General features: G+C 71.7%; 392 protein-coding genes, 6 tRNA genes, 4 pseudogenes and 2 riboswitches (2 of these 404 running past the window's edge). Of the genes and pseudogenes, 256 read left to right on the forward strand and 146 right to left on the reverse strand.

Features of this window, described 5'->3' with window-relative positions; translation table 11 throughout:
* From ACIGQF_RS15700 to fxsT (ACIGQF_RS15725), 6 genes are all read left to right on the forward strand, one after another.
* Nucleotides 1–2,926: the 3' portion of an SAV_2336 N-terminal domain-related protein gene (locus ACIGQF_RS15700; protein ID WP_399710253.1), read on the forward strand. 371 nt of this gene lie to the left of the window's left edge; only the last 2,926 of its 3,297 coding nucleotides appear in the window; its start codon lies beyond the left edge, outside the window; its stop codon occupies nt 2,924–2,926.
* A gap of 58 nt (nt 2,927–2,984) precedes the next feature.
* Complete coding sequence (gene fxsA / locus ACIGQF_RS15705) at nt 2,985–3,209, forward strand: FxSxx-COOH cyclophane-containing RiPP peptide (protein WP_399710255.1); 225 nt, start codon at nt 2,985–2,987, stop codon at nt 3,207–3,209.
* A gap of 184 nt (nt 3,210–3,393) precedes the next feature.
* The gene (locus tag ACIGQF_RS15710) at nt 3,394–4,584 is read left to right on the forward strand and encodes an FxsB family cyclophane-forming radical SAM/SPASM peptide maturase (RefSeq protein WP_399710258.1); all 1,191 of its coding nucleotides are present in this window, start codon (nt 3,394–3,396) and stop codon (nt 4,582–4,584) included.
* Nucleotides 4,581–5,978 carry an aKG-HExxH-type peptide beta-hydroxylase gene (locus tag ACIGQF_RS15715; RefSeq protein ID WP_399710260.1) on the forward strand — a complete coding sequence of 466 codons (1,398 nt, stop codon included), beginning with the start codon at nt 4,581–4,583 and terminating at the stop codon, nt 5,976–5,978. Before ACIGQF_RS15710 ends, ACIGQF_RS15715 begins: the two co-directional genes overlap by 4 nt.
* 99 nt (nt 5,979–6,077) lie before the next feature.
* The gene (fxsT, locus tag ACIGQF_RS15720; protein ID WP_399710263.1) at nt 6,078–9,074 is read left to right on the forward strand and encodes an FxSxx-COOH system tetratricopeptide repeat protein; all 2,997 of its coding nucleotides are present in this window, start codon (nt 6,078–6,080) and stop codon (nt 9,072–9,074) included.
* Nucleotides 9,075–9,208: 134 nt separating this feature from the next.
* A complete protein-coding gene (gene fxsT, locus ACIGQF_RS15725; protein ID WP_399710265.1) occupies nt 9,209–11,998 on the forward strand; it encodes an FxSxx-COOH system tetratricopeptide repeat protein in 2,790 nt (929 codons plus the stop codon).
* 99 nt (nt 11,999–12,097) lie between these two features.
* Here the strand turns inward: fxsT (ACIGQF_RS15725) and ACIGQF_RS15730 are convergent, their stop codons facing one another.
* The 4 genes from ACIGQF_RS15730 to ACIGQF_RS15745 all read right to left on the reverse strand — a co-directional run bounded on the left by ACIGQF_RS15730 (nt 12,098) and on the right by ACIGQF_RS15745 (nt 18,898).
* On the reverse strand, nt 12,098–15,952 hold the full coding sequence (locus ACIGQF_RS15730) for a multifunctional oxoglutarate decarboxylase/oxoglutarate dehydrogenase thiamine pyrophosphate-binding subunit/dihydrolipoyllysine-residue succinyltransferase subunit (protein ID WP_399710267.1): 3,855 nt from the start codon (nt 15,950–15,952) through the stop codon (nt 12,098–12,100).
* A 261-nt stretch (nt 15,953–16,213) separates the two neighbouring features.
* Nucleotides 16,214–17,329 (reverse strand): ATP-binding protein, encoded by a 1,116-nt coding sequence (locus ACIGQF_RS15735; RefSeq protein ID WP_361555510.1) that lies wholly within the window; start codon nt 17,327–17,329, stop codon nt 16,214–16,216.
* A complete protein-coding gene (locus tag ACIGQF_RS15740; protein WP_361555513.1) occupies nt 17,326–18,069 on the reverse strand; it encodes a response regulator transcription factor in 744 nt (247 codons plus the stop codon). Before ACIGQF_RS15740 ends, ACIGQF_RS15735 begins: the two co-directional genes overlap by 4 nt.
* A gap of 124 nt (nt 18,070–18,193) precedes the next feature.
* Nucleotides 18,194–18,898, reverse strand: a complete 705-nt coding sequence (locus tag ACIGQF_RS15745; protein WP_399710270.1) for a spermidine synthase — start codon at nt 18,896–18,898, stop codon at nt 18,194–18,196.
* Nucleotides 18,899–19,048: 150 nt separating this feature from the next.
* Here ACIGQF_RS15745 and lon point away from each other — a divergent pair, with 150 nt between their 5' ends.
* Nucleotides 19,049–21,457, forward strand: coding sequence for an endopeptidase La (gene lon, locus ACIGQF_RS15750; RefSeq protein ID WP_399710272.1), 2,409 nt, complete (start codon nt 19,049–19,051; stop codon nt 21,455–21,457).
* Nucleotides 21,458–21,576: 119 nt separating this feature from the next.
* Nucleotides 21,577–21,831, forward strand: coding sequence for a Uma2 family endonuclease (locus tag ACIGQF_RS15755; RefSeq protein ID WP_399710274.1), 255 nt, complete (start codon nt 21,577–21,579; stop codon nt 21,829–21,831).
* Nucleotides 21,832–21,846: 15 nt separating this feature from the next.
* Here the strand turns inward: ACIGQF_RS15755 and ACIGQF_RS15760 are convergent, their stop codons facing one another.
* Nucleotides 21,847–22,668, reverse strand: a complete 822-nt coding sequence (locus tag ACIGQF_RS15760; RefSeq protein WP_399710276.1) for a lysozyme — start codon at nt 22,666–22,668, stop codon at nt 21,847–21,849.
* A 124-nt stretch (nt 22,669–22,792) separates the two neighbouring features.
* Nucleotides 22,793–23,662, reverse strand: a complete 870-nt coding sequence (locus ACIGQF_RS15765) for a lysozyme (protein WP_399710278.1) — start codon at nt 23,660–23,662, stop codon at nt 22,793–22,795.
* Between the two features lie 272 nt (nt 23,663–23,934).
* On the opposite strand from ACIGQF_RS15765, the gene ACIGQF_RS15770 reads away from it, so the two are divergent.
* Entirely contained in the window at nt 23,935–24,429 is a 495-nt protein-coding gene (locus tag ACIGQF_RS15770; RefSeq protein WP_361556539.1) for a MarR family transcriptional regulator, read from the forward strand.
* Nucleotides 24,430–24,504: 75 nt separating this feature from the next.
* Here the strand turns inward: ACIGQF_RS15770 and ACIGQF_RS15775 are convergent, their stop codons facing one another.
* Entirely contained in the window at nt 24,505–25,350 is an 846-nt protein-coding gene (locus tag ACIGQF_RS15775; protein ID WP_399710280.1) for a hypothetical protein, read from the reverse strand.
* 568 nt (nt 25,351–25,918) lie between these two features.
* On the opposite strand from ACIGQF_RS15775, the gene ACIGQF_RS15780 reads away from it, so the two are divergent.
* From ACIGQF_RS15780 to ACIGQF_RS15815, 8 genes are all read left to right on the forward strand, one after another.
* Nucleotides 25,919–28,936 (forward strand): nitrate- and nitrite sensing domain-containing protein, encoded by a 3,018-nt coding sequence (locus tag ACIGQF_RS15780; RefSeq protein WP_399710282.1) that lies wholly within the window; start codon nt 25,919–25,921, stop codon nt 28,934–28,936.
* Nucleotides 28,936–29,421, forward strand: coding sequence for a roadblock/LC7 domain-containing protein (locus ACIGQF_RS15785; RefSeq protein ID WP_399710284.1), 486 nt, complete (start codon nt 28,936–28,938; stop codon nt 29,419–29,421). The genes ACIGQF_RS15780 and ACIGQF_RS15785 overlap by 1 nt, the downstream gene beginning before the upstream one ends.
* Nucleotides 29,418–29,819, forward strand: a complete 402-nt coding sequence (locus ACIGQF_RS15790; protein WP_361555536.1) for a DUF742 domain-containing protein — start codon at nt 29,418–29,420, stop codon at nt 29,817–29,819. The genes ACIGQF_RS15785 and ACIGQF_RS15790 overlap by 4 nt, the downstream gene beginning before the upstream one ends.
* A gap of 4 nt (nt 29,820–29,823) precedes the next feature.
* On the forward strand, nt 29,824–30,438 hold the full coding sequence (locus tag ACIGQF_RS15795) for a GTP-binding protein (protein ID WP_399710286.1): 615 nt from the start codon (nt 29,824–29,826) through the stop codon (nt 30,436–30,438).
* A 41-nt stretch (nt 30,439–30,479) separates the two neighbouring features.
* A complete protein-coding gene (locus tag ACIGQF_RS15800) occupies nt 30,480–31,733 on the forward strand; it encodes a styrene monooxygenase/indole monooxygenase family protein (RefSeq protein ID WP_399710288.1) in 1,254 nt (417 codons plus the stop codon).
* A 169-nt stretch (nt 31,734–31,902) separates the two neighbouring features.
* Nucleotides 31,903–32,502 (forward strand): hypothetical protein, encoded by a 600-nt coding sequence (locus ACIGQF_RS15805; RefSeq protein ID WP_399710290.1) that lies wholly within the window; start codon nt 31,903–31,905, stop codon nt 32,500–32,502.
* A gap of 223 nt (nt 32,503–32,725) precedes the next feature.
* Nucleotides 32,726–34,420, forward strand: coding sequence for a DUF6119 family protein (locus ACIGQF_RS15810; RefSeq protein WP_399710292.1), 1,695 nt, complete (start codon nt 32,726–32,728; stop codon nt 34,418–34,420).
* A 183-nt stretch (nt 34,421–34,603) separates the two neighbouring features.
* On the forward strand, nt 34,604–34,870 hold the full coding sequence (locus tag ACIGQF_RS15815) for a hypothetical protein (protein WP_399710294.1): 267 nt from the start codon (nt 34,604–34,606) through the stop codon (nt 34,868–34,870).
* Nucleotides 34,871–34,878: 8 nt separating this feature from the next.
* Here ACIGQF_RS15815 and ACIGQF_RS15820 read toward each other — a convergent pair whose 3' ends face one another.
* The 8 genes and pseudogenes from ACIGQF_RS15820 to ACIGQF_RS15855 all read right to left on the reverse strand — a co-directional run bounded on the left by ACIGQF_RS15820 (nt 34,879) and on the right by ACIGQF_RS15855 (nt 38,945).
* On the reverse strand, nt 34,879–35,031 hold the full coding sequence (locus tag ACIGQF_RS15820) for a hypothetical protein (protein ID WP_399710296.1): 153 nt from the start codon (nt 35,029–35,031) through the stop codon (nt 34,879–34,881).
* Between the two features lie 102 nt (nt 35,032–35,133).
* Nucleotides 35,134–35,355 carry a LexA family protein gene (locus tag ACIGQF_RS15825; protein ID WP_399710298.1) on the reverse strand — a complete coding sequence of 74 codons (222 nt, stop codon included), beginning with the start codon at nt 35,353–35,355 and terminating at the stop codon, nt 35,134–35,136.
* Nucleotides 35,352–35,591: a hypothetical protein gene (locus ACIGQF_RS15830; protein WP_399710300.1), complete on the reverse strand. Its 240-nt coding sequence runs from the start codon at nt 35,589–35,591 to the stop codon at nt 35,352–35,354. The genes ACIGQF_RS15825 and ACIGQF_RS15830 overlap by 4 nt, the downstream gene beginning before the upstream one ends.
* Before the next feature lie 150 nt (nt 35,592–35,741).
* A complete protein-coding gene (locus ACIGQF_RS15835) occupies nt 35,742–36,209 on the reverse strand; it encodes a deaminase (protein WP_399710302.1) in 468 nt (155 codons plus the stop codon).
* Nucleotides 36,206–36,889 carry a RibD family protein gene (locus tag ACIGQF_RS15840; RefSeq protein WP_399710304.1) on the reverse strand — a complete coding sequence of 228 codons (684 nt, stop codon included), beginning with the start codon at nt 36,887–36,889 and terminating at the stop codon, nt 36,206–36,208. The genes ACIGQF_RS15835 and ACIGQF_RS15840 overlap by 4 nt, the downstream gene beginning before the upstream one ends.
* 40 nt (nt 36,890–36,929) lie before the next feature.
* Complete coding sequence (locus tag ACIGQF_RS15845) at nt 36,930–37,817, reverse strand: DNA-binding protein (RefSeq protein WP_399710957.1); 888 nt, start codon at nt 37,815–37,817, stop codon at nt 36,930–36,932.
* A gap of 312 nt (nt 37,818–38,129) precedes the next feature.
* Nucleotides 38,130–38,348 (reverse strand): annotated as a pseudogene (locus ACIGQF_RS15850) (helix-turn-helix domain-containing protein); the annotation flags it as partial.
* Between the two features lie 246 nt (nt 38,349–38,594).
* Complete coding sequence (locus ACIGQF_RS15855; RefSeq protein WP_399710306.1) at nt 38,595–38,945, reverse strand: winged helix-turn-helix domain-containing protein; 351 nt, start codon at nt 38,943–38,945, stop codon at nt 38,595–38,597.
* Between the two features lie 945 nt (nt 38,946–39,890).
* Between ACIGQF_RS15855 and ACIGQF_RS15860 the strand changes: the two genes are divergently transcribed.
* The 15 genes from ACIGQF_RS15860 (at nt 39,891) to ACIGQF_RS15930 (ending at nt 53,837) form a co-directional block, all read left to right on the forward strand.
* Nucleotides 39,891–40,157: a DUF6284 family protein gene (locus ACIGQF_RS15860; protein WP_399710308.1), complete on the forward strand. Its 267-nt coding sequence runs from the start codon at nt 39,891–39,893 to the stop codon at nt 40,155–40,157.
* Entirely contained in the window at nt 40,154–40,435 is a 282-nt protein-coding gene (locus ACIGQF_RS15865) for a DUF6303 family protein (RefSeq protein WP_399710310.1), read from the forward strand. The genes ACIGQF_RS15860 and ACIGQF_RS15865 overlap by 4 nt, the downstream gene beginning before the upstream one ends.
* On the forward strand, nt 40,432–41,049 hold the full coding sequence (locus ACIGQF_RS15870) for a hypothetical protein (RefSeq protein WP_399710312.1): 618 nt from the start codon (nt 40,432–40,434) through the stop codon (nt 41,047–41,049). The genes ACIGQF_RS15865 and ACIGQF_RS15870 overlap by 4 nt, the downstream gene beginning before the upstream one ends.
* A complete protein-coding gene (locus ACIGQF_RS15875; protein WP_399710314.1) occupies nt 41,046–41,447 on the forward strand; it encodes a hypothetical protein in 402 nt (133 codons plus the stop codon). Before ACIGQF_RS15870 ends, ACIGQF_RS15875 begins: the two co-directional genes overlap by 4 nt.
* On the forward strand, nt 41,444–43,201 hold the full coding sequence (locus tag ACIGQF_RS15880) for a hypothetical protein (protein ID WP_399710316.1): 1,758 nt from the start codon (nt 41,444–41,446) through the stop codon (nt 43,199–43,201). Before ACIGQF_RS15875 ends, ACIGQF_RS15880 begins: the two co-directional genes overlap by 4 nt.
* On the forward strand, nt 43,201–43,578 hold the full coding sequence (locus ACIGQF_RS15885) for an RRQRL motif-containing zinc-binding protein (protein ID WP_399710318.1): 378 nt from the start codon (nt 43,201–43,203) through the stop codon (nt 43,576–43,578). The genes ACIGQF_RS15880 and ACIGQF_RS15885 overlap by 1 nt, the downstream gene beginning before the upstream one ends.
* 18 nt (nt 43,579–43,596) lie before the next feature.
* The gene (locus tag ACIGQF_RS15890) at nt 43,597–43,908 is read left to right on the forward strand and encodes a hypothetical protein (protein WP_399710320.1); all 312 of its coding nucleotides are present in this window, start codon (nt 43,597–43,599) and stop codon (nt 43,906–43,908) included.
* 947 nt (nt 43,909–44,855) lie between these two features.
* Nucleotides 44,856–46,211, forward strand: a complete 1,356-nt coding sequence (locus ACIGQF_RS15895; RefSeq protein WP_399710322.1) for a hypothetical protein — start codon at nt 44,856–44,858, stop codon at nt 46,209–46,211.
* The gene (locus ACIGQF_RS15900; protein ID WP_399710324.1) at nt 46,204–48,384 is read left to right on the forward strand and encodes a hypothetical protein; all 2,181 of its coding nucleotides are present in this window, start codon (nt 46,204–46,206) and stop codon (nt 48,382–48,384) included. Before ACIGQF_RS15895 ends, ACIGQF_RS15900 begins: the two co-directional genes overlap by 8 nt.
* A gap of 204 nt (nt 48,385–48,588) precedes the next feature.
* The gene (locus ACIGQF_RS15905) at nt 48,589–48,783 is read left to right on the forward strand and encodes a hypothetical protein (RefSeq protein WP_399710326.1); all 195 of its coding nucleotides are present in this window, start codon (nt 48,589–48,591) and stop codon (nt 48,781–48,783) included.
* Nucleotides 48,784–48,809: 26 nt separating this feature from the next.
* A complete protein-coding gene (locus ACIGQF_RS15910; protein WP_399710327.1) occupies nt 48,810–49,277 on the forward strand; it encodes a hypothetical protein in 468 nt (155 codons plus the stop codon).
* Between the two features lie 97 nt (nt 49,278–49,374).
* Nucleotides 49,375–50,235: a bifunctional DNA primase/polymerase gene (locus ACIGQF_RS15915; RefSeq protein WP_399710329.1), complete on the forward strand. Its 861-nt coding sequence runs from the start codon at nt 49,375–49,377 to the stop codon at nt 50,233–50,235.
* Nucleotide 50,236: 1 nt separating this feature from the next.
* A complete protein-coding gene (locus ACIGQF_RS15920; RefSeq protein WP_399710331.1) occupies nt 50,237–51,712 on the forward strand; it encodes an ATP-binding protein in 1,476 nt (491 codons plus the stop codon).
* 501 nt (nt 51,713–52,213) lie between these two features.
* Nucleotides 52,214–52,450, forward strand: a complete 237-nt coding sequence (locus tag ACIGQF_RS15925) for a helix-turn-helix domain-containing protein (protein WP_399710333.1) — start codon at nt 52,214–52,216, stop codon at nt 52,448–52,450.
* Nucleotides 52,451–52,526: 76 nt separating this feature from the next.
* Nucleotides 52,527–53,837, forward strand: a complete 1,311-nt coding sequence (locus ACIGQF_RS15930) for a tyrosine-type recombinase/integrase (protein WP_399710335.1) — start codon at nt 52,527–52,529, stop codon at nt 53,835–53,837.
* Nucleotides 53,838–53,969: 132 nt separating this feature from the next.
* Here ACIGQF_RS15930 and ACIGQF_RS15935 read toward each other — a convergent pair whose 3' ends face one another.
* From ACIGQF_RS15935 to ACIGQF_RS15950, 4 genes are all read right to left on the reverse strand, one after another.
* On the reverse strand, nt 53,970–55,148 hold the full coding sequence (locus tag ACIGQF_RS15935; RefSeq protein ID WP_399710337.1) for a C40 family peptidase: 1,179 nt from the start codon (nt 55,146–55,148) through the stop codon (nt 53,970–53,972).
* Nucleotides 55,149–55,277: 129 nt separating this feature from the next.
* Nucleotides 55,278–55,544, reverse strand: coding sequence for a hypothetical protein (locus ACIGQF_RS15940; protein ID WP_361555548.1), 267 nt, complete (start codon nt 55,542–55,544; stop codon nt 55,278–55,280).
* Between the two features lie 47 nt (nt 55,545–55,591).
* The gene (locus tag ACIGQF_RS15945) at nt 55,592–56,332 is read right to left on the reverse strand and encodes a TetR/AcrR family transcriptional regulator (RefSeq protein ID WP_399710340.1); all 741 of its coding nucleotides are present in this window, start codon (nt 56,330–56,332) and stop codon (nt 55,592–55,594) included.
* Nucleotides 56,333–56,393: 61 nt separating this feature from the next.
* On the reverse strand, nt 56,394–57,338 hold the full coding sequence (locus tag ACIGQF_RS15950; protein WP_399710342.1) for a diiron oxygenase: 945 nt from the start codon (nt 57,336–57,338) through the stop codon (nt 56,394–56,396).
* A gap of 168 nt (nt 57,339–57,506) precedes the next feature.
* On the opposite strand from ACIGQF_RS15950, the gene ACIGQF_RS15955 reads away from it, so the two are divergent.
* Both ACIGQF_RS15955 and ACIGQF_RS15960 read left to right on the forward strand, forming a co-directional pair.
* A complete protein-coding gene (locus tag ACIGQF_RS15955; protein ID WP_399710344.1) occupies nt 57,507–58,613 on the forward strand; it encodes a ferritin-like domain-containing protein in 1,107 nt (368 codons plus the stop codon).
* Between the two features lie 53 nt (nt 58,614–58,666).
* Nucleotides 58,667–59,038: a hypothetical protein gene (locus ACIGQF_RS15960; RefSeq protein WP_399710959.1), complete on the forward strand. Its 372-nt coding sequence runs from the start codon at nt 58,667–58,669 to the stop codon at nt 59,036–59,038.
* Between the two features lie 9 nt (nt 59,039–59,047).
* Here the strand turns inward: ACIGQF_RS15960 and ACIGQF_RS15965 are convergent.
* The 5 genes and pseudogenes from ACIGQF_RS15965 to ACIGQF_RS15985 form a co-directional block, all read right to left on the reverse strand.
* Nucleotides 59,048–59,464 (reverse strand): annotated as a pseudogene (locus tag ACIGQF_RS15965) (DUF3291 domain-containing protein); the annotation flags it as partial.
* Between the two features lie 118 nt (nt 59,465–59,582).
* Entirely contained in the window at nt 59,583–60,395 is an 813-nt protein-coding gene (locus ACIGQF_RS15970) for an ABC transporter ATP-binding protein (RefSeq protein WP_399710346.1), read from the reverse strand.
* Between the two features lie 71 nt (nt 60,396–60,466).
* Nucleotides 60,467–60,925 (reverse strand): HD domain-containing protein, encoded by a 459-nt coding sequence (locus ACIGQF_RS15975; RefSeq protein WP_399710348.1) that lies wholly within the window; start codon nt 60,923–60,925, stop codon nt 60,467–60,469.
* A gap of 68 nt (nt 60,926–60,993) precedes the next feature.
* Nucleotides 60,994–62,451 (reverse strand): penicillin-binding transpeptidase domain-containing protein, encoded by a 1,458-nt coding sequence (locus ACIGQF_RS15980; protein WP_399710350.1) that lies wholly within the window; start codon nt 62,449–62,451, stop codon nt 60,994–60,996.
* A gap of 84 nt (nt 62,452–62,535) precedes the next feature.
* Entirely contained in the window at nt 62,536–64,122 is a 1,587-nt protein-coding gene (locus tag ACIGQF_RS15985; RefSeq protein WP_399710352.1) for an FtsW/RodA/SpoVE family cell cycle protein, read from the reverse strand.
* 208 nt (nt 64,123–64,330) lie between these two features.
* On the opposite strand from ACIGQF_RS15985, the gene ACIGQF_RS15990 reads away from it, so the two are divergent.
* From ACIGQF_RS15990 to ACIGQF_RS16020, 7 genes are all read left to right on the forward strand, one after another.
* Complete coding sequence (locus tag ACIGQF_RS15990; protein ID WP_399710354.1) at nt 64,331–65,617, forward strand: cytochrome P450; 1,287 nt, start codon at nt 64,331–64,333, stop codon at nt 65,615–65,617.
* Nucleotides 65,618–65,815: 198 nt separating this feature from the next.
* On the forward strand, nt 65,816–66,547 hold the full coding sequence (locus ACIGQF_RS15995) for a FadR/GntR family transcriptional regulator (protein WP_399710356.1): 732 nt from the start codon (nt 65,816–65,818) through the stop codon (nt 66,545–66,547).
* A 170-nt stretch (nt 66,548–66,717) separates the two neighbouring features.
* Nucleotides 66,718–67,521, forward strand: coding sequence for a (Fe-S)-binding protein (locus ACIGQF_RS16000; protein WP_399710357.1), 804 nt, complete (start codon nt 66,718–66,720; stop codon nt 67,519–67,521).
* Nucleotides 67,518–69,077: a LutB/LldF family L-lactate oxidation iron-sulfur protein gene (locus ACIGQF_RS16005; RefSeq protein WP_399710359.1), complete on the forward strand. Its 1,560-nt coding sequence runs from the start codon at nt 67,518–67,520 to the stop codon at nt 69,075–69,077. The genes ACIGQF_RS16000 and ACIGQF_RS16005 overlap by 4 nt, the downstream gene beginning before the upstream one ends.
* A complete protein-coding gene (locus tag ACIGQF_RS16010) occupies nt 69,074–69,715 on the forward strand; it encodes a lactate utilization protein C (protein ID WP_399710361.1) in 642 nt (213 codons plus the stop codon). The genes ACIGQF_RS16005 and ACIGQF_RS16010 overlap by 4 nt, the downstream gene beginning before the upstream one ends.
* A gap of 76 nt (nt 69,716–69,791) precedes the next feature.
* On the forward strand, nt 69,792–70,916 hold the full coding sequence (locus ACIGQF_RS16015) for a hypothetical protein (RefSeq protein WP_399710363.1): 1,125 nt from the start codon (nt 69,792–69,794) through the stop codon (nt 70,914–70,916).
* Nucleotides 70,913–72,175: a hypothetical protein gene (locus tag ACIGQF_RS16020; protein WP_399710365.1), complete on the forward strand. Its 1,263-nt coding sequence runs from the start codon at nt 70,913–70,915 to the stop codon at nt 72,173–72,175. Before ACIGQF_RS16015 ends, ACIGQF_RS16020 begins: the two co-directional genes overlap by 4 nt.
* 119 nt (nt 72,176–72,294) lie before the next feature.
* Here the strand turns inward: ACIGQF_RS16020 and ACIGQF_RS16025 are convergent, their stop codons facing one another.
* Nucleotides 72,295–75,393 (reverse strand): ATP-binding protein, encoded by a 3,099-nt coding sequence (locus ACIGQF_RS16025; protein WP_399710367.1) that lies wholly within the window; start codon nt 75,391–75,393, stop codon nt 72,295–72,297.
* A gap of 174 nt (nt 75,394–75,567) precedes the next feature.
* Between ACIGQF_RS16025 and ACIGQF_RS16030 the strand changes: the two genes are divergently transcribed.
* On the forward strand, nt 75,568–76,059 hold the full coding sequence (locus ACIGQF_RS16030) for an MSMEG_6728 family protein (RefSeq protein WP_399710369.1): 492 nt from the start codon (nt 75,568–75,570) through the stop codon (nt 76,057–76,059).
* Nucleotides 76,060–76,186: 127 nt separating this feature from the next.
* Here the strand turns inward: ACIGQF_RS16030 and ACIGQF_RS16035 are convergent.
* Nucleotides 76,187–76,258 (reverse strand) — tRNA-Arg (locus ACIGQF_RS16035).
* 203 nt (nt 76,259–76,461) lie between these two features.
* Between ACIGQF_RS16035 and ACIGQF_RS16040 the strand changes: the two genes are divergently transcribed.
* The 25 genes from ACIGQF_RS16040 (at nt 76,462) to ACIGQF_RS16160 (ending at nt 103,077) form a co-directional block, all read left to right on the forward strand.
* Nucleotides 76,462–76,923, forward strand: coding sequence for a response regulator (locus tag ACIGQF_RS16040; RefSeq protein ID WP_399710371.1), 462 nt, complete (start codon nt 76,462–76,464; stop codon nt 76,921–76,923).
* A 203-nt stretch (nt 76,924–77,126) separates the two neighbouring features.
* A complete protein-coding gene (nrtL, locus tag ACIGQF_RS16045; RefSeq protein ID WP_399710373.1) occupies nt 77,127–78,233 on the forward strand; it encodes an ArgS-related anticodon-binding protein NrtL in 1,107 nt (368 codons plus the stop codon).
* 25 nt (nt 78,234–78,258) lie between these two features.
* On the forward strand, nt 78,259–79,650 hold the full coding sequence (lysA, locus tag ACIGQF_RS16050; protein ID WP_399710375.1) for a diaminopimelate decarboxylase: 1,392 nt from the start codon (nt 78,259–78,261) through the stop codon (nt 79,648–79,650).
* A 120-nt stretch (nt 79,651–79,770) separates the two neighbouring features.
* A complete protein-coding gene (locus tag ACIGQF_RS16055) occupies nt 79,771–81,072 on the forward strand; it encodes a homoserine dehydrogenase (RefSeq protein ID WP_399710377.1) in 1,302 nt (433 codons plus the stop codon).
* A gap of 8 nt (nt 81,073–81,080) precedes the next feature.
* Nucleotides 81,081–82,163: a threonine synthase gene (gene thrC / locus ACIGQF_RS16060; RefSeq protein ID WP_399710379.1), complete on the forward strand. Its 1,083-nt coding sequence runs from the start codon at nt 81,081–81,083 to the stop codon at nt 82,161–82,163.
* A 354-nt stretch (nt 82,164–82,517) separates the two neighbouring features.
* A complete protein-coding gene (thrB, locus tag ACIGQF_RS16065) occupies nt 82,518–83,435 on the forward strand; it encodes a homoserine kinase (protein ID WP_361555623.1) in 918 nt (305 codons plus the stop codon).
* Nucleotides 83,436–83,817: 382 nt separating this feature from the next.
* The gene (rho, locus tag ACIGQF_RS16070) at nt 83,818–85,905 is read left to right on the forward strand and encodes a transcription termination factor Rho (RefSeq protein WP_399710381.1); all 2,088 of its coding nucleotides are present in this window, start codon (nt 83,818–83,820) and stop codon (nt 85,903–85,905) included.
* 383 nt (nt 85,906–86,288) lie between these two features.
* Nucleotides 86,289–87,413 (forward strand): LCP family protein, encoded by a 1,125-nt coding sequence (locus tag ACIGQF_RS16075; RefSeq protein WP_399710383.1) that lies wholly within the window; start codon nt 86,289–86,291, stop codon nt 87,411–87,413.
* 167 nt (nt 87,414–87,580) lie between these two features.
* Nucleotides 87,581–87,805 carry a 50S ribosomal protein L31 gene (rpmE, locus tag ACIGQF_RS16080; protein ID WP_030621163.1) on the forward strand — a complete coding sequence of 75 codons (225 nt, stop codon included), beginning with the start codon at nt 87,581–87,583 and terminating at the stop codon, nt 87,803–87,805.
* Nucleotides 87,806–87,938: 133 nt separating this feature from the next.
* Nucleotides 87,939–89,009, forward strand: a complete 1,071-nt coding sequence (prfA, locus tag ACIGQF_RS16085) for a peptide chain release factor 1 (protein ID WP_399710386.1) — start codon at nt 87,939–87,941, stop codon at nt 89,007–89,009.
* Between the two features lie 67 nt (nt 89,010–89,076).
* Entirely contained in the window at nt 89,077–89,958 is an 882-nt protein-coding gene (gene prmC, locus ACIGQF_RS16090; protein WP_399710388.1) for a peptide chain release factor N(5)-glutamine methyltransferase, read from the forward strand.
* 88 nt (nt 89,959–90,046) lie between these two features.
* A complete protein-coding gene (locus ACIGQF_RS16095; protein ID WP_399710390.1) occupies nt 90,047–90,694 on the forward strand; it encodes an L-threonylcarbamoyladenylate synthase in 648 nt (215 codons plus the stop codon).
* Nucleotides 90,694–91,350, forward strand: coding sequence for a protein-tyrosine-phosphatase (locus ACIGQF_RS16100; protein WP_399710392.1), 657 nt, complete (start codon nt 90,694–90,696; stop codon nt 91,348–91,350). The genes ACIGQF_RS16095 and ACIGQF_RS16100 overlap by 1 nt, the downstream gene beginning before the upstream one ends.
* 146 nt (nt 91,351–91,496) lie before the next feature.
* Entirely contained in the window at nt 91,497–92,840 is a 1,344-nt protein-coding gene (gene glyA / locus ACIGQF_RS16105) for a serine hydroxymethyltransferase (RefSeq protein ID WP_399710394.1), read from the forward strand.
* A gap of 99 nt (nt 92,841–92,939) precedes the next feature.
* The gene (locus ACIGQF_RS16110; RefSeq protein ID WP_399710396.1) at nt 92,940–94,283 is read left to right on the forward strand and encodes an MraY family glycosyltransferase; all 1,344 of its coding nucleotides are present in this window, start codon (nt 92,940–92,942) and stop codon (nt 94,281–94,283) included.
* 316 nt (nt 94,284–94,599) lie between these two features.
* On the forward strand, nt 94,600–95,037 hold the full coding sequence (locus ACIGQF_RS16115; RefSeq protein ID WP_362208658.1) for a hypothetical protein: 438 nt from the start codon (nt 94,600–94,602) through the stop codon (nt 95,035–95,037).
* A 276-nt stretch (nt 95,038–95,313) separates the two neighbouring features.
* Nucleotides 95,314–96,117 carry a F0F1 ATP synthase subunit A gene (gene atpB, locus ACIGQF_RS16120; RefSeq protein ID WP_399710961.1) on the forward strand — a complete coding sequence of 268 codons (804 nt, stop codon included), beginning with the start codon at nt 95,314–95,316 and terminating at the stop codon, nt 96,115–96,117.
* Between the two features lie 78 nt (nt 96,118–96,195).
* Nucleotides 96,196–96,438 (forward strand): ATP synthase F0 subunit C, encoded by a 243-nt coding sequence (atpE, locus tag ACIGQF_RS16125; protein ID WP_143940224.1) that lies wholly within the window; start codon nt 96,196–96,198, stop codon nt 96,436–96,438.
* Nucleotides 96,439–96,486: 48 nt separating this feature from the next.
* Complete coding sequence (locus tag ACIGQF_RS16130; protein WP_399710963.1) at nt 96,487–97,050, forward strand: F0F1 ATP synthase subunit B; 564 nt, start codon at nt 96,487–96,489, stop codon at nt 97,048–97,050.
* Nucleotides 97,047–97,862 carry a F0F1 ATP synthase subunit delta gene (locus ACIGQF_RS16135; protein ID WP_399710399.1) on the forward strand — a complete coding sequence of 272 codons (816 nt, stop codon included), beginning with the start codon at nt 97,047–97,049 and terminating at the stop codon, nt 97,860–97,862. Before ACIGQF_RS16130 ends, ACIGQF_RS16135 begins: the two co-directional genes overlap by 4 nt.
* Nucleotides 97,863–98,016: 154 nt before the next feature.
* Nucleotides 98,017–99,609 (forward strand): F0F1 ATP synthase subunit alpha, encoded by a 1,593-nt coding sequence (gene atpA / locus ACIGQF_RS16140; protein WP_399710401.1) that lies wholly within the window; start codon nt 98,017–98,019, stop codon nt 99,607–99,609.
* A 20-nt stretch (nt 99,610–99,629) separates the two neighbouring features.
* Complete coding sequence (locus tag ACIGQF_RS16145) at nt 99,630–100,550, forward strand: F0F1 ATP synthase subunit gamma (protein WP_399710403.1); 921 nt, start codon at nt 99,630–99,632, stop codon at nt 100,548–100,550.
* Between the two features lie 5 nt (nt 100,551–100,555).
* A complete protein-coding gene (gene atpD, locus ACIGQF_RS16150) occupies nt 100,556–101,998 on the forward strand; it encodes a F0F1 ATP synthase subunit beta (RefSeq protein WP_361555665.1) in 1,443 nt (480 codons plus the stop codon).
* Nucleotides 101,999–102,107: 109 nt separating this feature from the next.
* Entirely contained in the window at nt 102,108–102,491 is a 384-nt protein-coding gene (locus ACIGQF_RS16155) for a F0F1 ATP synthase subunit epsilon (protein ID WP_030258514.1), read from the forward strand.
* Nucleotides 102,492–102,609: 118 nt separating this feature from the next.
* Nucleotides 102,610–103,077 (forward strand): DUF2550 domain-containing protein, encoded by a 468-nt coding sequence (locus ACIGQF_RS16160; RefSeq protein WP_399710407.1) that lies wholly within the window; start codon nt 102,610–102,612, stop codon nt 103,075–103,077.
* A 96-nt stretch (nt 103,078–103,173) separates the two neighbouring features.
* Here the strand turns inward: ACIGQF_RS16160 and ACIGQF_RS16165 are convergent, their stop codons facing one another.
* Nucleotides 103,174–103,848: a response regulator gene (locus ACIGQF_RS16165; protein WP_399710409.1), complete on the reverse strand. Its 675-nt coding sequence runs from the start codon at nt 103,846–103,848 to the stop codon at nt 103,174–103,176.
* On the reverse strand, nt 103,845–105,032 hold the full coding sequence (locus tag ACIGQF_RS16170) for a sensor histidine kinase (protein ID WP_399710411.1): 1,188 nt from the start codon (nt 105,030–105,032) through the stop codon (nt 103,845–103,847). Before ACIGQF_RS16170 ends, ACIGQF_RS16165 begins: the two co-directional genes overlap by 4 nt.
* 160 nt (nt 105,033–105,192) lie before the next feature.
* On the opposite strand from ACIGQF_RS16170, the gene ACIGQF_RS16175 reads away from it, so the two are divergent.
* Nucleotides 105,193–105,795, forward strand: a complete 603-nt coding sequence (locus tag ACIGQF_RS16175) for a hypothetical protein (protein WP_399710413.1) — start codon at nt 105,193–105,195, stop codon at nt 105,793–105,795.
* A 148-nt stretch (nt 105,796–105,943) separates the two neighbouring features.
* On the opposite strand, the gene ACIGQF_RS16180 is transcribed toward ACIGQF_RS16175, so the two are convergent.
* The 3 genes from ACIGQF_RS16180 to ACIGQF_RS16190 are packed head-to-tail and all read right to left on the reverse strand — an operon-like array spanning nt 105,944 to nt 108,081.
* Entirely contained in the window at nt 105,944–106,516 is a 573-nt protein-coding gene (locus ACIGQF_RS16180; protein WP_399710415.1) for a cob(I)yrinic acid a,c-diamide adenosyltransferase, read from the reverse strand.
* A gap of 13 nt (nt 106,517–106,529) precedes the next feature.
* On the reverse strand, nt 106,530–107,285 hold the full coding sequence (locus ACIGQF_RS16185; RefSeq protein ID WP_399710417.1) for an ABC transporter permease: 756 nt from the start codon (nt 107,283–107,285) through the stop codon (nt 106,530–106,532).
* Between the two features lie 13 nt (nt 107,286–107,298).
* The gene (locus tag ACIGQF_RS16190; RefSeq protein ID WP_399710419.1) at nt 107,299–108,081 is read right to left on the reverse strand and encodes an ABC transporter ATP-binding protein; all 783 of its coding nucleotides are present in this window, start codon (nt 108,079–108,081) and stop codon (nt 107,299–107,301) included.
* A gap of 81 nt (nt 108,082–108,162) precedes the next feature.
* Between ACIGQF_RS16190 and ACIGQF_RS16195 the strand changes: the two genes are divergently transcribed.
* The 4 genes from ACIGQF_RS16195 to ACIGQF_RS16210 all read left to right on the forward strand — a co-directional run bounded on the left by ACIGQF_RS16195 (nt 108,163) and on the right by ACIGQF_RS16210 (nt 113,183).
* Entirely contained in the window at nt 108,163–108,819 is a 657-nt protein-coding gene (locus tag ACIGQF_RS16195) for a TetR/AcrR family transcriptional regulator (protein WP_399710421.1), read from the forward strand.
* A gap of 182 nt (nt 108,820–109,001) precedes the next feature.
* Complete coding sequence (locus tag ACIGQF_RS16200) at nt 109,002–109,850, forward strand: 3-hydroxyacyl-CoA dehydrogenase family protein (protein WP_399710423.1); 849 nt, start codon at nt 109,002–109,004, stop codon at nt 109,848–109,850.
* 227 nt (nt 109,851–110,077) lie between these two features.
* Complete coding sequence (locus tag ACIGQF_RS16205; RefSeq protein WP_052865117.1) at nt 110,078–110,401, forward strand: STAS domain-containing protein; 324 nt, start codon at nt 110,078–110,080, stop codon at nt 110,399–110,401.
* A 286-nt stretch (nt 110,402–110,687) separates the two neighbouring features.
* Entirely contained in the window at nt 110,688–113,183 is a 2,496-nt protein-coding gene (locus tag ACIGQF_RS16210) for an ATP-binding protein (protein ID WP_399710425.1), read from the forward strand.
* Nucleotides 113,184–113,268: 85 nt separating this feature from the next.
* Here the strand turns inward: ACIGQF_RS16210 and nucS are convergent, their stop codons facing one another.
* Nucleotides 113,269–113,931 (reverse strand): endonuclease NucS, encoded by a 663-nt coding sequence (nucS, locus tag ACIGQF_RS16215; protein ID WP_361555700.1) that lies wholly within the window; start codon nt 113,929–113,931, stop codon nt 113,269–113,271.
* Between the two features lie 282 nt (nt 113,932–114,213).
* Between nucS and ACIGQF_RS16220 the strand changes: the two genes are divergently transcribed.
* Entirely contained in the window at nt 114,214–114,606 is a 393-nt protein-coding gene (locus ACIGQF_RS16220) for an SCO5389 family protein (RefSeq protein ID WP_361555703.1), read from the forward strand.
* Between the two features lie 191 nt (nt 114,607–114,797).
* Here ACIGQF_RS16220 and ACIGQF_RS16225 read toward each other — a convergent pair whose 3' ends face one another.
* The gene (locus ACIGQF_RS16225; RefSeq protein WP_399710428.1) at nt 114,798–115,826 is read right to left on the reverse strand and encodes an LLM class flavin-dependent oxidoreductase; all 1,029 of its coding nucleotides are present in this window, start codon (nt 115,824–115,826) and stop codon (nt 114,798–114,800) included.
* A gap of 192 nt (nt 115,827–116,018) precedes the next feature.
* Between ACIGQF_RS16225 and ACIGQF_RS16230 the strand changes: the two genes are divergently transcribed.
* Nucleotides 116,019–116,336, forward strand: a complete 318-nt coding sequence (locus ACIGQF_RS16230; protein ID WP_399710430.1) for an ATP/GTP-binding protein — start codon at nt 116,019–116,021, stop codon at nt 116,334–116,336.
* Between the two features lie 51 nt (nt 116,337–116,387).
* On the opposite strand, the gene ACIGQF_RS16235 is transcribed toward ACIGQF_RS16230, so the two are convergent.
* From ACIGQF_RS16235 to mce, 8 genes are all read right to left on the reverse strand, one after another.
* Nucleotides 116,388–117,473 (reverse strand): ABC transporter permease subunit, encoded by a 1,086-nt coding sequence (locus ACIGQF_RS16235; protein WP_399710432.1) that lies wholly within the window; start codon nt 117,471–117,473, stop codon nt 116,388–116,390.
* Nucleotides 117,470–118,750 (reverse strand): ATP-binding cassette domain-containing protein, encoded by a 1,281-nt coding sequence (locus ACIGQF_RS16240; RefSeq protein WP_399710434.1) that lies wholly within the window; start codon nt 118,748–118,750, stop codon nt 117,470–117,472. Before ACIGQF_RS16240 ends, ACIGQF_RS16235 begins: the two co-directional genes overlap by 4 nt.
* Before the next feature lie 97 nt (nt 118,751–118,847).
* On the reverse strand, nt 118,848–119,738 hold the full coding sequence (locus tag ACIGQF_RS16245) for a hypothetical protein (protein ID WP_399710436.1): 891 nt from the start codon (nt 119,736–119,738) through the stop codon (nt 118,848–118,850).
* Nucleotides 119,735–120,505, reverse strand: a complete 771-nt coding sequence (locus ACIGQF_RS16250) for an ABC transporter permease (RefSeq protein ID WP_399710438.1) — start codon at nt 120,503–120,505, stop codon at nt 119,735–119,737. The genes ACIGQF_RS16245 and ACIGQF_RS16250 overlap by 4 nt, the downstream gene beginning before the upstream one ends.
* Nucleotides 120,506–120,507: 2 nt before the next feature.
* Nucleotides 120,508–121,533 (reverse strand): ABC transporter ATP-binding protein, encoded by a 1,026-nt coding sequence (locus tag ACIGQF_RS16255; RefSeq protein ID WP_399710440.1) that lies wholly within the window; start codon nt 121,531–121,533, stop codon nt 120,508–120,510.
* A 214-nt stretch (nt 121,534–121,747) separates the two neighbouring features.
* On the reverse strand, nt 121,748–122,683 hold the full coding sequence (locus ACIGQF_RS16260; RefSeq protein ID WP_361555727.1) for a cellulose-binding protein: 936 nt from the start codon (nt 122,681–122,683) through the stop codon (nt 121,748–121,750).
* A gap of 114 nt (nt 122,684–122,797) precedes the next feature.
* Nucleotides 122,798–127,228, reverse strand: a complete 4,431-nt coding sequence (scy, locus tag ACIGQF_RS16265) for a polarized growth protein Scy (RefSeq protein WP_399710443.1) — start codon at nt 127,226–127,228, stop codon at nt 122,798–122,800.
* A gap of 162 nt (nt 127,229–127,390) precedes the next feature.
* Nucleotides 127,391–127,819 (reverse strand): methylmalonyl-CoA epimerase, encoded by a 429-nt coding sequence (gene mce / locus ACIGQF_RS16270; RefSeq protein WP_399710445.1) that lies wholly within the window; start codon nt 127,817–127,819, stop codon nt 127,391–127,393.
* Nucleotides 127,820–127,987: 168 nt separating this feature from the next.
* Here mce and ACIGQF_RS16275 point away from each other — a divergent pair, with 168 nt between their 5' ends.
* Together ACIGQF_RS16275 and meaB are read left to right on the forward strand one after the other, a co-directional pair.
* Complete coding sequence (locus ACIGQF_RS16275; protein WP_399710965.1) at nt 127,988–129,163, forward strand: acetyl-CoA C-acetyltransferase; 1,176 nt, start codon at nt 127,988–127,990, stop codon at nt 129,161–129,163.
* A gap of 97 nt (nt 129,164–129,260) precedes the next feature.
* Nucleotides 129,261–130,220, forward strand: coding sequence for a methylmalonyl Co-A mutase-associated GTPase MeaB (gene meaB, locus ACIGQF_RS16280; RefSeq protein WP_361555736.1), 960 nt, complete (start codon nt 129,261–129,263; stop codon nt 130,218–130,220).
* Between the two features lie 100 nt (nt 130,221–130,320).
* Here meaB and ACIGQF_RS16285 read toward each other — a convergent pair whose 3' ends face one another.
* Nucleotides 130,321–130,998, reverse strand: a complete 678-nt coding sequence (locus ACIGQF_RS16285) for a PepSY domain-containing protein (RefSeq protein WP_399710447.1) — start codon at nt 130,996–130,998, stop codon at nt 130,321–130,323.
* A gap of 201 nt (nt 130,999–131,199) precedes the next feature.
* Between ACIGQF_RS16285 and ACIGQF_RS16290 the strand changes: the two genes are divergently transcribed.
* Nucleotides 131,200–131,862, forward strand: a complete 663-nt coding sequence (locus tag ACIGQF_RS16290) for a response regulator transcription factor (protein ID WP_399710449.1) — start codon at nt 131,200–131,202, stop codon at nt 131,860–131,862.
* Between the two features lie 4 nt (nt 131,863–131,866).
* A complete protein-coding gene (locus ACIGQF_RS16295; protein WP_399710967.1) occupies nt 131,867–133,267 on the forward strand; it encodes an ATP-binding protein in 1,401 nt (466 codons plus the stop codon).
* Nucleotides 133,268–133,335: 68 nt separating this feature from the next.
* Here the strand turns inward: ACIGQF_RS16295 and ACIGQF_RS16300 are convergent, their stop codons facing one another.
* From ACIGQF_RS16300 to ACIGQF_RS16315, 4 genes are all read right to left on the reverse strand, one after another.
* The gene (locus ACIGQF_RS16300) at nt 133,336–133,812 is read right to left on the reverse strand and encodes a MarR family transcriptional regulator (protein WP_363258000.1); all 477 of its coding nucleotides are present in this window, start codon (nt 133,810–133,812) and stop codon (nt 133,336–133,338) included.
* Between the two features lie 135 nt (nt 133,813–133,947).
* Complete coding sequence (locus ACIGQF_RS16305; RefSeq protein WP_399710452.1) at nt 133,948–134,718, reverse strand: AIM24 family protein; 771 nt, start codon at nt 134,716–134,718, stop codon at nt 133,948–133,950.
* Nucleotides 134,715–135,398: an AIM24 family protein gene (locus ACIGQF_RS16310; protein ID WP_399710454.1), complete on the reverse strand. Its 684-nt coding sequence runs from the start codon at nt 135,396–135,398 to the stop codon at nt 134,715–134,717. The genes ACIGQF_RS16305 and ACIGQF_RS16310 overlap by 4 nt, the downstream gene beginning before the upstream one ends.
* Complete coding sequence (locus ACIGQF_RS16315) at nt 135,398–136,036, reverse strand: AIM24 family protein (RefSeq protein WP_399710456.1); 639 nt, start codon at nt 136,034–136,036, stop codon at nt 135,398–135,400. The genes ACIGQF_RS16310 and ACIGQF_RS16315 overlap by 1 nt, the downstream gene beginning before the upstream one ends.
* 170 nt (nt 136,037–136,206) lie before the next feature.
* Between ACIGQF_RS16315 and ACIGQF_RS16320 the strand changes: the two genes are divergently transcribed.
* From ACIGQF_RS16320 to ACIGQF_RS16350, 7 genes are all read left to right on the forward strand, one after another.
* A complete protein-coding gene (locus ACIGQF_RS16320) occupies nt 136,207–136,566 on the forward strand; it encodes a DUF3817 domain-containing protein (protein WP_399710458.1) in 360 nt (119 codons plus the stop codon).
* The gene (locus tag ACIGQF_RS16325; RefSeq protein WP_399710460.1) at nt 136,563–136,865 is read left to right on the forward strand and encodes an MTH1187 family thiamine-binding protein; all 303 of its coding nucleotides are present in this window, start codon (nt 136,563–136,565) and stop codon (nt 136,863–136,865) included. The genes ACIGQF_RS16320 and ACIGQF_RS16325 overlap by 4 nt, the downstream gene beginning before the upstream one ends.
* A gap of 87 nt (nt 136,866–136,952) precedes the next feature.
* The gene (locus ACIGQF_RS16330; protein WP_030621285.1) at nt 136,953–137,462 is read left to right on the forward strand and encodes a MarR family transcriptional regulator; all 510 of its coding nucleotides are present in this window, start codon (nt 136,953–136,955) and stop codon (nt 137,460–137,462) included.
* An 88-nt stretch (nt 137,463–137,550) separates the two neighbouring features.
* Nucleotides 137,551–137,892, forward strand: coding sequence for a DUF3817 domain-containing protein (locus ACIGQF_RS16335; protein WP_399710462.1), 342 nt, complete (start codon nt 137,551–137,553; stop codon nt 137,890–137,892).
* Nucleotides 137,893–137,902: 10 nt separating this feature from the next.
* The gene (locus ACIGQF_RS16340) at nt 137,903–138,967 is read left to right on the forward strand and encodes an acyl-CoA dehydrogenase family protein (RefSeq protein ID WP_399710464.1); all 1,065 of its coding nucleotides are present in this window, start codon (nt 137,903–137,905) and stop codon (nt 138,965–138,967) included.
* 75 nt (nt 138,968–139,042) lie between these two features.
* Nucleotides 139,043–140,743 carry a methylmalonyl-CoA mutase gene (locus tag ACIGQF_RS16345; protein ID WP_399710466.1) on the forward strand — a complete coding sequence of 567 codons (1,701 nt, stop codon included), beginning with the start codon at nt 139,043–139,045 and terminating at the stop codon, nt 140,741–140,743.
* A 131-nt stretch (nt 140,744–140,874) separates the two neighbouring features.
* Nucleotides 140,875–141,981 (forward strand): alpha/beta fold hydrolase, encoded by a 1,107-nt coding sequence (locus ACIGQF_RS16350; RefSeq protein ID WP_399710468.1) that lies wholly within the window; start codon nt 140,875–140,877, stop codon nt 141,979–141,981.
* Between the two features lie 7 nt (nt 141,982–141,988).
* Here ACIGQF_RS16350 and ACIGQF_RS16355 read toward each other — a convergent pair whose 3' ends face one another.
* Nucleotides 141,989–143,416, reverse strand: coding sequence for a sensor histidine kinase (locus tag ACIGQF_RS16355; protein WP_399710470.1), 1,428 nt, complete (start codon nt 143,414–143,416; stop codon nt 141,989–141,991).
* On the reverse strand, nt 143,413–144,138 hold the full coding sequence (locus ACIGQF_RS16360) for a response regulator transcription factor (RefSeq protein ID WP_399710472.1): 726 nt from the start codon (nt 144,136–144,138) through the stop codon (nt 143,413–143,415). Before ACIGQF_RS16360 ends, ACIGQF_RS16355 begins: the two co-directional genes overlap by 4 nt.
* A gap of 63 nt (nt 144,139–144,201) precedes the next feature.
* Between ACIGQF_RS16360 and ACIGQF_RS16365 the strand changes: the two genes are divergently transcribed.
* Both ACIGQF_RS16365 and ACIGQF_RS16370 read left to right on the forward strand, forming a co-directional pair.
* On the forward strand, nt 144,202–145,368 hold the full coding sequence (locus ACIGQF_RS16365; protein ID WP_399710474.1) for a UDP-N-acetylglucosamine--N-acetylmuramyl-(pentapeptide) pyrophosphoryl-undecaprenol N-acetylglucosamine transferase: 1,167 nt from the start codon (nt 144,202–144,204) through the stop codon (nt 145,366–145,368).
* Nucleotides 145,365–146,369 carry a GDP-mannose 4,6-dehydratase gene (locus ACIGQF_RS16370; protein ID WP_399710476.1) on the forward strand — a complete coding sequence of 335 codons (1,005 nt, stop codon included), beginning with the start codon at nt 145,365–145,367 and terminating at the stop codon, nt 146,367–146,369. The genes ACIGQF_RS16365 and ACIGQF_RS16370 overlap by 4 nt, the downstream gene beginning before the upstream one ends.
* A 63-nt stretch (nt 146,370–146,432) precedes the next feature.
* Here the strand turns inward: ACIGQF_RS16370 and ACIGQF_RS16375 are convergent, their stop codons facing one another.
* The gene (locus ACIGQF_RS16375) at nt 146,433–147,107 is read right to left on the reverse strand and encodes a TetR/AcrR family transcriptional regulator (RefSeq protein WP_399710478.1); all 675 of its coding nucleotides are present in this window, start codon (nt 147,105–147,107) and stop codon (nt 146,433–146,435) included.
* Nucleotides 147,108–147,525: 418 nt separating this feature from the next.
* Here ACIGQF_RS16375 and ACIGQF_RS16380 point away from each other — a divergent pair, with 418 nt between their 5' ends.
* The 4 genes from ACIGQF_RS16380 (at nt 147,526) to ACIGQF_RS16395 (ending at nt 151,701) form a co-directional block, all read left to right on the forward strand.
* Nucleotides 147,526–148,494 carry a tetratricopeptide repeat protein gene (locus tag ACIGQF_RS16380; protein ID WP_399710480.1) on the forward strand — a complete coding sequence of 323 codons (969 nt, stop codon included), beginning with the start codon at nt 147,526–147,528 and terminating at the stop codon, nt 148,492–148,494.
* Nucleotides 148,495–149,075: 581 nt separating this feature from the next.
* Nucleotides 149,076–149,693 (forward strand): DUF6230 family protein, encoded by a 618-nt coding sequence (locus tag ACIGQF_RS16385; protein ID WP_399710482.1) that lies wholly within the window; start codon nt 149,076–149,078, stop codon nt 149,691–149,693.
* A gap of 141 nt (nt 149,694–149,834) precedes the next feature.
* Nucleotides 149,835–150,422: a DUF6114 domain-containing protein gene (locus ACIGQF_RS16390; protein ID WP_399710484.1), complete on the forward strand. Its 588-nt coding sequence runs from the start codon at nt 149,835–149,837 to the stop codon at nt 150,420–150,422.
* Complete coding sequence (locus tag ACIGQF_RS16395; protein WP_399710486.1) at nt 150,412–151,701, forward strand: hypothetical protein; 1,290 nt, start codon at nt 150,412–150,414, stop codon at nt 151,699–151,701. The genes ACIGQF_RS16390 and ACIGQF_RS16395 overlap by 11 nt, the downstream gene beginning before the upstream one ends.
* A gap of 114 nt (nt 151,702–151,815) precedes the next feature.
* Here ACIGQF_RS16395 and pyk read toward each other — a convergent pair whose 3' ends face one another.
* The 3 genes from pyk to pta all read right to left on the reverse strand — a co-directional run bounded on the left by pyk (nt 151,816) and on the right by pta (nt 156,659).
* The gene (gene pyk / locus ACIGQF_RS16400) at nt 151,816–153,243 is read right to left on the reverse strand and encodes a pyruvate kinase (RefSeq protein WP_399710488.1); all 1,428 of its coding nucleotides are present in this window, start codon (nt 153,241–153,243) and stop codon (nt 151,816–151,818) included.
* 61 nt (nt 153,244–153,304) lie between these two features.
* Nucleotides 153,305–154,516 carry an acetate kinase gene (locus ACIGQF_RS16405; RefSeq protein WP_399710490.1) on the reverse strand — a complete coding sequence of 404 codons (1,212 nt, stop codon included), beginning with the start codon at nt 154,514–154,516 and terminating at the stop codon, nt 153,305–153,307.
* 52 nt (nt 154,517–154,568) lie between these two features.
* Nucleotides 154,569–156,659: a phosphate acetyltransferase gene (gene pta / locus ACIGQF_RS16410; protein WP_399710492.1), complete on the reverse strand. Its 2,091-nt coding sequence runs from the start codon at nt 156,657–156,659 to the stop codon at nt 154,569–154,571.
* Between the two features lie 278 nt (nt 156,660–156,937).
* On the opposite strand from pta, the gene ACIGQF_RS16415 reads away from it, so the two are divergent.
* On the forward strand, nt 156,938–157,963 hold the full coding sequence (locus tag ACIGQF_RS16415) for an ATP-dependent 6-phosphofructokinase (RefSeq protein ID WP_399710494.1): 1,026 nt from the start codon (nt 156,938–156,940) through the stop codon (nt 157,961–157,963).
* Nucleotides 157,964–158,029: 66 nt separating this feature from the next.
* Here ACIGQF_RS16415 and ACIGQF_RS16420 read toward each other — a convergent pair whose 3' ends face one another.
* From ACIGQF_RS16420 to ACIGQF_RS16450, 7 genes are all read right to left on the reverse strand, one after another.
* Entirely contained in the window at nt 158,030–158,731 is a 702-nt protein-coding gene (locus ACIGQF_RS16420) for a helix-turn-helix domain-containing protein (RefSeq protein WP_399710497.1), read from the reverse strand.
* A 199-nt stretch (nt 158,732–158,930) separates the two neighbouring features.
* On the reverse strand, nt 158,931–159,404 hold the full coding sequence (locus tag ACIGQF_RS16425) for an RICIN domain-containing protein (RefSeq protein ID WP_399710499.1): 474 nt from the start codon (nt 159,402–159,404) through the stop codon (nt 158,931–158,933).
* A 75-nt stretch (nt 159,405–159,479) separates the two neighbouring features.
* On the reverse strand, nt 159,480–160,319 hold the full coding sequence (locus ACIGQF_RS16430) for a carbohydrate ABC transporter permease (RefSeq protein ID WP_399710969.1): 840 nt from the start codon (nt 160,317–160,319) through the stop codon (nt 159,480–159,482).
* 12 nt (nt 160,320–160,331) lie between these two features.
* The gene (locus ACIGQF_RS16435; RefSeq protein ID WP_399710501.1) at nt 160,332–161,210 is read right to left on the reverse strand and encodes a carbohydrate ABC transporter permease; all 879 of its coding nucleotides are present in this window, start codon (nt 161,208–161,210) and stop codon (nt 160,332–160,334) included.
* Nucleotides 161,207–162,568, reverse strand: coding sequence for an ABC transporter substrate-binding protein (locus tag ACIGQF_RS16440; protein WP_399710503.1), 1,362 nt, complete (start codon nt 162,566–162,568; stop codon nt 161,207–161,209). The genes ACIGQF_RS16435 and ACIGQF_RS16440 overlap by 4 nt, the downstream gene beginning before the upstream one ends.
* Before the next feature lie 174 nt (nt 162,569–162,742).
* Nucleotides 162,743–163,483 carry a response regulator gene (locus ACIGQF_RS16445; RefSeq protein WP_399710505.1) on the reverse strand — a complete coding sequence of 247 codons (741 nt, stop codon included), beginning with the start codon at nt 163,481–163,483 and terminating at the stop codon, nt 162,743–162,745.
* Entirely contained in the window at nt 163,480–165,096 is a 1,617-nt protein-coding gene (locus tag ACIGQF_RS16450) for an ATP-binding protein (RefSeq protein WP_399710507.1), read from the reverse strand. Before ACIGQF_RS16450 ends, ACIGQF_RS16445 begins: the two co-directional genes overlap by 4 nt.
* A 152-nt stretch (nt 165,097–165,248) precedes the next feature.
* Here ACIGQF_RS16450 and ACIGQF_RS16455 point away from each other — a divergent pair, with 152 nt between their 5' ends.
* The gene (locus ACIGQF_RS16455; RefSeq protein ID WP_399710509.1) at nt 165,249–166,661 is read left to right on the forward strand and encodes a cation:dicarboxylate symporter family transporter; all 1,413 of its coding nucleotides are present in this window, start codon (nt 165,249–165,251) and stop codon (nt 166,659–166,661) included.
* Nucleotides 166,662–166,971: 310 nt separating this feature from the next.
* On the opposite strand, the gene glgB is transcribed toward ACIGQF_RS16455, so the two are convergent.
* The 5 genes from glgB to ACIGQF_RS16480 form a co-directional block, all read right to left on the reverse strand.
* Nucleotides 166,972–169,839, reverse strand: coding sequence for a 1,4-alpha-glucan branching enzyme (gene glgB, locus ACIGQF_RS16460; protein WP_399710511.1), 2,868 nt, complete (start codon nt 169,837–169,839; stop codon nt 166,972–166,974).
* Between the two features lie 61 nt (nt 169,840–169,900).
* On the reverse strand, nt 169,901–171,505 hold the full coding sequence (locus tag ACIGQF_RS16465) for a maltokinase (RefSeq protein ID WP_399710513.1): 1,605 nt from the start codon (nt 171,503–171,505) through the stop codon (nt 169,901–169,903).
* Between the two features lie 377 nt (nt 171,506–171,882).
* Entirely contained in the window at nt 171,883–173,586 is a 1,704-nt protein-coding gene (gene treS, locus ACIGQF_RS16470) for a maltose alpha-D-glucosyltransferase (protein WP_399710515.1), read from the reverse strand.
* Nucleotides 173,583–175,574, reverse strand: coding sequence for an alpha-1,4-glucan--maltose-1-phosphate maltosyltransferase (locus ACIGQF_RS16475; RefSeq protein WP_399710517.1), 1,992 nt, complete (start codon nt 175,572–175,574; stop codon nt 173,583–173,585). Before ACIGQF_RS16475 ends, treS begins: the two co-directional genes overlap by 4 nt.
* A 329-nt stretch (nt 175,575–175,903) precedes the next feature.
* Nucleotides 175,904–177,178, reverse strand: a complete 1,275-nt coding sequence (locus tag ACIGQF_RS16480; RefSeq protein WP_399710519.1) for a S8 family peptidase — start codon at nt 177,176–177,178, stop codon at nt 175,904–175,906.
* Between the two features lie 418 nt (nt 177,179–177,596).
* Between ACIGQF_RS16480 and glgP the strand changes: the two genes are divergently transcribed.
* Together glgP and ACIGQF_RS16490 are read left to right on the forward strand one after the other, a co-directional pair.
* Nucleotides 177,597–180,236, forward strand: a complete 2,640-nt coding sequence (gene glgP / locus ACIGQF_RS16485; RefSeq protein ID WP_399710521.1) for an alpha-glucan family phosphorylase — start codon at nt 177,597–177,599, stop codon at nt 180,234–180,236.
* Between the two features lie 133 nt (nt 180,237–180,369).
* Nucleotides 180,370–180,798: an NUDIX hydrolase gene (locus tag ACIGQF_RS16490; protein WP_399710523.1), complete on the forward strand. Its 429-nt coding sequence runs from the start codon at nt 180,370–180,372 to the stop codon at nt 180,796–180,798.
* Nucleotides 180,799–181,039: 241 nt separating this feature from the next.
* Here ACIGQF_RS16490 and ACIGQF_RS16495 read toward each other — a convergent pair whose 3' ends face one another.
* From ACIGQF_RS16495 to glgX, 5 genes are all read right to left on the reverse strand, one after another.
* A complete protein-coding gene (locus tag ACIGQF_RS16495) occupies nt 181,040–182,668 on the reverse strand; it encodes a M4 family metallopeptidase (protein ID WP_399710525.1) in 1,629 nt (542 codons plus the stop codon).
* 221 nt (nt 182,669–182,889) lie between these two features.
* On the reverse strand, nt 182,890–184,878 hold the full coding sequence (locus tag ACIGQF_RS16500; RefSeq protein WP_399710971.1) for a M4 family metallopeptidase: 1,989 nt from the start codon (nt 184,876–184,878) through the stop codon (nt 182,890–182,892).
* 380 nt (nt 184,879–185,258) lie between these two features.
* Nucleotides 185,259–187,136, reverse strand: coding sequence for an ABC transporter ATP-binding protein (locus ACIGQF_RS16505; protein ID WP_399710527.1), 1,878 nt, complete (start codon nt 187,134–187,136; stop codon nt 185,259–185,261).
* A complete protein-coding gene (locus ACIGQF_RS16510) occupies nt 187,133–189,022 on the reverse strand; it encodes an ABC transporter ATP-binding protein (RefSeq protein ID WP_399710529.1) in 1,890 nt (629 codons plus the stop codon). Before ACIGQF_RS16510 ends, ACIGQF_RS16505 begins: the two co-directional genes overlap by 4 nt.
* Nucleotides 189,023–189,128: 106 nt before the next feature.
* Nucleotides 189,129–191,348, reverse strand: a complete 2,220-nt coding sequence (gene glgX / locus ACIGQF_RS16515) for a glycogen debranching protein GlgX (RefSeq protein WP_399710531.1) — start codon at nt 191,346–191,348, stop codon at nt 189,129–189,131.
* Nucleotides 191,349–191,513: 165 nt separating this feature from the next.
* On the opposite strand from glgX, the gene ACIGQF_RS16520 reads away from it, so the two are divergent.
* From ACIGQF_RS16520 to ACIGQF_RS16560, 9 genes are all read left to right on the forward strand, one after another.
* Nucleotides 191,514–192,731: an Ig-like domain-containing protein gene (locus ACIGQF_RS16520; RefSeq protein ID WP_399710533.1), complete on the forward strand. Its 1,218-nt coding sequence runs from the start codon at nt 191,514–191,516 to the stop codon at nt 192,729–192,731.
* Between the two features lie 225 nt (nt 192,732–192,956).
* On the forward strand, nt 192,957–194,198 hold the full coding sequence (locus tag ACIGQF_RS16525; RefSeq protein ID WP_399710535.1) for an Ig-like domain-containing protein: 1,242 nt from the start codon (nt 192,957–192,959) through the stop codon (nt 194,196–194,198).
* Nucleotides 194,199–194,343: 145 nt separating this feature from the next.
* Nucleotides 194,344–195,111, forward strand: a complete 768-nt coding sequence (locus ACIGQF_RS16530; protein WP_399710537.1) for an enoyl-CoA hydratase/isomerase family protein — start codon at nt 194,344–194,346, stop codon at nt 195,109–195,111.
* A gap of 275 nt (nt 195,112–195,386) precedes the next feature.
* A complete protein-coding gene (locus ACIGQF_RS16535) occupies nt 195,387–195,935 on the forward strand; it encodes an ATP-binding protein (protein ID WP_361555877.1) in 549 nt (182 codons plus the stop codon).
* A 457-nt stretch (nt 195,936–196,392) separates the two neighbouring features.
* Nucleotides 196,393–196,872 carry a hypothetical protein gene (locus ACIGQF_RS16540; RefSeq protein WP_399710540.1) on the forward strand — a complete coding sequence of 160 codons (480 nt, stop codon included), beginning with the start codon at nt 196,393–196,395 and terminating at the stop codon, nt 196,870–196,872.
* A 106-nt stretch (nt 196,873–196,978) separates the two neighbouring features.
* Nucleotides 196,979–197,746, forward strand: a complete 768-nt coding sequence (locus ACIGQF_RS16545; protein WP_399710542.1) for a DsbA family protein — start codon at nt 196,979–196,981, stop codon at nt 197,744–197,746.
* Nucleotides 197,743–198,573, forward strand: coding sequence for a cytochrome c biogenesis CcdA family protein (locus ACIGQF_RS16550; protein WP_399710544.1), 831 nt, complete (start codon nt 197,743–197,745; stop codon nt 198,571–198,573). The genes ACIGQF_RS16545 and ACIGQF_RS16550 overlap by 4 nt, the downstream gene beginning before the upstream one ends.
* A 111-nt stretch (nt 198,574–198,684) precedes the next feature.
* On the forward strand, nt 198,685–198,849 hold the full coding sequence (locus tag ACIGQF_RS16555; RefSeq protein WP_399710546.1) for a DUF5993 family protein: 165 nt from the start codon (nt 198,685–198,687) through the stop codon (nt 198,847–198,849).
* 70 nt (nt 198,850–198,919) lie between these two features.
* Nucleotides 198,920–199,624: a disulfide bond formation protein B gene (locus ACIGQF_RS16560; protein WP_399710548.1), complete on the forward strand. Its 705-nt coding sequence runs from the start codon at nt 198,920–198,922 to the stop codon at nt 199,622–199,624.
* 19 nt (nt 199,625–199,643) lie between these two features.
* Here the strand turns inward: ACIGQF_RS16560 and ACIGQF_RS16565 are convergent, their stop codons facing one another.
* From ACIGQF_RS16565 to gcvT, 7 genes are all read right to left on the reverse strand, one after another.
* Nucleotides 199,644–199,976, reverse strand: coding sequence for a hypothetical protein (locus ACIGQF_RS16565; RefSeq protein ID WP_399710550.1), 333 nt, complete (start codon nt 199,974–199,976; stop codon nt 199,644–199,646).
* 252 nt (nt 199,977–200,228) lie between these two features.
* Nucleotides 200,229–201,059, reverse strand: a complete 831-nt coding sequence (nadE, locus tag ACIGQF_RS16570; protein WP_399710552.1) for an ammonia-dependent NAD(+) synthetase — start codon at nt 201,057–201,059, stop codon at nt 200,229–200,231.
* A gap of 87 nt (nt 201,060–201,146) precedes the next feature.
* Complete coding sequence (locus tag ACIGQF_RS16575; RefSeq protein ID WP_361555901.1) at nt 201,147–201,704, reverse strand: GH25 family lysozyme; 558 nt, start codon at nt 201,702–201,704, stop codon at nt 201,147–201,149.
* A gap of 485 nt (nt 201,705–202,189) precedes the next feature.
* On the reverse strand, nt 202,190–203,572 hold the full coding sequence (locus ACIGQF_RS16580) for an L-serine ammonia-lyase (protein WP_399710554.1): 1,383 nt from the start codon (nt 203,570–203,572) through the stop codon (nt 202,190–202,192).
* Nucleotides 203,573–203,888: 316 nt separating this feature from the next.
* A complete protein-coding gene (gene glyA / locus ACIGQF_RS16585; RefSeq protein WP_399710556.1) occupies nt 203,889–205,154 on the reverse strand; it encodes a serine hydroxymethyltransferase in 1,266 nt (421 codons plus the stop codon).
* Between the two features lie 107 nt (nt 205,155–205,261).
* Nucleotides 205,262–205,639: a glycine cleavage system protein GcvH gene (gene gcvH, locus ACIGQF_RS16590; protein ID WP_399710558.1), complete on the reverse strand. Its 378-nt coding sequence runs from the start codon at nt 205,637–205,639 to the stop codon at nt 205,262–205,264.
* A 129-nt stretch (nt 205,640–205,768) separates the two neighbouring features.
* Nucleotides 205,769–206,944 carry a glycine cleavage system aminomethyltransferase GcvT gene (gene gcvT / locus ACIGQF_RS16595; protein WP_399710560.1) on the reverse strand — a complete coding sequence of 392 codons (1,176 nt, stop codon included), beginning with the start codon at nt 206,942–206,944 and terminating at the stop codon, nt 205,769–205,771.
* 153 nt (nt 206,945–207,097) lie between these two features.
* A riboswitch (glycine riboswitch) is annotated at nt 207,098–207,194 on the reverse strand.
* 215 nt (nt 207,195–207,409) lie between these two features.
* Between gcvT and ACIGQF_RS16600 the strand changes: the two genes are divergently transcribed.
* From ACIGQF_RS16600 to ACIGQF_RS16645, 10 genes are all read left to right on the forward strand, one after another.
* A complete protein-coding gene (locus ACIGQF_RS16600) occupies nt 207,410–208,108 on the forward strand; it encodes an AAA family ATPase (protein WP_399710562.1) in 699 nt (232 codons plus the stop codon).
* A gap of 120 nt (nt 208,109–208,228) precedes the next feature.
* Nucleotides 208,229–209,053: an enhanced serine sensitivity protein SseB gene (locus tag ACIGQF_RS16605; RefSeq protein WP_399710973.1), complete on the forward strand. Its 825-nt coding sequence runs from the start codon at nt 208,229–208,231 to the stop codon at nt 209,051–209,053.
* Nucleotides 209,054–209,191: 138 nt separating this feature from the next.
* The gene (locus ACIGQF_RS16610; protein WP_361555919.1) at nt 209,192–209,980 is read left to right on the forward strand and encodes an enhanced serine sensitivity protein SseB C-terminal domain-containing protein; all 789 of its coding nucleotides are present in this window, start codon (nt 209,192–209,194) and stop codon (nt 209,978–209,980) included.
* 407 nt (nt 209,981–210,387) lie between these two features.
* The gene (locus ACIGQF_RS16615; RefSeq protein ID WP_361555922.1) at nt 210,388–211,386 is read left to right on the forward strand and encodes an ABC transporter permease; all 999 of its coding nucleotides are present in this window, start codon (nt 210,388–210,390) and stop codon (nt 211,384–211,386) included.
* Nucleotides 211,387–211,463: 77 nt separating this feature from the next.
* Complete coding sequence (locus ACIGQF_RS16620) at nt 211,464–213,215, forward strand: ABC transporter substrate-binding protein (RefSeq protein ID WP_399710565.1); 1,752 nt, start codon at nt 211,464–211,466, stop codon at nt 213,213–213,215.
* A gap of 71 nt (nt 213,216–213,286) precedes the next feature.
* Nucleotides 213,287–214,297 carry an ABC transporter permease gene (locus tag ACIGQF_RS16625; protein ID WP_399710567.1) on the forward strand — a complete coding sequence of 337 codons (1,011 nt, stop codon included), beginning with the start codon at nt 213,287–213,289 and terminating at the stop codon, nt 214,295–214,297.
* On the forward strand, nt 214,294–215,439 hold the full coding sequence (locus tag ACIGQF_RS16630; protein ID WP_399710569.1) for an ABC transporter ATP-binding protein: 1,146 nt from the start codon (nt 214,294–214,296) through the stop codon (nt 215,437–215,439). The genes ACIGQF_RS16625 and ACIGQF_RS16630 overlap by 4 nt, the downstream gene beginning before the upstream one ends.
* The gene (locus ACIGQF_RS16635) at nt 215,436–216,530 is read left to right on the forward strand and encodes an ABC transporter ATP-binding protein (RefSeq protein WP_399710571.1); all 1,095 of its coding nucleotides are present in this window, start codon (nt 215,436–215,438) and stop codon (nt 216,528–216,530) included. The genes ACIGQF_RS16630 and ACIGQF_RS16635 overlap by 4 nt, the downstream gene beginning before the upstream one ends.
* Before the next feature lie 107 nt (nt 216,531–216,637).
* Complete coding sequence (locus tag ACIGQF_RS16640; protein WP_399710573.1) at nt 216,638–217,483, forward strand: thioesterase family protein; 846 nt, start codon at nt 216,638–216,640, stop codon at nt 217,481–217,483.
* A gap of 103 nt (nt 217,484–217,586) precedes the next feature.
* Nucleotides 217,587–218,762, forward strand: a complete 1,176-nt coding sequence (locus ACIGQF_RS16645) for a cysteine desulfurase family protein (RefSeq protein ID WP_399710975.1) — start codon at nt 217,587–217,589, stop codon at nt 218,760–218,762.
* Between the two features lie 110 nt (nt 218,763–218,872).
* Here the strand turns inward: ACIGQF_RS16645 and ACIGQF_RS16650 are convergent, their stop codons facing one another.
* A complete protein-coding gene (locus tag ACIGQF_RS16650; protein WP_399710977.1) occupies nt 218,873–219,565 on the reverse strand; it encodes an N-acetylmuramoyl-L-alanine amidase in 693 nt (230 codons plus the stop codon).
* Between the two features lie 100 nt (nt 219,566–219,665).
* Here ACIGQF_RS16650 and mnmA point away from each other — a divergent pair, with 100 nt between their 5' ends.
* Together mnmA and ACIGQF_RS16660 are read left to right on the forward strand one after the other, a co-directional pair.
* Nucleotides 219,666–220,790, forward strand: coding sequence for a tRNA 2-thiouridine(34) synthase MnmA (mnmA, locus tag ACIGQF_RS16655; protein ID WP_399710575.1), 1,125 nt, complete (start codon nt 219,666–219,668; stop codon nt 220,788–220,790).
* Between the two features lie 221 nt (nt 220,791–221,011).
* A complete protein-coding gene (locus ACIGQF_RS16660) occupies nt 221,012–221,359 on the forward strand; it encodes a DUF4333 domain-containing protein (protein ID WP_399710577.1) in 348 nt (115 codons plus the stop codon).
* 82 nt (nt 221,360–221,441) lie between these two features.
* Here the strand turns inward: ACIGQF_RS16660 and ACIGQF_RS16665 are convergent, their stop codons facing one another.
* A complete protein-coding gene (locus ACIGQF_RS16665; protein ID WP_399710579.1) occupies nt 221,442–221,699 on the reverse strand; it encodes a DUF397 domain-containing protein in 258 nt (85 codons plus the stop codon).
* A gap of 2 nt (nt 221,700–221,701) precedes the next feature.
* Nucleotides 221,702–222,517 (reverse strand): Scr1 family TA system antitoxin-like transcriptional regulator, encoded by an 816-nt coding sequence (locus tag ACIGQF_RS16670; protein WP_399710581.1) that lies wholly within the window; start codon nt 222,515–222,517, stop codon nt 221,702–221,704.
* 119 nt (nt 222,518–222,636) lie between these two features.
* Here ACIGQF_RS16670 and ACIGQF_RS16675 point away from each other — a divergent pair, with 119 nt between their 5' ends.
* The 16 genes from ACIGQF_RS16675 to ACIGQF_RS16750 all read left to right on the forward strand — a co-directional run bounded on the left by ACIGQF_RS16675 (nt 222,637) and on the right by ACIGQF_RS16750 (nt 244,999).
* Complete coding sequence (locus ACIGQF_RS16675; RefSeq protein WP_399710583.1) at nt 222,637–222,939, forward strand: hypothetical protein; 303 nt, start codon at nt 222,637–222,639, stop codon at nt 222,937–222,939.
* A gap of 611 nt (nt 222,940–223,550) precedes the next feature.
* A complete protein-coding gene (gene gdhA, locus ACIGQF_RS16680; protein WP_399710979.1) occupies nt 223,551–224,858 on the forward strand; it encodes an NADP-specific glutamate dehydrogenase in 1,308 nt (435 codons plus the stop codon).
* 147 nt (nt 224,859–225,005) lie between these two features.
* Complete coding sequence (locus ACIGQF_RS16685) at nt 225,006–225,551, forward strand: TIGR00730 family Rossman fold protein (protein ID WP_399710585.1); 546 nt, start codon at nt 225,006–225,008, stop codon at nt 225,549–225,551.
* Between the two features lie 67 nt (nt 225,552–225,618).
* Complete coding sequence (locus ACIGQF_RS16690; protein WP_399710587.1) at nt 225,619–226,308, forward strand: SDR family oxidoreductase; 690 nt, start codon at nt 225,619–225,621, stop codon at nt 226,306–226,308.
* Nucleotides 226,309–226,387: 79 nt separating this feature from the next.
* Nucleotides 226,388–227,416: a methionine synthase gene (locus tag ACIGQF_RS16695; RefSeq protein WP_399710589.1), complete on the forward strand. Its 1,029-nt coding sequence runs from the start codon at nt 226,388–226,390 to the stop codon at nt 227,414–227,416.
* Nucleotides 227,417–227,445: 29 nt separating this feature from the next.
* A complete protein-coding gene (gene ligA / locus ACIGQF_RS16700; protein WP_399710981.1) occupies nt 227,446–229,674 on the forward strand; it encodes an NAD-dependent DNA ligase LigA in 2,229 nt (742 codons plus the stop codon).
* Nucleotides 229,675–229,831: 157 nt separating this feature from the next.
* A complete protein-coding gene (locus ACIGQF_RS16705; protein WP_399710591.1) occupies nt 229,832–231,937 on the forward strand; it encodes a putative bifunctional diguanylate cyclase/phosphodiesterase in 2,106 nt (701 codons plus the stop codon).
* 108 nt (nt 231,938–232,045) lie between these two features.
* The gene (gatC, locus tag ACIGQF_RS16710) at nt 232,046–232,342 is read left to right on the forward strand and encodes an Asp-tRNA(Asn)/Glu-tRNA(Gln) amidotransferase subunit GatC (RefSeq protein WP_016642027.1); all 297 of its coding nucleotides are present in this window, start codon (nt 232,046–232,048) and stop codon (nt 232,340–232,342) included.
* Between the two features lie 5 nt (nt 232,343–232,347).
* Nucleotides 232,348–233,856, forward strand: coding sequence for an Asp-tRNA(Asn)/Glu-tRNA(Gln) amidotransferase subunit GatA (gene gatA, locus ACIGQF_RS16715; RefSeq protein ID WP_361555964.1), 1,509 nt, complete (start codon nt 232,348–232,350; stop codon nt 233,854–233,856).
* Nucleotides 233,853–234,095 (forward strand): hypothetical protein, encoded by a 243-nt coding sequence (locus ACIGQF_RS16720; RefSeq protein WP_030258159.1) that lies wholly within the window; start codon nt 233,853–233,855, stop codon nt 234,093–234,095. The genes gatA and ACIGQF_RS16720 overlap by 4 nt, the downstream gene beginning before the upstream one ends.
* A 16-nt stretch (nt 234,096–234,111) precedes the next feature.
* Nucleotides 234,112–235,620, forward strand: coding sequence for an Asp-tRNA(Asn)/Glu-tRNA(Gln) amidotransferase subunit GatB (gene gatB / locus ACIGQF_RS16725; protein ID WP_399710594.1), 1,509 nt, complete (start codon nt 234,112–234,114; stop codon nt 235,618–235,620).
* Between the two features lie 231 nt (nt 235,621–235,851).
* Nucleotides 235,852–237,966: a phosphocholine-specific phospholipase C gene (locus ACIGQF_RS16730; protein WP_399710596.1), complete on the forward strand. Its 2,115-nt coding sequence runs from the start codon at nt 235,852–235,854 to the stop codon at nt 237,964–237,966.
* Between the two features lie 209 nt (nt 237,967–238,175).
* Nucleotides 238,176–240,413 (forward strand): MMPL family transporter, encoded by a 2,238-nt coding sequence (locus tag ACIGQF_RS16735; RefSeq protein ID WP_399710598.1) that lies wholly within the window; start codon nt 238,176–238,178, stop codon nt 240,411–240,413.
* Between the two features lie 48 nt (nt 240,414–240,461).
* Nucleotides 240,462–241,070 carry a hypothetical protein gene (locus ACIGQF_RS16740; RefSeq protein WP_399710600.1) on the forward strand — a complete coding sequence of 203 codons (609 nt, stop codon included), beginning with the start codon at nt 240,462–240,464 and terminating at the stop codon, nt 241,068–241,070.
* 211 nt (nt 241,071–241,281) lie between these two features.
* Nucleotides 241,282–241,470 carry a hypothetical protein gene (locus tag ACIGQF_RS16745; RefSeq protein ID WP_399710602.1) on the forward strand — a complete coding sequence of 63 codons (189 nt, stop codon included), beginning with the start codon at nt 241,282–241,284 and terminating at the stop codon, nt 241,468–241,470.
* 67 nt (nt 241,471–241,537) lie between these two features.
* Nucleotides 241,538–244,999 carry an AAA family ATPase gene (locus tag ACIGQF_RS16750; protein ID WP_399710983.1) on the forward strand — a complete coding sequence of 1,154 codons (3,462 nt, stop codon included), beginning with the start codon at nt 241,538–241,540 and terminating at the stop codon, nt 244,997–244,999.
* Here ACIGQF_RS16750 and ACIGQF_RS16755 read toward each other — a convergent pair.
* From ACIGQF_RS16755 to ACIGQF_RS16765, 3 genes are all read right to left on the reverse strand, one after another.
* Nucleotides 244,991–245,182, reverse strand: coding sequence for a DUF6191 domain-containing protein (locus tag ACIGQF_RS16755; RefSeq protein ID WP_399710604.1), 192 nt, complete (start codon nt 245,180–245,182; stop codon nt 244,991–244,993). The two genes, ACIGQF_RS16750 and ACIGQF_RS16755, sit on opposite strands and share 9 nt — an antisense overlap.
* A gap of 66 nt (nt 245,183–245,248) precedes the next feature.
* Entirely contained in the window at nt 245,249–246,421 is a 1,173-nt protein-coding gene (locus tag ACIGQF_RS16760) for a PQQ-dependent sugar dehydrogenase (protein WP_399710606.1), read from the reverse strand.
* A gap of 127 nt (nt 246,422–246,548) precedes the next feature.
* The gene (locus ACIGQF_RS16765; protein ID WP_399710608.1) at nt 246,549–247,541 is read right to left on the reverse strand and encodes an aldo/keto reductase; all 993 of its coding nucleotides are present in this window, start codon (nt 247,539–247,541) and stop codon (nt 246,549–246,551) included.
* Nucleotides 247,542–247,674: 133 nt separating this feature from the next.
* Between ACIGQF_RS16765 and ACIGQF_RS16770 the strand changes: the two genes are divergently transcribed.
* The 8 genes from ACIGQF_RS16770 (at nt 247,675) to ACIGQF_RS16805 (ending at nt 259,500) form a co-directional block, all read left to right on the forward strand.
* Nucleotides 247,675–248,589 carry a 2-hydroxyacid dehydrogenase gene (locus ACIGQF_RS16770; RefSeq protein ID WP_399710610.1) on the forward strand — a complete coding sequence of 305 codons (915 nt, stop codon included), beginning with the start codon at nt 247,675–247,677 and terminating at the stop codon, nt 248,587–248,589.
* A gap of 318 nt (nt 248,590–248,907) precedes the next feature.
* Complete coding sequence (locus ACIGQF_RS16775) at nt 248,908–251,898, forward strand: putative bifunctional diguanylate cyclase/phosphodiesterase (RefSeq protein WP_399710612.1); 2,991 nt, start codon at nt 248,908–248,910, stop codon at nt 251,896–251,898.
* Nucleotides 251,899–252,104: 206 nt separating this feature from the next.
* Entirely contained in the window at nt 252,105–253,958 is a 1,854-nt protein-coding gene (locus ACIGQF_RS16780; protein ID WP_399710614.1) for an acetolactate synthase large subunit, read from the forward strand.
* 31 nt (nt 253,959–253,989) lie between these two features.
* Nucleotides 253,990–254,514 carry an acetolactate synthase small subunit gene (gene ilvN, locus ACIGQF_RS16785; protein ID WP_103832993.1) on the forward strand — a complete coding sequence of 175 codons (525 nt, stop codon included), beginning with the start codon at nt 253,990–253,992 and terminating at the stop codon, nt 254,512–254,514.
* A 144-nt stretch (nt 254,515–254,658) separates the two neighbouring features.
* Nucleotides 254,659–255,657: a ketol-acid reductoisomerase gene (gene ilvC / locus ACIGQF_RS16790; protein ID WP_361555998.1), complete on the forward strand. Its 999-nt coding sequence runs from the start codon at nt 254,659–254,661 to the stop codon at nt 255,655–255,657.
* A 248-nt stretch (nt 255,658–255,905) separates the two neighbouring features.
* Entirely contained in the window at nt 255,906–257,507 is a 1,602-nt protein-coding gene (gene serA / locus ACIGQF_RS16795) for a phosphoglycerate dehydrogenase (RefSeq protein ID WP_399710617.1), read from the forward strand.
* 383 nt (nt 257,508–257,890) lie between these two features.
* Entirely contained in the window at nt 257,891–258,274 is a 384-nt protein-coding gene (locus ACIGQF_RS16800) for a VOC family protein (protein ID WP_399710619.1), read from the forward strand.
* A gap of 215 nt (nt 258,275–258,489) precedes the next feature.
* Nucleotides 258,490–259,500: a PRC and DUF2382 domain-containing protein gene (locus ACIGQF_RS16805; RefSeq protein WP_399710621.1), complete on the forward strand. Its 1,011-nt coding sequence runs from the start codon at nt 258,490–258,492 to the stop codon at nt 259,498–259,500.
* Between the two features lie 104 nt (nt 259,501–259,604).
* On the opposite strand, the gene ACIGQF_RS16810 is transcribed toward ACIGQF_RS16805, so the two are convergent.
* Nucleotides 259,605–261,299 carry a purine-cytosine permease family protein gene (locus ACIGQF_RS16810; protein ID WP_399710623.1) on the reverse strand — a complete coding sequence of 565 codons (1,695 nt, stop codon included), beginning with the start codon at nt 261,297–261,299 and terminating at the stop codon, nt 259,605–259,607.
* Nucleotides 261,300–261,414: 115 nt separating this feature from the next.
* Nucleotides 261,415–262,677, reverse strand: coding sequence for a PucR family transcriptional regulator (locus ACIGQF_RS16815; RefSeq protein WP_399710625.1), 1,263 nt, complete (start codon nt 262,675–262,677; stop codon nt 261,415–261,417).
* Nucleotides 262,678–262,878: 201 nt separating this feature from the next.
* Between ACIGQF_RS16815 and ACIGQF_RS16820 the strand changes: the two genes are divergently transcribed.
* Both ACIGQF_RS16820 and pruA read left to right on the forward strand, forming a co-directional pair.
* The gene (locus ACIGQF_RS16820) at nt 262,879–263,805 is read left to right on the forward strand and encodes a proline dehydrogenase family protein (protein ID WP_399710627.1); all 927 of its coding nucleotides are present in this window, start codon (nt 262,879–262,881) and stop codon (nt 263,803–263,805) included.
* An 86-nt stretch (nt 263,806–263,891) separates the two neighbouring features.
* Entirely contained in the window at nt 263,892–265,523 is a 1,632-nt protein-coding gene (gene pruA, locus ACIGQF_RS16825; protein WP_399710629.1) for an L-glutamate gamma-semialdehyde dehydrogenase, read from the forward strand.
* An 84-nt stretch (nt 265,524–265,607) separates the two neighbouring features.
* Here the strand turns inward: pruA and ACIGQF_RS16830 are convergent, their stop codons facing one another.
* Nucleotides 265,608–265,745, reverse strand: a complete 138-nt coding sequence (locus tag ACIGQF_RS16830) for a hypothetical protein (protein WP_351598443.1) — start codon at nt 265,743–265,745, stop codon at nt 265,608–265,610.
* 364 nt (nt 265,746–266,109) lie between these two features.
* On the opposite strand from ACIGQF_RS16830, the gene ACIGQF_RS16835 reads away from it, so the two are divergent.
* Together ACIGQF_RS16835 and ACIGQF_RS16840 are read left to right on the forward strand one after the other, a co-directional pair.
* Nucleotides 266,110–266,733, forward strand: coding sequence for a TetR family transcriptional regulator (locus ACIGQF_RS16835; RefSeq protein ID WP_399710631.1), 624 nt, complete (start codon nt 266,110–266,112; stop codon nt 266,731–266,733).
* A gap of 8 nt (nt 266,734–266,741) precedes the next feature.
* Entirely contained in the window at nt 266,742–267,782 is a 1,041-nt protein-coding gene (locus ACIGQF_RS16840; RefSeq protein ID WP_399710985.1) for an NAD(P)-dependent alcohol dehydrogenase, read from the forward strand.
* A gap of 2 nt (nt 267,783–267,784) precedes the next feature.
* Here the strand turns inward: ACIGQF_RS16840 and ACIGQF_RS16845 are convergent, their stop codons facing one another.
* On the reverse strand, nt 267,785–269,398 hold the full coding sequence (locus tag ACIGQF_RS16845) for a purple acid phosphatase family protein (protein WP_399710633.1): 1,614 nt from the start codon (nt 269,396–269,398) through the stop codon (nt 267,785–267,787).
* 128 nt (nt 269,399–269,526) lie between these two features.
* On the opposite strand from ACIGQF_RS16845, the gene ACIGQF_RS16850 reads away from it, so the two are divergent.
* A complete protein-coding gene (locus ACIGQF_RS16850; protein ID WP_399710635.1) occupies nt 269,527–270,567 on the forward strand; it encodes a 3-isopropylmalate dehydrogenase in 1,041 nt (346 codons plus the stop codon).
* Nucleotides 270,568–270,851: 284 nt separating this feature from the next.
* Nucleotides 270,852–271,961: a branched-chain amino acid aminotransferase gene (locus ACIGQF_RS16855; protein ID WP_399710637.1), complete on the forward strand. Its 1,110-nt coding sequence runs from the start codon at nt 270,852–270,854 to the stop codon at nt 271,959–271,961.
* A gap of 88 nt (nt 271,962–272,049) precedes the next feature.
* On the opposite strand, the gene ACIGQF_RS16860 is transcribed toward ACIGQF_RS16855, so the two are convergent.
* Nucleotides 272,050–273,480 carry a cytosine permease gene (locus ACIGQF_RS16860; RefSeq protein ID WP_399710639.1) on the reverse strand — a complete coding sequence of 477 codons (1,431 nt, stop codon included), beginning with the start codon at nt 273,478–273,480 and terminating at the stop codon, nt 272,050–272,052.
* Between the two features lie 176 nt (nt 273,481–273,656).
* Between ACIGQF_RS16860 and ureA the strand changes: the two genes are divergently transcribed.
* From ureA to cimA, 6 genes are all read left to right on the forward strand, one after another.
* Nucleotides 273,657–274,358, forward strand: coding sequence for an urease subunit gamma (gene ureA / locus ACIGQF_RS16865; protein WP_399710641.1), 702 nt, complete (start codon nt 273,657–273,659; stop codon nt 274,356–274,358).
* Entirely contained in the window at nt 274,355–276,058 is a 1,704-nt protein-coding gene (locus tag ACIGQF_RS16870) for an urease subunit alpha (RefSeq protein ID WP_399710643.1), read from the forward strand. The genes ureA and ACIGQF_RS16870 overlap by 4 nt, the downstream gene beginning before the upstream one ends.
* 260 nt (nt 276,059–276,318) lie before the next feature.
* The gene (locus ACIGQF_RS16875) at nt 276,319–277,383 is read left to right on the forward strand and encodes an agmatine/peptidylarginine deiminase (RefSeq protein WP_399710645.1); all 1,065 of its coding nucleotides are present in this window, start codon (nt 276,319–276,321) and stop codon (nt 277,381–277,383) included.
* A gap of 33 nt (nt 277,384–277,416) precedes the next feature.
* Nucleotides 277,417–278,043, forward strand: a complete 627-nt coding sequence (locus ACIGQF_RS16880) for a TetR/AcrR family transcriptional regulator (protein WP_399710647.1) — start codon at nt 277,417–277,419, stop codon at nt 278,041–278,043.
* 74 nt (nt 278,044–278,117) lie between these two features.
* Nucleotides 278,118–279,437, forward strand: a complete 1,320-nt coding sequence (locus tag ACIGQF_RS16885) for an MFS transporter (RefSeq protein ID WP_399710649.1) — start codon at nt 278,118–278,120, stop codon at nt 279,435–279,437.
* 283 nt (nt 279,438–279,720) lie between these two features.
* Entirely contained in the window at nt 279,721–281,334 is a 1,614-nt protein-coding gene (gene cimA / locus ACIGQF_RS16890) for a citramalate synthase (RefSeq protein ID WP_399710651.1), read from the forward strand.
* 71 nt (nt 281,335–281,405) lie between these two features.
* Here the strand turns inward: cimA and ACIGQF_RS16895 are convergent.
* Nucleotides 281,406–281,679, reverse strand: a pseudogene (locus ACIGQF_RS16895) (NUDIX hydrolase); the annotation flags it as partial.
* A gap of 383 nt (nt 281,680–282,062) precedes the next feature.
* Nucleotides 282,063–282,680, reverse strand: coding sequence for a YceI family protein (locus ACIGQF_RS16900; RefSeq protein ID WP_399710653.1), 618 nt, complete (start codon nt 282,678–282,680; stop codon nt 282,063–282,065).
* A gap of 257 nt (nt 282,681–282,937) precedes the next feature.
* Between ACIGQF_RS16900 and ACIGQF_RS16905 the strand changes: the two genes are divergently transcribed.
* From ACIGQF_RS16905 to ACIGQF_RS16920, 4 genes are all read left to right on the forward strand, one after another.
* The gene (locus ACIGQF_RS16905) at nt 282,938–283,447 is read left to right on the forward strand and encodes a hypothetical protein (RefSeq protein ID WP_399710655.1); all 510 of its coding nucleotides are present in this window, start codon (nt 282,938–282,940) and stop codon (nt 283,445–283,447) included.
* A gap of 2 nt (nt 283,448–283,449) precedes the next feature.
* The gene (locus ACIGQF_RS16910; protein ID WP_399710657.1) at nt 283,450–285,855 is read left to right on the forward strand and encodes a polysaccharide lyase 8 family protein; all 2,406 of its coding nucleotides are present in this window, start codon (nt 283,450–283,452) and stop codon (nt 285,853–285,855) included.
* A gap of 270 nt (nt 285,856–286,125) precedes the next feature.
* Nucleotides 286,126–287,709, forward strand: coding sequence for an acyl-CoA carboxylase subunit beta (locus ACIGQF_RS16915; protein ID WP_399710659.1), 1,584 nt, complete (start codon nt 286,126–286,128; stop codon nt 287,707–287,709).
* Nucleotides 287,710–287,755: 46 nt separating this feature from the next.
* Nucleotides 287,756–287,983, forward strand: coding sequence for an acyl-CoA carboxylase epsilon subunit (locus ACIGQF_RS16920; protein ID WP_361556067.1), 228 nt, complete (start codon nt 287,756–287,758; stop codon nt 287,981–287,983).
* A gap of 58 nt (nt 287,984–288,041) precedes the next feature.
* Here ACIGQF_RS16920 and ACIGQF_RS16925 read toward each other — a convergent pair whose 3' ends face one another.
* Entirely contained in the window at nt 288,042–289,346 is a 1,305-nt protein-coding gene (locus tag ACIGQF_RS16925) for an MFS transporter (protein ID WP_399710661.1), read from the reverse strand.
* Between the two features lie 203 nt (nt 289,347–289,549).
* Here ACIGQF_RS16925 and ACIGQF_RS16930 point away from each other — a divergent pair, with 203 nt between their 5' ends.
* Entirely contained in the window at nt 289,550–291,310 is a 1,761-nt protein-coding gene (locus tag ACIGQF_RS16930; RefSeq protein WP_399710663.1) for a dihydroxyacetone kinase family protein, read from the forward strand.
* A 149-nt stretch (nt 291,311–291,459) separates the two neighbouring features.
* On the opposite strand, the gene ACIGQF_RS16935 is transcribed toward ACIGQF_RS16930, so the two are convergent.
* The 8 genes from ACIGQF_RS16935 to ACIGQF_RS16970 form a co-directional block, all read right to left on the reverse strand.
* Nucleotides 291,460–292,038, reverse strand: a complete 579-nt coding sequence (locus ACIGQF_RS16935) for an ATP/GTP-binding protein (protein ID WP_073447656.1) — start codon at nt 292,036–292,038, stop codon at nt 291,460–291,462.
* On the reverse strand, nt 292,019–292,624 hold the full coding sequence (locus ACIGQF_RS16940) for a DUF742 domain-containing protein (protein WP_399710665.1): 606 nt from the start codon (nt 292,622–292,624) through the stop codon (nt 292,019–292,021). Before ACIGQF_RS16940 ends, ACIGQF_RS16935 begins: the two co-directional genes overlap by 20 nt.
* An 84-nt stretch (nt 292,625–292,708) precedes the next feature.
* On the reverse strand, nt 292,709–293,122 hold the full coding sequence (locus ACIGQF_RS16945) for a roadblock/LC7 domain-containing protein (RefSeq protein ID WP_030257992.1): 414 nt from the start codon (nt 293,120–293,122) through the stop codon (nt 292,709–292,711).
* Between the two features lie 10 nt (nt 293,123–293,132).
* Nucleotides 293,133–296,294 (reverse strand): nitrate- and nitrite sensing domain-containing protein, encoded by a 3,162-nt coding sequence (locus tag ACIGQF_RS16950; RefSeq protein WP_399710667.1) that lies wholly within the window; start codon nt 296,292–296,294, stop codon nt 293,133–293,135.
* Nucleotides 296,295–296,624: 330 nt separating this feature from the next.
* On the reverse strand, nt 296,625–297,203 hold the full coding sequence (locus ACIGQF_RS16955) for an ATP/GTP-binding protein (protein WP_361556082.1): 579 nt from the start codon (nt 297,201–297,203) through the stop codon (nt 296,625–296,627).
* Entirely contained in the window at nt 297,184–297,585 is a 402-nt protein-coding gene (locus tag ACIGQF_RS16960) for a DUF742 domain-containing protein (RefSeq protein WP_361556085.1), read from the reverse strand. The genes ACIGQF_RS16955 and ACIGQF_RS16960 overlap by 20 nt, the downstream gene beginning before the upstream one ends.
* Nucleotides 297,586–297,664: 79 nt before the next feature.
* Nucleotides 297,665–298,078, reverse strand: a complete 414-nt coding sequence (locus ACIGQF_RS16965; protein WP_030257979.1) for a roadblock/LC7 domain-containing protein — start codon at nt 298,076–298,078, stop codon at nt 297,665–297,667.
* 9 nt (nt 298,079–298,087) lie between these two features.
* Entirely contained in the window at nt 298,088–301,876 is a 3,789-nt protein-coding gene (locus tag ACIGQF_RS16970) for a nitrate- and nitrite sensing domain-containing protein (protein ID WP_399710670.1), read from the reverse strand.
* 370 nt (nt 301,877–302,246) lie between these two features.
* On the opposite strand from ACIGQF_RS16970, the gene ACIGQF_RS16975 reads away from it, so the two are divergent.
* The 10 genes from ACIGQF_RS16975 to ACIGQF_RS17020 all read left to right on the forward strand — a co-directional run bounded on the left by ACIGQF_RS16975 (nt 302,247) and on the right by ACIGQF_RS17020 (nt 306,586).
* Nucleotides 302,247–302,429, forward strand: a complete 183-nt coding sequence (locus ACIGQF_RS16975; RefSeq protein WP_399710672.1) for a hypothetical protein — start codon at nt 302,247–302,249, stop codon at nt 302,427–302,429.
* Between the two features lie 41 nt (nt 302,430–302,470).
* Entirely contained in the window at nt 302,471–302,656 is a 186-nt protein-coding gene (locus ACIGQF_RS16980) for a hypothetical protein (RefSeq protein WP_399710674.1), read from the forward strand.
* Nucleotides 302,657–302,776: 120 nt separating this feature from the next.
* The gene (locus ACIGQF_RS16985) at nt 302,777–303,538 is read left to right on the forward strand and encodes a fumarylacetoacetate hydrolase family protein (RefSeq protein WP_399710676.1); all 762 of its coding nucleotides are present in this window, start codon (nt 302,777–302,779) and stop codon (nt 303,536–303,538) included.
* On the forward strand, nt 303,531–305,051 hold the full coding sequence (gene gltX / locus ACIGQF_RS16990; RefSeq protein ID WP_399710678.1) for a glutamate--tRNA ligase: 1,521 nt from the start codon (nt 303,531–303,533) through the stop codon (nt 305,049–305,051). The genes ACIGQF_RS16985 and gltX overlap by 8 nt, the downstream gene beginning before the upstream one ends.
* Nucleotides 305,052–305,209: 158 nt before the next feature.
* Nucleotides 305,210–305,932 carry an HAD family hydrolase gene (locus ACIGQF_RS16995; RefSeq protein WP_399710680.1) on the forward strand — a complete coding sequence of 241 codons (723 nt, stop codon included), beginning with the start codon at nt 305,210–305,212 and terminating at the stop codon, nt 305,930–305,932.
* 87 nt (nt 305,933–306,019) lie between these two features.
* Nucleotides 306,020–306,091 (forward strand) — tRNA-Gln (locus tag ACIGQF_RS17000).
* 58 nt (nt 306,092–306,149) lie between these two features.
* Nucleotides 306,150–306,222, forward strand: a tRNA-Glu gene (locus ACIGQF_RS17005).
* 64 nt (nt 306,223–306,286) lie between these two features.
* Nucleotides 306,287–306,359, forward strand: a tRNA-Glu gene (locus tag ACIGQF_RS17010).
* Nucleotides 306,360–306,394: 35 nt separating this feature from the next.
* Nucleotides 306,395–306,466 (forward strand) — tRNA-Gln (locus ACIGQF_RS17015).
* Nucleotides 306,467–306,513: 47 nt separating this feature from the next.
* A tRNA-Glu gene (locus ACIGQF_RS17020) sits at nt 306,514–306,586 on the forward strand.
* 131 nt (nt 306,587–306,717) lie between these two features.
* Here the strand turns inward: ACIGQF_RS17020 and ndgR are convergent.
* Nucleotides 306,718–307,434 (reverse strand): IclR family transcriptional regulator NdgR, encoded by a 717-nt coding sequence (ndgR, locus tag ACIGQF_RS17025; protein ID WP_030624314.1) that lies wholly within the window; start codon nt 307,432–307,434, stop codon nt 306,718–306,720.
* A 173-nt stretch (nt 307,435–307,607) separates the two neighbouring features.
* Here ndgR and leuC point away from each other — a divergent pair, with 173 nt between their 5' ends.
* From leuC to ACIGQF_RS17050, 5 genes are all read left to right on the forward strand, one after another.
* The gene (gene leuC, locus ACIGQF_RS17030; RefSeq protein WP_399710683.1) at nt 307,608–309,038 is read left to right on the forward strand and encodes a 3-isopropylmalate dehydratase large subunit; all 1,431 of its coding nucleotides are present in this window, start codon (nt 307,608–307,610) and stop codon (nt 309,036–309,038) included.
* Nucleotides 309,039–309,043: 5 nt separating this feature from the next.
* On the forward strand, nt 309,044–309,637 hold the full coding sequence (gene leuD / locus ACIGQF_RS17035) for a 3-isopropylmalate dehydratase small subunit (RefSeq protein WP_399710685.1): 594 nt from the start codon (nt 309,044–309,046) through the stop codon (nt 309,635–309,637).
* A gap of 136 nt (nt 309,638–309,773) precedes the next feature.
* Nucleotides 309,774–310,019, forward strand: a complete 246-nt coding sequence (locus tag ACIGQF_RS17040; protein WP_030267010.1) for a hypothetical protein — start codon at nt 309,774–309,776, stop codon at nt 310,017–310,019.
* Nucleotides 310,020–310,144: 125 nt separating this feature from the next.
* Nucleotides 310,145–310,831 (forward strand): HU family DNA-binding protein, encoded by a 687-nt coding sequence (locus ACIGQF_RS17045; RefSeq protein ID WP_362208909.1) that lies wholly within the window; start codon nt 310,145–310,147, stop codon nt 310,829–310,831.
* Between the two features lie 91 nt (nt 310,832–310,922).
* A complete protein-coding gene (locus tag ACIGQF_RS17050) occupies nt 310,923–311,126 on the forward strand; it encodes a hypothetical protein (protein WP_361556119.1) in 204 nt (67 codons plus the stop codon).
* A 59-nt stretch (nt 311,127–311,185) separates the two neighbouring features.
* On the opposite strand, the gene cofC is transcribed toward ACIGQF_RS17050, so the two are convergent.
* Nucleotides 311,186–311,866, reverse strand: a complete 681-nt coding sequence (gene cofC, locus ACIGQF_RS17055) for a 2-phospho-L-lactate guanylyltransferase (protein ID WP_399710688.1) — start codon at nt 311,864–311,866, stop codon at nt 311,186–311,188.
* A gap of 140 nt (nt 311,867–312,006) precedes the next feature.
* Here cofC and ACIGQF_RS17060 point away from each other — a divergent pair, with 140 nt between their 5' ends.
* The 3 genes from ACIGQF_RS17060 (at nt 312,007) to ACIGQF_RS17070 (ending at nt 315,225) form a co-directional block, all read left to right on the forward strand.
* The gene (locus ACIGQF_RS17060) at nt 312,007–312,798 is read left to right on the forward strand and encodes a lysophospholipid acyltransferase family protein (protein ID WP_399710690.1); all 792 of its coding nucleotides are present in this window, start codon (nt 312,007–312,009) and stop codon (nt 312,796–312,798) included.
* Complete coding sequence (locus ACIGQF_RS17065; RefSeq protein ID WP_399710692.1) at nt 312,795–313,796, forward strand: NAD(P)H-dependent glycerol-3-phosphate dehydrogenase; 1,002 nt, start codon at nt 312,795–312,797, stop codon at nt 313,794–313,796. The genes ACIGQF_RS17060 and ACIGQF_RS17065 overlap by 4 nt, the downstream gene beginning before the upstream one ends.
* 292 nt (nt 313,797–314,088) lie before the next feature.
* Nucleotides 314,089–315,225: a D-alanine--D-alanine ligase family protein gene (locus ACIGQF_RS17070; protein ID WP_399710694.1), complete on the forward strand. Its 1,137-nt coding sequence runs from the start codon at nt 314,089–314,091 to the stop codon at nt 315,223–315,225.
* Nucleotides 315,226–315,254: 29 nt separating this feature from the next.
* Here the strand turns inward: ACIGQF_RS17070 and ACIGQF_RS17075 are convergent, their stop codons facing one another.
* Both ACIGQF_RS17075 and ACIGQF_RS17080 read right to left on the reverse strand, forming a co-directional pair.
* Nucleotides 315,255–315,758, reverse strand: coding sequence for a DUF3515 domain-containing protein (locus tag ACIGQF_RS17075; RefSeq protein WP_399710696.1), 504 nt, complete (start codon nt 315,756–315,758; stop codon nt 315,255–315,257).
* A gap of 8 nt (nt 315,759–315,766) precedes the next feature.
* On the reverse strand, nt 315,767–316,000 hold the full coding sequence (locus ACIGQF_RS17080; RefSeq protein WP_030267036.1) for an Lrp/AsnC family transcriptional regulator: 234 nt from the start codon (nt 315,998–316,000) through the stop codon (nt 315,767–315,769).
* Nucleotides 316,001–316,224: 224 nt separating this feature from the next.
* Between ACIGQF_RS17080 and ACIGQF_RS17085 the strand changes: the two genes are divergently transcribed.
* Together ACIGQF_RS17085 and thiD are read left to right on the forward strand one after the other, a co-directional pair.
* Complete coding sequence (locus ACIGQF_RS17085) at nt 316,225–317,193, forward strand: thiamine-phosphate kinase (protein WP_361556137.1); 969 nt, start codon at nt 316,225–316,227, stop codon at nt 317,191–317,193.
* A gap of 86 nt (nt 317,194–317,279) precedes the next feature.
* On the forward strand, nt 317,280–318,068 hold the full coding sequence (gene thiD, locus ACIGQF_RS17090) for a bifunctional hydroxymethylpyrimidine kinase/phosphomethylpyrimidine kinase (protein ID WP_399710699.1): 789 nt from the start codon (nt 317,280–317,282) through the stop codon (nt 318,066–318,068).
* A gap of 152 nt (nt 318,069–318,220) precedes the next feature.
* Here thiD and rpmB read toward each other — a convergent pair whose 3' ends face one another.
* Nucleotides 318,221–318,406, reverse strand: a complete 186-nt coding sequence (gene rpmB / locus ACIGQF_RS17095; protein ID WP_030267048.1) for a 50S ribosomal protein L28 — start codon at nt 318,404–318,406, stop codon at nt 318,221–318,223.
* A 233-nt stretch (nt 318,407–318,639) separates the two neighbouring features.
* On the opposite strand from rpmB, the gene ACIGQF_RS17100 reads away from it, so the two are divergent.
* From ACIGQF_RS17100 to mutM, 10 genes are all read left to right on the forward strand, one after another.
* Complete coding sequence (locus ACIGQF_RS17100) at nt 318,640–320,340, forward strand: DAK2 domain-containing protein (RefSeq protein ID WP_399710702.1); 1,701 nt, start codon at nt 318,640–318,642, stop codon at nt 320,338–320,340.
* A gap of 93 nt (nt 320,341–320,433) precedes the next feature.
* Nucleotides 320,434–323,646: a helicase-related protein gene (locus tag ACIGQF_RS17105; RefSeq protein ID WP_399710704.1), complete on the forward strand. Its 3,213-nt coding sequence runs from the start codon at nt 320,434–320,436 to the stop codon at nt 323,644–323,646.
* 147 nt (nt 323,647–323,793) lie between these two features.
* Nucleotides 323,794–324,312: a hypothetical protein gene (locus ACIGQF_RS17110; RefSeq protein ID WP_361556151.1), complete on the forward strand. Its 519-nt coding sequence runs from the start codon at nt 323,794–323,796 to the stop codon at nt 324,310–324,312.
* Between the two features lie 94 nt (nt 324,313–324,406).
* A complete protein-coding gene (rsmD, locus tag ACIGQF_RS17115; RefSeq protein ID WP_399710707.1) occupies nt 324,407–325,027 on the forward strand; it encodes a 16S rRNA (guanine(966)-N(2))-methyltransferase RsmD in 621 nt (206 codons plus the stop codon).
* Nucleotides 325,024–325,533, forward strand: coding sequence for a pantetheine-phosphate adenylyltransferase (gene coaD, locus ACIGQF_RS17120; RefSeq protein WP_361556157.1), 510 nt, complete (start codon nt 325,024–325,026; stop codon nt 325,531–325,533). Before rsmD ends, coaD begins: the two co-directional genes overlap by 4 nt.
* A 122-nt stretch (nt 325,534–325,655) precedes the next feature.
* Nucleotides 325,656–326,792 carry an ATP synthase F0 subunit B gene (locus tag ACIGQF_RS17125; RefSeq protein ID WP_399710709.1) on the forward strand — a complete coding sequence of 379 codons (1,137 nt, stop codon included), beginning with the start codon at nt 325,656–325,658 and terminating at the stop codon, nt 326,790–326,792.
* Nucleotides 326,793–327,023: 231 nt separating this feature from the next.
* The gene (locus ACIGQF_RS17130; protein ID WP_399710988.1) at nt 327,024–327,623 is read left to right on the forward strand and encodes a YceD family protein; all 600 of its coding nucleotides are present in this window, start codon (nt 327,024–327,026) and stop codon (nt 327,621–327,623) included.
* A gap of 2 nt (nt 327,624–327,625) precedes the next feature.
* Nucleotides 327,626–327,799: a 50S ribosomal protein L32 gene (gene rpmF / locus ACIGQF_RS17135; RefSeq protein ID WP_028802425.1), complete on the forward strand. Its 174-nt coding sequence runs from the start codon at nt 327,626–327,628 to the stop codon at nt 327,797–327,799.
* A gap of 19 nt (nt 327,800–327,818) precedes the next feature.
* The gene (gene rnc, locus ACIGQF_RS17140; RefSeq protein WP_361556164.1) at nt 327,819–328,607 is read left to right on the forward strand and encodes a ribonuclease III; all 789 of its coding nucleotides are present in this window, start codon (nt 327,819–327,821) and stop codon (nt 328,605–328,607) included.
* A 207-nt stretch (nt 328,608–328,814) separates the two neighbouring features.
* The gene (gene mutM, locus ACIGQF_RS17145; protein WP_399710712.1) at nt 328,815–329,747 is read left to right on the forward strand and encodes a bifunctional DNA-formamidopyrimidine glycosylase/DNA-(apurinic or apyrimidinic site) lyase; all 933 of its coding nucleotides are present in this window, start codon (nt 328,815–328,817) and stop codon (nt 329,745–329,747) included.
* 567 nt (nt 329,748–330,314) lie between these two features.
* Here the strand turns inward: mutM and ACIGQF_RS17150 are convergent.
* Nucleotides 330,315–331,373: a CAP domain-containing protein gene (locus tag ACIGQF_RS17150; protein WP_399710714.1), complete on the reverse strand. Its 1,059-nt coding sequence runs from the start codon at nt 331,371–331,373 to the stop codon at nt 330,315–330,317.
* A 157-nt stretch (nt 331,374–331,530) separates the two neighbouring features.
* Between ACIGQF_RS17150 and ACIGQF_RS17155 the strand changes: the two genes are divergently transcribed.
* The 4 genes from ACIGQF_RS17155 (at nt 331,531) to ACIGQF_RS17170 (ending at nt 338,184) form a co-directional block, all read left to right on the forward strand.
* Entirely contained in the window at nt 331,531–331,812 is a 282-nt protein-coding gene (locus ACIGQF_RS17155; RefSeq protein ID WP_399710716.1) for an acylphosphatase, read from the forward strand.
* A 382-nt stretch (nt 331,813–332,194) separates the two neighbouring features.
* Nucleotides 332,195–332,401: a hypothetical protein gene (locus ACIGQF_RS17160; protein ID WP_030623651.1), complete on the forward strand. Its 207-nt coding sequence runs from the start codon at nt 332,195–332,197 to the stop codon at nt 332,399–332,401.
* 280 nt (nt 332,402–332,681) lie between these two features.
* Nucleotides 332,682–336,530 carry an AAA family ATPase gene (locus ACIGQF_RS17165; RefSeq protein WP_399710719.1) on the forward strand — a complete coding sequence of 1,283 codons (3,849 nt, stop codon included), beginning with the start codon at nt 332,682–332,684 and terminating at the stop codon, nt 336,528–336,530.
* Between the two features lie 235 nt (nt 336,531–336,765).
* Nucleotides 336,766–338,184, forward strand: coding sequence for a sugar porter family MFS transporter (locus ACIGQF_RS17170; RefSeq protein ID WP_399710721.1), 1,419 nt, complete (start codon nt 336,766–336,768; stop codon nt 338,182–338,184).
* A 180-nt stretch (nt 338,185–338,364) separates the two neighbouring features.
* On the opposite strand, the gene ACIGQF_RS17175 is transcribed toward ACIGQF_RS17170, so the two are convergent.
* From ACIGQF_RS17175 to ACIGQF_RS17190, 4 genes are all read right to left on the reverse strand, one after another.
* On the reverse strand, nt 338,365–339,354 hold the full coding sequence (locus ACIGQF_RS17175) for an LLM class flavin-dependent oxidoreductase (protein ID WP_399710722.1): 990 nt from the start codon (nt 339,352–339,354) through the stop codon (nt 338,365–338,367).
* 94 nt (nt 339,355–339,448) lie between these two features.
* Nucleotides 339,449–340,915 carry a purine-cytosine permease family protein gene (locus ACIGQF_RS17180; protein WP_399710724.1) on the reverse strand — a complete coding sequence of 489 codons (1,467 nt, stop codon included), beginning with the start codon at nt 340,913–340,915 and terminating at the stop codon, nt 339,449–339,451.
* Nucleotides 340,916–341,108: 193 nt separating this feature from the next.
* The gene (locus tag ACIGQF_RS17185; protein WP_399710726.1) at nt 341,109–341,543 is read right to left on the reverse strand and encodes a hypothetical protein; all 435 of its coding nucleotides are present in this window, start codon (nt 341,541–341,543) and stop codon (nt 341,109–341,111) included.
* 6 nt (nt 341,544–341,549) lie between these two features.
* Nucleotides 341,550–341,894 carry an FAD-dependent oxidoreductase gene (locus tag ACIGQF_RS17190; protein WP_399710728.1) on the reverse strand — a complete coding sequence of 115 codons (345 nt, stop codon included), beginning with the start codon at nt 341,892–341,894 and terminating at the stop codon, nt 341,550–341,552.
* Between the two features lie 643 nt (nt 341,895–342,537).
* Between ACIGQF_RS17190 and ftsY the strand changes: the two genes are divergently transcribed.
* On the forward strand, nt 342,538–343,767 hold the full coding sequence (gene ftsY / locus ACIGQF_RS17195) for a signal recognition particle-docking protein FtsY (RefSeq protein WP_399710730.1): 1,230 nt from the start codon (nt 342,538–342,540) through the stop codon (nt 343,765–343,767).
* A 222-nt stretch (nt 343,768–343,989) separates the two neighbouring features.
* On the opposite strand, the gene ACIGQF_RS17200 is transcribed toward ftsY, so the two are convergent.
* Complete coding sequence (locus ACIGQF_RS17200) at nt 343,990–344,667, reverse strand: bifunctional DNA primase/polymerase (RefSeq protein ID WP_399710732.1); 678 nt, start codon at nt 344,665–344,667, stop codon at nt 343,990–343,992.
* Nucleotides 344,668–345,109: 442 nt separating this feature from the next.
* Between ACIGQF_RS17200 and ACIGQF_RS17205 the strand changes: the two genes are divergently transcribed.
* From ACIGQF_RS17205 to ffh, 5 genes are all read left to right on the forward strand, one after another.
* A complete protein-coding gene (locus tag ACIGQF_RS17205) occupies nt 345,110–346,600 on the forward strand; it encodes a hypothetical protein (RefSeq protein WP_399710990.1) in 1,491 nt (496 codons plus the stop codon).
* Between the two features lie 335 nt (nt 346,601–346,935).
* A complete protein-coding gene (locus ACIGQF_RS17210; protein WP_399710734.1) occupies nt 346,936–348,363 on the forward strand; it encodes an ammonium transporter in 1,428 nt (475 codons plus the stop codon).
* A complete protein-coding gene (locus ACIGQF_RS17215; protein WP_361556198.1) occupies nt 348,360–348,698 on the forward strand; it encodes a P-II family nitrogen regulator in 339 nt (112 codons plus the stop codon). Before ACIGQF_RS17210 ends, ACIGQF_RS17215 begins: the two co-directional genes overlap by 4 nt.
* Nucleotides 348,699–349,663: 965 nt before the next feature.
* Entirely contained in the window at nt 349,664–352,330 is a 2,667-nt protein-coding gene (locus tag ACIGQF_RS17220) for a [protein-PII] uridylyltransferase (RefSeq protein WP_399710992.1), read from the forward strand.
* Between the two features lie 283 nt (nt 352,331–352,613).
* Complete coding sequence (ffh, locus tag ACIGQF_RS17225; RefSeq protein ID WP_399710737.1) at nt 352,614–354,173, forward strand: signal recognition particle protein; 1,560 nt, start codon at nt 352,614–352,616, stop codon at nt 354,171–354,173.
* 255 nt (nt 354,174–354,428) lie between these two features.
* Here ffh and ACIGQF_RS17230 read toward each other — a convergent pair whose 3' ends face one another.
* The 9 genes from ACIGQF_RS17230 to ACIGQF_RS17270 all read right to left on the reverse strand — a co-directional run bounded on the left by ACIGQF_RS17230 (nt 354,429) and on the right by ACIGQF_RS17270 (nt 364,044).
* The gene (locus tag ACIGQF_RS17230; RefSeq protein ID WP_399710739.1) at nt 354,429–355,745 is read right to left on the reverse strand and encodes a phosphopentomutase; all 1,317 of its coding nucleotides are present in this window, start codon (nt 355,743–355,745) and stop codon (nt 354,429–354,431) included.
* Between the two features lie 124 nt (nt 355,746–355,869).
* A complete protein-coding gene (locus tag ACIGQF_RS17235) occupies nt 355,870–357,294 on the reverse strand; it encodes an alanine racemase (RefSeq protein WP_399710741.1) in 1,425 nt (474 codons plus the stop codon).
* Nucleotides 357,295–357,296: 2 nt separating this feature from the next.
* The gene (locus ACIGQF_RS17240; protein WP_399710743.1) at nt 357,297–358,436 is read right to left on the reverse strand and encodes an aminotransferase class V-fold PLP-dependent enzyme; all 1,140 of its coding nucleotides are present in this window, start codon (nt 358,434–358,436) and stop codon (nt 357,297–357,299) included.
* A 1-nt stretch (nt 358,437) separates the two neighbouring features.
* Nucleotides 358,438–359,379: a phosphotriesterase gene (locus ACIGQF_RS17245; RefSeq protein WP_399710745.1), complete on the reverse strand. Its 942-nt coding sequence runs from the start codon at nt 359,377–359,379 to the stop codon at nt 358,438–358,440.
* Between the two features lie 228 nt (nt 359,380–359,607).
* On the reverse strand, nt 359,608–360,987 hold the full coding sequence (locus ACIGQF_RS17250) for a YhfT family protein (RefSeq protein ID WP_399710747.1): 1,380 nt from the start codon (nt 360,985–360,987) through the stop codon (nt 359,608–359,610).
* A gap of 27 nt (nt 360,988–361,014) precedes the next feature.
* Nucleotides 361,015–361,374, reverse strand: coding sequence for a DUF2620 domain-containing protein (locus ACIGQF_RS17255; RefSeq protein WP_399710749.1), 360 nt, complete (start codon nt 361,372–361,374; stop codon nt 361,015–361,017).
* The gene (locus ACIGQF_RS17260; protein ID WP_399710751.1) at nt 361,371–361,757 is read right to left on the reverse strand and encodes a PRD domain-containing protein; all 387 of its coding nucleotides are present in this window, start codon (nt 361,755–361,757) and stop codon (nt 361,371–361,373) included. Before ACIGQF_RS17260 ends, ACIGQF_RS17255 begins: the two co-directional genes overlap by 4 nt.
* A 220-nt stretch (nt 361,758–361,977) precedes the next feature.
* A complete protein-coding gene (yhfZ, locus tag ACIGQF_RS17265; protein ID WP_399710753.1) occupies nt 361,978–362,916 on the reverse strand; it encodes a GntR family transcriptional regulator YhfZ in 939 nt (312 codons plus the stop codon).
* Nucleotides 362,917–363,138: 222 nt separating this feature from the next.
* Nucleotides 363,139–364,044 (reverse strand): class I SAM-dependent methyltransferase, encoded by a 906-nt coding sequence (locus ACIGQF_RS17270; RefSeq protein ID WP_399710755.1) that lies wholly within the window; start codon nt 364,042–364,044, stop codon nt 363,139–363,141.
* Between the two features lie 602 nt (nt 364,045–364,646).
* Between ACIGQF_RS17270 and ACIGQF_RS17275 the strand changes: the two genes are divergently transcribed.
* The 17 genes and pseudogenes from ACIGQF_RS17275 to ACIGQF_RS17355 all read left to right on the forward strand — a co-directional run bounded on the left by ACIGQF_RS17275 (nt 364,647) and on the right by ACIGQF_RS17355 (nt 378,438).
* Nucleotides 364,647–365,234, forward strand: a complete 588-nt coding sequence (locus ACIGQF_RS17275) for a hypothetical protein (RefSeq protein ID WP_361556234.1) — start codon at nt 364,647–364,649, stop codon at nt 365,232–365,234.
* 266 nt (nt 365,235–365,500) lie between these two features.
* Nucleotides 365,501–365,944, forward strand: coding sequence for a 30S ribosomal protein S16 (gene rpsP / locus ACIGQF_RS17280; protein ID WP_030267147.1), 444 nt, complete (start codon nt 365,501–365,503; stop codon nt 365,942–365,944).
* Nucleotides 365,945–365,946: 2 nt separating this feature from the next.
* Nucleotides 365,947–366,186, forward strand: coding sequence for an RNA-binding protein (locus tag ACIGQF_RS17285; RefSeq protein ID WP_030267150.1), 240 nt, complete (start codon nt 365,947–365,949; stop codon nt 366,184–366,186).
* A 168-nt stretch (nt 366,187–366,354) separates the two neighbouring features.
* The gene (gene rimM / locus ACIGQF_RS17290; protein ID WP_399710758.1) at nt 366,355–366,978 is read left to right on the forward strand and encodes a ribosome maturation factor RimM; all 624 of its coding nucleotides are present in this window, start codon (nt 366,355–366,357) and stop codon (nt 366,976–366,978) included.
* Between the two features lies 1 nt (nt 366,979).
* On the forward strand, nt 366,980–367,795 hold the full coding sequence (trmD, locus tag ACIGQF_RS17295; RefSeq protein WP_399710760.1) for a tRNA (guanosine(37)-N1)-methyltransferase TrmD: 816 nt from the start codon (nt 366,980–366,982) through the stop codon (nt 367,793–367,795).
* Between the two features lie 150 nt (nt 367,796–367,945).
* The gene (gene rplS / locus ACIGQF_RS17300; RefSeq protein WP_361556245.1) at nt 367,946–368,293 is read left to right on the forward strand and encodes a 50S ribosomal protein L19; all 348 of its coding nucleotides are present in this window, start codon (nt 367,946–367,948) and stop codon (nt 368,291–368,293) included.
* A gap of 48 nt (nt 368,294–368,341) precedes the next feature.
* Nucleotides 368,342–369,214 (forward strand): signal peptidase I, encoded by an 873-nt coding sequence (gene lepB, locus ACIGQF_RS17305; RefSeq protein WP_399710763.1) that lies wholly within the window; start codon nt 368,342–368,344, stop codon nt 369,212–369,214.
* The gene (gene lepB, locus ACIGQF_RS17310) at nt 369,207–370,403 is read left to right on the forward strand and encodes a signal peptidase I (protein WP_399710765.1); all 1,197 of its coding nucleotides are present in this window, start codon (nt 369,207–369,209) and stop codon (nt 370,401–370,403) included. Before lepB (ACIGQF_RS17305) ends, lepB (ACIGQF_RS17310) begins: the two co-directional genes overlap by 8 nt.
* The gene (gene lepB, locus ACIGQF_RS17315) at nt 370,336–371,295 is read left to right on the forward strand and encodes a signal peptidase I (RefSeq protein ID WP_399710767.1); all 960 of its coding nucleotides are present in this window, start codon (nt 370,336–370,338) and stop codon (nt 371,293–371,295) included. Before lepB (ACIGQF_RS17310) ends, lepB (ACIGQF_RS17315) begins: the two co-directional genes overlap by 68 nt.
* 193 nt (nt 371,296–371,488) lie before the next feature.
* Nucleotides 371,489–372,217 carry a signal peptidase I gene (gene lepB / locus ACIGQF_RS17320; protein ID WP_399710769.1) on the forward strand — a complete coding sequence of 243 codons (729 nt, stop codon included), beginning with the start codon at nt 371,489–371,491 and terminating at the stop codon, nt 372,215–372,217.
* Between the two features lie 34 nt (nt 372,218–372,251).
* Nucleotides 372,252–372,764, forward strand: a complete 513-nt coding sequence (locus ACIGQF_RS17325) for an NUDIX hydrolase (protein ID WP_399710994.1) — start codon at nt 372,252–372,254, stop codon at nt 372,762–372,764.
* A gap of 38 nt (nt 372,765–372,802) precedes the next feature.
* Nucleotides 372,803–373,111: a DUF2469 domain-containing protein gene (locus ACIGQF_RS17330; RefSeq protein WP_003993268.1), complete on the forward strand. Its 309-nt coding sequence runs from the start codon at nt 372,803–372,805 to the stop codon at nt 373,109–373,111.
* A 391-nt stretch (nt 373,112–373,502) separates the two neighbouring features.
* Nucleotides 373,503–373,853: pseudogene (locus ACIGQF_RS17335) on the forward strand (YraN family protein); the annotation flags it as partial.
* A complete protein-coding gene (locus ACIGQF_RS17340; protein WP_399710771.1) occupies nt 373,853–375,463 on the forward strand; it encodes a YifB family Mg chelatase-like AAA ATPase in 1,611 nt (536 codons plus the stop codon). The pseudogene ACIGQF_RS17335 and the gene ACIGQF_RS17340, both read left to right, overlap by 1 nt.
* Complete coding sequence (gene dprA, locus ACIGQF_RS17345) at nt 375,460–376,680, forward strand: DNA-processing protein DprA (RefSeq protein WP_399710774.1); 1,221 nt, start codon at nt 375,460–375,462, stop codon at nt 376,678–376,680. The genes ACIGQF_RS17340 and dprA overlap by 4 nt, the downstream gene beginning before the upstream one ends.
* A 260-nt stretch (nt 376,681–376,940) precedes the next feature.
* Nucleotides 376,941–377,777: an RNA polymerase sigma factor WhiG gene (whiG, locus tag ACIGQF_RS17350; protein ID WP_399710776.1), complete on the forward strand. Its 837-nt coding sequence runs from the start codon at nt 376,941–376,943 to the stop codon at nt 377,775–377,777.
* A 121-nt stretch (nt 377,778–377,898) separates the two neighbouring features.
* Nucleotides 377,899–378,438, forward strand: a complete 540-nt coding sequence (locus ACIGQF_RS17355) for a TetR/AcrR family transcriptional regulator (protein ID WP_399710997.1) — start codon at nt 377,899–377,901, stop codon at nt 378,436–378,438.
* 939 nt (nt 378,439–379,377) lie between these two features.
* On the opposite strand, the gene ACIGQF_RS17360 is transcribed toward ACIGQF_RS17355, so the two are convergent.
* Nucleotides 379,378–379,965 carry a peptidoglycan DD-metalloendopeptidase family protein gene (locus ACIGQF_RS17360; protein ID WP_399710778.1) on the reverse strand — a complete coding sequence of 196 codons (588 nt, stop codon included), beginning with the start codon at nt 379,963–379,965 and terminating at the stop codon, nt 379,378–379,380.
* Between the two features lie 893 nt (nt 379,966–380,858).
* Between ACIGQF_RS17360 and rpsB the strand changes: the two genes are divergently transcribed.
* The 5 genes from rpsB to ACIGQF_RS17385 all read left to right on the forward strand — a co-directional run bounded on the left by rpsB (nt 380,859) and on the right by ACIGQF_RS17385 (nt 385,640).
* On the forward strand, nt 380,859–381,749 hold the full coding sequence (gene rpsB / locus ACIGQF_RS17365; protein WP_361556308.1) for a 30S ribosomal protein S2: 891 nt from the start codon (nt 380,859–380,861) through the stop codon (nt 381,747–381,749).
* 101 nt (nt 381,750–381,850) lie between these two features.
* Nucleotides 381,851–382,687 (forward strand): translation elongation factor Ts, encoded by an 837-nt coding sequence (gene tsf / locus ACIGQF_RS17370; protein ID WP_399710781.1) that lies wholly within the window; start codon nt 381,851–381,853, stop codon nt 382,685–382,687.
* A gap of 204 nt (nt 382,688–382,891) precedes the next feature.
* Complete coding sequence (pyrH, locus tag ACIGQF_RS17375) at nt 382,892–383,656, forward strand: UMP kinase (protein WP_361556314.1); 765 nt, start codon at nt 382,892–382,894, stop codon at nt 383,654–383,656.
* 296 nt (nt 383,657–383,952) lie between these two features.
* Complete coding sequence (gene frr, locus ACIGQF_RS17380; protein WP_399710783.1) at nt 383,953–384,510, forward strand: ribosome recycling factor; 558 nt, start codon at nt 383,953–383,955, stop codon at nt 384,508–384,510.
* Complete coding sequence (locus ACIGQF_RS17385) at nt 384,510–385,640, forward strand: phosphatidate cytidylyltransferase (protein WP_399710786.1); 1,131 nt, start codon at nt 384,510–384,512, stop codon at nt 385,638–385,640. The genes frr and ACIGQF_RS17385 overlap by 1 nt, the downstream gene beginning before the upstream one ends.
* A 151-nt stretch (nt 385,641–385,791) precedes the next feature.
* Here ACIGQF_RS17385 and ACIGQF_RS17390 read toward each other — a convergent pair whose 3' ends face one another.
* The 12 genes from ACIGQF_RS17390 to ACIGQF_RS17445 all read right to left on the reverse strand — a co-directional run bounded on the left by ACIGQF_RS17390 (nt 385,792) and on the right by ACIGQF_RS17445 (nt 392,852).
* On the reverse strand, nt 385,792–386,040 hold the full coding sequence (locus tag ACIGQF_RS17390; RefSeq protein ID WP_399710788.1) for an SCO4226 family nickel-binding protein: 249 nt from the start codon (nt 386,038–386,040) through the stop codon (nt 385,792–385,794).
* 321 nt (nt 386,041–386,361) lie between these two features.
* Nucleotides 386,362–387,612 carry a tyrosine-type recombinase/integrase gene (locus ACIGQF_RS17395; protein ID WP_399710790.1) on the reverse strand — a complete coding sequence of 417 codons (1,251 nt, stop codon included), beginning with the start codon at nt 387,610–387,612 and terminating at the stop codon, nt 386,362–386,364.
* Complete coding sequence (locus ACIGQF_RS17400) at nt 387,612–387,809, reverse strand: helix-turn-helix transcriptional regulator (protein WP_399710791.1); 198 nt, start codon at nt 387,807–387,809, stop codon at nt 387,612–387,614. Before ACIGQF_RS17400 ends, ACIGQF_RS17395 begins: the two co-directional genes overlap by 1 nt.
* Nucleotides 387,806–389,203, reverse strand: coding sequence for a replication initiator protein RepSA (repSA, locus tag ACIGQF_RS17405; protein ID WP_399710793.1), 1,398 nt, complete (start codon nt 389,201–389,203; stop codon nt 387,806–387,808). The genes ACIGQF_RS17400 and repSA overlap by 4 nt, the downstream gene beginning before the upstream one ends.
* Nucleotides 389,200–389,385: a hypothetical protein gene (locus ACIGQF_RS17410; RefSeq protein WP_399710795.1), complete on the reverse strand. Its 186-nt coding sequence runs from the start codon at nt 389,383–389,385 to the stop codon at nt 389,200–389,202. The genes repSA and ACIGQF_RS17410 overlap by 4 nt, the downstream gene beginning before the upstream one ends.
* Nucleotides 389,386–389,477: 92 nt before the next feature.
* The gene (locus ACIGQF_RS17415; RefSeq protein WP_399710797.1) at nt 389,478–389,747 is read right to left on the reverse strand and encodes a hypothetical protein; all 270 of its coding nucleotides are present in this window, start codon (nt 389,745–389,747) and stop codon (nt 389,478–389,480) included.
* Nucleotides 389,748–389,769: 22 nt separating this feature from the next.
* Nucleotides 389,770–389,925 carry a hypothetical protein gene (locus ACIGQF_RS17420; RefSeq protein ID WP_399710799.1) on the reverse strand — a complete coding sequence of 52 codons (156 nt, stop codon included), beginning with the start codon at nt 389,923–389,925 and terminating at the stop codon, nt 389,770–389,772.
* Nucleotides 389,926–389,936: 11 nt separating this feature from the next.
* Nucleotides 389,937–390,125 carry a mobile element transfer protein gene (locus ACIGQF_RS17425; RefSeq protein WP_399710800.1) on the reverse strand — a complete coding sequence of 63 codons (189 nt, stop codon included), beginning with the start codon at nt 390,123–390,125 and terminating at the stop codon, nt 389,937–389,939.
* 13 nt (nt 390,126–390,138) lie between these two features.
* Nucleotides 390,139–390,873, reverse strand: a complete 735-nt coding sequence (locus tag ACIGQF_RS17430) for a DUF2637 domain-containing protein (RefSeq protein ID WP_399710802.1) — start codon at nt 390,871–390,873, stop codon at nt 390,139–390,141.
* Nucleotides 390,874–390,941: 68 nt separating this feature from the next.
* Entirely contained in the window at nt 390,942–391,088 is a 147-nt protein-coding gene (locus ACIGQF_RS17435; protein WP_399710805.1) for a hypothetical protein, read from the reverse strand.
* 85 nt (nt 391,089–391,173) lie between these two features.
* Complete coding sequence (locus ACIGQF_RS17440; protein ID WP_399710807.1) at nt 391,174–392,520, reverse strand: FtsK/SpoIIIE domain-containing protein; 1,347 nt, start codon at nt 392,518–392,520, stop codon at nt 391,174–391,176.
* A 2-nt stretch (nt 392,521–392,522) separates the two neighbouring features.
* Nucleotides 392,523–392,852 (reverse strand): hypothetical protein, encoded by a 330-nt coding sequence (locus ACIGQF_RS17445; protein WP_399710809.1) that lies wholly within the window; start codon nt 392,850–392,852, stop codon nt 392,523–392,525.
* Between the two features lie 161 nt (nt 392,853–393,013).
* On the opposite strand from ACIGQF_RS17445, the gene ACIGQF_RS17450 reads away from it, so the two are divergent.
* From ACIGQF_RS17450 to ACIGQF_RS17460, 3 genes are all read left to right on the forward strand, one after another.
* Nucleotides 393,014–393,805, forward strand: a complete 792-nt coding sequence (locus tag ACIGQF_RS17450; protein ID WP_399710811.1) for a GntR family transcriptional regulator — start codon at nt 393,014–393,016, stop codon at nt 393,803–393,805.
* Nucleotides 393,805–394,476, forward strand: coding sequence for a YdcF family protein (locus tag ACIGQF_RS17455; RefSeq protein ID WP_399710813.1), 672 nt, complete (start codon nt 393,805–393,807; stop codon nt 394,474–394,476). The genes ACIGQF_RS17450 and ACIGQF_RS17455 overlap by 1 nt, the downstream gene beginning before the upstream one ends.
* Before the next feature lie 1,690 nt (nt 394,477–396,166).
* Nucleotides 396,167–396,553, forward strand: coding sequence for a hypothetical protein (locus tag ACIGQF_RS17460; protein WP_399710815.1), 387 nt, complete (start codon nt 396,167–396,169; stop codon nt 396,551–396,553).
* Between the two features lie 624 nt (nt 396,554–397,177).
* Here the strand turns inward: ACIGQF_RS17460 and ACIGQF_RS17465 are convergent.
* A complete protein-coding gene (locus tag ACIGQF_RS17465) occupies nt 397,178–397,531 on the reverse strand; it encodes a PadR family transcriptional regulator (protein ID WP_399710817.1) in 354 nt (117 codons plus the stop codon).
* Nucleotides 397,532–397,714: 183 nt separating this feature from the next.
* Here ACIGQF_RS17465 and rlmN point away from each other — a divergent pair, with 183 nt between their 5' ends.
* From rlmN to ACIGQF_RS17485, 4 genes are all read left to right on the forward strand, one after another.
* Nucleotides 397,715–398,821, forward strand: coding sequence for a 23S rRNA (adenine(2503)-C(2))-methyltransferase RlmN (rlmN, locus tag ACIGQF_RS17470; protein ID WP_361556326.1), 1,107 nt, complete (start codon nt 397,715–397,717; stop codon nt 398,819–398,821).
* A gap of 158 nt (nt 398,822–398,979) precedes the next feature.
* Nucleotides 398,980–399,099: riboswitch (TPP riboswitch) on the forward strand.
* A gap of 84 nt (nt 399,100–399,183) precedes the next feature.
* Complete coding sequence (locus ACIGQF_RS17475) at nt 399,184–400,260, forward strand: thiamine ABC transporter substrate binding subunit (RefSeq protein WP_399710820.1); 1,077 nt, start codon at nt 399,184–399,186, stop codon at nt 400,258–400,260.
* A gap of 122 nt (nt 400,261–400,382) precedes the next feature.
* The gene (locus ACIGQF_RS17480) at nt 400,383–401,999 is read left to right on the forward strand and encodes an ABC transporter permease (protein WP_399710999.1); all 1,617 of its coding nucleotides are present in this window, start codon (nt 400,383–400,385) and stop codon (nt 401,997–401,999) included.
* 99 nt (nt 402,000–402,098) lie between these two features.
* Complete coding sequence (locus tag ACIGQF_RS17485) at nt 402,099–403,124, forward strand: ABC transporter ATP-binding protein (protein WP_399711001.1); 1,026 nt, start codon at nt 402,099–402,101, stop codon at nt 403,122–403,124.
* A 97-nt stretch (nt 403,125–403,221) separates the two neighbouring features.
* Here the strand turns inward: ACIGQF_RS17485 and ACIGQF_RS17490 are convergent, their stop codons facing one another.
* The 4 genes from ACIGQF_RS17490 to ACIGQF_RS17505 form a co-directional block, all read right to left on the reverse strand.
* Nucleotides 403,222–404,409 carry a hypothetical protein gene (locus ACIGQF_RS17490; protein ID WP_399710821.1) on the reverse strand — a complete coding sequence of 396 codons (1,188 nt, stop codon included), beginning with the start codon at nt 404,407–404,409 and terminating at the stop codon, nt 403,222–403,224.
* Nucleotides 404,391–405,128, reverse strand: a complete 738-nt coding sequence (locus tag ACIGQF_RS17495; RefSeq protein WP_399710822.1) for an ABC transporter ATP-binding protein — start codon at nt 405,126–405,128, stop codon at nt 404,391–404,393. Before ACIGQF_RS17495 ends, ACIGQF_RS17490 begins: the two co-directional genes overlap by 19 nt.
* Before the next feature lie 294 nt (nt 405,129–405,422).
* Complete coding sequence (locus ACIGQF_RS17500) at nt 405,423–406,784, reverse strand: aspartate aminotransferase family protein (protein ID WP_399710823.1); 1,362 nt, start codon at nt 406,782–406,784, stop codon at nt 405,423–405,425.
* Nucleotides 406,785–406,786: 2 nt separating this feature from the next.
* Nucleotides 406,787–407,260, reverse strand: a complete 474-nt coding sequence (locus ACIGQF_RS17505) for an Lrp/AsnC family transcriptional regulator (RefSeq protein WP_361556341.1) — start codon at nt 407,258–407,260, stop codon at nt 406,787–406,789.
* 206 nt (nt 407,261–407,466) lie between these two features.
* On the opposite strand from ACIGQF_RS17505, the gene ACIGQF_RS17510 reads away from it, so the two are divergent.
* Both ACIGQF_RS17510 and ACIGQF_RS17515 read left to right on the forward strand, forming a co-directional pair.
* Nucleotides 407,467–408,930 (forward strand): gamma-aminobutyraldehyde dehydrogenase, encoded by a 1,464-nt coding sequence (locus ACIGQF_RS17510; RefSeq protein WP_399710826.1) that lies wholly within the window; start codon nt 407,467–407,469, stop codon nt 408,928–408,930.
* A 129-nt stretch (nt 408,931–409,059) separates the two neighbouring features.
* Nucleotides 409,060–410,232, forward strand: a complete 1,173-nt coding sequence (locus ACIGQF_RS17515; protein WP_399710828.1) for a PotD/PotF family extracellular solute-binding protein — start codon at nt 409,060–409,062, stop codon at nt 410,230–410,232.
* A gap of 69 nt (nt 410,233–410,301) precedes the next feature.
* Here ACIGQF_RS17515 and ACIGQF_RS17520 read toward each other — a convergent pair whose 3' ends face one another.
* Nucleotides 410,302–411,489 carry an adenosine deaminase gene (locus ACIGQF_RS17520; RefSeq protein WP_399710830.1) on the reverse strand — a complete coding sequence of 396 codons (1,188 nt, stop codon included), beginning with the start codon at nt 411,487–411,489 and terminating at the stop codon, nt 410,302–410,304.
* Nucleotides 411,490–411,513: 24 nt separating this feature from the next.
* Between ACIGQF_RS17520 and ACIGQF_RS17525 the strand changes: the two genes are divergently transcribed.
* Nucleotides 411,514–412,257, forward strand: a complete 744-nt coding sequence (locus ACIGQF_RS17525; RefSeq protein WP_399710832.1) for a DUF4190 domain-containing protein — start codon at nt 411,514–411,516, stop codon at nt 412,255–412,257.
* Between the two features lie 54 nt (nt 412,258–412,311).
* Here the strand turns inward: ACIGQF_RS17525 and ACIGQF_RS17530 are convergent, their stop codons facing one another.
* The gene (locus ACIGQF_RS17530; protein ID WP_399710833.1) at nt 412,312–412,914 is read right to left on the reverse strand and encodes an NADAR family protein; all 603 of its coding nucleotides are present in this window, start codon (nt 412,912–412,914) and stop codon (nt 412,312–412,314) included.
* 251 nt (nt 412,915–413,165) lie between these two features.
* On the opposite strand from ACIGQF_RS17530, the gene ACIGQF_RS17535 reads away from it, so the two are divergent.
* The 7 genes from ACIGQF_RS17535 (at nt 413,166) to ACIGQF_RS17565 (ending at nt 421,018) form a co-directional block, all read left to right on the forward strand.
* Entirely contained in the window at nt 413,166–414,683 is a 1,518-nt protein-coding gene (locus ACIGQF_RS17535; protein WP_399710835.1) for a gamma-aminobutyraldehyde dehydrogenase, read from the forward strand.
* 72 nt (nt 414,684–414,755) lie between these two features.
* Complete coding sequence (locus tag ACIGQF_RS17540; RefSeq protein ID WP_399710838.1) at nt 414,756–416,003, forward strand: PotD/PotF family extracellular solute-binding protein; 1,248 nt, start codon at nt 414,756–414,758, stop codon at nt 416,001–416,003.
* A 56-nt stretch (nt 416,004–416,059) separates the two neighbouring features.
* The gene (locus tag ACIGQF_RS17545) at nt 416,060–417,226 is read left to right on the forward strand and encodes an ABC transporter ATP-binding protein (RefSeq protein WP_399710840.1); all 1,167 of its coding nucleotides are present in this window, start codon (nt 416,060–416,062) and stop codon (nt 417,224–417,226) included.
* Entirely contained in the window at nt 417,223–418,149 is a 927-nt protein-coding gene (locus ACIGQF_RS17550; RefSeq protein ID WP_399710842.1) for an ABC transporter permease, read from the forward strand. Before ACIGQF_RS17545 ends, ACIGQF_RS17550 begins: the two co-directional genes overlap by 4 nt.
* Nucleotides 418,149–418,934, forward strand: a complete 786-nt coding sequence (locus ACIGQF_RS17555; RefSeq protein WP_361556371.1) for an ABC transporter permease — start codon at nt 418,149–418,151, stop codon at nt 418,932–418,934. Before ACIGQF_RS17550 ends, ACIGQF_RS17555 begins: the two co-directional genes overlap by 1 nt.
* 5 nt (nt 418,935–418,939) lie before the next feature.
* Nucleotides 418,940–420,385, forward strand: a complete 1,446-nt coding sequence (locus ACIGQF_RS17560; protein ID WP_399710844.1) for an NAD(P)/FAD-dependent oxidoreductase — start codon at nt 418,940–418,942, stop codon at nt 420,383–420,385.
* A gap of 180 nt (nt 420,386–420,565) precedes the next feature.
* Nucleotides 420,566–421,018, forward strand: a complete 453-nt coding sequence (locus tag ACIGQF_RS17565; protein ID WP_399710846.1) for a hypothetical protein — start codon at nt 420,566–420,568, stop codon at nt 421,016–421,018.
* Nucleotides 421,019–421,036: 18 nt separating this feature from the next.
* Here the strand turns inward: ACIGQF_RS17565 and ACIGQF_RS17570 are convergent, their stop codons facing one another.
* Both ACIGQF_RS17570 and gabT read right to left on the reverse strand, forming a co-directional pair.
* Nucleotides 421,037–421,576 carry a phosphatase PAP2 family protein gene (locus tag ACIGQF_RS17570; protein ID WP_399710848.1) on the reverse strand — a complete coding sequence of 180 codons (540 nt, stop codon included), beginning with the start codon at nt 421,574–421,576 and terminating at the stop codon, nt 421,037–421,039.
* 550 nt (nt 421,577–422,126) lie between these two features.
* Entirely contained in the window at nt 422,127–423,476 is a 1,350-nt protein-coding gene (gabT, locus tag ACIGQF_RS17575; RefSeq protein ID WP_399710850.1) for a 4-aminobutyrate--2-oxoglutarate transaminase, read from the reverse strand.
* Between the two features lie 453 nt (nt 423,477–423,929).
* Between gabT and ACIGQF_RS17580 the strand changes: the two genes are divergently transcribed.
* From ACIGQF_RS17580 to ACIGQF_RS17630, 11 genes are all read left to right on the forward strand, one after another.
* Nucleotides 423,930–426,233, forward strand: coding sequence for an ATP/GTP-binding protein (locus ACIGQF_RS17580; RefSeq protein ID WP_399710852.1), 2,304 nt, complete (start codon nt 423,930–423,932; stop codon nt 426,231–426,233).
* A gap of 156 nt (nt 426,234–426,389) precedes the next feature.
* On the forward strand, nt 426,390–428,021 hold the full coding sequence (locus ACIGQF_RS17585; protein WP_399710855.1) for a PucR family transcriptional regulator: 1,632 nt from the start codon (nt 426,390–426,392) through the stop codon (nt 428,019–428,021).
* A 228-nt stretch (nt 428,022–428,249) separates the two neighbouring features.
* Nucleotides 428,250–429,710: an aldehyde dehydrogenase family protein gene (locus ACIGQF_RS17590; protein ID WP_399710857.1), complete on the forward strand. Its 1,461-nt coding sequence runs from the start codon at nt 428,250–428,252 to the stop codon at nt 429,708–429,710.
* Nucleotides 429,711–429,883: 173 nt separating this feature from the next.
* Nucleotides 429,884–430,057, forward strand: coding sequence for a 50S ribosomal protein L32 (gene rpmF, locus ACIGQF_RS17595; RefSeq protein WP_399710859.1), 174 nt, complete (start codon nt 429,884–429,886; stop codon nt 430,055–430,057).
* Nucleotides 430,058–430,252: 195 nt separating this feature from the next.
* Nucleotides 430,253–432,172, forward strand: a complete 1,920-nt coding sequence (locus tag ACIGQF_RS17600) for an acyl-CoA dehydrogenase family protein (RefSeq protein WP_399710861.1) — start codon at nt 430,253–430,255, stop codon at nt 432,170–432,172.
* A 477-nt stretch (nt 432,173–432,649) separates the two neighbouring features.
* On the forward strand, nt 432,650–433,915 hold the full coding sequence (dxr, locus tag ACIGQF_RS17605; protein WP_399710863.1) for a 1-deoxy-D-xylulose-5-phosphate reductoisomerase: 1,266 nt from the start codon (nt 432,650–432,652) through the stop codon (nt 433,913–433,915).
* A complete protein-coding gene (locus tag ACIGQF_RS17610) occupies nt 433,912–435,216 on the forward strand; it encodes a M50 family metallopeptidase (RefSeq protein ID WP_399710865.1) in 1,305 nt (434 codons plus the stop codon). Before dxr ends, ACIGQF_RS17610 begins: the two co-directional genes overlap by 4 nt.
* 185 nt (nt 435,217–435,401) lie before the next feature.
* Nucleotides 435,402–436,559, forward strand: a complete 1,158-nt coding sequence (gene ispG, locus ACIGQF_RS17615; protein ID WP_361556422.1) for a flavodoxin-dependent (E)-4-hydroxy-3-methylbut-2-enyl-diphosphate synthase — start codon at nt 435,402–435,404, stop codon at nt 436,557–436,559.
* 268 nt (nt 436,560–436,827) lie between these two features.
* Complete coding sequence (locus ACIGQF_RS17620; protein ID WP_399710868.1) at nt 436,828–437,670, forward strand: GNAT family N-acetyltransferase; 843 nt, start codon at nt 436,828–436,830, stop codon at nt 437,668–437,670.
* A 145-nt stretch (nt 437,671–437,815) separates the two neighbouring features.
* On the forward strand, nt 437,816–438,349 hold the full coding sequence (locus ACIGQF_RS17625) for a GNAT family N-acetyltransferase (RefSeq protein WP_399710870.1): 534 nt from the start codon (nt 437,816–437,818) through the stop codon (nt 438,347–438,349).
* 318 nt (nt 438,350–438,667) lie between these two features.
* Nucleotides 438,668–440,368, forward strand: coding sequence for a proline--tRNA ligase (locus tag ACIGQF_RS17630; RefSeq protein ID WP_399710872.1), 1,701 nt, complete (start codon nt 438,668–438,670; stop codon nt 440,366–440,368).
* 127 nt (nt 440,369–440,495) lie between these two features.
* Here ACIGQF_RS17630 and ACIGQF_RS17635 read toward each other — a convergent pair whose 3' ends face one another.
* The 3 genes from ACIGQF_RS17635 to ACIGQF_RS17645 form a co-directional block, all read right to left on the reverse strand.
* Nucleotides 440,496–441,410 carry an aminoglycoside phosphotransferase family protein gene (locus ACIGQF_RS17635; RefSeq protein WP_399710874.1) on the reverse strand — a complete coding sequence of 305 codons (915 nt, stop codon included), beginning with the start codon at nt 441,408–441,410 and terminating at the stop codon, nt 440,496–440,498.
* Nucleotides 441,411–441,475: 65 nt separating this feature from the next.
* On the reverse strand, nt 441,476–441,973 hold the full coding sequence (locus ACIGQF_RS17640) for a ferritin-like domain-containing protein (RefSeq protein ID WP_399710877.1): 498 nt from the start codon (nt 441,971–441,973) through the stop codon (nt 441,476–441,478).
* Nucleotides 441,973–442,512 (reverse strand): hypothetical protein, encoded by a 540-nt coding sequence (locus tag ACIGQF_RS17645; RefSeq protein WP_399710879.1) that lies wholly within the window; start codon nt 442,510–442,512, stop codon nt 441,973–441,975. Before ACIGQF_RS17645 ends, ACIGQF_RS17640 begins: the two co-directional genes overlap by 1 nt.
* Before the next feature lie 194 nt (nt 442,513–442,706).
* Between ACIGQF_RS17645 and rimP the strand changes: the two genes are divergently transcribed.
* From rimP to ACIGQF_RS17690, 9 genes are all read left to right on the forward strand, one after another.
* A complete protein-coding gene (gene rimP, locus ACIGQF_RS17650) occupies nt 442,707–443,255 on the forward strand; it encodes a ribosome maturation factor RimP (RefSeq protein ID WP_361556443.1) in 549 nt (182 codons plus the stop codon).
* Between the two features lie 2 nt (nt 443,256–443,257).
* Nucleotides 443,258–444,250: a transcription termination factor NusA gene (gene nusA, locus ACIGQF_RS17655; RefSeq protein WP_399710881.1), complete on the forward strand. Its 993-nt coding sequence runs from the start codon at nt 443,258–443,260 to the stop codon at nt 444,248–444,250.
* A 152-nt stretch (nt 444,251–444,402) separates the two neighbouring features.
* The gene (locus ACIGQF_RS17660; protein ID WP_399710883.1) at nt 444,403–444,681 is read left to right on the forward strand and encodes a YlxR family protein; all 279 of its coding nucleotides are present in this window, start codon (nt 444,403–444,405) and stop codon (nt 444,679–444,681) included.
* A 148-nt stretch (nt 444,682–444,829) separates the two neighbouring features.
* Complete coding sequence (gene infB / locus ACIGQF_RS17665) at nt 444,830–447,907, forward strand: translation initiation factor IF-2 (RefSeq protein ID WP_399710886.1); 3,078 nt, start codon at nt 444,830–444,832, stop codon at nt 447,905–447,907.
* Between the two features lie 194 nt (nt 447,908–448,101).
* Nucleotides 448,102–448,398, forward strand: coding sequence for a DUF503 domain-containing protein (locus tag ACIGQF_RS17670; RefSeq protein ID WP_399710888.1), 297 nt, complete (start codon nt 448,102–448,104; stop codon nt 448,396–448,398).
* Nucleotides 448,399–448,486: 88 nt separating this feature from the next.
* Nucleotides 448,487–448,939, forward strand: a complete 453-nt coding sequence (rbfA, locus tag ACIGQF_RS17675) for a 30S ribosome-binding factor RbfA (RefSeq protein ID WP_052869301.1) — start codon at nt 448,487–448,489, stop codon at nt 448,937–448,939.
* The gene (gene truB / locus ACIGQF_RS17680; RefSeq protein ID WP_399710890.1) at nt 448,936–449,862 is read left to right on the forward strand and encodes a tRNA pseudouridine(55) synthase TruB; all 927 of its coding nucleotides are present in this window, start codon (nt 448,936–448,938) and stop codon (nt 449,860–449,862) included. Before rbfA ends, truB begins: the two co-directional genes overlap by 4 nt.
* A 376-nt stretch (nt 449,863–450,238) precedes the next feature.
* Nucleotides 450,239–454,741, forward strand: a complete 4,503-nt coding sequence (locus tag ACIGQF_RS17685) for a hypothetical protein (RefSeq protein ID WP_399710892.1) — start codon at nt 450,239–450,241, stop codon at nt 454,739–454,741.
* Between the two features lie 184 nt (nt 454,742–454,925).
* The gene (locus ACIGQF_RS17690; RefSeq protein WP_399710894.1) at nt 454,926–455,885 is read left to right on the forward strand and encodes a bifunctional riboflavin kinase/FAD synthetase; all 960 of its coding nucleotides are present in this window, start codon (nt 454,926–454,928) and stop codon (nt 455,883–455,885) included.
* A 146-nt stretch (nt 455,886–456,031) separates the two neighbouring features.
* On the opposite strand, the gene ACIGQF_RS17695 is transcribed toward ACIGQF_RS17690, so the two are convergent.
* The 3 genes from ACIGQF_RS17695 to eccE form a co-directional block, all read right to left on the reverse strand.
* Nucleotides 456,032–459,187 carry an SCO5717 family growth-regulating ATPase gene (locus ACIGQF_RS17695; protein WP_399710896.1) on the reverse strand — a complete coding sequence of 1,052 codons (3,156 nt, stop codon included), beginning with the start codon at nt 459,185–459,187 and terminating at the stop codon, nt 456,032–456,034.
* 518 nt (nt 459,188–459,705) lie between these two features.
* Complete coding sequence (locus ACIGQF_RS17700) at nt 459,706–460,419, reverse strand: hypothetical protein (RefSeq protein WP_399710898.1); 714 nt, start codon at nt 460,417–460,419, stop codon at nt 459,706–459,708.
* On the reverse strand, nt 460,419–461,373 hold the 3' portion of the coding sequence (gene eccE / locus ACIGQF_RS17705; protein WP_399710900.1) for a type VII secretion protein EccE. It continues 392 nt past the right edge of the window; the window shows 955 of its 1,347 coding nt (coding positions 393–1,347); its start codon lies beyond the right edge, outside the window — the gene reads right to left on this strand; it ends in the stop codon at nt 460,419–460,421. The genes ACIGQF_RS17700 and eccE overlap by 1 nt, the downstream gene beginning before the upstream one ends.

Raw genomic sequence — 461,373 nt, forward strand, 5'->3', positions numbered from 1 at the left:
GTCGGCAGGCCCGTACGACACCGGTCTGCCCGTGGGGGTGCCCGCCGCCTCCGCGCTGCCCGACCTGCTCGCCCTGCAGCGCGCCCTGCGCCCGCTCCAGCGCTACCGCAGCGCTGCGCCCGCCGTGCGGCACGTGCTGGACGAGCGGGCGACGGCGGAGCGCAGCGCACGGTCCGGCGGGCTGGTGATGCCGGTGTTCCGTGCGGTGCCGCGGGCCGAGGCGTCGCTCCAGCTGGTGATGGACGCCTCGTCCTCGATGTGCGTATGGGACCGGCTGCTGCACGAACTCCAGCAGGTCTTCGCCCAGTTGGGCGCCTTCCGCGACGTCCAGGTGCAGTTCCTGCACCAGGGCCCGGACGGCCGCCCCGCGGTCTCCCGCCGCTTCGAGCCCGGCCATGCGCCGTTACGTTCCGCCGACCAGCTCAGCGATCCCACGGGGCGCCGGGTCACCGTCCTGGTCAGCGACTGCGCGGGGCCCCTGTGGCGCAGCGGCCACGCCCACCGGCTGCTGCACCGGCTCGCCCGGCAAGGCCCGCTCGCCGTCCTCCAGCCGCTTCCGCAGCGCATGTGGTCCCGCACCCGGCTGCCCGTCTCCTACGGCACGCTGCGCCGCGGCGAGGGCCCTTCGTACGCCACGGTCCTGCACTTCACGGGCGACACCGCGCAGGCCGCGCCCGGTGAGCTGCCGGTCCCCGTGCTCCCGCCGGCGGCGGGAGCCCTCGCCGCCTGGGCGAGGCTGCTCTCCGGCACGGGCGCGGGACAGGTGCCCGCCGCCGTCGGCCGGCTCCGCGCCGACCAGCCGCCGGCCCCCGCGCCGCGGCCCCGCGATCCGCTGCCCGCCACCGAGGTCGTCGCGCGCTTCCGGCGCGCCGCCTCTCCCGGCGCGGCCCAGCTCGCCGTCTATCTGGCGGCGGCGCCGCTGTGCCTGCCGGTGATGCAGCTGGTGCAGCGCACGATGCTGCCCGGCACCGGCCCCGCGGAGCTGTCGGAGGTGCTGCTCGGCGGGCTGCTGACGCGCACGGACGGCGAGTCGATGGCCGGCGGCCCCTGGTACGAGTTCGTCAAGGGCGTGCAGGAGGTGTTGCTCGGGCCGTTGGGCAGGGACGAGGCGCTGCTGGTGCTCAAGCACTGCTCCGCGTACGTGGAGCAGCGGTTCGGCAAGGGCGGCCCGAACTTCCCGGCACTCGCCATCGCCCAGCTCACCGGCGACCGGATCGCGGACGCGGTGGAGTCCGTGGCGCGGCTGCGCACCCCGCCCCTGCCGGACGGGCCCGGCGTGCGCGTACCGCAGCCGTTCGCCGAGGTCGCGGCACACGTCCTGGAGCGGTTCATCCCGCTGCGCAGCGTCTCCGCCGACGCGTACGAGGGCCCCGGCGGCCCGGCGTCCTCGGAGGCGGTGCGCCGCTCCCAGGACCTGGTGCGGCGGTTCGCCGCCGACGGCATGGTGCAGAACCTCATCGACGCGGTGCAGCTGCTGCGGCACGCCACGGAGGGCGAACGGCACCGCGGCGCCGACGCCGTGCTGTGGAGCGAGCTGGCGGAGACCCTGCTGCGGCTGTGGGAGCTGCAGGGCGGCCGGGCGCTGCTCCGCGAGGCGCACGACGCGGCGCGCACGGCCGCGCAGTCCGGCGCCGCGCGGGCCCGCACGGCGCTGGGCCGGGTGCTGCACAGGGAGGCGGCGGAGCGGCGCGCGGCCGGCGACGGGCGCGGCGCGCTGGAGCTGCTGCGGCGCGCCGACCGGGAGTTCACCGCCGTGTGCGCGACCGCGGGCCTGGAGCCGTGGCACGCCCTGGCGATCACCCTGGAGCGGGTGCGGGTCCTGGAGGAGCAGTGGCAGCTCGGCGGCGACAGCGGGCTGCTGCAGGAGACGGTAGGGATGCTGGAGGCGTTCGCCGACGCCTGGCCGTACGACGAGGCACAGCCCTTCGGCCTGCCGCTGGCGCACGGGCGGGCGCTGCTGCGGCTGTCCGGCACGGCCGCCGACCGCGAACAGGCCGCGGCGTACGCACAACAGGCGGCGGCCTCGCTCACGCACGCGACCGACGCGATGGCCGCCGAGGACGCGCCAGGGGAAGCCCGGCTGTGGGCCCGGCTGGAGCTGGTCGACGCGCTGCTGACGCTGACCGGTGGCGCGCTGGACCGCGCCGGACGGCTGATCGACGAGATGGGGGAGGCCGCGCAGGGGCCGGACGAGCGGGCCAACGTGCTGGTGCGCGCCGCCCGGCTGGCGGTGCGGCGCTTCGAGGCGGACGGCGACGCACGGCATCTTGCGGAGGCCGACCGCGGTTACGAAGCGGCCTGCCGGGCGGTGCCGCGGGACCGGGAGGGCTACGGCGACCTCATCGAGGAGTGGGGCGAGGCGCTGATGCGCCGGGCGCGGGAGCCCGGCGGCCGGGCCGTCATCCACCGCACGGTCCGGGTGCTGCGGGACTGCCGGATGGAGACCGCGGCCGGCGACCCGCGGCTGGCGCGGCGGCTGCTGACCCTGGGGCGTGCCCTGATGCTCCGGAGGACCGACGACGACCGGGTGGACCTGCGGGAGGCCGAGCACCTCTTCGGGCTCGCCGCACAGTCCGCCGCCGACCCGATGGTGCGCGCCGAGTGCTTCCTGGAGCTGGGCGGCACACACCGGCTGGCGCACCGCCGCACCCGCCTGGACGCGCAGCTGGAGCAGGCGGCGGACGCGTACCGGCGGGCGGCGGACGCGGCGCGCGCGGCCCAGGAGGACGCGGCCGACCCCGCACCCGCCGTACGGCTGTGCGCCCGCGCGTACCACCTGAGGGGCGAGGTGTACGAGGACGCGCGCCGGCCGCGGGCGGCGCGGGACGCCTACCGGCTGGCCCTGGAGGAGTGGCGGCGGCTGCCGGACGGGGGCGGGCCCGCGGCCGAGGAGACCTCGCGCCGGATCGTGGACATCGGCAGGTGACAGGCGGCAGCCTGTAAGCGACCTCGCAACGGGGGCAGTTGGCGGGAAGGGGCAATCGATGAGCGGCAAGGACACGGAGGCGCGGCCGGCGGACCGCGCGGGGACCGCCGGGGCCGCGGTGCCGCCGGCGGGCGAGCTGCCCGAACTGCCGGACCTGCTCGCCCTGGACCTCGCGGAGCTGCGGACGGTGGAGCACCCGGTACTGGCCGAGGTGCTGGAGCGGATACGGACCCGGGTGGACGAACCCACCGAGATGCTGTGGGGCTTCAACAGCGCTTTCTGACGTGGAACCCACCACGCTGCCGAAAGCGTTCCGATGTCACCCGAACATTTTCGGTCGTTGGGACCGGCGGAACCGGACACGGCCGATCGGAGCCGGTTTGGTGACGCCGCCCCGCAGGGATACTCCGCCACGGACCGGCGACGGGGGCCGTCCCTGCGCGGGCCGCGGCTTTGGGGGTGCCGACGTGGCGCAGCAGACCGTACGGGACGCGGGCCCGGCGGCGGACCGGCCGGACGTCCACCCCTTCCGGCAGTTCGTCCTCAAGGTGCACGGCCACTGCAACCTCGCCTGCCGCTACTGCTACCTCTACGAAGCCGCCGACCACGGCTGGCGGGACCGCCCGGCCATGATGAGCGACGCGGTACTGGAGCGCACGGCCCGGCGCATCGCCGAGCACGCGGCGGCCCACGGCCTCCGGCACGCCGCCCTCGTCCTGCACGGCGGCGAGCCCCTGCTGGCCGGCGCCGGCCGGCTCGGCCGCGCCGTGGACCGGCTGCGCGCCCTGCTGCCCGCCGACTGCGTCCTGCACCCCACCGTGCAGACCAACGGCACCCTGCTCACCCGTGACCGGCTGCGCACCCTCGCGGCGCACGGCATACAGGTGGGCGTCAGCCTCGACGGCGGGCTGCCCGCGCACAACGCCGCGCGCGTGGATCACGCCGGGCGCCCCGCCTGGTCACGCGCCGTCCGCGGGCTTCGGCTGCTCGCCGAGGTGCAGCCGGACGTGTACGCCGGCCTCCTCGCCGTCGTCGACCCGCGCACCGACCCGGCCGAGACCTACGCTTCGCTCGCCGCGCTCCGCCCGCCACGCCTGGACCTGCTGCTCCCGCACGGCAACTGGACCACCCCGCCACCGGGCCTCACCCCCGGCGCCGCCGACCGCCCCACCCCGTACGGCGACTGGCTCGCCGCCGCCTTCGACGCCTGGTGGGACGGCGGCCCGGGACAGCCCGGCGTCCGGCTCTTCGAGGAATGTCTGGCACTGCTGATGGGCGCGCCGGCGGGGGGCGAGTCGCTGGGCCTGACGCCCTTCACCGCCGTCGTCGTGGAGACCGACGGCACCATCGAGCAGGTGGACTCCCTGAAGTCCGCGTACGAGGGCGCCGCCGCCACCGGCCTGGACGTCTTCCACCACACCTTCGACGACGCGCTCGCGCACCCCGGCGTCGCCGCCCGGCACGCGGGCGCCGCGGCCCTCGCCCCGGTGTGCCGCGCCTGCCCCCTGGTGCGGGTGTGCGGCGGCGGCCAGTACGCGCACCGCTACCGGTACGGCAGCGGCTTCGCCAACCCCTCGGTGTACTGCGCCGACCTCCAGCGCCTGATCCGGCACGCGGCGGGACGGCTGGCCGGTGCGGCGCGGGGGCCCGCGCGATGACCAGCCGGATACCCCTGGACCTGCTGCGCGAGCTGGGACGGTCCGAAGGCGGGGCCGAGGCGCTGGGGCTGCTCGTCGACGACCAGCGGGTACGGCGGCTGCTGGCCCTGCGCGCGCTGCTGGACGCCGTGGACACCGCCCGCACCCCCACCGTGCCGCGGTCCGCCGCGGCCCGGGTCGCCGAGCACTGGGGGCTGCTGGAGGCGGCGGACCGCGCCGGCCGGGGCACCACCCGCCAGGTGCTGTACTACCCGCTCCTCGGGCCCTGGGTTCGGCGCGTGCTGCGCGGTCTCGCGGCCGCCGTCCCGCCGCCGGACCTCCTGCCCGACCTCGAACACCTCGGGGCCGTCGCCGCAGCCGCTGCCGCCCGCGCCGGGCTCCCCTTCACGCTGCGGCTGCGTGCCGCGAACGGCGCACTCGCCCTGCCCACCCTCGGCGCCCACGTCCTGCCCGGCACGGACGCGGGGCACCGGGGGCCACCGCCCGACGTCGAACTCACCCACCGCGGCGGCAGGTTGACCCTCCGCCCGGCCGCGGGGCCGCCCGCCGTGCTGTGCCGCCGGCCCGACGGCGTCTGGGAGTCGCCCGATCCCGCGTGGCGGCCGCTGCGCCCGCTCACCGGCGGCCCGCGCCCGGTACTCCTCGACGACCTCGACCCGTTCCGCACGGCCGACAGCGGCCTGGAGCGGCACGGACTCAAGTCCGCCGAGCCGCTCGGCACCGCCGAACGCGCCGGCTGGCAGGCCGCCTGGGCCGGGGCCGGGCCACTGCTGGAGCGCGGCGGCCCGACCCGCGCCCTGGAGGCCGGCATCCTGCTGGACTGCATCGTGCCGCTCGCGCCGCCGCCCCAGGCCGGCCCGCACGCCGCGGGCCCCGCACACTGCAGCGGCACCCGCCGCGAGGCGTTCGGCGCGGTCCTCAGCTCCGCACCGCAGACCCCCGCCTTCCTCGCCGCCACGCTCGTCCACGAGCTCCAGCACGCCAAGCTCTCCGCGCTCACCGAGCTGACACCGCTGCACCACGACACCGGCACCACCCGGCACTGGGCGCCCTGGCGGCCCGACCCGCGCCCCTTCGACGGGCTGCTCCAGGGCACGTACTCCCACCTCGCCCTCGCCGACTACTGGCAGCGCTTCGCGCTGACCGCCGAGAACGCGCTGGAGCGCCACACCGCCTGGGCCGAGCACTCCCGCTGCCGGGAACAGGTCGGCGCCGCGCTGCCCACGCTGCTCGGCTCGCGCGCCCTCACCCCGGCCGGCCGCGTGCTGGCCGGCGCCATGGCGGACCGGCTCACCCGATTGCGGGAACGGCCGCCTCCGGAGGGCTACTTGGCCCGTGCGAGCGCCTACGTGGAGACCTCGCGGACGATGTGGCGACGTCAGCACGCGCGATGACCGCCGACGACCGGGCGCCGGTGTATGTTCCCCACGAGGGCAGCTCTGACGGTCCTTGCCCGGCCGTTCGTTCGTACGCAAGACGAGGGAGTCGTTCGAATGCCCGCAGCGCGCAGGACCCTTTCGCACGGAGGCCGGCCACCCGTCACGATCAGCTTCGCCGGGTTCAACCGCGCCTGGGCCGCCTGGATCGGCGACCGGCTGGAACGGCACGGCATGCGGGTCGCGTTCCAGCGCTGGGACCCCCGCGCCGGCACCCCCCTGGAGGACGCGCTGCGCGACCTCGCGCTCGCCGAGGGCACCGTCCTCATCGTGCTCAGCGACTGGTACATCCAGCTGGGCCCGCGCAGCCACGACGAGTGGAACGGCGCGCTGCGCACGGTCGTCGCCGAGCGCCAGGACAAGTTCGCCGCCGTCTCCGTCACCACCAACGCGCTGCCCACCGCCACCGCCGTCTTCGGCGCCGCCGAACTGGCCGACGTCGGCGCCCGCGAGGCCGAACGCCGCCTGCTGGCCCGGCTCGGCATCGACGCCGACCCGCACCCCGACCCGGAGGAGGACGGCGAGGGCCCCCGCTACCCCCAGGAGCAGCCGCGCGTCTGGGGCGGCGTGCCGCGCCGCAACACCCGCTTCACCGGCCGCGAGCCCCTCCTCGCCGACGTCTACCACCGCCTCCAGCAGGCCGAGCGCGGCGCCGCCGTCTGCACGCTGTACGGCATGTCCGGCGTCGGCAAGACCCAGCTGGCCACCGAGTACGTCTACCGCTTCGGCTCCGAGTACGACGTGGTGTGGTGGGTCTCGGCGGGCGAGCGCACCCCCATGCGCCAGCGGCTGGCCGAGCTGGCCCCCGCCCTCGGGCTGACCACCGGGCAGGAGTACGGCGAGCGGCTGCGCGCCGTCCGCGACGCGCTCCGCCGCGGCGACCCCTCCTCCCGCTGGCTGCTCGTCCTGGACGGCGCCGACCAGCCCGAACACGTCGCCGACATGCTGCCCTCCGGGCCCGGCCACGTGCTGCTCACCTCGCAGAACCGCGAATGGGGCGAGCACAACAGCATGATGTTCGAGGTCCCCGTCTACACCCGCGAGGAGTCCATCGCCTTCGTGCGCCGCCGCGCGCCGCGCCTGGACCGGGAGGAGGCCGGCCGGCTCGCCGAGGCCCTGGAGGACCTGCCGCTGCTGCTCGACCAGACCGCCGGCTGGCTCAGCGACTCCTCGATGTCCGTCGACGAGTACGTCGAACTGCTGGAGAGCGGCGCCGACGCCGAGGTCGTCCGGGTCGCCCACGACTTCCCGATGACCTACCAGACCTCCTGGTCGATACTGCAGAACCGGCTGAGCGAGGCCGTCCCCGCCTCCGTCGACCTGCTGCGGCTGTGCTCCTTCTTCGCGCCCGCCGCCATCCCCGTACGGCTGCTCCGCGAGCTCCCGCCCGGCGACCTGCCGGAGGAGCTGACCGGGCTGATGAACGACCCGCTGCTGTGGAACCAGGCCCTCAGCAAGCTCCTGCAGTACTCCGTCGTGCGCATCGAGTCCCACGACGTCACCGCCGACGACGCCTCGCCCGGCGGCGAGATCCTCTACATGCACCGCATGGTCCACCAGACCGTCCGCGCCCTGATGCCCGACCGGCAGGTCGAGGAGTACAGCCGCGTCGCGCAGCGCGCGCTGGCCGCCGCCGACCCGCTGCGCCCCACCGACACCCGGCTCTGGCCGCGCTTCGCCGAGATCGCCCAGCACCTCAAGGCCGCCGACGTCCTGGTCAGCCGGGACCCCGACGTGCAGAACCTGGTCCTGAACGTGCTGCGGTACATGTACCTCTCGGGTGAGTACCGCGCCGGGCTCAAACTCGCCGAACGAGCCCTCGCCCGCTGGCGGGAGACGCTCGGCGACACCCACCCGCGGATCTGGGACCTCAGCTACCACTACGCCAACCTGCTCCGCGCCACCGGTGATTACGCCGCCACCGAGGCGCTGGACCGCATCGTCCTGGACCACCTGCGCGACACCCAGGGCCCGCGCGACCTGGACACGCTGCGCGCCGCCAACGGGCTCGCCGCCGACCTGCGCGGCCTCGGCCGCTTCGACGAGGCGCTGGAGCTGTCCACCACCGTCCTGCAGGGCTACACCGACCTGGTCGGCGAGCAGGACTCGCGCACCCTCAACGCGCAGAACAACCTCGCCGTCTCGCTCCGCCTCCTCGGCCGCTACACCGAGTCCCTCGCGCTGAACCGCCGCACCCTGGAGGCCCGCCGCGAGCTGCTGCGCCCGCGCCACAACTGGTCCCTGTTCTCCGAGATCCACGTCGCCACCGACCTGCGGCTGCTCGGCCGGTACGCCGAGGCCACCTCGGTGCAGGAGCACAGCGCCCGGGTGCACCGCATCGTCATGGGCGACGACAACCCCCAGACGCTCCGCGCCGAGCACAACCTCGGGCTGTGCTTCTACCGTTCCGGCGAACGCCCCAAGGCCGGCCGGCTGCTGGCCCGGGTCCTGGAGCGCTGCGAGCGGGTGCTGGGCGAGGCCGACCCGCTGACCCTCATGGTCGGCGTCAGCTACTCCTGCTTCGCCCGCGAGCACGGCAGCCTGGACCAGGCCAGGGAGATCGGCGAGCGGGTCACCGACCGGTACCGCTTCCAGCTGGGCGAGGCCCACCCGTACGCGATCGGCGCGCAGGCCAACCACGCGCTGGTGCTGCGCGCCGCTGGCGAACGGCAGCAGGCCCTGCTGCTGACCGAGGAGGCGCTGGCGGGGATGGACCGGGCCGTCGGCCCCGACCACCCCTGGACGCTGGGGTGCGCGCTGAACGCCGCGGCCGCCCGCAACTTCGCGGGCGACCCGGAGAGCGCGGCGGAGCTCGGCCGGGACACCGTCACCCGGGCCGTCGCCACCCTCGGCCTGCGCCACCCGCTGACCCTCTCCGGCCAGGTGGCGCTCGCCGCGGACCTGCGCGGCCTGCGCAAACGCCCGGAGGCCGACAAGCTGGAGGAAGAGGCGCTGACCGGGCTGAGCACCGTACTGGGCCCGCAGCACGCCCACACCGTCTCCGCCCGCGCCCGCACCCGGCCCTTCTGGGACTTCGAGCCGCAGATCATCTGAGGGGGCGTCAGTGCCGGGTGCGTGCCACGGCCGCCCCGCGCACTAGGCCGGAATCCGCTCGCGGCGGCCCGGCGCCGTGGGATACGGAAGAACAGGGCCGTATCGACGGTCCCTTCACAGGAGAGCAGGACCGTATGGCACAGCCGGCGGAGTCGACGTTCCCGCAGCGGCCGACGGGCGCGACCGCCCGGGTCCCGCGGCCCGCCCGGCCGGTGCGCCCCGGACCGCCGGCCGGCCCACGGGTCACCGTCAGCGTCGCCGCTGACAGCCGCGCCTGGGGCGACTGGATCGCCGACCGCCTCGAACGCCACGGGCTGCGCGCCCCGCTGCACCACTGGGACCCGCCCGCCGCCATGGAGCTGCGCTCCGCGCTCGCCGGCCTCACCCTCTCCGGCGGCCGGATACTGCTGGTCTTCAGCGCCGGCTACTTCCAGCCCGGCGTCCGCACCGGCCGGGAGTGGGACACCGCGCTCGCCGATGTGAACGCCGCCCACCCCGGCCGCTTCGCCGCCGTCTCCGTCACCGACCCCGGCAACCTCCCCGCCGGCGCCGCCGCGCTCGGCCCCGCACAGCTCACCGAGGCCGGCGCGCACCACGCCGAACGCCTCCTGCTGCGCCGCCTCGGCCTCCCGGACACCCCGGCCCCCGGCACCGGCGGCCCGCGCTTCCCGCTGGACGCCCCCGCCGTCTGGGGCGGCGTGCCGCGCCGCAACCCCCGCTTCACCGGCCGCGCCGCGCTCCTCGCCCACATCCACCGCCGCCTGGAGCGCTCCGTACGCGGCGCCGCCGTCTGCACCCTGCTGGGCATGGCGGGGGTGGGCAAGACCCAGCTGGCCGCCGAGTACGTGCACCGCTTCGCGACCGAGTACGACGTGGTGTGGTGGGTCAACGCCGGTACGGGCGACCGCGCCCGGCGCAAGATGGCGGCGCTCGCCCCCGAGCTGGGACTGCGCACCGGCCCGGGGGAACGGCTGGGCGCGGTCGTCGACGCGCTGCGCCGCGGCGAGCCGTACCGCCGCTGGCTGCTCGTCCTGGACGGCGCCGACGACCCGGCGGCCGTGGCGGACCTGCTGCCCAGCGGCTCGGGCCACGTCCTGATCACCTCCCGCAACCGTTCCTGGGACACCCACAACACCCTCCTCCTCCCGGTCCCCGTCCTCGGCCGCCCGGAGAGCGTCGCCTTCGTCCGCCGCCGCGCCCCGCGGCTGACCGCGGCCGACGCCGACCGGCTCGCCGCCGCGCTGGAGGACCTGCCGCTCCTGCTGGACCAGACGGCGGGTTGGCTGAACGACTCCGACATGAGCGTCGACCGGTACCTCCGCCTCCTGGAGGGCGGCATCGCCGACGCCCGCACGGTCGTCGCCGACGACTTCCCGATGACCTTCGCCGCCGCCTGGACCGCCCTGCTCGACCGCATCGCCGAGACCGCACCGGACGCCGCCGAAGTGCTGCGGCTGTGCGCCGTCCTCGCGCCCGGCACCGTCCCCGTCGGCCTCCTCGCCCGGATCCGCGGCGACTTCACCCCGGTCACCGGCGACCACCGGCGGCTCCAGGAAGCCCTGCGGCTGCTCGCCCGCTACTCCGTCGTGGAGGCCACCGAGTCCGCCGACGGCACCGAGGTGGCCTGCGTCCACCTGCACCGCATGGTCCGCCTCCTGGTCCGCGAGGGCATCCCGGCCCCGGAGCGGGAGCGGTACGCGCGGGCCGTCCGCGGCGCGCTCGCCGCCGCCGACCCCGGCCGCCCCGACGAACCGGCCCACTGGCCCGCGTACGCCGGGCTGCTGCCGCACCTGCTGCCCGCCGGCGCGCTGGACGCCGACCCCGCGGAGACCGCCGCACCGGTACTGAACTGCCTGCGCTACGCCTACCTCACCGGCGCCCAGGACACCGGCCTCGCCCTCGCGCGGCGCGCCGACCTCACCTGGGAGCGGCTGCTGCCCGAGGACCACCCGTACCGCCTGGACCTGCTGCACGCGCACACCAACCTGCTGCGGGCCACCGGGCAGTACGCGGCCTGCGAGGCGCTGGACCGGCCCGCGCTGGAACGGCTGCTCAGCGGGCGCAGCGCCCCGGACGCCGAGATCCTGCGCGCCGCCGCCGGGCTCGCCGCCGACCTGCGCGGCCTCGCCCGCTACCAGGAGGCGCTGGAACTCTCCCGGTACGTCCTCGACGGCAGCCGGGAGACCTTCGGCGACCGCGAAGCGCGCACCCTCGCCGCGCAGAACAACCTCGCGGTCTCCCTGCGGCTGCTCGGCTCCCACGACCAGGCCGTGGAACTGGACCGGGAGACCCTGCGGGCGCGCGGCGAGATCCTCGGCACCGGCCACCCCTGGACGCTCTGCTCCGAGCTGCACCACGCCACCGGCCTGCGCCTCACCGGCCGCACCGACCTGGCCCTGGAGATCCAGGAGCGGAACGCCCGGGCCCACCACCGGCTCCTGGGCGCCGACCACCCGCAGACGCTGCGTGCCGCGCACAACCTGGCGCTCTGCCGCCGGGGGGCGGGACAGGGGGAACGCGCCCGGCAGGGCATGCAGGCGCTGCTGGAGCGATCGGTGCGGCTGCTGGGCCGCCGGGACCCGCTCACCCTGATGATCGCGTCCGGCGCCGGCTGCCTGGAGCGGGAGTCCGGCGACCCGGAGCACGCCCTGGCCATGGCCGAGCGCACATACCGGGCCTACCGCGATCTGCTCGGCCCCGCCCACCCGTACACCGTCGGCAGCGACGCCAACCACGCGCTGGCACTGCTCGCGACGGGCGACCGCGCCGCGGCCCTGGGCACGCTCTCCCGCGCCCTGCCCGCCATGGAGATCGCGGTCGGCCCCGGCCACCCCTGGACACTCGCGCTGGCGCACGACACCCGCTCCACCGAGGCGGACCTGCCGCCGTACCAGCTCCGCGAGTTCGAGCCGCTGACGATCTGAGCGCCGCCGGCAGCGCGACGGCGTACGCCGAAGGGGCGGGGCCCCACCGAAGCGAATCGGTGGGGCCCCGCCCCTTCAGGTGCCGTGCGAGCCGGTGGCTCAGGCGTCGAACGCCTCGGCGATGAGCTGGGCCTGCTCGGCCTGGTGGCGCTTGGCCGAACCGACGGCCGGGGAGGAGCCGTGCGGCCGCGAGATGCGGCGCAGGCGCTCCTTGTGCGGCACGTCGGCGCCGACCGCCAGGTCCAGGTGGTCGATCAGGTTCAGGCCGAGGAACGGCCAGGCGCCCTGGTTGGCGGGCTCCTCCTGGACCCAGAGGAACTTGCCGGCGTTCGGGAACTTGGCGAGCTCCGCCTGGAGCTCCTTGCCGGGCAGCGGGTACAGGCGCTCGATGCGGACGATCGCGGTGTCGTTCGCGCCGCGCTTCTCCCGCTCCGCCTCCAGGTCGTAGTAGACCTTGCCGGAGCAGAAGATGACCTTCTGCACGGCGTTCGCGTCGACCGAGTCGTCGCCGATCACCGGGCGGAAGCCGCCGGTGGTGAACTCCTCCGTCTTCGACGCCGCGGCCTTCAGACGCAGCATCGACTTCGGGGTGAAGACGACCAGCGGCTTGTGGTGCGGGTTGTGCACCTGCCAGCGCAGCAGGTGGAAGTAGTTGGAGGGGAGCGTCGGCATCGCGACGGTCATGTTGTTCTGCGCGCACAGCTGCAGGAACCGCTCGATGCGGGCCGAGGAGTGGTCCGGGCCCTGGCCCTCGTAGCCGTGCGGCAGGAGCAGGGTGACGCCGGAGGTCTGGCCCCACTTCTGCTCGGCGGAGGAGATGAACTCGTCCACGACGGTCTGCGCGCCGTTGACGAAGTCACCGAACTGCGCCTCCCACATGACCAGCGCCTCGGGCCGGGCGAGGGAGTAGCCGTACTCGAAGCCCATCGCCGCGTACTCGGAGAGCAGCGAGTCGTAGACGTTGAACCGCTCCTGGTCCTCGGAGAGGTAGAGCAGCGGCGTGTAGTCGTTGCCCGTCTCCCGGTCGATGAGGACCGCGTGACGCTGGCCGAAGGTGCCGCGACGGGAGTCCTGGCCGGCGAGCCGGACCGGGGTGCCCTCCATCAGCAGCGAACCGATGGCCAGGGTCTCGCCCATGCCCCAGTCGATCGTGCCGTCCTCGACCATGGCCGCGCGGCGCTGCAGCTGCGGCAGCAGACGCGGGTGGACGGTGACCCGGTCGGGGATGTTGACCTGGGACTCGGCGATCCGCTTCACGACCTCCTGGGAGACCGCGGTGTCCACGTGGACCGGGAACTCGGCCTGCGGCTGCGGGACCTCGGGGGCCGCCGGGGTCGTGGTGGCCTCGCGGACCTCCGTGAAGACCTTCTCCAGCTGGCCCTGGAAGTCCTGCAGCGCCTGCTCGGCCTCTTCCAGCGTGATGTCGCCACGACCGATGAGGGACTCGGTGTAGAGCTTGCGCACCGAGCGCTTCTTGTCGATCAGGTCGTACATCAGCGGCTGGGTGAAGGCCGGATTGTCCGACTCGTTGTGGCCGCGGCGGCGGTAGCAGATCAGGTCGATGACGACGTCCTTGTTGAACGCCTGGCGGAACTCGAAGGCGAGCCGCGCGACGCGCACCACGGCCTCCGGGTCGTCACCGTTCACGTGGAAGATCGGCGCCTCGATCATGCGGGCCACGTCGGTGGCGTACATGGAGGAGCGGGCCGACTCCGGCGCGGCGGTGAAGCCGACCTGGTTGTTGATGACGATGTGGACCGTGCCGCCGGTGCGGTAGCCCCGCAGCTGCGACATGTTCAGCGTCTCGGCGACCACGCCCTGGCCGGCGAACGCGGCGTCACCGTGCAGCTGGACGGGGAGGACCGTGAAGTCCGTGCCGCCCTTGCCGATGATGTCCTGCTTCGCGCGGGCGACACCCTCGACGACCGGGTCCACGGCCTCCAGGTGGGAGGGGTTGGCGGTGAGCGAGACCTTGATCTGCTCGCCGTCCAGGCCGGTGAAGGTGCCCTCGGCGCCCAGGTGGTACTTCACGTCGCCGGAGCCGTGCATCGACTTCGGGTCGAGGTTGCCCTCGAACTCGCGGAAGATCTGCGCGTAGGACTTGCCGACGATGTTGGCGAGGACGTTCAGCCGGCCGCGGTGGGCCATGCCGATGACGACCTCGTCCAGCCGCGACTCGGCCGCGGAGTCGATGACCGCGTCCAGCATCGGGATGACGGACTCGCCGCCCTCCAGCGAGAAGCGCTTCTGGCCGACGTACTTCGTCTGCAGGAAGGTCTCGAAGGCCTCGGCGGAGTTCAGGCGGCGCAGGATGCGCAGCTGCTCGTCGCGCTCCGGCGGGGTGTGCGGGCGCTCCAGGCGGTCCTGCAGCCACTTGCGCTGCTTGGGGTCCTGGATGTGCATGTACTCGATACCGGTGGTGCGGCAGTACGAGTCGCGCAGCACGCCGAGGATGTCGCGGAGCTTCATCATCGACTTGCCGGAGAAGCCGCCGACCGCGAACTCGCGCTCCAGGTCCCACAGGGTGAGGCCGTGCTCGGTGATGTCCAGGTCGGCGTGCTTGCGCTGCTTGTACTCCAGCGGGTCGGTGTCGGCCATGACGTGGCCGCGCACCCGGTAGGCGTGGATCAGGTCGAAGACCCGGGCCGCCTTGGAGACGTCGTCGTCGTGGCTGACGTCGATGTCCTTGAGCCACCTGACCGGCTCGTACGGGATCCGCAGCGACTTGAAGATGTCGTCGAAGAAGTCGTTCTCGCCGAGCAGCAGCTGGCTCATGATCCGCAGGAACTCGCCGGAGGCGGCGCCCTGGATCACGCGGTGGTCATAGGTGCTGGTCAGCGTCATGACCTTGGAGATGCCCAGCTTGTTCAGGGTGTCCTGCGAGGTGCCCTGGAACTCGGCGGGGTAGTCCATCGCGCCGACGCCGACGATGAGGCCCTGGCCGGGCATCAGGCGCGGCACGGAGTGCACGGTGCCGATGCCGCCGGGGTTGGTCAGCGACGCGGTGACGCCGGTGAAGTCCTCCATCGTCAGCTTGCCGACGCGGGCGCGGCGGACGATGTCCTCGTAGGCCTGCCAGAACTCGAAGAAGGTGAGGGTCTCGGCCTTCTTGATGGCGGCGACGACGAGCTGGCGGTCGCCGTTCGGCTTCACCAGGTCGATGGCCAGACCGAGGTTCACGTGGTCCGGCTTGACCAGGGTGGGCTTGCCGTCCTTCTCGGCGAACGAGTAGTTCATCGAGGGCATCGCCTTGAGCGCCTGCACCATGGCGTACCCGATGAGGTGGGTGAAGGAGACCTTCCCACCGCGGGCGCGCTTGAGGTGGTTGTTCATGACGATGCGGTTGTCGAACAGCAGCTTCACGGGGACGGCGCGCACGGACGTGGCCGTGGGCAGCTCCAGCGAGGCGTTCATGTTCTTCGCCACGGCGGCGGAGGGACCGCGCAGCGTGACGAGCTCGGGGCCCTCGGGCGCCTCAGAAGCCTGCGCGGCGCCAGCTGCTCCGGTGGAGCCGGTGCTTGCACCGGACGGCTTGGCGTCCGCCTTGGCAGCGGGCTTGGCGGCCGGAGCGGCCTTGGCCGGGGCCGGGGCGGCCTTCGCCGGCGCGGGCGCAGAAGCGCGCGCGGCGTCAGCCGTTCCGGTGGAGCCGGTGCTTGCACCGGACGGCTTGGCCTCGGCCGGCTTCGCAGGCGCTGCCGGGGCGGCAGCCGCCGGCTGGGCCGGCGCGGCCGGCTTGGCCTCGTCGGCCGGGGTGCCCGACGTCACCGGGGCACCCGGCTTGTAGTCGGCGAAGAAGTCCCACCAGGCTCGGTCTACCGAGTTCGGGTCCTGGAGGTACTGCTGGTAGATCTCGTCGACGAGCCACTCGTTCGCACCGAATCCGGCTGCAGGGTTATTGCCCTGCCCGTCTTGGTCGGTCGAGGCACTCGAAGTGTTGGGGGACTGTGGCGACACGGCGGCAACCGCCCTCTTCCGCTTCCTAAAGGTGGTGGACAGCGGGAATAAAGGCTACGCCTCTGTCGACCGATGCTGCAGTCCGGGAGGGGTACTCGTCGCGCACGTCACATTTGGCGGCGGGTTTCGGGGAATGACTTGGCGGGAAACATGCGTGGTTCGCTCGCGCCTGGGTAGGAGGTATCGCCATCGCACCCCCGGTGGGGACACGGGGAACACCCCGAATGAGTGGTTCCGCCACCGACCCTACGTCACCGAGCGTCAAGGACGGGGCTGACCGGTCCCCGGAAGGGTGACGCGGATCCGGCAGCCACGTGGGGATTCGGCCACTCCGATGCGCCCGCCGTGCAGATCCACCGCCCAGCGTGCGATCGCCAGTCCGAGACCCGTACCGCCGTCGGTGCCCGGACCGGACGGGGCAGGCCCGCCGCGGTTGAACCGCTCGAACACCCGGTGCCGCTCGGACTCGGGGATGCCGGGCCCCTCGTCCTGCACCTCCAGGACCAGGCTGCCGGCGCCCTCGCCGCGGCGCGCCCGTACGGTCACCCGGCCGTGCGGCGGGCTGTGCTTGATGCCGTTGTCGATCAGGTTGGCGACGACCTGGTGCAGCCGCTCGGCGTCCGCGTGCGCGGTCAGCTCCGGCGGCGAGACGTCCAGGTGCAGGTGGACGTCCGTACGGCTGTGGTGGCTGGAGCCGACGGCGAGGGTGGAGGCGCTGCGGCTCATGTTGGCCTCCTTCAGCACCCCGGAGAGGTACGGCCAGACCTCGAAGCGGCGGGCGTGCAGCGGGATGACCCCGTTGTCCAGCCGGGAGAGGTCCAGCAGGTGCTCGACCAGCCGGCCCAGCCGCTCGGTCTGGCTCAGCGCGGTGCGCATCGTCTCCGGATCGGCCTCGGAGACCCCGTCGACGACGTTCTCCAGTACGGCGCGGAGCGCGGCGATCGGCGTGCGCAGCTCGTGCGAGACGTTGGCGACCAGCTCTTTGCGGTGGGTGTCCACCGCTTCCAGATCCGCGGCCATCCGGTTGAACGCGTCCGCCAGCTCGCCGAACTCGTCCCGCCGGCTGCCCTGCACCCGCCGGGTGTAGTCCCCGCCGGCCATGGCCCGGGTCACGTCCGTCATCTCGTCCAGCGGGGCCGTGAGGCCCTGCGCGACGAACTGGGTGATCAGCAGCGAGGCGATGATCGAGAAGACGGTGATGACCCGCAGCTCCGTCGCCGAGTGGAACGCGACGAGGACCAGCAGCGTCGTGATGATCACCGAAACGGTGACCAGCGCGCCGAGTGCCGCCTTGACCGACCGGTAGGGGTCGAGCGGGCGCATCGCCTCCCAGGCCCGCTGCCAGAGCTCGCGCGCCAGAGGCCGGGGCGACCTCATGCCGGCGGGGTCTCCAGCGCGTAACCGACGCCGTGCACCGTGCGGATCCGCTCGGCGCCGATCTTCCGGCGCAGCGCCTTGATGTGGCTGTCGACCGTACGGGTGCCGGAGGCGTCCGCCCAGTCCCAGACCTCGGCCAGCAGCTGCTCGCGGGAGAGGACGGCGCGCGGGGTGTTGGCCAGGCACACCAGCAGGTCGAACTCGGTCGGGGTGAGGTGCACGTCGGCGCCGCGCACCCGGACCCGCCGCTGGGCGTGGTCGATCTCCAGCTCACCCAGGCGCAGGATGCCGCTGCGCGGGGTGTGCGCGGCCAGCGCGGCCCGCTCGACGCGGCGCAGCAGGACGTGCACGCGGGCGGCCAGCTCCCGCATGGAGAACGGTTTTGTCATGTAGTCGTCGGCGCCGACGCCGAGGCCGACGAGCATGTCCGTCTCGTCGTCCCGCGCGGTGAGCATCATCACCGGGACCGGCCGCTGGGCCTGCACCCGGCGGCACACCTCCAGGCCGTCGAAGCCCGGCAGCATGATGTCGAGGACGAGCAGGTCGGGCTGCCAGGCCTCGGCGGTGTCCACGGCGGAGGGGCCGTCGACGGCGGTCTGCACCTGGAAGCCCTCGGCGCGCAGCCGGGCCGCGATGGCGTCCACGATCGTCGGGTCGTCCTCGACGACGAGCACTCGCCGCTGTGCGCCGGGCGTGGCCGCCGCCGCGGCGGCGCCGTGGGTGGTCTGAGTCTGGTCCATCGCCCGCCCCTGAATTTCCCCGTGCGTGGTCGCGTTACTGACTGGTTGTGCCGACCTGCTGACCCGGTGTACCGGCTGGTCGCACACTGCTGGCAGCAGCGTAAAGGCACGATGAGACCCGCGGCTACGCGCGTTTCCTCGCGAGGTGGACCACGTCGGGGACGCCTCGGACAACGGGGATCTCTTCGGTGCGAACCTCGCTGAACCCCACATTCCGGAGAGCGGACTCGAAGGCGGCGGAGGGCTGCGCGGACCATACGGCGAGCACTCCGCCGGGCGTCAGCCGGTCCCGGCAGGCCGCGAGACCGGCCGGGGAGTAGAGGCCGCCGTTGTCCTCGGTGACGGTCCAGTCCGGCCCGTTGTCGATGTCCAGGCAGAGCGCGTCGAAGGTCTCGGCACCGGCTCCGTCGCGTACGTACGCGACCAGGTCGGCCGGGACGATCTCGGTCCGCGGATCGGCCAGGGCCGGGCCCGACACCGCGTCCAGCGGGCCCGAACGGTGCCAGTCGACCACCGCCGCCTCGCGCTCGACGACCGCGATCCGGCCCCAGCGCGGCTCCTCCGCCGCGCGGGCCAGGGAGAACCCGACGCCGAGCCCGCCGATCAGTACGGACGGCCGCGCGCGGTCACCGGGCAGTGCGGCGAGCGCCGCGTCGACGAGCAGCCGTTCCGACCGTCCGTCGGAGGTGTCCATCAGGAAGCACCCATTGGCGATGATCTCGAAGTGCGCGCCCCGCCGCCGCAGCACCACCTCGCCGAACGGTCCGTCCCGGCGCTCCAGCGTGACGGGCGCCTCATCGGTCTCGAAGGGGGCTGACAGGGCTGACATGGGTGCGGGGCCTCCGGGGTCGTGGGTGCCGGGCGCCCCCACTGTACGAGCCCGCGGTTGATCGCTCACAGCGAACACGGCACGGGGAACATCCATCGGCTCATGAGCATTGAGTGAGTACAGCTCAACTTGCCTGCCGAAGGGGAGATCATGGCTTCGACGTCCACACCGCTCACCCTGCCCGTGCTGCCCCTCGACGACGAGGTGGTCCTGCCGGGCATGGTGGTGCCGCTGGACCTGTCCGACGCGGACGTACGCGCCGCGGTGGAGGCCGCACAGGCCGCCGCCACACCCGGTAACAAGCCACGGGTGCTGCTCGTTCCACGGGTCGACGGCAAGTACGCCGGCATCGGCACGCTCGGCAAGGTCGAGCAGGTCGGCCGGCTCTCCGACGGCGACCCCGGCGCGCTCATCCGCGGCCTGGGCCGCGTGCGGATCGGCTCCGGGACGACCGGGCCCGGCGCCGCCCTCTGGGTGGAGGGCACCACGGTCGACGAGACCGTCCCGGACCCCCTGCCCGGTGCCGTCACCGAACTCGTCAAGGAGTACAAGGCGCTGGCCACCAGCTGGCTGCGCAAGCGCGGCGCCTGGCAGGTCGTGGACCGCGTCCAGCAGATCGAGGACGTCGGCCAGCTCGCCGACAACTCCGGGTACTCGCCCTTCCTGACCACCGAGCAGAAGGTGCGCCTCCTGGAGACCACCGACCCGGTGGCCCGCCTGAGGGACGCCACCGAGGCGCTCCGCGAGCACCTCGCCGAGCAGGACGTCGCCGAGTCCATCGCCAAGGACGTCCAGGAGGGCGTCGACAAGCAGCAGCGCGAGTTCCTGCTCCGCCGCCAGCTGGAGGCGGTCCGCAAGGAGCTGTCCGAGCTGAACGGCGACCCGGACGACGAGAGCGACGACTACCGCGCCCGCGTCGAGGCCGCCGACCTGCCCGAGGACGTCCGCAAGGCCGCCCTCAAGGAGGTCGACAAGCTGGAGCGGTCCAGCGACCAGAGCCCCGAGGGCTCCTGGATCCGCACCTGGCTGGACACCGTCCTGGAGCTGCCGTGGAGCGAGCGCACCGAGGACGCGTACGACATCAAGGGCGCCCGCGCCGTGCTGGACGCGGACCACGCGGGCCTGGACGACGTGAAGGAACGCATCACCGAGTACCTGGCCGTCCGCAAGCGCCGCGCGGACCGCGGCCTCGGCCTGGTCGGCGGGCGCCGGGGAGGGGCCGTACTGGCCCTCACCGGCCCGCCCGGCGTCGGCAAGACCAGCCTCGGCGAGAGCGTGGCCCGCGCCATGGGCCGCAAGTTCGTCCGCGTCGCGCTCGGCGGCGTCCGGGACGAGGCGGAGATCCGCGGCCACCGCCGTACGTACGTCGGCGCGCTGCCCGGCCGCATCGTCCGCGCCATCAAGGAAGCCGGTTCCATGAACCCGGTCGTCCTCCTCGACGAGATCGACAAGGTCGGCTCCGACTTCCGCGGCGACCCGGCCGCTGCCCTGCTCGAAGTCCTCGACCCGGCGCAGAACCACACCTTCCGCGATCACTACCTGGAGGTCGAGCTCGACCTTTCCGACGTGGTCTTCCTCGCCACGGCCAACGTCCTCGAAGCGATCCCGGAGCCGCTCCTGGACCGCATGGACCTGGTCCGGCTGGACGGCTACACCGAGGACGAGAAGGTCACCATCGCCCGCGACCACCTGCTCCCGCGCCAGCTGGAGAAGGCCGGCCTGGAGACCGGCGAGGTCGTGATCGAGGACGCCGCGCTGCGCAAGCTCGCCGGCGAGTACACCCGCGAGGCGGGCGTACGGAACCTGGAGCGCGCCATCGCGCGCCTGCTCCGCAAGGTCGCGGCCCAGCACGAGCTGGGCGAGCGCGAGCTGCCCTTCACGGTCGGCACGGACGAGCTGCGCCCGCTCATCGGGCGGCCGCATCACGTCCCGGAGTCGGCGCAGGACCCGGAGGAGCGGCGTACGGCGGTGCCCGGCGTGGTGACCGGCCTGGCCGTGACCGGCGCGGGCGGCGACGTCCTCTACGTCGAGGCCTCGCTCGCCGACGCCGAGACCGGCGGGTCGGGGCTCCAGCTCACCGGCCAGCTCGGTGACGTGATGAAGGAATCGGCACACATCGCCCTTTCCTTCCTCCGCTCGCACGGCGCGGAACTGGAGCTGCCCGTCGCCGACCTGAAGGAGCGCGGCGTGCATCTGCACGTCCCCGCGGGCGCGGTCCCGAAGGACGGCCCGAGCGCGGGCATCACCATGACCACGGCGCTGGCCTCGCTCCTCAGCGGGCGTCAGGTCAGGCCTGACGTGGCGATGACCGGCGAGGTCTCCCTCACCGGCCGGGTGCTGCCCATCGGCGGCGTCAAGCAGAAGCTCCTGGCGGCACACCGCGCGGGCATCACCACGGTGATCATCCCCAAGCGGAACGAGGCCGACCTCGACGACGTCCCCGCCGAGATCCTGGAAAAGCTCGACGTCCACCCGGTCTCCGACGTCCGCCAGGTCCTCGACCTGGCCCTGACCCCGGCGTCGGCCCCGGCGACCCCGGAGGTACCGGTGGCGGCGTGACCCCACCACCCACGAGGCCCGGCCCCCACCCGGGGGCCGGGCCTCGCCCGTCGCCTGGTCACCGTGCGTATCGTTGTACCGCGCGACTGCCGGTTCTGCGGCGTCGGGAGGAGCGCACGATGACTGCACAGGCGGCCGTTGGCTCGCGGGAGACCGCCGGCAGCGACTACGGCAAGAAGAAGGCCGCCTACGCGACAGCCGGTATCCCCGTGTACCTGATCGCTGACCCGTATGCCGGCGAACGGCACCTGTTCACGCTGCCTGAGGGCGGCCGCTACCGGAGCAAACTGAACCTCACGTTCGGCGACCCGGTCGACCTGACAGGCACGGCCCTCGACCTCACCCTGGAGACCGACGCCTTCCCCCGGGACTGACCGAGGACCGTTCGCTCAGCCCGTGGCCAGTTTGCGCAGCTGTGCCGTGGAGCCGTTGAAGACGTTCTGGTCGCCGGGGAAGCGGCCGCTGTCGGCGTACTGCCAGATGGTGTGTGCACTCCAGCCGGCCGGGAGGGGGCCGGGGGAGGAGGAGTAGCGGGCGATCCACAGCGGGTGGTTCATGCCGAAGGACGCGTTGTCGCCGACGCACTGCTTCCACCAGTTGGTGGAGGTGTAGATCATCGGGTGGCGGCCGGTACGGGCGTGCACCGTCCTGCTGAAGTCCTTGATCCAGGCGCCCATGGCCGCCCGGCTCAGGCCGTAGCAGATGCTGCCGTACGGGTTGTACTCGATGTCCAGCGCGGGCGGCAGGGTGCGGCCGTCCGCCTTCCAGCCCCCGCCGTTGTTCACGAAGTAGTTGGCCTGCGCGGCGCCGGACGAGGAGCTGGGTATCGCGAAGTGGTACGCGCCGCGGACCATGCCGACGTTGTACGAGCCGCCGTACTGCTGGCCGTACTTGGGGTTGCGGTAGCTCGTGCCCTCGGTGGCCTTGACGACGGCGAAGCGGGCGCCGGCGCGCCAGGCGGCGGCCCAGTCGACGTTGCCCTGGTGGCTGCTGACGTCCATGCCGGCCACCCCGGCGAGCGGCCGCGGTGCCGTGTCCGGCGCGGCGGCGCCCTCGTGGGAACGGATCGTGGAGCCCGCGCGGTGGTCGGTACCGGAGGCGCGGGAGCCGTCGGCCGGGGTGGTCGCGGCGGTTGCGGCGGTTGCGGGCACGGCCACCGTGAGGGCCGTGCCGAGTGTGCAGAGCAGCGTGATGCACCGGCGTATGCGCATAGGGGGGAGCCTCTTTCGAAGACGCGCAAGGGGAGGGGGAGGACAGGGCGCCGTGCGGCGCGGACCCGCGGGATGAGCCCGGCGCGGGGTCCGCGCGGCACGGTGGGGGAGCCCTGTCCGCCTCTTACCCGTTCGCGAGCGCCTGGAGACGGTCGTACGCCCCGTTGAAGAGGTTGTGGTCCCCGACGGTGGGCCCGGTGGACGTGTACTGCCAGATGGTGTGGAAGCCCCAGCCGGCCGGCAGTTCGCCGACGGAGGAGCCGTACCGCGGGATCCACAGCGGGTTGGTGTTCCCGAAGCCCGCGTAGTTGCCGGTGCACTGCTTCCACCAGCTGGTGGAGGTGTAGATCACCGCGTCCCGTCCGGTCCGCCCCTTGTACGTCGCGAACCAGTCCTTCATCCAGTTGACCAGCGCCGTTGCGCTCATGCCGTAGCAGACCTGGCCGTACGGGTTGTACTCCATGTCGAGCGCCCCGGGCAGGGTCTTGCCGTCCTTGGACCAGCCGCCTCCGTGGTCCACGAAGTAATTGGCCTGGGCGGCGCCGCTGGAGGTGTTGGGCGTCGCGAAGTGGTACGCGCCGCGAATCATCCCGGAGTTGTAGGACCCGTTGTACTGCTGAGCGAAATAGGGGTTGATGTAGCTGGTCGATTCGGTCGCCTTGACGTAGGCGAACTTCACCCCGCTGTTCCACAGCGTCGACCAGGCGACGTTGCCCTGATGGCCGCTGACGTCCACTCCTTCGACGGACGCCTGGAGCGACGGCGCGGCCGGCAGGCCGGTGCCGCCCTCGTGCTCGGCGATCTGCGAACCGGCCCAGTCCTGGCCGGGGTGGGTGGGTTCGGGGGCGTCCTTCGCGGGGGTGGCGGTGGGCTCCGTGGCGGCGGCGGTGCCGAAGGTGCCGCCGAGCAGCGCGAGCAGCGTGAGGAGGATTCCGGCCACCCTGGCGGCGGAGCGCCGAGGGTGGCGGGCCGGGCCGGATCTGTGCACGTGCATACGTGACTCCGAAGATCTCGGTGGGATCTGAGGGGGGGGGAGGCCGACCGTGGATCATGACTTGGTGTGGTCATGCCATAAATGACGGTACGCGCGTAGACCTGGAGCGGAAAGGGGGTCGGATGATTCCGTTGGTCTAATCCTGCGAAATACTGTCCCAGCTGCGGAATCGGCCGCCGCTGAAAAATTCTTCCATCGTCCGGAAAACGGGAAAGGGCGCTGACGTGCACAACACCGGAACCGACGGGGCGGCGGCGCGACGGCCCGACGGTATGGACGACCTGTTCCTTTCGCTGGAACGCGAGTTGGCGGTATTCCTGCGCCGGGCCCGTGCCTCGTCCGGCGAGATGGCCCGCGAGGTGCACCCGGATCTGGAGCCCTCGGCGTACGGGCTGCTGGTCCGGCTCGCCGACGCGGGCGAGCAGCGGGCCACCGAACTCGCCTGCTACTTCGGCGTCGGCAAGGCGACCATCAGCCGTCAGCTGCGGGCGCTGGACGACCTCGGGCTGGTCGCCCGCGAGAAGGACCCGGCCGACGGGCGTGCCGTCCTGGTCCGGCTGACCGACGAAGGGCTGGCCCGCTTCACGCGGGTGCGCGACGCCCGGCGTGACCGCTACGCCCGCCGGCTCGCCTCCTGGGACCGCGGGGAGATCGGCGAACTGGCGCGGCTCCTCCACCGGTTGAACGATGAACAAGAGCAGGAGCGGGAGCTCCACGAGGAACGGGAGCCGGGCGCCGGGCCCGGCCGGGAGGCGGCGGAGGAGTGACGGCGGGGCGCCGCCGTCGGCCGTCGCGCCGGTACCGCTCGACGCCTGCGCCCGTCGCCCGCGCCCGCCCCGCGCTCACAGCTCCGCGTACACCAACGCGGCGTCGTCGTGCAGCTTCCCCCGCGGGAAGGACAGTCCGTCGGCGTCCGCGTTCTCCATGGCCCGCACCCGCTCGATGAGCGCCCGCGGCCCTTCCTTGCGCACCACGCCGAGGCAGTCGGCCCAGGTCCCCTCCCGGAACACCTCCACCCAGCGCCCGGCCCCGTCGCTCAGCGCGGTCAGTGAACGGACCCGGTCGCGCGGCACGCTGCCGGTGACCGCCCGCTCCGCGACGGACGGATCGGCCGCCGCCGTCCAGAAGCCGCCCTCGGCGTTGCGCAGCGCCTCGACCGCGGCGACGTACTCGCGGGCCGCCGCCGCCCGTTCGGCGGACCCCTCCGGCAGGGCCCGTACGGCGGCCCGCAGCTCACCCACCGAGGCCGGCAGCTGCGCGAGGCGCTCGTCCAGCACCGCCTCGACCGTCCCGTCCGGCGCCTCGACGAGCAGCGCGGAGTCCGACAGCACCAGGTACTCCACGGCGTACCGGGACCAGCGTGCGGCGATGGCCGTTGCCTGCGGAGTCCTGCTGTGAGAAAGGTCACACGTGTCGCGGTGGGCCGCGGCGGTGCGCCCGATGGCTTCGGCGAGCGCCTCAGTGAGCGTCATGTCGCGGAGCGAACCGGACAGTTCGAGCATCGCGCCCCCGAGGCGCGCGGTGAACCACGGCACGTCGTGGCGGCACCCGAAGTCCTCCGCCGGCGGCGTCACCCCGTCGAGCAGGACGAGTACGCCGCCCTCGCCGGACGCGGGCAGCGCTACTGATGCGTAGTCCTCGTTGGGGCGTTGGGGGTCGCCGGGCTCCGTGGCGAGTTCGATGCGCATGGCAGCCAGGATGCCGGAACGGCCGGAAGAGGCCGTCCAAAATGCGCGGTTCGCGTTGCGCGGAGCGGGGGAGGTGCCCGCTCCGGCCCTCCGGGCCGCGGAAAAGTCGCTCCGGAAAATGCGGGCGGGCATCCTGCCAGGACGGCGACGGTTCTCCAAACCCGCCTGCCGATGGCCTACTGTTGCGCCTCACAGAGGAAGTTGATGGTCAACTTCCGATTGATGTTCACTCATTCAGGTGGCCGGGCAAGTGTTGCCGGGCCGCCGCGCGACGCCGGTGAAATGGTCGTATTCCGGATCATGGGGTGGGGTCATTCGCTCACCGGGACGCGCACAGCCGGACTGTTACCCAGGTGGGGGCGTGAGGTGCTGCGGACGCGTCGCAGGTCCGCTCTCCGGGGGAGAACGGCCGGGTCCGCAAGGCCACACGGCGTGGGCAGGCGAGACAGGATTGCGAGCAGCGGTGCGGAAAAAGCGGCTTCGGGGTGACGTGGTGGAGCCGGGAACACCGGCCGGCCCGGCCAAGTCCGGTACGGACGGTGACCGTGCGGGTGGACGTCCCGCGCGCGTGCGCAACAGGCTCGTGGGGGCCGTGGCGGTGGTCGCCGTCGCCGTCCTCGCGGTCGGCACGCCGGTCATCGCCTCGGCGACACAGGACGTGGACGGCTCCCAGGAGCTGGTCGACCTCGGCGAGCTGAACGCCCGCGCGGTGACGCTGTCCCATTCCCTCGCCGACGAGCGCGACGCCATGACGACGTACGTCGCGACCGGCCGCACCACGCAGAACGGCGGCGGTGTGTCGGAGGCCCAGCGGGCCCGCGTGGACCGGCAGATCAAGGACCTGCGCGCCGAGGCGGGGGAGACCTCTGCCGAGACCGCGGCGTTCGCCGACGCCGGCAAGCTGCTCAAGACGCTGCCCAAGGTCCGGCAGCAGGGACTGACGGGCCGGGGCACCGCCCTGGACACCTTCAAGTCCTACAGCGCCACCATTCAGGCGCTGGACGCCATTTCGGCCGACATCGCCCGTAAGGTGCCGCCCCGCGCGCTCGCCGCCGGCTCCCACGCCCAGGCCCTGCCGCTCCTCGCCCGCGCCACCGAGCAGGCCTCCGCCACCCGCGGACTGCTGCTCGCCGCGCTGGCGAGCGGCGGCCGGCAGCCGGACCTGTCGGCCGCCGCGCAGCAGTCGCACGTCCGCACGCAGGCCGCGGTCGCCGACTTCCGGCAGAGCGCGGACGCGCACTCCCGCGACAGCTACGACCGGACCGTCAACGGCACCGACGTCGACACCGCGGAGCGCTACCTCACCCGGCTCACCGGCCAGTCGCGGCTGACCCCCCTCGACCTCCAGCTGAACCGCGAGCGCATCGCGTCCACGCTCACCACCCGCATCGGCCTGATGCGCAGCGTGGAGTCCTCGCTGACCACCGCCGACGTGAAGTCCATGGGCACGCTCCGGGACGACGACGTCACCACGCTGGAGATCCGCATCGGCCTGGTCGGCCTCTGCCTGCTGCTCGCCGTCGGCATCAGCATCTGGTCCGCGCGCACGATGACCCAGCCGCTGTCCGCGCTCCGCCGCGGGGCCGCGCGGGTCGCCGAGGACCCCGCCGACGAGAAGCCCGTCGAGTACAAGGGCCGTAACGACGAGTACGCGCAGACCGTCCGCTCGGTGAACACGCTGCACGCGCAGGTCGCCGAGCTGGCGAAGAAGGCCGCAGAGGCCGAGGGCGAGCGCGCCAGGATGGCGAGCGGCCGCAAGCGGCTGGCCGCCGAGCGCGACGTGCTGCTGGAGGAGCGGGCCGACCTCACCGAACGGCTGGCCGCCCTGCGTTCGGGCGTCAACAACCGTTTCGTCAGCCTGGCGATGCGTACGGTCGGCCTCGTCGAGCGGCAGCTCGGCGTCATCGAGAGCCTGGAGGAGAAGGAACAGGACCCCGAGCGCCTGGACACCCTCTACAAGCTCGACCACTTCGCCGCCCGGATCCGCCGCAACAGCGAGAACCTCCTCGTCCTGTCCGGCTCCGAGCACAGCAACCACAACGCCGTGCCGGTGCCGCTGCTGGACGTGCTGCGCGCCTCGATCAGTGAGATCGAGCGGTACGAGCGGGTGCGCATCCAGTCGCTGCCGCCGCACTCCCAGGTCGCCGGCTTCGCCGCCGATGACGTCAGCCACCTGGTCTCCGAGCTGCTGGACAACGCCACGGCGTTCTCCCCGCCGGACGCGCACGTCGAGCTGTCCGGCTGGCTGCTGGAGAGCGGCGAGCTGATGCTCTCCGTCCAGGACCAGGGCATAGGGATGACCGCCGAGCGGATGGCGGAGCTGAACCAGCGGCTGGCGGACCCGGAGACCGCGGCCTCCTCGGAGACCGTCGACGAGGCGCTCGGCCTCGGCCTGTACGTCGTCGTACGGCTCGCCGCGCGGCACGGCGTCCGCGTCCAGCTGCGCGACCAGCAGCAGGGCGGGGTCACCGCCGTCGTGGTGTTGCCGAAGTCCATCCTGCCGACCCGCCCGACGCCGGCCGCCGCCGCGCAGCCCGGCACGGTGCAGGCCGGACCGACCCTCCCGGGCTCGGTCGCGGAGGCCAACTCCAACGCGCTGCCCGCCCGCGGCCAGCGCCCCCTGACGCCGCAGCAGGACCGGCACCAGGTGGAGCAGGCGCCACAGGCACAGCAGGTACAGCCGCCGCGGCACGCGCAGCAGGCTCCTGCGCCCGCGGGCGACCCGCTGACGGATCCTCTGCCGGACCCGCTGACGGATCCTCTGCCCGACCCTTCCCCAAGTTCCCAGCTGCGTTCGCACACGGGAGACCCCTGTCCTGACCCCCTCCCCGGGCAGCACAGCGACCCGCTGATCGAGGCCGCCGAGCGGTCCATCGACGCGGCGGGTCTGGGCCCGGACAGGGCCGCGCCGGGTGCGGGTGCGCCCGACGCGGGGACGCCGGGCGGGTACCCGCAGGCCGGCCCCGCGACGCCGGGGCCGCAGGCACCGTACGGCCGGCACGACCCGGCGGCGCATGCCCCGCAGGCCCAGGCCCCGCAGGCCCAGGCCCCGCAGGCCCAGGCCCCGCAGGCCCAGGCTCAGGCCGCTCCTCAGGCACCGGCCGCGGCCGGTCCCGAGGGGTACGCGCCGACGGCCGGTGCCGGACGTCCTGGCGTACCGGACTTCTCCGGTGACCCCGACGGTGAGCCTGACACCGGCGGTGCGCCGGCCGGCCGGTCGCCGTACGTCGCCGACGAGGACCGGGCCGCCGCCGCGCCGTCCCCGTACGGCGAGGGCGCCGAGCACAGCCGGGCCGAGACCGAGGAGGAGCCGCCCGCGCGGCGGCTCACCGACATGGGGCTGCCCAAGCGCACGCCCCGCGTCGTGGCACAGCGGCCGCCGAGTGCCCCGCGCCAGAGCGGCGGGGTGAACGCCGAGGCGCTGCGGCGCCGGCTGGGCGGTTTCCAGCAGGGGGCGCGCGAGGGCCGCCGGGACGTGGCTGCCGAGATCGCGGAGCACACGGCGGACCGGACCATCCCACAAACGGACACCGACGGAGCGGGGGCCCCGGGAGAGAGTCACGTTGTCGAGGAGGCACGCGATTGATGGCGCAAGCGCCCACTGCTTACGGACTGAGCAGCCAGGCACGGAATCTGCAGTGGCTGTTGTCCAATCTGGTCGACGAGGTGCCGGGCATCCGTTCGGTGGCCGTGGTGTCGTCGGACGGACTGCTGCTGCTGGCCTCCGACCCGGAGCTGGCCGAGGGGGCCGCTGACCTCGGGGCCCCGCGCGGCCCGCGGGGATCCAGCGCGGACCTGGCGACCATCGTCTCCGGCGTCGGCAGCCTCACCAACGGTGCGGCGAAGCTGATGGACGGCGGAACGGTCAAGCAGACGATGATCGCCATGGACGAGGGCAGCCTGTTCGTCAGCTACATCAGCGACGGTTCGCTGCTCGGCGTGCATGCGACCCCCGACTGCGACATGAGTGTCGTCGCGTACCACATGGCGCTCTTCGTCGGCCGGGCCGGCCATGTCCTCACCCCCGAACTCCGCAGCGAACTGCGCAAGTCGATGGAGAGCGTCCAGTGAGTACCGCACCCAAACTCCCCACACGAGGCGGGGACAAGAAACCCGCGCGTGTGCGGCCGTATTCGCTCACGGGCGGCCGCACCCGCTTTGGACACGTTCTGCTCGTGGAGACCTTCGTGGCCGCGCTGGACGCGCCCGAGGAGCGCCGCGAGCTGACCGCGGGCGCCTGGGCCGACCGCGTGATGCCCGAGATGCGCGCCATCGTCGAACTGTGCCGCCGGATGCGGTCCGTCGCGGAGATCTCCGCGCTGCTCAAAATGCCGCTGGGCGTGGTCCGCGTCCTGCTCAGCGACCTCGCCGACCAGGGAAAGATCCGCGTCTACGGCTCCGGTCACGGCACCGGCCAGCCCGACCGCGCGCTGCTTGAGAGGGTGCTGAGTGGACTTCGCAGGCTCTGAGACGATGACGGCGAGCGCCGGGACGCCTGCCGCCGACGAAGGGCTGCAGAGCTGGCAGACGGACCGTACGCGAGCCCCCATCGCCACCAAGATCGTGGTGGCGGGCGGGTTCGGCGTCGGCAAGACGACCTTCGTCGGGTCGGTCTCCGAGATCACGCCGCTGCAGACCGAAGCGGTGATGACGCAGGCCAGTGAGGACACCGACGACCTGACGGCCACCCCGGAGAAGACCACGACCACGGTCGCGATGGACTTCGGCCGCATCACGCTCGACCAGGACCTGGTCCTGTACCTCTTCGGTACGCCGGGCCAGCAGCGGTTCTGGTTCATGTGGGACGACCTGGTCCGGGGTGCCATCGGCGCGATAGTGATGGCGGACACCCGGCGGCTGGAGGACTGCTTCCCCGCTCTCGACTACTTCGAGAGCTGCGGTCTTCCGTACGTCGTCGCCGTCAACCACTTCGAGGGGACCGCCGAATACGCGGCCGATGATGTGCGCGAGGCCCTTTCCGTACCGCCCGACGTGCCCGTGGTGATCATGGATGCACGGAATCGGATCACGGTTGTGGAGTCCTTGCTCACTCTCGTCGCGCATGCCCTGGAGTTGACCCCCGAATAGGTTCGCACCGCTCGCGAGCCCCAGCAGAGAAGAGCACCACCATGCGGAAGATACTCATCATCGGAGCCGGCCAGTCCGGTCTCCAGCTGGCCCTCGGACTGCAGTCCCAGGGCTATGAGGTCACCCTCATGTCCAATCGCACCGCCGACGAGATCCGTTCAGGGCGGGTCATGTCGACGCAGTGCATGTTCCACACCGCCCTCCAGTACGAGCGCGACCTTCAGATCAACTTCTGGGAGAGCCAGGCTCCGCGCATCGAGGGCCTGGGGGTCTCCGTCGCCGCACCGGGCAGCCACGAGTCCCCCGAGGGCACGCAGCGCGCCATCGACTGGGTCGGCAAGCTCGACGGGTACGCGCAGTCCGTCGACCAGCGCGTGAAGATGGCTGGCTGGATGGAGACCTTCGCGCAGCGCGGCGGCCAGCTCGTCATCCACGGTGCCGCCGTCTCCGACCTCGACTTCTTCGCCTCCCGCTACGACCTGACGCTGGTCTCGGCGGGCAAGGGCGAGCTGGTGTCCATGTTCGGCCGGGACGCCACGCGTTCCCCGTACGACACCCCGCAGCGCGCACTGGCCGTCGCGTACGTGCACGGCATGGGCCCCCGCCCGGAGCACCCCGAGTTCGACGCGGTGCGCTGCAACCTGGTGCCCGGCGTCGGCGAGCTCTTCGTGATGCCGACCTACACGACGTCCGGCCGCGCCGACATCCTCTTCTGGGAGGGCATCCCCGGCGGCCCGCTGGACGCCTTCCAGGGCGTGAAGGACCCCAACGAGCACCTGGCGCTCACGCTGGAGCTGCTGGAGAAGTTCGTGCCGTGGGAGTACGCGCGTTCCACGAAGGTCGAGCTGACCGACGCGAACGGCACGCTGGCCGGCCGGTACGCGCCGACCGTCCGCAACCCCATCGGCAAGCTGCCCTCGGGCGGCCTGGTGCTCGGCGTCGCCGACGTGGTCGTGGCCAACGACCCGATCACGGGCCAGGGCTCGAACTCCGCCTCCAAGTGCGCCAAGGCGTACCTCGACTCGATCATCGAGCACGGTGACAAGCCGTTCGACGCGGACTTCATGCAGGCCACCTTCGACCGGTACTGGAACACCGCCCAGCACGTCACCAAGTGGACCAACGCGATGCTGGCCCCGCCGCCGGAGCACGTACTGAACCTCATCGGCGCGGCCGGCCAGCTCCAGCCGGCGGCCGATCGTTTCGCCAATGGCTTCAACGACCCCTCCGACTTCGAGAACTTCTTCTATGAGCCGGAGAAGACGGGCGCGTACCTGGAGTCGCTGGGCGCCTAGGCACAAGCCGCTGACCTGCAGCCGGGCCGTCATCGTTGGTCGTTGTCGGTGGTCATCGATCACCCTCGGACGGCCCACAGACGGCCCGGCTGCACGTGAGCTTGCATGCGCACTGCTGTTTCTCAGCCCAATTGGGCTAGCCGACTGGCTTGACGGCACCATGGTCGTCATGGACGCAGGCATAGCTGCCGTGTTGGGAGCAGCAGTAGGGACCGCAGGCACGATCATGACGGGCTGGACCTCAAGATCAGTAGCCAAGATGCAGATGCGTATAGAGGGTCTGCGGGAGCGTAGAGAGCCTCGAAGGTCCTCTTACGAGGCATTCTCCTCGGCTGCTGCCGCTCTACATGATCACCTTCAGCCGTGGGTCAACTTCGGGCGCCTGCTTGGTCAGGCGCCGGGGTCTGGAGACGAAGCTGCAGACCGAGTCTCTTACCTGAGGAGCGGCGAATTTAAGGAGGGCTACGTAGTCCGTGCGATTGAGCTTGCTGACGACATCAGTCGGTACGGCCGACATGTGGTTCTAGATGGGCCAGCGGAACTCGAACCCTCCGTGACCGACGTGACGGAGCTATCCAGTGGGCTCGTTGCTCCCTTCAGGATCATGCAGAGTTTCAGCCGCATCTCCGATGCTGCAGGAGAGTCAGCCGTTGCCTATGACACTTCGGAGTTTCCTGACCGGCTCAAGCAGTTGGAGCGAGGCATCCAAGGCTTCCTACTGCATGCGAGTGCGGCGCTGGACGGCGATGTGTTCACCCGGCGTCCCTGACCAGGCCCGCACGGCCGGTCGTGGACGATGGCGACGAGTCTGTATGACTCCCGCTGGATGCGGACGACGCGCGCCTGTCGTCACTGACACTCGGCAAGGCGTGGGCCGAAGTCGCAAGCAGCGAATGTCAGTTCGTATGTCAAAGCGTTATTGAAGGAACTATAGGTACACTATAAGCGTCGTGGTACAAAAAACCCCGTATGTCACTACGGGGGTGCGAGTCATGACCGGTAAGGCTCCGACGCTTCGCTTCAACTGCTTCCTCCTGCGGGAGGGGCTTGACTCGCACGAGGAGGCGTTCAGGCCGCAGTACCGGCCGGGCAAGCCGGGGGGAATGAGGAAACTTGCCGACTCGCAAGTTGCTCCTGAGGGTTGTGCGGCGTACCTGAAGGACATGTCTGAGAAGCAGCCTTCATGGGCGAAGCTTCTGGCTCCCGCGTTCCCGGAACTGCAAGCAGTTCTCAACTATTCGAACCGCCTGGTCATCTTCCTTCCGGTGGCGGATCGGGTGTTCGCAGTATGTTTCGGTTACGGGAGTTCGACCCTCGAATGGTCCTGGATCGAAGCTAACTTCGGCCTGAAGTTCGCGGCGCGCCGGTTCGACAGCAACGCAATGAGCGGGATTGGCAGTCGGAGAATTGACGCCTCGGCTCGCTCGCAATGGGTGCAGATCCCTGCTAATTCATCAATCAGTGATTTCGAAGTCGAATTGGATGGCGAATTCACAAGAAAGCTCGTTGGCAGGCTCGAAAATGGGATCGACTTCCCTGACATGGGGGCAGTCGTGGCGACGGATTCAGTTTCCTTCAAGGTTGACACGGACTTGATGAAGGTCCGCAACATTCTGCTCAAGATGCTCGACATAGCGGAAGCGGGAGATGCTAACAAGGACCTAGCCTTCATCGACTCGCTGGAGCCTTTGCGGCTTAAGAGTGACGAAGTCAAGGATCTGGAGAAGCTCCTAGTCGATACCCTATTCGGGGACCGCGCTCGTAAGCCGCAGGGGAAGCCTTTGGATCAGCTTGCTGTTAGCTCTCTGAATGTGCACATACTGTCGTTCGCTCCTCCGGATGACGTGTCCGTCGAAAATGTCCATGATTTCGTCGTCTACAAGAATGACCTCGTGGAAGACTTCGAGGTGATGCATGTTGACGCCATCCGTAGGGCTCTGGCGAAGTTTCCAGGGAAGTTCGGCGTCTCTTGCCTGGGCGACATAAAAATTCAGGCACGCGACTCGAACGGTGAAGCCGTTAGTATGGCAAAACCGCTGAAGCACTGGCTAGTATTCGAAGCGGGCGATCAGAGCAGGCGGTACCTGTTGACGCTGGGCAAGTGGTACGCGCTAGCGGAGAAGTATACGGAGAAGCTCGATCAGGATCTCTCTCAAATTGCGGACGTCACGGATGTTTTGCAGTTGATTGATTGGGACGACTGGGGTCCGAAAAAGAACTGGGAGAAGCATTTCAATCAGAAGGCAACGGAAGGTCGATCGGATCTCGTCTGCCTTGATAGGCATAAGTTGTACACCGAGGATAGGGACGAGGTCGAGGCGTGTGACTTGCTGCACGCTGACGGCTACCTCATACACGTCAAGCCGTATTCGGGAAGTCAGACGCTGAGTCATCTGTTCTCGCAAGGGTTCGTGTCGGCCCAAACGATAATCTCGGACTCGGCGTACAGGAGCTCATTTGTTGAAGCCGTCAGGTCATTGAACGCGGATCTCGTTAGCGCTGCGTCTAATGTGCCGCCAAAATTCGTGACCTACGCTGTTGCGTTCGACGGAGATCAGAAGATTCCGCAAGACCTGCCCACCTTCAGTAAGGTCAACCTCCGAAGCTTCAGTAAGCGCATCAAAATGCTCGGGTCGGTGCCGACACTTGCCCGTATACAGAAAACATTCAAGTCGGAAAGCAAGTAAGGCTGTCCTGCCCCCTGCGATTGCGCTGGGCCGCCGCCCCTCCGTACGGCAGGGAACTCGGCTGTTGACGCGCACGACCTCTTCAGCCTGGGATGCTGCCACCGTGAAGGCGCCTCTCTGCCCCTGGTGTTCATTGGCGGTGAGCGTGACGATGGAGGCCGGCATCGGCGAGCGGAGGCAGTCATGGGATGGGTGGACCCGAAGTACATCCCCGCGCTGCGTGAGGACGGGCGGTACACGCGCCTGTTGAACTTGACCGAGCGCCTCTTGGCGGAGAGGGAGACGACGGTCGTCGTGCCGACGTGCGGCTCGTGCCAGAACGGACAGGTCACGGTCACCGACACCGAGAGCGGCCAGACGTACACGGTCCCGTGCGAGCGATGCGACGGGACCGGCACGGTGCCCGAGTACGCCGACAACGAGGACAACGGGCGCGCCGGCGACCAATGACCCGACGCTCAGTCGTCGGGCGTGGTGTTGCGGGCGCCGCACGACCAGCACTCGAACTCGCCTGGCAGCTCGTAGTGCGTCGTGCTCCAGAAGCCCTTGGGCCGCCCCTGGATGACGTTGGTCTCTAAGCATCGCCAGCACTCGAACTCGAAATCCTCCATCCCTTGAGGATGGCGCCTCGCCTCTGCGCCCGGTAGGGGGCTTCGGGAAGGGCCGCTGTTCCAACCCTGCTGCCTACTGGGGCGGCAAGGGCAATGCCGCGGTTAGTGGCCGCAGTATGGGCAGCGGGCCTTACGGCCGCGGGTCTCGACCAGCACGCCCTGCTCGCGCATCCGGCGTAGCTGGTAGGAGACCGAGGAGGGGGAGGAGAGGCCGGCCGCGGTGGCGAGCTCGCGCATGGTGGGCGGCTCGCCGTACGTGGCGAGCCACTCGCGGGCGCCGCGGGCGCCGCGGGCGATGCGCTCCTGACGGGCGGTGAGGCTCATGGTCGTCGCCCGCGCACGGCGGCTGCGCGCGCCTGCTCCTTCAGCGCCACGCGGGCCGCGGGTGTGCCCTGCGGGGTCTGCCAGTACGGGTGGTCGGCGATGCGCCGGGAGAGCTCTAGCAGGCGCCGACGGTAGGGAGCCAGCTGGTTCGTCGGCGCCGTGGCAAGCCGACCGTAGGTGAGGTACCAAGCGGTCTGGACCTCCAGGAGGTCATGGGGGAAGTCGGGGCGATCCATACTCCCGATTAGATCGCTTGTTCGATTCCTGGGGCAAGGTGGACGCACGACATGTCGCCACCTCCTCACAGCCGGACGCCCAGAGTGCCTCGCGAACTCTCGCATGCAAGAAAGCCCCCGCCTCGATGGCGGGGGCTCATTGCGTTGTGGTCACTGCTCGGAGTCGATGCCCGATAGGTGGGTATTGACTGCACGCGCCTTGTCGGCGAGCTCAGGCAGCTCCACCACGGAGACGCCGGCCGTCCGAAGGCGCTCTACCCCCACACAGTCGTCTACGAAGAGATCCGGCTCACGCCATGCGATGACCACACGGCCGATCTTGGCCCGTAGGACGAGATCGGTGCAGGTCAGCGTTCGGGACCGACGTTGGGAGCATGGCTCCAAGGTGCTGTAGAGGGTGGCTCCTGACAGGCGCGGGTCGTCCTCGGCGAGCTTGGCAAGGGCCGCTTCCTCGGCATGGTCATGCGGGTCCGTCTCTCGGGAGTAGCCGTTCGAGATCTCGTTGCCGTCGCCATCGATGATGACCGCGCCGACGGAGTACGCGCCTTCCGACGGCGGACACAGACGAGACAGCTCGATGGCTTTCTCCATCCACGCGAGATCGGCAGTGTTGGTCACGCCGTGCTCTCCTGCTTGGGCAGGTACCGCAGCAGTACGACGTCGCCGATCGTCCGGGCTTCGGCGAGGTGCATGCGGTGAGTGGAGCCACCGGGGTACGTGGCAGGGTTCAGGAATCGCGGGGCCTCAGCGTCGCCGACGACCAGCGGAGCAATGGCGAGATGGATCTCGTCAGCAAGGCCCTGCGAGAGGAAGGCCGTATGGATCTGACCGCCTCCTTCGACCATCAGCCTCTCGATGCCGCGCTCGCCGAGGTCGTCCAGGAGCGCCCCGAAGTCCAGCTCCGGGCCCGTCGAGACGACGTCGGCCAGACCTGCGAGAGTGGTCCGAAGCTTCTCTTCGGCAGCATCGGTGGTGTAGGCCAGCTTGTCGCCGCCGTGGTGCCAGAACTTGAGGTCGGGGTCGAGGTTGCCGCTCGCTGAGACGGTTACCTTCAGCGGGAACTCCGGCTTTCCGGCCGCGACGCGCGCCGCACGGCGCTCCTCGCTGTTCACGAGCAAGCGCGGATTGTCTGCCCGCATGGTGCCGGCGCCGATGAGGATCGCGTCGGACTCCGCGCGAACCTGGTCCACGCGATCGAAGTCTTCACTGTTGCTGAGCAGGAGCCGCGAGGGGCTGGTGTCGTCGATGTGGCCATCGACAGAGGTGGCGACGCTCAGCAGCACGTACGGGCGGGGCAAGGAAGTCTCCTTAGCTGACTCAGTGCGGGGACGGCGGTCGTCAGGCCTGTCGGAGCACTGACTCACTCATTGCGTCCTTGAAGTCGGTCACAGTGGGGACCGTACGCCATTTCGTCAGGTCGGCATCGAGCTGGGCCAGCTCGCGTGTGATGCGGTTGGAACCGGTGTCCAGTCCGACGCTCAGCGCCTGGAGACCGATCGTCGCGGCCTGCTCCGCCTCGCCCGCCCGGCTTAGCGCAACGGCCTCACGAGCGAGGTAGACGCCCCTGTCGCGGTGGTACCCGGGCGGAAGCTGACTGATGGCGCTACGGAACCCCTCTGCCGCTGCACTGTGATTCCCCAGTGCTGTGAGGCTGTACGCCCGCTGGACCTCGATGTACGAGGCGTCCAACCAAACTCCCCAGGGAGAGTGAGGGTCTGGATCCATAGTGGCCCGAAGCTCGTGGGCGTGCTCGTAGGCTCGCGCCGTGGCAATCGGGTCGTCGCGCAGCGCATGGCCGTGCGCGCCATAGGTAGCCGCAACAGCAGCGAGACGGCTTCCTGGAGTGGCCATGTCTTCAGCGGCTTCAGCGACGTCCACAGCCTCGATGGGGTCGTGCATGTCCCCGGCCAGCTGACTGCGTCGAGCCAGGATGTACGTGGTCAGGTCGGGATCACCGGACATGTGGGAGGCTTCCAGGGCTTCACGCGTCCAGTGTTGAGCCGCCCGAAAGTCGCCCAGGTCCTGATACAGCCAGCCGCACAGCTCGGAGAACTGCGTCTGCAGCTGCAGCAGCTGTCGCCGGTCCGCGCCGCGGCATCCGGCCCGTAGCTCCTTGATTGCCGCGATCTGCTGCTTAACCGCAGGGATGACGCGATGAGGTCCGAACAGGTTGTCGTTCTCGATGAGGACACGCCGTGTGGCTTTCAGGTGCTCGATCGGGTTCACCCCTGAGGAGGCGAGGGAGGCTCGACGGGGCACCTCAGCCGCGGCCGGGAGATCTGAAGCTACTGCGATGGCAGCGCCGGCACCCAGCGCACCGAGCAGGGCCCTTCGGGAGAGCGACACGAAGATGATCCTTCCGTCATCAGTGCGTACGGGGACGGATATCCCCTCTTCCGAAGGTGCCTGGCTACCCTCCTCGGCGCCCAGCGTGGTCGGCGCTTTAGCCACATGAGGCCTCGGATTAGCCACATGGCCAGAGGCGAGTCTGTCGAGAGGGACGCCCTGCTTGACCGCCGCGTGTAGCCGCACAAGCGCTCCGCCCGCGCCCAACGCTTGGTCATATGCGGCGACGAGGTCAGCGGACGGCGCCTGGCCTCCGCGTTCCGCCCGAGCCATGTAGCTGCTGTTGTAGCGGACTTTCGCGCTCAGCTCGCCCAGGGAGAGTCCGCGTTCTTCGCGCCATTCCCGCATTTCGGCACCCAGGTAGTGCTTCGGACTCTTGTGTGGCGTCAGCTGATTTGGTCGCTGCCCCATCCACCCTCCCCCATGAGGCCTATGTGGCCGCTCAAGGCCAGCCACATGTCATCACTATCGACGAGCCAAGTCCCGTCGGTACAAACGAATCACAGCAAGTTCTTGCTTGTCGACGGCGTGCAGGCGCCTCGTCGACGCTCTACGAAGGGACAGGCATATCTATGAACGTGACCAGCGGCCGAGGCCGCGTCCGGGGTGCTACCGCGTCGACGGCCACACTCCTGCAGATCCTGATGCGGCCGCGCGTCAGCGCCCCTCCAGCTCCGTTACCCGCTCCCGCAGCCCGGTGACTTCCTCACGAAGCTGCGCGACTTGTTCACGCAGCTCGGCGAGAGCACCGACAGGGTCGCCCTCCTTGGCCCGCTCAGGCGAGTCGGGGGTCAGGAAGGCCCCCTTGCCCTGGTGGCTCACCACAAGGCCCTCCGTCGCCAGCTGACGAATAGCCGCCCGCGCCACCGTGGCAGTCACTCGGTGCTCTTCCTGGATGTCGGCGAGCGACGGCAGCTTTCCGGTCTTCGCGAACTCGTCCTTGGCGATCCGAGACCGCAGCTCATCCGCCAATTGCTGGTACGCCGGCTTGCCAGTCCACTCGACCATCTGCACCCCTCACGAATCGCCTGCTTCTCTGCCACATAGTGCCCAAGCAGCAGAGGCGATGACCAGCCCGGACTCGCCATCTCCGGCGACAGGGGTTGCGGCACTCTGCCTCACAGTGCACTATGAGGCAGAGTTGAGCACGGCCCGACGGCTCCAAAGCGGGGCTCATAGGGCCGTTCGCGAAACCGCTTGACCTGCATAAACAGCGCCCGGAAGCACGGCCCGGAGCCTGCGCTGCGCACAACTCAACAGAGTGCCGACCCAGCCACATGCACACGTGTGGTCGATGGGTGCGGATCACCACCCCGATCGCCCATGTCGGGCCGGGTGATCTGCCCCGCGGACGCCATCCAGGTGCCCGCGGGCGACCGATTACGCATCCGAAGAACCTTCCGCGGGGCTACCGGCTCCGCGCTGAGCACCAGTGCTCACGTTCCTCGGCATCCCGGTTCGCCGCGCGATGTGGAGGTTCGTGGTCGCTCGTGACTCGTGACGAGTGATCACACAGAAGCGGGCCCCGGGTGGCACCCCGGGGCCCGCGTACAGGCACCTAAATGGGAGGCACCTGTGATCACCAGCATGGCATGCCGCGGCTTAGCGGCGTACCCGGCCGACAGCGACCCGGACATGGACGAGGCCCTGCGCCGCGTCCGGGCGGGAGGCGCGCGATGACCGACGAACAGCGTCGGCAGATGGAGGAGGACCTGCGGCGGCGCAATGAGCAGTCGCAGCGAGACGCCCGCGCGAAGCGCTGATCAGCACCTTCCTCGACCGCCCCGATGGTCGCAGGCCGGGTTCGACTCCCGGCCGGGGCACCGCTGCCACAACCGGCAGCCCAGCCGACTCGCCTTCTGCGGGCGGCTCTTTCCTCAATGGCGCGCGCCCTCGGAGCGGCAACTCCGAGGGCGCTTTCGGGCCGTTTCACCTGAGAGAGGACCACGACCCATGAAGCACATCGGTGCTGTTCAGGCGGTTGTTACCGCCGCCCCGGTCGACGGGGAGCCGTCGGCCGCCGAGCTGGACGCGATCGAGCGCGAGATGCCCGTCCTTGAGGCGGAGGTTGAGCTGTTGGACGTGCAGATCAGCCTGCTGGACCAGCCGCCGTCCGAGCTGGGTGCGCAGCGGCTGCGGCGGGCCCGCCGCAAGGTGCTCACGGCCCGCCGTGACCTGACCAACCGCGCCGCCGTGGCGCAGGCGGGCGGTGCGGCATGACGCACAGCGCACGCCTGGCCAACACGTACTTCGGCGAGTGGGAACTGTACGTCGTCACCGACAGCCCCGACGTCGCGGACTGGCCGGCCCACGAGTTCAAGGACTCTGCCGCGATCACGACGTTGGCCGAGCGGATCAAGACGCTGGCGGCTCTCGGTTACGAGCCCGTCCCGGGCGCCGAGTGGGAGTGGCAGGAGCTGGCCAACGGCGTCATGGACTCCGTGGAGCTGCTGGCCGCGCTCGACGTCCGGCCCGCGGGGACGGGGGATGCCGCGTGAACGGTGTCCCGCCCGAGTGCCGGGACTGGTTCGTGGACCACGAGGGCAAGCCCCGTCCGTGGTCGCGGGACCGGTCGACACCGGAGGAGGCCCGCTGGGCCCTGGCCTTCCACGAGGCCGGGCACGCGGTCACCGCCCTCGCCTACGGCATGCACCTGGTGTCCACCGGCCTGATCACCGTGACCACGGAGGACGGCGGCTGGGCCACTACTGGGGGCACCCGCGTGGTCACCAACTCCGTCTCCGCCCAGCACTTCGCCATCCACATGGCCGCCGGCGAACGCGCGGACCTGCACCACCGCAGCCGCACCGGCCCGGTGACCTCCGAAATGGTGGAACTGGCGCTCTCCGAGCACGACCGGGAAGACGCGATCGCCTTCCTTGGCACCCGCGGCTTCCTGCTGGGGCGGGACCACACCCCGCCCGGCGGCATGTCTTGGAAGAGCGTCCAGTACGCCGCTGACTTCGCGGTCACCGGCCTGTGGGACCCGATCGAGGCCGTCGCCCACGGCATCCACTCCCGTGGCTCGCTCACCGGGGACGAGGCCGCCGTCCTGGCCGGCGTGCCCAACCCGCCCCGGCAGCCCACTGACTCGCCCAAGGAGGCGTCATGATCCGCGTCATCACCACCGGTCGCCTGCAGGCGCTCGAAGCCGACCAGACCAAGCTGGCCCAGGCCCTCGACGCCGCCGACATCGCCCAGGCCGAGCAGCAGGAGACCCAGGAGGACCTGGAGCGGGTCCGCAAGGTCGCCGACGACCTGATGAAGGAGGTCGCGACGCTGTCCGTGGCCGCCCTCCAGCAGCGCTGGGCGTACATCCTGTTCCACTACACCCAGATTCACGGGGTCTACCCGACGCTGAAGACCGCCGAGGCCGCAGCCGAGCAGCAGGGCGCCGCTCCGAGTGGCTGGGTGGACACCCCGGCCGGCGCCCCCAAGGGCGGTAGCACCGAGACCAGGTGGCGCATCATCGGCATGCCCGTGCAGCAGGACGGCGGTGACGCTGGATGATCCCCGACCTGCACATCCCCGACCTGCACACCCTCCTCCCCGCCGGCCCGGCCTGGCTGTCCTGGGCCGCGCCGCTGCTGCTGGCGCTGACCGCGGTGGCCGTCGCCATGTTGGCGGTGGGGCGGCTGCGGAAGTCGGCGTGGCTGTCCGGCATCGGCCCACAGGCCGTGGTGGCGCTGGGCGGCGTGGCGGTCAGCGTCTACGGGCTGTGGGGCTTTGCCACCGAGACCGTGCACCTGCCGATCCCGCTGGCGGTCGCCTTCATCAGCGTCTTTGACGCGGCGGAGATGACGCTGCTGGTGATGCTCTACCGCACCGCCGACCCGGAGGTGGGGTGGACGCGGGAGCTGCGGCTGATGCACCGCACCGCCTGGACCCTGGTGGGGTTCTCCGGCGCGATGAACGCCGTGCACGCCCCCAACTGGTGGGCCCGCCCCGTCCTCGCCGCGGTGCCCGCTTTGGCGGCGTGGCTGATCGAGCTGCAGTTGCGCAGCAAGCTCCACACCCCGGATCGGGATGAGGAGGAGGACGTCCGGCCGGGGCCGGCCCGGCTGGTGGCGCTGCTGTGGCAGCACGCCTGGTCCGGCCTGTTCGCCCTGCTCGGGCTGGACGCGCGCACCTCCTCCTCGGCCATCGCTCGCGCCGCCCTGGCCCAGCGGGCCGCGCTGCGCGTCTACCGCCTCCGCCTGGCACTTGCCGCTCCCACCCCCGACCGGGCGCGAGCGTTGCGGCGGGGGCAGCGGCGGATCGTGCGGTTGCGGGGCAAGGCGCAGAAGGCGCTGGATAGGGCGGATGTGGCCACCGACCGCGAACAGTCCCTCGCCCTGGTGCGGCGTCTGGCGGCGCTGACGCGGGCGGAAGAGGTGGCGCGGCTGGATTACTCCGACACCACCGCCGTCCTCACCCTCATCGAGGACCTGGCCGTCACCCCCGGCGTCCAGCGCCTGGAAGCCTCCCAGCTCGCCCAGCGCGCGGAAGAGGAACGCGAGCGCGCGGAAGCCGCGCGGCAAGAAGCCGAGCGCGCGCGGCAGGAGGCGGAGGCCGCGCGGCAGCGCGCGGAAGAGGAACTCACCGCCGCGCGGGAGGAGCTCCAGCGCGTGCAGGAGGCCACCGACGCCGCCCGGGAGAACCAGGACGACACGGCGGCCGAGATCGAGGCTGCGCGGCAGCGCGCGGAAGCCGCGCGGCAGGAAGAACAGACCGCGCGGCAGCGCGCGGAAGGGATCGTGGCCGCCGCGCGGGAGGAGGCCGGCCGTGTCCAGAGGGACGCCCAGCAGGCCCTGACCGGGCTGCGGGACGCCACCACCGAGCAGCGCGAACGGCTGCAGGAGCTGACCGGCCTGGTGGAGCTGGCAGAAGGCCACGCACGCGATAGCCAGTCGCAGTTGCAGCAGGTCAGGCAGGAAATTCAGGAAGCCTCGCTGCTGCGGGACCGGCTGCGCGGCGACCTCGCCGCCCTCGACCCGCAGGCCCCCGACGCCGCCACGTCCGGTGAGGAGCAGGTGTGGAAGTCCGCGGCCAAGCAAGAGGGCTGGGAGCACTACCTACACACCCTCACCACCTCTCAAGGGCGGGAGGAGCCGACCGCGGCCGAACTGGCCGACCGGTTCGGCGTGGACGGGGGAAACGCGCGGAACTGGCTGCGGGACTTCCGTGCCGCGCGCGCCGCGCAGCTCGCCGCGCGGCAACCGCGCGCTGCCGCGCACCCCACCCTCACGGCCGTTAACGGCAGCAGCGTGACCGGCGTTTCCTGATGCCCGGCCCGCGCTTCTTCGACCCCGACGGCGCGCGGTACGGCCTCCCCACCTACCCCTTCCGGCTCGCCCCCGACGGGTTGGCCACCCGGCGACAGCTCCGCGCGAAGGGGCTGCGGCCGGGCGGGCAGGAGGTGGCCGCGCAGATCCTGTGGCGCTCGCGCCGCTACCGCGCCAGCGTCCGCGTCGCCTACCTCTACCGCCTGGACCTGGCGCTGCCCATTCGGCCGATGACGCCGGCGCGCTGGGCGGCGCTGGCCAAGGCGAACGCCGCCCGCCGCACCTGCCCCAACTGCGGTCAGGACGCGGGCTACACCCTCCCCACCTCACTCGGCACCTGCCTGGCCTGTGCGGACGCTCCCGCGCAGGCCGCCTGAGCATCCAGGAGTTCGTACGTGACCAGCAACAACCGCAACACTCGCCGTCTGGCCCTCCCCGTCTCGCTGGCCGTGGGCGTTGCCCTGGCCGCGGTCCACGGATCGCAGTTGGCGTCCTACGACGTGCCGCCGTCGCTGGTGATTATCTGCGCGCTGTGCGTCATGGGGACGTTCACCTCGTCGCTGGCGCATCTCTTCGAGACGCTGACGACCACCACGCACCGCTGCCGCGAGGCGGGCTGTGACTTCCGCGTCCGGGTGCGCCGCGACGACGCCGCCGACAACCGCCGGTGGCAGGAGATCGCCGCCGCCCACCCCCGCCACATCTGACCTGCGTTCTTCCCGACACGCAGCGCGCCCCCGGCCCGCTTCCTACGGCCCGGCCGGGGGCGCCTTTCTGACTCCTTGAGAGGAGCCCGTTCAGCATGCCGGAAAACACCACCACGGCCCAGCAGGCCGAGGAAATCACCCCCACACCCGCAACGGATCAGGCCACCGTGCCGCCGCAGCAGGAAGAGGACGGGCAGGTGCTGAACCTGCCCACACCCGGCCCATCCGAGGACTACGAACCCAGCCCATCGGAAGACGACGAGCAGGAAGAGGAAACAGACGAAGAAGAGCACGGCCTCGATGGGGGCCTGCCGGCCGCGCCACTGCTGGCGAATGCCGTGAATCTTTCCACGGTCGGGGTGTGCGGTGCGCTGAGCACCGTCGGCCCGATGGCCGCTGTGGTGGCCGGTGGGGTGGCGGCGGCCGGTGTCGGCGCTCTTGGCGTCGCTGCGGTCCGCTCTGCGCGCAGCACCGACCAGCGGCGGGCCGCGGCGGCAACCACGACCAGTGCCGGTCGTGCCGGACGGTTCGGCCGAGCATCGCGTGCCGGTGCTTCCGGGGGCCTCTCCGGCGGAGGTCGTCGGTCGCGTTCCGGTGCGACTGCCGGTGGCCGGATGGGACGCGGCGGCGCTGGAACGGCTGGTGGCGGGCGCGGTGGTCTGTTCGGCCGTCGCGGTGCGGGTGCTGGGGCCGGTGGTCGTGGTCAAGGCCGCGGCAGTGCAGGGCGTCATACGCCGACGACGGGCGGCGCGGGCCAGGGCCGGACCGGGGCGGTGCACGGCTCGTCGGGGCTCGGTTCGGCCGGTCTCAGCAAGCGTCCCACCGGAGCGTCCGGCACGGGCTCCCGTGGCGGGCGGTCGGGGTTGCTCTCCGGCGCGGCCGGGGGCGGTTGGCGTCGCGGCTCTGCCTTCGGCGGTGGACGCCGCGGCTCCGCGGGCGCAGGGGGCATGTTCGGCGGTGGCCGGCGCGGGAAGTCGGCGGCCGGAGCAGCCGGGGCCGGTGCGGGAGCTGCGGGCCGGTCGCACGGCAAGGGCCGGGAGACGGTGGCCGCGGCGCAGGGGCGCGCCGCCCGCCTGGCGGCATCCGCCGGTGAGCGGCTGGACCGGTGGCGTGAGCGGGCCGGAACGTTGCTGCGGGGGTGGTGGTCGAAGGCCTGGGCCTGGTTGAAGCCCAAGCTCACCTGGGCCTGGCGGGCCACCAAGGGCCTGCGGTGCCGGGGCTATGCGCATCTGCGCCACTACCTGCGGCTGCTGGCCGCCGCGTTCTTCGCCACGGTGGCCGCGCTGGCGGTGATGCCGGCGTCCCTGTTCGTCGGGGCCATCGCCAACATCCCGGCCTGCGTCAGCAAGCGGTTCCGCTTCACCGGCACGGGGATGTCGTGGCCGGGGCGGGTGGCCCGCAAGGTCTTCGGCAAGCTCGCTGAGGCCTCCCGCCGTCGCCTGCACTCCCAACTGTCCGACATGGCCACCCCGATCACCACCGACGCGGCCGAGCACGTCGGGCACGTCTGCGACGACCCCGGGGCCACCACAGGCCCGGTCACCGAGGAACCCACGATGAAGGGAGCGCACGTGAGCGTCTTCGCCACCTCTGCCGAGGAGGTCGCCACCGCCTACGCCGCCTACGACCCGCCCGCCATGGCCGCCGTCGCGGCCGAGTACAAGGGCCTTCCCGACGCCATCCGCTACGTCAATGACGCGGTGATGGCGCTGGCGGAGAACTCCGCGACCATCTACCCGATGGACCCGGCGATGGCCGAGGGCGTCAGCCAGGTCTCCCAGGTCCTGCAGGCCACCGCCGCCTACGCCGATGAGATCGAGCCCACCTTCCGCCAGGTGCACGAGCACGACGTGATGCGGCTGGAGAACCCGCGGGTCAACGAGCACTGGTGGAACGTCGGCGGCATCGACGGCGACGGCGCCCTGTGGGCCACCGCCTCCGTCCTGGCCACCGCCGCCGAAGAAGTCCGCGGCGTCTACCAGTCCTGGTCGCCTGAGGGCATGGGGGACAGCGCCGCGATGGCGGTCGGCGCCGAATACGAGGGCCTGCCCATCGGCCTGGAACACCTCGCCGAGGCCGTCACCTCACTCGCCACCCGCTCCGCGGACACCTACCCCGTCGACCCCTGCATCGCCGAGATGGTCGCCGACGTCGTCCACGGCCTGCGCAAGGCCATCTCCGCCGCCATGGAGCTGCAGCCCGCCTTCCGCCGCCTGCACTCCGAGGAGATCGACCACAACGAAAACCCCCGCACCAACGAGCACATGTGGGCCGCGCCCAAGACCGGAGGAGCCCATGCCTGACCTGGACTGGCACGGCCAGCACACCCTCAATACCGCCACCGCCACCGCCCTGACCTCCGCGCTCGCCGCCTCCTCCCTCACCTACGCCACCGGCGTGCACCCGATGTGGGACATGGCCGTAGCCGCAGGCGGCGCGCTCGGTGCCGCCGCCGACGGCGCCCGGCGCGGACGGCTGGGCGGCACCCTCACCTACCGGGCCTCTCTGTGGCTGGCGGCCGGCGGCTGGTCCTCCTGGGCCGCCGCCGGCGGCCCGCCCTGGTCCCTGCCCGCCCTAGCCGCACTGGCCGGGGCGGCCCTGGCCGGGCGCCTGTCCTGGAACGCGGTCGGCCGCTACGAGAGCGCCGAGAAGCTGCGCCGCCGCCAGGCCGCCGAGACCGCCGCGGCCGCCGAGCGGCAGGAGCGGCACGATGAGTGGGGCGCGCAGTGGAAGGACCGCCTGGCCCGCATCGCCAAGCTGGAGAACTGCAAGGTCATCGCGATCCAGCCCTGGGCGGCGAACACCGGCTACACCGTCGAAGTCGACCTGCCCGGCGGCGCCACCTGGGGCCAGCTCAAGCGCTTCGAGGACGCCCTCGGCTCCGACCTCCGGCTGGACGAGGGCTGCGGCGTGGAGGTCGCCAGCGGGCGCCGCAAGGGCACCGCCATCATCCGCGTCTCCACCGTCAACGTGATGCAGCAGGACCTGCCCTTCCCGCTGGACCTCTCGCCGACCAGCATCGATGAGGAGTTCGCCATCGGCCTGCACCGCGACGGCACCCCCGCCCTCGGTTCGCTGGCCTTCATCTGCGGCCTGGGCATCGGCGACACCGGATCGGGCAAGACCAACACCCTCAACGTCATCAACGCCCAGCTCCTGCGCACCGTCGACGCTCTGGTGTGGCACATCGACACCACCGGCGCCGGTCTGTCCCTGCCGTGGCTGACCTCCTGGGCCATCGACGGCACCCACACCCGCCCCGTCATCGACTGGAGCGCCCACACCCTGGATGAGACCAGGGCCATGCTCACCATGGCCCTGCAGATCATCGAGGTCCGCAAGCGCCGCTACCAGCAGCTCATGCGCAAGGCCAACGACACCAAGCTCCCCGCCCGCACCGACGTCCCCGAGATCGTCATCGTGGTCGATGAGACCGCGGACCTGCCCGGCGACATCAAGCAGCAGGTCGAGACCGTCATGAACACCGGACGCGCGGTCCGGGTGCGCATCAAGGTCTCCTCCCTGCGGGCGACCTCGGACTCCATCCCGGTGCCGGTCAAGAAGCGCGCCAAGTGGCGCTGGGGCATGTACGTCACCGACCCCGAGGAACTGTCCTACCTCTTCTCCGGGTTCCAGCAGGTCGACCCGGCCGACGCCCCCTGGCCCGGGTGCGGCTTCAACGCCTACGGCACCACCAAGCCCCGCCCGTTCAAGGCGTACGTCCTGGACCCCGGCCGCATGGACCAGATCGCCGCCGCCGTCTCACCCCGGCGCCCGGAGCTGGATGAGATCTCGCGCAGCGTCCCGCACGGCCGCTACTACCCCTCCCGCTGGGCCCGCGTCCTGCCCGCCCTGTACGAGGGCGAGCCCCTGCACCCGGTCACCCAGCCGTACACCGACGTGCCCCTCGTCCCCGTCCCCACCAAGACAGGCCCCGGCCCGGCGGTCGGCAACAACCCGGCGACCGGCGCGACACCTGGCGGGCCAGGTGCCGGCATCAAGCCCGGCAGCCCGGAGTGGGCCCGCCTCTTCCCCAACCGCAGCGCCGCCAGCACCCCGCCCGTGTCCATGACGAAGGACACCGGGGCGGACAAGGGCATGCGGCTGGTGGTCGACAACACCGGCCAGGCACCGTCCCCGGAGGCGAAGGAGATGGCCGAGCAAGAGCCTCCTTCCGCGGAGCGTGCGGAGGACTCCGCGCCGGCAACCGAGCAGCAGCCCGCCGCAGCTCCCGCGCCGATGCCCTCGGCACAGGACGCGGCGATGCGCCTCCTGCTGGACGCGGGACCGGAGGGAACCGGGCCCTCCCGCATGGAAGCCGACCTGAAGACCCTCGGCTACCGCACCCACCGCACCACCATCTCCGGCTGGCTGCGCGTGTGGGCCGCCTCCGCCGAGGTCCGCCAGATGGGCACCGGCACCCAGGCCTACTACGTCCACCGCAGCTATGCCACGGACCAGCCGACCAGCAACTGAGCGTCACCGAACCGTGCTTGTTGTCGCTTGTAGCGACAACAAGCACACCCCCCGCTAAATCCCTCCCAGGGGCCCCACAGGCCCCTTTTCCTTGTTGTCGCTACAAGCGACAACAAGGCCACTACAAGCACGCTGCGTCACCCCTGTGAGCCCCGGACCGGACCACCGGCCGGGGCTCACGCACCCTCCACGACGGGAGACCCCATGGCCCTGACCATCTCCGCCGCCGTCCTCTTCGGCATCCTCACCTTCGCCCTGCTCCGCGGCAGATCCGTCAGCGGCGGCACCGCGATCGTGCTCTTCCTCTTCGGCTTCTTCACCGCCGGCACCGGCGCCTACGGCCCCATCCACGACCTGTGCCAGGCCATAGCCAACGCCCTCACCCACCTCACCGCCTGATCCATCCCACGCCAGGAGGAGGACTTGTGGACCCCCGCCCCACGCACCCGATCACCACCACCGAAACCCACCAGGCGCCCGCCTACCTCCCGCACCGGCCCACGCCGATGCCGCTCCACGAGATCCCGCCCGGCGTCCAGGTAGTCACCCTGCCCGGCGGCATCCGCACCCTCGCCTACACCGAACCGACCGCCCCACCGTCCGTGGCCCCGGCCGCCCAGCCCATCCCCGCGTGGGCCAAGACCACCGCCCTGCTCGCGCCCACCGTCGGCGGCGGCATCGCCGTCGCCGGAGTCGGCGTCTCCTACGCCGCACCAGGACTGATCGCCATGACCGACGCCCTGTGGGCCGCCGTCGCCCTCATCGCAGCCGGCGGCGGAGCCGCACTGGCCCTGCTCAAGCGCTGCCGACGCCCCATACCCGCCCCGATCACCCAGAACATCACCGCCACCGGCCTCTTCGGCCGCGCCAACGGCACCATCAACCACCACTGACCAGCCCCGGGGCACACCAAAGGCGACCGCCTCATCTCGCCAAAGATCCGCGGTCGCCCTGGTCTCCAGCCCTTCCACAGACATGGAGGACTCCAGGATGACCCAACCCACCGACATTCGGCGAGACGCTGAGCCGCTCAGGACCGCGCTGCAGCTGGCGGAGGCCGGTATCCCGGTGCTGCCGCTGCGGGCGGGCAAGCTCCCGTTCGGCAACTGCCGCACCTGCGCCGGCAGCGCCTGTGGTGACCGGCCGAACATGTTGGCCGCCGGTCCCTGCCAGTGCCCCAAGGTCTGCCACGCCTGGGCCGCCGCCACCACCGACCCGCGCGTGCTCGCCTCCCCGGCCTGGGCTGCGGCGTGGCGGCAGGCTGCGGCCGTCGCCTACCACCCTGGCGGCACCGGGCTGACGGTCGTGGACCTCGACAATCCGGCCGCCGTCGCCTGGGCCCGGCAGGCCCTGCCGCCCACCCGCACGGTGCCGACGACGCGCGGGGAGCACTGGATCTACCGCGGAACGATGCAGTCCTCCAACGGCGTCCGGCCCGGCGTGGACATCAAGTCGTCCATGTCCTACGCCCGCTGGCTGGGCCCCGGCACCGGCGCCATGACGGCGCTGCCGGACGAGGTGCGCGCGCTGGTCGTGAAGGAGCCCGGCCCGGCCCGGCCCGCACAGCAGGCCGTCAGCGTGCCGGCCGGGCGGGGCGAGTGCCGGCACCGCACGCCCGTCTACCTGGAGCGCGGGATCGCCATGGCCGAGCAGCGCATCACCGAAGCCCGCGAGGCGATCCACACCACCGTCTACCGCACCTTCCTCGCCGTGCTGTCCGCCCACGGCCGATGCGGCTGCCTGACCGAGGCCCACGTCGAGCGGCTGTTCGCCGCCGCGCAGGCCAAGGGCGAGCGGCCCCGGCACTGCACGGAGGCGTGGACCAACGCCCGCACCACGTTGGGACTGTGACATGTCCGAGGACGACAAGACCCCGGCCCGCGAGGTCATCACCGACTACGCCCAGGCCCACTTCCGCTACTTCCGCACCGCCGACGGAACCGTCTACGCACAGAAGAACGGCCACCCCGTCGCCCGCCCCATCCGCTCCCAAGGCACCACCGGCAGCCACCGCCAGGAACTCATGATCGGCCTGTTCAAGGACGGGCGGGGCGTATTCAACGGCACCGCCCTCAAGGAGGCGTTGGACTTGATCGAAGCACTTGCGCTCACCGAGGACACCCAGCCCGTCCACATCCGCGTCGCCCCCGGCTTCGACGGCGCGACCTGGCTGGACCTGGGCCGCAACGACGGCAAGTCCGTCCGCATCCACCCCACCGGCTGGGACATCCTCACCCCCGACCCGCGGGAGGTGCGCTGGCGGCGCACCCAGCTCACCGGGGAACTGCCCCTGCCGGCCAAGGACACCGACGGCAAGGGCATCGACCTCCTGCTGAGGCTGTGCAACTTCGCCAGCGCCGAGACCGAATGCCTGGCCCTCGCCTGGCTGATCGGCTGCCTGGAGCCGTCCGTGCCCGTCCCCGCCCCCTTCCTCACCGGCCCCCAGGGCGCGGGCAAGTCCACCGGCGGCCGCATGCTCGTGAGGATCATCGAGGGCATGAGCGGCGACCTGCGCCGCGCGCCGAAGGACGAGGAGAACCTGATCGCGGCCGTGGCCGCCGGGTGGGTCACCGCCCTGGACAACCTCTCTCACCTGACCCCGGACCTCTCCGACCTCATGTGCTGCATCGTCACCGGCGCCGAGACCATCAAGCGCGCCCTGTTCACCGACGGGGACGTGGTGCGCTCCCGCTACCGCCGTCCCCTGCTGCTGACCGGTATCGACGTGGGCGTCGTCCGCCCCGACCTCGCCGAACGCCTCCTGCCGCTGCGCCTGGAGCGGCCCAAGGTCCGGCGGACCGAGGCCGAGCTGTGGTCAGAGTTCGAAGAGGCGCTGCCCGTGATCCTCGGCTCCCTCCTGGACCTCACCGTCCAGGTACGCGCGGCCCAGGCCGACATCCCCACCGACCTGCGCATGGCCGACTTCGCGCACCTGTGCGCGCAGCTCGACGCCGCCACCGGCCTCGGCGCGCTGGGCGCCTACCGGGCCAGCCTGGACGACCTCAACGACGACGTCATTGAAGGCGACCTCCTGGCCCAGACCGTGCTCAAGCACGCCGCCGGCCTCGAAGCGGGCGCCGAGGTACGCATGACGTCCTCGGAGTGGCTGCACTGCCTCACCGGCCTCTACACCGGCGAGGACTTCCGCCCCCTGCCCAAGGGCTGGCCGACCACCGGCAAGGTCCTCTCCGACCGGCTCAAGCGCCTCCAGCCCACCCTCGCCGCCCGGGGCGTCCTCGTCGACTGGGGCCGCACCAGCGCGGCCCGCTACATCGAGATGACCCGACGCCCCACCCCGCCGCCGCACCAGCAAGAGCACATGCTCTGACCGCGCGGTACCTGCACAAGCAAGAGGAGCACCCCGCACCACGCCCGGGGTGCTCCTCTTGCTCTTCGGCGCCTCGGCGCCGCCCGAAGGTCGCGCCGCGAAGCGGCTCCCTCTTCACGCCCTAAGGCGCGCACTACAACAGACACCCCCTTCTCTTTTCCTAAGAGAAGAAACGCTGCGTCACCCACGTCACCCAAGGACAGAAAACGGCGTCTGACCTGCCGCTACAAGCGGTGACGCAGGACGGCCGTGGCTGCGTCACCCCGCGTCACTCGCGTCATCCGTGACGAACGCCTGCGTCACCGGTGACGTACCCCAGCGCCTTCGCGTCACCCAAAGTCGCAGGTCAGGCGTAGGGACGTCGCAGGTGACGCGGTGACGCAGAAATCCGAACCTCGGACAGACACGGGCTCCTGGCCCGATCGTCCACAGAACCGCCCCGCACAAACCCGCAGCACACGTCAGGACCAACCTCACCGCGAACACTCGCCAGGAGGAGCCTTGGCCACACCCTCCACAGACCCTCGCGCCGCTCTGCGCGCTGGCCTCCCGGACCGCTACCTCACCCCAGACGACATCGCCGAGATCTTCGAGGTACCGAAAGAGACCGTCTACCAGTGGCGTAGGAAGCGCATCGGTCCGCCTGGCTTCCGCGTCGGCAAGCACATTCGCTACGACCCCGCCGACGTGCACGCCTACGTGACCGAACGCAAGGGCGTCGATCAGGCCGCCGCCTAAACGAACACCCCAACCCCCAGGGAGAGCCGCGGTCAGCGGCTCTCCCTGCTGCTTGTCGAGAGAGGACCGCCACCGCATGGCAGGCCACATCCAAGACCGCTGGTTCAAGACGGAGAAGTCTGCCGACGGCACGACTGATCGCGTCAGGACGAACCGGTACGGCACCGGCCAGCGGTACCGCGCGCGCTATATCGGCCCAGACGGTACCGAGAAGTCGAAGAGCTTTCCCGACGGTCAGAAGCGCCTCGCGGAAAAGTGGCTGACGAAGACCGCTGCGGACATGTCGAGCGGTCAGTACATCGACCCACGCGCGGCCAAGACGACGTTCCAGCAGTACACCGAGAAGTGGCTCCAGACGCTCGGGGCCGACCCGAACACCATCGAGTCCATGAACTCTCAGCTCAAGCGGCACGCCTTCCCGTATATCGGCTCGCGCCCACTCGGATCGTTCAAGCCCGAGCACATCCGTGAGTGGGTGGCAGCGCTCGAAGCGAGCGTGCCCGGTTCCTACGGCCGGGCCATCTACGCGAACGTCCGCGCTGCCTTGAGTGCTGCCGTCGATGACGGTTACCTCAACCGCAACCCGGTCTCCGCTCGTTCTGTGAAGCCGCCGGCGCTTGACCCCAAGCGCGTGATGCCGTGGTCCGCTGAGCGCGTGTTCGCCGTCCAGGCCGCGATGCCTGAGCGGTACCGCCCCATGGTCGACCTTGGCGCAGGCTGCGGCATGCGGCAGGGCGAGATCCTGGGAATCGCTGTCGACGCGCTGGACTTCGACAGCGACACGCTGCACGTGGTCCAGCAGCTCAAACTCAGCAGGAGCAAGCCCGTGTTCGCGCTGCCGAAGGGCGGCAAGACGCGGGACGTTCCGCTCCCTGGGCCGGTGGCCGATGCGCTCAGGGCCCACATGAAGCAGTTCCCACCCGTCGAGATCACGCTTCCCTGGAAGGCGCCCGAAGGGGAGAAGGTGACCAAGCAGCTCATCTTCGTGGCGCCCGGCGGCAACCACGTGTGGCGCACGACCTTGAACGAGCATGCGTGGAAGCCCGCTCTCGTCGCGGCCGGCGTCATTGCTGAACCCGAGACGAAGGAGGACGGCTACGCCGCGGCTCGCGAGCACGGCATGCACGCGCTGCGGCACTTCTACGCGTCGGCGCTTCTGGACGGAGGGGAGAACATCAAGGCCGTGAGTGAGTACCTTGGGCACAGCAACGCAGCGCTGACTCTTCGGATCTACGCGCACCTCATGCCGAGCAGCCAGGAGCGTACGCGGAAGGCGATCGCGACCGTCTACAGCGAGGCCCAACGATCGGCCCCACGGCCCACGGACGGCCCACGGGTCCCCGCTCAGCCTCGAATCGGCGATAAATCGCAGGTGGCAGACCTGTAGCGCCGTGAAGTGGTTTCTCTGAGCCGGAGAAGACGAACGCATACCTGGCGTCGCTGACGTCCTGACGCGACGGTCTCGCAAGGACGGGGCGGCTTCCTCGGGGGGAGCCGCCCCGCTGTCGTGTGCGGACCGTCAGTTCCCGGGCGCGGAAGAGTTGCCGTACCCGGTGTCGTCGCCGTCCGTGGCGCCGTCCGGGAGCTCGGGCGGGGTGTAGTCCTTCAGGCTCGGGGCGTTTTCGTCGGGGCGGACGGCGCCGAGGAGGGGGTTGGCGGCGATCGGGGAGATCTTGACCTGGGCGTTGGGGCGCGGGGCCTGGACGACCATGCCGTCGCCGATGTACATCGCCACGTGCGTCGCGCCCGGGAAGTAGATCACCAGGTCGCCGGGGCGGAGCTCGCGCAGGCTGACGTGCGGCAGCTGCTTCCACTGCTCCTGGCTCGTGCGGGGGATGGGCTTCCCGGCGTGCGCCCAGGCCTGGCTGGTCAGCCCGGAGCAGTCGAAGGAGTCCGGGCCCTCGGCGCCCCAGACGTACGGCTTGCCGACCTGTGTCAGGGCGTACGCCATGGCCCGCTGTCCGCCCTTCGACGGGGCCTGCGGGCCGCCGAGCTTGCCGGAGCCGAGGAACGCCCGCTGTGCGTCCTTCATGTCGGCCCGCTCCAGCCGGCTCAGCTCCGCCAGCTGCTCCGGGGAGAGGGAGGAGAGCATGGCCTCCACCTCGCGCAGCCGGCTCTCGACCTGCGCCTTCTGCTTCTTCTGCTTCTTGGCCAGGGACTTCTTCTTGTCCAGCGCCTTCTTCGCGTCGGTCGCCAGCTGGTCGGCCTTCTTGGCGCTGCCGGCGAGCCGGGTGACGGTGTCGGCCTGGTGACCCGCCGCCTCCTTGAGCAGATGGCCGCGGTCCAGCGCCTGCTCGGGGTCCCTGGAGAGCAGGAACTGCACGTACGGGGAGAGGCCGCCGGGTCCGGAGCCGGTGTACTGCTCGCGCGCCAGCCGGCCGGCGTCCGCGCGGCCCTGCGCCAGGTCGGCGCGGGCGTCCTTCAGCCGACCGTCCAGCTTCTCGGACCGCTTCGCCTGCGCCTTGAGGTCCTCTTCGGTGGCGTTGTACGCCTCGCTGGCCGCCTCCGTCTGCTGGTACAGCTTCTGCAGCCGGGTCAGCAGCTCGCTGACGGGGATGTCGGGCGGCGCGGCGGGCCGCGCCGCCGCGTACCCGGGAGCCGCGGGCAGTGCCGCGGCGGCAGCGCCCAGCAGAGCCACCGTCCCCACCGACCGCCGGAACCGTCCCCGCACCCTGCACCTCCGCTCTGGACCGACCATCCGACTGGTTCGGATGGTGCCACGCGGCACACCTGCCCGCTCAGGGAGCGGGCGAACCGGGGGACGGGCGTCACCCGATCAGCCGCCGTCGTGCGAGGGAAGAACGCCCGGCGGCCGCCGGAAGTTCCGTCAATGTCTCCGCGACCACGGCCACTTGGGCCGCCCCTCACCCGGCCGCGCATCCGCCGCGTACGTGTACACCCAGCCGCGCGGCAGCCCCAGCCGTCCGGCGGGTCCCGGCTCGCGCCGGTAGACGTGCACCGTGTCCGGCGCGCCGTCCGTGCCCGGGACCGGGATCTCGTACCGGGCGGGCGGCCGGCCGGTCGCGCCGACCAGGACCGGCAGCACCCGGCCGTCCAGGGGGCCGCCGACGAAGGGCGTGTTCTCGCTTCTCACGCGGTCAGTGTCACATCAGGGCCGCGCCCGGCAGCCGGGCACTGGGCTCAGAGCAGGTGGGCGGCGTCCCCGAAGGCCGGTGCCAGCCGCCGTACGAGGGTGCCGACCGGGCCCTCGCGGGTCTCGGCCGCCAGCGCGACGGCCGCGATCCGCGCGGTCTCCTCGTCCGTCGCCGAGGTCACGACGATCAGCGCCACGAAGTGGTCGACCAGCCAGTCGCGCAGCTCGTCCAGCGGCGGCTGCTTCTCCTCGTCCACCCAGATCAGCGAGGCGGCCTCGACGGCGGTGAGCCATGTACGGACCATCATCCGCAGCCGGGGGCCCGGCTCGGGCGCGCCGAGGTGGTGCAGGATCTGCTCGGCGGCGGTGCGCCGCACCTCGTCGACGATGGCGTCGGTACGGGCCGTCTCCACCACGCTGCCGCCCTGGAGCAGGGCGCTGAACCCGGCGTCGTGCTGGTCGACGAAGGCGAGGTAGCGGTCCAGGGCGCGGCCCAGCCGCTGGGTCAGCGGGCCGGTCTCCGCCTCGGCGAAGCAGCCTTCGAGGTCGTCGGCCGCGCTGCGCAGCGCGGCCTCGTACAACTGCTGCTTGCCGCCTGGGAAGTACCGGTAGACCAGCGGCCGGGAGACCTCGGCGGCGTTCGCCACATCGTCCAACGACACGTCCTCCGGCGCCCGTTGCGCGAAGAGGCCGAGCGCCGCCGTCAGCAGCTGGGCACGCCGCTCCGCCACGCTCAGCCGCCGGTAGGCGGGGCGGGGGACTGTTGGGGCGGTGCCGCTGCCGTTCATGAACAGCAGCGTAACCGTCCCGTTCGCCGCCGGCCGGGGGTGGTTGGTCTCCGTCGCCTCCTCAGGCCAGCAGGCCGGAGCTCTGCCAGAGCTTGCGGCCGGGGCCGCGCAGGACGCCGATCTCGTCCAGGAAGTCGGTCAGCCGCTTGGCGCCGGTCTGCATGACCTCGCGCCGGTGGCCGCTGGCCTTCACCTGGGCGACGGCTTCCGCGCGGTTCAGCCCGACGTTCGTGTAGACCATCGGATTGATGAACGCCTGCGAGAAGACGCGGGCGAACTCGCCGGAGGTGAGCCGGGTGAACTCGCAGCTCCATCGGGGCGCGGTGGTCATCTGGCGGCGCAGTTCCTCACGGGCGTACCGGACGTGCCGCGCCTCCTCCACGACGTGGATCCGGGTCACGCCGCGGACCAGCGGCTGGATGCGCTCGTCGGGGAAGGTGAGCCGCTGCATCCAGTCCAGGATCTCCTCGCCGAGGAGGGTCGCGGTGAACGAACCGGGCGTGGTGGAGACCGTCTTGAAGAGCCGGCCGAGGTTGTGGTGGGTCTTCGAGACGGGGTAGACGGGCGCCCCGCTGCGGCTTATCAGCCTGGCGAACATGTTGGAGTGCCGGCACTCGTCGGCTATCTCGGTGAGCGCGTAGCGGACGTGCGAGCTGGTCGGTGACTTGTCGTAGATGTGCCGGGTGAGCAGCTGCATCAGGATGATCTCGAACCAGATCCCGAGGGACGCCAGGGACGCCGCCTCGTGCTTGGAGAGTTCGATGCGCTGCTCTTCGGGCATGCGATGCCACAGCGGGGTGTCGTAGAGGGAGACCAGCTCCGGAGGCCAGAACCACTTCCCCTCCTCCATCGGCGCGTCCCAGTCCAGCTCGGTGTCCGGGTCGAACGAGTGCTTCGCGGAGGAGTCCAGCAGGCGCTCGGCGACCTGCTCGCGGTCCTTGAGCAGTCCGAGTGCGTCCCGCAGGATCCCGGTCTCCGCCGTACTGATGTCGGGAGCTGTCGTCATGGCTGTGGGTACCTCGCTCGTGGGGTTACCGGCGGTCACGTTTTATGAGACTGCGCGTCAGTAAGGGCGTCAATCCCCCGCGCGCGACTTATTGACCCGTCGGTAAGGTGCGTGTGAGCCTGCCAACTACCGGACGCGCCGCGGCGTTCGGACCCGAGGAGGCTCCCCATGTCCACGCATGACCTCTACGTCACCGGCCCGGGCGAGTCGCTGTGGCAGGTGCCCGCGACCGGCGCGGCCCGCTTCACCTGGGAGTACGACGACGGCCGCGACCGCCTCCTCGCCCTGTACAAGAAGGGCAAGGACAAGCAGTGGGACGCGGACCTGCGGATCGACTGGGACCTGGAGGTCGATCCGCACGACCCGCTCGGCACGCCCGACGAGTCCATGTCCCTGTACGGCACGAAGTACTGGGACCGGATGTCGCAGAAGGAGCGCGGGGAGCTGCGGCAGCACTACACCTCCTGGCAGTTCAGCCAGTTCCTCCACGGTGAGCAGGGGGCGATGGTCTGCGCGGCGCGGATCGTCGAGTCGGTGCCGGACCTGGACGCGAAGTTCTACTCGGCGACCCAGACCATGGACGAGGCGCGGCACGCCGAGATCTACAGCCGCTTCCTCCAGGAGAAGATCGGGATGCTCTACCCGATCAACGACAACCTGCAGTCGCTGCTGAACGACACCCTCAAGGACTCCCGCTGGGACATGCCCTACCTCGGCATGCAGGTCCTCATCGAGGGCCTGGCGCTGGCCGCCTTCGGCATGATCCGCGACACGACGAACAAGCCGCTCCCGAAGCAGATACTCGCCTACGTCATGCAGGACGAGGCCCGTCACGTCGCCTTCGGGCGGATGGCGCTGCGCGACTACTACAAGCAGCTCACCGAGGCCGAGCTGCGCGAGCGCGAGGACTTCGTCATCGAGGGCTGCTACCTGATGCGCGACCGGCTGCGCGGCCTCGAAGTGCTGGAGAACTGGGGCATACCCAAGGCGGAGGCCGAGGAGTTCACCGAGCAGTCCGAGTTTCTGCACCTCTTCCGGAAGCTGCTCTTCAGCCGCATCGTCCCGTGCGTGAAGGACATCGGCCTGTGGGGCAAGCGGCTCCAGCAGACCTACCTCGACATGGGCGTCTTCGACCTCGGCGACTCCAACCTGGACCTGCTGATGGCCCAGGACGAGGAGGTGGCCGAGAAGCTGGACGCGGAACGGTTCGCGGCCGAGGAGGCGGCCCGCACCGCCGAGGTGGCCGAGGCGATCAGCCGCGGCGGCGCCGCGTAGTGTCCGGCAGACCCCGGCGGCCCGGCCTGCCGCGGTCGGCGTCCGGCTGGACGATGGCCGTCTTCGGCGCCTGCGCCCTGGTGATGGGCGCGGTCGGGCTGCTCGCGCCCGGCGCGCTGCTCGCCTCGCTCGGCTTCGCCGACCCGGCCGTACGCGCCCCCGCCGACCACACCCGCGCCTTCCTCACCGCGTCCTCGATGGCCTCGTTCAACATGGGCGCGTACTACCTGCTCGCCGCCGCGGCCGACTGGCGGGCCTTCTTCCGCTGGACCGTGCCTTTCCGCCTGTTGACCTGCGCCGTCTTCACGGGTGTCGTGATCGGCGGCGCGGTGCCGGCGGGTTTCCTGGGTGTGGGCCTGTGGGAGGGCGCGGGCGCGGCGGCGACCGGGTACGCGCTGTTCAGGGAGCGGCGGGCGACGGCGTAGTGCGTGCTGCCCCGGAGGCCGGAACGTCGTACGGAGGCTGAAGGCGTGCGGGGGCGGGCCGTGCTCCCGCAGGTGCAGCAGGCGCTCCTCGGCCTCCGCGACGGTCGGCTCGTGGCCCGGCGCGACCCACCACAGCGCGGTCATCGCCTCGTCGGTCTTCTCGAACCGTTCGCGGCGCCGCGCCGGGAACTCCCGGTGCAGCCCGGTGTACATGAAGGTGGTGGGCGCGGGCAGGTCCCGCCACACCGACATGTTCACGATCAGCCACTCGTCGCCGAAAGCGGTGATGTCGGTGGCGTTCCCGCCCTCCGACTTCAGCCGCCACAGGAAGCCCTCGGCGGCCTCGGCGAGCGCGTTCACCGGGTCCAGCCCGTCGACGAACGCCTTGAGTTCGGGGGAGTCCAGCGAAGCCTTGAGTCGGGCGATGTTGACCTGGGCGAGTAGGGGTAAGGGCGCGGGCTGCGGCGTTGCCGGGGATGACGTGACCGTGCCCGCACCCTGGCGACGGGGTGCGGGCACGGTCAGCGGGCCGTCCGCAACGTATTCAGCGGCGTCCCGAGCGGGCCAGCCAGCGGCCCTCGTGGCGGGTGACCTCGATCGGGCGGCCGAAGCACGCCGTCATCCCGTCCCCGGTCAGCACCTCCTCGACCGGCCCCTTCGCCTGGACGCGGCCCTCGCGGAGCAGTACCGCGTGGCTGATGGCCGGCGACAGCTCCTCCAGGTGGTGGGTCACGGTGATCGTCGCCAGCTCCGGCCGGTTCAGGGCCAGTTGGTGCATGGTGTCGATCAGGTCCTCGCGGGACGGCAGGTCGAGCGCGTTGAACGGCTCGTCGAGCAGCAGCAGCGAGGGGTCGGCCATCAGAGCGCGGGCGATGAGCAGCCGGGCCCGCTGCCCGCCCGAGCACACCCCGTACGGCCGGTCCGCCAGATCCTTGCAGTCCAGCTCGGTCAGCAGCGCGTGGGCGCGCTCCCGCACGGCGTCGTCGTACTGCTTCCACAGCGGCTGCACGGTGCCGCTGGCGCCGGTGAGGACGACCGTGTGCCCGGGAAGGTCCTGCGGCACCTTCTGCGCGCTGGAGACCAGGCCGATCGCGGCCCGCAGCTCCCGTACGTCGACCGTGCCGAGCCGGTGCCCGAGCACCTCGACGGTGCCGGTGGTGGGGAACATCAGCGCCCCGACCAGGCGGAGGATGGTGGTCTTCCCGGCGCCGTTCGCGCCGAGCAGCGCCCAGTGCTCGCCGTTGCGTACGGACCAGTCGATGCCGTCGAGGATGACCTGGCCGGTGGTGATGCGGCGGACGCTCGCCCCCGAAAGGGCGGCGATCACACGCGCCTGGGTGTCGTCCGATGCGCTCATGCGCGGCAGGTTAGCTGCATTGGGCATGTTTATGCGGAGGTGTCCGGCCGATGGACGGCCGGACCGGTACGTCAGCCTTCGCCCAGCCCCAGCAGTCCCCGCATCCGCGCGTACTTCGCCGTCAGCCGGTCCCGGGTCGCCGGGTCCAGGGCGGCCAGCCGGTCCGGATTCGCGTTGTGCGCGAGGTCGGCCTCCTTGACCAGCAGCGCGCCGGGCGTGGCCAGGATCCGGGCCGCGTACTCCTCAGGCGGCTCGCCCGCCCGCTTCGTGACGGCCAGGATCATGTCCTTCGTGGCCTGCGTCAGCGCCGCCTCCGCCAGCCATTCCGCCGACAGCGCGTCGTCCTCCACCGAGTCGTGCAGCCACGCCGCCGCGATCTGCTCGGCGCTCCCGCCCCGCTGCCGCACTCCCGCCGCCACCGCGGCCAGATGCTCCGCGTACGGGCGCCCGGCCTTGTCCGTCTGCCCCTCGTGCGCGCGCCGCGCCAGCGCCTCCACCTCGGACAGTGTCAGCAATCCCGTGTCAGTCATGGGGGCATTGTCCCCTGGGGTACGGCGGACCGGGGCGCGCGGCGGGGCGGCGTGTGCGGAGCCCGGAGTCACTGGTCGAGCGCCGCGCGCATGACCTGCCGGGCGATCGGGGCCGCGCTGCCGCCGCCGCTGATGTCGGCGCGGTTCGCCGACGCGTCCTCGACCACGACGGCCACCGCGACGGCGGGAACCTCCGCGCCGTCCGCCTGCGCCCAGGAGACGAACCAGGCGTACGGCGTGCCGGAGTTGCCGACGCCGTGCTGGGCGGTGCCGGTCTTGCCGCCGACGGTCGCGCCGGGGATGGCCGCCTTCGTACCGGTGCCCTTGGTGACCACGTCGGTCATCAGCGCGCGGAGCCGGCGTGCGGTGTCCTCGCTCATCGCGCGGTGCAGGCGGCGCGAACGGGTGTGGGCGAGGGTGTTCCCCCGCGCGTCGGTCAGCCGGTCCACCAGGAACGGGCGCCGCAGGTCACCGTCGTTGGCGACCGCGGCGGCGACCATCGCCATCTGGAGCGGGGTGGCGGCGGTGTTGTACTGGCCGATGGAGGAGAGCGCGAGCTGCGCGTCGTTCATGTCGGTGTCGAAGGTGCTCTCGGCGACCCGGGACGGGATCATCAGCCCGTCGTCGTTGAAGCCGAACTTCTCGGCCGTGTCCGCCATTCCGTCCAGCCCGACGTCCACGCCCAGGCGCGCGAAGACGGTGTTGCAGGAGACCTCGAAGGCGTGCTGGAGCGAGGCGTCCTCGCAGCCGCCCGCCTCGTTGGTGAGCCGGGTGGAGGTGCCGGGCAGCGTGAACGGGCTCGGGGTGTCCGTGTCGGCGTCCGGGTCCTCCACGATGCCGTGGTCGAGCGCGGCCGCCGCGGTGACGACCTTGAACGTCGAGCCGGGCGGATAGGTCTGGCGCAGCGCCCGGTTGAGCATCGGCCGGTCGGCGGCCGCGTTGAGCCGGGTCCAGGCGCCGGTGGTGGCGGAGCCGCTGCCGGACAGCCGGCCCGGGTCGTACGAGGGCGTGCTGACCAGCGCGAGGATCTTCCCGGTCGCCGGCTCCACGGCGGCCACGGCGCCCTTCTTGCCGCCCAGGCCCTGGTACGCGGCCCGCTGCAGCGCCGGGACGATGGTGGTGACCACGTCACCGGCCGGCTGCTGTTCGCGGGTGACGGCGGTCCACAGCGGGACGGGCGCGAGCCGGGCGTCGGTGCCGGAGAGGATGCCGTCCTCGGCGTTCTCCAGGAGAGAGGTGCCGTAGACCTGCGAGGCGTACCCGGTGACCGGCGCGTACAGCGGGCCCTGGGTGTACGTACGGGCGTACCGCAGGGAGCCGCCGCTGTCCCGGGAGCCGGTCACGGGCCGGTCGCCGACCACGATGGAACCCCGTGGCTGGTCGTACCGCTGGAGGTCGGCCCGGCGGTTGGCGGGGTTGTGGGCGTACTCCTCGGAGTTGAGGAGCTGCACACGGGCGGCGTTCAGGAGCAGCAGGACCAGGAGGAGGAGACAGAACGCCGAGGTCCGGCGGATGTGGCGGATCATCGGCCGTCTCCGATCCGGCTGAGGGGGGAAGTCTTTGGGGTCACCGGTCGCCACCGATCCTGCGCAGGGGAGAGGTCACCGGGGTCACCTGGCGCCTCCGTTCCGGCGGCCGTTGCCGTTGCCGTTCCGGCGGGTGTTCCGGGCTCTGCGACGGCGCCGACTGCCGGGCTGCCCGTCGGCCCGCCCCCGGCGCCGTCCGCCGGCCGGCCCGGGGCCGTCGCCGTCGCCGGTGCCCTCGCCCGGATCGTGTCCGTCGCCGGGCGGGCCGGCGTCCCCGTCGGCCCCCGCCTCCGGCACCACCACCCGCGCGATCACTCCGGTGTCCGCGCGGACCGGCCGGGGCCGCCGCGCCCGGTCGCTGATGCGGACGAGCAGCGCGATCATGATCCAGTTGGTGACGACGGAGGAGCCGCCCTGGGCCAGGAACGGCATCGCCATCCCGGTGAGCGGGATCAGCCCCATCACCCCGCCCGCGATCACGAACACCTGGATGGCGAGGAGCGAGGACAGGCCGACCGCGAGCAGCCGGCCGAAGGGTTCGCGGATCGCCAGGCCCGCCCGGTAACCGCGCGCGACCAGCAGTGTGTAGAGGAGGAAGAGCGCGGTGAGGCCGGTGTACCCCAGCTCCTCGCCCGCCGTGGCCAGGATGAAGTCCGACTTCATGGCGAAGCCGATGAGCGCGGAGTGGCCCTGGCCCAGGCCGGTGCCGAGCATGCCGCCCGCGCCGAAGGCGAACAGCGACAGGGCGAGCTGGCTCGCGCCCTCGCCCCGCTCGATGCTCGCGAAGGGGTGCAGCCAGTCCGCGACACGGCTGTGCACGTGCGGCTCGACGCTGCCCACGGCGGCCGCGCCGACCGCGGCGAGCAGCAGCCCGACGGCGATCCAGCCGGTGCGCCCGGTGGCCGCGTACAGCAGGACGACGAAGACGCCGAAGAAGAGGAGAGAGGTGCCCAGGTCCCGTTCCAGCACCAGTACGGCCACGCTGATCAGCCAGATCGCCACGATGGGGCCGAGCACCCGCCCTGTGGGGAGCTGCATCCGCCACAGCCGGCGGCCGGTGTACGCCAGCGCGTGCCGGTTCGCCGCGAGGTAGGCCGCGAAGAAGACGCTGAGCAGGATCTTCGCGAACTCGCCGGGCTGGATGGAGAACCCGGCGAACCGGATCCAGATCTTCGCGCCGTTGACCGCGGGGAAGAGGATCGGCACGACCATCAGGACGAGCGCGGCGGCGACGCTGAGGTAGGCGTACCGCTGGAGCACCCGGTAGTCGCGCAGCAGCGCCAGTACGCCGATGAACAGCGCCACGCCGAGCGCGGACCAGATCAGCTGGGTGGGCGCCGCCTGGTCCTTCGGGGTCTCCTGGTCGAGCCGGAAGATCAGGACCAGGCCGAGGCCGTTGAGCAGGACCGCGATCGGCAGCAGCAGCGGATCGGCGTACGGCGCCCGGAACCGTACGGCGAGATGGCCGAGCAGTGCCAGTACGGCCAGCCCCGCGCCGTAGCTCGCGGCGCCGGCCGGGACGGTGCCGTGCCGCGCGAGGCCGACTTCGACGTAACCGTAGACGCTGATCAGGACGGCGCCGGCGAGCAGCAGCAGTTCGACGCCGCGGCGCCTGGGCAGCCGGATTCCTGGGGGAGGGGCGTCCGCCGTCGGGGCCGTGGTCGCGGTCATGTCAGGCAAAGTAGCAAGCGGCGGGGCGGATGCCACCGAGGACGATCATGATCAGGCCCCTGTGCCGCCGGTGTACGGGGTGGTGGGGGCAAGAGGGTGCAAAGGGCGGCTGACGGGGCGCACCGGGCGTAACAGACGTTCATCTTGTTATCACTTCGCTGCCAGGTCGCTTGGTCAGCACGGGTATCGGCCAGGCAGTATTGCGGGCATGACCAAAATCCGCTCGGGCGTCACCGCTTGGCTGGCCCGCAGATATCTCGCGCGGACTCAGAAAAAGGGCTTCGATCTGTCTCGAATGCCCTTCTTGCCCGAGTCCACCCTCATGCCGCTGCGTCGCCACGGCCTTGACCCGGTGGCCGACTTGTCGGAAGTACGGCAGAAGTCGCCGGTGAGCATCCTTCCCGTGCCACTCGCCTCCAATGTGTGGCTGGTCACCGGCTATGACGAGGTCAAGGAGGTGCTGGGCAAGGCGAAGGCCTTCAGCAGCGATTACACCAACCTCGTCGGCAATGCCGGCGCCGACGCCGGGAAGAACCCCGGTGGCCTGGGATTCGCCGACCCGCCGGACCACACCCGGCTGCGCCGGCTGCTCACCCCCGAATTCACCATGCGCCGGCTCAACCGGCTCACGCCCCGCATCCACGAGATCGTCGAGGACCGGCTGGCGGAAATGGAGCGCCTCGGGCGCTCGGGTGAGCCTGTCGACATCGTCCACACCTTTGCCCTGCCCATTCCCTCCCTCGTCATCTGTGAGCTGCTGGGAGTTCCTTACGAGGACCGCGCCGACTTCGAGCGGCTGAGCGCGGCCCGCTTCGACCTCTTCGGCGGCGCGAACGCCTCCTTCGGTGCCATATCGGAATCGCTCGCCTATTTCCAGGAGATCGTCAAGAAGGAGCGCAAGAATCCCGGTGACGGCCTGCTCGGCCAGATCGTCCGCGACCACGGCGACACCGTCACCGACGATGAGCTGGCCGGACTCGCCGACGGCGTGCTCACCGGCGGCTTCGAGACCACCGCGAGCATGCTCGCGCTCGGCGCCCTCGTCCTGCTGCGCGACCCCGACCACTTCGCGGCACTGAAGGACGGCGACGACGCCGCCGACCGCTATGTCGAGGAATTGCTCCGCTATCTCACCGTCGTACAGGTCGCCTTTCCCCGGTTCGCCCGGGAGGAGGTCGAAATCGGCGGCGTCCGCATGGCCCAGGGTGACGTCGTGCTGTGCTCGCTCAGCGGCGCGGACCGGGACGGAAAGCTCGGCCCGGACATGGAACGCTTCGATCCGGACCGCAAGGTCCCCTCGCACCTCGCATTCGGTTACGGAATCCACCGCTGCGTCGGCGCCGAGCTGGCCCGGATGGAACTCCGCGCCGCGTATCCGGCACTTGTCCGCAGATTCCCGAACATGCGGCTCGCCGTTCCGGAACAGGAACTGGCATTCCGCAAGCTGTCCATCGTCTACGGAGTGGAATCGCTGCCGGTACGCCTGCACGGCTGAGTGCGCGGGGCACCGGCCGGGGCGCCGGTGCCGGCGTGTGGGCGGCACCAAAAGGGGGATGCGCAGAGGGGGAACCACAGGGGGAACGAAAGCGTCAGATCCGACCGCAATCACGGCTTGACCTGCCGTGTGACATAGTTTTTCGGTGAGAGCGCCGGCCGATCAGGACGCAGTGCCGGGCCGACCAGGGAGTGACGGATGGCTGTCGAATGGCGACCCGTACGGCAGTCCCGTACGCACGAGCTCGTTCTCGAAAGCATCGAGGAGCGGGTGCTGGCCGGCGAGCTGAAGGCCGGTGACCGGCTGCCGCCCGAGCGTGAGCTGGCCCCGGTGCTGGGCGTCAGCCGCTCCGCGCTCCGCGAGGCGCTCCGCGTCCTGGAGACCATCGGCGTCCTGGTCGCCCAGGCCGGCCGCGGTCCCGACGCGGGCGCCCGGATCGTCCGGAACCCCGACGACGCGCTCGGCCGGTTGCTCCGCCTCCACTTCGCTCTCGGCAGCTACTGCCTGGAGGACGTCCTGGAGGCCCGCGTCACCCTGGAACGCTCCAGCTTCCACGCGGCCGCCGAGCACGCCGCCGCCGCGGATCTCGACGAGGCGGCGGAACTCGTCGCGCGGATGGCGTCGCCGGAGGTGAGCGTGGCGGAGTTCAACGACCTGGACACCCGGTTCCACGTCCAGATCGCCCACAGCTCCGGCAACGCGCTCACCTCCACCCTCACCTCCGCCGTCCGGGAGTCCGTCCGCCCGCTGATCCTGCGCGCCCTGGAGGCGGCCGAGGACTGGCCGGCGCCCGCTGCCGCACTCAACGCCGAGCACACCGAACTGCTCCGCCTGGTGCGGGCCGGCGACGGCGACGGCGCCGCCGACCTGGCCGAACGGCACATCCGGGGGTTCCACGGCACGCTGGTGGACGACGGCCCGGCGGACTGACCGCCGCCGGGGTCGCGCGCCCGCGCGACCCTTCCCTCCGTCTCGCCCGCTTCACCTCACCCGGCACTCCCCACGCTCACCCATCTCTAGTATGGTCCGACCATAAAGAGGTCGTACGACGCGGTCCCTGACGGCGCCGACGGCTCACGGTCATCCCCCTCGGAGGTCCCATGCGCGTCGGACTCTTCGCCACCTGTCTGGGAGACACGCTCTTCCCCGACGCGGTGAAAGCCACCGCCGTCCTGCTCGCCCGCCTCGGCCACGACGTGGTCTTCCCGCCGGGCCAGACCTGCTGCGGCCAGATGCACGTCAACACCGGCTACCAGCGCGAGCCGGTCCCGCTGGTACGCGGCTTCGCCGAGCAGTTCGGCGACCCCTCGATCGAGGCGGTCGTCATGCCCTCCGGCTCCTGCGCCGGTTCCGTACGCCACCAGCACGAGATCGTCGCCGAGCGGTACGGGGACGAGGCCCTGCGCGCCGGCGTCGCGGCAGTGCAGAACAAGACGTACGAGCTGTCGGAGTTCCTGGTCGACGTGGCGGGCACGACCGACGTCGGCGCGTACTTCCCGCACCGGGTGACGTACCACCCCACCTGCCACTCGCTCCGCATGCTGCGGGTCGGCGAGAAGCCGCTGCGCCTGCTGCGCGCCGTCGAGGCCATCGACCTCGTCGAGCTGCCGGAGGCCGATGCCTGCTGCGGCTTCGGCGGCACCTTCGCGGTCAAGAACGCCGAGACCTCCGCCGCGATGCTCGCCGACAAGACGCGCCATGTCACCGGCACCGGAGCCGAGGTCTGCACGGCCGGCGACTCGTCCTGTCTGATGCACATCGGCGGCGGCCTCTCCCGCATCGAGTCCGGTACCCGCACCCTCCACCTGGCGCAGATCCTCGCGTCCACCCGTACCCGGCCGTACGCCCTGCCGGACCCCGGCACCCACGAGGCGTCCGGCACCCCGCTGGAGGCCGCCCGATGAGCACCACCGCCTACCTGGGCATGCCCACCGTCCCGCCCCGCTCGCCGTACGGCACCGGTAATCTCCGCGGCGACCGGAAGTTCCCCCGGGCCGCCCGCGACGAGCTCCGCAACGACCAGCTGCGCCGCAACCTCGGCAGGGCCACCCACACCATCCGCGCCAAGCGGCTGGCCGTCACCGGCGAACTCCCCGACTGGGAGGCGCTGCGCGACGCCGGCTCCGCGATCAAGACCGACACCATGAACCGCCTCCCCGAGCTGCTGGAACAGCTGGAGGCGAAGGTCACCGAGCACGGCGGCACCGTCCACTGGGCACGCGACGGCGTCGAGGCCAACGCGATCGTCACCCGCCTCGTCCAGGAGACCGGCTCCAACGAGGTCATCAAGGTCAAGTCGATGGCAACCCAGGAGATCGGCCTCAACGAGCACCTCGCGGACCAGGGCATCACGGCGCACGAGACCGACCTCGCCGAGCTGATCGTCCAGCTCGCCGACGACAAGCCGTCCCACATCCTCGTCCCCGCCATCCACCGCAACCGCGACGAGATCCGCGAGATCTTCCGCGACCGCATCCCCGGCGTGGACCCGGACCTGGACTCCGTCCCGGCGCACCTCGCCGCCGCGGCCCGCGCCTACCTCCGCGAGAAGTTCCTGACCACCAAGGTCGCCGTCTCCGGCGCCAACTTCGGCATCGCCGAGACCGGCACCCTCTCGGTCGTGGAGTCCGAGGGCAACGGCCGCATGTGCCTCACCCTCCCCGACACGCTCATCACCGTCATGGGCATCGAGAAGGTGCTCCCGCGCTACGCCGACCTGGAGGTCTTCCTCCAGCTGCTGCCGCGCTCCTCCACCGGCGAGCGGATGAACCCGTACACGTCGATGTGGACGGGCGTGACACCGGGCGACGGCCCGCAGAACTTCCACCTGGTCCTCCTCGACAACGGACGTACCGCGGCCCTCGCCGACAAGGTCGGCCGCCAGGCCCTCAACTGCATCCGCTGCTCGGCCTGCCTGAACGTCTGCCCTGTGTACGAGCGGGCCGGCGGCCACGCGTACGGCTCGACCTACCCCGGCCCCATCGGCGCCGTCCTCACCCCGCAGCTCGCCGGCATGGACGCCGCCAAGAACGACCCCAACAGCTCCCTCCCGTACGCCTCCACGCTCTGCGGCGCCTGCTACGACGCCTGCCCGGTCAAGATCGACATCCCGTCCCTCCTCGTCGAACTCCGCCACCAGCACACCGAGGCCGCCGGCCCGACGGCCGAGAAGCTCGCCATGAAGGCCGCGGCCGCCGTGATGGGCAGGCCGGGGGTGTACCGGTCGGCGCAGAAGGCTTCGGGCCTGGGCCGTGCCCTGGCGGGCCGCGACGGTCGGATCACCCGCCTCCCGCCGCCCTTCAACGGCTGGAGCGACACCCGCGACACCCCGGCCCCGCCGAAGGAGACCTTCCGGTCATGGCTGGCGTCGGAGGCGGGCACGGACGCGATGCGAACCGCGGCAGAGGAAGGGGCGCGGGCCCGTACCGAAGGCACCGGTCCCGCGGAGGAGGAACAGTGACCACACCCACCGGCGCCCGCGACACGGTGCTCGGCCGCATCCGGGACGCGTCGGCCCTCGCGCCCGCTCCCGAGGTGACGATCCCACGCGACTACCGCACCGGCCGCACCCTCCCCACCGACGAGCTCCTGGAACTGCTCACCGACCGCCTGGTCGACTACAAGGCCGAGGTGCACAGCTGCCCGGCCGCGGACACCGCCGAGGTGATCGCCGCCGTACTGCGCGACCACGGGGCCCGGACCATCGGCGTACCGCCCGGCCTCGACCCGTCCTGGCTCACGGCGTACGACGGCGAGGTACGGCACGACTCCGCCGCCACCTCCGCGCCCGAACTCGACGCGCTGGACGGGGTGGTGACCGCCTCCGCCGTCACCTGCGCGGAGACCGGCACCATCTTCCTCGACGCATCGCCCGACCAGGGCCGCCGCGCCCTCACCCTCGTCCCCGACCTCCACGTCTGCGTCGTCGACGCCTCGTCGGTCGAGGCCGGCGTCCCCGAGACCGTGGCCCGCCTCCACCCGACCCGCCCCACCACCCTCATCAGCGGCCCCTCCGCCACCTCCGACATCGAACTGGAGAGGGTCGAGGGCGTACACGGGCCCCGCACGCTGGTGGTGGTGATCCGCACGGACGCCTGAGGTCCGTCCCATGGCCGCACCCCCGCCCCTCCGCTCCGCTGGATAGGATCACCGCTCACGACAACGGGGGGCTGGAGTGACAGGGGAGTGGTGGCGGGGGCGCCGTGCCAAGGCGGCGGCGGCCGCGCTGGTGGTGCTGGTGGGGGCCGGGTTCGGTACGTGGGCGACGGGCAGTTGGCCGTTCGCGGAGGACCGGGCACGGTACTGCTGGGGCGCCTGGGAAGCGGGGAGCGGGCCCGAGTTCCTGGCGGACGCGGCGCTCGACGACGGGGGGAAACGGAAGGCCGAGGAGACCGCGCCCACCCGCCAACGGCCGCGCGGCAGCTGCACGGTGGCGCTCCGTTCCGAGGAGACCTACGGAACGGAGAAGATCGAGATCACGGTCCGGTACGGGCCGGCCCCGGAGGCCGCGGCCGACCGCATGAAGTGGCTCGTGGGGCACCTCGGCGACCGCGCCGTGCCGCTGCCCGACGGGCTCCCCGGCGCCGTCGACGGCGACCAGGCACTGCTCGTCCTGCCGAAGCGGTGCGACACCCGCGACGGCCGGCCGACCGTGGTCACCCTGGACTCCGACGCCAAGCTGACCTCGGCCAACGGGTCCATGGGCACCAGCCCCGGGCTCGGCGGTACCCACTCGGTCGCCGCACTGACCGTCGCGGCGGCCAACCGCGGTATGGCGGCGGCCGGTTGCGCGCCCGACCGTCCGCTGCGCGTCACCTCGCCGGTGCTCACCCTGGCCGAGGACACGGAGCGTGTCTTCACGACGCGCGCGTGCCGTATCCGGGGCATGGAGTTCGGCGAGGGCGCGGCGGACCGCATGGAGTACCAGGTCGGGGCGGTCACCCCGGAGCTCCAGTCCTGCTCCGTACGGACCTCCGGGCTCGACGGCAAGCCCGTCCTGGACGCCCTGATGGTCTCCGGGCCGCGGCTCGACGCGCTCTTCGACGGCGCGGTCGGCGACGCGCCACCGGCACGCGGCTGGCGCGGTACGGGCGTGCTCGGCGCGCACCAGCAGGTGCTGCGGGCGGACTGCGCGGGCCGGTCCACGACCTTCCTGCTGCGCACCCCGGACACGTCCGACCTCGGCAAGGCGACGACCACCCGCTACTTCGAGGCCTTCGCCAACGCCGCGACGCAACGCCTGGGATGTGCACCGGTCGCACCGACCACCGACACCGAGAACGGGGGGACCGGCCGATGACCGGGACGGATGAAGCGTACGCCGGTTCCCATGAGGGCGAGTCCGGTACGCAGAGGACCGCCGGGGGTACGCGGGAGGCGGCCGGGGCGAAGTCCGGCGCCCCGGAGGCCAAGGAGGCGAACTCCTGCGCCCGCGTGGGCGTGCTCGGCACCGGCCCCTTCGTACCACGTACGCGCTGGTGGCACTGGCGCCGGCTGACGCGCGGCCGGCTGCGGCCCGCGCTGGCCGCCGCGGTCGCCGGGGCGCTGCTCGGCGGCACGGCCGTGGCCTGGCAGGCGGAAGCGGGCCCGTTCGCGGGCGGCGGGCGCTCCTGCTGGGGCGCGCTGGGCAGCAGTGATGTCGCAGGGCTCCTCGGCGGGAGTACGGACATCGACAGCGTCGACACGCCGATCGAGGGTTCCCCGATCGGGGGCGACGGCCCCTCCGGTCAGTGCGTCCTGCACGCCGCCGACGGCGACCGGGTCACCGTGCAGATCCACCGGCTCGACAACCGGTTCGGCGGCTCGGGCGACCAGTGGGCCGACGAGTTCCTGTCGGCCCGGCTGAGCCCGCTGGGCGGCGGCATGCTGGGGATGGCCTCGGACACCCGCGCCTGGCTGGCCGTACCGGACGGCTGCGTCGGCCGGTCGGGCACCGGCAACGGTCCGGTGGTGGTCGACGTGACGACCGGCCCCACCCTGTACGACGACGCCGTCGAGACCGACGACCGTGCCCGGCTCGCCCGTACGGTGGTCAAGCTGGTCAACCACTACACGGCCGACAGAGGCTGCGAGGGCACGCTCGCCGACCCGGTGTCCCGGCTCCCGCGGCCGGGCGAGCCCCTGGCCGAGAAGTCCGACGCCGTCTGCGGCATCGAGGGGCTGCGGGCGCCCGGCAAGGGGTGGTTCTCCGCGTACCGGCCCAGGGTGACGCGGGGGACGGGCCCCGTCCGCACCTGCGACCGCAACGTCTCCTTCCACCACCCCGACCTGCGGCTGATGACCATCGAGGACCCGCGCCTCGCCGTCATCTACGACCGGCAGGCGTACGACGGCGGCCAGCGGATCAAGGCGGCCGAGTCGGACGGCCACGGCATCCTCCGGCCCGACCTCGCCCTGTTCCAGGCGTCCTGCCCGATCGGCGACGTCACGTTCCTCATGCGCGCCGACGACGCCGACCGCGCCGCCCTCATCCGCGCCCTCTTCCCCCAGTACGCGGCAGAGGAAGCCGACCGCCTCGGCTGCGGCCCGCTGCGGATCTCCTTGCCGGCGGGGGAGTGAGGCCGGGGAGCGCGACGGGGGAGTCCGCGCGATGGGGAGCGCGTCCGGGGGAGCGGAGGCCGTAGGCGTGCAGGCAGTGGGGGCGGCTTCCCCCCCACTCCCGCGCGCCCGCGCCGCCCTCACCCCCCGACCGACGCCCCCGTCACCCCCGCGCGCGAGGTCACGCCCAGCTTGCGCAGCACCTTCGCCACGTGCTGCTCCACCGTGCGGGGCGAGAGGAACAGCACGTCGGCGATCTCCCGGTTGGTGTGTCCCAGGGCCACCAGCCGGGCCACCTCGCGCTCCCGGGGTGACAGCTCGTCCCCGTAACCGCGCCGGCCGCGCCGCGACGGCGTCACCACCCCGTTGCCCCGCAGCACCCGGCGGCAGCGTGCCGCGTCCCGCGTGGCGCCCAGCCCCGCGAAGACATCGGCGAGTTCGGCGACCGCGCCCGCCGCGTCCCGGTCCCCGGCCGCCAGCCGGCAGCGCGCCGCCGCCTCGGCGGCCCGGGCCTCGGAGTACGGCCGCGGCAGCGCGGCGTACCCGTCCCGCGCCCGGCCGAACGCGGCCACCGCCTCCCCGTACCGCTCACGCGCGCACGCCACCACGCCCCGGCACACCTCCGCCGCGGCCGCCGCCAGCGGCGCGTCGATCCCGGCGGCCGCCCCCGCGAACTCCTCGCCCAGCGCCGCCGCCTCACCGCCGCGCCCGCTCCGTACGAGGGCGGTCACCGCCATGGGGACGAGGTCGCCGCCCCACGCCCAGATGCCCTTGCGGCGTACCCGGGCGACCGCCCGCTCCGCCTCCGCGCAGGCCGCCGCCGGCTCGCCGCGCGCGAGGAGCACCCGGACCATCGCGCCGGACGCGGCGGCCAGGATCGGCGCCGGCGCGTTGGCCGGGTCGTCCAGCGCCGCGGCGCCCAGTTCCGCCGCGGCCTCCTCCCACTCGCCGCGGGCGACGGCGAGCCAGCCCAGTACGAGATGCGCGTCGGCGGAGATGCCGGAGACCCCCTGCACCACGTCGAGCACCTGCCGCGCCCGGTCGTCCAGCCCCTGCCACCGGCCGCCGTGCCACTCCAGCCGCAGCGCGGTGCCGTCGATGATGCCCTGCAGGAACGGCGCGCCGCACTCGGCAGCGAGCCGCGTCCCGGTACGGCGGAAGTGCTCGGCGCGGTCGTGGTGGCCCAGCCAGGCGGCCGCCTCCGCGACGTTGCCGCACAGCCGGGCGGCCTGGAGCCGTTCGGCCGTCGTCCGGCCCGCGCGCACCATCTCCTCGACGTCCGCCCAGACGCCCGGTTCGCCCTTGCTCGCCCGCAGCGCGAGGTGGTTGCCGCGTACCGCCATCCGCAGGGCGGGATCCGCCTGCCCGGCGACCGCCTGACCCGCGACCAGCTCCTCGGCCCGTTCCGCCCACCGCTGATGCACGGCGTACGGGTGCTCGCCCCAGCTGGGCATCGCCAGGGCCGCCATGCCCCGGGCCGCCAGCGCCGGCCGCTCCCGCAGCTCGGCCACGGCGGTCTCGGTGTCGGCCCGCCCCTGCTCGTAGTCGCCGGCCTGGTTGTGCTGCAGCAGTCCGAGGTTGAGGCGGATCTCGCCGCGTACGGCGACGGGCAGGCCGCGGTCGCGTACGACGCGTTCGAGCAGCCGGGCCGCCCTGCGGAACGACAGCCCGATGACGGCGACGCGGCTCAGCTCCGTCGCCAGCCGGCCGCGCTCGGCGGCCCCCAGCCGCTGGTCGGACAGCAGACCCTCCAGGATCTCCACGACGACCGCGGTGTCGCCCATCTCCCGCGCCGCCTCGGCCGCCGCCTCCCCGTACCGCAGCCAGGCGGCCAGGTCACCGGCCTGCCGTGCGTGGTACGCCAGCTGCACCAACGGCGGCGGCTCGGCCCCGGCGAGCGCGGCCACGGCCCTCTCGTGCAGCCGCCGCCGGTCCACCCCCGCCAGCCCGCCGTACACCGCCTGCTGCGCGAGCGTGTGCCGGAACCCGTACCGATCGCCCCCGCAGTCGTAGAGCACCCCGGCCCGCAACGCCTCCCGGATCCCGTCCCCGACCTCGCCGGCCCCCAGCGCTTCCCGCCTGCCGTCACCCGCCTCGCCGGCCCGCGACGCTTCCCACCTCCCGCCCCCGATCCCGCCGGCGCCCGCTGCCGCCGAGGCTTCCCCGGCATCCGCGGCTTCCCCGGTCGCTCCGGCTTCCGTGGCTTCCGCGGCTTCCCTGGCCTCCCCGGTCGTCCGGGCGGCCGTCGCCGCCATCCGGGTGGCCGTCGCCGCGATCAGCTCCTCACCGGCCGGAACGCGCAGCACGGCAACGGCGTGCACCACGGCGGCAGCGGCCCCGGACAGCCCGCCCATCCGCTCCGCCATGGCGTCCCGCAGCAGCGCGGGAACCTCCAGCGCGTCCAGCGTCTCGCGCGCCGTGCCGCTGCCGAGCCGCCCCGCCGCACCCTCGTACCCGTTCCCGTCCAGCGCGCGCAGGACCTCTTCCAGCACGAGAGGGATACCGGCCGTCCGCTCGTGCAGCCCGGCGGCGAACGCGGCCGACACCTCCGTGCCCCCGCCGATCGCGGCGGCCAGACTCCGCACACCGGCCACGTCCAGCGGCCCCAGCCGCAGCAGAGCCGCCGTGGTCCCCGGCGGCTCCCGGTACGCCCGCCCCAACGGCAGCGTCCCACCCGGCAGATCCTCCCGCCGGTAACTGAGCACCGTGGCCATCCCGCCCGGCGGATCGTCCACGAGAAACCGCACCAGGTCCCGCGTCCCGTCATCCGCCCAGTGCAGATCCTCCACGACCACGACCACCGGCCCGAGCGCCGCCAGCAGCTCCCGCACCGCCCGGAACAGCCGGTGCCGCCCCGCCCGGTGATCCGGCAAGGGCTCCGGCGCGGGCGGCAGCGACGCCGCCAGCTCCGGCAGATACGGCCGCAGCGCCCCGCACACCGCACTCAGCCGCCCGACGACGGCGCCCATCCGCCCGTCCAACTGCCGCAACAGATCAAAGACAGGCCCGTACGGAAACGGCTCACGCAACGGATGACACGTACCGAGCAGAACCTGTCGCCCCCGCATCGCCGGCTGCGCCAGCGCCTCCCGGATCAACCGGGTCTTCCCGATCCCCGCCTCGCCCTCCACGAGTACGACGGACGGCGCCTGCCCGAGCGCGTCCACCAGGGCACGCAGCTCCCCGCTGCGGCCGACGAGTACCGGCGCCCCGGACCGACGGAAGGCGGAACGCAGCATCAGCATCTCCGACCCGAACACGAAACCGTGACCTGCCGCGACCACCCGTTCCCGCTACCCCCGGTCACCGCGGTTGACCGCGAAACTACTTCCCCGCCCCCACCCTGACAAGACGCGCCGCCCGACGCGGCCGGGGGCCGATTACACCCGCAAGCGACCGGTTACGCATCCCCCATGCAGACATTCCTCCCGTACCCGGACTTCGCGGCCTCCGCCGCGGTCCTCGACGCCCGCCGCCTCGGCAAACAGCGCGTCGAGGCCCTCCAGGTCCTGCGCGGCCTCACCGTCCCCGGCTACGGCTGGCGCCACCACCCGGCGGTCCGCATGTGGACGGGCTACGAGGAGGCCCTCGTCCGGTACGGCCTGGAAATCTGCCAAGCCTGGACCGCAACCGGCCGCCAGGACACCTGCGCCGGCACCCTCACCCAGGACTACACCGCAACCTTCCCCGAAGCCCCCACAGCACCCCGCACGTACAAACAACTGGCGTCCTCCGCCAACCTCCCCAACTGGCTGGGCGACCCCGCCTTCCACCGCAGCCACCAATCAGCCCTACTCACCAAGGACCCGGTCCACTACACCCCACACTTCCCAGACGTCCCCCGAGGCCTGCCGTACGTATGGCCGACATCGGACCGGGCCCCCACCCCGCCCAACTCCCTCTGACGCCAAGGCCGCCCCCGGGATCGTCCCGCGACAACGACGAAGAGCCGGACCCAGTGAGACTGGGTCCGGCCCTTCGTACTTGGCACTTGGGCTGGTCAGCGGTGCCATCACGCTGATCCGGCTTCTGTGCCCCCGGCAGGATTCGAACCTGCGCACACGGCTCCGGAGGCCGTTGCTCTATCCCCTGAGCTACGGGGGCGTGTCGGGCGCTGTGCGCTTGCGACGGGTAGAACACTACCAGCTCGGGCGGGGTGGTCATGAACGGGTTTCGGGAGGATGTCGAACGTCGGTCTCTAGCGCATGGGGGCGGGGTGGCCGCGGTGATCGGGGAAAGGTCCCCCGCACGTGGCGGAAGTGGGGAAAACCCGGACGCAGCAGGTGGCAGGCGCTTAGTCTCAATATGTGCCTGGCTTGCCCGGCCGGGTCCTTGTTGTCGACGACAACAAGGTCATCCGGCAGTTGATCAGGGTCAATCTCGAGCTGGAGGGCTTCGAGGTCGTGACCGCGGCTGATGGTGCCGAGTGCCTCGACATCGTGCACGACGTGTGTCCTGATGTGGTGACGCTCGATGTCGTCATGCCGCGGCTGAACGGACTGCGTACTGCCGAGAGGCTGCGCGCCGATCCGCGTACCCGGAAGCTCCCGATCGCCATCATCAGCGCGTGCACGCAGCTGGAGGTGGACAGCGGGGAAGCGCTCGGGGTGGACGCGTTCCTCGCCAAGCCGTTCGAGCCGGTCGAGCTGATACGGACCGTGCGCCAGTTGCTGAGCGGGGCCCATGGCTCCGGCCCCGGGGGCGGGTCGGCGGACGGGGCGGCCGATGCCGATCCGGATTCCGAGCCCGCCGCCCGGCCTACGGGGTGACATGGCCGGCACGGCGGGCAGCGGGAAGGGGAGCGGGAGTGGGAAGGGGAGTGGGGCCCGGCCCGCCTCGCGTCCGGGTGGACCCGCCGCCCTGCGTGAGGGGGAGTTCGTCGCGCTGCTGAAAGCCCGGTGTCCGGGTCGGCGGTGTCCGAAGGGCGAAACCCGTTCGCATACCCGCCCCCCTTCTCCCATACGCTTGTCCTGTGACTCCCGCTGAGCTCTCCCGCACCGTCCTGCGCTCCGTGCGCGGTGCTGTCGAGGCGCGGGAGCTCGTGCTGGCTGAGGGCGCTCTGCCCGAGCGGGTGGAGGTGGCTCCGCCGCCGCATGACGGGTGTGGGGATTACGCCACGAATGTCGCGCTGCGGCTGGCGAAGGATGTGGGTGCGCCGCCCCGAGAGGTCGCGGGGGTCGTCGCCAAGCGGCTGGCCCGTGTGCCGGGGATCGCGGCGGTGGATGTCGCCGGGCCCGGATTCCTGAACATCACGCTGGGGGGCGACGCCCCTGCCGCACTCGTCCGGGAAGTGCTGGCGGCGGGTACCGCGTACGGCCGACGCGGGCGACTCCCCGAGAACGCCTCCCCGGGCGCCGACCTCACCTCGCCGCCCGTCGACCTGCGTCCGGCCCCCGGGCCCCGGGCTGCCGCTGTCGCGGACGCGTTGCGGGCGATCATGGAAGCCGCGGGGGAGGGGGCCCGGCCCGGCGGGGAAGCCGTGCGGCCCGTCCCCGTGAAGGACACGGCCGGGGGGTACGTCACCGCCGAAGAGCTGCTCGCGCGGCTCGGGCGGGACGAGATGCGGTGGGTGCTGCTGTACCCCGCCGCGCATGATCACGTGCGGGTTCCGGAGCGGCCGGTGCAGCGGGAGGGCAATCCGCGGTTCCTGGTCCAGTACGCGTACGCTCGTACGTGCGCAGTGCTGCGTAACGCCCATGACCTGGGCGTACTCCCCGCAGGCGTCGATGAAGCCGCTGCGGAGCAAGCGGTCGTCGCCCGCACCGGGGCCGGCGCCGCCACGGGCCCCGTCGACGGCGGAGCCGCCGTCCCCTACACGTCCCTTCACGCCGCACTGGCCGCCTACCCCGCGGTCCTCGAAGCCGCTGCGCGGCTGCGGGCGCCCGACCGGCTGGCGCGGCATCTGGAAGTGACCGCCGACGCCGTCCTCCGCTTCCTTGCCAGTTGTCCGCCGCTTCCCGCCGGAGAGCAGAAACCCATGGCCGTTCACCGCGCCCGGCTGGCCGTCGCCCAGGCCGCCGGTACGGTGCTCGCGAACGGTCTGACCCTGCTGGGCGTCTCCGCACCCGAACACCTCTGAACCTCCGAGGGGATCTCCCACCGTCATGAGCCGTTCCGCGCACCCCGCAGGGCCCCGCCACGCCGACGTACTGCCCGAGGGCCACTACACCGCTCCGCCCGCCGACCTGAACGACCTGGACCCGCGGGTCTGGTCCCGGACGGTCCGGCGGAACGCCGACGGTGTCGTCACCGTTGGCGGGATGAGCGTTGCTGAACTGAAGGAGCAGTTCGGTACGCCTGCTTACTTCCTGGATGAGGACGACTTCCGGGAGCGGTGCCGGGCCTGGAAGGACGCCTTCGGGGAGGAGGCCGATGTCTTCTACGCCGGGAAGGCGTTCCTGTCGCGGGCCATCGTGCGGTGGCTGCACGAGGAGGGCCTGAACCTCGACGTCTGCTCCGCGGGCGAGCTGGCCACGGCGCTCGCGGCCGGGATGCCGGCGGAGCGGATCGCGCTGCACGGCAACAACAAGAGCGAGGGCGAGATCCGGCGGGCCGTGGAGGCCGGGGTCGGGCGGATCGTCGTCGACTCCTTCCAGGAGATCGCGCGGGTCGCGCACGTCGCCGACCAGCTGGGGAAGCGGCAGGCGGTGCAGATCCGGGTGACCGTGGGTGTGGAGGCGCACACCCACGAGTTCATCGCCACCGCGCACGAGGACCAGAAGTTCGGCATCGCGCTGGCCGACGGGCAGGCCGCCGAGGCCGTGCGCCGGGTGCTGAAGCTGGACGGGCTGGAGCTGACCGGCATCCACTCGCACATCGGCTCGCAGATCTTCGACATGGCCGGGTTCGAGGTGTCGGCGCGGCGCGTCGTGCAGCTGCTGGCGGACGTGCGGGAGGAGCACGGGGTCGAGCTGCCGGAGATCGACCTGGGCGGTGGGCTCGGCATCGCCTACACCTCGGACGACGACCCCCGGGAGCCGCACGAGATCGCGAAGGCGCTCAGGGAGATCGTGCGGCACGAGTGCGAGGCCGCCGGGCTGGCCGTGCCGCGCCTCTCGGTCGAGCCGGGCCGCGCCATCGTGGGCCCGACCGCGTTCACCCTCTATGAGGTGGGCACGGTCAAGGAGCTGGAAGGCCTGCGGACGTATGTCAGCGTCGACGGCGGGATGTCGGACAATATCCGTACGGCGCTGTACGACGCGGAGTACAGCGCGGCGCTGGTCTCGCGGACCTCGGACGCCGCGCCGATGCTCTCGCGGGTGGTCGGCAAGCACTGCGAGAGCGGTGACATCGTCGTGCGGGACGCGTTCCTGCCGTCGGACCTGGCGCCGGGCGACCTGCTGGCCGTGCCGGCGACCGGTGCGTACTGCCGGTCGATGGCCAGCAACTACAACCACGCGCTGCGGCCGCCGGTCGTGGCCGTGAGCCAGGGCGAGGCCCGGGTGATCGTCCGGCGCGAGACGGAGGAAGATCTCCTGCGGCTCGATGTCGGATAAGTGAAATAGATGTCTCGCCATCTGGACCAAGGGTAAGAATTCCGGTCCGGTGGGTGAGACTGGTCCATTGCGAACAGGCCCCGTTCCTTCGGGGCCGCAACACGGAAGAGCAGAGGTCGAATGATGCGTACGCGTCCGCTGAAGGTGGCGCTCCTGGGCTGTGGTGTGGTCGGCTCAGAGGTGGCGCGCATCATGACGACGCACGCTGACGACCTCGCGGCCCGGATCGGCGCTCCGGTGGAGCTGGCGGGCATCGCCGTGCGCCGCCCGGACCGGGTGCGCGAGGGCGTGCCCGCCGAGCTGGTCACCACCGACGCGACCGCGCTGGTCAAGCGGGGCGACATCGACGTGGTGATCGAGGTCATCGGCGGCATCGAGCCGGCCCGGAAGCTCATCACCACCGCCTTCGAGCACGGCGCGAGCGTGGTCTCCGCCAACAAGGCGCTGGTCGCGGCGGACGGCGCGGCGCTGCACGCGGCCGCCGAGGAGCACGGCGCCGACCTGTACTACGAGGCCGCGGTGGCCGGTGCGATCCCGCTGGTCCGCCCGCTGCGCGAGTCGCTGGCCGGGGACAAGGTCAACCGGGTGCTCGGCATCGTGAACGGCACGACCAACTTCATCCTGGACCGGATGGACAGCAGTGGCGCCGGGTACAGCGAGGCGCTCGACGAGGCCACCGCGCTCGGGTACGCCGAGGCCGACCCGACCGCGGACGTCGAGGGCTTCGACGCCGCCGCCAAGGCCGCGATCCTGGCGGGCATCGCCTTCCACACCCGCGTGACCATCGACGACGTGCACCGCGAGGGCCTCACCGAGGTCACCGCGGCCGACATCGCCTCCGCCAAGCGCATGGGCTGCACGGTCAAGCTGCTGGCGATCTGCGAGCGGGCCGCGGACGGTGCCTCGGTCACCGCGCGGGTGCACCCCGCGATGATCCCGCTGACCCACCCGCTGGCGTCCGTGCGTGAGGCGTACAACGCCGTCTTCGTGGAGTCGGACGCCGCCGGACAGCTGATGTTCTACGGTCCCGGCGCCGGCGGCTCGCCGACCGCCTCGGCCGTCCTCGGCGACCTGGTCGCGGTCTGCCGCAACAAGCTCAGCGAGGCCACCGGGCCGGGCGAGTCCGCGTACACACAGCTCCCGGTCGGCCCCATGGGCGACGTCGTCACCCGCTACCACATCAGCCTCGATGTGGCCGACAAACCCGGCGTCCTGGCCCAGGTCGCCATGGTCTTCGCCGAGCACGGCGTATCGATCGATACGGTGCGCCAGCAAGGCCGGCCGGACGGAGGCGGCGAGGCGTCCCTCGTCGTCGTCACCCACCGCGCCGCCGACGCGGCGCTGTCCTCGACCGTCGAGGCGCTGCGCAATCTGGACACCGTCCGGGGCGTCGCCAGCATCATGCGGGTCGAAGGGGAGTAAAGGAACCCATGTCTGCCATTACCAGCGCCGGTACCACCCACCAGTGGCGCGGCATCATCGAGGAGTACCGCGACCGCCTGCCGGTCAAGGACACGACCGAGGTCGTCACCCTGCGCGAGGGCGGTACGCCTCTCGTGCCGGCGCAGGTGCTCTCCGAGCGCACCGGCTGTGAGGTGCACCTCAAGGTCGAGGGCGCCAACCCTACCGGTTCCTTCAAGGACCGCGGCATGACGATGGCCATCACCCGGGCCAAGGAGGAGGGTGCGCAGGCCGTCATCTGCGCCTCCACCGGCAACACTTCGGCCTCCGCCGCGGCGTACGCCGTGCGTGCCCGTATGGTCAGCGCCGTGCTGGTCCCGCAGGGCAAGATCGCCCTCGGCAAGATGGGCCAGGCCCTGGTGCACGGGGCGAAGATTCTCCAGGTCGACGGGAATTTCGACGACTGTCTGACGCTCGCCCGCGGGCTCTCGGAGAAGTATCCGGTCGCACTTGTGAACTCCGTCAACCCGGTCCGCATCGAGGGCCAGAAGACCGCGGCCTTCGAAATCGTGGACATGCTGGGCGACGCGCCCGACATCCACGTGCTGCCGGTCGGCAACGCCGGCAACATCACCGCGTACTGGAAGGGCTACAAGGAGTACGCGGCGGACGGGATCTCCTCCCGCGCGCCGCGCATGTGGGGCTTCCAGGCGTCCGGCAGCGCGCCGATCGTGCGCGGCGAGGTGGTCAAGGACCCGAGCACGATCGCCACCGCGATCCGCATCGGCAACCCGGCCTCCTGGTCCTTCGCGGAGGCCGCGCGGGACGAGTCGGGCGGTGCCATCGACGAGGTGACCGACCGTCAGATCCTCGCTGCGTACCGCCTGTTGGCCTCGCAGGAGGGGGTCTTCGTGGAGCCGGCCTCGGCCGCTTCGGTGGCCGGTCTGCTGAAGGCCGCAGAAGAGGGCAGGGTCGACCGGGGCCAGAAGATCGTGTGCACCGTGACCGGCAACGGCCTGAAGGACCCGGACTGGGCGGTGGCCGGCGCGCCGCAGCCGGTGACGGTCCCGGTCGACGCGGACGCCGCCGCCGAGCGGCTGGGCCTGGCGTAAGGCATCTGTCGTAAGACAAAAATTCGACCGGAAACAGCCGGTCGGAACGGTCCTGACGGGGTCGGCGCGCGTGTCGCACCGGCCCCGTACGGCCCGCAGGGCAAATCCTGCAAAGGCTGCAAAGTGAGTGGTGTGGCATGAGAGGGCGCGCGACACGCATCGTGCGCCTCCCGTGCGCCCTATGTCGCCACTGAACCTTCCTTCGATAGGCTGGCAGCCAACTCCCCTCCCCACGGCATAGTGCAGTGGTGTGCAGGGCAGGTCAGAACGGACCCCATGAGCCGATCAGGTGCCTCGGCACCGCGGCGCTCCGGGGCAGTACCGCAGTTTCACATCAAGGAGAGTCATCGAGCGATGGCCGGTCCAGCGTTCCGCGCCGCCGCCGTCCGGGTGCGCACCCCCGCCACCAGCGCCAATCTCGGTCCCGGCTTCGACGCCCTCGGCCTGTCCCTGGGTCTGTACGACGACGTCGTAGTACGCGTCGCCGACTCCGGACTGCACGTGGACATCGCGGGTGAGGGTGCCGACACCCTGCCGCGCGACGAGAGCCACCTGCTCGTACGGTCCCTGCGCACCGCATTCGACCTGCTGGGCGGGCAGCCGCGCGGCCTGGAGGTCGTCTGCGCCAACCGCATCCCGCACGGCCGGGGCCTCGGCTCCTCCTCCGCGGCCATCTGTGCCGGCATCGTCGCGGCGCGCGCCGTGACGATAGGCGGCGAGCAGAAGCTCGACGACGCCGCGCTGCTGGAACTGGCCACCGAGATCGAGGGCCACCCCGACAACGTCGCCGCCTGTCTGCTCGGCGGATTCACCCTGTCCTGGATGGACGCCGGCGCAGCCCGCGCCATCAGGATGGACCCCGCCGATTCCGTCGTTCCGGTGGTTTTCGTACCGGGTAAGCCCGTGCTCACCGAAACCGCCCGGGGCCTGCTGCCGCGCACCGTCCCGCACGGTGACGCCGCGGCGAACGCCGGTCGCGCCGCACTGCTCGTCGAGGCCCTGACCAGGCGCCCCGAGCTGCTGCTCGCCGCGACCGAGGACCGACTTCACCAGGAGTACCGGGCGCCGGCGATGCCGGAGAGCGTGGCCCTGGTGAACCGACTGCGGGCGGACGGTGTCCCCGCGGTCGTCTCCGGCGCGGGCCCGACGGTGCTCGCGCTGGTCGAGGAGGGAGCGGCCGACAAGGTCGCGACTCTGGCGGGCGAGGGGTGGGCGGCCAACCGGCTGTCCCTCGACGCAGCAGGAACGAGCGTGCTGCCGCTCGCCGGGTGACCGACGGATTGCCGGTCTGAGAGAGGGGGAATGTTTGTTGGATCCGGTAGTGTTAACCTCAAGTGAGTACTCGACGCCGCAGCGGCGAGGTACTTCGTGTCCCCAGTCGGGACCACCTTTCTTCCGGGAGCCTCCCAACCTGCTTGGAGCGACTGCCTAAAGCAGAAGCGAGCATGCTCCGGAAATCGGCGTGATGTGCATGAAGCGTGACCTGCATGAATGCGCAGCATCTTTCGCGTCGGAACCATGAACTGATCTCTCCGCCGAATCCGGCGGGACCACCGCCCCGGCCCGGCCCGTGAATGTCGAGGGACCGCGGTCGGACAGCACAACCGGTCGCCGAGCCAGACAGGCCGACGCCCGCTCCAGGGAAGGACCCTTCGTGAGCGACACCACCGATCTGATGGGCGTACGCACCGATGGCGATGCCGCAGCGCCCGCCACGGACGCTCCCGCCGCGCCTGCCACCGGGGCCGCCACTGGTGCCTCGCGGCGACGCCGTTCCGGCACCGGCCTTGAGGGCATGGTCCTGGCCGAGCTGCAGCAGGTAGCCTCCAGCCTCGGCATCAAGGGCACCGCGCGGATGCGCAAGAGCCAGCTCATCGAGGTCATCAAGGAGAAGCAGGCCGCCGGCGGAGCCGGTGCGGCCAAGGGCGCCGACGCGTCCGCCGAGGCTCCCGCCGAGGCCAAGCCGAAGCGCCGGGCCACCTCCAAGGCCCGCACCGGCGAGGCCGCGGCCGAGAAGAGCGCCGAAAAGACCGCCGAGAAGCCCGCCAAGGCGGAGAAGGCCGTGGACACCGCCGCCGGCCAGCAGCAGATCGACATCCCCGGCCAGGGCGCCAGTGACGAGCAGCCGGCCGGCGAGCGCCGCCGGCGCCGTGCCACCGCAGCGGCCGGCAGCCCCGAGTCCGCCGGTGAGGCCAAGGACGGCGCGCGCGGCGAGGCCAAGGCCGAGGCGAAGACCGAGGTCAAGGACGGTCAGAAGGACGGCTCCGGCCAGGAGGGCGAGGGCCGCAAGGGCGGCGAGGGCCGTCAGGACCGGGGTGACCGCCAGGACCGCGGTGACCGTCAGGACCGCGGCCAGAAGGGCGACCGCCGGGGCCGCGACCGGGACCGTGACCGTCGTAAGAACAACGACGGCAACGACGGCGGCGGCCAGCAGGGCGGCGGCAACCGTCAGCAGGGTGGCGGCGGCGGTGGCAACCGCCAGGACGACTTCGACGACGACGGCCAGGGCGGCCGCCGCGGTCGCCGGGGCCGTTACCGGGACCGCCGTGGCCGTCGCGGCCGCGACGACTTCGGCGCCGAGCCGCAGGTCGCCGAGGACGACGTCCTGATCCCCGTCGCGGGCATCCTGGACATCCTCGACAACTACGCGTTCATCCGGACCTCCGGTTACCTCCCGGGCCCGAACGACGTGTACGTCTCCCTCGCCCAGGTCCGCAAGAACGGCCTCCGCAAGGGTGACCACGTCACCGGCGCGGTCCGCCAGCCCCGCGAGGGCGAGCGCCGCGAGAAGTTCAACGCGCTGGTGCGCCTGGACTCCGTCAACTCCGTCGCCCCCGAACAGGGCCGCGGCCGCCCGGAGTTCGGCAAGCTGACCCCCCTGTACCCGCAGGAGCGGCTGCGCCTGGAGGGCGAGGCCGGCCAGCTGACCACGCGGATCATCGACCTCGTGTCGCCGATCGGCAAGGGCCAGCGCGGTCTGATCGTGGCCCCGCCGAAGACCGGCAAGACCATGATCATGCAGGCGATCGCCAACTCGATCACCCGCAACAACCCCGAGTGCCACCTGATGGTCGTCCTCGTCGACGAGCGTCCGGAAGAGGTCACCGACATGCAGCGGTCGGTCAAGGGCGAGGTCATCTCCTCGACCTTCGACCGCCCGGCCGAGGACCACACCACCGTCGCCGAGCTCGCCATCGAGCGCGCGAAGCGCCTGGTGGAGCTGGGCCACGACGTCGTCGTCCTGCTGGACTCCATCACCCGTCTGGGCCGCGCGTACAACCTCGCGGCGCCCGCCTCCGGCCGCATCCTGTCCGGTGGTGTCGACTCGACCGCGCTGTACCCGCCGAAGAAGTTCTTCGGTGCCGCGCGCAACATCGAGGACGGCGGCTCGCTGACCATCCTGGCCACCGCGCTGGTCGAGACCGGCTCGCGGATGGACGAGGTGATCTTCGAGGAGTTCAAGGGCACCGGCAACATGGAGCTCAAGCTCGACCGGAAGCTCTCGGACAAGCGCATCTTCCCGGCGGTGGACGTGGACGCGTCCAGCACCCGTAAGGAAGAGATCCTGCTCTCCAGCGACGAGCTGGCGATCGTGTGGAAGCTGCGCCGGGTGCTGCACGCCCTGGACCAGCAGCAGGCCATCGAGCTGCTGCTGGACAAGATGAAGCAGACGAAGTCCAACGCGGAGTTCCTGCTGCAGATCCAGAAGACGACGCCGACCCCGGGCAACGGCAACGACTGACGCCCGCCGGCACCGTCGAGCGAAGCCCTCTCCGCCATCCGGCGGGGAGGGCTTCGTCGTGCTGTCACCGGCGCGTCCTGGCCGTGAAAGTGCTGTGACGCATGCCGCGTCCGACGGCCGCGCCCTGAGACCTTCCGCACAGACATAAAGTCCGTAAACGTCCCGTCCCGTATCCGGCAGACCAGGCAAAATCCCTGGTGAGCGAGGTGCGAACGGCTGTACGCCGACTCCGGCGCGCCCGGCCCGAGCGACCTGGGCGGCCCGGCCGTCTGTGCAACCCTTCCCGGATGCCTCCCGTCTGACAAGGTGCGGGACACCACCGGTGAGAGGACGTGACAGCCGGGGACGGCGAGGCCAGCCGAGCAGCAAGGACTGAGGAGCAGATGGCGGACAGCAGCAGGGCCGCGCGGACGGCCGAGGGCCGTTCCCGCGGCATACGCGCCACCGGCCGCCGGCGCAAGGGACCCACGAGGCGCCGCAGGGCGCTGACGATCACGCTCTGCGCCCTGGTGAGCTGCGTGCTGCTGGGCGGCGCGGGGCTCGGGTTCGTCTACTACCAGCTGAACGGCAACCTCAAGGGCGTCGACATCGACGCGGCACTGGGTGCCGACCGCCCGGACGACGTCGACAACGGTTCGATGGACATCCTGGTGCTCGGCTCGGACTCCCGGGCCGGGGACAACGCCAAGTACGGCTCGGACGGTGGCGGCGCCCGCTCGGACACCGCGATGGTGGTGCACGTATACAAGGGCCACAAGAAGGCCAGCGTGGTCTCCATCCCCCGGGACACCCTGATCTCGCGGCCCTCGTGCACCAAGGGCGGGCAGCAGACCCCGGGTGCCCAGCACGTCATGTTCAACACCGCGTACGAGGTCGGCGGTCCGGCCTGTGCCGTCAAGACGGTGGAGTCCATGAGCGGCATCCGTATGGACCATTTCGTCGAGGTCGACTTCAGTGGCTTCAAGAAGCTCATCACCGCCCTCGGGGGCGTCGAGATCACCACGAAGAAGGCGATCCACGATCCGGACAGCCACCTCGACCTGAACCCCGGCACCCACACCCTGGACGGCGAGCAGGCACTCGGCCTGGTCCGCACCCGGCACGGCGTGCCCGGCGGCGACGGCAGTGACCTGGGCCGCATTCAGCTGCAGCAGACCTTCATCAAGGCGCTGATGGACCAGGTCAAGGACGTCGGTGTGCTGTCGAACCCGACGAAGCTGTACGACATCGGGGACACCGCCACCAAGGCGATCACCACCGACACCCGGCTGAACTCGGTCAACGCGCTGGTCGGCCTGGCCAAGAGCGTCGGGGGCATCGGCTCGGACCACATCAACATGGCCACCCTCCCGGTGACGTACGACCCGGACAACCCCAACCGGGTGCTGCCGCTGGACGCCCAGAACAAGCAGGTCTGGAAGGCGCTGCGGGAGGACAAGGCCATCCCGAAGTCGGCCCTGAAGGACTCGGCCGGCGACAAGGGCGGCACGTCCGACTACGTACGGTGAGAGGGGTGGCTCCGTCTCCCGGCCCGCATACGGGCCGGGAATAACGGCAGTCGCCCCCCGGTTTGGGGAGATGCGGCCAGTACTGGCAAACTGGACCGTCGGCCCCGGTTCACGTGACGCATCCCGCGAGCACGACCCGGTGCCCTCCCGATACATAGGAGAATCCCTTGAAGCGCGACATCCACCCGGAGTACGTCGAGACCCAGGTCAGCTGCACCTGTGGCGCCTCGTTCACCACCCGTAGCACCGTTGCGGACGGCACCATCCGTGCCGACGTCTGCTCCGAGTGCCACCCGTTCTACACGGGCAAGCAGAAGATCCTCGACACCGGTGGCCGCGTGGCCCGCTTCGAGGCCCGCTTCGGCAAGAACGCCGGGTCCGGCAAGAAGTAGCGACCCACAAGGCGCCGGTTCTCGGTCGCCCCTGCGCAGGGGCGACCGGACCGGCGTTTTGCCGTCAATGGCCCGCCGGCCCCTCCGGCCGCGGGCGCCCCCGGTACATCCCAGCCAGCAGAGGAACACCACGATGTTCGAGGCGGTCGAGGAACTGATCGGCGAGCACGCCGACCTCGAGAAGCGGCTCGCCGACCCCGCGGTCCACGCCGACCAGCGCGAGGCGATGCGGCTCAACAAGCGTTACGCCGAACTGACCCCGATCATCGCCACGTACCGCGCCTGGAAGCAGACCGGGGACGACATCGAGACGGCCCGCGAACTCGCCGCCGACGACCCCGACTTCGCCGACGAGGTGAAGGAGGGCGAGGTCCGCCGCGAGGAGCTGACCGAGAAGCTGCGGCTGCTGCTCGTCCCGCGCGACCCCAGCGACGACAAGGACGTCATCCTCGAGGTCAAGGCCGGCGAGGGCGGCGAGGAGTCCGCGCTGTTCGCCGGCGACCTGCTGCGGATGTACCTGCGTTACGCCGAGCGCCTCGGCTGGAAGACCGAGATCCTCGAAGCCAACGAGTCCGACCTCGGTGGCTACAAGGACGTCCAGGTCGCCGTGAAGACCAAGGGGCAGACCGAGCCCGGCCAGGGCGTCTGGGCGCGCCTCAAGTACGAGGGCGGAGTGCACCGCGTGCAGCGCGTGCCCGCCACCGAGTCCCAGGGCCGCATCCACACCTCCGCCGCCGGCGTGCTCGTCACCCCCGAGGCCGAGGAGGTCGAGGTCGAGATCGGCCCGAACGACCTGCGGATCGACGTCTACCGCTCCTCGGGCCCGGGCGGCCAGTCGGTCAACACCACCGACTCCGCGGTGCGCATCACCCACCTGCCCACCGGCATCGTCGTCTCCTGCCAGAACGAGAAGAGCCAGCTGCAGAACAAGGAGCAGGCGCTCCGCATCCTGCGCTCCCGGCTGCTCGCGGCGGCGCAGGAGGAGGCCGAGCGGGAGGCGTCGGACGCCCGCCGCAGTCAGGTACGTACGGTCGACCGCTCCGAGCGGATCCGGACCTACAACTTCCCGGAAAACCGGATCTCCGACCACCGGGTGGGCTTCAAGGCGTACAACTTGGACCAGGTGCTGGACGGCGAGCTCGACCCGGTCATCCAGGCCTGCGTGGACGCCGACTCGGCGGCCAAGCTGGCCGCCGCCCAGTAAGCCGCGGGCGGGCGCCCGGCGCCCGCTTCACACCGCACGACCGAAGTACGTACCGGCTGGAGGACCAGTGCAGCAGTCTCCCGGGGGCCGTCCCCCCAAGGCCCGGTCTGTGCTGCTCGCCGAGGTGGCCCAGGCGACCCAGCGGCTGGCCGACGCCGGCGTGCCCTCGCCCCGCTTCGATGCCGAGGAGCTCGCCGCCCACGTGCACGGCGTGAAGCGGTCCCAGCTGCACACGGTGGGCGACGCCGACTTCGACGCCCGGTACTGGGAGGCGATCGCCCGCCGCGAGGCCCGCGAGCCGCTCCAGCACATCACCGGGCGCGCCTTCTTCAGGTACCTGGAACTGCACGTCGGCCCCGGGGTGTTCGTGCCCCGGCCGGAGACCGAGTCGGTGGTGGGCTGGGCCATAGACGCCGTCCGCGCGATGGACGTCGTCGAGCCGCTCATCGTCGACCTGTGCACCGGCTCCGGCGCCATCGCCCTCGCGCTCGCCCAGGAGGTCCCGCGCTCGCGGGTGCACGCCGTGGAGCTGTCCGAGGACGCCCTGGTGTGGACACGCAAGAACGTCGAGGGGTCCCGCGTCGTTCTCCATCAGGGCGACGCGCTGACCGCGCTGCCCGAGCTGGACGGCCAGGTCGACCTGGTCGTCTCCAACCCCCCGTACATCCCGCTGACCGAGTGGGAGCACGTGGCACCGGAGGCACGCGACCACGACCCAGAGCTCGCGCTCTTCTCCGGCGAGGACGGCCTGGACACCATCCGGGGCATCGAGCGCACCGCACACCGCCTGCTGCGGCCCGGCGGCGTCGTCGTGATCGAGCACGCCGACACCCAGGGCGGCCAGGTGCCGTGGATCTTCACCGAGGAGCGCGGCTGGGCGGACGCGGCCGACCACCCCGACCTGAACAACCGCCCGCGTTTCGCGACCGCCCGCAGGGCGACGCCGTGACCGTACCCGCAGCTCCCGACCGGGCCCCGGCCGCCGCCGGGCGCCGCCGTTCCCACCCCACCACCGTTCCGCACCAGGAGGCCCGCTAATGGCACGGCGATACGACTGCAGCGACGCGACCGACCGCGCGACCGGCCTGCGTGAGGCCGCCTCGGCGGTCCGGCGCGGGGAGCTGGTCGTGCTGCCGACCGACACCGTCTACGGGGTCGGCGCGGACGCCTTCAGCTCGGAGGCCGTCGGCGACCTCCTGGAGGCCAAGGGCCGCGGCCGCAACATGCCCTCGCCGGTCCTGGTCGGCTCCCCGAACACCCTGCACGGCCTGGTCACCGACTTCTCCGAGCAGGCCTGGGAGCTGGTCGACGCCTTCTGGCCCGGCGCGCTGACCCTGGTCGCCCGGCACCAGCCGTCGCTGACCTGGGACCTGGGGGAGACCCGTGGCACGGTGGCGGTACGGATGCCGCTGCACCCGGTCGCCATCGACCTGCTGACCGAGTTCGGCCCGATGGCCGTCTCCAGCGCCAACCTCACGGGACGTCCGTCCCCGCAGGACTGCGACGCGGCCCAGGAGATGCTGGGCGACTCCGTCTCCGTGTACCTCGACGGCGGGCCCACCCCGGCCGCCGTGCCGTCCTCCATCGTCGACGTCACCGGGAAGATCCCGCGGCTGCTGCGGGCCGGCGCGATCGACGCCGACGAGCTCCGCAAGGTCGTACCCGAGCTCGAGGTGGCCAATTGATGGCCCTGCAGGGGCGTGGCATAGCGGGAACGCAGGACGACTACACCTTCCGCATCCTCCACGTCAGCACCGGCAACGTCTGCCGCTCGCCGATCACCGAGCGGCTGCACCGCCATGGCCTGCAATGCAGACTCGGTACCGAGCTGACCAGCGGCATCGTGGTGGAGAGCGCCGGCACCTGGGGCCACGAGGGCGCCCCGATGGAGGCCCACGCCGCCACCGTGCTGGCCGATTACGGCGCCGACCCCGACGGGTTCATCGGCCGTGAGCTGCTGGACGAGCACGTCATCCGCGCGGACCTGGTGCTCACCGCCACCCGCGACCACCGTGCCCAGGTCATCTCCATGGGCCACTCCGCTGGGCTGCGCACCTTCACCCTCAAGGAGTTCAACCGGCTGGTGAAGGCCATAGATCCGGCCACTCTGCCCGAGCCCGACCCGGCGCTGCCCGACGGCGGCCTGGTGGACCGCGCCCGCGCGCTCGTGGGCGCGGCGGCCGCGCTACGCGGCTGGCTCCTCGCGCCGAACGCCGAGGCCGACGAGGTGCACGACCCCTACGGCGCGCCCATCACGTTCTTCCGCTCCATCGGTGACGAGATCAACCAGGCCCTCGACCCGGTCGTCACCGCCCTCACAGGAGTCCCCGCACGCGCCTGAGCGGCCCTGTGCCGCCCTGCCCGCCGGCTGGCCGTAAAGACCCCCCGCCACCCGCCCGGCCGCCCTGTCGCGCCGTACACCGCGCCCGGAGACCGTTCCGCGCCTACATTGGACGTACGTCCCCCGTACGAGGCCCGGAGCGAGCGATGTCAGCGACTCCCGCGTCCACCCGCAGCGCCACCCCGCATGCCCGGCCGGTCCGGCAGCAGAGCGACGCCCGGCCGCCCGGGAGCACGGCCGCGGCGCCCTGGGGCGGACCCGGCTTCGACCAGCTGCGCGCCCAGGACCCGCAGATCGCCGACGCGCTGCTCGGCGAGAGCGCCCGGCAGGCGTCGGGCCTCCAGCTGATCGCCGCGGAGAACTTCACCTCGCCCGCCGTGCTCGCCGCGCTCGGCTCCCCGCTCGCCAACAAGTACGCCGAGGGCTACCCCGGCGCCCGCCACCACGGCGGCTGCGAGCTGGTGGACTTCGCCGAGCGGACGGCGGTGGAGCGCGCCAAGACCCTCTTCGGCGCCGAACACGCCAACGTGCAGTCCCACAGCGGCTCTTCGGCCGTGCTGGCCGCCTATGCAGCCCTGCTGCGCCCCGGGGACAGCGTGCTGGCCATGGCGCTGCCGCACGGCGGCCATCTGACGCACGGCTCGGCCGCCAACTTCTCCGGCCGCTGGTTCGACTTCGCCGGGTACGGCGTGGACCCCGACACCGGGCTGCTGGACTACGCCGCCATCCGGGAGCTGGCGGTGCGGCGCCGCCCCAAGGCCATCGTCTGCGGCTCGATCTCCTATCCGCGCCACATCGACTACGCGGCCTTCCGGGAGATCGCCGACGAGGTGGGCGCGTACCTCATCGCGGACGCCGCGCACCCCATCGGGCTGGTGGCCGGGGGAGCGGCGCCGAACCCGGTGCCGTACGCCGACGTGGTGTGCGCGACCACCCACAAGGTCCTGCGCGGCCCGCGCGGCGGCATGATCCTGTGCGGCGCCGAGCTGGCCGAGCGGATCGACCGGGCGGTGTTCCCGTTCACCCAGGGCGGTGCGCAGATGCACACGGTCGCGGCGAAGGCGGTCGCCTTCGGGGAGGCGTCGACGCCGGCGTTCGCGGAGTACGCCCATCGGGTGACGGGCAACGCGCGGACGCTCGCCGCGGCGCTGCAGGCCGAGGGGCTGACGGTGACCACCGGCGGCACCGACACCCACCTGATCACCGCGGACACCGCGCCGCTGGGGCTGGATGCCCGGACGGCGCGCGGGCGGCTGGCCGCGGCCGGCATCGTCCTGGACACCTGCGCGCTGCCCGGTCCGGCGGACGCCGCGACGCGCAGGACCGGCATCCGGCTGGGCACCGCCGCCGTTTCCACTCAGGGGATGGGGGAAGCAGAGATGACACGCATCGGGGCACTGATCGGAGCGGCGCTGCGGGACGACGGCACGGTCCGTGCGGGGACCACGGAACTGGTCCGGAACTTCCCGCCATATCCCCCACAGGCCTGAATCGGGGAACCGTTCGCGCGCGAGGAACGTCGTTACCTACATTCACGGCTGAGGGGCGGACACGCATATGGTGTGTGGCTGTGATGGCCAGCGATACCAATGGGGCAGCCCGTGCGTGAATACCTGCTGACGCTGTGCGTCACGGCCGCGGTCACTTACCTGCTGACCGGGCCGGTACGGAAATTCGCGATCGCGGCCGGCGCGATGCCGGAGATCCGCGCCCGCGACGTGCACCGCGAACCGACGCCGCGGCTCGGCGGCATCGCGATGTTCGGCGGTCTGTGCGCGGGTCTGCTCGTCTCCGCCCACTTCACGAACATCAAGAGTGTCTTCGAGTTCTCCAACGAGCCGCGTGCGCTCCTCTCGGGCGCCGCGCTGATCTGGATCCTCGGCGTCCTGGACGACAAGTGGGGCGTGGACGCGCTCATCAAGCTCGGCGGGCAGATGATCGCCGCGGGCGTGATGGTCCTCCAGGGGCTGACCATCCTGTGGATCCCGGTGCCCGGCGTCGGCACGGTCTCGCTGACCCCCATGCAGGGCACGCTGCTCACCGTCGCGCTGGTCGTGATCACCATCAACGCGGTGAACTTCGTCGACGGCCTGGACGGCCTCGCCTCCGGCATGGTGTGCATCGCGGCCGCGGCGTTCTTCATGTACGCGTACCGCATCTGGTACGGCTACGGCCTGGAGGCGGCGGCGCCCGCTTCGCTCTTCGCGGCGATCCTGATGGGCATGTGCCTGGGCTTCCTGCCGCACAACATGCACCCGGCGCGGATCTTCATGGGCGACTCGGGCTCGATGCTGATCGGGCTGGTGCTGGCGGCGGGCGCGATCTCCGTCACGGGCCAGGTGGACCCGGACGCCATGCAGCTGTTCGCCGGTTCGGAGCGGGCCGCGGTGCACACGATGGTGCCCGTCTACATCCCGCTGCTGCTGCCGCTGACCATCATCGCGGTGCCCTTCGCCGACCTGGTCCTGGCGATCGTCCGGCGGACCTGGAACGGCCAGTCGCCGTTCACCGCCGACCGCGGCCACCTGCATCACCGGCTGCTGGAGATCGGGCACTCGCACAGCCGCGCGGTGCTGATCATGTACTTCTGGTCGGCGCTGATCGCGTTCGGCGCGGTGGCGTACTCGGTCAACAACGCCAGCGTCTGGATCGTCCTGGGCATCGTCGCCCTGAGCGCGGTCGGCCTGGGCCTCCTGCTGCTGCCGCGGTTCACGCCGCGGGCGCCGCGCTGGGCGGAGCGGATGGTGCCCCCGCGGTACCGGCGCCGGGCCGTCGCGACCGACGCGGAGGGCACGGCTCCGGAAGCCGGTTCCGCGGACGCGGAGCCGGGGGAGGAGCCGCGGGAAGCGGTACCGGCCGGGATCAACGGCGCCACCGCGATCGGCGACCGGTCCCGTTTCCAGGACTGGCGCCGGGTCGGCAGCCGGCACTGAACGAGAGGTTCCGGAAACTTCTTCGGAACGAGTTCGAGATTATGTTCGCCACACTGAAAATCGGACCATTCCGTGCTCATAGCACACAAAATGGCGGCCGTCAGTGCACCAACGCGCGGAGTACTGCTCACGTGTGACAGGTAGCACACGAAGTAGGTAAAGACCTCATCAAATAGTTTGTGATACCGTTCACGAGACCCGGTGATAGAGCCGTAAGTCCCGAATCGATCGGGCCGCTCGGCTCGGCCGACCACCGTCGGACCGGGTCTACGCTCGTCCGCGAGCACACCCGCCCCCACCCCGCCGGAGCGCCGCCATGCAGTCACATGACGCTCGCCTGTTTCTTCGTGCCCTCGTACCCACGCTTGTCGTCGGCGCTCTCGCCGTCGTCGTCAGTGCGCTGGTCGCCGGCGGTAAGGGCGCGATCGGTGCCGTGTTCGGTGTGGCGCTGGTGCTCTTCGTGATGGGCATCAGCCTCGTCGTCCTCCAGCAGACCGCGAAGAAATACCCCGCGCTGTTCCAGATGATGGGGCTGCTGCTGTACGCGGTGCAGATCCTGTTCGTCGGGGTCTTCCTGCTCGCGTTCAAGGACACGTCTCTTTTTGATACGAAGGCCTTCGCGTTCACCCTGCTCGCCTCGACCCTCGTGTGGATCGCCGCACAGGCCCGCGGCTACATGAAGGCGAAGATTCTCTACGTCGACCCCGAAGCCGCGGAAGCCAAGCGCGCGGAAACGGCGGGGTCCACGCCGTGAGACGTAGGGCCGGGATAAACGCAGCCGTGAGAGCCTGCTATCGTCCGGTGCCATCTGCGGCACAGTTGGCGCAGGCGGCGCGGCTCCCGAGTCCCCCGGGGCAGGAAGTACGAATCCTGCGGCCCCCGCCTGTGATGCGAACCGGCCCAGTGCCGATGTGCCGCCCCCAAATCCGTAAGACCAGTCCAGTGCCGTTCCGCGGATCAACGCCGCGCCGACACAACGAGGTTGCCGTACCTATGCGCCACGCTGAAGGAGCTCGCGGTGAGTGCTGACATGAATACGCTCGCCTTTAACACCGAGTGCCACCTCTTCATTCCAGGGTGTGGCTTCGAGGCTCCCGGCCTGCACTCGTTCGTCTTCGACCCGCTCTTCTCGATCGGCAGCTTCAACTTCAACAAGCCGATGCTGCTGGCCCTGGTCAGCACCGTCGTCGTGGTGTGGTTCTTCTGGGCTGCTTTCGGCCGGGCCAAGGTCGTGCCGGGCAAGCTGCAGATGATCGCGGAGGCCGGCTACGACTTCGTGCGCCGCGGGCTCGTGTACGACGCGCTCGGCAAGAAGGAGGGCGACAAGTACGTCCCCTTCATGGTCGCGCTGTTCTTCTTCGTATGGGTCATGAACATCTGGTCGATCATTCCGGTCGCCCAGTTCCCGGTGACCTCGGTCATCGCGTTCCCCGCCGGCCTGGCCCTGATGGTCTGGCTGCTCTGGGTGACTCTGACCTTCAAGAAGCACGGTTTCGTCGGCGCCCTCAAGAACTTCACGGGCTACGACAAGTCGCTCGGCTGGGTCCTGCCGCTGCTGATGGTCATCGAGTTCTTCTCGAACCTGATCATCCGGCCCTTCACCCACGCGGTCCGGCTCTTCGCGAACATGTTCGCGGGCCACATGCTGATCGTGATGTTCACCATCGCCAGCTTCTACCTCGCGAACGGCGTCGGCTTCGTCTACGCGGGCGCGTCCTTCGTGATGACCCTTGTGATGACCGCCTTCGAGCTGTTCATCCAGGCCGTCCAGGCGTACGTCTTCGTGCTGCTGGCCTGCAACTACGTCCAGGGCGCGCTCGCCGAGCACCACTGAGCACCCCGCCTCCCCGATACACACCAGACGTCCGGTGGCCAACCCCCATCGGTCCTTGAAAGAGAAGGAAGAACCGGCATGTCCGCTCTCCAGACCCTTGCCTCCGCCGACGCGTTCACCGGCAGCGCCAGCGCGATCGGTTACGGCCTGGCCGCCATCGGCCCCGGCGTCGGCGTCGGCATCATCTTCGGTAACGGCACCCAGGCCCTGGCCCGCCAGCCCGAGGCCGCCGGCCTGATCCGCACCAACCAGATCATGGGTTTCGCCTTCTGTGAGGCGCTCGCCCTCATCGGCATCGTCATGGGCTTCGTTTACAAGTAAGCCGAAGCACTACGACGACCCTTATAGACGGAAGGCATTGACGTGACCCTGGTCAGCCTGGCGAGTGAGGTAGAGGTTCCGCAGAACCCCCTCATCCCGCCGATCCCAGAGCTTGTCATCGGCCTGATCGCCTTCTTCATCGTCTTCGGCTTCCTCGCCAAGAAGCTCCTCCCGAACATCAACAAGGTTCTGGACGAGCGCCGCGCGGCGATCGAAGGTGGCATGGAGAAGGCGGAGGCCGCCCAGGCCGAGGCCCAGCAGGTCCTGGAGGACTACCGGGCCCAGCTCGCCGACGCCCGCCACGAGGCCGCTCGTCTGCGCCAGGAGGCGCAGGAGCAGGGTGCCGCGCTCATCGCCGAGATGCGCGCGGAAGGCCAGCGGCAGCGTGAGGAGATCATCGCCGCCGGCCACGCCCAGATCGAGGCGGACCGGAAGCAGGCCGCACACACGCTGCGTCAGGACGTGGGCAAGCTCGCCACCGACCTGGCCGGCAAGCTCGTCGGTGAGTCCCTCGAGGACCACGCCCGGCAGAGCCGCACCATCGACCGCTTCCTCGACGAGCTCGAGGCCAAGGCGGCGACCGACACGGCGAAGGCCGAGGCCGGCCGATGAATGGAGCGAGCCGCGAGGCACTGGCCTCCGCACGCGAGCGTCTCGACGCACTGACGGACAACGCCTCCGTCGACGCGGCGAAGCTCGCCGAGGAGCTGGCTGCCGTCACCGCGCTGCTCGACCGCGAGGTGTCGCTGCGTCGGGTCCTCACCGACCCGGCGCAGGCCGGCGAGGCGAAGGCCGAGCTGGCCGGGCGCCTGCTGGGCAGCCAGGTCGGCGGCGAGACCGTCGATCTGGTCTCCGGCATGGTCCGCTCCCGCTGGTCGCGGTCGCGCGACCTGGTGGACGGCATCGAGGAGCTGGCGTTCAGTGCCGACCTCGTCGCCGCGCAGCGGGCCGGGGCGCTCGACGACGTGGAGGACGAGCTGTTCCGGTTCGGCCGGATCGTGTCCTCCTCGGCCGAGCTGCGCTCCGCACTGACCGACCGCCGGGCGGACTCCTCGGCCAAGGCCGAGCTGATCCGCTCGCTGCTGGGCGGCCGGGCGAACCCGGTCACCGAGCGCCTGGTCGTGCGACTCGTCGCACAGCCGCGGGGCCGTAGCCTGGAGGCGGGGCTGGACGCCCTGTCCAAGCTGGCCGCGCACCGCCGGGACCGGCTGGTCGCGGTGGTCACCTCCGCGGTGCCGATCAGCGAGAGCCAGAAGCAGCGCCTGGGCGCTGCCCTCGCGTCGCTGTACGGCCGGCGGGTCCACCTGAACCTCGACGTGGACCCCGAGGTCCTCGGCGGCGTGCAGGTGCGCATCGGTGACGAGGTCATCAACGGGACCATCTCCGAGCGCCTGGACGAGGCGACCCGGCGGATGGCCGGCTGAAACAGCCAACCAACTCAACAGCATGAGCAGCGGCCCGAGTTGGGCCGTAACGCAGGGACAGCAACAGGGGGCGAACCCGCCCTCTGCCTGCGGCGGGGGAGCCCCATACCCCGCAACAAGACTTCGGGCCCAACAAGGAGAGCAGGGAACCCAGATGGCGGAGCTCACGATCCGGCCGGAGGAGATCCGGGACGCGCTGGAGAACTTTGTCCAGGCGTACAAGCCGGACGCGGCCTCGCGCGAGGAGGTCGGGACGGTCAGCGAGGCCGGTGACGGCATCGCGAAGGTCGAGGGACTTCCCTCGGCGATGGCGAACGAACTGCTGAAGTTCGAGGACGGCACCCTCGGCCTCGCGCTGAACCTCGAAGAGCGCGAGATCGGTGCGGTCGTCCTCGGCGAGTTCAGCGGTATCGAGGAGGGCCAGCCGGTGCAGCGCACCGGTGAGGTGCTCTCGGTCGCCGTGGGCGAGGGCTACCTCGGCCGCGTCGTCGACCCGCTGGGCAACCCGATCGACGGCCTCGGCGAGATCGAGTCCGAGGGCCGCCGCGCCCTGGAGCTGCAGGCTCCGGGCGTCATGGTCCGTAAGTCGGTCCACGAGCCGATGCAGACCGGCTACAAGGCCGTCGACTCGATGGTGCCGATCGGCCGCGGTCAGCGTCAGCTGATCATCGGCGACCGCCAGACCGGCAAGACCGCGCTGGCCGTCGACACCATCATCAACCAGCGCGACAACTGGCGCTCGGGCGACCCGAAGAAGCAGGTCCGCTGCATCTACGTCGCGGTCGGCCAGAAGGGCTCCACCATCGCGTCCGTGCGCGGTGCCCTGGAGGAGGCCGGCGCCCTGGAGTACACGACGATCGTCGCGGCTCCGGCGTCCGACCCGGCGGGCTTCAAGTACCTCGCCCCCTACACCGGCAGCGCCATCGGCCAGCACTGGATGTACGAGGGCAAGCACGTCCTGATCATCTTCGACGACCTGTCGAAGCAGGCCGACGCCTACCGTGCCGTGTCGCTGCTGCTGCGCCGTCCGCCGGGCCGTGAGGCCTACCCGGGCGACGTCTTCTACCTGCACTCGCGTCTGCTGGAGCGTTGCGCGAAGCTGTCGGACGACATGGGCGCCGGCTCGATGACCGGTCTGCCGATCGTCGAGACCAAGGCGAACGACGTGTCGGCGTTCATTCCGACCAACGTCATCTCCATCACCGACGGCCAGTGCTTCCTGGAGTCCGACCTGTTCAACGCGGGCCAGCGCCCGGCGCTGAACGTCGGTATCTCCGTCTCCCGAGTCGGTGGCTCCGCCCAGCACAAGGCCATGAAGCAGGTCTCCGGCCGCCTCCGTGTGGACCTCGCCCAGTTCCGTGAGCTGGAGGCGTTCGCCGCCTTCGGTTCCGACCTGGACGCGGCCTCCAAGGCCCAGCTCGCCCGTGGTCAGCGCATGACCGAGCTGCTCAAGCAGGGTCAGTACCAGCCGATGCCCGTCGAGGAGCAGGTCGTCTCCATCTGGGCCGGTACCACCGGCAAGATGGACGACGTCCCGGTGGAGGACATCCGCCGCTTCGAGCGCGAGCTCCTTGACTGGATGGGCCGCGAGAAGAAGGAGCTGCTCACCAGCATCGTCGAGGGCGGCAAGATGTCCGACGACACCATCCAGGCCCTTACCGAGTCGGTCTCCACCTTCAAGCAGCAGTTCGAGACCTCGGACGGCAAGCTGCTCGGTGAGGACGCTTCGGCCGGCGCCGCCAAGTGACGACGGAAGGGACCTGATCCATGGGAGCCCAGCTCCGGGTCTACAAGCGTCGCATCCGCTCCGTCACCGCGACCAAGAAGATCACCAAGGCGATGGAGATGATCGCCGCCTCGCGCATCGTCAAGGCGCAGCGCCAGGTGGCGGCATCGACGCCGTACGCGAGTGAACTGACCCGCGCGGTGACGGCGGTTGCTACCGGCTCGAACACCAACCACGCCCTGACGACCGAGGCGGAGAACCCGACCCGGGCCGCGGTGCTGCTCATCACGAGCGACCGCGGTCTCGCGGGCGGCTACTCCTCCAACGCCATCAAGGCCGCCGAGCAGCTCACCGAGCGGCTCAAGGGCGAGGGCAAGGAGGTCGACACCTACATCGTCGGCCGCAAGGGTGTGTCGTACTACGGCTTCCGCGAGCGCAAGGTCGAGGAGTCGTGGACCGGCTTCACCGACAGCCCGACGTACGCGGACGCCAAGGCCGTCGCCGCACCGCTCATCGAGACCGTCCAGAAGGACACGGCCGAGGGCGGCGTGGACGAGCTGCACATCGTCTTCACCGAGTTCGTTTCGATGATGACGCAGACGCCGGTCGACGACCGGCTGCTGCCGCTCAGCCTCGACGCGAAGGACGACGAGGACGGTGTCGCGGCCTCGAACGAGCTGCTGCCGCTGTTCGACTTCGAGCCGTCGGCGGAGGACGTCCTGGACGCCCTGCTGCCGCGGTACGTGGAGTCGCGCATCTACAACGCGCTGCTGCAGTCCGCCGCCTCCGAGCACGCCGCCCGCCGGCGCGCGATGAAGTCGGCGACGGACAACGCGGAAGAGCTCATCAAGTCGCTCTCGCGGCTTGCAAACCAGGCCCGCCAGGCCGAAATCACCCAGGAAATCAGCGAGATCGTCGGTGGCGCGAGCGCACTGGCCGACGCGACCGCGGGGAGTGACTGACAACTATGACCACCACTGTTGAGACGGCCACGGCGACGGGCCGCGTCGCGCGGGTCATCGGCCCGGTCGTCGACGTGGAGTTCCCCGTCGACGCGATGCCGGACATCTACAACGCGCTGACCGTCGAGGTCGACGACCCGGCCGAGGCCGGCGTCAAGAAGACGCTGACCCTCGAGGTCGCCCAGCACCTGGGCGACGGCATGGTCCGCGCGATCTCGATGCAGCCCACCGACGGTCTGGTCCGCCAGGCCGCGGTGACCGACACGGGCACGGGCATCACCGTCCCCGTCGGTGACGTCACCAAGGGCAAGGTGTTCAACACCCTCGGCGAGATCCTCAACAAGCCGGAGGCGGCTGCCGAGGTCACCGAGCGCTGGCCCATCCACCGCAAGGCCCCGACCTTCGACCAGCTCGAGTCCAAGACCGAGATGTTCGAGACCGGCGTCAAGGTCATCGACCTGCTGACCCCGTACGTCAAGGGCGGCAAGATCGGTCTGTTCGGTGGTGCCGGTGTCGGCAAGACCGTTCTGATCCAGGAAATGATCTACCGTGTGGCCAACAACCACGACGGTGTGTCGGTGTTCGCGGGCGTCGGTGAGCGTACCCGTGAGGGCAACGACCTCATCGAGGAGATGACGGACTCCGGCGTCATCGACAAGACCGCGCTGGTCTTCGGCCAGATGGACGAGCCCCCGGGCACCCGTCTGCGGGTCGCGCTGGCCGGTCTGACGATGGCGGAGTACTTCCGTGACGTCCAGAAGCAGGACGTCCTCTTCTTCATCGACAACATCTTCCGGTACACCCAGGCGGGTTCCGAGGTGTCCACCCTGCTGGGCCGCATGCCCTCCGCGGTGGGTTACCAGCCGAACCTGGCGGACGAGATGGGCCTCCTGCAGGAGCGCATCACCTCGACCCGTGGTCACTCGATCACCTCGATGCAGGCGATCTACGTCCCCGCGGACGACCTGACCGACCCGGCGCCGGCCACCACCTTCGCGCACCTGGACGCCACGACCGTTCTGTCGCGTCCGATCTCGGAGAAGGGCATCTACCCGGCGGTGGACCCGCTGGACTCGACGTCCCGCATCCTGGACCCGCGGTACATCACGCAGGAGCACTACGACTGCGCCTCCCGCGTGAAGACGATCCTGCAGAAGTACAAGGACCTGCAGGACATCATCGCGATTCTCGGTATCGACGAGCTGGGCGAGGAGGACAAGCTCGTTGTCCACCGTGCCCGTCGTGTCGAGCGCTTCCTGTCGCAGAACACCCACGTGGCGAAGCAGTTCACCGGTGTCGACGGTTCGGACGTGTCGCTGGACGAGTCCATCTCGGCCTTCAACGCGATCTGCGACGGTGAGTACGACCACTTCCCCGAGCAGGCGTTCTTCATGTGCGGTGGCATTGAGGACCTCAAGGCCAACGCCAAGGAGCTGGGCGTCTCCTGACCCCGGCTTCCGGTTCCGGGGGCGGCCGTGGCCGCCCCCGGCGCCGACGCCCACTAGTATTTGACCCGACATCTGCTGATCCCGGCAGGTGAAGACCCGAGGAGCCATCGTGGCTGAGCTGCACGTCGAGTTGGTCGCCGCGGACCGTCAGGTCTGGTCCGGCGAGGCCAGCCTGGTCGTCGCGCGCACCTCGTCGGGCGACATCGGCGTCATGCCCGGTCACCAGCCGCTGCTCGGCGTGCTGGAGTCCGGTCCGGTGACGATTCGTACGACCGGCGAGAGCGGCGACGGCACCGTCGTTGCCGCGGTGCACGGCGGCTTCATCTCGTTCGCCGACAACAAGCTTTCTCTGCTCGCGGAGATCGCCGAGCTGTCGGACGAGATCGATGTCCAGCGCGCGGAGCGGGCCTTGGAGCGGGCGAAGTCGGAGGCCGACGCGGCCGCCGAGCGCCGCGCCGATGTCCGGCTGCGTGCGGTGGCAGGCGTTCACTGAACCCTGTCACAGACGAGCTTTACCCTCAGCCGCGGGCTGCGCTGGAATTCTCCAGAGCGGTCCGCGGCTGAGCCGATGCAGGTGCGTAACCGTATTCGAGGCGAGGAGGTCGGTGGAGATGGTCCTCGCTCTGTGTGTGAGTGCCGCGGTCGTCGTCCTGGTACTACTGGGGCTCTTCGTCTTCGGACTGCGACGGCGGCTGATCCAGCGGTCCGGCGGCACGTTCGACTGCAGTCTGCGCTGGGACGTGCCCGCCGAGGCGGCCGTCACGACGCCGGACGGTGAGCCCAGCGGCAAAGGCTGGATCTACGGCGTGGCCCGGTACAACGGTGACCGCGTCGAGTGGTTCCGGGTCTTCTCCTATGCGCCGCGCCCACGGCGCATCCTGGAGCGGGCCTCCATCGAGGTACTGGAGCGCCGCAGCCCGGAGGGCGAGGAGGAGCTGGCCCTGCTCTCCGACTCCATCGTCCTCGCCTGCCGGCATCGGGGCACGCGCCTGGAGCTGGCGATGAGCGAGGACGCGCTCACGGGCTTCCTCGCCTGGCTGGAGGCGGCACCACCCGGACAGAGAGTCAACGTGGCTTGACGACTGTCCGGGTTTTCTGTTTTCCGGGGGCGGCTCCTCCGGGGAGTGTTCTCCGGTAGGTGCCTTTCCGCTAGGTGCCGTGGGCCCGGTCCCGCGTCAGGCGTGCTCGCGGCCGAGGCCCAGTTCCTGGGCGAGCACGGCGGCCTGCACCCGGCTGCGCAGCTCCAGCTTGTTCAGCAGCCGGCTGACGTGCGTCTTCACCGTGGCCTCCGCCATGTCCAGGCGGGCCGCGACGGCCGCGTTGGACAGCCCTTCGCCCAGGCAGCCGAGCACCTCGCGCTCTCGCGGGGTGAGCACGTCGAGGACGGCGGTGTCCTGGGCGGCGGCCGGGCGGGGCGCCGCGAACTCCGCGATCAGCCGCCGGGTCACGGCGGGCGCGATGATCCCCTCACCGGCCGCCACCGTACGGACCGCCGCCAGCAGCTCCGCCGCGTCGCTGGTCTTCAGCAGGAATCCGGCCGCGCCCGCGCGCAGCGCCCCGAAGACGTACTCGTCCAGGTCGAAGGTGGTCAGCACCAGGACGTCGGCCAGGCCCCGAGCGGTGATCTCGCGGGTGGCCGAGACGCCGTCCAGCCGGGGCATCTGGACGTCCATCAGCACCAGGTCCGGGCGGAGCGCGGCGGCCAGCCGGACCGCCTCCTCGCCGTCCGCCGCCTCCCCGGCCACCTCGATGTCGGGTGCCGAGCGCAGGATGAGGACCAGGCCCGCGCGGACGGCCGACTGGTCCTCGGCCACCAGGACCCGGATCGGACGGTCGGTGCGGTCGGTCATCGGGGGTGCTCCTTCTCGTCGGCGGGCAGTGTCGCCCGTACGCGCCATACGTCTCCGTCGGGGGCCGCGTCGAACGTCCCGTGCAGCAGGGCGGCCCGCTCGCGCATGCCGACCAGTCCGGAGCCGGAGCCGGGCGCGCTCGGGCCGGGGCGCCGGCCGTAGGGACTGGTGACGGCGAGCGACAGGGCGCCGTCGGCGCGTGCGATGCGTACGGTCACCTCGCCGGGCGCCGCGTGCTTGAGCGCGTTCGTCACGGACTCCTGGACGATCCGGTACGCGGCCAGCTCCACCGGGGCCGCGAGCGCGGCGCCCCCGGGCGGGCGCTCGTCGGCGAGGGTGAAGGTGAGGCCGCTGCCGGCGCCGTGGCCGCGGGCGCGCTCCAGGAGGGCGTCCAGGGCGTCGAGCCGGGGCGTGGCGGCCGGTGCGTCCTGGGCCCCGGCGTCCCGCAGGAGGCCGATGAGGCGGCGCATCTCCGCCAGGCCCTGCAAGCTGTTCTCGCGGATGACGCCGAGCGCGTCGCGGGTCGCTCCGGGGTCGTCGAGGGCCTGCGCTGCGGTGGCGTGGATGGCGATGGCCGAGAGGTGGTTGGCGACCATGTCGTGCAGCTCGCGGGCCATCCGGGCGCGCTCGGACAGGACGGCCTCCCGGCGGTCCAGCTCGGCCAGCAGCGCGGTCTGCTCGGCGCGCAGCCGGGCGGCCTGGGCGGCCTCGCGGTGGCTGCGGATGATGACCGCGGTCCAGGCCGGGCCGATCGTGCCGACGCCGACCGCGACGCCGATGAGCAGCGCCTGCGGGTCGCGGAGCAGGGCGACGGGCAGCAGGGTGGCGAGGACGGTGACCAGGACGCAGGCGCGGGGGATGCGGCGGGCAGCGGCCGGGGTGCCGTACATGACGGCCGCGTAGATCACGTCGGTGAACATCAGCACGGTGGCGATCACCGTGCCGCTCAGCACGTCGAGGACCATCGCGGCCGAGCCGACGGCCAGGGCCGTGCCGGGCGCGGTGCGGCGCAGCAGCTCGGCGCCGGACATCGCGGCGAGGGCGGCCGGCGCGAACTGCACGGGCAGCAGGACCGGGCCGCCGTGCAGTCCGAGGAACCACAGCAGCACGCCCCCGAGCAGGCCGGACACCGCGATGAGGACATCGTCGCGGTGCGGGCGGCCGGGGGCGGCGAAAGGGCTCACCCTGCCATCCAACACGGCCGGACCGGTCCGGGCCTCCCTATCGGCGACGATCCGCCGCCGGCGCCGCGTACATCGAAGGATGCAGTGCCGGATCGTCACGGGCGACGACGAATCGGGGGCGCGGGGCGCGGAGGCTGGAGGGGAGGGAGAGGAGCGAACCGTGATCGTGACGCTGGTCGTGCTGTGCGAGGTCGGGTTCTGGGTGCTGCTGGCCGCGGGGCTGGCGCTGCGTTATCTGGCGCGGATGCCGCGCACCGGGGCCGCGGTCCTGCTGATGGAGCCGCTGCTGGAGCTGGTCCTGCTCGTGGCGACGGTGGTCGACCTGCGCAACGGTGCGCAGGCGGACTGGAAACACGGGCTGGCCGCGGTCTACATCGGCTTCACGGTCGCCTACGGCCACTACACGATCCGGTGGGCGGACGGGCAGTTCGCGTACCGCTTCGCGGGCGGCCCGAAGCCGCCGGGCGCCGGGTACGGCCGGGCGCGCGCGGTGCACGAGTGGAAGCTGTGGCTGCGCACGGTGGTCATGGGCGCGGTCGCGGCCGGGCTGCTCCAGGCCGCGGTCTGGTACGTGGGGGACGGCGACACCGCCTCGCTGCGGTCCTGGCAGGCCACGGCGGCCCGCATCGTGGGCATCCACGGTCTGATCGCCCTCACGTACACGATCTGGCCGAAGCAGCCGAAGAAGGGCGAGCGGGAGCCGGAGCCGGACGGGGCCGGGGACGGCGCGGGGGAGCGCCCCCGGTCCCTGTCCAAGCCCTGATCAGCGCTCGCCGCCGGGCACCCACAGCACGTCGCCCAGCTCCTTGTTCGCCGTCCGGGCCAGGATGCTGTGTCTTTCGGGGGGCGACCCCCGAGCCCCCGGCCGGGCTGAGGTGACGTGTGGTGGGCCGGATGTGGCGAAGTGGTGGTCAGCGCTCGCCGCCGGGCACCCACAGCACGTCGCCCAGCTCCTTGTTCGCCGTCCGGGCCAGGATGAACAGCAGGTCGGAGAGGCGGTTGAGGTAGGTGGCGGTGAGCGGGTTCATGATCTCGCCGTGCGCCTCCAGCGCTGCCCAGGTGGACCGCTCGGCGCGCCGGACGACCGTGCACGCCTGGTGCAGCAGGGCCGCGCCGGGCGTGCCGCCGGGCAGGATGAAGCTGCGGAGCTTCTCCAGCTGCTCCAGGAAGTGGTCGCAGTCCGCCTCCAGCTTGTCGATGTAGGCCTGCTCGACCCGCAGCGGCGGGAACTCCGGGTTTTCCACGACCGGCGTCGAGAGGTCGGCGCCCACGTCGAAGAGGTCGTTCTGGACGCGGACGAGGACCTTGACGACCTCCTCGGGGAGGTCGCCGAGGGCGATGGCGCTGCCGATGACGGCGTTGGCCTCGTTGGCGTCGGCGTAGGCCGCGATCCGCAGATCGGTTTTGGCGGTCCGGCTCATGTCGCCGAGGGCGGTGGTGCCCTGGTCGCCGGTACGGGTGTAGATGCGCGTCAGATTGACCATCCCGCCAGCGTAGTTATGCCCCGGCTCGCCGGAAGACACGTGTGCCGACCGTCACGGAGAGGGCGGCGAAGGCGAGTGCGACCAGGACGCCGTACAGCATGGGGACGGTGGCGTAGTGGCCCATGTACGCGTCCCGCACCGCGTCCACCAGATAGCGCAGCGGCATGACGTGCGAGAGGGCGTCCAGCCAGCCGGGGCCCAGGGCCATCGGCAGCATCAGGCCGGAGAGCAGCATCGACGGCATGGTCAGCGCATTGATGACCGGGCCGAACTCCTGGGGCGTACTGACCTTCAGTGCCAGCGCGTACGAGAGCGACGCGAGCGAGACGACCAGCAGCGCGACGAAGCCGAAGCCGATGAGGATGCCGCCCAGCGGTGCGCGCAGGCCCATGACGAGGGCCGCCAGGACCAGCAGTACCGCCTGGAAGACGAAGAGCAGGACGTCGCGCAGGACCCGGCCGAGCAGCAGCGCGAGCCGGCTGACCGGTGTCACCCGCATGCGCTCCAGCACCCCGGTGTTCTTCTCCAGGATGATCGCGAAGCCGCAGAACGAAGCGCCGAAGAGGGCGAGTTGGAGCAGCAGGCCGGGCACCAGCACCTGCCAGGAGCTGCCGGTGGAGCCGAGCGGCAGGCCGGTCAGGAGCGGGCCGAAGAAGAGCAGGTACAGCAGCGGCATCAGGGCGCCGAAGAGGATCTGGAACTTCGAGCGCAGGGTCTGGCGGGCGTAGCGCCCGAAGACCAGCGCGGTGTCGGAGGGCAGTGCGGACATCGGGGCGGGCTCCTCAGACGGAGAGGGGGGCGGGGTCCTCGGTGGTGACCGAGCGGCCGGTGAGGGCGAGAAAGGCGTCCTGGAGGGAGGCGGCGGCCGATCCGGCGTACCGCTCCTTGAGCGCGGCGGGCGGTCCCTCGGCGGCGACGACGCCCTGGTCGACGACGACCAGCCGGTCGGCGAGCGCGTCGGCCTCGTCGAGGTAGTGGGTGGTCAGCACGACGGTGGTGCCGTGCTCGGTGCGGATGCGGCGGACCAGGTCCCACAGGTCGGCGCGGCTGCCGGGGTCCAGCCCGGTGGTCGGCTCGTCGAGGAAGAGCACCTCGGGGCGGTGGATGAGCCCCATGGCGAGGTCGAGTCGGCGCCGCTGGCCGCCCGAGAGCGCGGCCGTCCTCCGGTCCAGCAGCCCTTCCAGGCCCAGGTCGGCGGCGAGTTCGCCGGCGCGCGCCGTGGCCTCGGCCTTGCTGAGCCGGTACAGCCGCCCCTGGGAGACCAGCTCCTCGCGTACCGAGACGGCCGGGTCGACGCCGCCGGACTGGGCGACGTAGCCGACCCGTCGGCGGACGCCCGCCGGGTTCCGGGCGAGGTCGCAGCCCGCGACGGTGGCGGTGCCGCCCGTGGGCGGCAGCAGCGTGGTGAGCATGCGCAGGGTCGTGGTCTTGCCGGCGCCGTTGGGGCCGAGCAGGCCGAGGATCTCGCCGCGCTCGGCGGTGAGGTCGACGGAGCGGACCGCTTCGACGGGACCGCGCTTGGTCGTGAAGGTCCGGGACAGTCCGGAGGCGGTGATGACGGGCATGACGGCAAGAAAAGCAGAGTGACCACAAATTTGCAATGCCTCCAAATTTTCAAGCCATGCAAGCGCGCCTAGGATGGGGCCATGAGCGAGGGGTCGAAGAAGGAAGGGCTGCGCGAGCGGAAGAAGCGGCAGACCCGGCAGTACCTGTCGGACGTCGCCACCGGGCTCTTCCTGGAGCGCGGTTTCGACGCGGTGACCGTCGCGGAGATCGCCGAGGCCTGCGAGGTCTCCGTGAACACCGTCTACAACTACTTCCCGGCCAAGGAGGACCTCTTCTTCGACCGCAGCAAGGGGGTCGTGGACCGGCTCTCGCGCTGGGTGCGAGCCCGGGCTGCCGGGGAATCGGCCGCCGCCGCGGTGCTGCGCGAGCTGCGCGAGGAGGTCGAGGCGGTCTCGCCGCGGGTGGGGCTGTTCGAGGGGTACGAGCGGTTCATGCGGGTCATCCACGGCTCGGCGGCCCTGAAGGCGCGGCTGTGGTACATCCAGCAGGAGACGGCCGAGCACCTGGAGCGCACGCTGTGCGAGGAGGTCGGCGCCGAGGAGGGCGACCTGCTGCCGGTCCTCGTGGCGGGGCAGCTGAACTGGGCGCACGGGACGCTCATGGCCCACATCGGCCGCGAGATGACCGCGGGTCGGGGGGCGACCGAGGTGTCGCGGGAGGCGCTGGCGCTGCTGGACGAGCTGGAGGGCCTGCTGAGCGAACGGGTACTCAACTACGCGGTACGCGCCCCGGAGTGAGCCGGCGGCCACCGGCGGCCCGGTGTGGCGCCGGGTGCCCGGCGCGAGAGGCGGGGGCCGTTCCGGTGTGATGTCCGTCATGTGAGACAGGACGCACTCATCAGACCTCCCAACCAAGGCGAACGGGCGCTAACGTCGCCCGGGAGAAGTCGTGAAGTGCACAGCGTGTGAGGGGTCGTTCAGTGGCAAGGAAGCTCGCCGTCATCGGGGCCGGACTCATGGGTTCCGGCATCGCACAGGTCTCGGCCCAGGCCGGCTGGGACGTGACCCTCCGGGACGTCACCGACGGCGCGCTGGCCCGCGGCCGCAGCGGCATCGAGGCGTCGTACGAGAAGTTCGTCGCCAAGGGCAAGCTGGACGCGGCCGCCGCCGAGCAGGCGCTGGCCCGCATCACCACCACCACCGACCTGGAGGCGGCCGCCGACGCCGACATCGTCGTCGAGGCCGTCTTCGAGAAGATCGAGATCAAGCGGGAGATCTTCTCGACGCTGGACAAGCTGGTCCGGGAGGACGCCGTACTGGCCTCCAACACCTCCGCCATCCCGATCACCAAGATCGCGGCGGCCACCTCCCGCCCCGAGCGGGTCGTGGGCGCGCACTTCTTCTCGCCGGTGCCGATGATGCAGCTGTGCGAGCTGGTGCGCGGTTACAAGACCAGCGACGAAACGCTCGCCACCGCGCGGGAGTTCGCCGAGTCGGTCGGCAAGACCTGCATCGTCGTCAACCGCGATGTGGCCGGTTTTGTCACCACCCGGCTCATCTCGGCGCTGGTCGTCGAGGCCGCCAAGCTCTACGAGTCCGGCGTGGCCACCGCCGAGGACATCGACACCGCCTGCAAGCTGGGCTTCGGTCATGCGATGGGCCCGCTGGCCACCGCCGACCTCACGGGCGTCGACATCCTCCTGCATGCCACCGAGAACATCTACACCGAATCGCAGGACGAGAAGTTCGCGCCGCCGGAGCTCATGCGCCGCATGGTGGATGCAGGCGATATCGGCCGCAAGAGCGGGCAGGGATTCTACGAGCACTGAGAGTCCGGGCCCGTAATCCCGGGCGCGGACTCCGGACGCCCGTACTCCGGACCCCGGCGCGCGGGCGGCGCCGGGGTTCCCGGAACGGTCCGATGCCACACCCGTTCAGCCGTCACTCGGCCGAGTGATTTCGGTATCGGTTCGCTTACAGGCGGCAACTTCGTCGTGTGAGAGGCAGTCAGTTCTGTAGACGCAAAATACATTTCGCATCACCACGGGGAGCGCATATGCACATCAAGGGCGACCACGCCGAGCTGGTCGTCGGGGGCCGCCTCGACGTACGCAGCGCGGCGGACGCCCGTACGGCCCTGCACACCGCAGTCGACTCGGGTCGCGGTGACCTGGTCCTGGACCTGACCGAACTGGACTCCTGGGACGCCACCGGACTCGGCGTGATCATGGGCGCGCACCGCCGTGCGGGCCGGGTGAACCGCCGGCTCGTACTGCGCGGGGTGCCGCCCCAGATGCAGCGCCTGCTGGTGGCCACACGGTTGCATCGCATTCTCGCCATCGAGGGCGGCATCGAAGCGGAGTCGCTGCCCCGCGTCTGAGGACCGGGTGACCTGCGAGGAGCCGTACGGCCGTCGGGAAGTGAGAGGCGGAAGTGGTACATAGCGCAGTGATCCTCGCGAATCCGTGACGTACCGGTCAGAGCAGGACCCCGGCGCATCATAGATACTGTCCGAGGCTTAATGTTCGGTTTCGTCGCGTCCCGGACGGCCGCGGCGGACACCGGACCAGGAGCGGCGGCCGGGGCGACCCGTCCCGGCCCGGTCGGGGAGTGCGGACGGCCGGGAGAGCAGTTCGGCACGCCACGCATCTGGGGGGCTCGATTCCATGGATCCGCACAACGGCCGGCGGCCGGAGGAGCACGGCGCGCAGGAGCACCCTGCCGGCCCGCTCCCGTCCGGCACCGGAAGCCGGCAGTTCGTGCCGCCGGACGGCCCGGCACGCACCGCCCGCCTGGTCACCGGCGACTACCTGCTCACCGTCAACCCCGTCGACGGCAGCGAGATCGAGCCGACCCCGCCGGGCGAGGAGCCCGGCACGCCCCAGAAGCAGACGCCCAAGGAGCGGGCCGAGAGGGCCCGGGCCACGAGCGCGCCGCCGGTGCCGCCCGGCGGCCTCGCACACCCCGTGGACCGGCTCCCGCTGCTGGAGCGCCAGGAGGAGACCGAGCGGCTGACCCGGCTGCTCACCCGCGGCCGCTCCGTACGCCTCACCGGTCCCGCCGGCGCCGGCCGCACACGGCTGCTGGACGCCGTCGCCACCGCCTGCGCAGGGCTCGCGCCCGACGGCGTTGTCCGGCTCTCCGGATACCGCCGTACGGCCACCGACGTGATGTACGACCTGTTCGCCGCCGTGCACCGCACGCCGACGTACCGCCCGGGCCGCCCCGAGCTGCTCACCGCGCTGGCCGGCATCGGCGCCGTGGTGATCGTGGACGACCTGGAGTTCGGCGGCGAGCCGCTGGAGGAGCTGCTGGCCGCCACCCCCGAGTGCGCCTTCCTCCTCTCGGCCACGCCCGACGTGCCCGCGCCTTCCGCCGCCTCGCACATCGAAGAGGTCTTCGTCTCCGGCCTCGGCCGCGCCGCCTGCCAGGAACTGCTGGAGCGCGCCGCCGGCCGGCCGCTCACCGAGGAGGAGGCCGCCTGGGCGGGCGACCTCTGGTTCGAGTCCGAAGGGCTCCCGCTGCGCTTCCTGCAGGCCGGCGCCGTCCTGCGGCAGCGCGACCGGCTGCGCGCCGCGGCGCCCGCCGACGGTACGGCGGACGGCGGTGAACCGGCCGGCTCCGACGACGTACCGCCGCTGCCCGGCATCCCCCAGGCCGGCTCGTTCGCCACGCTCATCGCCGAGGGGCTGGCACCGGTGGCCCAGGACACGCTGCGGCTGGCCGTCGCCCTCGGCGGCGACCTCCCGCACCCCACCCACCTGCCCGCGCTGTTCAAGGACCCGCACGCCGACGCCGTCCTCGGCGACCTGCTGGCCTGCGGGCTCATCAGCCCCGCCGGCACCCACCACCGCCTCGCCGCGACCGTGCTGGACCAGCTCACCGCCGCCGGGTACGCCGAGGGCGCGGCCGGCCGCGCGCACGCCGCCGCCCAGCACTACTCCTGGTGGGCCGGACACCACTCCGTCGCCCCCGAGCGGGCCGCTGCCGAGGCCGACGCGCTGCTCGCCGCGATGGCCCGGCTGACCGCGAGCCGGGAGCCCGGGCACGCCAGCGCCGCCGTGCTGCTCGCCCGTACCGCGGCTCCCGCCTTCGCCGCCGCCCTGCAGTGGAACGCCTGGGAGCGCAGCCTCCGGCACGGCCAGGAGGCCGCCAGGATCGCCGGCGAGGTCGGCGAAGAGGCCTACTTCCACCATGAGTTGGGCGTCCTCGCGCTCTGCCTGGGCAACCTGGACAAGGCCCGCGCCGAACTGGAGGCGTCCATAGGGCTGCGCGGCGCGCTCGCCGACCGGCGCGGCGCCGTCGCGGGGCGGCGCGCCCTCGCCCTGGTCGCCGACCGTACCGGTGTGCCCGTGTCGTCCGAGGTCACCGCGGCCGCGGTGGCGGCGGCCGGCGAGGAGGTGCCGCTGGTCGGGACGGACGAGTCGGCCTCGCCGCCCGGGTCGCCGACCGCGATCACCACGCCCGTGCCGCGGGTGGACGAGACCGCGGCGACCGTCGTCACCCCCGCCGTCACCGCCGCTTCGCCCCCCTCGGCCTCGCCGAAGAAGAAGCGGGCGGTCTTCTCCGGCGCGCGCCGCAACGTGGTCGCGGCCGGCGCGGGCGCCCTGCTCGCCGCCGTCCTCGGCACGATCGTCACGCTCGGCGCCACCTCCGGAGGCGACAGCCCCGCCGACAAGGTCAAGTCCGAGCAGTCGGCGGAGGAGGGCAAGGACGACGGCGGCCTCACCGCCGACGAGCCCAGCCAGGGGACGAGCAGCGACTCCGGCCGCTGGAACAGCGGTAACGGCGCCCGTACCGGCGAACCCGCGACGTCCGGCACCACCCGGCCCGGCGACCCCGCCACCAGCGGCGAGCCCGGCACCCCGGGCACCACCGAGCCGGGCGAGGAGCCCTCCGGCTCCACGGGCCCGACGACCTCGCCGGGCAAGCCGACGCCGCCCACGCACAAGCCCACGCCGCCGACCCACAAGCCCACGCCGCCGACGAGCGAGCCCACCGAGCCGACGGAGGAGCCCACGCCGACGGAGGAGCCGACCACGCCGGATCCGACGGACGACCCGACCACCGGCGACTCGCAGAGCCCCTCGCAGACCGCGAGCAGCCCGATGAGCGAGGGCACCGGCGGCACCGCGTCGGGAGCCGGCGAGCCGACGGCCTGACGGCCCCTGTCACGACGCACGACGGCCCGCCCGCGAATCACTCGCGGGCGGGCCGTCGCATGCGTACGGGGGCGGGGCCGGGCCCTCAGAACAGCCGCAGCTTGTCGTCCTCGATACCGCGCAGCGCGTCGTAGTCCAGGACGACGCAGCCGATGCCGCGGTCGGTGGCCAGCACCCGGGCCTGCGGCTTGATCTCCTGCGCCGCGAACACGCCCTTCACCGGGGCGAGGTGCGGGTCGCGGTTGAGGAGTTCGAGGTAGCGGGTCAGCTGCTCGACACCGTCGATCTCGCCGCGCCGCTTGATCTCCACGGCCACGGTCGCACCGTCCGCATCCCGGCACAGGATGTCCACCGGGCCGATCGCGGTGGGGTATTCACGCCGAATCAGGGAGTAGCCCTCGCCGAGGGTGTCGATCCGGTCCGCGAGCAGCTCCTGAAGGTGCGCTTCCACGCCGTCCTTGATGAGCCCCGGGTCCACGCCCAGTTCGTGGGAGGAGTCGTGCATGATCTCCTCCATCGTGATGATGAGCTTCTCGCCCGCCTTGTTCTCCACGGTCCATACGTCGCTGTCGCCACCCTTGAGGGTGCACGGCGGGGACATCCAGTTCAGCGGTTTGTAGGCCCGGTCGTCAGCATGGATGGAGACGCTGCCGTCTGCCTTGACCAGGATCAGACGGGGGGCGGAGGGCAGGTGGGCGGTAAGCCGGCCGGCGTAGTCCACGGAGCAACGGGCGATGACGAGACGCATGGTGCGCCACGCTACTCGACGGCGGGTGGTGCACGCGATTCGCCCGTACCGTCCGCCCGGGGGCCCGGAAGGCGGCGGCTCCGGTACGCACGCGACGTTGCGGCCGAAACCGGCGCAGCTCCGGCGGACTCCCGTGGCCGGTTGTGTGCGCAATCTCCTGGTGCGGTCAAGAAAGGCGGAATACCGTTGACGCGGGGGGTCGTGACGCGGACACGCTGCGTGGCGATTCTCTGCCCTATCCCTGAGGCTCCGCCCCATATGGAGCCGCGAGAGGAGAACCTCATGTCGCTCGACGTCTCACCGGCCCTCCTCGAACAGGCCGAGCGAGGCGAGGTCGACGAAGCCGCATTTGTCGACTGCGTCCGGACCTCTCTGCCCTATGCATGGGAGATGATCAGCTCGCTGGTGGCCCGGCTGAAGGTGGACGGCGGACAGTTCGCCGACAACCAGACCCCGCCGCCCGACGAGCAGGCGCGCGGCCAACTGCTGCGAGCGCTGGCGAGTGACGCGATACGCGGGTCGCTTGAACGCCATTTCGGTGTGCGGCTGGCGTTTCAGAACTGCCACCGGGTCGCGGTCTTCCCGCTCGACTCGGCGGTGGACGACCGTCTGGCCCGCTTCACCTCCATACGGGGCCAGTTGCTGAACCAGTCACCCGAACTGCGCGACTGCTGATAGGAGTTGCCGCCGCCGCGTACATGGGATGCGGCGCCTGACGTCCGTACGCAGCGGCGGCATCGGACGACGGTCCGCCGGCGGGGCCACCCGGCCCCGCCGACGGGCGGTCCGTCCACCGGGCACATGAACGTTCTCTCCGGACCCCCCGGCCCCTGGGGTCTCTCGCCCGACAGCGCCCGGCGGCGCGCTCAGGGCAGTACCGGAAGGACCTCTTTGCCCAGCCGGCGGATGTTCTCCTCCGTCGTGGCCAGGTCGCCGGAGCCCTCGACCAGCAGGGCGTAGCGCCTGATCCCCGTCTTCTCCGCCGACGCGGCGAGCCGGTCGGCGCAGCTCTCCGGTGTCCCCACCGGATGGAGCCCGCACAGCAGCTCGGTGTAGGCCAGCGGATCCCGCATGGCGCGGAGCCGGCCGTCGACCGTGACATGGGCCGCCAGCCCCTGGCGCAGCCAGCCGGGCATCGACTTCAGCAGGATCTCCGTGGCGTCCTGCCGGGTGTCGGCGATCTGCGCGACGCCCGCCGAGACGTGCCCGGCCGCGGCGACCTCGTCCGGATCCCGCCCCGCTGCCAGCGCCGTACGCCGCCAGCAGGCGACCATCTCGGCCTTTTCCTCGTCCGCCGCGTGCATCCCGAGCAGCATCGGCAGGCCGCGCTCGGCCGCCAGCCGCACGGACCCGGGAGAGGTGCAGGCCACCACCACCGGCGGGCCGTCCCGGCCGGCCGGCTCCTCCGCGGGCCGCGGCACCACCGCCACGTCCCGGAAGGCGTACCGCGCCCCGGCGGCCCCGACCCGCGGCTCGCGCAGCCAGCGCAGCAGCAGGTCCAGGGATTCCGGAAAGCCTTCCTCGTACGCCGCGAGGCCGGACCCGAAGACCTCCAGGTCCACCCACGGCCCGCCCCGCCCGACGCCGAGCGTGAACCGCCCGCCGGACGTCAGATGCAGCAGTGCCGCCTGCTCACCGACCGCGACCGGATGCGCCGTCGGCAGTACGCTGACGGCCGTGCCGACGCCGATGCGGTGCGTACGCCCCAGCAGCTGCGCGGCCAGCGTCACCGCCGACGGACAGATGCCGTACGGCACGAAATGATGCTCGGCCACCCAGACGTCGTCGAGCCCGGCCTCCTCGGCCACCTCGGCCGACCGGACGGCCCTATGCAGTGTCTCCCCCTCGCCCTGGCCCGGAAACTGGGCGGCCAGGATGAATGCCCCAACGCGCATCGCTCTTCTGCCTCCTCGCAGCCGACGCGACATCCCCCTTACAGGCAACAACGGCTGACACGTGCCAAAGGCACGGCTCCCGGCGAAGTTTCCTGATGATCGCAGCATTGCGACAGGGGACTCGGGACGCCGACCGCGCACCGTAGTCTGGTAACAGGCCGTTACTCCCCCAGAGAAGTCCCGAGGTGCCCAGTGTCCCCCCGTCGAAACCGTCCACGCGGCGGTGAGAATCCCTCGGACCGCGTGGGCGGCAGCCGGTACGGACTGGAGAGTACGGCGGAGTGGCGCGGCGAGGAGTGGTACGTCCGCCATGTCGGCGGGGGCGCGGCCGCCAAGCACTACCGCTGCCCGGGCTGTGACCAGGAGATCCCGCCCGGCGTGCCGCATGTGGTGGCCTGGCCGCAGCACAGCGACGGTGACGACCGCAGGCACTGGCACAAGGCCTGCTGGAACGCGCGGGACCGCCGAAGCGCCCGGCTCCAGCGGTCCCGTAACGCGCCCCGATACTGACCCTCGGAGCAGCGCTTTCCGGCCTCTCGGCCGGGCCTTCCCGGTGCGGGCCTACACGTCCCGCTGGTTGAGCGCCACGAAGGCGCCGCCGAGGACGACGGCCGTGAGCCCCGTCATGATCCACAGCGGCTCCCAGCCCGACGGGCCGGACGAGGCCACGGCGTTGCTGTACATCACGCCGAGCTGGCTGGGGATGGAGTACTCGAACAGCCACTCCCGCAGGTCCGACAGGCTCTCCGCCATCATGAACAGCGCCAGCACCAGCGGCAGCAGCACCAGGCCGATCATGATGGTGATGGCGCCGGCGGAGTGCCGCAGCAGCGCGCCCACGGCCAGCGCGAGCAGCCCGATCATCGCGACGTAGAGGCTGACGCCGATCGTCGCCTTGAACCACTCGGAGCCGTCCGGCGTGGCCCCGCCCTGGCCGCTGAGCATCCCGGTCAGCAGCAGTGCCACCACCGCCGTGGTCACGGCGGTGACCACGAAGGACAGCAGGAAGAAGACGATCGCCTTCGCCGCGAGCACCCGCGCCCGGCTGGGGCAGGCGGTCAGCGTCGTACGGATCATGCCGGTGCCGTACTCGGAGGAGACGCACAGCACGCCCAGAGTGATCACGCACATCAGGCCGAGCAGCATGCCGAACATGCCGAAGCCCAGCGGCGACTCGCTGCCCAGGTTCGTGCCGCTCGCGGAGATGCCGATGCCGGTGAGCGCGCCGATGCCGACGACGAGGAGGATCATCACGCCGAGCGTCCACACCGTGGAGCGGACCGACTTGATCTTCGTCCACTCCGAGGCCAGCGCGTGGCCGAGGTGGGCCCGCCGGACCGGAATGGGGGAGACGTAGCCGGACCCGGGGAGCTGCGAGTGCGGGGGACCGGCGGCGTGCTGCCCGGGCTGCGGCTGCGGCTGGTGCGGTACCGGAGGCTGCTGGTGCTGGTACTGCTGCGGCGGAGCCTGCGGAGCCTGCGGAGGCTGCTGGCCCTGCGGCTGTGGCTGCGCCTGCGGCTGGGCGACCGGCTGCTGTCCGCCCCGCGCCCCGACGGCGTTCAGCATCATCGTGCCCTCGTCCTGACGGGGCGGTACGTCCTGGCGCGGCTGCTGAGGCTGTTGCTGCGGCTGCTCGGGGGTGGTCATCGGGCGTCCTCGCTGTGCTGCTGGGTCGGGTCGGCGGGGGCGGCGTGCGGCGGCCCGGCAGGGGCCTGCGGCTGGGGCTGGGCCTGCTGTGGGTGCGGCGGCTGGGGCTGGGCCTGCTGTGGGTGCGGCTGGGCCTGCGGCGGCGCCCCGTGCGGGCCGGGCACGGGCGCGCCCTGCGGCGGCCCGCCCGCGAACGGGCCGGGCTGCCCGTACGGCCCCGGCATACCGGCCTGCGGCGCCGTCCCGGCCTGCGGCCCGGGCTGTCCGGCGTACGGGCCGGCCGCGTGCCCCTGCGGCGGCATCCCGGGCGGCTGCGCGATCGCCTGCGGCGGCACCGCACCGTGCGGGACCTGCGGCGGCACCGCCGAGCGGTAGTCCACGGCGCTCTGCGTCAGCTGCATGTACGCCTCCTCCAGGGAGGCCTGGTGCGGCGAGAGCTCCCACAGCCGGACGTCGGCCTCGTGCGCCAGATCGCTGATCTGCGGCAGCGCCAGCCCGGTCACGCGCAGCGCGCCGTCCGGCTCGGGCGCGACCTGGCCGCCCGCCTCGCCCAGCGCGGCGGTCAGCTTCTCGGCCTGGCCGGGCTCGGTGTCCGGGGTGCGGACCCGCGCGAAGCCGGCGGAGTTGGCGGCGATGAAGTCCTTGACGTTCATGTCGGCGAGCAGCTGGCCGCGGCCGATCACGATCAGGTGCTCGGCGGTCAGCGCCATCTCGCTCATCAGGTGCGAGGAGACGAAGACCGTACGGCCCTCCGACGCCAGCTGCTTCATCAGGTTGCGGACCCAGAGGATGCCCTCCGGGTCCAGGCCGTTGACCGGCTCGTCGAAGAGCAGGACCTGCGGGTCGCCGAGCATCGCGGAGGCGATGCCGAGGCGCTGCCCCATGCCCAGCGAGAAGCCCTTGGACCGCTTTCTCGCCACGTCCTGCAGGCCGACCAGACCGAGCACCTCGTCCACCCGGCTTGCCGGGATGCCGGCGAGCTGGGCCAGCGACAGCAGGTGCTGGCGGGCGCTGCGGCCGCCGTGCACGGCCTTGGCGTCGAGCAGCGCGCCGACCTGGCGGGGCGCGTTCGGCAGCTTGCGGAAGGGGTGGCCGCCGATCGTCACGTGCCCGGCCGTCGGGGTGTCCAGCCCCAGGATCATGCGCATCGTGGTGGACTTCCCGGACCCGTTGGGCCCCAGGAAGCCGGTGACGGTGCCCGGCCGTACCTGGAACGACAGGTTGTGCACGGCCGTCTTGGCGCCGTAGCGCTTCGTCAGGCCGACTGCCTCGATCATTCTCCGCCCCTCGCGAGATGGTGTGGGGCACGGCATGCCGAAGTGACCTCATGCCCCCGTGAGGGTTAGGAGGCTATCGAGCCATTGACGGTTCCACTCAATCCCCGCGTGTCGGTGACCCACGAAGTCCCGCGCCGCCCCCGATGGGCGGAAGATCGTCGTACGTCAGGACCTCCGCGTCGTCGTCCACGTATGGGGTGAACTCCGGCTGCGGCACCACCCGGCCCTCCGCACGGAAGACCTGCCGGGCGGCAGCGCGCACCGCGCCGTCCTCCGCCGCCCGCCGCACCCACGTCCGCGGATCGGGCCCGAGGAGCCGCCGCAGCGCCGCCGAGCCGGCCAGCAGCGCGGCGAGCAGCGCAGGCTGCGCCCCGGCGGGCCGCGGCCGGCCGTCCGGCCCGGCCAGCACGCCGTACCGGCTGACGTAGAGATACGCGCCGCCCAGCCGCTCCCCGGACGGCAGCGTCATCGGGAAGCGGTCGCCGGGCAGCAGGATCCGGTGGTAGCGGGCCTCGGTGGCGTCCACGACCGCCAGCTGCGCGGCGTCCAGCCAGCCCGCCACCAGCGTCACCTCGGACTGCGGGTCTGCGAAGGGCGCGGCGGCCACGTAGCCCGGCGTCCCGACGTGCGCGGAGCTGCCCACGCCGATGCCCCCGACCCGTGCCGGGACCATCGGCACGGCCACCGGCACCTCGCTCCGGGCGAGCTTGTAGGCGACCTGCGCGGGGGAGGCGTTGGAGCCGACGGCGAGGACGGGGTGGCGCCGCCCGGTGAGCGGCAGGCCGCGGGTGCGCAGGACGTCGTCGAGCGTGCGGTCGGGGTCCGGGCCCAGACGCCAGCCGCCGACCCGGTGCCGGCCGGGGGCGGCGGTGAGCGGCAGCAGCGCCTCGCCGTCCAGGAGGGCGGGCGCGTCGACCGGGCGGCCCGGATAGCTGAGCGGTTCCAGGGCCGGTACGGCGCCGAGGCCGGCGGCCCGTACCGACGTCATGCGTCCCGCTTCTTGAGCAGGAGATAGCCGCCGGCCAGCGCCGCGACCACCCACAGGGCCATGATGCCGAGCCCGCCCCACGGCCCGTACGAGACGTCGTCGGTGAGCACCACCTTCATGATCCGCTGGCCCGCCTGGTCGGGGAGGTAGCGGCCGAGCTTCCGGGTGGCCGAGACGGTGCCCAGGATGTTGGAGATCAGGAAGAAGAACGGCATCAGGATGCCCAGCGAGAGCATCGGGCTGCGCAGCATCGTGGCCACACCCATGGAGAACACCGCGATCAGCGTCATGTAGAGCGCGCCGCCGAAGACCGCGCGCAGCACGCCCGGATCGCCCAGCGCCACCCGCAGGTCGGGCCCGAGCATGGCCTGGCCGAGGAAGAAGGTGAGGAAGGCGGTCACCAGCGACACGACGAAGGCGAGCACGGTGGCCACGACGATCTTGCTGGTGAGGAAGGTGGCGCGCTGCGGCACGGCGGCGAGCGAGGTACGGATCATGCCGGTGCTGTACTCGTTGGAGACCACCAGCACCCCGAAGACGATCATCGCGAGCTGGCCCAGCCCCATCCCGGCGAAGGCCGTGTTGGTCGGGTCGAACGTCAGCCGCTCGCGGGCCGGCATGGACCCGAAGTCGTTCTTGACGAGCAGGCAGATCAGCGCGCCGAGCGCGACCGTGACGACCACGGCGATGCCCAGCGTCCACACCGTGGAGCGCACCGACCTGATCTTGGTCCATTCCGAACCGATGACCTGGGAGACCACCGCCATCGTCAGCGCCCCTTCTTCCGGCGCCAGTCCTCGCCCCAGCCGGGCGCGGGGCCCGCCTGCGGGGCCGCACCCGGCCCGGGGGCCGGTCCCGCGGGGCCCGCCGGGGCCGCCGGGTCCGTCGTTCCCGAGTGCGCGTGGTACTCCACCGACTCCGCGGTGAGCTGCATGAACGCCTCCTCCAGTGACGCCTGCTGCGGGCTGAGTTCGTGCAGCACGAGGCCGTTCTCGGCGGCCAGCTCGCCCAGCCGGTCCGCGCTCGCCCCGTCGATCTCCAGTGCTCCGTCCCTGGCCGGTACGACGGCGTGCCCGGCCGCGGCCAGCACGTCCCGCAGCCGCTCGTGCTCCGGCGAGCGCATCCTGACGTAGCTGCGCGAGTTGCGCCGGATGAAGTCGGCCATGGAGGTGTCGGCGAGCAGCCGGCCCTGCCCGATGACGACCAGATGGTCGGCGGTCAGCGCCATCTCGCTCATCAGGTGCGAGGAGACGAAGACCGTACGGCCCTGGGACGCCAGGCTCTTCATCAGGTTGCGGATCCAGTGGATGCCCTCGGGGTCGAGACCGTTGACCGGCTCGTCGAACATCAGGATCCGCGGGTCGCCCAGCAGCGCGGCGGCGATGCCGAGCCGCTGCCCCATGCCGAGCGAGAACCCCTTGGCCCGCTTCTTGGCGACCGCGGTCAGGCCCACCGTGTCCAGCGCCTGGTGGACGCGGGCGCGCGGAATGCCGTTGCTCTGCGCCAGGCAGAGCAGGTGGTGGTAGGCGCTGCGGCCGCCGTGCATGGCCTTGGCGTCCAGCAGGGCGCCGATGTACTTGAGCGGGTCCCTCAGCTGCCGGTAGTGCTTGCCGTCGATACGGGCCGTGCCGGCGGTGGGGTTGTCCAGGCCGAGCATCATCCGCATGGTGGTCGACTTCCCGGCGCCGTTGGGGCCGAGAAAGCCGGTGATGATGCCGGGCCGGACGGTGAAGGTCAGCCGGTCGACGGCAAGCTTCTCGCCGTACCGCTTCGTCAGCCCTTCAATCTCGATCATGCGCCCACGGTACGGGCGGCACGTGTCACTCGCCGCTGGACCGCCTCCGTATGGAGGGCCGGCCCGGCAAAATCAAGCCTGTCCGGCGATTGAGGACGAGCGGCCGCCGGGCCGCGATGCGGACCCGCACCGGCACCGCAGCCCGCATCCCGAACACGCATCCGCCCCGCACCGCGGAAAACGGCACGGGGCGGATCGTCGGCCTCAAGCCGCGTCAGCGGCCCTGCTGGGCGGGCACACCGCGGGAGGAGTCCTCCTCGCCCGGGTTGCCGGCGGCAGCCACCGCCGCACCGGTCAGCGTCGCGAGCATCTCGCGGACGTTGGTCAGCTGGGCGTTGATGGAGTCGCGGCGGTTCGTCAGCGCCGCCAGCTCGCGCTCGGATTCGCTGCGGATACGGTCCGCCTTGGCGTTCGCGTCGGCCACGATGTCCTCGGCCTGGCGCTGCGCGGTCTCCACCGTCTGGCGGGCCCGGCGCTCCGCGTCCGTCCGCAGCTTCTCGGCCTCCAGGCGGAGCTGCTCGGCGCGGTGCTCGATCTCGGCGAGCCGCTTCTCGGCCTTGGCCTGACGCGAGGCGAGGTCGCGCTCGGACTGCTCGCGGCGCTTGGCGAGGTTCGTCTCGAAGTCGGCCGCGGCCTGGGCGGCCTTCGCGCGGGTCTCCTCGAAGAGGGAGTCCGCCTCCTCGCGCTTGGACTGCGCGTCCTTCTGCGCGTCGGACCGCAGCGTCTGCGCCTCGCCCTTCGCCTTCTCGACGATCCGGGCGCCCTCGTCCTCCGCCTTGGCCTTGCGCTCGGCGGCGAATGCCTCGGCGTCGTTGCGGACCTGCTGGGCGGCCGACTCGGCCAGCTCGCGGTGCTGCTCGGCGGCCCGGCGCGCTTCCTCGCGCAGGTCCTTGGCCTCCTCCTCGGCGAGACGGAGGATCTTCTCGACCCGGGCACCGAGGCCCGCGTAGGACGGCTCGGCGTCGTTTACCTGGGCCTGGGCGTTCTGCGTTTCGAGATGGAGCTCCTCGATGCGCTTTTCCAGCGAGGTGATACGGGCCAGCGCGCTGTCGCGGTCGGCGACGAGCTTCGTAATGCGGTCGTCGACCTGACCGCGGTCGTACCCACGCCGCACGAGCTCGAAACCGAAGGGGGAGGAAGTGTCGCTCATGGGGTTCCTGTCGAAAGAGACCGGTGAGGTGATAAGGGGAATCCTAGGGGCCCGAGCGGCGTGTCATCGAGTCATTGACCGTTTGAAGTGGAGAATGACCCCTCATTTGAGTGGCTAACCATCAGACTGCTTGCCACCCGAACGAGTTGCCCCCGCGCCCGCCGCGGCCTTGACGCCCCCCGAACCGGAACCCTGCGACGAGCCTCCCTTACCACCGCCGCCGGCGCCACCCGGCGTCTCGAACGACTCCAGCGCTTCCAGGACATCCTGGACCCGCGAGATCTCGGTGTTGATGTCCTCCCGGCGCCGGACCAGCACCTCCAGCTCGCGCTTCCCGTCGTCCACGATCCGCTGGGCCTCCTGCTCGGCCTCGGTACGCAGCGCCTCGGCCTCCCGTACGGCCTGCGCCTTCTTCTGCTCGGCCTCCTTGATCAGGCCCTCGGCCTTCTTCACCGCCGCGATGCGGACCTTGCTGGCCTCGCTGCTCGCGTCCGACAGCATCTCCTTGGCCTGCTCCTCGGCCTCCACGCGCTGCGCCTCGGCCTGCGCGATGAGCTTGTCGACGCGCTCGCCCGCCGACTTCATCGCCTCGGCCGACTCCCGGCGGGCCCGCTCGTGCAGCTCCTCGACCTCGGCCTCGATACGGGCCCGCAGCTCCTCGGCGCGCTCCCGGATCGCGGTCGCGTCCCCGCGCGCCTCGCTGAGCAGCGTGTCGGCGTCCGTACGGGACTTCTCCACCCGGGCGTTGCCGTCCGCCGTGGCCTCCGCGACGAGCCGCTCGGCCTCCTTGCGGGCCACGCCGACCATCGTGTCGGCCTGCTCCTCGGCCGCGGTGGCCGCCTTCAGCGCCTCCTCCTGCGCCTTGGCGACCAGCTGGTCCGCCTGCTCGGCGGCGTCCGCACGCCGCTTGGCCGCGTCCTTGCGCGCCTCGTCCAGGGTGCGCTCGGCCTCCTCCAGCGCGTCGTTGCGGAACCGCTCGGCCTCGGCCTCGGCCTCCGCCTTGACCTGGTCCGCCTCGGTCCGCGTGCGCTGCGCGTGCTGCTGCGCCGAGCTGACCGTTTCGGCGGCCTCGGCCCGCATCCGGTCCGCGTCGGCCGAAGCCTCGGCGAGCATCCGGTCGGCCTGCTCGCGGGCGTCGGCCCGGGCCCGGTCCGCCTCCCGCTCCGCCGCCGCGGTGGCCTCCGCCGCCTCCGTGCGCAGCCGTTCGGCCTCGGTACCGGCCTCCGAGATCAGGCTGTCCGCCTGCTCGGCCGCGTCGGCACGGCGCTTCGCCGCGTCCTTGCGCGCCTCGTCCGCCGTCCGCTCGGCCTCCGTGCGGGCGTTCTCCAGTGCCTCGGCGGCCTCCGCACGGAGCCGCTCGGCCTGCGCCGTGGCGTCCGCGACGAGCCGCTCGGCCTGCTCGCCGGCCTCGGCCCGCAGCCGGTCGGCCGTCTCCTGGCCCTCGCGGATCGAACGGTCGGCGTCCGCCTGGGCCGACGAGGTCAGCTCGGTGGCCTCGTTGACGATCCGCTCGGCCTCCGTACGGGCCTCGGCGATCAACCGGTCCGCCTGCTCAGCGGCCTCCGACCGCATGCGGTTGGCGTCCTCGCGGGCCTCGGCCCGGGCACGCGCCGCGTCCTGCTCGGCGGCGGCCAGCGCGTCCGAGGCGTTCGTCCGCAGCTGCTGCGCCTTCTCGGTGGCGTCCGCGACCAGCTTCTCGGCCTGCGCGGTGGCCTCGTTCAGCAGCTCGTCCGCCTGCTGCGCGGCCTCGCTGCGGCGCCGGTTGGCCTCCTCGCGCGCCTCGTCCAGCGCGCTGTTCGCCTCCCCGCGCAGCCGCTCGGCCTCGGCACCCGCCTCGGCAATCGTCCGCTCGGCCTCCCGCTGGGCCTCGCCCAGCAGTTCGTCGGCCTGCTCGGCGGCCTCGGCGCGGCGCTGGTTCGCGGCCTCGCGCGCCTCGTCCAGCGCGCTGTTGGCCTCCACGCGCAGCCGCTCGGCCTCGGCGATGGCCTCCGAAACCGTACGCTCGGCAAGGGACTTGGCGGCCTCGGCCTCGACCTGCGCCTCCTGCCGGACGCGGCCGGCGTCCTGCGAGGCGCGCTCGCGCTCGTCGTACGCGTCGGAGCGGACCCGGTCCGCCTCCTGCTGCGCCTCCTCCTTCGTGCGCGCGGCCGCGTGCTCGGCGGCCGACCGCAGTCCGGCGATCTCCTCCTCGGCCTGCTCGCGCAGCCCGGCGACCGCGTCCCGCACCTGCTGCGCGGTCTGCTCGGCGGTGGCGACCAGCTCCTCGGCGCGCCGGTCCGCCTCCTCCACCAGCCGCTCGGCCTCGGTCTGCGCCTCGGAGACCCGTGCGCGGGCCGTGGCCAGCAGTTCCTCGCTCTGCTCGCGGGCCGCCGTGCGCTCCTGGTGGGCCTCCTCGCGGGCCTCGCCCAGCTGCTGTTCGGCCTCCCGGCGGCGGCGGGCCGCCTCCTCCTGCGCGGCGGCCAGCGCCTCGGCGGCCTCCGTGCCCGTACGCTCGGCGGCCGCCGCGGCCTCCGCGCGCACCCGGTCGGCGGTCTCCTGCGCCTCCGCCTTCAGCCGCTCGGCCTCGGCGGCGGCCTCGCTGTGCAGCCGGGCCGCGGTGGCCTCGGCCTCGGCGCGCGCCTCGGAGGCGTCCGCGGCGGCCTCGGTGCGCAGCCGCTCGGCCTCCTCCTCGGCCTGCTGCTCCTTCTCCCGGCGGCGCTCGGCGGACTCCGCCTTCAGCCGGGCGGTCTCCTCCTGGGCCTCCCTGCGGAGGCCCTCGGCCTCCTCGCGGGCCTCGCGCAGCGCCGTCTCGGCCGCGGCGACCCGCTCCTCCGCCTCGGAGTGCAGCCGGTCCAGCTCGGCCTGGGCCAGCTCGCGGCGCTCGTCCGCGCTGCGCTCGGCCTCGGCCCGCAGTTCGGCGGCGGCCTCCTCGGCCTCGGTACGGGTGGCGGCCGCGGCCTCCTCGGCCGCTGCGTACAGGTCCTCGGCCTCCTGGCGGGCCTGGTCCAGCGCCTCCTCGGCCTGCGTACGCAGCTGCGCGGCGCGCTCGGCGGCCTCGCCGCGCACCCGCTCGCCGTCCGCCGCCGCACCCGAACGGGTCTCCTCGGCGTCCGACTTGGCCTTGGCCAGCAGCTCCTCGGCGGTGGCCGCGGCCTCCTCGATCTGCTGCACGGCCTCGCGGCGCGCCTCGCCGCGGATCCGCTCGCCCTCGTCGACCGCCTCGGCCCGCAGCTGCTCGGCCTCGCCGCGCAGCCGGCGCGCCTCCTCCTGCAGCTCGACGGTCTTGGCGCGGTATTCCTTGGTGTCGTCCTTGGCAGCGCCCTTGAGCTGCTGGGCGGTCTCGTGCGCCTCCTCGCGCAGCCGGTCCGCCTCGGTCTCGGCCTCCTTGCGGATCCGCTCGGCCTCCTCGGCGGCGGCCCTGGTGGTGGCCTTGGCGTCCTCCGACGCCTTGCTGACCATCTCCTCGGCGCTCCGCGCGGCCTTCGCCAGCTGCGCCGCGGAGTCCTCGGCGGCCTTGGCGCGGGCGGCCTCCTGGGCCTCCGAGACCAGCCGCTCGGCCTCCGCCTTGGCGTCGGCGCGCAGCTGCTCGGCCTCGGCCTTGAGGGCCTCGGTCTCCTTGGTGGCCTCGCCGACCAGCCGGGCGATCTCCTGCTTGGCCGTACGGGTGCGCTGCTCGTTCTCCGACTCCGACGCGGCCAGCCGCTTGGCGGCGTCGGCCTCCGCCTCCTCGACGAGCTTCTCGGCCCGGGCGCGCGCCTCGCGCAGCGCCGTGTCGGCCTCCTGCATCCGCTCCTCGGCGGTGCGGGTCAGCTCGGCGCTGCGGCGGCGGGCCGCCTCGGACTCGCCCGCCGTGGAGGTACGCAGCTGTTCGGCCTGGTCGGTGGCCTCCTGGGCCTGGGTGGAGGCGGCGTTCAGGAGCCGCTCGGCGTCCGTGCGGGCGCGGCGCAGGATCGCGTCGGCCTCCGCGCGGGCCTGCTCGGCCTCGGCGCCCAGCCGCTCGCGGGCCTGCTCGGCCAGCCGCTGGGCCTCGGCGCGGGCGTGCGAGAGCGCCTGCTCGGCCTCGGCTCTGGACTCGTCCATGAGCCGGCGGGCCTGGGCCTCCGTACGGGCGCGCAGCTGCTCTGCCCAGGCGACGTTCTCGTTGACGTGGCTCTCGACGGTGGCCCGGCGCTCGTTCAGCTCCTCGTCCAGCCGCCGGCGGCGCTCCACCGCCTCGGTGTGCAGCTCGGCTTCCAGCTGCGACTGGCGCTCGGCCTGCTCCTGGAGGAGGCGCTGCGTCTGGGCCCGTGCCTCGCGCAGCTCGCGTTCGGCGTCGGCACGCAGCTGGTCGGCCTGGATCTGCGCATTGCGCAGCAGTTGCTCGGCCTGGGCGCTGACGTTGTCGTACGCCGGACGCGTCATGAGGGTACGGCGTGCCTCGTGCAGCTTGGCACGCAGAACTTCGACCTGATACCCGAGGTCGTCGGCATGCTGGACGGCCTTGTCCCGCTCCGTCTTCAGCCGCTCCATCTCGGCCTCGAACTGCGAGAGGTGATCGTCAGCCTCGTAGCGGTCGTTGCCCCGCACTGCGCGGTCCCATCCGTCCCCTGGTCATGGTGGCGGCCGGCTCCGTCGTGCGTGGAGCTGACCCTTCCGAAGAAATGGTGTCAGATCATCGGCGGAGATTGGACCGAGCCCCGATCCGGACCCCGGCCGAAGCAGCACTCTACCGGCCGGGGAACGCGAAGGTCAGTGCTCTGGGGAGGCCGTGACCAGTTCGGTCAGCACGCCGTGGCAGTCCTTGGGGTGCAGGAAGGTGATCCGGGAGCCCATCGAACCGGTCCGCGGCTCGTCGTAGAGCACCCGTACGCCCTTCTCCCGGATGTCAGCAGCATCACCGTCCACATCCGCGGTGCCGAAGGCGATGTGGTGCACCCCCTCACCGTTCTTCGTCAGCCACTTGCCCACGGCTGAATCCTCCCGGGTCGGTTCCAGCAGCTGGAGGTACGAAGCACCGCCGTCCGACGTATCGTTGATCTTGAGCATGGCCTCGCGCACGCCCTGCTCCTCGTTGATCTCCTCGTGGAAGACCTCGAACCCGTACGTCGCCCGGTAGAACTCGACGGTCGCGTCGAGGTCATGACAGGCGATCCCGATGTGGTCGATTCGCGTCAGCATTTCTCCAGTGCACCGCTCGCACGCATGATTACGCAACGTGCGCGCGATCACATCCACAGCCCGGTGACCCGGTGCGGTACCGCTCAGTACATTGATGAAAACCCTCGTTAACTTCCCTGCACAGGAAGGGCCGCGCTGATGTCCTCATCGAACGGCAGCACCACCTCCGTGATCGTCGCGGGGGCCCGCACTCCCATGGGGCGCCTGCTGGGCTCCCTGAAGTCCTTCTCCGGCGCGGACCTCGGCGGTTTCGCCATCAAGGCCGCACTGGACCGGGCCGGCATCGGCGGCGACCAGGTGCAGTACGTGATCATGGGCCAGGTGCTCCAGGCCGGCGCGGGCCAGATCCCCGCGCGCCAGGCGGCCGTGAAGGCCGGCATCCCCATGAACGTCCCGGCCCTGACCGTCAACAAGGTCTGTCTCTCCGGCCTGGACGCCATCGCGCTGGCCGACCAGCTCATCCGCGCGGGCGAGTTCGACGTCGTCGTGGCCGGCGGCCAGGAGTCGATGACCAACGCCCCGCACCTCCTCCCGAAGTCCCGCGGCGGCTACAAGTACGGCGCCGTGGAGATGCTGGACTCCATGGCGCACGACGGGCTCACCGACTCCTTCGAGAACGTCGCGATGGGCGAGTCCACCGAGAAGCACAACACCCGGCTGGGCATCGGGCGCCCCGAGCAGGACGAGATCGCCGCCCGCTCCCACCAGCGCGCCGCAGCGGCCCAGAAGAACGGCCTCTTCGAGGCCGAGATCACCCCCGTGGAGATCCCGCAGCGCAAGGGCGAGCCGGTCGTCTTCAGCCAGGACGAGGGCATCCGCGGCGAGACCACCGCCGAGTCCCTCGGCAAGCTGCGCCCCGCGTTCGCCAAGGACGGCACCATCACCGCCGGCAGCGCCTCGCAGATCTCCGACGGCGCCGCCGCCGTGGTCGTGATGAGCAAGGCCAAGGCCGAGCAGCTGGGCCTGGAGTGGATCGCGGAGATCGGCGCGCACGGCAACGTCGCCGGCCCGGACAACTCCCTGCAGTCCCAGCCCAGCAACGCCATCCAGCACGCCCTCGGCAAGGAGGGCCTGAAGGTCGCCGACCTCGACCTCATCGAGATCAACGAGGCGTTCGCCGCGGTCGCCGTGCAGTCCATGAAGGACCTCGGGGTTTCCCCGGAAAAGGTGAACGTCAACGGCGGAGCCATCGCGCTCGGCCACCCGATCGGCATGTCCGGCGCCCGTATCGTCCTGCACCTGGCGCTGGAACTGCGGCGGCGTGGCGGCGGCGTGGGCGCCGCGGCGCTGTGCGGCGGTGGCGGCCAGGGCGACGCCCTGATCGTGCGGGTGCCCGGCAAGTGACCCGACCGGGCAGGTGACCGTACGGGTGTCCGCCGGGGCACCCGTACGGCAGGCCCGTACGTACATCCCGCAGGGACCGAGAACGGAGCGCTGAGCAATGGCAGATGTCCCCACCCTGGTCGCCCAGGCCCGGGAGGGCCGGCCGCGTGCGGTGGCCCGGCTGATCTCGCTGGTGGAGGGCGCCTCGCCGCAGCTGCGCGAGGTGATGGCGGCGCTGGCCCCGCTGACCGGCCGGGCGTACGTCGTGGGCCTCACCGGCTCGCCGGGCGTGGGCAAGTCCACGTCCACCTCGGCGCTGGTCAGCGCGTACCGGAAGACGGGCAAGCGGGTCGGGGTGCTGGCCGTCGACCCGTCCTCGCCGTTCTCCGGCGGGGCCCTGCTCGGGGACCGGGTACGGATGAGCGAGCACGCCTCCGACCCCGGCGTCTACATCCGCTCCATGGCCACCCGCGGCCACCTCGGCGGCCTGGCCTGGGCGGCCCCGCAGGCCATCCGGGTGCTGGACGCGGCGGGCTGCGACGTGATCCTCGTGGAGACCGTCGGCGTGGGCCAGTCCGAGGTGGAGATCGCCTCGCAGGCCGACACCAGCATGGTCCTGCTCGCGCCGGGCATGGGCGACGGCATCCAGGCCGCCAAGGCGGGCATCCTGGAGATCGGCGACGTCTACGTGGTCAACAAGGCCGACCGGGACGGCGCCGACGCCACGGCCCGCGAGCTGAACCACATGCTGGGCCTGGGGGAGTCCCGGGCGCCGGGCGACTGGCGGCCGCCCATCGTGAAGACCGTCGCGGCCCGCGGCGAGGGCGTCGACGAGGTCGTGGAGGCGCTGGAGAAGCACCGCGCCTGGATGGACGAGCACGGCGTGCTCGCCGAGCGCCGGGCCGCCCGGGCCGCCCGCGAGGTCGAGACGATCGCCGTTACGACCCTCCGCGAGCGCATCGGTGACCTGCACGGCGACCGCAGGCTCGGCGCCCTCGCCGGGCGGATCATGGACGGCACGCTCGACCCGTACACCGCCGCCGACGAGCTGGTGGCGGGCCTGACGGAACAGGCCTGAACGCAATTGGCCGGCCGGCCCGCTCCTCGGGGGGCGAGGAGCCGGCCGGCCGGGCGGGCGGCGGGGGGCGCCGCCGGCTCGGGGTGTGCGGTGTACGGGATCAGTCGTCGTCGCCGTCGTCGCCGTTGTCGTGGTCGTCGTCCGAGTGCGCCTGGGTCACGGCGCCGCCCTTGGGGTCGACGTTCACATGGTGCTCGGCGCCGTCCTTGGTGACCGTCTCGGCCTCCCAGACGAGCTTCTTGCCGTGGTCCGGGCCGTCCAGCTCCACCGAGACGACCGTGCCGTGCGCGGCGGCCTTGCCGGCGGCCTGCGCGATGTCGACGGAGGCGTCGTCCAGGGCGGAGCGGACCCGGTCCTTGCCCTCGTCACCGTCGTCGTCCTGGTCGATGTGCTGACCGCGCACCTCGGCCTTGTCGGCGCCGACGGTGATGTCGTGCCACTTGCCGTCCTTGCCCAGCACGTTCACGTCCCAGGCGACACCGGACTCGTCGTCGTCCAGGTCGACCTCGGTGACCGTCCCCGGCACGGCCTTCAGCGCGGCGGCCGCGGCCTGCTGCGCGGTGACCGCGGCGGACCGCGCCTCACGGGCGTCGTCGCCGTCGCTGTCGTCGCCGGTCCCCTGCCCGTCGTACGACGCCACGCCGCCGGCCTGCTGGGACTGCGCCGGGCTGGACGCCGTTGCCGTCCCGTCCTCGTTACCGATCGCGACAGCGGTCGCGGTGCCGCCGGCGATCAGAGCGGCCGCGGCGACGGTGGCGATGACGACATTGCGCTTCATGGTGAAGCCTCCAGAACGGATTGCTGTTGGGCAGGATCACCTGCGGGGGCCGGGGGTCGCCCGGAGGGGGCCGGGACTGGCCCCCGAGGTGATGCCCACACACTGCCGACCCGTTCCTGAAGCCACCCTGAAGGAGCCTGAAGCGGTCTTCAGGAACCCAGCCTGAAGCGGTCTTCAGCAAGCCGGTGGCACCCTTGTCGCATGCGCCTGTTGATCGTGGAGGACGAGAAGCGGCTGGCCCGTTCCCTCGCCGCCGGCCTGACCGCCGAGGGATACGCCGTGGACGTCGTGCACGACGGCCTGGAGGGCCTGCACATGGCGGGCGAGGGCGCCTACGACCTGCTCGTCCTGGACATCATGCTGCCCGGCATGAACGGCTACCGGGTCTGCGGCGCCCTGCGCGCCGCGGGCAATGACGTGCCCATCCTCATGCTCACCGCCAAGGACGGCGAGTACGACGAGGCCGAGGGCCTGGACACCGGCGCCGACGACTACCTCACCAAGCCCTTCAGCTACGTCGTGCTGGTCGCCCGCGTGAAGGCGCTGCTGCGCCGCCGCGGCCGCACCGCGCTGCCCGTGCTGACCGTCGGCGTCCTCACCATCGACCAGAGCGCCCGCACGGTACGGCGCGGGGACGCGGACGTGCCGCTGACCACCAAGGAGTTCGCCGTCCTGGAACAACTCGCGCTGCGCGCCGGCGAGGTGGTCTCCAAGACCGAGATCCTGGAGCACGTCTGGGACTTCGCCTACGAGGGCGACCCGAACATCGTCGAGGTGTACGTCAGCGCGCTGCGCCGCAAGCTCGGCGCGGCCTCGATCCAGACCGTGCGCGGCGCGGGGTACCGGATGGTGCCCGGTGTTTAGGGCGCTGGGCTCGGTACGGGCCAGAGCGACCGCGGGCGCCACGGCCGTGGTGGCCCTCGCCCTCGTCGCGGTCGGCATAGCGGTCCTCATCGTGCTGCGCGGGAACCTGGTCTCCCAGGCCGATCTGCACGCCGAGGTCACCGCGCGCGAGGTCGCCTCCGCGATCGCCACCGGCACCGCCTACAAGGACCTGGACCTCCCCGACGCCGACGAGCACCCCGTCCTGGTCGACGACGAGCGGGGCCGCGTACTGGCGGCCGGCGAGGACCTCCAGGAGGTCGACGGCTACAAGGTCGCCCGGGGCACACCGCCCGGCTCCGGCCGCCACGGCGGCGACGATGACGACGGCGACGCCCCCCGTCCCGGCGAGGTGGACGACGACGTCGACAGCTCCGACGGCACGGCCGTCGTCGACGGCAAGCGCGCCGACTACCGCTGGGCCGAGGTCGACGCCACCGACACCCGTGACCGCACCGTGACCGTCATGGCCGGCACCCCGCTCGGTGCCGAGGAGAAGACCATCAACTCGGTGCGGAACGCCATGCTGGTCGGCCTGCCGCTGCTGCTCCTGGTCGTCGGGGGCGTCACTTGGCTGGTCACCCGCCGGGCGCTCCGCCCCGTCGAGGGCATCCGCGCGGAGATGGCCGCTATCACCGCCAGTACGGACCTGTCCCGGCGGGTGCCGGAGCCCGCCACACGGGACGAGATCGCCCGGCTGGCCCGGACCACCAACGAGACGCTGGCCGCGCTGGAGTCGTCCGTCGAGCGCCAGCGCCGCTTCATCGCGGACGCCTCGCACGAGCTGCGCAGCCCCATCGCCAGCCTCCGTACCCAGCTGGAGGTGGCCGAGGCCCACCCGGAACTGCTGGACCTGCCGGGCGCGGTGGAGGACACCGTACGGCTCCAGCACCTCGCCGCCGACCTGCTGCTGCTGGCCCGGCTGGACGCGGGGGAGCGGCCCAAGGACACCCAGGTGGACCTGGGGGCGCTGGCCCGGGAGGAGCTGTCGCAACGGGTCGCCGACCGGGTGCCGGTGCGCGCCGGCGAACTGCCGAGCGTGGCGGTGTCGGGCTCGCGGAGCCAGCTGAGCCGGATCCTGGGCAACCTCGTCGACAACGCGCAGCGGCATGCCCGTACGCAGGTCTCGGTGGACGTCCGCCGGAACGGCGGCTGGGCCGTGCTGCGGGTGGACGACGACGGGCCCGGGGTGGCGGCGGCCGACCGGGAGCGGATCTTCGAGCGCTTCGTGCGGCTGGACGACGCGCGCAGCCGTGACGAGGGCGGCGCGGGACTGGGCCTCGCCATCGCCCGGGACATCGCCGAACGGCACGGCGGCGCGCTGGAGGTGCGCGAGGGCGCGGCGTTCGAACTGCGGCTGCCGCTGGCCGCCGACGGCCGGGACTGAGGCCGTACGCGGCGCCGCGCGGGTGCGACGGTGTTCCCCCACCCGCGTCCCGCACGGCGCCCGGCCGGTCAGTACTTGCCGCGGTGCCCCCGCAGGTGATCGGCGACCGGCGTCAGCGAGGCGCGCAGCGCGGCCAGGTCGTCCGCCGAGAAGAGGTCGATGAAGTGCTTGCGCACGGAGGCCACATGGTGCGGGGCGACCCGCCGCATGGTCTCCCAGCCGTCGTCGGTGAGCACCGCGTACAGCCCGCGCCGGTCGGACTCGCAGCTCTCGCGGCGTACCAGCCCGGCGTTCTCCATCCGGGTGATCTGGTGCGAGAGCCGGCTCTTGGACTGCAGTGTGGAGGCCGCGAGGTCACTCATGCGCATCCTGCGCTCCTCGGCCTCCGAGAGATTCACCAGGATCTCGTAGTCGTTGTAGGTCAGCCCGAACGGCTGGAGGTCCCGCTCCAACTGGTGCGTCAGCAGCCTGCTGACGTCGAGGTGGGTGCGCCAGGCGCGCTGTTCCTGGTCGGTCAGCCAGGGAGTGTCGCTGTCGGTCGTCATGAATGAATTCTACCCGTAAAAGTTGAATAGTAAATTAGTCATGCCCCGTGATGGTGCCCTCACCGCTCCCTCCCGCCGGGGGTCAGACCGCCGGGAGGGCTCAGACGTTCGAGGTCACCCTCCGCAGACTACCGCTCACAGCCCGAAGCGGCGCTGGAGCCCCCCGAGGGAACCCGGCAGCTGCGGCATTTGTGAGCCACCGCTGTGACCAGCGGACCCGCCCGGTACGCCGGGTTCCGCCGCCACTGTCCCCGTCGGTACCTCCGGCATCAGCTGCTCGGTCGACTGCAGCAGGACGGTGCCGGCCCCGACGAACTCGAACTGGTGCTCCTCGCCGGAGACTCCGCCGATCCCGGTGTGTGCCCGCAGCCCGCCGAGGAAGCCGCGCAGGTACTGGTGATCGTAGTGATGGCACGGCGAGGGGCAGTCCGCCCAGCCCACCAGCGCCTGCGGATCGACCCGGATCGGCGGCTCCGCGAAGACCACCGGACCGTTGGACGCGGCGACGAACTTCCCGGTGCCGATGAGCGTCGAAAAGCCCGGCACGATCGACTGCTTCAGCGACAGGGACGGCTGAAAAGCGAGCAGATTCCCGGACCGGATGGTGAGATTGCCGTCCTCCAGGTCGTAGGAATTCACATCGAAAGCCCGGTCCGCCAGCACCATTTTCCCGCGGCCCTGCGCGACCACCCAGTCCGCCGCGTGCAACGGGGAATGGAAACTGCCGGCGATCAGCCGGTCCAGCGCGCCGTGTCCGATTCCCTGGAATTCGATCTGCCCGTAATAGGCGACCATCTTTCCCTTCTGCAGGAACCACTGGCCGTTCAGGTCCACGCTGAAGGCGTACGGATTGACGTTGTCGTCCACCGGCAGCGAATGCACATCGTGAATGACGGGACCGCTCACAGCTTCTCCTCCGACGCCTGTACATAGACGGTGCCCTGGCCCGACAGCTCCAGTTGGAACGCCTCGCCCGAGCCGCGGCCGACCATTTCCCGCCACCCCAGCGCCGTCGACAGCTTGTTGCGGACATTGCCGCGGTGCGCCACGTACGCCTGCGGGTCCACGTGCACCGGGCGATCCTGGCGGATCGGCAGTTCGATCACCCCGCCGTGCGCCATCACCGCCACCGAGCCGTGCCCTTCGAGCGTGGTGGTGAACAGGCCCTGGCCGGTCACCTGGCCGCGCACCATGCCCATCACGCCGCCCTGCGCGCCCATGAACATCGTGCCCTGGCGCAGCGTCCCGTCGAACGCCAGCAGCCGGTCGGCCTCCACGTAGAGGGTGTCGCCGGTGAGATCCACGACGTGGACGTGGTGGCCGCCGTGCCCGAACATCACGGAGGCGGTGGGGGCCCCTCCCTGGTCATGAAGACCTTGGGGGACTTCCACGGTCATCAGGGGGGTGGCCTCGTTCGCGATCCGGCGGCCGATCATCGACCCCAGACCGCCCTGGCCGCCCTGCACGTTCGGGGTGAAGGTCACCTCGCCCTGGTACGCGAGCATCGCGCCGCGCTGGCTGAACAGCCGTTGCCCCGGCCCGATCTCCGCCCGGACCATGCGCGAGTTGAGCACCGTGAACGGCATCAGACCTCACCGCCGATCGTGTTGCGCTCGCTGGGCTGCACGTACACCAGGCCCTCGCCCTCGAAGCGGATCTGGAAGGCCTCGCCCGAGCCCTCTCCTATGAACGTGCGGAAGTTCACACCGGACTGGAAGTGCTGCCGCAGATCACCGGTATGGGCGACATACGCGCCCGGGTCGACCTGGAGCGGGGCGTCCCGCGTCACCCGCAGCACCACCGCCGGGCCGTCGGAGGTGAGCGCGGCCTGGCCCGTGCCCTCCACGGTCGTGGTGAACAGCCCGTTGCCCTGCGAGGCGCCGCGCAGCCCGGTGAACGTGGTCCCCGTGCGCAGTGCCGCGTCCGTGCAGAGCAGGTTGCTGGCCTCCACGTACAGCTTCTCGCCGTGCAGGTTCACGAGGTTGATCTCGCTCGCGCGGTCCGCGAAATAGCAGGTGCCCTCGCCCTTCACCTCCATGACTTCCATCTGCTCCCCGGTCAGCCGCCGGGTCACCATGCCGCGCAGGCCCTCGCCCCCGCCGCTCATCTTCTTGAACGCCATCCGGCCGTCGTAGGCGACCATCGCGCCGTTCTTCGCCTTCACGGCATCGCCGGTCATGTCGACGGCGAGCACTTTGCTCCCCTGGAGCCGAAACTGAGCCACGGCACCAGACCGTAGTCCGCCGCGGCGCCCACGGGCAGAGGGCCCCGCGGGGACCGGCCGGGAACGGGCCCGGCGACGGGGGACCGCCGCGCTGCTGTCACAATGGAGCGGTGCTTGTGAATGTAAGCACAAGCTAAAGGCTGCACCCCTCCCACCCGAACGAGGTTCCCGTGGACATCAAGACCGCATCCGCCCTGCGCCGGCTCCGCCTGGTCTCCGCACCGGAGGCCGTCTCCTTCCTGCTGCTGCTGATCTGCTCGGTCCTGAAGCGGACCACGGAGTTCAACGCGGTGCCGGTGATGGGCGCCGTCCACGGCGTGCTGTTCATCCTGTACGTGATCTTCTGGCTGGACGCCTGGAACCGTACGAAGTGGTCCTTCGGCACCGCCGCGCTCTACTTCGTCCTCTCCGTCCTGCCCACCGGCGGCTTCTTCGCCGAGCGCCGGCTGAAGCGCGAGGCCGAGGCCACCGTGATCGCCGCGCGTGCCCGCAAGGAGAAGGAAGGCGTCGTAGGAAGGGCCAGCGCATGATCGTCGCGTTTTCGGTCAGCCCGCTCGGGGTCGGCGAGGACGTCGGGGAGTACGTCGCCGACGCGGTACGGGTGGTCCGCGAGTCCGGGCTGCCGAACCGCACGGACGCCATGTTCACCTCGATCGAGGGCGAGTGGGACGAGGTCATGGACGTCGTCAAGCGCGCCGTCGCGGCCGTCGAGGAGCGCGCGGGCCGGGTCTCGCTGGTCCTCAAGGCCGACATCCGGCCGGGTGTCGCCGACGGGCTCACCTCGAAGGTCGAGACGGTCGAGCGGCACCTCGCGGAGGGCCGGGGCTGACCGGAACGGACGGGGTGCCGGCCCCGTCCCCGCCCGTCTCCTGAGACGGGGCTGACCACCATGTGGGCGACCGGTAGGGTCGGAGATGTGCCGAAGCCGCTCAGTCTCCCCTTCGATCCCATCGCCCGCGCCGATGAGCTGTGGCAGCGCCGGTGGGGTGCCGTCCCGGCGATGGCGGCGATCACCTCGATCATGCGGGCCCAGCAGATCCTGCTCGGCGAGGTGGACGCCGTGGTCAAGCCGTACGGCCTCACCTTCGCGCGCTACGAAGCGCTGGTGCTGCTGACCTTCTCGCAGGCCGGCGAGTTGCCGATGTCCAAGATCGGCGAACGTCTGATGGTGCACCCCACCTCGGTCACCAACACCGTCGACCGGCTGGTGAAGTCGGGCCTGGTGGCCAAGCGCCCGAACCCGAACGACGGGCGCGGCACGCTCGCCTCCATCACGGACAAGGGCCGCGAGGTGTGCGACGCGGCCACCCGCGACCTGATGGCCATGGACTTCGGGCTCGGCGCGTACGACGCCGAGGAGTGCCAGGAGATCTTCGCCCTGCTGCGCCCGCTCCGGGTGGCGGCGGCGGATTTCAAGGACGAATAAAACTCCTGTCAATAAGGGGCCGATAAGCCGTGCGCCACGGGCGGGGGCGGCGAAGATCGCCCCCGCCCGTGCCGTTACGCTCGATGCCATGAAGAAGAGCGTGCTGACCCGCTACCGGACGATGGCGTACGTGACGGGCGTGCTGCTGGTCCTCCTGACTCTCGGCGTGATCGCCAAGTACCTGCTGCACATCGACGGTGCGGACGGCTTCACCAGCGTCGTGGGCATCGCCCACGGCTGGCTGTACGTCGTGTACCTCGTTTTCGCCTTCGACCTGGGCTCCAAGGCCAAGATGCCGGTCGGCAAGCTGCTGTGGGTGCTGATCGCCGGCACGATCCCCACCGCCGCCTTCTTCGTCGAGCGCAAGGTCTCGCGCGAGCTGGAGCCGTTGGTCTCCGGCACCGCGGCCCCGCAGACCGCCAAGGTCTGACGGGCCCCGCATGAGCGAGCCGTACGACGGCCACCCGCTGGTCGCCGCCGCCCGGCGGCTCGCCGAGGACACCCTCGCGCCCGCCGCCGAGCGCGCCGACCGCGAGGGTGTCGGTCCCGCCACGATCGCCGCGGTCAAGGCCTCCGGCGTGCTCGGCGCCGCCGGCCCGGCCGCGTACGGCGGCGCTGCCGCACCGGCCCCCGTCGTCCGGGAGATCGCCGAGATCCTCGCCGGGGCCTGCTGCGCCACCTTCTTCGTCCAGGCCCAGCACCACACGCCGGTCGGCACCCTCGCCGCCGCGCCCGAGGGCACGCCCGTCCGCGAGCAGCTGCTGCACCCGCTGTGCGACGGCACGCTGCTGTCCGGCATCGCCTTCTCGCACCTGCGTGCCTTCCCGCGGCTGCCGGTGCGCGTCACCCGGGAGCACTCGGGGTGGCGCTTCGACGGCCGGGTGCCCTGGTACACCGGCTGGGGCCTGAACGACGTCCTGATGCTCGGCGGCGCGACCGAGGACGGCGAGGTGGTCTTCGCCGTCACCGAGGCCCGCGAGCAGCCCGGCCTGCGGGCGACCGGGCCGCTGGAGCTGGCCGCGCTCTCCGGTACCCGTACCGTCGGCCTGGAGCTGGACGGTCTGGTGCTGCCGGACGGCGCGGTGGCGCTGCGGCAGCCGTACGAGGACTGGGCGGCGGCCGACCGGCCGAAGAACACCAACGTCAATCCGGCGGTGCTGGGCGTCACCCGGGCCGCGCTGGATCTTCTGGACACCTCGGGCGACGAGGCCGCCGTACGGACCGCCGGCGTGCTGCGCGAGCGGCTGGTGGCCGTGCGCGAGGACGCGTACGCGCTGCTGGACGAGGTGCCGGCGGACGGGCGGATCGCGGACCGGCTGGCCGCGAAGACGCGCGCGTACGACGTAATGCGGGCGGCGACCACGGCCGCTGTGGTGGCGGGCGGTGGCCGGGCGGTCGGCCTGGACCGACCGGCCCAGCGGCTCGCCCGTGAGGGCATGTTTCTGCTGGTCCAGGGCCAGACGGCGGATGTCAGGGAAGCACACCTGGCGGCTCTGCGCGGCTGATTCCGGGCCCCGGCGGGGCGTTCGGCGGCCGTTCGCCATCGACAATTAGTAGGACGTCCAAGTAAATTTGGAAGCATGGACGCTGACGCGATCGAAGAGGGCCGCCGCCGCTGGCAGGCCCGGTACGACTCCGCACGCAAGCGCGACGCGGACTTCAGCACGCTCTCGGGCGACCCCGTCGATCCGGTGTACGGCCCCCGTCCCGGCGACGCCTACGAGGGCTTCGACCGGATCGGCTGGCCCGGCGAATACCCCTTCACGCGCGGCCTGTACCCGACCGGCTACCGCGGCCGGACGTGGACCATCCGCCAGTTCGCGGGCTTCGGCAACGCCGAGCAGACGAACGAGCGGTACAAGATGATCCTCAAGGCGGGCGGCGGCGGCCTGTCCGTCGCCTTCGACATGCCGACCCTCATGGGCCGCGACTCCGACGACCCCAGGTCGCTCGGCGAGGTCGGCCACTGCGGCGTCGCCATCGACTCCGCCGCCGACATGGAGGTCCTCTTCAAGGACATCCCGCTCGGCGATGTCACGACCTCGATGACGATCAGCGGCCCGGCCGTCCCGGTCTTCTGCATGTACCTGGTCGCCGCCGAGCGGCAGGGCGTCGACCCCGGTGTCCTGAACGGCACGCTCCAGACGGACATCTTCAAGGAGTACATCGCCCAGAAGGAGTGGCTGTTCCAGCCCGAGCCGCACCTGCGGCTGATCGGCGACCTGATGGAGCACTGCGCCCGCTCCATCCCTGCCTACAAGCCGCTCTCGGTGTCCGGCTACCACATCCGCGAGGCGGGTTCGACGGCCGCGCAGGAGTTGGCGTACACCCTCGCCGACGGCTTCGGCTACGTCGAGCTGGGCCTCTCCCGCGGCTTGGACGTGAACACCTTCGCGCCCGGCCTGTCCTTCTTCTTCGACGCGCACGTGGACTTCTTCGAGGAGATCGCCAAGTTCCGCGCCGCGCGTCGGATCTGGGCCCGCTGGATGCGTGACGTGTACGGCGCGACCAGCGAGAAGGCGCAGTGGCTGCGGTTCCACACGCAGACCGCCGGCGTCTCGCTGACCGCGCAGCAGCCGTACAACAACGTCGTACGCACCGCGGTGGAGGCCCTCGCCGCCGTCCTCGGCGGCACCAACTCGCTGCACACCAACGCGCTGGACGAGACCCTCGCCCTGCCCAGCGAGCAGGCCGCGGAGATCGCGCTGCGCACGCAGCAGGTGCTGATGGAGGAGACCGGTGTCGCCAACGTCGCCGACCCGCTGGGCGGTTCCTGGTACGTCGAGCAGCTGACGGACCGGATCGAGGCGGACGCCGAGAAGATCTTCGAGCAGATCAAGCAGCGTGGCGCCCGCGCGGTGCCCGACGGCCGGCACCCGATCGGCCCCATCACCTCCGGCATCCTGCGCGGCATCGAGGACGGCTGGTTCACCGGCGAGATCGCCGAGTCCGCCTTCCAGTACCAGCAGGCGCTGGAGAAGGGCGACAAGAAGGTCGTCGGCGTCAACTGCGCCCATGGCTCGGTCACCGGCGACCTGGAGATCCTGCGGGTCAGCCACGAGGTGGAGCGCGAGCAGGTGCGCGTCCTCGCCGACCGCAAGGCGGCCCGGGACGACGCGGCGGTGCGCACGGCGCTGGACGCCATGCTGGCCGCGGCCCGCGACGGCGGAAACATGATCGAGCCGATGCTGGACGCGGTCCGGGCGGAGGCCACGCTCGGCGAGATCTGCGACGCGCTGCGGGACGAATGGGGCGTCTACACGGAGCCGGCCGGATTCTGAGCAGGTACGGCAGGTACAGCAGGGACGGGAGGCACGGCCGGCGCGCAGACGACGGAATCCGTGGCGTTCTTCCGGGCGGTCCGGGTAGGTGGGTGCGGTCTGCATCCATCTACCTCCCCCCGGAGACGTACGTGAAGAGACCCGCTCTCGCCGCTGCCGGCACCGCAGCCCTCGCCACCCTCCTGCTGGCCGGTTCCGCGGTCGTCGGCGCCCCCGCCGGCGCCGATCCCGCACCGGAGCCGCACGCGGCACGGGCGCACGAGGCCCGCATCCAGGACGACTTCGACTCCCTCGGCCCGGAGGTGCGGGCCACGAAGCTGTCCACCGGCCGCACCGCGCACTACATCGACGAAGGGCCGCGGGACGGCCGGCCGGTGCTGTTCATCGGCGGTACGGGCACCAGCGCGCGGGCGGCGCACATGACCGACTTCTTCCGCTCCACGCGCGAGTCGCTGAACCTGCGGCTGATCTCGGTCGAGCGCAACGGCTTCGGGGACACCGCGTACGACAAGGACCTGGGCAAGGCCGACTTCGCGAAGGACGCGCTGGAGGTCCTGGACCGGATCGGCGTCAAGAAGACCGCCGTGGTCGCGATCTCCGGCGGCGGGCCGTACGCCGCCGAGCTCGCGAGCCGCGCTCCGCAGCGCATCGACGCGCTGCACCTGGCCGCCGCGCTGCCCCCCTACGGCAAGCAGCCCGACTACTGCGGCCTCTCCGACGCGGAGCTGGGCAAGCAGCTGGCCCCGACGATCGCCGACCCCCGCAAGTGGTGGGCGTTCCCCGACGACAGCCCGACGAAGAAGATCCCGGGCTTCGCCGACACCGCGTACGAGGAGGGCGCGCGGACCTACAACCAGCGCGGCCAGAAGGCGGACCCGGCCCCGCAGGTGCACGAGCAGAAGCTGTACTGCCGGCGGCCGGGGCCGGACCTGTCGAAGCTGACGGCGCCGGTCGTCCTCTACAGCGGCAAGAAGGACACCACCGTGCCGCCCAGCACGATCAAGACGTGGCGGCAACAGCTGCCGGGCAAGCCGCTGGTGCGCTCGTACGCCGACTCCGGGCACGATGTGCAGTACCGGCACTGGGACCAGATCCTGGTCGACCTCGCCGGGTTCACCGACCGCACGGTCGTCTGCCGAGACGGGCACAGCGGCATGCTGCCGGCCCGTACGGCGGAGAAGCTGGTGGCCGGCGGGCGGGCCACGCTGGGCAGCTGCGCCTGGCGGAAGTCCGGCTGACCGGCCGTCACTCCGCCCCGGCCGGCGGGAGCCCCGTCCGGTCGCGCGGGAACCGCAGCCGGAACAGCGCCCCGCCGCCCGGGGCCCGTTCCGCGGCGAGCGTGGCGTGGTGCGCGCGGGCGATCTGCCGGGCCATCGCCAGGCCCAGCCCGGAGCCGGGCAGGGTGCGCGCGGCCTGCGCGCGGTAGAAGCGGTCGAAGACGTGCGGCAGGTCCTCGTCGGCGATGCCGGGGCCGTGGTCCCGGACGGTGATCTCCAGCGCGCCCGGCGGGGCGGTCAGCTCCGCCTCGACCGGGCCGCCGGGCGGGGAGAACTTGGCGGCGTTGTCGAGCAGGTTCGACAGCAGGCGGGCGAGCCGGGCGGGGACGCCCGGCACCGTCAGCGCCGCCGTGCCCGGCGCGGTCCGTACGGTGAAGGCGATCTCCGGCCAGTGGCCGCGGGCCGCGGCCACCGCGTGCTCCAGCAGCGCCGCGGCGCGCACCTGTTCGACCAGCGGCTGCGGCTCCTCGTCGCGTGCCAGCTCGATCAGGTCGTTGACCAGCGTGGTCACCTCGCGAAGCTGGCGGCCCAGGGCGGCCGACGCGCGGTCGCGCTGGGCGTCGGTCAGCCGGTCGGCGCGGGCGAGGAGTTCGGCGTTCGTCCGGAGCGCCGTCAGCGGTGTGCGCAGCTCGTGGGAGGCGTCGGCGACCAGCCGGCGCTGGGCGGCGACCGACTGCTCCAGCTCGCCGAGCATGGTGTTGAAGCTGGCCGCGAGCCGGGTCAGCTCGTCCTCGCGGCCGGGCGGCCCGGCGGGCAGTTCGATGCGGTGGGCGGCGTCGCGGGTGGCGGCGATGCGTTCCGCCGCCGCGGTCAGCCGGGTGACGGGCGCCAGGCCCGTGCGGGAGACCCAGTAGCCGAGCGCGGCGGCCAGCAGCACGCCCGCGCCGCCCACCGCCGCGAGCATCCCGGCGGCCTGCCGCACCCCCTTCTCCACGGTGTCCGCGCGCAGCGCCACCTGTACAGCCGTGCCGTCCCTGAAGTGCTGTACGAGCATCCGGGCGGGGTGGCCGTGCAGGGTGATGGCGCTGAAGTACGGGGCGCGCCGACCGGCCGCGACCTCGCGGGTGGCGTCGGTGACCGGCAGCGCGTACGTCCCGGACGGATCGTCGGCGGCGTCGGCGGGGACGATCTGGGAGCAGGCCGGGGCCGACAGGTAGCGGCACTCGGCGGCCACGACACCGGGCCCTTCGTCCCGGTTCTGCTGCATGACCAGGGTCGCGGACTGCGTGAGGTTCAGCTCCAGTTGGTGGCCCATGGCGTACCGGATGATGACGAAGGCGGCGGTGCACACGCCGAGCGCGACCAGCGCGACGGCCGCGGAGGCGGCCAGCGCCAGCCGGGTCCGCAGCGGTCGCCGGCGCCGCCAGGGCGCGCCGAGCCCGCGCCGCCCGCTCACTCCGCGCCCAAGCGGTAGCCGATGCCGTGCACCGTGTGCAGCAGCCGCGGTTCGCCGCCCGCCTCCAGCTTGCGGCGCAGGTAGCCGACGTACACCGCGAGGGAGTTGGAGTCCGGGCCGAAGTCGCGGCCCCAGACCCGCTCCAGGATCACCTCGCGCGGTACGACCTGCCCGGGGTTGCGCGCGAGCAGGTCGAGCAGGGCCCACTCGGTGCGGCTGAACTCCAGCCGCCGACCGGCCCGGCGCCCGGTCCGGGTGGCCGGGTCGAGAATCAGGTCGGCGACGGCGGGGGACGCGCCCGCGTCCGCCGGGGTGACGCGGCGGAGCAGGGCCCGCAGCCGGGCGGTCAGTTCGTCCAGTGCGAAGGGCTTGACCAGGTAGTCGTCGGCGCCGGCGTCCAGGCCGTCCACCCGCTCACTGACCGAGTCCAGGGCGGTCAGCACCAGGATGGGCGTACGGTCGTCCAGCGCCCGCAGCCGCCGGCAGACGGCGAGGCCGTCCAGGACGGGCATCATCACGTCCAGCACGAGCGCGTCCGGCTGCCACTCCGCGACGGCGCTGAGCGCGGCCAGCCCGTCGGCGGCCCCGCGGACCCGGTAGCCCTCCACGGTCAGCCCGTCCTCGACGGCGGCGCGCACCTCGGCGTCGTCGTCGACGACCAGGACGCGGGGCGCGGGCGGGGCTGCGTGCGGGGGCGGCGGGGGTGATGCGGTCGGCGGCATGAGCCAAGGCTGCCAAACGGCGCTCTTAGAACGTTCTTAGGGCGCGCGGCGAGCGTGGCGGCCATGCGCACACCACTCTCCGTTGTCATCGGGGCCGGCGGCACCGGCGGCCACATCTACCCAGGGCTCGCCCTCGCCGACGCGCTGCGCCGCGCCGTGCCGGACGCGGTGATCTCGTTCGTCGGGACGGAGCGCGGGCTGGAGACGCGGCTGATCCCGCGGGCCGGCTACCCGCTGCACACCGTCGACATGATCCCCTTCGATCCGGCGCTGGGCGCCCGGCGCTTCCTGCTCCCCGCCGACCTGCTGAAGTCCGGTGCCCAGTGCCGGGCGATCCTGCGGGCGCAGGGCGCGCAGGTCGCGGTCGGCATGGGCGGCTACCCCAGCGCGCCGGTGATCGTCGGTGCCCGGCTGGCGGGGCTGCCGAGCCTGATCCACGAGTCCAACGCGGTACCGGGCCGGGCCAACAGGTTCGCGGCCCGGCTCACCCCGCACATCGCCCTCGCCTTCGACCGCGGCCGGGCGCAGCTGCCGGGCGGGGAGCGGGCCGAGACGGTCGGCATGCCGCTGTCCGGTCCGCTGGCGGGACTGGACCGGGCGGCGCTGCGCGGCCCGGCCCGCCGGGCGCTGGGCGTCCCGGACGAGGCCCGGCTGCTGCTGGTCAACGGCGGCAGCCTCGGCGCAGCGCGGCTCACCGAGGCGGCCCTCGGGCTGGCAGCGCGGTACCGCCACCGCGCGGACCTGCGGCTGCTGATCAAGACCGGCCCCGCGGCGCTGGACGCGGCGCGGGAGCGGCTGGCCGCCGAGGGCGGCGCCGCGGTCGCCGAAGCGGTCCCGTACCTGGACCGGATGGACCTCGCGTACGCCGCCGCCGACCTGGTGGTGTGCCGGGCCGGCTCGGCGACCGTCGCCGAGCTGGCCACGATCGGCATGCCGGCCGTCCTCGTCCCGTATCCGCACGCCCCGGGCGACCACCAGACGCACAACGCGCGGGTGCTGTCCGACGCCGGGGCCGGGCTGCTGCTGCCCGACGCCGAGACCACCGCCGAGCGGCTCGACGCCGTCGTCGGCCCGCTGCTGGACGACCCGGCGCGGCTGGCGGCGATGGGCGCCGCCGCCGACCCGGGCGACCACGCCCGCGCCGCCGGCCTGCTGGCCGCGAAGGTCCTCCGGCTGGCCGGCCGCACCGTCCCCACCACGCATCCCGCCTCTTCGAAGGAGTACGCATGACCACGCAGCACAACCCCTGGGAGGGCCGCCGGGTCCTCGTCACCGGAGCCGAGGGGTTCATCGGCTCCACGCTCGTCGACCTGCTCGCCGAGCGGGGCGCCCGGGTCCGGGCGCTCGTCCACTACAAGCCGTACGCGGAGAAGGGCCACCTGGCCCGGTACCTGCGGCCGGGCGGCCCCGTGGAGATGATGGCGGGGGACGTACGGGACGCGGGCCGGGTGCGGGACGCGGTGGCCGGCTGCGACACGGTCTTCCACCTCGCCGCGCTGATCGGCATCCCGTACAGCTACGACTCGCCCGGCGCCTACGTGCAGACCAACGTGGTCGGTACGGAGAACGTGTGCGAGGCCGCTCGGCTGCACGGCGTGCGGCGACTGGTGCACACCTCCACCAGCGAGGTGTACGGCACCGCGCGCACCGTGCCCATCGCCGAGAACCACCCGCTCCAGCCGCAGTCCCCGTACTCCGCCTCCAAGATCGGCGCCGACATGCTGGCGCTCTCCCACTGGCACGCCTTCGAGCTGCCGGTCACCGTGGTGCGCCCGTTCAACACCTACGGGCCGCGGCAGTCGGCGCGCGCGGTGATCCCGACGATCCTCGCGCAGCTGCACTCCGGCGCCCGGCGGATCAAGCTGGGCTCGCTGACGCCGACCCGGGACTTCACCTATGTCACGGACACCGCCGAGGGGTTCCTCGCGATGGCGGAGTGCGACCGGGCGGTGGGCGAGGTGGTCAACCTCGGCACCGGACAGGAGATCTCCATCGGGCAGCTCGTGGAGGAGCTGATGGCGGCCTCGGGCCGGGCGGCGGAGGTCGTCGTGGACCGGGCGCGGCTGCGGCCCGCCGGCAGCGAGGTGGAGCGGCTGCTGTCGGACAACGCGCGGGCCAGGGAGCTGTCCGGCTGGCAGCCGCGGGTGCCGCTGAAGGTCGGGCTGCGGCGTACCTCGGACTGGGTCGGCGGCCATCTGCATCTGTTCGCGGCGGACCGGTACCAGGTCTGAGCACACCCGCTCCGGTGCCGGGCCGCGCGATCCGCGGCACCGGAGCGGGCGGGCGGCCCGCGGTCAGTCCTTGCTCTCCAGGCCGCCCAGGCCGCCCAGGCCGCCGAGCAGCAGGGTGGTGAAGCGGGCCGCCCAGGCCGCGTCGACCGGTTCGCCGCTGACCAGGGCGCGGTGCACCACGGCGCCCGCGATCACGTCGAAGATCATGTCCACGCTGCGCGCCGCGGCCGCCGCGCCCTCGGGGCCGCCGGCGTCCTTCGGCAGCTCGCCGCGCCGCTGGGCGCGCTCCCGGCCCTGCACCACCAGCCGCTTCTGGCGGTCCACGACGGCCGAGCGGATGCGGTTGCGCAGCGCGTCGTCCGTGGTGGACTCGGCGACCACCGCCATCAGGGCCGTCTTGGTCTCGGGGCGGGCGAGCAGCGCGGCGAACTGCAGCACCACGCCCTCGATGTCGTTCTTCAGACAGCCCCGGTCGGGCAGTTCGAGCTCGTCGAAGAGGACCGCGACGGCGTCCACGACCAGTTCGTTCTTGCCCGCCCAGCGGCGGTACAGCGTCGTCTTGGCGACCCCGGCGCGCGCCGCCACGTCACCCATCGTCAGCTTGCCCCAGCCCAGCTCGACGAGCGCGGCGCGGGTGGCGTCCAGGATCGCGGCGTCGGCCGCGGCGCTGCGTGGGCGTCCCGTGCGGCCGGTGGGGCGGGTGCGCCCCTTGCGGGGGCCGGGGGAAGAGCACTGCATGCGGCTGACGATACCGGCCGGTAGGTGTGAGGGTCGTGTGGCGGGTGAGACAGATCACGGACGCGGCGGGGCCGCGCGCTTGCGGTGGCGGGGGACCGGAGAGTTACGCTACGACTCGTAGCGAAAGAGCGACGCCACGCTGGCCGCGGGTGGGGACCCCGGCCGCCGCACGACGGTCCTCCTCGGGACCGTGACCGGCTCCGGCAGGGGCCGCACACGCCGGCCCTCCACGGGGGCCGTGCCCACAGACCGGTCCTCCTCGGGACCACCACAGAGCTCTGTTCCCGGCCCGCTTCAGGCAAACCGGCGGGACGCGCGGCCGGGTGCGGAGCTCACCTCGCGGGGTCCAGGGCCATGGGGGCCCTGGATTTTCCGCACCGCTTTCCGGAACGGCCCGCTCAGGGGGGAGGATAGGACCATGCAGCCACGCAATATGTCCATGAGTGGAGTGGTCGACCTCGCCGCGGTGAAGGCGGCCGGGGAAGCGAAGCAGAAGGCGGAACAGGCGCGCGCCGAGGCAGCGCGCACCGGTCGCGCTCCGGCGGCCGGCCGGCTCGTGGTCGATGTCGACGAGGCGGGGTTCCAGCAGGAGATCCTGCAGCGCTCCAATGAAGTGCCGGTCGTCATCGACTTCTGGGCCGAGTGGTGCGAGCCGTGCAAGCAGCTGGGTCCGCTGCTGGAGCGCCTGGCCGGGGAATACGCCGGCAAGTTCGTGCTCGCCAAGATCGACGTAGACAGCAACCAGGCCCTCTTCCAGCAGTTCGGTGTGCAGGGCATCCCGGCGGTGTTCGCCGTCGTCGCCGGCCAGCCGATCCCGCTGTTCCAGGGCGCGGCCCCGGAAGCGCAGATCCGGCAGGTGCTGGACCAGCTGGTCCAGGCCGCCGAGCAGCAGTTCGGCATCGTCGGCGCGCCCGTCGACCCGGCGGCGCCGGGCGACGAGGAGCCCGTCGAGGCGCCCGCGCCGGCCGGTCCGCACGACGCCCTGCTGGAGGCCGCGACCCGGGCGCTGGACTCCGGCGACCTCGCCGGTGCCATCCAGGCGTACAAGAACGTGCTCTCCGACGAGCCGGCCAACGAGGAGGCCAAGCTGGGTCTCGCGCAGGCCGAGCTGCTGAACCGGGTGCAGGACCTCGACCCGCAGGCCGTGCGCAAGGAGGCGGCCGACAGCCCCGCCGACGTGCAGGCCCAGATCCGGGCCGCCGACCTCGAGCTGGTCGGCGGGCACGTCGAGGACGCCTTCGGGCGGCTGGTCGACGTCGTGAAGCGCACCGCGGGCGACGACCGCGAGGCCGCGCGGCTGCGGCTGCTGGAGCTCTTCGAGGTCATCGGCGGCGAGGATCCGCGCGTCGTGAGCGCGCGCACCGCGCTGGCCCGCGTCCTGTTCTGACGGCTCGCCAAGTCCTCCCTCCTCAAACGGAACAGCGGCCACGTTTTACCAAAACTTGGTAATCGTGGCCGCTGTTACTTGGAGTAAGAGCGCTGGGATGGCTTGGTGTGTTTTGGGCGTAATTTGCGGATGTTTCTTCCGCGTTAAAGGCGACCCTGTGTGCCGGGGCGATCTCGCTCGGTGCCCGACGGATCATTTGTCTGTTACTCGTAGGTAACGAGCCCCTTGTGCGGCGGCTGAGAATGCACCACGATCAGCCAAGCTCGGTCCATCACCCAGCAGTCCGGCAGCCGGCCGGGAGGCGGGCGGGAGGTGGGTCCCCACCGAGTGGGCCGGCGTCAGTGGCGCCGGTCGAGGGCAGGGGGGTCTTCGCCGTCCCGGCGGAGCCTGTCCAGAGAGGTTGCGCGAGAGCGTGGCCAGTGGTTGTCGCTCGGGGGTGATCGCCGGTGGTTCGGAAACGCAAGTCCTCCGAAGCGGCGCTCTCCTTCCCGAGGACGTAGCACTTCTCCCATCCCAGGTGCGGCCGTATCCATGACCGGGCGGCCGGCGCCGGAGATGTACGTCCGAGAAGGAGGAAAGTCATGGAGTCCCTGGCTCGTGGCGGGACCAGATGGAAGCGGTTCGCCGTTGTCATGGTGCCGAGCGTCGCTGCGACGGCCGCGATCGGCGTGGCCCTTTCGCAGGGTGCGCTGGCCGCGTCGTTCAGCGTGTCCGGCCAGCAGTTCAAGGTGGCCACCGACCGCCTGGACGGCCAAGGCTTCGTTCAGTACGGAGCCGTTGACGCCCAGAAGGGCGGCAAGCAGATCCCGGTGGCGGTCTCGGCGTTCTCCAACGCCAAGATCAAGAACCTGTGCCAGTCCGTCGTCGTGCCCGTCCCGGTCTTCGGCGACGTGTCGATGAAGCTCCAGGCGGGCGGCGGTGACACGCCGGTCGAGGCGAAGAACCTCTACATCGACCTCGACCAGCTCGAGGCGGACGCGACCTTCAACAACATCAACATCGGTGTTGCCGCGGGTTCGTCGACCAAGGGCCCCGGTATCAAGAAGGGCGACAAGGCGGACCCCGGTTCGTTCGCCCAGGAGGCCGACACGGCCACGCTGACCGGTGTCAAGCAGACGGCCTGGGCGACCACGGCCGGCACGTTCAAGCTCAGCGGCCTGAAGATGAAGGTCTCCAAGGGCAAGAACGAGTGCTACTGACGCGCTGAGCGTGCGGGCACGGGGGAGCCGATACCAGGCCCCTGAGCCGTATCCCTGTGCCCGTGCGCCGGTCCTTCGGACAGCACCCAGCACCACCAGCTCACGTACCACCGAATTGCCAGTCCCGAGGAGCTGTACGAGATGAGCGCCGACACGCGACCACGGCTGAGCGAGACAATCGGCCGGCAGCGCCGTTCCTTCCGGGCTTGGCGAGGACAACGCCCGTACTGGGCGGGGCTGCTGACCCTGCTGGCCGGCATCCCGATCATGTACATCCCCTACGCGAACCTCACGATCGGTTCCCTGACCGTGCGCATGGCGACGACGGCGGGCGCCGGCTCGCTGATCATCGGCGTGCTGCTGGTCGTACTCGGTCTGACCATGTGGTTCCAGCCCGCTTCACGGGTCTTCGCCGGTGTCGCGGCGATCCTGCTGTCGCTGGTGTCCCTGGTCGTCTCCAACTTCGGCGCCTTCCTGGTCGGCTTCCTGCTGGGGCTGATCGGCGGTGCGCTGGCGGTCTCCTGGGCCCCCGGCAAGCCGGGCAGGGCCGAGGCCGCCGAGGACACCGACGGTCCCCGCGGGCGTGCGGACGACGACGCCGACGGGTTCGACGCGTTCGGCGGCGGACGGCCCGCGGCGGCCGGAGCGGGCGGTTCGCGCGGCGTACTGGACGACCTGTCAGGTAAGAGCCCGACCAACGGGACGAACGGGAGGCACCGTGCCGGGTGATGAGCTGCACGACGAGGGCGCAGCCGCCGGGGCGAGATCCGGGCGGCACGCGGCGCCGAGGAAGCCGCTGCTGACGCGGTTGCACGTGCCGGCCGGCAAGGCGATCGCCATTGCCGCCATGCCCTCCGCCGTGCTCATGGGCATGGGGCTCACGCCCCAGCTGGCCATGGCCAAGCCCAAGCCCCCGGAGAGCCCTTTCCGGGACGGTCCGTGCGTGACCGCTCCGGACAAGGTGGACGAGCAGGACGCCGAGGCCGAGGACGACGCCAAGGCGAAGGACAAGGACAAGAAGGACGGCAAGGACACCGCCGAGCCGTCCGCGAAGCCCTCCGCCTCGCCCTCCGACACGGCCGAGGACAAGAAGACCGAGCCGTCGGCCACCCCGGAGAGCGAGGAGCCGTCGGAATCCGCGACGCCCTCGCCGTCCGCCTCCCCCGAGGAGGAGAAGAAGGACGGTGGCCTGCTGGGTGGCGTCGGTGACGCGCTCGGCGGCCTGCTCGGCGGCGGCGACAAGTCCGACGAGGAGTCCACCGAGTCGCCGAGCCCGACCCCGTCGGCCTCCGAGGACACCGCGTCCGAGGAGTCCACGAAGGACACCGGGGACACGGACGCGGATGCCGGCAAGGCCACCAAGCCCGTCGAGGACACCGTCAAGGGCGTCACCGACGGTCTCGGCAAGGCCGGTGACTCCCTCAAGGGCGGCTCGAAGACCGTCGGCGACACCGTCCACGGCGCCGTGGGCATGGCGGACAACGCCCTGCCCGGCGGCGGTCTGGACGGCAAGGACGCCAACGGCAAGAAGGGCTACCCCTGCGTCACCGAGAACAAGCAGAAGGGCAAGGACGAGCAGACCCCCGTCACCCTGCCCGACAAGCCCTGGCACCTGACGTCCTCCGCGCTCACCCTGCGCGGCCTGGACTACGAGGGCGTCGTCAACGTCACCACCCAGAGCGGCAACACCAAGCAGGTACTGAAGTTCACCGCGGACAGCGTGGACATCGGCGACCTGCACCAGACGGTGGACGACCCGACGTCGGGGAAGAAGTACCACGTCGAGGCGCGCAAGGGCTCCACGTCCACCTTCCGCGGCGGCAAGGTGACGATGTACACCGAGCGCCTGCAGGGCAACCTCTTCGGACTGATCCCGATCGTGTTCGACGCGGAGCACCCGCCGCCCATCAACACCCCGTTCGCCTACTTCACCAAGGTGGAGCTGGACCAGGCGGGCCAGTTCGGCGGCAACCTGCACGTCCCGGGCCTGCACCAGTACATGACCTGAGGCATCGCCGCCGGTCCGGTCCGCCCGGCCCGCCGCGGTCCCGTCCGGGAGCCGCACCGCGAAGGCCCCGCTCCTCCTCGGAGGAGCGGGGCCTTCGCGTACGTACGGGGCGCGTCAGCCGCGCTCGCCGCCCAGGTGGTGCACCCGGACCATGTTGGTGGTGCCGGGGACGCCGGGGGGCGAACCGGCCGTGATGATCATGGTGTCGCCGGCGTTGTACCGCTTGAGCTTCAGCAGCTCGGAGTCGACCAGGTCGACCATGGCGTCGGTGGTGTTGACGTGCTCCACGACGAAGGTCTCCACGCCCCAGCTCAGCGAGAGCTGGTTGCGGGTGGACTCGTCCGTGGTGAAGGCCAGGATCGGCTGCACCGCGCGATAGCGGGACAGGCGGCGGGCGGTGTCACCGGACTTGGTGAAGGCCACCAGCGCCTTGCCGTTGAGGAAGTCGGCCATCTCGGCGGCGGCACGGGCCACGGCGCCGCCCTGCGTGCGCGGCTTCTTGCCCGGGACCAGCGGCTGCAGTCCCTTGGACAGCAGCTCCTCCTCGGCCGCCTCGACGATCTTCGACATCGTCTTGACGGTCTGGATCGGGTACTGGCCGACCGAGGACTCCGCGGAGAGCATGACCGCGTCCGCGCCGTCCAGGATCGCGTTGGCGACGTCGGACGCCTCGGCGCGGGTCGGCCGGGAGTTGGTGATCATCGACTCCATCATCTGGGTCGCCACGATCACCGGCTTGGCGTTCCGCCGGCACATCTCCACCAGGCGCTTCTGCACCATCGGGACCTTCTCCAGCGGGTACTCCACCGCCAGGTCACCGCGGGCCACCATGACGCCGTCGAAGGACGCGACGACCTCTTCCATGTTGGCGACCGCCTGCGGCTTCTCCACCTTGGCGATGACCGGCACCCGGCGGCCGACCTCGTCCATGACGCGGTGCACGTCCTGGACGTCCTTGGCGTCCCGCACGAAGGACAGGGCCACCATGTCGCAGCCCATGTTCAGCGCGAACTTCAGGTCCTCGATGTCCTTCTCGGACAGCGCGGGGACGTTGACCGCGGCGCCGGGCAGGTTGATGCCCTTGTGGTCGGAGATGACGCCGCCCTCGATGACGATGCAGCGCACTCGCGGGCCGTCGACCTCGACCACCTGGAGGGCGACGTTGCCGTCGTTGATCAGGACCGGGTCGCCCTTGGAGACGTCGCCGGGCAGGCCCTTGTAGGTGGTGCCGCAGATGGTCCTGTCGCCGGGGACGTCCTCGGTGGTGATGACGAACTCGTCACCGCGCACCAGCTCCACCGGTCCGTCGGCGAAGGTCTCCAGGCGGATCTTCGGGCCCTGGAGGTCGGCGAGGACGCCGACGGCCCGGCCGGTCTCCTCGGCGGCCTTGCGGAGGCGGTGGTACCGCTCCTCGTGCTCCGCGTGGGTGCCATGGCTCATGTTGAAACGGGCCACGTTCATGCCGGCTTCGATCAGCGTCTTCAGCTGGTCGAAGGAGTCAACGGCAGGGCCCAGGGTGCAGACGATTTTCGAACGGCGCATGGGCTGAATCCTATCGGTTTGTTTCAGAGCGGAATATTCCACCTGGCGGAAGCGCCGAAACTTAGGCGCTGACCAGTGCGTATGTCTGGTTGGCGATCTCCAGCTCCTCGTCGGTCGGCACCACGGCCACCGCGACCCGGGCGTACTCGGGCGAGATGATGCGGGCCTCGCCGGACCGCTCGGCGTTCCGCCGCGCGTCCACCGCGAGCCCCATCTCCTCCAGGCCGAGCACCGCGGCCTCGCGCACCGGGGCGGAGTTCTCGCCGACGCCGGCGGTGAAGGCCACCGCGTCGACCCGGCCCAGCACCGCGGTGTAGGCGCCGATGTACTTCCGCAGCCGGTGTATGTAGATGTCGAACGCGAGGGCCGCCTGCTTGTCCCCCTCGTCGATCCGCCGCCGGATCTCCCGCATGTCGTTGTCGCCGCAGAGCCCCAGCAGGCCGCTCTTCTTGTTGAGCAGTTCGTCGATCTCGTTGCTGGACAGCCCGGCGTTGCGCTCCAGGTGGAAGATGACCGCCGGGTCGATGTCGCCGGAGCGGGTGCCCATGACCAGGCCCTCCAGCGGGGTCAGGCCCATGGAGGTGTCCACGCACCGGCCGCCGGCCACCGCCGAGGCGGAGGCGCCGTTGCCCAGGTGCAGCACGATGACGTTGACCTCGGACGGGTCCTTGCCCAGCAGCTTGGCGGTCTCGCGCGAGACGTACGCGTGCGAGGTGCCGTGGAAGCCGTACCGGCGCACGCGGTGCGCGTCGGCGGTCTCCACGTCGAGGGCGTACCGGGCCGCGTACTCCGGCATCGTCGAGTGGAAGGCGGTGTCGAACACGGCGACCTGCGGCAGGTCCGGGCGGAGCCGCTGGGCGGTCCGGATGCCGGTGAGGTTCGCCGGGTTGTGCAGCGGCGCGACCGGCACCAGCCGCTCGATCTCCTTGAGCACCGCCTCGTCGATCAGCGTCGGCTCGGTGAACCGCAGCCCGCCGTGCACCACCCGGTGCCCGATCGCGGCCAGCTGCGGGGAGTCCAGGCCCAGCCCGTCGGCGGACAGCTCGTCCGCGACCGCCTTCAGCGCCGCGTCGTGGTCGGCGATCCGCTCCTCGCGCTCGCGCTTCTCGCCGCCGGCCGCCAGCGGGGTGTGCACCAGCCGCGAGGCCCGCTCGCCGATCCGCTCGACCAGCCCCACCGCCAGCCGGGCGCCCCCGCCCATGTCCAGCAGCTGGTACTTGAGCGAGGAGGATCCGGAGTTCAGGACGAGGACTCGGGTGGCGTCGGCAGTCATGGAGAAGGCTTTCGGGTCGGGATGCGGGACGGGCGAGGGGTGGGGGACGGGCTCAGCGGCCGGTGGGGGAGGCGCCGCCCTGGGCCTGGATGGCCGTGATGGCGACGGTGTTGACGATGTCCTGGACCAGGGCGCCGCGCGAGAGGTCGTTGACCGGCTTGCGCAGGCCCTGCAGCACCGGGCCGACGGCGACCGCGCCGGCCGACCGCTGTACGGCCTTGTAGGTGTTGTTGCCGGTGTTCAGGTCCGGGAAGACCAGCACGGTGGCCCGGCCCGCGACCTCGGAGTCCGGCAGCTTGGTGCGGGCGACGTCGGCGTCCACGGCCGCGTCGTACTGGATCGGGCCCTCGACCAGCAGGTCGGGGCGGCGCTCGCGGACCAGCTCGGTGGCCTTGCGCACCTTGTCCACGTCCGCGCCGGAGCCGGAGGTGCCGGTGGAGTACGACAGCATCGCGATGCGCGGCTCGACGCCGAACTGCGCGGCGGTGGCGGCGGACTGGATGGCGATGTCGGCCAACTGCTCGGCGTTCGGGTCCGGGTTGACCGCGCAGTCGCCGTAGACCAGCACCCGGTCGGCCAGGCACATGAAGAAGACGGACGAGACGATCTGGGCGTCCGGCTTGGTCTTGATGACCTCGAAGGCGGGGCGGATGGTGGCGGCGGTGGAGTGCACGGCGCCGGACACCATGCCGTCGGCCAGGCCCTCCTGCACCATCAGGGTGCCGAAGTAGGAGACGTCGGCGACCACGTCGTACGCCAGCTCGTACGTCACACCCTTGTGGGCGCGCAGCTCCGCGTACCGCTCGGCGAAGCGCTCGCGCACCGGCGCCGTCTGCGGGTCGATGATCCCCGCGTCTTGGAGGTCGATGGAGAGGTCGGCCGCCCGCTTGCGGATGGTGTCCTCCTCGCCCAGCAGCGTCAGGTCGCAGACGTCCCGGCGGATCAGTACGTCGGCGGCGCGCAGCACGCGTTCCTCGGTGCCCTCCGGCAGCACGACCCGGCGGCGCCCGGAGCGGGACCGCTCGATCAGCTCGTGCTCGAACATCATCGGCGTGACCCGGTCGGACTTCAGGACCGCGATGCGCTTGGTCAGCTCGACGGTGTCCACGTGCCGCTCGAAGAGGCCCAGCGCGGTCTCGGCCTTGCGCGGCGAGGCGGCGCTCAGCTTGCCCTCGATCTCGAACAGCTCGCCGGCCGTCGGGAAGGACCCGCCCGGCACGGATATCACCGGCGTACCGGGGGCCAGCCGGGCGGCCAGCGCCATGATGTCCGGGCCCGGGCGCTCGCCCAGTGTCAGCAGCACGCCTGCGAGGGGCGGGGCGCTCGCGCTGTGCGCGGCGAGCGCCCCGATGATCAGGTCGGCCCGGTCGCCGGGCGCCACCACCAGGGCGCCGTCGGTCAGCGCCTTGAGGAACGTCGGCAGCATGGCGCCGCCGAAGACGAAGTTCTTCGCGTCCCTGGCCATCCCGGAGTCGTCGCCGAGCAGCACCTCGCCGCCGAGGGTGTGCACGATCTGGGAGACGGTCGGCGCGGAGAGCGAGCTGTCCTCGGGAAGCGCGTAGCAGGGGACCGGCAGGTGCCCGGCCAACTGCTCCACGACGGCGGCGCGGTCGGCGGGGGCGACCCGGTTCACGACGACGGCGACCACGTCGCAGCTCATGGACTCGAAGGCGCGGTAGGCGTTGCGCGCCTCGTCCCGCACCGACTCCGGCTCCTGGTCGCGGCCCGCGACGACCGGCAGCACCGAGGCGCCGAACTCGTTCGCCAGCCGTGCGTTCAGGCTCAGCTCGTCCGGCAGGCCGGTGTCGGCGTAGTCCGTGCCCAGCACCAGGACGTAGTCGTACTCCCTGGCCACGTCGTGGAAGCGGTCCACCAGCCGGGAGACCAGCTCGTCGGTGCCCCGCTCGGCCTGGAGGGCGTTCGCCTCCTCGTAGCCGATGCCGTAGACCGTGTCGGCCGGCTGGGTGAGGCGGTACCGCGACCGCAGCAGGTCGTAGAGCCGGTCGGGGCCGTCGTCGTGCACGAGCGGCCGGAAGACGCCGACCCGGTCCACATGGCGGGTCAGCAGTTCCATGACCCCCAGCTCGATCACCTGGCGTCCGTCGCCGCGGCCGATGCCGGTCACGTACACGCTCCGCGTCACGCGCGATCTCCGTCCTTTTCCGTTGCTCACCGGGGAAAAATACCCGTTATGGTGGCCTTGCCCCCCTTGACAATACCTGCGCCAGTGGATAAGTCGCTTCCTCCAGTGTCCATGGTCGGCGCCGGTGGGCGAAGGCGGGTGCAAGAGGTGGGTGAGGGCTCCTGTGCCGGGTACCCGAGAACGGAGTACCCGAGGCGCGTGAGGTCACCGGTTACCGGCCCGTGAAACAATCGCACCGGCTCACCAGAACCAACATCGAGCACAGGAGACTCAGCACGATGCGTATCGGAGTCCTGACCGCGGGCGGCGACTGCCCCGGCCTCAACGCCGTGATCCGCTCTGTGGTGCACCGCGCCGTCACGGGCCACGACGACGAGGTCATCGGCTTCGAGGACGGCTTCAAGGGTCTGCTCGACGGCCGTTACCGCAAGCTCGACCTCGACGCCGTCGGCGGCATCCTCGCCCGCGGCGGCACCATCCTCGGCTCCTCCCGTCTGGAGCGCGCGCGGCTGCGCCAGGCCTGCGAGGACGCCAAGGACATGTCGAAGGAGTACGGCATCGACGTGCTCATCCCGATCGGCGGCGAGGGCACGCTCACCGCGGCCCGGATGCTCGCCGACGCGGGGCTGCCGGTGGTCGGTGTGCCGAAGACCATCGACAACGACATCTCCTCCACCGACCGCACCTTCGGCTTCGACACGGCCGTCGGCGTCGCGACCGAGGCCATCGACCGCCTGAAGACCACCGCCGAGTCGCACCAGCGGGTCATGGTCGTGGAGGTCATGGGCCGGCACGCGGGCTGGATCGCCCTGGAGTCCGGCATGGCCGGCGGTGCCCACGGCATCTGCCTGCCCGAGCGCCCCTTCGACGTGAACGACCTGGTCAAGATGGTCGAGGAGCGCTTCGCCCGGGGCAAGAAGTTCGCCGTCGTCTGCGTCGCCGAGGGCGCGCACCCCGCCGAGGGCACGATGGACTACGCCAAGGGCGAGATCGACCAGTTCGGTCACGAGCGCTTCCAGGGCATCGGCACCAAGCTCGCCGTCGAGCTGGAGAACCGGCTCGGCAAGGAGGCCCGCCCGGTCATCCTCGGCCACGTCCAGCGCGGCGGCACCCCCACCGCGTACGACCGTGTGCTCGCCACCCGCTTCGGCTGGCACGCCGTCGAGGCGGCGCACCGCGGCGACTTCGGCCGGATGACCGCGCTGCGCGGTACGGACATCACGATGGTGCCGCTCGCCGAGGCGGTCACCCACCTCAAGACCGTCCCGGCCGACCGCATGCGCGAGGCCGAGTCGGTCTTCTGACCCGCCCCGCGGCTCAGGGCCGCGCCGCCCGGTCCCGGCGCCCGGTCCTCGGGGGCCGGGCACGGCTCACGCCTCGCCGACCTGTTCCCAGAAGTGGGCGAGGACGTCGGCCAGGAAGGCCCGGCCCGCGTCGCTGGACTCCGCGGCGGACTCCACGCCGCCGCCCCAGCCCAGGGTCCCGGCCATCCGGCGGTGGTACTCCTCGAACAGGAACTCCAGCGCCTTCTGCACCGTCGGCTTCGGCAGCCCCAGCAGCTTGCACACCGGCCGGGTGTACGCCTGCCAGCGCGTGGTCGCCGCGCTGCGCAGCATCTCCGCCAGCTGCCGGTCGCGGCCGGTCAGCCGGACCAGTGCGGGCAGCGGGAGGTCCAGCTCGGCCCTGAGGGCCGCGGCCTGCCGGTCGTTGCCCTGCCACTGGCCGGTGGCCTCCATCCGCTCGTACGCCGGGATCTCCATCCCGATGCGCAGCGCGAGGTCGTCGGCGGCGATGCCGCGGGCGATGCGGTACTCGCGCAGGGTGTCGGGGGTGCCGAGCAGATCACCGGGCGCGCACCACAGGGCGCCGGCGAGCGCGTTCAGCTCGCTCTCCGTCGGCGAGCCCTCGCCCCGCTCCCACGCGGCGATCATCCGTGGCTGAATCGGTTTTCCGTAGGCGGCGTTGATTCCGTACGCAACGTGCGCGGGCGTCATGCCGAGAGCCTCGCGCATGCGCTTGGCTGCCTGGGCGTCGAAGGGTGGGCGGCGCTCGCCCCTGTCTGGCGTGTGCACGGCCACACCGTAAATGACCGGGATATGTCTACGCGGGTAGTTCCGCTCTTTGCTTCGAAAACTCGTAGCAATATACGGATTGCAGAGAGTGATCTTGTAACGGTGGGTGATCTTCTCACGGACCGTGACGATGCGCGAGAGGATTCTCAGCCAAACATGGCGATTGACTGAGCGCTCGCTCAGCCGGTGCTCGCGCCCGTCACCAGTCGGCGTCGACGAGCGGCTCCAGCCGGAACAGCTGGTGGTCCACCTCCTCGCGCGGCCACTGGACGAGGCGGGCGCCGTTGCCCGTGGCGCCGCCCTCGACGTCGAGGTACTGGCCGCTGTGTTCCACGGCGATGCGGTAGACGCCGCCGGGCCGGGGCTCGAACCGGAACTTCTCGTTCGGGGTGCCGACCGCCCGCCACTGGACCAGCCCCGCACCCTCCTTCGGTGAGGCGTCCGCAATGCTCAGGACCTTGCCGCTGTGCTTGGCCACGAGCCGGTGGGAGCCGTCGCCGGCGGGTTCCAGGGAGAACTTGTCGTTGTCGTGCGCGCCGCGCGAGTACTGGATCACGTGGGCACCGTCGGCGGTGGACGCCTCGCTCACGCACACGACCTTGCCGCTGTGCGCGGCGACGACGCGGGCGCGGGACGGCAGCGCTGCGGACGGTGCGGAGGGGACGCTGGACATGGCGGACCTCCTTGCGGCGTCATGGCTACCGCGCACGGTAGGCCGCGCGCCACGCACCGGCCAGAGAGGTTTCGGCTACCCCTTCACCGCCCCGCCCAGCGCGAAGCCGGCGCCGAGGCGGCGGGCGATGAGGACGTACAGGACCAGGACCGGCGTGGAGTAGATCAGGGAGAAGGCCGCGAGCTGGCCGTAGACCACGGTCCCGCGGTTGCCGAAGAAGTCGTTGATGCTGACCGAGGCGGGCATCTGCGCGGGGTCGAGCAGGAGCATGAAGGGGACGAAGAAGTTGCCCCACATCATCACGAAGGAGTAGACGGTCACGACCGCGATGCCCGGACCCATCAGCGGCAGGACGACGCGGAGCAGGGACTGCATGGGCGAGGCGCCGTCGGTCCAGGCCGCCTCCTCCAGCTCCTTCGGCACGCCGTCCATGAAGTTCTTCATGAGCCAGACGGCGAAGGGCAGCTGGGACGCCGCGAAGAACAGGATCGTGCCGTGCATGGTGTCGATCAGCTCGACCTGGACGAACAGCGCGTACACCGGAACCATGATCGCCGTGATCGGCAGGCAGGTGGCGAACAGGATCGTGGCCAGGAAGGCGCTGCCCGTACGGGAGCGGTAGCGGGACAGCGGGTAGGCCGCCAGGGCCGCGCAGACGATCGTCAGGAGGGTCGCCCCGCCGCACAGGATCAGGCTGTTGAGGAGCGGGGTGAAGGTCACGTCGGGAACGAGCACCGCGTCGAAGTTGCCGAAGGTGAACTCGTCGGGGAGCTTCGCCCGCAGGTCGGCCCGCGCATCGACGGAGGAGAGGACCACCCAGGCCAGGGGCAGGACGAAGGCCGCCGCCACCACCAGCAGCGCGGCGTCCGCCGTCAGCCGGCGGGTGGCGCGGCGGAAGGCCGGGGTGCGGGTCACGGACCGGGGCACTCAGACCTCCGTGCGCAGCAGGCGCATGTAGACGAGGGAGAAGAGGGAGCCGACCAGGAGCAGCAGCAGGGCCACCGCCGTCGCGTAGCCGATCATGCTGTTCTGGAAGGCCTGCTCGTACATGTACAGGGGGAGCGTCTGGCTGCGGTTGCCGGGGCCGCCGCGGGTCATCACCCAGATCAGGCCGAAGACCGAGAGGGTCTGGAGGGTGTTGAGCATCAGGTTGGTGCCGATGGAGCGGCGGATCATCGGGAGCGTGATGTGCCACATCCGGCGCCGGCCGCTCGCGCCGTCGACCTGCGCGGCCTCGGTGATCTCCTTGGGGATCTCGTTCAGGGCCGCCGAGTAGACCAGCATCGAGAAGGCCGTGCCGCGCCAGACGTTGGCGAAGGACACCGCCAGGATCGGCAGGGTGTAGAGCCAGTTCTGGCCCGGCAGGTGCAGCCAGTCGAGCACCGCGTTCAGGGTGCCCTCGCGGCGGAAGAAGGCGTAGAGCAGGAAGCCCGCCACCACCTCCGGGAGCACCCAGGCCGTCACCACGATGCCGCCGGTGAGCGTGCGCACAGGGCCGGAGGCGCGCTGCATCAGGGCCGCGAGCGTCAGACCCAGGGTGTTCTGGCCGATCAGGGACGAGACGACGGTGAAGACCAGCGTCAGCCAGACGGCGTTGAGGAAGCCCTTGTCGCCGAAGGCCTCGGCGAAGTTGTCCAGGCCGACGAAGGACGACTCCGCCTGCCCGGTCAACTGCAGGTCGGTGAAGGCGAGATAGACGCAGTAGCCGATCGGTCCCGCGAGGAAGAGCAGCAGCAGGGCGACGCCGGGGGTCACCGGCAGCGCCCGGGCCAGGGTGCGGCGCGGGCGCGTACCAAGGGCGCTCACTTCTTGACCACTGCGCCGTTCGTGATCGAGTCCAGCTCCTCGTCGTAGGTCCTCGCCGCTTCCGCCACCGAGGTGTCGCCCGTCGTGACGCCCTCCATGGCCTCCTGGATCGCGGTGGAGACCTTCGGGTACGCGGGGTAGGCGGGCCGGTAGTGGGTGTGCGCGACCAGGTCCGTGAAGAACTTGATGCCGGGCTGCGCCTTCACGTACTCCGGGTCCTCGGCGACGTCCTTGCGGACCGCGATGCCGGAGTTGGCGATGTACCACTTCCGCGCGTTCTGCTTGGTCTGCATCGTCTTGATGAACTCGAAGGCCAGGTCGGGGTTGCCCGCCTTGGCCGGGACGGCCCAGGTCCAGCCGCCGGACATGCTCACTTTCCCGGGCGCCCCGCCATTCTGTGTGGGCATGTGCGCCAGGCCCAACTCCTGTGACCACTCCGGCCATTCGTGGCCCGAGCCCTTGATCCAGTCCTGCGGCAGCCAGGAGCCGTCGAGGTTGATGGCGAGCTTGCCCTCGGGCAGCAGCTCGCCGCGGGTGCGGGTGCCGATGTTCGGGTCGAGCGCGTCGGAGACGTCCGGGCCGAGCTTCTCCTTGTAGACGGTCTCCACGAACTTCAGGGCGTCCTTGAAGCCCTCGCCGCCGACGACCCACTTCTTCTTTTCCGGGTCGTACAGCGGGTCCGCGCCCGTGCCGTAGAGCAGCATCTCGAAGCCCTGCATCGCGGACATCTCGCCCGCGGGCTTGCCGGTGTAGACGTTCAGCGGGATGACGCCGGGCACCTTCTTCTTGATGGTGCGGGCGGTTTCGAGGATGTCGTCCCAGTTCTTCGGCTGCCAGTCGGCGGGCAGGCCCGCCCTCTCGAAGATGTCCTTGCTGAACCATAGGCCGCGGGTGTCGGTGCCGTCCGGCACGCCGTACGTCTTGCCGTCCTCGCCCTTGGCCGCGGCCTTCGCGGTGTCGATGAACTGCCCCCAGTCCCGCCACTTGTTCAGGTAGGGGTCGAGGGGCTTCAGGTAGCCGCTGGTGATGTCGGAGTTGATGAGGAAGGTGTCCTCGTAGACGAGGTCGGGCGCCGTCCTGGGGGAGCGCAGCATCTGCTGCAGCTTCGTGTAGTACTCGGAGTCCGGTGCCTTGATCGGCACCAGCTTCACCTTCTTGCCCGGGTGCGCCTGCTCGAACTCCTTCTTGATCCCGGCCAGGTAGGTGTCCATCTGGCGGATCTTGTTGTCCGTGGACTGCTTGAACGAGACCTTCACGACGTCCGGGTCGCTCCCGGAGCCGCCTCCGCAGGCGGTCAGGGTGGAAGCGGCGAGCAGGGCGGCTGCGGTGAGCAGCAGGGGAGTGCTGGGGCGGGGCACGGCACGACCTCCTACGAGCCATCCGGCACTGGCGGCTCCGGCCGGCCGCCCTCGTTGGCTGCCCGGTGAACGTAAGGCGGCGTTCCGTGGCTGGTCAATGCCCTTGCGCCGGGCGGCCGTTGTTCCGTGACAACGTTGTTATTGGCCGGGTACGCGTCCGCTCACGGGCCGGGCTCAGTGCAGCCAGGTGTACCGCAGCTCGGGGCGGCCCACGTGCCCGTACTGGGGACTGCGGGCCGCGCGGCCCGTGGTGGCCAGATGCTCCAGATAGCGGCGGGCCGTGATCCGGGAGATGCCCACCGTCTCGGCCGCCGCGCCCGCCGACAGGCCCTCCGGGGCCGCCCGCAGCGCGTCGGTCACCGCCCGCAGCGTCGCCCGGGTCAGCCCCTTGGGCAGGGTGGCCGGCTGCGGCGCCCGCAGCGCGCCGATGGCCCGGTCCACCTCGTCCTGGCCGGCGGCCTCGCCGGCCGACGCGCGGAAGACGGCGTAGCGGGTGAGCCGGTCGCGCAGCGTGGAGAAGGTGAACGGCTTCAGGACGTACTGCACGATGCCCAGCGACACGCCCTCCCGTACGACGGTCAGGTCACGGGCCGAGGTCACCGCGAAGATGTCCGCGGTGTGCCCGGCCGCGCGCAGCGTCCGTACCAGCTGGAGCCCGTGCCCGTCGGGCAGGAACAGGTCCAGCAGGAGCAGGTCGACGGGGTACTGGTCGAGATGGCGGCGGGCCGCGGCGGCGGTGTGCACGGTGCCGGAGACGGTGAAGCCGGCGACCCGGCCGACGTACAGCGCGTGCGCGTCGGCAGCGACGGGGTCGTCCTCGACGACCAGCACCCGAATGGGGGCCTCCGGGACCTTCGGGGTGCCGCCGGTGCTGTCGGCCGGCGGGGTGCCGCCCGTGCCGTCCTGTGGGGTCATTCCCGCCGCTCCGTCCGCAGTGGCAGGCGGACGGCGAACGCCGCACCGCCCTCGGGCGCCCGGTCGAGGGTGACCGTGCCGCCGTGGCGGCGCACAGTCTGCCGCACGATGGCCAGTCCCAGGCCCCGGCCGTGCACCGTAGAGCCGCTCTCCTTCGAGGTCCAGCCGCGCCGGAAGATCTCCTCGGCGTGTCCCGGGTCCACGCCGGGCCCGGAGTCGGCGACCCGCAGCAGCAGCTCGCCGTCCGTGGCGCGCGCGGTGACCACGACGCGGCCCGCCTCGCCCGCCGGGTGCGTGCCGGACGCTGCGTCGATCGCGTTGTCGACGAGGTTGCCCAGGACGGTCACCAGGTCACGGGCGGGCAGCCACTCGGGCAGCAGTCCGTCGTCGATCCCGCTGTCCTCGGTCAACGTCAGCTCCACGCCGTACTCGTTCGCCTGCGCGGCCTTGCCCAGCAGCAGCGCGGCCAGCACCGGCTCGGCGACCGCGCCCGTCACCCGGTCGGTCAGGGTCTGCGCCAGCGCCAGCTCCGCGGTGGCGAACTCCACCGCCTCCTCGGCGCGGCCCAGCTCGATCAGCGACACGACGGTGTGCAGCCGGTTGGCGGCCTCGTGCGCCTGCGAGCGCAGCGCCTCGGCGAAGCCGCGTACCGAGTCCAGCTCGCCGGAGAGCGCCTGCAGCTCGGTGTGGTCGCGCAGGGTGACCAGCGTGCCGCGCCGCTCGCCCCCGTCGACCGGCGAGGTGTTCACGACGAGCACCCGGTCGGCGGACAGATGCAGCTCGTCGACGCACGGGCCGGGGGAGAGCAGCGCCTCGGTGAGCGGCGCGGGCAGCCCCAGCTCGGCGACCGGCCGGCCCACCGCGTTCCCGTCCAGGCCCAGCAGCTCGCGCGCCCCGTCGTTGATCAGGGCGACCGCGCGCCGCCCGTCGAGCAGCAGCAGCCCTTCGCGTACGGCGTGCAGCGCGGCCTGGTGGTAGTCGTGCAGCCGGCTCAGCTCGGCGGCGTTCATGCCGTGCGTATGGCGCCGCAGCCGCGCGTTGACGACGTACGTGCCGACGCCGCCCAGGGCCAGCGCGGCGGCCGCGACCAGGATCAGCGAGAGCATCTGGCGGCGCAGCCCGTCACTGATCGTCTCGACCGTGATGCCGGAGCTGACCAGCGCGACGACCCTGCCGCCGGACCGTACCGGCGCCACCACCCGCACGGACGGCCCCAGCGTCCCCAGATGGGTCTCGTGGTAGACCTCGCCGCGCAGCGCGGGGCCGATGTGGCCGAGGTACTTCTCGCCGATCGCGGACGGCCGTGTATGGGTATACCGGGTCTTGTCGGTGTCCATCACCACGACGAAGGCCACGCCCGCGGCCTTGCGCACCCGCTCGGTGTACGGCTGGAGCAGCTTCGTGGGGTCCTCGGAGCGGACCGCGCGCGCGACCTCGGGGGCGTTGGCCACGGAGGTCGCGACGGCCGTGGTCTGGCGGCGCGCGGTCTCCTCGGCCTGCTCGCTCGCGTTGAGGTACGCGAAGACGGCGCAGCCCGCGACGACGACCGCGATCAGCACGGCCTGCATGGCGAAGAGCTGGCCGGCCAGGCTGCGGGGACGGGGGAGGCGCATGTGCATAAGTTTGCCCGGTCACGTTTACATGAACGAAATGTACGTAAGGGTGACGTGATCAAGAGGGGGGTGCATAGTCGCCGGGACTTTGTTTTGCGTTCAAGAGCCGCAGGTCGCACGCAGAACCGGACAATCGAGGACAGGAGGCAGTCGTGGCCGCAACGACCCTGCCGGGTGGCGGGACCCCCGGCGAGCCCACCACGCCCGCGCCGAAGAAGCGTGACCGCACCCACTACCTCTACATCGCCGTCATCGGCGCCGTAGTGCTCGGCATCGCGGTCGGCTTCATCGCCCCGGGCGTCGCCGTGGAGCTGAAGCCGCTCGGTACCGGCTTCGTGAACCTCATCAAGATGATGATCTCGCCGGTCATCTTCTGCACGATCGTCCTCGGCGTCGGCTCCGTACGGAAGGCCGCCAAGGTCGGCGCGGTCGGCGGCCTGGCGCTCGGCTACTTCATGCTGATGTCCACCGTGGCCCTTGCCATCGGCCTGGTCGTCGGCAACATCCTGGAGCCCGGCTCCGGGCTGCACCTGACCGAGTCGCTCCGGCACGCGGGCCAGGCGCAGACGGAGGGCGGCGGCGAGAGCAGCTCGGAGTTCGTGCTCGGCATCATCCCGACCACCCTGGTCTCCGCCTTCACCACCGGTGAGGTGCTGCAGACCCTGCTGGTCGCGCTGCTGGTGGGCTTCGCGCTGCAGGCGATGGGCAAGGCCGGCGAGCCGGTCCTGCGCGGCATCGGCCACCTCCAGAAGCTGGTCTTCCGCGTCCTGTCCATGATCATGTGGGCCGCGCCGGTGGGTGCCTTCGGCGCCATCGCCGCGGTGGTCGGCGAGACCGGCCTGGACGCCCTGAAGTCCCTCGCCGTCATCATGGTCGGCTTCTACGTCACCTGCCTGCTCTTCGTGATCGTCGTCCTGGGTTCGCTGCTGCGGCTGATCGCCGGCGTGAACATCTTCATGCTGCTGAAGTACCTGGGCCGCGAGTTCCTGCTGATCCTCTCCACGTCCTCCTCGGAGTCGGCGCTGCCGCGCCTGATCGCGAAGATGGAGCACCTGGGCGTCAGCAAGCCGGTGGTCGGCATCACCGTCCCGACCGGCTACTCCTTCAACCTCGACGGCACCGCGATCTACCTGACGATGTCCTCGATCTTCGTGGCCCAGGCGATGGGCTCCCCGATGTCCCTCGGCCAGGAGATCTCGCTCCTCGTCTTCATGATCATCGCCTCCAAGGGTGCGGCCGGCGTCACCGGCGCCGGCCTGGCCACCCTGGCCGGCGGCCTCCAGTCGCACCGCCCCGACCTGGTCGACGGCGTCGGCCTGATCGTCGGCATCGACCGCTTCATGAGCGAGGCCCGCGCGCTGACCAACTTCGCCGGCAACGCGGTCGCCACGGTCCTCATCGGCACCTGGACCAAGGAGATCGACAAGTCCCGGGTGAGCGAGGTCCTGGCGGGCAACCGTCCGTTCGACGAGACGACCCTCGTGGACGACGGCCACGGCCCGGCCGCCGAGGACGACGCCGACGTCCCGCAGCCGCGCCCCGAGGGCGACAAGGCCGCCGTCTGACGCGTTCCGCGCCCCGCCCCGAAGGCCCCCGCCGCACCACGCGTCGGGGGCCTTCGAAGTTCGCGATCTTGTACGGAATTTCTCGATTGCGTCTCAAGGCGTCGCGGGCGGGCAACGAACCCGTGGCGGGACTGTCGCCGGACGCTGTGAAGCGGCAGAGTCGGCAGGGCCGGCGGGAAGCCGCCGGTGAACGGGGGTACGGGGGATCACGGGGGAACGGGGCCCGCCGGCGGCAGACGCCGGCGGGCCCCTTTCTTGTGCGTACGAGCAGGGGGTGCGACACCGGCCCGCAAGCACGTCGGTACGGCCGTCAGCCCTCGGGGCGCAGCCAGATCGTGGCGAGCGGCGGCAGCACCGGCGCGATGGAGGCGGAGCGGCCGTGGTACGGCACCGGCTCGGACTTCAGCTCCCCGGTGTTGGTCACGCCGCTGCCGCCGAACCGCTCCTCGTCGGTGTTGAGCACCTCTCGCCAGGACGGGACGTTCTCCGGCACGCCGAGGCGGTACCCGTGCCGCACCACCGGCGAGAAGTTGGCGACCGCGAGCAGCGGGTCGCCGGCGGCGTCGTAGCGCACGAACGAGAGGACGTTGTCCTCCCACGCGCCGCCGTCGATCCAGGCGAAGCCGCCCGGGTCGGTGTCCCGCTCCCACAGCGCCGGGGTGGCCGCGTACTGGCGGTTCAGCTCGCGGACCAGGTCGCGGACGCCGCGGTGGTCGGGCGCCGCGGCGTACGCCGGGTCCAGCAGCCACCAGTCGGGGCCCTGCTCCTCGGACCACTCGGCGCCCTGGGCGAACTCCTGGCCCATGAAGAGCAGCTGCTTGCCCGGGTGCGACCACATGAAGCCCAGGTACGCACGGTGGTTGGCACGCTGCTGCCACCAGTCGCCGGGCATCTTCGAGACCAGCGCCCGCTTGCCGTGCACGACCTCGTCGTGCGAGATGGGCAGCACGTAGTTCTCGGAGTAGGCGTACACCATCGAGAACGTCATGTCGTTGTGGTGGTACTTGCGGTGCACCGGCTCCTTGGACATGTAGACCAGCGAGTCGTGCATCCAGCCCATGTTCCACTTCAGGCCGAAGCCCAGACCGCCGAAGCCGCCGGGCCCGACGTGGTGCGTGGCGCGGGTGACGCCGTCCCAGGCGGTGGACTCCTCGGCGATGGTCACCACGCCCGGGCAGCGCCGGTAGACCGTGGCGTTCATCTCCTGGAGGAAGGCGACCGCGTCCAGGTTCTCCCGGCCGCCGTACTGGTTGGGCGTCCACTCGCCGTGCTCCCGGGAGTAGTCCAGGTAGAGCATCGAGGCGACGGCGTCCACGCGCAGCCCGTCGATGTGGAACTCGGAGCACCAGTAGACGGCGTTGGCGACCAGGAAGTTACGGACCTCCGTGCGGCCGTAGTCGAATTCGAGGGTGCCCCAGTCCGGGTGCGCGGCGCGCGCCGGGTCCTCGTGCTCGTACAGCGTCCGCCCGTCGAACTCCGCGAGCGCCCAGTCGTCGCGCGGGAAGTGCGCCGGCACCCAATCCATGATCACGCCGATGCCGGCCCGGTGCAGCGCGTCGACCAGGTACTTGAAGTCGTCCGGCGAGCCGAGCCGGGCGGTCGGCGCGTAGAAACCGGTGACCTGGTAGCCCCACGACCCGCCGAAGGGGTGCTCCGCGACCGGCATCAGCTCCACGTGCGTGAAGCCGAGGTCCTTGACGTACGCGGGCAGCTGCTCGGCGAGTTCGCGGTAGGTCAGGCCCGGCCGCCAGGACGGCAGATGGACCTCGTAGACGGACAACGGCGCGGTGTGCACCGGGCGTTCGGCCCGGCGCGCCATCCACTCCGCGTCGCCCCACTCGTGGCGCGACACGTCGATGACCGAGGCGTTGGCGGGCGGGCACTCGGTCCGCCGGGCCATCGGGTCGATGCGCAGCGTGTGGCTGCCGTCAGGGCGGGCGATGTCGAACTTGTACAGCTCGCCCTCGCCCAGCCCCGGCACGAACAGTTCCCACACGCCGGTGGAGCCGAGGGAGCGCATCGGGTAGACCGTGCCGTCCCAGTAGTTCATGTTCCCGGCGACGCGGACGCCCTGCGCGTTCGGCGCCCAGACCGTGAAGCGGGTGCCGGGCACGCCCTCGTGCTCCATGACCCGGGCGCCGAGCGCCTGCCACAGCTCCTCGTGCCGGCCCTCGCCGATCAGGTGCAGGTCCAGCTCGCCGATGGCGGGCAGGAAGCGGTACGGGTCGTGGACGGTCACCTCGTGGCCGTCCGGGCCCTCGCCGTAGGTGACCACCAGCCGGTAGTCGGGGATCTCCGGCAGCGGCAGCACCCCGGCGAAGATCCCGTCGCCCTCGCGCGGCAGTTCGGCCCGCAGCCCCTCGGCGAGCACGGCCACCGAAGTGGCGTACGGGCGCAGCGCGCGGAAGAGGACCCCGCCGCCCACCGGGTGCGCGCCGAGCACCGCGTGCGGGTCGTGATGCGTACCGGACAGCAGCCGGCCCCGGTCGGTGTCGCCCAGCGGGGGCGCGGGCAGCACACCGCCCTTCGCGGCGGACGCCGAAGGCTCGGCGGCCTCCGCTCCGGCAGTCCGGGCGGTGGCCTCGTCGGCCGGGACCTGCGCGGCCGGGATCTTCGCCGCGGCGGCCGGCGTGGCCGGGGTCCGTGCGGCGGCGACCTTCGCGGAGGCCGGGGCCGCCGCCTTCCGGCCGGCGGGTTTCTTGGGTTCCGCCTTCTCGGCGGCCTTCTTCGCGGACGCCTTGACGGTCTTCTTGGTGGCGGTCTTCCCGGCCGCCGCTTCGGCCGTGATCTTCTTCGCCGTGGCCTTCTTGGCCGGGGCCTTCTTCGCGGCGGTCTTCTTCCGGGTGGCGGTCTTCTTGGCGGCGGCCCCGGCGGCCGGTTCCCCGACCGCCGGGGCATCGGTCACCGAGGTCCCGGACGGCTTCACCTCGGTGGCCGGCGCGTCGGACGGCTCGGCACCGCCGCGGGCCGGCTTCGCACGCGAGGTCTTCTTCCGCGCCGGCTGCGCGGCGGTTTCGGCGGCCGCCTCCGCCTCCGGGCCGGGCCCGGTGCGCCGGCCCGGCGGCGCCTCCTGCTCCCCCTCAGGCCGGGCGGGGGCCGGCAGGAAGGTGTGCGGTACGTCGGCGTCGGGCGCTGTGGCGGGGTCGGACGAGGGGCGGGACGGCGGACGGGGGGTCACGGGAGGAGCCTCCTGGCGGGGCGGTCGGGCGGTCGGGGGATCGAAGCGCTGTGCACGGTGGTCAGCTGCGGTCCTCGGGCGGGGCGGAGGCGGTGAACGTCGGGTCGCCCTCCTCCGGTTCCGTGTCGGCGTAGGGGTCGGGCCCCGCGGCCACATGGGGGTCGGTCGTCAGGTGCGGGTCGGTGGCGAGGCGGGGGTCGGCACCGGCGAGCCGGCGGACGGCGGCCATCGGGATGGGCAGCCAGTCCGGCCGGTGCCGGGCCTCGTAGAGCACCTCGTACACGGCCTTGTCGGTCTCGTACGCGCGCATCAGCTCCGGAACGGAGTCCGGGTCCAGGCCGCCGGCCTCGGCGTAACCGCGGCAGAACGCGGCCCGTGCGCGCCGCGCCCACTCCAGCGACCAGGCGTCGCCGCCGCCGGGGCCGCTGCGCGCCGCGTAGTCGAAGGACCGGAGCATAGCGGCCACGTCGCGCACCGCGGGCTGGACATCGCGCCTTTCCGCCAGCGGCCGGGCCGGCTCGCCCTCGAAGTCGATGACCGACCAGCGGCCCTCGCCGGCGGTGCGCAGTGTCTGGCCCAGATGCAGGTCGCCGTGGATGCGCTGGGCGGCGAAGGCCCGGCCGTCCTCGCCGAGCGTGGTCAGTGCCTGGAAGGCGGTGCGCAGCCGGTTGCGGTACGGGCGCAGTGCAGGGACGGCGCGGGCCGCCGCGTCCAGCCGCTCGGTCATGCCGGTGGCGATCAGCTCCAGGTGGGTGCGGCGCAGCTCGGTGGTGGGGAGCGTCTCGGCGAGCGCGGTGTGCACCTCGGCGGTGGCGTGGCCCAGCGCCCGCGCCGAGCCGGTGAAGTCGGCGCGTACCGAGAGGGCGTTGAGCGCGAGCTGCCAGCCGTCGGCCGAGCCGTTGAGGAACGGGGTGAGCACGCCGAGAGTGATCGGTTCTGCGGCGTGATGGCGGGGGCCGTCGGCCGGCTTCACCGGGCCGGCCGCCGATGACTCGAACCAGGCCACCGGCGGCGGTACCCGGGAGCACTTGGCGCGGGCCAGCGCCAGCGGCAGTTCCAGGTCGGGGTTGAGGCCGGGGGAGGCCCGGCGGAAGACCTTCAGGATGTAGGCGTCGCCGAACACCACCGAGGTGTTGGACTGCTCGGTGGCCAGCGGCCGGGCGGTGAGTCCGGAGGCGACCGCGGTGTCCGGCGCCACGGTGAAGCGGAGCGCGCCCAGCTGCCCCGGTACCCGGAGCCGTTCCAGCAGGAGTGCGCAGAGCCGGGGGTCCAGCAGCGCGTCGTAGACCGTCCGCCCGGCCAGCGGTCCTTCCTCCGGGTGGCCGATCAGGGCGTGGGCGAGCCGCGGCGGCAGCGTGCCGTGCACGCCGAGCAGCAGCTGGTAGCAGTCGTCGTCCCCCGGAGTGCGGGCCGGCGGGCCTGGCTGCCGGGCGCGGACGAGGAGGTGCAGCATGCCGGGCGCGGCGGATCCCTCGACGGGCAGCAGTTCGGCGGCGGAGACCAGGTCGAAACCGGTGACCGGGCGGCCCTTGCCCGCGAACCACCGCTGCCGTGGCACCCATTCGCGCAGCAGTGGGACGAGCGAGGGCAGCAGCCCGGGCGCGGCGGTGACGGGCGGCCGGTGGTGCCGGCCTTGCAGAGCACGGGTCGAGGCGGTTTCCGACATGACGTCGCGTCCTTTCCCCGGGCACACGACAGCTACGGCAAAGTGTCCCGGAATACGGCCTTTACTGTGGGGCGGTGCGGGACGTGTCGGGCGAGGATCGTCCGTACGGCAGCGGAATCTGCGGCAGGGGTCCCCACGCCCGCAGGCGCGGCGCGAGGATCGTCCGGCCCGTGCGGCAGTAGGGAGACTGCCCGGGCGAAAGGTCGAAAAACACCCGAACACGCCTTGCGTGCATGTACGGGCGGGTAATTCACGCCCCCGACGCGGCCGGACGGCCGGCGCGACGGGCCCGTACGCGGCGGTGTGCGGGCGCTCCTGGCGGAGCGCCCGCGTGGCACCGGCCCACGAGCGCGGCCGGTGTCCGAACATCTTTCCGGCTAGGCCACCGCGTCCTTGCGCAGCCGGAACCAGTAGAAGCCGTGCCCCGCGAGGGTCAGCAGATAGGGCAGCTGGCCGATCGCCGGGAAGCGCACGCCGCCGATCAGTTCGACCGGGTGGCGGCCGTCGAACGACTGCAGGTCCAGCTCGGTGGGCTGGGCGAAGCGCGAGAAGTTGTGCACGCACATGACCAGGTCGTCCTCGTATTCGCGGAGGAACGCCAGGACCGCCGGGTTGGACGACGGCAGCTCGGTGTACGTGCCCAGGCCGAAAGCCGGGTTCTGCTTGCGGATCTCGATCATGCGCCGGGTCCAGTGCAGCAGGGACGCCGGCGAGGACATCGCGGCCTCGACGTTGGTCACCTGGTAGCCGTGGACCGGGTCCATGATGGTCGGCAGGAAGAGCCGTCCGGGGTCGCAGGAGGAGAAACCGGCGTTGCGGTCCGGCGTCCACTGCATGGGGGTGCGCACCGCGTCCCGGTCGCCCAGCCAGATGTTGTCGCCCATGCCGATCTCGTCGCCGTAGTACAGGATCGGCGTGCCGGGCAGGGAGAGCAGCAGGGCGGTGAACAGCTCGATCTGGTTGCGGTCGTTGTCCAGCAGGGGCGCGAGGCGGCGGCGGATGCCGATGTTGGCGCGCATCCGCGGGTCCTTGGCGTACTCCGCGTACATGTAGTCACGCTCTTCGTCCGTGACCATTTCGAGGGTCAGCTCGTCGTGGTTGCGGAGGAAGATTCCCCACTGGCAGCCGGACGGGATCGCCGGGGTCTTGGCGAGGATCTCCGAGACCGGGTAGCGGGACTCGCGGCGTACCGCCATGAAGATGCGCGGCATCACCGGGAAGTGGAAGGCCATGTGGCACTCGTCGCCGCCGACCGACGCGTCGCCGAAGTAGTCGACCACGTCCTCCGGCCACTGGTTGGCCTCGGCCAGCAGCACCGTGTCCGGGTAGTGCGCGTCGACCATGGCGCGCACCCGCTTGAGGAAGGCGTGCGACTGCGGGAGGTTCTCGCAATTGGTGCCCTCCTCGGCGTAGAGGTAGGGCACGGCGTCCAGCCGGAACCCGTCGATGCCCAGGTCCAGCCAGAAGCGCAGGGCCGAGATCATCTCCTCCTGGACCGCCGGGTTCTCGTAGTTGAGGTCCGGCTGGTGGGAGAAGAAGCGGTGCCAGTAGTACTGCTTGCGGACCGGGTCGAAGGTCCAGTTGGACGCCTCGGTGTCGACGAAGATGATCCGGGCGTCCTGGTACTGCTTGTCGTCGTCCGCCCAGACGTAGTAATCGCCGTACGGCCCTTCGGGATCGCTGCGGGACTCCTGGAACCACGGGTGCTGGTCGCTGGTGTGGTTCATCACCATGTCGATGATCACCCGCATGCCGCGCTGGTGCGCGGCGTCCACGAACTCCACGAAGTCGGCGAGGTCCCCGAACTCCGGCAGCACCGAGGTGTAGTCGCTGACGTCGTAACCACCGTCCCGCAGGGGGGACTTGAAGAACGGCGGCAGCCAGAGGCAGTCGACGCCCAGCCACTGCAGATGATCGAGCTTGGCCGTCAGGCCCTTGAGGTCGCCGATGCCGTCCCCGTTGCTGTCCTGGAACGACCGCACCAGGACTTCGTAGAAGACGGCCCGTTTGAACCAGTCGGGATCGCGGTCCTTGGCCGGAGTGTCCTCGAACGTGTCGGGGACGGGCTCATTGACGATCAATTGGGTGACCCTCCGATCGGTGAGGACGGTCGCAGGGACAGCACGTGCGCGGGCGCAATGCCACTGCCCGGCTCCAGGCGCACATAGTTGTCCCTGCCCCAGTGGTAGGTCTCGCCGGTGAGCTCGTCGCGCACCGGTACGGACTCGTGCCGGTCGAGGCCGAGCTCCGGCATGTCCAACGACACCGTCGCCTCGTGGGTGTGGTGCGGGTCCAGGTTCACGACCGTGAGCACCACGTCGGCGCCCTCGCGCTTGGAGTAGGCGAGGATCGCGTCGTTGTCGACATGATGGAAGTGCAGATCACGCAACTGCTGGAGTGCCGGGTGGCGGCGGCGCAGCCGGTTGAGTGCCGTGATGAGGGGAGCGATGCTACGGCCCTCACGGGCCGCTGTCTGCCAATCCCGAGGACGCAGCTGATACTTCTCCGAATCCAGGTACTCCTCGCTCCCGTCTCGTACCGGAGTCCCCTCGCAGAGCTCGTATCCGGCGTAGACCCCCCACGTCGGGGAGAGCGTCGCCGCGAGCACCGCGCGTACCTCGAAAGCCGCCCGGCCGCCGTGCTGGAGGTACGCGTGCAGGATGTCCGGGGTGTTCACGAACAGGTTCGGCCGCATGCAGGAGGCCGAATCCCGGGAGAGCTCGGTGAGGTACTCGGTCAGCTCGTGCTTGGAGTTGCGCCAGGTGAAGTAGGTGTAGGACTGCTGGAAGCCGACCTGCGCGAGGGTGCGCATCATGGCGGGGCGGGTGAACGCCTCGGCCAGGAAGATCACGTCGGGGTCGGTGCGGTTGATGTCCGAGATCACCTTCTCCCAGAACACCACCGGCTTGGTGTGCGGGTTGTCCACCCGGAAGATGCGGACGCCCTTCGCCATCCAGAAGCGCAGCAGCCGCTCCGTCTCCTTCACCAGCCCGCGGAAGTCCGCGTCGAAGGCGATCGGGTGGATGTCCTGGTACTTCTTCGGGGGGTTCTCGGCGTACGCGATGGTCCCGTCGGCGCGGTGGTGGAACCACTCCGGATGCTTGTCCAGCCATGGATGGTCCGGCGAGCACTGCAGCGCGAAGTCCAGCGCGACCTCCATCCGCAGGTCCCGCGCGGTCTGCACGAAGTACGCGAAGTCCTCGAAGGTGCCCAGGTCCGGGTGGAGCGCGTCGTGGCCGCCCTCGGCCGAGCCGATGGCCCACGGCGAGCCGACGTCGTGCGGGCCGGCGGAGAGCGTGTTGTTCGGGCCCTTGCGGTGCGTCGTGCCGATCGGGTGGACCGGCGGCAGGTACACCACGTCGAAGCCCATCGCGGCGATGTCCGGCAGCCGCTCGGCAGCGGTCCGGAACGTGCCGCTGACCATGGTCCCGTCGGGTGCCTCGTACGCCCCCTCCGAGCGCGGGAACAGCTCGTACCACGAGCCGTACAGCGCTCGGCGCCGCTCCACCAGCAGCGGCATCGGCCGGGAGGCGCTGACCAGTTCGCGCAGCGGATACCGGCCGAGGGTCTCCAGCACCTCGGGGGTGAGCGCGGCGGCCAGCCGGGTGGCGGCCGGCAGATTCTCGTCCCGCAGTGAGTCGGCCACCCGGAGGATCGACTCACGCCCCGCGTTCTTCGGCACCCCGGCCGCCGCCCGCTCGTACAGCGAGGCGCCCTCGGCGAGCACCAGGCCGGTGTCCTGGCCGGCCGGGATCTTGACCTGCGCCGTGCGCCGCCAGGTGGTCACCGGGTCCGACCAGGCCTCCACGGTGTACGTCCAGCGGCCCTCGGCGTCCGGGGTGATCCGCGCGCCCCACCGGTCCGTGCCCGGCGCCAGCTCCCGCATCGGCGTCCACGGCCCGCTCCTGCCGTTCGGGTCGCGCAGCACCACGTTGGCGGCGACCGCGTCATGCCCTTCGCGGAAGACGGTGGCGGACACTTCGAAGGTTTCGCCGGTCACCGCCTTGGCCGGGCGGCGCCCGCAGTCGATCTGGGGACGGACGTCCAGGACGGGAATGCGACCGATCATGGGATCACCTGAGACTTGGGACACTTTGCGGGGTGTTGTCCTTTGTATCTCCGCGGCGGGCTTACGGGTTGCGGGCATGAACGGTCCTGTCGCCTTTCACTCGGTTGGAGGTGCGCAGGGCGGGACACGCGGGGGAGGCACGCAGCGAGGGTTCCGACTGAGCCTTCCCACACGCCGCGGCCGGGCAATCCGCCCGCGGATGAACTACTCGTACGTAACAGCGCACGTCGATCAAGACGGACGTACCGGCCGCGCGGCGTGCGGACAGCAACGGACCGGCCCCGCCCTCGGGCGGAGCCGGCCGTGGTGCCGGTCCTGAAGGGGCTCCGTCAGGAGCCCTCGACCCGGAGCAGTCGGTTCGGTGATCCCAAAGAGCTCTTCACCTGGCCCGCCGAAGCCCGGCCGACCAGCGCGTCGTCCACCTTCTGCGGGGTCGCCCCCGGGTGGTCCGCCAGGTACAGGGCGGCGGCGCCCGCTGCGTGCGGCGCGGCCATCGAAGTGCCGGAGAGCGTCTTCGAGGCCGCGTTGTCCGAGTGCCACGCCGACGTGATCCCTACACCGGGCGCGAACAGGTCCACGCTCGGGCCCCAGTTGGAGAAGTCGGCGCGGACGTCCTTGCTGCTGGTGGCGCCGACGGTGAGGGCCTCCCGCACCCGGCCGGGCGAGAACAGGTCGGCCGGCAGGCCGTCGTTCCCGGCCGCGACGGTGAACGTCACCCCGGCCTGCACGGCATTGCGCACCGCCTGGTCCAGCTGCGGCGAGGCCATGCTGCCCAGGCTCAGGTTGGCCACCGCGGGCTTCTGCGCGTGCTTCGCCACCCAGTCGATGCCGGCGATGACGTTCTCGGTGGTGCCCGCCCCCTTGGCGTCCAGCACCCGTACCGACACGACGCGGGCCTTGTCGGCCACGCCGAACGTCCTGCCCGCGATGGTGGCGGCCACATGGGTGCCGTGACCGTTCTCGTCGCTCGCGTCCGCGTCGTCGCCGACGAAGTCCCAGCCGCTTCTGGCACGGCCACCGAAGTCCGAGTGGGAGGTGCGCACGCCGGTGTCCAGCACGTATACCTGCACCCCGGCGCCGCCCGACGCAGGTGCGGTGTAGGACTTGTCCAGCGGCAGGCTCTCCTGGTCGATCCGGTCCAGCCCCCAGGACGGCGGGTTCTTGCGGGTGCCGCCCGCAGCCGTCGCGGCGCCGCCCGCCGTCGCTGCGTCGCCGCCCGGTGCCGCCACCGTGTCCGTCAGCCGCACCGTGCGGTTCTGGCTCACCGCCGCCACGGCCGGATCGGCCGCGAGACGCCGGGCCTGGGCCTCGTTCGCCCGGATGGCATAGCCGTTGATGGCCGTGTGGTACGTCCGGCGGATCGACACCCCGTACTTGGCCGCCAGGCCCTTGCCCGCCGCCGAGCGTGCCTCGACACCCCGGGCGCCCGCCTTGAGGGTGACGATGTAGCTGCTGCGCACCGCGCCGGCCGCCCCCGCTCCCAGGATCCGGCCCTCGGGCGGCGCGGCGTGGGCGGGCAGCGCGGCGGCACAGAGCAGGGCCGCCGAGGTGGCGGCCGTACCCCCCGCCGCCAGCCGTCGCCGGGCTATTCGTGTCCAGGCCATGTACGGAGTTCCCCTCTTCAACTCGACAGGCGGGCAAGGGTGTTGCCGTTCCGTGGCGCCGGCTGCCGCGCCGCGCTCCACCGACGCCATCCTGCAGCCTTCCGTGGGCCCGGAGTCCGTACAAGAGAGGACGAGGGGGCGGAATCGGCCATATCGGGTGAGCGATCCGTGGCGAAGGTTGCGGTGATTTCTGGCCGGATTCCCGCGCCCCGCCCCCTCCCCGCGCCCGGCCGGGCACCCCCCGACCCGCCCGAAGCCGCGCTCCGGGGCAGGCACCTCGGCCAAGAGGCGTACCCTCCGACCGGCAAGAGGCGCACGGGGGCACACCTGGCGCGAGGAGCGGGCCTTTCGAGCGGTTGTCCGCGGCACGGGCCGCGCGCTGTGGTTGCCGCGGCCGAGCCGCCGCTACGGTCGGAGCGTGAAGGCCATTCGTCGATTCACCGTGCGCCCTGTCCTTCCCCCGTCCCTACGACCGCTCAGCGAACTGGCGCGGAACCTGCGCTGGTCCTGGCACACCGAAACCCGCGAACTCTTCCATGCCCTGGACCCCGACGGCCGGCAGCGGCCCGGCTCCGACCCGGTCCAGCTCCTCGGCACCGTCACCGCCGAGCGCCTCGCCGAGCTCGCCGCCGACCGCCGCTTCCTGCGCCGGCTCACCGCCTGCGCCGACGAGCTGCAGGACTACCTCGCCGGCCGCCGCTGGTACCAGTCCGTCGACGCCGCCCTGCCCGAGGCCGTCGCCTACTTCTCACCCGAATTCGGCATCACCGCGGCCCTGCCGCAGTACTCCGGCGGCCTCGGCATCCTCGCCGGCGACCACCTCAAAGCCGCCTCCGACCTCGGCGTTCCGCTGATCGGCGTCGGGCTGCTCTACCGCCACGGCTACTTCCGCCAGACCCTCTCCCGCGAGGGCTGGCAGCAGGAGCACTACCCGGTCCTCGACCCCAACGAGCTGCCACTGGAGCTGCTCCGCGAGGCCGACGGCAGCCCCGCGCAGGTCTCCCTCGCCCTCCCCGGCGGCCGGCGCCTGCGCTCCTACATCTGGCAGGCCCGCGTCGGCCGCGTCCCCCTGCTCCTCCTCGACTCCGACGTCGAGGAGAACGGACCCGGCGAGCGCCAGGTCACCGACCGCCTCTACGGCGGCGGCAGCGAGCACCGCCTCCTCCAGGAGATGCTGCTCGGCATCGGCGGCGTACGGGCGGTCCGTACGTACTGCCGGCTCACCGGTCACCCCGCCCCCGAGGTCTTCCACACCAACGAGGGCCACGCCGGCTTCCTCGGCCTGGAACGCATCCGCGAACTGTCCGAAGAGGACGCCGGCGGGCTCGATTTCGACAGCGCCCTGGAAGCCGTCCGGTCCGGCACCGTCTTCACCACCCACACTCCCGTACCCGCCGGCATCGACCGCTTCGACCGCGAACTGGTCGCCCGGCACTTCGGCCCCGACGGCGAACTCCCCGGCATCGACGCCGCCCGGATCCTCGGCCTCGGCATGGAGAGCTACCCCGGCGGCGAACCCAACGTCTTCAACATGGCCGTCATGGGCCTCCGCCTCGCCCAGCGCGCCAACGGCGTCTCCACCCTGCACGGCGGGGTCAGCCGGGAGATGTTCGCCGGACTCTGGCCCGGCTTCGACCCCGACGAGGTACCGATCACCTCCGTCACCAACGGCGTGCACGCGCCCACCTGGGTAGCCCCCGAGGTCTTCCGCCTCGGCGCCAAGCAGATCGGCGCCACCCGCACCGAGGACGCCCTCACCGTCGGCGGCTCCGAACGCTGGTCCGCGGTGGCCGACATCTCCGACCCCGCCATCTGGGACCTCCGCCGCACCCTGCGCGAACAGCTGGTCACCGAGGTACGGATGCGGCTGCGTGCCTCCTGGCGGCAGCGCGGCGCCGCCACCGCCGAACTGGGCTGGATCGACCAGGTCCTCGACCCCGACGTCCTCACCATCGGCTTCGCCCGCCGCGTGCCGTCCTACAAGCGGCTCACCCTCATGCTCCGGGACCGCGACCGGCTCATGGAGCTGCTGCTCCACCCCGAGCGCCCGATCCAGATCGTGGTCGCCGGCAAGGCACACCCCGCCGACGACAGCGGCAAGCGCCTCGTGCAGGAACTGGTCCGCTTCGCCGACGACCCGCGCGTCCGGCACCGCATCGTCTTCCTGCCCGACTACGGCATGGCGATGGCCCAGAAGCTCTACCCGGGCTGCGACATCTGGCTGAACAACCCGCTGCGCCCCCTGGAGGCCTGCGGCACCTCCGGCATGAAGGCCGCCCTCAACGGCGCGTTGAACCTCTCCGTCCTCGACGGCTGGTGGGACGAGTGGTACGAGCCGGACTTCGGCTGGTCCATCCCGACCGCCGACGGCACCGCCACCGACGAGGAACGCCGCGACGACCTCGAAGCCGCGGCCCTCTACGAACTCCTCGAACAGCGCGTCGCGCCCCGCTACTACGAGCGCGACGAGGCGGGCGTACCGCACCGCTGGGTCGAGATGGTCCGCCGCACGCTGGTCACCCTCGGCCCGAAGGTGCTGGCAGGGCGGATGGTCCGCGAGTACGTCGAGCGGCTCTACGCGCCCGCCGCGCAGGCGCACCGCTCCCTCACCCCGGACGCCGCGCGCGACCTCGCGCGGTGGAAGACCCGGGTGCGCGAGGCCTGGCCGCGGGTCGCCGTGGACCACGTCGAGACCGGCAGCGCGGCCGCACCCGCCAACGGGCAGGCCGAACTGGGCGGCACCCTGGCGCTCCGCGTCCGGGTCGCGCTGGACGAGCTGGCGCCCGAGGACGTCGAGGTGCAGCTGGTCTCCGGCCGGGTCGACGAGTCCGACCGGATCGCCGACCCGCTCACCGCGGCGCTGAAGCCGGCCGGCGGGCCCGACCTGGAGGGCCGCTGGCTCTACGAAGGGCCGTTGGTGCTGGACCGGACGGGCCCCTTCGGCTACACCGTCCGCATCCTCCCCGCCCACCCGCTCCTCGCCACCGGCGCCGAGATGGGCCTGATCGCGGCCCCTTCGGAGGCCACGGGCGAAGCGGCCGGGGTACTGCTCCGCTGACCCGGTACGGCGCCGTGCCACGAACACACCGGCACGGCGCCGCACCGCGAGGCCCGCTCCGTCCCGCACGCCATAGGCTGCTGCCCACAGCCGGCCGCACAGGAGCGGCCGGGCGGCTGCACGGGGGCGGATCATGAGCCAGGTACGGACACGGGTCTCGGCATACGCGATCGTGGTGGCGGAGGGCCGGGCGCTGCTGACCCGGCTGTCCGACGCCTCGCCGGTCTTCACGCCCGGTCAGTGGTATCTCCCGGGCGGCGGCATCGACCCCGGCGAGCAGCCCGTCGACGCGCTGGTACGCGAACTGCGCGAGGAGACCGGGCGGACGGTCCGGGAGGCCGGGCTGCTGGACGCGCGGACCTACGAGGTCCGGCGGCTCGGGGTGGACTGGCAGCTCACCGGCCTGTTCTACGCCGTCGCGCTGGAGGACGGCCCGACGGCGGTCGCCGAAGCCGACGGTTCCACGGGCGCCGTGGCCTGGATCCCGCTGCCAGATCTCCCGCACACGAGCCTGTCACCGGCCGCCACCGACGGCCTGCGAAAGGCCGGCGCCCTGTCCTGACGGGAGCCCCGCCCTGACCGGCGACCAGCGGCCGGCAACCGACGACCGGCAGCCGAGGGCCGACGGCCGAGCGACCGGCCCCGCGACATGGAGGAGCGGTGCCCGGAGGGATATCGGGAGCCTCCGGACACCGCTCGGCCTGTGTGCGGTGCGGGCAGCGGATCACCCTGTGGACAACGCCCACCGGCCGACCCGCCCCCCTAAACTCCCCGGACTGTAAGGGGAGCCATGTGGCGAAGCGTTACTTCACGTTGACGCCCGTCCAGGCCGCCTCGACGCCCTTGACCTCGGCACCGTCCGCGCCGTACAGGTCGGTGGCCGCCTTCACGGTCGCCTCGCGGGCCGCCTTGTAGTCGGTCGTCGAGGTCATGTACGCGGTCAGCGCCTTGTACCAGATCTTCTCGGCCTTGTCCCGGCCGATGCCCTCGACCTTGGAGTCGTCGGCGGTCGGGCTGTCGTACTTCACGCCGTCGATCTCCTTGGCGCCGCTGCCCTCGGACAGCAGGTAGAAGAAGTGGTTGGCGATGCCCGAGGAGTAGTGCACGTCGACGTCGCCGGCACCCTCCTTCCAGAAGTCCAGCGACTGGCCGTCCTTGCTGGGCTTGTCCATGTACCGCAGCGGGCTGCCGTCACCGTTGATGTCGATCTTCTCGCCGATGAGGTAGTCGCCCGGGTCCTCGGCGTTCTTGGCGTTGAACTCCGTCGAGGTGCCGAAGATGTCGGAGGTGGCCTCGTTCAGGCCGCCCGACTCGCCGCTGTACTCCAGGTTCGCGGTGGCCGAGGTGACGCCGTGCGACATCTCGTGCGCCGCCACGTCCAGCGCGGTCAGCGGGTGGGTGTTGCCCTCGCCGTCGCCGTACGTCATGCAGAAGCAGCTGTCGTCCCAGAACGCGTTCACGTAGTTCTGGCCGTAGTGCACGCGGGAGGTCGCGCCCTTGCCGTCGCCGTTGATGCCGCTGCGGCCGTGCACGCTCTTGTAGTAGTCCCAGGTGGCCTGGGCGCCGTACGCGGCGTCGACGGCGGCGGTCTGCGGGTCGTCACCCTTGCCGGTGCCCCACTTGTCGTCGTCGTCCGTGAGCAGCTTGCCCTCGCCGCTCTCCTTGCCGCCCAGGTCGAGCGTGGAGTGGCCGCCGCGGCTGTCGTCGGTCAGCTCGTAGCCGCTGCTGCCCTTCTTGGTGGCCAGCTCGACCTTGCCGCTGTACATGCTGGTGCCGGCGCCGGTCTCGATCGCCTGGTGCTGGAACAGCTTCTTGCCGGTGTTGGCGTCGGTGATGACGTGCAGCTCGCTGGGCGTGCCGTCCTTCTGGACGCCCTTGACCACGGTCTCGTACGCCAGGACCGGCTTGCCGGAGGCGGCCCAGATCACCTTGTTCGGGGTGGCCGCGTCGGACTTCTTGATGCCCTCGGTCCTGCCGGACACCGACTGCGCCGACGCCGCGGCCTTCTTCGGGGCGATCTTCGCGCTGGTGGAGGCGACCTTGATGCCGGCCTTCGTGGCCTTGGAGGTCGACTTGACGGCGCCGCCCTTGGCCCGGTGCACGACCAGGTCGCCGCCGAGGACGGGCAGGCCGTCGTAGGTGCGGTCGTAGCGGGTGTGCGTGGTGCCGTCGGCGTCCTTGATGACGTCCTTGACGACCAGCTTCTCCTTGGCGCCGAGCCCGAGCTCCTCGGCGGTCTTCGCCTTGGTGGCCTGCGCGTCGCGCAGCAGCTCCGCGCGGTGCGAGGCGGTCATCTTCACGGGCGCGCCGGCGGCCTCGTGGGAGGTGGGGGCCGCGCCCGCCGTGCCGGTGGCGATGCCGGCGGCGAGCAGTGCTGCCGCGGCCACGGAGGCGCCGGCGATACGGGTGGTACGCGATATGTGGGGGGTCACGCGTGCTCCTTCAACTTTGCCAAGTGGTGGGGGTGCAAAGCGATGCGGGTGGTACGTGCGGGGTCAGCGTGCCATTCCAACGCGCGACTGTCACCGGGTAATTGGGGCCGGTTTGCAATTTGTTCGCAAAGAGCGAGCTGTCGTCCGCATAGCGGAGGAGGGCCACCCCCGCCGAACGGCGGGGGTGGCCCTCCCGGTTGATCGGTCTGCCGGGTTTCCGGTCAGAAGGTCAGCTTCCAGCTGTTCAGGCGGCCGGTGTCACCGGAGTACACGTCGCGGACCCGCAGCTTCCAGGTGCCGGTGGCGTTCTCCGAGGAGGCGTTGACCGTGTAGGTGGTCTTCACGTCCGCAGCCGAGTCCCAGGAGCTGGAGTTCTTCAGGCGGTACGCCGTGCCGTCGGGCGCGAGCAGGTCGAGGACGAGGTCACCGCGGTAGCTGTGGGTGATGTCCACGCCGACCTTGAGCGTGCTCGGGGCCTTGCCGGTCCGGTTCACGGCGATCGACGAGGTGACCGCCGCGCCCGCGTCCGGGATCGCCACGGCGTTGTTGTTCTCGTAGACGTTGCCGCCCGGGTCGGGGTCGCCGCCGTCGCCGACGCGGCTGCCGACGTTCACCGCGGCCCAGGTGTTGGCGACCGTGTTGTAGGTCGGGGTGTCCTTGCCGAAGAGGTCGGCGGCGGCGTTGAGGGTGGCGGTGCGGGCTGCCGCGTAGTTGGTGTTGGAGCTCATGTACTGGGTGAGCGCCTTGAACCAGACCTTCTCGGCGTTGGCCCGGCCGATGCCCGGCACGGACTTGCCGTCGGACGTCGGGCTGTCGTACTGCACGCCGTTCACGACCTTCGCACCGCTGCCCTCGGACAGCATGTAGAAGAAGTGGTTGGCGATGCCGGAGGAGTAGTGCACGTCGACGTTGCCGACGCCCGAGTACCAGAAGTCCTTGGACGCGCCGTCCTTGCTGGGCTTGTCCATGTAGCGCAGCGGGCTGCCGTCCCCGTTGATGTCGATCTTCTCGCCGACGAGGTAGTCGCCCGGGTCCTGGGCGTTGTTGGCGTTGAACTCGACGGCCGCCGCGAAGATGTCGGAGGTGGCCTCGTTCAGACCGCCGGACTCACCGCTGTAGACGAGGTCGGCGGTGGCGGAGGTGACGCCGTGCGTCATCTCGTGGGCCGCCACGTCGATCGAGGTGAGCGGGTGGGTGTTGCCCGACCCGTCGCCGTAGGTCATGCAGAAGCAGCTGTCGTCCCAGAAGGCGTTGGAGTAGTTGTTGCCGTAGTGGACCCGGCTGTACGCGCCGACGCCGTCGCCCCGGATGCCGCTGCGGCCGTGCACGCTCTTGAAGTAGTCCCAGGTGAGCTGGGCGCCGTACGCGGCGTCCACGCCCGCGGTCTGGACGTTCTGCGGGGTGCCGTCGCCCCACACGTCGTCCGGGTCGCTGAAGAGCGTGCCGGTGCCGGACGAGCCGTGGTTGAGGTTGTACGTCTTGTGGTTGCCGCGCGCGGTGTCCGTCATGGTGTACGACGGCGCGGTCCCGATGGTCACCTTGCCGCTGTACTGGCTGTTGCCGGTGCCCTGCTCGATCTCCTGGTACTGGAACAGCTTCTCGCCGGTGGTGGCGTCGGTGACGACGTGCAGCCGGTTGGGCGTCTGGCCGTCGTCCTGCACGCCGCCGACCACGGTCTCGTACGCGAGGACCGGCTTGCCGTTCGCCGCCCAGACGACCTTGCGGGGCTCCTTGGCGTCGGACTTCTCGGCGCCCTCCGCCTTCGAGACCTTCAGCGCCTTGGACTCGGCGGTGGCCGGCGCGACGGCCGCCTTGGTGCTCGGCACGGCGATCCGGGCCTTGACGCCCTTGGTGACCCGCTGGACCTTGCCGGTGCGGGTCTCGTGCACGACGAGGTCGCCGCCGAGGACGGGCAGGCCCTTGTAGGTGCGCTCGTACCGGGTGTGGGTGGTGCCGTCCCGGTCCTGCTGGACGTCGCGGACGACCAGCTTCTCCTCGGCTCCGAGCTGGAGCTTCTTCGCCGTCTGCGCGGTGGTGGCCGCCGCTTCCTCCAGCAGCTCCGCACGCTGCGAGGGGGAGAGCTTGGCGGGCAGTGCGCCCGCGCGGGGCTGGACGTGTTCGACGCCGGGGTTGGGGGCCGCATTGCCCGCGCCGGTCTGTACGCCGACGGCGAGCAGGGCGGTCACGGCGACGATGGTGCCGGTGGCCATCGCACGTCTGCGGGCCTGTCCGGAGCGTCCATGGGGGGTGCGTGTCACGCTGGCTCCTTCTGCGAGGCCGCGACGGGATGGGCCGCGGCCGAGGGGACCGGTCGGCTGGGTGGCCGTCCGGGCAGAACAAGTGCGTGTGGGGGGAGCGGTGCGTACGTGGCCGGAGCGGGCGGTGGTGCTGTGGGGACCCGTTTCGACTGCCGCGCAGCTTCCCACCTGCCACACCCGATTGTCAGGATCCCTTCAAGAACATGGCCGGAAACCGTCCGTAGAGCGGCGGTTGGCGTTCGTATAGCGGTCAACCACCTGGTCGGGGCGGCCGGGCCGGCCCCGCACGGCGGCGCTAGCCGGCCCGGCCCCGCACAGCAGGACGCGGACCGTCACCCCGCCAGGCTCTCCTTCCAGGCGCTGTGCAGGTCGGCGAAGCGGCCGCGGTCGGCGATGAGCCGGTCGGGGGTGCCGTCCTCGATGATCCGGCCGTGTTCCATGACCAGGACGCGGTCGGCGATCCGGACCGTGGACAGCCGGTGAGCGATGACCACGGCGGTGCGGTCGCGGAGGACGGTGTGCATGGCGCGCTGGACGGCGCGTTCGCCGGGGATGTCGAGGGAGGAGGTGGCCTCGTCGAGGACGAGGACCGCCGGGTCGGCGAGGAGCGCGCGGGCGAACGAGACCAGCTGGCGCTGGCCGGCGGAGATCCGGCCGCCGCGCTTGCGCACATCGGTGTCGTAGCCGTCGGGGAGCGCGCTGATGAACTCGTGCGCGCCGATGGCCCGCGCCGCCGCCTCGACCTCGGCGCGGGTGGCGTCCGGGCGGCCGACGGCGATGTTCTCGGCGACCGTGCCGGAGAACAGGAACGCCTCCTGGGTGACCATCACGACGCCGCGCCGCAGCTCGGCGGTGGACAGGTCGCGCAGGTCCACGCCGTCCAGGAGGACCCGGCCCGTGCTCGGGTCGTAGAAGCGGGCCAGCAGCTTGGCGAGCGTGGACTTGCCCGCTCCCGTGCTGCCGACGACCGCGACCGTGCTCCCCGCGGCCAGCGTGAGGTCGAAGCGCGGCAGCACCTCGCCGCCGGTGCGGTAGGCGAACCGGACGCCGGAGAAGACCACTTCGCGCCCGGGGCTGCCGCCGGCGGCCGGGGGCAGGGGGACGGGCGCGGCCGGCTCGGGGACGGCGGGACGCTGGGCCAGCAGGCCGGCGATCTTCTCCAGGGACGCGGCCGCCGACTGGTAGGCGTTGAGGAACATGCCCAGGCGGTCGATCGGGTCGTACAGCCGGCGCAGGTAGAGGACGCCGGCGGCGAGTACGCCGAGGGCCAGCGAGCCGGTGGCGACCCGGTAGGCGCCCCACAGCACGATGGCCGCGAGGGCGATGTTGGCGCACGTGCGGGAGAGGACGACGTACCGGGCCATCTCCAGGATGGCGGTGCCGTTGGCCCGCTCGTGGACGTGGTTCAGCCGGGCGAACTCGGTGTCGTTGGGCCGCTCGCGGCGGAAGGCCTGCACGGGGCGGATGCCGTTGAGCGTCTCGGCGAACTTCACGATGACCGCCGCGATGGCCGTCGAACGGCGCTTGTGGACGGCCAGGGAGCGGCGCTGGAAGGAGCGGATCAGGAGCAGCAGGGGGCCCGTCGACAGGAGCGCCGCGGCGCCCAGGCCCCAGTCCAGGTACAGCAGCATCGCCGTCACGTACACCATCGACAGCACGACCCCGACCAGCTCCTGCAGGCCGTCCTCGAGGAGTTCGCGCAGGCTCTCGACGTCGGTGGTGGAGCGGGAGATCAGCCGGCCCGAGGTGTAGCGCTCGTGGAAGTCCAGGCTGAGCGCCTGGGCGTGCCGGAAGATCCGGCCGCGCAGGTCGCGCAGGACGTCCTGGCTGACCCGGGAGCAGGAGCGGGTGAAGGCGTACTGGAGCGTGCCGGCGGCCAGCGCGCACGCCAGATAGCCCGCGCCGACGGCCAGCAGCGGGCCGTGGTCGTCCGCCCGCAGCGCGGGCACGGCGTGGTCGATGGCGTACGCGACCAGCAGCGGGCCCGCCTGCACGGCCGCCTGCTGGAGCAGCAGCAGGACGACCGTGAGCCGGCCGCGACGGAGATACGGGCGCAGCAGCGAGCGGAGCAGGGTGAGGGAGGCGCCCTTGGGGGTGGGCAGGACGTCCCGGTCGAAGGGGTCCTCGGGGGGAGCGGAACCGGGGGAGGCGGCCGGGCCCGCGTCGTTGTCCTCGGGAGGCCGGCCGGCCGCGGTCGTGGTCGTGGTCATCGCTCCGTCTCCTCTGTGCTCCGGTGCGGTGCGGCGGCACGGGGCGCAGCGTCCGGGCCGTCCCCGTTCGGGACGTCCTCCGCCAGGTCGGCGCCGGACATCAGGTGGGCGTACTCGGCGTTCTCGCGCAGCAGCTGCTGGTGGCTGCCGACGGCGGTGATCCGGCCGCCGGAGAGGAGCGCGACCCGGTCGGCGAGCAGCACCGTGGACGGGCGGTGCGCGACGATCAGCGCGGTGGTGGCGGCCAGGACCCCCCGCAGCGCCGTCTCGACCCGCGCCTCGGTGTGCACGTCCAGCGCGGAGAGCGGATCGTCCAGGACCAGGAAGCGCGGCGTTCCGACCACCGCGCGGGCCAGCGCGAGCCGCTGCCGCTGGCCGCCGGACAGGCTCAGGCCCTGCTCGCCGACCTGGGTGTGCCCGGCCTGCGGGAGCGCGGCGACGAACTCCTGCGCCTGGGCGGTGCGCAGCGCCCGCTCGACGCCGTCCTCGCCCGCCTCCTCGCCGCCCATCAGGACGTTCTCCGCCGCGGTGGCGGAGAAGAGCGTCGGCTCCTCGAACGCCACCGCGACCAGGGAGCGCAGCTCGTCGCGCGGCAGGGTCATGATGTCCCGGCCGTCCACGGTGATCCGGCCGCCGGTCGCGTCGTACAGCCGCGGCACCAGCGCGGTGAGCGTGGTCTTGCCGCTGCCCGTCGCGCCCACCAGCGCCATCGTCTCGCCCGGCCGGATGTGCAGGTCGACGCCGCGCAGCGTGGGCGGGGCGCCCGGCGGCGCATCGGGGTAGCGGAACTCCACCCCCGTGAAGGCGAGCCCGTCGGGGGCCGGGGTGCCGGGCGCGGGGGCGCGGGCCGCGGCGCTCGCGGACGCGTCGTCCGCGTCCGCCGGCGGGGCGTCCAGCACTTCGAAGTACCGGTCGGCCGCGGTGGCCGACTCGTTGCTGATGGCCAGCAGGAAGCCGATGGACTCCACCGGCCAGCGCAGCGCCAGCGCGGTGGAGAGGAATGCCACGAGCGTGCCCGCCGACAGGTCCCCGTCCGCGACCTGGACCGTGCCGAGGACGAGCGCGGCGCCGATGGCGGTCTCCGGCAGGAACGTGATCACTCCCCAGATCGCCGCGAGCAGCCGCGCCTTGTGCAGCTCGGTGCCGCGCAGCTCATGGGTGAGGGCGGTGTACGCGCGGGCCTGGGCGCGGTGCCGGCCGAAGCCCTTGATGATGCGGATGCCGAGCACCGCCTCCTCGACCAGCGTGGTCAGGTCGCCCACCTGGTCCTGCGAACGGCGCGCCGCGACCGAGTACTTCCCCTCGAACACGTAGCAGAGCACCATCAGCGGCACGAGCGGCGCGAGCAGCACCAGGCCCAGCGTCCAGCGCTGGGCGAGCAGGATGGCGAAGCCGACCAGGATGGTGACGCCGTTGACGAAGAGGAACGTCAGCGGGAACGCCAGGAACATGCGCAGCAGCTGAAGATCGGTCGTGCCGCGCGAGAGCAGCTGCCCCGAGGGCCAGCGGTCGTGGAAGCTCACCGGCAGCCGCTGGAGGTGGTGGTAGAGGGCGTCCCGCATCGACGCCTCGACGCTCGCCAGGGGGCGCGCCACCAGCCACCGGCGGAGCCCGAAGAGCCCCGCCTCGGCCAGCCCGAGGAGCAGCAGGAGCCCGCCGCCCAGCCAGATGCCGCCCGCGTCCCGGCGCGCCACCGGCCCGTCGACCAGCCACTTCAGCACCAGCGGGATCAGCAGGCCCATGCAGGACGCCAGGACGGCGACGATCGCGGCGCCGGACACCCGGGCGCGTACGGGGCGGACGTAGGGCCACAGCCGCAGCAGTGACCGTACGGCGGAGCGGGGCGGAGGGACGGCGGGCTCGGGGCGGTTCGCTGCAGCGCTCATCAGCAGTGAGCGTAGAAGTCGCCACTGACAATCCTCACGCGGTTTTTTCCCGCCGGGAAAGCGGCAGTTGGGGTCGCGAGGACCCCGCGCGCCGTCCGTCAGCGGCTCACCGCCCGGCCCGCAGCAGCCACACCGCCCGGCCCGGCAGCTCCACCTCGGTGCCCGCCTCGTACGCCGTTCCCGGCTCCGCCTCCTGGTCCTCGCGCGCGGTGTCCACGAGGAGCTCGTACGTACGTGCCCACGGCGCGGCCGGCAGGGTGAAGCGGCCCGGGGCGTGCCCGGCGTGCAGCAGGACCAGGAAGCTGTCGTCGGTCACCGGCAGCCCCCGCTCGTCCCGCTGCGGGATGTCCGTCCCGGACAGGAACATGCCCAGCGTCGCGGCGGGCGCGTACCAGTCGCCCTCCGCCATCTCCGTCCCCGCCGACGTGAACCAGGCCAGGTCCCGCAGCCCGTCCGGGCCGTTCGGCCGCCCCGAGAAGAAGGCCCGGCGGCGCAGCACCGGATGCGCCCGGCGCAGCGCGATCAGCCGGGAGACCAGCTCGGTCAGCGGCCGCCACTCCGGGTCCTGCGTCAGCGACCAGTCCAGCCAGCCCAGCTCGTTGTCCTGGCAGTAGCCGTTGTTGTTGCCCTGCTGGGTGCGGCCCAGCTCGTCGCCCGCGACCAGCATCGGCACGCCCGTGGACAGGAGCAGCGTGGTGAGGAGGTTGCGCAGCTGGCGGCGGCGGAGCGCCCGTACGTCCGCGTCGTCGGTCTCGCCCTCGGCGCCGCAGTTCCACGAGCGGTTGTCGTCCGTGCCGTCGCGGTTGCTCTCGCCGTTGGCCTCGTTGTGCTTGTGCTCGTAGGAGACCAGGTCGCGCAGGGTGAAGCCGTCGTGCGCTGTGACGAAGTTGACCGAGGCCTGCGGGCGGCGGCCGCCCCAGGCGTACAGGTCGCTGGAGCCGGACAGCCGGTAGCCCAGGTCGCGTACGTCGTGCTGGGCGCCGCGCCAGAAGTCGCGCACGGTGTCGCGGTACCGGTCGTTCCACTCCGTCCACAGCGGCGGGAAGGCCCCGACCTGGTACCCGCCCATTCCCACGTCCCACGGCTCGGCGATCAGCTTCACCCGGCGCAGCACCGGGTCCTGCGCGATCACCGCGAGGAACGGCGAGAGCATGTCCACGTCGTGCATGGAGCGGGCCAGCGCGGCGGCCAGGTCGAAGCGGAAGCCGTCCACGCCCATCTCGGTGACCCAGTAGCGCAGCGAGTCGGTGATCAGGCGCAGCACGTTCGGCTGCACGACGTGCAGGGTGTTGCCGCAGCCGGTGTAGTCGGCGTACCGGCGCGGGTCCTGCTGGAGGCGGTAGTAGCCGCGGTTGTCTATCCCGCGCAGGGACAGCATCGGGCCCATCTCGTTCGCCTCGGCCGTGTGGTTGTAGACCACGTCGAGGATGACCTCGATGCCCGCGTCGTGCAGGGCCCGCACCATCCGGCGGAACTCGCCGACCTGCTGGCCGCGCGTCCCCGAAGCGGCGTACGCGGCGTGCGGCGCGAAGTAGCCGATGGAGTTGTAGCCCCAGTAGTTGCGCAGCCCGCGGCGTAGCAGATGGTCCTCGTGTGCGAACTGGTGTACGGGAAGCAGCTCGACCGCCGTGACCCCGAGCCGGGTCAGATGCCCGATCGCGGCCGGGTGCGCGAGCCCCGCGTACGTGCCGCGCAGCTCCTCCGGGATGCCCGGGTGCCGCTTGGTGAAGCCGCGCACGTGCAGCTCGTAGATCACCGAATCGGCCCACGGCGTCTTCGGCCGGCGGTCGTCCTCCCATTCGTCGCCGGGCACGTCGTCGTGGACGACGACGCCCTTCGGGACGTGCGGCGCGGAGTCCCGCTCGTCGCGCACCGTGTCCGCTATGTGCTGCTCGGGCCAGTCCCGCACGTGCCCGTACACCTCCGGCGGCAGCAGGAAGTCCCCGTCGACCGCGCGCGCGTACGGGTCGAGCAGCAGCTTCGCCGGATTCCAGCGGGCGCCGGTCCACGGGTCCCAGCGGCCGTGCACCCGGTAGCCGTACCGCGTCCCCGGCAGCACGCCGGGCACGAAGCCGTGCCAGATCTCGTGGGTCAGCTCCGCCAGCGGATGGCGGGTCTCGACGCCCGCGTCGTCAAAAAGGCACACCTCCACCGACTCGGCGCCCGCCGCCCACAGCGCGAAGTTCGTCCCCGCGACACCGTCCGGGCCGCAGCGGAACCGCGCCCCGAGCGGCTGCGGGGACCCCGGCCGCACCGTGACCGGGGCAGCGGCCGGTCTCGCCCCGCCCTCGTCCGGCAGTGCCTCCTGCTCAAGCGCGCTCGACACGTGGCAGCCTCCCGCGGCTCGCGACTCGATCGGGCGGTGCCGTACGCGGCGTCCCGGCCGCGTGTGTGGACGTGCCCTCCCGGCAATCCTTCCCTGCACTCCTCCTTCCCCGAACCGGTCGGGACGTCACGTTTCCCCACGAAGGGAGCGCTCGTTGAGACCACCGTGACCAACCGATCCCTGACGTACCGAACGCTCCGGCGTCCCTGGACGGCCGCCGTACCGCTGCTCGCGGGCGCCGCGTTGCTCGCCGGCTGCCGGGGACCCGGCGGCTGGACGTCGGACGAGCCGCCCTCCCCGAAGGAGGCCGTACGGGTGCATCCGGACGACGGCGCGCGCGGCGTGCCCGCCGACCACCGCATCGAGGTGCGGGTGCCGGACGGCCGGCTGGAGCGGGTCGAGGTCACCCGGGCGGGCGACACCGGGAGCGAACTGGTGCCCGGCCGGCTCACCCCCGACGGGCGCGGCTGGCGCTCGGCCGGCGCCCCGCTCGCGCTCGCCTCCCGGTACACCGTCGAGGCCGTCGCGCTGGACGGCCACGGCCGGCGCACCGCCCGGCACACCTCCTTCACCACCTACGTGCCCGAGCACCGCATCGTCGGCTTCTTCCGCCCCGAGCACCGCTCCACCGTCGGCACCGGGATGATCATCTCCTTCGCCTTCAACCGCCCCGTGCGCGACCGGGCCGCCGTCGAGCGCGCCGTCACCGTCACCGCGCGCCCCGAGGTGACCGTCGCGCCCCACTGGTTCGGCGACCGGCGGCTGGACTTCCGGCCCCGCGAGCCCTGGCGGCCGGGCACCGAGGTCTCGATGGCGCTGCGGCTGCGGGACGTCCGTGCGGCGCCGGGGGTGTACGGGATCCAGCACAAGACGGTCCGCTTCAGGATCGGCCGGGATCGGACCAGCGTTGTTGACGCGACCGCGCACACCATGACCGTACGCAGCGCCGGGAAACCGCTCGCCACGCTGCCGGTGACCGCGGGCGACCAGGACAACCCGACGTACAACGGCCGGATGGTGATCCTCGAACGGCACCCGATGACCCGGATGGACGGGGGCACCGTCGGCTTCGGGGGCGAGTACGACATCCCCGACGTGCCGCACGCGCTGCGCCTGACCACCTCCGGCACGTTCCTGCACGGGAACTACTGGGCGCCCAGGGCCACGTTCGGGGCCGCCAACACCAGCCACGGCTGCGTCGGCCTGCGGGACGAGCAGGGCGGCAGCCCGGACACCCCGGCGGGCTGGTTCTACCGGACCTCTCTCATCGGCGACATCGTGGAGGTGATCCGCTCCCGTGACACGACGGTCGCCCCGGACAACGGTCTGGGTGGCTGGAACATGACGTGGCGCGCGTGGCTGCGGGGCTCGGCGGCCGACTGAACGCGGCGGCCCGGCGGGTCCGTGCCGGACCGTTATCCGGCCGAATCGACCGCCCGCCGGAGCCCCTTCCGTACGTTCCGTACCACCCTCACCAGTCGGTACGAAACGGTGACATGTCCGGGGAGTCCCCTCCCGTCCGCGGTGTGGTTATCTGGCGGCAGGCGCGCGCGTGGCCCGTGCCGCGCGCTGCGGATGCGGGTTGTGCGAGGGGAAAAGAGGCCAGTCTTGGACGTGCAGCCGATATGGGGGGCGCCGCGGGAGCGGCATCGGCGGCGGCAGGGGGGAAAGGTCCTGCTCGCTCCGGTGCTCGGGGCGCTGATGGTGCTGGTGGCCGCGTGCGGGGGCAGCGGTGACGAGGGGGACAAGGGCGGCGGGGACACGCCGTCGCGGGCGACGGTGAAGATATCCCCGAAGGACGGCGCCGCGGGCGTCGCCACGAACGGGGCCCTGAAGGTGACGGTCGACAAGGGCACGCTGAAGTCCGTGACCGTCAAGGACCGCAAGGGCAAGAAGGTCGAGGGCAGGCTGTCCAGGGGCGGCAGCGTCTGGCAGCCGGCCGGCCATCTGGCCAACGCGACGGAGTACACCGTCGACGCGGTGGCCAAGGACTCCGAGGGCCGCGAGGCCGCCGAGCACGCCGACTTCACCACCCTGACCCCGAAGAACACCTTCGTCGGGCGCTATGTGCCGGAGGACGGGCAGACGGTCGGCGTCGGGATGCCGGTCGATCTGCGCTTCACCCGCGGCATCACCGACCCGAAGGCGGTGGAGAGGGCGATCAAGGTGACGGCCGAGCCGTCGGTGCCCGTCGAGGGGCGCTGGTTCGGCAACGACCGCCTGGAGTTCCGCCCGGAGAAGTACTGGAAGCCGGGCACGAAGGTCACGCTCACCATGAACCTCAACGGCGTCGAGGGCCGCCCCGGGGTGTACGGGACGCAGAACAAGAAGGTCACCTTCACCGTCGGCCGCAGTCAGGTCAGCACGGTGGACGCGGAGTCGCACCGGATGACGGTGGTCCGCGACGGCAAGAAGATCAAGACCCTGCCGATCACGTCGGGCGCGCCGGGCACCGAGACGTACAACGGCAAGATGGTGATCAGCGAGAAGCACCCGGTGACGCGGATGAACGGCGAGACCGTCGGCTTCGGCGGGGAGTACGACATCAAGGACGTGCCGCACGCGATGCGGCTCAGCGACTCCGGCACGTTCATCCACGGCAATTACTGGTCGGGGCAGTGGACGTTCGGCAACCGCAACGCCAGCCACGGCTGCGTCGGGCTCTTCGACTACCGGGGCGGCTCCACGTCCACGCCCGCCGGCTGGTTCTACGAGAACTCCCTGATCGGTGACCTGGTCGTCGTCAAGAACTCGCACGACCGCACCATCCAGCCCGAGAACGGGCTGAACGTGTGGAACATGCCGTGGGAGGAATGGAAGAAGCCGCAGCCCGTCCAGGCGGCGCAGTAGCGGCCGGGACGGCGACGCGGGGGTCCCGTCGGCGGGGGAGCGCCGACGGGACCGCGCGCGGTCGCACGGCGCGGTCGGACGGCGCGGCCGCACTGTGACGAGATGCACCGGCGACGTTCCCGTGAACGGCCATTAACCTGCCTGCATGACTGTGAACTTCGAGGTCGCCGACGGGGTCGGCACCATCCGCCTGGACCGCCCGCCCATGAACGCGCTGGACATCGCCACCCAGGACCGGCTGCGTGAGCTGGCCGCGGAGGCGACCCGCCGCGACGATGTCCGCGCCGTGGTCATCTGGGGCGGCGAGAAGGTGTTCGCGGCCGGCGCGGACATCAAGGAGATGCAGGTGATGGACCACGCGGCGATGGTCGCCCGGTCCAGGGCCCTGCAGGACTCCTTCACCGCCGTCGCCCGCATCCCCAAGCCCGTGATCGCCGCGGTGACCGGGTACGCGCTCGGCGGCGGCTGCGAGCTCGCCCTCTGCGCCGACTTCCGCATCGCCGCGGAGAACGCCAAGCTGGGCCAGCCCGAGATCCTGCTCGGCCTGATCCCCGGCGCGGGAGGCACCCAGCGCCTCGCCCGTCTCATCGGTCCCTCCAAGGCCAAGGACCTCATCTTCACCGGCCGTCAGGTGAAGGCCGACGAGGCGCTCACGCTCGGGCTGGTGGACCGCGTGGTTCCCGCCGAAGAGGTGTACGCGCAGGCGCACGCCTGGGCCGCCCGGCTGGCCGCGGGCCCGGCGATCGCGCTGCGCGCCGCGAAGGAGTCGGTGGACGCCGGTCTGGAGACCGACATCGACACCGGACTGACGATCGAACGCAACTGGTTCGCAGGCCTGTTCGCCACTGAGGACCGCGAGACGGGCATGCGCAGCTTCGTCGAGGACGGCCCGGGCAAGGCCAAGTTCCGCTGACCCGGCAGGTGTTGGCGGGGCGCGCGGGAAGCCGGCGCGCATGCGTGCCCCTTGTGGGGGAATGATGTGAGGCTCAAGGGAGCCTTATGGAGTGCCCCGCGCGCGGTCTCGACGCTCCGCGGCGACCGGGATGACCGTGCAGGTCAGACGGGGCGTACCGGCCGGTTGCCTGCCCACGGCATATGACCGGAGGGGGTGCGGGAACCGCGGATTCCGGGAGACCGATTCCCGCGGTTCCGCCCCCGTACCGTGTCGGTTGCGTCCATGATGGTGGCATGGCGGGCCTCGAAGGCAGGGAGCAGCCGCAGCCGCGAGCCGGTACGGCTGCCGCGCGCTGGGTTCTGCCCGCCCAGGATGTGGAGGGGGAGAGTGCCAGGGTGACGGCTGCCGCTCGGGGGGACGGAGCGTCGAGGGCGCTCGATCTCATCGGTGACCCCGCCCTCGACGAGGTGCGGCTCCCCTCGCGACCCGAATCGGCGGCGACCGCACGCCGGTTGACGCAGTCCGTACTGCTGAAACAGTGGTCGCTGACGCCCGCGCTCGCCGAGCACGCCGTACTGCTCGTGTCCGAGCTGGTCGGCAACGCCGTACGGCACACCGGAGCCCGGACGTTCGGCCTGCGGATGCTGCGGCGCCGAGGCTGGATCCGCATCGAGGTGCGCGATCCGTCGCGCGGCCTGCCCTGTCTGATGCCGGTCCATGAGCTGGACGTGAGCGGGCGCGGGCTCTTCCTCGTGGACAAGCTCTCCGACCGCTGGGGCGTCGACCTGCTGCCGCGCGGCAAGACGACGTGGTTCGAGATGCGGGTGACGGACCGCGCGTGAGCGCGGCGCGGTGAGCCGTGCCGCTCGTGCCCGGAAACGTGACTGGGGCCCTTCCGCGCTGTCGGCGGAACGGGCCCCAGTTGTCGCGCGCCGGCGGACGGAAGGGGTGTGTCCGCGGCGCAGATACGACCTGGCCCGGGTCAATGGGGGTCGTTGCCCCGACTATCGCAGGCAGGGCAGGCGGCTGCCAAAAGGGCATTTCGGTCATGTGCGGAAGTATCGGTGGTAATCCTCGGTCGATCCAAGGTGAGTTGTGCCACCGACCTTCCAATTGCCGCTCTCACTTGGGTAATCGCTGAGTAATTACCGAATTCGCCCGATGGTTATGCGGACCGTGCGGCGGGCGTCGGCCGAGACCGGCGTTCCCCCCTGGGAGCCGGCCGCGGCGGTCCGTAGGATGGGGCGCCGAAGCCGCCCGGCGCCGGGCGGCACCGGACACCGGGGAGGGAGCGGCCGCATGGGAGCGACGGGACGTGCGCACCGCTCGGCCGCCTGGACGCTGCTGGTCCTCCTCGCGGTGGTCTTCGCGCCGCTGCTCTGCCGGACGGGCGGCGGCACACCGGCCGCGACGGCGCCACGGACGGCGGCCGTGACCCCGGCCCACGCGGCCCCCGTCGCACAGCGGACCGAGGCCGTGACCCCGTCGCACGTGGCCCGGACCGCGGTTCCGGCCCACGCGGCCGTCACCTCGCAGTCCGCGGACCCGGTCCCCGTGGCCGCGTCCGCGCCGAAGAGGTGTGCGCCGCACGACGCGCCCGCGTCCGGCGACAGCGCGCCCGCGCCCGCCACGCACCGCGGCGAGCCGTTCGCAGCGCCGGCGGCCGTGCCCGCGCCATACCTCTCCCACGACCCCGCCCGCTGCGCCCTCGCCCGGCCGCCCACCGGCCCGGCGCCCGCCGCCGACCCCAGCGCCCTCCTGACCGTCCTGCGGATATAGCGCCACCCCGCGCGCCGGCGCCCCGGGCACCTCGGTGCCCCGGCAGCCGTACGCGCGAACCGGCGCAGCCTCTCCGTATCCGCATCCGCACGTCAGGAGCACACCCATGTCCGCATCCGCTTCGCCGGGCCGCCGTCTCGCGGCCGTCGGCGCGATCCTCGCCCTCATCGTCGGCCTCGTCGCCATCGGCGTCGCCGTCGGCACGGCCGTCGAGGGCGGCGGCGACCACACCTCCGCCGAGCCCGGCCCCGCCGCCTCCGTCTCGGAGTCGGATCCCGGCGGCCGCCGGCAGATGTACGACGACATCGAGAAGAAGACCTCGCGCCGGGAGAAGGGCGACGCGCTGGCCGTCGGCCGGACCGACGCGCCCGTCGTCCTGGTCGAGTACGCCGACTACCAGTGCGGCTTCTGCGGCCGCTTCGCCCGCGAGACCCAGCCCGAATTGATCAAGAAGTACGTGGACAAGGGCGTCCTGCGCATCGAGTTCCGCAACTTCACCATCTACGGCGAGGACTCCGAGCGGGCGGCGCGCGCCTCCTGGGCCGCCGGACGGCAGGGCAAGTTCTGGGAGCTGCACGACGCGCTGTACGCCAAGAGCCGCAAGGGCAAGGCGCTCGCCGAGGACAAGCTGACCGAGCTGGCGCGCGACAGCGGCATCGAGGACATCGACCGCTTCCGGCGCGACATGAAGAGCGAAGCGGCGGCGGACGCGCTCGGCCGCGACCAGCGCGAGGGCTACGACCTCGGCGTGCAGTCCACCCCGTCGTTCCTGGTCAACGGCGAGCCGATCGCCGGTGCCCAGCCGACCGCCACCTTCACCCAGGCCATCGACGAGGCCGCCGCGCGCGCGGGGGAGAACGGGGGCGGCAAGTGAGCGACATCGGCTACCTCGCCGCCTTCCTGGGCGGCGCCCTCGCCCTGCTCAGCCCGTGCAGCGCGCTGCTGCTGCCGGCGTTCTTCGCGTACTCGCTCGCCACGCCCGGCCGGCTGCTGGCCCGTACCGGCGTCTTCTACCTGGGGCTGGCGGCCACGCTGACGCCGCTCGGCGCGGCCAGCACCGCCGCCAGCCGGCTCTTCAACGGCCACCGCGACCTCCTCATCGCCGTCGGCGGCTGGGTCGTGATCGCGATGGGCGTGCTGCAGATCCTGGGCCTGGGCTTCGCGTCCCGCCGCGCGCAGTCCGCCGCCGCCCGGATCACCCCGCGTTCGGCCGTCTCCACCTTCCTGCTGGGCTGCGTCTACGGCCTCGCGGGCTTCTGCGCCGGGCCGATCCTGGGCGCGGTGCTGACGGTCACGGCGGTCAGCGGCTCGCCGGTGTACGGCGCTTCGATGCTGGCCGTGTACGCGCTGGGGATGGCGCTGCCGCTGTTCGTACTGGCCCTGCTGTGGGACCGGTTCCAGCTGGGCCGGCGCGGCTGGCTGCGGGGGCGGGAGTTCGGCCTCGGGCCGCTGCGGCTGCACACCACCTCGCTCGTCTCCGGGCTGTTCTTCATCGGCATCGGCGTGCTCTTCCTGACGTTCAACGGCACGAGCGCGCTGCCCGGAATCCTCGGGACCGACGCGGAATTCCGGCTGGAGGAATGGGTGGCGGCGGCCGGGGACGCCGTGCCGGACACCGTGCTGCTCGCGGTGGCCGCGCTGGCCGTCGCCGCGGTGCTCGGCCGCATCGCGCTCCGCCCGGACAAGAAGACGAAGGACTGATCCCACTCATCGGCCGGCGGTGGGGCCATTCGGCTCATATCCGGCGCGGCGGCCGGTGACCTTCCGTGGCGTGCGCGGGATGTCGCCGGCCGGCCACTAGCTTGCCGTGGCATGGACGCCCTCCTCTTCGCCGGTCTCTTCGCCACCTTCCTGTGCGTCGTGGGCCAGAAGAGCCGAATGGCGGCGGTCGCGGCGTGGTCGGTGATGTTCGCCGCTGTCGTCTGGCTGGCGGCACATCACGTCACGGGCGCCGTCGTGCCCGGTCTGCCGCAGTGAAGCGTGCCGCGCCCGCCGGCCCGCGCCGACCGGCGGGCCGGAACCGACTGGACCGGAGATCTTCTCGCTCATGAGCGCACTACTGACCGGGCGGATGACCACGCCGCTGAGCACGCCGGCGATTCCCGCGCTGGAGCCCGGTCCGCCGGGCGTCATCGCCCGCGCGCAGTACTGGTTCGCCTGCCTCTTCGCGGCCGGCTGGACCGCCGTTCTCGGCGGCGGGCTCTACCTCCAGCTCGCCTGGGGCGAACACCCGTGCCCGCTCTGCGTCGTCCAGCGGATGTTCATGGTGCTGGCGCTGCTGGGCGCCGCCCACATCGTCCGGCAGGGGCTGCGCGGCACGGTGCCGCGCCGGGACTACCTCATGGGGTGGGGGCTCGCGCTCGTCGGCTGTACTGCCGGTGCGCTGGTGGCGGGGCGGCAGGCGCTGCTGTACCTGCTCGCCGGTGACGGCGGCGGGGCGGTCGGCGGTGCACCGGCCGGGGCGTACGGCAGCACCGTGCGGGGCGTGCCGTCCGACGTCTGGGCGTGGTTCTTCTTCCAGGCGTCGGTGCTCGCGATCGGGGCCGTGCTGGTCACCTCGCACCTCACCACCGCCCGGCGGATCCCCGCGCGGGGCGCGCCCCACGCGGCGGGGGTGGGCGTGCTGTTCCTCGCCGGGGCGGTCGTCGCGGCGAGCGCGGTGGCCGTCTTCCTGGAGGCGGGGCTGCACGTCTTCCTGCCGGTCGCCCCCGGCCGCTACCAGCTCTTCTACGACCTGGGGCTGGTGCGCTGAGCCGGGCAGGCCGCCCGGGTCAGGCGCTGCGGCGCAGCGGCGGATGCGGGTGCGCGTCCGCCCGGCGCCGGCGGTCGTTGCACAGCAGGCACTTGCCGTAGCCGGGCGGCAGCGGGTCCTCGGGGTCGCCGTACAGCGGGTCGACGGCGCCGTGCGGATGGGCGGCGCAGCCGGTCGGACTGCCGGCCGGCCCGGTGCCGGGGGCGATCGATCCGGCGGTGGTCAGGGCGTGCCGCAGGACGTCGACGAGCCGGTCGGCGTCCTGTCGGCTGGGGGCCTGCTGCAGGCCCGAGGCGAGGTCGGCGGCGAGAGTGAGCGCGGTCTGGAGTTCGCGCAGGTCTGCGTAACTCATGCCCCGGAGCGTAGGCGCACCCACTGACAGTTGATCTTCCGATCGCACTTCGTGGCATCCCATGCGCCGATGCATGCCCGCCCGCGGCCGCGATTCACCACCGCGGAGCGGAAGCCCCCCTTGCGGAGGCATGACGTCCGGGTGACGGGCGGGACGCCGGCGACGGGCGCCGGACGTCCCGCCCCGGTCGCCGGGCCCGGTCCGGGCACGCCCGTGCCCGCACCCGGTCCCGGCCCCGGCGTCCGTGTCGGCTCAGGGCGCGATCGGGAGCTCGCGCTTGTGGGCGGTGAGGCGGTAGCGGCGCACGATCGTGTCGAACGTCTGCTCGCTGACCGGCTTGCCCTCCAGGAAGTCGTCGAGCTCGTCGTACGTGACGCCGAGCGCCTCCTCGTCCGCCTTGCCCGGGGACAGCGTCTCCAGGTCGGCGGTGGGGACCTTCCAGACCAGCTCGGAGGGGGCGCCCAGCGCGTCGGCCACCGCGCGTACCCGCCGCTTGGTCAGGCCGGTCAGCGGCACCACGTCCGCCGCGCCGTCGCCGAACTTGGTGAAGAAGCCCGTCACCGCCTCGGCGGCGTGGTCGGTGCCGACGACCAGGCCGTCCCGGGCACCGGCCACCGCGTACTGCGCGATCATGCGCTGCCGGGCTTTGATGTTGCCCTGGACGAAGTCCTGGTGGTGCGCGTCGCGGAAGGGGACACCGGAGTCCAGCACGGCCTGCAGGGCCGCGTCGCTGGCCCCCTTCACGTCGACGGTGAGCACCTCGTCCGCCTTGATGAAGGAGAGCGCGAGCTGCGCGTCGTGCTCGTCGGCCTGCACGCCGTAGGGCAGCCGCATGGCGTAGAACGTGGCGTCGTGGCCCGCCTCACGGGCCCGCTCCACCGCGAGCTGGCAGAGCCGGCCCGCGGTGGTGGAGTCCACGCCGCCGCTGATGCCGAGCACCAGGGAGCGCAGCCCCGTGCTCGTCAGCCGCTCGGCGAGGAAGGCCACCCGGCGCTCGATCTCCTCCTGGGCGTCGAAGGACGCGGACACCTGGAGATCCCGGGCGATCTCCTGCTGCAGGCTCATGGACGCCGGGTCGGTCACAGTGGCTCCTCGTGGTCTCGCTGTGGCGCCAGGGCGTGCGGAGGGGCTGGCGGCGCCGGCGCACAGGCGCGTACGTACGAGGAAACTCTATTCTTCGTTGGCCCAGGACTTCAGCGCGGCCTTGCTGGAGAACTGGCCGACGTTCTTGTCCAGGGGATTGTCGGTGTACTGGTGGAAGCGCCACTTCGCCTTGATCCGGGGGTGCCCGGCCTTGACGTAGTCGGCGATCCACAGGCCGTCGCCGGCGTACGACGTGGTGTCGTGGTTGAGCCAGAAGTCGCGGTTGCAGTACAGGAGCACCTGGTGGCGGTCCGGGCGCAGGGCCTTCACCTCGCGGATGAACTGGTCCTTCTGCGCGTTGCTCGCGTAGGTCCCGGCGCTGGTGCGCTCCCAGTCGACGATCAGGACGTCGCCCAGTCTCGACGCGCACTTCTCGACGAAGTAGCGGGCCTGCGCCGCGATGTTCCCCGGCCACAGGAAGTGGTAGAAGCCGACCACGCAGCCGGCCTCGCGGGCCCGCGAGGCCTGCGAGCTCTGATGCGGATTGATGTAGGAACGGCCCTCCGTCGCCTTGATGAAGACGAAGTCCAGGCCCTTCGTGGAGTAGGTGGGCTGATACGAGCTGACATCGACGCCGTGCAGCATTGCACTCCTCCCGCAACCGTGCGATTACCAAGCGTCACTGCGGTCCGCCTTCATGGACATGCCCGCTGACGCCGGGCCCCAAAGGTGCTCTTGCCCTCCGGTCGTGCTTCGTCGCTCCCCTCGACGTCCCCCGTGCACGACGGCTGTGCACGCTGTGCGACAAGTGCCGTCGGTGAGCAAACGCCTCTCGGCGTACGGGAGTTCCCGTGGGTAATACGGATACGGGGTGCGGGCCGGGCGCGCAAGCAAAAAACGGCAACGGGTCCGACCCGGAAAGGGATCGGACCCGCTGTCGGGAGTGAGCAGTCAGGCCGGAGGGCGGGGCGCGTAGCGCGCCACCAGCGCGGTCAGGGCGGCAATCATGATCAGCATTACGAGAATCACCAGCGTCGCCTGCCCCGAACTCCCGGGACCATTCCGTGATCTGGATCACATGAGGAAGGGGCGGGTGTGACGGCGCGTACGCCGGTGGCCGGGCGGCCCGGTCAGCACTCGATGATGTTCACCGCGAGCCCGCCGCGCGCCGTCTCCTTGTACTTCACGCTCATGTCGGCGCCGGTGTCCTTCATGGTCTTGATGACCTTGTCGAGGGAGACGTGGTGCCGGCCGTCGCCGCGCAGCGCCATACGGGCCGCCGTGACCGCCTTCACCGAGGCCATGCCGTTCCGCTCGATGCACGGGATCTGGACCAGGCCGCCGACCGGGTCGCAGGTCAGGCCGAGGTTGTGCTCCATGCCGATCTCCGCGGCGTTCTCCACCTGCTCCGGGGAGCCGCCCAGCACCTCGGCGAGGCCGCCCGCCGCCATCGAGCAGGCCGAGCCGACCTCGCCCTGGCAGCCGACCTCGGCGCCGGAGATCGAGGCGTTCTCCTTGAAGAGCATGCCGATGGCGCCCGCCGCCAGCAGGAAGCGGACGACGCCGTCCTCGTCGGCGCCGGGCACGAAGTTCATGTAGTAGTGCAGAACGGCGGGGATGATGCCGGCCGCGCCGTTGGTGGGCGCGGTCACCACCCGGCCGCCGGCCGCGTTCTCCTCGTTCACCGCCATCGCGTAGAGCGTGATCCACTCCATGGCGCGCGCCTGCGCGTCCCCCTCGGCGCGCAGCGCGCGGGCGGCGTTCGCGGCGCGCCGGCGCACCTTCAGGCCGCCGGGCAGGATGCCCTCGCGGCTGGTGCCGCGGGCGACGCACGCCTGCATGACGTGCCAGATCTCCAGCAGCCCGGCGCGGATCTCCTCCTCGGTCCGCCACGCCTTCTCGTTCTCCAGCATCAGCGCGGAGATCGACAGGCCGGTCTCCTGGGCGAGCCGCAGCAGCTCGTCGCCGGTGCGGAAGGGGTACTTCAGCACGGTGTCGTCGAGGACGATCCGGTCGGCGCCGACCGCGTCCTCGTCGACGACGAAGCCGCCGCCGACCGAGTAGTACGTCTTCTCCAGCAGCGGGGCGCCGTGCTCGTCGTACGCGAAGAGCGTCATGCCGTTGGCGTGGTACGGCAGCGAGCGGCGGCGGTGCAGGATCAGCTCGGTCGACTCGTCGAAGTCGATCTCGTGCACATCGCCTATCTCGGCGTCCAGCAGCCGCAGCCGCTTGGTGGTGCGGATGCGCTCGACCATGTCGTCGGCCCGCTCGACGTCCACGGTGCGCGGGGAGTGGCCCTCCAGGCCGAGCAGGACGGCCTTGGGGGTGCCGTGGCCGTGCCCGGTGGCGCCGAGCGAGCCGAACAGCTCGGCCCGTACGGAGGTGGTCTGCGCGAGGAGGCCGTCCTTCTTGAGACGGCCGACGAACATCCGCGCCGCGCGCATCGGGCCGACCGTATGGGAGGAGGACGGGCCGATGCCGATGGAGAAAAGGTCGAAGACGGAGATGGCCACGGTGGCGGACTCCTTTGTCGGCTCGTGGTGGGCGGTCGTGCGCGGCCGTGCGACAGCACGCGCCAGAAGGGGAGGGGTCGGGCGGCCGAAGAGGTGTGACGTTTCTGCGCCGACGGACGGAAAACGCCGGTTGTCGGATCGGTACCGGTTGTCGAGCGTAACGCGCCCGGGGGACGGACGGTGCATGTGCGGGCGAATCCACCCGTGATGCGCGTGACGTGCTGGTGACGTGGGTTCCCTGTGAGCGGGCGCGCACACCACGGGCCCGGGACATCCTGCCCCGGGCCCGTGAAGCCCGTACGACCGGCCGGTTGCCCTACTTGGCCAGGCCGGGGTACAGCGGGTGCTTGTCCGCCAGCGCGGTGACGCGGGTCTTCAGCGCCGCCGCGTCGTACTCCGGCTTCAGTGCCAGCGCGATGATGTCGGCGACCTCGCGGAAGTCCTCGGTCTGGAAGCCGCGGGTGGCCAGCGCCGGGGTGCCGATCCGCAGACCCGAGGTGACCATCGGGGGCCGCGGGTCGTTCGGGACGGCGTTGCGGTTGACCGTGATGCCGACCTCGTGGAGGCGGTCCTCGGCCTGCTGGCCGTCCAGCTCGCTGTCGCGCAGGTCGACCAGGACCAGGTGCACGTCGGTGCCGCCGGACAGCACGTTGACACCGGCCTCACGCGCGTCCGGGGAGGTCAGACGCTCGGCGAGGAGCCGGGCGCCCTCGACGGTGCGCTGCTGGCGCTCCTTGAAGTCCTCCGAGGCGGCGACCTTGAAGGAGACCGCCTTGGCCGCGATCACGTGCTCCAGCGGACCGCCCTGGAAACCGGGGAAGACCGCGGAGTTCAGCTTCTTCGCGAAGTCCTTGTTGCGGGCCAGGATGATGCCGCCGCGCGGACCGCCGAGCGTCTTGTGCGTGGTGGAGGTGACCACGTCCGCGTAGGGCACCGGGTTCGGGTGCAGACCCGCCGCGACCAGGCCGGCGAAGTGCGCCATGTCGACCCACAGCTTCGCGCCGACCTCGTCGGCGATCCGGCGGAACTCGGCGAAGTCCAGCTGGCGCGGGTAGGCGGACCAGCCCGCGATGATCACCTTGGGGCTGTTCTCCTTGGCCAGGCGCTCGACCTCGGCCATGTCGACCAGGCCGGCCTCGTCCACGTGGTAGGCGACCACGTTGAACTGCTTGCCGGAGAAGTTCAGGCGCATGCCGTGGGTGAGGTGCCCGCCGTGCGCCAGGTCCAGGCCGAGGATCGTGTCGCCGGGCTGGGCGATCGCGAAGAGCGCCGCCTGGTTGGCGGAGGCGCCGGAGTGCGGCTGCACGTTGGCGTACTCGGCGCCGAACAGCTCCTTGACCCGGTCGATCGCGATCTGCTCGGTGACGTCGACGTGCTCACAGCCGCCGTAGTAGCGGCGGCCCGGGTAGCCCTCGGCGTACTTGTTGGTGAGGACCGAGCCCTGGGCCTCCATGACCGCGGCGGGAGCGAAGTTCTCCGACGCGATCATTTCGAGGGTGGACTGCTGACGGTGGAGTTCGGCGTCGACAGCGGCGGCGACGTCGGGGTCGAGCTCATGGAGGGAGCTGTTCAGAAGCGACATGAGTCTTCCTGGGTGGGAGCCACCGAGGGGACGGCCCTCGGCACGGCGGGCGGAATCCAATAAGGGGCGCGAAGCTCCAATTGGGGCGGTGGCGGGTGACGGGCGGGTCAGCCGGCGGTGAAAGCGGTGTACTCGTCGGCGGTGAGCAGGTCCTCCGGCTCGCCGCTCAGCTTCACCTTGAACAGCCAGCCGCCCTCGAACGGGGCGGAGTTCACCAGCGAGGGGTCGGCCACCACGTCCTCGTTGATCTCCGTGACCTCACCGTCGACCGGGGAGTAGAGATCGCTGACGGACTTGGTCGACTCCAGCTCACCGCAGGACTCGCCCGCGGTGACGGTGTCGCCGACCTCGGGGAGCTGGGCGAAGACCACATCGCCGAGCGCGTTGGCCGCGTGCTCGGTGATGCCGACCGTCGAGACGCCGTCCGCGGCGTCCGACAGCCACTCGTGCTCCTTGCTGTAGCGGAGCTGCTGGGGGTTGCTCATGGTTCGATTCTCCTGGATGCGGGGGAATGATCGTGCAGAGGGTCTTGACAGGTGAGACGCGACTGCGTCGCTTCTACCGGCAGGACGGCCGTCCCGCGGCCATTTTCCTGGCCGGAGCGTGCCGTGCGGTCACTTCTCCCGCTTGTAGAAGGGCAGCGCGACGACCTCGTACGGCTCGTGCTTGCCGCGGATGTCGACGGCCACCCCCTTCGTACCGGGCTCGGCGTGCGCCGCGTCCACGTACGCCATCGCGATCGGCTTGCCCAGCGTGGGGGAGGGGGCACCGGAGGTGACGGTGCCGATGGCGGTGCCCTCCGCGTCCACGACGGGGTAGCCGGCGCGCGGCACCCGGCGGCCCTCGGCGATCAGCCCGACGAGCTTGCGCGGCGGGTCCTGCTCGGCCCGCTCGGCGGCGGCCGCCAGCGCGTCCCGGCCCACGAAGCGGCCGTCGTTCCCGGGCTTCTCGAACTTCACGACCCGGCCGAGGCCCGCGTCGAAGGGGGTGAGCGAGGTGGACAGCTCGTTCCCGTACAGCGGCATGCCCGCCTCCAGGCGCAGCGTGTCGCGGCAGGACAGGCCGCAGGGGACCAGGCCCGCGTCCTTGCCGGCCTCGGTCAGCGCCTCCCAGAGGGCGGCCGCGTCGGCGGGCCGGACGAACAGCTCGAAGCCGTCCTCGCCGGTGTAGCCGGTCCGGGCGATCAGCGCGGAGACGCCCGCGACGGTGCCGGGCAGGCCCGCGTAGTACTTCAGCCCGTCCAGATCGGCGTCCGTGAGCTGCTTCAGGATTCCCGCGGACTCCGGGCCCTGGACGGCGAGCAGCGCGTACGCGTCACGGTCGTCCCGTACGGCGGCGTCGAAGCCGGCCTGCCGGGCGGTCAGCGCGTCCAGCACGGTCTGCGCGTTGGAGGCATTGGCGACGACCATGTACTCCTGGTCGCCCAGCCGGTAGACGATCAGGTCGTCCAGGATCCCGCCGTCCTCCTGGCAGATCATCGTGTACCGGGCGCGGCCGGGCTTGACCGAGCCGATGTTGCCGACCAGCGCGTGGTCCAGCAGGTCGGCCGCCTGCGGCCCGGTGACGGTGATCTCGCCCATGTGGGAGAGGTCGAAGAGGCCGGCGCGGGTGCGGACGGCGACGTGCTCGTCGCGCTCGCTGCCGTAGCGCAGCGGCATGTCCCAGCCGGCGAAGTCGGTCATGGTCGCGCCGAGGGCGCGATGCGTGGCATCGAGCGCAGTGAGTCGTGCGCTTCGTCGCGAAGCGACTCCATCTGGGGCGGTGGCGGGCGACGGGCGGGCTTCACTCATGGCTGCGGGCTCCCGAAGTGGACGACAGGGACGTATCGGACGTCTCCCCATCTGTCATCGGAACCTGAGAGGTTCACCGACAGCCCCCAAGAGGACCTCGGCTTGCACCTTGGGTGGGGCCGCACCGGCGTGCGGCCCGCTTTTCAGATCTGCCTCGTCCGCGCAGTACAGGGGCCTGAGAGATTCAAGGGAGGACTTGCTCCTTCGGCGCCCCGCCGTGGCCTGGCGGGAACTCTCCCGCGCGGATTCAAGCGGCCGGTATGCAGTTGGCGGCCGGCGTCGGGTACGGCGGCCGGCGCGCACATCATTGCACGGGATCGCCGGATCCAGGAGCCCCGGCCCGTGCCGCCCCGCCGGCCCGGGACCAACCCGCCATGACCTGCCCTCCGCTTGAAGCTCATTACCTTTTCTTGACACTCTGCGGGTAGGGGGGCGGCAGTGAACGGAACGGGGAGGGCGATCACGGTGCAGAGGCAAGCCGTATATGCGACGTCGGCAGGGGTCGCGCGCGGCGCGGTGCCCCGCCGCGCCCGCACACCCAAGACGGTGGTGCGTCCGGGCCGCGGCGCCCGCGTGACGGACCTGCGCGGCGCGGAGGGGAAAGCGCGCGTCCGCGAGCTGGACTTCCCCGCGCGCTGCCTGGTGGTCGTCTCGGGTCTGCCCGGCGGCGGCAAGAGCACACTGATGCAGCGCGTGGTCCCGGCGGTGGACCGGGCCGGGGCGCCCGTCCACCGCATCGACTCCCAGGACGTACGGGAGCGCTGGGAGGCCGGCCGGCTCGGCGCGCTGCCGTACGGCCTGCTCCGGCCGCTGGTGCGGATCGCGCACTACCACGGCCTGTGGCGGGCGCTGTGCTCCGGCGCCAGCGTCGTGGTGCACGACTGCGGCACGGTCGCCTGGGTGCGCCGCTGGATCGCGCGCACCGCCCTGCGGGGCGGCCGCGAGCTGCACCTGCTGCTGCTCGACGTGCCCGCCGGCGTCGCGCTGTCCGGCCAGCGGGCCAGGGGCCGCGGGGTGTCCGGCTACGCCTTCGCGCGGCACCGGCGCGCGGTGCGCCGGCTGCTCGCCAGGGCCCGGGCGGCCCGGCTGCCGAAGGGGTTCACGGCCACGGTGCTGCTGGACCGGCGGGCGGCCGAGGCACTGGAACGCGCGACGTTCGGCTGAGAGCCTGGGTACGACACTGCCGCGTCTCCTGTCCGGGCTTCGGGACGGGGGGGCGAAGCGTCCGCGGCGGGCCGCTAGGGTTTTCGATCAGGCAGTGCGGTACGAAGCGGGTGGGTGACCATGGACATTCCGGAGCAGAGCATCCCCGGTCAGGGCGTTTTCGAGCAGGGCATTCCGCAGTTGGCCTGGCCGGCCAACGAGCTGGAGGAAGTGCTCGCGGCGTCGGTGGGTCATCCCGGGGCCGGCGCCCGGATCGTCGAGGTGCTCGGCCGCAGCCGGATATGGGTGCCGCTGCCCAAGGGCGGCGGCCCCGAGAGCGCCGGCTTCGGCGCGCCCGGCCTTGACCTGCCCACCGTGGAGCTGCCCGACGGCCTGGCGTACGTGCCCGTCTTCAGCTCCGAGCAGGAGTTCCTGCGGGTCGTCGGCGCGCACATGTCCTTCACGGTGGCACCGGCCCGCGAGTTCGCCCGCGGCCTGCCCCCGAAGATCGGTATCGCGGTGAACCCGGACGGCACGGTCGGCGTCCCGCTGCCGCCGCCCGCCGTGGCCGAGCTGTGCCGCGGTGACGTGCCCCGCGAGGGGCTGCCGTCCGGCGGCCGGGTGCGGCTGTACGAGCCGGACTGGCAGGACGAGCCGGTGGACTTCCTCGCCGCCGCGGGCCTGGAGTTCTCCGGCGTACCGCACGTCACCACCGCCCGCCGCTGCCTGGCGAACATCGAGGGCGACGCGCCCACCCTCTTCGTCGGCGTGCAGGTCGCCGACCCGGCGGCCGCCCTCCAGGACCAGACCCAGCGCGACATCGCGCTCGGGGCGCTGGGCCGGGCGCTGGGCGCCGTGGAGGTGCCCTGGCCGGTCCAGCTGGTCATGCTGGACATCGCACAGGACCCGGTCGTCGACTGGATGCTGGAGCGCGTGCGGCCCTTCTACACGCAGGACCTCGTGTAGCCCGTAGGGCCGGGGCCGGCCGCGGCCCGTGCCGGACCGATCGGCGCGCGCCCGGACCACGCCGGGATCCGGCCCGTAAGCTGGTGGGACGACGGGCGGGCACCCCCACGTGCCCGACGGGAGAAGGGACGGGGACACGTGAGCGCGGGTGCGCATCAGGGAGCGGCGGCCGGCCAGGTCGAGCAGGTGCTGCAGCAGGTCTCGCCCGGCCGGTACGACGCCTATGAGGCGCTGCTGCAGGCGCTGTCCGGCGGCCAGGTGTGGATGCTGCTGTGGCAGGGCCAGGCCGGGGCCCCCGATGCGCAGTACGGGAACATGGAGGTCGACGGGCTCGGCTACGCACCGTGCGTGACCTCCCCCGCCGAGCTCGCGGCCAGCGGCTGGACCCGCGCCCACGAGGTCGTGCCCGGCGCCGAGATCGCCGCCGCCCTCTACCCCGACCGCTGGGGCCTCTGGCTGAACCCGCACGCGCCCGGCGGCGGCGTCGGCATCCCCTGGCTGGACCTGCGCCGGATCGCCGGCGGCCTGGACCGGCTGCCCGCGGGGCCCCTGCGGATCACCGAACCGGTCGTGGAGATCCCGCAGTTCTACGCCCTGCTCGGGCAGAACGCGCACCGCACGCCCGCCGTCCGCTCGCTGCGCCGGGCCTGGGTGCAACCGGCCCTCGGCGTTCCCTATCTCGCGATCGGCCTGGATCTGTACGACACGGGCCGGGCCGCGGTGGAATCGGTACGGCTGATGATGCAGCAGTCCATCGGCGCGGTTCCGGAGGGACTGCCGGTCTCCACGGTGGCGATGGAGGACGAGTACGACCCCGTGGCCATGTGGATGCGGGCCTACTCCCGCCCCTTCTTCGACCGTGGGGCGCACGGCCCGGCCCCGGCTCCGGCCGCCTCGTACGGTTACGGCTACCCCGGCCCCCACTGACGTCCCGCGCGGACGGGAGCGCGGCGTCCCCGGCCGCCCTCCCGTGTGCCGTAGTGTGCCGAATTGCCCCTGTGTGTACCCCGGTTGAGGCTGGCGTGAACCGGCTGTCAGGACCGCTCAGCCGTCCGTGATGTCCGTATAACGGTATGCCGTGGAGCACATCACAGTTGCGCATCCTTTCCTCGGCAGGACTGGTGACTGATCGCGACTCGGATGAAGACTCCCGCAGCAGGGGTCTAGACCCTGTGTGCGACGAGCAGTTGGACCGCTGTCGCGCGGACATCCGAAGACCGATGAGCTGCAAGACCTCCGGGCGTCCGCCGGCGTGCACACCAGTGAGTGAACCGAGCCGCCGACGCGGCGGGCGTGGCCGGCCGCAGGGCGGGCCGAGAGGGGTCAAAGGCACTGTGACCGCACCGATCGAGACCACCGGGGCGGCTGCTGAGGCGCAGCCGGAAGCGGTGCTGGAAGGCGTCGGGAGCAAGCGGATCGAAGGCCGCTCGCTCGGCCAGATCGCCTGGCTGCGCTTCAAGCGCGACAAGGTCGCGGTGGCGGGTGCCATCGTTGTCATCCTCCTCATCGTCATCGCCGCGCTCTCCCGCCCCCTCCAGTCGCTCCTCGGCCTGGACCCGAACGAGCCGAATCAGTCGCTGATCGACCCCAACACCACCCTGCCGCTGGGCGACCTGGGCGGCATGAGCGCGGACCACCCGCTCGGCGTCGACCCCAAGTTCGGCCGCGACCTGCTCGCGCGGGTCCTGGAGGGCTCCTGGGTCTCGCTGATCGTCGCGTTCGGCGCGACCCTGCTGTCGGTGGCGATCGGCACGGTCCTCGGCGTGGTGGCGGGCTACTACCGCGGCCGGGTGGACGCGGTGATCAGCCGGATGATGGACGTCTTCCTGGCGTTCCCGCTGCTGCTCTTCGCCATCGCCATCTCCGCCTCGCTGCAGGGCGGCGCCTTCGGCCTGGAGGGCCTGCCGCTGCACATCTCGGTCCTGATCTTCGTGATCGGCTTCTTCAACTGGCCCTACATGGGCCGCATCGTGCGGGCGCAGACCCTGTCGCTGCGCGAGCGCGAATTCGTCGACGCGGCCCGGGGGATGGGTGCACGCGGACCGTTCATCCTCTTCCGTGAGCTGCTGCCGAACCTGGTGGGGCCCATCGTGGTCTACTCCACGCTCCTGATCCCCTCCAACATCCTCTTCGAGGCGGCCCTCAGCTTCCTCGGTGTCGGTATCCAGCCCCCTCAGGCCTCCTGGGGCGGCATGCTCAACCAGGCGGTCAAGTACTACGAGGTCGACCCGCAGTACATGCTCGTCCCCGGCCTCGCGATCTTCGTCACCGTACTCGCGTTCAACCTCCTCGGTGACGGTCTGCGGGACGCGCTGGACCCACGCAGCCGCTGACGCCGCTTCCGCGGCGCCCGGGCGGTCCCGGCAGTTCCACTCGAAGTTTCCGACGAACGAAGGGGAAACCGACCATCATGCGAAGGTCAGTCCCGGTCGCGGCGATCGCGGCCATATCCAGTGCGGGCCTTTTGCTGGCCGGCTGCAGTGGCGGCAAGGACTCCGCCAACGGATCGTCCGAGGCGAACGCCGCCACCAAGGGGGTCGTCAACGCCTCGAACGAGAAGGGCGGAACGCTCAACTACGCGATCAGTGACGCCCCCGAGTCCTTCGATCCGGGCAACACGTACTACGCCTTCATCTACAACTTCAGCCGTCTCTACGCGCGTCCGCTGACCACCTTCAAGCCGGCCCCCGGCGAGAAGGGCAACGAGCTGGTGCCGGACCTCGCCGAGTCGATGGGCAAGCCCTCCGACGGCGGCAAGACCTGGACGTACAAGATCCGCAAGGGCGTGAAGTACGAGGACGGCAAGGAAGTCACCTCGCAGGACGTCAAGTACGCGGTCGAGCGCTCCAACTTCGCGCGGGACACCCTCTCCCTCGGCCCGAACTACTTCCAGCAGTTCCTGGTGGACGAGGACAAGTACAAGGGCCCGTACAAGGACAAGTCCAAGGCCGGGCTGAAGTCCATCGAGACGCCGGACGACCACACGATCGTCTTCCACCTGAAGAAGCCGTTCGCGGAGTTCGACTACCTGGTCTCGGCGCCGCAGACCGCCCCGGTCCCGCAGGCCAAGGACAAGGGCGCGGAGTACACCCGCTCCGTGGTCTCCACGGGCAGCTACAAGTTCAAGAGCTACCAGGAGGGCAAGCAGCTCGTCCTGGAGCGCAACCCGCAGTGGTCCGCCAAGACCGACCCGCTGCGCAAGCAGCTCCCGGACAAGATCGTCCTGAAGATGAAGGTCGCCCAGTCGACCATCGACAAGGACCTGCGCTCCGGCAACACCCACATCGACCTCGCCGGGCGCGGCGTGGACGGCCAGACCCAGGCCCAGCTGCTGACCAGCAACTCGGAGAAGGCCAACACCGACAACGCGCTCGGCCAGCGGCTGGTCTACACGGCGATCAACTCCAAGGTGAAGCCGTTCGACAAGCTGGAGTGCCGCCAGGCCGTCCAGTACGCGATCGACAAGAAGGCCGTGCAGACCTCGCTCGGCGGTCCGATCCGCGGTGACATCGCCTCCACCGTCCTGCCGACCGACATCGCCGGGTACCAGAAGTTCGACCAGTACCCGCAGAAGTACGACGCCAAGGACAAGCTGGACCTGACCGAGGCGAAGAAGAAGTGGAAGGAGTGCGGTGCCGGCAAGGTCGACACCACCATCCTCGCCCGCTCCGACCGCCAGGACGAGGTCGACGCGGCCACCACGGTCATCGACTCGCTGAAGAAGATCGGCATCAACGCCAAGATCCAGCAGTACCCGACGAGCAAGTACTTCTCGGACTACGCCGGTGTGCCGAAGTTCAACAAGAAGAACAACGTCGGTCTGATCATGATGCAGTGGGGCTCGGACTTCCCGACCGGCTACGGCTACCTGCAGCAGATCCTGAACGGCAAGGCGATCAGCCAGTCCGGCAACACCAACCTCTCCGAGCTGGACGACCCGGAGATCAACAAGCTGCTCGAGAGCGCCATCGCCGACACCGACCAGGCCGCGCGCGAGAAGGCGTACGCCGAGATCGACAAGAAGACGATGGAGCAGGCGGTGATCGTGCCGCTGACCTACTTCAAGGTGCTGATGTACCGCTCGCCGGAGGCCACGAACCTGGTGTCCACCTCGGCCTTCAGCGGTCAGTACGACTACCTCAACGTCGGCGTCAAGAAGTAGCAGCCCCGGAAGGCAGGTGAAGGCATTGGTGCCCGCCGGCGGCGGCCGGCGGGCACCGACGCCGCAGTCCCGTGTTCTCGTACATCATCCGCAGGCTGATCAGCGCAGTGATCCTGCTGCTGATCGTCAGTGCGGTCACCTTCGGCATCTTCTTCCTGCTGCCGAAGCTGGCCGGGCAGACCAGCGACCAGCTCGCCCAGCAGTACATCGGCAAGGCACCCACGCCCGCGGACATCGCCGCGGTGAAGAAGAACCTCGGCTTGGACAAGCCGGTGTACGAGCAGTACTGGGACTTCCTCAAGGGCATCTTCGTCGGCGTCGACTACAAATTCGGTCCCGAGGCGGTGCACTGCCACCGGCCGTGCTTCGGGTACTCCTTCAAGACCCACATCGAGGTCTGGCCCGAGATCCAGTCCCGGCTTCCGGTGACCCTCTCGCTGGCCGCCGGTGCCGCGGTGGTCTGGGTCGTCTCCGGCGTGGCCACCGGCGTGCTCTCCGCGCTGCGCCCCGGCTCGCTCTTCGACCGCGCCGCGATGGGCGTGGCGCTGGCCGGTGTCTCGCTCCCCATGTTCTTCACCGGCGCCCTGGCGCTGGCCCTCTTCACCTACCAGTGGCCGATCTTCGAGCGCAGTGACTACGTACCGCTGCTGGAGGATCCGTTCGGGTGGGCGCGCACCCTGGTCCTGCCCTGGGTGACCCTGGCGTTCCTCTATTCGGCGCTGTACGCCCGGCTCACCAGGGCGGGCATGCTGGAGACGCTGAACGAGGACTTCATCCGCACCGCACGCGCCAAGGGCCTGCGCGAGCGCAAGGTCGTCGTCCGGCACGGTCTGCGCGCCGCGCTCACGCCGATCATCACCGTCTTCGGCATGGATCTCGGCCTGCTGCTCGGCGGCGCGCTCATCACGGAGCAGGTCTTCTCCCTCCAGGGCGTCGGCGCCTTCGCCGTCCAGGCGATCACCGGCAACGACCTCCCCAACATCCTCGGCGTCACCCTGCTCGCCGCCTTCTTCATCGTCCTGTGCAACCTGGTGGTGGACGTCCTGTACGCCGCCGTCGACCCGCGGGTGAGGCTCTCGTGACCGACTCCGAAGAACTGACGCGGACCGGCCCCGACGCGGGCTCGTCGGCGATCGCCGAGCCCGTCGCGGAGGGCGGCGCGGAACCCACCGCCTTCCTCGAAGTACGCGACCTGAAGGTCCACTTCCCGACCGACGACGGTGTCGTGAAGTCCGTCGACGGGCTCTCCTTCAAGCTGGAGAAGGGCAAGACCCTCGGCATCGTCGGCGAGTCCGGCTCCGGCAAGTCCGTGACCTCGCTCGCCGTGATGGGCCTGCACCAGGCGTCGCGCCGGCAGCGCAGCAAGGTCCGGATGTCCGGCGAGATCTGGCTGGACGGCAAGGAGCTGATCGGCGCCGACCCCGACGACGTACGGCGGCTGCGCGGCCGCGAGATGGCGATGATCTTCCAGGATCCGCTGTCCGCGCTGCACCCCTATTACTCGGTCGGCAACCAGATCGTGGAGGCGTACCGCGTCCACCACGACGTGGACAAGAAGACCGCGCGCAAGCGGGCGATCGAGATGCTGGACCGGGTGGGCATCCCGCAGCCGGACAAGCGGGTCGACGACCACCCGCACCAGTTCTCCGGCGGCATGCGGCAGCGCGCGATGATCGCGATGGCGCTGGTCAACAACCCCGAGCTGCTGATCGCCGACGAGCCGACCACCGCGCTGGACGTGACCGTCCAGGCGCAGATCCTGGACCTGATCCGGGACCTGCAGAAGGAGTTCGGCTCGGCGGTCGTCATCATCACCCACGACCTCGGCGTGGTCGCCGAGCTCGCGGACGACCTGCTGGTGATGTACGGCGGGCGGTGCGTGGAGCGCGGCCCGGCCGAGAAGGTCTTCTACGCGCCGCAGCACCCCTACACCTGGGGCCTGCTCGGCTCGATGCCGCGCATCGACCGCGCGCAGACCGAGCGCCTGATCCCGGTCAAGGGATCCCCGCCCAGCCTGATCAACGTCCCCGCCGGCTGCGCCTTCAACCCGCGCTGCCCGTACGCGGACGTACCGAAGGACAACCTCACCCGTACCGTCCGCCCCGAGCTGCGCGAGGCCGCCAATGAGGGCGTAGCCGGCGGGGGAGGGCACTTCTCCGCCTGCCACATGGCGCCGGAGGAGCGGGAGCGGATCTGGACCGAAGAGATTGCGCCGAAGCTGTGACCGAGACGACTGACGCGAAGAACACGACGGTGGCGGCACCGCCCGACGGGGAAGCGGCCGCACCGCTGCTGAAGGTACGCGGCCTGGTCCGCCACTTCCCGATCACCAAGGGGTTGCTGAAGCGCCAGGTGGGCGCGGTGCAGGCGGTCGACGGCATCGACTTCGACGTGTACCCGGGCGAGACGCTGGGCGTGGTCGGCGAGTCCGGCTGCGGCAAGTCGACGATGGGCCGGCTGATCACGCGGCTGGACGAGCCGACCGGCGGCAGCATCGAGTTCGAGGGCCGGGACATCACGCATCTGTCGACCGGCGGGATGCGCCCGATGCGCCGCGACGTCCAGATGATCTTCCAGGACCCGTACGGCTCGCTGAACCCGCGGCACACCATCGGCGGGATCATCGGCACCCCCTTCCGGCTCCAGGGCGTCGAGCCCGAGGGCGGGGTGAAGAAGGAGGTGCAGCGGCTGCTGGAGCTGGTGGGCCTGAGCCCGGAGCACTACAACCGGTATCCGCACGAGTTCTCCGGCGGCCAGCGCCAGCGCATCGGCATCGCCCGTGCGCTCGCCCTCAAGCCCAAGCTGGTCGTCGCCGACGAGCCGGTCTCCGCGCTGGACGTCTCCATCCAGGCCCAGGTCGTGAACCTGATGGACGACCTCCAGGAGGAGCTGGGCCTGACGTACGTGATCATCGCGCACGACCTCTCGGTCATCCGGCACGTCTCGGACCGGATCGCGGTGATGTACCTCGGCAAGATCGTGGAGCTGGCGGACCGCGACTCCCTGTACGACGCGCCGATGCATCCGTACACCAAGGCGCTGCTCTCCGCCGTGCCCGTACCGGACCCCAAGCGGCGCACCGAGCGGGACCGCATCCTGCTCAAGGGCGACGTGCCCTCGCCGATCGACCCGCCCTCCGGCTGCCGCTTCCGGACCCGCTGCTGGAAGGCGACGGAGGTGTGCACCACGACGGAGCCGCCGCTGGTGGCGCTGCGCACCGGCCACCGGGTGGCGTGCCATCACCCGGAACTCGAGTCCGATGTGCCGCTCAGCGGCGGGGCGGCCGACCAGGCGCCGGAGGCCGCGCCGAAGTAGTGGAGCAGTAGGGCGGGGGAGGCCGCCGGACGCCGGGACAGGAGCCCGATGACCGGCGGTCAAGACCCCTCTACCGGCCGGTAATAATTCCATGTACGGTGCACCGCATGGCACAGGTGACCATAGGCAACAGCGAGTTCGACCGCGACACGGCGGTCGTCCGCCGCTCTCCCGGCGTGTACGACGCCGAGCTCTCGGCCGGCTGGACGATCATCCACGCGGTCAACGGGGGCTACCTCCTCGCGCTGATGGGCCGCGCCCTGGGTGACGCACTGCCGCACCCGGACCCGATGACGGTCACCGCTCACTACCTCACCGCGTCCAGGCCGGGCCCGGCCGTCATCCGCACCGAGGTCGTGCGCACCGGCCGCACCATGTCCACCGGCACGGCGACCCTCGTCCAGTTCGAGGACGACGGTTCCGAGGTCGAGCGACTGCGCGTACTGGCCGCGTACGGCGACCTCGACGCGCTGCCGGACGACGTGCGCACCACCGCCAAGCCGCCCGCCATGCCGGCGCACGCCGAGTGCTTCGGCGCCGACGCCGCGCCCGGGGGCCGCCCCGCGCTGCCCGGCAGCTCGGCGATCACCGCCCGGCTCGACGTCCGGCTGGACCCCGCGACCTGCGGCTGGGCCATCGGCGCGCCCAGCGGCAACGGCGAGATGCGCGGCTGGTTCGGCCTCGCCGACGGCCGCGACGCCGATCCGCTCTCCCTCCTCCTCACGGTCGACGCGCTGCCGCCCACCGCCTTCGAGATGGGCCTCAAGGGCTGGGTCCCCACGGTGGAGCTGACCACTCACATCCGCTGCCGCCCGGCGCCCGGCCCGCTCCGGGTCTCGATCACCACCCGCAACCTCGCCGGCGGCTTCCTGGAGGAGGACGCCGAGGTCTGGGACGCCGACGACCGCCTGGTCGCGCAGTCCCGGCAGCTCGCGCGGGCGCTGCTGGACTGACCGGCGGCCGGGGCGCGCCCGGCCGGAGTTGTGGAGGGTGCCTCCGAGCGCGGGGTGTGCGCTCCCGGGCTGCCTTTCGGAAGCTCGTAGAATCGTGCGCACCATGGTTTACCTCGACCACGCCGCCACCACCCCGATGCTGCCGGAGGCGGTGCAGGCGATGACCGCCCAGCTGGCCGTGACCGGCAATGCCTCTTCGCTGCACGCCGCCGGCCGGCGTGCTCGCCGTACCGTCGAGGAGGCCCGGGAATCCCTCGCCGCCTCGCTCGGCGCACGCCCCAGTGAGGTCGTCTTCACCGCGGGCGGCACGGAGGCCGACAACCTCGCCGTCAAGGGCCTGTACTGGGCCCGCCGGGACGCCGAGCCGTCCCGTACCCGCGTACTGGCCAGCCCCGTCGAGCACCACGCCGTACTGGACGCGGTCGAATGGCTCGCCGAGCACGAGGGCGCGCGCGTGGAATGGCTGCCGGTCGACTCGTACGGGCGGGTGCACCCCGACGCGTTCCGCGCCGCCGTCGAGTCCGGGGCCGGCCCCGACGACATCGCCCTCGCCACCGTCATGTGGGCCAACAACGAGATCGGTACGGTCCAGCCGGTCGCCGAACTGGCCGCCGTGGCCAACGAGTTCGGCATCCCGCTGCACGCCGACGCGGTGCAGGCGGTCGGCCAGCTGGACGTGGACTTCGCCGCCAGCGGCCTGGCCGCGATGACCGTCTCCGGCCACAAGATCGGTGGCCCGTACGGCATCGGGGCACTGCTGCTGGGCCGCGAGTACGCCCCCGTGCCCGTGCTGCACGGCGGCGGGCAGGAGCGCCACGTCCGCTCCGGCACCCTCGACACGCCCGCGATCACCGCCTTCGCCGCGGCCGCGCGGTACGCCCTCGCGCACCGCGAGGAGTTCGCGCGCGAGATCGGCGCCCTGCGGGACGAGCTGATCGCGGCCGTCCGCGCGGCCGCGCCCGACGCCGTCCTCGGCGGCGACCCCGACCCGGCGGGCCGGCTGCCCGCCAACGCGCACTTCTCCTTCCCCGGCTGCGAGGGCGACTCCCTGCTGCTCCTCCTGGACGCGCAGGGCATCGAGTGCTCCACCGGCTCGGCCTGCACCGCCGGCGTCGCCCAGCCCAGCCACGTCCTGCTCGCCGCCGGCATGGCCCCGGACCTGGCACGCGGCACACTCCGCTTCTCCCTCGGCCACACGTCCACGAAGGAGGACGTGGCGGCCCTGGCGGACGCGATCGGCCCGGCCGTGGAACGGGCCCGGAGCGCGGGGCTCAGCTGACCGGGGCCGGGCTGCCGTGACGGGGCGGCCGGGCAGGGCCGCCGGGCCCTCCCGGGTCCGGTCCGCCGCTGTCCCCGGGCCCCCGGGCCTCGGACCGGGCGGCCGGGCGGCTAGGCCGGGGCCTTCCCCGGGTCTTTCCCCTTGCCCGGGTTGCGCGACAGCGCTTCCTTCACCAGGTCCATGTACCGGTCCCAGTCCCAGTGCGGCCCCGGGTCGGTGTGGTCGGCGCCCGGCACCTCGATGTGACCGATGATGTGCGTGCGGTCGGCGGGGATGCCGTACCGCGCGCAGATGTCCGCGGTCAGCTGCGCCGAGCTCGCGTACATCGCCGCCGTGAAGTCCTGCGGCCGGTCGACGAAGCCTTCGTGCTCGATGCCGATGCTGCGCTCGTTGTACTCCCGGTTGCCCGCGTGGAAGGCGACGTCCAGCTCCCGCACGGTCTGCGCGACGTGCCCGTCCTTCCGCACGACGTAGTGCGAGGCCGCGCCGTGATCCGGATTGCGGAAGACCCGCAGGGCCGTCGCGTAGCTCCCCTGCACGACGTGGATCACCACCCGGTCGATGACGTAGTCGTCCGGCCGGTCGGCCCGCCGCCAGTTCGCCCCGGACGCGGCGGACCACTGCGCGTCGCGGTAGTCGACCGCGCCCGGCTTGCGGGGTTTCTCCTGGCCGGGCAGCCGCCACCACCAGCGCTCCAGCTGGTCGTGCGCGGCCAGCCCCGCGGCCGCCACCGCGACCGTCCCGCCGATCAGCACCGCTCGGCGGCCGACGACTCTGCGGCCCGTGTGATCACCGTCTCCCATGCGCTGAACAACGCTCACCCCCCGGTTCCTGGTTCCGCCCGGCGGCCGGACACCTTCCCCTTCCACTCGTGTCAGCGGTTCCGTCTACTCTGGAAGGGCTATGACTGACGCTCCCCGCCGCCTCCGCGTGCTCGCCGCCATGTCCGGCGGTGTCGACTCCGCCGTCGCCGCCGCCCGCGCCGCCGAGGCGGGACACGACGTGACCGGTGTGCACCTCGCCCTCTCCGAGAACCCCAAATCCTTCCGTACGGGCGCGCGCGGCTGCTGCACGATCGAGGACTCGCACGACGCCCGCCGGGCCGCCGACGTCATCGGCATCCCCTTCTACGTCTGGGACCTCGCCGAACGCTTCCGCGAGGACGTGGTGGACGACTTCGTCGCGGAGTACGAGGCGGGCCGCACCCCGAACCCCTGCCTCCGCTGCAACGAAAAGATCAAGTTCGCCGCCCTCCTCGACAAGGCCCTCGCCCTCGGCTTCGACGCCGTCTGCACCGGCCACTACGCCACGGTCGTGACCCGCGAGGACGGCAGCCGCGAGCTGCACCGCGCCTCCGACATGGCCAAGGACCAGTCCTACGTCCTCGGCGTCCTGGACGAGCGCCAGCTCGCGCACGCGATGTTCCCGCTCGGCGACACGGTCACCACCAAGGCGGAGATCCGCGAAGAGGCCGCCCGACGTGGTCTGTTCGTCGCCAAGAAGCCCGACAGCCACGACATCTGCTTCATCGCCGACGGCGACACCCAGGGCTTCCTCGCCAAGCGGCTGGGCCGCGCCGAGGGCGACATCGTCGACGAGACGGGCAACGTCCTGGGCAAGCACGAGGGCGCGTACGGCTACACGATCGGCCAGCGCAAGGGCCTGCGCATCGGCACCCCGGCCGCGGACGGCAAGCCGCGCTACGTCCTGGACATCTCCCCGGTGGACAACACCGTCACCGTCGGCCCCGCCGATGCCCTGGACGTGACGGCCCTCACGGCCATCCGCCCCCGCTGGTGCGGCACGCCCCCGTCCGGCCCCGGCACGTACACCGCCCAGCTCCGCGCCCACGGCGACGAGACCGAGGTCCGCGCCGAGCCCACCGAGGACGGCTTCACCGTCGACTTCACCACCCCGGCCCGAGGCGTGGCCCCCGGCCAGGCGATCGTCCTGTACGACGGGACGCGAGTGGTCGGCTCGGCGACCATCGCGACGACCCGCCGCGCGACGGCCGCGAGCGCTCGCTAGCGGCCGCCGGGCGGTTGTTCCCGGCCCGGGCCCTCGGCCCGGGCTCCCGGCCGTACGCGGCGTTAGTGAGCCGTTAGCCGTACGGCGGTGGATCAGCAGCGGCGGCCGGAAGTCTTGTTCCCGCGGCCGGGACCCCGGGCGTGCACCGCCAGTGTCCAGGCGCTCTCCGGTGCGGATCGAGGCCGGAGCGACCGGCCGGAACGGGATTCGAGGAACGACGCATGAAGCGCATTGTCATGGCCCTGGCCGCCGTCGCCGTAATGGCACTGGGCGCGATGATCGCCCTGAACACGAACACCGACGGGGCGGTCCTCACCGCGAACGGAACGGACCACGTGGTGCCGCGCGCGGAGGTCGAGAAGCACGCGGTGGAGGACTACGGCCGTCCGCTGCGCGACGAGGGACCGGAATCGGTGAGCTGCGAGGGCGGGCTGCGCGCGAAGCAGTCGGAGCGCGTGGAGTGCACCGCCGTCTTCGACGGGAAGCGCAAGCCGATGACGATCTCCGTGACCGGAGTGCGGGGCGACGAGGTGACGGTCGACTTCGCCGTTCTGAACGAGCGCGCGTAGCGCGCGTGGCGCGTGGCGCGCCTGCGGCGTGGTGGGGCGGTCGGGCGGTGGGGCGGTCTGACACCGCCGCACCGCCGCACGGTCAGCCGGCCGCCTCCCTCGCGCCCCGCGCGTACGCGACGAACTCCGCCCATGCGCCCGGGGAGACGCTGAAGTGCGGCAGCGCGGTGTCCTTGGAATCCCGCACGTGTATCGCATCGGGGCAGGAGGCGACCTCGATGCATGCCTCGCCCTCGCCACCGCTGTAGCTGGACTTCCGCCAGGTGACAGCGACTTCGATGCACGATTCGTCCTGTCCGCCGCTATAGCTGCTCTTGAACCACGTGAGTTCAGAGTTCATGATCACGTCTCTCCTGTCAGCAGTCGCTGAATGAGGGCTCGCGACGCCTCGGGGTCGAGAGCCTGTGCGCGGAGTGTCCCGTAACGATGGCTCAGCACGCTGATGTCGTCGGGCTCGGTGAGGAAGTAACTTCCCTGCTGGCCCGCGACATAGCCAATGGTGTGGTGGTCCGGCGTCTCCAGCAACGTCATGGGGCCGTCCACCCCGCAGTGTGTCTCCCTGCTGAGCGGCATCACCTGCAGCTGGACGTTGTGCAGTTCGGAGAGGTTCAGCAGATTGCGCAGCTCGCCTGCCCATGCGTCCTGTCCGCCGATCTTCCGCAGCAGCGTGGACTCCTCCAGCACGAACGTCATCCGGCACGCGGGCGTACGCGTCAGCAGATTCTGCGTGGCCAGTCGGGCCTGTACCGACTTTTCGATCTCTTCGTCGGTCATGCTCGGGCGTACCGACCGGAACACCGCCCGCGCGTACTCCTCCGTCTGTAACAGGCCGTGCAGGAAATGCGTGGAGTACACGTGCAACGCCAGTGCCTCCGCCTGGAGTTTGACGTACTCCTCCGCCCACGCCGGGTGATGTTTCTCGGCCACCTCCGGGGCCAGCACGCTCAGGAGGCCGTTCGCGCCCAGGGCCGCGTCCACCGCGTTCACGTAGCCCACCTTCGGGGGTCTCTCGCCGCGTTCGACCATCGCGATGAAGGACTCGGAGTACGGAATGAGCGCGGACAGCTCGCGCCGCGTCATCTCGCGTTTCTCGCGCAGGAAGCGGGACTGCTTCCCGAAGATCAGCAGGCTGATCGGGGGCTCGTTGGTCCGGGTCATCGGGCACCTCCGCTGACGCTGGTCGTACCGCATCGCACGGATCGCACACTCGCCGTACGCCTCCGCACAACGGAGCCGATCCAGTACAGAGAGTAATCGCCGCCACCGACAATCAGTCCATGACTGACGAAAACCCTGGTGAGACGCCCGCGGCCGGCCTTCGATTGCTGCCCTGGACGAGCGTCGACGGCCGGCCCTGCTATCTCTCCACCGACGGTTCCGGGCCCGTGTCGGCGCTCGCCGACAGCGTTGAGGAGATCCAGCTGGGGATGGGGGAGGAGCTGCTGTGCCACGCGCGCGCGATGCTGGCCGACCCGAAGGCGACGGAGATCGAGTTCCGGTACCTGGCGCGCTGTCTGGTGGCGGCCTTGGGGGATGCCCTGCGGGTGGCGGGCTGCCGGGCGGCGGCAGCCCGCCGGTGAGGGATGGCCAGCCGTCGGCCCCGAGGGCCGCGAGGCCGGTCCGGAGATCCTCCGCGTTCATGACCGGCGAGTACTGGACCTTGGCGCCGAGCTCCAGGAAGCACGGCTCCCCGGTCTTCGGCATCTGCGACGGGTCTCTGCACGTCGAAGAAGATGGACGCCGTGCGGCAGCCGTTCCCGGTGGTGAAACAGGCCGTCCTCGGGGCGGAGGGCCGTCAGTGCGTTCTCCATGGCCTTCGGCAGCGTGCCGTTCCTGATGGCACCGTTGGCCGTCGGTGTGTCCAGCTGGACCTTCAGCGGCATTCGCATGGGAACCCCTTTCCGGCCGGGCGGGTGCTCCTTCAGGGGTACCGGACGGGCCCGGTCGCGCATGCCCCCGGTGCCCCGCTGCCCAGGAACGGAGGCAATGCGGAGGCGGTCCCATACGCCCGCCGCCCGGGATTCCGCCAGGGTTTGCGGAGACCGGATACCGCCCGTTGCGGGCGGGGACGTAGAGTCGCGGGGGCGACGGGACGACAACGGCTGCTGATCGAAAGGGAGTCAACGTGACCGTGCATACGGAGGACAAGGCCGGGGTCCATGGGGCCGGGCCGGCCGCGCTCCATGCCGAGCTGGTCCGGCGCAATCCCGGGGAACCGGAGTTCCACCAGGCGGCCCTGGAGGTCCTGGAGACGCTGGAGCCGGTGCTCACGGCGCGTCCCGAGTTCGCCGACGCCCGCGTACTGGAGCGGCTCGTGGAGCCGGAGCGGCAGATCATGTTCCGGGTGCCGTGGCTGGACGACCGCGGCCGGGTGCAGATCAACCGGGGCTTCCGGGTGGAGTTCAACAGCGCGCTCGGCCCGTACAAGGGCGGCCTGCGCTTCCACTCCTCGGTCAACCTCGGCATCGTGAAGTTCCTCGGCTTCGAGCAGATCTTCAAGAACGCGCTGACCGGCCTGAACATCGGCGGCGGCAAGGGCGGCAGCGACTTCGACCCGCACGGCCGTTCCGACGCCGAGGTCATGCGCTTCTGCCAGTCCTTCATGACCGAGCTGCACCGCCACCTCGGCGAGCACACCGACGTACCGGCCGGTGACATCGGCGTCGGCGGCCGCGAGATCGGCTACCTCTTCGGCCAGTACCGGCGGATCACCAACCGCTGGGAGTCCGGTGTGCTCACCGGCAAGGGCCTGGACTGGGGCGGCTCGCGCGCCCGCACGGAGGCCACCGGCTACGGGAACGTGCTGTTCACCGTGGAGATGCTGAAGCAGCGGGGCGAGGACCTGGACGGCCTGCAGGTCTCGGTCTCCGGCTCCGGCAACGTCGCGATCTACAGCATCGCGAAGGCCCAGGAGCTCGGCGCGAACGTGCTGACCTGCTCGGACTCCGGCGGCTACGTGGTGGACGAGAAGGGTATCGACCTCGACCTGCTGAAGCAGATCAAGGAGGTCGAGCGCGGGCGCATCAGCGAGTACGCGGAGCGGCGCGGAACCTCGGCGACCTACGTGCCCGGCGGGTCCGTGTGGGACGTCCCCGTGGACGTGGCGCTGCCCTCGGCCACCCAGAACGAGCTGGACGAGGACGCCGCGCGGGTCCTGGTGCGCAACGGCGTCAAGGCGGTCTCGGAGGGCGCGAACATGCCCGCCACGCCGGGCGCGATCGCCGTGTTCCGGGAGGCCGGAGTGGCCTTCGGGCCCGGCAAGGCGGCCAACGCGGGCGGCGTCGCGACGAGCGCCCTGGAGATGCGGCAGAACGCCGCGCGCGAGACGTGGACGTTCGAGCGCGCCGAGGGCGAGCTCGCGGCCATCATGCGCAACATCCACGACACCTGCTTCGAGACGGCGGAGCGGTTCGGGCACCCGGGCGACTACGTGGCCGGCGCGAACATCGCCGGCTTCGAGCGGGTCGCCGACGCGATGCTGGCGCAGGGCCTGATCTAGTACGCGGCCGTACCCGGCCCCCGATGCCGCTGGGGGCGGGGGCGGTACGTGCCGTCCCCGCCCGCCTGTGGCGGCGTCCCCGCGCCTACCCATGGCGGCGTCCCCGCGCTTACCCATGGCCGCCGCCCCCGCCCGTATGGTTGCAGTATGAACATTTGCGTCTTCTGCTCCGCCGCCGACCTCGACGAGCGCTACACCACCCCCGCCCGTGAGTTCGCCGAGCTGATCGGCAAGGGCGGTCACGCCCTCGTCTGGGGCGGCTCGGACACCGGTCTGATGAAGGTCATGGCCGACGGCGTGCAGGAGAACGGCGGCCGGCTCATCGGCATCTCCGTGGAGTTCCTGGCCCACAAGGCGCGCGCGGGCGCCGACGAGATGGTGATCACCGCGGACCTAGCCGAGCGCAAGGCCGCGCTCCTGGCCCGCGCCGACGCCATCGTCGTGATGGTCGGCGGTACCGGCACCCTGGACGAGGCCACCGAGATCCTGGAGCTGAAGAAGCACGGCCTGAACGCCAAGCCCGTCGTCGTGCTCAACACCAACGGGTTCTACGACGGCCTCCGTGAGCAGTTCCGGCGCATGGAGGAGGAGAGCTTCCTCCCCGTGCCGCTGACCGAGCTGGCGTTCTTCGCGGAGGACGGCGTGGGCGCGCTGGCCTACCTGGAGGAGCAGGCGGGCATCCAGGCCGCCTGAGGGGCACCGGGCGGAGCAGCCGCCCCGTACGTCCGCCTTGTGCGGACCTGTCGTTAGGATCGGGCCCATGGGTACGCACTTGATCACCGGCGCAGGATCGGGCATCGGGACGGCGGTCGCGCGGCGGCTGGCCGACCGCGGCGAGGACTTGTGGCTGCTGGCCCGGGACGCGGGCCGCGCCAAGGAGCTGGCCGCGCAGTTCCCGGGGGCCCGCACGGTCGTCGGTGACCTCGGTGTCCCCGAGAAGCTCGGCTGGGCGCTCGGCCACCAGACGCTGCCGGACCGGCTGGACTCCGTCCTGCACATCGCCGGCGTCGTCGAGCTGGGCACGGTCGCCGACCTGCCCGCCAAGAGCTGGCAGCGCCAGCTGACCGCCAACCTGGTCGCGCCGGCCGAGCTGACCCGCCTCTTCCTGCCGCAGCTGCGGCTCGCGGAGGGCCACGTGGTCTTCCTCAACTCCGGTGCCGGGCTGCGCGCGAACCCGCAGTGGGGCGCGTACGCGGCCAGCAAGCACGGCCTGAAGGCGCTCGCGGACGCGCTGCGCGCCGAGGAGCACGAGAACGGCGTCCGCGTCACCTCCGTGTACCCCGGGCGCACCGCGACCGCCATGCAGGCCAGCGTGCACCAGCAGGAGGGCAAGGAGTACGACCCGGCCCGCTGGATCGACCCCGAGTCGATCGCGACCACGGTCCTCACCGCCCTCGACCTCCCCCGGGACGCCGAGATCACCGACCTCTCGGTGCGCCCGGGCCGCTGAGCCCCGCTACCGGGGCGCGCGACCGCGTGCCCCGGGGCACGGACACGGCAACGCCCTTCGGGCACATAGGGTCGGACGCGTGAGCGACAAGACCACCACACCCTGGAGCGCCGGCGCGGCCACCGGTATCGGGTCGATGCCCGGCGGTGACGCGCGCGAGGCCGCGAAAACCGTCACCGGCTCCCTCGAACGGCTGCCGTACCTGCCCGAGCTGCCCGCACGCGGGCCCGGCGCCGACATGATCGGCCGGACCGCCGGGCTGCTCGTCGAGGTGTACGCGCACGTGGAGCCCAGCGGCTGGCGGATCAGCGACCGGCCCGGCCGCGACACCCGCCGGGCCCGCTCCTGGCTCGGCGAGGACCTCGACGCCCTGGAGGAGTTCACTCAGGGGTACGAGGGCGCGCTGAAGGTCTCGGCCGTCGGGCCGTGGACGCTGGCCGCCGCCCTGGAGCTGCGCAACGGCGAGGCCGCGCTGAGCGACCCGGGCGCCTGCCGGGACCTGACCGCCTCGCTGGCGGAGGGGCTGCGCGGGCACCTCGCGGACGTACGGCGGCGGGTGCCGGGCGCGCGGATCGTGCTCCAGCTCGACGAGCCGTCGCTGACCGCCGTGCTGCGCGGCAGCGTGAAGACCGCGAGCGGCTACCGGACGCACCGCGCGGTGGACCGCGCCGTCGTCGAGGGCGCGCTCCGCGACATCATCGGCGCGGCGGGCGGTGCGCAGGACGACGGCACCCCCGTCGTCGTGCACTCCTGCGCGCCGGACGTGCCCTTCGCGCTGCTGCGCCGCGCCGGCGCCGCCGGCATCGCGTGCGACTTCTCGCTGCTCACCGAGCGTGACGACGAGGCGATCGGGGAGGCCGTCGAGAGCGGCACGACACTCTTCGCCGGGGTCGTGCCGGGCACTGACGGCCCATTGTCAGACCCTGCCGGTAGCGTCATGGGTGTCAGGTCGCTGTGGCGCAGGCTGGGGCTGAATCCGGGGACTCTCAGCGAGTCCGTGGTGATCACTCCCGCGTGCGGGCTCGCGGGCGCTTCGCCCGACTATGCCCGTAAGGTGCTCGCCCATTGCGTCCGGGCGGCGGGATCGCTCGCGGACAACCCTGAGTGAGCGCACTCAAGGACACGGGAGGACAGACGGTGGCCGGCGAAGAGCAGACCGGACAGGCGGGGGACGGCGCGGCGGGAGCCGACGTGCCCTCGGAGGCGCGCGAGCGGCATCAGCGGCTCGCGGAGCAGATCGAGGAGCACCGCTTCCGGTATTACGTCAAGGACGCGCCGATCGTCAGCGACGCGGAGTTCGACAGGCTGCTGCGCTCCCTGGAGGCGCTGGAGGAGGAGCACCCGCCGCTGCGGACGCCCGACTCGCCCACCCAGAAGGTCGCGGGGGCCTACGAGACGGAGTTCACGGAGGTCGCCCACCGCGAGCGGATGCTCTCGCTGGACAACGCCTTCGACGACGAGGAGCTGGCGGCCTGGGCGGAGCGGCTGGCCGGTGAGCTGGGTGGCGACCCGAAGTCCGCGGGATACCACTTCCTGTGCGAGCTGAAGGTCGACGGCCTGGCGGTCAACCTGACGTACGAGCACGGCCGGCTGACCCGCGCCGCCACCCGCGGCGACGGCCGCACCGGCGAGGACATCACGCCGAACGTCCGGACCATCGCGGAGATCCCGGACCGGCTGGAGGGCGACCGGATCCCGGAGCTGGTGGAGATCCGCGGCGAGGTCTTCTTCCCGATGGAGAAGTTCGAGCAGCTGAACGCCCGTCTTGTGGAGGACGGCAAGCCCCCCTTCGCCAACCCGCGCAACGCCGCGGCCGGTTCACTGCGCCAGAAGGACCCCAAGGTCACGGCGACGCGCCCGCTGCACATGGTGGTGCACGGCATCGGCGCCCGCGAGGGCCTCGACATCGACAGCCAGTCCCAGGCGTACGACCTGCTGCGCGAATGGGGCCTGCCGACGGCCAAGCACAACAAGGTCGTCGACTCGCTCGCCGCGGTGCGCAAGTTCATCGCGTACTACGGCGACCACCGGCACGACGTCGAGCACGAGATCGACGGCGTCGTCGTCAAGCTCGACGAGATCCGGCTGCAGGGCCGCCTCGGCGCCACCTCGCGCGCACCGCGCTGGGCCATCGCGTGGAAATACCCCCCGGAGGAGGTCAACACCAAGCTGCTGGACATCCGGGTCGGCGTCGGGCGGACGGGCCGGGTGACGCCGTACGCCGTCGTGGAGCCCATCATGGTGGCCGGCTCCGAGGTCGAGTTCGCCACGCTGCACAACCAGGACGTGGTGAAGGCCAAGGGCGTCTTCATCGGGGACACGGTCGTGCTGCGCAAGGCGGGCGACGTGATCCCGGAGATCCTGGGGCCGGTGGCGGACCTGCGGGACGGCAGCGAGCGGGAGTTCGTGATGCCGGCCGAGTGCCCGGAGTGCGGCACGAAGCTCCAGCCGGCCAAGGAGGGCGACATCGACCTGCGTTGCCCCAACGCCCGGGGCTGCCCGGCGCAGCTGCGGGAGCGGCTGTTCTACCTCGCGGGCCGCAAGAGCCTGGACATCGAGAACTTCGGGTACGTCGCGGCGACCGCGCTGACCCAGCCGCTGGAGCCCGCCGAGCCGCCGCTGCGGGACGAGGGCGACCTCTTCGGGCTCTCCATCGAGCAGTTGCTGCCCATCAAGTCCTACGTCCTGGACCCGGACAGCGGGCTGCCCAAGCGGGACCCGAAGACCGGCGAGGAGAAGGTCGCCACCTTCTTCGCCAACCAGAAGGGCGAGCCGAAGAAGAACGCCCTGGCGATGCTGGAGAACATCCAGGCCGCCAAGGAGCGCCCGCTTGCCCGCATCCTGACGGGTCTTTCGATCCGGCACGTGGGCCCGGTCGCGGCGCAGGCGCTGGCCATGGAGTTCCGTTCGCTGGACCGCATCCGCGAGGCGAGCGAGGAGGAACTGGCCGCTGTGGAGGGCGTCGGAGGCACCATCGCCGCCTCGCTGAAGCAGTGGTTCGAGGAGGAGTGGCACCGCGACATCGTGGAGAAGTGGCGGGCCGCCGGGGTGCGGATGGCGGAGGAAAGCACCGGGGACGAAGGCCCGAGGCCGCTGGAGGGCGTCACCGTCGTCGTAACGGGAACACTTCAATCACACACCAGAGACGGCGCGAAGGAAGCGCTGCAACGTCTTGGGGCGAAGGTGACCGGATCTGTCTCGAAGAAGACCGGTTTCGTCGTCGTAGGCGACAATCCTGGGTCGAAATATGACAAGGCTATGCAGTTGAAGGTCCCCGTGCTGGATGATGACGGATTCGCGGTGCTGCTCGAACAGGGTCCCGATGCCGCGCGAGCGGTAGCTGTCACACCTCCGGAGGAGGAGTGAGCAAGACACTCCTTCGGTGCATACCAGACGCTTACGGGTGGTCGGGTCGCATTCGGGCAACCGCTGCCGATCGCTGCCCGTAGCGGCCTTCTGCGGCCTACTGTTGAGGGGTGCGCCTGCCGTGGCGCGGGCACAGCCGGCTGTGAGAGGGATCGGAATGGAACCGACCGACAGCGCCGCTACGGCGTCGCGGCTCCGGCGGCTCGTCATGCCCGCGTTGCCCGCCGCGGTGGTCCTGACGGCCGCCCTGGTGCTCGTGACGGGCGTGATCATGACGATCGGAGGCGGCGCCGCGCTCTTCCCGCGCGGCGCCATCGGCTGGTCGCTGGCCGTCCTGACCGGAGTCATCGTCGGGCATCTCGTCGCCATCGGCAGGGACCGCTGGTCCGGCGGCACCGGCTCCGGTGCCGCACTGGCCCTCGCGGTCCTGCTGCTGTACGGCTGGGTGCCCGCCGCGCTCATCAGCCTGTCCGTCGTCGTCCTGGTCGGCGCGGCGCGCCGGCAGCGCTGGCGGCAGGCAGTGGTGCAGGGCGCCATCGACGTACTGGGCCTGGGCGCAGCCGCGCTGGGCCTCGCCGCCTTCGGCATCACCGCCGGCGTCCCCGAGCCCCGCGGCTCGGACGAGTGGGACCTCTCGGTCCTGCCGCCGGCCCTCGGCGCGGCGCTGGCGTACCTCGCGGTCACCCGCGCCCTGATGTGGTTCCTGATGGGCTCGCGCAACGGCCGGCTGCCGTCCATCGCGCGCCGCGCCGTGACCCGGCAGGCCCTGGTCGGCATCGCCCTGGTGGGCATAGCCCCGCTGATCGTGGTGGTCGCCGAGCACGCACCGCTGCTGCTGCCCCTCTTCGCCGTACCGCTCATCGCGCTGGACTCCACGCTGTGGATAGCCCGGGCGCGCGCCGAGGAGCAGCTGCGCGACCCGCTGACGGGCCTGCCGAACCGGCAGTGGCTGCTCGAACGGACCTGGAGCGCCCTGGACGACGCCGAGCGGGTCGGCTCCCGCGCCGCCCTGGTCCTGATCGACCTGGACCGTTTCCGGTCGGTCAACGACACCCTCGGGCACCTCGCGGGCGACCGCCTGCTGCTGCAGATCGCCGAGCGGCTGCGGCACGCCCTGCCCCGCGGAGCGGAGGCCGCGCGGCTGGGCGGCGACGAGTTCGCGGTGCTGCTGCCCACCGCCGACTCCCTCACCAGCGCGCAGCGCGTGGCCCGTTCGCTCGTGGCCGCGCTGGGCTCACCCCTCGACCTGGACGGGCTGACGCTGGTGCTGGAGGCGAGCGCCGGCGTCGCCGTCTATCCGGACCACGCGCTGGACGCCGAGGGCCTGCTGCGCCGCGCGGACGTCGCGATGTACCAGGCCAAGCGGGACCGCAGCGGGGTCGAGGTCTACGAGGCCAAGCGGGACGGCAACACCCCCGACCGGCTCGGCCTCCTCGGCGATCTGCGCCGGGCGCTGGACGCGGGCGAGGTCGAGCTGCACTACCAGCCCAAGGTGCGCTTCGACGGCCAGGTGGCCGGTCTGGAGGCGCTGGTGCGCTGGGTGCACCCGGACCGCGGGAGAGTCCCCCCGGACGAGTTCATCGCCATCGCCGAGTCCTCCGGGCTGATGCCGCGGCTGACCGAGTACGTCCTGGAGACCGCGCTCGGCCAGGTGGCGCGCTGGCGCGCGGACGGGCTGGAGGTCCCGGTCGCGGTGAACGTCTCGCCGCGCGATGTGCACACCCCCGGGTTCGCCGGCGCGGTCGCCGCGCGGCTGGCCCGGCACGGCGTACCGCCCGGCTCCCTCCAGCTGGAGATCACCGAGCATGTCCTGCTGGAGGACCCGCAGCGGGCCGCCGACACGCTGAACGGCCTGACCGGGCACGGCGTGAAGATGTCGCTGGACGACTTCGGCACCGGGTACAGCTCGCTGGTGCACCTGCGGCGGCTGCCCGTCAGCGAGCTGAAGATCGACCGCTCGTTCGTGGCGCGGCTCGCGGTGGACACCGAGGACGCCGAGATCGTCCGCTGCACGCTCGACCTCGCGCACTCCCTCGGCCTGCTCGTCGTCGCCGAGGGCGTCGAGGACGACGAGACCTGGGAGCGGCTGCGGGACCTGGGCTGCGACGCGGTACAGGGCTGGCTGGTGGCGGCCGCGATGCCGCCGGACGAGACGACGGCGTGGCTCCGGGCGCGCGAGCACCACGGCTGGCGCCGCGAGTCGGACGGTTCGCCGTCCGACTCCGAGGAGGCCGACCGGCCCTCCGGGCAGGTCGTGAAGTAGCTCACCCGGCCTCCGGCGGGCCCCGGCGGAAAGCGTTTCGCGGTCACGACTCCGCGCGCCATAGGATTGGGGCGAAAACTCCACCGGAAACCAGCAGAGGATCGCTGCATGCCTGGCATCACGCGCGAGGAGGTCGCCCACCTCGCACGGCTGGCACGTCTGGAGCTGAAGGACGAAGAGCTCGACCACTTCGCCGGACAGCTCGACGACATCATCGGCGCGGTAGCCCGCGTGTCCGAGGTCGCCGACCAAGACGTTCCGCCGACCTCCCACCCGCTGCCCCTGACGAACGTCATGCGGGCGGACGAGGTGCGCCCGTCGCTCACCCCCGAGCAGGCGCTCTCCGGCGCGCCCGCCCAGGAGCAGCAGCGATTCAAGGTGCCGCAGATTCTGGGGGAGGACTGACCGAGATGGCTGACACCGCAGCACACGAACTGATCAAGCTCACCGCCGCTGAGACCGCGGCGAGGATCGCGGCCGGTGAGGTCACCGCCGTCCAGGTCACCGAGGCCCACCTGGCCCGGATCGAGGCCGTGGACGAGAAGGTGCACGCCTTCCTGCACGTCGACCGGGAGGGCGCGCTCGCCCAGGCCCGCGCCGTGGACGCCAAGCGCGAGCGCGGCGAGAAGCTCGGCCCGCTGGCCGGCGTGCCGCTGGCCCTGAAGGACATCTTCACCACCGAGGGGATTCCCACCACGGTCGGTTCGAAGATCCTGGAGGGCTGGATCCCGCCGTACGACGCGACGCTGACCACGAAGCTCAAGGCCGCCGACGTCGTCATCCTCGGCAAGACCAACATGGACGAGTTCGCCATGGGGTCCTCCACCGAGAACAGCGCGTACGGCCCGACGGGCAACCCGTGGGACCTCACCCGCATCCCCGGTGGCTCCGGCGGCGGCTCGTCCGCGGCCCTCGCGTCGTACGAGGCGCCGCTGGCGATCGGTACGGACACCGGCGGTTCGATCCGCCAGCCCGCGGCCGTGACCGGCACGGTCGGCGTGAAGCCCACCTACGGCGGCGTCTCCCGTTACGGCATGGTGGCGTTCTCCTCCTCCCTGGACCAGGGCGGGCCGTGCGCCCGTACGGTCCTGGACGCGGCGCTGCTGCACGAGGCGATCGCCGGCCACGACCCGATGGATTCCACCTCCATCGACGCGCCGGTCCCGCCGGTCGTCGAGGCCGCCCGCAACGGCTCGGTGCAGGGCATGCGCGTCGGCGTGGTGAAGCAGTTCCGCGGCGAGGGCTACCAGGCCGGTGTCATCCAGCGGTTCGACGAGTCCGTCGCGCTCATGCGTGAGCTGGGCGCCGAGATCGTCGAGCTGGACTGTCCGTCCTTCGACCTCGCGCTGGCCGCGTACTACCTCATCGCGCCCTCGGAGTGCTCCTCCAACCTGGCCCGCTTCGACGCCATGCGCTACGGCCTCCGGGTCGGCGACGACGGCACGAAGTCGGCCGAGGAGGTCACGGCCCTGACCCGCGAGGCCGGCTTCGGCGACGAGGTCAAGCGCCGGATCATCCTCGGTACGTACGCGCTCAGCTCCGGCTACTACGACGCGTACTACGGCTCCGCGCAGAAGGTGCGGACGCTGATCACCCGCGAGTTCGAGCAGGCCTTCGAGCAGGTCGACGTGATCGTTTCGCCGACCACGCCCACCACCGCCTTCCCGATCGGCGAGCGCGCCGACGACCCGATGGCGATGTACCTCGCCGACGTGTGCACGCTCCCCGTGAACCTCGCGGGCAACGCGGCCATGTCGCTGCCCTGCGGTCTCGCCCCCGAGGACGGCCTGCCCGTGGGCCTGCAGATCATCGCCCCCACCATGAAGGACGACCGGCTGTACAAGGTCGGTGCCGCCGTCGAGGCCGCCTTCGTGGAAAAGTGGGGCCACCCGCTGCTCGAGGAGGCACCGTCACTGTGAGCGCCATCACCAAGAAGGCCAAGAACTTCAAGAAGTCCAAGTCGGGTCTGTACCTGTCGATGGGCACCACCGCTTTCGGCGCGCTGAGCGTCGCCAAGCAGGCGAAGCTGGCCCGGCAGGAGAACGACACGCTCCGGCTGATCGACGCGGCCGTCTCGGCCGCGGCCATCGTCACCGGCCTGGCGATCCTCTACCGGGAACTGAAGCACCTGGGCGACGACGACGTCCTGCTGGGCTGAGGGAGAAAGTTTCACCGTGACTGTCACTGACCTGGTCTCGTACGAGGACGCCCTCGCGACGTACGAGCCCGTCATGGGTCTTGAGGTGCATGTCGAACTCGGCACCAAGACCAAGATGTTCTGCGGGTGTTCGACGACGCTCGGCGCCGACGCCAACACCCAGACCTGCCCCACCTGCCTGGGGCTGCCCGGCTCGCTGCCGGTCGTCAACGCGACCGGCGTCGAGTCCGCCATCAAGATCGGCCTCGCGCTGAACTGCTCGATCGCCGAGTGGTGCCGCTTCGCCCGGAAGAACTACTTCTATCCGGACATGCCGAAGAACTTCCAGACCTCCCAGTACGACGAGCCGATCGCCTTCGACGGCTACCTCGACGTACAGCTGGAGGACGGCGAGATCTTCCGCGTGGAGATCGAGCGCGCCCATATGGAGGAGGACACCGGCAAGTCCACGCACGTGGGCGGCGCGACGGGCCGTATCCACGGCGCCTCGCACTCCCTCCTGGACTACAACCGCGCCGGCATCCCGCTCATCGAGATCGTCACCAAGCCCATCCAGGGCGCGGGCGAGCGGGCCCCCGAGGTCGCCAAGGCGTACGTCGCCGAGCTGCGCGAGCTCATCAAGGCGCTCGGTGTGTCCGAGGCCCGCATGGAGATGGGCCAGATGCGCTGCGACGTGAACCTCTCGCTGATGCCCAAGGGCAGCGAGACGTTCGGTACGCGCTCGGAGACCAAGAACGTCAACTCCCTGCGCAGCGTCGAGCGCGCCGCCCGGTTCGAGATCCAGCGGCACGCCGCGGTCCTGAACGGCGGCGGCACGGTCGTCCAGGAGACCCGTCACTTCCACGAGGACGACGGCTCCACGACCTCCGGCCGCATCAAGGACAACGCCGAGGACTACCGGTACTTCCCGGAGCCCGACCTGGTCCCCGTCGCCCCGTCCCGCGAGTGGGTCGAGGAGCTGCGCAAGGGTCTGCCCGAGATGCCGCGCGTCCGCCGCAACCGGCTGCGCGAGGAGTGGGGCGTCTCCGAGCACGACATGCAGTCGATCCTCAACGCCGGTGCGGTCGACCTGATCGTCGCCACCACGGAGGCCGGCGCGGACTCCGCCGCCGCCCGCAAGTGGTGGATGGGCGAGCTGGCCCGCCGCGCCAACGAGGACGGCGTCGACCTCGACGCGCTGCCGATCACTCCCGAGCAGGTCGCCCGGGTCGCCGGGCTGGTCGCCGAGGGCTCCCTCAACGACAAGCTGGCCCGCCAGACCATCGAGGGCGTGCTGGCCGGCGAGGGCACCCCGGACGAGGTCGTCGAGAAGCGCGGCCTGAAGGTCGTCTCCGACGAGGGCGCGCTGGGCAAGGCCGTCGACGAGGCGATCGAGTCCAACGCCGCCATCGCCGACAAGATCCGCGGCGGCAAGGTCGCCGCGGCCGGCGCCCTGGTCGGCGCGGTCATGAAGGCCACCCGAGGCCAGGCCGACGCGGCCCGCGTCCGCGAACTCATCCTGGAAAAGCTGGGCGTGGAGGGCTGACCTCCCCGCACATCCGCCGAGGGGCGGCACGTCTTCGGACGTGCCGCCCCTCGCGCGTTCCTCCCGGCCCGAGCCCGATGCGACGGGGGTGAACGACTCCTCGCGGTCCGGCAGGCGTTTGCAAAGTTGTCATCCCGATACGTATCGCCCGCCACGTGGGGGTTCTAGTGTCCCTCGCGCACCACAGCAATGGACCGACCGCGGACCATTGGAGACGACTGGAGGTCGAGGGTGGCAGCGGAGACAACGCGTAGACGGGTACTGGCGGTTGGGGCGGCGGCCGTGGGGGCGGCCGCCGCCGGGTCGTTGCTGCCGCCCTCGCTCCAGCAGGCGCTGGCCGCCGACGCGGCGCGGCCCGGGCGTCCGGACGGCGGGCTCGACGACATCGGGCACGTCGTCGTCCTGATGCAGGAGAACCGGTCCTTCGACCACTACTTCGGGATGCTGCGTGGAGTGCGGGGCTACGCCGACCGGAACGCGATCACGCTCCCCGGGGGCGGCAGCGTCTACGAGCAGCCCGGACCGCTCGGCCGGACCGTACTGCCCTTCTCCGTGCGGGAGGCAGCGGCGGCGCAGAAGAAGGACCTGCAGTACATCGGCGCGCTCGACCACGGCTGGGACGGCGGCGCCAAGGCCTGGCACGGCGGCTGGATGGACAACTGGGTCGGTGCCAAGACCGCGGCCACCATGGCGCACTACGACCGCCGGGACGTGCCGCTCCACTACGAGCTGGCCGACACCTTCACCGTCTGCGACGCCTACCACTCCTCGATCCACTCCTCCACCAGCCCCAACCGCAACCACCTGGTCAGCGGCTGGACCGGCTTCGAGGCGAACGGCGAGCGGGCGGTCGGCAACGACGCGTACGAGGAGGACACCCACCCCGGGTACGACTGGCCCACGTACGCCGAGCGCCTGGAGCGGGCCGGCCGCAGCTGGCGGGTCTACCAGGAGTGGGACAACTTCACCGACAACAACCTGGAGTTCTACGCGCGCTTCAAGGCCGTGGCGAAGAAGGCGCTGGCCCGGATCGGGGACCCGAGGATTCAGCACATGACCGCCTTCTACGCGAAGGTCGCCGACGCCGACGAGGCGGAGCAGAAGCGGCTCCAGGGCCTGCTGGACGAGGGCGTGAAGGCGCTCTCCCGGGCGGACCGGAGCCTCTTCGAGCGTGCGCTGCGGCGCGGCGAGCCCGGCTCGACCGCCACCGCCTTCGCGGCCGACGTCGCCGCCGGGAAGCTCCCCGAGGTCAGCTACATCGTCCCGGCCGCCGCCGACTCCGAGCACCCCGGTTCCTCCTCGCCGATCGCCAGCGCCACCCTCGTCTACAAGGTCCTCGACGCCCTCGGCAGCAACCCCGACGTCTGGCGGCGGACCGTCCTGCTGCTCACCTACGACGAGAACGACGGCTTCTTCGACCACGTCCCGCCGCCCGTCGCCCCGGCCGGCACCGACGAGGAGTACTGGGACGGCCGCCCCACGGGCCTCGGCATCCGCGTCCCGATGCTGGTGATCTCGCCCTGGTCGGTCGGCGGCCACGCCTGCTCCCAGGTCTTCGACCACACCTCGATCATCCGCTTCCTGGAGCGCTGGACCGGCGTCCGCGAGCCGAACATCAGCGCCTGGCGGCGCACCGTCTGCGGCGACCTCACCAGCGCCTTCGACTTCTCGCGCGGCCGGAAGCAGCCCGCCGTCGACCAGCCGGGTCCGATCCCGCCCTTCACCGGCCGGTGGAACCCGAAGCCACCCGCCGAGCAGCGGCTGCCCCGCCCCGAGGAGGGCACCCGGCCGGCCCGTCCGTTGCCGTACCAGCCCGACGCGGACGGCACGTACGACCCGGCGGCCGGGCGGTTCCGGCTGGCGCTGCGCAATACGGGCGCGGCCAGTGCCCACCTCGCGCTGTACCCGTACGCGGGGGAGTACGCCACGCCCCAGCACCGCGACGTACGCGGGACGGCGGGCTGGGACGTACCGGTCCGGGACGGGGCGTACGACTTCATGCTCACCGGGCCGAACGGCTTCCGGCGGGAGTTCGCCGGGACCGCGGCGGGCGCGGCGGCCGGGCTGCGGGTGACCACGCACCTTGACGCCGACGAGCGGGAGATCCACCTCACGCTCGTCAACCGAGGTGACCGGTCGCTGACCGTCACGCTGGCCCCGCTGGCGTACTCCGGCGCGGCACCGCGCACGGTCGAGCTGCCGGCCGGCCGCACCCGTACGCTCGCGCATCCCGCAGCGGGCGACCACGGCTGGTACGACCTAAACCTCACGGTCAGGCAGGACGAATCGTTCCGCCGCCGGCTGATGGGACACATCGAGAACGGCGAGGAGTCCATAACGGGCTGATCCGAGCGGAGGCCGCCCCTTCGCTTCTTTGTGGGGAAGTACACAAAGGGGTCAAAGGATCTTTTCGGGCTGCCACTCTTCTGGAATGCGGGCCCGCCGCCCCTTCGTCGGCAGGCGGCGGGCCCGCGCCATCCCCCGCCCCTCCCGCGCGCGACAGCACCGGTGCCCCGGAGTTCGACGCACATCCCGGGACAGCAGAAAAGGCCTCCATGACCGCACTCGCCCGGTGGTGTCTCCGGCGCCGCGCCCTGGTCATCGTCGTATGGCTCGCCGTCCTCGCGGGCGTCGCCGCTGCCGCCGGCGCGCTGGGTTCCTCGTACTCGAACAACTACGAGGTGCCCGGCACGGAGTCCGGACGCGCGGCGGACCGGATGGCGGACGCCTTCCCCGGCCGGTCCGGGGAGAGCGACACCATCGTGTGGCACACCGACTCCGGGACGGTGCGCGCGGCGGACGTACGGGACCGGATGGCACCGGCCCTGGACCGCGTCGCCGGGCTGCCCGGGGTGGCCTCCGTGGACGGCCCCTACGACACCCGGACCGACGCCCCCGCCGACGAGGCCGCGGAGCGCCGCATCAGCGCGGACGGGCACACCGCCTACGCCTCGGTGGTCTTCGACGCACCCGTCGACGACCTGGATCCGAAGACCGTGCGGGCGGTCGTGGACACCGCGCAGGACGCCTCCGGTGACGGCCTGACCGTCGCCCTCGGCGGCGCCGGGATCGACCTCGCCGAAGCGCCGAAGAGCCACCTCGCCGAGGCCATCGGCCTGGCCGCGGCCGCCGTCGTCCTCTTCCTGGCCTTCGGCTCGCTGGCCGCGACCGCCCTGCCGATCATCACCGCGCTCGTCGCGGTCGGCACCGCCTCGTCCGGCATCGGCCTGCTGGGCCACGTCATGACCGTGGCCGACTTCGCGCCCATGCTCGGCATGCTCATCGGGCTGGGCGTGGGCATCGACTACGCGCTGTTCATCGTCACCCGGCACCGGAAGAACCTCCGCACGGGGATGGGCGTCGCCGAGGCCGCGCAGAAGGCGGTGGCCGTATCGGGGCGGGCCGTGGTGTTCGCCGGGGCCACCGTCTGCATCGCCCTGCTCGGCATGCTCGTCCTGCGGCTGTCCTTCCTCAACGGCGTCGCACTCGCCGCCTCGCTGACCGTCGTCCTCACCGTCGCCGCCTCCGTGACCCTGCTGCCCGCCCTCCTGGGGTTGATCGGCACCCGCGTACTGGGCCGCCGGGAACGCGGCCGGCTGGCCGCCGACGGACCGGTCCCCGAGCACCCCACCGGCTTCGCCGTCCGCTGGTCCGGCTTCGTCGAGCGCCACCCCAAGCTGCTCGGCGCCCTCGCCGCCGGGATCATGCTCGTCCTCGCGCTGCCCACCCTCGGCCTGCACCTGGGCACCTCCGACCAGGGCACCGATCCGCCCGCCTCGACCACCCGGCAGGCCTACGACCTGCTCGCCGAGGGCTTCGGGCCCGGCTTCAACGGGCCGCTCACCCTGGTCGGCGACCTGGACGGGGCCGACGACCGGCTCGCCTTCGACGACCTCCCCGACCGGCTGCGGACCACGCCCGGCGTGGCCCAGGTCAGCGGCCCGGAGTTCGACGGCAGCGGCAGCACCGGCGTGATCACCGTCGTCCCGGACAGCTCGCCCCAGTCGCAGGAGACCTCGGACCTGGTGGAGCGGCTCCGCACCGACGTGCTGCCGCAGGCCGCCGACGACTCGACCCTGCGCGTCGACGTCGGCGGCGTGACCGCGGGCTACGACGACTTCGCCGACGTGATCGTCGGCAAGCTGCCGCTCTTCGTGGGCGTCGTCATCACCCTCGGCTGCGTCCTGCTCCTCCTCGCCTTCCGCAGCATCGGCATCCCGCTCAAGGCCGCCGTCATGAACGTCGCCGCGGTCGCCGCCTCCTTCGGGATCGTCGTCGCCGTCTTCCAGTGGGGTTGGGGGAGCGAGGCGCTGGGCCTGGGGAGCGGCGGCCCGATCGAGCCCTTCCTCCCCGTGATCATGGTCTCGGTCCTCTTCGGCCTCTCCATGGACTACCAGGTCTTCCTGGTCAGCCGGATGTACGAGGAGTGGCGGCGCACCCACGACAACCGCAGGTCCGTACGGGTCGGGCTCGCCGAGACCGGCCGGGTGATCAACTCGGCGGCGGTCATCATGATCGCGGTGTTCTCCGCCTTCGTGCTCAGTGGCGACCGGACGATCGCGATGTTCGGCATCGGACTGGCCGCCGCCGTCGCCCTCGACGCCTTCGTGCTCCGCACCCTCCTGGTGCCCGCCCTGATGCACATGCTGGGCGGCGCGAACTGGTGGCTGCCGGGCTGGCTGGACCGCCGGCTGCCGCGGATCACCATCGAGCCGCCGGAGGAGGAACCGGACGCCGCCGCGCCGGTCCCCGCGCCGCGGCACGCCGCACGCGAGCCCCTCGTGCCCCGCTAGCGCGGCTCTCTCATACGACTCTCAGACGCGGCCCCTACGGTCGCGCCCATGGGTACCACGACGAGCAAGAACGACACCGCGAAGACCGACGCGGTCACCGACGACAAGGCCGCCGACCCGAAGCCGGCGGCCGCCTCCGAGGAGCAGGCCGCCGCACCCGAGGAGCAGGCCGCAGCGCCCGAGGACCGCGTGCCGGACACCGCCACGGACGAGGCCCACGAGGAGGAGCCGCACCCCGAGGACGCGCCCGCCACCGGGCAGGCCGCACCCGCGCGGCGCGGCATCGTGGCCGGAGCCGGTGCCGTCGCCGGTGCCGCGCTCGGCCTCGCCTCCCTGACCGGCACCTGGGCCGGCACGATCCTCTCCGAGCGGCAGGGCGTACTCGGCCAGATCAAGCTCCAGACCGGCCAGACCAAGGACCAGATCGCCGCCGTCTACACCGCCCCCTGGCACACCACCGCGCTCGTCAACGGCATCTTCGCCCTGATCGCCCTCGTGGTCACCGGCGTCGTCCTGCTCGGCCGCCCGCAGGCCGCCTGGACCAAGGCCGTCGCCTGGGGCGGGTTCGCGCTCGCCGTACTCGGCCTGGTGGTCGCCGGCGGCATGTACCTCGACCTGTTCGCCGCGGCCCCCAAGCTCAGCGCCGGCGGTTCCTGAGGAAGTCCGCACGACCGCATACGGCATCCATACGGCATCCGGCAGGGGCCTTAGACCGCACGGTGGGACACCACGGCGGAATCTGAGGCCCCTACGGCTGTGCAGATCGGGAAGTTGCCCGATGCCGCGCACCGCCTGAGGCGGCGAGGCTGACGACGTAACGTCAGCCGCCGCAGGAGCACGCTCCTCGCGGCCCTTCTCAGGGGGCACCATGCACTACTACGAGATCCAGCACCGCGTCCGCCACGAGGAACTGCGCCGGGAGGCCGACCTCGACCGGCTGGCACGCGAAGCCGCCGCGGGACGCCGCGCCGCCCGGTCCGCCGAGCACGAACCCGAAGGGCGGGTGAGCCGTAAGAAGGGCCGCAGCGGGTGGGCCCGCCGCAGGGCCGAGGCCTGAGCCGCGCGGCCCGCCGAGGCGTCCGGTGACCGGGAAACCCGGTGCCGAACTGTCAGACCCCTGTGCCATGCTCTGCGGCGTGGAGACCAGGTCCGTCAGTCGCGTGTTCGTCGGCCGCAGCAGCGAGTTGGGCCTGCTGGGGGACGCGCTCACACGCACCACCGCGTCCGGTGCGCCGCAGGCGCTGCTCATCGGCGGCGAGGCGGGCGTCGGCAAGACCCGGCTCATCGAGGAGTTCGCCGCGGCCGCCCGGGCCGCCGGCGCGCTCGTCGCCCTCGGCGGCTGCATCGAGATCGGCTCCGAGGGCCTGCCGTTCGCCCCGTTCTCCGCGATCCTGCGCACCCTCCACGCCCGCCTGCCCGAGGAACTGGCCGCGGCGGTCGCGGGACAGGAGGGCGAACTGGCCCGCATCCTGCCCGAGCTGGCCGAGGCCCCCGGCGAGTCCCGCGACGACGAGCACGGCCGCGCCCGCCTCTTCGAACTCACCGCGCGGCTGCTGGAGCGGCTCGCCCGCGACCGCAGCCTCGTCATCGTCGTCGAGGACCTGCACTGGGCCGACCGCTCCACCCGCGAACTGCTCAGCTACCTCCTGCACACCCTGCACGACGCCGGCATCCTCCTGGTCGCCACGTACCGCTCCGACGACATCCACCGCCGCCACCCGCTGCGCCCCTTCCTCGCCGAGGTCGACCGGATGCGCACGGTCCGGCGCGCCGAGCTGGCCCGCTTCAACCGCGACGAGGTCCGCACCCAAATGGCCGGCATCACCGGCCGCGAGCCCGAAGAGGCCCTGCTCGGCCGCGTCTTCGAGCGCTCCGAGGGCAACGCCTTCTTCGTCGAGGAACTGGCCTGCAGCATCGACGACGGCACCCTCCCCGGCCTCAGCGACTCCCTCCGCGACCTCCTCCTGGTGCGCGTCGAGGCACTGCCCGAGCACACCCAGCGGGTGATCCGCACCGCCGCCGTGGGCGGCTCCACCGTCGAACACGACCTCCTCGCCGCCGTCGCGGAACTGCCCGAGGACGGCCTCATCGAAGCGCTGCGGGTCGCCGTCGGCAGCAACACCCTCGTGCCCACCAGCGACGGCACGGGCTACCGCTTCCGGCACGCCCTGGTCCGCGAGGCCGTCCAGGACGACCTGCTCCCCGGCGAGCGCACCCGCCTCAACCGCCGGTACGCCGAAGCCCTGGAAGCCGACCCCGCACTGGTACGCACCGAGGCGTGCGCCGCCCGCCTGGCCAGCTACTGGTACCACGCCCGGGACGCAGCCAAGGCGCTGCCCGCCGTGCTCACCGCCTCGGTCACCGCCCGCCGCCGGCACGCCTACGCCGAACAGCTGCGGCTGCTGGACCGCGCCCTGGAGCTGTGGGACGAGGTCCCCAAGAACGTCCGCCGCTCGGTACGCCCGGTGGACTACGCCGAGGCGTACCCGGCCACCGGCTGCGACGACGACGCGCTGCGCTACCTCGACCTGCTCGCCGAGATCGTGGTCGCGGCGCGGCTCTCCGGCGACCGCGAGCGCGCCCACACGGTCACCAAGCGCGCGCTGCGCGCGCTCACGGGAGAGCAGGACCCGCTGCGCGAGGCATGGTTCCGCACCCAGCGCTCCCGGCTGGCGGAGACCACGGGCCGCGGTGACGGGTGGGAGGACCTGAGCGCGGCCCAGGAGCTGGTGCGCGGACTGCCGCCGTCCCCGGTGCACGCCGCCGTGCTGTCCCAGGCCGCCGCCTGGGGCGCGCTGCACGCCCCCGGCCCGGACTCCTTCACCGCCGCCGAGCGGGCGGTGGAGCTGGCCCGCCTGGTCGGCGAGGAGGAGGTCGAGCTGAACGCCCGCCTCACGCTGTACGGCCTGCAGGTCTCCTCCGGGGACGTGGACGGCGGCCTCACCGGCTTCCGGGAGGCGCTGGACAGCGCGCTGGAGCGCGGCTTCTCCGCCGTCGTCGCGCGCGGCTGCACCAACCTGCCCTCGCACCTGGAGTCGGTGGGCCGGTCCCGGGAGGCGGTGGCGGCCACCGAGCGGGGGCTCGCCCTGACCGACCACTTCGGCATGAAGGACTCCCGCGCCTGGGTGTACGGCAACCGCGCCAAGAGCCTGCTGTCGCTGGGCCGCTGGGCGGAGGCCGCCGAAGCCGCGACGGCCTGCCGGCGCCTCGCCCTGGGCAACCGCACCCGCGCGCTGGCCGCCTCCCGGCACGCCGATCTCGCCCTGCTGCGCGGCGACACCGACGCCGCCGCCGAGGAACTGGACTACGCCCGCGCCCACTTCGGCAGCTACGAGAACCAACCCCAGCACAGCCTCCCCATGACCCGCTTCGCCTACGAGATCGCGGTGCAGCGCCAGGGCGTGGTCGCCGCGCGGGAGGTGCTGGAGCCGCTGCTGACGGCCGGTTTCCCGCTCGGTACGTACAACTACGGCTGGCCGCTGCTGTGGCGGGTGGCCGCAGCGGAGGCCGACGCCCGCGGGCTGCCCGCCGCGGCCGCGGGCCGGGACGTGCTGCTCGCCCGGCTGGCGGCGGCGGTGAAGCGGCTGCCCCGCCCGGTCCCGGTGTGGCAGGCGTACGGCCGGCTCACCGAGGCCGAGCTGCGCCGGGCCGAGGGCCGCCCGTCACCGGAGCGCTGGGCCGAGGCGGTCGCGGCCCTCCGGCAGGTCGAGTGGCCGTACGAACTGGCCTGGGCCGGCCTCCGCTGGGCCGAAGCCCTGCTGACCTGCGGCCCGGTGGCCCGCGACGCGCGGGAGACGGCCACGGGCCTGCTCGCCGACGCGCGTGCGACGGCCCGGTGGATGGGCGCGGGCCCGCTCATCGTGGAGATCGACCAGCTCGCCGTACGGGCCCGGATCACGCTGCCGGAGGACGACGGGAGGACCGGCTGGAGCGGGGCTCAGGAGGACGCCGGGAGCGGCGGCGGGAGGATCGGCGGCGGGTCGCCGGGAGCCGGGGTGGGGCGGCAGTGGGCCGGGACGATCGGGACGTGGCGGCCTGCGATCACGGCAGGCGCGGTACCGGCGGTGACCGGCGCGGCGGCGCGGGACGGCGGCGCGGCGCGGGACGGTGGCGCGGGAGCGGCCGGCGGGGCCGGAGCGACCGGAGCGGTGCGTACGGCGGTACAGGCGGGGGCCGTGGGGGAGCCGGGGGCCGGGGTGGGGCCGGACGCGGGGGCGGGTCCCGGCCGAAGACCGGGCGGCGGGCCCGCGGCACCCGCGGCAACCCCGCCGACCGTGCTGCCGGCGGGGCACGCCGCCGTTCCGTCGGCCACCCCGGGGCGAGAGCGGGCAGCGACCGGTTCCGCCGGCGCCGACCCCGGCGCCACCGCCGACTCCCTCGGGCTCACGCCGCGCGAGCGGGACGTACTGCGGCTGGTCGCGGCCGGGCGCAGCAACCGTCAGATAGCCGACGCGCTCTTCATCTCGCCCAAGACCGCGAGCGTGCACGTCTCCAACATCCTCGCGAAGCTCGGCGTCGCGGGGCGCGGCGAGGCGGGTGCGCTGGCGCACCGGCTGCGACTGTTCCCCGAAGCGGAATCAGCCTGAGGCCCGCGGCTCCTCGGAAGCGGGGTACGGGAGGCGGACGACGACCTGCCCGGAAGTGAGGTCGATCGGGCCCCGGCCGGGGTCGGAGTCGCCGATGTTGACGACGACGAGCGTGAGCTTCCGCCGCTCGTCCTCGGTGTGCTTGCGGCCCGGCGCGAAGAGCTCTTCGGCGAGGTTGAACATGCGACCCCCTGGCGTGGCGTCCTGCTCACTGCCGTCAGTGTAGGCACGCCTGCCGCAAAAAGGACATCATGTGATCTTCAGCCGCAGAATCCGGTCGTCGCCCTTCTCCGGCGTACCCCGCTTGTCCGTCTCGCTGGTGACCAGCCACAGCCCGCCGTCGCCGGTCGGTACGACCGTCCGCAGCCGGCCGTACTTCCCCTCCAGGAACGCCTGCGGCTTCGCCACCGGCTTCGTGCCCCGCAGCGGGATCCGCCAGAGCCGCTCGCCGCGCAGCCCGGCCATCCACACCGAACCCTTGGCGTACGCGATGCCGCTGGGCGAGGCGTCCGCGGTCCGCCACTGCTCGACCGGGCGTACGGAGGAGGAGTCTCCGCCGCTCTTCCCCTCGGCGTCGGGCCAGCCGTAGTTCCCGCCCGGCCGGATCAGGTTCAGTTCGTCCCAGGTGTCCTGGCCGAATTCCGACGCCCACAGCCGGTTCCCGGAGTCCCAGGCCAGGCCCTGGACGTTGCGGTGGCCGGTGGAATAGACGACGGAGTCGGCCGACGGATTGCCGTGCACCGGCTCGCCGTCCGGCGTCATCCGCAGGATCTTGCCGCCCAAGGAGTCCTTGTCCTGGGCCTGTTCGCCGTCGCCGGTCTCGCCCGTACCGGCGTACAGCATCTTGTCCGGGCCGAACGCGATCCGCCCGCCGTTGTGGATGTGCCCCTTGGGGATGCCCTTGAACACCGTGTCGGGCGCGCCCAGCTGGTCCCCCGCCGACCGCTTGTCGTTGTAGATCATGCGCACGATGCGGTTGTCGGACGCGGTGGTGAAGTACGCGTAGACCAGGTGGTCGGCGCCGTACGTCGAGGACACCGCGAGGCCCAGCAGCCCGCCCTCGCCGTCGGCCGCCACGCCCGGTACCGAGCCCAGCTCGGTCTTCTTCCCGTTCTCCGCGTCCACCTTGACGATCTTCCCGGTGTCCCGGGACGCCACGAGCAGGTCGCCGCCGGGCAGCACGGCCACGCCCCAGGGGGAGTCCAGGCCGGTGGTGAGGGTGGAGACGACCTTCACCGAGCCCTTGGCGGGGGCGCCGGAGGGCGTCTCGTGCGGCTTGTGCGGCGTCGCCGAGGAGCCGGCGCCGCGCGAGGGCCCGGTGGACTTCCCGGGCTCACCGGGGCTGCCGTCCCCCGAGGAGCAGCCCGCCGCGAGGAGCAGGGCGGCGGCGGTCAGTGCGGCGGTCGCGGTACGGCGTGGCACGGCGGGCGTCCTCTCGTCGACGGGCGCCACCAGCACACCACACCCGGCACCCCCCGCCGGGCCGTTTCCCCGACCGCCCCACTCGTAGCCCCCGCCCGGCGTTTCCTCGTACGCGTCCTCGTGCCCCTCAGTCCCAGGAGCCGCGGGCCGGGGGCAGGGTGGCTATTTCGGCGAAGTCCTCGCGGGTCAGCCGTACCGCGGTGGCCTTGGCGTTCTGTACGGCCCAGCGCTCCTTCTTCGCGCCCGGTATGGGGACGACGTGCCGGCCCTGCGCCAGTACCCACGCCAGCGCCACCTGCCCGGGTGTCACCCCGTGCCGCGCGCCCACCCGGCGCAGCCCCGCCACGACCGGCTGGTTGGCGGCCATCATCTCCGCCGTGAAGCGCGGATGCCGGGCCCGCAGGTCCTCCGGCTCGAAGCCCTGGCCCGGGGTCAGCGTGCCGGTGAGGTAGCCGTTGCCCAGCGGCATCGCCGCGAGAAAGCCCACGCCGCGCGTCTCGCACCAGGGCAGCAGCGCCTCCAGGGCCTCCGGCGACCACACGGACAGCTCCGCCTCGACGCTGCTGACGGGGAACACCTGCTGAATGCGCTCCAGTTGGCGCAGTGTGTCGTCGTGCGTACGGGTGCCGCGGCGCCTGGGGGCCCGCGCGCCGACCGCGCACAGCCCGAGCGCGCGCACCTTCCCGGCCGCCACCAGTTCCGCCATCGCCCCCCAGGTCTCCTCGATCGGCACCTCGGGGTCCGCGCGATGCAGCTGGTAGAGGTCGATGTGGTCGGTCTGGAGTCGCCGCAGCGAGGCGTCGCAGGCTCTTTTCACGTACCCGGGGCGGCCGTTGGCGACGATGTGCTGCTCGCCGACCAGCAGCCCGACCTTGGTCGAGACGAAGGCCTGCGCGCGGCGCTGCTTCAGCGCCCGCCCCACCAGCAGTTCATTGGTGAAGGGGCCGTACATGTCGGCGGTGTCCAGGAGACTGCAGCCCCGGTCGAGTGCGGCGTGCACCGTCCGCTCCGAGCTCTCCCCGTGCCGCTGCGACGCGGTGTACCCCCAGCTCATCGGCATGCAGCCGAGGCCGATTGCGCCCACTTCGAGCGCCGTCGCACCGATTGTCCTGCGCTCCACCTGGTCGTGCCTCCGTCCCCTCGCCCCGGTCAAGGGCGCTGACCAAACTAACGTCTGATGAGGGGCACTCTTCGCATAGCCTCGGGCCATGGCTTCCTCAGACACCACTCGCGCCACCGACGTCTGGCTCCCCATGCCTGCCGCCGAGATCGACGGCCTTCCCGAGGGCCTCTCCTACGTCCACTGGGACGCCGGTCCCGAATACCCCGCCGATCCCGCCCGCTGCGCCTTCTACGCCGTCCCCTACATGAAGCCCGTCGACCGGGTGCTGCGGCCGCTCGCGGAGATGACGAACGTACGTGTCGTCCAGACCCTCACGGCCGGCATCGAGCACATGCTGCCCGCCGTGCCCGGACTGCCGGCCGGTACCCGGCTGTGCAATGCACGCGGTCTGCACGACGCGAGCACCGCCGAGCTGGCCCTTACGCTCGTCCTCGCGGCGCTCCGCGACATTCCCACGTTCGTCCGGGCCCAGGACGCGGGGGAGTGGCGGCAGGGCTTCCGTGATTCGCTGGCCGACAAGTCCGTCCTCATTGTGGGCTATGGTTCGATCGGAAGTGCTATCGAAGACCGGCTCACACCTTTTGAGTGTGCGCGGGTGGCGCGCATTGCGCGCACCGCTCGTGACACCGTGCGCGGTCCTGTGCATCCACTCGCCGAGTTGCACGCGCTGTTGCCCGATGCGGACGTCGTGATCATGGCGACGCCGCTCACCGAGGACACGCGTGGCCTGGTCGGAGCCGATTTCCTGGCCCGTATGAAGGACGGCGCGCTGCTCGTCAACATCGCGCGCGGGGGTGTGGTCGACACCAAGGCGCTCCTCGCGGAACTGGAGTCGGGACGGCTCCGTGCAGCACTCGATGTAACCGATCCGGAACCACTGCCTGCCACACACCCCTTGTGGCACGCTCCCGGCGTGCTCATCACTCCGCACGTCGGTGGTCCCAGTACTGCCTTTCTGCCCCGTGCGAAGCGGCTTCTCCGTGATCAACTCCGGCTTTTCGCGGCCGGCGAGCCCCTCGACAACGTCATCACGACCGCCGGCTGACGGGTTGACCGTAGCTCTACGGAGTCGTACGACTGCGTCCTGTGCCACCAATTCCGGGCCAGTCACGCTCCGTAGAGCAACTATGTCCCTGTGTGACGGAACTGGTGTATCGTCCCGAACGGGGACCCGCGCCGGGACGTGGCGGCGCGCAGCGAACGACCGGAACCGAGGGGGGCGACGGGCGATGAACGGCCGATGCACCACCGAGACGAGGACCGCTGACCACACGCGCGTTGCGCGTGTTCCCACCGCGATACGGATGCAGCGCGGGCCGCGCCCGCCACGACCACGCCGGTCGGCAGCGCGGGGGAGAGCCCGATGACCGCCTCCGGCGCCGTGCTGACCCCGTCGGCCGGGCCCCGGTCGCCCGTGAGCAGTCTCCCGCAGATTCTGCTCGCCGTGGTCTGCGGCGGATACGCCACGGGGGCGGCGTTCGGCTGGGGCTCGGAGAAACTGGCCCTGATCATGGGTGACTTCGGGCTCAGCGCGGCGGCCCTGGCGGCCGCGGTCTCGTGCGTGTTCTACGCCCGCAAGCACCGCAGCCGCTTCCGCCCGGCCTGGCTGCTGTTCGCCGCCTCCTCCGCGATGGCCGGCATCGGCAACGGCGTCTGGGGATGGTACGAGGTCGTCCTCGAAGCACCCGTGCCCAGCCCCTCGATCGCCGACTTCTGCTTCCTGCTCTTCGCGCCGCCCGCCATCGTCGGCCTGCTGGTGCTCGCCAAGCGGCCCGTCAACCGGGCCGGCTGGGTCTGCCTGGCGCTGGACGCCTGGCTCATCGGCGGCTCGCTCCTCACGCTCTCCTGGAGCCTGGCCCTCGCCCACACCACGCACTTCCAGGGCCAGACGGTCGCGCAGGGCGCCCTGTCGCTCGCGTACCCGCTGCTCGACATCGTCCTGGTGAGCATGGTCCTGGCGCTGCACTTCAAGCGCTCCTCGGCCAACCGCTCGGCGATCAACACCGCGATCGCGGCGCTCGCGCTGACCGTGCTGTGCGACGCGCTGTTCACCTCGCCGCTGCTGCGCGAGCACTACCGCTCCGGGCAGATCCTGGACGCCGGCTGGTTCGCGGGCTCCATGCTCCTGGCGTACGCCCCCTGGGTCGCCGCGCGCTCCGGCGCCGACTCCGCGGGGGACGACTTCACCCGCGCCACCCGGCGCGCCGCCGTACCGCCCGGCAGTCCCCCGATCGCCGGCTCGCTCGCCGCGCTCACCCCGTACCTCGCCGCCGCCGTCTGCACCCTGGGCATCCTGCTCAACGTCCTGGACGGCCGCCGCATCGACCACGTCGTGCTCTTCACCGGCTGCACGGTCGTGCTCGCCCTCGTCGTCCGCCAGGGCATCATGCTCGTGGACAACATCACCCTGACCCGTGAGCTGGCCCAGAAGGAGAACCACTTCCGCTCCCTGGTGCAGGGCTCCAGCGACGTCATCATGATCGCTGCGCCCACCGGCATCCTGCGGTACGTCAGCCCCGCCGCCTCCGGCGTCTACGGCCGCGACGCCGAGGACCTGGTCGGCTCCGAGCTGGCCTCCCTGATCCACCCCGAGGACCTCGGCCGCGTGGTGCACGAAGTACGGCGCTTCCTCGCCGCCGACGCCGAGACGGAGCCCACCACCCGCATCGAGTGCCGCTTCCGCGCCGGCGGCGGACGCCCCGGCGGCGAGGAATGGCTGAATGTCGAGTCCACGGTCAACCGCCACGAAGGCGGCCTGATCTTCAACTCCCGCGACGTCACCGAACGGGTACGGCTCCAGGCCCAGCTCCAGCACAATGCCTCGCACGACGCCCTGACCGACCTGCCGAACCGTGCCCTGTTCACCGAACGGGTCAGCCAGGCCGTCACCGGCCGCCGCTCCTCCGACCACGACACCGCCGTTCTCTACATCGACCTGGACGGATTCAAACAGGTCAACGACACCATCGGACACCAGGCCGGCGACGAGCTGCTGGTTCAGGCCGCGCGCAGGCTGGCCGAATCCGTACGGGCCGGGGACATCGCCGCGCGCCTGGGCGGCGACGAGTTCGCCGCGCTCATCATGGGCGACGGCAGCCGCGACCTCACCGCCCGCGAATTCCGCGTCCACGAGATCGCCGACCGGCTGCGCGTCCGGCTCTCCGAGCCGTACCGCATCGACGGCCAGGAGGTCCGCGTCGCGGCCAGCATCGGCGTGGCCTTCGCCGAGCCCGGCGTCACCCCGGCCGCCCTCCTGCGCAACGCCGACCTCGCCATGTACCGCGCCAAGCAGGCCGGCAAGGGCCGCGTGGAGATGTACGCGCCGCAGATGCAGGCCGACGTCGTACGCCGCTCCGAGCTGGCGACGAAGCTGCGCACCGCGCTGCACGACGGCGAATTCGCGCTGCTGCACCAGCCCGTGGTCGAGCTCTCCAGTGGCCGGATCACGGCGGTCGCCGCGCAGGCCCGCTGGCGCTCCACGCAGGGCATCCTCTTCACCCCCGCCGAGTTCCTGCGGGTCGGCGAACGCGGCCGGCCGGGCGGCGAGGAGGGCGAACGCACCGCCGAGCTGGGCCGCTGGCAACTGGAGGAGGCCGTCGAGCAGGCGGCGCGGCGGCACCACGCCGGCCACCCGGTCTGCGTCGCCGTCCGGCTCTCCGCCCGACGGCTGCTGGACCGCAAGCTGCCGCCCAGGAGCATCGAGACGTTACTCGCCCGGCACGGCCTGCCCTCCGGAGCGCTGCTGCTGGAGCTGTCCGACAGCGACCCGCGGATCCCGCTGGACGAGCTGGAGCGGCGCCTGGCGGCCCTGCGCAGGCTGGGCGTACGGATCGCGCTCGACGGCTTCGGCAGTGGATACGCCGCCATCAGCGCCCTGCGCCGACTGCCCATCGACGTACTGCGGCTGGACCGCGGCCTGGTCGACGGCGTCGTGGAGTCCGCGCGGCTGCACAAGATCACAGCGGGGCTGCTGCGGATCGCCGGCGACCTCGGACTCCAGTCCGTCGCCGACGGCGTGGACCGTCCGGAACAGGTCAGCGCGCTGCGCGCCATGGGATGCACGCACGGCCAGGGCATGGCGTTCTCCGGGCCGCTGGACGAACACCGGCTCCGCCGGGCCCTCACCATCGGCTCCTACCCCGTCCCCGGCCTGCTGCCCGAGAGCCGCGAGATGGTGCTGAGCAGCGCGGTACCGGCCGCGCGGCGGGCCTCCGGCCCCCGGGAGCCGGGCGGCGCGCAACGGCTCGGAGAGCTGCCGCGACGGCTCGGCGCCGGGGAGGTGCCGGCCGGACCGGACGCGATCAGCCATCCTCCGTTGCGCTCAAATAGTGAGACCTCCGTCCCACCCACTTGACACTCCAGGTGCGCCGGGGGGAAGGTCGGAGCCATGCGCACCCGAATTCTCGTACTTGGACAGCGCGTCGGCTGAAGCCGGGACCTGAACATCCCGGCGCACCGCACCGACGCGCTCCCCTCGCTTGCCTACCGGCACGAGGGGTTTTTTGTTGCACCAGCACCGCCAAACCCCATCAAAACCCTCACCTCCGAGAAGAGACGCAGATGACCGAGCAGGCCTCCGGGGCCCACCATCCGCAGCCGCGGGCCCGTACCGGCGGGGCGCAGCAGCCCACCGCCGTCGAGCACGTCACGGGCGCGCAGTCCCTCATTCGCTCTCTCGAGGAGGTCGGGGCCGACACCGTATTCGGCATCCCCGGCGGTGCGATCCTCCCGGCGTACGACCCGATGATGGACTCCAAGCGGGTCCGTCACGTCCTGGCCCGCCACGAGCAGGGCGCCGGCCACGCCGCCACCGGATACGCGCAGGCCACCGGCAAGGTCGGCGTCTGCATGGCCACCTCGGGCCCCGGCGCCACCAACCTGGTCACCCCGATCGCCGACGCGCACATGGACTCCGTCCCGCTGGTCGCGATCACCGGCCAGGTCGCCTCCGCCGCGATCGGCACGGACGCCTTCCAGGAGGCGGACATCTGCGGCATCACGATGCCGATCACCAAGCACAACTTCCTGGTGACCGACCCGGCCGACATCCCCCGCACGATCGCCGAGGCGTTCCACATCGCCTCCACCGGCCGCCCGGGCCCCGTCCTGGTGGACATCGCCAAGGACGCCATGCAGGCGAAGACCACCTTCTCCTGGCCGCCGCAGACCGACCTGCCCGGCTACCGCCCGGTGACCAAGCCGCACGCCAAGCAGATCCGCGAAGCAGCCCGGATGATCACCGCCGCCAAGCGGCCCGTGCTCTACGTCGGCGGCGGCGTGATGAAGGCCGGCGCGACGGCCGAGCTGAAAGTGCTCGCCGAACTGACCGGCGCCCCCGTCACCACCACCCTGATGGCGCTGGGCTCCTTCCCCGACACCCACCCGCAGCACCTCGGCATGCCGGGCATGCACGGCTCGGTCGCCGCGGTCACCTCGCTGCAGAAGGCCGACCTGATCGTCGCCCTGGGCGCCCGCTTCGACGACCGCGTCACCGGCAAGCTCGACAGCTTCGCCCCGTACGCCAAGATCGTCCACGCCGACATCGACCCGGCCGAGATCGGCAAGAACCGCATGGCGGACGTGCCGATCGTCGGCGACGCCCGCGAGGTCATCGCCGACCTGATCGTGGCGGTCCAGGCCGAGCACGAGGCCGGCCACCCCGGCGACTACGCCGCCTGGTGGAAGGACCTGAACCGCTGGCGCGAGCACTACCCGCTCGGGTACGACCTGCCCGAGGACGGCAGCCTCTCCCCCCAGCAGGTCATCCAGCGCATCGGCCAGCTCGCGCCGGAGGACACCATCTACGCCGCGGGCGTCGGCCAGCACCAGATGTGGGCCGCCCACTTCATCGACTACGAGAAGCCGGCGACCTGGCTGAACTCCGGCGGCGCCGGAACGATGGGGTACGCCGTCCCGGCCGCGATGGGCGCCAAGGCCGGGCAGCCGGACCGCCCGGTGTGGGCGATCGACGGCGACGGCTGCTTCCAGATGACCAACCAGGAGCTGGTCACCTGCGCGATGAACAACATCCCGATCAAGGTCGCCATCATCAACAACGGCGCCCTCGGCATGGTCCGCCAGTGGCAGACCCTGTTCTACAACCAGCGCTACAGCAACACCGTGCTGCACGCCGGGCCCGAGGCGGCGGAGCAGAAGAACCTGGGCACCCGCTGCCCCGACTTCGTGAAGCTGGCCGAGGCCATGGGCTGCGTGGCGATGCGCTGCGAGGACCCCGCCGAACTGGACGCCGTGATCGCCAAGGCGAACGCCATCAACGACCGCCCCGTCGTCGTGGACTTCATCGTCCACGAGGACGCCATGGTCTGGCCGATGGTCGCCGCCGGCACCTCCAACGACGAGGTCATGGCGGCCCGCGGGGTGCGCCCCGACTTCGGCGACAACGAAGAAGACTGACGGCCAGGACAGAAGAGAAGAGACCGAGCCCATGACCAAGCACACGCTCTCCGTCCTGGTGGAGAACACGCCGGGTATCCTGGCGAGGATCGCCGCGCTGTTCTCCCGCCGCGGCTTCAACATCGACTCACTCGCCGTCGGTGTCACGGAGCACCCCGACATCTCGCGCATCACCATTGTCGTGAATGTCGAATCGCTCCCCCTGGAGCAGGTCACCAAGCAGCTGAACAAGCTGGTCAACGTCCTGAAGATCGTCGAGCTGGAGCCGTCCTCGGCCATCCACCGCGAACTGGTCCTGGTGAAGGTCCGCGCGGACAACGAGACGCGCTCGCAGATCGTCGAGATCGTCCAGCTGTTCCGCGCCAAGACCGTGGACGTCTCGCCGGAAGCCGTCACCATCGAAGCCACCGGCGGCGCCGACAAGCTGGAAGCCATGCTCAAGATGCTCGAGCCGTTCGGCATCAAGGAGCTGGTCCAGTCCGGCACGATCGCCATAGGGCGCGGAGCCCGGTCCATCACGGACCGATCGCTGCGGGCCCTGGAGCGCTCCGCCTGACCGACGCGTCACCCGGCCGTGGGGGCACGGCCGGAACGCACCCCCTCGCCCGCGGCCGCTGCCCGCATGGCGAGACCCTGAGCTCACACCCCCCAGCCCCGGCATAGTCTGTGGGCACCAGCTAGTACCAAGGAGATACCCGAAGTGGCCGAGCTGTTCTACGACGACGACGCCGACCTGTCCATCATCCAGGGCCGTAAGGTCGCGGTTCTCGGCTACGGCAGCCAGGGCCACGCCCACGCGCTGTCGCTGCGCGACTCGGGCGTCGACGTGCGCGTCGGCCTGCACGAGGGCTCCAAGTCCAAGGCCAAGGCCGAGGAGCAGGGCCTGCGCGTGGTGAGCCCCTCCGAGGCGGCGGCCGAGGCCGACGTCATCATGATCCTGGTGCCGGACCCCATCCAGGCCAAGGTCTACGAGGAGTCCGTGAAGGACAACCTGAAGGACGGCGACGCGCTGTTCTTCGGGCACGGCCTGAACATCCGTTACGGCTTCATCAAGCCCCCGTCCAACGTCGACGTCTGCATGGTCGCCCCGAAGGGCCCGGGCCACCTGGTCCGCCGCCAGTACGAGGAAGGCCGCGGCGTGCCCTGCATCGCCGCCGTCGAGCAGGACGCCTCCGGCAACGCCTTCGCGCTGGCCCTGTCCTACGCCAAGGGCATCGGCGGCACCCGTGCGGGCGTCATCAAGACGACCTTCACCGAGGAGACCGAGACCGACCTGTTCGGCGAGCAGGCCGTGCTCTGCGGCGGCACCGCCGCCCTGGTCAAGGCCGGCTTCGAGACCCTCGTCGAGGCGGGCTACCAGCCCGAGATCGCGTACTTCGAGTGCCTCCACGAGCTGAAGCTCATCGTGGACCTCATGTACGAGGGCGGCCTGGAGAAGATGCGCTGGTCCATCTCCGAGACCGCCGAGTGGGGCGACTACGTCACCGGCCCGCGCATCGTGAACGACGCGACCAAGGCCGAGATGAAGAAGGTCCTCGCGGAGATCCAGGACGGCACCTTCGCCAACAACTGGATGGCCGAGTACGAGGCCGGTCTGCCGAAGTACAACGAGTACAAGAAGGCCGACGCCGACCACCTCCTGGAGACCACCGGCAAGAAGCTGCGTGGCCTGATGAGCTGGGTGGACGAGGAGGCGTAAGCCTCCTGGCCGAGGGGCCGTACCGCACCGGTACGGCCCCTCGCGCCACCGCCTTGTCCACTGCGTAGAACCACGCACGGGTGATCCTTCCGCTCCGGCGAAGGAGGAGCCCTGAAACGCCACTACACTGCTGACCACAAGCGCGTCAGGCTCACAACGTCGTGCGTCTTCCACGCGGCTGCCCCCTTCACCGCCTTCGGCCGTCGGGACGGCCGTCCGCGAAGGACTAAGTGAGGACTGAAGACCACGTGAGCACTGCCTCCGCCAAACCCGTCGTACTCATTGCCGAAGAGCTGTCGCCCGCGACCGTCGACGCGCTCGGTCCGGACTTCGAGATCCGGCACTGCAACGGCGCGGACCGCGCCGAGCTGATTCCGGCCATCGCCGACGTCGACGCGATCCTGGTGCGCTCCGCGACCAAGGTCGACGCCGAGGCCATCGCCGCGGCCAAGAAGCTCAAGGTCGTCGCCCGCGCGGGCGTGGGTCTGGACAACGTCGACGTCTCCGCCGCCACCAAGGCCGGCGTGATGGTCGTGAACGCCCCGACCTCCAACATCGTCACCGCCGCCGAGCTGGCCTGCGGCCTGCTCGTCGCCACCGCGCGGAACATCCCGCAGGCGAACACGGCGCTGAAGAACGGCGAGTGGAAGCGCAGCAAGTACACCGGTGTGGAGCTGGCGGAGAAGACCCTCGGCGTCGTCGGCCTCGGCCGCATCGGCGTCCTGGTCGCCCAGCGCATGTCCGCCTTCGGCATGAAGGTCGTCGCCTACGACCCGTACGTCCAGCCGGCCCGCGCGGCCCAGATGGGCGTCAAGCTGCTCTCCCTGGACGAGCTGCTGGAGGTCTCGGACTTCATCACGGTCCACCTCCCCAAGACACCCGAGACCGTCGGCCTCATCGGCGACGAGGCGCTGCACAAGGTCAAGCCGTCCGTCCGCGTCGTCAACGCCGCACGCGGCGGCATCGTGGACGAGGCAGCCCTCGCCTCCGCCCTCAAGGAGGGCCGGGTCGCCGGCGCCGGCCTGGACGTCTACGCCTCCGAGCCCTGCACCGACTCCCCGCTGTTCGAGTTCGACCAGGTCGTGTGCACCCCGCACCTGGGCGCCTCGACCGGTGAGGCGCAGGAGAAGGCCGGTATCGCGGTGGCCCGCTCGGTGCGCCTGGCGCTCGCCGGCGAGCTGGTCCCGGACGCGGTCAACGTCCAGGGCGGTGTGATCGCCGAGGACGTGAAGCCGGGTCTGCCGCTGGCCGAGAAGCTGGGCCGGATCTTCACCGCGCTCGCGGGCGAGGTCGCGGTCCGCCTGGACGTCGAGGTGTACGGCGAGATCACCCAGCACGACGTGAAGGTGCTGGAGCTCTCCGCGCTCAAGGGCGTCTTCGAGGACGTCGTGGACGAGACGGTCTCCTACGTCAACGCCCCGCTGTTCGCGCAGGAGCGCGGCGTCGAGGTACGCCTGACCACCAGCAGCGAGTCGCCCGAGCACCGGAACGTCGTGACGGTGCGCGGCACCCTCTCCGGCGGCGAGGAGATCTCCGTCTCCGGCACGCTGGCCGGCCACAAGCACCAGCAGAAGATCGTTGCGGTCAACGACCACAGCATCGACCTGGCGCTCGCCGACCACATGGCGTTCCTGCGCTACAGCGACCGTCCCGGCGTGGTCGGCACCCTCGGCCGAATCCTGGGCGAGGCCGGCATCAACATCGCCGGCATGCAGGTCTCCCGCGCCGACGTGGGCGGCGAGGCGCTGGTCGCGCTGACCGTCGACGACACGATCGCGGCCCCGGTCCTCGGCGAGATCGCCGACGAGATCGGCGCCACCTCGGCCCGTACGGTCAACCTCACCGACTGACGGCCCGACAGCCCGCAGCCCGTACGAAGGGCCCGGACGGATTCCTTCCGTCCGGGCCCTTCGTCGCGTTCGGCGGTTGTCCGCCGCCGTGTTCGGTGGTTGTCCACCGACCCGTTCGGCGGTTGTCCACAGGGCCCCCGCGGGACCGCGGGCCGCGCTACCTTCGCGGTATGCGCGGTGGAGGCGGGGGAGGGGGTCTTGCCGCGGGGGCTCTTCCGCCGGTTGGGGAGAGGGAGGGGCCCTGCCAGGGATCGGAGGAGAGGGAAGGACCCGCCGCGGGCCGGAGGACCTAGGCCCCGGCGCCCACCCCGTTCCTCCCCGCGGCCGATGGCGGCAGGGCGCCCGGCGCCTAGGCTCGGGAGGGACCAAGAGGGAGGCCAGTCATGGCAGTTGAGCTGAACCACACGATCATCCACGCCAGCGACCGGAAGCGGTCGGCGGAGTTCCTGGCGGACATTCTGGGGCTCCAGGTGCAGCCCGAATTCGGGCCGTTCCTGCCCGTGGAGACCGCCAACGGCGTCACCCTCGACTTCGCCCAGGACGACGGGAAGATCACCCCGCAGCACTACGCGTTCCTGGTCGGCGAGGAAGATTTTGACCACGGGTTCAAGCGGATCCAGGAAAAGGGACTCACGTACTGGGCCGACCCGCACCGCACCCGCCCCGGTGAGATCAACACCAACGACGGCGGCCGGGGCGTGTACTTCGCCGACCCGGACGGCCACTACATGGAGCTGATCACCCGCCCGTACGGCAGCGGCAGCTGAGCCACGGGGGTGTTCACCCGAATGGCGTAGTGATGGGGGGCGGGGCGCCGGGCCGGGCGGTGCCGCGCTCCGCCCTCATGAGCGGCTTCGGGACCGGTACGGACCGGTAGCCGGAGCCGCGCTCCCGTGCTCCCGACTCGCTCGGCGGCTCCAGGAGGTGCGCAATGGGAGAGGCGCGTGCCTCTCCTGCAGGCGCGCGCGAAAGGAGAGACGCCATGAATGCACCTCTGGGTGACACCCCTCATGACCTGGCCGGGCTGAATGTGATCGACGCCGACGGTGCCAAGGTCGGCTCTGTCCAGCAGGTCTACCGGGACGACGCCACCAATGAGCCGGAGTGGATCACGGTGCGCACCGGGCTGTTCGGTACGAAGGAGACCTTCGTCCCGCTGGCCGGGTGCACGCGGGTGGACGACGCGCTCCGTGTTCCGCACACCAAGGACGTGATCAAGGACGCCCCGCGCATGGACGCCGACGGCCACCTGGAACCGTCGGAGGAGGAGCGTCTGTACCGGCACTACGGTCTGACCCGGTCGGGCCGGAGCGGTATGGGCCGCGACGCGGGGCAGGCCGGAGGTACGGGCACCGCGGCAGCCGCGGGTGGCATGGGTACCGCGGGTGCGGCCGGCATGGCCGGGCAGCACACGCGTCCCGAGGCCGACCGGCCGCTGGCCGGCGCGGGCGCCGGGCAGATGGCCATGTCGCGTGGCGGCCCCGCCGACGACCGGCACTCCCGCAAGGAGCAGAACCCGGAGATGACGCTGTCGGAGGAGCGGGCCCAGTTCGGTGTCGAGGAGCACGAGAGCGGCCACGCGCACCTGCGGAAGCGCGTCGTCACCGAGAACGTGAGCCAGACCGTGCCGGTCAGCCACGAAGAGGTCCGCATCACCCGTGAGCGGATCCCCGAGGACGAGGCGCGCCGCGCCGGCGGCAAGCCCGCGAAGCTGGAGGACGGCGAGTACGACATCACGCTGCACCGCGAGGAGCCCGTGATCCGCAAGGAGACCGTGGCCTACGAGCGGGTACGCCTGGAGACCGACCGGGTCACCGAGCAGCAGGAGGTGTCGACCGAGGTCCGCCGTGAGCAGCTGGAGTTCGACGACGGCACCGGCGGCACTACGGGTACCACCGGCCGTACGGGTCCTGCGGACCGGACCGGCCGCAAGGGCATGAAGGGCATGAAGAACACCAAGGAGACCGGCGAAGAGGACACGGGGCGCTGGTGACCCAGGGGGCGGTTCTCCGCTCGCACCACTGCGCGACGCCTGCCCGGCTCGACACGGGCAGGCGTCGCCCGTGTGTGCGTACCGCGGCAGGCGTCATGCGGGCGTCAGGCGGCGGGCGGCGCCGCGGGCAGCAGGTGCGTGCCGGTGCGGTCGGTGCTCAGGCACAGCGAGCAGATCACCGCGTCGTGCGTCCGGCAGGCGGCCACGTCGGGGCGCTCGAACTCCTGCCGGCAGACGTGGCAGGTGTATGTGTGCGCGCTGGGGTTGCCGTCCGAGTCCAGCAGCGGTTCGGCGATGCCGTCGTCGGTCCGCCGCAGGTAGTAGCGGCCCTTGGTGACGACGGCCATCAGCGGGGTGAGGACGAAGGCGAGCACGGCCGCGGCGACGGGGGAGTACGGCTGGAGTGTGTCGCCCAGGGCGTGGAAGTACATCGCGATGGACAGGCCGGAGGCGGCGGTGAAGGCGACGACGCCGACGGGGTTGACCGCGTACAGCATGCCCCGGCGGAACTCGGGGGCGTGCGGGGAGAGTTTGAGCAGGTACTTGTTGACCATGATGTCCGTGGCGACCGTGACGATCCAGGCGATGGCGCAGTTCGAGTAGAAGCCCAGCACGGCGTTGAGGAAGCTGAACATGTCGGCCTCCATCAGGACCAGCGCGATGGTGAGGTTGGCCAGGACGAAGACCATCCGGCCGGGGTAGCGCCTGGTGACGCGGGTGAAGGAGTTCGTCCAGGCCAGTGAGCCGGAGTAGGCGTTGGTCACGTTGATCTTGATCTGGCTGATCACGACCAGCACCACGGCCAGCGGCACCACGAGCCACGCCGGCAGCATCGCGTCGAAGGCGCCCTTGAACTGCTGGATCGGTTCGGCGGCCGCAGCCGGGGCGACCTCGGCGAGCGCGTACACGGCGAGGAAGATGCCGGCGGCCTGCTTCAGCGCGCCCAGTACCACCCAGCCGGGCCCCGCCATGATCACCGCGGTCCACCAGGTGCGCCGGTTGGCCCGTGTCTTCGGCGGCATGAAGCGCAGATAGTCGATCTGCTCGCCGATCTGCGCGATCAGCGACAGGCACACGCCCGCACCGAGCAGGACGGACGCGGTGTTCAGGCCGCCGTCGCCGGCCGCGCCCGGGTACGCCAGGAAGTGCCGCACGGTACCGGGGTCGGTAGCGACGAGGTATACCAGCGGCCCGACCATCAGCAGCAGCCAGATCGGCGTGGTCCACACCTGGAGCTTGCTGAGCGCCTTCATGCCGTACACGACCAGCGGGATGACCAGGAGGGTGGAGACCAGGTAGCCCAGCCACAGCGGCAGCCCGAGGCCGAGCTTCAGCCCCTGCGCCATGATCGAGCCCTCGGTGGCGAAGAAGATGAAGGTGAAGCTGGCGAAGATGACGCTGGTGAGCACTGAGCCGTAGTAGCCGAAGCCGGAGCCGCGGGTGATCAGGTCCAGGTCGATGTTGTAGCGCGCCCCGTAGTACGCGAGCGGGAAGCCGGTGACGAAGATGACCGCGGCCGCGAGCAGGATCGCGGCCAGCGCGTTCCCGGTGCCGTGGGCGATGCCGATGCCCGCGCCGATGGAGAAGTCCGCCAGGTAGGCGATGCCGCCCAGTGCGGTGGTCGCCACGACCATCGGCGTCCAGCGGCGGTAACTGCGCGGCGCGAACCGGAGGGTGTAGTCCTCCAGCGTCTCGTCCGCCGCCCGTCCGCCGCCGGCCGGCCCGTCCTCCGGCACGGTCGGCCCGTTCCCCGGTACGGCCGGCGTGGCCCCCGCCTCGGTGTACAGCCCTGTGTCCATGGCGGGGACCCTAGGAACGGCGTGTTACCCACGACCGCTCGCGCGATGACGGGCACGTTTCCCCGTGTTACGGATGAGGTACGGGGGAGCGGCCCCTGCCGCTGGGCGAAGTCCCTTACAAGCGTGCCGACTTCAGTGCCATGTGGAGGAGGAGGCGGTCGGAGCCCTCGTCGAGGTCCAGGCCGGTGAGTTTCTCCACGCGGCCCAGCCGGTAGTAGAGCGTCTGCCGGTGGATGCCGAGCGACTGGGCGGTGCGGCTGGCCTGGCCCGCGCAGTCCAGGAACGCCTCGACGGTGCGCGCCAGTTCGGCATGGGTGGGGGAGAGCAGGGGGCGAATCGTTTCATCCGATGTGCCGACCGGGAGACCCGTCAGCAGGCGGTACGCACCGATGGCGTCCCACTGCGCGACCGGGCCCAGCCGCGGCTCGGCGTGCGCGGCGCGGGCGGCGGCCAGCGCCTCGCGCCAGGCGCCGGGCAGCGCGGTCAGCTCCTCGCGGGTGGCCCCGAGGCCGGCGGCGGCCCCGCCACCGGCCCGGGGGGAGCGCAGCAGGTGCTCGGCGGCCGAGTGCGCGGGCGCGAGTCCGCCGGCCGTCCGCAGGCGCACGAGGGCCGCGAGGGTGTGGCCCGTCGCGCCGGGCCGGGCCCCCGCGCCGGGCGGCCCGCCGGGGCGCCCATCCGCGCTCCTCGCCCCGTCCGTACCCTCCGTCCCGGCCGCGCCCGCCGGCATCGCGCTCGCGGCGAGCAGCCCCGGCAGGCCGGGCAGCGGAGCCGCGTCGGTGTCGGAGGTGTCCCAGGGCGTCACGGCGACCACCGCGAGCGGTGCCTCGGTCGCGCCGGGCCGCAGCGCGGCGCGCAGCGCCGCCGCTGCCGCCTGCCGGTCCGCCGCCCCGCTCAGCAGCAACTCCCGCAGCAGATCGCCCAGTTCGGCACCGGCCCGGGCCTCGGCCGCCAGTAGTGCGCCGATCCGTGCGGCGGTCTCCATGGCCTGCTCGATGCGCGGGTCGGGAGGGGTGCCGCGGCCGCCCAGCTCCAGGTTGCTGAGGTGTCCGTCGTCCAGCAGCCAGACGTAGCCGTGCACGATGCCGCGGTGGCGTACGGGCAGGCAGATGCGGCCCTTGAAGACCCCGGCCGCGGGGTCCGGCGGGATGCGCAGCGCGGACTTGGCGCGGGCGATGCCGAACCCCTCGAACCAGGCGCGGACGGCGGCCGTGGAGCGGCGCTGGAGGATGGACCGGGTCCGCACCGGGTCCATCATCGAGTCGTCGTCGCCCTCGTGCGCGCCGAACGCGATCAGCCGGAAGTCCCGGTCCTCCAGCGTCGCGGGCGCGCCGAGCGCCGCCGAGATCTCGTCCACCAGCTGCTCGTAGTCCCCTGGCATGCGCCGCCTGGCTCCTCTCCGGTCACGTCTGCGCCATTGTCCCCGCACATTCTCATACATCTGTCTGAGATCCCGGACACGAAGGCGTGACAGCTGTCGATGGCTACCGACGTACCGTGAAACTTACGTTTCTGGTGGCTCGTCCTGCCGGCGCGCCTTGCACGCTCGGCATTTGTCATCCGTGAACCGTGGAGGTGTCCCGTGCTGGGTCCCGTGATCCTCGCCGCAGCGCGCAGCGACAAAATGCGCCGTCTCGTCTCGGCCGCGCCGGTCACCCGCTCCGTCGTCGACCGCTTCATCGCGGGCGAGACCCTGGGCGACACCGTCCCCGCCGTCCGCTCCCTGGCCGACGCCGGCCTGGAGGTCACCCTGGACGTGCTGGGCGAGGACATCACCGACCCCGCGCAGGCGCTCCGCAACCGGGACTCCTACCTGGAGCTGGTCGAGGGCCTGAAGCCGCTGGGCCTGGGTGCCAGGGCCGAGATGTCGGTCAAGCTCTCCGCCTTCGGGCAGGCCCTGCCCGGCGGCCACGAGCTGGCCCTGAAGAACGTCGTCCCGGTCGTCGAGGCCGCCGCCGCGATCGGCACGACGGTCACTCTGGACATGGAGGACCACACCACCGTGGACTCCACCCTCGCCATCCTGGCCGAGCTGCGGGAACGCTTCCCGCAGACCGGCGCGGTGCTGCAGTCCTACCTCTTCCGTACCGAGGACGACTGCCGCGCGCTGGCCGGGGAAGGCTCGCGGGTGAGGCTGGTGAAGGGCGCGTACAAGGAGCCCGCCACCGTCGCCTTCCAGGACAAGGCCGAGGTGGACAAGGCGTACGTCCGCTGCCTGAAGATCCTGATGGCGGGCGAGGGCTACCCCATGGTCGGGTCGCACGACCCGCGCATGGTCGCCATCGCCCAGGACCTCGCCTTCCGCGCCGGCCGCAAGAACGAGGACTACGAGTTCCAGATGCTCTACGGCATCCGGGACGACGAGCAGCGGCGGCTCGCCGCGGAGGGCCACCGCATGCGCGTCTACGTCGCCTACGGCACCGACTGGTACGGCTACTTCATGCGCCGGCTGGCCGAGCGTCCCGCGAACCTCGCGTTCTTCGCCCGCTCGCTGCTCACCCGCGGCTGAGCCCCCGGGCCGGGCCCGCCCCCGGACCGCCCCCCCCCACACCACAGACTTCGCACCCGCACCCGACAGAAGGAGACACGGCCGCCATGGACGCTGTGACCCACGTCCCCGCCCCGTACAACGAGCCGGTCCACGGCTACGCCCCCGGTTCCCCGGAGCGCGCCCGCCTGGAGGCGAAGCTCAAGGAGCTCGCCGAGAACCCCATCGACCTCCCGATGACGATCAACGGGGAGAAGCGGATGGGCGGCGGCGAGCGCTTCGACGTCGTGCAGCCCCACAACCACAAGGCCGTGCTGGGTACGTACGCCAACGCCACGAAGGCCGACGCGCAGGAGGCCGTCGACGCGGCCCTGGCCGCGGCCCCGGCCTGGCGCGCGATGTCCTTCGACGACCGTGCGGCGATCCTGCTGAAGGCCGCCGACCTGCTGTCCGGCCCGTGGCGCGAGACCATCGCCGCCTCGACCATGCTGGGTCAGTCCAAGACCGCCCAGCAGGCCGAGATCGACGCGCCCTGTGAGCTGGTGGACTTCTGGCGCTTCAACGTGCACTTCGCGCGTGAGCTGCTCCAGGAGCAGCCCCCGATGCAGCCGAACGGGGTGTGGAACCGCCTGGACCACCGCCCGCTGGAGGGCTTCGTCTACGCGATCACGCCGTTCAACTTCACCGCGATCGCCGGCAACCTGCCGACCGCGCCCGCGCTCATGGGCAACGTGGTCGTCTGGAAGCCGTCGCCCACCCAGACCCACTCCGCGATCCTGCTCATGGAGCTGCTGGAGGAGGCCGGTCTGCCCAAGGGCGTGATCAACCTGGTCACCGGTGACGGCAAGGAGGTCTCCGAGGTCGCGCTGCCGCACCCGGAGCTGGCCGGCATCCACTTCACCGGCTCGACCAAGACCTTCCAGTACCTGTGGAAGGAGGTCGGCCAGAACATCGAGAAGTACCGCTCCTACCCGCGTCTGGTCGGCGAGACCGGCGGCAAGGACTTCATCGTCGCGCACCCGACCGCCGACCCGGCGATCCTGAAGACCGCGATCACCCGTGGCGCGTTCGAGTACCAGGGCCAGAAGTGCTCCGCGGCCTCGCGTGCCTACATCGCCCGCTCCACCTGGGAGAACGGCTTCAAGGACGACCTGGTCGCCGAGGTCGAGGGCCTGACCATGGGCGACACCTCCGACCTGTCGAACTTCATCGGCGCCGTCATCGACGACCGCTCGTTCGCCAAGAACAAGGCCGCGATCGACCGCGCCAAGCAGGACCCGGCCTGCGAGATCGTCGCCGGCGGCACGTACGACGACTCGGTGGGCTACTTCGTCCGCCCGACCGTCATCGTCTGCTCCGACCCGGAGAACGAGGTCTTCAAGACCGAGTACTTCGGCCCGATCATGGCCGTCCACGTCTACGAGGACGCGGACTTCGACGCCACGGTCGAGCAGATGGAGTCGGCCTCGGCGTACGCGCTGACCGGCGCCGTGCTCGCCAAGGACCGGAAGGTCGTCGCCGAGGTCTCCGAGAAGCTCCGCTTCGCGGCCGGCAACTTCTACATCAACGACCGCCCGACCGGCTCGATCGTCGGCCAGCAGCCCTTCGGCGGCGGCCGCGCCTCGGGCACCAACGACAAGGCGGGTTCGAAGTTCAACCTGCTGCGCTGGATGTCGCCGCGCGCCATCAAGGAGACGATGGTCGCCCCGACCGACTACCGCTACCCGCACATGGGCTGAGGCCCGGGGAGCGCGGCCGGTCCGGCCGCACGGACTCCGCCCCCGCTCGGCAGCAATGGCTGCCGGACGGGGGCGGTTTCACGTTCAGTGCCCGGTCGCGCCGCCGTTGTCGCGGCGGTCCAGGGCGCGCTGCAGAGCAGCGGCGGCGTTCCTGCGGTCGGTCTCGCCGGACGTGCGCACGCGGTGACGGATCCTGCGGGCAGGGGCAGCGGTTTCGGCCATGGCCACGTCTCTCCTCTGTTCGATCCCCGAGATGCCGAGAAAGCGGAATGCGACGCCGGAGCGGGCGGGGCCAGGTCGCGCCAGGGGTCACCTGTGCGTGCGCGCCGGCCTGAGCCGCCTTCGCTGGGTGGAGCGAGACGTTCGGCTTCCTACAAAGTTAGGACAGCCGGGCCGTGCTGTCTGCACAATTACTTGGTCTTCCTACTATCTGAGACGGCGTGCGGGTGGCGATGTCGCGCGCACGGCTGTGACCTGGGAATTCACTGTCCGGGGGAGCTGGGGTGTCGCACGGTTCACACCCATTTCCCGGTGTCCCGGCGGGACATGTGTCCCATCGGGACACATCCGGGTGTACGGTGCATGTATGGATGACGAAGCGCCCGAAACGGACCGAAAGGTGCAGGCCGCGCGCCGCACCCGGGACCGGCTCGCGGCCGCCGCGCTCGCCCTCGCGCTGGAGCGCGGACTCGCCGCCGTCACCGTCGAGGAGATCGCCGCCCGCGCCGACGTCACCCGCCGCACGTTCAGCCGCCACTTCACCGGCAAGGAGAGCGCCGTCGTGGACTGCCTCCGCGCCGACGCCGACCGGATCAACCGCGCCCTGCGCGCCCGGCCCGCCGGTGAACCGCCGGTGACCGCCTACCACCGGGCCGTGCGGGACTGGCTCGCCGACCCGGACCACCCCGCCTGGCACCGCCGCCCCCGCATGTTCGACCTGCTGCGCCTCGCCGAACAGGAGCCGGCGCTCTTCGCCGCGCTCCAGCACACCCGCGTGGACGCCCAGGAGGACTCCGTCCGCATCGTCGCCGACCGGCTCGGCACCGATCCGGACGCCGACCTGCGCCCCGCCGTCCTGGTGGGCGCGTGCGCCGGGGCCCTGATCGCCGCACAGACCGCCTGGGCCCGCGGCGGGGACACCGGGGCGCTGCCGCGCCTGGTCGACCAGGCATTCGCGGCGCTCGCCGCAGAACGAGGAGGTTCGCAATGAAGGCCACGATGAAGGCCGTCCAGTACCGCACCGTGGGCGCGGCGCCCGAGGTCGTCGAGGTGCCCGTCCCCGTACCGGGGCCAGGCCAGGTGCTGCTGAAGGTGACCGCCGCCGGGGTCTGCCACTCCGACTTCTCGGTCATGCAGTGGCCGGCGGAGCAGCTGCCCTTCCCGCTGCCGCTCACCCTCGGCCACGAGGGCGCCGGCACGGTCGCCGCGCTCGGCGACGGCGTCACCGGCTTCGCCGTGGGCGACCAGGTCGCCGTGTACGGCCCGTGGGGCTGCGGCTCCTGCGCCAAGTGCGCCGAGGGCAAGGAGAACTACTGCCTGCGCGCCCCCGAGCTCGGCATCCGCCCGCCCGGCCTGGGCGCCCCCGGCGCGCTCGCCGAGTACCTGCTCGTCGACGACGCCCGCCACCTGCTGCCGCTCGGCGGCCTGGACCCCGTGCAGGCCGTGCCGCTCACCGACGCGGGCCTCACCCCGTACCACGCCATCAAGGGCTCGCTGCCGAAGCTGGTGCCCGGCTCCACCGCCGTCGTCATCGGCACCGGCGGCCTCGGCCACGTCGCCATCCAGCTGCTGCGCGCGCTGAGCACGGCCCGGGTGATCGCGCTGGACGTCAGCGAGGACAAGCTGGCGCTGGCCCGCGAGGTCGGGGCGCACGAGACGGTGCTCTCCGACGAGAAGGCCGCGGCCACCGTCCGCGAACTGACCGGCGGCCTCGGCGCCCAGCTGGTCCTGGACTTCGTCGGCGCGCCGCCCACCGTCACCACCGCGGGCGCGGTCGCTGCCGTCGAGGCGGACGTGACGATCGTCGGCCTCGGCGGCGGCGCGCTGCCCGTCGGCTTCGGCACCTCGGCGTACGAGGTGTCGGTGGCCGCTCCGTACTGGGGCAGCCGCGCCGAACTGGCCGAGGTCCTTCAGCTGGCCCGGGCCGGCGCGCTCCGGGTGCACGTCGAGACGTACGGCATCGACGACGCGCCGCTGGCCTACGAGCGGCTGCACCACGGGCAGATCAACGGCCGGGCCGTGATCCTGCCCAACGGCTGAGCTCAGCTCCGCGCGGACTTCGTCCGCGTCACCTCGAAGTGGTCGATCCGCTCGCCCGTCTCGGCGAGCGCGGTGACCTTCATCCGGGGCCGGTGGCCGGTCTCGACCTCCACCGCGAGGAAGGAAAAGCCGGTGTAGCGCACTCGTGACCAGGCCACCTTGTCGGTGTTCTTACCCCCGCCCTTCACCCAGTGGTACGTCTCGACCTCGTCCAGGTCCTTCACGTGCCCCTCGTAGCTGTCCGGCACGGGGAACTTGTACAGCGCCTTGCCCGCGCCGCCCGCCGTGACGTACACGATGCCCTCGCGCGCGGAGTCCACATGGCCGCCGACCGGCACCTTGCGGGACACGTCGGTGCCCTTGATCGCGTCGGTGCGCTCGTAGATGTGGTTGTGGCCGTTGATCACCAGGTCCACGCCGTGCTTCTCGAAGAGCGGCAGCCAGGCGTCCCGCACACCGCCGTCCGAGGCGTGCGAGACGGTCGTGGAGAACGCGCAGTGGTGGAAGAAGACCACCAGGAAGTCGATGTCGTCACGGCCGCGCAGCTCGCCGAGGCGGCGGTCCAGCCACCGGGTCTGCTTCCCGTCCGTGTAGCCGGTGTTCGCGGTGATCTCGTAACTGACGTCGTTGGCGTCCAGCGCGACCACGCCGACGTTGCCGTAGGTGAAGGAGTAGACGCCGGGCGCAGTCTTCGGGTCCGGGCCGTTCTCCGGCAGCGACCAGCGGGCCAGCTGGCCGCCGTAGCCGTCGGGGGAGTACCAGGCCTCCATGTCGTGGTTGCCGGTCGTCACCATCCACGGCACCGACTTGGCGACCGTCTCCGTCTGCGCCAGGAACTGGTCCCACACCCGCGCGTCGTAGGTGTCCTCCTCCGACCCCTGGCCGTCCGGGTCGGCGTAGCAGATGTCGCCCGCGTGCAGGTGGAACGAGGGGTTCTGGCCCAGGATCAGCTGGTCGTTGGCGAGCGCGTCGTAGCTGACGCCCTGGTCGCCGAAGGCGGTGAAGACGAACTTCTCCGGCCGCGCGGGCGCCGTACGGAACGTGCCGACGGTGGAGAAGTGCCGCGCGTCGGCCGGGTCGAAGCCGTCGTGGCCGACGCCGTAGTAGTACGTCGTGCCCGGCTTGAGGCCGTCCAGCGCGGCGTGCAGGTAGTACTGGTCGACGGCCGGCAGCTTCTTCGTGAGCGCCGGGGTGTGCAGGTCCCGCACCTCCGCCTCGATCTTCCGGCTGAGGTCCCACGGCTTCAGGCCCACCCGCAGATACGGCCGCTTCACCGCGAACGGCACCTGCCAGGAGACCCGCATCTGCGTCTTGGGGTCGGCGCCGAACTGCAGGTGCCGGCCGAACGGCGCCACCATCGAGCCGTCCACGGTGGCCGTGGCGGGCGTGGAGAGCAGGGTCGTGGAGCGCGGCGACGCACAGGCCGTGGTGGTGCCGAGCAGCCCGCTGCCCGCGACGATCCCCGCACCGGCCGCCGAGGTGCGCAGCAGTCCGCGGCGGGACAGCTTGGTGCGCAGGTACTCGTGCTGCTCGGCCATGGACATGCGGGCGGCGATCCGCTCCGGGATGCCGAAGCGGGGGATGTCGGGGGACGTGGGGGTCTCACGGGAAGCCATGCCGGTAACGTCCCATCGCCCCGGAACCGGATGGCGTACTGCCGGTTAACCTCAGCTGTACGGCTCACCATGTGTCCGTATGCCGGACGGTGGGTGTCAGCCCCTGGGACGAAGAGTAGGGTCCAGGCATGTCTCGCAGCATTCGCCTCGCAGTGATCCCCGGTGACGGTATCGGCCAGGAAGTCGTGGCCCAGGGCCTCAAGGTCCTCTCGGCCGTCCTCCCGCAGGACGTGAAGCTGGAAACCCAGGAGTACGACCTGGGCGCCAAGCGATGGCACGCGACCGGCGAGACCCTGCCGGACGCCGAGATGGAGTCGCTCAAGCAGCACGACGCGATCCTGCTCGGCGCGATCGGCGACCCGTCCGTGCCCTCCGGCGTCCTGGAGCGCGGTCTGCTGCTGAAGCTCCGCTTCGCGTTCGACCACTTCGTCAACCTGCGCCCGTCGAAGCTCTTCCCGAACACCAGCACCCCGCTGGCCGGCCGCCCCGACATTGACTTCATCGTCGTCCGCGAGGGCACCGAGGGCCCCTACACCGGCAACGGCGGCAGCCTGCGCACCGGTACGCCCCACGAGGTCGCCACCGAAGTCAGCCTGAACACGGCGTACGGCGTCGAGCGGGTCGTGCGGGACGCGTACGAGCGTGCCCAGGCCCGCCCGCGCAAGAAGCTGACGCTGGTCCACAAGAACAACGTCCTGGTCCACGCCGGCCACATGTGGAAGAACATCTTCGACAAGGTCGGCGAGGAGTACCCCGAGGTCACCACCGACTACCTGCACGTCGACGCCGCGACGATCTTCTTCGTCACGCAGCCGGAGCGCTTCGACGTCATCGTCACCGACAACCTCTTCGGTGACATCCTCACCGACCTCGCCGCTGCCGTGACCGGCGGCATCGGCCTGGCCGCCTCCGGCAACATCAACCCCTCCGGCGCCTTCCCGTCCATGTTCGAGCCGGTCCACGGCTCGGCCCCGGACATCGCGGGCACCGGCAAGGCCGACCCGACGGCGACCATCCTCTCCGTCGCGCTCCTCCTGCGGCACCTCGGCCACGACGCCGAGGCCACCCGCATCGAGGAGGCCGTCGCCACGGACCTGGAGGCCCGCGACGGCACGGCCCGCACCACGGACGAGATCGGCGACGCGCTCGCCGGCCGAGTAGCGGGCTGACGCCGCTGCTTCTACGCCACGACGGCCGATGACGGCCGTTTCCGCCAGTAGCCCAGCGGCAGCGTACGTACCCACGTACCCGGCCGCTGGGCTACTCGGCGGTTGGGTGCGACCATCGACCCCAGGTCGCGCTTGAGCATTACGTCACCTCCTTCCTCTCCGCGGTCCCACACGAGCGATAATCGGACGCGGGGCCGCGTACGGGAGGGAACTCGGACGTCCACGTACCGACAGGACGTCATGAGCGCGGCCGCCACAACCTCACCGGTGAAGGACACGCACTCATGACGACGCCCACGATCGAGCTCAAGCCCTCCGCGCACCCGCTGTCCGCAGCGGAGCGCGAGAAGATCCTGGCCAGCCCCGGCTTCGGCCGGCACTTCACCGATCACATGGTGACCGTTCGGTGGACCGAGGGCCGCGGCTGGCACGACGCGCAGCTCGTCCCGTACGCGCCGCTCTCCATCGACCCGGCGAACATGACGCTGCACTACGCCCAGACGATCTTCGAGGGGCTGAAGGCGTACCGCCGGCCCGACGGCTCCGTCGCCACCTTCCGCCCCGAGGCCAACGCCCAGCGCTTCCAGCGCTCCGCGCGCCGCCTCGGCATGCCCGAGCTGCCCGTCGAGACCTTCCTCGCCGCCTGCGACGCGCTGGTCGAGCAGGACAAGGGCTGGGTCCCGGCGCACGGCGGCGAGGAGTCGCTCTACCTGCGCCCCTTCATGTTCGCCACCGAGGTCGGCCTCGGCGTGAAGCCCGCCAACGAGTACCTCTTCATCGTGATCGCCTCGCCCGCCGGCGCCTACTTCCCCGGCGGCGTCAAGCCCGTCTCCATCTGGCTGTCCGAGGACCGGGTGCGCGCCGTCCCCGGCGGCATGGGCGACGCCAAGACCGGCGGCAACTACGCCGCGTCCCTGCTCGCCCAGGCCGAGGCCGCCGAGAAGGGCTGCGACCAGGTCGCCTACCTCGACGCCGTGGAGCACAAGTGGGTCGAGGAGCTCGGCGGCATGAACCTGTACTTCGTGTACGGGAACGGCGGCGAAGGCGGCCGGCCGAAGATCGTCACCCCGACGCTGACGGGCTCGCTCCTCGCGGGCGTCACCCGTGACTCCCTGCTCACCGTCGCCCGCGACCTGGGCTACGAGGCGGAGGAGGCGCGCGTCTCCATCGACCAGTGGCAGGCCGACACCGAGAACGGCACGCTCACCGAGGTCTTCGCCTGCGGCACCGCCGCGGTCATCACGCCCGTCGGCACCGTGAAGCGCACCGGCGCCGAGTGGCAGCAGGGCGGCGGCGAGCCCGGCGAGGTCACCATGAAGCTCCGCGAGGCCCTGCTGGACATCCAGCGCGGCACGGCGGCCGACACCCACGGCTGGATGCACCCCCTGGGCTGACCGCCGACGGAAGCAACCGGCTCCGACGGGCCGTCCCGCGTACGCCTTCCGCGTCCGGGGCGGCCCGTCGCCGTACGGCCCGGCCGGGCTACGGCACCTCCGCCGGGGCCTCCTCCACCGGCGCGACGGACACCGGCAGAGCCGCCGGGCGACGCGTCAGCGCCCCGTACAGCACGGCCGTGACCAGCGCCGACAGCAGGAACGAGAGATCGATGCCGCCGGTGTACGGGACCAGCGGCCCGGTGTAGAGCGGGGTGTCCACCGCCGCCAGGCCGACCAGCGAGCCGAGCGCCCACGCCGCCGTGGCGGGCGCGTTCCAGCCCGCGGTGTACCAGTACCGGCCGCCCCGGGAGCGGCGGTTGTAGACCTGCAGCGCCTCGGCGTCGTACATCCCGCGGCAGTGCGCGAAGCCGATGACGGTGATCACCGCCCAGGGCGTGCCGACCGCGGTGAGCAGCAGCACGAACGAGGTCATCGCGTCCTGCGCGTCCCACGCGAAGTGGCCGAGGTAGACGAAGAACGTGGCGACCGCGGCGACGACGTACGTGGCCTGGGTGCGGGTGGCGCGCGGCAGGATCGCGTCGAGGTCCAGGCCCATCGAGTACAGCATCAGCCCCGCGTTGCCGACCGAGCCCGCCGAGGCGGCGAGGAGCAGCGGGATCAGGAACCAGAAGGGGGCGCCCGCGACGAGCGGCCCGGCGTAGTCCTCGCCCGCGCCGACCGCGAGCGCGGTGAAGGTGCCGAAGAGCTGGGGGACCAGCAGGCCCGCGACCAGCCCGAGGCAGGTGGCCAGGAACACCTTGCGGGAGCCGTGGCGGCGCGGGGAGATGTACCGGGTGTAGTCGCCGAGCAGCGTGATGAAGGCGATCGGACCGCTCAGCCCGGCCGAGACCACGGCCAGCAGCCAGGTCGGCCAGAAGCTGCCGAGCAGGTACGCGCTGCCGTCCGCCGCTGCGGTGGTGAAGTCCGGCGCGTACGCGAACAGGCCGATCGCGAGGATCGCCGTCATGCCGAGCGCGAGGATGCGGGAGAGGCGGAGCAGGAGCTTGTAGCCGTAGACCGCGCCGGCGGCCGTGCAGACGGCGAGCAGGGCGTAGACGGCGGCGTAGCTCGCGCCGCTGTCGGGGAGGCCGATGAGCCGGGCGAGGGTGCCGACGACGGCGTCGCCGCCCACCCAGAGGGTGAGCGCGGTGTAGCCGAGCGAGAGCAGCAGGCCGATCACCGAGCCGACCAGCCGGCCGCGTACGCCGAAGTGGGCTCCGCTGCTGGTGGAGAGGTTGGTGCCGGTACGCAGCGAGACCAGCGCCAGCGGAGCGGTGAGCAGCGTCCCGACGAGGGTGCCGACGGTGAGGGAGGTGACCGAAGGCCAGAAGCCGAGTCCGAAGGAGACCGGCAGCCAGCCGAAGATCACCACCCCCAGGGCGAGGTTGGAGCCGAGCAGGATGGAGACGAGATCGCGGGGACTGCTGGTGCGTTCCTCGTCGGGGATCGTGTCGACTCCGCGTTGTTCGATCGGCATGAGAGGGCTCCTCTGAGAGGCCGGACAACTGTCGAGGGGGGCCGCTCCGGTGCGGAGCGTTCCGCTTTATTGAGCGGCGCTCAATGTGACCCATACCCCTGTGGTCGGTCAACCCTTTCCCACGCCTCGATACTGTGGTTAGAGTGTCGCTCTAATCGATTAGGAGGTGTGGTGGCATGCGGCTGACCCCGACCGAGCGCGACCGGCTGCTGCTGTTCGGCGCCGCCGAACTGGCGAGAGCGCGCAGGGCACGCGGCCTGAAGCTGAACGTGCCCGAGGCGACGGCGCTGGTCGCGGACACGGTCTGCGAGGTGGCCAGGGACGGCGGCCGGCTGGCCGACGCCATCGAGGCGGCCCGCGCGGTCCTCGGCCCGGACGACGTCCTGCCCGGCGTCGCCGACGTCGTGACCGAGGTGCACGTCGAGGCCGTCTTCGACGACGGCTCCCGGCTCGCCGTGGTCAGCGACCCGATCGCCGGGGGATCGATGGGCGACGCGGCACCCGGCGCGATCCTGCCCGGACCCGCCGACACCGCCCCCGAGCCCGCGGTCACCGTCCGCGTACGCAACACCGCGACCGTCCCGGTCAGCGTCACCTCCCACTTCCACTTCTTCGAGGCCAACCCCCGGCTCGACTTCGACCGCGCCGCCGCCTACGGCATGCGCCTCAACGTCCCCGCCGGCTCCTCCCAGCGCTTCGACCCGGGCGCCGAGGAACAGGTCGGCCTCCTGCCGATCGGCGGCGCACGCATCGCCATCGGCTTCGCGGGCCTGGTGGACGGCCCGCTCGACGCACCGGGGGCCAAGGAAGAAGCGCTGCGGCGGGCCGCCGCCTGCGGCTACCTGGGGGCGCACACCGAAGAGGAGGAGCGGGCATGACCATCGACCCGCAGGAGTACGCATCCGTGCACGGCCCCCGGGCCGGCGACCGCGTCGTCCTCGGCGACACCGGCCTCGTCGTACGCGTCGAGTCCGACGCCCAGAAGCCCGGCGACGAATTCCTCGCCGGCTTCGGCAAAACCGCCCGCGACGGCCTGCACCTCAAGGCCGCCGCCGTCCGCGAGACCTGTGACGTCGTCATCAGCAACGTCCTCGTCATCGACGCCGTCCAGGGCATCCGCAAGGTGTCCATCGGCATCCGCGAGGGCCGCATCAGCGGCATCGGCCGGGCCGGCAACCCCGACACCACGGACGGCATCGACGTCGTCGTCGGCACCGGCACCTCGATCGTCTCCGGCGAGGGCCTGATAGCCACGGCGGGCGCGGTGGACACCCACGTCCACCTGCTCTCGCCGCGCATCATGGAGGCCTCCCTCGCCTCCGGCGTCACCTCCATCATCGGCCAGGAATTCGGCCCCGTCTGGGGCGTCGGCGTCAACTCGCCCTGGGCCCTTCGGCACGCCTTCAACTCCTTCGACGCCTGGCCCGTCAACATCGGCTTCCTCGGCCGCGGCTCCTCCTCCGACCCCGCCCCGCTCATCGAGGCGCTCGCCGAGGGCGGTGCCTCCGGCTTCAAGGTCCACGAGGACATGGGCGCCCACACCCGCGCCCTGGACACCGCCCTGCGCGTCGCCGAGGACCACGACGTCCAGGTCGCCCTGCACAGCGACGGCCTCAACGAGTGCCTGTCGGTGGAGGACACCCTCTCCGTCCTCGACGGCCGCACCATCCACGCCTTCCACATCGAGGGCTGCGGCGGCGGCCACGTACCCAACGTCCTGAAGATGGCGGGCGTGGAGAACGTCATCGGCTCCTCCACCAACCCCACGCTGCCCTTCGGCCGGGACGCGGTCGCCGAGCACTACGGCATGATCGTCTCCGTCCACGACCTGAAGACCGACCTGCCCGGCGACGCCGCCATGGCCCGCGACCGGATCCGCTCCGGCACCATGGGCGCCGAGGACGTCCTGCACGACCTGGGCGCCATCGGCATCACCTCCTCCGACGCGCAGGGCATGGGCCGCGCCGGCGAGACCGTACGCCGCACCTTCGCCATGGCCGGCAAGATGAAGGCCGAACTCGGCCCCATGGAGGGCGACGGCCCGCACGACGACAACGCCCGCGTGCTGCGCTACATGGCCAAGCTCACCATCAACCCGGCCATCGCCCACGGCCTCTCCCACGAGATCGGCTCCCTCGAAGTCGGCAAGATGGCCGACATCGCGCTCTGGCAGCCCCGCTACTTCGGCGCCAAGCCGCAGATGGTCCTGAAGTCCGGCTTCCCCGCGTGGGGCGTCACCGGCGACCCCAACGCCGCCACCGACACCTGCGAACCCCTCGTCATGGGACCGCTGTTCGGCGGCCACGGCGCCACCGCGGCCGACCTCTCCGTCGCCTTCGTCAGCGGCGCCGCGGTCGAAGCCGGGTCGCCCGGCAAGGCCTTCGACTCCCTCCCCACCCGGCGCCGCCGCGTCGCCGTCCGCGGCACCCGCGGCATCGGCCCCCGCGACCTGCTCCTCAACGACCGCGTGGGCAACGTCCAGGTCAACGGCGACACCGGCCTGGTCACCCTCGACGGCGCCCCCATGCGCTCCGACCCCGCCGACTACGTCTCGCTGTCCCGGCTCTACTTCCTCTGAGCCGGCACCGCCCCGCCGCCCGGCACACCCGGGCCGGCACCCGACCGGGGGCGCCCGTCTGTGCGGGACGGCGCCCCCTTCCGCCGGTACGCCCTGCCCGGACCGGCCCCGCACCGGCCGCAGCGGCCTGCCCCGCTGCGGCCACCACGCCCCGCCCGGGGCCCCGTCCCTTCCCGGGCGGCACCGGGGCGGCCCGCCCCTCCCCGGGCGGCCGCCCCGGCTTCCCCACCCTCGACCTCTCCCACCCAAGGACGCAGCTCATGACGGACCAGCCCCTCCCCTCCACCGGCGCCACCCCCGCCGCCGACGGATACACCATGCCCCCGGAGTGGGCACCCCACGAGCGCACCTGGATGGCCTGGCCCGGCCCCAACTTCACCTTCGGCGAGGAAGGCGGCAGCGACCTCTCCGAAGCCCGCGTCGCCTGGGCCCGCGTGGCACGCGCCGTACGCCGCTTCGAACCCGTCACCGTCGTCGCGGGCCCCGGCCGGGCCGCCGGCGCCCGCGGCCTCCTCGGCCCCGGCATCGACGTCGTCGAACGGGAACTGAACGACGCCTGGATGCGCGACATCGGCCCCACCTTCCTCACCGGAAACGGCCGACTCGCCGCCACCGACTGGGTGTTCAACGGCTGGGGCGCCCAGGAATGGGCGAGCTGGGAACACGACGCGAAGATCGCCGCCGAGGTCGCGGACCTCGCCGAAGCGCGCCGCTACGCCACCCCCCTCGTCAACGAGGGCGGCGGCCTGCACATCGACGGCGAGGGCACCGTCCTGCTCACCGAGACCGTCCAGCTCGACCCCGGCCGCAACCCCGGCCGCACCCGCGAAGAGGTCGAAGCCGAGATCCACGCCCACCTCGGCACCACCAAGGCCATCTGGCTGCCCCGCGGCCTCACCGCCGACTACGGCCGGTTCGGCACCCGCGGCCACGTCGACATCGTCGCCGCCTTCGCTCGCCCCGGCACCGTCGTCGTCCACACCCAGCCCGACTCCGCCCACCCCGACCACGCGGTCTGCGCCGAAATCGTCAAGATCCTGCGGAGCGCCACCGACGCCCGCGGCCGGCAGCTGGAGGTCGTCGAAGTACCGGCCCCCACCGTCATCGAGGAGGACGGCGAGTTCGTCGACTACTCCTACATCAACCACTACCTCTGCAACGACGGCGTCGTCCTCTGCTCCTTCGACGACCCGCGCGACGAGCACGCCGCCGGAATCTTCCGCCGGCTCTTCCCCGGCCGTACGGTCACCCTCGTCGACGCCCGTACGATCTTCGCTGCGGGTGGCGGCATCCACTGCATCACCCAGCAGCAGCCCAAGGTCTGATCAGCCACCGATCAGCCGGTCCAGGAGGTCACCGTGCCCGGTCCCGCACGCCGTCCCCGGCGGCGGCTCAGCCAGCCACGCGAGCAGGTGCTCGCCGCGGCCATGACCACCATCGCGGAGGAGGGCCTGGACCGGCTCACCATGGCCGGACTCGGCCGCGAGGTCGGCATGAGCAGCGGCCACATCCTCTACTACTTCGGTACCAAGGACGAGCTGCTGCTGCAGACCCTCCAGTGGAGCGAGGAACAGCTCGGCGCGCAGCGCCGCGCCGAGCTGGCCCGCCCCGCGCCCACCCGTGAGCGCATCGACGCCCTCGTCGACCTCTACCTCCCCGACGGCCCCCGCGACCCCCGCTGGACCCTCTGGCTGGAGGTCTGGAACCGCTCCCAGAACGCCGACGACGCCACCCGCCAGCGCCAGCTCGACCTGGAACTCGCCTGGCACCGCGACCTCGTCGCCCTCCTCGTCGAAGGCGCCTCCAAGGGCGAACTGCGCACCGTCGACGCCGAACGCTTCGCCACCCGCACCCGCGCCCTCCTCGACGGCTTCGGCACCCACCTCGTCGTCGGCCTGCCCGGCCTCTCCCGCCCGGACGTACTCGGACACGTACGCGACTTCCTGGATGAAACACTCACGCGCGACGGTAGCGAAAGCACGTAACGCACGGAACGAAGCCCGATCGTTGTCCGGTGCACCCTTGCCGAAAATTCCCAGGTCCGGCACCGTTCTCGGCTATGGGACGAGAGCAGTGGAAGAAGATCTGGGTCGGGTCCGCCGGCAACATGGTCGAGTGGTTCGACTGGTTCGTGTACGCGAGCTTCGCCGTGTACTTCGCGGACTCCTTCTTCCCCAAGGGCAATGAGACCGCCAATCTCATGAACACCATGGGCGTCTTCGCGGTCGGCTTCTTCATGCGGCCGGTCGGCGGCTGGCTGCTCGGCCGGGTCGGCGACCGCAAGGGCCGCAAGGCCGCCCTCACGCTCACCGTCACCCTGATGTCGGCCTCCGCCGTCCTCATCGCGGTCGCCCCCACCTACGCGGTCGCCGGCTACGGCGGCGTCGCCGTCCTCCTCGTCGCCCGCATGCTCCAGGGCCTCTCCGTCGGCGGCGAGTACGCCGCCAGCGCCACCTACCTCACCGAAGCCTCCGCACCCGGCCGCCGCGGCTTCGCCTCCAGCTTCCAGTACGTCTCGATGACCGCCGGCCAGCTCCTCGGCCTCGGCCTCCAGATCATCCTCCAGCGCACCATGTCCGAGGACGCCCTGCACAGCTGGGCCTGGCGCATCCCCTTCATCATCGGCGCCCTCGGCGCCGCCATCGTCTTCTACCTCCGCCGCAACATGCTGGAGACCGAGGTCTACGCGGCCGACGACGATGCCAACAGCGACCCCGAGCGCGGCACCCTCAAGGCCCTCTGGGCCCACAAGCGCGAGGCGTTCCTCGTCATCGCCCTCACCATGGGCGGCACCGTGGCGTACTACACGTACACCACCTACCTCACCAAGTACCTCTCCAACAGCGCCGGCATGGCCAAGCCGACCGCCTCCCTGGTCAGCTTCTGCGCCCTCTTCGTCTTCATGTGCATCCAGCCGCTGGCCGGCAAGCTGTCCGACCGCATCGGCCGACGCCCGCTGCTGATCACCTTCGCCATCGGCTCGACCTTCCTCACCGTGCCGATCATGACCCTGCTGCGGCACGCCGGCTCCTTCTGGCCCGCCCTCGGCCTCGCCCTGCTCGCCCTGGTCGTCGTCACCGGCTACACCTCCATCAACGCCTGCGTGAAGGCCGAGCTGTTCCCCACCGGCATCCGCGCCCTCGGCGTCGCCCTGCCGTACGCCATCGCCAACGCCCTCTTCGGCGGCACCGCCGAGTACGTCGCGCTGTGGTTCAAGAAGGGCGGCATCGAGTCCGGCTACTACTGGTACGTCGCCGGCTGCGCCGCCGTCTCCCTGGTCGTCTACCTGACGATGCGGGAAACCCGCACCATCGACCTCCACCGCGTCACCAAGGACGGGACGGACCAGGGCAAGGAAGCGCGCCTGCTCGCATCCTGAGACAAGGGGCGATTCGGGGGCAGTCGTGTGCAAGACTGCCCCCATGCTCTCGTTCGCCATGATTATTGGCAGCAGGCGCGCCGGTCCGCAGTGACCGCCCCGTACGAAACCGAGTACGGCGCGGCACCGTCGTCCCAGACCCGCGCGCAGACCTCTCGCACCCGCGAGAGGTTTTTTCGTTTCCCGGCCCACCAGCCACCGGGGACGGAGCGCGAGGGATCATGAGGGGACGGTGGAGCCGGTAATTCCGGTAGACCGAGATCCCGACAGGAGCCAGACCAGCATGACGGACACCTCAGAACCCTCTCCTCTGTCCGACGATTTCCATGTGTTCGACACGACGCTGCGCGACGGCGCGCAGCGTGAGGGCATCAACCTGACCGTCGCGGACAAGCTGACCATCGCACGCCACCTGGACGACTTCGGCGTGGGCTTCATCGAGGGCGGCTGGCCCGGAGCCAACCCCCGGGACACCGAGTTCTTCCAGCGTGTACAGGAAGAGGTCCCCTTCCGCCACGCACAGCTGGTCGCCTTCGGCGCCACCCGCAAGGCCGGCGTACGCGTCGAGGACGACGCACAGGTCAAGGCCCTGCTGGACTCCAATGCGCCGGTGGTCACCCTGGTCGCCAAGTCCCACGTCCGCCACGTGGAACTGGCTCTCCGCACCACGCCGGAGGAGAACCTGGCAATGATCCGGGACACCGTCGCGTACCTGCGCGAGCAGGGCCGCCGGGTCTTCCTGGACTGCGAGCACTTCTTCGACGGCTACGCGCTGGACGCGGCCTACGCCAAGCAGGTCGTCCGGACCGCCAGCGAGGCCGGCGCGGACGTCGTCGTGCTCTGCGACACCAACGGCGGCATGCTCCCCGCCCAGGTCACCGCCGTCGTCCGGACCGTCCTCGCGGACACCGGCGCGCGGCTGGGCATCCACGCCCAGGACGACACCGGCTGCGCCGTCGCCAACACCCTGGCCGCCGTCGACGCGGGCGCCACGCACGTGCAGTGCACCGCCAACGGCTACGGCGAGCGGGTCGGCAACTCCAACCTCTTCCCGGTCGTGGCCGCGCTGGAGCTGAAGTACGGCCGCAAGGTGCTGCCCGAGGGCAAGCTCGCCGAGACCACCCGTATCTCGCACGCCATCGCCGAGGTCGTGAACCTCACGCCCTCCACCCACCAGCCCTACGTCGGCCTCTCCGCCTTCGCGCACAAGGCGGGCCTGCACGCCTCCGCGATCAAGGTCGATCCGGACCTGTACCAGCACATCGACCCCGAGCTGGTCGGCAACACCATGCGGATGCTGGTCTCCGACATGGCGGGCCGCGCCTCCATCGAGCTCAAGGGCAGGGAGCTGGGAATAGACCTCGGCGGCGACCGCGAGCTGGTCGGCCGGGTCGTGGAGCGGGTCAAGGAGCGCGAGCTCGCGGGCTACACGTACGAGGCCGCCGACGCCTCCTTCGAACTCCTCCTGCGCGAGGAGGTCCAGGGCAAGCCGCTGCGCTACTTCACCGTCGAGTCCTGGCGGGCGATCGTGGAGGACCGCCCGGACGGCACGCACGCCAACGAGGCCACGGTGAAGCTGTGGGCGAAGGGCGAGCGGATAGTGGCCACGGCGGAGGGCAACGGCCCGGTCAACGCCCTGGACCGGGCGCTGCGGGTGGCGCTGGAGCAGATCTACCCGCAGCTCGCGTCGATGGAGCTGGTGGACTACAAGGTCCGCATCCTGGAGGGCGCACTCGGCACCGGCTCGATCACCCGCGTCCTGGTCTCCACGGGCGACGGCCGCGGCGAGTGGTCCACGGTCGGCGTAGCGGAGAACGTCATCGCAGCCTCCTGGCAGGCCCTGGACGACGCCTACGCCTACGGCCTCCTCCGCGCGGGCGTAGACCCGCAGGACTGACGCCCGCTGCGTACGACAGTGGTCCCGGCCGGTTCCTTCGAACCGGCCGGGACCACTTGCCTCGCCGGTCGGCCCAGGTACGGATCCCGGCGCCTCGCCAGAAAGTGACGCAGGCGGAGGCGTTGAGTTCGGTGCATGGGCAGCGTGCCGATCTCGTCAGCCGCGACGAACCGGACCTCGGTCGACTCGTCGGAGACGGTCGCACTTCCCGGACGGCCGCGTCCGCAGGGATTCCGCCGGCTCCATGACCCCACCGGGGAGTGCCCACAGCCCGTTGTCGGTGCGTCCTTGAAGGAGGATGCGCCCCTCGGCGTCGGTCACCACGGCGGAAGCCGCCACGACCATGCTGTTCCGTTCCGGCGCTTTCGGGTCGTCGAAGTAAGCGCCGCCACTGCTCTGTCGCCGCTGCCAAACGGGCGCGGCACAGGCGTTCACGCCCCACGCGTGCGCACGGAGACCGACACCGCCGATGAAACCGCCGACTGCGCGCTGTGCGTTGCCCTGCGGGACCGGATGCGGACCGCCGCTGACGGGAGGGGCTGCTCGGGCGAGTGGATGCCCGCATCCGGTATCGCCGCCACATGCTCGAAGGGCACGGCGGGCGGCTTCCCCTTCCGGTGCAGGCGATGGGAGGGGGCCCGGTACCGGGGGGCTCGGGGGTGAGGGGCCGAGGCGGCTGGGCCCCTCACCGGTTGAGGAGGGGCCCGGCCGCGGAGTGGGGGACGGGGTCAGGCCGCCTTCACCGCGGAGATGTCGAAGGTCAGCTTTACCTTGTCGCTGACCATGACTCCGCCCGTCTCCAGGGCGGCGTTCCACGTCAGGCCCCACTCGGAGCGGAGGATGTCGGCGGTGCCCTCGAAGCCGACGCGCTCGGCGCCGTAGACGTCGGTGGCGGAGCCGTTGAACTCCAGGTCGATGGAGAGCGGCTTGGTGACGTCCTTGATCGTCAGGTCGCCGGTGACCCGGTACGTCTCGCTGCCGGTCTGCTCGACGGCGGTGGAGCGGAAGGTCATCAGGGGGAACTTCTCCGCGTCGAAGAAGTCGGCGCTCTTCAGGTGGGCGTCGCGGTCCGCGATGCCGGTGTCGATGCTGTCGATCTTCACGTCGATGTTCGCGGTCGAGGCGGCCGGGTTCGCGCCGTCCAGGCGGAGGGTGCCCTCGTGCTCGCCGAAGGAGCCGCGGACGTTGGTGACCATGGCGTGCCGCACCGTGAAGCCGATGCTGCTGTGTGCCGGGTCGATGGTGTACTCGCCGGTCAGCGCGGCCAGTGCGGGGTCCGTCGCGAGGGTCGCGGTGGCGGCGGGGGCGGCGGTCTCGGTGGCGCGCTTGCGGTTGAACAGAGCCATGGCTCCTCCTCAGGGGACGGGTCGGGGGACCTCGGGCGTCGCTGTCGAACTTCTTGTTTAACGTTCAACGAGATTCAGCGTAGACCTATCTGGTTCAAGTTTCAACCTTTCTGGTGAGGGGTGGTGGAACGGGCTTCGTCCGCCCTGCTCACGGGGGCTGGCGACGCGCGTAGAGGTCGGGCATCATCTGCGGTGCTCCACCTGCACCGCCGAAACATCCGTCGCACGGTTCACCGGTTCACCGCAGGAGGTTCCCCTTGAGAGTCCGTACTGTCCTCAGCGCGCCGGCCCTCGTCCTCGGCGTCCTGTTCGCCCCCGGCTTCGGCGTCCTCACCGGCGCCGGCGAGGCGCACGCCGTCACCAAGCTCACCCACTCCCAGGCCACCACGATGTTCCGCAACGCCGGCATCACCTGGTCCTCCTCCGGCGGCTGTTCGGACCGCAACACCCCGACCTGCACCTCCTTCGACCAGCTGAACCAGGCCACCGCCCAGGGCGCCGTCACGCTCAAGAAGGCGAGCGGCTGCGCGCTCAACATCACCGGCGGCACCGAGACCGGTCACGCGAGCGGCACGTACAGCCACTGGAACGGTTACAAGCTGGACTTCGCCCTCAGTACCTGCGTCAGCAACTACGTGACCGGCACCTTCGCCTACATCGGGGTGCGCGGTGACGGCGCGCCGATGTACCGGTCGGGCTCCGGGAACATCTACGCCAAGGAGGGCTCGCACTGGGACGTCCTCTACTACAACTGCGGCGGCTGCTGACCATGGCGCCGCGCGCTTCCCACTGGACCCGCAGAGGCTTCCTCGCGGCGGGCGGCGCCGGCGCGGCCGCCCTCGCGTTGTCCGCGCCGGACGCCGTCGCCGCCGGCTCCGGCCGGGCCGCACCCGCCGCCGACGAGTACGACACCCTGCGGCAGCGCTGGGCCGGCCTCCAGCTGGGCACCGACTTCGACCCGGCCGCCGAGCCGTACGCCTCCCGGCTGCGGGAGACCGGCGACCTCGCCCGGCAGTTCCGGGCGGCCATGGCGCCGGCCGCAGCGTCGCTCTGGCCGGACTGCCCGTTCGACCCGCCGGCCGGCATCACCCGCAGCTACAGCCGGCTGAACACCCTGGCGCAGGCGTACGCCCAGCCCGGTACGGGACTCACCGGCGACGCGGGCGTCCTCGCCGACGTCCTCGCGGGCCTGGACCATCTCGACGCGAAGGTCTACAACCCCACGACCACCCGGTACGGCAACTGGTGGGAGTGGCAGATCGGCAGCCCGCGGCTCCTCCTGGACACGATGACGATCGTCGACGGGGCGCTGAGCGACGCGCAGCGGGACCGGTACCTCGCCGCGGTCGACCATTTCGTGCCGGACTCGATGCTCGGCGACTACACCGGCACGAGCACCGGGGCCAACCGCGTCGACCTGTGCCGGGTCGTCGCGGTGCGCGGCGTCCTGGGCCGGTCGGCGGCGAAGCTGGCGCTCGCCCGCGACGCGCTCTCGCCGGTCTTCCCGTACGTGACGAAGGGCGACGGGCTGTACGCCGACGGCTCCTTCGTCCAGCACACCTGGGTCGCCTACTCCGGTACCTACGGCTTCGTGCTGCTGGACGGGCTCGGGCGGCTGTTCACGCTGCTGCGCGGCAGCAGCTGGGAGGTGACCGACCCCAAGCGGCAGATCATCTTCGACAGTGTGGAGAACGCCTACGCGCCGCTGCTGCACAACGGCCTGATGATGGACAGCGTCAACGGGCGGGCGGTCAGCCGCGGTTACCTGGCCGACGACGACCTGAAGGTGATGCGCAGCGATCACTTCCACGGGCACGCGCTGCTGGCCGCGGTGACGGTGCTGGCGCAGGGCGCCTCCGCCGCCGAGCGGGACCGCTGGCACGCCATGGTCAAGGGCTGGATCGAACGGGACAGCACGCTGGCCGTGCTGACCGACCGGCAGTTCGGCGTCGCCGACGCCGCGCGGCTGGCCGCCGTGGCCGCCGGGCCGGGCCCCGCGGCGCCCGAGCCGGTCGCGCACAAGCTCTTCCCCGCCATGGACCGGGCGGTGCACCGCAGCGCCGGGTTCGCCGCGAACATCGCCATGGCCTCGGAGCGGATCACGTACTACGAGAACGGCAACGGGGAGAATCCGCGCGGCTGGCACACCGGTGCGGGAATGCTCTACTGGTGGGGCGCGGACTCCGGCGGCGGCCAGTACACCGACGCCTTCTGGCCGACGGTGGACCCGTACCGCCTGCCGGGGACCACGGTGTCCACCAAGCGGCTCGCCGACAACGAGGGCGGCGGCTGGGGTGCGCCCAAGCCCGCCGCGACCTGGGTGGGCGGCACCACGGACGGCGAGTTCGCGGCCGTGGGGCAGGACGTCCGCGGGCTCTCGTCGACGCTGCGGGCCAAGAAGTCCTGGTTCTGCCTGGCCGACGCGGTGGTCTGTCTGGGCGCGGGGATCACCGGTCAGGACGGCGTGCCCGCCGAGACGATCGTCGACAACCGCAACCTCGGCGCCTCGGGGAGCCCGGTGCTCACGGTCGACGGTGTCCGGCAGTCCTCGGCGACCGGCTGGACGGGCACCTTCCCGCGGGCCCGCTGGGCGCACCTGGAGGGGCACGGCGGGTACGTCTTCCCCGGTGGCGCGGGGCTGCGGGCGCTGCGGGAGGCCCGTACGGGCGCGTGGCGGGACATCAACACGGGCTCCTCGCCGGACCGGCTCACCCGCCGCTACCTCACGCTCTGGCACGAGCACGGCACCGATCCGGTGGACGCCTCGTACGCCTACGTCCTGATGCCGGGGGCCGGACCGCGTGCCCTCGCGGCGCGCGCCGCCGACCGGCACTGGCTGATGGTCCTCGCCAACACCGGCGGCGCACAGGCGGTGGAGGTGCGCGCGCTGGGAGTGACGGCGGCGAACTTCTGGCGGGCCGGTACGGCGGGGCCGCTGACCGTCTCGGCGCCGGTCTCCGTGCTGGTGCGCGGGCGCGGCCGGACGGCGACGCTGTGCGTGGCGGAGCCGCCGCGTACGGGGGAGCCGGTGGAGGTCGTCTGGGACCGGCGGGTGCGCGGCGTGGTGGACGCCGGGCCTGGCGTCACGGTCCTGGAGGCCGGCCGGCGGCTGCGGCTGCGGGTGGCGCCGGGGAAGGTCTGCGCCACGTTCCGCTGTACTGTCACCACGGGCTGACCCGTCCGCCGGGCGCTGCGGGCCGGTCCCGCCGCCCGGCGGCCGCGCGGGTCGGTGGCCGGGAAGCGCGGTCAACCGGCGGACCGCCACAAGACGACACCGGTGTCTTTTGTGGGCCCCGCACAGTGTCCGCGGAGTGGTCGTTCGCGTCCGGGCCGGGCCCGCGCCCCGCGTACAGCCTGGTTCTGTTCTGCTTGCCCACCAAATCGCGCTCGACGTTGTACGAAACCGACATCGGTTCCCGAGCAGGTGTCCGCGTACGGTCGATGCATGACCACTGTCGAAGATGCGCCCGCCGAGGCGAACGACGCCCGCGGGCGCGTCGCCGAGCTGCACGCGATCCGTGAGCAGGCCCGGCGAGGCCCGAGTGAGCGCGCCACCGAGGCCCAGCGCGCCAAGGGCAAGCTCACCGCCCGCGAGCGGATCGACCTCCTGCTGGACGAGGGGTCCTTCAACGAGGTGGAGCCGCTCCGCCGGCACCGTGCGACCGGCTTCGGCCTGGAGAGCAAGAAGCCCTACACCGACGGTGTGATCACCGGTTGGGGCACCGTGCACGGCCGTACCGTCTTCGTGTACGCGCACGACTTCCGGATCTTCGGCGGCGCGCTGGGCGAGGCCCACGCCACCAAGATCCACAAGATCATGGACATGGCCATCCAGGCCGGCGCGCCGCTGGTGTCGCTGAACGACGGCGCGGGCGCCCGCATCCAGGAGGGTGTCTCGGCGCTCGCCGGCTACGGCGGCATCTTCCAGCGCAACACCAAGGCCTCCGGCGTCATCCCGCAGATCTCGGTGATGCTCGGCCCGTGCGCGGGCGGCGCCGCCTACAGCCCGGCGCTGACGGACTTCGTGTTCATGGTGCGGGAGACCTCGCAGATGTTCATCACCGGGCCCGACGTGGTCCGCGCGGTGACCGGCGAGGAGATCACCCAGAACGGGCTGGGCGGCGCCGACGTGCACGCCGAGACCTCCGGTGTGTGCCACTTCGCGTACGACGACGAGCAGACCTGCCTCGAAGAGGTGCGGTACCTGCTCGCGCTGCTGCCGTCGAACAACCGGGAGAACCCGCCGTCGGTCCCGTGCGACGACCCGGCGGACCGCTCGGGCGAGGACCTGCTGGACCTGGTGCCCGCCGACGGCAACCGGCCGTACGACATGCGCAAGGTGATCGAGGAGATCGTCGACGACGGCGAGTTCCTGGAGGTCCACGAGCGCTGGGCGACCAACATCATCTGTGCGCTGTCGCGCATGGGCGGCGAGGTCGTCGGCATCATCGCCAACCAGCCGCAGTCGCTGGCGGGCGTGCTGGACATCGAGGCGTCGGAGAAGGCTGCCCGTTTCGTCCAGATGTGCGATGCTTTCAATATCCCGATCCTCACGCTGCTGGACGTCCCCGGCTTCCTGCCGGGCGTCGACCAGGAGCACGGCGGGATCATCCGGCACGGCGCGAAGCTGCTGTACGCGTACTGCAACGCCACCGTGCCGCGGATCTCGATCGTGCTGCGCAAGGCCTACGGCGGTGCCTACATCGTCATGGACTCCCAGTCCATCGGCGCCGACCTGACGTACGCGTGGCCGACGAACGAGATCGCCGTGATGGGCGCCGAGGGCGCGGCCAACGTGATCTTCCGCAAGCAGATCGCCGAGGCGGACGACCCGGAGGCCATGCGGGCGCGCATGGTCAAGGAGTACAAGTCCGAGCTGATGCACCCGTACTACGCGGCCGAGCGCGGCCTGGTCGACGACGTGATCGACCCGACCGAGACCCGCGAGGTGCTGATCCGCTCGCTGGCGATGCTCCGGTCCAAGCACGCCGACCTCCCGGCCCGCAAGCACGGCAACCCGCCGCAGTAACCGGACCGCCACCACCGGCCACCAGAACCGCAGCCACCCTGCGACCTTGGAGACGACGAAAGTGAACCCTGCCGCTACCTCCGACCGTTCCCTGGTCCGTGTCGAGAAGGGCGAGGCCAGCGAGGAGGAGCTCGCCGCGCTGACCGCGGTGCTGCTCGCCCGCGCCGCGCACCGTCCGGCCGACGTGCCGGCGCAGCCGTACGCCACGGCAGCGCGCTGGCGCCGCCTGGAGCGTCAGCGCGGCTTCCACGGCGCGAGCTCCTGGCAGCGCTGACGCAGCGACGTACGAAGGGCCCCGCACACCGAGGTGTGCGGGGCCCCTTTTTTTGCGGCTAAGCCGCCGCCGCTCTCGCGGATCCGGTTGCTCGCCGTTCGGGTTCCTCAATTGACGGCCGGGGTTCTTCGGGCAGCTTCAGGTACAGGGTCATCAGCGCCGAGGCGACGTACAGCGCGGCGAAGATGATGACGACGCCGGCCGGGCCGAGCGGGTCGAGGAAGAGGCTGACGACGGCCGGGCCGACGAAGGCCGCGCCGCCCGCGCCCAGGTTCAGCAGTGCCATCGCGCCGCCCTTGTTCTCCGGGGCCAGCGCCGGGATCAGTGCGGAGATCGGCACGAAGCCGGCCAGCGTGATGCCGTAGAGCATGCCGCAGACGATCGCGACCGGGTAGTTGCTGCCGACGGCCTGCGGGACGAAGTACAGCGTCAGGGTCGTGATCGCGCAGCCGATGCCGCCGAAGGAGGCGATCGTCTTCCGCCAGCCGATCCTGTCGCCGATGACGCCGAAGATCAGGTTGAAGACGACGTTGGTGCCGTAGATCACGGCGAGCAGGGTCAGCCAGCGGCCCTCGCCGAAGCCCAGTTCCTTGCCGAAGACGGTGGGCAGGAAGACCAGGAAGCCGAACTCCGGCGCGGTGTTGATGATGCGTACTACGCAGCCCACCGCGACCCGGGGGTGCGTCCAGGCGATCGAGAGGCTGGAGATCAGTGACTGCACCGGCTTGACCTCGGGCGGTGCCAGCCGCGAGAAGCCGGTGCGCTCCTTGACGCCGAACATGCAGAAGGCACCGCCGAGCGCGATGATGCCGAGCGCCACCCACAGGGTGCCGAACTGGCCGAAGACCGGGTTGGTGGCGCCGGCGACCAGCGAGCCGAGCGTGGGCAGGCCGCCGGTGAAGGCCATGTAGAACCAGCCGACCGCGGCACCCATCCGTGCCATGGGGGCCGTCGCCGTGATCCAGACCAGGAATCCGAAGGCGAACAGCGGGTAGCCAAAGCCCCGCAGACCGTAGAAGACCAGCATCAGGGCGTAGTTCTCGGGCCCGAGCGCGAAGACCAGGTAGAGGACGTCGAAGACGATCCAGATGGCCAGGCCCAGCTGCATCACCCGGCGCGGGCCCCACAGGTCCGACAGGGCACCGGAGAGCCAGGAGGCGAGCATGACCGTGACGCCGTAAGCCGTGATCACATACGAGGCGTGCACCTCGGTGCCCGCGCCGTGCTCGGCCATGTAAGGAGCGATGAAGCCCGACTCGACGCCGTCGCCGACCATGAAGAGCAGGACGCCGAGGTAGCCGTAGACCAGCGCCTTGGGGATGCCGAGGCGGTCCGGCAGTGAGAGCGCCGAGGGTGGAGCCATGTTCGCGCCTCCGTGGGGAGAGGGTGTGCCGTGAAGGGGGATGCGAGCAGCATGAATCCTGTGAACTTCACATGCAAGGTGTGATGCCGGGTTTTTACTCCCGCGATTCTCACGCTGCGGACCGTGATTTGCGGCTCAGGGGGTGACGAAGCTGTGATCTGGATGTTAAATCCAACAGGGACGGAACAAAGGAGTGTGCCCTGATGACCACGACGCCCGACGGCCTCGGACACAACGCCGCGACCTTCCGCGAGGACTGGCTGGAAGGACTGGCCGACGCGTACGCGCGCACGCTCCGGAGGGTCCCCGGCACCTTCGGCGTGGTCGGCCGCCACGCCCCGCGTCCCGGCAAGGTCGCCCTCGTCATCGGCGGCGGCTCCGGCCACTACCCGGCCTTCGCCGGGCTGGTCGGACCCGGCCTCGCGGACGCGGCGGCGGTCGGCGACGTCTTCGCCAGCCCCAGCGCCGAGCAGATCTACCGCACCGCCAAGGCCGCCGACGGCGGCGCCGGCGTGCTGATGTCCTACGGGAACTACGCCGGCGACGTGATGCACTTCGGCCTGGCGGCCCGCCGCCTCGCCGCCGAGGGTGTGCCCGTGCACACCGTCCTGGTCACCGACGACGTGGCCAGCGGCCCGCCGCCGGTGGAGGGCCAGGAGATCGACCCCTCGCGCGACCGGCGCGGGGTCGCGGGCGACTTCTTCGTCTTCAAGGTGGCGGGCGCCGCCGCCGAGCGGGGCGACGACCTGGCCGGGGTGACCCGGCTGGCCGCCCGCGCCAACGCCATGACCCGCACCTTCGGCGCCGCCTTCTCGGGCTGCACGCTGCCCGGCGCGGCCGAGCCGCTGTTCACCGTCACCGAGGGCACCACCGAGCTGGGCATGGGCATCCACGGCGAGCCCGGCCTGCGCACCACCCGCGGCCTCACCGCGAGCGAGCTGGCCGACGAGCTGGTCGACAACCTCCTCCCGGAGCTGCCGCCGCTGCCCGAGGGCGCGGGCGGCCGGGTCGCGGTGCTGCTCAACGGCCTCGGCCGGACCAAGTACGAAGAGATGTTCGTGGTGTTCCGGCAGGTCAACCGGCGCCTGAAGGCGGCGGGACTGACGCCCTTCCGGCCGGAGGTCGGCGAGTTCGTCACCTCCTTCGACATGGCGGGCGTCTCGCTGTCGGTGATGGTCCTCGACGACGAACTGGCCGAGCTGTACGACGCGCCGTGCGACACCCCGGCCTTCCGCAGCCTGCCCGGGCCCCGTACGGACGCCGACGACGTGCGGGAGACCGCGGCGGTGCCCGAGCAGCGGCAGCAGGCCGCGCCCTCCGCCGCCGGCCTGCCCGCGACCGTGGCCCTCCAGGCCGCACTGGACCTGGTCGCCGCGAACGAGGACGAGCTGGGCCGCCTCGACGGGGTCGCGGGCGACGGGGACCACGGCATCGGGATCGTGCGCGGGCTGCGCGCCGCGGTGGCCGCGGCCCGCGACAGTGAGCCGGGACCGGCCGGTGACCCGCGCTCCGCGGGCCGCGCGCTGCTCAGCGCGGGCCTGGCCCTCGCGGACGCCTCCGGCGGCGCCTCGGGCGCCCTGTACGGGGCGCTGCTGGCCGAGACCGGCGCCGTCCTCGTACGGGCCCCGGAAGGCGCCTCCTGCACGACGGCGCTGCTCGCGGAGGCCGTGGCCGCGGCGCAGCGGGCCGTGTCGGAGCTGGGCGGCGCCGCGGTGGGCGAGAAGACCATGCTGGACGCGCTGGACCCGTTCCGGGCCGAGTTGGCCGCCCGTACGGGTGAGGACCTGGCGACGGCCTGGCGGGCGGCGGCCGAGGTCGCCACGAAGGCCGCGGCCGCGACGGCGGAGCTGACTCCTGCGCGGGGGCGTGCGGCCCGGATGGGAACGATGGGGTACGGCCACGCGGATGCCGGGGCGACGTCGTTGGCGCTGCTCGTCACCGCCGTGGGGGCCACGCTCCGCTGACGGCCGCGGCGCCGCGGTGGCCGGTCGCGCCCGCGCGGCGGAGCCGCATGTCGACACGCTCCCGCGCCCCTGAACGCCCCTGGCGGGGCGCCAAGCGCGAAGGGCCCCGCACAGCAGAGTGTGCGGGGCCCTTCGCGTACGGGCGGGCGCTAGCGCAGGCGTGCCATGAGGGCGTGTTCCACGAGCGTGATGAGCGCGCTCTTGGCCTCGCTGCGGTGCCGTGCGTCCGTCGTGATGATCGGTGCGTCCGGGCCGATCTGCAGGGCCTCACGGACCTCGTCGGGGGTGTACGGCTGGTGCCCGTCGAAGCCGTTGAGGGCGATGACGAACGGCAGGCCGCTGTTCTCGAAGTAGTCCACGGCCGGAAAACAGTCCGCCAGGCGGCGGGTGTCCACCAGCACCACGGCGCCGATCGCGCCGCGGACCAGGTCGTCCCACATGAACCAGAACCGGTCCTGACCGGGCGTACCGAAGAGGTACAGGATCAGGTCCTGGTCCAGGGTGATACGGCCGAAGTCCATCGCCACCGTCGTGGTGGTCTTGTCCGGCGCGTGCGTGAGGTCGTCGATGCCCGCCGAGGCGGAGGTCATCACGGCTTCGGTACGCAGCGGATTGATCTCAGAGACGGCCCCGACGAAGGTCGTCTTGCCCACGCCGAAGCCGCCCGCCACCACGATCTTCGCGGAGGTGGTGGAGCGGGCTGCACCGCTAGAGCTTGCGAAGTCCACTGAGCACCCTTTCGAGCAGTGTCACATCTGGCTGTCCGCCGGCGGACTCGTCACCGCCGGGCTGATGAATGGCGACGAGTCCGGCCTCCGCCAGGTCGGCGACGAGGATCCGGGCGACGCCGAGGGGGATGGAGAGGAGCGCGGAGATCTCGGCGACCGACTTGATCTCGCGGCACAGATGGCAGATGCGCTGATGCTCCGGCAGCTGGCCCTGCAGCTGAGCCTGGCCGGCCGTGGTGTGCACCAGGGCCTCGATGGCGAGCTGGTAGCGCGGCCGGGTGCGGCCCCCGGTCATGGCGTACGGGCGGACCAGCGGGTTCTGCGCACCACCGGTCGGCGCCGACGGCTCGGGTCGCCGGTGCGGCTGGACCGGTTCTATACGGGGAACCAGGGGCCCCTCGTCACCGTAACCGTACGGCGACGGAGAGGGGCTGCCGTACGACGTGTCGTAGGGCTGCGGCGCGGGCGGCCGCGGCTGCCGGCGACTCGGTGCGGAAGGGAAGTTGAAGCGGTTGTACTGGGTTTCGCCCTGCGACTCGGGCTGATGCCCAAAATCGTACGGGTATCCGCTAGGGGGCGTTGCCACGTTTCCTCCTCCAACTTGCCGATCCGACGCCGGTCGCGCCACCGCACCCTATGGCGCGGTGGCGAGAAACGCACTGCCTGTCTGTCAGTTGAGAAGGCTGCCCTGCAGTTCGGCGCGCAGGTCGGGCGTGAGAACACTGCCCGCGCGGTCGACCAGAAGGGCCATCTCGTAACCGACGAGGCCGATGTCGCACTCGGGGTGCGCCAGTACGGCCAGCGACGATCCGTCCGAGACGGACATGATGAAGAGGAAGCCGCGCTCCATCTCCACCACGGTCTGATTGACGCTCCCGCCTTCGAAAATGCGGGAGGCACCCGAGGTCAGCGAGGTCAGCCCGGAGGCCACCGCCGCCAACTGGTCGGCTCTGTCCCGAGGGAATCCCTCGGACATGGCGAGGAGGAGACCGTCCGCGGAGACCACGACCGTGTGGGACACACCGGGGGTGTTGTCCACGAAGTTGGTGATCAACCAGTTCAGGTTCTGCGCCGCCTGGCTCATCGGGCTCACACTAACGCTCCTGATCGTAGGTGCTGCCGGGGCCGAAGCCCTGTTGGTCATTCTTGGGTGCCTCCATACCGGCACTGCGTCCCTGCTGGATGCCGCGGCGCAGGTTGCTCAGCCTGCCCCGGACGTCCTCGGGCGCGCGGGAGACCTGAGGGCCGCCCTGCAGGGTCTGCTCCGCCGTGCCCTCGACCAGGTTGGCCTTGGGCACGCGCCGGGGAAGACCGGAGGGAGTGATCCCGCCCGCCTTCGGCTCGCGAAGCTGCTCCGCTCGCTGCCAGCGCTCGTCGTTGGCGGTGCGCCAACCAAAGCTGTCCTCCGACACGCTCCGCTGTTGCGGGGGCGACGCCGGCTCCTCGGGCTGCTGCCACTCCTGCTGGCCCGGCGCCTTGTCGCCTCCGCGGCGCGGAAGGCCGGCGTCTGTCAGCGAGTGGACTTCGCTCGGGGTGGGACCCGGACGATCGAATGCTACGCGTTCCTGCGGCTGCGCGGGAGCGTCCGGACCATTGTGGTCCGATTCCGCTTGTCCGCCGAAGTACCCCTGGAACGAAGCGGGTTCGCTCCAGGCGGGACGCTGCTGGTCCTGCGCCGGGTACTGCGGCTGCTCACCAGTGGCCTCCGAAGGCCCCTGGTCAAACATGTTCCCGCCACCGAAGGACGGGGCGCCGTAGCCGCTGCCGGCAGGCTCGTCATAGCCCTGCCCGCCGGGCTCCTGGGGGGCGTACGGCTGCTGCTGGAAGCCGTTGTACGCGCCGCCCGAGCCCTCCGCTTCGCCACGCCGGGGGAGCCCGCCGAAGTCCTGCGCCGGGTTCTGCGCCGGCTCCTGGCCCTGCTGCGCACCGTTCTGCGGAGCGCCGCTCTGGGCCTCCAGCGCCGCGCGGCGCTCCTCGCGGAGCAGCGAGCGGCCCACGGGGTCGAGGTCCCGGCCGTCGTCCGACGGCCGGTAGTGGTCGTCGAAGCCGAGTTCGGCCGCGGTACGGATGTCGGGCTGCTGGGTGAACGACTGCGGGTGCTCCGGCATGATCCGGGAGACCGTGAAGTCGTCCTCGAACTGCTCCTCGCCGCCACCGCCGTGGGTGATCGCCTCCGGCAGCATGACCAGCGAGGTGGTGCCGGCCGTCTCGCCCGAGGGGCGCAGCTGGACGCGGATGCCGTGCCGGTCCGCCAGCCGGCCGACCACGAACAGGCCCATGCGCTGGGAGATCGCGATGTCGACGGTCGGCGGGTTGGCCAGCTTGTGGTTGATGTCCGCGAAGTCCTCTGGGGTGAGCCCGATGCCCTTGTCGTGGATCTCGATCATCACGCGGCCGTCCGGGAGACGGGTCGCGGTGACCCGCACCTTGGTCTGCGGCGAGGAGAACGTGGTGGCGTTCTCCAGCAGCTCCGACAGCAGATGCACGAGGTCGGTCACGGCCTGGCCGTGGATCTCGCTCTCCGGGACGCCCTGGAGCTCGATGCGCTCGTAGGACTCCACCTCGGAGGTGGCCGCGCGCAGCACGTCCACCAGCGGGACCGGCTGGGTCCAGCGGCGGCCCGGCTCCTCGCCCGCGAGGATGAGGAGGTTCTCGCCGTTGCGCCGCATACGGGTGGCGAGGTGGTCCAGGCGGAAGAGGCTCTCCAGCTGGTCCGGGTCCGCCTCGTTGTTCTCCAGGTCGGTGATGAGCGTCAGCTGCCGCTCGATCAGGCCCTGGTTGCGGCGCGAGAGGTTGGTGAAGATCGCGTTGACGTTGCCCCGCAGCAGCGCCTGCTCGGCGGCCAGCCGCACGGCCTCGCGGTGGACCTGGTCGAAGGCCCGCGCGACCTCGCCGATCTCGTCGGTGGTGGAGATCGGGATCGGCTTGATCCGGGTGTCGACCCGGCCCGGGTCCGTACGGGAGAGCTGGTCGACCAGCATCGGCAGCCGCTGCTCCGCGATGCCGAAGGCGGCGGTGCGCAGCTCCTGCATGTTGCGGGTCATCGAGCGGGCCATCAGGCCGGCGATGAGGAAGGCGATGATCAGCGCGCCCAGCGCGACGCCGGAGTCCACGAAGGTGGTCTGCTGCGCGTCGGACGAGATCTGCGCGGCCTCGGCCACCGCCTTGTCGGCGAGGTCCTTCTCGATGCTGCGGTACATGTCGAACTTGCCGGTGGCGGCCGTGTACCAGGTCTTCGGGGTGATGCCCTTGGCGGCGAGCAGCTGCGGCGAGGCGCCGGAGGAGATCGCCTGGACCATCTGGTCCATGGTCGGCGGCGCCTGGAAGGTGCGACCGGCCGCGGCGGACTGCCGCTTGGCCTGGGCCGCCTGCTCCCGCGCCTTCTTCTTCAGCGCGGCGGAGTCCGTCTTCAGGCGCGCGATGTCCTCGGGGGTGCCGCCGGAGGTGTACTCGCCGATGGCGATGCCCTCCAGGTAGGCGTACGAGGCGTAGGCGGTCAGCTGCTTCTTGCGCTCCTTGGCGTCGGACGCCGGGTGCACCAGCAGGTGGGTGCCGATGGAGCGCTGCAGTGACGTGGCGGCCTTGGCCAGCGAGACGGCGTAGACCGTACGGCCGTAGGAGGTGATGTTGCCGGTGCCCAGACCCAGCTCGTTGGAGAACTCCATCAGCGGGTGCTGGACCTCGGTGTAGCCCTCCTCGGTCTGCACGCCGGTCAGCTGCGAGGTGTAGGCGGCCTTGCGCAGCGCGTCGAGCTTGGGCTCGACCTTCTCGAAGACCGCGAGGCGGCGCTTCAGGCCCGGCTTGTCGGGCATGTTCTTGACGGCGTCGTGGAAGTCGGCCGCGGCGGCGTCGGTGTCGGCGCGGGCGTCACGGACGGCCGGGTCGTTCTGCTTGCCCTGGAGGAGCGGCGCCGCGGTGCGGTCGCGCTCGTCGACGAGGGCCTGGCCGTAGGAGGCGGCGGCCTGGACCAGCTTCGCGGTGTTCTCGGCGTCCTGCGCCTCGTTCCAGGTACCGACCGAGGTGTTCACCCGCAGTCCGGCGAAGATCAGCGCCAGGATCACGGGGAGCAGCAGGATCGCGTTCAGGCGGGTGGCCACCCGCCAGTTGCGCGGGGACATCCGGTTGCCGCGTACCGGCTGGGCGGTCAGCGGACTTTCGGGCGCGTCGGAAGGCGACGCCGTACTACGCGGCGGCGGTGTGAAGTTGCCCCGCTGCGCCGCCTGCTGCGGCGCGGGGCCCGACTTGCTTCGCCTCACTCGACCAACAACCTCTCGGCGCCGGCACGTCTCTCACTGTGCCGTTTCGTTCTGGGCGTTACCTACTCCGGAGTTCAGCGAATTCCAGCACGTCAGGGCCGTGCGTTCCAAACAGTGCGCAAAAGATGAGCAAGGCCGCCCGGGCGCCAGATAAAAGGGGCGTTAAGGGCGAGGCGCGGCAAAAGCCGGGGTGAAAGTGAACACAGCGAAGCCAGCTGTGCGCATCCGGTGTCCAGGTGCTGGGATTTCTCTGTCGAAACGTTATGAACGCCGGGGCCCGGCGTGTCCAAGGACACAACGGGCCCCGGCGCAACTGACCACGTCGAAGCGCTACTTGAGCCGCGCCATCAGAGCGTGCTCGACCAGCGTGATGAGGGCACCCTTGGCCTCGCTGCGGTGCCGCGCGTCGGTGGTGATGATCGGCGCGTCGGGGCCGATCTGCAGGGCCTCACGGACCTCGTCCGGGGTGTACGGCTGCGCGCCGTCGAAGCCGTTCAGCGCGATCACGAACGGCAGGCCGCTGTTCTCGAAGTAGTCGACAGCGGGAAAGCAGTCGGCGAGCCGGCGGGTGTCGACCAGCACCACGGCGCCGATCGCACCGCGGACCAGGTCGTCCCACATGAACCAGAAACGGTCCTGGCCGGGCGTGCCGAAAAGATAAAGGATCAAATCCTGATCGAGGGTGATACGCCCGAAATCCATGGCGACGGTGGTCGTCGTCTTGTCCTGCACGTGACTGAGGTCGTCGATGCCCGCCGAAGCGGAGGTCATCACGGCCTCGGTACGCAGCGGATTGATCTCGGAGACCGCCCCGACAAAGGTGGTTTTGCCCACGCCGAAACCGCCCGCCACCACAATCTTCGCGGACGTGGTCGAACGGGACTCGGCCTCAGAGCTTTCGAAGTCCACTGAGCACCCTCTCCAGCAAGGTCACATCGGGCGTGCCGCCGGCCTCACCGCTGCCACCGGGCTGGTGGATCGCCACCATGCCGGCCTCGGCCAGGTCGGCGACCAGGATTCTGGCCACCCCCAGCGGTATGTGGAGCAGCGCGGAGACCTCCGCCACCGACTTGACCTCGGCGCACAGATGGCAGATGCGCTGGTGCTCCGGCAGCAGTCCGGGCAGCTGGGAGGGATCGGCCGTGGTGCTGACCAGCGCCTCTATGGCGAGCTGGTAGCGCGGCCGGGTCCGGCCTCCGGTCATCGCGTAGGGGCGGACCAGTGGCTGGTCGCCCCCGTCGGCGTACGGGGTATGGCCGTACGGGCCGGGCGAAGCGGGTGGCGGGGTCATGGGTCCTCCGGGCTGGACAACTGGCTGTCGTCGGGTCGGGCCGGTGGGGGGAACTGCGGCACGTGGAATCGGTGGTGGATCAGTTGAGCAGGCTGCCCTGCAGCTCGGCGCGCAGGTCCGGTGTGAGGACGCCCCCCGCGCGGTCGACGAGCAGGGCCATCTCGTAACCGACGAGGCCGATGTCGCACTCGGGGTGCGCCAGTACGGCCAGCGACGATCCGTCGGAGATGGACATGAGGAAGAGGAAGCCGCGCTCCATCTCCACCACGGTCTGGTTGACGTTCCCGCCCTCGAAGATGCGGGAAGCGCCGGATGTCAGGGAGGTGAGCCCGGAGGCCACCGCGGCGAGCTGGTCGGCCCGGTCCCGCGGGAAGCCCTCGGACATCGCGAGCAGCAGACCGTCGACCGAGACGACCACCGTGTGGGACACCCCGGGGGTGTTGTCCACGAAGTTGGTGATCAACCAGTTCAGGTTCTGCGCCGCCTGGCTCATCGGACTCAACTAACGCTCCTGCTGGTGAGTGGGGTCCACGATGGGATGCGTGCCGGTGTGACCGGCCTGCCGGCCCTGCTGGATGCCCCGGCGGAGATTGGTCAGCCGGCCGCGCACGTCGTCCGGCGAGCGGGAGACCTGCGGTCCGCCCGGCCGGGGTTCCTGCTGCGCGGTGCCTGCGACCAGATTGGCACGTGGGACCCGGCGCGGCAGCCCGGAGGTGGTGACCCCGCCGGCCGCCGGCTGCCGGACCTGCTCGGCCCGGCGCCACACGTCGTCGTTGGGCGAGGTACGCCACTGGGCCTGCCCCTGCCCCTGCCCCTGCGCGCCGCTGCCGGCCGGCTCACGCCGGGGCAGCCGCGGCGCCTCGGGGGCACTCTGCGGCCGGCTCGGCTGCTCCTGCGCCGCGCTGCCGCCCGGCTGGGTGAACCAGTTCGACTCGATCGTGTCGAAGATCGGCGTACGGCCGTCGCCGCCCGTGTCGCGCGGCGCGGGGCCGCCGAGGTAGTCGGCGTCGTCCGGCGCGCTGCTCGGCTGCTGCTGCAGCGGCACCTCGCCGGTACGGGGACCGCGCCCGAAGGCGTCGTCCCGGCCGAAGGCGTCGTCCCGGCCGAACATGTCGTCGCGTCCGTAGGAGTCGGCGTCGTACGCCTGGCCGCCGCGCGCCGGGGCCTCCTCGCCGCGGCCGGGCGCGGGGGCGCTCTCCTCGGCGGGGCGGCCGTCCTGCGCGGACTGCGGGGCGAACTCGCCGCTCCACATGGGACTGCTGGGCCCGGCGGGCGCCGCGGGAGGCGTGGGGGCCTCCTCGGCGGGCTGCCCGGACGACGGGGCCGACGGCAGAGTGAACTCGCCGCTCCACATCGGCCGGCCGCCCTGCGCCGGACCGCCCTGTGCGGGGCCGTCGTCGCGGGCCTGGGCGTCCGCACCGGGGCGCGGGCCGCCGAAGTCGGGACGCTCGAACTGCGCCGTGTCACCGGGGCCGCCGGCCGCCGGCTGCGAGAACTGACCGGGAGCCTCGGGCCGCTGGAACTGCCCGGTCGTCTCCGGGCGCTCGTACTGCGCCGGGAGCTCCGGACGGCCGTAGCCGCCGGCCGTGCCGTGCTCCTCGTGGCCGCGCGGGCGGTCCTCCTGGGGGCGCCGGGGCGCCAGCGGCCAGTCGTCGGCCGCCTCGCCGCGCTCACGCCGCGCACCCCAGCTGGAACCGGGCTGCTGCGCGTGCTGCTGCGGCGCGGACGCGTCCTGACCCGCGGGACCGCCGGTCAGCTCGCCGGCCGGGCCGGGGGCACCTCCCAGCGGTAGCTGGGGGCGCGTGGGCAGCTGCGGCCGCTCGCCGCGCGGCGCGGGTGCGCCGGTGGGCGGGGCGACGGTCGGCTGGTGGTTCGCGGCCGGCGGCTGGGCCGGCTCACCGCTGCGCACCGGCAGCGAGGGCCGGTCCTGGCCGGCGGGCGCCGCCGGACGGTTGCCGAAGGCGTCGTTCTGCGGACCGGCCGGGGCGCCGGGGGCACCGCCTGGCGCGCCCGCGCCGGGGCGGGTGGGCAGCGCCGTACGGGGGCCCGCGCCGACCTGGCCGCGCGGCTGGAGGCCGGCGAGCCGGCTGGAGTGCTGGCCGCCCGCGTCACCGGCGCCGCGGCCGCCCTGGGGCTTGCCGGCCTTGCCGCCCGGGCCGGCCTTCTTGTTGGCGCCGCCGCTCTGCGCGACGTCCACCGGCAGCATGACCAGCGCGGTCGTGCCACCGGAGTCGGAGGGGCGGAGCTGGACGCGGATGCCGTGCCGCAGGGACAGCCGGCCGACCACGAAGAGGCCCATCCGGCGGGACACCGAGACGTCCACGGTCGGCGGGCTGGCCAGCCGCTCGTTGATCGCCGAGAGGTCCTCGGGGGACAGGCCGATGCCGGTGTCGTGGATCTCGACCAGGACACGGCCGTCGGGCAGCGCGTGGCCGGTCACCTTGACCTTGGTCTGCGGCGAGGAGAACGAGGTGGCGTTCTCCAGCAGCTCGGCGAGGAGGTGCACGAGGTCGTTGACGACGCGGCCGGCGACCTCGGTGGTCGGCACGGCGCTCAGTTCGATGCGCTCGTACTGCTCCACCTCGGAGGCGGCGGCGCGCAGGACGTCGACCAGCGGGACCGGGCGGGTCCAGCGGCGGCCCGGCTCCTCGCCCGCGAGGACGAGGAGGTTCTCGCCGTTACGGCGCATGCGGGTCGCGAGGTGGTCGAGCTTGAACAGCGAGGAGAGCTGGTCGGGGTCGGCCTCGCGGGACTCCAGCTCCGAGATCAGCGACAGCTGCCGCTGGATGAGGCCCTGGCTGCGGCGCGAGAGGTTGGTGAACATCGCGTTGACGTTGCCCCGCAGCAGCGCCTGCTCGGACGCCAGCCGGACGGCCTCGCGGTGCACCTCGTCGAACGCGGTGGCCACCTTCCCGATCTCGTCCCGGCTGTGCACGCCGACGGACTCGACCGAGGTGTCGACCTCCTGCGGGTCCGCCTCGGAGAGCTGCTTGACCAGCTCGGGCAGCCGCTTCTGGGAGACGGTCTGGGCGGTGTCCTGCAGGCGGCGCAGCGAGCGGACCATGGAGCGGGAGACGACGAACGCGCCGATCAGCGAGATGCCGAGGACGAGCAGGATCACCGCACCGTTGATGATGGCGCCGGTGGTCGCGTCGTTGCGCAGCTCGCGTGACTTCTGCTCCATCTGGGAGAGCAGCGTCGTCTCGATGCGCGACATCAGGCTGATCTTGTTGGTGTCGAGGTCGTACCAGTCCAGGTACGACATCTCCTCACCGCGGATGCCCGACTCGGTCTTGAAGCTGCGGTCGGCGAAGGAGTTCGCGTGCTCGATGTCGTCGTTGCCGCTGTCCAGGCCCTCCATGAGGGAGGCGGCGCCGGGGTAGATGTTGGAGAACCGCTTGAGCGCGGACTCCTCGTTGTCCTCGGCGGTACGGCCGGCCAGCCGGTCGTTGGCGGACAGGTGCGCGTGGCCCTTGTGCGCCAGACCGGCACTGACGAAGGCCCGCTGCATGGAGGCGTACTCCTTGGCGGAGGAGAACGCGGCCAGCGAGCGGGTGCTCTGGATCATCTCCGGGTTGCTGGTCGCCTGCGCCATGTCCTGGGAGAGCGCGAGCAGGGAGGTGATGAGCTGGTTGTACGCGCTGATCGTCTGGGCGACGTTCTCCTTGTCGGAGTACGCCTTGTTGCGGACCTCGTTGAGGGTGCCCAGCTGGCGCTGGATGTCGACGATCGTGGCGCGGACGCCGGCCATGGAGCCGCGCACCGAGTCGATGTCGTCGGTGTGCTCCTTGAACGACTTGACCGCGCGGTCGGTCTCCTCGCGCGGCGCCACGACATCGGTGTCGTCCTTGGTGTTGCCCGAGCCGGCGACCGGGCCGGCCGAGCGGTCCCGCTCCTCCTGGAGCGCGTCGGCGAGCTCGGTGGCCTGCCGCGTCATCTCCGTGAGGAGCTGCATGCGGTCCAGCTGGTCGATGTTGTCCAGCTCGCTGCTGATCCGCAGACCGCCCAGCGTCGTGGCGGCGACCACGGGCAGGGCGATCAGGGAGACCAGGCGCGTGCTGATGCGCCAGTTGCGCAGCGACAGACGGGTCCCGGGGCCCGTGGGGCCCTTGACCTTGGGGCGCTCGGCGGCGGAGTCGCCGGCCGGCGCCGGGTCGGTCCGGTCGGTCGGCAACGTGCCGCTCGCCGGACCGTTGCTCTGGGCGCGCTGCTGCGAGGAGGCGCGGTCGGTCCCGCCGCGCAGCTCCGGGTCAGCCGCAGCGCTGCCATCCCTCTTGAAACGTCCCTGCACTAGCGTCGCAACCTCTGGACCAGGCGTCCCGCCGCGTAACGGCGGGACGGTGTCGAGTCGTAGGGGGCCGCGGGCCCCATGGCGGTCGTGAGTGTGACCGGAGGGCTGCTCCCTCTGGCGAAGAGAGCGACACCCACCGCGCGGCGCTGCTCTGCGCCCCCTGCGCGCCGTGTGAAACATGCGGCGGTCCGGGGAATTCCAGCACAGTGCCGGAGCAGCAACAAGAGCGGAGGCCCTGGCTGTGACATGTGTGACGCAATGTATGGAGTGAGTAACGAGTCGTAGAAGCTCCCGCCCCTTATAACGGACTTTTGCGAGCGTTCCGGTCGCCATAGCGCGACGCCCCGGGTTCGGTAAAGGGGAGTGGAACGTGCACTTCGATCCGCCAATGTCCGTTTCGGCGGTGGTTTTCGATCATGAAAATTGCGGCATTTGCCACACTGTTCGTGAGCAAACTCACATGATGATCGTCGACTTGGCCGCCCCGCGGACGGGAATGGCGCGCATAGCCTTGCGCTTTACACAGGTGCCGCTATCGCCCAGCGGCACCTGAGCCATGTCCACCATGACGCGAGATACGCGAGGCATTCCACAGTGAAGACGACGATGATGTTCCGCTCCATAGCCAACCCGCGGCGCACCACTCTGATGCACCTGAAGGACGCGGACGAGCTGCAGACCGCACCGGTCGAGGAGAGCGCGGCCCCGGAGCACGCCGTCGAGCTGCCCGCCCAGACCGCCAACCCCCGCCGCACCGTCCTCATGACCGCGCCCGAGTAGGACGCCACGCACAAAACGGGGCAGCACGCCCCGTACGAAGAGGACAGAGGGCGGGCGCTGCTCCCGCGATAGCCTGGGTTGTCCACTCCCGGTTAGAGATCAAGAGGGGCAGCGGCTTCCGTGCGCATCGCCAGATTCTCCATCGACGGCAACGTCGGCTTCGGCGTCGTCGAGGGCAATGACCTCGACGTCATCAAGGGACACCCCTTCGCCGAGTTCGAGCGCTCGGGGCAGAAGGTCCCCCTGGACAAGGTGCGGCTGCTGCCGCCCGTCCTCCCGAACAAGGTCGTGGCCATCGGCCGCAACTACGCCGAGCACGCCAAGGAGCTCGGCAACGAGATCGACGACGTACCGGTCGCCTTCTTCAAGCCCTCCACCTCCGTGGTCGGCCCCGGCGACCCCGTCGTGTACCCCTCCTTCTCGCAGGAGGTGCACCACGAGGCCGAGCTCGCCGTCGTCATCGGCCGCATGTGCCGCGAGGTCCCCCGCGAGCGCGTCAAGGACGTCATCCTCGGCTACACCTGCGCCAACGACGTCACCGCCCGCGACATCCAGAAGCGCGAGAAGCAGTGGGCCCGGGCCAAGGGCTTCGACAGCTCCTGCCCGCTCGGCCCCTGGGTCGAGACCGAGCTGGACCCGAGCGACCTGACCATCCAGTGCACGGTCAACGGCGAACAACGCCAGCTGGGCCGCACCAGCGAGATGGTCCGCTCGATCGAGGACCTGATCGTCCACATCACCGAGGCGATGACGCTGCTCCCCGGCGACGTCGTCCTCACGGGCACCCCCGCGGGGGTCGGCCCGCTCAACGTCGGCGACGAGGTCGCCGTCACCATCGAAGGCATCGGCACTCTCACCAACAAGGTGATCAAGCGTGGCTAACGCGACCCCCGCCCCCAAGCTCTCGACTTCGCTCGAGCAGGGGGCACCCCCCCGCGTACGGTTCTGTCCCTCGCCGACCGGCAACCCCCACGTGGGCCTGGTCCGCACCGCCCTCTTCAACTGGGCGTTCGCCCGGCACCACCAGGGCTCCATGGTCTTCCGGATCGAGGACACCGACGCGGCCCGCGACTCCGAGGAGTCCTACCAGCAGCTCCTGGACGCCATGCGCTGGCTGGGCTTCGACTGGGACGAGGGCCCCGAGGTCGGCGGCCCGCACGCCCCGTACCGGCAGTCCCAGCGCATGGACATCTACCAGGACGTCGCGCAGAAGCTGCTGGACGGCGGCTACGCCTACCACTGCTACTGCACCGCCGAGGAGCTGGACGAGCGCCGCGAGGCCGCCCGCAAGGCCGGCAAGGCCTCCGGCTACGACGGCAAGTGCCGCACGGTCACCCCCGAGCAGAAGGCCGCGTACGAGGCCGAGGGCCGCACCTCGATCGTCCGCTTCCGGATGCCCGACGAGACGATCACCTTCACCGACCTGGTCCGCGGCGAGCTGACCTTCCAGCCGGAGAACGTCACCGACTACGGCATCCTCCGGGCCAACGGCGCGCCGCTGTACACCCTGGTCAACCCGGTCGACGACGCCCTGATGGAGATCACCCACGTCCTCCGCGGCGAGGACCTGCTCTCCTCCACCCCGCGCCAGATCGCGCTCTACAAGGCGCTGATCGAGCTGGGCATCGCCAAGCAGGTCCCGGCCTTCGGCCACCTGCCCTACGTCATGGGCGAGGGCAACAAGAAGCTCTCCAAGCGGGACCCGCAGTCCTCGCTGAACCTCTACCGCGAGCGCGGCTTCCTCCCCGAGGGCCTGCTGAACTACCTCTCGCTCCTCGGCTGGTCCTTCTCCGAGGACCAGGACCTCTTCTCCATCGACGAGATGGTCGCGAAGTTCGAGATCGAGGACGTCAACGCCAACCCGGCGCGCTTCGACCTCAAGAAGGCCGAGGCGATCAACGCGGACCACATCCGCCGCCTCGACGTGAAGACCTTCACCGAGGCCTGCGCCCCGTGGCTGCAGGCCCCGTACGCCCCCTGGGCCCCCGAGGACTTCGACCGGGCCGCGTGGGAGGCCATCGCCCCGCACGCCCAGACCCGCCTCACGGTCCTCTCCGAGATCACCCAGAACGTCGACTTCCTCTTCCTGCAGGAGCCGGTCTTCGACGAGGCGTCCTGGACCAAGGCGATGGGCAAGGGCGACCCGGTCGCGCTGCTCACCACCGCCCGCGCCAAGCTGGAGACCGCGGACTGGTCGAGCCCCGAGGCCCTCAAGGAGGCCGTCCTGGCCGCCGGCGAGGAGCACGGCCTCAAGCTCGGCAAGGCCCAGGCCCCGGTCCGCGTCGCCGTCACCGGCCGCACGGTGGGCCTCCCCCTCTTCGAGTCCCTGGAGGTCCTCGGCAAGGACCGCACCCTGGCACGCGTGGACGCCGCACTGAAGAAGCTGGGCGCGTAACCGCCCACCCCTGAAGAGGGGCGCCGACCCGCACCGGTCGGCGCCCCTTTCTCATTGCCCCGGCCGGGGATCCGCCCGCCGCGGGGCCGGACGGCCTCGGGGCACCGAGCACCCGAAGAGGCAGGTGTCCCGGGGGCGGCGCCGGTAGCGTGGGGATCATGCCGATACGCGCGGTTCTCTGGGACGTCGACGACACGATCTTCGATTACGCGAGCGCCGACCGCGCCGGGATGCGGGCGCATCTTCTTGCCGAGGGGCTGACCGGCGGGTATCCGTCCGTCGATGAGGCCCTCGCGCGGTGGAAGGAGCTCACCGAGCTGCACTGGCGGCGGTTCGAGAGCGGCGGCGTCGCCTTCGAGGCGCAGCGCCGCGACCGCGTGCGGGACTTCCTCGGTACGCCGTCGATGAGCGACGAGGAGGCCGACGACTGGTTCGGGCGGTACCTCGCGCACTACGAGGCCGCCTGGGCGCTCTTCCCGGACACGTTGCCGGCCCTGGAGCTGCTGGCGGCGGACTACCGGCACGCGGTGCTCTCGAACTCCTCCGTCCGCAACCAGGACCGCAAGCTGCGCGTCCTGGGCGTGCGGGACCGTTTCGAGGCGCTGGTGTGCGCGGCGGACCTGGGGGTCGCCAAGCCCGCCGCCGGGGCCTTTCACGCCGCATGTGAGGTCCTGGGACTGCCGCCGGCGGAGGTGGCGTACGTGGGCGACCAGCCCGACATCGACGCGCGCGGGGCGGTGGCCGCAGGGCTCACCGGCATCTGGCTGGACCGCCGGGGACTGGGCGGCCGTCCCGAGCTGGTCCGGATCACCGGCCTGAACCAGCTGCCCGGGCTGCTGCGCGGCGATACGCGTTTTGGAGCGCCGGACACCTTCGGGTAATGTTCTTTCTGCGCCGCCCGAGAGGGCCGAGAGGCCCGGCCGGGAAGCGTAACCCGAACAAAATCCCCGCAGGGGGTTGCGTTTTGGTGGCCTATGGTGTAATTGGCAGCACGACTGATTCTGGTTCAGTTAGTCTAGGTTCGAGTCCTGGTAGGCCAGCAAGAGATCATCTTTTGCGTCATCGCACGTCGAAGCACGTCTCTTGATTGCAGTGCAAGCCCCCGTTGTGTAGCGGCCTAGCACGCCGCCCTCTCAAGGCGGTAGCGCCGGTTCGAATCCGGTCGGGGGTACAGATCCTTTCAGCCCACCTCCTTCGGGTCGCTCCCGGATGCGGTGATGATGAGGATCGCTAGGGCCCCCGTTGTGTAGCGGCCTAGCACGCCGCCCTCTCAAGGCGGTAGCGCCGGTTCGAATCCGGTCGGGGGTACTGGTGGACCAGTCCTGGATTGGTCTACACCACCATGGCCTATGGTGTAATTGGCAGCACGACTGATTCTGGTTCAGTTAGTCTAGGTTCGAGTCCTGGTAGGCCAGCGCAGTTGAGCAGGTGAACTGCACCTCCTGCTGATCACAGCAGACCAGCCCCCGTTGTGTAGCGGCCTAGCACGCCGCCCTCTCAAGGCGGTAGCGCCGGTTCGAATCCGGTCGGGGGTACAGAAGAAAGGCCCTTCACTTCGGTGGAGGGCCTTTTTCGTTTGCCAAGAGAAAAGAGCGAGAAATGGCCCGGCCCGCCGCCGGCGGCGTTGGCGACGGCAGGCCCGGGGGAGAGGCTCGTACGGCGCAGGTCAGCTCGTACGGCGCAGGGCCTCGCTGAGGCGCGCGGCCGCGTCGATGACGGCCTGGGCGTGCATCCGGCCCGGGTGGCGCGTCAGGCGCTCGATCGGCCCGGAGACCGACACGGAGGCCACCACGCGGTTCGAGGGGCCGCGTACGGGCGCGGAGACCGAGGCCACGCCCGGCTCCCGCTCGCCGATCGACTGGGCCCAGCCACGGCGCCGTACGCCCGAGAGCGCGGTCGCGGTGAAGCGCGCGCCCTGAAGGCCGCGGTGCAGCCGCTCCGGCTCCTCCCAGGCCATCAGGATCTGCGCGGAGGAGCCCGCCTTCATCGGGAGCGTGGAGCCCACCGGGACGGTGTCCCGCAGGCCGGAGAGCCGCTCGGCAGCGGCCACGCAGATCCGCATGTCGCCCTGCCGGCGATAGAGCTGGGCGCTCTCGCCCGTCACATCGCGCAGGTGCGTGAGCACCGGACCGGCCGTGGCCAGCAGGCGGTCCTCGCCGGCCGCCGCGGCCAGTTCCGACAGCCGTGGTCCGAGAATGAACCGGCCCTGCATGTCCCTCGCCACCATCCGGTGGTGTTCCAGTGCTACCGCGAGCCGGTGCGCCGTGGGGCGCGCGAGCCCGGTCGCTCCGACCAGCCCGGCGAGGGTGGCCGGACCGGACTCCAGAGCGCTCAATACCAGAGCCGCCTTGTCGAGAACGCCGACGCCGCTAGAGTTGTCCATGCAACGATACTCGCGTCTCACACTGTGAAACGCAAGTTCAATTTTCTGCGGAAGTCGCCACTCTTGAAGCGAGGTCCTGGACCAGGGGCCTGTGTACCGCCCGGTACGAGGGGTACGAGCGGCGCGCAATCAGACGAGTTGGGCCGGCGAAGCGGCCGGCCGGAGGGACAGCGATGGGACGGACACTCGCGGAGAAGGTCTGGGACGACCACGTCGTCAAGCGCGTGGAAGGCGAGCCGGACCTCCTCTTCATCGATCTGCACCTGCTGCACGAGGTGACCAGCCCGCAGGCCTTCGACGGCCTGCGCAAGGCCGGCCGAACGGTGCGCCGTACGGACCTCACCCTCGCCACCGAGGACCACAACACCCCCACGCTGGACATCGACAAGCCCATCGCCGACCCGGTCTCGCGCACCCAGCTGGAGACGCTGCGCAAGAACTGCGCGGAGTTCGGCGTCCGGCTGCACCCGCTGGGCGACGTCGAGCAGGGCGTCGTCCACGTCGTGGGACCGCAGTTGGGACTGACCCAGCCGGGCACCACCGTGGTCTGCGGTGACTCGCACACCTCCACCCACGGCGCCTTCGGCGCGCTGGCCTTCGGCATCGGCACCAGCCAGGTCGAGCACGTACTGGCCACCCAGACGCTGCCGCTGTCCCCCTTCAAGACCATGGCCATCACGGTCGACGGCGAGCTGCCCGACAGCGTCACCGCCAAGGACCTGATCCTCGCCATCATCGCGAAGATCGGCACCGGCGGCGGCCAGGGCTACGTCATCGAGTACCGCGGTTCCGCCATCGAGAAGCTCTCGATGGAGGCCCGGATGACCATCTGCAACATGTCCATCGAGGCGGGCGCCCGCGCCGGCATGATCGCCCCGGACGAGACCACCTTCGCCTACCTCCAGGGCCGCGACCACGCCCCGAAGGGTGCGGACTGGGACGCGGCGGTCGAGTACTGGAAGACGCTGCGCACCGACGAGGACGCCGTCTTCGACCACGAGGTCGTCATCAACGCCTCCGAGCTGGCGCCGTTCGTCACCTGGGGCACCAACCCCGGCCAGGGCGCGCCGCTGTCCGAGCGCGTTCCGGACCCGGCGTCCTACGAGGACGCTTCGGAGCGGTACGCCGCCGAAAAGGCCCTGGAATACATGGGGTTGACGGCCGGTCAGCCGCTGCGCGACATCAAGGTGGACACCGTCTTCGTAGGTTCGTGCACCAACGGCCGCATCGAGGACCTGCGCTCCGCCGCCGCCCTCCTGGAAGGCCGCAAGGTCGCCGACGGCGTACGCATGCTCATCGTCCCCGGGTCCGTCCGGGTGGCGCTGCAGGCCGTCGAGGAGGGCCTGGACAAGGTCTTCACCGCGGCCGGCGCCGAGTGGCGGCACGCGGGCTGCTCCATGTGCCTGGGCATGAACCCGGACCAGCTGGCCCCGGGCGAGCGCTCCGCCTCGACCTCCAACCGCAACTTCGAGGGCCGGCAGGGCAAGGGTGGCCGCACCCACCTGGTCTCGCCCCAGGTCGCCGCCGCGACGGCGGTTCTCGGCCACCTGGCGTCCCCGGCCGACCTGTCCGACGCCGCCGTCCCCGCGCCCGCTGGAGTCTGAGAACGATGGAAGCATTCACCACCCACACCGGCCGGGCCGTCCCGCTGCGCCGCAGCAACGTCGACACCGACCAGATCATCCCCGCCCACTGGCTGAAGAAGGTCACCCGGGACGGCTTCGAGGACGGTCTTTTCGAGGCCTGGCGCAAGCAGCCCGACTTCGTGCTGAACCAGGACGTGTACCAGGGCGCCACCGTCCTGGTCGCGGGCCCGGACTTCGGTACCGGCTCCTCCCGTGAGCACGCCGTCTGGGCGCTGCAGAACTACGGCTTCAAGGCCGTCATCTCCTCGCGTTTCGCCGACATCTTCCGCGGTAACTCCCTCAAGAACGGTCTGCTGACCGTCGTCCTGCCGCAGGAGACCGTGGAGGCGCTGCAGCAGCTGGCCGAGGCCGACCCCACCGCCGAGGTGACGGTCGACCTGGTCAACCGCGAGGTGCGGGCCGAGGGCGTCAAGGCCGGCTTCGAGCTGGACGAGAACGCGCGTTGGCGGCTGCTGGAGGGGCTGGACGACATCAGCCTCACCCTTCGGGAGGAGGAGTCCATCGCCGCTTACGAGGCGAAGCGGCCGTCCTTCAAGCCGGAGACGGTAGTGGCCTGACCTCGGGATTTTCTGGCTGAAAGACATCTTGCATACGATGCGCTCCTTGCTACTTGGCAAGGGGCGCATCGTCTTGTTGAGTGGCGTGTTGAGGCCCCGTGAAGCGACAACTCACCGCAGATGGCACAATTAGCGCATGGAACGCGACGGCCAACTGGAGCTCTACGGTCTCGTCGCCGACCGCCTCAAGGCCGCACACACAAGAGTGCGGACACTGCAAGTCCCGGAGGGCGTACGGATGGCGCTGACCCGGAAGCTGCTCGTCATCACGGCTGCGGCAAAACACGATCTCGCCGGCGCGGCACGGCGTCTGGAGCGGTTCATGAACGACCTCGACGAAGGCCGTTATCCCGAAGATGTGGATGCCGACGGAACTCCGTGACGGTCGAGTTCGTTGCGGCACAAGGGTGATTAGCCCGTTTCGTGTTTGATTTGCGGTATATATCTGCCTAACGTGCGAAAAAGCTTGAACACTTTCGTTCCAGCAATGTCTCCGAAGGGGAAGACGTGAACAAGGCGCAGCTCGTAGAAGCCATTGCCGACAAGCTCGGCGGACGTCAGAACGCCGCAGACGCGGTCGACGCGGTCCTGGACGCCATCGTCCGCGCCGTGGTCGGCGGCGACCGCGTTTCGGTCACCGGATTCGGCTCGTTCGAGAAGGTCGACCGCCCGGCCCGCTACGCCCGCAACCCGCAGACGGGTGAGCGAGTGCGGGTGAAGAAGACCTCCGTGCCGCGATTCCGCGCCGGACAGGGCTTCAAGGACCTGGTCAGCGGCTCCAAGAAGCTCCCCAAGAACGACGTGGCCGTCAAGAAGGCCCCGAAGGGCAGCCTTTCCGGCGGCTCTTCCACCCGTACGACCGCCAAGGCCGCGGCCAAGAAGGCCACCGCCAAGAAGTCGGCGGCGAAGAAGACCACCACGGCCGCGAAGAAGACCACCGCCGCGAAGAAGGCGACGCCGGCGAAGAAGGCCACCACGGCGAAGAAGGCCACCACCGCCAAGAAGGCCACCACGGCCAAGAAGGCGACCCCGGCGAAGAAGACCGCCACCGCCAAGAAGGCGACCCCGGCCAAGAAGACCGCCACCGCCAAGAAGACCGCCCCGGCCAAGAAGACCACGGCGAAGAAGGCCCCGGCCAAGAAGACCACCGCCCGCAAGACCACCGCCAAGAAGACCACCGCGCGCAAGCGCTGACCTTCCTGCGGATCCTCGCGACGGGCCGGGCTCCCCTGAGGAGCCCGGCCCGCGGTGTGTTGTCCGCGCCCCACCCGATTAGGCTCTGACCATGCAGGCCACCGCATACACCTACGACGCCGACAGCCGCACCGGCAGCGTGCTGCTCGACGACGGCACCCCGCTGCCCTTCGACGCCGCCGCCTTCGACGCAGGCGCCCTCCGGCTCCTCCGGCCCGGCCAGCGCGTCCGCATCGACGTGACGGGCGACGGCGAGAACCGCCGCATCACCCTCATCACGCTCCAGACGTTCTGAAAACACCTCCGGACGTCCACGGACGTTTGAGAGCCGCCTCCGGCCTCCCTCAGGCGCCTTCAGGCCCCCTGGGCCCCCAGCGCCGCGATACGCGCCGAAATGGCCGCCGTGTGCCGGGCCGTCCGCGCCCCCACACCCAGCTCCAGCGCCACCCTGAGGTCCTCCGGGGTGTCCACGTCCTGCCGCACCGACCGCACACCGGACAGCGCGATCTCCCGCGCCCCCGAGGTCCTGTGCCGGGCACGCGAGGCACCCCCGAAAGCCGGCGCCAATTCCACCCCCGGCGCCGCGGTCAGCAGCGTCGTACCGATTTCCGCCGCATCCGCGAGAAATGCACGCGGAAATTGCGCGGCCGCCGAGAGCACCCGTTCCAGTTCCGCCGGACGCAGCGCGGGAAGATCCGCGTTCAACGCCGCCACCGCGGCATCGGGACGGGACGCCCGTACGGCCTGCGCGCCGTACGCGATCGCCGGATTCAGCCCGGCCGCCGGAGTGTCGGCCACAATGCGCGCCCCCAGAGCCGCGAGACCCTCACCGGCCAGCGGATCATCCGTGACAACCGCCACATCCCGTACCACCGGGCACGCCAGCGCCGCGGCCACGGTGTCCAGCGCGAACGCCAGTGCCAACCGGGGCCGGAACCGGGCGTCCGCCGCGGCGGACAGCCTGCTCTTGGCCCGCACCAGCGGTTTCAGAGGCACCACCAGGCTCCACACCGCGACCGCTCCTTCTTCTCGCATCGGCAGCATTGTCACCCGCTGCCGCCGCCCGCAGCAGGGCGCGGGGATACGGTGTCCTCGACAGACCGGGTACCGGGGGCGACACTTGTGCGGCTGCCGGGTCGCCGCAGCTCAGCAGGTCCCACAAGGAGGGTGTCCGAGTGTCCCGCCACAGAATCGGCTTCTGGTACCGCCTCGCAGCGGTCATCGCAAAACCGCCGCTCGTGGTTCTGTTCAAGCGGGACTGGCAGGGAATGGAGAACATTCCGGCCGAGGGCGGATTCATCACCGCGGTCAACCACAACTCGTATCTCGACCCGCTCTCCTACGCGCACTATCAGTACAACAGCGGACGGGTCCCGCGATTCCTCGCCAAGGCCGGCCTCTTCAAGGGCGGCTTCGTCGGCGCGGTCATGCGCGGCACGGGACAGATCCCGGTCTACCGCGAGTCCACCGACGCGGCCACCGCATTCCGGGCCGCCGTGGACGCCATCAACCGCGGCGAGTGCGTCGCCTTCTATCCCGAAGGCACCCTCACCCGGGACCCCGACATGTGGCCCATGCAGGGCAAGACCGGAGCGGCCCGCGTCGCCCTGCTCACCAAGGCACCCGTCATCCCCGTCGCCCAGTGGGGCGCCAACGAGGCGATGCCGCCGTACGCCAAGGACAAGAAACTCCGCCTCTTCCCGCGCAAGACCCTGCGCGTGAAGGCGGGCCCGCCCGTCGACCTGGACGAGTTCTACGGCCAGGAGCCCACCGCCGAGGTGCTGCGCGCCGTCACCGACCGCATCATGACGGCAGTGACCGCGATCCTGGCCGAGGTCCGCGACGAGCCCGCGCCCGCCGAGCCGTACGACCACCGCAAGGCCCGCGCCGAACAGCGCCGGAAGACCCAGCAGATGCGACGGCAGGACGAGGCGTCCGGCCGTACTCGGGAGGATGAAGGCAAGTGACGCGCTGCGCCGTCTACGGCACGGGGTCGTGGGGCACCGCATTCGCGATGGTGCTGGCCGACGCGGGCTGCGAGGTGACCCTGTGGGGCCGCCGCGCGGAGATCGCCGAGGCCATCAACACGACCCGCACCAACCCCGACTATCTCCCGGGCGTGGAGCTGCCGCAGACCGTACGGGCCACCACCGACCCCGCGGAGGCCGCCGCGGGCGCGGAGTTCACGGTCCTGGCCGTGCCCTCCCAGACGCTGCGCGCCAACCTCGCCGAATGGGCGCCGCTGCTGCCTGCCGACACCGTCCTGGTGTCCCTGATGAAGGGCATCGAGCTCGGTACGGCCAAGCGGATGAGCGAGGTCATCGAAGAGGTCGCCAAGGTGCCCGCCGAGCAGGTGGCCGTGCTCAGCGGCCCGAACCTCGCCAAGGAGATCGCCGCCCGGCAGCCCGCCGCCGCGGTCGTCGCCTGCGCCGACGAGGCCGTCGCCACCCGCCTGCAGGCCGCCTGCCACACCCCGTACTTCCGCCCGTACACCAACACCGACGTGGTCGGCGCGGAGCTGGGCGGCGCGGTGAAGAACGTCATCGGGCTCGCGGTGGGCATCGCGGACGGCATGGGCCTGGGCGACAACGCCAAGGCGTCCCTGATCACCCGGGGCCTCGCCGAGACCAGCCGGCTGGGCCTCGCACTGGGTGCGGACCCGGCCACGTTCGCGGGGCTGGCGGGCATGGGCGACCTGGTCGCCACCTGCTCCTCGCCGCTCTCCCGCAACCACACCTTCGGCACCAACCTCGGCCGCGGTATGACCCTCGAAGAGACCATCGCCGTCACCAAGCAGACCGCGGAGGGCGTGAAGTCCTGCGAATCGGTGCTGGATCTGGCCCGCCGGCACGGTGTGGAGATGCCCATCACCGAAACGGTGGTGAACATCGTCCACGACGCGAAGCCGCCGCTGGTGGCGCTGAAGGAACTGATGTCGCGGTCGGCGAAGTCGGAGCGGCACTGAACCCGGAGCGGCACTGAGCTCGGAGTTGTTGAACTCGGAGTTGTCGAACTCGGAGTTATCCACAGGCCCTCACGGGTGCGGGGCGTGAGGGCTAACTTCACCTTGTGCGTGGTGGAGGTGGGGGAGGGGCCTTGGCCATGGGAAACGGGAGCTCTCCCGAAGGTCAGGGGAGAGGGAGGGGCCCTGCCAGGAACGCGGCGTTCCGGGAGCGCGGCGCTCATGGCCCATAGAAGCGCCCCACGCCGCCCAGGACATTCGCATCAGCCGTACCAACAGGTAGTCTCGGTCCGATATGAGCAGCGAGACCTCCTCCCAGAAGCCCCGCGTCGCCGTCGTGTTCGGCGGGCGCAGCTCCGAGCACGCCATCTCGGTGGTCACCGCGGGCGCCGTCCTGAGCGCCATCGACCGCGAGAAGTACGACGTGCTGCCGATCGGCATCACGTCGGACGGCCGCTGGGCGCTGACCGCCGACGCCCCGGAGCGGATGGCCATCACGGACCGGAAGCTGCCGAACGTCGCGGAGCTTGCCGAGTCCGCGGACGGTGCCGTGGTGCTGCCGGTCGACCCCACCAACCGTGAGGTCGTCTACAGCGAGCCCGGCGCGGTCCCGAAGGCGCTCGGCGACGTCGACGTGGTCTTCCCCGTGCTGCACGGCCCGTACGGCGAGGACGGCACCCTCCAGGGCCTCCTGGAGCTGTCCGGAGTGCCCTACGTGGGCTCCGGCGTGCTCGCCTCGGCCGTCGGCCAGGACAAGGACTACATGAAGCGGGTGTTTGCCTCCTTCGGGCTGCCGGTCGGCCCGTACGAGGTCATCCGCCCGCGCGAGTGGGAGCAGGATCCTTCCGCCGCCCGCAAGAAGATCGTGGACTTCGCCGCCGAGCACGGCTGGCCGCTGTTCGTGAAGCCCGCCCGGGCCGGCTCCTCCATGGGCATCTCCAAGGTGGACGGCCTCGCCGGGCTGGACGAGGCCGTCGAGGAGGCCCGCCGCCACGACCCCAAGATCATCGTTGAGTCGCTGCTGAGCGGCCGCGAGATCGAGTGCGGCGTACTGGAGTTCGAGGACGGTCCGCGGGCCAGCGTGCCCGCCGAGATCCCCCCGGTCACCGCGCACGACTTCTACGACTTCGAGGCCAAGTACATCGACTCGGCCGCCGGACTGGTGCCCGCGCCGCTCACAGAGGAGCAGACCGCGCGCGTCCAGGAACTGGCCGTGCAGGCCTTCGAGGCGGCATCCTGCGAGGGCCTGGTGCGGGCCGACTTCTTCCTGCAGGACAACGGCGAGTTCGTCATCAACGAGATCAACACCCTGCCCGGCTTCACGCCCATCTCGATGTACCCGCGGATGTGGCAGGAGTCCGGCGTGAGCTACGCCGAGCTGGTCGACCGGCTCATCCAGGCGGCGCTGCGCCGCTCCACGGGCCTGCGCTGAGCCCGCGGCGTCCCCGGTCGGGGCGTGTCCTACACGACCCCGACCGGAACGGTCTTCCGTACGGCCGACGCCAGGTCGGTGAGCACATCGACCTCGGGCGCGTACTTCCCCGGCACCGTCACCTCGACGTACGCCCTGCGCAGCACGGTCGTGAAGCGATAGCCGTCGTCCTGCTTCTCGAAGACCCACTCGACGCCGTTGATTTTCGCGGCGTCCTGCAGCGGGTTGTAATGTTCATTACCGCGCTGCAGCACCTCGGGCTTCGGTACGCCGCACCGCAGGCGCACGGCGGGCGACCCCCATACGGCGGTGAAGTCGGAGACGGGATCGGCGGTCCGCCGCTTCAGACCGTCCACCGTGCCGGGCAGTTCCCCGTGCAGTGCCCGGCACAGCCGGGCGGCCTCACCCTTCGGGGCGGGAACCGGCACGCTCGCCGAATCGTCGGACGGGGCACAGCCCACCGCGGTGATCAGCACGGTGAGCAGGGGCAGAGCGAGCGACCGGCGGGGCGAGAATTTCACCCGGCCGAGCATACGGGGGGCTAGATATGGACGACGGGGCAGGTCAGGGTGCGCGTGATCCCGTCCACCTGCTGGACTTTGGCGACCACCATGCGGCCCAGATCATCGACCGTGTCAGCCTGGGCACGCACGATCACGTCGTAGGGACCGGTCACGTCCTCGGCCTGGATCACGCCGGGCAGCTTGGCGATCACTTCGGCGACCGCGGAGGCCTTGCCGACCTCGGTCTGGATCAGGATGTAGGCCTGTACCACGGGACCTCCAGGGCGGCTTCGAGGATCATGTGGGAAGAAGGGACGCCACGGTACCGCGTCGCCGAGCGGAGCGGGGAGACCCGCGCGGCCGACGCGGCCAACAGTTCGCGGCGGCCGGCGCGGATCGCGTCACCCGGAGCGTGGCCGTCCGGGAGGGCGGTGCCGGCCGTGCACGACGCGTCAGTGGAGTACGGAAGGTCCGTACGCATGGGAAGGGCAACAGCATGAAGGGCACCGTGGGCGAGTTGGGGGAGTTCGGCCTCATCAGAGAGCTGACCTCGCGGCTCACCTCCACCCCGGCCGTACGCATCGGCCCCGGCGACGACGCCGCCGTGGTCACCGCGCCGGACCGCCGGGTCGTGGCCAGTACCGACGTACTCCTCGAAGGGCGGCACTTCCGCCGCGACTGGTCCACCGCCTACGACGTCGGCCGGAAGGCCGCCGCCCAGAACCTCGCCGACATCGCCGCCATGGGCGCGGTCCCCACCGCCATCCTGCTCGGCCTCGTGGTCCCCGCCGAACTCCCCGCCACCTGGGCCACCGAGCTGATGGACGGCCTGCGGGACGAATGCCAGGTCGCGGGCGCCGCCGTGGTCGGCGGTGACGTCGTACGCGGCGAGATCATCACCGTCGCCATCACCGCCCTCGGCGACCTGCGCAACGTCGAGCCGGTCACCCGCGGCGGAGCCCAGCCGGGCGACGTCGTCGCGGTCACCGGCTGGCTCGGCTGGTCCGCCGCCGGGCACGCCGTCCTCACCCGCGGCTTCCGCTCCCCGCGCGCCTTCGTGGAGGCGCACCGCAGGCCGGAGCCGCCGTACCACGCGGGCCCCGCGGCCGCCGGGCTCGGCGCGACCGCCATGACCGACGTCAGCGACGGCCTGGTCGCCGACCTCGGGCACATCGCCGAGGCCAGCAAGGTCCGCATCGACCTGCAGTCCCAGAAGATCGACGTGCCCTCGCAGATGGCCGACATCGGAACGGCCTGCGGTGTGGACCCGCTGCAGTGGGTGCTCAGCGGCGGCGAGGACCACGCCATCGTGGCGACCTTCCCGCCGGACGTGAAGCTGCCGGCCCGCTGGAAGGTCATCGGCGAGGTCCTCAACCCCTCCGCGCTGCCCCAGGTCACGGTGGACGGTGCGCCCTGGACCAAGGGCGGCTGGGACCACTTCGGGGACGACGACGTGGTCGGCTGACCGGCGTCGTTCGAGTCGGCCGACCGGCGTCGGTCAGGGCCGGCCGGCCTCGACCGGACCCGGCCGGTGTCGTCTAGATTCGGAGCATGTACACACCACCACGCGTCCTGGCCGTCGCCGGCTCCGACTCCGGCGGCGGCGCGGGGATCCAGGCGGACCTGAAGACGATGCTCGCGCTCGGCACGCACGGCATGAGCGTGCTGACCGCCGTCACCGCCCAGAACTCCCTGGGCGTGCAGGGCGCGTGGGAGCTGCCCGCCGAGGCCGTACGCGCCCAGTTCCGCAGCGTCGTGGACGACATCGGCGTCCAGGCCGTCAAGACCGGGATGCTCTCCTCACCCGAACTCGTCGAGACCGTCGCCGCCCTGCTCGGCGGGGTCACCGCCCCCGTGGTCGTCGACCCGGTGGGCGTCTCCAAGCACGGCGACGCGCTGCTCGCCGCGACGGCCCTGGACGCGGTCCGTACGAAGCTGCTGCCGACGGCGACCGTCGCCACCCCCAACCTCGACGAGGTCGCCCAGCTCACGGGCGTACAGGTGCACGAGGAGGCCGACATGCGGCGGGCCGCGGCGGCCGTCCTGGAGTTCGGCCCGCGCTGGGCACTGATCAAGGGCGGGCACCTGCCGGGCGACGCCGCGGACCTGCTCACCGACGGCGATCAGGAGCACTGGCTGCGCGCCCCGCGCCACGACAACCGCCACACGCACGGCACGGGCTGCACCCTCGCCAGCGCGATCGCCGCGCGGCTGGCGCACGGCGACACCGTTCCGGAGGCCGTGGCGGCGGCGAAGGAGTACGTCACGGGCGCGATCGCGCACGGCTTCCGGCTGGGCGAGGGCATCGGCCCGGTCGATCACGGCTGGCAGCTGCGCTGAGGCATGCCGGGGGCGCTCGCATCCCGGTGCGGGCGCCCCCGGAACAGCAAAGGCCGGCGGAACAGCGAAAGCACTCGGAACAGCAAAAAAGCCGGCCCACCCTGGGGTGGACCGGCTTCAAGGCAACCGGCAGACTGCGCCACGACGTAACGTCAGCGCGCGACCTTGCCGGCCTTGATGCACGAGGTGCAGACGTTGAGCCGCTTCGGCGTGCGCCCGATCACAGCGCGCACCGTCTGGATGTTGGGGTTCCAACGACGGTTGGTGCGGCGGTGCGAGTGAGAAACGCTCTTGCCGAAGCCCGGCCCCTTGCCGCAGACGTCGCAGTTGGCAGCCACGGGTCACTCCAAAGACTTCAGATGCACTTACGGTAATTCCCAGCGCGCCGAGTGCATTGAACGACAAGCGGTGCCGGGAGGGAAATGGCCCGATTCGCATCGGGCAACCGGAGCAGCATACAACGACCGCTCCCGCCCTACGAAACTACCATGACCGCTCGGGGCCCCGCCCCGAGCACCCGCTCCGTCCGCGGCTACCCTGCGGTGCACGGCCCCGACCGAGGAGGACATCCGTGCCCCACACGCTCGACGCCGCCGCGGTACACGCATGGTGCGGGCTGGCCCTGGAGGCGCTCGGCCGGGACCGCGAGCGGATCGACGCGATCAACGTCTATCCCGTCGCGGACGGTGACACCGGCACCAACCTCTACCTGACCATGGAGTCCGCGGCCCGCGCCGTCGATGCCGTCTTCGAAGGGCACGCGGCCTCCGGCACGGCACCCGGCCTCGCCGATGCCATCGGCGCCATGGCGCACGGCGCGCTCATCGGGGCCCGCGGCAATTCCGGCACGATCCTCGCGCAGCTCCTGCGCGGCATGACGGAGGTGCTGGCGGCGGCCTCCGGTACGACGCCGGAGTGTGACGCGGAACACGGTACGGCCGACGCGCTCGGCAGAGCACTGCGGCGGGCCGCCGCGTCCACGTACGAAGCGGTGGCGCACCCCGTGGAGGGCACGGTCCTCACCGTGGCGACGGCGGCAGCGGACGCCGCCGAGGGCGCGGCGCCGGGCGGTGACGTGGTGGCCGTGGCGCGCGCGGCCCACGAAGGCGCGGGGAAGGCGCTGGAGGCCACCCCGGGGCAGCTCGCGGTGCTCGGCAGGGCCGGCGTGGTCGACGCGGGCGGCTGCGGCCTGGTCGCCGTCCTCGGGGCGCTCGCCGACGCGCTCTCCGGAGAGCGCACGGCCGCGGCCGGCGGCGTACGTATCGCGGTGGGCGCGCCCGCCGTACGGGCCGGCACCGATCCCGTCGCGGTCGTCGCCGACGCCGGCGGCTGCGGCGCCGACGAGCACGCCGCCGCCGACGGGCCGGCCTTCGAGGTGATCTACCTCCTGGAGGCCGCCGACGACGCCGTGGCCCGGCTCCGCACCCGCCTGGACGCGCTCGGCGACTCCCTGGTCGTGGTCGGCGGGGACGGACTGTTCCACGTCCATGTGCACGTGGACGACGCGGGTGCGGCCGTCGAGGCCGGTATCGAGGCGGGCCGCCCGTACCGGATCCGCGTCACGCACTTCGGGAGCTCCGGCGCCGCACGGGGGCCGGCCCCCGAACGCGTGGAGCGGGCCGTGGTCGCGGTGGTGGCCGGGGACGGGCTGGCCGGGCTGTGCACGGAGGCCGGCGCGTGCGTGGTCTCCGTACGGCCCGGGGAGCCGCCCGCCAGCGGCGAGCTGGTCCAGGCGATCCGGCAGGCGCACGCCCGCGAGGTGGTGCTGCTGCCGAACGACGCCGAGCTGCGGCACACGGCCGCCGCGGCGGCCGGGCAGGCCCGTACCGAGGGCGTACGGGTCGCCGTGATCCCCACCCGTGCCGCGGTCCAGGGCATCGCGGCGCTGGCCGTCCACGAGCCCGGCCGCTCGTTCGACGAGGACGTGGTGGCCATGACCTCGGCCGCGGGCGCCACCCGGTACGGCGAGCTGGCCGTCGCCGAACGGCAGTCCTGGACCATGGCCGGGGTCTGCCAGGCCGGTGACGTGCTGGGGCTGGTGGACGGCGATGTCGCGGTGATCGGCGCGGACCCGGCGGCCGTCGCGGCCGACGTCCTGGACCGGATGCTGTCGGCGGGCGGCGAGATGGTCACCCTCGTGCTGGGCGACGGCTTCCCCCAGAGCCTGGCCGACCGGCTCGAACGCCACGTACGCGAGCGCCACCTGGCCGTGGACACGGTCGTGTACGAGGGCGGCCGGCAGGCCCCGCTGCTGCTGATCGGCGTCGAGTAGCCGGTTCCGGCCGGCCGGGATCCCGCGTCTCTTCGCGTCACCCGAATCCCGGTCCTCCCGCCGCTTGTCAGTGGCGTGGTGTGCAATGGACCCGTGCTGGATGAACCCCTGAAGAAGATCCTCGGCGGCACCACCGCGAAGGTGCTGGCCGAGCACCTCGGCCTGCACACGGTCGGCGATCTGCTGCACCACTACCCCCGCCGGTACGCCGAGCGCGGCGAGCTGACCACCCTCGCCGACCTCCCGCTGGACGAGCACGTCACGGTCGTCGCCCGGGTCGCCGACGCCCGCGTGCACACCTTCAACCACGGCCGGGGCCAGCGCCTGGAGGTCACCCTCACCGACGGCAGCGGCCGGCTCCAGCTGGTCTTCTTCGGCAAGGGCATCCACAAGCCGCGGCACGACCTGCTCCCGGGCCGCCGCGCGATGTTCGCCGGCAAGGTCTCGGTCTTCAACCGCAAGCTCCAGCTCGCCCACCCCGAGTACGAACTCCTCGCGGGCGAGGGCGGCGACGAGGCCGTGGACGCCTTCGCCAACCAGCTCCTGCCGATCTATCCGGCGGCCCAGAAGATGCCGTCCTGGAAGGTTGCCAAGGCCGTCGACGCGGTCCTGCCCAACGCCCGCGACGCGGTCGACCCGCTGCCGCCCGCGCTCCGCGAGGGCCGTGGCCTGGTCCCGCTGCCCGAGGCCCTGCTCAAGATCCACCGCCCCGCCACCCGGGCCGACATCGAGGACGCCCGGGCCCGCCTGAAGTGGGACGAGGCGTTCGTCCTCCAGGTCGCGCTGGCCCGCCGCCGCTTCGCCGAGACCCAGCTCCCCGCCGTCCCCCGCCCGTTGACCGAGAACGGCATCCTGGACGCCTTCGACGCCCGCCTCCCCTTCACCCTCACCGACGGCCAGCAGAAGGTCAGCCGAGAGATCTTCGACGACCTCGCCACGGACCACCCGATGCACCGGCTGCTGCAGGGAGAGGTCGGCAGCGGGAAAGCCCAGCCGCTCGACTCCTCGGTTCTGACCCCAGCGGGATTCCGCCCGATGGGGGACATGGCCGTCGGTGACGAGGTAGTGGTGCCGAGCGGCGACATCGCCGTGGTGGACGGGGTGTTTCCGCAGGGTGAGCGGGATGTCTGGCGCCTCGTGCTGTCCGACGGAAGCACCGTCGAATGCGATGACGAGCACCTCTGGATCGTCGCGACCAGTTGCGCATGGGTCCCAGGCGAGCGGCCGAAGGTGATGACGACTCGCGAGATCAGGGCGGACACGTTCAAGGCCAACGGCGCCTCCAAGTGGTACATCGCGCCTGCGGCAGCCGTGGACCTCGAAAGCGGTGATCCCCGGCCGCTCGACCCGTACCTGCTGGGGCTCCTCCTCGGAGACGGTTCCTTCCGGCACAATCTGCGGTTCTCCAGCGTGGACGAAGACCTCTTGGCAGCGGTCGGCAGCGCGCTGGAGCCGGCCTGCAAGCTGGTGCCCGTACCGGGAGAGAACTGCGACTACACGATTCAGTTGACCGGTCCGAAGGGCGGCACGCGACGCAACCCCGTGATCTCGGCTCTGCGCGACCTGGTTCTGTGGGGCGCCACGTCGCACACGAAATTCGTCCCGCTCGGCTACAAGAACGCACCGGCGAAGGACCGGCTGGCCGTGCTGCAGGGGCTGATGGACACGGACGGCACGGTCCAGCCGAACGGAACGGCCGCTTCGTTCTGCTCGGCCTCGCGTCGGCTGGCCGATGACGTCGCCTGGCTGGTGCGTTCGCTCGGTGGCCGTGCACGGGTGCTGCCGAAGCGGAGCGCCTTCAACGTGTCGGTGGCACTGCCGGACGAATTCCCGCCGTTCAGGCTCGCGCGGAAGGCCGGCCGTATGAGCGGAAGCCCGAAGTACACCACCTTCCGGCGGGGTATCCGGGCGGTCGAGCACGTCGGGACGAAGCCGGTCCAGTGCATCAGCGTCGCGCACCCGAGTCACGCGTACGTGACCGACAACTTCACCGTTACGCACAACACCATGGTCGCCCTTCGCGCCATGCTGGCCGTCGTGGACAGCGGCGGGCAGGCGGCCATGCTGGCGCCCACCGAGGTGCTGGCGCAGCAGCATCATCGGTCGGTCACCGAGATGATGGGGGAGCTGGCCGAGGGCGGGATGCTCGGGGGAGCGGAGCGCGGGACGAAGGTCGTGCTGCTCACCGGGTCCATGGGGGCCGCCGCGCGGAAGCAGGCGCTGCTGGATCTCGTCACGGGTGAGGCCGGGATCGTGATCGGAACGCATGCGCTGATCGAGGACAAGGTGCAGTTCCTCGACCTGGGCCTGGTCGTGGTCGACGAGCAGCACCGGTTCGGGGTGGAGCAGCGGGACGCGCTGCGGTCCAAGGGGAAGCAGCCGCCGCATCTGCTCGTGATGACCGCGACGCCGATTCCGCGGACGGTCGCGATGACGGTGTTCGGAGATCTGGAGACGTCCGTACTGGATCAGTTGCCGGCCGGGCGGTCGCCGATCGCGAGCCATGTGGTGCCTGCCAAGGACAAGCCGCACTTCCTCGCGCGCGCCTGGGAGCGGGTGCGGGAGGAGGTCGAGGGCGGGCACCAGGCGTATGTGGTGTGTCCGCGGATCGGGGACGAGGAGGAGCCCAAGGGGGCGAAGAAGAAGGGCAAGGACGCCGAGGAGGAGGCCGCGGCGGAGGAGGCGGAGAAGCGGCCGCCGCTGGCGGTGCTGGAGGTGGCCGAGCAGCTGGCGAAGGGCCCGCTGTCCGGGCTGCGGGTGGAGGTGCTGCACGGCCGGATGCAACCGGACGACAAGGACGACGTGATGCGCCGGTTCGCCGCCGGTGAGGTCGACGTCCTGGTCGCGACGACCGTCATCGAGGTCGGGGTGAACGTCCCGAACGCCACCGCCATGGTGATCATGGACGCGGACCGGTTCGGCGTCTCGCAGCTGCACCAGCTGCGCGGCCGGGTCGGCCGCGGCTCGGCGCCCGGCCTGTGCCTGCTGGTGACGGAGATGTCCGAGGCGAGCCCGGCGCGGGCCCGGCTCGGCGCCGTCGCGAGCACCCTGGACGGCTTCGAGCTGTCCCGGATCGACCTGGAGCAGCGGCGCGAGGGCGACGTACTGGGGCAGGCGCAGTCCGGGGTGCGCTCCAGCCTGCGGATGCTCGCGGTCATCGAGGACGAGGACGTCATCGAGGCGGCCCGCGAGGAGGCGACGGCGACGGTGGCGAACGACCCGGAGCTGGCCGGACTCCCCGAGCTGCGGATCGCGTTGGACGCCCTGCTGGACACCGAGCGGGAGAGTTACCTGGACAAGGGGTGAGGCACCGACCGGGGCGGCCCCGTCCGCCCCGGCCCTGCCCGAGGACCGGCCCGTTGTCAGACCCTGCTGGGAGACTGAATTCCGTACGAGCCGGTCCTGATCTTCTCTCTCCGGTGGCCGGCCGTGCGCGGACCAGGGGGGCCTCTCATGGCATTCCGGCATCTGAACGAACTGCCGCTCGGCGACAAGGTCTTCCGCATCGAGCTCGCCAGCGACGACGACGCGACCGTCACCCTCACCCTCACCGGCTGGCACGAGGAAGCGCCCGAGACGCTCCTCGCCTCCGGCGCCCTCACCCTGCCCCTGGCCGAGGTACCGGCCCTGCGGATCGCGCTGAACCGCGCCCTGCGCGCCCTCGCGCTGGTGGCCGACGTGGCCGAGCCGATACCGGACCGGGACGTGCTGCGCGAGCTGTTCCCCGGGCACGGCGCCCCCTGGGTGCCGCAGCACGAGGAGGACTTGACCCGCCGGTTCCACGCGGGCGAGACCATCGCGCGGATCGCCGCCCGCTTCGGCCGCACGCCCGATTCGGTACGGACGAAGCTGCGCGAGCTGGGCCACGACCCGCGCCGCCCGGAGTACTGCCCGCCGGACGGCTGCCTGTCCTGGTCGCGGTACGCCTCACCGGCGCTGGTGGGCGGCGCGGAGGAGACCGACGGCAGGTGAGGCGCGCACGCCATATCGTGGGGGTGCGGGACCGCTCCCGGCTCCGCCCCGCCCATGGGCCGCATGGGCAGCACAGGACGAGGACGAAGATCGTATGACCCGCGTGATCGCCGGCACGGCCGGCGGCCGACGCCTGGCCGTGCCGCCCGGCACGGGCACCCGCCCGACTTCCGACCGGGCGCGCGAGGGCCTGTTCTCCACCTGGGAGGCGCTGGACGGCCCGCTGGCCGGGGCCCGGGTGCTGGATCTGTACGGCGGGTCCGGCGCGGTCGGCCTGGAGGCGCTCTCCCGGGGCGCCGCCGCGGTGCTGCTGGCCGAGGCCGACGCGAGGGCCGCCCGGACGATCCGGGAGAACATCCGCACCCTCGGGCTGCCGGGTGCCGAGTTCCGTGCCGCGAAGGCCGAGCAGGTCGCCGCGGGGCCGGTCTCCGGGGAGCCGTACGACATCGTCTTCCTGGACCCGCCGTACGCGGTGAGCGACGACGATCTTCGGGAGATCCTCCTCACACTCCGCTCGCAGGGCTGGATCGCGGGCGACGCGCTCGCCACCGTGGAGCGGAGCACCCGAGGCGGAGAGTTCCGCTGGCCCGAGGGTTTCGAGGGCCTGCGTTCCCGCCGCTACGGCGAGGCCACGCTTTGGTACGGTCGCGCCGCTTCGACGTGCGCGGACGACGAGAAGGACGAGCGGCCCGCCACGTCGGCAAGCGAGTCATGACCGGATCGGAGAGCGAGGAACCTGAAGTGCGCCGTGCCGTCTGTCCGGGGTCGTTCGACCCCGTCACCAATGGGCACCTGGACATCATCGCCCGGGCCTCCAAGCTCTACGACGTGGTCCACGTCGCCGTGATGATCAACAAGTCCAAGCAGGGCCTGTTCACGGTCGAGGAGCGGATCGACCTGATCCGCCGGGCGACCGCCGAGTACGGGAACGTCGAGGTCGAAGCGTTCCACGGCCTGCTCGTGGACTTCTGCAAGCAGCGAGACATTCCGGCCATCGTGAAGGGCCTGCGCGCGGTCAGCGACTTCGACTACGAGCTGCAGATGGCCCAGATGAACAACGGCCTCTCCGGCGTCGAGACGCTCTTCGTCCCGACCAACCCGACCTACAGCTTCCTCTCGTCCAGCCTGGTCAAGGAGGTCGCGGCCTGGGGCGGCGACGTCTCGCACCTGGTGCCGGACTTCGTCTTCGAAGCCCTCACGGAGCGCCTCGGGGAGAAGTGACGCCGGAAGCGGCGGAGGGCCGTCCGGCTGACGGGGCGTCAGTGGGTGTCGGGGCGGGGGCGGGTGGCCGTACAGTCGGTCCCGTTCCGTCGTTTCATCCCCCAGAGAGTGGCGAGCCCCCAGTGGACGTGCAGAAGAAGCTCGACGAGATCGTCGAGACCGTCGGCCATGCCCGGTCCATGCCCATGTCGGCCTCCTGCGTGGTCAACCGCGCCGAGCTGCTGGCGCTTCTCGAAGAGGTGCGGGCCGCGCTCCCGGGGTCCCTCGCACAGGCGCAGGAGCTGCTCGGCGGGCGCGAGCAGATGGTCGAGGAGGCCCGCGCGGAGGCGGAGCGGATCATCGAGAGCGCGCACGCCCAGCGCGGCTCGCTGCTCTCCGAGACGCAGATCGCCCGGCAGTCCCAGGAGGAGGCCGACCGCATCCTGGCCGAGGCCCGCCGGGAGGCCGAGGAGATCCGCGCCGAGGCCGACGACTACGTCGACAGCAAGCTCGCCAACTTCGAGGTCGTGCTGACCAAGACCATCGGGTCCGTGGACCGCGGCCGCGAGAAGCTGCTCGGCCGCGGCCCGGGTCTGGACCAGGACGGCTACGCGGACACCGAGGCGCCCGAGCGCAGCGCGGACCCGGAGACGCTGCGGCAGCGGGCCGACGCGTACGTCGACGCCAAGTTCGGCGCCTTCGAGGCCGTGCTCTCCAAGACCCTGGAGGCCGTCGGGCGCGGCCGCCAGAAGCTCCTGGGCGCGCAGCCCACGGACGAGCTGGGGGCGCAGTTCGCGGCGCACACCGACCCCGCGACGGGGCTGCCGCAGTCCGGCGACGCCGAGTACCTCGCCGACCTCGCCGCCGCCCAGCAGCAGGGGGCGTCCCCGCAGCCGGTCGCGCAGCCCGGTACGGAGCTTCCGCCGCAGCCCCTGATGCCGCCGGACGTGCAGCCCGCGGCCGCCGCGCAGCAGCAGGACTACTACGCAGCGGCGGGGTACACCCAGGACGCGTACGGCTATCAGCAGCCGCAGCAGTACGCCCAGCAGCAGGACCCGTACGGCTACGGCTGGCAGCAGCAGGCGCAGCAGGCCCAGCAGGGGTACGACGCCGGCGGGTACCTCCCCCAGCAGGCCCAGCAGATGCCGCCCGGCCAGGAGCCGCAGCAGCACCACGGCCAGCAGCCCGCCGCCCTGGACGAGACCAGCCTCTTCGACACCAGCATGATCGACCTCGACCAGCTGCGGCAGTACGAGCAGCAGTACGAGCAGGGGCGCTGACCGTACGGGCAGGGGCGCCGGCGGGGACCCGCGAGGGCCGTCGGCGCGCCTCCCCGGGGGCCGGCCGCCGCGGATTGGGTCAATCGCGGCGCGTCCAGTATCCTGGCTGTTCGGTCGCGCATACGTCCGCGATCTGTGCTGCCCGGCAGCCGCTACGGCGGCGCGGGCGGACCGTACCGCCGTAGAAAGCAGGAAGCCATCAACGCCCGCCTCGACCACCGCTCCCCTCTCGTGTTCGACACACGCGAGCTGGGCCGGCGTCCCGGTGCGATGAAGAAGGTCTCCCGCTCCGTCGAGGCCCCCGCGAGCCTCGGCAACGAGGTCATCGGGGTGCCCGAGGGTGCGCCGGTCGAGCTCGACCTCCGCCTGGAGTCGGTCATGGACGGGGTGCTTGTCACAGGCACCGCCCGTGCATCCGTGAAGGGGGAGTGCGTAAGGTGTCTGGAGCCGCTCGGGCAGGAGCTCGAAGCGGACTTCCAGGAGATGTTCTCCTACCCCGACGCCGACGCCCGGGTCCGTGAAGCGGACGCAGGCGACGACGCCGAGGACGAGGAGGACACCCTCTTCCTCGAGGACGACATGTTCGACCTCGAACCCGTGCTGCGTGATGCGGTGGTGCTCGCACTGCCGATGCAGCCGGTGTGCCAGGACGACTGTCCGGGCCTGTGCTCCGAGTGCGGAGCCCGGCTCGCTGACGACCCGGACCACCACCACGATGCCGTCGACATCCGTTGGGCGGCACTGCAGGGACTCGCTGAATCCATCCAGGACGGCGAGAAGGACAACATGGGCGGCGCCGATGCGGGCGTCGACGAGAAGCAGGAGAAGTAGCCGTGGCTGTTCCGAAGCGGAAGATGTCGCGCAGCAACACGCGCCACCGCCGGTCGCAGTGGAAGGCTGCGGTCCCCACCCTGGTGGCGTGCGAGCGCTGCCACGAGCCCAAGCAGCAGCACATCGCGTGCCCCGCTTGCGGCACCTACAACAAGCGCCAGGTCCTCGAGGTCTGATCGGCTGGTGACAGGCTCTATGTCAGACGCTGATTCGTCGAAGAACTCCTCGAAGACTCCGTCTGCGGACACGGCCTCGTCCCACACGCTTCTGGAAGGGCGGCTCGGGTACCAGCTCGAGTCCGCCCTTCTGGTGCGTGCGCTGACGCACCGCTCGTACGCATACGAGAACGGCGGTCTGCCCACCAACGAGCGCCTGGAGTTCCTCGGGGACTCCGTGCTGGGCCTCGTGGTCACCGACACGCTGTACCGCACCCACCCCGACCTGCCCGAAGGCCAGCTGGCCAAGCTGCGGGCCGCGGTGGTCAACTCGCGTGCGCTCGCCGAGGTGGGCCGGGGTCTCGACCTCGGCGCGTTCATCCGGCTCGGCCGGGGCGAGGAAGGCACGGGCGGCCGGGACAAGGCGTCCATCCTCGCCGACACGCTCGAAGCCGTCATCGGCGCCGTCTACCTGGACCAGGGCCTCGACGCGGCCTCCGAACTGGTGCACCGCCTGTTCGACCCGCTGATCGAGAAGTCCTCCAGCCTGGGCGCCGGCCTGGACTGGAAGACCAGCCTCCAGGAACTGACCGCAACAGAAGGACTCGGGGTCCCCGAGTACCTGGTCACCGAGACCGGTCCGGACCACGAGAAGACCTTCACTGCTGCCGCCCGCGTCGGTGGTGTCTCGTACGGCACCGGCACCGGCCGCAGCAAGAAGGAAGCCGAGCAGCAGGCGGCCGAGTCCGCCTGGCGGGAGATCCGCGCGGCGGCGGACGCGGCGGCCAAGGCCGCCACGGAAGCCACCACCGGCGGCCCCGCGAGCTGAGCCCTTCCCGCGTGCCCCGCGCACGCGGCCCCCGCCCGGCCGCCCCTTCACCGGGGCGGGACGGGCGGGGTTTCCTCGTTCCGGCGCCCGGGGCGCGTTCCCGGCGCCGGACGGGGTTTCCTTGCGGGGTTTCCTTCGCCCCGTGCCTGGAACCCGCCCCGCCACAGTGCCCCCAAGGGCACCCACCCGCCTCCCCGAGGAGATCCCTTGCCCGAGCTGCCCGAGGTCGAGGTCGTACGGCGCGGTCTGGAGCGCTGGGTCAGCGGCCGGACGATCGACACGGTGGACGTTCTGCACCCGCGGTCGGTGCGCCGCCACACGGCGGGCGGCGCGGACTTCGCGGCGCGGCTGGCGGGCCACCGCGTGGGCGAGGCCCGCCGGCGCGGCAAGTACCTCTGGCTGCCGCTCTCCGACGACCTCTCGGTCCTCGCGCACCTCGGCATGAGCGGCCAGCTTCTCGTCCAGCCGCAGGACGCGCCGGACGAGAAGCACCTCCGGATCCGGATCCGCTTCACGGACGCGGCGAGCGTCCCGGACGCGGCGGCCGCTGCGCCCGGTGTCGCGCCCGCCGCCGACCTGCCCGCGGACACGGTCGGCACCGAGCTCCGCTTCGTCGACCAGCGCACCTTCGGCGGACTCTCGCTCCACCCCACCGTCCCCGGCGACCCCGACGGCCTCCCCGACGTGATCGCCCACATCGCCCGTGACCCGCTCGACGCGGACTTCGACGACGCGGCGTTCCACGAGGCGCTGCGCCGCCGCCGTACGACGATCAAGCGCGCGCTCCTGGACCAGTCCCTGATCAGCGGCGTCGGCAACATCTACGCCGACGAGGCGCTGTGGCGCAGCCGGCTGCACTACGACCGTCCCACCGCCACCCTCACCCGCCCCCGCACCGCCGAACTCCTCGGCCACGTCCGGGACGTCATGACCGCGGCCCTCGCCGTCGGCGGCACCAGCTTCGACAGCCTCTACGTCAACGTCAACGGCGAGTCCGGCTACTTCGACCGCTCCCTGGACGCCTACGGCCGCGAGGACGAACCCTGCCGCCGCTGCACCACCCCCATCCGCCGCCGCTCCTGGATGAACCGGTCGAGCTATTTCTGCCCCAAGTGCCAGCGGGTGCCGAGGGCGCGCTAGCCGCTCGGATCGGCTTCGGAAAGCGGACACACAGCCTCGTGCGTCGTACACAGGAACTCCCCGGGGCGGGGGTCGAAGACGCGCACGGCCACCCGGCCGTGGATCGGGTGCGCCACCACTCGCCAGCGCTGGTCACGTACCCGCTCTGCGGGGCGGTCTTCTTCCGTGAGATATACCCAGCAGCCGTAGTCCGTGCGGATGGGTACAAGCGGGGCACCGCAGTCGCACTCCAGCGGGGGACCAGCCATGTCCGGCGGAGCGGCCGTGGCGCCGTCGAGAGCGGCAAGAACGTTGGCCGGCCACTTCATGCAGCTATCGCAGAGCAGGCCGCGGCGACCGGCAAGTTCGCGTATCTGTACCCCAGGACCTGCCTTGCGGCAGCTCTGGCACATGCTGCTGTCATCCCCCATGCACGGGAGGGTCAGCTCGGACGAGTGCCGGGTGGGAGGGCGCTGTCAGGGGCGCAGCGATGCGCAGCGCAGGGCGCGACAGCTGTGTGGGGAGCACGCGCCGCAGGCGGTGCGCTCGCTCTGCGGGACGGGGGAGACGGCAGAGACGACAGGGACGTCAGAAGCCGAAGTCCTGGGTCCACCAGGGGCCGCCGGGGGAGTGGTGGAGGCCTACGCCGAGGGTGCGGTAGTCGCAGTTGAGGATGTTGGCGCGGTGGCCGGGGCTGTTCATCCAGGAGTCCATGACCGCTTCGGGGGTGGTCTGGCCGCGGGCGATGTTCTCGCCGCCGAGGTCGGCGATGCCGGCGGTCTTCGCGCGGTCCCAGGGGGTGGCGCCGTCCGGGTCGGTGTGGGCGAAGAAGTCGCGGCGGGCCATGTCCTCGCTGAAGTCCTGCGCGAGGTCGGTCAGGCCGCCGTCGGCGGTGAGCGGGGCGCAGCCGGCGGTGACGCGCTCCTTGTTGACCAGGGTGAGGACCCGGGCGGCGGCGGAGGCGTCCCCGGCGGGGGCCGGCTCCGCCGCGCGGGTCTCGGCCGGGGTGGCGGTGGACGCGTCGCCGGAAGCGCCCGAGCCGCCGGCGCGGTCGGAGGGGGAGCCGGTGCGGCTTCCGTCGGAGGTGCCGTTGCCGGGCCTGTCGTCCCCGGTAGCGCTGTCGTCGGTCCTGCTGCCCCGGTCGTCGGCCGAGGCGTCGGCGGAGGGGCTCGCGCCGGGGGTGTCCGGGCGGGCGGCGCCGCGGTCGGCCGGGGGCGTGCCGCGGTCCGCGGGGAGCGGCGAGCGGCCGCCCTGGGTGCTGGTCACCTCCGGCAGCGCGCCGGTACGGACCTGCCCTCCGGGGCCGTCCGCGCCACCGGGCTCGTACGTGCCGGTGCCCGGCAGGAGACCCGCCGATACGGCCACGGCGCCCATCGCCAGCGCCGCCGACACGCCCAGCAGGCCGGTGCGTACAGGGGCGGTCCGCAGGAAGCCGCCCGGACGGGAGGGGGCGTCGGGGCGCGGCGCCCCGTGGGGGCCGGGGCCGACGGTGCCGTCGGTAAGGATGGGGACGGTGGGGCGTGCGGCTCCCGTGGGGCGTGCGGTTCTCGTGGTTCCCGTGGGGCGGACGCCGCGGTGGCGGCCCGTGGTGGCGCCGGCGGGCGGTGCTCCGGGGGCAACGGGAGCGGTGCGTCGATGGCGGCCCATCCGGTGACTTCCTTCCGTCCACGACCGTCATGGACTCGCGTCCACGAACGCCACATCTGAATCACCCGTACGGGTGACCACTGATGTCGCGTGACTGTACGGCACGAGGTACGGAGCTGAAGTGCTCGGCAAGCAATTGGCCGGTTAACGTGCACGCATGAACGAAGATGTCCGTCTGACGGCCTGGGTCCGGGGCCGTGTGCAAGGTGTCGGCTTCCGCTGGTTCACCCGGGCCAACGCACTGCGCATCGGGGGGCTCGCCGGGTTCGCCATCAACCGGGAGGACGGGCGCGTCCAGGTGGTGGCCGAGGGGCCCCGCGAGCGGTGCGAGGAGTTGCTGGAGTGGCTGCGGACCGGGGACACGCCCGGACGGGTCGACGGGGTGAGTGAGATTTGGGACACGCCGCGGGGCGGGTACGAGGGCTTCGCGATCCGCTGACGAAGGGCCCCCGACCGGCCCTCGGGGCCGTCGGCGACCCGCCTCATGGCATGCCGCGAGCACCGGCGGGGAGCAGAAATCGCCTGGTGGTTGCCATTTCCGCCGACCCGTGGAAGGCTGCGGCAGTAAGGATGATCTCCACGCCCCCGGGTTCGTTTCCGGAGCGTCGCCGCGAGCCTTCTGCCGCTGTGCGCGCACACGAGCCCTCGGATACGGGGTGTGATCGTGTTGACCGTCAATCCATTTGGTGAGACTCTGGAATCCCCGCGCACCTTAGCTGTTTGGCATTGCGTACACCAGAGAATGACAGACACCGCGGGTGCGATTCCCTCACGACCCACCACCGCTTCGGTCGGTCACTCAGTGTGGAGGACCATCCATCATGGCAAAGGCGCTTCTCGGTTACGTCGGCGGCTCCGACCCCCGAGTCCTCGCCGAGATGCGACGGCTTCAGCAGCGCGTCCAGGACCTCGAATCCGAGATCATCAGGATTCAGGCCGAGAACGACGCTCTGTCCGCTGCCGCACGTCACGGCGACTCGCTGCTCGACAGCATCGACGTATCCCAGGCGGAGCCGGCGCTCACCTGACCATCGCCCCAAGGGCCGGTCGGGCTGAAACGACAGCCACTTGAGGCACCGCTCTATGAAGATTCAAGGGACGCTTCGGCGTCCCTTCGTCGTTCACGCCTCCGCTTCCCGGCGACTTCTTACCGCATGATGTGCCCTGCACGTTCCGCGGCGAAACCGAAATGGTCCGGCCACGGCAGCGGGCCGGCGACCGGTCGCCGCCGGAGCGCGGCGCCGCGGCGCGCCAGGACCGGTCGGGACGAGCACGGTCATAGGCACTCGAAAGGTAGAGTCCAACGGCGTGCACCTCAAGAGCCTGACCCTGCGAGGATTCAAGTCCTTCGCGTCCGCCACCACGCTGCGCTTCGAGCCCGGCATCACCTGCGTCGTGGGCCCCAACGGCTCGGGCAAGTCCAATGTGGTGGACGCCCTCTCGTGGGTCATGGGCGAGCAGGGCGCGAAGTCGCTGCGCGGCGGCAAGATGGAGGACGTCATCTTCGCCGGCACCACGGGCCGCCCGCCCCTGGGCCGCGCCGAGGTCTCGCTCACCATCGACAACTCCGACGGCGCGCTGCCCATCGACTACGCCGAGGTCACCATCACGCGGATCATGTTCCGCAACGGCGGCAGCGAGTACCAGCTCAACGGTGACACCTGCCGGCTGCTGGACATCCAGGAGCTGCTGTCGGACTCCGGCATCGGCCGCGAGATGCACGTCATCGTCGGCCAGGGGCAGCTCGACGGCGTCCTGCACGCCGACCCGATGGGCCGCCGCGCCTTCATCGAGGAGGCGGCCGGCGTCCTGAAGCACCGCAAGCGCAAGGAGAAGGCGCTGCGGAAGCTGGACGCGATGCAGGCCAACCTCGCCCGCGTCCAGGACCTCACCGACGAGCTGCGCCGCCAGCTCAAGCCGCTCGGCCGGCAGGCCGCCGTCGCCCGCCGGGCCGCCGTCATCCAGGCCGACCTGCGGGACGCCCGGCTCCGGCTGCTCGCCGACGACCTCGTCACGCTGCGCGAGGCGCTCCGTACGGAGATCGCCGACGAGGCCGCGCTCAAGCAGCGCAGGGAGGCCACCGAGGCCCAGCTGAAGGAGGCGCTGCGGCGCGAGGCGGCGCTGGAGGAAGAGGTGCGGACGCTCGCGCCGCGGCTCCAGCGCGCCCAGCAGACCTGGTACGAGCTGTCGCAGCTGGCGGAGCGGGTACGCGGCACGATCTCGCTGGCCGACGCCCGGGTGAAGAGCGCGCAGGCCGCGCCCCCCGAGGAGCGGCGCGGGCGCGACCCCGAGGAGATGGAGCGCGAGGCGGCCCGGATCCGCGAGCAGGAGGCGGAGCTGGAGGCCGCGCTGGAGGCGGCGACCCGGGCGCTGGACGACATGGTCGAGCATCGCTCGGGGCTGGAGCGGCAGCTGCAGGACGAGGAGCGGCGCATAAGGGACGCCGCACGGGCCATCGCGGACCGCCGCGAGGGACTGGCCCGCCTGCACGGGCAGGTCACCGCGGCGCACGGCAGGGCCGCCTCCGCCCAGGCCGAGATCGACCGGCTGACCGAGTCGCGGGACGGGGCGCAGCAGCGCGCCGAGGCGGCCCAGCGGGAGTACGAGCAGCTCAAGGCCGAGGTCGACGGGCTGGACGCGGGCGACGAGGAGCTGGCGGAGCAGCACGAGCGGGCCAAGGAGGAGCTGGCCGGCGCGGAGCGCGCGCTGACCGCGGCCCGCGAGGCGCTGACGGCTGCGGAACGCAAGCGCGCGGCGACCGCGGCGCGCCACGACGCGCTGGCGCTGGCGCTGCGCCGCAAGGACGGTACGGGTGCGCTGCTGGCCGCCGCCGACCGGCTGGGCGGACTGCTCGGGCCGGCCGCCGAGCTGCTGACCGTGCAGCCGGGGTACGAGGTGCCGGTCGCGGCGGCGCTGGGCGCGGCGGCCGACGCGATCGCGGTCGCGGACCCCGCGACGGCGGCGGAGGCCATCCGCCTGCTGCGCAAGCAGGACGCGGGCCGCGCGGTCATGCTCCCGGCGACCCCGGCGGAACATCCCCTGACGGGCGCCGCGGGGGAACGTTCCCTCGCGGGGACGGTGCCGCACGACGGGAGGGCGGCGACGGCGGGTACGCCGGGCACGTTGGACGCCGCGGGCGCGGAGGGAGCCGAGGAACGGGCAGGTGCTGACGGGTTGTCGAGTCCCGAGGTGGCCGCGCGTTCTGACGGGCCGTCGTACGCCGACACCCCCGCCATCCCCGGTGCACGCAGTGGGCCGGGGTCGGCCGACGGCGCGGAAGGCGACGCCGGCGCCGCGCCCTTCGGGTCGGTGCCCGCTGCCCGTACTCGTACACCCGGTGGCCCGCCCGCTGCCGCGGAACTGGTGGACGGGCCCGCCGAGTTGATGCCGGCCGTGCGGCGGCTGCTGCGGGACGTGGTCGTGGTGAGCACGCTGGAGGACGCCGAGGACCTGGTGGCCGCGCGGCCCGGGGTGACCGCCGTGACCGCCGAGGGCGACCTGCTCGGGGCGCACTTCGCGCAGGGCGGCTCGGCCGGCGCGCCGAGCCTGCTGGAGGTGCAGGCCTCCGTCGACGAGGCGGCGGCGGAGCTGGAGGAACTGGCCGCACGGTGCGAGGAGCTGACCGAGGAACAGCGGGTGGCCACCGAGCGGCGGACCGAACGGGCCGCGGCGGTCGAGGAGCTGGGCGAGCGCCGGCGGGCGGCCGACCGCGAGAAGTCCCAGGTCGCGCAGTCGCTGGGGCGGCTGGGCGGACAGGCGCGGGGCGCCGCGGAGGAGGCGGAGCGGTCGGCGGCCGCGGTCGCCAAGGCCGAGGCGGCGCTGGCCCGCGCGACCGAGGAGGCCGAGGAGCTGGCGGAACGTCTCGCCGTCGCCGAGGAGGAAGCCACCTCGGGTGAGGGAGGCGCGGAGGAGCCGGACACCTCCGTACGGGACCGGCTCGCCGCCGACGGGGCCAACGCGCGGCAGACCGAGATGGAGGCGCGCCTCCAGGTCCGTACGCACGAGGAGCGCGTCAAGGGGCTCGTGGGGCGGGCGGACGGGCTGGACCGGGCGGCGCGTGCCGAGCGTGAGGCGCGGGCGCGGGCCGAACAGCGGCGTGCCCGGCTGCGCCACGAGGTGCGGGTCGCCTCGGCGGTCTCGGAGGGCGCGCGGCAGCTGCTCGCGCACATCGAGGTCTCGCTCGTGCGGGCCGAGGAGGAGCGGGCCGCCGCCGAGCAGGCGAAGGCCGAGCGGGAGCAGGCGCTGGCCGCCGAGCGGGACCGGGACCGCGAGCTGAAGGACGCGCTGGACAAGCTGACCGACTCGGTGCACCGGGGCGAGGTGCTGGGCGCCGAGAAGCGCATGAAGATCGAGCAGCTGGAGGCCAAGGCGCTGGAGGAGCTGGGCGTGGAGCCGGCCGGGCTGGCCGCCGAGTACGGCCCGGACCAGCTCGTACCGCCGTCGCCGCCCGCCGAGGGCGAGGAGTTGCCGGCCGACCCGGAGCATCCGCGCAACCAGCCGGTGCCGTTCGTACGGGCCGAGCAGGAGAAGCGGCTCAAGGCGGCCGAGCGGGCGTATCAGCAGCTCGGGAAGGTGAACCCGCTGGCCCTGGAGGAGTTCGCGGCGCTGGAGGAGCGGCACAAGTTCCTCAGCGAGCAGCTTGAAGACTTGAAGAAGACCCGCGCGGACCTCCTCCAGGTCGTCAAGGAGGTCGACGAGCGGGTCGAGCAGGTGTTCACCGAGGCGTACTGGGACACGGCCCGGGAGTTCGAGGGGGTGTTCTCGCGGCTCTTCCCGGGCGGCGAGGGGCGCCTCGTACTCACCGACCCGGACAACATGCTGACGACGGGCGTGGACGTGGAGGCGCGGCCGCCGGGCAAGAAGGTCAAGCGGCTCTCGCTGCTCTCGGGCGGCGAGCGGTCGCTGACGGCGGTGGCCCTGCTGGTCTCGATCTTCAAGGCGCGGCCGAGCCCGTTCTACGTGATGGACGAGGTCGAGGCGGCGCTGGACGACACCAATCTGCAGCGGCTGATCCGGATCATGGAGGAGCTGCAGGAGAGCTCGCAGCTCATCGTGATCACGCACCAGAAGCGCACGATGGAGGTCGCCGACGCGCTGTACGGCGTGTCGATGCAGGGCGACGGGGTATCCAAGGTCATCAGCCAGCGTCTGCACTGAGGCGACCGGCCGCGCGGGTGATCAAGACAGCGACCTGCATTGTTCATAACCTGAACGCAACTGCGGAAAGTGACGGCCCAAGTCAATTCAGTACCGCCTATTGACTTAGAAACTTGAAGGCATAGTCTCTGCAACGTTGCTTTTACCTTCAAGTGGTGGGTGCCGTGTTCGTATGCGCCACTGGAAGAGCCAGCCCCCTACGCCCGGCAGCGCAGCCGGGCCACTGGAGTACACGTTGACCAGCACCGCGCAGCCGGCGGGGACGGAAGGCCGCAAGGCCCATCCGGACCACCTCGGCCACGTCATCTTCATCACCGCGGCTGCCGCGATGGGCGGCTTCCTGTTCGGTTACGACAGCTCTGTGATCAACGGCGCTGTCGAGGCCATCCGGCACCGCTACGACGTCGGGTCCGCCGGCCTCGCCCAGGTGATCGCGATCGCCCTGATCGGCTGCGCCATCGGTGCCGCCACCGCGGGCCGGATCGCCGACCGCATCGGCCGTATCCGTGTCATGCAGATCGCCGCGATCCTCTTCACGGTCAGCGCCGTCGGCTCCGCGCTGCCGTTCGCGATCTGGGACCTGGCCATCTGGCGCATCGTCGGCGGCTTCGGCATCGGCATGGCCTCGGTCATCGGCCCCGCCTACATCGCCGAGGTCGCGCCGCCCGCGTACCGGGGCCGGCTCGGCTCCTTCCAGCAGGGCGCGATCGTCATCGGCATCGCCGTCTCCCAGCTGGTCAACTGGGGCATCCTGAACCTCGCCGACGGCGACCAGCGCGGCGAGCTCGCCGGCCTGGAGGCCTGGCAGTGGATGCTCGGCGTCATGGTCGTCCCGGCCGTCCTCTACGGCCTGCTCTCCTTCGCCATCCCCGAGTCGCCCCGCTTCCTGATCAGCGTCGGCCGCCACGACAAGGCCAAGGAAGTGCTCGCCGAGGTCGAGGGGCAGAGCGTGGACCTCGACGTCCGGGTGGGCGAGATCGAGCAGGCGATGCGCCGCGAGCACAAGTCCAGCTTCAAGGACCTGCTCGGCAGCAAGATGGGCTTCCTGCCCATCGTCTGGGTCGGCATCGGCCTGTCGGTCTTCCAGCAGCTGGTCGGCATCAACGTCGCGTTCTACTACTCCTCGACGCTGTGGCAGTCCGTCGGCATCGACCCGAGCAGCTCGTTCTTCTACAGCTTCACCACGTCGATCATCAACATCATCGGCACCGTGATCGCGATGATCTTCGTCGACAAGATCGGTCGCCGCCCGCTGGCCCTGATCGGCTCCGCCGGTATGGCCGTCGCCCTCGCGCTGGAGGCCTGGGCGTTCGCCGCGAAGACCGCGAGCGGCGCGCTGCCGTCCACCGAGGGCACCGTCGCCCTGATCGCGGCCCACGCCTTCGTGCTCTTCTTCGCCCTGTCCTGGGGCGTGGTGGTCTGGGTCTTCCTCGGCGAGATGTTCCCGAACAAGATCCGTGCCGCGGCCCTCGGCGTCGCCGCCTCGGCCCAGTGGGTCGCCAACTGGGCGATCACGGCCAGCTTCCCGAGCCTGTCGGACTGGAACCTCTCCGGCACGTACGTGATCTACACGATCTTCGCCCTGCTCTCGATCCCCTTCGTGCTCAAGTTCGTGAAGGAGACGAAGGGCAAGGCGTTGGAGGAGATGGGCTAACCCCCCGCCAGCCTCTCTCCTCACCACGGAACTGCCCCGGCTCCCCGATGGAGCCGGGGCAGCCGCATGTCCGCAGCCGGCGTACCGTTTCGCCCCCTCTTTCCCCCATGGGGGCGCAGGTCCCCTGCTCAGCACAGTACTGGGGGCCACTGACAATCCGGCCTGACCCGACCTGCGCCCTCACGACGCCAACTGTGGCAGCACGCGCTCCGCAAAGAGGTGCAGCGACCGCCACGCCTCGTCCACCGGCATCCCGCCGCACAGCGGATGCAGGATCAGCGAGTCCGACGCCTCCGCCTTGCCCGCGTACGCCACGCACTCCTCCGGCGTCAGCACCCGGTACACGCCTTCCTCGCGCAGCGCCGCCACGTCCGAGGCCGCCGAGCGGACGGCCGAGTGCGTGCCGGCCCCCGCCTGCCAGCCCGCGTACGTCCGCGCCTCGTAGAGGAAGTGCTTCCCGTACCGGTCCCAGGCCCGGTCCGGGTCCTCCGCGACGTGCAGCAGCGCCGTGCTGGCCGGCGGCTCCATCACCCAGCCCTCGTGGCCCCGCTCGGCGCACTGCTGGTGGTAGTACGCGGTGAGGTCCGGCAGGTGGGCGCTGGGGAAGAGCGGCAGGCCGAGCCGGGCCGCCCGGCGCGCGGCGGGCCGTGAGGCGCCGCCCACGAGCAGGAGCGGGTGCGGCTGTGTGGCCGGGCGCGGCGTGACGCGGACCGTGCGCCCCCGGTACTCGAAGGGCTCGCCGGTCCAGGCGCGCAGCAGCGTCTCCAGCACCTCGTCCTGGAGCGCGCCGCGCCCTTCCCAGTCCTTGCCGTGGGCCGCGTACTCTTCGGGGCGGTAGCCCAGGCCCGCGACGGTCACCAGCCGGCCGCCGCCGAGCAGGTCCAGCACCGCGAGGTCCTCGGCCAGCCGCAGCGGGTCGTGCAGCGGGGTGATCAGCGCGGAGACGGTGACGGTGATCCGCCGGGTGGCGCCGAGCACGGCACCGGCGAAGGCCAGCGGCGAGGGCATCCAGCCGTTGTCGGTGGCGTGGTGCTCCTCGGTCTGCACCGTCGTGAGACCCATGTCGTCGGCGTACCGGGCCATCGCGACGGCCGCCTGATAGCGCGCCGCCAGGCCCTCCGGAGTGGGCTCGGGATCGACCAGGTTGAAGCGCAGGACCGTGACGGGCATGACAGCGTCCCCTTCGCCGGGAGGTGGCGAAGGGGACGTTATCTGATGCTGCGTCAGTTGTGGAGGGGGCGTACGGGGTGACCGCCCGGGTCCGTTACCGCCCGGCCGGTATCGGCTCCGGCGCCGCGTCACCCTTCGCGGGGATGTTCTCGCGCGGCGTGGGCAGCACCGCGAAGACCACGGCGGCGATCACGATCGTGACGGCCCAGCCCAGGCCGTGCGTGCCGAGCCAGGTGCCGGCCAGCGGGCCCGCGAACCACTCGACCTTGGTCAGGCACAGGCCGAGGGCCAGGGCCACGCCCCAGGCGGTCAGCGCCTGCCAGCAGAAGCCGCCCGCGTACCAGTAGCGGCCGCCGCGCGAGGTGTCCATCAGGCCCTCGGCGTCGTACCGGACGGTGCGCCGGTAGCGCCGCAGCATGTCGATCGCGTACACCCCGACCCATGCCGAGAAAGAGACCGCGAGCAGCGTCAGGAAGGCGATGAACTGGCTGATGAAGCTGGTCGCCACCAGCATCATGAACGCGCCGCCGACCAGGCTGATGGCGGCGTTGATGCTGACCGCCAGCGGGCGGGGCAGCTTCACGCCCATGGTCTGCGCGGTGAAGCCGGCGGAGTACATCGACAGGCTGTTGATCAGCAGCATGCCGACCAGCGCGGTGATCAGGTACGGCACGGCCAGCCAGGTCGGCAGGACGTCGCCGAGGAACGCGACCGGGTCGCTCGCCTTGGCCAGGTCGGGCGTGCGGGAGGACATCACGCCGCCCATGAGCACCATCGGCACCATGACCAGCCCCGCGCCCGAGACGGTGGTGGCGACGATCTTCTTGCCGGACGCGGCGTGCGGGAGGTACCGGGTGAAGTCCGGGCCCGAGGGGATCCAGCTGATGCCGCCGGCCGCTATGGTGCCGATGCCCGCGATCATCATCGCCGTGTCGCCGGCCTTCTGGGAGAAGACCTGCTGCCAGTCCATCTTGGCGATCAGGTAGACGAGCACCAGCACGCTGAAGATGCCGAAGAGGTACGTCGACCACTTGTTGCAGACGTTCAGCGCCTTCCGGCCGAGGCCGGAGACCAGGAACGTGGTCGCCACGAAGGCGAACAGGGTGAGCACGGTCAGGAAGTCGTTGCTCTTGATGCCGAAAAGCAGATTCAACACCGTGAGCAGCGCGAACGCGCCGGTGACGGCGTTGATCGTCTCCCAGCCGAAGCGGGCGACCCAGAGGATCATGCCGGGGAAGTAGTTGCCCCGTACGCCGAAGGTGGCGCGCGAGAGCATCAGGCCGGGCGCGCCGCCCCACTTGCCGGTGACCGACAGCAGGCCGGTGAGGCCGAAGGAGACCGCCGCGGCGATCAGCGCGACGACGAGGACCTGCCAGAAGTTCAGGCCGTTGAAGACCACCAGGGCGGCGCCCATGGTCAGGAGCAGCACGCTGATGTTGGCGGCGACCCAGGTCGGGAAGAGCTCGCGGACCCGGCCGTGGCGTTCGTCGTCGGGGACCGGCTCGATGCCTCGGGTCTCGACGGTGCCTTCGGTCTCGGGGGAGGAGGCCGTGGTGTCCATGGTGCAGGTGTCTCTCGTGCGCTGGGGCAAGGGCACCCCCACAGGGGGCAGTCGGCAGCGGCGGTGGTGCCTGGCTGCGGGGCGGCGCGGTGGCCGACGAGGACTCTACGCGCGTTGCGCGGCCATCCACCATCGTACTTTGCACCAACTTCCTGCCGTAAGACCCATTGGACCCTCCGACGAGTCGGGCGCGTCACACTTTTCGTCGGAGGGTCCGACCGGCGGGCGGGTGCCCTGGTCGGCCGGCCGGTGCCGGCACCGGTCCGCGCCGACTCACCCGGTGGTCGGCGGCGCGCAGGATCTCCTCCGCGTCTTCCACCGGCGGATAGATCCAGGTCTCGTTGATCGCGTGCTTCCGGGCCTTGGCTTCGGCGACCGGGGTGTCGTTCAGCGCCCGGTCGAAGCCCTTGGTCAGTACCGCGCCCGCCCCGCCGGGATCGAGGCAGGTGACGTACGGATCTGTGAGGAACGGCTCCCGGTCCGGCCCCAGCAGGTCGGCCGCCGCGTGGTGCCCGGCGAACTTCCCCTGCGGCGTCGCGTGCCGGCAGGACTGCGTCACGGTGCGGCCGTCCTCGGCGGGCGCGGCCGCGGTGTCGCCCGCCGCGTACACCTCCGGCACCCCGCGCATCCGCAGTCACTCGTCGGCCGCCGGCCGCCCCGGCTCGTCGCGCGCGGCAGGAATCCGTGCGGTGATGCCGTCGGCCCGCACTCCGGCCGTCCAGACGGCCGTACGGGCCGGGCCCGCGCTGCCGTCGGAGAGGTGGACGGCCCGCTCGTCGACGCGCTCGACCGTGACGCCGAGCCGCAATACGACCCCCAGCTCGTCCAGCGCCCGCTCGATCACCGGCCGCGCGGGCGCGCCGAGCCCGCGCCCGACGACCTCGTCGCACTCCACCAGGACGACCTCGGCCTCGTCCGCCAGGCCCTGCGGTGCGGCGACCGCCCGCAGCCGGCCCACCGGCTCGGCCGCGATCTCCACCGGTGAACCCGGCGCCGACCGCCACCGCCGTGACCCCGCCCGGTTCCCTCGGGCGCCTCCGGCGGCGCCCGCAGATGCTCCTCCAGGGCGACGGCCGCGGCCATCGTGTCGGCGCCGTGCAGCAGCTCGGCGCCGGGGAGGCGCGGACGGACCGGCGCGCTGCCGGTGGCCGGCACCAGCCGCTCGTACCGGTGCTCCGTGCGGCCGTCGGCGCCCTCGGCGGTGACGGTCCGGCGGCCGGTGTCGATGCCGGTCGCCGTCGCCGCGACGCGGTGTACGCCGATGGGGCCGAGGACGCGGTCCAGCGGGAGGGTCCGCCTCGTACAGCCGGGGGCGGATCACCAGGTCGGGGCCCGGCGCGAGCGGCGTGACCGTGGCGGAGGCGTCATGGGTGCGCAGCAGGCGGGCGGCGCCGGCGGCGGCCCACGTTCCGGCGAAACCGCCGCCCATGATCAGGATGCCCGACATCCAGATTCTCCTTCCGGGCCTCCCCGTGGCGTGTTCCGCGGGGGTGAATCCGGAAAGTACACATCCGGATTAGAACCTGGACAGTGGGCATCCGGATTGAGGTGCGGGGCGGTACGTCTTCGCAATCTGTGGCGTGCGACCCCGCGGGCGCCGTGTGCCCGATACTGAGGGAGTTATGGAAATCGTCATCCTTGCTGTAGTCATCGCTGTGGTCGCGCTCGGCGCGATCAGCGGGCTCGTCGTCAGCAGCCGCAGGAAGAAGCAGCTGCCGCCGCCCCCGCCGACCACCCCGTCCGTCACCGCGCCCCCTGCGGAACCGCAGGTCGGTGAGGACGCCGAGACCCCCCGCGACGAGGAGCGTCGCACCATCGAAGAGGTCGGTCTGCCGGACTCCGGCGCCACCCTCGTCGAGGAACCGCCCGTCGCCGAGCCGGAGGCGCCCGCGGCGCCCGAGGTCGAGGTGCCGGAGCCGACCGCCGGCCGGCTCGTCCGGCTGCGCGCCCGACTCTCCCGCTCGCAGAACTCCCTGGGCAAGGGCCTGCTCACGCTGCTCTCCCGGGAACACCTGGACGAGGACACCTGGGAGGAGATCGAGGACACCCTGCTCACCGCCGACGTCGGTGTGCAGCCCACGCAGGAGCTGGTCGAGCGGCTGCGCGAGCGCGTGAAGGTGCTCGGCACCCGCACCCCCGACGAGCTGCGCGCGCTGCTCCGTGAGGAGCTGCTCCAGCTCATCGGTACCGAGGCCGACCGCGCCGTGAACACCGCGAACGGCCTGGGCGCAGGCGGCCAGGAGATCCCCGGCGTCGTCATGGTCGTCGGCGTCAACGGCACCGGTAAGACCACCACCACCGGCAAGCTCGCCCGCGTGCTGGTCGCCGACGGCAAGTCCGTCGTGCTCGGCGCGGCCGACACCTTCCGTGCCGCCGCCGCCGATCAGCTCCAGACCTGGGGCGAGCGGGTCGGCGCCCGCACCGTGCGCGGACCCGAGGCCGGCGACCCCGCCTCGGTCGCCTTCGACTCGGTGAAGGAAGGTATCTCCGAGGGCGCCGACGTCGTTTTGATCGACACCGCCGGCCGGCTGCACACCAAGACCGGCCTCATGGACGAGCTGGGCAAGGTCAAGCGGGTCGTGGAGAAGCACGGCCCGGTCGGCGAGGTGCTGCTCGTCCTGGACGCCACCACCGGCCAGAACGGCCTGGTCCAGGCCCGGGTCTTCGCCGAGGTCGTGGACATCACCGGCGTGGTGCTCACCAAGCTGGACGGCACGGCCAAGGGCGGCATCATCGTCGCCGTCCAGCGCGAACTGGGCGTCCCGGTCAAGCTGGTGGGCCTGGGTGAGGGCGCCGACGACCTGGCACCGTTCGAGCCCGAGGCGTTCGTCGACGCCCTGATCGGCGACTGACCGGAGCGTGAACGGGTTAACCCGGGCACCCGCACCGATACGGATACACCGAGCCCCGCCGCACACGAAGTGCGGCGGGGCTCGGTGCGTGCGCCCGGCGGCGCAGCGCGGGGATGACGGGCCCGGCGACCGGACGCGGGACGATGGTTTTCGGGCGGGTGTACGAAGAGGCGCCGCGCTCCGGCGGCCGGAACGCGGCGGTGGGGGAGCGGGGCGCGGAGGTCAGGCGCACACCCGGTGGCAGACGTACGCAAGGGTGCCCAGCAGCAGCTTCGCCTCCGGGGGGTGGCCCGCGCTGTCCAGCGTCGGCGGCCGCAGCCAGCGCATCGGCCCCAGGCCCGCGAGGTCGCACGGCGGCGCGACGACGTGATCGCCGGGGCCCAGGCAGCGCAGGTCCAGCGAGGCGTCGTCCCAGCCCATGCGGTACAGCAGGGTCGGCAGTCCGGCAGCGGCGCCCGGCGCCACGAAGAACAGCGCCCGCCCGGTCGGGGTGGCGGCCACCGGGCCCAGGGGCAGGCCCATCCGTTCGAGCCGGACCAGGGCCGTGCGGCCCGCCGCGACCGGTACGTCCAGGACGTCGAAGGTGCGGCCGACCGGCAGCAGCACCGCGGCGCCCGGCGTCTCCGCCCAGACCGCCGCCGCCTTCTCCAGCGTGGTGCCGGCGGGGAGGGCGTCCGCGAAGGCGAGGGGGTGGGCACCGGGCGCCGCGCAGTCCGCCGTCCCGCACGAGCAGGCCGTGCGGCCGTCGCCGCCCCGTGCCGCGCGGGCGCCGGGGACCACGTCCCAGCCCCAGAGTCCGGTGTACTCCGCCACCGCGGTGCCCTCGGCCGAGCGGACGCGCCTCTTGGTGCCATGGCGGATGTCGCGGAACTCCCGGATGCCGCCGATCGTGAAGCCCATGCCCCCTCCAACGGGTCCTGCATGCCAGTGGTTACGTGCCGGAGTTTTGCCGTGACGCTCCGTCGACAGTCGTCGCCGTCGCTGGTGTGACGTAGTGCTTCGGGTTGTGCGGCGTGGCACGCGCGCCCTTGAGTGCTTCTCTCCGCCCAACCCTTTGCGACCTGTGTCAAGTCAATCGCGAGGAGCCGCGGAGGAGTTCATTCGAAGGGGTGGCGAATGGTGGCGTTTCCCGGCTCGGCCTCGCGGGAGGCGTGATCGTAGGATTACTTTCGGTGCACGAACCGGGAGGGGTATCCGCCAAGCGGGTATGCCAAAGGCAAGGGAGTGACCGTCCGGCGGCTTTCCGTAGGCCGGAATCCGTGGTCGGCTGGGGTCACTCCAGGACAGGCGTCGCGAAGGAGCGGCATCCTGTCTGAGGTTCGTGACAGAGCGACAGATCCGGATGGGGGCGTTCGAGTTGGGCGGCAACGGCGGCACGTGCGCTGACAAGCGCCCGAACGAGCAACTGGGCTCGTGGTTCGTGCGCAGCGGCTGGTCCAAGGGCGAACTCGCCCGCCAGGTCAACCGCCGTGCCCGGCAGCTGGGCGCGCACCACATCAGTACGGACACCTCACGGGTCCGCCGCTGGCTGGACGGCGAGCAGCCCCGCGAGCCGATCCCCCGGATCCTCTCCGAGCTGTTCTCCGAGCGCTTCGGGTGCGTCGTGGGCATCGAGGACCTGGGCCTGCGCAGCGCGCACCAGTCCCCGTCCGTCTCGGGCGTGGACCTTCCCTGGGCCGGGCCCCAGACGGTGTCGCTCATCAGCGAGTTCTCGCGCAGCGACCTCATGCTGGCGCGGCGCGGCTTCCTCGGGACCTCACTGGCGCTGGCCGCCGGGCCCGCCCTCATCGAGCCCATGCAGCGCTGGCTGGTCCCCACGCCCGCCGGCGGCGCGGGCGAGGCCGGATCCGACGGCGGCGGACGCCGCCGCGGCGGCCGGCTCTCGCAGCCCGAGCTGGAGCTGCTGGAGTCCACCACCATGATGTTCCGGCAGTGGGACGCCCAGTGCGGCGGCGGGCTCCGCCGCAAGGCCGTCGTCGGGCAGCTCCACGAAGTCACCGACCTGCTCCAGGAGTCGCACCCCGAAGCGGTCTCCAAGCGGCTGTTCAAGGTCGCCGCCGAACTGGCCGAGCTGGCGGGCTGGATGAGCTACGACATCGGTCTGCAGCCCACGGCCCAGAAGTACTTCGTCCTCGCGCTGCACGCGTCCAAGGAGGCCGGCGACAAGCCCCTGGGCTCGTACATCCTCTCCAGCATGAGCCGCCAGATGATCCACCTCGGGCGCCCCGAGGACGCCCTGGAGCTGATCCACCTCGCGCAGTACGGCAGCCGGGAAATGGCCACCCCGCGCACGCAGGCCATGCTGTATGCGATGGAGGCCCGCGCGTACGCCGGCATCGGCCACCCCAGCAAGGTCAAGCGGGCCGTCCGGATGGCCGAGGACACCTACGCCGACGTCGAGCCCGGCGCGCAGCTCGAACCGGACTGGATCCGCTTCTTCTCCGAGGCCGAGCTGAACGCCGAGAACGCCCACTCCTACCGCGACCTCGCCTACGTAGCCGGCCGCAGCCCCACGTACGCCTCGCTGGCGCACCCGGTGATGGAGCGTGCCGTCGAGCTGTTCGGCAAGGACCAGGAGCACCAGCGCTCGTACGCCCTCAACCTCATCGGCATGGCCACGGTCCACCTGCTGCAGCGCGAGCCCGAGCAGTGCGCGGACATGGCCCAGAAGGCCATACCGTTCGCGAAGCAGGTCCGCTCGGAGCGGGTCAACACCCGGCTGCGCAAGACCGTCGACACCGCGGCCCGGGACTTCTCCGACGTGGCCGAGGTCATCCAGCTGACCGAAGAACTGCAGCACCATCTGCCGGAGACCGCCGCGGAGGCCGTCTAGAGAGGCCCGGCCCCGCACGGAGGCCGCCCAGCGGCCCGGCCCACGCGGCACCTCCCGCGCGCGGCCGGTACCGCCGAAGACCCCGGCCGCGACCACGCCCCGTACAGTCCGACTCGGCTCCCCCATCGCCAGGTCTGAGGGCAGTGGTCGCGGCCGGTCCGCGGTTTCCGTGGCCTCCGCAGGCGTTCATCCGGGCGTAACACCGCCGTCGCCTTCGTCACGGCGGCGAAACACCGGGGCGCTCCACCGGAAACGGCGCTGCGCCAATCTCGTGGCGAGAGTCGGCCCATCAGCACCACCCCCGCACGGGCCGCATCGACGACGAGGAGACGCCGATGCCCCCAGGCATCCTGACGCTCGCAGCAGACAAGGCCGAGCTGAGCCCGGCCGACACCGGATTCATGCTGATCGCCACCGCCCTGGTGATGGTGATGACCCCCGCGCTCGCGTTCTTCTACGGCGGCATGGTCCGCGTGAAGAGCGTCCTGAACATGCTGATGATGAGTTTCATCAGCCTCGGCCTGGTGACCGTTCTGTGGGTGCTGTACGGCTTCAGCCTCGCCTTCGGTACCGACCACGGCTCCGTCATCGGCTTCAGCGGCGACTACGTGGGACTCAGCGGCATCGGGCTCACCGAGCTGTGGGACGGCTACACCATCCCGGTCTACGTCTTCGCGGCCTTCCAGCTGATGTTCGCCATCCTCACCCCCGCCCTGATCAGCGGTGCGCTCGCGGACCGGGTGAAGTTCACCGCCTGGGCGCTGTTCGTCGTCCTGTGGGCGACGATCGTGTACTTCCCGGTCGCCCACTGGGTCTGGGGCGCCGGCGGCTGGCTCTTCGAACTCGGCGTGATCGACTTCGCGGGCGGTACGGCCGTCCACATCAACGCCGGTGCCGCGGCGCTGGGCGTGATCTTCGTCGTGGGCAAGCGGATCGGCTTCAAGAAGGACCCCATGCGGCCGCACAGCCTGCCGCTCGTCATGCTCGGCGCGGGCCTGCTGTGGTTCGGCTGGTTCGGCTTCAACGCCGGCTCCTGGCTCGGCAACGGTGACGGCGTGGGCGCGGTGGCCTTCCTGAACACGCAGGTCGCCACCGGTGCGGCGATGCTCGGCTGGCTCGCGTACGAGAAGCTGCGGCACGGCTCGTTCACCACTCTGGGCGCCGCGTCCGGCGCGGTCGCCGGCCTGGTCGCGATCACCCCCGCCTGTGGCTCCGTCAGCCCGCTCGGCGCGATCGCCATCGGCGTCATCGCGGGCGTCCTGTGCGCCATGGCCGTCGGCCTCAAGTACAAGTTCGGCTACGACGACTCCCTCGACGTCGTCGGCGTCCACCTGGTCGGCGGTGTCGTCGGCTCGCTGCTCATCGGCTTCTTCGCCACCGGCGGCGTACAGAGCAAGGCCCAGGGCCTGTTCTACGGCGGCGGCCTCGCCCAGCTCGGCAAGCAGTCCGTCGGTGTGGTGAGCGTGCTGCTCTACTCCCTCGTCGTCTCGTTCGTCCTTGCCAAGGTCATCGACCTGGTGATGGGCTTCCGGGTCAGCGAGGACGAGGAGCTGGCGGGCGTGGACCAGGCCGCCCACGCGGAGACGGCGTACGACTACGGCGGCACCGGCGGCGGTTCGGCCCTGGCCCGTACGGCGGCACCGGCGTCGGCGTCGGCTTCCGGTGACGGCCCGGCCGGTGGCACGGCCTCGGCCTCGCAGACAGGATCATCGGATCGGGCCCAGGGCGGGACCCCGGGCAAGGCGAAGAAGGTGGACGCGTGAAGCTCATCACGGCAGTAATCAAGCCGCACCGGCTGGACGAGGTGAAGGAGGCCCTGCAGTCGTTCGGCGTGCACGGCCTGACCGTCACCGAGGCCAGCGGCTACGGCCGGCAGCGCGGCCACACGGAGGTGTACCGCGGCGCCGAGTACACCGTGGACCTCGTCCCCAAGATCCGCATCGAGGTCCTGGTCGAGGACGCCGACGCCGAACAACTGGTCGAGGTAGTCGTCAAGGCCGCCCGCACCGGCAAGATCGGCGACGGCAAGGTCTGGAGTGTCCCGGTGGAAGAAGCGGTCCGAGTGCGAACGGGGGAGCGGGGGCCGGATGCGCTTTGAGGACTGAGGGGGCGGGGCATCGGTTGGGGCCGGTTGGTGGGGGTGGGCCCCGGTCGGTGGGATGGCGCCCGATCGCCGCGGTCGCCGCAAACCCGGTCGGTGGGGCGTGGCCTGTGGCTTCGGTGGGCGGGGGCCGTCTCGGCTCCTCGAATTGCAGTCCGGGGACTGAGGCCGGGGACGCGCGCTTGTGGTCCGGGCTGACGCAGGCTTGTGGTCCGGGCTGGGGCTTCGGTGACCGGCGCCCGGTGACCCAGTGCCCCAGTGACGCGGTCGGCCAGGGGCCGGGCCGGCCGGGTGACCGGCGGCGTAGGTGGCCGGCGAGGGGCGGCCTGGCTGTTCGGTCGGGTGCTGGCCGGTGCTCCGGCTCCCCGGGCGACGGACGGTGGCCTGTTGGTCGGCGACCGGACGTGTTGGGGCGGGGCGCCGACCGCCGGTGATCGTGCGGCCGGTGATCGTGTGGCGGCGGTGGCTGCGATGGGCGGCCGTCGGCGGACCGGGCGGCGGAGACGGCGTACGGGCGACCGGCGGGCAGCGTCCGGTCCGTACGGGTGAGGGGCGGGCGGCGCGGCGCCGTCCCGGCGGGAAGCGGGCAGCTTGTCCGGGCGAGGGGCGGACACGACCACCGGGGGCAGGACCGAGACGACCGAGGAGCGCCTGAGGTGACGGACAGCGTGGAGGAAGCGGCGACGCCCGGCGGGCCGGGTGCGGCCCCGGGCGCATCGGGGACGGCGGCCGGAGGCCCGGCCGCCGGTGAGGCACGGACGGCAGCCGGGGGCCCGGCGGCCCGCGGAGACGCGGCCGACGCCCGTGACGGCCGGGCCGAGCTCCGAGACAAGGAGGCCGGCGGCGACGGAACCGAACTCCGCCGCAGCAAGGCCGAACCGGACGGCGACCGGGCCAAGTCCGGCGACGCCACGGCTGACTCCCGGCAGGCCGACGACGAGGGCGGCTACGCCGCCGACCGGCTGCGGTTGCTCCAGGACGCCACGGTGACCGGCGCGGACCGTCGGACCACCCTCGCCCGGCTGACCGACCGCTGGCTGGCCGGCCTCTTCGAGAGCGCCGCCGCGCGGAGTGGCGTCGGCGGGGCCGCGCTCGTCGCCGTCGGCGGCTACGGCCGCGGCGAACTCTCCCCCCGCAGCGACCTCGACCTGCTCCTCCTCCACGACGGCAGGGCCTCGGCCCAGGAGGTCGCGGCCCTCGCCGACCGCCTCTGGTACCCCCTCTGGGATCTCGGCCTGGACCTGGACCACTCCGTCCGCACACTCGCCGAGGCCCGCCGTACCGCCCGCGACGACCTCAAGGCACAGCTCGGCCTGCTCGACGCCCGTCACCTCGCGGGCAGCGCCGACCTCACCGCCGCCCTGCGCACCGCGAGCTTCGCCGACTGGCGCGAGTCGGCCCTCAAACGCCTCCCCGAACTCCACGCCCTCTGCCTGGACCGGGCCGACCGCCAGGGCGAACTGCAGTACCTCCTCGAACCCGACCTCAAGGAGGCCAGAGGCGGCCTCCGCGACGTCACCGCCCTGCGCGCGGTCGCCGCGTCCTGGCTCGCCGACGCGCCCCGGGCCGGCCTGGAAGAGGCCCGCGGCTGCCTGCTGGACGTACGCGACGCCCTGCACCTGGTGACCGGACGGGCCACCGACCGGCTCGCGCTCCAGGAGCAGGACCAGGTCGCGGCGGCCCTCGGCCTCCTCGACGCCGACGCCCTGCTGCGCCAGGTATACGAGTCGGCGCGCACGATCTCGTACGCCGGCGACGTGACCTGGCGAGAGGTCGGCCGGGTGCTCCGCTCCCGCTCCGTACGGCCGTCACTGCGCGGCCTGATCAGCGGACGCGGTGGACGGAACGGGCGGACAGCGGGCCGGGGCGAGCGCTCGCCGCTGGCCGAGGGCGTCGTCGAGCACGAGGGCGAGGTCGTACTGGCCCGCACCGCCCGCCCCGAACGCGACGCCGTCCTGCCGCTGAGAGCCGCGGCCGCCGCCGCCCAGGCCGGCCTGCCCCTCTCCCCGCACGCCGTGCGGCGGCTGGCCACGGTGGCCCGGCCGCTGCCCGTGCCGTGGCCCGCCGAGGCCCGTGAGGAACTGCTGACCCTGCTGGGCGCGGGGGCGCGCACGGTGCCCGTCTGGGAGGCGCTGGAGGCCGAGGGGATCATCACCCGGCTGCTGCCGGACTGGGAGCGGGTGCGCTGCCGGCCGCAGCGCAACGCCGTGCACCGCTGGACCGTCGACCGGCACCTCGTCGAGACGGCCGTACGCGCCTCCGCCCTGACCCGGCGCGTCCACCGCCCCGACCTGCTCCTGATGGCCGCGCTGCTGCACGACATCGGCAAGGGCTGGCCCGGCGACCACTCGGTGTCCGGTGAGACCATCGCCCGCGACGTGACCGCCCGCCTCGGTTTCGACGCCAAGGACACGGACGTCGTCGCCACCCTGGTCCGCCACCACCTCCTCCTCATCGAGACCGCCACCCGCCGCGACCTGGACGACCCGGCCACGATCGCCTCGGTCGCCCGGGTGGTCGGCACGGCCGGCACGCTGGAACTGCTGCACGCGCTCACCGAGGCCGACGCCCTGGCCACCGGGCCCGCCGCCTGGAGCCGCTGGCGCGAGGGGCTGGTCGCCGACCTGGTGCGGCGGGTCGGCGGACTGCTCGCGGGGGAGCCGGACGCGACCACGACCACCCCGTGGGAGCCCACCGCGGAACAGGAACGCCTCGCCGTCGAGGCCTGGCGCACCGGCGAACCCGTACTGGCCCTGCACACCCGGACCGAACCGCCCGTCCCCGCCCCACAGTCCACGACCACCCGGGGCGCCCCGGATTCCTCGGGCTCCTCGGTCTCTCCAGGCCCCCCAGCCTTCCCGGACTCTTCGGCCTCTCCGGAGGACCCGGGTCTCGGGGACGACCGGGAGACGGGCCGGGAGTCCGCCGGAGATCCGGAACCGGTCGGCGTCGAGCTCCTGCTCGCCGTACCGGACAGACCCGGCATCCTCCCCGCCACGGCAGGCGTACTCGCCGTGCACCGGCTCACCGTCCGCGCCGCCGACCTGCGCGTCATGCCACTGCCGGAGAGCCTGTACGGCACGGAGACCGGCGCGACGGACAGCACGGGGAACAGCGCGACGGGCGGCACGAAGGACTGCACGAAGGGCAGCGCGGGCGGCAGCGTGGTGGACGGCGCCCCGCGTGCCGTCACCCGCCGTCCGATGCTGCTCCTCAGCTGGCGGGTGGCAGCCGAGTACGGCTCGCTGCCGCAGGCGGTCCGGCTCCGCGCCGACCTCGTACGGGCCCTGGACGGCACGCTCGACATCCCCGCGCGCCTGGCCGAGCGCGAACGGGCCTACGCGCGGCGCTCGCGCGGCCTTCAGGCGCCGCCGCCCCGGGTGGCGGTGGCGCCCGGCGGTTCCCGCTCCGCCACCGTGATCGAGGTACGCGCCCAGGACGCCCAGGGCCTGCTGTACCGGATCGGCCGCGCCCTGGAGGACGCCGGCGTCACCGTACGCAGCGCTCACGTCAGCACCCTGGGCGCCAACGCCGTGGACGCCTTCTACGTCACCGACGCCGACGGCTCCCCGCTTCCGCCCGCCACCGCGACGGAGGTGGCCCAGGCCGTGGAGCGCGCCTTGAAGTGACCGGAGCGCCCTTCCCGCTCCGGCGGCCGGACAGGACGGCGGACGGGACGGGGCCCCCACGGAAGCGTCGGGCGCGACGGAAGCGTCGGGCCCCACGGACGCGGCGGGCGCGTCGGGCACGACGGACCGGTCGGGCGCCGCAAGCGTGCCGTGGTGCACCCCGCGTACCTGGGGATACCGTCCCCGTCCGCCTCTTCGGGTAGGCCGGGACGTTCTGTACCGTGGGGCGGATACTCTAGAAGCCGATTGACTCCACCCCCGACCCCGAGGATCGACGACCGCCGTGTTCGATACGCTTTCCGACCGCCTGGCGAGTACTTTCAAAAATCTCCGGGGCAAGGGGCGCCTCTCCGAGGCGGACATCGACGCCACCGCGCGTGAGATCCGTATCGCCCTGCTCGAAGCGGATGTCGCGCTCCCCGTCGTCCGCGCCTTCATCAAGCAGGTGAAGGAGCGTGCGCTGGGCGCCGAGGTCTCCCAGGCGCTGAACCCCGCCCAGCAGGTCATCAAGATCGTCAACGAGGAGCTCATCGGCATCCTCGGCGGCGAGACCCGTCGCCTGCGCTTCGCCAAGCAGCCGCCGACGGTCATCATGCTCGCCGGTCTGCAGGGTGCCGGTAAGACCACCCTGGCCGGCAAGCTCGGCCGCTGGCTCAAGGCACAGGGCCACGCCCCGCTGCTGGTCGCCTGTGACCTCCAGCGTCCGAACGCCGTGAACCAGCTCACCGTCGTCGCCGAGCGCGCCGGTGTCGCGATCTTCGCCCCGGAGCCGGGCAACGGCGTCGGCGACCCGGTCAAGGTCGCCCAGGACTCGATCGAGTTCGCCCGTGCCAAGCAGCACGACGTCGTGCTCGTCGACACCGCCGGCCGCCTGGGCATCGACCAGGAGCTGATGCAGCAGGCCGCGGACATCCGGGACGCGGTCAAGCCCGACGAGGTCCTCTTCGTCGTCGACGCCATGATCGGCCAGGACGCGGTCAACACCGCCGAGGCGTTCCGCGACGGCGTCGGCTTCGACGGCGTCGTGCTCTCCAAGCTCGACGGCGACGCCCGCGGTGGTGCCGCGCTCTCCATCGCGCACGTCACCGGCAAGCAGATCATGTTCGCCTCCAACGGCGAGAAGCTGGACGACTTCGACGCGTTCCACCCGGACCGCATGGCGTCCCGCATCCTTGGCATGGGCGACATGCTGTCGCTCATCGAGAAGGCCGAGCAGACCTTCAGCCAGGCCGAGGCCGAGAAGATGGCGGCCAAGCTGCAGAAGGGCCCGAAGGAGTTCACGCTCGACGACTTCCTGGCCCAGATGGAGCAGGTCCGCAAGATGGGCTCCATCTCCAAGCTGCTCGGCATGCTGCCCGGCATGGCGCAGATGAAGGACCAGATCAACAACCTGGACGAGCGGGACGTCGACCGCACCGCCGCGATCATCAAGTCGATGACCCCGGGCGAGCGCCAGGACCCGACCATCATCAACGGTTCCCGCCGTGCTCGTATCGCGCGCGGTTCGGGTGTCGACGTCAGCGCCGTGAAGAGCCTGGTGGAGCGCTTCTTCGACGCCCGCAAGATGATGTCGAAGATGGCCCAGGGCGGCGGCATGCCGGGGATGCCGGGCATGCCCGGGATGCCTGGCATGGGTGGCGGTGCCAAGAAGAAGAAGCAGCAGAAGAAGGCCAAGGGCAAGCAGCGCAGCGGCAACCCCATGAAGCGCAAGGCCGAGGAGGAGGCCGCCGCGGCGCGCCGCGAGGCCGCCCAGAACGGCAACCCGCTCGGCCTCCCGCAGGGCGGCCAGGACGACCCGAAGAACTTTGAACTCCCGGAGGAATTCAAGAAGTTCATGGGCTGATGCAGCTGATGCAGTTGAGGGGGCTGACCGAGCTGGTGTACTTGAGACAGCTGACACGACTGAGTCGGCTGGTGCACCCCCGCACGCAGTAGCCTCCCGCCCCCACGGCCCCGCCCGGACCCCTCCGGCCGGGGCCGTCGGCATACCCGGAGCGACGCGCGTACCTGGAGCCGTGCGCATGCCCGAAGCGGTGTACGTACCCGAAGCGGTGTACGCATCCGGGGCGGGCGCTTCGCGCCGAGGGCGGCGTCCCGGTCAGCGCGCGGCGTGCGGGGAGGGGAAGGCGGCTGCGCCACGTATAGGACGCTCCACCTGGAGCGGTGCGCCGCTGGCGAGCCCGGCCGGGCTCAGCCCCAGCGCGACGGCCGCGGTGGCGCCCACGTCCGCCAGCGACGCGGCGTCCGGGAGTCGCTCGGCGGCTTCGGCGCCGGGACGGTGGATCAGCACCGGTACGTACTCCCGCGTGTGGAAGGCGTGCCCGATCGTGGGGTCGTTGCCGTGGTCGCCGGTGACGATCAGCCGGTCCCCGGGCGCGGTGAGCAGCGGCAGCAGCTCCGCGATGCCCTCGTCCACCTTCCGCAGCACCGCCGCGTAACGGTCCGGGTCCTGCTCATGGCCCGCCAGGTCGGTCTCCTGCACGTTGCTGACCACCAACGCCGGCCCCTCCTGTCCGGGTCCGCCCTCCTGTCCGGGTCCGCTGTCCTGCTCGGCCGCCGCCCGGACCGCGTCCACCGTGTGCCGCAGCACCTCCCCGGTGTCCACCGCCGGCCGCCGCACCGCCGCCTCGCAGGCGAGGAGGTCGGCCGCCTTGCCGACGAGCGTGACGGGGACGCCCGCGCGGGCCGCGGCGTCCGGCAGCTGGCGGGTGTGGTCCAGCGGCGCGCCGAGGTGCTGCACCTCCAGCCCGCCGTTGCGGTAGAAGCCGCTGGCGGGGGTGTCCAGCCCGATAGTGCCGGCCTCCCCGTGCCGTACGAACCCGGTCAGTGGCCCGTCGGCGTGCCCGCCCACCGCGATCACCCGCGCCACGGGTGCGACCGTCCTGACCACGCGCGCCACGTCCAGCACCTGCGCGAACGGTGCCTCCGTCAGCCGCGCCGAGGCGTTCCAGTTGATGCCCGGGTCGGCCTCCAGGTTGTCGTGCACCAGCACCCGCCCGTCGACCACCACCAACGGCTTGCCGTCGAGCAGTTCCGTACGGTGCCCGGCGGCCCGCAGGGCAGCGGTGACCTCCTGCAGATGCTCGGCGAGCCGCGCCACCGTCACCCGGCTGAAGTCGGCGCCCATCATCGTCTGATGCCCGGCGTACGTGTCCGCGCCCGGATAACCCAGCGCCGCCCGGCCGGCCGCGACCGGCAGCGAGGGGCGCGGCGGGAGGTCCGGGTGCGGATGGACGGTGCCCAGCCCGAGGGCGCCGAACGAGGGCAGCTCCAGGGGGCGGCCGGTCGCCGCACGGTGGTGGTCGAGGAGGTGGCCGAGGGTGTCGGCTTCGGCGTCGCCGGGGCGCAGCGCTCCGGCATCCGGCATCGCGCCGATGCCGAAGCCGTCGACGACGAGGATGACGATCTTGCTCATGGCGGTTCCTGGCGTCCGAGAGGGATGAGTCTTGTACGGGCAGGCGGGGAGGGGAGTGGGTTGGTCGGGGCGAGCTGGTTGCCCGATGGCCGGTGCAGGCACCGGTCCCAGTGCCGGTGCTCGGTCAGTAGGGCCTCCCGAGGGGGTCGTAGAGGCCGCTGAGCTTCGGCCTGCCCGAGGACAGCCCGGAGACGACTGCGACGGTGCTGCGGGTGACGAAGATCTGCGTACGGAACGCCAGTACGGCGGTGTCGCCCACCCGGGCGTCCCCCGGGGCGAGCAGCCGGTAGTAGTCGATGTTCGCCGCGGGTGCGTCCTCGACCCGCAACCGCGCCCCGGTACGCGGGATCAGCGCCTCCCGCGCGCCGCCCCGGGCGTAGAAGCCGCCCCCGTAGAGCGCGGGCCGGCCGTCGGCGAGCGTGTGGGCCACCTCGCTGACGTACACATACGCGGGCCGCTCCGGCTGCTCGTAATCCACCGCGTGCAAAGGGGTCGTGCCGGTCAGGGCGTGACCGGGCTCGCCGTGTGTCGCGCCCAGCCGGGCCAGCAGCGGCAGGGTGGCCATCGACGTGGCGCTGGGCGCGCTGAGCTTGAGGTCCGTGTGACCGCGTGCGGCGAGCCGCTCGACGGCCCTGCGCGCCAGCGCGAAGTTGGGCGTCGGCTGCGGCACCCCGGTCTCCGGATCGCACAGCACGCACGGGAACGCCGTCACACCGGCCACCCGGATCCCTGGCAACCGCTCGGCCTCGTCAAGAAACGCATCCAGCCCCCCGTCTGCGTCCAGCCCGATGCCGGCGTCGAGTCCTGCATCCGCGTCGAGCCCTACGGCTGCGCCGAGTTGTGCGCCCCCGTCGAGCCGGAGGCCTCCCTCGGGCCGCATGCCATCGGCGCGTGGTCCGTCACCTCCGCCACCGTCCAGCCGCACGCTGTCGGCAAGCGGCCCGCCGCCGTCCGGCCCCGTCCCATCGGGCAGTCGTCCGCCGCCACCGCCGAGCAGCCTGCCGTCTTCCACCCGTACGCCGCTGTCCCGTCGCACGCTGCCGTCGAGCCGTACCCCGCCCTCCTGTCCCGGATAGACCGACCCGGGCGCGCCCTCCAGCCGGATCAGTACGTCCTGGACGAACCCGAGCCGGGTGGCCGCTTCCGAGACGGCGCGGGCGTTCGCGAGGTCGTAGACCGTGACGGTCTCCGGGCGCCAGGCCAGCATCTCGGGCAGGGCGCGCGCCGGGATCTGCACGAGATGGCCCAGGTTGCCGGCCTCGGCTCCCGCCGCGTGCAGGATGCGGGCCTCGGGCGGATCGATGGCCGCGAACCGGGGGATGTGCCGGGCGACGGCCTCGATCAGCTCCGGGTTGCGGCCGATCTGCTTGACCACGAACCACAGCGACAGGCCGAGCCGGTCCGCCTCCTGCGCCAGCAGCGCGGCGTTGGACTCGACGGAGTCGAGATCCATGACGTACGTGTCCGGCGGGATGGCTCCGGATTTGTGCAACTCGGTCGCGAACGCGACCAGTTCGGGGTTGCGGTGCAGGACGGCGTCGAGGAACACGGTCAGCCCCCTGTCTCTCGAAGGTCGTGTGTTTCTCGAAGGTCGTGCAGCGATCGGCGGAGGATGTCCAGGACGAGGTCCGCGCCGGCGCGCATGGGATTGATCCGCACGGTCCACTCCGCGAGCCCCGGCGCGGCCTCCAGGGACGAGCTCGACATGCGGTAGAACAACGGGGCGATCTCGTAACGGGAGTTGGACCCGACGGGGTAGGGCGCCGCCCCGTATCGGGCCGCCACGGCGGGCAGCTCGCGCGCCACCGGCCGGTCCAGCCGCACCAGCAGGCAGCGGTCCTGCGCGTTGGCGATACGGACCTCGGCGACGCCGGGGACCTCACCGGCCGCCAGCCGTTCGGCCACCTCCGCACCCACCGCGGACTGCAACGACCACATCACCGGCACGTGGGTCAGGGCGCGCAGCGCATCGAGCGACTGGTGTCCCTGCACCTGTCCGCCCCCGGAGTAGTTGTCCGCGTGCACGCGCGCCACCAGGTCGGCGGCGCCCACCACCACCCCGACGCCCTCCGGGCCGTGCAGCTTGAAGAGCGAGAAGCAGGAGGCGTCGGCGCCCAGCTCGACCCCGCTCCGCGGAACCCGCATCACCGCGTAGTTGTCGTCGACGACCGTACGGACCCCCGCCGCACGGCAGACCGCCAGCACCTCGCCGGGGTCGTAGGAATCGGCCAGCCGCTGCCGGGTGTGCTGTACATACGCCCAGGTGAACCGGCCGCTCGCCAGCGCCTCCGTCAGCGCCGCACGGTCGTTGAAGTCCACCTCGGTCACCGCCACGCCCAGGCCCCGCAGCGTGACGGCGGTGGTGCGGTAGACCGGCGCGCTGTGCAGGAGCAGCGGGTCGCCCGCGCCGAGCACCGAGGAGAGTGCGGCGCGGATCGCTCCGGTGCCCGCGCCCTGTACGAGAGCGGCGGCCTCGGCGCCGAAGAAGTCGGCGAGTACGGCTTCCACCCCGGCGGTCGTACGGGGCCGGCCGAGCCCGGGAACCACTCCGGCGTCCGCCTCGAAGAGCCGCTCCCCTTCGAAGTGCCGCGCGACGCACTCCATCAGTCGGTACTGGCGGGCGACGGCGTTCTCCAGCGGCACGGTCGGCAGCGGGAAGGTCTCCGGCAGGCGGTGTTCCTCCACGGACATCTCAGGCCACCTCCTCTGTGCGCGCGCCGGCCAGGAAGCGGAGCGGGTTGCGGCGGGTCATCAGATCGATCGTGTCGTCGTCCACGCCGGCCGCCTTGAGCCGCGGCAGGAAGGACCGGAACAGATGGCCGTAGCCCTGGCCGCCCTCGTCCCGCAGGTAGCCGTGACGGGAGACGTCGCAGCTGAGCAGCGCCCGGTCCGCGTGCCCGGCCTCCAGCAGCGCGAGCAGCAGCCGCAGCCGGGTCGCGTCGCTCTGGTAGCTCTCCTTGCCGACCGTGTCGAACGCGACGTACGCGCCCTGCTCCGCCAGCTCCCGGTGCACGCCCGGGTCGTGCAGCAGGTCCTGGTGGCCGATGCAGACGCGGTGCGGCGGCAGGCCCTCGGCGGTGAGCAGCGCCAGCTGGGCGGGGCCGCCCCGGCCGAGCTGCGCGTGCGTGACCATGGACAGGCCGGTGGCCACCGCCGCCCGCGCGGCCGCCGTGAGCGTACGGACCTCCGGCTCGCTCGGCCGGTCCCCGTGGCTCCCGACCTCCCCTATGACGCCGGGCAGCACCCGCTCCGGCCCGATGCCTTCGGTGATCTCGCGTACCAGCGTGCCGGTCAGCTCCTCGACGCCGGCGTCGCCGACCTCCGAGGGGTGGAACGGCTCGTAGTACCAGCCGGTGGCCGCGACGACCGGCACGCCGGAATCCTTGGCGATCCGGGCCAGTGCCGCCACGTCGCGGCCCATGCCCCGGCAGGTCAGCTCGACGACCAGTGCGAGGCCGTACTCCTCGCGCAGTTCGGTGAGTTCGCGCGTGACGGCGTCGGCGTGGGCGTCGTCGAGCACCGCTGCCCGGTCGGCGTCCCGGCGCAGGTCGAGGGCCAGGTGCTCGTGTGCGAGCGCGGGGCCCCGTACGGCGGCGGGGGAGAGGGGACCGGTGACGGTCCGGATGTCGTGCATGGTGCTGCCTTGCTTCCTTCCTGCCGGAGTGCCGGCTGCGGGGACCGACCGTTGGCCCAAGGAGCGACCATTGGCCCAAGGGCCGACCGTCGGCTTGGGATCGGCCGTTGGGGCCTGGACCGGTCGTTGGGGTCTGAGATCGGCCGTTGGCCTCGGGGCCTCGGCCGTGCGACCTGTCCGCCCCGTTTCCCGTATGCCGCCGACTCCGTGAGCCGCGTACCGACCGCGTCAGCCGCCCTTGACGGGTGTGAACAGGTCCAGCCAGTACAGGACGTTGAGGGCGGTGCCACCGACGATCACGGCGGCGGGTGCCGCTGCCATGCGGACCACGACCCGGCCCATCGCTTCGTTCAGCAGGTAGAGCCCGCCGACGATGAGGATGCCGAGGCCGCCGCCCATGGCGTTGGCCGCCATCAGCGAGCCGAAGAGGATGGCCAGCTGAAGGGAGTCGCTGATCGCGCCGCGCAGGTGCTCCGAGGAGTCCCGGACCGACGGCAGCCTGCCCAGCACCCGGCCGATCCAGGACAGCGCCAGCACCTCGACGGCGAAGACGACGGCGCCGCATATCAGTGCCAGCCAGGGGTTCGGCAGGAGATAGCCGATCGGGTAGACCAGGGTGAAGCCGGCGATACCGTACGCGCCCGAGGCCAGCGCCGTGGTGGCGATCAGCGGAACGAAGCCGAAGACCCGGTAGAAGTCCACCTGCGCCGCACCGCTGTAGTCGCCCTTGGCGATCAGGAAGCTGGTCGCCTCGCCGCCGCCGAAGATGTGCATCTGGGCCAGCAGGCAGACCCCGGCACCCAGCAGCATGAACAGCGGCAGGTGCTTACGGAGCCGGGTCGCGCTCGCGCTGAACAGCGAGGCCATCGGATCGTCGTCGCTCGACTCCGCCTCCGCCGCGCTGCCGCCGTTCGCGACTCGTTCCGCCAGCTCCGCCCGCTCCGCCTTGCGCTCCCGCAGGTCCTTGGAGACGGCGAACGCGATCAGCATCAGCACGCCCACCGCCATGGCGATGGCACCGGCGAAGACGTTCGGCCACAGCTTCATCGTGGCGACGACCAGGGCCAGTTCGACGACGCCCGCGATGGCGCCGCGCACCCTGCCGAACTGCTTGGTGATGGCCAGCACCGGAAAGAGCGTGAAGAGGAAGAGGATCGGCGTCGACATCTGCTGCATCGCGGTGAGGAAGTCGACAGGCAGGTCGTGCGCGAGACTGTTGGCGCCGTTCAGACCGAAGACGATGACCGCGCCCCAGGCCGCGCCGAGGATCGGGGCCAGCCACTTCTTCGGCGAGAGGATGCCGAGGATGTCGGTGGGCAGGAAGACCAGCCACGGGTTCAGCACCCCGGTGGACAGCGCCATCGGCGCGCCCAGCCCGAAGATGAAGCCCGCGGAGAGCCCGAACGACACGGCAGTGGTGGCGCTGCGGGTCGTGCGCCCCTGGATGAAGTCCAGCATGAAGGGGCGTACGCCGTCATTGAAGACGGCCAGGGCCAGATGCGAGATGAAGGCCGTCAGCGCGCAGAGGACGATGACGGTCAGCTGCTGCGGCAGCGACAGGCTGAGGTCTGTGCTGCCGACGGCTGCGGCGGCGAGGTTCCCACTCACGGCTCACTCCTCAATGCCGGATGCGGTTCAGGCGCCGTGGGCCGCGATGGCGCGGGCGATGACGGGAGCGACGACGTCGATCTGGTCCATGCCGAAGCCGAAGACCTTCTTCCCGTCGCCGATGAGCGCCGCCACCTCGCCCTCGGTGGGGACGGAGCGGCCGAAGGTGTGGCAGGCGGCGCTGCCCATCAGGCCGAGCAGGACTCCGAGCGAGGCTCCGGCGCCGGTGTGGCAGGTGCCGAGGTAGTAATCGGCCTGTCCGGCGCGCAGTTTCATCGCCGCGTCCATGTCGCTGGAGACGACGACGTCCACGCCGTCCAGTGCCAGCTGCTTCACGGTCTTGGCGACGTCGGCCTTGCCGACACCACCAGTGAGGATCTTCGTCATGACGCGTCCCTTCTGACGGCGTTCTTGCGGAGTACGGCGAGATGCATCGCCAGGAAATTGATCTCGGAGTCGGGCAGTGTGGCGCCCAGCTCCTTCTCGGCGCGGAAGGAGACGGCCCGGGCGCGCTCGACGGCGTCGGGGTGGCCGGTGAGCTCCGCCGCCACCTCCTCGTCGGTGAGGAACTGCTCGATGGGTTCGCCGTTCAGCAGCCGGGTGAGGGCCATCACAAGGTGGCTGGTGAGCATCCCGGCGGTGTCCTCGGTGACGGTGTGTCCCTCGGCGGCCAGGGCGGTCAGCTCCTCCTCGACGAAGCGCGTCACCTGCTGAGGCGCCTGTCCGCTCTCCTGGAAGAGCTGGATCCGGAGGGCGAGTCTGTCTTCCATGGGCCGTCCTTTCCTCGCGATGCCTGAGGTGTCCGCGTTATCGACAGTAACCAGGATTCTGGATATTGACGAGAGTCGTGGGCTCTCTTTTTCGAATGAGTGAGTGAAGCTCGCTCTGATTGACGCTTTGTTCGATGGATGCCGGGCGTGGCAGTGGCGGAACCACGCCTGGCGCGGGGTGGCGGCAGCCCGCTTTCTCCGTGGTGCCGCCGCTCCGAGGTCAGTACGAGGGCATGCGCTCGCCGCGCAGTACCTCCCTCTGCAGATCGGTGACGAGGGAGAGGTCGACCCCGTCCCGCACCGCGCTCAGGGCTCCCGCGCTCTGCGCACGCCCTATGAGCGCGGCGCTGGAGTTGCGGAGCGCCAGATCACGGGTGATCTCATCGCCCAGCGGCTGTACGTCGACGTCCGGCCCGAGGTGGTCCTGGGCCTCGTCGAGGTTCCATACCGTGGCGTCCACCTCGCCGCGTGCGAACAGATCCCGCAGTTGCATGTAGGAGGACTCCACCCATTGGATGTCGTCGCGCCCGGCGAACGCGCGCGCGGCCAGCATCCGGAGATCCTCGGACGCGGAGTCGACCGCCACGCGCAGTCCCGGCGTCTCCGGATCGACGCCGTGCCGCAGCAGCAGGCCGTGCGCGCCGACGTACGTGGCCGGGCCGAGATCGGCGACCAGCTCCAGCGGGAGTTCGTCGAGGAACCGGTCGGCGGCGAACCGGGAGAGCACCACCAGGTCGACCTTGCTCTCCAGCAGGGCCTCGACGCGGGTGGCCGCACCGCGCATGAACGTGATGGCGAACGGGGCGCCGGCGCCTTCGAATGCCGTGCGCAGCCCGGTGGCCAGACCCTCGTACCGTCGTGAATAGGGGAGCGGCATGGCGGCGAGCAGTGTGCCCAGTCCGGACAGGCGCCACAGTATGTTCCGGTCGGCCCGTACGAGGAAGGTGCCGAGGTGGCCGCGGGCGACGGTCTCGATCGCGCCGGCCTCCTCCAGCATCTGGAGGGCGGCCTGGACCGTGCCGTTGCCGACGCCGAGCTCCTCGGCGAAGTCGCGGACGCGCGGAAGGCGGGTGTCCTCGTCATGATTGAGCAGCAGGACCGCGAGCTGCCGGGCAGCCAGTCCGTTGCGAGTGAGGAACCGCTCGTCAACACTGTTCACGCAAATGACAGTAACCAGGATTCTGGATTTTGCCAAGATGTTTTCCCGCGCGAGTGGGTGCGGGAAAGGGCGCATGCGCGGGGCGGCACCCGGCTGCTCATTGGTGCCGTGCCGTGGGTGCCCGGCGAACGACGCCCGCCCCCTTCCGCGGCTGCGGCAGAGCAACCGGCGCCGCGGCCGGGCCGCACTCGGCGCGTGACCGGTGTCGCGGCCGGGCCGTGCTCAGCGCGTACGCGCGATCAGATAGCGGAAGACGTTCGGCATCCAGACCGTGCCGTCCGCGCGCTGGTACGGATGCAGCGCTTCGGACAGCTCCTTCTCCACCTGCGCCGGATCGGCGACCTCCAGTGCGGCGTCGAACATGCCCGTCGACAACAGCCCGCGCATCGCACTCGGCATGTCGGCGTACCCGAACGGGCAGGCCACCCGGCCCGAGCCGTCGGGTCGCAGCCCCGCGCGCCCGGCCAGCTCCTCCAGGTCGTCCCGGCCGCTCGGCCGCCAGCTGCCCGCTCCGGGCGAGCCGGGCGAGGCCGTCCGGTCGAGGGAGACGGACGGATCCGCGAGGCGTTGCGCCACTCGGAGTACGCCGGCCGTCGCGCACCGCTCGAACGGGCCCCAGCCACCGAGCACCACGGGACTGCCGCGTTCGGCGAGGGCCGTCGCCGTCTGCAGGGAGGACACCAGCCCTTCGACGCTGCCGGCGCAGCCCGCCGGATGGAACGCCGTCACCATGTTGAAGCGGCCCCGCTCCGGGGCGTCCATGCGCTCGGGGCCGCCGCGGGCCAGGCGGGCGGCGGACCCTGCGGAGGCGGCGCTCGCGTCCGGCTGGGGCGTCAGCCGCTCGCGGGCCAGCCGCAGCCGCGGCTCGTCCTCGTCCACCCCGCTCACCTGCGCGCCTCGGGTGGCCGCCATGAGGAGAGCGAGCCCCGAACCGCAGCCCAGCGCGAGCAGTCGGGTGTGCGGGCCGACGTCCAGGCGCTGATAAACGGCCTCATACAGCGGCACCAGCATCCGTTCCTGGATTTCGGCCCAGTCGCGGGCGCGCGCCCCCGAACCGGAGCCGTCCGGTACCGGGTGACCAGAAGGGCCGGAACGCTGGAGGCCGTGCTGTACGAGCGTGGGTGTCATGGAAAGCGCCCCTATCCGCCGAGAGCCCGAGCTTGGGAAATGGTCTTCCGCCCCCGATTTGTTGCGCTGTGCCCCCCGATCCAGACAACCCCCCATCGATCCCAGAGTCCAGGGGTTGCGCCCGGTTGTCTACCGCGCGCCCCCGTTTGCGCCCTCCGAGCGCCACCCGGTCGGGTGCGGAGGCGGAGGTGACTGTGGTCCTGCGCCGTTCGGGCGCTTCGTTACGGCCGTCACCCGGGTGGCGTACGTCCTCTCGTACCCCCCGGCCGTAGGACGTCCGGGGTGCTGTGGACGGGGCGGTTCCGTGCGGTCGTGACGGCACGGGTAGCATCGCGGTGATCATCGGTCGCCCTTGAGGCGGGGCCGCTGCCTCGGGGCTCGTGGGGTGCCGGGCGCGAAGAAGCCCGGGTGCCGTCCATCCCTCGGAGTGCGCCGGACGTACGCCCCGATACGTGCCGACCAGGTACCCGGTGCGCGTCTCCTCCGGAGAACTGCGCACCCGCCCTCCGTGCGGCGCATGAGCGGAAACTGACCGGTACGTGCAAATTATTTGGGATGCCCCGGAATCGGAACACTGAGCGGCACCGGCTCGTTGTCACGACGTGAGCACGACACCTGTTCTCGCCGCCGAGCTGGCGCTCGCTTGGGCCGACATTCAACGGCACCATCCCGAGCTGCCGGATTTGGCCGCGCCCGAATCCCTGATCGGAGAGTCCTCGTCCGCCTGTGGCGCCGACCTCTCCTTCGAACGGCTGCTCCATGAGGCCGTGCACGGCATCGCCGCCTCCCGCGGCGTCCGCGACACCTCACGCGCCGGTCGCTACCACAACCGCCGTTTCCTGGCGATCGCCGAGGAGCTGGGCCTGGACCACGCGGACGAGCCGCATCCCAGCAGTGGCTTCTCCCTGGTCACGCTCAACCCCGACGCCAGAAGGCGGTACCGCCCCACCATCGAGCGGCTCGGCAGAGCCCTCAAAGCGCACACCGTCGCCACCGCTGCCGACAGCAGCCGGAGCTTCCGCGGCCCGGCGGCGCGGCACGGCTCCTCCGGTGGCGGCGTACGGGTCAAGGCCGTCTGCGACTGCGGACGCAACGTCCGGGTCGTCCCCTCCGTGCTCGCCCAGGCCCCCATCATGTGCGGCGGCTGCGGCAAGCCGTTCCGTATCCCCGAGGTGGCCGCGGTCGGCTGACCGAGGTGCCCAGGCCGGCCGCCCGCGAGACCCGCGGCCGGCCGAGGCCCCGAGGGGCGGGGTGCGGTCCCGCCCGGCCGGAGCGGTGGTGAGGTGCCCGAGGTCGGCCGCCCCACGCTCGTATGGCACAATGACTAGCTGTACTCGACAGTCGCACAGGACCCCTCTCTCCTCCGGCTGACGCGTCCATCGGGCACTCGGGTACCGCAACCCCACGTGGCATCTCGTTGTGCCCAACCACGTCAACACCAGGAGACACCACTCCCGTGGCAGTCAAGATCAAGCTGAAGCGTCTGGGCAAGATCCGTTCGCCTCACTACCGCATCGTCGTTGCCGACTCCCGCACCCGCCGTGACGGCCGGGCCATCGAGGAGATCGGCCTGTACCACCCGGTGCAGAACCCCTCGCGCATCGAGGTCGACTCCGAGCGCGTCCAGTACTGGCTGGGTGTCGGCGCGCAGCCGACCGAGCCCGTCGCGGCCATCCTCAAGGTCACCGGCGACTGGCAGAAGTTCAAGGGCCTGCCCGCCCCGGCCCCGATGAAGGTCGCCGAGCCCAAGGCCGACAAGCGCGCCCTCTTCGAGGCCGCTGCCAAGGACGCCGGTGACGAGCCCAAGGGTGAGGCCATCACCCCCAAGGCCAAGAAGGCTGACAAGAAGGCGGACGAGGCCGAGGCCGAGACGGCCAAGTCCGAGTCGACCGAGGCCTGAGCATGCTCGAGGAGGCTCTTGAGCACCTCGTTAAAGGCATCGTTGACAACCCCGACGACGTGCAGGTCGCCTCGCGCAATCTGCGTCGTGGGCGCGTCCTGGAGGTCCGGGTGCACCCGGACGACCTCGGCAAGGTGATCGGCCGCAACGGCCGCACCGCGCGCGCTCTGCGTACGGTCGTGGGTGCCCTCGGCGGCCGCGGCATCCGCGTCGACCTCGTCGACGTGGACCAGGTCCGCTGAGCATCGGAACACCGGCACGGGCCGGGGTGGGCTTCGGCCCGTCCCGGCCCGTGCTGTTTTGCGGCGGCGTTTCGGCCACCGCAACCATTCATTGAGGAACCACGATGGCGAGAGCCACCTCCGCGCGAGCGGCGGTGGATGAGCCGCAAGGAAAGGCAAGGCGCAATCGTGCAGCTGGTTGTCGCGCGGATCGGGCGTGCCCACGGGATCAAGGGCGAGGTCACGGTGGAGGTGCGCACGGACGAGCCCGAGCTGCGGCTCGCGCCGGGCGCGGTGCTAGCCACCGACCCCGCGTCCACCGGCCCGCTGACCATTGAGACCGGTCGTGTGCACAGTGGGCGGCTGCTGCTGCGCTTCGAGGGTGTGAAGGACCGCACCGCTGCAGAAGCGCTGCGCAACACCCTCCTGATTGCCGAGGTGGACCCCGAGGTCCTGCCGGAGGATCCCGAGGAGTTCTACGACCACCAGCTCGTCGACCTCGACGTGGTCACCGCGGACGGCACCGAGGTCGGCCGCATCACCGAGGTCTCGCACCTGCCCTACCACGACCTGCTGGTCGTCGAGCGCCCCGACGGCAGCGAGGTCATGATCCCGTTCGTCACGGAGATCGTGCCCGAGATCGACCTGGAGGAGCAGCGCGCGGTGATCACCCCGCCGCCGGGGCTGCTGGACGAGGAGCGGGCCGAGGTCGCCTCCAGCCGGGACGCGGCGGACGAAGCGGGCCCGACCGGCGGGTCCGAGCAGGACCGTGCCCCCGAAGGCGATCGGCCCTCGCGCGGTGAGGACGCCTGACATGCGCCTCGACGTCGTCACGATCTTCCCCGAGTACCTCGAACCGCTGAATGTCTCCCTGGTCGGCAAGGCGCGGGCCCGTGGCCAGCTGGACGTACGCATTCACGACCTGCGCGAGTTCACGCACGACAAGCACAACACCGTGGACGACACCCCGTACGGCGGCGGCCCCGGCATGGTCATGAAGCCCGAGCCGTGGGGCGAGGCGCTGGACTCGGTCATCGCGTCGGGCGAGGGCGAGGACAAGCCGGTGCTCGTCGTTCCGACGCCCAGCGGCCGGTCCTTCACCCAGCAGCTCGCCGTCGAGCTGTCCGAGAAGCCCTGGCTGGTGTTCACCCCCGCCCGCTACGAAGGCATCGACCGCCGCGTCATCGAGGAGTACGGCGACAGCCTGGACGTCCGTGAGGTCTCCATCGGCGACTACGTGCTGGCCGGCGGCGAGGCCCCCGTACTGGTCATGGTCGAGGCCATTGCCCGGCTCCTCCCGGGGGTGCTCGGCAACGCGGCCTCTCATCAGGACGACTCCTTCGCCCCCGGCGCCATGGCCGACCTCCTTGAGGGGCCCGTCTACACCAAGCCCCCGGAGTGGCGCGGCCGTGGCATCCCCGAGGTGCTGGTCAGCGGCCACCACGGGAAGATCGCCCGCTGGCGGCGGGACGAGGCCTTCCGCCGTACGGACCGGAACCGCCCGGACCTGATCGAACGCGCCGACCCCGCCGCCTTCGACAAGAAGGACCGCGAAATCCTCTCCATCCTGGGGTGGGGCCCCGGGCCGGACGGCCGATTTGGGCGGACGACCGAGCCCGTGGAAGAATAGGCCGCTGCTGTGCGTCCGGCGTGCGCCCCTGCCACAGGGGGAACGACGCCCGCCCGGCGGACCGGCACCCGAACGCTCTCGTTCGGTCTCCGAAACATCATCACGAATCCCGCTGATGACCTGTGGCATCAGCGAAGAAAGCAGTAGGTCATGCACCTTCTCGACTCCGTCGACGCCGCGTCGCTGCGCAGCGACGTCCCCGCGTTCCGCCCGGGTGACACCGTCAACGTCCACGTCCGCGTCATCGAGGGCAACCGCTCCCGTGTGCAGCAGTTCAAGGGCGTTGTCATCCGCCGCCAGGGCGCCGGCGTGCGCGAGACCTTCACGGTCCGCAAGGTCAGCTTCTCCGTCGGCGTCGAGCGCACCTTCCCGGTGCACACCCCGATCGTCGAGAAGATCGAGGTCGTGACCCGCGGTGACGTCCGTCGCGCCAAGCTGTACTACCTCCGCGAGCTGCGCGGCAAGGCCGCCAAGATCAAGGAGAAGCGCGAGAGCTGACCAGCCGTACGGTGTCCTTACGGCCCGGCCGGTTAGGCTCTGGGCTCGATGGACACCGACGCACAGCCTTCAACGCTTCCGGAGCGCGACTCCTCTCCTGCCCCCGACCAGGGGGCGGAGCAGGGGTCGCGCTCCGCGCGTTTTTTCCGGCGGTGGCAGCGGGCCGGTGAGCGGCCCGCCGGGACGGCCGGCGAGGGCGCGTCGGGGGAGCCCGGGGAGGGCCGCGAGGAAGGCCGTGAGGAGGCCGGGACGCGTCCTCCGCTGCGGCGCGGGCCCGTGCTGCTGGTGCTGGCCTGCCTGGCGTTCGTGGGGCTGCTGAGCGCCTTCGTCGTCCAGCCGTTCCTGATTCCCAGCTCCTCGATGGAGAACACCCTCCAGGTCGGCGACCGGGTGCTGGTGAACAAGCTGGCGTACCGGTTCGGCGACGAGCCCCGCCGGGGGGACGCCGTCGTCTTCGACGGCACCGGATCATTCGTCCAGGAGGCGCCGGCGGGAAACCCGGTGACGGGGCTGCTGCGTGGCGCCGGTGCCGCGGTCGGACTCGTACCGGCCGCGGAGACGGACTACATCAAGCGCGTGATCGGCGTCGGCGGGGACCGGGTGACCTGCTGCGACAAACGGGGGCGGATCAAGGTGAACGGCAAACCGGTGGACGAGCCCTATCTCCATCCCGGGGACAGCGCTTCGGACGTGCCCTTCGACGTGGTCGTCCCCGAAGGGAAGCTGTGGGTCATGGGCGACCACCGCGCCAGGTCGAGCGACTCCCGCGATCACCTGGGAGACCCGGGCGGCGGCACCGTACCGCTGGACAAGGTGATCGGCCGCGCCGACTGGATCGGCTGGCCCGTGGGCCGCTGGACGTCCCTGAAGGGGGCCCACGCGTTCGACGGCATACCGGAACCGGCAGGGGCGCATGGGTAACAGAGGGCGCCCGCGCCACGGACACCATCGGGAAGGCGCACCACAAGAAGGGCGCGGCCCGGACGCGTACGCCTCCGGGGCGGACGGCGCGCACGACTTCGGATCGGCCGGCACGCATGACTTCGATGTGCCCGGCGCGCACGACTTCGGAGCGGCCGGTACGCACGACTTCGGGGCGTCCGGTGCCGACCCCTACGAGGCCGACGTCCGGACGAGCGGCTCGGCGACGCGTACGACCCTGCCGGCCACCGGCGGCCGGGCCGAACGGAGGCGTCAGGCCAAGCGCATCAAGAGGCGCAGGCAACGCTCGTACCTGAAGGAGATCCCGATCCTGATCGGGGTGGCGCTGGCGATCGCGCTGGTCCTGAAGACCTTCCTCGTACAGGCCTTCGTGATCCCGTCGGGCTCCATGGAGCAGACCATCAAGATCGGCGACCGGGTGCTCGTCGACAAGCTGACCCCGTGGTTCGGCTCGAAGCCGCAGCGCGGGGACGTGGTCGTCTTCAAGGACCCGAACCGCTGGCTGGCGGGGGAACGCACCGCCGTGGCCGACGACCCGGTGGGCGTGAAGCAGATCAAGGAAGCGCTCACCTTCATTGGGCTGCTGCCGTCGGCGGACGAGCAGGACCTGATCAAGCGCGTGGTCGCGGTCGGCGGCGACACCGTCAAGTGCTGCGACAAGAACGGCCGGGTCACCGTCAACGGCACGCCCCTGAGCGAGCCCTACATCCACCCGGGCAACCCGCCCTCGCAGCTGAAGTTCGAGGTCACCGTGCCGATCGGACGGCTGTTCATGATGGGCGACCACCGGTCCAACTCCGCCGACTCCCGCTACCACCTGGACGAGCCGTACCGCGGCACCGTGGCGGAGAGCAGCGTCGTCGGCCGCGCCGTCGTGATCGCCTGGCCGTTCGGTCACTGGCGGCGCCTGGAAGAGCCCGATACATACGCTTCTGTGCGCGACGCGCCGGGTGCACCGGCGACGCAGGCATCGGTGCCGCATAGGCTGTCACCCGAAGGTTTGACCGTACTCCCGACCCCTGCGGAACTCCCGCTCGTTATGGGAGTGGTGGGCCTGCACCGTTTGACGAGCAGGCAGCGGCTTGGAGTAAGGAGTGAATGTGGGGGACTTGGCGGTCGGCGCACGGTCCGGAACCGAAGAGCCCGAAGAACCAGAGGGGCGCGGTAGGTCCCCCGAGGCGGACGCGGCGCATCAGGAGCAGCAGCCGCGGGACGCGCGACAGGAGCGGGAAGAGGAGAACGGCGGCGTGACGACGGAGAAAAAGCCGCGTTCCTTCTGGAAGGAGCTGCCGCTCCTCATCCTCATCGCGCTGGCCCTGGCGTTGGTCATCAAGACGTTCCTGGTGCAGGCGTTCTCGATCCCGTCCGACTCGATGCAGAACACCCTGCAGCGCGGTGACCGGGTGCTGGTGGACAAGCTCACCCCGTGGTTCGGCTCGAAGCCGGAGCGCGGCGAGGTCGTCGTGTTCCACGACCCGGGCGGCTGGCTCAACGAGGTGCCCACCCCGACGCCCAATCCGGTCCAGAAGGTCCTCAGCTGGATCGGCCTGATGCCGTCCGCGGAGGAGAAGGACCTGATCAAGCGGGTCATCGCGGTCGGTGGCGACACGGTGGAGTGCAAGGGCACGGGGCCGGTGAAGGTCAACGGCACGGCGCTCAAGGAGGACGCGTACCTCTTCGCGGGGAACACCCCGTGCGGCGACAAGCCCTTCGGTCCCATCAAGGTCCCCGAGGGCCGGATCTGGGTGATGGGCGACCACCGTCAGGACTCCCTGGACTCGCGCTACCACCAGGACCTGAAGGGCAACGGCACGGTGTCGGAGGACGAGGTCGTGGGCCGCGCGTTCACGATCGCCTGGCCGATCAACCGCTGGTCGCTGCTCCCGGTGCCGGACACCTTCGACCAGCCGGCCCTGAATCAGGCGATGGCCGTGGCGCCGGCGGCGCTGGGCCTGGCCGGCGCGGTGCCGATCGTCCTGTGGCGGCGCCGGCGGGTGCTCGCCAAGCTGCCGGCGAACGTGGCCGTGGGCGCGACCGGCAAGGAGCCCCGCGACGGCTGACCGCACAGCCCGCAGGTGAGGGATGTGTGTGCTTCCGGCGGACGGACCGTCGATGTGCGGCGGACGTTGCGCAACGGCGTCCGGGATGCCCGGATCGGGCCGTCGGCCGGAGGCTGACTGGGGCGCGTAACCCCAGGTAATGTGCCGTCCCGGATCTTCGACGCGGGGCTCGCCCGCGGGGCAGGAGCGCGGGATGAGCGGGACCAGGGTGCGTACGGGGGACGGCCACGTCCGGACCGCGGGCAGTGTGCTGTCCGGGCTGGCGGTGGCCCTCGGCTGTGTGCTGTTCCTCGGCGGATTCATATGGGGCGCGGTGCTCTACCGGCCCTACACCGTGCCGACCGATTCGATGGCGCCCACCATCGCGGCCGGGGACCGCGTTCTGGCGCAGCAGGTGGACGGCTCGGAAGTGCGCCGCGGCGACATCGTCGTCTTCCAGGACTCCGTGTGGGGCGACGTTCCCATGGTGAAGCGGGTCGTCGGGGTCGGCGGCGACAAGGTCACCTGCTGCGACAGGGGCGGCAAGCTCAACGTCAACGGCAAGCCCATCGAGGAACCGTATCTCCAGGGCAGCGGTCCGGCTTCTCCCATCGGCTTCAAGGCCAAGGTCCCCCAGGGGCAGCTCTTCCTCCTCGGTGATCACCGCAGCGACTCCATGGACTCGCGGGTGCACCTCACGGACGGCGATCACGGCGCCGTGCCGCGCGGCGCGGTCGACGCCCGGGTGGACGCCGAGGCCTGGCCGATCAGCAGCTTCGGCATGGTGGACCGGCCCACGGCCTTCTCCGACCTGCCCGGCGGCATCTCCCAGCCCGGCCCCCTGCGGCCCATCATGGTGGCCATCGTGGCCGGCGCGGTGCTGATACTGGGGGGAGCGGCCTACGGGCCGATCGCGAACCGGAGGAGGCGAACGCGTGTCTGAGGCGGACACCGGCATATCTGAGGCGGGCACCGGCATGGAGGAGCAGGTCGGAACACCCACGGGCACGGTGCTGCGACGCGTCTCCCGGGTGGTCCTGCTCGACCCCGAGGACCGGGTCCTGCTGATGCACGGATTCGAACCGGATGAACCGTCGCGGACCTGGTGGTTCACGCCGGGCGGCGGCCTGGAGGGCGCCGAGAGCCGGGAGGAAGCGGCCCTGCGGGAGCTCGCCGAGGAAACCGGGATCACCGACGCGGAGCTCGGCCCCGTGCTGTGGCGGCGGGAGTGCTCGTTCCCGTTCGACGGGCGGCGCTGGGACCAGGACGAGTGGTTCTACCTGGCGCGTACACGGAGCACCGTGACCCGGCTGAGCGGTCTGACGGAGCTGGAGCGGCGCAGCGTGGCGGGTCTGCGATGGTGGACGGTGGCGGAACTTTCCGCATCCCATGAGACGGTGTACCCGACCAGACTCGCCGAGCTGCTGCGCACACTGCTCGACGAAGGACCCCCTAGTGCGCCGGTGGTCCTGGAGACCGAGAGTGCCTGACGCACAATAGGGGGACGCACGGCTGAAGGGGATCTGCCATGAGCGCCGAGGACCTCGAAAAGTACGAGACCGAGATGGAGCTGAAGCTCTACCGGGAGTACCGAGATGTCGTCGGGCTGTTCAAATACGTGATTGAGACCGAGCGCCGGTTCTACCTCACCAACGACTACGAGATGCAGGTGCATTCCGTTCAGGGTGAGGTCTTCTTCGAAGTTTCCATGGCGGACGCATGGGTCTGGGACATGTACCGCCCCGCCAGGTTCGTGAAGCAGGTGCGCGTACTCACGTTCAAGGACGTGAACATCGAGGAGCTGAACAAGAGCGACCTCGAACTGCCGAGCGGCTGAGGGACCGTTTCCGCGTGATCGGCCGCGGAGGGGCCTCGTTCCCTCCAATGGGTGACGGGGTTATGCACAGCCGTCGGGTTTTCCACCAAGATCCAATACTTGGCGGCTGAGGCGTCACTGTCGGTGCCGGAGGTGGTGCCGGATGAACGCCACAGCAGAGAACACCGCAGTCGGAAGCGGTGCAGCGGACCCTGGATCAGGCCGGACAGCCCCCGGGCCCGACGAGACAGGCCCCGGATCGGGTCGGTCAGGCCCCGGATCGGGCCGAGCGGGCCCTGGATCGGGTCGGTCAGGCCCCGGATCGGCAAGATCGGCCGGATCGGCGAGGGCACGGCGCAAGCGTCCGCGGCGCCGGGGCGCCCCGGCCGGCCCCGCCCGAGCGGGTAGCCGCCGTTCAGGACTCGGACAGTACGGCGAGGACCTCGCAACGAGGTGGCTGACGGCCAACGGCATGCGCATCCTCGACCGCAACTGGCGCTGCCGCTTCGGAGAGATCGACATCGTCGCCGCCGAGGCCGACGCGTTCGTGGTGTGCGAGGTCAAGACCAGGCGCGCCGGCCCGTACGAACACCCCATGGCAGCCGTCACGCCGACCAAGGCCCGCCGCCTGTGCCTCCTCGCGGAACACTGGACCGCGGCACACGGCGGCCCGCCCCCGGGTGGCGTACGCATCGACGTGATCGGCGTGCAGCTCCCCACCCGCGGCGCGCCCCTCGTGACCCACGTACGGGGGGTGACCTGATGGGATTCGCCCGTACGTGCTCCGTCGCGCTGGTCGGCGTCGAAGGCGTCGTCGTCGAGGTGCAGGCCGACCTCGAACCAGGCGTCGCCGCCTTCACCCTCGTCGGCCTCCCCGACAAGAGCCTCATCGAATCACGCGACCGGGTGCGGGCCGCGGTGGTCAACTCCGGCTCCGAGTGGCCGCAGAAGAAGCTGACCGTCGGCCTCAGCCCGGCCTCCGTTCCCAAGGGCGGCAGCGGCTTCGACCTGGCCGTCGCCTGCGCCGTCCTGGGCGCCGCCGAACTCATCGACCCGCGCGAGCTCACCGACCTCGTCATGATCGGCGAACTCGGTCTCGACGGCCGGGTGCGCCCCGTACGCGGTGTGCTGCCCGCTGTCCTCGCCGCCGCCGACGCGGGGTACCGCCAGGTGGTCGTCCCCGAGCGGACCGCCGCCGAGGCCTCGCTCGTGCCGGGCGTCTCCGTCCTGGGCGTCCGGAGCCTGCGCCAGCTCATCGCCGTCCTCACCGACGGACCCGTCCCCGAGGAGGAGGACGAAGCCGATGAGCCCGGCCGTCCGGACCCGCTGCTCGCCGGGCTGGTCGTCCCGGGAGCCGGGTCCTGTGCCGGACCGGCTCCCGAGGGGCGGCCGCCGGATCTGGCGGAAGTCGCAGGCCAGCACGGTGCCCGGCGCGCCCTGGAGATCGCCGCCGCCGGACGGCACCACATCTTCCTGAAGGGACCGCCCGGCGCCGGCAAGACCATGCTCGCCGAACGGCTCCCCGGGCTCCTGCCGCCCCTGTCGCCCAAGGAGTCACTGGAGGTCACCGCGGTGCACTCGGTGGCGGGCATGCTCCCGCCCGGCCAGCCGCTGGTCAGCCGCCCGCCGTACTGCGCACCGCACCACTCCGCCACCATGGCCTCCCTGGTGGGCGGCGGCAGCGGACTGCCCCGCCCCGGCGCGGTGTCCCTCGCCCACCGCGGCGTCCTGTTCGTCGACGAAGCCGCCGAATGCAGCGCCAAGGTGCTCGACGCGCTGCGCCAGCCCCTCGAAGCCGGTCACGTCGTGGTCGCCCGCGCCGCCGGAATGATGCGGCTCCCGGCGTCCTTCATGCTGGTCCTGGCCGCGAACCCCTGTCCCTGCGGGCGTTACGGCACCGTCGCGGGCGGCTGCGAGTGCCGCCCTTCCTCGATCACCCGATACCGTGCACGGCTCTCCGGGCCGCTCATGGACCGGATCGACCTGCGGATCGCCGTCGAGCCGGTCGCCCGCAGCGAACTGGTCGCGGGTACGCGCGGCGAATCCACTGCCACCGTCGCCGACCGGATCCGCGCCGCCAGAGAACGCGCAGCCCACCGTTTCGAGGGCACGCCCTGGCACACGAACAACGAAGTCCCCGGTCACGAGCTGCGCACCCGGTGGTCCGTGGCTCCGGGCGCACTCGTCCAGGCGGAGCGCGACCTGGAGAACGGCCTGCTCACCGCCCGCGGCCTGGACCGCGTACTGCGCGTCGCCTGGACCGCGGCCGACCTCGCGGGCCGTGACCGGCCGACGGCCGAGGATGTCGACCGGGCCCTGGAGCTGCGCACCGGCGTCCGCCGCGGCGTCCCCCTGGCGGTGAGCCGATCATGACCCTCCTCGACAGCGCATCGGGCGACGGAGATACGGTCGGGCCGGCCGGTCCCGAAACGGGCGCAAGCCCCGTTCCCGAGCCGGAGCGCCTTGCCAGGGCAGCCCTCACCCGTGTCCTGGAACCGGGCGACGAGGTCGCCGGGAGATGGCTGCGGCGAAGGGGACCGGTGGCGCTCTGGCGCTCACTCCTCGGCACGGACGACCCGCCCGAAGGCGTCGGCGCGGCAAAGGTGGCGGGCCTGCGGCTACGTGCCGAGCGCGCGTCGCCCGACGCCGACCTCGCCACCGTCGCCGCGCTCGGCGGCCGGTTCCTCTGCCCCGGCGACGACGAGTGGCCCCGCCAGCTGGACGACCTCGGCGATGCCCGCCCGGTAGGCCTGTGGGTACGAGGTACCGCGAACCTCCGCCTGTGGGCCCTGCGCTCCGTCGCCCTCGTCGGCGCCCGCGCCTGCACGGAGTACGGCGCACACGTGGCGGCCACCTTGGGCTCCGGACTCGCCGAGCGCGGGTGGTCGGTGGTGTCCGGAGCCGCGTACGGCGTGGACGGCGCCGCGCACCGGGGCGCACTGGCGGCAGGCGGCGCGACCGTCGCGGTCCTCGCCTCCGGCGTCGACCGCGTCTACCCGAGCGGCCACACCGAGCTGCTCGGGCGCATCGCCGAACAGGGCTTGATCATCGCGGAACTACCGCCGGGCGATCATCCGACCCGCAGCCGATTCATCCAGCGCAACCGTGTGATCGCCGCCCTCACCCGAGGCACGGTCGTGGTCGAGGCAGCGCTGCGCAGCGGTTCGCTGGCCACCGCTCGACGGGCTTCCGAGCTGGGACGGTTCACGATGGGCGTGCCCGGCCCGGTCACCAGCAGCCTGTCGGCCGGCGTCCACCAACTGCTCAGAGGCGAGGCCGCGGTGGTTGCCGACGCGGCCGAGGTCGTCGAACTGGTCGGCAGCATCGGCGACCTGGCCCCCGAACGGCGCGGTCCGGTCCTGGCGCGCGACCTGCTGGACCCGACGGCCGCACGCCTGCTCGAAGTGCTCCCCATACGAGGGGCGGCCGACATCCGGCAGATCGCCTGTGATGCGGGTACGGCCCTGGAAGTGACCCAAGCGAAGCTCTTCGAACTGCAGGCGCTCGGATTCGTTCAAAGATGCGGATCTCGCTGGGAGTTGCCTCTCCGCGGCCATTCGGCGGGAGGTTACCGGCGAGGCGGTCCTTGACCTGGGGCGAACGGGTGAAAAGGTGAGGGGGATGACCGCAGAATGCATCTTTGCGAGTTTCGCGTGGACGACTGCGAAGTCGCCCGCCGTCATCCGAGGGTGCGGACTACCGGACGAATCTGCGCACTCCCGAACACGCTCTGATCGCACACTGCGACGGCGTAGTCACGCTACGCTCGCAAGGCATCCGCCCTCCACGGACCACACGACCCTCACGCACCTCTTCACCAGCGTCTCGGCAGAACGGCTCAAGGCGACGAATGCCCCAGCACACTTCCGGGTCTGACCGCGCGGCGGTACCTCCCGCCGCCCGCGGCAGCGTGCGCCCGGCAGCGCCCACCTCGCTAGAGGAGCTCTGGCGCTCCTACAAGGCGACGGGCGACGAACGGCTGCGGGAGCAACTGATCCTGCACTACTCACCGCTGGTCAAATACGTCGCGGGCCGCGTCAGCGTCGGCCTCCCGCCCAACGTCGAGCAGGCCGACTTCGTCTCCAGCGGTGTGTTCGGGCTGATCGACGCCATCGAGAAATTCGAGCCGGAACGGTCCATCAAGTTCGAGACGTACGCGATCACCCGCATCCGCGGTGCGATGATCGACGAACTGCGGGCCCTGGACTGGATCCCCCGCTCGGTCCGCCAAAAGGCACGGGCCGTCGAGCGCGCGTACGCCACGCTCGAAGCGCAGCTGCGCCGCACCCCCTCCGAAGCCGAGGTTGCCGCGGAGATGGGCATCCCGATCGAGGAACTGCACGCCGTCTTCAGCCAGTTGTCCCTCGCCAACGTCGTCGCCCTCGAAGAACTGCTGCACGCCGGCGGCGAGAGCGGCGAGCGGCTGAGCCTGATGGACACCCTCGAGGACACGGCCGCCGAGAACCCGGTCGAGATCGCCGAGGACCGTGAGCTCCGCCGGCTGCTCGCCCGGGCCATCAACACGCTCCCCGAACGCGAGAAGACCGTCGTCACGCTCTACTACTACGAAGGGCTGACCCTCGCCGAAATCGGCAACGTCCTCGGTGTCACCGAGAGCCGGGTCAGCCAGATCCACACCAAGTCCGTCCTCCAGCTGCGCGCCAAGCTCGCCGACGTGGGCCGCTGACCACCGCTGACGCCGCGCGCCACGCTTTACACCGTGCCGCGGAGTGCCACTGCCGGGGACGCATCCGTACAGTGGTGGCGTGCCCAGGATTCGAGCGGCCTCAGTGGCCGAGCACCGGACCATGCAGCGCGACGCCCTGTTGGACGCTGCTCGTACCTTGCTGTCCGAAGGCGGTACGGAGGCCCTGTCCTTCCCCGCCCTCGCCGAGCGAACGGGCCTCGCGCGCTCCTCCGTGTACGAGTACTTCCGCTCCCGCGCCGCCGTCGTCGAAGAGCTCTGCGCGGTCGACTTCCCGGTATGGGCCGCTGAGGTCGAAGCCGCGATGGAGCGCGTCGAGACGCCCGAGGAGAAGATCGAGGCGTACGTACGGCAGCAGCTCGCCCTCGTCGGCGACCGCCGGCACCGCGCTGTCGTGGCGATCTCGGCAGGCGAGCTGGACGCCGGTGCCCGCGAGAAGATCCGCGCCGCGCACGGTGGCCTCATCGCCATGATCGTCGAGGCCCTGGCGGCGCTCGGCCACGAGCAGCCGAGGCTCGCCGCGATGCTCCTGCAGGGCGTCGTCGACGCCGCGGTCCGCAGGATCGAACTGGGGGCTGCGGAGGACCCGGCGGAGATCACGGAGGCGGCGGTGGCAATGACCCTCCGCGGCGTCCGAGGCTGACTCTCCCGCCTCCCCCCCCGCCCCCCTCCACCACCACCTCCGAGACAATCCAGCCCGGCCAGCCCAGCCCAGCCCGGCCCGGCCCAGCTCAGCCCGGCTCAGTTCGATCGGGTCCAGCCCAGCTCGGCCAGGCCCAGTCCGGTACGGCCCGGCTCAACCCAGCCCGGCCAGGCCCAGCACGCGCCGACGGCCTTGCCCCTCCAGCCGCGGCCGAGCCCACGTCGGCCGTGCCCGGACCCGGCGTCGGCCTTGTCCAGGGGCCCGCGTCGGGCTCGCCCAGGGCTCGGCGTCGGCCGTGCCCGGACTCGGCGTCGGCCTTGTCCAGGGGCCCGCGTCGGGCTCGCCCAGGGCTCGGCGTCGGCCGTGCCCGGACCCTGCATCGGTCTTGCCCAGGGCTCAGCGTCGGTCGTTCCCGGCCCCGGTTTCGGTTTGCCCGCAGCTCGGCGTCGGTCGTGCCTTCGACCGGGTGTCGGGCGTGGCCATAGCCTGGCTTCACCCTCGGCCGTAGACCGGTTCCACCGGCCGTAGCTCAGATCCAGCGCCGGCCGTCCCCCCAGGGCTCAGCGTCGGTCGTTCCCGCGACCACGGCTGGCTGTGCCCCCCCAGCGCTGGGGCACGCTCGCGGCCCCGAAGGTGGCCGCGTCCGCGCCTGAGGGGGACCGGCTCAGCGCCCGAGGGGTTGGCTCAGGGCCCGGACGTGGCCCCGCACGCGCCCGAGGGGGCCGACTCAGCGCGAATGTGGCCCCGCCCGGCCCCCGCCCGCGGGTGGCTGTGCCCGTGTCCAGGGACGGCCGCGCCGGCTCAGTGCCGGCCGTTCTCTCGTCGGTGCCCTTTCGGCCCGGGGCGGTGCTTGCCCTCGACGTCGGTCGTCGCGCTCGTGTCGTTGCTGGGAGCGTCCTGGTCAGGGGTTGCGCCGCCGTGTCCGTATGTGTCCAGGGACTACAAGGGCGTCGCCTCCTTTCGGTTCTCTTCGGGGGCTTTTCTGTGGTGTAGGCGGGTGTGGGACCAGGCTGCTGTCGCTGCCAGCGCGATGGCTGCGGTGATTGTGATGAGGCCGGTGTTGGGGGCGAGGGCGGTTGCTGTGGGGGAGAGGGGTGGGGGTCGGGTTTTGTCGGCAGGGGGCCTGGCCGGGGGTTCGGGGATGGGGAAGACCGGGAGCAGGCGGCGTGCGGCGTTCGCGAGCAGGGACGGTGGGAGGAGGGAGAGCGGGTCCAGGTACGCGCGGCCGCGGCGCAGGCCCCAGTGGAGGCAGGCGGTGTCGCAGTGGTACGGGCCGGACTGGAGGACGGCGACGGGCTGGCCCGCTCTGACCTGGGCGCCTTTGCCGACCGTGGGGCGTACCGGTTCGTAGGTCGTGCGGAGCGGTGGTCGGCCGGTGCCGGACAGGGCGATGGTCAGTACGCCGCGGCCGGCGACCTTGCCCGCGAACGCGACGCGGCCGGGGGCTGCTGCTCGTACGGTCGCTCCGGCACGTGCGGCGAGGTCCACGCCGCGGTGGCCCGCCGCCCAAGGGGTGGATGGGGGCAACCAGGGGCGCAGGACGATGGGGCGCGCGCCTGTTGTGCCGGAGATCGGCCAGGCGCGGGTTGCGGATGTTCCGCTGGGGGCGTGCTCCGCCGAAGGGGGGCGGTCGGTGGTCGGAGCGCGAGCGCCGTGGGCATCCGCCGCCACCGCAGGTGGCGGAGCGGGGAAGGGGGCCGGCCCGACCAGGAACACGAAGCCGATGACGCATCCCGCGACGCAGCCGATGGCGCCGGTGAGGGCATGGGTGAGGGCGTGAGCGGTAGTGCCCGCGCTGCCCGCACCACCCGCGCTACCCCCACCACCCGCCGTGCCCCGATCGGGACGGGGCGGCGAGAGGCGGCTGGCTGTAGAGGGACAGGGGCGAGTGAGCTGGCGTGACTGGCCTGACTGGCATGACTGGCGCATGAGCTGACCGTGGCGCATGCCGGCCGAGGTCGGGGGATCTTGGGCAGGGGCTGTGGACGGCGGTCTGGGTGTGGATAAGGCTGTAACCCGTGTGAGTGTCGGAGCAGGCATTGAACAGTCATGACGTACCCGGCCCACGCTGTACGGCGAGGTCGGCCAGGTACGGCGACGTGCGGCGAAGCCACGCGCATCCGAAGCTTCACCTCCCGTCCCCTTCCGGCGGCATGTCGCTAGGCGGTTCGGCGTTCCCGTACACTTCTTGTGGCGATCCGGGTGACCGGGTCGACTTCGCACGCCCCGCCACCAGCGCGTCACTCCCCGTGCTTCACGCGAAGCGCAGTGGAGACGCAGCGCACACGGTGGCCGCGTCCCTCGGTCCTGGATAGGTGTCCCGGTTCATGCCGGAGCCCCCGTGCAGGCAGGCGCGCAGGGGCGTCAGGCACAGCGGCCGCCCGGCCGCGGTGGAACCGAGAAACACAAGGAGAACGGCCATGGCCGTCGTCACGATGCGGGAGCTGCTGGAGAGCGGCGTCCACTTCGGGCACCAGACCCGCCGCTGGAACCCGAAGATGAAGCGCTTCATCTTCACCGAGCGCAACGGCATCTACATCATCGACCTGCTCCAGTCGCTGTCGTACATCGACCGCGCCTACGAGTTCGTCAAGGAGACCGTCGCCCACGGCGGCTCCGTCATGTTCGTCGGCACCAAGAAGCAGGCCCAGGAGGCCATCGCGGAGCAGGCGACCCGCGTGGGCATGCCCTACGTGAACCAGCGCTGGCTCGGCGGCATGCTGACCAACTTCTCGACCGTCTACAAGCGTCTGCAGCGCCTCAAGGAGCTCGAGCAGATCGACTTCGAGGACGTCGCGGCCTCCGGTCTCACCAAGAAGGAGCTTCTCGTGCTCTCGCGCGAGAAGGCCAAGCTGGAGAAGACCCTCGGCGGTATCCGCGAGATGCAGAAGGTGCCCAGCGCCGTCTGGATCGTGGACACCAAGAAGGAGCACATCGCGGTCGGCGAGGCCCGGAAGCTCAACATCCCGGTCGTCGCCATCCTCGACACCAACTGCGACCCCGACGAGGTCGACTACAAGATCCCGGGCAACGACGACGCGATCCGCTCCGTCACCCTGCTCACCCGCGTGATCGCCGACGCCGTCGCCGAGGGCCTCATCGCCCGCTCCGGTGGTGCCGAGGCCAAGGGCGAGAAGGCCGCCGGCGAGCCGCTGGCCGAGTGGGAGCGTGACCTGCTCGAGGGCGAGAAGAAGGCCGAGGAGCCCAAGGCCGACGAGGCCAAGGCCGAGGAGAAGCCGGCCGAGGCTGCTGCCGAGGCCCCCGCCGCCGAGGCCGAGAAGCCGGCCGAGGCCGAGGCCGAGCAGGCCTGACACCTCAGCATCGGATGATGACGGCGGGGGCCGGTGCCACAAGCGCCGCCCCCGCCGTTCACCCGTAGATCTTTCGACTTTCGAGAAGAGATTCACAGATCATGGCGAACTACACCGCCGCTGACGTCAAGAAGCTCCGCGAGCTCACCGGCGCCGGCATGATGGACTGCAAGAAGGCGCTGGACGAGGCCGACGGCAACGTCGACAAGGCCGTCGAGGCGCTGCGCATCAAGGGCCAGAAGGGCGTCGCCAAGCGCGAGGGCCGGTCCGCCGAGAACGGCGCCGTCGTCTCCCTCATCGCCGACGACAACACCTCCGGTGTCATCGTCGAGCTGAAGTGTGAGACGGACTTCGTCGCCAAGGGTGACAAGTTCCAGGCCGTCGCCAAGCAGATCGCCGAGCACGTCGCCGCCACCAAGCCGGCCGACATCCAGGCCCTGCTCGCCTCCGAGATCGAGGCCGGCAAGACCGTCCAGGCGTTCGTCGACGAGGCCAACGCGAACCTGGGCGAGAAGATCGTCCTGGACCGCTTCGCGCAGTTCACCGACGGCTTCGTGACCGCGTACATGCACCGCACCATGCCCGACCTGCCCCCGCAGATCGGCGTCCTCGTCGAGCTCGACAAGGAGAACGCCGAGGTCGCCAAGGGCATCGCGCAGCACATCGCCGCGTTCGCGCCGAAGTACCTGTCCCGCGAGGACGTGCCGGCCGACGTCGTCGAGGCCGAGCGCCGTGTCGCCGAGGAGACCACGCGTGCGGAGGGCAAGCCCGAGGCTGCCCTGCCGAAGATCGTCGAGGGTCGCGTCAACGGCTTCTTCAAGGAGGCGACGCTGCTCGGTCAGCCGTACGCCCTCGACAACAAGAAGTCCGTCGAGAAGGTCCTCCAGGAGGCCGGTGTCACCCTGAAGCGCTTCGCGCGCATCAAGGTCGGCATCTGAGTCGAGCCGAAACCCTGCCGCCGGGCCACGGCCTTCAGGGCCGGGCCTGTCGCAGGGCAGCGAATGACCCGCGGCCCCGCTAGGGTCGTACGCAGTCGGCCGCTCACCGGTCGGCCGCAGATGTGACGAGGAGGCCATTGCCGCACAGGGATCTGACCAGTTCCCCGGCAATGGCCTTCTTCGTATGTGCACGAGGAGAGCGCAATGAATCACGGTGCCGACGGCGCGGACAAAGCCCACAAAAAGGGGAAGGGCCGCTTCCTTCTGAAGCTTTCGGGGGAGGCGTTCGCCGGCGGCGGAGGTCTGGGTGTCGACCCGGACGTCGTGCACGCCATCGCCCGTGAGATCTCGGCCGTGGTCAGTGACGGGTACGAGATCGCCATCGTGATCGGCGGCGGCAACTTCTTCCGCGGCGCCGAGCTGCAGCAGCGCGGCATGGACCGCGCCCGCAGCGACTACATGGGCATGCTCGGCACGGTCATGAACTGCCTGGCCCTCCAGGACTTCCTGGAGAAGGAGGGCATCGACTGCCGCGTGCAGACCGCCATCACCATGGGCCAGGTCGCCGAGCCGTACATCCCGCTGCGCGCCATCCGCCACCTGGAGAAGGACCGCGTGGTCATCTTCGGCGCGGGCATGGGCATGCCGTACTTCTCCACCGACACCACCGCCGCCCAGCGCGCTCTGGAGATCGACGCGCAGGCCATGCTGATGGGCAAGAACGGGGTCGACGGCGTCTACGACTCCGACCCCAAGAAGAACCCCGACGCGGTGAAGTTCGACGCGCTGGAGTACGGCGAGGTCATCACCCGCGACCTGAAGGTCGCCGATGCCACCGCCATCACGCTGTGCCGGGACAACAAGCTTCCGATCCTCGTCTTCGAGCTGCTCGCAGAGGGCAATATCGCGCGCGCCGTAAAGGGTGAGAAGATCGGCACGCTCGTCAGCGATCAGGGCACCAGGGCCTGACGGCCCGCACCGCCGCGATCCGTACGGGCAGCAGGTGTCCGTACGATCCGTACGGGCATCCCGTGCCCGTCCGTACGATCCGTAGGGGCAGCACGTGCCGACCGTACGAGCCGTACGGGAAGCACGAGTTCGCCGGTACGAGCCGTACGGACGGCAGCCCGTACGCGCGGCAACTCCCGGCCGTGGGAAGAGCACGGCACGGGGATGGACAACCGCCTGCCGGTCGGACACCGTGCAGGAGAAGACGCGCGCAGGGGCGAGGCTCTGCTTCTTACGATTAAGACCAGGAGCAAGTGGTGATCGAAGAGATCCTCCTCGAGGCCGAGGAGAAGATGGAGAAGGCCGTCGTGGTCGCCAAGGAGGACTTCGCCGCGATCCGCACCGGGCGTGCGCACCCGGCGATGTTCAACAAGATCGTGGCGGACTACTACGGTGCCTTGACGCCGATCAACCAGCTGGCGTCGTTCTCGGTGCCCGAGCCGCGGATGGCCGTGGTGACCCCGTTCGACAAGAGCGCGCTGCGCAACATCGAGCAGGCCATCCGCGACTCCGACCTCGGCGTCAACCCGAGCAACGACGGCAACATCATTCGCGTGAACTTCCCCGAGCTCACCGAAGAGCGCCGCAAGGAGTTCATCAAGGTCGCCAAGAACAAGGCCGAGGACGCGAAGATCTCGATCCGCAGCATCCGCCGCAAGGCCAAGGAGACCCTCGACAAGCTCGTCAAGGACAAGGAGTCCGGCGAGGACGAGGTGCGCCGCGCCGAGAAGGAGCTCGACGACACCACCGCGAAGTACGTCGCGCAGGTGGACGAGCTGCTCAAGCACAAGGAATCCGAGCTGCTCGAGGTCTGATGAACGAGTCATCCTGGGGGGCCCGCCCCACGCCCTCGGCAGGCGGGACCCCACCCGGCGCCGGTCCGTGGCCACCTGGCACGGTACCGGCAGCCCCGTCGGCGGGTCCCGTGCACGACTGGGCCGCGGCAGCGCAGACTCGGCCCATGCCCACCGTGCCCGACGCAGGCGGAGACCAGGACGACCACCGGGACGAACGGGGGGCCGCTCGGCAGAGTGGCCCCCTCTTCCACGATGACCAGCACCGGGAACCCATGCCCACAACCCCGCCGGCACCGGACGACAGCCCCTCCCCGGAGAAGCCGGCGAAGAAGAGCGCGGGCCGCAACCTGCGGGCCGCCATAGGGGTGGGCGTCGGCCTCGGCGTGATCATCGTGCTCTCGCTGTTCGTCTACAAGCCCGTCTTCGTGGGCGTCGTCGCGGTCGCCGTGGTCGTCGGGCTCTGGGAGCTGACCTCCCGGCTCGCGGAGCGCAAGGACATCCGCGTGCCCCTGGTGCCGCTCGCGGTCGGCGGTACGGCCATGGTCGTCGCCGGATACGTACGCGGGGCCGAGGGCGCCTGGGTGGCCATGGCGCTCACCGCGCTCGCGGTCCTCGTCTGGCGCATGACGGAGCCTCCGGACAACTACCTCCGGGACGTCACGGCGGGCGTCTTCGCGGCGTTCTACGTGCCGTTCCTGGCGACGTTCGTGGCCCTCATGCTCGCGGCGGACGCGGACGGGCCGCAGCGGGTACTGACCTTCCTGCTGCTCACGGTCGTCAGCGACACCGGCGCGTACGCCGTCGGCTGGCGCTTCGGCCGTACGAAGCTCGCCCCCCGCATCAGCCCCGGCAAGACCCGCGAGGGCCTGGTCGGCGCGGTGGCCTTCGCCATGGCGGCGGGCGCGCTGTGCATGGAGTTCCTCATCGAGAACGGCGCGTGGTGGCAGGGCCTGCTCCTGGGCCTCGCCGTCGCCGCCAGCGCCACCCTCGGCGACCTCGGCGAGTCCATGATCAAGCGGGACCTGGGCATCAAGGACATGGGCACCCTGCTGCCCGGCCACGGCGGCATCATGGACCGCCTGGACTCCCTGCTGCCCACGGCCCCGGTGGTCTGGCTCCTCCTGGTCCTCTTCGTGGGCACCGGCTGACGCGCCTCCTCGCTCCACCCCACAGGCCCCCGCGCGAGCTGCGCGGGGGCCTGTGATCGTCGGGTACGCCTCCCTGCCCGCGGTTCTCCGCGGTTCTTCGCGGTTCGGGGGCCGTGCCGCCACACGGACAAGCCGTTATACGGACGAGCCGTCACACGGACAAGGGGACCGGGTGGATCTCATCGGCCCGGTGACCGGCGCGTTCGTGGATGCGCTGGACCGCGTCGGCCGAGGGGGCCTCGGAGAGGCAGTAGACCGTGCCGGACGCCGGGTCCGCCCAGGCCTTCTCGAAGTGGACGCCTTCTTCCTTCTCGATGTCGAGGTCGGCCTGGTGGGCCTGTCGCAGCTGATCGGCCGTGAGGTCCTTCATCCCGTGGTGGACGTCCATGAACTGGGCCATGACGCTGCGCCTCCTTCCGGCTCGCGCGTCCCGCCGCCGAGACGTGCCGAGCCCACGTACCAGCTCCGTCACCTCCATCGTCTGCCCGTACGCCCGCAGCGGCGACCGGACAGCCCACGGCCGGGAGGCCGCCCGGCGCCACGGCGAGGGTGACGGCCCCCACCCTTCTCCCGCCCGGGGCGGCCTCGATGATCTGCCACACTGGATGGACCATGCCTGCACCTGGAGAACTTGCGTCTCACAGGTAGCAAGAAGCCCCCTACCTGCGGTTTTCCCGCTAGTAGGGGGCTTCTGCTTGGGCCGTGGGCCGTCTGTGGGCCGTCAGGCCGCGATCTGGGCCGTTTGGGCCGGGCGGAAGATCTGATCGACGGCCCGGCGGGCGCGTTCCCTGCTGCTGGGCATCAGGTGCGCGTACACCCGCAGCGTCATCGCGGGGTCGCTGTGCCCAAGGTACTCACTCACGGCCTTGATGTTCTCCCCGGCGTCCAGGAGGACCGAGGCGTAGAAGTGGCGGAGGGCGTGCATGCCGTGCTCGCGCGCCGAGTCGTACGACTCTCCCTTGCCGGGCTCAGGGATGAGCCCAGCCGCAGCGGTGGCAGGCTTCCACTCCTGCACGTTGAAGTTGCTCCGCCAGACGATGCCACCGGCCGTGTTCGTGAACAGCAGTCGCTTCGTAACCGGGGGACCGTCAGGCTTCTTCCACGGCAGCGTGATTGGTACCGGCTTGAAGGCGTCCATGTGATCGCGAAGCGCGTCGGCGACCGAGGAGGGGAGCGGCACATCACGCTCCTTGTTGCCCTTGGGCGGCGCGAACACGGCCTTCCCACGGATGAGCTTCACCTGCCGTACGACGTGGAGTGTGTTCGCTTCGAAGTCCACGGCATCATCTTCGGCAAGCCCGATGATCTCGCCCTGACGAAGCCCGCACCCGGCGCCGGCATCGGTCATGGCTCGGTACCGCTCCGGGAGCGCGGCCCGTACGGCGAAGACCTGTTCCGGGAGCCATGGGATGACGCGACCGGACTCAACAGCCGGAGGACGTACGGACTTCGCGCTGCAGGGGTTGCGGCTGAGTAGCCCGTCATCGACAGCTGCCGACAGGACAGCCCGTACGTTGGCGTAGATGGTGCGCGCGTACGTTCCCTCGATCGGGGCATCTTCCAGAGCCCTGACGAGCTGCTGGATGTGGGACGGCCGGAAGGAGTCGAGGGGCCGCGTCCCGATCCGGGGGAAGGCGTGCAGCCGTAGCCGAGTCTCGACAGCGATCTGTGTCGTCGGATCGGTGGTCTGCGCGGTCAGCCAACGCTCGGCGAACTGCTGGAAGGTCGTCCGGGACGCCCGCGGGTCGATGTACCGGCCGCGGGACATGTCGGCTTCGATGTTGACGAGCCACTTCTCCGCGAGGCGCTTCTGCCGGTCGGGGAATGACTTGCTCTTCTCCGTGCCGTCCGGGCCGACGTAGCGGGCGCGGTAGCGCATGCCTGAGCCGTAGCGGTCGCTCTTGACCTTGCGATCCTTGCCGTCGGGGCCGGTCTCGGTCTTGTACCAGCGGTCCTGGATGTGTCCGGCCATCAGGCGGCCTCGCTCATCTGCTCAGTGACCCAGAGACGGACTACTTCGGGGTCGTAGCGGACGTGCTTGCCGACGCGGAAGCCGCGAGGGCCGGTGTGCTTGCGGCGCCACTGGTAGACGGTCTCGATCGGTACGCCGAAGAGGTCCGCGAGGTCGACTGGGGTCAGGAACCGCTCGGGCAGCGTGCGGGCGCTCATGTCCAGCTCTCCTCTGTCTCCAGTTCGGCGCGTACTTCTTTGGCGGTCTCGCGGTTGGCTTGGATCTCGCGGGCGATGTTGGCGGCGAGCCAGGATTCGCCAGGGGTGTGACCGTGGCCGGCGTAGGCCCAGTGGGCGATGACGCGGGTGGTGGCTTCGGGGTGGTCGTCGGGGTCGGGGAGGCCGAGGGCGGCGCGTTGTTGGGCGGCGCGGTAGTCGGCACGGACCTGGCGCAGGGCGCCAAGGGTGGTGGAGTACCGCCGAGATTTGGTGGAGAAGTGGCCGCGGAAGCCGAGCATGTGCGCCCAGTCACGGAGCTTGCGGCCGGGGTAGAGCGCGTGCAGGTCGAGGCAGGCGGCGATGAGCCGGGCGGGATGGTCCGGCACATCGAGGAGCACGAGGGCTTCCTTGTTGCCGATGGGGCGGTCCACGGTGCCGGTGGTCTCAGCGGCCTTGGTGGCGTACTTGGCGACGTAGGAGGCCACCGCCTGTTCGGTCAGGTCCTCATCGGCTCCGAAGGCGCCGATGCGCTTGATGTCGAGCTGTGTGCCCCAGCGCAGGACCCTTTCCGGCTGGTCGCCGACAGGATCGAGGACGATCTCAGCCCGTGCGGCGGCCGCCCGGAGCGCGTCGGTGAGCAGGTCGTAGGTGGCCCAGGCCGGGGGCGCGGTGTCGGGGCCGTCGGGTCCGTCGAAGCGGATGACGGCGTGGAAGTGGATCGCGCCGCGCTTTTGGTACTCGGCGACCTTGCCGTAGGAGACCCGGAGCTGTTCCTTGAGCGCCTTCTGGGTGATGCCGGCGCGCTTGGCCAGCTCCCGGGGCAGGTAGATGGTGACGTACCGCCACAGGTCACCGGCGTGGTTGTTCCACAGCACCGCCCCCGCATAGTCGTAGCGCTCCGGATCCAGCGCGGTCCCCAGTTCGGGGGCGTCCTCCTGGTGGTGAACGCCGCAGCGGCAGGTACGGCGACCCTTGTCCGGTCGGTTGTGCACCGGGCCGAAGGACGGCGCGGTGAGGGTGGCGAAGACGCGGGGGTGGTCGCGGACGGTCTCCGGGGTGTTCTTGGTCTGGTCGCCGGTCAGGCCCGCCCGGATGAGGTGGTAGGTGTCGCCCGCGTAGGTCCAGGCGCACGAGGGGCAGCGCGAGGCACGGCGGTTGCCGCAAGCCACCCGAAGCCGTCCACCAGGCTCGGCATCGGTGGAGTAGGCGTGCAGGACAGTGCCGGTGGCTCGGTCGACGGTCTTGGTGGCGCCAGTGAGGTGGATCGGGTCGGAGCAGCCGCCGGTGCGGCGGATCTGGTCTTCCCAGCGCTCGAAGCCGGGGGACCCGGCCACCCGGAGGAGGTCCCCCAGGGTGGTCGGGTCCAGGCCCGCCAGGGTGGCGGCGTCACTCACGCGGCCACCTCACGAGCAGCTGCACGGCGGGTCACGCTGCCGGTGCCCTCGCAGGTCCGGCAGATGACGGTGAGGGTCGTACGGGAGCCGTCGGGGTTGGTCTGGCCGGTGGTGATGGCGACGGTGGGGAAGCCGTCGCAGTCGGGGCAGAGCCGGACGCGGGCAGGGGTGTTCTCGGGCATGATGAGGAGTCCCTTTCGGGTCTGGGGATCTGGAAGGGGTCAGGCGCCCGGGGCGGCGGAAACTTGGCGGTTGAGGCCGCCCCGGGGGCCGCTTAGCGCTTGCGGGCGAGCTTGAGCGAGATACCGGCGCCTCCCACGGTGGGGACGGCGGCAGCGGCGGCCGCGACAGCGACCTTGAAGGCGACGGCCAGGACGACGATGACGAAGGCCGTGCCGAGGGAGATCGTGATGGTCAGCAGGATCGGCCCGGCGTAGGAGCGGGGCGGAGCCTGGATGACGACCACGTCACCGGGGTGGATACCGGGCGGGATCAGGCTGGCCGGGCGGTGGTTGGCGCGAAGCTGAGCGTCCGGAGAGCGCACGGTTGCCTCCCTTCGGTTGCGGTTACTTGAGGGCCGTGCTGAGGAGGGGGCCGAGGAAGCTGTCGGCGAGGAGGTAGCCGCCGAGCAGGAAGATGGCCACGAGCCACCACGGTGGGCGGACGAGCTTGACGCCGAGGATTGCGACGACGATCAAGGCGAGCCAGAGCGGGACATCCATGACGGTTCCTCCTAGGCGGAGCAGCGGTGGGTGCGGGCGGCGAGGTCGGCGGCGGAGCGGTCCCATTTCTCGACCGAGAAGCGGCAGCCGGGGGCGGTGCAGGAGGCGGTGTGCTTGGTGCGTCCACGGCCGTCGTTGTAGGAGCCGACCTGGACGGGGCCGATGCGCCGTAAGTCGTAGAAGCGGTTCGGGCGGGGCATGTCAGGTGTCCTTTCAGGCGAGTTGGGCGGTGATGGCGTCGGCGAGGGCCGGCGGGACGCCGAGCCGGGCGCGGAGGGCGTCGGCGTCGATCGGGGAGCCGGTGGTGGCCTGGTGGGTGTCGGCGACCTTGCGGGCGTGGTCCAGCAGTGCCGGCGGAACCGTAGGCGCCGACGGGGCAGGCCGAGGCGAAGGCGCAACCGCTACGGGCTCCGGCGACGGCTCGTCTGCTGCATCCGGCGCTTCTTCGGGCACCGTTTCCGGAGCGGGCAGTTCGGCCGGGGGCGGCTCGGAGGCGCGTTCGACGGTGACCGGTTCGGGGGCTGGCTCGGGCTGTGGCGTCGGTTCGACGACGAGGACGTGGACCTGCCGCATGAGGGCGCCGAAGGCCAGCAGCGCGGCGGACGGTGGCACGGCGGCGACCACGTAGTCCAGAAGCGGGGCATTGGTGCCGACTCCGGCGACGTTGAGGCCGATGCTGCCCAGCGACCCCGCGACGGTCAGGCCGATCGCCCACCAGTCGGTCACGTGCCGCAGCGCGGCGCGGAACATCAGGACCTCACCGGCCAGGATGAACAGGTCGATGGTGCCCGGCCAGGCCCACCGACGCTCCGGGGAGGAGCCGAGGCCGTGGGACTGGGCGACCGAGGCGAGATGGGCGTAGGAGAGCCAGAACGCGGCAATCGTCAGGAGCATGATCACGGCCCCGGCGACGAGGATCGCGGTGCGTTCGGCCTGAGGCTTGGTCATCGCGTCCTCTTCTCAGGCAGGGGTCGGGCAGTCCGGTACCGCCCGGTCGGGACGGGCAGCGATGGCGGTCATCGCGTGGATTCGACGTCGGGGTGGTATTCGTCGAAGGGCAGGCTGCCGCCGTTGCCGTTGCCGTCGCAGTCGGGGCAGACGGTGAGTTCGTTGGGGTTGTTCGGCTGCGGGACGAGGCGGCTGTTGTTGCAGGTGGGGCACATGAGGCTTCTCCTTGTCGGGTTTTTGGCATGGGTGGGGTAGGGACCTGGCGCGAGATGGTCGCGCCAACCGGGGAGCGGGAGGGTGTTACTCGGTGACGGGCTGGGGCTTGATCAGCGAGGGCGCGTCAGCGGTGGCGGGTTCGGCCGGCACGTGCGGGCGGAACGGGGCCAGGAAGGGCAGGTCCGGGACCAGGTGGGCGTACTCCCGGCAGACGGCTGCCGCTTGGGCCGGGGTGGTTTCGGCGGTGCGGATGCGGGACCAGCCGCCGGAGGAGTCCCCGGCCACCGCGACACCGGGCCGATTGGCGGCGATGGAGGTGGCGGCGGCCACCGCCTCAGGCGAGATGTCGTTCAGGCCCATTTCGGCGGTCTGCTTGTCGTTGACGCGGTGGACGACGCGGCCGGTGAGCTGGGCGCGCAATGTCGTGGCTCCCTTGCCCAGCTCCGAGCCGAAACGCTGACCGCAGACCTCCAGGTAGATGCCGATCGCACGGGCGAGCTGTCCCAGCCGCACCATCTGCATGACCATCCGATCCCTGCGTTCCTCCTCCTTCTTCGCAGTGGTCAAGAACAGCTCCGCCACCTCATCCACCAAGACCACCAGCGGCACCGGGCGAACGTCCTCGGGCAGGGACCACAGGTCCGAGACACCATGCATGCTGAGAAGGCCGAAGCGCTTCTCCATCTCCTCAACCAGCGCATCCAGCACCTGTGAAGCGTCCTCAGGGGTGGTGGCCAGGGCTGAGAGGCGCGGGGCGTAGGTGCTGTGCTCCACCCCGCGCTTGCAGTCGATCCCGATCAGCCCCACGTCCAGCTTGGCCAGCTCCGAGACCAGGTTGCGCTGGTACATGGACTTGCCCGACAGCGTGGCGCCCAGGGTCAGGCTGTGGGGTACCTGGCGGTAGTCGCGCACGAACACCGACCCGTCCTCTCGCAAAGCCACCGGTACCACCATCGGCCCCGAAGCCTTCCGCCGACGCGGCATCCTCACCCGGCGCAGCACGTCGTAGCCGGTCATCCGCAGCTCCACCACGCCGGGCTTGGTCTCGGCGACGGTGACGGAGTGGACGCCCCAGGCGTGCCGCAGCCGTTCCGTGGCCGCCGCGATGTCCGAGGTCTCCAGCCCTGCTGGGAGCCGCAGCGTAGCCACCAGCCCGGTGGAGGTGCCGCGTACCCGACGTACCTTGGGCGGTACGGGTTGGACCTCGCGGCGGGCGACGTTGCGGACCATGAACGCCCGCAGCTTCGACGGCTGTACCGTCAGCCCGCACACGTCCATCGTGGTGCCATACGTCCAGGTGAACCGGCCAACCGTGACCGGGAGCCCGACCAGCGACCAGTACACGCGCGGGGCATGGCCCTTGGCGTAGCCGAGGCCACCCGCACCGGCGAGAGCACCGGTGGCCTCCAGCACCATGGTCAGGTCCGCCATGATCAGACCGCCGCCACGATCGACGTCGCGCGGAAGGCGATGCCGTGGCGCTTCTGGCCGTTGAACTCGTTCTCCCAGTCCCGCGCCTTGAGCCCGATCACCGAGACCGGAGTACCCGGGGGCAGCGACTCCGGGAGCCCGGTCTCCGGGACGGTCACCTGATACAGGTTGCCCTCCCCCTCATCGGAGATCAGCAGGCCCACCGTGGACAGGCCCGCCCCGGTCTCTCGGTCCATGGCACGCTCGCCGGTCTGCTTGTTCGCCATCTTCGGAGCCGGAGCGGTCGCGACGAACACCACGGCGGTCGACGTGTCGATCTTGAACGAAGGCATGAGAACTCCCTGTCTTGCTGTGTCGATGCAGCCCAAAGAAGACCCTCGGCGGATCACAGTCCCAGGACTGCGGGCTGGCGAGTAAGACAATGGCACGCAGTCCTGGGACTGTCAACAGTCCTGGGACTGTGTTTGACTGGTCTTGTCGAGAGGGGTTCGTTATGGCGCCCAAGTGGCGAGAGCTGGCAGACAAGCTGGCTGAACAGATCAAGGGGGGTGAATACGAGCCTGGCCAGCAGCTTCCGCAGATCAGGGAGCTGGTCCAGGCAGGCGAGGGATCCAAATCCACCGTCCACGCGGCCTACAGGGCGCTTGAGGCGGAGGGCCTTGTCACCTCATCGCGGGGGCACGGCACCGTTGTGCGGCAGCAGGTCCCACTCAAGCGCCTCGGTATCGCTCGATATGACAAGGCCAAGTGGCGGGACGGCGACGAGGTGGCGTTCATCGCTGACCGCGTGGCCTCCGGACGTGCCTACCGCCGGAATGAGCAGACCCAGACGATCAGTCTCGTTGAAGCCCCACCAGCGGTCGCTGCCGCGCACGGCCTGCCTGAGGGGGCCGAGGTGTACGCGCGTGCGCGACTCGTGAAGGAAGGCGATCAGCCAACGCACACCCTGACGAGCTACTACCGGCCTGAGCATGTTGAGGGCACGCGATTGGTGGACCCGACCCCGGGGCCGGCCGGACGTGGCGGTGGTTTCCGGGTGCTGTACGACGCCGGGTACGAGATCGACCACATGAAGGAAGAGCTCTTTGCCCGGACTCCCACGTCGGAGGAAATCAAGCTCTTGCAGCTACCTCCGGGGGAACCAGTCGTCGAGCTGCACCGGACGACCTACACCGCTTCTGACACAGTGGTCGAGTTCGCCATCGGGGTGCACGCGGCCTCGCGCTTCGCATGGGAGTACGACTTCAAGGTTCCGGACTCGGCGAAGGACAAGGAAGGGCAGTAATGATCTCGACACAGGCATGGGCAGATGCGCGACGCCTGTGGGACTACCACCAGATGGGTCACACCGTGCGGCCGTGCTCGGTCGCGGTCGGGCTGGGCAGCCATGATCTAGGAGTGGCTGACACGGCAGTAGACCTGTACAGGCGCGACATGGCTCCTCTGCTTGTGTTCACCGGGGCCACTAGCCCTACGACGAGGGAGCGCATGCCTCGCGGCGAAGCCGTCCACTATCGAGAGCGAGCTCTTGAGCTTGGTGTGCCCAGTTCAGCCGTGCTTGTGGAGCCCCACGCTCGCAATACCGGCGAGAACATCCGCTTTTCCAGGGAGGTGCTGGAAGAGGCCGGCGTCGATGTGTCCTCCATGCTGCTGATCAGCAAGCCGTACGAGGAGCGGCGCGCGTACGCCACGGCACGCAAGCTATGGCCCGAAGTCGAGATCGTCAGTGCGTCCACCCCGATGAGCCTCAGCGAATACGTCGATTCCATCCAGGACGACCGCCTGGTGATCGACATGCTCGTAGGTGCACTACAGCGACTGCTGATCTATCCCGAGCAAGGATTCATGATCAGCCAGCAGGTTCCGAAGGACGTGCAGGAGGCGTACGAGCGGCTGTGCCATGAAGGCTTCACGAGTCGACTCGTACGCACCGACAAGGAGGCGGCGACCCGGTAGGGGGAGGAGCTGTTACAGGTTTCTCTACCTCATCAAGCCCCACCCTTCGGGCGGGAAGGGGGCGGGGTGGGGGAGCACTCCGGGCTCTCGCATGAGGGGGTGCCGTTCCCTGCCGGGCCATCCTGGGCCGTTCGCAGGTGATCGCCAGTCGATCCACGGGTGCCGTTCGAGGCCAGCAGTCGCCTTGAGCCTTGGCGGCCGGGCGCGTGTACGGCCAGGCCCTTTTGAGGCTGTCGGTTCGTCGGCGTCGGCCTTGTGGGGGCTCTTGCCTTCGGCATCCGGCGCGCGGTCAACGGCTATCCAGCCGCCGCTACGAATCACACCCCACCGGCCCGTAAAGGGCCGGCGCGGGCACGGGGGCTCGGGCGCCGCTCCTGCCTTCGGCCCGCTCCGCCCGGCCCCCGGCCCCGCGCCACTCTCGTTGCCCGGGGTGATCCGCTAGACGCTATGTCCGCCCAAAGCGGCGCCGGAACGAGCAACGCTTCCCACCGGCCAACGCCACCGACCACGCCTTCCAGGACCAACCACAATCACCCACCACCAGCACGGGCAGAGCAGCCGCACAGGCCCACATGTGCTCGGGGCGAGTCCAGCCGGGGAGCCCCGGGGACGGCGAGAAGAGCGCGAATGTGGCGGTGAAGGTGGGGCGGAAGCGGTGAGCGGTTTACGTGACACGCGCACTGCCGACCATCCCATAGGCCCTAGTCCTGTGAAGAAAGCCAGCTACGGGAGGGGTGGGGACGGGGCGGCCGAGCACTCCGGGCGAGAACGCCGGCATGGGGCAGGCCGCCGTACCGCCACCGTCACGGATGCACCAGCGTGAGCGGACCGCACCCCAATACGTGGCTGAGGGGGAGCACCTGCTGCCGCGATGTGGCGAAGGCCCGTAGGCGTTCCACTCGACGCGGCACCGTCGGGGCCCAGGAGCGTGTCGCGCCTACGAACCGAGCATCACCCCGCCGCGAGCGCTCACCGGGGCGCCGGGGTCCAGCCCGCTCCACGGTGTGCGGGACGACAGCAGACGGGACGGCGGCAAAGGCGGGCGTGACGGAGCTGTCCGCCTGGGCGATCCGCTGCCTGCCCCACAAATTGGTGGCCGAACAGCAGTGATTAGCGGCGATTTTCAGCCATTTAATTGAGCCGTGGAACTGCCCTCGACTCAGAGATTCCGCCAGCTCAACAGTGGGTCAAGTTGTGATTCACGCACGTTTACCGAGGTCATGCGCGTCTCTTAAAAGTGTTGCGCGTGCACCTCTAATGTGTAATACTCTCAAGTTTTGCCTGCCGGAAGGCATCTTTGTGCATGAGGGAGAAACTTCGATGCTGCTAGCTTGCTCAAACCACAGCAGGGCGCCTCGTTCGCAACTCCTACATCACTGACGAGGACGCCCCGCTGATCCAACTAGTGACTACTCGACAGGCGATAACTGCATGCACCAGTCGCGTTTAGAAGCGCACAGCGATGAAAGCAAGATCTGTGCACACGTCACCATGTGCCAGGGTACTCCGAGCGCGGGGTACAGCTCACCCGCCCTCGCATGGTTTCTGGCTCTCGTGGGAGCACTCGGCACTATTGCAGCCTTGATCACGGCGATCAAAAGCTAGTCCGGCCGTGCGCCTAAGCGGCGCTCTGATGCGCCTATGACGCTACCTGCATATGCCACAGCCATCCCCAGTAACTTCCCCTGCCATGAAGGGTTTCGGGAAATACTGGGGATGGGCCGTCTTCGCGGTGCTCATCGCGGCGTGGCTGACCTCTGTCTTCGGCCCTGGAGTGCTGTTGGCTCTCTCTGCGGTGAGCATGACGTACTTCTTCTTCAATGCGCCAGCATGGTGTGGCGCCGTGGGGCGAGACGGGCCATGCAGGAACAACAGCAAGGGAGTGTTGATGGGGTGTCACCTACGTCAGCACAAGTGGCAGAAGCTCAAGATGGTCGTCGTCAGGCACCGGTGGCGACAGCTCGCGAGAGACCTTTTCCCGAACGCGACGACAGCCCTGGCAACGGTAGGCGGCATTGCCGCAGTGCTGTCGGGCATCGCCTCTGCTCTCCAGCCGATCTGGGGCAAGGGCTGGTAGAGAGCGTGCCCCGCGCGTGCCCCACACTGCGGGGAACCACCACCACGGGGAGTAGAGGGCCCTGACAGGCGCCGAGAAAGAGGGAGGCCCCCGGCCAGATTCCCTGGTCAGGGGCCCTCTAAGTGCGGAGACTGTGGGATTTGAACCCACGGTGGCGTTGCCGCCACGACAGTTTTCGAGATCGTTGGCCGACCGCTGTGGTGTAGATCCAGTGCTGTGACCGTCAGCCGACGGATGCTTCGAGGCGTCGCTGAGTCGAGATGCGGTGGATGCGGCACCGCCCCCACGGGCGCAGGGACTTCCGCCGGCAGCAGTGACCGGTACGGAGCACTGCTCCGCAGTAGCGCCAGGCGATCAGCGGGTTCCCGCGAGAGTGCGGGACTCGCTGTAGTTGATTCCGCAGCCTCCGCGCCGGGAGGAGAAGCCCTAGGGCCGTGATCAGCTTGAATAGCTTGCCGGGGCGTTCTTCCAGGATCGCCAGCCACTCTTCTTCGTAACGCTCGACGGCGGTCGGATCGCCGAGGCTATGTGCGGCCCATCGGACCACCTTGCGAGCAGCCCAAGGCGCTACCTCCGTCCCCTCGGCCACGAGCATGCTGACCAATGTGGAAACGACCAGTTCGATCACTGAGCACACCCCGGTTGCCGCAGGAACCCGAGAGCAGGCCTCCCTAGGCGCTTCGGGGCGGGAGCGGGAAGGCCGCCGCGCCTCTCAATGAGGAGCTGTCGCGCGTTCGACAGCCCTTCCGGGGACAGCTCGTAGAAGCGGCGACGAGGTCGCCCAGGGGTGGGGTGCTCTGCCTCCCAGTGACTCTCTAGCCAACCAGCCTGCTCCATGCGGGCCAAGATCGGATAAACGCTTCCGGTTGCCTTACCTGCCGCCTGGGCCACCGCGAAGCCATGAAGCTCATCCTGAGCTTCCAAGAACGCCTCCAGCACGTCGAGCGTCGCTGACGTGATACGGAAAGGTGTCTCCATGCCGCTAACTCTATATATGAAGCGCTACGGCGGATGGGCGTTTTCGAAAAATGGCCCTTCGGCCCTGGGCCGTCCCTGGGCCGTGCGAGGGCGGCCAACGACGACAGGTGACGCCCGAGGGTGACGGCCCCCACCCCGCTCTCACCTGGGTCGGGCTAGTTGATCTGCCACACTGGATGGACCATGCCTGCACCTGGAGAACTTACTTTTGTCGCGCCGCGGGGGGCCAAGAAGCCGCCGCGGCATCTTGCCGATCTCACGCCTGCTGAGCGCAAGGAGGCCGTGGCGGCGATCGGGGAGAAGCCGTTCCGCGCCAAGCAGCTTTCGCAGCACTACTTCGCGCGGTACGCGCACGACCCGGAGCAGTGGACAGACATCCCGGCCGCCGCGCGGGAGAAGCTCGCGGCCGAGATGCTGCCGGAGCTGATGAGTGTGGTGCGGCACATCTCGTGCGACGACGACCAGACCCGGAAGACGCTGTGGAAGCTCTTCGACGGGACGCTGGTCGAGTCGGTGCTGATGCGGTACCCGGACCGCGTCACGATGTGCATCTCCTCGCAGGCCGGGTGCGGCATGAACTGCCCGTTCTGCGCGACGGGGCAGGCGGGGCTGGACCGGAACCTCTCGACGGCCGAGATCGTTCATCAGATCGTCGATGGGATGCGGGCGCTCCGGGACGGGGAGATCCCTGGCGGGCCGGCGCGGCTGTCGAACATCGTTTTTATGGGCATGGGCGAGCCGCTCGCCAACTACAACCGGGTGACGGGGGCCATCCGGCGGCTGACCGACCCCGAGCCGGACGGGCTGGGGCTGTCGCAGCGGGGGATCACCGTGTCCACGGTGGGGCTGGTGCCGGCGATGCTGCGCTTCGCCGACGAGGGCTTCAAGTGCCGGCTGGCGGTCTCGCTGCACGCGCCGGACGACGAGCTGCGGGACACGCTCGTGCCGGTGAACACGCGCTGGAAGGTGCGTGAGGTGCTGGACGCGGCGTGGACGTACGCGGAGAAGTCCGGGCGCCGTATCTCGATCGAGTACGCACTGATCCGGGACATCAATGACCAGGCGTGGCGGGGTGACCTGCTCGGGCGGCTGCTCAAGGGGAAGCGGGTGCATGTGAACCTGATTCCGCTGAACCCCACCCCCGGCTCGAAGTGGACCGCCTCCCGGCCCGAGGACGAGAAGGCGTTCGTCGAGGCGATCGCGGCGCACGGCGTGCCGGTGACGGTGCGCGACACCCGTGGGCAGGAGATCGACGGCGCGTGCGGCCAGCTCGCGGCCTCGGAGCGCTGACGGGCCAGCTCTGACGAACCAAGGGGCGCTCCGGGCGGAGTGCTGAGAACCCCGAGATCAGGGCGCTGAGGGCACCGAGGGCAGCACGTGGGCCCTCGGAAGGGCGGCGGCGCGCTGGTACCGTGGCGTCGAACGTTCGTACATCACCCATAACGCACACCATCCGACAGGGGAGCGCCACAGCGCTGAGAGTGCGAGCAGTGAAGCCGATGCCGCTGCCGCAGACCCTTGAACCTCGCCCGGGTCATTCCGGGTAGGAAGTTCGGTCTCCTCATGCTGTTGCGCCCCGCCCGCGGCTCCGGTCCACCGGACGCCGGGGGCGGGGCCGCGTCTCTTCCTGGCCAGCCAGGAGGAATGAACCAGTGAGCACCATCAGGAACGCCGTGGCGGCGGCCGTCGCCGTCGCGGTGGGCGGTACGGCGCTGGCCGGCTGCGGTACGTCCGGCGGCGGGTCGGCCGACAGCAAGACCGTCAAGCTCGTCTCGCACGACTCCTTCGCCGTCTCGAAGTCCGTGCTGGCCGAGTTCGAGCGGCGCAGCGGCTACAAGGTGCAGATGGTCAAGGGCGGGGACGCCGGGAAGGCCGTCAATCAGGCGGTGCTGACCAAGGGCAACCCGCAGGGCGATGTCTTCTTCGGCATCGACAACACGCTGCTCTCGCGCGGGCTGGACGAGGGGCTGTTCACGCCGTACAAGGCCAAGGGGCTGGCCGGGGTGCCGGAGAAGCTGCAGCTGGACAGGGCGCAGCACCGCGTGACGCCCGTCGACTACGGCGACACCTGCGTGAACTACGACAAGGCGTACTTCAAGAAGCACCGGATCGCGCCGCCGAAGACCTTCGACGACCTCCTCAAGCCCGAGTACAAGGGGCTGCTGGTCACCGAGAACCCGGCCACGTCGTCGCCGGGGCTGGCCTTCCAGCTCGGGACCGTCGCGGAGTACGGCAAGGCCGGCTGGCAGGACTACTGGAAGAAGCTCAAGGCCAACGGCGTCGAGGCCGTCGACGGCTGGGAACAGGCGTACTACGAGCGGTTCTCCGGATCCGGGGGCGGTGGCGGCAAGGGCGACAAGCCGCTGGTCGTCTCGTACGCCTCCAGCCCGCCGGCCGAGGTGATGGACAAGAAGCCGGCCCCGAAGGAGGCGCCGACCGGCGTCGCCACCGGTACCTGCTTCCGGCAGATCGAGTTCGCCGGACTGCTGAAGGGCGCGGCGAACGAGAAGGGCGGCAAGGCGCTGCTGGACTTCCTGATCAGCAAGGAGTTCCAGGAGGACATGCCGCTGCAGATGTTCGTGAACCCGGCCGTCGAGGGTGCGAAGGTGCCCGAACTGTTCACCGGGTACGGGCAGAAGATCGACGACCCGAAGACGGTGGCGCCCGACGAGATCAGCAAGAACCGCGAACAGTGGATCAAGCAGTGGTCGTCGCTCGTCCTGAAGTGACGGAGGGGGAACCCGAAGTGACGCCGGGAGAAAGCGAAGTGACGGCGGGGGAGGGTGAAGCGGCCGGTGCGCCGGCCGCCCGTGCCACGGACCGTCGTGCCGCGGCGGCCCGGCTCGCGCTGATGGCGCTGCCGGCCGCCTTCTTCGTCCTCTTCTTCGCCTACCCCGTCGTCACGATCGTCGGGCGGGGGCTGCGGGAGGGCGGCAGCTGGCAGTGGGGGCGGGCGGCGGACGTGCTCGGCGACCCCGACCTGCTGCACGTGCTGTGGTTCACCGTCTGGCAGGCGGCGGCTTCCACGGCACTCACGCTGCTGATCGCGCTCCCCGGCGCGTACGTGTTCGCACGCTTCGAGTTCCCCGGAAAGAGGCTGCTGCGGGCGGTCGTCACCGTGCCGTTCGTGCTGCCCACCGTCGTCGTCGGCTCCGCCTTCCTCGCGCTCGTCGGCCGCGGCGGGCTCCTGGACGACCTCTGGGGCGTACGGCTGGACACCTCGGTCTGGGCGATCCTGCTCGCGCACGTCTTCTTCAACTACGCGGTCGTCGTACGGACCGTCGGCGGGCTCTGGGGAGCGCTGGACCCGCGGCAGGAAGAGGCAGCGCGGGTGCTGGGCGCCGGGCGGTTCGCGGCCTGGCGGCAGGTGACCCTGCCCGCGCTCGCGCCCGCCGTGGCCGCCGCTGCGCTGATGGTCTTCCTCTTCACCTTCACCTCGTTCGGCATCGTGCAGATCCTCGGGGGGCCGCGCTACGCCACCCTCGAAGTGGAGATCTACCGGCAGACCGCCGACTTCCTGGACCTGCCGACCGCAGCGGTGCTCACCCTGCTGCAGTTCGCCGCGGTCCTCGCCCTTCTCGGGCTGCACGCGTGGACGGCCCGGCGCCGCGAGAGCGCGCTGAGGCTCGTGGACGCGGCGCGCACGGCGCGCCGGCCGCGCGGGGCCGGGCAGTGGGCGCTGCTGTGGAGCACGCTCGCGGTGATCGTCGTCCTGCTGGTGCTGCCGCTGGCCGTACTGGTCGAGCGGTCCTTCGCCGGACCCGACGGCCACGGCCTGGCCTTCTACCGGGCGCTGCAGGCCGCGGCCGGCGCCGACTCGACGTTCACCGTGCCGCCGCTGACGGCCCTGTGGAACTCGCTGGCGTACGGGGTGGCCGCGACCGCGATCGCCGTCGCCGTCGGCGGCCTGGCCGCGGCGGCGCTGGCACGGCGGGGCGGCGGCCGGCTCGTCCGCGGCTTCGACGCGCTGCTCATGCTGCCGCTCGGCGTCTCCGCCGTGACCGTCGGCTTCGGCTTCCTGATCTCGCTGGACGAGCCGCCGCTCGACCTGCGCGCCTCATGGTGGCTGGTGCCGCTCGCGCAGGCTCTCGTGGGCGTGCCCTTCGTCGTACGGACCATGCTGCCGGTGCTGCGCGCGGTGGACGGGCGGCTGCGGGAGGCCGCCGCGGTGCTGGGGGCCGCGCCCTGGCAGGTGTGGCGCGAGGTGGACCTGCCGCTGGTGCGGCGGGCGCTGCTCATCGCGGCCGGCTTCGCCTTCGCCGTGTCGCTCGGCGAGTTCGGCGCGACGGTGTTCATCGCGAGCCCGGACCGGCCCACCCTGCCGGTGGCCGTGGCCCGGCTGCTGGGGCGCGCGGGGGAGCTCAACTACGGGCAGGCGATGGCCCTGTCGACGATTCTGATGGTGGTGTGCGCGGCGGCCCTGCTGGTGCTGGAGCGGATACGCACCGACCGGACGGGAGAGTTCTAGGTGACCGAAAACCCGGCGGAGGGTTCCGCCGCGTCCGCCGAGCACGCCGCGTCCGCCGAGCACGCCGCGCCCGCCGAGCACGCCCCGTCCGGGGCGCCGTTGCTGCGGCTCGGCGGCCTCACCGTGCGCTTCGGGGCGCACACCGCGCTGGACACGGTGGGGCTGGACGTCGCCGAGCACGAGACGGTCTGCGTCCTCGGTCCCAGTGGCAGCGGCAAGTCCACCCTGCTGCGGGTGATCGCCGGGCTGCAGCAGGCCGACGCGGGAGAGGTCGTACTGGACGGTCGGGACCTGCGTACCGTACCGACCCACCAGCGCGGCGTCGGGCTGATGTTCCAGGACCACCAGCTCTTCCCGCAGCGCGACGTGGCGGGCAATGTCGCCTTCGGGCTGCGGATGCGGGGCACGGCGCGGGCCGAGCGGGAACGCAAGGTCGCCGAACTCCTCGATCTGGTGGGCCTTCCCGGCGCCGGGCGCCGCGCCGTCGGCTCGCTCTCCGGCGGCGAGCAGCAGCGCGTCGCGCTGGCCAGAGCGCTGGCCCCCGGACCCCGGCTGCTCATGCTGGACGAGCCGCTCGGGCAGCTCGACCGCGGCCTGCGCGAACGCCTCGTGGTCGAACTGCGTCGGCTCTTCGGGGAGCTGGGGACGACCGTGCTGGCGGTCACGCACGACCAGGGCGAGGCCTTCGCGCTCGCCGACCGGGTCGTGATCATGCGGGACGGGCGGATCGCGCAGGCCGGGACGCCGCTGGAGGTGTGGCAGCGCCCCGCCGACGGGTTCGTCGCGCGCTTCCTCGGCTTCGACAACGTCGTACCGGCCACGGTCACCGGCGAGGCCGCCGACACGGCCTGGGGGAAGGTGCCGGTCCCGGACAGTAGGGGGGAGGGCGCCTGCCGCCTCCTCGTCCGCCCGGCCGGCGTCCGCCTGGTGCCGCCCCACGAGGGCCTGCCCTGCACCGTCGCGGCGCGCACCTTCCGCGGTACGCACGTCGCGCTGCGCCTGCGCCCGGCGGCCGGCCCCGAACTGGACGCGGCCTGCCCCCTCGCGTCGGCGCCGGAAGTGGGCGCGCGGGTGGGCGCGGCGTTCACGGCGAGCGACGTGGTGGTACTGCCGGCGGAGGACTGAGCCCCTCCGAGGGCCCGCACGCCCGCCCCTCGCGTAAAGCCGAAAGCCGCCGACGGCCCCGAGCAGCCCCCGGAGCGAGCAGCCCCCCCCCGCAGCCTCAGCCCCCCAGCGGCCCCGCTGCCAGGTGGGCGACGCCGCCCGTGACCGCCGCGAGGACGACGACGAGGACGGACGCGCGGAGCGCCGCGGCGCGGCGGAGCAGCCCGGCGGGGGTGCCGATGCGGCGCAGGGCCTCGGTCGTGGCGGAGCGGGCGGTGCGGGACTCCGCCACGGTGATCAGGACGCACAGCGCCGTGCAGACGAGCACCAGGCCCGTGCCGAGCGCGGTGAGCGGCCCGAAGGAGGCGCGGCCGTCGTGGCCGTGCAGGGCGAACGCGCCGGGGCCGTACACGACGTACCCGGCGTAGCCGCCGGACACGGCCGCCATCAGGACGCCGAGCGGGCGGCCCACCCGGCGGGACTCCTCCTGGAGCACCCGGCCGGCCAGCAGCCGCACCGCGCCGCTGCGGCCCATGCCCAGGACGCGCCCGATGAGGTGGACCAGTCCGGGCGCGGCCAGCACCAGGCCGGCGGCCGACAGCAGCCAGCCGGTCACCACGCCCGCCTCGCCGGTGACCAGCCCGCCGGGCAGCCGCAGCAGCCGGGCGCCGGGGCCGGTGTGGCCCGCGGCGTAGACCTCCAGGGCGAGCCCGGCAGCGGTGAGCGCGATGCCCCAGGGGAGTCCGGCGGGGGTGGCGCCGGCGGTACGGGGCGGGTCGTCGGCGCACGGTGCGGACGGCTCGTTCCGGCCCGGGCGGAGCACGACGGCGGTCGCGACGCCGGCCACCACGGGGACCGCGGCGAGCAGCACGCCGACCGCGGCGTACGGGAGCGGGTCGCGGCCGAGCAGCGCCTCGGGGCCCACCGGCGCGCCGCCCAGGGCGCCCCGCAGCCGCAGGAAGGCCAGCAGGCCCAGCAGGCTGCCCAGGACGCAGCCGAGCACGGTCGTGGCGGCGGCGATCAGCGTGAGCCGGACCGGACCGAGCCCGGCGGCCGTCATGCCGTCGTGCAGCCGGGCGGCCGGATCCGTACGGGCCACGGCGACGGCGAGCTGCGCGGTGGCGGCGAGCGGGACCAGGCACCAGGCCAGCCGCAGCGCCGATCCGAGGCTGTCGCCCGGTGTGTCGACGGCGTGGCCGAGCGTGGCGAGCAGCAGGAAGGCCGTGCCGGCCGCCGCCGCGAAGACCAGCAGGCGGCGCAGATGCACCGCCGGACGGGCGCCCCGGCCTAGACGGAGAGCGAGCACTCTTCCCTGCCTTCCGTCTCTGCGGGGCCCTCGGCCTGGCCCGCGGCGGCCCGCCGGCCGTCCAGCAGGGCGAGGGTGCGGTCGGCGAGCGTGGTCGCCTCCGCTTCCTGGGTGGCCAGTACGACGCTGATGGCGTGGGAGCGGGCGGCGTTGACGATCGTCCGGAGCACCTGGGCGGCGTCGGCGCGGTGCAGCGGCGCCGTCGGCTCGTCGGCGAACAGCACCTGCGGGGCGACGGCCAGCGCGCGGGCCACCGCCACGCGCTGCTGCTGCGCCCGGTCCAGGGCCGCGGGCCGCCGTTTGGCGCAGTCCGCCACGTCCAGCCGCTCCAGCCACTCGGTGGCGGCCTGTTTCGCCGCCCGGTGGCCCTCGCCGCGCACCAGGAGGGGCAGCGCGGCGTTCTCCCGGGCGGTCAGCTCGGGGACCAGCCGGGGCTCGGTGCCGACCCAGCCGAAGCGGTCCAGCCGGAGCCGTTCCCGGCTGGTCGCGGAGAGGGTGTGGACCGGGTGGCTGTTGAACCAGACCTCGCCGCTGTCGGCGACGAGCTGCCCGGAAAGGCACTTCAGGAGCGTGGTCTTGCCGCTGCCGCGCGGACCGGTGACGGCCAGGATCTCCCCTTCGCGCACACCGAGCGAGATGCCGGTGAGTGCGGGGCTCTGACCGTGGGCGTGGTGCAGTCCGCGAGCCCATAGAACGTCGTTGTCGGGCGGGGCCACCATCTGCGCACCTCGTGCTCGCTCGCGTCCTTCGTTCCCCTGACCGGGTGAACGACCATGGAGGGTATCGGTCACAAGCACGGTAGGTACTGCCGGGTCCCGCCATTCACCGGTCAGCACGGAAGACGGCCGAGGTTCACTCATATGGCTTGAAATGAGTGACCTCGGCCGTCGGTTGTTCCGTTGTGCGTCCCCGTTTCGGGGACCGCCGCGAGCAGGTCGGGCGGAGCGGGTTCCGTGGCCCCGCTCCGCCCGTTCCCCCCGGTGAGGGCCGGAGGGACAGCTCGGGACCGCTGATCAGAGCTTGGCCCAGGCCTCCGTGAGGACGCCGCGCAGGATCTGCTCGATCTCGTCGAACACCGTCTGGTCCGCGATCAGCGGCGGGGCCAGCTGGATGACCGGGTCGCCGCGGTCGTCGGCGCGGCAGTACAGGCCGGCGTCGAACAGTGCCTTGGAGAGGAAGCCGTACAGGACGCGCTCGGTCTCCTCGTCGTTGAACGACTCCTTGGTGACCTTGTCCTTGACCAGCTCGATGCCGTAGAAGAAGCCGTTGCCGCGGACGTCTCCGACGATCGGCAGGTCTTGCAGCTTCTGCAGCGTCGAGAAGAAGTTGCCCTCGTTCTCCAGGACGTGCTTGTTCAGGCCCTCGCGCTCGAAGATCTCGAAGTTGCCCAGCGCCACGGCCGAGGAGACCGGGTGGCCGCCGAAGGTGTAGCCGTGCAGGAAGGTGTTGTCACCCTGGTAGAACGGCTCGGCCAGGCGGTCGGAGATGATGCAGGCGCCGATCGGGGAGTAGCCCGAGGTCATGCCCTTGGCGCAGGTGATCATGTCCGGGACGTAGCCGAACTTGTCGCACGCGAACATCGTGCCGAGGCGGCCGAAGGCGCAGATGACCTCGTCCGAGACGAGCAGCACGTCGTACTGGTCGCAGATCTCGCGGACCCGCTGGAAGTACCCGGGCGGCGGCGGGAAGCAGCCGCCGGCGTTCTGCACCGGCTCCAGGAACACCGCGGCGACGGTCTCCGGGCCCTCGAAGAGGATCTGCTGCTCGATCTGGTCGGCGGCCCAGCGGCCGAAGGCCTCGGGGTCGTCGCCGTGGATCGGGGCGCGATAGATGTTGGTGTTCGGCACCTTGTGCGCGCCGGGGACCAGCGGCTCGAAGGGTGCCTTGAGGCCGGGCAGGCCGGTGATGGACAGGGCGCCCTGCGGGGTGCCGTGGTAGGCCACCGCGCGGGATATGACCTTGTGCTTCATCGGCTTGCCGGTGAGCTTGAAGTACTGCTTGGCGAGCTTCCAGGCGGTCTCGACCGCCTCGCCGCCGCCGGTGGTGAAGAAGACCTTGTTCAGGTCGCCGGGGGCGTAGTGCGCCAGGCGCTCGGAGAGCTCGACGGCCTTGGGGTGGGCGTAGGACCACACCGGGAAGAAGGCGAGCTCCTGGGCCTGCTTGGACGCGGTCTCGGCCAGCTCGACACGGCCGTGGCCGGCGTTGACCACAAAGAGGCCGGCGAGGCCGTCGATGTAGCGCTTGCCCTTGTCGTCGTAGATGTTGGTGCCCTCACCGCGAACGATGGTGGGCACGGGTGCGTTCTCGTACGACGACATGCGGGTGAAGTGCATCCACAGGTGGTCGTACGCCGTCTTCGAAAGGTCGGCGCTCATGGTTATCGCGTTCCCCAGGTATAGGTCTGCTTCTTGAGCTTCATGTAGACGAAGCTCTCGGTGGTGCGCACGCCGGGAAGCGTGCGGATGCGCTTGTTGATCACGTCCAGGAGGTGATCGTCGTCCTCGCAGACGACCTCGATCAGCAGATCGAAGGAACCGGCGGTGACGACGCAGTACTCGACCTCGGACATGCCCGTGAGGGCCTCTGCCACGGGATCGACGTCGCCCTCGACGTTGATTCCGACCATTGCCTGCCGCCGGAAACCGACCGTGAGGGGGTCGGTGACGGCGACGATCTGCATCACACCCTGGTCGAGCAGCTTCTGTACGCGTTGCCGTACGGCCGCCTCGGACAGGCCCACGGCCTTGCCGATCGCGGCGTACGGACGGCGCCCGTCCTCCTGGAGCTGCTCAATGATCGCCAGGGAGACGGAGTCGATCGACGGAGTGCCGCTTCTGTCACGGGTGGCCATGCCCATCACTGTGCACGAGCCTCGTCCGTCGCGCAACCCCGATTCGGCGAAATCAGTTGTTCACTGAAGTCAATGCCACGGATTCCGTTGTTACTAGCGCGTGGGTATGTCGAAAACGGGGCTCGCATGGTTAGGGTGGGCATCTCATCCACCGGACACCAAGCACCGGTCATCTGACACCGGACACCTGACAGGAGGGGTCGCACGTGACCACCGAACTGGGACGGCTGCGCAAGCTCCGTAATTACATTGCCGGGGAGTTCCGGGACGCCGCCGACGGCCGCACCACGGACGTGGTCAACCCGGCGACGGGCGAGGTGTACGCCACCGCCGCGCTGTCGGCCGCCGCCGACGTCGACGCCGCGATGGCCGCGGCCGAGGCCGCCTTCCCGGCCTGGCGCGACCTGATCCCCGCCGAGCGCCAGAAGGTGCTCCTCAAGATCGCCGACCGCTTCGAGGAGCGCGCCGAGGAACTGATCGCCGCCGAGTCCGAGAACTGCGGCAAGCCGATCGCCCTCGTACGCTCCGAGGAGATCCCGCCGATGGTGGACCAGATCCGCTTCTTCGCCGGTGCGGCGCGGATGCTGGAGGGCCGCTCGGCGGGCGAGTACATGGAGGGGCTGACCTCCATCATCCGGCGCGAGCCGGTCGGCGTCTGCGCCCAGGTCGCGCCCTGGAACTACCCGATGATGATGGCGGTGTGGAAGTTCGCGCCGGCCCTGGCGGCGGGCAACACCGTCGTCATCAAGCCCTCGGACACCACCCCGGCGTCCACGGTCCTCATCGGCGAGATCATCGGCGACGTGCTGGCGGAGCTCGGCCACTCCAAGGCCGTCTTCAACGTCGTCTGCGGCGACCGCGAGACCGGCCGCCTGATGGTCGAGCACAAGACCCCGGCGATGGCCTCCATCACCGGTTCCGTGCGGGCCGGCATGCAGGTCGCCGAGTCCGCCTCCAAGGACCTCAAGCGGGTCCACCTGGAGCTGGGCGGCAAGGCCCCGGTCGTGGTCTTCGAGGACACCGACATCGCCAAGGCCGTCGAGGAGATCTCCACCGCCGGTTACTTCAACGCGGGCCAGGACTGTACGGCCGCGACCCGCGTGCTCGTCCAGGAGTCCATCCACGACGAGTTCGTGACCGCGCTCGCCAAGGCCGCCGCGGAGACCAAGACCGGCGCCGTCGACGACGAGGACGTGCTCTACGGCCCGCTGAACAACGCCAACCAGCTCAAGCAGGTCAAGGGCTTCATCGAGCGCCTCCCCGCGCACGCCAAGATCGAGGCGGGCGGTCAGCAGGTCGGCGAGAAGGGCTACTTCTTCGCCCCGACCGTCGTCTCCGGCCTCAAGCAGGACGACGAGATCATCCAGCAGGAGGTCTTCGGCCCGGTCATCACCGTCCAGTCCTTCACCGACGAGGACCAGGCGACCGAGTGGGCCAACGGCGTGGAGTACGCGCTCGCCTCCTCGGTGTGGACCAAGGACCACGCCCGCGCCATGCGGATGTCCAAGAAGCTCGACTTCGGCTGCGTGTGGATCAACACCCACATCCCGCTCGTCGCCGAGATGCCGCACGGCGGCTTCAAGAAGTCCGGCTACGGCAAGGACCTCTCCGCCTACGGCTTCGAGGACTACACCCGCGTCAAGCACGTGATGACCTCGCTGGACGGCTGACGGACGGATTGCCGTACAGCCTGAAGTCGGGTGCCGTGCGGGGCACCTGACACACCGTCGCGGGCCGGGGCCCGGCAGCAGACGATCTGTCTGTTGCCGCCCCGGCCCGCGACGCATGAGAGTCCTCACATGGATGGTCTTTCGCGGCGTGCGCTGCTCAGAGGTGTCGGTTCGGTCGGATTCCTGGCGGCGGTGGCGGGGTGCGGCGTACCGCCCGCGTACGTACGGGCCGGTCAGCGCGGGGCCCCCGACCGTTCGGCCGCCGACAAGGCCCTCACCTTCGCCAACTGGCCGCTGTACATCGACGTCGACGACCACGACAAGCAGAAGCGGCCCACCCTGGACGCGTTCGAGAAGCGCACCGGGATATCCGTGACGTACACCGAAGAGATCAACGACAACGACGAGTTCTTCGGGAAGATCAGCCCCGCGCTGATGAACCACCAGCCCACCGGGCGCGACCTCATCGTCATCAGCGACTGGATGTGCTCCCGCTTCGTACGGCTCGGCTGGGTCCAGGAGATGGACCGGGACCGCCAGCCCCATGTCGCGAAGCACCTGGACCCGCTGCTGCTCAAGCCGTCGTTCGACCCGGGCCGCACGCACTGCGTCCCCTGGCAGTCCGGGATCACCGGCATCGCCTACAACCGCAAGAAGCTCGGCCGGGAGATCAGGCACACCGGCGACCTGTGGGCGGACGACCTGCGCGGCCGGGTCACCCTGCTGGCCGGCATGGACGAGGCGTTCGCGCTGCTCATGCAGGGCGACGGCGTGGACATCACCCGCTGGACGGCGGACGACTTCCACACCATGACCGACCGGATCGCGGCGCTCGTCCGCGAGAAGCACATCCGCCGCTTCACCGGCAACGACTACATCAAGGACCTCTCCTCGGGGGACGTACTGGCCGCGCAGGCGTACTCCGGCGACGTCATCCAGCTCAAGGCCGACAACCCCGACATCGAGTTCGTGGTCCCCGAGGAGGGCGCCGAACTGTGGTCGGAGAGCCTGATGATCCCCAACCTCGCCGCGCACAAGCGCAACGCGGAACGGCTCGTCGACTACTACTACGAGCCCGAGGTCGCCGCCGAACTGGCCACCTGGGTCAACTACGTCTGCCCGGTGCCGGCCGCCCGGGACCTGCTCGCCTCGTCGAAGGACGAGGAGACCGCGGCGCTGGCCGGGGACCCGCTGATCTTCCCGGACGACTCGATGCGCGACCGCCTCGCCATCGCCCGGGACATCACTTCGAAAGAGCGCCCGGAGTTCTCCAAGCGGTGGAACGCGCTGGTGGGGCTCTAGAACGGCAGGGCGCTCGGGTCGGTCGGGCGCTCCGGTCAGCGGGGCGCTGCGGTCGGTCGGGCGCTCCGGTCAGCGTGGCCAGGACGCGGTGTACGTGTCGATCTCGGCGGCCAGCCGGGTCTTGGCCGGGCCGTCCATGAAGGAGGCCTCGACCGCGTTCTTCGCCAGCGCGGCGATGCCCGCCTCGTCCAGCTCCAGCAGCCGCGCGGCCACGCCGTACTCGGTGTTCAGGTCCGTGCCGAACATCGGCGGGTCGTCGCTGTTGATGGTCACCAGCACGCCGGCCGCGACCATTTCCTTGATCGGGTGTTCGTCGAGGGTGCGGACCGCGCGGGTGGCGATGTTGGAGGTCGGGCAGACCTCCAGCGGGATGCGGTGCTCGGCGAGGTGGGCCAGCAGCTTGGGGTCCTGTACGGAGCTGGTGCCGTGGCCGATGCGCTCGGCGCGCAGCTCGTTGAGCGCGTCCCAGACCGTCTCCGGGCCCGTGGTCTCGCCGGCGTGCGGCACGGAGCGCAGGCCCGCGGCGATCGCGCGGTCGAAGTACGGCTTGAACTGCGGGCGGGGCACGCCTATCTCGGGCCCGCCGAGACCGAACGAGACCAGCCCCTCGGGCTTGAGGTCGCAGGCGATCCGCGCGGTCTCCTCCGCCGACTCCAGCCCCGCCTCGCCGGGGATGTCGAAGCACCAGCGCAGGACGACGCCGAGCTCGGACTCGGCGGACTTGCGGGCATCCTCGATGGCCTCGACGAACGCGGCGTCCGGGATGCCGCGCCGGGTGGAGCTGTACGGGGTGACGGTCAGCTCGGCGTAACGGATGTTCTGCCGCGCCATGTCGCGGGCGACCTCGTAGGTCAGCAGACGCACGTCCTCGGCGTCCCGGATGAGGTCGACGACGGAGAGGTAGACCTGGATGAAGTGCGCGAAGTCCCGGAAGGTGAAGTAGTCCATCAACGCTTCGGGGTCAGTGGGCACCTTGGAGTCCGGATGGCGCGCGGCCAGCTCGGCGACGATGCGGGGGGAGGCCGAGCCGACGTGATGGACGTGCAGCTCCGCCTTGGGCAGGCCCGCGATGAATGCGTCGAGATCGGACAACAGTTCCTCCTGGTCGGCGGAGCGTCGGCCGACGGACGCCGGCCGCTCGTCATCGTATGCGGGCGGGTCGGAGAGGCCGCACGAGGTCGGGGTGGGGGAGCTTCTCGCGGTCCGGCGGTCCGGACTCCTGGGCCGGGGCCCGGGCAGCGGGGCAGGTCTTAGCATGGAGCGAGCCAATGGGGGAGAGCCATGTCCGACAGTCAGCAGCCCGAGCCGCGCGACCCGTGGGCGCCGCCGTCCGAGGACGCGCCGGCCCCGCGCCGGCCGGAGCCCGGCGCACCGGGCGGAGCGCCGTACGGCATGGCACCCCATGACCGGCCGACCGCGGGCGCCGGCTTCGCCGTGCCCGCGCCGCCGCCCGCCCCCGGGCACGCCGCCGCCCCCGGGCACGCCGCCCCCGGGACTCCCTGCCCGGGCGGACCGCGGCAGGGCGGTTACGGAGCGGCGTACCCCTCGCAGCCCTACGGCGGCCTGCCGCACGGCGACGCGTACGCCTACCCGCCGCACGGCGCGGCCCCCGGCCCCTACGGCCCGGGTGCCGGGATACCCGGCGCCGGGCCCTGCCCCGTGCCCGGCGGGCCCGGTACGCAGGCCGGCTGGCCGGGACAGCCGAGCAACGGCATGGGCATCGCCGCGCTCGTCCTCGGCATCCTCGCCATCGTCTCCAGCCTCACCCTGTTCTTCGGCGTCGTGCTGGGCGTCCTCGCGATCATCTTCGGCGCGATCGGCCGGTCCAAGTCCGGCCGCGGCGAGGCGACCAACGGCGGCATGGCGCTGGCCGGTCTGCTCTGCGGCGTGGCCGGCGTCCTCGTCAGCGCCCTGCTGATCCTCGCGATCGTCGTCGGCATCAGCGCGGACCCCCGCACCACCCCCTACGACGACTACTCCGACACCTACAACGCGGCCCCCGCCACCCCCGCCCCGGCCCGCTGACCCGGGCGGGTCGCCCCGGCCCGCCGCCAGTCGGCCCCCGGGATCCCGGCCGTCTCACCCGGCCCCGCGGCCTCGGTCCCCGGCCGCCGCCAGCCGCTGCCGCGCCTCCATCAGCGCGAAGCCCAGCAGGTTCAGCCCCTGCCAGCGCTCCGGGTCGGCCGCGCGCTCGTCGTCGGCGGCCAGCCCGATGCCCCATATCCGGTCCAGCGGGCTCGCCTCGACCAGCACCCGCTTCCCCGTGCCCAGCAGATAGTCGCGCAGGGCCGGGTCCTGTCCGAACTTGTGCAGGCTGCCCTCGACCACCAGCGCGTACCGGTGGTGCCGCCAGCTCTCCTCGTCGAAGCCGCGCACCGTCCGGCCCGCGTCCTTCGCCTGCTTGGGGTGGCCGGCCCGGAGCACCCGCTGCAGCGCCTGGCGGTCGCCGAACAGCCGCGCCTTGCCGGCCATCATCCAGTGCTCCGCCGTGGGGTACCGCACGCCGTCCACCGTGAACGGCGCCGGCCACCACTGGCTGAAGCAGCTCGCCCCCAGGCTGCCGTCCCGGCGGGGCGCGTGGCCCCAGAAGTACACGTACTTGTACGTACTCCCCGACTCCAGTGCGGTGCGCAGCTCCGTCACCGACCGCGGCCCGTCGGCCACGCTCCCCTCGGTCGTCATCCCCGCCGCCCCCGCTCTCTCCACCGTCCGTCTTCCCCGGTCCTGCACCATGCCGGGATTCTGTCAGCGGGCACTGACAACATGTCGGGCGTCGGGACGACGAATTCCGCAGAATTCGTCGCGTAACCAAAAGGCAACAACGGAATCACTTGTTGGGCCCCCTCTGCTCTGTCAAGATCGGCCATCAATTCGGGAAAGAGCTACGCCCGGCAGGCCCCGCGAAAGCCCGGCCGCCGGTGGAGGAGAGCACCATGGATCAGCGATTCGATGTCACCGAACGATTCGCCCAGGGGGCTCAGTTCATCGCGGGAGAGCTCCGCGCGGGGACCGCGGGACGCACCCAGGACGTGATCGACCCGGCGACCGGCGAGCGGGTGTACACGTACGGGCTCGCCGGCACGGCGGACGTCGACGCCGCCGTCGAGGCGGCCCGGCAGGCCCTCCCCGAGTGGGCGGGCGCCACCCCGGGCGAGCGCTCCGACGCGCTGCACCGCTTCGCCGCCGTCCTGGACGAGCGGACGGAGGAGTTCGCGTACGCCGAGTCGCTGCAGTGCGGCAAGCCGATCAAGCTGAGCCGGGAGTTCGACGTGCCCGGCTCGGTGGACAACGCCGCCTTCTTCGCGGGCGCCGCGCGCCACCTGGAGGGCCGGGCGGCCGGCGAGTACAGCCCCGACCACACCTCCTCCGTGCGCCGCGAGCCGATCGGCGTCGTCGGCTCCATCGCGCCGTGGAACTACCCGCTGCAGATGGCCAGCTGGAAGGTGCTCCCGGCGGTCGCCGCCGGCAACACCATCGTCCTGAAGCCCGCCGAGATCACCCCGCTGACCTCCGTGATGTACGCGCAGGCCGCGCGCGAGGCGGGTATCCCGGACGGCGTCATCAACATCGTCTCGGGCGCCGGACGGGACGCGGGCGAGCACCTCGTCGGCCACCCGGACGTCGCGATGACCTCCTTCACCGGCTCCACCGCGGTCGGCAAGCGGGTCGCCGAGATCGCCACTTCCACCGTCAAGCGCCTCCACCTCGAACTGGGCGGCAAGGCCCCCTTCGTCGTCTTCGACGACGCCGACCTGGACGCCGCCGTGCACGGCGCGGTGGCCGGCGCGCTGATCAACACCGGCCAGGACTGCACCGCGGCCACCCGCGCCTACGTGCAGCGCCCCCTGTACGACGCGTTCGTCAGCGGCGTCGCCGACCTGATGGCGACCGTACGGCTCGGCGACCCCTTCGACCCGGCCACCGACCTCGGCCCGCTCATCTCGCACGCCCAGCGCGACCGCGTCGCCGGCTTCGTCGACCGCGCCCGGCAGTACGCCACCGTCGTCACCGGCGGCGCCGCGCCCCAGGGCGAGCTGGCCAAGGGCGCCTACTACCTGCCCACCCTCGTGGCGGGCGCCGCGCAGGACAGCGAGATCGTGCAGTCCGAGATCTTCGGCCCGGTGCTGGTCGTGCTGCCCTTCGACAGCGACGACGAAGGCCTCGCGCTCGCCAACGACACCCCCTACGGGCTCGCCGCCTCCGCCTGGAGCCGCGACGTCTACCGCACGGGCCGCGCCGTACGCGAGATCAAGGCCGGCTGCGTGTGGGTCAACGACCACATCCCGATCATCAGCGAGATGCCGCACGGCGGCTACAAGGCATCGGGATACGGCAAGGACATGTCGGCGTACTCCTTCGAGGAGTACACGCAGGTCAAGCACGTCATGTACGACATCACGGGCGAGGCCAGGAAGGACTGGCACCGCACCGTCTTCGGGGACCGCGACTGAGCGCCTTCCGGCTCGCCGCACCGTTCGTCACTCCACCGGCTGACCACCGGCCGACCCGAAAGGCCACCCCGTATGGAGCACACCGCGCAGCCCGAGCCGCTGTCCGCGGCGGAACTGGCCGCCGTGCGGCGCAGCATGACCAATGGCCGGATGGCCCTGACCCGGCGGTCCCTGCTGCGCGCGAGCGGGGCCGGGCTGCTGGCGATCGGCGGCCCGGTCGCGCTGTCGGCCTGCGGAATCCCGCCCGCGGGCCGTAGGGACGCGGGATCCTCAGCGGACCACTCGCGCACGGAGAAGCGGGTCGCCTTCTCCAACTGGACCGAGTACATCGACGTCAGTGACGACGAGAAGCGCCACCCGACGCTGGACGCGTTCACGAAGCGCACCGGCATCTCGGTCAAGTACACCGAGGACATCAACGACAACGACGAGTTCTTCGGCAAGGTCCAGGCGCAGCTCGCGGCCGGCCAGGACACCGGGCGCGACCTGATCTGCCTGACCGACTGGATGTGCGCCCGGATGATCTCGCTGGGCTGGATCCAGCCGCTGGACCCGGCGCACCTGCCGCACGCGTACACCCACCTCTCGGACCAGTTCCGCGACCCGGACTGGGACCCCGGCCGCGCGCACTCCTACACCTGGCAGGGCATCCCGACCGTCCTCGCGTACAACAAGAAGGCCACCGGCGGCCGGAAGGTCGACTCCGTCGACCAGCTGCTGTCCGACCCGAAGCTCAAGGGCCGGGTCGGTTTCCTCTCCGAGATGCGCGACAGCGTCGGCATGACCCTGCTGGACATGGGCAAGCGGCCCGAGGACGTCACCGCCGACGACTTCGACGCGGCGCTCGCCCGGCTCCAGAAGGGCGTGGACTCCCAGCAGATCCGCCGCTTCACCGGCAACGACTACCTCAACGACCTCAGCAAGGGCGACCTGGCGGCCTGTATCGCCTGGGCGGGCGACATCGTCCAGCTCCAGAACGACAACAGCGACATCGAGTACGTCGTCCCGGACGCCGGCTACATGACCTCGACGGACAACCTGATGGTGCCCAACAAGGCGCGCCACAAGGCGAACGCCGAGCGGCTGATCGACTACTTCTACGAGCCGAAAGTGGCGGCCCGGATCGCGGCGTACATCAACTACGTCTGCCCGGTCGACGGCGTGCGCGAGGAACTCGTGAAGATCGACAAAAAGCTGGCGGACAACCCGCTGGTCCTGCCCGACAAGGAAATGGCCGCCAAGTCGCACGCCTTCCGCGCGCTCAGCAGCAAGGAGAACAAGGAGTTCGCGCAGAAGTTCTCCGATCTCACCGGCGCCTGACCACCCGGCCCGGTCCCTCCTCAGCCCACCGACGACACCGCCCCGGGAATTGATACATGACCGATCTCGCGACGACCGACAGCAGCGGCGGCGACGTCCGCCTCACCGGGATCAGCAAGACCTACGGTTCCTTCACCGCCGTCCAGCCGCTGGACCTCACCGTGCCCGCCGGCTCCTTCTTCGCCCTCCTGGGCGCCTCGGGCTGCGGCAAGACCACCACCCTGCGCATGATCGCGGGCCTGGAGGAGCCCACCACCGGCACCGTCGAGCTGGCCGGCAAGGACGTCACCGCGCTGCCGCCCTACAAGCGCCCGGTGAACACCGTCTTCCAGAACTACGCCCTCTTCCCGCACCTGGACGTCTACGAGAACGTCGCCTTCGGCCTGCGCCGCCGCGGCATCAGATCCGTGAAGAAGCAGGTCGAGGAGATGCTCGACCTCGTGCAGCTCGGGCCGATGGCCCGCCGCAAGCCCACCCGGCTCTCCGGCGGCCAGCAGCAGCGAGTGGCCGTGGCCCGCGCCCTGATCAACCACCCGCAGGTGCTCCTCCTGGACGAGCCCCTCGGCGCCCTCGACCTCAAGCTGCGCCGCCAGATGCAGCTCGAACTCAAGCGCATCCAGACCGAGGTCGGCATCACCTTCGTGCACGTCACGCACGACCAGGAGGAGGCCATGACGATGGCCGACACGGTCGCGGTGATGAACGGCGGAAAGGTCGAGCAGCTGGGCGCGCCCGCCGACCTCTACGAGAACCCCGGCACCACCTTCGTCGCCAACTTCCTCGGCACCTCCAATCTGATCACCGCCGAGATCGCCGAGGCCGGCGGCGAGCACCTGCTGCTCACCGCCGGGGACGCCAAACTCCGGCTGCCCGCCGCGCGATGTTCCGCGGGCAGCGCCCGTACGGGCGAGAAGGTGCTGGCGGGCGTACGCCCCGAGAAGGTCGCCCTCGCGCACGCCGACGACGCGGGGTCCGTGCCCGAGGGCTTCAACCGGCTGCCGGGCCGCATCAAGGACGCCGGGTTCATCGGCGTCTCCACGCAGTACGTCATCGACGCCGGCGGCGCCGGTGAACTGGCCGTCTACGAGCAGAACATCGAGCGCGACGGCCGGCTGGTGCCGGGCGCCGAGGTCATCCTGCACTGGAACCCCGCGCACACCTTCGGGCTCTCCGCCGACCAGGACATCGCCGCCGGCGCCGACGTGGACGAGGAGGCCGCGTGAGCGCCGCCACCGAGGCGCCGCCGGAGCCGCGGCCCGCCCTCGAAGTGCGCAGGCCGGCGCTGCGCAAGCGGCTCGTACCGTACTGGCTGCTGCTGCCCGGCATCCTCTGGCTGCTGGTCTTCTTCGCCGCGCCGCTGGTCTACCAGGCGTCCACGTCGATCCAGACCGGCTCCCTCGAAGAGGGCTTCAAGGTCACCTGGCACTTCGCCACGTACTGGGACGCGCTGGGGGAGTACTGGCCGCAGTTCCTGCGCTCGGTGCTCTTCGCCGCCATCGCGACGGTGCTGTGCCTGGTCCTCGGCTACCCGCTCGCCTACCTGATCGCCTTCAAGGCGGGCCGCTGGCGCAACGTCGTGATGATCCTGGTCATCGCGCCGTTCTTCACCAGCTTCCTGATCCGCACGCTCGCCTGGAAGACGATCCTCGCCGACAGCGGCCCCGTCGTCAGCGCCCTGACCTCGCTGCACATCCTGGACGTGACCAGCGCGATCGGCCTCACCGAGGGCACCCGGGTGCTCGCCACCCCGCTCGCGGTGGTCTGCGGTCTCACGTACAACTTCCTGCCGTTCATGATCCTGCCGCTCTACACCTGTCTGGAGCGGATCGATCCCCGGCTGCACGAGGCGGCGGGCGACCTGTACGCCAGGCCCGTCACCACTTTCCGCAAGGTGACCTTCCCGCTCTCCATGCCGGGCGTGGTCGCGGGCACGCTGCTCACCTTCATCCCGGCGGCCGGCGACTACATCAACGCCGAACTGCTGGGCTCCACCGACCAGAAGATGATCGGCAACGTCATCCAGTCGCAGTTCCTGCGCGTCCTGGACTACCCGACCGCCGCCGCCCTCTCCTTCATCCTCATGGCGGCCATCCTCGCGATGGTCACCCTCTACATCCGCAAGTCGGGGACGGAGGACCTGGTCTGATGCGCTGGCTCCGACGCAATGCGGTGGTGATCGCGGGCCTGCTGACGCTGGCCTATCTGATCCTGCCCAACGTCATCGTGATGGTCTTCTCGTTCAACAAACCGAACGGCCGCTTCAACTACGAGTGGCAGCGGTTCTCCACCGACGCCTGGACCGATCCGTGCGGCGTCGCCGACCTGTGCGGCTCGCTCGGCCTCAGCCTCCAGATCGCGGTCTGGGCGACGATCGGCGCGACCGTACTGGGCACGCTGATCGCCTTCGCGCTGGCCCGCTACCGCTTCCGCGCCCGGTCCTCCGTCAACACCCTGATCTTTCTGCCGATGGCGATGCCCGAGGTCGTCATGGCCGCCTCGCTGGCCACGCTCTTCCTCAACATGGGCATCCAGTTCGGCTTCTGGACGATCCTGATCGCGCACATCATGTTCTGCCTGAGCTTCGTCGTCACCGCGGTGAAGGCACGCGTGATGAGCATGGACCCGCGGCTGGAGCAGGCGGCACAGGACCTCTACGCGTCGCCGACGCAGACGTTCCTGAAGGTGACGCTGCCGATCGCGGCGCCCGGCATCGCGGCCGGCGCGCTGCTCTCCTTCGCCCTGTCGTTCGACGATTTCATCATCACGAACTTCAACGCGGGCTCGACCGTGACGTTCCCCATGTTCGTCTGGGGATCGGCACAACGGGGCACACCCGTTCAGATCAATGTCATAGGAACAGCGATGTTCCTCATCGCCGTGCTCTGCGTCCTGGGCGGGCAACTGCTCACCGGACGCCGCAAGAGGAGCTGAGAACCATGGCACGAGATGCCATGAACCCCGCCGGGCAGACCACCCGGACCCCCGCACCGGCCGTCCACGCGCTCGCGGACGCCGCCCCCACCCCCTTCTGGCTGGACGACCCCGACCGCCCCGCAGCGCTGCCGGCCCTGGTCGGCGACGAGCGGTGCGACCTGCTCGTCGTCGGCGGCGGCTACAGCGGCCTGTGGACCGCGCTGCTCGCCAAGGAACGCGACCCGGAACGCGATGTCGTCCTGGTCGAGGGGCAGCAGGTCGGCTGGGCCGCCTCCGGCCGCAACGGCGGCTTCTGCGCCGCCTCGCTCACCCACGGCCTCGGCAACGGCCTGGCCCGCTGGCCCGGCGAGCTGAAGAAGCTCGAAGAGCTGGGCGCCCGCAACCTCGACGCCATCGGGGAGGCCGTCGAGCGGTACGGCATCGACTGCGCCTTCGAGCGCACCGGCGAGATCGACCTGGCCACCGAGCCGCACCAGATCGCCGAGCTCCGCGAGGCCGCCGAGGACGCCGAACGCCTCGGCCTCGGCGGGTACGACTTCCTCGACCGGGACGCCGTACGCGCCGAGGTCCACTCGCCGACCTTCCTGGCCGGCCTGTGGAACCGCGACGGCGTCGCCATGCTCCACCCCGCGCGGCTCGCCTGGGGCCTGAAGCAGGCCTGCCTGGACCAGGGCGTACGGATCTACGAGCACACCCGCGCCACCGACCTCGCCACCGACGGCACCGGCATGGCCGTCCGCACGCCCTACGGGCGGGTCTTCGCCCGCCACGTGGCGCTGGGCACCAACGCCTTCCCCCATCTGGTGCGCCGGGTCCGCCCGTACGTCGTCCCCGTCTACGACCACGCCCTGATGACCGAGCCGCTGACCGGCGAGCAGCTCGCCGCCCTCGGCTGGAAGAACCGTCAGGGCCTCTCCGACAGCAACAACCACTTCCACTACTTCCGCATCACCGCCGACCACCGCATCCTGTGGGGCGGCTACGACATCGTCTACCGCTACGGCGGCGGCGTCCGCGCCGAGTACGACCACCACCCGGCGACGTACGAGAAGCTCGCCCGCCACTTCTTCCAGTGCTTCCCGCAGCTGGAGGGCGTCCGCTTCAGCCACGCCTGGGGCGGCGCGATCGACACCTGCTCCCGCTTCTCGGCGTTCTTCGGCACCGCGCACGGCGGCCGGGTCGCGTACGCCGCGGGCTACACCGGCCTCGGCGTGGGCGCCACCCGCTTCGGCGCCGACGTCATGCTCGACCTGCTCTCCGGCGAGCGCACCGAGCGCACGGAGCTGGAGATGGTCCGCACGAAGCCGCTGCCGTTCCCGCCGGAGCCACTGCGCTGGGCCGGCATCGGCATCACCCAGTGGTCGATGAGCCGGGCCGACGCGCGCGGCGGCAAGCGGAACCTCTGGCTGAAGGCGATGGACAAGGTGGGCATGGGCTTCGACAGCTGACAGCCGTCTCCCGGCCGGCGCGGGCGTGTCTCCGAGGCGCGCCCGCGCACCGCTTCCTCGAAGCGGTGCACCACACCACCCCAAGATCATTGATCAACCCGTGTAAGAACGCGGCGGCAGCCCGCTCTCCCTCTCGGAACGCGGCCCCGACGGGCCGGTGAGCGAGTGAGGGAGGCAGAGATGGACCCCACGGGGGACAAGCGCGCCGTGGAATGGCTCGTGTCGGTGGCGCCGGACCCGGAGGCCTGCCGCTTCGAATGGGAGCGCAATCCGCTCGGGGTGGCGCTCCTGCCCGCCGGACTGGCCTGGGACGTACTGATCATCCCCGGGTCCCTGGGCTATCCCGCGCTCGACGTGCTCACCCGGTGCCTCGACCGCCCGGGCCCGGTGCTCGCCGACTTCGGCGACAGCCGCATGGGGTTCTTCGTCCCGCCGGGCACGGCGGCCCGCTGGCTGGGCACGGGCGTACGCGGTGCCGGCCGCGGCACCTGGATCGTCGTCCCCTACCCGGGCCGCGCCTCCGGCGGCACCCGCTGGCTGATCCCCCCGGACGGCCACGGCACCCTCACCGACCCCGGCGTCCTGGAACTGGCCCTGCACGAGGCCGCGGCGCGGGTGGCGGGCGACCCCTGAGGGCGGCCCGGCTCCCTGCTACGAGGCGGCCGTGGCGTCCTGCGCGTCGGGCCGCCGGCGGATGCCGTGCAGCACGCCGTACAGGACCGTCAGCAGCGCCGCCGACAGGGCCCAGGAGCCGAGGACGTCCACGGGCCAGTGGTAGCCGCGGACGACCAGGCCCGGGCCGGTGGCGAGGACGAGGACGAGCGCCGCGGTGATCAGCAGGCGCCGGGCGTACGGGGCGGCCGCGTACGGGAGCAGGAGCAGCGCGGCCGCCCCGTACGCGACGGCGGCGGTCGCGGCGTGCCCCGAGGGGTAGAACCCGGTCCCGCCGACCGGCCCGCCCGGCGGGGCCGGCCGGGCCAGGGCGGCCTGCAACGGCCCGACCAGCGCCGGGACCAGGGCCATGGCGACGGCGGCGGCGAGCGGCGGCAGCCACCGGCGGGGGAGTCCGGCGGCACGGGCCCGCCATCCCCCGTACCCGGCGGCGATCAGCAGCACCGGCAGTGCCACCGTCATGTTGCCCAGATCGGCGAGGAGTTCGGCGAGCGGCGCGGGCAGGGACCGGCCCAGCATGACCCGGTCCAGCGTTGCGTCCAGCCGCAGCAGCGCCCCATGGGCGGCGACCTGCCAGGTCAGGAAGGCGAAGAGGAGAAGCGACGCGGCCAGCGTGCACGCGTACGCGGGGAGAGAGGCCGGCCGCCCCGGAACAGGGGGGGTGGTTCCGGGGCGGCCGTGCTGACCGGCGAACCGCGCGCCCCGGGGGGTCTGGGGCGGGCGGCCATCCGATCGGTGAGGAATCCCGGAGCCTGGGGCTCCGGTGGTGTGCGCGAGGGCACAGCCAGGTCGAAGCCGGGGAAGCGCCGACCGGGCATCGCTCGCAGTCCCCTGCGAGCGGGGTGTTTCTCTCATCTGCAGAAACCGTACGGCAGAGCGGTGCCCCTCCGACAGGCGGATCACCCACCCGCCATCGGCCCCGCACATCTTCTTCACGCGGTCTCGCCACTTCGGGCCGGTGGCCCGCATTCCGTATCCGGGATGCGCCGAGCGCCCGTGCCGGCATGCGGACGGGCGCTCGGTTCTTCGCTCACCTGAACCAGGCGGCGGGGCGGATCAGCGGGGCGGATCAGAGGGCCGCGAAGGCCGACTCCAGGATGTCCAGACCCTCGTTCAGCAGGTCCTCGCCGATGACCAGCGGCGGCAGGAAGCGGATGACGTTGCCGTACGTACCGGTCGTGAGGATCAGCAGGCCCTCCTGGTGGCAGGCCTTGGCCAGCGCCGCGGTCGCCTCCGGGTTCGGGTCCTTCGAGCCGGACTGCACCAGCTCGATCGCGATCATCGCGCCGCGGCCGCGGACCTCGCCGATGACGTCGTACTTCTCGGCCAGGGCCGTCAGGCGCGACTTCATGATCTCTTCGATGCGCTTGGCCTTGGCGTTCAGGTCCAGCTCGCGCATGGTCTCGATGGCGCCGACGGCGGCGGCGCAGGCGACGGGGTTGCCGCCGTAGGTGCCGCCCAGGCCGCCCGCGTGCGCGGCGTCCATGATCTCGGCGCGGCCGGTCACGGCCGCCAGCGGCAGGCCACCGGCAATGCCCTTCGCGGTCGTGATCAGGTCCGGGACGATGCCCTCGTCCTCGCACGCGAACCACTGTCCGGTCCGGCAGAACCCGGACTGAATCTCATCCGCGACAAAGACGATTCCATTCTCCTTCGCGAACTTGGAGATGGCGGGCAGGAAGCCCTTGGCCGGCTCGATGAAGCCGCCCTCGCCGAGCACCGGCTCGATGATGATCGCGGCGACGTTCTCCGCGCCGATCTGCTTGGTGATCTGCGAGACGGCCTGGTCCGCGGCCTCCTGGGCGCAGTTCTCCGGGCCGGTCAGCCAGCGGTAGGGGTAGGCCAGCGGCACCCGGTAGACCTCGGGCGCGAACGGCCCGAAGCCGTGCTTGTACGGCATGTTCTTCGCCGTCAGCGCCATCGTCAGGTTCGTACGGCCGTGGTACCCGTGGTCGAACACGACCACGGCCTGCCGCTTCGTGTACGCACGCGCGATCTTGACGGCGTTCTCGACGGCCTCGGCGCCGGAGTTGAACAGCGCCGACTTCTTCTCGTGGTCACCCGGGGTCAGCTCGGCGAGCTGCTCACAGACCTCGATGTACGGCTCGTACGGCGTGACCATCGCACAGGTGTGGGTGAAGTCCGCGAGCTGCGCGGTGGCGCGCCGCACGACGGCCTCCGCGCTGCTGCCGACCGAGGTCACCGCGATACCCGACCCGAAATCGATCAGCGAGTTGCCGTCCACGTCCTCCAGGACACCGCCGCCGGCGCGCTTGATGAACACGGGCAGGACCGCACCGACGCCGGCCGCCACGGTGGCCGACTTGCGCTCCCACAGCTCCTGCGACTTGGGGCCGGGGATCGCGGTGACGACGCGGCGCTCCTGGGGGAGGGCGGGGCCTCCGGTCAGTTCGGTCATGGGAGTCTCCTGGAGGAACGAGGACGCGGACGCGGATGCACTGAGGCGGCGTACTACGTGACGTACTAAGGGGTTGCGTTCGCAGGCTAGGGGCGGTCCGGTGGCCGGGGCATGCACCGTTCGGGAGAAGTACGGGGGTCGCGTTGTCCGCACCGGACATAGCGCGGGCCGGGCGCGCGCAGTGCGGTCCCGGTGCACGAGCGGGGTATGCCCACGGCGTACGGCCAGTAGATTGATCCGCGGCACACCGCCCACCGCACCGCCACCGCTGACTAGGGGGAACAGGGACACCGGATGGACACCGAGGGCACGCACGACGCACGCAACACCCACTCGGCCGGAATCCCCCGACCGGCGGGGGGACCCCCGGGCCCGCAGGCCGGGGGGCCGCCCGGTGCGGTGCCGGTACCGCCGAAGCCCACCACGGCTCCCGGCGCGCCGGAGTCGCCCTTCATGGCCTGGCTCCGCGCCCCCCGTGTCCTGGCGGGCCCGGGCATCTGGTCCTTCGAACACCGGGTCCGGCCGAAGGAGGAGCCGCACGAGATCGCGGTTCCGCAGCTCATCGCCGGGGCCGTCATCTCGTTCCTGTGCGCGTGGCTGCTGTGGTCGCTGCTGATGAACGACTATCTCGGCCCCTACTGGAAGTGGCCGTTGGAAGTGATGCTGCCCGACTCCTGGCGGGAGGGTAACGCCGGCGTCGTCTCGTCCTTCGTCTACATGGCGCTGATCCTCGGCGTGATCGTCGTCCTCTTCGGCCGCGTGGGCCGGTGGCCGGCGCTCTTCCGGCGGCTCCTCGCCCCCGTGGGCCGCCGGGTGTGGAAGCGGCTGCCGGGGTGGCTGGCCCCGAAGGACCCGGGCTCCCTCCCCGGCGGCGCGCTGCTCCTGCGCGCCGTGGTGGCGCTGGCCGTCGCCTGGCTGCTGTGGGAGTGGTGCACCGACGAATCGCGTGCCTCGTCGCTCCTCATGCTCCAGCTCGCGAATCTGACCCCTGACTCGGGCGATCCGGCGTCGTACTTCTACTACCGCACGAGCTACTCGCTCATCGACCTCGTGATCGTGCTGGCCGTCCTCGCCCCGTTCGGGTGCTGGCCCGAGGTGTGGCGCCGCTACGCCCCGCCGGGGTGGCGCCGCGGCGGCGAGTCCACCGCCACGGCCGAGGCCGACGCCCCCGTCCTCCAGGTCGACCAGGCCGAGTGGGCGGAGCTGCGGGCCGCGGGGGCCGGGGACGCTGCGGAGCGGCTGGCCCGGGAGGCGCGGGCCGGGCTGATGAACGACGTGGACCATGCGCGGATCACCCGCGCCTGGCAGTCCGTACGGGTGCAGACGAGCCGCTTCCCCGCCTTCGTCGAGAACGTCCAGCGGCACGGCTCCGCCGCCTGCGGCCACCCCTCCGGCGCGCGCGACCTGCCGGTGCGCACCGCACGGCACGACCTGCTCACGGGCCAGGTCCGCCTCGGTACGGCGTCCGACGACCTTCGCAACCCCTACGACCGCCGCGGCACCGGCGCGGCGCTCGACCCCGGGCTGCTGGGCACCTCGCTGCTGGCGGTCGGGCCGCCCGGCGCGGGGAAGACGACCCGGCTGGTACGCCCCGTGCTGGAGACGATGTGCCTGCAGGCGCTCGCCGGCCGGGCCGCGGTGGTCTCGGTCGGCGCGGCCGGGGCCGGGCCGGCGGGGGACGACGCGTTCGATGCCGTCGTCCGCGTCGGGCACCGCGAATCCCCCTGCGACCTCGACCTCTACGGCGGTACGAGTGATCCGGACGAGGCGGCTGCGGTGTTGGCGGAGGCGTTGGTGGGGGATGTGGTCGCGGGGGCGCCGGGGGGTGAGAGCCGGCGGGCGGCGACGGTGCTGGGGCAGTTGCTCGGGCCGTTCCGGACGGCGCACGGGCGGTTCCCCGGGGTGGCCGAGCTGCGGGAACTGCTGGACAGGGCGCCGGAGGCGATGACCGCGCTGCGGACCGCGCTGGCGACGGCGGGGGAGCAGGGCGCCCTGCGCGAGCTGGACGCGCGGGAGCGGCAGGCGGCGCGGGCCGGGGACGCCGGGGCGCTGCTCGCGGACCGGATCGCGCTGCTGGACCGGCCAGCGTTCGCCGGGTTCTTCGACCCGACCGGGCAGACGCGCCAGGTGTCGCTGCGCGCGCTGGACCGCCCGCTGCGGGTACGGATCGACCTGCCGGAGCGCGGGCACGCCGACGCGTCGCGGATTCTGGCGCGGCTGGTGCTGGCGCAGTTCACGGAGTGCGCGGTGGCGCGGGCCGACCGGTCGGTGTTCGCGTGTCTCGTGCTCGACGACGCCTCGCATGTCGTCACGCAGGAGGCGCTGCGGGGGCTGCAGCGGCTGCGGTCGGCCAACGCCGGGGTCGTGCTGACGCTGCGGGCGCTGGACGACGTACCGGAGCAGCTGCGCGGGGCGCTGCTGGGCACGGTCGGCTGCCGGATGGCGTTCGCGGGCGTGACGACGTGGGACGGCGCGCGGTTCGCCGAGGTGTGGGGCAAGGCGTGGGTGGAGACCCGGGACGTCACCGACCGGCAGATCGTCTCCGACGAGCCGTTCACCAAGCTGATGCACTCGATCAGGCGGCTGGTGACGGGCAAGGACGTGACGGCGAAGGCCGTGACGGTGCGGACCGTGGAGCGGGAGCGGTGGTCGGCGTCGGATCTGGCCAATGCCGTACCGGCCGGGCACGCGGTGCTGTCGGTGACGTCCGTGACGGGGGAGACGGCCCCGCCGGTACTGGTCGACCTGCGGGGGTGAGCCGGTAGCAGGCCGGTGGCGCGCTGGCCCGCATCCGCCGTCCTCGGGCTGCGGATGCGGGCGCCGGTATTCCTCCGTTGAGGCAGAATCGGAGGTGGTCGTTCATACGGGACGGAGAAAACTCCCGGCTCCCGCCGCACGCGCATCGAAGGTCCCATGCCTCACACCCTCGCCTCCCTCGCCCACCACTCCGCGCTCAAGCTGACCGTGCTCGCGGGCGAGGACCGGCTGGACACCCCCGTCCGCTGGGCGCACGTGAGCGAGCTGATCGACCCCGTCCCGTACATGGAGGGCGGCGAGCTGCTCCTGATCACCGCGCTCAAGCTGGACGCGGAGGATCCGGAGGTGGCCCGGCGGTACGTACGGCGCATCGCGGGTGCGGGCGTCGTGGGGCTCGGCTTCGCGGTCGGGGTGAACTACGAGGACGTGCCGGAGGCGCTGCTCACCGCGGCCCGCGAGGAGGACTTCCCGTTGCTCGCGGTGCCCCGCCGGACGCCGTTCGTCGCGATCAGCAAGGCCGTCTCGGCGTCCGTGGCCGCCGACCAGTACCGCGCGGTGACCGAGGGGTTCGAGGCGCAGCGGGAGCTGACCCGCGCGGCGCTGTCCGCCGAGGGCCCGGCGGAGCTGCTCGCCCGCCTCGCCGCGCACCTGAAGGGCTGGGCAGCCCTGTACGACGCCTCCGGCGCGGTGGTCGCCGCCGCCCCCGACTGGGCGGCCCGCCGCGCGGCGCGGCTCACCGACGCCATCGGCAAGCTGCGCGAACGCCCGGCCCCCGCGAGTTCGGTGGTCCCGGACGCCGAGGGCGAGGACCGGGTGGAGCTGCAGTCGCTGGGCACGGGCCGCCGGGCACGCGGCGTCCTCGCGGTCGGCACGGGCGCCCCGCTGGGCACGGCGGAGCGGTACGCCGTGCACTCCGCCGTCGCTCTGCTCACCCTGACCACCGAGCGGTCCCGCGCGCTGCAGGAGGCCGAGCAGCGCCTCGGCGCCGCGGTGCTGCGGATGCTGCTGGCCGGCGAGCCGGACCACGCGCGCGGCGTGGCCGGGCGGCTGTACGGCGGGCTGCTGGACGCGCCGTTCCGGGTGCTGGTGGCCCGGCCGGTGCCCGGGAGCGGCGGCGAGGAGCGGCCCGCGGCCGAGGCGACGGCGACGCTGGACGCGCTGGCCGACGCGATGGAGTCGGCGGCGGCCCGCAGCGGTGAGGCGGTGCTCGCGGTCCCGGACGGCTCCCGGCTGACGGTGCTCGTGGCGGACGGCGGCGCGGCGGCCGAGGCGTGCGCGGCACACGCCGCGGCGCTGGAGGCCCGCGCAGGCGCGAGCGCCCCCAAGAACGTGCCCGGCGCCCTCCGCGGCACCCCGGGCCTGGCCGCCGGCCTCTCCGCGCCCGCCGGTCCCGCCGCGGCGGCGGCAGCGCACCGGCAGGCCGAGCAGGCGATGTCGGTGGCCGGGCGGCGCGGCCGGGCGCTGGTCGAGCACGAGGACGTGGCGGCCGGTTCCGTCCTGCCGCTGCTCGCCGACGACGCCGTACGCGCCTTCGCCGACGGCATGCTGCGCGCGCTGCACGACCACGACGCGACCGGCCGCGGTGATCTCGTCGCCTCGCTGCGTGCCTGGCTGTCCCGGCACGGCCAGTGGGACGCGGCCGCCGCCGACCTGGGCGTCCACCGGCACACGCTGCGCTACCGGATGCGCCGCGTCGAGGAGATCCTCGGGCGCTCCCTGGACGACCCGGACGTCCGCATGGAACTGTGGCTGGCCCTGAAGGCGACCACCTTCGCCCCGGAAGCCTGACCAGCGGACTTCACCCGGAGCCTCGAAGGCCCGCAGGCCCCGCCCGCACTCGCCAATCCGTAGGACCCGGCCCGTGGAGTAGTACGTCCCGGACAAACGCCGGTCCGGGAGTGCGCACCTACCGTGGATCCCGTCCGGAAGGGCGACCGAGGCCGGGCGTGGCGGAACCGCCGCGCGTACCGGGCGGCGCGCCACTCATCCCGCCACCGAGAAGGGCCGGTAACCACTGTGCCGATCCGTAATGACGCAGCCACCACGGCTTTCTGGCTCGCCGGCCGAGAGGCGACCGGCGCGGAGGCCTTCGAGGTCACCTCGCCCTGGGACGGCCGCACCGTCGGCACCGTGAGCGTGCCCACCGAGGAGCAGGTCGAGGAGGCCGTGGTCGCGTCCGTCGCGGTGCAGGCCGAGTTCGCCGCCACCCCCGCGCACGTGCGCGCCGCCGCGCTGGACCACGTCACCAAGCGCCTGGTGGAGCGTACGGAGGAGATCGCGCAGCTGATCTCCGCGGAGAACGGCAAGCCGATCAAGTGGGCGCGCGGCGAGGTCGGCCGCGCCGTGTCGGTCTTCCGGTTCGCCGCCGAGGAGGCCCGCCGCTTCAACGCCGGCGAGGCCATGCGCCTGGACACCGACGGCGGCGGCGCGGGCCGCCTCGCACTGATCCGCCGCGTGCCCAAGGGCACCGTGCTCGGCATCGCGCCCTTCAACTTCCCGCTCAACCTGAGCGCCCACAAGGTCGCCCCGGCGATCGCCGCCGGCGTGCCGATCATCCTCAAGCCCGCCCCGGCCACCCCGCTCTCCGGTCTGATCCTCGGCGAGCTGCTCGCCGAGACCGAGCTGCCGGCCGGTTCGTGGAGCATCCTGCCGGTGCCGAACGACCGGATGCCCGCGCTGGTCCAGGACGAGCGGCTGCCCGTGATCTCCTTCACCGGTTCCGAGACGGTCGGTTACGCGATCATGGACTCGGTGCCGCGCAAGCACTGCACCCTGGAGCTGGGCGGCAACGGCGCGGCCGTGATCCTCGCCGACTACGCCTCCGAGGCGGACCTGGACTGGGCCGCGCAGCGCATCGCGACCTTCTCCAACTACCAGGGCGGCCAGTCCTGCATCTCCGTGCAGCGCGTGATCGCCGACGCGAGCGTGTACGACCGGCTGCTGCCGAAGATCGTCAAGCGCGTCGAGGCGCAGGTCACCGGCGACCCGACGGACCCCGCGACCGAGGTCGGCCCGCTGGTGAGCGAGGCCGCCGCCGAGCGCGTGGAGTCCTGGGTGGACGAGGCCGTGCAGGCCGGCGCGCAGCTGCTGGCCGGCGGCAAGCGCGAGGGCGCCACGTACGCGCCGACCGTGCTCGCCGACCTGCCCGAGGGCACCACGCTGGCGTGCGAGGAGGTCTTCGGACCTGTCCTGTCCGTCCAGAAGGTGGACGGCGAGGAGGCGGCCTTCGCCGCCGTCAACAGCTCCAAGTACGGCCTCCAGGCGGGCGTGTTCACGCACGACCTGCAGACCGCCTTCCGCGCCCACAAGGTGCTGGAGGTCGGCGGCGTGATCATCGGCGACGTGCCGTCGTACCGCGCCGACCAGATGCCGTACGGCGGCGCCAAGCAGTCCGGTGTGGGCCGCGAGGGCGTCCGCTACGCGATGGAGGACTACACCTACGAGCGAGTGATGGTGATGACCGGGCTGGAACTCTGACGCTTCCGGCACAAGAGCCGGACACTGGACAGCAAGGGCCGGGGCGCGTATCGGGCGCGCCCCGGCCCTCCGGTCCGCCCGGACGCAGGGGGCGGCCCTCCTACTGTAAATATGGGAATCATTTTCATGTAGGCTGGCGGTCGTACCGCACCCCTCGTCACAGGAGGCAGGCCATGGCCGTCCCGAAGCGGAAGATGTCCCGCGCCAACACCCGGCACCGCCGTTCCAACTGGAAGGCCGGCACGCCCGATCTGGTGCCGATCACCATCGACGGCAGCCAGTACACCGTGCCGCGCCGTCTGGTGAAGGCGTACCAGCGCGGGCTGATCGATCCTCCGCGGGCCTGACGGCGGAGGGCCGGAGGGCGGGCCCGGGGTCACGGCTCCGCGTCCGTGTGCGCGAGGACTGGTGCAAGTCGTGCGGATCGGGTACAGACTCACAAGTAGCACTGACCGGTAGCCAGCCCGGGCAGGCCACTGACCGGTAGCCGATCCCGGCGGACCGGTACGGACCACCGACTCCGCGGTGAGGTGACCCTCCTCATGACGGCTCCAACCACCCGCAACGTCTCCGAGCGCGAAGCCCGGCAGGTCGCCGAGGCGGCCCGTGAACAGGACTGGCGGAAGCCCAGCTTCGCCAAGGAGCTGTTCCTGGGGCGTTTTCGGCTCGCCCTCATCCACCCCCACCCCACCCCTGCCGCGGAAGCGGTCCAGCGTGGTGAGGAGTTTCTCGCCAAGCTCCGCGACTTCTGTGAGACGAAGATCGACGGTGCGCGCATCGAGCGCGAGGCGCAGATCCCCGACGAGACCATCAACGGTCTCAAGGAGATCGGCGCGCTCGGCATGAAGATCGACACCAAGTACGGCGGCCTGGGGCTCACCCAGGTGTACTACAACAAGGCGCTGGCGCTGGTGGGTTCCGCCAGCCCCGCGATCGGCGCGCTGCTCTCCGCGCACCAGTCGATCGGCGTACCGCAGCCGCTGAAACTGTTCGGCACACAGGAGCAGCGGGACCAGTTCCTTCCGCGGCTGGCCCGTACGGACATCTCCGCGTTCCTGCTCACCGAACCGGACGTAGGTTCGGACCCGGCCCGGCTGGCCACCATGGCCGTACCGGACGGGGACGACTACGTACTGGACGGCGTCAAGCTGTGGACGACCAACGGAGTCGTGGCCGACCTGCTCGTCGTGATGGCACGCGTACCGAAGTCCGAGGGGCACAAGGGCGGCATCACCGCCTTCGTCGTCGAGGCGGGCTCGGACGGCATCACCGTGGAGAACCGCAACGCCTTCATGGGCCTGCGCGGCATAGAGAACGGCGTCACCCGCTTCCATCAGGTGCGGGTACCGGCAGCGAACCGCATCGGGCCGGAGGGTGCGGGCCTGAAGATCGCGCTGACCACGCTCAACACGGGCCGGCTGTCGCTGCCCGCGATGTGCGTCGGCGTCGGCAAGTGGTGCCTGAAGATCGCCCGCGAGTGGTCGGGGGTGCGCGAGCAGTGGGGCAGGCCGGTCGCCCACCACGAGGCGGTCGGCGGGAAGATCTCCTTCATCGCGGCCACCACCTTCGCGCTGGAGGCCGTCGTCGACCTCTCCTCCCAGATGGCCGACGAGGACCGCAACGACATCCGCATCGAAGCGGCCCTCGCCAAGCTCTACGGCTCGGAGATGGGCTGGCTGATGGCGGACGAGCTGGTGCAGATCCGCGGCGGCCGGGGCTTCGAGACCGCGGAGTCGCTCGCCGCGCGCGGCGAACGGGCGGTCCCCGCCGAGCAGGTGCTGCGCGACATGCGCATCAACCGGATCTTCGAGGGCTCGACGGAGATCATGCACCTGCTCATCGCCCGCGAGGCGGTGGACGCCCATCTCTCCGTCGCCGGTGACCTCATCGACCCCGACAAGTCCCTCCAGGACAAGGGGAAGGCGGCGGCACGGGCCGGCGGCTTCTACGCCCGCTGGCTGCCCAAGCTGGTCGCCGGGCCGGGCCAGGTGCCCGGTACGTACGCGGAGTTCGGCGAGCTGGCGACGCACCTGCGGTTCGTCGAGCGGAACTCCCGCAAACTCGCGCGCTCCACGTTCTACGCGATGTCGCGCTGGCAGGGCCGGATGGAGACCAAGCAGGGCTTCCTCGGCCGGATCGTGGACATCGGCGCCGAGCTGTTCGCGATGAGCGCCGCGTGCGTACGGGCCGAGCACCTGAAGGCCACCGGCGAGCACGGCCGCGAGGCGCACCAGCTGGCGGAGGTGTTCTGCCGGCAGGCCAGGATCCGGGTCGAGGAGCTGTTCGCCAGGCTGTGGACCAACACCGACGACCTGGACCGCAAGGTCGTGGCCGGGGTGCTGACCGGTACGTACACCTGGCTGGAGGAGGGCGTCATCGACCCCAGCGGCGACGGTCCGTGGATCGCGGACGCGACACCGGGCCCCGCGCAGCGGGAGAACGTGCACCGGCCGATCAGGTAGGGCACGCACGGCACCTCCCGGTGAACGTGCACCGGCGGATCCGGTGACGGCGGATCCGCCGGTGTCGGGACGGGGGACGGGCCGGTCCTCGCGAGCAGGGGACCGGCCCGTACTGGGTGCCGACGTCGTGATGGCAGCGCGAGGTGATGCCGACCGACTCCAGCAGCCAGGCCAGCGACGCGCACAGCTCCCGGTCGTCGTCGACGATGTGCACGACGGGCGCGGTCACCGGCTCCCCACCTCACAGTTCGTGCACGGCTCACCGAAACGTTCACCCAGAGGCCAAGCAGCGGCAGCCACCGGCGACAGGGCCCACCCGCCCGCAGCGCATACGGGATATGCCGGGGTGACTAAGGCTTTCCCCGATGGACAGCGGGCTCCCCGCACCACCCTCCGTGCCTCCCGACGCCCCCGCGCGGGCCGATCATCCGCGAGCTGGTGTCCGCACTCCGGACGTGACCGGCCACAATGGTGCCCATGACGGAATCCCTCGCCCATCCGCATCTGCGTTTCACCCCGCCGGCCGCCGCACCCGGCGAGCCACGCGACATCGTGATCCTCGGCTCCACCGGCTCCATCGGCACCCAGGCGATCGATCTCGTCCTGCGCAACCCCGACCGCTTCCGCGTCACCGGCCTGTCCGCGGCGGGCGGCCGGGTCGCGCTCCTCGCCGAGCAGGCCCGGCAGCTGCGCGTCGGCACGGTCGCGGTGGCCCGCGAGGACGTGGTGCCCGCGCTGCGCGAGGCGCTGGCGGAGCAGTACGGAGCGGGCGAGCCGCTGCCGGAGATCCTGGCCGGCCCCGACGCCGCCACCCAGCTCGCCGCCACCACGTGCCACACCGTCCTGAACGGCATCACCGGCTCCATCGGCCTCGCCCCCACCCTCGCGGCCCTAAAGAGCGGCGCCTCCCTGGCGCTCGCCAACAAGGAGTCGCTGATCGTGGGCGGCCCGCTGGTCAAGGCGCTCGCGAAGCCCGGCCAGATCGTCCCCGTCGACTCCGAGCACTCCGCGCTCTTCCAGGGCCTGATGGGCGGCCCCCGCGAAGAGGTGCGCAAGCTGGTCGTCACCGCCTCCGGCGGCCCGTTCCGCGGCCGCAGCAAGGCCGAGCTGGCCACCGTCACGCCCGAACAGGCCCTCGCGCACCCCACCTGGGCCATGGGCCCGGTCATCACGATCAACTCCGCGACCCTGGTCAACAAGGGCCTGGAGGTCATCGAGGCGCACCTGCTGTACGACGTGCCCTTCGAGCGCATCGAGGTCGTCGTCCACCCGCAGTCCTACATCCACTCCATGGTGGAGTTCACCGACGGCTCGACCCTCGCCCAGGCCAGCCCGCCCGACATGCGCATGCCCATCGCGCTGGCCCTCGGCTGGCCCGAGCGCATCCCCGACGCGGCCCCCGGCATCGACTGGACCAAGGCCCACACCTGGGAGTTCTTCCCGCTCGACCAGGAAGCCTTCCCCTCCGTACCGCTCGCCTGCCACGTCGGCACCCTCGGCGGCACCGCACCCGCCGTCTTCAACGCCGCCAACGAGGAATGCGTCGACGCATTCTTGAAGGGCGGGCTGCCCTTCACAGGAATTGTCGATACGGTCGCCGAAGTCGTCGCCGAGCACGGCACGCCCGCTCCGGGAACCTCCCTGACCCTCTCGGACGTACTGGAAGCGGAGACCTGGGCGCGCGCCCGCGCCCGCGAACTGGCCGCCCGCGCGGCACGCACACCATCGGAGGCCCGCGCATGACGACCTGGATGACCATCCTCGGCATCGTCGTCTTCGTCGTCGGCCTGCTCTTCTCGATCGCCTGGCACGAGCTGGGACACCTGTCGACGGCCAAGATGTTCGGCATCCGCGTGCCGCAGTACATGGTCGGGTTCGGGCCGACGCTCTTCTCCCGCCGCAAGGGCGACACCGAGTACGGCATCAAGGCCATCCCGGCCGGCGGCTACATCCGCATGATCGGCATGTTCCCGCCCGGCGACGACGGCAAGCTCTCGGCACGCTCCACCTCACCCTGGCGCGGCATGATCGAGGACGCCCGCTCGGCCGCCTTCGAGGAACTGCAGCCAGGGGACGAGAAGCGGCTGTTCTACACCCGCAAGCCCTGGAAGCGCGTCATCGTGATGTTCGCCGGGCCGTTCATGAACCTGATCCTCGCGGTCGTGATCTTCATGAGCGTCCTCATGGGCTTCGGCATCAACACCCAGACCACCCAGGTCGGCTCCGTCTCGGACTGCGTCATCGCCGCCTCGGCCAAGACCGACAAGTGCCCGTCCGACGCCAAGGACTCGCCGGCCAAGGCCGCCGGACTGCGGGCCGGCGACAAGATCGTCGCCTTCGACGGGCGCCCCGTGCCCGACTGGAACACCCTCCAGCAGGCCATCCGCGACACCACCGGACCCGCAACGATCACCGTCCGGCGGGACGGCGCGGAGAAGGTACTGCAGGCCGACCTCATCAAGAACAAGGTCGCCAAGACCGACGGCCACGGCGGCTACGTCACCGACCAGTACGTCACCGCCGGCTTCCTCGGCTTCACCCCCGCCAGCGGCATCGTCCGGCAGGACTTCGGCCAGTCCGTCGACCGCATGGGCAACATGGTCAAACAGGGCGTCGACTCGCTCATCGCACTCCCCGGCAAGGTCCCCGACCTGTGGAACGCCGCCTTCAACGGCGGCGAGCGCAAGCAGGACTCCCCGATGGGTGTCGTCGGCGCGGCCCGCGTCGGCGGCGAGGTCTTCTCCCTGGACATCCCGCCCTCGCAGCGGGTGGCGACCATGCTCTTCCTGGTCGCGGGCTTCAACCTCTCCCTCTTCCTGTTCAACATGCTCCCGCTGCTGCCGCTGGACGGCGGACACATCGCGGGCGCCCTGTGGGAGTCGCTGCGCCGCGCCTTCGCCAAGGTCTTCCGGCGCCCCGACCCCGGCCCCTTCGACGTGGCGAAGCTCATGCCCGTCGCCTACGTCGTCGCCGGCATCTTCATCTGTTTCACGCTCCTGGTGCTGGTCGCGGACGTGGTGAACCCCGTACGGCTGACCGGCTAGAGGTACGCCCGCAAGCCCGCTTCGGAACGCCGGGCACTCGTGCGAACACGCACGGGTGTCCGGCATCCGTCCTTTCGGGCGGTGTAAACCTGCGCGATGTGCCTACGGCAATCCCCGTGACGTAACCTCGGCCACGGAGCCCGCCGATCTCGGGTCCTTGATCACACCTTGGGGAAGCTCGTCAGATGACTGCCATCGCGCTGGGAATGCCGGACGTTCCGACCAAGCTCGCCGACCGCCGTGTCAGCCGCAAAATCCACGTCGGGCCGGTGGCCGTGGGCGGTGACGCCCCGGTGTCCGTGCAGTCGATGACGACGACGCGTACGGCGGACATCGGGTCGACGCTGCAGCAGATCGCGGAGCTGACGGCGTCGGGCTGCCAGATCGTGCGGGTGGCGTGCCCGACGCAGGATGACGCGGATGCGCTGCCGGTGATCGCGAAGAAGTCGGGGATCCCGGTGATCGCCGATATTCACTTCCAGCCCAAGTACGTGTTCGCGGCGATCGACGCGGGCTGTGCGGCGGTGCGGGTGAATCCGGGCAACATCAAGCAGTTCGATGACAAGGTCAAGGAGATCGCGAAGGCGGCCAATGACGCGGGGACGCCGATCCGGATCGGGGTGAACGCGGGGTCGCTGGATCGTCGGCTGCTGCAGAAGTACGGGAAGGCCACTCCCGAGGCGCTGGTGGAGTCGGCGCTGTGGGAGGCGTCCCTTTTTGAGGAGCACGGGTTCCGGGACATCAAGATCTCGGTGAAGCACAACGACCCGGTGGTGATGGTCAACGCCTACCGGCAGCTGGCGGCGCAGTGCGATTACCCGCTGCACCTGGGGGTGACCGAGGCGGGCCCGGCGTTCCAGGGCACCATCAAGTCCGCGGTGGCCTTCGGCGCGCTGCTGTCCGAGGGGATCGGTGACACGATCCGGGTGTCGCTGTCGGCGCCGCCGGCGGAGGAGATCAAGGTCGGGATCTCCATCCTGGAGTCGCTGAACCTGCGCCAGCGCCGGCTGGAGATCGTCTCCTGTCCGTCGTGCGGGCGGGCGCAGGTGGATGTGTACAAGCTGGCCGAGGAGGTCACGGCGGGCCTGGACGGCATGGAGGTGCCGCTCCGCGTCGCCGTCATGGGCTGTGTCGTCAACGGTCCGGGGGAGGCTCGCGAGGCCGACCTGGGTGTGGCTTCCGGTAATGGCAAGGGGCAGATCTTCGTGAAGGGCGAGGTCATCAAGACCGTGCCGGAGTCGAAGATCGTGGAGACCCTCATCGAGGAAGCCATGAAGATCGCTGAGCAGATGGAGAAGGACGGGGTGGCGTCGGGGGAGCCTTCGGTGGCGGTGGCGGGCTGAGTTTCCGCCGAGTTTCGCGTCACCTGGCAGGGCCCCTCCCTCTCCCCGCCACCCGGTGCGAGGCCCCTCCCCCACCTCCACCGCACTAAAAGCGAAACTAGCCCCCACCCACCGACCCTCGCGCCCCCTGTGGATAACCGCGAATCACGCCATGCGCCCCTGCCTCTCGCTCCGAGAGCGGCAGGGGCGCATCGCATGAACGCGAGGTACAGTGCCTGGACCTGCTCTCTTACGGCCCCGGCCCTGTCACGGTGAGGCAATCCGACACGTGCTGACGACCACCACGAAGGTCCTTGAGCCCGGGGAGCTCGACGATGCCCTCGCGGTCCTGGACCGCGACCCGGTCGCCAACGCCTTCGTCGCCGCCCGGGTCCAGGTCGCCGGGCTCGACCCCTGGCGGCTCGGCGGCGAGATGTGGGGCTGGTACGACAACGGCCGGCTGGAGTCCCTCTGCTACGCGGGAGCCAACCTCGTCCCCGTCTGCGCCACCCCCGACGCCGTACGCGCCTTCGCCGAGCGCGCCCGCCGCCAGGGCCGCCGCTGCTCTTCCATCGTCGGCCCCGCGGCCCCCACGGCCGAGCTGTGGTCCCTCCTGGAGCCCGCCTGGGGCCCCGCTCGCGAGGTCCGCGCCCACCAGCCGCTGATGGTCACCTCGAAGCCCGCGGCCGACATCGCCCCCGACCCGTACGTCCGCCGCATCCGCAAGGACGAGATGGACCTGATCATGCCCGCGTGCGTGGCCATGTTCACCGAGGAGGTCGGCATCTCCCCGCTGGCGGGCGACGGCGGGCTGCTCTACCAGGCCCGGGTCGCCGAACTGGTCGGCGCCGGCCGCTCCTTCGCCCGCGTCGAGGACGGCCAGGTCGTCTTCAAGGCCGAGATCGGCGCCGCCACGCTGCGCGCCTGCCAGATCCAGGGCGTCTGGGTCGCGCCCGAGTACCGCGGCAAGGGCCTCTCCGAGACCGGCATGGCGGCCGTCCTGCGGTACGCCCTCGCCGACGTCGCGCCCATCGTGAGCCTGTACGTCAACGACTTCAACACCGCGGCGCGTGCCGCGTACCGGCGGGTCGGCTTCGAAGAGGTCGGCGCGTTCATGAGCGTGCTGTTCTGACCCGCGTCGCCCGCCCGCGGTCGCCCGCCCGCTGCCGGGCGACCGGCAGGCCGGGACAGGCCGGTACACCGGGCGACCCGGCGCCTCCCGGCCGTGGTGTCCGGTCCGATCGTGTTCACCGCCCGGGCTGTGTACGCTCCCGACCATGGATGACGTCGTGGTCGGACCGCTCGACCTCGCTGCTCGCGTGGACGAGGCACTGGTCGTGCAGGCGCTCGCCTTCGGCCTGACCGACGACGAGATCGGGGTGCGCCGCCACATCGTGCTGCGTCACCTCACCACCCCCGGAGCGCGCGCCCTGGGCGCCACCACGTCCGAGGGCCGGCTGGCCGGCTTCGTGTACGGCCTGCCCAACGACCGCTCCCATTGGTGGTCCAGCGTCGTCGAGCCGTACCTGCGCAGCAACGGGCAGGACTTCTGGCTGGACGACTCCTTCGTCATCACCGAGCTGCATGTCCACCCCGCGTATCAGAAGCGGGGCATCGGCCGGGCGCTGATCACGCGCATCACCGACGAGGCGCCGTACCCGCGCAGCATCCTCTCCGCGATCGACACCGAGAGCCCGGCCCGCGCGCTGTACCGCTCGCTCGGCTACCAGGACCTCGCCCGCCGCGTGATCTTTCCGAGTGCCCCCGCGCCGTACGCCGTGATGGGCGCCCCACTGCCACTGGCCCGTTGAACGGGCCCTTCGCGGGGGCGTGCCGTCCACGGCAGGCGTGCGTCGACGGTCGGCGCGCAGTCCGGGGCAGGCTTGCCGTCCACGGCAGGCGCGCAGTCCGGTGCAGGCATACCGTCCGCGGCGGGCGCGCTCCCCACGATGGGGCGCGCTACGGGGCCCGTTACCGGTCCCGCTACGTGGCGATTCGAACGTCCCTTTCCCCCTGATCAGGGGATACCCGACTACGCTGCGTCACAATCGCCGCGATACCCATTTCCGTGGGCGAGGTCCCGCCCGATAACCTCGCCCCAGTCACCTTTCTTACGCAGGAGAATCACCATGGCCCAGGTCCAGCGCATGTCCCGATTGATGATCAAGACGCTGCGCGACGACCCGGCCGACGCCGAGACCGCCAGCCACAAGCTGCTCGTCCGCGCCGGGTACGTCCGCCGCACCTCCGCCGGCATCTGGACCTGGCTGCCGCTGGGCAAGAAGGTGCTGGAGAACGTCTCGCGCGTGGTGCGCGAGGAGATGGACGCCATCGGCGCCCAGGAGGTCCTGCTGCCCGCGCTGCTCCCCAAGGAGCCGTACGAGATCAGTGAGCGCTGGGAGGAGTACGGCGACCTGCTCTTCCGTCTGAAGGACCGCAAGGGCGCCGACTACCTCCTCGGCCCCACGCACGAGGAGATCTTCACCCTCACGGTCAAGGACCAGTGCACGTCCTACAAGGACCTGCCGGTCATGCTGTACCAGATCCAGACGAAGTACCGGGACGAGGCGCGTCCCCGCTCCGGTGTGCTGCGCGGCCGCGAGTTCCAGATGAAGGACTCGTACAGCTTCGACACCTCGGACGAGGGCCTGGCGCAGTCGTACGCGCTGCACCGCGCCGCGTACCAGAAGATCTTCGCGCGCCTGGGTCTCGACTACCGCATCGTCTCGGCCGTCTCCGGCGCGATGGGCGGCTCCGCCTCCGAGGAGTTCCTGGCCCCCGCCGCGGCCGGTGAGGACACCTTCGTCGACTGCCCGCGGTGCGACTACGCGGCCAACACCGAGGCCGTCACGGTCAAGGTCGAGCCCGCGGACGCCACCGGCGTCGGCGAGCTGGAGGAGCTGGACACTCCCGACACCCCGACCATCGAGTCGCTCGCCGAGTACCTGGACGTACCGGCCTCCGCCACGCTGAAGAACCTCCTGATCAAGGTCGACGGCGAGATCGTCGCGGTGGGCGTACCGGGCGACCGCGAGGTCGACATGGGCAAGCTCGGCGAGCACCTCGCCCCGGCCGTCGTCGAACTGGTCACCGCCGAGGACTTCACCGGCCGCGAGGACCTGGTCCGCGGCTACGTCGGCCCGCAGGGCCTGGCCGGCAAGGCCTTCCGGTACATCGCCGACCCGCGCGTCGCGCCCGGCACCTCCTGGGTCACCGGTGCCAACAAGGAGGGCAAGCACGCCCGGAACGTCGTCGTCGGCCGTGACTTCGAGGTGGACGACTACCTCGACGTGGTCGTCGTCGAGCCGGGCGACCCCTGCCCCAAGTGCGGCGCCGGGCTGGTCATCGACCGCGCCATCGAGATCGGCCACATCTTCCAGCTGGGCCGCAAGTACGCCGACGCGTTCGAGCTGGACGTGCTCGGTCAGAACGGCAAGCCGGTGCGGGTCACGATGGGCTCGTACGGCATCGGCGTCTCGCGTGCGGTGGCGGCGCTCGCCGAGCAGACCCACGACGAGTCGGGCCTGTGCTGGCCGCGCGAGATCGCCCCGGCGGACGTGCACGTCGTCGCGGCGGGCAAGGCCAAGCAGACGGAGCTGGCGCTGGAGGTCGGCGACAAGCTGGGCGCGGCGGGGCTGCGCGTGCTGGTCGACGACCGGGCCGGGGTCTCCCCGGGCGTGAAGTTCACCGACGCGGAGCTGATCGGTGTCCCGCACATCGTCGTCGCGGGCCGCCGCGCCGCCGAGGGCGTCGTCGAGGTCAAGGACCGGCGCACGGGGGAGCGCGAGGAGATGACGGTCGAGGAGGCGGTTGCGCGCCTGAGCGCGTAGTTTTCCGGCCTCGTTGGCGGGCCCGTGCGGTGACGTGCGGGCCCGTTGCCGTGCCCCGTGTATCGCGGCCTGCCGGCCGCTCGCCCCCGAGCGCCGGGCGGGTTGGTCAGGCCGTACGCGCCCGGCTCTACAGCCAGGTAGCGAACTCCAGCAGCAATTCCCCGCGAGCGCGGTCGTCCGTCGTCGCCGCTCGGAGGCCCGCTTCCACCGCGCCGATGAGGGTCCAGCCGCGGAGGCGGTCGCGGTCGACGTCGAGGGAGTCGGCGAGTTTCGTGACGCGGCGGCGGGCCGCGGCCGCGGCGCCCGTGCCGGCGGCCAGGTCTTCCATGCGGTCCAGGACCAGCCCGACCAGGTCGTACGCGCGTTCCCCGAGTACGGGGCGCGGGCCCACGGCGAGCCAGGGTGTGCGGTGCCCGGCCAGCACCTTGCCCTGGCGGAACGCGCCGTGCAGGAGGACCTCTTCGGAGGCGTCGGCGGGCAGTGCGCGGCGCAGTTCCGCTGCCTCGTCGACCAGCGGGGCCGCGGACGGGACCGCCGCGCCGCGCTCCCGCAGGAGGTCCACCGCGGCGTCCGTACGGGCGGCGAGCGTCTCGAAGGGGTGGCCCTCCGTGGGCGGTACCCAGAGGCGGCGGACCGTCCCCGCCGCCTCCAGCAGGGCCTTCGCCTCGGGCAGTGAGCGCAGCGAGACGCCGCCGCGGAGGCGTTCGATGAGGAGCGCGCCGCTGTCCAGGTCGGCTTGGAGCAGCCGTGCCGCGCCCCAGCCGTCCCAGCGCGCCAGGGCCGCCGCCTCGGCCTCGGCGCCGGGCCGGCCGGGCAGCGGGAACTTCAGCGCGGCGGGCGTGCCGTCCTGCTGCGTCACGAGGACGAGGAGGCTGGCGCGGCCGCCGGGCTCGTGCACGCGCTCGAGGGTCAGCTCCCATGCCGCCAGCCGCTCCGCGACGCGGTCCGGGAGCGAGTCCAGCCAGGCGCGCGCGGGGCTCGCGGGGTCGTCGCCGATCGCGCGCACCAACCGTCTCGGCGGTTCGATGGGTGCCGTTGCCATGCTGGAGCTGTCCCTTTCTTCGGCGGTACCGGGGTGGCCGGTGAGCCCGTACGGCCGCGGCGCGCTCAGAGCGCGTCGGCGGATCCGGTCGCGGTGGGCGACGGGCTGCCGGCCGAGGTCCGTTCGGCGAGCCCAGGGAAGGCTACGCCGCTGCCGCGCCAGCGCACCGCACGCACCGCTGCCTCGCGGAGCGATCCGGCCGCCGCGCGCCGCCGGGCCCCGGCGGAGGCGCGTACGAGGTCCGCGTACGCGCCGGCCACCCGGTCCTCCAGTTCGGCCGCGAGCCGGACGGCCGCCGCCGCGTCGGGCACGGGGAACGGCAGGGCGTACGCCGCGGCCGCCGCCTTCGGCCGGCCGCCGAGCGCGGTGATGCGGCGGCTCAGTTCGTCCCGGCGCGCACGGTGGGCGTCGTAGCCTTTCTGCGCTTCCTCGCGCCGTCCGTCGTCTACCCGCGCCCCCACGACGCCGTACCCGTAGAGCGCGGCGTGTTCGGCGGCCAGGGCGTTCTGCAGGGCGTCCAGCTCGGCCTTCCGCTCCGGGTTCTCGTGCTTCTCCGCCGGCATCAGGCGTTCTTCCCGTCCTTCTCGTCGTGCTCGTCCCGCGCTTCGAGCAGGTGGGCGTGGGCGGCGCCGGCCGCGGCGATCGAGGCGAGCAGCCGCGCGACCTCCGGCGGCGCGCTCACCAGCGCGGCCGTCCGCAGGTCGGCGGTGTGCCGCTCGGCCTCGGCGAGTGCGGCGAGCGCCTTCTTCTCCGTGCCGGGCACCTTCGGTGCGCGCTGCTGCCGCTGCGGTGTACGGGACGGCGAGGCGGTCGCGGAGGGCGTGGCGGTGGGGGAGCCGGTGGCCTCGGGGGTCTCGAACGCCGCGACGTGCCGGGCCACTTCGTCCCGCAGCGGGCGGATCCGCCGTTCCAGGCCGGGGTGCGCGGTCAGCGTCGCGTCGTACCGGGCCAGCAGTGCGCCGCTGTCCCGCGCGCCCTTGTCGAGCAGGGTGCGCCCGGCGGCGCTGTCCATGTCGTCGGACGCGGCGGGCTCCGCGGAGCAGCCCGCGAGCAGCGCCGCGCTCCCGAGCGCGGCGCCCGCCAGCAGGGCCCTTCTCCTCACGTGCGTACTCGGGTGCGTACTCGGCTGCGGCACGGTCCTCTTCCCGGGGGTCTGCGGGTGGTGATCTGGTGATCACCGCAGGCGAGCGTAACCGCGCCCGCGCACGGAATCGTCAGTACCCCGCCGGAACAGATAGGCTTTGGCCAGACACGCGACCATCCCACAACAGCACACGCGGCCGAGGAGTCACCCGGATGAGCACCACCCAGAGCGAGAGGCTGCGCGGACTGCTTGAACCGCTGGTCGCCGCGCGAGACCTGGATCTGGAAGAGATCGAGGTGACCCCCGCGGGCAAGCGGCGTGTGCTGAGGATCGTGGTGGATTCCGACGAGGGCGTCCAGCTGGACGAGTGCGCCGAGCTGAGCCGCGAGATCTCGCAGGCGCTGGACGACGCGGACGCCATGGGGGACGTCGCGTACACCCTTGAGGTCACCTCGCCCGGCGCCGACCGCCCGCTCACCGAGCAGCGGCACTACCGCCGGGCCACCGGCCGCCTGATCAAGGCCCAGTTGCACGAGGGCGGCGAGCTGGTCGCACGGATCATCGCCGTCGACGACGAGGGCCTGGACCTCGAAGTACCGGGCGTGAAGGGGCGCAAGCCCACCGCCCGCCGGGTCGCCTTCAGCGAGATCGCCAAGGCGCGCGTGGAGATCGAGTTCAACCGCAAGACCGCGCCGGGCGCCGCCAAGGACGCGGCCCCCGCGGAAGACGACACCAACGACGAGAGCCAGGAGGAGGCGTAGCCGTGGACATCGACATGAGTGCCCTGCGGGGTTTGGTGCGGGAGAAGGAAATCTCCTTCGACCTGCTGGTGGAGGCCATCGAGTCGGCCCTCCTCATCGCCTACCACCGCACCGAGGGCAGCCGCCGTCACGCGCGCGTGGAGCTGGACCGCAACACCGGTCATGTGACCGTGTGGGCGAAGGAGGACCCGGCCGATCTGGAGGAGGGCGAGGAGCCCCGCGAGTTCGACGACACACCGTCGGGTTTCGGCCGGATCGCGGCGACCACCGCCAAGCAGGTCATCCTGCAGCGGCTGCGGGACGCCGAAGAGGAAGTGACGTTCGGTGAGTACGCCGGGCGTGAGGGTGACGTCGTCACCGGTGTGGTCCAGCAGGGCAAGGACCCCAAGAACATCCTGGTCGACATCGGCAAGCTGGAGGCCATCCTGCCGGTGCAGGAGCAGGTCCCCGGCGAGGACTACGCGCACGGCACGCGTCTGCGCTCGTACGTGGTTCGCGTCGTCAAGGGTGTCCGCGGCCCGTCGGTCACCCTTTCGCGCACCCACCCGAACCTGGTGAAGAAGCTCTTCGCGCTGGAGGTCCCGGAGATCGCGGACGGCTCGGTGGAGATCTCCGCCATCGCCCGCGAGGCCGGCCATCGCACGAAGATCGCCGTGCGTTCCACCCGCTCCGGGCTGAACGCCAAGGGCGCCTGCATCGGCCCGATGGGCGGCCGTGTCCGCAACGTCATGGCCGAGCTGAACGGCGAGAAGATCGACATCGTGGACTGGTCGGACGACCCGGCGGACCTGGTGGCGAACGCGCTGTCGCCGGCCCGGGTCTCCAAGGTCGAGGTCGTGGACCTGGCCGCGCGCTCCGCGCGGGTCACCGTCCCCGACTACCAGCTGTCCCTGGCCATCGGCAAGGAAGGGCAGAATGCCCGGCTCGCCGCCCGGCTCACCGGGTGGCGGATCGACATCCGCCCGGACACCGAGGTGGCCGACCGGCAGGGCTGAGCCGGAGACGTCGGCGGCGGGTGCCGCCGGCGTCATGGCCGGCCGCGGTCGGTTGCCGGCCATGGTCGATTGTCAGCCACGAAGGAATATGAGCGGCCGTTCGGTCCTTACCCCATAGGGGTGAGACCGCTACGGGGAGGTAGACTTAAGCAGTGTCTGGCCGGACGCATGCCCGCGCATGCCCTGAGCGATCGTGTGTGGGATGCCGGGAGCGAGCGGCCAAGGGCGATTTGCTGCGCATCGTGATGATCGATGGTGAGTGCACCCCCGATCCTCGCGGTACGCTGCCCGGCCGGGGTGCCTACGTGCACCCCACACTGGTCTGTCTCGACCTGGCGGTGCGCCGCCGGGCGTTCCCCAGGGCCTTCAGAGGCCCAGGACCGCTCGACACCGCGGCCCTGCGCCGGTATGTCGAGCAGACGACACCGTAAGACAGCACGTCGCACGGAAAACCGTGCGGTCAGGTACCTCGCGAGTCGGAAGTAGGTCGAGATTGCGATGAGCACTCGATGAGTACGCGATGAGTACGCCCATGAAGTAGCGACGGTCCGGTGGACACCCGGACCTAGAAGGAGCGAAGTGGCTAAGGTCCGGGTATACGAACTCGCCAAGGAGTTCGGCGTTGAGAGCAAGGTCGTCATGGCCAAGCTCCAAGAACTTGGTGAATTCGTCCGTTCGGCGTCCTCGACGATCGAGGCGCCGGTTGTTCGCAAGCTGACCGACGCTTTCCAGGCAGGCAACGGCAACGGCCGTGCCGCCGGCAAGCCCCAGGCGCGCAAGGGTGCGCCTGCCAAGCCGTCCGCGCCCTCCCCGGCGCAGGCGGCTCGTCCTGCTGCCCCGAAGCCGGGCGCCCCCAAGCCGGGCCCCGCGGCTCCGGCAGCCCCCGAGGCCCCGAAGGCCCCCGAGGCGCCGAAGAGCAGCAGCACCCCCTCCGCGGCGCCCGCTCCGGGCCCGCGCCCCACGCCCGGCCCGAAGCCGGCTCCCAAGCCCGCTCCGGCCGCGCCCGCGCAGCCCGAGTTCCAGGCTCCGCCGGCCGCCGCGCCGCAGGCGCCGAAGCCCGGTGCCACCCCCGGCCCGCGTCCGGGCGCCCGTCCCGGCCAGGACCGTCAGGACCGCGGCCAGGACCGTGGCCAGGGTCGCGGCGACCGTGGCCCGCGTCCCGGCGGCGACCGTCAGGGTCCGCGCCCCGGCGGCAACCGCCCCCAGGGCCCGCGTCCGGGCAACAACCCCTTCACCTCCGGCGGCTCCACGGGCATGGCCCGTCCGCAGGCCCCCCGTCCCGGCGGCGCGCCGCGCCCCGGCGGCCAGGGCGGCCCCGGCGGCCCGCGTCCGCAGGGCGCCGGTCAGGGTGGTCCCCGTCCCCAGGCGCCGGGCGGTAACCGTCCGACGCCGGGCAGCATGCCCCGTCCGCAGGGCGGCGGCGCCGGCCAGGGCGGTCCCCGTCCCGGCGGCGGCGCGCGTCCGAACCCGGGCATGATGCCGCAGCGTCCGGCGGCCGGCCCGCGTCCGGGCCCCGGCGGCCGTGGTCCCGGCGGCGGTGGCCGTCCGGGTGGCGGCGGCGGTCGTCCCGGCGGTGGCGGCGGCTTCGCCGGCCGTCCCGGTGGCGGCGGCGGTCGTCCGGGTGGCGGCGGCGGTTTCGCCGGCCGTCCCGGTGGCGGCGGTCCCGGTGGCGGCTTCGGCGGCCGTCCGGGCTTCGGCGGCCGTCCGGGTGGTCCCGGTGGCCGTGGTGGCACGCAGGGCGCCTTCGGCCGTCCCGGCGGTCCGGCGCGTCGTGGCCGCAAGTCGAAGCGGCAGCGTCGCCAGGAGTACGAGGCGATGCAGGCTCCGTCGGTGGGCGGCGTCATGCTGCCGCGCGGCAACGGTGCGACGGTTCGCCTGTCGCGCGGTGCCTCGCTGACCGATTTCGCCGAGAAGATCAACGCCAACCCGGCGTCGCTCGTCCAGGTCATGCTGAACCTGGGTGAGATGGTCACCGCGACGCAGTCCGTCTCCGACGAGACGCTCACGCTCCTCGGCGAGGAGATGAACTACGTCGTCGAGATCGTCAGCCCGGAGGAGGAGGACCGCGAGCTGCTCGAGTCCTTCGACATCGAGTTCGGCGAGAACGAGGGCGGCGAGGAGATGCTCGTCGCGCGTCCGCCGGTCGTGACCGTGATGGGTCACGTCGACCACGGTAAGACGCGACTGCTGGACGCGATCCGCAAGACGAACGTCATCGCGGGCGAGGCCGGCGGCATCACGCAGCACATCGGTGCGTACCAGGTCGCGACCGAGGTCAACGACGAAGAGCGTCGCATCACCTTCATCGACACCCCGGGTCACGAGGCGTTCACCGCCATGCGTGCCCGTGGTGCGAAGTCGACCGACATCGCGATCCTCGTGGTGGCGGCCAACGACGGCGTCATGCCGCAGACGATCGAGGCGCTGAACCACGCCAAGGCGGCCGACGTGCCGATCGTCGTCGCGGTCAACAAGATCGACGTCGAGGGTGCCGACCCGACCAAGGTGCGCGGTCAGCTGACCGAGTACGGCCTGGTGGCCGAGGAGTACGGCGGCGACACCATGTTCGTCGACATCTCCGCCCGCCAGGGCCTGCACATCGAGGAACTGCTGGAGGCCGTGGTCCTCACCGCGGACGCCTCGCTCGACCTGCGGGCCAACGCCGAGCAGGACGCGCAGGGTATTGCGATCGAGGCCCACCTCGACCGCGGCCGCGGCGCCGTGGCCACCGTGCTGGTCCAGCGCGGCACGCTGCGGGTCGGCGAGACGATGGTCGTCGGCGACGCCTACGGCCGAGTCCGCGCCATGCTCGACGACAAGGGCAACAACATCCAGGAAGCGGGTCCCTCGACCCCCGTCCTGGTGCTGGGTCTGACCAACGTGCCGGGCGCCGGCGACAACTTCCTGGTTGTCGACGAGGACCGCACCGCGCGTCAGATCGCCGAGAAGCGCGCGGCGCGCGAGCGCAACGCCGCCTTCGCCAAGCGCACCCGTCGCGTGTCCCTCGAGGACCTGGACAAGGTGCTCAAGGCCGGCGAGGTCCAGCAGCTCAACCTCATCATCAAGGGCGACGCGTCCGGTTCGGTCGAAGCCCTGGAGTCCTCGCTGCTCCAGCTCGACGTGGGCGAGGAGGTCGACATCCGCGTGCTGCACCGCGGCGTGGGTGCGGTCACCGAGTCCGACATCAACCTGGCGTCCGGCTCCGATGCGATCGTCATCGGCTTCAACGTCCGCGCCGAAGGCCGCGCGACGCAGATGGCCGAGCGCGAGGGCGTCGACGTCCGGTACTACTCGGTCATCTACCAGGCGATCGAGGAGATCGAGGCGGCCCTGAAGGGCATGCTGAAGCCGGAGTACGAGGAGGTCGAGCTCGGCACGGCGGAGATCCGCGAGGTCTTCAAGTCGTCCAAGCTGGGCAACATCGCGGGTGTTCTCATCCGGTCCGGCGAGGTCAAGCGCAACACCAAGGCGCGCCTGGTCCGCGACGGCAAGGTCATCGCGGAGAACCTCAACATCGAGGGTCTGCGCCGCTTCAAGGACGACGTCACCGAGATCCGCGAAGGCTTCGAGGGCGGTATCAACCTCGGCAACTTCAACGACATCAAGATCGACGACGTCATCGCGACGTACGAGATGCGCGAGAAGCCGCGCGTCTGATCACGCGAGCACTGCCCGCACGCGGTCCGGCCGGCCAGTACGGCGGCCGGGCGGCGAGCGGGACCGGGGCCGGTCGGCGGAGGAAATCCGTCGATCGGCCCCGGCCGTTCCGTGTACGGTTCAGTGACCGATACGCCCCCAGCTGCCGCTGGGAGGTGCCCCCAACGCCCCCCGGGTGGCTCAACCCGAACCGCATGTACGTAGGGACGCTGTCCTTCGACCTCCTCCTCGGCGACGTACGGTCGCTGAAGGAGAAGCGCTCCGTCGTCCGCCCGATCGTCGCCGAGCTGCACCGCAAGTACGCGGTCAGCGTGGCGGAGGTCGGCGACCAGGACCTCTACCGCAGGGCCACGATCGGCCTGGCGGCGGTCTCCGGGGACACGGGGCACCTCACAGACGTACTGGACCGCTGCGAGCGACTGGTCGCCGCGCGTCCCGAAGTGGAGCTGCTGTCGGTACGGCGGCAGTTCCACGGCGACCACGACGACTGACGCTGCGGCCGGCCGGGTATCCGGCCGGCTGTGCGGGCCGTCGGCGCCGCAAGCACCATGGTGGAAAGAAACTAGAAGGAGACGACCAGTGGCCGACAATGCGCGGGCGAAGAGGCTGGCGGACCTCATCCGGGAGGTGGTCGCCCAGAAGCTGCAGCGCGGTGTCAAGGACCCGCGGCTCGGTTCCCACGTGACCATCACGGACACCCGGGTCACCGGCGACCTGCGGGAGGCGACGGTCTTCTACACGGTCTACGGCGACGACGAGGACCGGGCCAGCGCCGCCGCCGGACTGGAGAGCGCCAAGGGCATCCTGCGCTCCGAGGTCGGGCGTGCCGCGGGCACCAAGTTCACGCCGACGCTGACGTTCGTGGCGGACGCCCTCCCCGAGAACGCCAGGACCATCGAGGACCTGCTGGACAAGGCGCGGGCCTCCGACGCCAAGGTCCGGGAGGCGTCCTCGGGCGCCGACTACGCCGGTGAGGCCGACCCGTACCGCAAGCCGGGCGAGGACGACGACGAGGACACCGCCGCCGAATGAAGCAGAAGGTCACAGTGCCGGACGGGCTCGTCATCGTTGACAAGCCGGCCGGCTTCACCTCGCACGACGTCGTGGCGAAGATGCGCGGCATGGCCCGCACCCGCCGGATCGGGCACGCGGGCACGCTGGACCCGATGGCGACGGGCGTGCTCGTCCTGGGGGTCGAGCGCGCCACGAAGCTGCTCGGCCACCTCGCGCTGACGGAGAAGGAGTACGTGGGCACGGTCCGGCTGGGCCAGTCCACCGTCACGGACGACGCCGAGGGCGAGATCACGGAGTCGGCGGGCGCCAAGGAGCTCGGCAGGGACGCCATCCAGGAGCAGATCGACGCGCTGAGTGGCGACATCATGCAGGTGCCGTCCAAGGTCAGCGCGATCAAGATCGACGGGAAGCGGTCCTACGCCCGGGTGCGCGGCGGCGAGGACGTGGAGATACCGGCCCGCCCGGTGACCGTCTCCTCGTTCGTGCTGCACTCCGTGCACGAGACCGAGGCGGAGGACGGCACCCCCGTCACCGACCTGCTGGTCTCCGTCGAGTGCTCCTCGGGCACGTACATCCGTGCCCTCGCCCGTGACATCGGCGCCGGCCTCGGCACCGGCGGGCACCTCACGGCGCTGCGCCGCACCCGCGTCGGCCCGTACAAGCTCGACAAGGCCCGCACGCTGGAGCAGCTTCAGGCGGCCGTGGACGAGCCCGAGGGCACGGGGCTGCCGATCATGCCGATCGGCGAGGCGGCGGCCGCGGCGTTCCCGCGCTGGGACGTCACCGTGCAACAGGCCAAGCTGCTCGGCAACGGCGCGCGCATCCCGATGCCGGTCTTCGACACGGACGGGCCGGTCGCGGCGTTCTCGCCGGACGGAACGTTCCTCGCCCTGCTGGAGAACAAGGGCGGCAAGGCGAAGAGCCTGGCGGTCTTCGTCTGACAGCCGGACGGCGAACGCCGGAGCAGGACGCCGGACGCAGGAGGTGTCCCGTGGGCCCATGCGGCCCACGGGACATTTCTCTTTCCGGGCGTCCGGGCGTCCGGACGTCGCTGCGGGGCGCGGCCGGTCCGCTTTCTTTCCGGTGCGACGTGTCCGCTCTCTTTCCGTGTGCGGCTGGTCCGTTCGAGTGCCTCTTCCGCCGTATCCCTCGCGCGCCGCTCTTTCATCCCTTCGGCCGGGCGCTCGGAGCGAACCGCGGGCGTGGAGAGGGGCGCTTTCGCCGTGCGCCCTGTCCAGGACGATCACCGGCTGCCTACGGTCGAAATGACCCGGTACGCGGTGGCGGGGTCGACCGGCGACAGCGGGAGGTACGGCGATGGTGGTGCAGGCGGCCGACGCGGCGGAAGCGCTGGTGCGCATCCGCGACCTGGCGGGGCGGCCGCGCGGCACGGGCTTTGTCGCCGACCCCGACGGCACGGTGCTGACCAGCCACGAAGCCGTCGACGGCCTGGCCCGTCTGGTCCTGTACGGCGCGGACGGGCGGAGCTGCACCGTCGGTGCCGAAGCCGTCGTCCCCCTCCCGGAGACCGGCCTCGCCCTCGTCCGCACCGGCGGCCTCGGCGTCCCACCGCTGCCGGTCGCCGCGGGCCGCCCCCGGCCGGGCGCGGACGTACGGCTGTACGCGGGCCGGCACGCGGAGGGGGAGCGGGGAGAGCGGTACGGCGCGGCCGATGAGCGCACGGAGGGGGAGCGGGGGGAGTATGCCGCGGCCGACGAACTGCCGGGCCGCATCGTGGGAACCACCGCCGTCACATACACGGCGACCGACCGCCACCACCACCTCGCGGAGGCGGTCGAACTGGCGGTGCGCGGCCCGGGCGGCGAAGCGCTGCGGCTGGGCGGGACGGCCGCGGGCGGCCCGGTGACCGACGCCGGGACCGGGGCGGTGCTGGCGGTGATGGGTACTGCGCTGCACCGGGGGGTGCGCGCGGGCGCCGGGGCCGGCTTGCGTGCGTGCCCGCGTACGGGACCGGAGAGCGGCCGGCCTGCGGGTGGTGAGGCCGGTCCGGACGGCTATGCAATCCCGCTGCATGCCGCGGCCGAGGCGTTCCCGAGGGGCCCGCTCGCCGAGCTGCTGGCCCGAAACGCCGCCACGGTCCCCGCGTACGGCCCCGACCTCAACCTCGCGGGCGCGCTGACCCTCACCACGACCGCCATGGGAACGGCAGGCGGCCCGGGCCCCTGGCGCGACCCGGTCGAACGCCCCGACGTGGCGGAGGAGTTCACGGCCTTCGGAACGAACGACATGAGTGGCGCCCCGTCGGGCGGTGCCGGGTCGGGCCCGGCGGCACGGGTCCTCGCCCTGGTCGGCGATCCCGGTACCGGGCGCAGTACGGAGCTGACGGCGCTCGCCGTCCGCCGCGCGCGGTCCGCCGCGCCCGCCCCGACCGTCCGGCTGCGCGGCGCCGACCTGCGCGCCACGGACCGCGGGCTGCGGGACGCGGTGGGGCGGGCGCTGCGGTCGGCGGGGCGCGTGCTCAGCGCCTCGGGACCGACCCCGGGCGATCCCGCCACGGCGGCGCCCGACGAGGTGGCCGGGCTCGCGCGGGCGGCCGGACGCCCCCTCCTCGTCCTGCTGGACGGCCCGGAGGAACTGCCGCCCGGCCTCGCCCACCGGCTCGCGGACTGGACCCGCGACACGGCCGAGTGGCTGCACGGCACCGGGGCCCAGCTGATCGTCGCCTGCCGCCCCGAGTTCTGGGAGACGGCCGGGGCACTCTTCCCCGCCGCCTTCCTGCACAGGCCGCGCCACCCTGCGGTGACCCCGCCCGGCACACCGGCCGGCGCGCTGCCGCCCTGCGTACGCCTGGGCGACCTGCCGCCGCGCCAGGCCGCCCGGGCCCGTGCCCGGTACGGTCTGCCGGCCGGCGCGCTGACCGCCGCCGACGCCGGGCATCCGCTGGCCCTTCGGCTGCTGGCCGAGGTACGGACGTCCGTGGTGGCGGCCGGCGGGGACACGAAGGCGCTGGGCACGCCCCACCGCCACGAGATCTTCGGCGCCTGCCTGGACCTGCTGTGCCTGCGCGTGGCGGAACGACTGGCGTACGCGGCGCCGGTAAAGGGGCGGACGGGTTCCGCGGAGGGGCGGACGGTTTCGGCCGAGGGGCGAATGCGTGCGGCGGGGGAGGTGCGCCGGGCGGCTGCCCGGGTCGCCGGACGGGCGCACGAGGCGGCCCGCCGCTGTCTCGGGCCCGGCCAGGGGGAACTGGACCGGGCGTCCTTCGACGAGCTCTTCCCCTGGCGCACGGGCTGGGCGTCCGCGGTGCTCGCCGAGGGGCTGCTGGTGCCCGCGGGAGCGGGTTACCGCTTTCCGCACGAGGAGTTCGCCGACTGGCTCCAGGGCGCACACCTCGACGTGGACGACACGCTGGACGCCCTCGTGCACCGGCCGGCACGCGGCCACGCCACGCGGCTGCCCGCCACGGCCGCGCCCGGGGCCGGAGCGGTACCCACGGGCCCGGACACGCCCGTCGTACCGCGGCACCGCATCGGCCCGGTGGTCGAGGCCCTGCTCCTCCTCGGCCGCCGGGTCGGCCCCGAAGCGCTGGGCCGACGCCTGGAGGGCCTGGTGGCGGTGGTCACGGGAGCGGGAGCGGAAGTGGGAGTGGCGAGTGCCGGAGCGGCAAGTGCCGGGGTGGCGGGCGTCGGAGCGGTGAGGGACGCCCGGTGGTGGGCGGAGCATCTGCTCGGCGAGGTCCTGCTGCGGCTGCCCGACGCGGTTCCGTACGCGCGGGTGCTGCATCTGCTCGCGGCCCGCGTGACGGACCGCTCGGCACTGGCCGGCGGCTTCGACCGGACGGGCCTCGACGCGTTCGGCCCCTGGTTCTGGGAACGGCTGCCGCTCGACCCGGCCACCCGCCTCGACCTCGTCCGCCGCCTCCTCCCGGCGGACGGCCCGCCGTCCGCATCGGCGCCGGCCAGCAGGGGAGCGGGCACTGCGTCTCCGGCGACTGCGCCCACGCTGCTCTCGGCCCCTCCCACCCAGGCGGGCCCGGACAGGCACGTCACCCCGACACCGCCCGCCGAGGCCGGTGTACGCACGTCCGGCGTACGCGCCTCCTCTGCGGGGCCGGGAGAGTCCGGCGTACGCGCCACCACTCCCGCGGCGCCCACCGAGCCCGTGGTCCGCGCGTCCGGTGTACGCGCCGCTGCCACGGAGCCCGCCGAGCCCGGCGCTCCGGTCGTCCCCCGCCCGCCCCGCTTCCTCGGGCTCGCGGCGGCGCTGCTGCGTGCCGATCCCCGGCGGGCGCAGCCGCTGCTGTGCCGCTGGTTCGACGACGAGCGTCCGCTGCAGCGCGGGCGGAGCGCCGTGCCGGCCGGGTCCGGCGAAGCCCACGGGCCCGGTGGCGCCCCGCCGCAGGAGCCGACCGTCGCCGCGGCCGCCCAGGCGCTGCTGCACACCCACCGCCGCCGCGCGACCGACGCCCTCACCGAGGCGCTGGCCGCCGCCGCGCACCCGCGCGCCGACGAGCTCCTCACCGCCCTCGCCGAGGACGAACCCGCAGCCCTCTGCCGTGCCGTGGACCGCTGGTCCCGCGACGACCGGCCCGCGCGCCGGGCGGCCGCCGCGACGTACGCGCTCGCCGTGGCCGGGCACGCCGCCGAGGCGGACCGCGAACTGCTGCGCCGGGCCGCCTGCACGCTGCTCGACCGGCCGGGCGACCCGGGCGTGCACGGGCGCGCGCTGGCCCTGCTGGTGGCCGACCGGGCCACCCGTTCCCGGTACTTGGACCGGGCGCTGGCCCGCTTCACGGCGGGTGATCCCGCGCTGCCGCCCGACGCCTTCGCCGCCGCCCTGACCAGTCATCCCGAACCGGTACTCGCCGCCTTCCAGACCCGTCTGCGCCGCTCTCCCACGACCGGCGGCGCGGAGGCCGACGCCGACGTCGCCGCCGAGGCCGTGCTGCGTACCCTCGCCGGCGTCTCGACCCCCGCACTCGCCCGGCGGGCCGCCGCCCTCGTGGACGAGTACGCCATCCGCTTCCCGTGGACGGCGGCACGTCCCGTCGCGGACTTCGTGGCCGGCCGCATGGAGGCGGGGCCCGGCGCCCGTACGGTGCTGCGGCCGCTCGGCGTACGGCTGCTGACCGCGCACGCCGCGCCCGTACGGTGTGCGCTGGTGCCCGTACTGGCCGGTGCGGGCAGCACCGCATCCCGCCCGCTCCGCCAGGAACTGCTGGACGTCCTGCTGGAGCGCGAGCACAACGGTGCGGGCCGCGGCGGGTGCCCGGCCGCCGCGCCCGACCCCACCGTGCTGGACGCGCTGCTGTGCACGGCCGCGCAGGGCGCCGCGCACCGCCCCGAAGCGCGCACCCGGGACCTCGTGCACCGCACCGGCATGCTGCACGTACGGACGACCGAGGGCGCGGCCCGCTTCGACCGGCGCCTGGTCGAGCTGGGCCGCCTGCTGCCGGAGTTCGCCGCGATGGTGCGGACGTGGCTGGCCGACGCGCCGGCGGAGTGGGCCGCCGTCGTGGGCCCCAGCGCCCGCGCCATGCTCGGCCCCCACCACCCGGCGGACCTGCCGCCGCCGCTCTCGCCGCCGCTTTCGCCGCCGTCCGCCGCGCCGTTCCCGTCGCCGTCACCGTCCCCGACGCGGTCGCCGCTCTCGTCACCGCCCCCGGCACGGTCGCCGTTCCCGGCACCGTCACCGCCCCCGGTACCGTCGCCGCCCGCGGCACCGTCCCCGTTCCTGCCACCGCCCCCGGCACCGGCCACGGCGCCCTCCTCCGCGCGGCCTCCCAAGGGCTGCCTCACGCGCCCCGTGGCGCACGGCGCCCTTCGTACGCCTGTCCAGGGCGCCCCGCATCCGGCCTGAGCTCCCGTCCGACATCCGCCCGCACACCCGGCCCCGCCTGCGCGCATCGGCCGCTCCCCGCGCGGCCACCCGAGGTGAGCCCACCCTTCGCGCGAACCACACCCCCCGGCATGGCAGTCTTAGACCTGCGCAATGCCGTATCGGTGTAGTGAACAGACAAGAGTTCGGGCAAGGAGCGGGCACAGTGCAGCGCTGGCGTGGCTTGGAGGACATCCCCGAGGGCTGGGGGCGCAGCGTCGTCACCATCGGCTCCTACGACGGCGTGCACCGCGGGCACCAGCTGATCCTGGGCAAGGCCGTGGCGCGCGCCCGGGAGCTGGGCGTACCGGCCGTGGTGGTCACCTTCGACCCGCACCCCAGCGAGGTGGTCCGGCCCGGCACGCACCCGCCGCTGCTCGCCCCGCACCACCGGCGCGCCGAGCTGATGGCCGAACTGGGCGTGGACGCCGTACTGATCCTCCCCTTCACGAAGGAGTTCTCGAAGCTGGCGCCCGCCGACTTCGTGGTGAAGGTGCTGGTCGACAAGTTGCACGCCAAGCTCGTCGTGGAGGGCCCCAACTTCCGCTTCGGCCACAAGGCCGCGGGCAACGTCGACACCCTGGCCGAGCTCGGCCGCACCTACGACTACGACGTGGAGGTCATCGACCTCTTCGAGCGCGGCGAGGCGGGCGGCGGCGAGCCGTTCTCCTCCACGCTCACCCGCCGGCTGGTCGCGGCCGGTGACATGGCCGGCGCCGCCGAAGTGCTGGGCCGCCCGCACCGCGTCGAGGGCGTCGTCGTCCGGGGTGCCCAGCGCGGCCGCGAACTGGGTTTCCCGACCGCCAACGTCGAGACCCTGCCGCACACCGCCATCCCCGCCGACGGCGTGTACGCGGGCCATCTCCACGTCGAGGGCGAGGCGATGCCCGCGGCGATCTCGGTCGGCACCAACCCGCAGTTCGACGGCAAGATCCGCACGGTCGAGGCGTACGCCATCGACCGCGTGGGGCTCGACCTGTACGGCCTGCACGTCGCCGTGGACTTCGTCGCGTACATCCGCGGCCAGGAGAAGTTCGACACCCTCGACGCGCTGCTGGAGCGGATGGCCCTGGACGTCAAACAGGCCCGCGCGCTGGTGAGCCAGGACCCGCCCACCGCGTCCTGAGGCTTTTCAAGCTTCTGCAACTCCTGCAGCTTCTGCAGCTCTTGCAGCTCCTGCAGCTTCTGACCAGGAATGAGTGAACCCCCTTGCTCAGCAAGGGGGTTCACTCATTCCTCACGCGCTCTGCCGTACGCCGCAGCTACTGCCGGCTACTGCTGCTGCGGGGGCTGCTGCCACGCGGGCTGCGGCCCGGGCTGCCCCGGCGGAGCAGACTGCGGGGGCTGGCCCTGCGGAGGCTGACCCTGCTGGGGCGGCTGCTGGGGGTAGCCGTAGCCGTACGGCCCGCCGGACTGCGGGTTCTGCGGCGGCTGTTGCTGCGGCGGGTACTGCTGCGGAGGCTGCTGCTGCCACCCCGGCTGCGGCCCGGGCTGACCGGGGTACTGCCCCGGCTGGCCAGGCTGTCCCGGCTGCCCGGGGTACTGGCCCGGCCGCCCCGGCTGCCCCGGCTGACCGGGGTGGTGGCCCGGCTGCGGCTGTCCCGGCTGGGGCTGGCCCGGAGCCCCCTGGCCCGGTCCCTGCTGGTACCCGCCCGGCATCGGCGGCGCCGCGTTCGGCGGCTGGGTGCCGCCCTGCTGCTGGGTCCACAGCCCCTGCGCCTGCTGCGCCCGCGAGAAGTCCTCGGCGACCATCGCCGAGAGGTTGAAGTACGCCTCACGGGTCCGCGGCCGCATCATGTCGAGGTCGACCTCGGCGCCCGCCGACAGGTGCTCGTCGAACGGTACGACGACCACGCCGCGGCAGCGCGTCTCGAAGTGCGACACGATGTCCTCGACCTTGATCATCTTTCCGGTCTCGCGCACCCCGGAGATGACCGTGATGCTGCGCGAGACGAGGTCGGCGTAGCCGTGCGCCGACAGCCAGTCCAGCGTCGTACTGGCGCTGCTCGCACCGTCCACCGACGGCGTGGAGATGATGATGAGCTGGTCGGCGAGGTCCAGCACGCCGCGCATCGCGCTGTAGAGCAGGCCCGTACCGGAGTCCGTCAGGATGATCGGGTACTGCTGGCCCAGGATGTCGATGACGCGGCGGTAGTCCTCGTCGTTGAAGGTCGTCGAGACGGCCGGGTCGACGTCGTTGGCCAGGATCTCCAGCCCGGACGGCGCCTGGGAAGTGAACCGCCGGATGTCCATGTAGTTGTTGAGGTACGGGATCGCGGTCACCAGGTCGCGAATGGTCGCCCCGGTCTCCCGCCGCACGCGGCGCCCGAGGGTGCCGGCGTCCGGGTTCGCGTCGATCGCGATGACCTTGTCCTGCCGCTCGGTCGCCAGCGTGGCACCGAGCGCGGTGGTGGTCGTGGTCTTGCCCACGCCGCCCTTGAGGCTGATCACCGCGATGCGGTAGCAGGAGAGTACGGGCGTACGGATCAGCTCCAGCTTGCGCGCCCGCTCGGCCTCCTCCTTCTTGCCGCCGATCTTGAACCGCGAGTTGCCGGGCTGGTTGGCCCCGGGCTTCCGTGCCTTCTGCTTGCCCTTGATCAGCCGTTCCGAGGACAGCTCCACGGCAGCGGTGTACCCGAGCGGCGCGCCGGCCGGCCCGTGACCGCCCTGCCCCTGGCCCGGCTGCTGTCCCTGTCCCTGACCCTGGCCCTGGGCCGGCCAGCCACCGGAACGCGGGTCGCCACCCTGCTGAGGGGCCCCCTGCGCACCGGGGTAACCCTGCGGCCCCGCCTGCTGCGCCTGCTGCCCGTGCGGCGGCTGACCGGGCACAGCGGCCTGACCAGGCACACCGGCCTGACCGGGACCACCGGGCTGACCGTACGGGTTGGGCCGGCCGTTCGGCTGCGCGCCGGGCGGGCCCTGCTGAGCGTTGGGCTGTCCCGGCTGTCCCGGCTGACCGGGCTGGCCCTGCGCGGGCGGCTGCGGATATCCGTAACCGGATTGCTGCGGGTACCCGTACCCCGACTGCGGCCCGGGAGCACCGGGCACACCACCGGGCTGCCCACCCTGCTGGCCGTGCGGCTGCCCGGGCTGCCCCTGCGGCTGTCCCGCCGGCCCCTGCGGCTGCGCGCCGGGCTGCCCCGGCTGGGCGGCGTTCGACTGACCGAGCTGGCCCGGCTGCCCGGGCTGGCCGCCCTGAGCGTGAGGCTGCCCCGGCTGTCCGGGCTGGCCCTGTCCGGGCAGCGGGCCCGGCTGCGCGCCCGGGCCGGCGGCACCGGGAGCCTGCCCGCCCTGCCCCGGCGCGGGGTAGCCGTAACCCCCCTGACCGCCCGGCTGCCCCTGAGCCGGGTAACCGTAGCCGCCCTGCTGAGCCGGCTGACCGGGCTGAGCCTGCGCCGGATAGCCGTAACCACCCTGCTGCGCGGCCTGATTCGGAATGGGCGCCTGGTGCGGAACACCGGCCTGAGGCGGCACACCAGGAGCCGCAGCCCCCGACGCGGGCCCCGGCGCGGGCTGGCCGCCAGGCCCTGCCTGCTGCCCCGGCACAGCACCGCTCGCCGGCGGGAAGCCGTACTCACCCTGGCCTTGGACCTGCCCGTGGTCCTGACCCTGCGAGGGCCACGCACCGGCCGACGGCGTGTCGGGCGACGGCGTACCGGCCGACGGCGCACCGGGCCCCGCGGTCGTGTCAGGCGTGTTCTGCGCCTGCGGATCGGCGGGCTGGAACTCCGGCGGCAGCGGCGGCAACGAAGCCGCGGGCCCCTGCGGCGCGCCCGGCGACCACGCCGAGGCCGACGGCGCACCGTGCGGCGGCGTCGGAGGCGCAGCGTCCTCACTCAACGGCTCAGGCTGCCCGACAACCGCCTCCGAGCCACCCTCACGACCACCGGCACCAGCACCAGCGTCACGCGACTCGCCCCCGGCAGCCCCCTCGACCGAGGTCTCCTTCTCCCCGCCCTGAGAGCCACTGCCGCCAAGCCCCTCAGAGGCACTGGCATCGGCGCCGCTTACCCCACCGGAGCCCTCCGACCCCGCCGTACCGGCAGCCGCCCCGTCACCCGGGCCCCCGCCCGAACTCGCGGCCTCGTCGCCACCCGCGCCACGGCTCCCCGCTCCGCTCGTCGGAGCCGGAGCCGGAGCTGGCGCCGGTGCCGGTGCCGACTCAGGCATCGACGGCGTCACCACCGGAGGAAACAGCGGCTCACCCAGCGGCGGCGGAGGCGGCGGCACCGCACCGGCACCGGCCCCAGTCCCAGAACCGGACCCAGCCCCGGCCCCGGCGCCCGCCCCCGAATCCGAGTTCTGCGTGTACCAAGCAGGCGGGGTGTAGTCGATGGTGAACTCACCCGTCATTTCGGGATCCGCGTCGGACTGATCCTCGCCGGGGGTGATGCCGCCCGTGCGGATCTCGTCCCGATCGCTGCTCACTACGCCTCCTGCTGTGGTCTGGTACCTCTGAATCCCGCGACGCGACACCGTTCATGCGCATCGCCGACACGCCTGCGCCGCATCGCCGGATCCCCCTGACACGCCGGGCGTTCCCGTGGGGTCCCCTGTCGCTTGGACCCAAGCCTAAACGCCACCGCCGACAGCCCGGCAGGCCCGTCTTTGCCCGATACCTGTCTGTTGCCTCAGATTACGCACGTCCCCCGCACGCCATAACCGCGAAGAAAACAACGAGCCGCCCCCCGAAAGAACACCGCCCCCCTAATTCCTCACGAACACCAACCACCCCAACTACCCCAACCCTCGCAACAGCCCCAAAACCCGCACACCATCCGCGTCCCACCCACATCCACCCCGAAGCACGCCCACGAACCGAACACACCCCCTGAGCCCGGCCACCGACCGTCGTACCGCAGGCCGCAGGACAGCCGCTTCACCGACTACTGGTCCCGTGCTCGCCGACCCGTCAGCGTCGCCCGACGGCTCGTCCGGTCTCTGCCTCAGTCGACCCGCCGAGGAGTCCCCAGCAGCCCCGTCTCGGCCTCCGTCGGATGGGTCATCACGTACTGCCGCGCTTGATTGTCGCCGCACCACAGGGTGACCCCGTCGCCGATCGTCGACAGGGCGGAGACATCCGTCTGCGACAGCCCCAGAATGCGTGCGGCCTGCGTGGCCTCGTCCGGAGAGATCCGCTGGAGGCCGACAAGTCCGGCCGCGTTCATCAGCCGGGGAGCCACCGGACTCATGTAGGGCAGCAGCGTCAGGACCGACTGCCAGGGCGCCGAGGAGACCCGCCCGCGCGGCGGCCGCATGCCGCAGTCCCGTACGACGAGCACCGGGCTGCCGACGGTGGCACCCATCGGCGGTACCCGACCCACATCGTGCAGCGTCAGGCACTCCTGCCCGGCGCCCGCCGCATGGGCCACGTTCGTCCACATCTGAGGCCGGCCCGTCTCGACGGCGACGCGCGCCCCTGTACCCGCCGCCCGCAGCGCGAGGGCCTGCGCCGTCCACAACCCGCCGACCAACAGCACATCGAAAGGTGCGGGGTGGTACAGGCCCAGCACAGCCGGACGGTTCTCCGCGTCATGCCCCACCATCAGGCCGTCGTCCCCGAGCGGCAGCGTCAGCGCACCGAGGTCGTCGACCGGCAGCACATGCCGCTCCCGCCGCGGACCGTACAGACCCCGCAGGGCCGAAGTCGCCGAAGCCATCAGCGCGCACCTCCCAGCGGCAGCGTCGCCACCGCACCGGGCAGCTGCTCCCGGTCCAGCCGGACCAGCCCCAGCTTCGCCTCGCGTGCCGCAGCCTCCAACTGGTGCCGTGCCCGCGAGAGTTCGGCGTCCGAGCGCCCGGTCAGCCGTACGTGCCCACTGACCCCGGCCGCGCCGTGCCGGTCGCCGGCCGTCACCGTCAGGCTGAACGTCGAGGCCAGCGTCGGCGCGGAGGTGAGCGCCGACACAAGACGCGGCAGCGGCGTCGCGGAGCGGCCGAGCTCGGGCCAGCGCCCGACCCCGTACGTCGTGTGCAGCCGGTCGTCGCACTTCCACACCCGCGAGGTCTCCTGCGTACGGCGGGCCGGCGCGGCATCGGGCAGACCGGCCCGCGCGGTCGCGACCGGATTGGCGCAGGCGGAGGTCGCCAGCGCAGCCACCAACTCCTGCTCGTCCAGGACCGTGGCCAGAAAGCCCGCCCCTGTGAGCCGACTCGCCAAATGGTCGGTCGCACGCGTCAGACAGCGCTGCGCGCCCGCCAGTCCACCACCCCGCGCCTCGACCGCCTCCCGGCACAGCTCGGGATCGAACTTCAACGCCACCCACATCAACCGCAGCGCGGGCGCCCCCGTCTGCTGCTGCAGCGGCAGATAACTCTGCCGGGCCATCGCATGCTCAGGCAGATGCGGCGCCGGAGCAGGCTGCACATGCTGCACCACCTGCACGGACTCCAACCGGATCCCGTCGACGTCCAGCGCGTCGTGCAGCAATGCCATGGGAAGCGCCCGCGCGCCGCCTGCCGGCCGCAGGGAGGTTCCCTTGGCCTCGACCCGGACCAGGGCTGTCAGGAACGTGCCGTCACCGACCATGCCCACGGTCCGCCGGTTCCGGTCCAGGAATCCGTGCGTGCGCAGTCCCGGCACTGCCTCGACGAGCGGTGCCAGACTCGGATCC

Origin of the sequence: Streptomyces sp. NPDC053560, assembly GCF_044544605.1 — a bacterium.
In the GTDB taxonomy this organism is placed as follows: Bacteria; Actinomycetota; Actinomycetes; order Streptomycetales; family Streptomycetaceae; genus Streptomyces.

Coding starts and splice junctions, on each gene's coding strand:
- ACIGQF_RS16750 (WP_399710983.1), top strand. CDS start 241,538: ATGCTCTGCGGCGTGGAGACCAGGTCCGTCAGTCGCGTGTTCGTCGGC.
- ACIGQF_RS17420 (WP_399710799.1), bottom strand. CDS start 389,925: ATGGATGTCCCGCTCTGGCTCGCCTTGATCGTCGTCGCAATCCTCGGC.
- atpD (WP_361555665.1), top strand. CDS start 100,556: ATGACCACCACTGTTGAGACGGCCACGGCGACGGGCCGCGTCGCGCGG.
- cimA (WP_399710651.1), top strand. CDS start 279,721: ATGACGGACACCTCAGAACCCTCTCCTCTGTCCGACGATTTCCATGTG.
- ACIGQF_RS16900 (WP_399710653.1), bottom strand. CDS start 282,680: ATGGCTCTGTTCAACCGCAAGCGCGCCACCGAGACCGCCGCCCCCGCC.
- ACIGQF_RS15995 (WP_399710356.1), top strand. CDS start 65,816: ATGGCTGTCGAATGGCGACCCGTACGGCAGTCCCGTACGCACGAGCTC.
- ACIGQF_RS16260 (WP_361555727.1), bottom strand. CDS start 122,683: ATGAGCGACACTTCCTCCCCCTTCGGTTTCGAGCTCGTGCGGCGTGGG.
- rnc (WP_361556164.1), top strand. CDS start 327,819: ATGTCAGACGCTGATTCGTCGAAGAACTCCTCGAAGACTCCGTCTGCG.
- ACIGQF_RS16405 (WP_399710490.1), bottom strand. CDS start 154,516: ATGACTGCCGACGCCACCCGAGTCCTCGTCCTGAACTCCGGATCCTCC.
- ACIGQF_RS17270 (WP_399710755.1), bottom strand. CDS start 364,044: ATGACACCCACGCTCGTACAGCACGGCCTCCAGCGTTCCGGCCCTTCT.
- fxsT (WP_399710265.1), top strand. CDS start 9,209: ATGGCACAGCCGGCGGAGTCGACGTTCCCGCAGCGGCCGACGGGCGCG.
- ACIGQF_RS16755 (WP_399710604.1), bottom strand. CDS start 245,182: ATGTTCAACCTCGCCGAAGAGCTCTTCGCGCCGGGCCGCAAGCACACC.
- ACIGQF_RS16805 (WP_399710621.1), top strand. CDS start 258,490: ATGAATGCACCTCTGGGTGACACCCCTCATGACCTGGCCGGGCTGAAT.
- ACIGQF_RS16055 (WP_399710377.1), top strand. CDS start 79,771: ATGATGCGTACGCGTCCGCTGAAGGTGGCGCTCCTGGGCTGTGGTGTG.
- gcvH (WP_399710558.1), bottom strand. CDS start 205,639: ATGAGCAACCCCCAGCAGCTCCGCTACAGCAAGGAGCACGAGTGGCTG.
- ACIGQF_RS16810 (WP_399710623.1), bottom strand. CDS start 261,299: ATGGACACAGGGCTGTACACCGAGGCGGGGGCCACGCCGGCCGTACCG.
- trmD (WP_399710760.1), top strand. CDS start 366,980: ATGCGCCTCGACGTCGTCACGATCTTCCCCGAGTACCTCGAACCGCTG.
- ACIGQF_RS16220 (WP_361555703.1), top strand. CDS start 114,214: ATGTCGCTCGACGTCTCACCGGCCCTCCTCGAACAGGCCGAGCGAGGC.
- pruA (WP_399710629.1), top strand. CDS start 263,892: ATGGACGCTGTGACCCACGTCCCCGCCCCGTACAACGAGCCGGTCCAC.
- meaB (WP_361555736.1), top strand. CDS start 129,261: ATGGCAGATGTCCCCACCCTGGTCGCCCAGGCCCGGGAGGGCCGGCCG.
- ACIGQF_RS15820 (WP_399710296.1), bottom strand. CDS start 35,031: ATGGAGGATTTCGAGTTCGAGTGCTGGCGATGCTTAGAGACCAACGTC.
- ACIGQF_RS17545 (WP_399710840.1), top strand. CDS start 416,060: ATGACCGATCTCGCGACGACCGACAGCAGCGGCGGCGACGTCCGCCTC.
- ACIGQF_RS16250 (WP_399710438.1), bottom strand. CDS start 120,505: ATGGCGGTGGTCTCCCAGGTCATCGGTTCGGAATGGACCAAGATCAGG.
- ACIGQF_RS16915 (WP_399710659.1), top strand. CDS start 286,126: ATGACCACTGTCGAAGATGCGCCCGCCGAGGCGAACGACGCCCGCGGG.
- ACIGQF_RS16345 (WP_399710466.1), top strand. CDS start 139,043: ATGGACGCTGACGCGATCGAAGAGGGCCGCCGCCGCTGGCAGGCCCGG.
- lepB (WP_399710763.1), top strand. CDS start 368,342: ATGGACACCGACGCACAGCCTTCAACGCTTCCGGAGCGCGACTCCTCT.
- ACIGQF_RS16845 (WP_399710633.1), bottom strand. CDS start 269,398: ATGGCTTCCCGTGAGACCCCCACGTCCCCCGACATCCCCCGCTTCGGC.
- ACIGQF_RS17200 (WP_399710732.1), bottom strand. CDS start 344,667: ATGGGCTTCACGATCGGCGGCATCCGGGAGTTCCGCGACATCCGCCAT.
- ACIGQF_RS16505 (WP_399710527.1), bottom strand. CDS start 187,136: ATGACCACGACCACGACCGCGGCCGGCCGGCCTCCCGAGGACAACGAC.
- ACIGQF_RS16000 (WP_399710357.1), top strand. CDS start 66,718: ATGCGCGTCGGACTCTTCGCCACCTGTCTGGGAGACACGCTCTTCCCC.
- ACIGQF_RS16255 (WP_399710440.1), bottom strand. CDS start 121,533: ATGATCGAGATTGAAGGGCTGACGAAGCGGTACGGCGAGAAGCTTGCC.
- ACIGQF_RS16620 (WP_399710565.1), top strand. CDS start 211,464: ATGCGAAGGTCAGTCCCGGTCGCGGCGATCGCGGCCATATCCAGTGCG.
- ACIGQF_RS17515 (WP_399710828.1), top strand. CDS start 409,060: ATGGATGGTCTTTCGCGGCGTGCGCTGCTCAGAGGTGTCGGTTCGGTC.
- ACIGQF_RS15920 (WP_399710331.1), top strand. CDS start 50,237: ATGTCCGAGGACGACAAGACCCCGGCCCGCGAGGTCATCACCGACTAC.
- ACIGQF_RS17565 (WP_399710846.1), top strand. CDS start 420,566: ATGGACCCCACGGGGGACAAGCGCGCCGTGGAATGGCTCGTGTCGGTG.
- ACIGQF_RS16490 (WP_399710523.1), top strand. CDS start 180,370: ATGAGCCAGGTACGGACACGGGTCTCGGCATACGCGATCGTGGTGGCG.
- ACIGQF_RS17505 (WP_361556341.1), bottom strand. CDS start 407,260: ATGGCCACCCGTGACAGAAGCGGCACTCCGTCGATCGACTCCGTCTCC.
- ACIGQF_RS16605 (WP_399710973.1), top strand. CDS start 208,229: ATGGACATTCCGGAGCAGAGCATCCCCGGTCAGGGCGTTTTCGAGCAG.
- ACIGQF_RS16830 (WP_351598443.1), bottom strand. CDS start 265,745: ATGGCCGAAACCGCTGCCCCTGCCCGCAGGATCCGTCACCGCGTGCGC.
- ACIGQF_RS15765 (WP_399710278.1), bottom strand. CDS start 23,662: ATGCACGTGCACAGATCCGGCCCGGCCCGCCACCCTCGGCGCTCCGCC.
- ACIGQF_RS15775 (WP_399710280.1), bottom strand. CDS start 25,350: ATGCGCATCGAACTCGCCACGGAGCCCGGCGACCCCCAACGCCCCAAC.
- ACIGQF_RS16245 (WP_399710436.1), bottom strand. CDS start 119,738: ATGACGTCGGTACGGGCCGCCGGCCTCGGCGCCGTACCGGCCCTGGAA.
- rpsB (WP_361556308.1), top strand. CDS start 380,859: ATGGCCGTCGTCACGATGCGGGAGCTGCTGGAGAGCGGCGTCCACTTC.
- ACIGQF_RS16145 (WP_399710403.1), top strand. CDS start 99,630: ATGGGAGCCCAGCTCCGGGTCTACAAGCGTCGCATCCGCTCCGTCACC.
- ACIGQF_RS15935 (WP_399710337.1), bottom strand. CDS start 55,148: ATGGTCGGTCCAGAGCGGAGGTGCAGGGTGCGGGGACGGTTCCGGCGG.
- ACIGQF_RS17445 (WP_399710809.1), bottom strand. CDS start 392,852: ATGCCTTCGTTCAAGATCGACACGTCGACCGCCGTGGTGTTCGTCGCG.
- rimP (WP_361556443.1), top strand. CDS start 442,707: ATGAGCACCACCCAGAGCGAGAGGCTGCGCGGACTGCTTGAACCGCTG.
- ACIGQF_RS16185 (WP_399710417.1), bottom strand. CDS start 107,285: ATGTCCGCACTGCCCTCCGACACCGCGCTGGTCTTCGGGCGCTACGCC.
- ACIGQF_RS16450 (WP_399710507.1), bottom strand. CDS start 165,096: ATGCGCCTCCCCCGTCCCCGCAGCCTGGCCGGCCAGCTCTTCGCCATG.
- ACIGQF_RS16705 (WP_399710591.1), top strand. CDS start 229,832: ATGGAACCGACCGACAGCGCCGCTACGGCGTCGCGGCTCCGGCGGCTC.
- ACIGQF_RS16160 (WP_399710407.1), top strand. CDS start 102,610: ATGGTCCTCGCTCTGTGTGTGAGTGCCGCGGTCGTCGTCCTGGTACTA.
- ACIGQF_RS17450 (WP_399710811.1), top strand. CDS start 393,014: ATGGCGCCCAAGTGGCGAGAGCTGGCAGACAAGCTGGCTGAACAGATC.
- ACIGQF_RS16480 (WP_399710519.1), bottom strand. CDS start 177,178: ATGGCCTGGACACGAATAGCCCGGCGACGGCTGGCGGCGGGGGGTACG.
- ACIGQF_RS16925 (WP_399710661.1), bottom strand. CDS start 289,346: ATGGCTCCACCCTCGGCGCTCTCACTGCCGGACCGCCTCGGCATCCCC.
- ACIGQF_RS16960 (WP_361556085.1), bottom strand. CDS start 297,585: ATGACCCCGCCACCCGCTTCGCCCGGCCCGTACGGCCATACCCCGTAC.
- ACIGQF_RS15900 (WP_399710324.1), top strand. CDS start 46,204: ATGCCTGACCTGGACTGGCACGGCCAGCACACCCTCAATACCGCCACC.
- ACIGQF_RS16180 (WP_399710415.1), bottom strand. CDS start 106,516: ATGGTCAATCTGACGCGCATCTACACCCGTACCGGCGACCAGGGCACC.
- ACIGQF_RS17625 (WP_399710870.1), top strand. CDS start 437,816: ATGGATGACGTCGTGGTCGGACCGCTCGACCTCGCTGCTCGCGTGGAC.
- ACIGQF_RS16545 (WP_399710542.1), top strand. CDS start 196,979: ATGTCCGCATCCGCTTCGCCGGGCCGCCGTCTCGCGGCCGTCGGCGCG.
- leuC (WP_399710683.1), top strand. CDS start 307,608: ATGGGACGGACACTCGCGGAGAAGGTCTGGGACGACCACGTCGTCAAG.
- leuD (WP_399710685.1), top strand. CDS start 309,044: ATGGAAGCATTCACCACCCACACCGGCCGGGCCGTCCCGCTGCGCCGC.
- ACIGQF_RS17500 (WP_399710823.1), bottom strand. CDS start 406,784: ATGAGCGCCGACCTTTCGAAGACGGCGTACGACCACCTGTGGATGCAC.
- lysA (WP_399710375.1), top strand. CDS start 78,259: ATGAGCCGTTCCGCGCACCCCGCAGGGCCCCGCCACGCCGACGTACTG.
- ACIGQF_RS17390 (WP_399710788.1), bottom strand. CDS start 386,040: ATGGCCCAGTTCATGGACGTCCACCACGGGATGAAGGACCTCACGGCC.
- thrB (WP_361555623.1), top strand. CDS start 82,518: ATGGCCGGTCCAGCGTTCCGCGCCGCCGCCGTCCGGGTGCGCACCCCC.
- ACIGQF_RS16500 (WP_399710971.1), bottom strand. CDS start 184,878: ATGGCCACCGGCACCATCGTCGCCGTGACCGCCCTGCTCGCCGTCGGC.
- ACIGQF_RS15785 (WP_399710284.1), top strand. CDS start 28,936: ATGGCGCAAGCGCCCACTGCTTACGGACTGAGCAGCCAGGCACGGAAT.
- ACIGQF_RS16555 (WP_399710546.1), top strand. CDS start 198,685: ATGGACGCCCTCCTCTTCGCCGGTCTCTTCGCCACCTTCCTGTGCGTC.
- ACIGQF_RS16475 (WP_399710517.1), bottom strand. CDS start 175,574: ATGATCGGTCGCATTCCCGTCCTGGACGTCCGTCCCCAGATCGACTGC.
- ACIGQF_RS16110 (WP_399710396.1), top strand. CDS start 92,940: ATGGGGCAGCCCGTGCGTGAATACCTGCTGACGCTGTGCGTCACGGCC.
- ACIGQF_RS15830 (WP_399710300.1), bottom strand. CDS start 35,591: ATGGATCGCCCCGACTTCCCCCATGACCTCCTGGAGGTCCAGACCGCT.
- ACIGQF_RS15825 (WP_399710298.1), bottom strand. CDS start 35,355: ATGAGCCTCACCGCCCGTCAGGAGCGCATCGCCCGCGGCGCCCGCGGC.
- ACIGQF_RS17395 (WP_399710790.1), bottom strand. CDS start 387,612: ATGGCCGGACACATCCAGGACCGCTGGTACAAGACCGAGACCGGCCCC.
- ACIGQF_RS17400 (WP_399710791.1), bottom strand. CDS start 387,809: ATGAGCGCCCGCACGCTGCCCGAGCGGTTCCTGACCCCAGTCGACCTC.
- ACIGQF_RS16675 (WP_399710583.1), top strand. CDS start 222,637: ATGACTGACGAAAACCCTGGTGAGACGCCCGCGGCCGGCCTTCGATTG.
- ACIGQF_RS16690 (WP_399710587.1), top strand. CDS start 225,619: ATGGGTACGCACTTGATCACCGGCGCAGGATCGGGCATCGGGACGGCG.
- ACIGQF_RS17535 (WP_399710835.1), top strand. CDS start 413,166: ATGGATCAGCGATTCGATGTCACCGAACGATTCGCCCAGGGGGCTCAG.
- ACIGQF_RS17440 (WP_399710807.1), bottom strand. CDS start 392,520: ATGGCGGACCTGACCATGGTGCTGGAGGCCACCGGTGCTCTCGCCGGT.
- ACIGQF_RS16835 (WP_399710631.1), top strand. CDS start 266,110: ATGGATGACGAAGCGCCCGAAACGGACCGAAAGGTGCAGGCCGCGCGC.
- ACIGQF_RS15715 (WP_399710260.1), top strand. CDS start 4,581: ATGACCAGCCGGATACCCCTGGACCTGCTGCGCGAGCTGGGACGGTCC.
- ACIGQF_RS15905 (WP_399710326.1), top strand. CDS start 48,589: ATGGCCCTGACCATCTCCGCCGCCGTCCTCTTCGGCATCCTCACCTTC.
- prfA (WP_399710386.1), top strand. CDS start 87,939: ATGTTCGAGGCGGTCGAGGAACTGATCGGCGAGCACGCCGACCTCGAG.
- ACIGQF_RS17260 (WP_399710751.1), bottom strand. CDS start 361,757: ATGGAAGACAGACTCGCCCTCCGGATCCAGCTCTTCCAGGAGAGCGGA.
- dxr (WP_399710863.1), top strand. CDS start 432,650: ATGACGGAATCCCTCGCCCATCCGCATCTGCGTTTCACCCCGCCGGCC.
- ACIGQF_RS16235 (WP_399710432.1), bottom strand. CDS start 117,473: ATGACCACCCCCGAGCAGCCGCAGCAACAGCCTCAGCAGCCGCGCCAG.
- ACIGQF_RS16815 (WP_399710625.1), bottom strand. CDS start 262,677: ATGCCAGGGGACTACGAGCAGCTGGTGGACGAGATCTCGGCGGCGCTC.
- ACIGQF_RS17340 (WP_399710771.1), top strand. CDS start 373,853: ATGGGATTCGCCCGTACGTGCTCCGTCGCGCTGGTCGGCGTCGAAGGC.
- ACIGQF_RS17410 (WP_399710795.1), bottom strand. CDS start 389,385: ATGCCCGAGAACACCCCTGCCCGCGTCCGGCTCTGCCCCGACTGCGAC.
- ACIGQF_RS16930 (WP_399710663.1), top strand. CDS start 289,550: ATGACCACGACGCCCGACGGCCTCGGACACAACGCCGCGACCTTCCGC.
- ACIGQF_RS17205 (WP_399710990.1), top strand. CDS start 345,110: ATGGGGGCGTTCGAGTTGGGCGGCAACGGCGGCACGTGCGCTGACAAG.
- ACIGQF_RS17455 (WP_399710813.1), top strand. CDS start 393,805: ATGATCTCGACACAGGCATGGGCAGATGCGCGACGCCTGTGGGACTAC.
- rsmD (WP_399710707.1), top strand. CDS start 324,407: ATGACCCGCGTGATCGCCGGCACGGCCGGCGGCCGACGCCTGGCCGTG.
- ACIGQF_RS17630 (WP_399710872.1), top strand. CDS start 438,668: ATGGCCCAGGTCCAGCGCATGTCCCGATTGATGATCAAGACGCTGCGC.
- ACIGQF_RS17670 (WP_399710888.1), top strand. CDS start 448,102: ATGTACGTAGGGACGCTGTCCTTCGACCTCCTCCTCGGCGACGTACGG.
- ACIGQF_RS16645 (WP_399710975.1), top strand. CDS start 217,587: ATGGTTTACCTCGACCACGCCGCCACCACCCCGATGCTGCCGGAGGCG.
- ACIGQF_RS16020 (WP_399710365.1), top strand. CDS start 70,913: ATGACCGGGACGGATGAAGCGTACGCCGGTTCCCATGAGGGCGAGTCC.
- ACIGQF_RS16740 (WP_399710600.1), top strand. CDS start 240,462: ATGGGTACCACGACGAGCAAGAACGACACCGCGAAGACCGACGCGGTC.
- ACIGQF_RS15950 (WP_399710342.1), bottom strand. CDS start 57,338: ATGACGACAGCTCCCGACATCAGTACGGCGGAGACCGGGATCCTGCGG.
- ACIGQF_RS15880 (WP_399710316.1), top strand. CDS start 41,444: ATGATCCCCGACCTGCACATCCCCGACCTGCACACCCTCCTCCCCGCC.
- ACIGQF_RS15815 (WP_399710294.1), top strand. CDS start 34,604: ATGGGATGGGTGGACCCGAAGTACATCCCCGCGCTGCGTGAGGACGGG.
- ACIGQF_RS16340 (WP_399710464.1), top strand. CDS start 137,903: ATGAGCGAGCCGTACGACGGCCACCCGCTGGTCGCCGCCGCCCGGCGG.
- ACIGQF_RS16205 (WP_052865117.1), top strand. CDS start 110,078: ATGCACATCAAGGGCGACCACGCCGAGCTGGTCGTCGGGGGCCGCCTC.
- gabT (WP_399710850.1), bottom strand. CDS start 423,476: ATGACCGAACTGACCGGAGGCCCCGCCCTCCCCCAGGAGCGCCGCGTC.
- coaD (WP_361556157.1), top strand. CDS start 325,024: ATGACCGGATCGGAGAGCGAGGAACCTGAAGTGCGCCGTGCCGTCTGT.
- ACIGQF_RS16670 (WP_399710581.1), bottom strand. CDS start 222,517: ATGACCCGGACCAACGAGCCCCCGATCAGCCTGCTGATCTTCGGGAAG.
- ACIGQF_RS15895 (WP_399710322.1), top strand. CDS start 44,856: ATGTTCGGCGGTGGCCGGCGCGGGAAGTCGGCGGCCGGAGCAGCCGGG.
- ACIGQF_RS16870 (WP_399710643.1), top strand. CDS start 274,355: ATGACCATCGACCCGCAGGAGTACGCATCCGTGCACGGCCCCCGGGCC.
- ACIGQF_RS16385 (WP_399710482.1), top strand. CDS start 149,076: ATGGAGTCCCTGGCTCGTGGCGGGACCAGATGGAAGCGGTTCGCCGTT.
- gcvT (WP_399710560.1), bottom strand. CDS start 206,944: ATGAGTGAAGCCCGCCCGTCGCCCGCCACCGCCCCAGATGGAGTCGCT.
- ACIGQF_RS16745 (WP_399710602.1), top strand. CDS start 241,282: ATGCACTACTACGAGATCCAGCACCGCGTCCGCCACGAGGAACTGCGC.
- ACIGQF_RS16365 (WP_399710474.1), top strand. CDS start 144,202: ATGCGCACACCACTCTCCGTTGTCATCGGGGCCGGCGGCACCGGCGGC.
- ACIGQF_RS15795 (WP_399710286.1), top strand. CDS start 29,824: ATGACGGCGAGCGCCGGGACGCCTGCCGCCGACGAAGGGCTGCAGAGC.
- ACIGQF_RS17460 (WP_399710815.1), top strand. CDS start 396,167: ATGAAGGGTTTCGGGAAATACTGGGGATGGGCCGTCTTCGCGGTGCTC.
- ACIGQF_RS16415 (WP_399710494.1), top strand. CDS start 156,938: ATGCGTATCGGAGTCCTGACCGCGGGCGGCGACTGCCCCGGCCTCAAC.
- gatC (WP_016642027.1), top strand. CDS start 232,046: ATGCCTGGCATCACGCGCGAGGAGGTCGCCCACCTCGCACGGCTGGCA.
- truB (WP_399710890.1), top strand. CDS start 448,936: ATGAAGCAGAAGGTCACAGTGCCGGACGGGCTCGTCATCGTTGACAAG.
- ACIGQF_RS16100 (WP_399710392.1), top strand. CDS start 90,694: ATGGCCCTGCAGGGGCGTGGCATAGCGGGAACGCAGGACGACTACACC.
- ACIGQF_RS17610 (WP_399710865.1), top strand. CDS start 433,912: ATGACGACCTGGATGACCATCCTCGGCATCGTCGTCTTCGTCGTCGGC.
- ACIGQF_RS17230 (WP_399710739.1), bottom strand. CDS start 355,745: ATGAGCAAGATCGTCATCCTCGTCGTCGACGGCTTCGGCATCGGCGCG.
- ACIGQF_RS15755 (WP_399710274.1), top strand. CDS start 21,577: ATGACTGCACAGGCGGCCGTTGGCTCGCGGGAGACCGCCGGCAGCGAC.
- ACIGQF_RS15985 (WP_399710352.1), bottom strand. CDS start 64,122: ATGACCGCGACCACGGCCCCGACGGCGGACGCCCCTCCCCCAGGAATC.
- rpmF (WP_399710859.1), top strand. CDS start 429,884: ATGGCCGTCCCGAAGCGGAAGATGTCCCGCGCCAACACCCGGCACCGC.
- thrC (WP_399710379.1), top strand. CDS start 81,081: ATGTCTGCCATTACCAGCGCCGGTACCACCCACCAGTGGCGCGGCATC.
- ACIGQF_RS15745 (WP_399710270.1), bottom strand. CDS start 18,898: ATGTCAGCCCTGTCAGCCCCCTTCGAGACCGATGAGGCGCCCGTCACG.
- ACIGQF_RS15740 (WP_361555513.1), bottom strand. CDS start 18,069: ATGGACCAGACTCAGACCACCCACGGCGCCGCCGCGGCGGCGGCCACG.
- ACIGQF_RS16115 (WP_362208658.1), top strand. CDS start 94,600: ATGCAGTCACATGACGCTCGCCTGTTTCTTCGTGCCCTCGTACCCACG.
- ACIGQF_RS17330 (WP_003993268.1), top strand. CDS start 372,803: ATGAGCGCCGAGGACCTCGAAAAGTACGAGACCGAGATGGAGCTGAAG.
- ACIGQF_RS17600 (WP_399710861.1), top strand. CDS start 430,253: ATGACGGCTCCAACCACCCGCAACGTCTCCGAGCGCGAAGCCCGGCAG.
- rlmN (WP_361556326.1), top strand. CDS start 397,715: ATGCCTGCACCTGGAGAACTTACTTTTGTCGCGCCGCGGGGGGCCAAG.
- ACIGQF_RS17385 (WP_399710786.1), top strand. CDS start 384,510: ATGAACGAGTCATCCTGGGGGGCCCGCCCCACGCCCTCGGCAGGCGGG.
- ACIGQF_RS16945 (WP_030257992.1), bottom strand. CDS start 293,122: ATGAGCCAGGCGGCGCAGAACCTGAACTGGTTGATCACCAACTTCGTG.
- ACIGQF_RS17530 (WP_399710833.1), bottom strand. CDS start 412,914: ATGACGACCGAGGGGAGCGTGGCCGACGGGCCGCGGTCGGTGACGGAG.
- glyA (WP_399710394.1), top strand. CDS start 91,497: ATGTCAGCGACTCCCGCGTCCACCCGCAGCGCCACCCCGCATGCCCGG.
- ACIGQF_RS16560 (WP_399710548.1), top strand. CDS start 198,920: ATGAGCGCACTACTGACCGGGCGGATGACCACGCCGCTGAGCACGCCG.
- ACIGQF_RS15980 (WP_399710350.1), bottom strand. CDS start 62,451: ATGATCCGCCACATCCGCCGGACCTCGGCGTTCTGTCTCCTCCTCCTG.
- ACIGQF_RS17425 (WP_399710800.1), bottom strand. CDS start 390,125: ATGCCCCGCCCGAACCGCTTCTACGACTTACGGCGCATCGGCCCCGTC.
- dprA (WP_399710774.1), top strand. CDS start 375,460: ATGACCCTCCTCGACAGCGCATCGGGCGACGGAGATACGGTCGGGCCG.
- ACIGQF_RS15770 (WP_361556539.1), top strand. CDS start 23,935: ATGGACGACCTGTTCCTTTCGCTGGAACGCGAGTTGGCGGTATTCCTG.
- ACIGQF_RS16540 (WP_399710540.1), top strand. CDS start 196,393: ATGGGAGCGACGGGACGTGCGCACCGCTCGGCCGCCTGGACGCTGCTG.
- ACIGQF_RS17465 (WP_399710817.1), bottom strand. CDS start 397,531: ATGGAGACACCTTTCCGTATCACGTCAGCGACGCTCGACGTGCTGGAG.
- ftsY (WP_399710730.1), top strand. CDS start 342,538: ATGGAAATCGTCATCCTTGCTGTAGTCATCGCTGTGGTCGCGCTCGGC.
- ACIGQF_RS16030 (WP_399710369.1), top strand. CDS start 75,568: ATGCAGACATTCCTCCCGTACCCGGACTTCGCGGCCTCCGCCGCGGTC.
- ACIGQF_RS17580 (WP_399710852.1), top strand. CDS start 423,930: ATGGCCTGGCTCCGCGCCCCCCGTGTCCTGGCGGGCCCGGGCATCTGG.
- ACIGQF_RS16300 (WP_363258000.1), bottom strand. CDS start 133,812: ATGACGACCGACAGCGACACTCCCTGGCTGACCGACCAGGAACAGCGC.
- ureA (WP_399710641.1), top strand. CDS start 273,657: ATGCGGCTGACCCCGACCGAGCGCGACCGGCTGCTGCTGTTCGGCGCC.
- ACIGQF_RS16535 (WP_361555877.1), top strand. CDS start 195,387: ATGGCGGGCCTCGAAGGCAGGGAGCAGCCGCAGCCGCGAGCCGGTACG.
- atpB (WP_399710961.1), top strand. CDS start 95,314: ATGAATACGCTCGCCTTTAACACCGAGTGCCACCTCTTCATTCCAGGG.
- ACIGQF_RS16380 (WP_399710480.1), top strand. CDS start 147,526: ATGCAGCCACGCAATATGTCCATGAGTGGAGTGGTCGACCTCGCCGCG.
- ACIGQF_RS16005 (WP_399710359.1), top strand. CDS start 67,518: ATGAGCACCACCGCCTACCTGGGCATGCCCACCGTCCCGCCCCGCTCG.
- ACIGQF_RS17355 (WP_399710997.1), top strand. CDS start 377,899: ATGCAGCGCGACGCCCTGTTGGACGCTGCTCGTACCTTGCTGTCCGAA.
- ACIGQF_RS15875 (WP_399710314.1), top strand. CDS start 41,046: ATGATCCGCGTCATCACCACCGGTCGCCTGCAGGCGCTCGAAGCCGAC.
- ACIGQF_RS17150 (WP_399710714.1), bottom strand. CDS start 331,373: ATGGGCCGCCATCGACGCACCGCTCCCGTTGCCCCCGGAGCACCGCCC.
- ACIGQF_RS15975 (WP_399710348.1), bottom strand. CDS start 60,925: ATGACTGACACGGGATTGCTGACACTGTCCGAGGTGGAGGCGCTGGCG.
- ACIGQF_RS16425 (WP_399710499.1), bottom strand. CDS start 159,404: ATGTCCAGCGTCCCCTCCGCACCGTCCGCAGCGCTGCCGTCCCGCGCC.
- thiD (WP_399710699.1), top strand. CDS start 317,280: ATGTACACACCACCACGCGTCCTGGCCGTCGCCGGCTCCGACTCCGGC.
- ACIGQF_RS16875 (WP_399710645.1), top strand. CDS start 276,319: ATGACGGACCAGCCCCTCCCCTCCACCGGCGCCACCCCCGCCGCCGAC.
- ACIGQF_RS16565 (WP_399710550.1), bottom strand. CDS start 199,976: ATGAGTTACGCAGACCTGCGCGAACTCCAGACCGCGCTCACTCTCGCC.
- ACIGQF_RS16135 (WP_399710399.1), top strand. CDS start 97,047: ATGAATGGAGCGAGCCGCGAGGCACTGGCCTCCGCACGCGAGCGTCTC.
- gatA (WP_361555964.1), top strand. CDS start 232,348: ATGGCTGACACCGCAGCACACGAACTGATCAAGCTCACCGCCGCTGAG.
- ACIGQF_RS15800 (WP_399710288.1), top strand. CDS start 30,480: ATGCGGAAGATACTCATCATCGGAGCCGGCCAGTCCGGTCTCCAGCTG.
- ACIGQF_RS16335 (WP_399710462.1), top strand. CDS start 137,551: ATGAAGAAGAGCGTGCTGACCCGCTACCGGACGATGGCGTACGTGACG.
- ACIGQF_RS16290 (WP_399710449.1), top strand. CDS start 131,200: ATGCGCCTGTTGATCGTGGAGGACGAGAAGCGGCTGGCCCGTTCCCTC.
- ACIGQF_RS16095 (WP_399710390.1), top strand. CDS start 90,047: ATGGCACGGCGATACGACTGCAGCGACGCGACCGACCGCGCGACCGGC.
- ACIGQF_RS16660 (WP_399710577.1), top strand. CDS start 221,012: ATGAAGCGCATTGTCATGGCCCTGGCCGCCGTCGCCGTAATGGCACTG.
- ACIGQF_RS16510 (WP_399710529.1), bottom strand. CDS start 189,022: ATGAGCGCTGCAGCGAACCGCCCCGAGCCCGCCGTCCCTCCGCCCCGC.
- ACIGQF_RS16995 (WP_399710680.1), top strand. CDS start 305,210: ATGCCGATACGCGCGGTTCTCTGGGACGTCGACGACACGATCTTCGAT.
- ACIGQF_RS17700 (WP_399710898.1), bottom strand. CDS start 460,419: ATGGCTTCGGCGACTTCGGCCCTGCGGGGTCTGTACGGTCCGCGGCGG.
- ACIGQF_RS17540 (WP_399710838.1), top strand. CDS start 414,756: ATGGAGCACACCGCGCAGCCCGAGCCGCTGTCCGCGGCGGAACTGGCC.
- ACIGQF_RS17245 (WP_399710745.1), bottom strand. CDS start 359,379: ATGCACGACATCCGGACCGTCACCGGTCCCCTCTCCCCCGCCGCCGTA.
- ACIGQF_RS17640 (WP_399710877.1), bottom strand. CDS start 441,973: ATGCCGGCGGAGAAGCACGAGAACCCGGAGCGGAAGGCCGAGCTGGAC.
- ACIGQF_RS17085 (WP_361556137.1), top strand. CDS start 316,225: ATGAAGGGCACCGTGGGCGAGTTGGGGGAGTTCGGCCTCATCAGAGAG.
- ACIGQF_RS16840 (WP_399710985.1), top strand. CDS start 266,742: ATGAAGGCCGTCCAGTACCGCACCGTGGGCGCGGCGCCCGAGGTCGTC.
- ACIGQF_RS17160 (WP_030623651.1), top strand. CDS start 332,195: ATGGCAAAGGCGCTTCTCGGTTACGTCGGCGGCTCCGACCCCCGAGTC.
- ACIGQF_RS17685 (WP_399710892.1), top strand. CDS start 450,239: ATGGTGGTGCAGGCGGCCGACGCGGCGGAAGCGCTGGTGCGCATCCGC.
- rplS (WP_361556245.1), top strand. CDS start 367,946: ATGCACCTTCTCGACTCCGTCGACGCCGCGTCGCTGCGCAGCGACGTC.
- ACIGQF_RS16910 (WP_399710657.1), top strand. CDS start 283,450: ATGGCGCCGCGCGCTTCCCACTGGACCCGCAGAGGCTTCCTCGCGGCG.
- lepB (WP_399710765.1), top strand. CDS start 369,207: ATGGGTAACAGAGGGCGCCCGCGCCACGGACACCATCGGGAAGGCGCA.
- ACIGQF_RS15860 (WP_399710308.1), top strand. CDS start 39,891: ATGAAGCACATCGGTGCTGTTCAGGCGGTTGTTACCGCCGCCCCGGTC.
- ACIGQF_RS16165 (WP_399710409.1), bottom strand. CDS start 103,848: ATGACCGACCGCACCGACCGTCCGATCCGGGTCCTGGTGGCCGAGGAC.
- fxsA (WP_399710255.1), top strand. CDS start 2,985: ATGAGCGGCAAGGACACGGAGGCGCGGCCGGCGGACCGCGCGGGGACC.
- ACIGQF_RS16390 (WP_399710484.1), top strand. CDS start 149,835: ATGAGCGCCGACACGCGACCACGGCTGAGCGAGACAATCGGCCGGCAG.
- ACIGQF_RS17555 (WP_361556371.1), top strand. CDS start 418,149: ATGCGCTGGCTCCGACGCAATGCGGTGGTGATCGCGGGCCTGCTGACG.
- ispG (WP_361556422.1), top strand. CDS start 435,402: ATGACTGCCATCGCGCTGGGAATGCCGGACGTTCCGACCAAGCTCGCC.
- ACIGQF_RS17525 (WP_399710832.1), top strand. CDS start 411,514: ATGTCCGACAGTCAGCAGCCCGAGCCGCGCGACCCGTGGGCGCCGCCG.
- ACIGQF_RS15945 (WP_399710340.1), bottom strand. CDS start 56,332: ATGAACGGCAGCGGCACCGCCCCAACAGTCCCCCGCCCCGCCTACCGG.
- ACIGQF_RS16190 (WP_399710419.1), bottom strand. CDS start 108,081: ATGCCCGTCATCACCGCCTCCGGACTGTCCCGGACCTTCACGACCAAG.
- ACIGQF_RS15855 (WP_399710306.1), bottom strand. CDS start 38,945: ATGGTCGAGTGGACTGGCAAGCCGGCGTACCAGCAATTGGCGGATGAG.
- ACIGQF_RS17155 (WP_399710716.1), top strand. CDS start 331,531: ATGAACGAAGATGTCCGTCTGACGGCCTGGGTCCGGGGCCGTGTGCAA.
- lon (WP_399710272.1), top strand. CDS start 19,049: ATGGCTTCGACGTCCACACCGCTCACCCTGCCCGTGCTGCCCCTCGAC.
- ilvN (WP_103832993.1), top strand. CDS start 253,990: ATGACCAAGCACACGCTCTCCGTCCTGGTGGAGAACACGCCGGGTATC.
- ACIGQF_RS16965 (WP_030257979.1), bottom strand. CDS start 298,078: ATGAGCCAGGCGGCGCAGAACCTGAACTGGTTGATCACCAACTTCGTG.
- ACIGQF_RS16375 (WP_399710478.1), bottom strand. CDS start 147,107: ATGCAGTGCTCTTCCCCCGGCCCCCGCAAGGGGCGCACCCGCCCCACC.
- mce (WP_399710445.1), bottom strand. CDS start 127,819: ATGCTGACGCGAATCGACCACATCGGGATCGCCTGTCATGACCTCGAC.
- glyA (WP_399710556.1), bottom strand. CDS start 205,154: ATGTCGCTTCTGAACAGCTCCCTCCATGAGCTCGACCCCGACGTCGCC.
- ACIGQF_RS16775 (WP_399710612.1), top strand. CDS start 248,908: ATGACCGCCTCCGGCGCCGTGCTGACCCCGTCGGCCGGGCCCCGGTCG.
- ACIGQF_RS17520 (WP_399710830.1), bottom strand. CDS start 411,489: ATGCTAAGACCTGCCCCGCTGCCCGGGCCCCGGCCCAGGAGTCCGGAC.
- ndgR (WP_030624314.1), bottom strand. CDS start 307,434: ATGGACAACTCTAGCGGCGTCGGCGTTCTCGACAAGGCGGCTCTGGTA.
- ACIGQF_RS15810 (WP_399710292.1), top strand. CDS start 32,726: ATGACCGGTAAGGCTCCGACGCTTCGCTTCAACTGCTTCCTCCTGCGG.
- mnmA (WP_399710575.1), top strand. CDS start 219,666: ATGACTGACGCTCCCCGCCGCCTCCGCGTGCTCGCCGCCATGTCCGGC.
- ACIGQF_RS16325 (WP_399710460.1), top strand. CDS start 136,563: ATGATCGTCGCGTTTTCGGTCAGCCCGCTCGGGGTCGGCGAGGACGTC.
- ACIGQF_RS17185 (WP_399710726.1), bottom strand. CDS start 341,543: ATGCGCGGGGTGCCGGAGGTGTACGCGGCGGGCGACACCGCGGCCGCG.
- ACIGQF_RS17180 (WP_399710724.1), bottom strand. CDS start 340,915: ATGGACACCACGGCCTCCTCCCCCGAGACCGAAGGCACCGTCGAGACC.
- ACIGQF_RS15865 (WP_399710310.1), top strand. CDS start 40,154: ATGACGCACAGCGCACGCCTGGCCAACACGTACTTCGGCGAGTGGGAA.
- ACIGQF_RS16530 (WP_399710537.1), top strand. CDS start 194,344: ATGACTGTGAACTTCGAGGTCGCCGACGGGGTCGGCACCATCCGCCTG.
- ACIGQF_RS16850 (WP_399710635.1), top strand. CDS start 269,527: ATGTCTCGCAGCATTCGCCTCGCAGTGATCCCCGGTGACGGTATCGGC.
- ACIGQF_RS16735 (WP_399710598.1), top strand. CDS start 238,176: ATGACCGCACTCGCCCGGTGGTGTCTCCGGCGCCGCGCCCTGGTCATC.
- ACIGQF_RS17285 (WP_030267150.1), top strand. CDS start 365,947: ATGCTCGAGGAGGCTCTTGAGCACCTCGTTAAAGGCATCGTTGACAAC.
- ACIGQF_RS16770 (WP_399710610.1), top strand. CDS start 247,675: ATGCCTGCCGCCGAGATCGACGGCCTTCCCGAGGGCCTCTCCTACGTC.
- ACIGQF_RS17325 (WP_399710994.1), top strand. CDS start 372,252: ATGGAGGAGCAGGTCGGAACACCCACGGGCACGGTGCTGCGACGCGTC.
- ACIGQF_RS16780 (WP_399710614.1), top strand. CDS start 252,105: ATGACCGAGCAGGCCTCCGGGGCCCACCATCCGCAGCCGCGGGCCCGT.
- ACIGQF_RS16210 (WP_399710425.1), top strand. CDS start 110,688: ATGGATCCGCACAACGGCCGGCGGCCGGAGGAGCACGGCGCGCAGGAG.
- ACIGQF_RS17435 (WP_399710805.1), bottom strand. CDS start 391,088: ATGTGCCCCACCTGCAACAACAGCCGCCTCGTCCCGCAGCCGAACAAC.
- ACIGQF_RS16575 (WP_361555901.1), bottom strand. CDS start 201,704: ATGCTGCACGGCGTCGATGTCAGCTCGTATCAGCCCACCTACTCCACG.
- ACIGQF_RS16650 (WP_399710977.1), bottom strand. CDS start 219,565: ATGGGAGACGGTGATCACACGGGCCGCAGAGTCGTCGGCCGCCGAGCG.
- ACIGQF_RS16665 (WP_399710579.1), bottom strand. CDS start 221,699: ATGAACTCTGAACTCACGTGGTTCAAGAGCAGCTATAGCGGCGGACAG.
- ACIGQF_RS17635 (WP_399710874.1), bottom strand. CDS start 441,410: ATGGCAACGGCACCCATCGAACCGCCGAGACGGTTGGTGCGCGCGATC.
- ACIGQF_RS16360 (WP_399710472.1), bottom strand. CDS start 144,138: ATGCCGCCGACCGCATCACCCCCGCCGCCCCCGCACGCAGCCCCGCCC.
- lepB (WP_399710769.1), top strand. CDS start 371,489: ATGAGCGGGACCAGGGTGCGTACGGGGGACGGCCACGTCCGGACCGCG.
- cofC (WP_399710688.1), bottom strand. CDS start 311,866: ATGCGAGAAGAAGGAGCGGTCGCGGTGTGGAGCCTGGTGGTGCCTCTG.
- ACIGQF_RS16075 (WP_399710383.1), top strand. CDS start 86,289: ATGGCGGACAGCAGCAGGGCCGCGCGGACGGCCGAGGGCCGTTCCCGC.
- ACIGQF_RS17585 (WP_399710855.1), top strand. CDS start 426,390: ATGCCTCACACCCTCGCCTCCCTCGCCCACCACTCCGCGCTCAAGCTG.
- ACIGQF_RS17430 (WP_399710802.1), bottom strand. CDS start 390,873: ATGACCAAGCCTCAGGCCGAACGCACCGCGATCCTCGTCGCCGGGGCC.
- ACIGQF_RS17495 (WP_399710822.1), bottom strand. CDS start 405,128: ATGGTGGCCCCGCCCGACAACGACGTTCTATGGGCTCGCGGACTGCAC.
- ACIGQF_RS17240 (WP_399710743.1), bottom strand. CDS start 358,436: ATGTCCGTGGAGGAACACCGCCTGCCGGAGACCTTCCCGCTGCCGACC.
- ACIGQF_RS17110 (WP_361556151.1), top strand. CDS start 323,794: ATGGCATTCCGGCATCTGAACGAACTGCCGCTCGGCGACAAGGTCTTC.
- nucS (WP_361555700.1), bottom strand. CDS start 113,931: ATGCGTCTCGTCATCGCCCGTTGCTCCGTGGACTACGCCGGCCGGCTT.
- ACIGQF_RS16285 (WP_399710447.1), bottom strand. CDS start 130,998: ATGAAGCGCAATGTCGTCATCGCCACCGTCGCCGCGGCCGCTCTGATC.
- ACIGQF_RS17560 (WP_399710844.1), top strand. CDS start 418,940: ATGGCACGAGATGCCATGAACCCCGCCGGGCAGACCACCCGGACCCCC.
- ACIGQF_RS15805 (WP_399710290.1), top strand. CDS start 31,903: ATGGACGCAGGCATAGCTGCCGTGTTGGGAGCAGCAGTAGGGACCGCA.
- ACIGQF_RS16800 (WP_399710619.1), top strand. CDS start 257,891: ATGGCAGTTGAGCTGAACCACACGATCATCCACGCCAGCGACCGGAAG.
- ACIGQF_RS16025 (WP_399710367.1), bottom strand. CDS start 75,393: ATGCTGCGTTCCGCCTTCCGTCGGTCCGGGGCGCCGGTACTCGTCGGC.
- ACIGQF_RS17570 (WP_399710848.1), bottom strand. CDS start 421,576: ATGCTGGGCCGGTCCCTGCCCGCGCCGCTCGCCGAACTCCTCGCCGAT.
- ACIGQF_RS17210 (WP_399710734.1), top strand. CDS start 346,936: ATGCCCCCAGGCATCCTGACGCTCGCAGCAGACAAGGCCGAGCTGAGC.
- ACIGQF_RS15990 (WP_399710354.1), top strand. CDS start 64,331: ATGACCAAAATCCGCTCGGGCGTCACCGCTTGGCTGGCCCGCAGATAT.
- ACIGQF_RS15760 (WP_399710276.1), bottom strand. CDS start 22,668: ATGCGCATACGCCGGTGCATCACGCTGCTCTGCACACTCGGCACGGCC.
- ACIGQF_RS16195 (WP_399710421.1), top strand. CDS start 108,163: ATGAGCGAGGGGTCGAAGAAGGAAGGGCTGCGCGAGCGGAAGAAGCGG.
- ACIGQF_RS16885 (WP_399710649.1), top strand. CDS start 278,118: ATGGGACGAGAGCAGTGGAAGAAGATCTGGGTCGGGTCCGCCGGCAAC.
- tsf (WP_399710781.1), top strand. CDS start 381,851: ATGGCGAACTACACCGCCGCTGACGTCAAGAAGCTCCGCGAGCTCACC.
- ACIGQF_RS17050 (WP_361556119.1), top strand. CDS start 310,923: ATGCAGGCCACCGCATACACCTACGACGCCGACAGCCGCACCGGCAGC.
- ACIGQF_RS16310 (WP_399710454.1), bottom strand. CDS start 135,398: ATGCCGTTCACGGTGCTCAACTCGCGCATGGTCCGGGCGGAGATCGGG.
- ACIGQF_RS15955 (WP_399710344.1), top strand. CDS start 57,507: ATGTCCACGCATGACCTCTACGTCACCGGCCCGGGCGAGTCGCTGTGG.
- ACIGQF_RS15885 (WP_399710318.1), top strand. CDS start 43,201: ATGCCCGGCCCGCGCTTCTTCGACCCCGACGGCGCGCGGTACGGCCTC.
- ACIGQF_RS16240 (WP_399710434.1), bottom strand. CDS start 118,750: ATGATCGAGGCAGTCGGCCTGACGAAGCGCTACGGCGCCAAGACGGCC.
- pyrH (WP_361556314.1), top strand. CDS start 382,892: ATGAATCACGGTGCCGACGGCGCGGACAAAGCCCACAAAAAGGGGAAG.
- ACIGQF_RS17255 (WP_399710749.1), bottom strand. CDS start 361,374: ATGACGAAGATCCTCACTGGTGGTGTCGGCAAGGCCGACGTCGCCAAG.
- ACIGQF_RS15960 (WP_399710959.1), top strand. CDS start 58,667: ATGGCCGTCTTCGGCGCCTGCGCCCTGGTGATGGGCGCGGTCGGGCTG.
- ACIGQF_RS16465 (WP_399710513.1), bottom strand. CDS start 171,505: ATGTCGGAAACCGCCTCGACCCGTGCTCTGCAAGGCCGGCACCACCGG.
- ACIGQF_RS16445 (WP_399710505.1), bottom strand. CDS start 163,483: ATGACCCCACAGGACGGCACGGGCGGCACCCCGCCGGCCGACAGCACC.
- ACIGQF_RS17040 (WP_030267010.1), top strand. CDS start 309,774: ATGGAACGCGACGGCCAACTGGAGCTCTACGGTCTCGTCGCCGACCGC.
- ACIGQF_RS15735 (WP_361555510.1), bottom strand. CDS start 17,329: ATGAGGTCGCCCCGGCCTCTGGCGCGCGAGCTCTGGCAGCGGGCCTGG.
- whiG (WP_399710776.1), top strand. CDS start 376,941: ATGCCCCAGCACACTTCCGGGTCTGACCGCGCGGCGGTACCTCCCGCC.
- ACIGQF_RS16855 (WP_399710637.1), top strand. CDS start 270,852: ATGACGACGCCCACGATCGAGCTCAAGCCCTCCGCGCACCCGCTGTCC.
- ACIGQF_RS15915 (WP_399710329.1), top strand. CDS start 49,375: ATGACCCAACCCACCGACATTCGGCGAGACGCTGAGCCGCTCAGGACC.
- ACIGQF_RS17480 (WP_399710999.1), top strand. CDS start 400,383: ATGGCGCTGCCGGCCGCCTTCTTCGTCCTCTTCTTCGCCTACCCCGTC.
- ACIGQF_RS17070 (WP_399710694.1), top strand. CDS start 314,089: ATGAGCAGCGAGACCTCCTCCCAGAAGCCCCGCGTCGCCGTCGTGTTC.
- ACIGQF_RS16370 (WP_399710476.1), top strand. CDS start 145,365: ATGACCACGCAGCACAACCCCTGGGAGGGCCGCCGGGTCCTCGTCACC.
- ACIGQF_RS17075 (WP_399710696.1), bottom strand. CDS start 315,758: ATGCTCGGCCGGGTGAAATTCTCGCCCCGCCGGTCGCTCGCTCTGCCC.
- ACIGQF_RS16685 (WP_399710585.1), top strand. CDS start 225,006: ATGAACATTTGCGTCTTCTGCTCCGCCGCCGACCTCGACGAGCGCTAC.
- ACIGQF_RS15930 (WP_399710335.1), top strand. CDS start 52,527: ATGGCAGGCCACATCCAAGACCGCTGGTTCAAGACGGAGAAGTCTGCC.
- atpE (WP_143940224.1), top strand. CDS start 96,196: ATGTCCGCTCTCCAGACCCTTGCCTCCGCCGACGCGTTCACCGGCAGC.
- ACIGQF_RS15970 (WP_399710346.1), bottom strand. CDS start 60,395: ATGAGCGCATCGGACGACACCCAGGCGCGTGTGATCGCCGCCCTTTCG.
- fxsT (WP_399710263.1), top strand. CDS start 6,078: ATGCCCGCAGCGCGCAGGACCCTTTCGCACGGAGGCCGGCCACCCGTC.
- ACIGQF_RS16640 (WP_399710573.1), top strand. CDS start 216,638: ATGGCACAGGTGACCATAGGCAACAGCGAGTTCGACCGCGACACGGCG.
- ACIGQF_RS17175 (WP_399710722.1), bottom strand. CDS start 339,354: ATGCCCGTCACGGTCCTGCGCTTCAACCTGGTCGATCCCGAGCCCACT.
- ACIGQF_RS16860 (WP_399710639.1), bottom strand. CDS start 273,480: ATGCCGATCGAACAACGCGGAGTCGACACGATCCCCGACGAGGAACGC.
- atpA (WP_399710401.1), top strand. CDS start 98,017: ATGGCGGAGCTCACGATCCGGCCGGAGGAGATCCGGGACGCGCTGGAG.
- ACIGQF_RS16225 (WP_399710428.1), bottom strand. CDS start 115,826: ATGCGCGTTGGGGCATTCATCCTGGCCGCCCAGTTTCCGGGCCAGGGC.
- pyk (WP_399710488.1), bottom strand. CDS start 153,243: ATGCGCCGTTCGAAAATCGTCTGCACCCTGGGCCCTGCCGTTGACTCC.